The 461,373-nt window shown below is 47.1% G+C and carries 458 protein-coding genes, 2 tRNA genes, 2 rRNA genes, 1 other RNA gene, 8 pseudogenes, 3 riboswitches and 1 other annotated feature (2 of these 475 cut by a window edge); of the genes and pseudogenes, 131 read left to right on the forward strand and 340 right to left on the reverse strand.

Annotated elements, in window-relative coordinates; genetic code table 11:
* Both NYE28_RS16170 and NYE28_RS16175 read right to left on the reverse strand, forming a co-directional pair.
* Positions 1-187: ribosomal RNA gene (locus NYE28_RS16170) — 23S ribosomal RNA — on the reverse strand (it extends 2,743 nt beyond the left edge of the window).
* A gap of 233 nt (positions 188-420) precedes the next feature.
* A 16S ribosomal RNA gene (locus tag NYE28_RS16175) occupies positions 421-1,970 on the reverse strand.
* Together the 16S and 23S rRNA genes form the textbook arrangement of a ribosomal RNA operon.
* Positions 1,971-2,335: 365 nt before the next feature.
* Positions 2,336-2,436, forward strand: a riboswitch (TPP riboswitch).
* A gap of 100 nt (positions 2,437-2,536) precedes the next feature.
* On the opposite strand from NYE28_RS16175, the gene thiT reads away from it, so the two are divergent.
* On the forward strand, positions 2,537-3,118 hold the full coding sequence (gene thiT / locus NYE28_RS16180; protein ID WP_059367954.1) for an energy-coupled thiamine transporter ThiT: 582 nt from the start codon (positions 2,537-2,539) through the stop codon (positions 3,116-3,118).
* Positions 3,119-3,148: 30 nt separating this feature from the next.
* Here thiT and NYE28_RS16185 read toward each other — a convergent pair whose 3' ends face one another.
* Positions 3,149-4,678 carry a flotillin family protein gene (locus NYE28_RS16185; RefSeq protein WP_160223232.1) on the reverse strand — a complete coding sequence of 510 codons (1,530 nt, stop codon included), beginning with the start codon at positions 4,676-4,678 and terminating at the stop codon, positions 3,149-3,151.
* A gap of 19 nt (positions 4,679-4,697) precedes the next feature.
* Positions 4,698-5,228 (reverse strand): NfeD family protein, encoded by a 531-nt coding sequence (locus NYE28_RS16190; protein WP_007410165.1) that lies wholly within the window; start codon positions 5,226-5,228, stop codon positions 4,698-4,700.
* Positions 5,229-5,402: 174 nt separating this feature from the next.
* Here NYE28_RS16190 and NYE28_RS16195 point away from each other — a divergent pair, with 174 nt between their 5' ends.
* Positions 5,403-5,891: a DinB family protein gene (locus NYE28_RS16195; RefSeq protein WP_047936062.1), complete on the forward strand. Its 489-nt coding sequence runs from the start codon at positions 5,403-5,405 to the stop codon at positions 5,889-5,891.
* A gap of 1 nt (position 5,892) precedes the next feature.
* Here the strand turns inward: NYE28_RS16195 and NYE28_RS16200 are convergent, their stop codons facing one another.
* The 3 genes from NYE28_RS16200 to betB all read right to left on the reverse strand — a co-directional run bounded on the left by NYE28_RS16200 (position 5,893) and on the right by betB (position 9,244).
* Positions 5,893-6,474: an MOSC domain-containing protein gene (locus tag NYE28_RS16200; RefSeq protein WP_003152182.1), complete on the reverse strand. Its 582-nt coding sequence runs from the start codon at positions 6,472-6,474 to the stop codon at positions 5,893-5,895.
* A 71-nt stretch (positions 6,475-6,545) separates the two neighbouring features.
* Positions 6,546-7,754 (reverse strand): choline dehydrogenase, encoded by a 1,209-nt coding sequence (gene gbsB, locus NYE28_RS16205; protein WP_061581482.1) that lies wholly within the window; start codon positions 7,752-7,754, stop codon positions 6,546-6,548.
* 17 nt (positions 7,755-7,771) lie between these two features.
* Positions 7,772-9,244: a betaine-aldehyde dehydrogenase gene (betB, locus tag NYE28_RS16210; RefSeq protein WP_014418720.1), complete on the reverse strand. Its 1,473-nt coding sequence runs from the start codon at positions 9,242-9,244 to the stop codon at positions 7,772-7,774.
* Between the two features lie 200 nt (positions 9,245-9,444).
* Here betB and NYE28_RS16215 point away from each other — a divergent pair, with 200 nt between their 5' ends.
* The 3 genes from NYE28_RS16215 (at position 9,445) to NYE28_RS16225 (ending at position 11,530) form a co-directional block, all read left to right on the forward strand.
* Positions 9,445-9,999 (forward strand): GbsR/MarR family transcriptional regulator, encoded by a 555-nt coding sequence (locus tag NYE28_RS16215; RefSeq protein WP_007410170.1) that lies wholly within the window; start codon positions 9,445-9,447, stop codon positions 9,997-9,999.
* Between the two features lie 159 nt (positions 10,000-10,158).
* Positions 10,159-10,698, forward strand: coding sequence for a biofilm surface layer hydrophobin BslA (gene bslA / locus NYE28_RS16220; protein ID WP_015240450.1), 540 nt, complete (start codon positions 10,159-10,161; stop codon positions 10,696-10,698).
* A gap of 163 nt (positions 10,699-10,861) precedes the next feature.
* Complete coding sequence (locus tag NYE28_RS16225) at positions 10,862-11,530, forward strand: TrkA family potassium uptake protein (protein WP_014418723.1); 669 nt, start codon at positions 10,862-10,864, stop codon at positions 11,528-11,530.
* Positions 11,531-11,563: 33 nt separating this feature from the next.
* On the opposite strand, the gene NYE28_RS16230 is transcribed toward NYE28_RS16225, so the two are convergent.
* Both NYE28_RS16230 and hmpA read right to left on the reverse strand, forming a co-directional pair.
* Positions 11,564-12,409, reverse strand: coding sequence for a glucosaminidase domain-containing protein (locus tag NYE28_RS16230; protein ID WP_094031237.1), 846 nt, complete (start codon positions 12,407-12,409; stop codon positions 11,564-11,566).
* Positions 12,410-12,550: 141 nt separating this feature from the next.
* Complete coding sequence (gene hmpA, locus NYE28_RS16235; protein WP_100001565.1) at positions 12,551-13,726, reverse strand: NO-inducible flavohemoprotein; 1,176 nt, start codon at positions 13,724-13,726, stop codon at positions 12,551-12,553.
* Positions 13,727-13,943: 217 nt separating this feature from the next.
* Between hmpA and NYE28_RS16240 the strand changes: the two are divergent.
* Positions 13,944-14,459, forward strand: a pseudogene (locus NYE28_RS16240) (cupin domain-containing protein); the annotation flags it as partial.
* A gap of 228 nt (positions 14,460-14,687) precedes the next feature.
* On the opposite strand, the pseudogene NYE28_RS16245 reads toward NYE28_RS16240, so the two are convergent.
* The 4 genes and pseudogenes from NYE28_RS16245 to NYE28_RS16260 all read right to left on the reverse strand — a co-directional run bounded on the left by NYE28_RS16245 (position 14,688) and on the right by NYE28_RS16260 (position 17,346).
* Positions 14,688-14,953, reverse strand: a pseudogene (locus tag NYE28_RS16245) (hypothetical protein).
* A 110-nt stretch (positions 14,954-15,063) separates the two neighbouring features.
* Positions 15,064-15,136: transfer RNA gene (locus tag NYE28_RS16250), tRNA-Ala, on the reverse strand.
* A 127-nt stretch (positions 15,137-15,263) separates the two neighbouring features.
* On the reverse strand, positions 15,264-16,094 hold the full coding sequence (locus tag NYE28_RS16255) for an undecaprenyl-diphosphate phosphatase (RefSeq protein WP_007613337.1): 831 nt from the start codon (positions 16,092-16,094) through the stop codon (positions 15,264-15,266).
* Positions 16,095-16,185: 91 nt separating this feature from the next.
* Positions 16,186-17,346, reverse strand: a complete 1,161-nt coding sequence (locus tag NYE28_RS16260) for an AI-2E family transporter (protein WP_007408629.1) — start codon at positions 17,344-17,346, stop codon at positions 16,186-16,188.
* Between the two features lie 179 nt (positions 17,347-17,525).
* Between NYE28_RS16260 and NYE28_RS16265 the strand changes: the two genes are divergently transcribed.
* Positions 17,526-18,512: a Gfo/Idh/MocA family oxidoreductase gene (locus NYE28_RS16265; RefSeq protein WP_059367950.1), complete on the forward strand. Its 987-nt coding sequence runs from the start codon at positions 17,526-17,528 to the stop codon at positions 18,510-18,512.
* A gap of 31 nt (positions 18,513-18,543) precedes the next feature.
* On the opposite strand, the gene NYE28_RS16270 is transcribed toward NYE28_RS16265, so the two are convergent.
* The 5 genes from NYE28_RS16270 to NYE28_RS16290 form a co-directional block, all read right to left on the reverse strand.
* Positions 18,544-19,068, reverse strand: a complete 525-nt coding sequence (locus NYE28_RS16270; protein WP_003152143.1) for a type 1 glutamine amidotransferase domain-containing protein — start codon at positions 19,066-19,068, stop codon at positions 18,544-18,546.
* Positions 19,069-19,133: 65 nt separating this feature from the next.
* Complete coding sequence (locus tag NYE28_RS16275; protein ID WP_012118283.1) at positions 19,134-21,140, reverse strand: methyl-accepting chemotaxis protein; 2,007 nt, start codon at positions 21,138-21,140, stop codon at positions 19,134-19,136.
* Between the two features lie 115 nt (positions 21,141-21,255).
* Entirely contained in the window at positions 21,256-23,241 is a 1,986-nt protein-coding gene (locus NYE28_RS16280; protein WP_099567041.1) for a methyl-accepting chemotaxis protein, read from the reverse strand.
* A gap of 127 nt (positions 23,242-23,368) precedes the next feature.
* Positions 23,369-25,357, reverse strand: coding sequence for a methyl-accepting chemotaxis protein (locus NYE28_RS16285; protein ID WP_047936064.1), 1,989 nt, complete (start codon positions 25,355-25,357; stop codon positions 23,369-23,371).
* 184 nt (positions 25,358-25,541) lie between these two features.
* Positions 25,542-27,527, reverse strand: coding sequence for a methyl-accepting chemotaxis protein (locus NYE28_RS16290; RefSeq protein WP_337681199.1), 1,986 nt, complete (start codon positions 27,525-27,527; stop codon positions 25,542-25,544).
* A 141-nt stretch (positions 27,528-27,668) separates the two neighbouring features.
* Here NYE28_RS16290 and NYE28_RS16295 point away from each other — a divergent pair, with 141 nt between their 5' ends.
* Positions 27,669-28,406 (forward strand): protein-glutamine gamma-glutamyltransferase, encoded by a 738-nt coding sequence (locus tag NYE28_RS16295; protein ID WP_007408635.1) that lies wholly within the window; start codon positions 27,669-27,671, stop codon positions 28,404-28,406.
* A gap of 17 nt (positions 28,407-28,423) precedes the next feature.
* Here NYE28_RS16295 and NYE28_RS16300 read toward each other — a convergent pair whose 3' ends face one another.
* The 7 genes from NYE28_RS16300 to NYE28_RS16330 form a co-directional block, all read right to left on the reverse strand.
* Complete coding sequence (locus tag NYE28_RS16300) at positions 28,424-28,675, reverse strand: hypothetical protein (RefSeq protein ID WP_044801729.1); 252 nt, start codon at positions 28,673-28,675, stop codon at positions 28,424-28,426.
* Between the two features lie 25 nt (positions 28,676-28,700).
* Complete coding sequence (locus NYE28_RS16305; RefSeq protein ID WP_100001571.1) at positions 28,701-29,732, reverse strand: nitronate monooxygenase; 1,032 nt, start codon at positions 29,730-29,732, stop codon at positions 28,701-28,703.
* Positions 29,725-30,147, reverse strand: coding sequence for a secondary thiamine-phosphate synthase enzyme YjbQ (locus NYE28_RS16310; RefSeq protein ID WP_053574138.1), 423 nt, complete (start codon positions 30,145-30,147; stop codon positions 29,725-29,727). The genes NYE28_RS16305 and NYE28_RS16310 overlap by 8 nt, the downstream gene beginning before the upstream one ends.
* A 121-nt stretch (positions 30,148-30,268) precedes the next feature.
* Entirely contained in the window at positions 30,269-31,927 is a 1,659-nt protein-coding gene (locus NYE28_RS16315; protein ID WP_337681198.1) for an alpha-glucosidase, read from the reverse strand.
* Between the two features lie 89 nt (positions 31,928-32,016).
* Positions 32,017-33,306: a hemolysin family protein gene (locus NYE28_RS16320; protein WP_052827778.1), complete on the reverse strand. Its 1,290-nt coding sequence runs from the start codon at positions 33,304-33,306 to the stop codon at positions 32,017-32,019.
* A gap of 42 nt (positions 33,307-33,348) precedes the next feature.
* A complete protein-coding gene (locus tag NYE28_RS16325) occupies positions 33,349-34,026 on the reverse strand; it encodes a zinc metallopeptidase (protein ID WP_003152125.1) in 678 nt (225 codons plus the stop codon).
* A 46-nt stretch (positions 34,027-34,072) separates the two neighbouring features.
* On the reverse strand, positions 34,073-34,336 hold the full coding sequence (locus tag NYE28_RS16330) for a hypothetical protein (protein ID WP_015418085.1): 264 nt from the start codon (positions 34,334-34,336) through the stop codon (positions 34,073-34,075).
* Between the two features lie 133 nt (positions 34,337-34,469).
* On the opposite strand from NYE28_RS16330, the gene NYE28_RS16335 reads away from it, so the two are divergent.
* Together NYE28_RS16335 and NYE28_RS16340 are read left to right on the forward strand one after the other, a co-directional pair.
* Positions 34,470-34,724: a hypothetical protein gene (locus NYE28_RS16335; protein WP_015240464.1), complete on the forward strand. Its 255-nt coding sequence runs from the start codon at positions 34,470-34,472 to the stop codon at positions 34,722-34,724.
* Complete coding sequence (locus NYE28_RS16340) at positions 34,721-35,707, forward strand: potassium channel family protein (RefSeq protein WP_015240465.1); 987 nt, start codon at positions 34,721-34,723, stop codon at positions 35,705-35,707. The genes NYE28_RS16335 and NYE28_RS16340 overlap by 4 nt, the downstream gene beginning before the upstream one ends.
* Here the strand turns inward: NYE28_RS16340 and NYE28_RS16345 are convergent.
* From NYE28_RS16345 to NYE28_RS16355, 3 genes are all read right to left on the reverse strand, one after another.
* A complete protein-coding gene (locus tag NYE28_RS16345; protein ID WP_168984846.1) occupies positions 35,704-36,108 on the reverse strand; it encodes a YugN-like family protein in 405 nt (134 codons plus the stop codon). The genes NYE28_RS16340 and NYE28_RS16345 overlap by 4 nt on opposite strands.
* Before the next feature lie 22 nt (positions 36,109-36,130).
* Positions 36,131-36,484, reverse strand: coding sequence for a transporter (locus tag NYE28_RS16350; RefSeq protein ID WP_225649648.1), 354 nt, complete (start codon positions 36,482-36,484; stop codon positions 36,131-36,133).
* 65 nt (positions 36,485-36,549) lie between these two features.
* Positions 36,550-37,902 carry a glucose-6-phosphate isomerase gene (locus NYE28_RS16355; RefSeq protein ID WP_007408647.1) on the reverse strand — a complete coding sequence of 451 codons (1,353 nt, stop codon included), beginning with the start codon at positions 37,900-37,902 and terminating at the stop codon, positions 36,550-36,552.
* Positions 37,903-38,299: 397 nt separating this feature from the next.
* On the opposite strand from NYE28_RS16355, the gene NYE28_RS16360 reads away from it, so the two are divergent.
* On the forward strand, positions 38,300-38,866 hold the full coding sequence (locus NYE28_RS16360) for an NADPH-dependent FMN reductase (protein WP_094031245.1): 567 nt from the start codon (positions 38,300-38,302) through the stop codon (positions 38,864-38,866).
* 124 nt (positions 38,867-38,990) lie between these two features.
* Entirely contained in the window at positions 38,991-39,635 is a 645-nt protein-coding gene (ycaC, locus tag NYE28_RS16365) for an isochorismate family cysteine hydrolase YcaC (RefSeq protein ID WP_014418745.1), read from the forward strand.
* A gap of 293 nt (positions 39,636-39,928) precedes the next feature.
* Here ycaC and NYE28_RS16370 read toward each other — a convergent pair whose 3' ends face one another.
* Together NYE28_RS16370 and NYE28_RS16375 are read right to left on the reverse strand one after the other, a co-directional pair.
* Positions 39,929-41,101, reverse strand: a complete 1,173-nt coding sequence (locus tag NYE28_RS16370) for an iron-containing alcohol dehydrogenase (RefSeq protein ID WP_160223523.1) — start codon at positions 41,099-41,101, stop codon at positions 39,929-39,931.
* 87 nt (positions 41,102-41,188) lie between these two features.
* Positions 41,189-42,352: an iron-containing alcohol dehydrogenase gene (locus NYE28_RS16375; RefSeq protein ID WP_025285178.1), complete on the reverse strand. Its 1,164-nt coding sequence runs from the start codon at positions 42,350-42,352 to the stop codon at positions 41,189-41,191.
* A gap of 230 nt (positions 42,353-42,582) precedes the next feature.
* Here NYE28_RS16375 and NYE28_RS16380 point away from each other — a divergent pair, with 230 nt between their 5' ends.
* Positions 42,583-42,819: a DUF378 domain-containing protein gene (locus tag NYE28_RS16380; protein ID WP_003152104.1), complete on the forward strand. Its 237-nt coding sequence runs from the start codon at positions 42,583-42,585 to the stop codon at positions 42,817-42,819.
* Between the two features lie 47 nt (positions 42,820-42,866).
* Here NYE28_RS16380 and yugI read toward each other — a convergent pair whose 3' ends face one another.
* The 3 genes from yugI to NYE28_RS16395 form a co-directional block, all read right to left on the reverse strand.
* A complete protein-coding gene (gene yugI / locus NYE28_RS16385; RefSeq protein WP_007408653.1) occupies positions 42,867-43,259 on the reverse strand; it encodes a S1 domain-containing post-transcriptional regulator GSP13 in 393 nt (130 codons plus the stop codon).
* A gap of 196 nt (positions 43,260-43,455) precedes the next feature.
* A complete protein-coding gene (locus NYE28_RS16390; protein ID WP_043020763.1) occupies positions 43,456-44,625 on the reverse strand; it encodes an aminotransferase in 1,170 nt (389 codons plus the stop codon).
* On the reverse strand, positions 44,626-45,126 hold the full coding sequence (locus NYE28_RS16395; RefSeq protein ID WP_003152098.1) for an Lrp/AsnC family transcriptional regulator: 501 nt from the start codon (positions 45,124-45,126) through the stop codon (positions 44,626-44,628). It lies immediately after the preceding gene.
* Between the two features lie 152 nt (positions 45,127-45,278).
* Here NYE28_RS16395 and NYE28_RS16400 point away from each other — a divergent pair, with 152 nt between their 5' ends.
* Positions 45,279-46,100, forward strand: a complete 822-nt coding sequence (locus NYE28_RS16400) for an alpha/beta hydrolase (RefSeq protein WP_007408654.1) — start codon at positions 45,279-45,281, stop codon at positions 46,098-46,100.
* 24 nt (positions 46,101-46,124) lie between these two features.
* On the opposite strand, the gene NYE28_RS16405 is transcribed toward NYE28_RS16400, so the two are convergent.
* Positions 46,125-46,385, reverse strand: a complete 261-nt coding sequence (locus tag NYE28_RS16405) for a DUF1871 family protein (protein WP_003152094.1) — start codon at positions 46,383-46,385, stop codon at positions 46,125-46,127.
* A gap of 86 nt (positions 46,386-46,471) precedes the next feature.
* Here NYE28_RS16405 and NYE28_RS16410 point away from each other — a divergent pair, with 86 nt between their 5' ends.
* From NYE28_RS16410 to NYE28_RS16420, 3 genes are all read left to right on the forward strand, one after another.
* Positions 46,472-47,635 carry a MalY/PatB family protein gene (locus NYE28_RS16410; RefSeq protein WP_100001580.1) on the forward strand — a complete coding sequence of 388 codons (1,164 nt, stop codon included), beginning with the start codon at positions 46,472-46,474 and terminating at the stop codon, positions 47,633-47,635.
* Positions 47,636-47,757: 122 nt separating this feature from the next.
* A complete protein-coding gene (locus tag NYE28_RS16415; protein WP_043020761.1) occupies positions 47,758-49,041 on the forward strand; it encodes a HAMP domain-containing sensor histidine kinase in 1,284 nt (427 codons plus the stop codon).
* 47 nt (positions 49,042-49,088) lie between these two features.
* Positions 49,089-49,475, forward strand: a complete 387-nt coding sequence (locus tag NYE28_RS16420) for a kinase-associated lipoprotein B (RefSeq protein ID WP_015240473.1) — start codon at positions 49,089-49,091, stop codon at positions 49,473-49,475.
* A gap of 24 nt (positions 49,476-49,499) precedes the next feature.
* Here NYE28_RS16420 and kapD read toward each other — a convergent pair whose 3' ends face one another.
* Positions 49,500-50,117 carry a 3'-5' exonuclease KapD gene (gene kapD, locus NYE28_RS16425; RefSeq protein WP_003152084.1) on the reverse strand — a complete coding sequence of 206 codons (618 nt, stop codon included), beginning with the start codon at positions 50,115-50,117 and terminating at the stop codon, positions 49,500-49,502.
* Between the two features lie 151 nt (positions 50,118-50,268).
* On the opposite strand from kapD, the gene NYE28_RS16430 reads away from it, so the two are divergent.
* The 3 genes from NYE28_RS16430 to NYE28_RS16440 all read left to right on the forward strand — a co-directional run bounded on the left by NYE28_RS16430 (position 50,269) and on the right by NYE28_RS16440 (position 53,912).
* The gene (locus NYE28_RS16430; RefSeq protein ID WP_205829091.1) at positions 50,269-51,513 is read left to right on the forward strand and encodes a multidrug efflux MFS transporter; all 1,245 of its coding nucleotides are present in this window, start codon (positions 50,269-50,271) and stop codon (positions 51,511-51,513) included.
* Between the two features lie 89 nt (positions 51,514-51,602).
* Positions 51,603-53,477, forward strand: a complete 1,875-nt coding sequence (locus NYE28_RS16435; protein WP_012118304.1) for a transglycosylase domain-containing protein — start codon at positions 51,603-51,605, stop codon at positions 53,475-53,477.
* A gap of 21 nt (positions 53,478-53,498) precedes the next feature.
* Positions 53,499-53,912: a thiol-disulfide oxidoreductase DCC family protein gene (locus NYE28_RS16440; protein ID WP_007408661.1), complete on the forward strand. Its 414-nt coding sequence runs from the start codon at positions 53,499-53,501 to the stop codon at positions 53,910-53,912.
* A gap of 14 nt (positions 53,913-53,926) precedes the next feature.
* Here the strand turns inward: NYE28_RS16440 and NYE28_RS16445 are convergent, their stop codons facing one another.
* Complete coding sequence (locus NYE28_RS16445) at positions 53,927-54,484, reverse strand: YufK family protein (protein ID WP_007408662.1); 558 nt, start codon at positions 54,482-54,484, stop codon at positions 53,927-53,929.
* Positions 54,485-54,658: 174 nt separating this feature from the next.
* On the opposite strand from NYE28_RS16445, the gene malK reads away from it, so the two are divergent.
* From malK to nupQ, 6 genes are all read left to right on the forward strand, one after another.
* Positions 54,659-56,260 carry a malate sensor histidine kinase MalK gene (gene malK / locus NYE28_RS16450; RefSeq protein WP_012118305.1) on the forward strand — a complete coding sequence of 534 codons (1,602 nt, stop codon included), beginning with the start codon at positions 54,659-54,661 and terminating at the stop codon, positions 56,258-56,260.
* The gene (locus tag NYE28_RS16455) at positions 56,253-56,960 is read left to right on the forward strand and encodes a response regulator (protein ID WP_003152077.1); all 708 of its coding nucleotides are present in this window, start codon (positions 56,253-56,255) and stop codon (positions 56,958-56,960) included. The genes malK and NYE28_RS16455 overlap by 8 nt, the downstream gene beginning before the upstream one ends.
* Positions 56,961-57,361: 401 nt before the next feature.
* Entirely contained in the window at positions 57,362-58,435 is a 1,074-nt protein-coding gene (locus NYE28_RS16460; RefSeq protein WP_007408665.1) for a BMP family protein, read from the forward strand.
* A gap of 141 nt (positions 58,436-58,576) precedes the next feature.
* Positions 58,577-60,109 carry an ABC transporter ATP-binding protein gene (locus NYE28_RS16465; protein ID WP_059367921.1) on the forward strand — a complete coding sequence of 511 codons (1,533 nt, stop codon included), beginning with the start codon at positions 58,577-58,579 and terminating at the stop codon, positions 60,107-60,109.
* Positions 60,102-61,148, forward strand: coding sequence for an ABC transporter permease (locus NYE28_RS16470; RefSeq protein WP_012118308.1), 1,047 nt, complete (start codon positions 60,102-60,104; stop codon positions 61,146-61,148). Before NYE28_RS16465 ends, NYE28_RS16470 begins: the two co-directional genes overlap by 8 nt.
* Entirely contained in the window at positions 61,149-62,108 is a 960-nt protein-coding gene (gene nupQ, locus NYE28_RS16475) for a guanosine ABC transporter permease NupQ (protein ID WP_003152071.1), read from the forward strand.
* A 46-nt stretch (positions 62,109-62,154) separates the two neighbouring features.
* Here nupQ and NYE28_RS16480 read toward each other — a convergent pair whose 3' ends face one another.
* Positions 62,155-62,373 carry a hypothetical protein gene (locus NYE28_RS16480; RefSeq protein ID WP_007408668.1) on the reverse strand — a complete coding sequence of 73 codons (219 nt, stop codon included), beginning with the start codon at positions 62,371-62,373 and terminating at the stop codon, positions 62,155-62,157.
* Positions 62,374-62,616: 243 nt separating this feature from the next.
* Here NYE28_RS16480 and NYE28_RS16485 point away from each other — a divergent pair, with 243 nt between their 5' ends.
* Genes NYE28_RS16485 through mnhG form a run of 7 tightly spaced genes read left to right on the forward strand, consistent with a single transcriptional unit; the run spans position 62,617 to position 68,386 of the window.
* Positions 62,617-65,019, forward strand: a complete 2,403-nt coding sequence (locus tag NYE28_RS16485) for a Na+/H+ antiporter subunit A (RefSeq protein ID WP_337681197.1) — start codon at positions 62,617-62,619, stop codon at positions 65,017-65,019.
* Positions 65,016-65,447 (forward strand): Na(+)/H(+) antiporter subunit B, encoded by a 432-nt coding sequence (locus NYE28_RS16490; protein ID WP_007408670.1) that lies wholly within the window; start codon positions 65,016-65,018, stop codon positions 65,445-65,447. The genes NYE28_RS16485 and NYE28_RS16490 overlap by 4 nt, the downstream gene beginning before the upstream one ends.
* The gene (locus NYE28_RS16495; protein ID WP_003152063.1) at positions 65,447-65,788 is read left to right on the forward strand and encodes a Na(+)/H(+) antiporter subunit C; all 342 of its coding nucleotides are present in this window, start codon (positions 65,447-65,449) and stop codon (positions 65,786-65,788) included. The genes NYE28_RS16490 and NYE28_RS16495 overlap by 1 nt, the downstream gene beginning before the upstream one ends.
* Complete coding sequence (locus tag NYE28_RS16500; RefSeq protein WP_080130026.1) at positions 65,781-67,262, forward strand: Na+/H+ antiporter subunit D; 1,482 nt, start codon at positions 65,781-65,783, stop codon at positions 67,260-67,262. The genes NYE28_RS16495 and NYE28_RS16500 overlap by 8 nt, the downstream gene beginning before the upstream one ends.
* Positions 67,263-67,267: 5 nt before the next feature.
* Positions 67,268-67,744, forward strand: a complete 477-nt coding sequence (locus tag NYE28_RS16505) for a Na+/H+ antiporter subunit E (protein ID WP_007408672.1) — start codon at positions 67,268-67,270, stop codon at positions 67,742-67,744.
* A complete protein-coding gene (locus NYE28_RS16510) occupies positions 67,744-68,028 on the forward strand; it encodes a Na(+)/H(+) antiporter subunit F1 (protein ID WP_012118311.1) in 285 nt (94 codons plus the stop codon). The genes NYE28_RS16505 and NYE28_RS16510 overlap by 1 nt, the downstream gene beginning before the upstream one ends.
* Positions 68,012-68,386, forward strand: a complete 375-nt coding sequence (mnhG, locus tag NYE28_RS16515; RefSeq protein WP_003152056.1) for a monovalent cation/H(+) antiporter subunit G — start codon at positions 68,012-68,014, stop codon at positions 68,384-68,386. Before NYE28_RS16510 ends, mnhG begins: the two co-directional genes overlap by 17 nt.
* Before the next feature lie 39 nt (positions 68,387-68,425).
* Here mnhG and NYE28_RS16520 read toward each other — a convergent pair whose 3' ends face one another.
* The 6 genes from NYE28_RS16520 to degQ form a co-directional block, all read right to left on the reverse strand.
* Positions 68,426-68,809: a hotdog fold thioesterase gene (locus NYE28_RS16520; RefSeq protein WP_012118312.1), complete on the reverse strand. Its 384-nt coding sequence runs from the start codon at positions 68,807-68,809 to the stop codon at positions 68,426-68,428.
* Between the two features lie 21 nt (positions 68,810-68,830).
* On the reverse strand, positions 68,831-69,475 hold the full coding sequence (locus NYE28_RS16525; RefSeq protein WP_003152052.1) for a response regulator transcription factor: 645 nt from the start codon (positions 69,473-69,475) through the stop codon (positions 68,831-68,833).
* An 80-nt stretch (positions 69,476-69,555) separates the two neighbouring features.
* Positions 69,556-71,847 carry a histidine kinase gene (locus tag NYE28_RS16530; protein ID WP_160223246.1) on the reverse strand — a complete coding sequence of 764 codons (2,292 nt, stop codon included), beginning with the start codon at positions 71,845-71,847 and terminating at the stop codon, positions 69,556-69,558.
* An 11-nt stretch (positions 71,848-71,858) separates the two neighbouring features.
* A complete protein-coding gene (comX, locus tag NYE28_RS16535; protein WP_061581461.1) occupies positions 71,859-72,023 on the reverse strand; it encodes a competence pheromone ComX in 165 nt (54 codons plus the stop codon).
* Positions 72,023-72,901, reverse strand: coding sequence for a polyprenyl synthetase family protein (locus NYE28_RS16540; protein WP_038460875.1), 879 nt, complete (start codon positions 72,899-72,901; stop codon positions 72,023-72,025). The genes comX and NYE28_RS16540 overlap by 1 nt, the downstream gene beginning before the upstream one ends.
* A gap of 184 nt (positions 72,902-73,085) precedes the next feature.
* Entirely contained in the window at positions 73,086-73,226 is a 141-nt protein-coding gene (gene degQ, locus NYE28_RS16545; RefSeq protein WP_003152043.1) for a degradation enzyme regulation protein DegQ, read from the reverse strand.
* Between the two features lie 464 nt (positions 73,227-73,690).
* Between degQ and NYE28_RS16550 the strand changes: the two genes are divergently transcribed.
* The gene (locus tag NYE28_RS16550) at positions 73,691-74,032 is read left to right on the forward strand and encodes a hypothetical protein (protein ID WP_025285192.1); all 342 of its coding nucleotides are present in this window, start codon (positions 73,691-73,693) and stop codon (positions 74,030-74,032) included.
* 6 nt (positions 74,033-74,038) lie between these two features.
* Here NYE28_RS16550 and NYE28_RS16555 read toward each other — a convergent pair whose 3' ends face one another.
* The 16 genes from NYE28_RS16555 to NYE28_RS16630 all read right to left on the reverse strand — a co-directional run bounded on the left by NYE28_RS16555 (position 74,039) and on the right by NYE28_RS16630 (position 91,671).
* A complete protein-coding gene (locus tag NYE28_RS16555; RefSeq protein ID WP_342490171.1) occupies positions 74,039-75,262 on the reverse strand; it encodes an EAL and HDOD domain-containing protein in 1,224 nt (407 codons plus the stop codon).
* A gap of 129 nt (positions 75,263-75,391) precedes the next feature.
* Complete coding sequence (locus tag NYE28_RS16560; protein ID WP_020954301.1) at positions 75,392-76,858, reverse strand: nicotinate phosphoribosyltransferase; 1,467 nt, start codon at positions 76,856-76,858, stop codon at positions 75,392-75,394.
* Positions 76,859-76,875: 17 nt separating this feature from the next.
* Entirely contained in the window at positions 76,876-77,427 is a 552-nt protein-coding gene (locus NYE28_RS16565) for an isochorismatase family cysteine hydrolase (protein ID WP_003152033.1), read from the reverse strand.
* A 96-nt stretch (positions 77,428-77,523) separates the two neighbouring features.
* The gene (locus NYE28_RS16570; RefSeq protein ID WP_003152031.1) at positions 77,524-77,922 is read right to left on the reverse strand and encodes a DUF1694 domain-containing protein; all 399 of its coding nucleotides are present in this window, start codon (positions 77,920-77,922) and stop codon (positions 77,524-77,526) included.
* A 65-nt stretch (positions 77,923-77,987) separates the two neighbouring features.
* Positions 77,988-78,236: a YueH family protein gene (locus NYE28_RS16575; RefSeq protein ID WP_003152028.1), complete on the reverse strand. Its 249-nt coding sequence runs from the start codon at positions 78,234-78,236 to the stop codon at positions 77,988-77,990.
* A 72-nt stretch (positions 78,237-78,308) separates the two neighbouring features.
* Positions 78,309-78,530, reverse strand: a complete 222-nt coding sequence (locus tag NYE28_RS16580) for a spore germination protein (RefSeq protein ID WP_100001588.1) — start codon at positions 78,528-78,530, stop codon at positions 78,309-78,311.
* A 61-nt stretch (positions 78,531-78,591) separates the two neighbouring features.
* Entirely contained in the window at positions 78,592-79,698 is a 1,107-nt protein-coding gene (locus NYE28_RS16585) for an AI-2E family transporter (RefSeq protein ID WP_342490172.1), read from the reverse strand.
* Between the two features lie 136 nt (positions 79,699-79,834).
* Positions 79,835-80,071, reverse strand: a complete 237-nt coding sequence (locus tag NYE28_RS16590; RefSeq protein ID WP_003152023.1) for a DUF2642 domain-containing protein — start codon at positions 80,069-80,071, stop codon at positions 79,835-79,837.
* Positions 80,072-80,208: 137 nt separating this feature from the next.
* Positions 80,209-80,739, reverse strand: a complete 531-nt coding sequence (locus NYE28_RS16595) for an HD domain-containing protein (protein ID WP_007408684.1) — start codon at positions 80,737-80,739, stop codon at positions 80,209-80,211.
* 163 nt (positions 80,740-80,902) lie between these two features.
* Positions 80,903-81,634 carry a (S)-benzoin forming benzil reductase gene (locus NYE28_RS16600; protein ID WP_061581460.1) on the reverse strand — a complete coding sequence of 244 codons (732 nt, stop codon included), beginning with the start codon at positions 81,632-81,634 and terminating at the stop codon, positions 80,903-80,905.
* A gap of 60 nt (positions 81,635-81,694) precedes the next feature.
* The gene (gene essA / locus NYE28_RS16605; protein ID WP_015240487.1) at positions 81,695-82,168 is read right to left on the reverse strand and encodes a type VII secretion protein EssA; all 474 of its coding nucleotides are present in this window, start codon (positions 82,166-82,168) and stop codon (positions 81,695-81,697) included.
* Positions 82,169-82,175: 7 nt separating this feature from the next.
* Complete coding sequence (gene esaA / locus NYE28_RS16610) at positions 82,176-85,235, reverse strand: type VII secretion protein EsaA (protein ID WP_342490173.1); 3,060 nt, start codon at positions 85,233-85,235, stop codon at positions 82,176-82,178.
* Entirely contained in the window at positions 85,232-89,707 is a 4,476-nt protein-coding gene (gene essC / locus NYE28_RS16615) for a type VII secretion protein EssC (RefSeq protein ID WP_337681194.1), read from the reverse strand. The genes esaA and essC overlap by 4 nt, the downstream gene beginning before the upstream one ends.
* Before the next feature lie 54 nt (positions 89,708-89,761).
* Positions 89,762-91,048, reverse strand: coding sequence for a type VII secretion protein EssB (essB, locus tag NYE28_RS16620; RefSeq protein ID WP_015240490.1), 1,287 nt, complete (start codon positions 91,046-91,048; stop codon positions 89,762-89,764).
* Between the two features lie 14 nt (positions 91,049-91,062).
* Positions 91,063-91,302 (reverse strand): EsaB/YukD family protein, encoded by a 240-nt coding sequence (locus NYE28_RS16625; protein ID WP_007408690.1) that lies wholly within the window; start codon positions 91,300-91,302, stop codon positions 91,063-91,065.
* Positions 91,303-91,377: 75 nt separating this feature from the next.
* Positions 91,378-91,671: a WXG100 family type VII secretion target gene (locus tag NYE28_RS16630; protein ID WP_003152013.1), complete on the reverse strand. Its 294-nt coding sequence runs from the start codon at positions 91,669-91,671 to the stop codon at positions 91,378-91,380.
* A gap of 315 nt (positions 91,672-91,986) precedes the next feature.
* On the opposite strand from NYE28_RS16630, the gene NYE28_RS16635 reads away from it, so the two are divergent.
* The 3 genes from NYE28_RS16635 to NYE28_RS16645 all read left to right on the forward strand — a co-directional run bounded on the left by NYE28_RS16635 (position 91,987) and on the right by NYE28_RS16645 (position 95,246).
* Complete coding sequence (locus tag NYE28_RS16635; protein ID WP_007408691.1) at positions 91,987-93,216, forward strand: PucR family transcriptional regulator; 1,230 nt, start codon at positions 91,987-91,989, stop codon at positions 93,214-93,216.
* Between the two features lie 103 nt (positions 93,217-93,319).
* Complete coding sequence (ald, locus tag NYE28_RS16640; protein ID WP_052827792.1) at positions 93,320-94,450, forward strand: alanine dehydrogenase; 1,131 nt, start codon at positions 93,320-93,322, stop codon at positions 94,448-94,450.
* Between the two features lie 118 nt (positions 94,451-94,568).
* Positions 94,569-95,246 carry a YukJ family protein gene (locus tag NYE28_RS16645; RefSeq protein ID WP_007613467.1) on the forward strand — a complete coding sequence of 226 codons (678 nt, stop codon included), beginning with the start codon at positions 94,569-94,571 and terminating at the stop codon, positions 95,244-95,246.
* Positions 95,247-95,290: 44 nt separating this feature from the next.
* On the opposite strand, the gene NYE28_RS16650 is transcribed toward NYE28_RS16645, so the two are convergent.
* The 8 genes from NYE28_RS16650 to NYE28_RS16685 form a co-directional block, all read right to left on the reverse strand.
* Positions 95,291-95,506, reverse strand: coding sequence for an MbtH family protein (locus tag NYE28_RS16650; protein WP_007408694.1), 216 nt, complete (start codon positions 95,504-95,506; stop codon positions 95,291-95,293).
* A gap of 18 nt (positions 95,507-95,524) precedes the next feature.
* Positions 95,525-102,652 (reverse strand): non-ribosomal peptide synthetase, encoded by a 7,128-nt coding sequence (locus NYE28_RS16655; RefSeq protein WP_100001594.1) that lies wholly within the window; start codon positions 102,650-102,652, stop codon positions 95,525-95,527.
* Between the two features lie 14 nt (positions 102,653-102,666).
* The gene (locus tag NYE28_RS16660; protein WP_025285198.1) at positions 102,667-103,593 is read right to left on the reverse strand and encodes an isochorismatase; all 927 of its coding nucleotides are present in this window, start codon (positions 103,591-103,593) and stop codon (positions 102,667-102,669) included.
* Positions 103,594-103,610: 17 nt separating this feature from the next.
* Positions 103,611-105,236 carry a (2,3-dihydroxybenzoyl)adenylate synthase gene (locus NYE28_RS16665; RefSeq protein WP_059367909.1) on the reverse strand — a complete coding sequence of 542 codons (1,626 nt, stop codon included), beginning with the start codon at positions 105,234-105,236 and terminating at the stop codon, positions 103,611-103,613.
* Positions 105,237-105,254: 18 nt separating this feature from the next.
* The gene (gene dhbC / locus NYE28_RS16670; RefSeq protein WP_025650210.1) at positions 105,255-106,451 is read right to left on the reverse strand and encodes an isochorismate synthase DhbC; all 1,197 of its coding nucleotides are present in this window, start codon (positions 106,449-106,451) and stop codon (positions 105,255-105,257) included.
* A 23-nt stretch (positions 106,452-106,474) separates the two neighbouring features.
* Complete coding sequence (locus NYE28_RS16675) at positions 106,475-107,260, reverse strand: 2,3-dihydro-2,3-dihydroxybenzoate dehydrogenase (protein WP_043020747.1); 786 nt, start codon at positions 107,258-107,260, stop codon at positions 106,475-106,477.
* 135 nt (positions 107,261-107,395) lie between these two features.
* Positions 107,396-108,265 carry an alpha/beta hydrolase gene (locus tag NYE28_RS16680; protein WP_012118332.1) on the reverse strand — a complete coding sequence of 290 codons (870 nt, stop codon included), beginning with the start codon at positions 108,263-108,265 and terminating at the stop codon, positions 107,396-107,398.
* Between the two features lie 175 nt (positions 108,266-108,440).
* A complete protein-coding gene (locus NYE28_RS16685; RefSeq protein WP_015240495.1) occupies positions 108,441-109,037 on the reverse strand; it encodes a sulfite oxidase-like oxidoreductase in 597 nt (198 codons plus the stop codon).
* 99 nt (positions 109,038-109,136) lie between these two features.
* Here NYE28_RS16685 and NYE28_RS16690 point away from each other — a divergent pair, with 99 nt between their 5' ends.
* Positions 109,137-109,730, forward strand: coding sequence for a biotin transporter BioY (locus NYE28_RS16690; RefSeq protein WP_007408702.1), 594 nt, complete (start codon positions 109,137-109,139; stop codon positions 109,728-109,730).
* 46 nt (positions 109,731-109,776) lie between these two features.
* On the opposite strand, the gene NYE28_RS16695 is transcribed toward NYE28_RS16690, so the two are convergent.
* Both NYE28_RS16695 and NYE28_RS16700 read right to left on the reverse strand, forming a co-directional pair.
* Complete coding sequence (locus NYE28_RS16695; protein WP_007408703.1) at positions 109,777-111,105, reverse strand: SLC13 family permease; 1,329 nt, start codon at positions 111,103-111,105, stop codon at positions 109,777-109,779.
* A gap of 132 nt (positions 111,106-111,237) precedes the next feature.
* Positions 111,238-112,728: a leucyl aminopeptidase gene (locus tag NYE28_RS16700; protein WP_100001596.1), complete on the reverse strand. Its 1,491-nt coding sequence runs from the start codon at positions 112,726-112,728 to the stop codon at positions 111,238-111,240.
* Positions 112,729-112,875: 147 nt separating this feature from the next.
* Between NYE28_RS16700 and NYE28_RS16705 the strand changes: the two genes are divergently transcribed.
* Complete coding sequence (locus NYE28_RS16705) at positions 112,876-113,352, forward strand: divergent PAP2 family protein (protein WP_025285204.1); 477 nt, start codon at positions 112,876-112,878, stop codon at positions 113,350-113,352.
* 29 nt (positions 113,353-113,381) lie between these two features.
* Here the strand turns inward: NYE28_RS16705 and NYE28_RS16710 are convergent, their stop codons facing one another.
* From NYE28_RS16710 to NYE28_RS16725, 4 genes are all read right to left on the reverse strand, one after another.
* Entirely contained in the window at positions 113,382-114,023 is a 642-nt protein-coding gene (locus NYE28_RS16710; RefSeq protein WP_025285205.1) for a 3D domain-containing protein, read from the reverse strand.
* 100 nt (positions 114,024-114,123) lie between these two features.
* The gene (locus NYE28_RS16715; RefSeq protein WP_025285206.1) at positions 114,124-114,444 is read right to left on the reverse strand and encodes a YuiB family protein; all 321 of its coding nucleotides are present in this window, start codon (positions 114,442-114,444) and stop codon (positions 114,124-114,126) included.
* A gap of 68 nt (positions 114,445-114,512) precedes the next feature.
* Complete coding sequence (locus NYE28_RS16720; RefSeq protein ID WP_007408708.1) at positions 114,513-114,638, reverse strand: YuiA family protein; 126 nt, start codon at positions 114,636-114,638, stop codon at positions 114,513-114,515.
* 174 nt (positions 114,639-114,812) lie between these two features.
* A complete protein-coding gene (locus NYE28_RS16725) occupies positions 114,813-116,033 on the reverse strand; it encodes an NAD(P)/FAD-dependent oxidoreductase (RefSeq protein ID WP_012118337.1) in 1,221 nt (406 codons plus the stop codon).
* Between the two features lie 311 nt (positions 116,034-116,344).
* Between NYE28_RS16725 and yumC the strand changes: the two genes are divergently transcribed.
* Positions 116,345-117,340 (forward strand): ferredoxin--NADP reductase 2, encoded by a 996-nt coding sequence (yumC, locus tag NYE28_RS16730; RefSeq protein WP_003151984.1) that lies wholly within the window; start codon positions 116,345-116,347, stop codon positions 117,338-117,340.
* 40 nt (positions 117,341-117,380) lie between these two features.
* Here yumC and NYE28_RS16735 read toward each other — a convergent pair whose 3' ends face one another.
* Positions 117,381-117,524, reverse strand: coding sequence for a hypothetical protein (locus NYE28_RS16735; RefSeq protein ID WP_003151982.1), 144 nt, complete (start codon positions 117,522-117,524; stop codon positions 117,381-117,383).
* A gap of 216 nt (positions 117,525-117,740) precedes the next feature.
* Here NYE28_RS16735 and guaC point away from each other — a divergent pair, with 216 nt between their 5' ends.
* Complete coding sequence (guaC, locus tag NYE28_RS16740; protein WP_032867149.1) at positions 117,741-118,721, forward strand: GMP reductase; 981 nt, start codon at positions 117,741-117,743, stop codon at positions 118,719-118,721.
* A gap of 61 nt (positions 118,722-118,782) precedes the next feature.
* Here guaC and NYE28_RS16745 read toward each other — a convergent pair whose 3' ends face one another.
* The 7 genes and pseudogenes from NYE28_RS16745 to NYE28_RS16775 all read right to left on the reverse strand — a co-directional run bounded on the left by NYE28_RS16745 (position 118,783) and on the right by NYE28_RS16775 (position 123,753).
* Complete coding sequence (locus tag NYE28_RS16745) at positions 118,783-119,004, reverse strand: DUF5970 family protein (RefSeq protein WP_003151978.1); 222 nt, start codon at positions 119,002-119,004, stop codon at positions 118,783-118,785.
* A gap of 16 nt (positions 119,005-119,020) precedes the next feature.
* Positions 119,021-119,548, reverse strand: a complete 528-nt coding sequence (locus NYE28_RS16750; RefSeq protein ID WP_025285208.1) for a stage II sporulation protein M — start codon at positions 119,546-119,548, stop codon at positions 119,021-119,023.
* Positions 119,545-120,249, reverse strand: coding sequence for an ABC transporter ATP-binding protein (locus NYE28_RS16755; RefSeq protein ID WP_015240505.1), 705 nt, complete (start codon positions 120,247-120,249; stop codon positions 119,545-119,547). Before NYE28_RS16755 ends, NYE28_RS16750 begins: the two co-directional genes overlap by 4 nt.
* On the reverse strand, positions 120,242-121,897 hold the full coding sequence (locus NYE28_RS16760) for a hypothetical protein (protein WP_007408714.1): 1,656 nt from the start codon (positions 121,895-121,897) through the stop codon (positions 120,242-120,244). The genes NYE28_RS16755 and NYE28_RS16760 overlap by 8 nt, the downstream gene beginning before the upstream one ends.
* An 82-nt stretch (positions 121,898-121,979) precedes the next feature.
* Entirely contained in the window at positions 121,980-122,315 is a 336-nt protein-coding gene (locus NYE28_RS16765) for an uberolysin/carnocyclin family circular bacteriocin (RefSeq protein ID WP_003151973.1), read from the reverse strand.
* 67 nt (positions 122,316-122,382) lie between these two features.
* Positions 122,383-122,955, reverse strand: coding sequence for a hypothetical protein (locus NYE28_RS16770; RefSeq protein ID WP_007408715.1), 573 nt, complete (start codon positions 122,953-122,955; stop codon positions 122,383-122,385).
* A gap of 258 nt (positions 122,956-123,213) precedes the next feature.
* Positions 123,214-123,753 (reverse strand): annotated as a pseudogene (locus tag NYE28_RS16775) (GNAT family protein).
* 376 nt (positions 123,754-124,129) lie between these two features.
* On the opposite strand from NYE28_RS16775, the gene NYE28_RS16780 reads away from it, so the two are divergent.
* On the forward strand, positions 124,130-124,891 hold the full coding sequence (locus tag NYE28_RS16780; protein ID WP_122504172.1) for an SDR family NAD(P)-dependent oxidoreductase: 762 nt from the start codon (positions 124,130-124,132) through the stop codon (positions 124,889-124,891).
* Between the two features lie 141 nt (positions 124,892-125,032).
* Here NYE28_RS16780 and NYE28_RS16785 read toward each other — a convergent pair whose 3' ends face one another.
* The 4 genes from NYE28_RS16785 to NYE28_RS16800 all read right to left on the reverse strand — a co-directional run bounded on the left by NYE28_RS16785 (position 125,033) and on the right by NYE28_RS16800 (position 128,040).
* Positions 125,033-125,395 (reverse strand): iron-sulfur cluster assembly accessory protein, encoded by a 363-nt coding sequence (locus NYE28_RS16785; RefSeq protein WP_003151967.1) that lies wholly within the window; start codon positions 125,393-125,395, stop codon positions 125,033-125,035.
* A gap of 78 nt (positions 125,396-125,473) precedes the next feature.
* Positions 125,474-126,328: a diaminopimelate epimerase gene (gene dapF, locus NYE28_RS16790; RefSeq protein WP_043020740.1), complete on the reverse strand. Its 855-nt coding sequence runs from the start codon at positions 126,326-126,328 to the stop codon at positions 125,474-125,476.
* 123 nt (positions 126,329-126,451) lie between these two features.
* Positions 126,452-127,669, reverse strand: coding sequence for a NupC/NupG family nucleoside CNT transporter (locus NYE28_RS16795; RefSeq protein ID WP_012118346.1), 1,218 nt, complete (start codon positions 127,667-127,669; stop codon positions 126,452-126,454).
* Positions 127,670-127,803: 134 nt separating this feature from the next.
* Positions 127,804-128,040, reverse strand: coding sequence for a YuzB family protein (locus NYE28_RS16800; RefSeq protein ID WP_007408721.1), 237 nt, complete (start codon positions 128,038-128,040; stop codon positions 127,804-127,806).
* A gap of 266 nt (positions 128,041-128,306) precedes the next feature.
* Here NYE28_RS16800 and NYE28_RS16805 point away from each other — a divergent pair, with 266 nt between their 5' ends.
* Positions 128,307-129,374, forward strand: coding sequence for an NAD(P)/FAD-dependent oxidoreductase (locus NYE28_RS16805; RefSeq protein ID WP_032867139.1), 1,068 nt, complete (start codon positions 128,307-128,309; stop codon positions 129,372-129,374).
* Between the two features lie 37 nt (positions 129,375-129,411).
* Here NYE28_RS16805 and NYE28_RS16810 read toward each other — a convergent pair whose 3' ends face one another.
* On the reverse strand, positions 129,412-129,738 hold the full coding sequence (locus tag NYE28_RS16810) for a YuzD family protein (protein ID WP_015418136.1): 327 nt from the start codon (positions 129,736-129,738) through the stop codon (positions 129,412-129,414).
* A 79-nt stretch (positions 129,739-129,817) separates the two neighbouring features.
* On the opposite strand from NYE28_RS16810, the gene NYE28_RS16815 reads away from it, so the two are divergent.
* Positions 129,818-130,153, forward strand: a complete 336-nt coding sequence (locus NYE28_RS16815; RefSeq protein ID WP_169510385.1) for a NifU family protein — start codon at positions 129,818-129,820, stop codon at positions 130,151-130,153.
* 40 nt (positions 130,154-130,193) lie between these two features.
* On the opposite strand, the gene NYE28_RS16820 is transcribed toward NYE28_RS16815, so the two are convergent.
* The 5 genes from NYE28_RS16820 to yutH all read right to left on the reverse strand — a co-directional run bounded on the left by NYE28_RS16820 (position 130,194) and on the right by yutH (position 136,776).
* Complete coding sequence (locus NYE28_RS16820) at positions 130,194-132,170, reverse strand: S9 family peptidase (RefSeq protein WP_342490174.1); 1,977 nt, start codon at positions 132,168-132,170, stop codon at positions 130,194-130,196.
* A gap of 102 nt (positions 132,171-132,272) precedes the next feature.
* The gene (thrB, locus tag NYE28_RS16825) at positions 132,273-133,202 is read right to left on the reverse strand and encodes a homoserine kinase (RefSeq protein WP_025285215.1); all 930 of its coding nucleotides are present in this window, start codon (positions 133,200-133,202) and stop codon (positions 132,273-132,275) included.
* A complete protein-coding gene (thrC, locus tag NYE28_RS16830; protein WP_342490485.1) occupies positions 133,199-134,257 on the reverse strand; it encodes a threonine synthase in 1,059 nt (352 codons plus the stop codon). Before thrC ends, thrB begins: the two co-directional genes overlap by 4 nt.
* Entirely contained in the window at positions 134,257-135,558 is a 1,302-nt protein-coding gene (locus tag NYE28_RS16835; RefSeq protein ID WP_003151938.1) for a homoserine dehydrogenase, read from the reverse strand. Before NYE28_RS16835 ends, thrC begins: the two co-directional genes overlap by 1 nt.
* Positions 135,559-135,759: 201 nt before the next feature.
* A complete protein-coding gene (gene yutH, locus NYE28_RS16840; protein ID WP_342490175.1) occupies positions 135,760-136,776 on the reverse strand; it encodes a spore coat putative kinase YutH in 1,017 nt (338 codons plus the stop codon).
* Between the two features lie 154 nt (positions 136,777-136,930).
* Between yutH and NYE28_RS16845 the strand changes: the two genes are divergently transcribed.
* Positions 136,931-137,431, forward strand: a complete 501-nt coding sequence (locus NYE28_RS16845) for a phosphatidylglycerophosphatase A (protein WP_003151934.1) — start codon at positions 136,931-136,933, stop codon at positions 137,429-137,431.
* A gap of 27 nt (positions 137,432-137,458) precedes the next feature.
* Here the strand turns inward: NYE28_RS16845 and NYE28_RS16850 are convergent, their stop codons facing one another.
* From NYE28_RS16850 to lipA, 4 genes are all read right to left on the reverse strand, one after another.
* Positions 137,459-138,229 (reverse strand): TIGR01457 family HAD-type hydrolase, encoded by a 771-nt coding sequence (locus NYE28_RS16850; RefSeq protein ID WP_007408728.1) that lies wholly within the window; start codon positions 138,227-138,229, stop codon positions 137,459-137,461.
* 33 nt (positions 138,230-138,262) lie between these two features.
* A complete protein-coding gene (locus NYE28_RS16855) occupies positions 138,263-138,697 on the reverse strand; it encodes a DUF86 domain-containing protein (protein WP_007408729.1) in 435 nt (144 codons plus the stop codon).
* A gap of 25 nt (positions 138,698-138,722) precedes the next feature.
* Complete coding sequence (locus NYE28_RS16860) at positions 138,723-138,998, reverse strand: YutD family protein (protein ID WP_003151928.1); 276 nt, start codon at positions 138,996-138,998, stop codon at positions 138,723-138,725.
* Positions 138,999-139,214: 216 nt separating this feature from the next.
* Positions 139,215-140,111, reverse strand: a complete 897-nt coding sequence (gene lipA, locus NYE28_RS16865; protein ID WP_003151923.1) for a lipoyl synthase — start codon at positions 140,109-140,111, stop codon at positions 139,215-139,217.
* A gap of 202 nt (positions 140,112-140,313) precedes the next feature.
* Here lipA and lytH point away from each other — a divergent pair, with 202 nt between their 5' ends.
* Positions 140,314-141,291, forward strand: coding sequence for an L-Ala--D-Glu endopeptidase (gene lytH, locus NYE28_RS16870; RefSeq protein WP_015418142.1), 978 nt, complete (start codon positions 140,314-140,316; stop codon positions 141,289-141,291).
* A 37-nt stretch (positions 141,292-141,328) separates the two neighbouring features.
* Here lytH and yunB read toward each other — a convergent pair whose 3' ends face one another.
* The 6 genes from yunB to NYE28_RS16900 all read right to left on the reverse strand — a co-directional run bounded on the left by yunB (position 141,329) and on the right by NYE28_RS16900 (position 147,135).
* A complete protein-coding gene (gene yunB / locus NYE28_RS16875) occupies positions 141,329-142,087 on the reverse strand; it encodes a sporulation protein YunB (protein WP_032869768.1) in 759 nt (252 codons plus the stop codon).
* A gap of 126 nt (positions 142,088-142,213) precedes the next feature.
* On the reverse strand, positions 142,214-143,608 hold the full coding sequence (locus NYE28_RS16880; RefSeq protein ID WP_150941386.1) for a bifunctional UDP-sugar hydrolase/5'-nucleotidase: 1,395 nt from the start codon (positions 143,606-143,608) through the stop codon (positions 142,214-142,216).
* Positions 143,609-143,625: 17 nt separating this feature from the next.
* Complete coding sequence (locus tag NYE28_RS16885) at positions 143,626-144,447, reverse strand: sulfite exporter TauE/SafE family protein (protein WP_007613562.1); 822 nt, start codon at positions 144,445-144,447, stop codon at positions 143,626-143,628.
* A gap of 19 nt (positions 144,448-144,466) precedes the next feature.
* Positions 144,467-145,318, reverse strand: a complete 852-nt coding sequence (locus NYE28_RS16890) for a DUF72 domain-containing protein (RefSeq protein ID WP_014418802.1) — start codon at positions 145,316-145,318, stop codon at positions 144,467-144,469.
* A 26-nt stretch (positions 145,319-145,344) separates the two neighbouring features.
* Positions 145,345-145,698: a hypothetical protein gene (locus NYE28_RS16895; RefSeq protein WP_007408736.1), complete on the reverse strand. Its 354-nt coding sequence runs from the start codon at positions 145,696-145,698 to the stop codon at positions 145,345-145,347.
* Between the two features lie 72 nt (positions 145,699-145,770).
* A complete protein-coding gene (locus NYE28_RS16900) occupies positions 145,771-147,135 on the reverse strand; it encodes an allantoinase (RefSeq protein WP_322544349.1) in 1,365 nt (454 codons plus the stop codon).
* Between the two features lie 180 nt (positions 147,136-147,315).
* Here NYE28_RS16900 and NYE28_RS16905 point away from each other — a divergent pair, with 180 nt between their 5' ends.
* Positions 147,316-148,911, forward strand: a complete 1,596-nt coding sequence (locus NYE28_RS16905) for a PucR family transcriptional regulator (protein ID WP_052827809.1) — start codon at positions 147,316-147,318, stop codon at positions 148,909-148,911.
* Between the two features lie 307 nt (positions 148,912-149,218).
* Here the strand turns inward: NYE28_RS16905 and NYE28_RS16910 are convergent, their stop codons facing one another.
* From NYE28_RS16910 to allC, 6 genes are all read right to left on the reverse strand, one after another.
* Positions 149,219-150,346, reverse strand: a complete 1,128-nt coding sequence (locus NYE28_RS16910) for a Rap family tetratricopeptide repeat protein (protein ID WP_174737200.1) — start codon at positions 150,344-150,346, stop codon at positions 149,219-149,221.
* A 439-nt stretch (positions 150,347-150,785) separates the two neighbouring features.
* The gene (locus tag NYE28_RS16915; RefSeq protein WP_342490176.1) at positions 150,786-151,187 is read right to left on the reverse strand and encodes a hypothetical protein; all 402 of its coding nucleotides are present in this window, start codon (positions 151,185-151,187) and stop codon (positions 150,786-150,788) included.
* A complete protein-coding gene (locus NYE28_RS16920) occupies positions 151,184-151,918 on the reverse strand; it encodes a hypothetical protein (protein WP_342490177.1) in 735 nt (244 codons plus the stop codon). Before NYE28_RS16920 ends, NYE28_RS16915 begins: the two co-directional genes overlap by 4 nt.
* A gap of 56 nt (positions 151,919-151,974) precedes the next feature.
* Positions 151,975-153,171 (reverse strand): tetracycline resistance MFS efflux pump, encoded by a 1,197-nt coding sequence (locus NYE28_RS16925; RefSeq protein WP_007410110.1) that lies wholly within the window; start codon positions 153,169-153,171, stop codon positions 151,975-151,977.
* A gap of 121 nt (positions 153,172-153,292) precedes the next feature.
* Positions 153,293-154,546 carry an alanine--glyoxylate aminotransferase family protein gene (locus NYE28_RS16930; protein WP_025285222.1) on the reverse strand — a complete coding sequence of 418 codons (1,254 nt, stop codon included), beginning with the start codon at positions 154,544-154,546 and terminating at the stop codon, positions 153,293-153,295.
* A gap of 18 nt (positions 154,547-154,564) precedes the next feature.
* Entirely contained in the window at positions 154,565-155,806 is a 1,242-nt protein-coding gene (gene allC, locus NYE28_RS16935) for an allantoate deiminase (RefSeq protein ID WP_337681189.1), read from the reverse strand.
* 199 nt (positions 155,807-156,005) lie between these two features.
* On the opposite strand from allC, the gene NYE28_RS16940 reads away from it, so the two are divergent.
* A complete protein-coding gene (locus tag NYE28_RS16940) occupies positions 156,006-156,875 on the forward strand; it encodes an endonuclease (RefSeq protein ID WP_337681188.1) in 870 nt (289 codons plus the stop codon).
* A gap of 49 nt (positions 156,876-156,924) precedes the next feature.
* On the opposite strand, the gene ugpC is transcribed toward NYE28_RS16940, so the two are convergent.
* Positions 156,925-158,031 carry a sn-glycerol-3-phosphate ABC transporter ATP-binding protein UgpC gene (ugpC, locus tag NYE28_RS16945; protein WP_043020731.1) on the reverse strand — a complete coding sequence of 369 codons (1,107 nt, stop codon included), beginning with the start codon at positions 158,029-158,031 and terminating at the stop codon, positions 156,925-156,927.
* Positions 158,032-158,186: 155 nt separating this feature from the next.
* On the opposite strand from ugpC, the gene NYE28_RS16950 reads away from it, so the two are divergent.
* Positions 158,187-158,915, forward strand: coding sequence for a GntR family transcriptional regulator (locus NYE28_RS16950; RefSeq protein WP_337681187.1), 729 nt, complete (start codon positions 158,187-158,189; stop codon positions 158,913-158,915).
* A 24-nt stretch (positions 158,916-158,939) separates the two neighbouring features.
* Here the strand turns inward: NYE28_RS16950 and NYE28_RS16955 are convergent, their stop codons facing one another.
* From NYE28_RS16955 to NYE28_RS16975, 5 genes are all read right to left on the reverse strand, one after another.
* Positions 158,940-159,794: a PfkB family carbohydrate kinase gene (locus NYE28_RS16955; protein ID WP_337681186.1), complete on the reverse strand. Its 855-nt coding sequence runs from the start codon at positions 159,792-159,794 to the stop codon at positions 158,940-158,942.
* A gap of 13 nt (positions 159,795-159,807) precedes the next feature.
* The gene (locus tag NYE28_RS16960) at positions 159,808-160,692 is read right to left on the reverse strand and encodes a carbohydrate ABC transporter permease (protein ID WP_033574891.1); all 885 of its coding nucleotides are present in this window, start codon (positions 160,690-160,692) and stop codon (positions 159,808-159,810) included.
* A 3-nt stretch (positions 160,693-160,695) separates the two neighbouring features.
* On the reverse strand, positions 160,696-161,574 hold the full coding sequence (locus tag NYE28_RS16965) for a sugar ABC transporter permease (RefSeq protein ID WP_023357120.1): 879 nt from the start codon (positions 161,572-161,574) through the stop codon (positions 160,696-160,698).
* Positions 161,575-161,610: 36 nt separating this feature from the next.
* Complete coding sequence (locus tag NYE28_RS16970; RefSeq protein WP_039255045.1) at positions 161,611-162,876, reverse strand: extracellular solute-binding protein; 1,266 nt, start codon at positions 162,874-162,876, stop codon at positions 161,611-161,613.
* Positions 162,877-162,949: 73 nt separating this feature from the next.
* Positions 162,950-163,936, reverse strand: a complete 987-nt coding sequence (locus tag NYE28_RS16975; RefSeq protein ID WP_025285227.1) for an SIS domain-containing protein — start codon at positions 163,934-163,936, stop codon at positions 162,950-162,952.
* Positions 163,937-164,132: 196 nt separating this feature from the next.
* On the opposite strand from NYE28_RS16975, the gene NYE28_RS16980 reads away from it, so the two are divergent.
* Positions 164,133-165,059, forward strand: coding sequence for a MerR family transcriptional regulator (locus tag NYE28_RS16980; protein ID WP_061890805.1), 927 nt, complete (start codon positions 164,133-164,135; stop codon positions 165,057-165,059).
* A gap of 33 nt (positions 165,060-165,092) precedes the next feature.
* Here the strand turns inward: NYE28_RS16980 and NYE28_RS16985 are convergent, their stop codons facing one another.
* The gene (locus NYE28_RS16985) at positions 165,093-165,323 is read right to left on the reverse strand and encodes a hypothetical protein (protein WP_231102349.1); all 231 of its coding nucleotides are present in this window, start codon (positions 165,321-165,323) and stop codon (positions 165,093-165,095) included.
* Positions 165,317-165,445 carry a hypothetical protein gene (locus NYE28_RS16990; RefSeq protein ID WP_337681185.1) on the reverse strand — a complete coding sequence of 43 codons (129 nt, stop codon included), beginning with the start codon at positions 165,443-165,445 and terminating at the stop codon, positions 165,317-165,319. Before NYE28_RS16990 ends, NYE28_RS16985 begins: the two co-directional genes overlap by 7 nt.
* Before the next feature lie 74 nt (positions 165,446-165,519).
* On the opposite strand from NYE28_RS16990, the gene NYE28_RS16995 reads away from it, so the two are divergent.
* A complete protein-coding gene (locus tag NYE28_RS16995) occupies positions 165,520-165,792 on the forward strand; it encodes a DUF1648 domain-containing protein (protein WP_015240532.1) in 273 nt (90 codons plus the stop codon).
* Positions 165,793-165,830: 38 nt separating this feature from the next.
* On the opposite strand, the gene NYE28_RS17000 is transcribed toward NYE28_RS16995, so the two are convergent.
* The 4 genes from NYE28_RS17000 to NYE28_RS17015 all read right to left on the reverse strand — a co-directional run bounded on the left by NYE28_RS17000 (position 165,831) and on the right by NYE28_RS17015 (position 169,090).
* Positions 165,831-166,205, reverse strand: coding sequence for a nucleotide excision repair endonuclease (locus NYE28_RS17000; RefSeq protein WP_007410094.1), 375 nt, complete (start codon positions 166,203-166,205; stop codon positions 165,831-165,833).
* A 65-nt stretch (positions 166,206-166,270) separates the two neighbouring features.
* On the reverse strand, positions 166,271-167,386 hold the full coding sequence (locus NYE28_RS17005) for an FAD-binding oxidoreductase (RefSeq protein ID WP_337681184.1): 1,116 nt from the start codon (positions 167,384-167,386) through the stop codon (positions 166,271-166,273).
* A gap of 396 nt (positions 167,387-167,782) precedes the next feature.
* Positions 167,783-168,517 (reverse strand): hypothetical protein, encoded by a 735-nt coding sequence (locus tag NYE28_RS17010; protein ID WP_015240534.1) that lies wholly within the window; start codon positions 168,515-168,517, stop codon positions 167,783-167,785.
* 72 nt (positions 168,518-168,589) lie between these two features.
* Positions 168,590-169,090: a hypothetical protein gene (locus tag NYE28_RS17015; RefSeq protein ID WP_015240535.1), complete on the reverse strand. Its 501-nt coding sequence runs from the start codon at positions 169,088-169,090 to the stop codon at positions 168,590-168,592.
* Between the two features lie 128 nt (positions 169,091-169,218).
* On the opposite strand from NYE28_RS17015, the pseudogene NYE28_RS17020 reads away from it, so the two are divergent.
* Both NYE28_RS17020 and csn read left to right on the forward strand, forming a co-directional pair.
* Positions 169,219-169,680 (forward strand): annotated as a pseudogene (locus NYE28_RS17020) (DUF2691 family protein).
* A gap of 136 nt (positions 169,681-169,816) precedes the next feature.
* On the forward strand, positions 169,817-170,653 hold the full coding sequence (gene csn / locus NYE28_RS17025; protein ID WP_015240537.1) for a chitosanase: 837 nt from the start codon (positions 169,817-169,819) through the stop codon (positions 170,651-170,653).
* A gap of 35 nt (positions 170,654-170,688) precedes the next feature.
* Here csn and sufB read toward each other — a convergent pair whose 3' ends face one another.
* From sufB to NYE28_RS17120, 19 genes are all read right to left on the reverse strand, one after another.
* Positions 170,689-172,086 (reverse strand): Fe-S cluster assembly protein SufB, encoded by a 1,398-nt coding sequence (gene sufB / locus NYE28_RS17030; protein WP_007410090.1) that lies wholly within the window; start codon positions 172,084-172,086, stop codon positions 170,689-170,691.
* 19 nt (positions 172,087-172,105) lie between these two features.
* Entirely contained in the window at positions 172,106-172,549 is a 444-nt protein-coding gene (gene sufU, locus NYE28_RS17035; RefSeq protein WP_003151877.1) for a Fe-S cluster assembly sulfur transfer protein SufU, read from the reverse strand.
* Positions 172,539-173,759 carry a cysteine desulfurase SufS gene (sufS, locus tag NYE28_RS17040; RefSeq protein WP_007410089.1) on the reverse strand — a complete coding sequence of 407 codons (1,221 nt, stop codon included), beginning with the start codon at positions 173,757-173,759 and terminating at the stop codon, positions 172,539-172,541. Before sufS ends, sufU begins: the two co-directional genes overlap by 11 nt.
* Entirely contained in the window at positions 173,759-175,072 is a 1,314-nt protein-coding gene (gene sufD / locus NYE28_RS17045) for a Fe-S cluster assembly protein SufD (RefSeq protein WP_015240539.1), read from the reverse strand. The genes sufS and sufD overlap by 1 nt, the downstream gene beginning before the upstream one ends.
* A gap of 17 nt (positions 175,073-175,089) precedes the next feature.
* Positions 175,090-175,875 (reverse strand): Fe-S cluster assembly ATPase SufC, encoded by a 786-nt coding sequence (sufC, locus tag NYE28_RS17050; protein ID WP_003327022.1) that lies wholly within the window; start codon positions 175,873-175,875, stop codon positions 175,090-175,092.
* Positions 175,876-176,051: 176 nt separating this feature from the next.
* Positions 176,052-176,204, reverse strand: a complete 153-nt coding sequence (locus NYE28_RS17055; protein WP_003151857.1) for a hypothetical protein — start codon at positions 176,202-176,204, stop codon at positions 176,052-176,054.
* Positions 176,205-176,396: 192 nt separating this feature from the next.
* A complete protein-coding gene (locus NYE28_RS17060) occupies positions 176,397-176,783 on the reverse strand; it encodes a carboxymuconolactone decarboxylase family protein (protein ID WP_088056427.1) in 387 nt (128 codons plus the stop codon).
* Positions 176,784-176,867: 84 nt separating this feature from the next.
* Positions 176,868-177,683: a methionine ABC transporter substrate-binding lipoprotein MetQ gene (gene metQ, locus NYE28_RS17065; RefSeq protein ID WP_342490178.1), complete on the reverse strand. Its 816-nt coding sequence runs from the start codon at positions 177,681-177,683 to the stop codon at positions 176,868-176,870.
* 13 nt (positions 177,684-177,696) lie between these two features.
* The gene (locus NYE28_RS17070) at positions 177,697-178,365 is read right to left on the reverse strand and encodes a methionine ABC transporter permease (protein ID WP_012118383.1); all 669 of its coding nucleotides are present in this window, start codon (positions 178,363-178,365) and stop codon (positions 177,697-177,699) included.
* Entirely contained in the window at positions 178,358-179,383 is a 1,026-nt protein-coding gene (gene metN, locus NYE28_RS17075; protein WP_003151850.1) for a methionine ABC transporter ATP-binding protein MetN, read from the reverse strand. Before metN ends, NYE28_RS17070 begins: the two co-directional genes overlap by 8 nt.
* Before the next feature lie 105 nt (positions 179,384-179,488).
* Positions 179,489-179,595, reverse strand: a riboswitch (SAM riboswitch).
* A 111-nt stretch (positions 179,596-179,706) separates the two neighbouring features.
* Positions 179,707-180,057, reverse strand: a complete 351-nt coding sequence (locus NYE28_RS17080) for an SCP2 sterol-binding domain-containing protein (RefSeq protein ID WP_007410085.1) — start codon at positions 180,055-180,057, stop codon at positions 179,707-179,709.
* A 96-nt stretch (positions 180,058-180,153) separates the two neighbouring features.
* On the reverse strand, positions 180,154-180,474 hold the full coding sequence (locus NYE28_RS17085; RefSeq protein WP_003151847.1) for a thioredoxin family protein: 321 nt from the start codon (positions 180,472-180,474) through the stop codon (positions 180,154-180,156).
* Positions 180,475-180,476: 2 nt separating this feature from the next.
* Positions 180,477-180,842, reverse strand: a complete 366-nt coding sequence (locus NYE28_RS17090; protein ID WP_081211918.1) for a toprim domain-containing protein — start codon at positions 180,840-180,842, stop codon at positions 180,477-180,479.
* Between the two features lie 69 nt (positions 180,843-180,911).
* Positions 180,912-181,148, reverse strand: a complete 237-nt coding sequence (locus NYE28_RS17095; RefSeq protein WP_003151845.1) for a YusG family protein — start codon at positions 181,146-181,148, stop codon at positions 180,912-180,914.
* Between the two features lie 54 nt (positions 181,149-181,202).
* Positions 181,203-181,586: a glycine cleavage system protein GcvH gene (gene gcvH / locus NYE28_RS17100; RefSeq protein WP_003151844.1), complete on the reverse strand. Its 384-nt coding sequence runs from the start codon at positions 181,584-181,586 to the stop codon at positions 181,203-181,205.
* Between the two features lie 59 nt (positions 181,587-181,645).
* Positions 181,646-182,002 (reverse strand): arsenate reductase family protein, encoded by a 357-nt coding sequence (locus NYE28_RS17105; protein WP_003151843.1) that lies wholly within the window; start codon positions 182,000-182,002, stop codon positions 181,646-181,648.
* A 113-nt stretch (positions 182,003-182,115) separates the two neighbouring features.
* Complete coding sequence (locus NYE28_RS17110) at positions 182,116-183,900, reverse strand: acyl-CoA dehydrogenase family protein (protein ID WP_007613612.1); 1,785 nt, start codon at positions 183,898-183,900, stop codon at positions 182,116-182,118.
* Positions 183,901-183,918: 18 nt separating this feature from the next.
* A complete protein-coding gene (locus NYE28_RS17115) occupies positions 183,919-185,094 on the reverse strand; it encodes an acetyl-CoA C-acetyltransferase (RefSeq protein WP_003151841.1) in 1,176 nt (391 codons plus the stop codon).
* Positions 185,095-185,104: 10 nt separating this feature from the next.
* Positions 185,105-187,474, reverse strand: a complete 2,370-nt coding sequence (locus NYE28_RS17120) for a 3-hydroxyacyl-CoA dehydrogenase/enoyl-CoA hydratase family protein (protein WP_038464257.1) — start codon at positions 187,472-187,474, stop codon at positions 185,105-185,107.
* A gap of 190 nt (positions 187,475-187,664) precedes the next feature.
* Between NYE28_RS17120 and NYE28_RS17125 the strand changes: the two genes are divergently transcribed.
* Positions 187,665-187,805 (forward strand): YuzL family protein, encoded by a 141-nt coding sequence (locus tag NYE28_RS17125; RefSeq protein ID WP_003151836.1) that lies wholly within the window; start codon positions 187,665-187,667, stop codon positions 187,803-187,805.
* 29 nt (positions 187,806-187,834) lie between these two features.
* Here the strand turns inward: NYE28_RS17125 and NYE28_RS17130 are convergent, their stop codons facing one another.
* Complete coding sequence (locus NYE28_RS17130) at positions 187,835-188,743, reverse strand: proline dehydrogenase (protein ID WP_038459767.1); 909 nt, start codon at positions 188,741-188,743, stop codon at positions 187,835-187,837.
* 89 nt (positions 188,744-188,832) lie between these two features.
* Here NYE28_RS17130 and NYE28_RS17135 point away from each other — a divergent pair, with 89 nt between their 5' ends.
* The 4 genes from NYE28_RS17135 to NYE28_RS17150 all read left to right on the forward strand — a co-directional run bounded on the left by NYE28_RS17135 (position 188,833) and on the right by NYE28_RS17150 (position 191,650).
* Positions 188,833-189,090, forward strand: a complete 258-nt coding sequence (locus tag NYE28_RS17135; protein ID WP_015418171.1) for a hypothetical protein — start codon at positions 188,833-188,835, stop codon at positions 189,088-189,090.
* 11 nt (positions 189,091-189,101) lie between these two features.
* On the forward strand, positions 189,102-189,434 hold the full coding sequence (locus NYE28_RS17140; protein WP_003151830.1) for a spore coat protein: 333 nt from the start codon (positions 189,102-189,104) through the stop codon (positions 189,432-189,434).
* Positions 189,435-189,572: 138 nt separating this feature from the next.
* A complete protein-coding gene (locus NYE28_RS17145; protein ID WP_003151828.1) occupies positions 189,573-190,034 on the forward strand; it encodes a MarR family transcriptional regulator in 462 nt (153 codons plus the stop codon).
* Positions 190,035-190,054: 20 nt separating this feature from the next.
* The gene (locus NYE28_RS17150) at positions 190,055-191,650 is read left to right on the forward strand and encodes an MDR family MFS transporter (protein WP_007410079.1); all 1,596 of its coding nucleotides are present in this window, start codon (positions 190,055-190,057) and stop codon (positions 191,648-191,650) included.
* Positions 191,651-191,765: 115 nt separating this feature from the next.
* Here NYE28_RS17150 and NYE28_RS17155 read toward each other — a convergent pair whose 3' ends face one another.
* Positions 191,766-192,653 carry a LysR family transcriptional regulator gene (locus tag NYE28_RS17155; RefSeq protein ID WP_015240544.1) on the reverse strand — a complete coding sequence of 296 codons (888 nt, stop codon included), beginning with the start codon at positions 192,651-192,653 and terminating at the stop codon, positions 191,766-191,768.
* Positions 192,654-192,774: 121 nt separating this feature from the next.
* On the opposite strand from NYE28_RS17155, the gene NYE28_RS17160 reads away from it, so the two are divergent.
* Together NYE28_RS17160 and NYE28_RS17165 are read left to right on the forward strand one after the other, a co-directional pair.
* A complete protein-coding gene (locus NYE28_RS17160; protein WP_160223263.1) occupies positions 192,775-193,521 on the forward strand; it encodes an acetoacetate decarboxylase in 747 nt (248 codons plus the stop codon).
* A gap of 13 nt (positions 193,522-193,534) precedes the next feature.
* Positions 193,535-194,575, forward strand: a complete 1,041-nt coding sequence (locus tag NYE28_RS17165) for a 2-dehydropantoate 2-reductase (protein WP_025285238.1) — start codon at positions 193,535-193,537, stop codon at positions 194,573-194,575.
* A 192-nt stretch (positions 194,576-194,767) separates the two neighbouring features.
* Here NYE28_RS17165 and NYE28_RS17170 read toward each other — a convergent pair.
* The 4 genes and pseudogenes from NYE28_RS17170 to NYE28_RS17185 all read right to left on the reverse strand — a co-directional run bounded on the left by NYE28_RS17170 (position 194,768) and on the right by NYE28_RS17185 (position 198,355).
* Positions 194,768-195,035 (reverse strand): annotated as a pseudogene (locus NYE28_RS17170) (YusU family protein).
* Between the two features lie 2 nt (positions 195,036-195,037).
* A complete protein-coding gene (locus NYE28_RS17175; RefSeq protein WP_012118397.1) occupies positions 195,038-195,862 on the reverse strand; it encodes an ABC transporter ATP-binding protein in 825 nt (274 codons plus the stop codon).
* 155 nt (positions 195,863-196,017) lie between these two features.
* Entirely contained in the window at positions 196,018-196,455 is a 438-nt protein-coding gene (locus tag NYE28_RS17180; protein ID WP_012118398.1) for a YusW family protein, read from the reverse strand.
* Between the two features lie 118 nt (positions 196,456-196,573).
* Positions 196,574-198,355, reverse strand: coding sequence for a M3 family oligoendopeptidase (locus NYE28_RS17185; RefSeq protein WP_043020721.1), 1,782 nt, complete (start codon positions 198,353-198,355; stop codon positions 196,574-196,576).
* Positions 198,356-198,485: 130 nt separating this feature from the next.
* Between NYE28_RS17185 and NYE28_RS17190 the strand changes: the two genes are divergently transcribed.
* Both NYE28_RS17190 and NYE28_RS17195 read left to right on the forward strand, forming a co-directional pair.
* On the forward strand, positions 198,486-199,328 hold the full coding sequence (locus tag NYE28_RS17190; RefSeq protein ID WP_012118400.1) for an oxidoreductase: 843 nt from the start codon (positions 198,486-198,488) through the stop codon (positions 199,326-199,328).
* Positions 199,329-199,417: 89 nt separating this feature from the next.
* A complete protein-coding gene (locus NYE28_RS17195) occupies positions 199,418-199,882 on the forward strand; it encodes a Dps family protein (protein ID WP_060561932.1) in 465 nt (154 codons plus the stop codon).
* 46 nt (positions 199,883-199,928) lie between these two features.
* Here the strand turns inward: NYE28_RS17195 and NYE28_RS17200 are convergent, their stop codons facing one another.
* Complete coding sequence (locus NYE28_RS17200; protein ID WP_342490179.1) at positions 199,929-201,290, reverse strand: trypsin-like peptidase domain-containing protein; 1,362 nt, start codon at positions 201,288-201,290, stop codon at positions 199,929-199,931.
* A gap of 276 nt (positions 201,291-201,566) precedes the next feature.
* Between NYE28_RS17200 and NYE28_RS17205 the strand changes: the two genes are divergently transcribed.
* Entirely contained in the window at positions 201,567-202,244 is a 678-nt protein-coding gene (locus NYE28_RS17205; RefSeq protein WP_007410069.1) for a response regulator transcription factor, read from the forward strand.
* A complete protein-coding gene (locus tag NYE28_RS17210; RefSeq protein WP_342490180.1) occupies positions 202,241-203,596 on the forward strand; it encodes a HAMP domain-containing sensor histidine kinase in 1,356 nt (451 codons plus the stop codon). Before NYE28_RS17205 ends, NYE28_RS17210 begins: the two co-directional genes overlap by 4 nt.
* A gap of 27 nt (positions 203,597-203,623) precedes the next feature.
* Here the strand turns inward: NYE28_RS17210 and spxO are convergent, their stop codons facing one another.
* Complete coding sequence (spxO, locus tag NYE28_RS17215) at positions 203,624-203,788, reverse strand: anti-adapter protein SpxO (protein WP_003151811.1); 165 nt, start codon at positions 203,786-203,788, stop codon at positions 203,624-203,626.
* Positions 203,789-203,966: 178 nt separating this feature from the next.
* Between spxO and NYE28_RS17220 the strand changes: the two genes are divergently transcribed.
* Complete coding sequence (locus NYE28_RS17220; protein WP_098081733.1) at positions 203,967-204,842, forward strand: TetR/AcrR family transcriptional regulator; 876 nt, start codon at positions 203,967-203,969, stop codon at positions 204,840-204,842.
* 36 nt (positions 204,843-204,878) lie between these two features.
* On the opposite strand, the gene fumC is transcribed toward NYE28_RS17220, so the two are convergent.
* Entirely contained in the window at positions 204,879-206,267 is a 1,389-nt protein-coding gene (fumC, locus tag NYE28_RS17225; protein WP_007410064.1) for a class II fumarate hydratase, read from the reverse strand.
* 67 nt (positions 206,268-206,334) lie between these two features.
* The gene (locus NYE28_RS17230; RefSeq protein WP_003151806.1) at positions 206,335-206,520 is read right to left on the reverse strand and encodes a YvzF family protein; all 186 of its coding nucleotides are present in this window, start codon (positions 206,518-206,520) and stop codon (positions 206,335-206,337) included.
* Positions 206,521-206,636: 116 nt separating this feature from the next.
* On the opposite strand from NYE28_RS17230, the gene NYE28_RS17235 reads away from it, so the two are divergent.
* The 3 genes from NYE28_RS17235 to NYE28_RS17245 are packed head-to-tail and all read left to right on the forward strand — an operon-like array spanning position 206,637 to position 210,263.
* Positions 206,637-208,079 (forward strand): spore germination protein, encoded by a 1,443-nt coding sequence (locus tag NYE28_RS17235; RefSeq protein WP_012118404.1) that lies wholly within the window; start codon positions 206,637-206,639, stop codon positions 208,077-208,079.
* The gene (locus tag NYE28_RS17240) at positions 208,054-209,154 is read left to right on the forward strand and encodes a spore germination protein (protein WP_025285244.1); all 1,101 of its coding nucleotides are present in this window, start codon (positions 208,054-208,056) and stop codon (positions 209,152-209,154) included. Before NYE28_RS17235 ends, NYE28_RS17240 begins: the two co-directional genes overlap by 26 nt.
* Positions 209,151-210,263: a Ger(x)C family spore germination protein gene (locus tag NYE28_RS17245; RefSeq protein WP_012118406.1), complete on the forward strand. Its 1,113-nt coding sequence runs from the start codon at positions 209,151-209,153 to the stop codon at positions 210,261-210,263. Before NYE28_RS17240 ends, NYE28_RS17245 begins: the two co-directional genes overlap by 4 nt.
* 42 nt (positions 210,264-210,305) lie before the next feature.
* Here NYE28_RS17245 and NYE28_RS17250 read toward each other — a convergent pair whose 3' ends face one another.
* The 11 genes from NYE28_RS17250 to NYE28_RS17300 all read right to left on the reverse strand — a co-directional run bounded on the left by NYE28_RS17250 (position 210,306) and on the right by NYE28_RS17300 (position 220,140).
* On the reverse strand, positions 210,306-210,938 hold the full coding sequence (locus tag NYE28_RS17250; RefSeq protein ID WP_059367854.1) for a response regulator transcription factor: 633 nt from the start codon (positions 210,936-210,938) through the stop codon (positions 210,306-210,308).
* A complete protein-coding gene (gene liaS, locus NYE28_RS17255) occupies positions 210,916-211,998 on the reverse strand; it encodes a two-component system sensor histidine kinase LiaS (protein ID WP_003151796.1) in 1,083 nt (360 codons plus the stop codon). Before liaS ends, NYE28_RS17250 begins: the two co-directional genes overlap by 23 nt.
* Positions 211,995-212,726: a cell wall-active antibiotics response protein LiaF gene (gene liaF / locus NYE28_RS17260; RefSeq protein WP_342490181.1), complete on the reverse strand. Its 732-nt coding sequence runs from the start codon at positions 212,724-212,726 to the stop codon at positions 211,995-211,997. The genes liaS and liaF overlap by 4 nt, the downstream gene beginning before the upstream one ends.
* Positions 212,727-212,752: 26 nt before the next feature.
* Entirely contained in the window at positions 212,753-213,622 is an 870-nt protein-coding gene (locus NYE28_RS17265; protein ID WP_025285245.1) for a DUF4097 domain-containing protein, read from the reverse strand.
* A 105-nt stretch (positions 213,623-213,727) separates the two neighbouring features.
* Positions 213,728-214,405, reverse strand: coding sequence for a PspA/IM30 family protein (locus NYE28_RS17270; RefSeq protein WP_007410057.1), 678 nt, complete (start codon positions 214,403-214,405; stop codon positions 213,728-213,730).
* Positions 214,406-214,418: 13 nt separating this feature from the next.
* Positions 214,419-214,799 carry a hypothetical protein gene (locus NYE28_RS17275; RefSeq protein WP_015240557.1) on the reverse strand — a complete coding sequence of 127 codons (381 nt, stop codon included), beginning with the start codon at positions 214,797-214,799 and terminating at the stop codon, positions 214,419-214,421.
* Positions 214,800-214,965: 166 nt separating this feature from the next.
* Complete coding sequence (locus tag NYE28_RS17280) at positions 214,966-216,234, reverse strand: MFS transporter (RefSeq protein WP_012118411.1); 1,269 nt, start codon at positions 216,232-216,234, stop codon at positions 214,966-214,968.
* A 163-nt stretch (positions 216,235-216,397) separates the two neighbouring features.
* Positions 216,398-216,967, reverse strand: coding sequence for a cob(I)yrinic acid a,c-diamide adenosyltransferase (locus NYE28_RS17285; RefSeq protein ID WP_007613687.1), 570 nt, complete (start codon positions 216,965-216,967; stop codon positions 216,398-216,400).
* Positions 216,964-218,190 carry an ATP-binding cassette domain-containing protein gene (locus NYE28_RS17290; RefSeq protein WP_220007517.1) on the reverse strand — a complete coding sequence of 409 codons (1,227 nt, stop codon included), beginning with the start codon at positions 218,188-218,190 and terminating at the stop codon, positions 216,964-216,966. Before NYE28_RS17290 ends, NYE28_RS17285 begins: the two co-directional genes overlap by 4 nt.
* On the reverse strand, positions 218,187-219,233 hold the full coding sequence (locus tag NYE28_RS17295; protein WP_342490182.1) for an iron ABC transporter permease: 1,047 nt from the start codon (positions 219,231-219,233) through the stop codon (positions 218,187-218,189). The genes NYE28_RS17290 and NYE28_RS17295 overlap by 4 nt, the downstream gene beginning before the upstream one ends.
* A complete protein-coding gene (locus tag NYE28_RS17300; RefSeq protein WP_012118415.1) occupies positions 219,196-220,140 on the reverse strand; it encodes an ABC transporter substrate-binding protein in 945 nt (314 codons plus the stop codon). Before NYE28_RS17300 ends, NYE28_RS17295 begins: the two co-directional genes overlap by 38 nt.
* A gap of 187 nt (positions 220,141-220,327) precedes the next feature.
* On the opposite strand from NYE28_RS17300, the gene NYE28_RS17305 reads away from it, so the two are divergent.
* Complete coding sequence (locus NYE28_RS17305) at positions 220,328-221,119, forward strand: SDR family oxidoreductase (protein ID WP_150941411.1); 792 nt, start codon at positions 220,328-220,330, stop codon at positions 221,117-221,119.
* A gap of 51 nt (positions 221,120-221,170) precedes the next feature.
* Here the strand turns inward: NYE28_RS17305 and NYE28_RS17310 are convergent, their stop codons facing one another.
* From NYE28_RS17310 to NYE28_RS17330, 5 genes are all read right to left on the reverse strand, one after another.
* Positions 221,171-222,049, reverse strand: coding sequence for an SMP-30/gluconolactonase/LRE family protein (locus tag NYE28_RS17310; protein ID WP_342490183.1), 879 nt, complete (start codon positions 222,047-222,049; stop codon positions 221,171-221,173).
* 63 nt (positions 222,050-222,112) lie between these two features.
* Positions 222,113-223,855 (reverse strand): HAMP domain-containing sensor histidine kinase, encoded by a 1,743-nt coding sequence (locus tag NYE28_RS17315; protein ID WP_012118418.1) that lies wholly within the window; start codon positions 223,853-223,855, stop codon positions 222,113-222,115.
* Positions 223,852-224,571, reverse strand: coding sequence for a response regulator transcription factor (locus NYE28_RS17320; protein ID WP_003151779.1), 720 nt, complete (start codon positions 224,569-224,571; stop codon positions 223,852-223,854). Before NYE28_RS17320 ends, NYE28_RS17315 begins: the two co-directional genes overlap by 4 nt.
* Positions 224,572-224,744: 173 nt before the next feature.
* Positions 224,745-224,981 carry a sigma-O factor regulator RsoA gene (rsoA, locus tag NYE28_RS17325; RefSeq protein ID WP_003151778.1) on the reverse strand — a complete coding sequence of 79 codons (237 nt, stop codon included), beginning with the start codon at positions 224,979-224,981 and terminating at the stop codon, positions 224,745-224,747.
* Entirely contained in the window at positions 224,978-225,514 is a 537-nt protein-coding gene (locus tag NYE28_RS17330) for a sigma-70 family RNA polymerase sigma factor (protein ID WP_087920805.1), read from the reverse strand. Before NYE28_RS17330 ends, rsoA begins: the two co-directional genes overlap by 4 nt.
* A gap of 242 nt (positions 225,515-225,756) precedes the next feature.
* Between NYE28_RS17330 and NYE28_RS17335 the strand changes: the two genes are divergently transcribed.
* The 3 genes from NYE28_RS17335 to NYE28_RS17345 all read left to right on the forward strand — a co-directional run bounded on the left by NYE28_RS17335 (position 225,757) and on the right by NYE28_RS17345 (position 227,682).
* Complete coding sequence (locus NYE28_RS17335) at positions 225,757-225,912, forward strand: YvrJ family protein (protein WP_012118419.1); 156 nt, start codon at positions 225,757-225,759, stop codon at positions 225,910-225,912.
* A 117-nt stretch (positions 225,913-226,029) separates the two neighbouring features.
* The gene (locus NYE28_RS17340; RefSeq protein ID WP_337681181.1) at positions 226,030-227,190 is read left to right on the forward strand and encodes an oxalate decarboxylase family bicupin; all 1,161 of its coding nucleotides are present in this window, start codon (positions 226,030-226,032) and stop codon (positions 227,188-227,190) included.
* Positions 227,191-227,259: 69 nt separating this feature from the next.
* Positions 227,260-227,682, forward strand: a complete 423-nt coding sequence (locus tag NYE28_RS17345; RefSeq protein ID WP_012118421.1) for a regulatory YrvL family protein — start codon at positions 227,260-227,262, stop codon at positions 227,680-227,682.
* 37 nt (positions 227,683-227,719) lie between these two features.
* On the opposite strand, the gene NYE28_RS17350 is transcribed toward NYE28_RS17345, so the two are convergent.
* The 3 genes from NYE28_RS17350 to NYE28_RS17360 are packed head-to-tail and all read right to left on the reverse strand — an operon-like array spanning position 227,720 to position 230,589.
* Positions 227,720-228,523 (reverse strand): ABC transporter ATP-binding protein, encoded by an 804-nt coding sequence (locus NYE28_RS17350; RefSeq protein WP_007613715.1) that lies wholly within the window; start codon positions 228,521-228,523, stop codon positions 227,720-227,722.
* 18 nt (positions 228,524-228,541) lie between these two features.
* Positions 228,542-229,552, reverse strand: a complete 1,011-nt coding sequence (locus tag NYE28_RS17355; protein ID WP_020956329.1) for an iron ABC transporter permease — start codon at positions 229,550-229,552, stop codon at positions 228,542-228,544.
* The gene (locus NYE28_RS17360; protein ID WP_029973587.1) at positions 229,552-230,589 is read right to left on the reverse strand and encodes an iron ABC transporter permease; all 1,038 of its coding nucleotides are present in this window, start codon (positions 230,587-230,589) and stop codon (positions 229,552-229,554) included. Before NYE28_RS17360 ends, NYE28_RS17355 begins: the two co-directional genes overlap by 1 nt.
* 247 nt (positions 230,590-230,836) lie before the next feature.
* On the opposite strand from NYE28_RS17360, the gene NYE28_RS17365 reads away from it, so the two are divergent.
* Positions 230,837-231,775 carry an iron-hydroxamate ABC transporter substrate-binding protein gene (locus NYE28_RS17365; protein WP_012118425.1) on the forward strand — a complete coding sequence of 313 codons (939 nt, stop codon included), beginning with the start codon at positions 230,837-230,839 and terminating at the stop codon, positions 231,773-231,775.
* Positions 231,776-231,949: 174 nt separating this feature from the next.
* On the opposite strand, the gene NYE28_RS17370 is transcribed toward NYE28_RS17365, so the two are convergent.
* Positions 231,950-233,362: an amino acid permease gene (locus NYE28_RS17370; RefSeq protein ID WP_007613722.1), complete on the reverse strand. Its 1,413-nt coding sequence runs from the start codon at positions 233,360-233,362 to the stop codon at positions 231,950-231,952.
* Positions 233,363-233,472: 110 nt separating this feature from the next.
* Positions 233,473-233,653: riboswitch (Lysine riboswitch) on the reverse strand.
* A 122-nt stretch (positions 233,654-233,775) separates the two neighbouring features.
* A complete protein-coding gene (gene sspJ / locus NYE28_RS17375) occupies positions 233,776-233,916 on the reverse strand; it encodes a small acid-soluble spore protein SspJ (RefSeq protein ID WP_007410034.1) in 141 nt (46 codons plus the stop codon).
* 183 nt (positions 233,917-234,099) lie between these two features.
* Between sspJ and NYE28_RS17380 the strand changes: the two genes are divergently transcribed.
* Together NYE28_RS17380 and NYE28_RS17385 are read left to right on the forward strand one after the other, a co-directional pair.
* Positions 234,100-234,582 carry a metal-dependent hydrolase gene (locus tag NYE28_RS17380; RefSeq protein ID WP_003151759.1) on the forward strand — a complete coding sequence of 161 codons (483 nt, stop codon included), beginning with the start codon at positions 234,100-234,102 and terminating at the stop codon, positions 234,580-234,582.
* Positions 234,583-234,623: 41 nt separating this feature from the next.
* A complete protein-coding gene (locus NYE28_RS17385; protein ID WP_032869696.1) occupies positions 234,624-236,480 on the forward strand; it encodes an LTA synthase family protein in 1,857 nt (618 codons plus the stop codon).
* 57 nt (positions 236,481-236,537) lie between these two features.
* Here the strand turns inward: NYE28_RS17385 and NYE28_RS17390 are convergent.
* Together NYE28_RS17390 and NYE28_RS17395 are read right to left on the reverse strand one after the other, a co-directional pair.
* Positions 236,538-237,666 (reverse strand): annotated as a pseudogene (locus tag NYE28_RS17390) (IS3 family transposase).
* A 111-nt stretch (positions 237,667-237,777) separates the two neighbouring features.
* Complete coding sequence (locus NYE28_RS17395) at positions 237,778-238,704, reverse strand: substrate-binding domain-containing protein (protein WP_136396598.1); 927 nt, start codon at positions 238,702-238,704, stop codon at positions 237,778-237,780.
* A 117-nt stretch (positions 238,705-238,821) separates the two neighbouring features.
* Between NYE28_RS17395 and modA the strand changes: the two genes are divergently transcribed.
* From modA to NYE28_RS17430, 7 genes are all read left to right on the forward strand, one after another.
* Entirely contained in the window at positions 238,822-239,619 is a 798-nt protein-coding gene (modA, locus tag NYE28_RS17400) for a molybdate ABC transporter substrate-binding protein (protein ID WP_025285253.1), read from the forward strand.
* Complete coding sequence (modB, locus tag NYE28_RS17405) at positions 239,600-240,283, forward strand: molybdate ABC transporter permease subunit (protein ID WP_039063632.1); 684 nt, start codon at positions 239,600-239,602, stop codon at positions 240,281-240,283. The genes modA and modB overlap by 20 nt, the downstream gene beginning before the upstream one ends.
* A 94-nt stretch (positions 240,284-240,377) precedes the next feature.
* Positions 240,378-241,025: a response regulator transcription factor gene (locus tag NYE28_RS17410; RefSeq protein WP_007613734.1), complete on the forward strand. Its 648-nt coding sequence runs from the start codon at positions 240,378-240,380 to the stop codon at positions 241,023-241,025.
* Positions 241,026-241,030: 5 nt separating this feature from the next.
* Positions 241,031-242,134: a histidine kinase gene (locus NYE28_RS17415; protein WP_342490486.1), complete on the forward strand. Its 1,104-nt coding sequence runs from the start codon at positions 241,031-241,033 to the stop codon at positions 242,132-242,134.
* Positions 242,135-242,253: 119 nt separating this feature from the next.
* Positions 242,254-243,189: an ABC transporter ATP-binding protein gene (locus NYE28_RS17420; RefSeq protein ID WP_020956334.1), complete on the forward strand. Its 936-nt coding sequence runs from the start codon at positions 242,254-242,256 to the stop codon at positions 243,187-243,189.
* Between the two features lie 23 nt (positions 243,190-243,212).
* Entirely contained in the window at positions 243,213-244,307 is a 1,095-nt protein-coding gene (locus tag NYE28_RS17425; RefSeq protein ID WP_015240574.1) for an ABC transporter permease, read from the forward strand.
* A gap of 1 nt (position 244,308) precedes the next feature.
* Entirely contained in the window at positions 244,309-245,454 is a 1,146-nt protein-coding gene (locus NYE28_RS17430) for an ABC transporter permease (protein ID WP_012118435.1), read from the forward strand.
* Positions 245,455-245,487: 33 nt separating this feature from the next.
* On the opposite strand, the gene NYE28_RS17435 is transcribed toward NYE28_RS17430, so the two are convergent.
* A complete protein-coding gene (locus tag NYE28_RS17435; RefSeq protein ID WP_342490184.1) occupies positions 245,488-246,318 on the reverse strand; it encodes an aldo/keto reductase in 831 nt (276 codons plus the stop codon).
* 221 nt (positions 246,319-246,539) lie between these two features.
* Between NYE28_RS17435 and NYE28_RS17440 the strand changes: the two genes are divergently transcribed.
* Entirely contained in the window at positions 246,540-247,025 is a 486-nt protein-coding gene (locus tag NYE28_RS17440; protein ID WP_012118436.1) for a hypothetical protein, read from the forward strand.
* 39 nt (positions 247,026-247,064) lie between these two features.
* Here NYE28_RS17440 and NYE28_RS17445 read toward each other — a convergent pair whose 3' ends face one another.
* The 5 genes from NYE28_RS17445 to NYE28_RS17465 all read right to left on the reverse strand — a co-directional run bounded on the left by NYE28_RS17445 (position 247,065) and on the right by NYE28_RS17465 (position 256,250).
* Positions 247,065-249,080, reverse strand: a complete 2,016-nt coding sequence (locus NYE28_RS17445; protein WP_039253862.1) for a Na+/H+ antiporter — start codon at positions 249,078-249,080, stop codon at positions 247,065-247,067.
* Between the two features lie 348 nt (positions 249,081-249,428).
* Complete coding sequence (gene cysI / locus NYE28_RS17450; RefSeq protein WP_094031277.1) at positions 249,429-251,144, reverse strand: assimilatory sulfite reductase (NADPH) hemoprotein subunit; 1,716 nt, start codon at positions 251,142-251,144, stop codon at positions 249,429-249,431.
* Positions 251,145-251,171: 27 nt separating this feature from the next.
* Positions 251,172-252,980, reverse strand: a complete 1,809-nt coding sequence (locus NYE28_RS17455; protein ID WP_007410019.1) for an assimilatory sulfite reductase (NADPH) flavoprotein subunit — start codon at positions 252,978-252,980, stop codon at positions 251,172-251,174.
* A gap of 174 nt (positions 252,981-253,154) precedes the next feature.
* Positions 253,155-255,470, reverse strand: a complete 2,316-nt coding sequence (helD, locus tag NYE28_RS17460; protein ID WP_342490185.1) for an RNA polymerase recycling motor HelD — start codon at positions 255,468-255,470, stop codon at positions 253,155-253,157.
* 171 nt (positions 255,471-255,641) lie between these two features.
* Entirely contained in the window at positions 255,642-256,250 is a 609-nt protein-coding gene (locus NYE28_RS17465; RefSeq protein ID WP_007410017.1) for a trimeric intracellular cation channel family protein, read from the reverse strand.
* 222 nt (positions 256,251-256,472) lie between these two features.
* Between NYE28_RS17465 and NYE28_RS17470 the strand changes: the two genes are divergently transcribed.
* Positions 256,473-257,273, forward strand: a complete 801-nt coding sequence (locus NYE28_RS17470; protein WP_015418210.1) for a zinc-dependent metalloprotease — start codon at positions 256,473-256,475, stop codon at positions 257,271-257,273.
* A gap of 33 nt (positions 257,274-257,306) precedes the next feature.
* Here the strand turns inward: NYE28_RS17470 and NYE28_RS17475 are convergent, their stop codons facing one another.
* The 6 genes from NYE28_RS17475 to csoR form a co-directional block, all read right to left on the reverse strand.
* Positions 257,307-257,726: a disulfide oxidoreductase gene (locus NYE28_RS17475; protein ID WP_007410015.1), complete on the reverse strand. Its 420-nt coding sequence runs from the start codon at positions 257,724-257,726 to the stop codon at positions 257,307-257,309.
* On the reverse strand, positions 257,716-258,387 hold the full coding sequence (locus NYE28_RS17480; protein ID WP_060561955.1) for a DsbA family protein: 672 nt from the start codon (positions 258,385-258,387) through the stop codon (positions 257,716-257,718). The genes NYE28_RS17475 and NYE28_RS17480 overlap by 11 nt, the downstream gene beginning before the upstream one ends.
* A 117-nt stretch (positions 258,388-258,504) precedes the next feature.
* On the reverse strand, positions 258,505-260,616 hold the full coding sequence (locus NYE28_RS17485) for a heavy metal translocating P-type ATPase (RefSeq protein WP_342490186.1): 2,112 nt from the start codon (positions 260,614-260,616) through the stop codon (positions 258,505-258,507).
* Between the two features lie 149 nt (positions 260,617-260,765).
* Positions 260,766-263,195 (reverse strand): heavy metal translocating P-type ATPase, encoded by a 2,430-nt coding sequence (locus tag NYE28_RS17490; RefSeq protein ID WP_160223272.1) that lies wholly within the window; start codon positions 263,193-263,195, stop codon positions 260,766-260,768.
* Positions 263,196-263,278: 83 nt separating this feature from the next.
* Positions 263,279-263,485: a copper chaperone CopZ gene (copZ, locus tag NYE28_RS17495; RefSeq protein ID WP_015240581.1), complete on the reverse strand. Its 207-nt coding sequence runs from the start codon at positions 263,483-263,485 to the stop codon at positions 263,279-263,281.
* A gap of 75 nt (positions 263,486-263,560) precedes the next feature.
* Positions 263,561-263,866, reverse strand: coding sequence for a copper-sensing transcriptional repressor CsoR (csoR, locus tag NYE28_RS17500; RefSeq protein ID WP_003151723.1), 306 nt, complete (start codon positions 263,864-263,866; stop codon positions 263,561-263,563).
* A gap of 138 nt (positions 263,867-264,004) precedes the next feature.
* Between csoR and NYE28_RS17505 the strand changes: the two genes are divergently transcribed.
* Positions 264,005-265,045 carry an oxidoreductase gene (locus NYE28_RS17505; RefSeq protein ID WP_337681175.1) on the forward strand — a complete coding sequence of 347 codons (1,041 nt, stop codon included), beginning with the start codon at positions 264,005-264,007 and terminating at the stop codon, positions 265,043-265,045.
* Between the two features lie 44 nt (positions 265,046-265,089).
* Here NYE28_RS17505 and NYE28_RS17510 read toward each other — a convergent pair whose 3' ends face one another.
* Positions 265,090-265,725 carry an FMN-dependent NADH-azoreductase gene (locus tag NYE28_RS17510; protein WP_015240584.1) on the reverse strand — a complete coding sequence of 212 codons (636 nt, stop codon included), beginning with the start codon at positions 265,723-265,725 and terminating at the stop codon, positions 265,090-265,092.
* Between the two features lie 303 nt (positions 265,726-266,028).
* On the reverse strand, positions 266,029-266,880 hold the full coding sequence (locus tag NYE28_RS17515; protein ID WP_007410007.1) for a helix-turn-helix transcriptional regulator: 852 nt from the start codon (positions 266,878-266,880) through the stop codon (positions 266,029-266,031).
* A gap of 103 nt (positions 266,881-266,983) precedes the next feature.
* On the opposite strand from NYE28_RS17515, the gene NYE28_RS17520 reads away from it, so the two are divergent.
* The 3 genes from NYE28_RS17520 to NYE28_RS17530 are packed head-to-tail and all read left to right on the forward strand — an operon-like array spanning position 266,984 to position 269,406.
* Positions 266,984-268,201, forward strand: coding sequence for an MFS transporter (locus NYE28_RS17520; protein WP_192452697.1), 1,218 nt, complete (start codon positions 266,984-266,986; stop codon positions 268,199-268,201).
* Positions 268,201-268,617 carry a carboxymuconolactone decarboxylase family protein gene (locus NYE28_RS17525; RefSeq protein ID WP_007410005.1) on the forward strand — a complete coding sequence of 139 codons (417 nt, stop codon included), beginning with the start codon at positions 268,201-268,203 and terminating at the stop codon, positions 268,615-268,617. The genes NYE28_RS17520 and NYE28_RS17525 overlap by 1 nt, the downstream gene beginning before the upstream one ends.
* Before the next feature lie 3 nt (positions 268,618-268,620).
* Entirely contained in the window at positions 268,621-269,406 is a 786-nt protein-coding gene (locus tag NYE28_RS17530; RefSeq protein ID WP_149061791.1) for an amidohydrolase family protein, read from the forward strand.
* A gap of 201 nt (positions 269,407-269,607) precedes the next feature.
* Here NYE28_RS17530 and NYE28_RS17535 read toward each other — a convergent pair whose 3' ends face one another.
* From NYE28_RS17535 to NYE28_RS17575, 9 genes are read right to left on the reverse strand one after another with little or no spacing between them, the layout of a single operon-like run.
* Positions 269,608-270,936: an LLM class flavin-dependent oxidoreductase gene (locus NYE28_RS17535; RefSeq protein WP_342490187.1), complete on the reverse strand. Its 1,329-nt coding sequence runs from the start codon at positions 270,934-270,936 to the stop codon at positions 269,608-269,610.
* Entirely contained in the window at positions 270,933-271,220 is a 288-nt protein-coding gene (locus NYE28_RS17540) for a glutaredoxin family protein (protein ID WP_031378341.1), read from the reverse strand. The genes NYE28_RS17535 and NYE28_RS17540 overlap by 4 nt, the downstream gene beginning before the upstream one ends.
* A gap of 11 nt (positions 271,221-271,231) precedes the next feature.
* On the reverse strand, positions 271,232-272,239 hold the full coding sequence (locus tag NYE28_RS17545; protein ID WP_021494132.1) for an LLM class flavin-dependent oxidoreductase: 1,008 nt from the start codon (positions 272,237-272,239) through the stop codon (positions 271,232-271,234).
* Positions 272,236-273,015, reverse strand: a complete 780-nt coding sequence (locus NYE28_RS17550) for an amino acid ABC transporter ATP-binding protein (RefSeq protein WP_342490188.1) — start codon at positions 273,013-273,015, stop codon at positions 272,236-272,238. Before NYE28_RS17550 ends, NYE28_RS17545 begins: the two co-directional genes overlap by 4 nt.
* Positions 273,012-273,719 (reverse strand): amino acid ABC transporter permease, encoded by a 708-nt coding sequence (locus NYE28_RS17555; protein WP_007613790.1) that lies wholly within the window; start codon positions 273,717-273,719, stop codon positions 273,012-273,014. The genes NYE28_RS17550 and NYE28_RS17555 overlap by 4 nt, the downstream gene beginning before the upstream one ends.
* A gap of 15 nt (positions 273,720-273,734) precedes the next feature.
* Complete coding sequence (locus tag NYE28_RS17560) at positions 273,735-274,457, reverse strand: amino acid ABC transporter permease (RefSeq protein ID WP_342490189.1); 723 nt, start codon at positions 274,455-274,457, stop codon at positions 273,735-273,737.
* A gap of 22 nt (positions 274,458-274,479) precedes the next feature.
* On the reverse strand, positions 274,480-275,292 hold the full coding sequence (locus NYE28_RS17565; protein WP_021494133.1) for an amino acid ABC transporter substrate-binding protein: 813 nt from the start codon (positions 275,290-275,292) through the stop codon (positions 274,480-274,482).
* Positions 275,293-275,317: 25 nt separating this feature from the next.
* Positions 275,318-276,130, reverse strand: a complete 813-nt coding sequence (locus tag NYE28_RS17570; protein ID WP_069007348.1) for an amino acid ABC transporter substrate-binding protein — start codon at positions 276,128-276,130, stop codon at positions 275,318-275,320.
* The gene (locus NYE28_RS17575; protein WP_012118461.1) at positions 276,127-276,666 is read right to left on the reverse strand and encodes a GNAT family N-acetyltransferase; all 540 of its coding nucleotides are present in this window, start codon (positions 276,664-276,666) and stop codon (positions 276,127-276,129) included. The genes NYE28_RS17570 and NYE28_RS17575 overlap by 4 nt, the downstream gene beginning before the upstream one ends.
* A 151-nt stretch (positions 276,667-276,817) precedes the next feature.
* Between NYE28_RS17575 and NYE28_RS17580 the strand changes: the two genes are divergently transcribed.
* Positions 276,818-277,699 carry a LysR family transcriptional regulator gene (locus tag NYE28_RS17580; RefSeq protein WP_023357134.1) on the forward strand — a complete coding sequence of 294 codons (882 nt, stop codon included), beginning with the start codon at positions 276,818-276,820 and terminating at the stop codon, positions 277,697-277,699.
* 51 nt (positions 277,700-277,750) lie between these two features.
* Here the strand turns inward: NYE28_RS17580 and NYE28_RS17585 are convergent, their stop codons facing one another.
* The 8 genes from NYE28_RS17585 to NYE28_RS17620 form a co-directional block, all read right to left on the reverse strand.
* Positions 277,751-278,545 (reverse strand): SDR family oxidoreductase, encoded by a 795-nt coding sequence (locus NYE28_RS17585; protein ID WP_160223275.1) that lies wholly within the window; start codon positions 278,543-278,545, stop codon positions 277,751-277,753.
* A 114-nt stretch (positions 278,546-278,659) separates the two neighbouring features.
* Positions 278,660-278,965: a barstar family protein gene (locus NYE28_RS17590; protein ID WP_025285275.1), complete on the reverse strand. Its 306-nt coding sequence runs from the start codon at positions 278,963-278,965 to the stop codon at positions 278,660-278,662.
* 74 nt (positions 278,966-279,039) lie between these two features.
* Positions 279,040-279,402, reverse strand: a transfer-messenger RNA (tmRNA) gene (gene ssrA, locus NYE28_RS17595).
* A gap of 167 nt (positions 279,403-279,569) precedes the next feature.
* Positions 279,570-280,040 carry an SsrA-binding protein gene (gene smpB / locus NYE28_RS17600; RefSeq protein ID WP_003151688.1) on the reverse strand — a complete coding sequence of 157 codons (471 nt, stop codon included), beginning with the start codon at positions 280,038-280,040 and terminating at the stop codon, positions 279,570-279,572.
* Between the two features lie 139 nt (positions 280,041-280,179).
* Complete coding sequence (rnr, locus tag NYE28_RS17605; RefSeq protein ID WP_015240595.1) at positions 280,180-282,513, reverse strand: ribonuclease R; 2,334 nt, start codon at positions 282,511-282,513, stop codon at positions 280,180-280,182.
* 18 nt (positions 282,514-282,531) lie between these two features.
* Positions 282,532-283,272, reverse strand: a complete 741-nt coding sequence (locus NYE28_RS17610) for a carboxylesterase (RefSeq protein WP_007409986.1) — start codon at positions 283,270-283,272, stop codon at positions 282,532-282,534.
* Positions 283,273-283,390: 118 nt separating this feature from the next.
* Positions 283,391-283,621, reverse strand: a complete 231-nt coding sequence (gene secG, locus NYE28_RS17615) for a preprotein translocase subunit SecG (RefSeq protein WP_003151681.1) — start codon at positions 283,619-283,621, stop codon at positions 283,391-283,393.
* Between the two features lie 123 nt (positions 283,622-283,744).
* Positions 283,745-283,930: a helix-turn-helix transcriptional regulator gene (locus NYE28_RS17620; RefSeq protein WP_087920807.1), complete on the reverse strand. Its 186-nt coding sequence runs from the start codon at positions 283,928-283,930 to the stop codon at positions 283,745-283,747.
* Between the two features lie 195 nt (positions 283,931-284,125).
* Here NYE28_RS17620 and NYE28_RS17625 point away from each other — a divergent pair, with 195 nt between their 5' ends.
* From NYE28_RS17625 to NYE28_RS17635, 3 genes are all read left to right on the forward strand, one after another.
* Positions 284,126-284,536, forward strand: coding sequence for a helix-turn-helix transcriptional regulator (locus NYE28_RS17625; RefSeq protein WP_003151677.1), 411 nt, complete (start codon positions 284,126-284,128; stop codon positions 284,534-284,536).
* Positions 284,537-284,560: 24 nt separating this feature from the next.
* Positions 284,561-284,992: a helix-turn-helix transcriptional regulator gene (locus NYE28_RS17630; protein ID WP_069007388.1), complete on the forward strand. Its 432-nt coding sequence runs from the start codon at positions 284,561-284,563 to the stop codon at positions 284,990-284,992.
* A gap of 81 nt (positions 284,993-285,073) precedes the next feature.
* Positions 285,074-285,391: a winged helix-turn-helix transcriptional regulator gene (locus NYE28_RS17635; protein WP_003151672.1), complete on the forward strand. Its 318-nt coding sequence runs from the start codon at positions 285,074-285,076 to the stop codon at positions 285,389-285,391.
* Positions 285,392-285,475: 84 nt separating this feature from the next.
* Here NYE28_RS17635 and NYE28_RS17640 read toward each other — a convergent pair whose 3' ends face one another.
* The 9 genes from NYE28_RS17640 to NYE28_RS17680 all read right to left on the reverse strand — a co-directional run bounded on the left by NYE28_RS17640 (position 285,476) and on the right by NYE28_RS17680 (position 293,323).
* The gene (locus NYE28_RS17640; RefSeq protein ID WP_342490190.1) at positions 285,476-286,879 is read right to left on the reverse strand and encodes a HAMP domain-containing sensor histidine kinase; all 1,404 of its coding nucleotides are present in this window, start codon (positions 286,877-286,879) and stop codon (positions 285,476-285,478) included.
* Positions 286,870-287,532, reverse strand: a complete 663-nt coding sequence (locus tag NYE28_RS17645) for a response regulator transcription factor (protein ID WP_332275764.1) — start codon at positions 287,530-287,532, stop codon at positions 286,870-286,872. Before NYE28_RS17645 ends, NYE28_RS17640 begins: the two co-directional genes overlap by 10 nt.
* A 21-nt stretch (positions 287,533-287,553) precedes the next feature.
* Entirely contained in the window at positions 287,554-288,327 is a 774-nt protein-coding gene (locus tag NYE28_RS17650) for a lantibiotic immunity ABC transporter MutG family permease subunit (protein WP_342490191.1), read from the reverse strand.
* Positions 288,324-289,058, reverse strand: a complete 735-nt coding sequence (locus tag NYE28_RS17655; RefSeq protein WP_342490192.1) for a lantibiotic immunity ABC transporter MutE/EpiE family permease subunit — start codon at positions 289,056-289,058, stop codon at positions 288,324-288,326. Before NYE28_RS17655 ends, NYE28_RS17650 begins: the two co-directional genes overlap by 4 nt.
* Complete coding sequence (locus tag NYE28_RS17660; RefSeq protein WP_007613824.1) at positions 289,055-289,768, reverse strand: lantibiotic protection ABC transporter ATP-binding protein; 714 nt, start codon at positions 289,766-289,768, stop codon at positions 289,055-289,057. The genes NYE28_RS17655 and NYE28_RS17660 overlap by 4 nt, the downstream gene beginning before the upstream one ends.
* Before the next feature lie 111 nt (positions 289,769-289,879).
* Positions 289,880-290,557, reverse strand: a complete 678-nt coding sequence (locus NYE28_RS17665; protein WP_040238875.1) for an ABC transporter permease — start codon at positions 290,555-290,557, stop codon at positions 289,880-289,882.
* Positions 290,558-290,575: 18 nt separating this feature from the next.
* The gene (locus NYE28_RS17670; protein ID WP_223252814.1) at positions 290,576-291,445 is read right to left on the reverse strand and encodes an osmoprotectant ABC transporter substrate-binding protein; all 870 of its coding nucleotides are present in this window, start codon (positions 291,443-291,445) and stop codon (positions 290,576-290,578) included.
* Positions 291,446-291,507: 62 nt separating this feature from the next.
* Positions 291,508-292,161 (reverse strand): ABC transporter permease, encoded by a 654-nt coding sequence (locus tag NYE28_RS17675; RefSeq protein ID WP_007409977.1) that lies wholly within the window; start codon positions 292,159-292,161, stop codon positions 291,508-291,510.
* Positions 292,162-292,177: 16 nt separating this feature from the next.
* The gene (locus NYE28_RS17680; protein ID WP_014418902.1) at positions 292,178-293,323 is read right to left on the reverse strand and encodes a betaine/proline/choline family ABC transporter ATP-binding protein; all 1,146 of its coding nucleotides are present in this window, start codon (positions 293,321-293,323) and stop codon (positions 292,178-292,180) included.
* Between the two features lie 285 nt (positions 293,324-293,608).
* Here NYE28_RS17680 and NYE28_RS17685 point away from each other — a divergent pair, with 285 nt between their 5' ends.
* A complete protein-coding gene (locus tag NYE28_RS17685; protein WP_003151660.1) occupies positions 293,609-294,142 on the forward strand; it encodes a GbsR/MarR family transcriptional regulator in 534 nt (177 codons plus the stop codon).
* A gap of 33 nt (positions 294,143-294,175) precedes the next feature.
* On the opposite strand, the gene opuCD is transcribed toward NYE28_RS17685, so the two are convergent.
* From opuCD to opuCA, 4 genes are read right to left on the reverse strand one after another with little or no spacing between them, the layout of a single operon-like run.
* Complete coding sequence (gene opuCD, locus NYE28_RS17690) at positions 294,176-294,850, reverse strand: glycine betaine/carnitine/choline/choline sulfate ABC transporter permease OpuCD (RefSeq protein WP_012118473.1); 675 nt, start codon at positions 294,848-294,850, stop codon at positions 294,176-294,178.
* Between the two features lie 17 nt (positions 294,851-294,867).
* Entirely contained in the window at positions 294,868-295,761 is an 894-nt protein-coding gene (gene opuCC, locus NYE28_RS17695; RefSeq protein ID WP_087920808.1) for an osmoprotectant ABC transporter substrate-binding lipoprotein OpuCC, read from the reverse strand.
* Between the two features lie 37 nt (positions 295,762-295,798).
* Positions 295,799-296,452: an ABC transporter permease gene (locus tag NYE28_RS17700; RefSeq protein ID WP_003151654.1), complete on the reverse strand. Its 654-nt coding sequence runs from the start codon at positions 296,450-296,452 to the stop codon at positions 295,799-295,801.
* 20 nt (positions 296,453-296,472) lie between these two features.
* Entirely contained in the window at positions 296,473-297,612 is a 1,140-nt protein-coding gene (gene opuCA / locus NYE28_RS17705; RefSeq protein ID WP_115996705.1) for an osmoprotectant ABC transporter ATP-binding protein OpuCA, read from the reverse strand.
* 260 nt (positions 297,613-297,872) lie between these two features.
* On the opposite strand from opuCA, the gene NYE28_RS17710 reads away from it, so the two are divergent.
* Complete coding sequence (locus NYE28_RS17710; RefSeq protein ID WP_059367788.1) at positions 297,873-298,430, forward strand: GbsR/MarR family transcriptional regulator; 558 nt, start codon at positions 297,873-297,875, stop codon at positions 298,428-298,430.
* Positions 298,431-298,450: 20 nt separating this feature from the next.
* Here the strand turns inward: NYE28_RS17710 and NYE28_RS17715 are convergent, their stop codons facing one another.
* Positions 298,451-299,083 carry an NAAT family transporter gene (locus tag NYE28_RS17715; protein ID WP_007409973.1) on the reverse strand — a complete coding sequence of 211 codons (633 nt, stop codon included), beginning with the start codon at positions 299,081-299,083 and terminating at the stop codon, positions 298,451-298,453.
* Between the two features lie 437 nt (positions 299,084-299,520).
* Between NYE28_RS17715 and NYE28_RS17720 the strand changes: the two genes are divergently transcribed.
* Complete coding sequence (locus tag NYE28_RS17720) at positions 299,521-300,231, forward strand: hypothetical protein (protein WP_007409971.1); 711 nt, start codon at positions 299,521-299,523, stop codon at positions 300,229-300,231.
* 41 nt (positions 300,232-300,272) lie between these two features.
* On the opposite strand, the gene NYE28_RS17725 is transcribed toward NYE28_RS17720, so the two are convergent.
* Entirely contained in the window at positions 300,273-302,063 is a 1,791-nt protein-coding gene (locus tag NYE28_RS17725; protein WP_326142885.1) for a hypothetical protein, read from the reverse strand.
* Positions 302,064-302,194: 131 nt separating this feature from the next.
* Between NYE28_RS17725 and NYE28_RS17730 the strand changes: the two genes are divergently transcribed.
* Positions 302,195-302,656, forward strand: coding sequence for a GNAT family N-acetyltransferase (locus NYE28_RS17730; protein ID WP_007409969.1), 462 nt, complete (start codon positions 302,195-302,197; stop codon positions 302,654-302,656).
* 43 nt (positions 302,657-302,699) lie between these two features.
* Here the strand turns inward: NYE28_RS17730 and NYE28_RS17735 are convergent, their stop codons facing one another.
* From NYE28_RS17735 to NYE28_RS17815, 17 genes are all read right to left on the reverse strand, one after another.
* Positions 302,700-303,935: an MFS transporter gene (locus NYE28_RS17735; protein WP_025285290.1), complete on the reverse strand. Its 1,236-nt coding sequence runs from the start codon at positions 303,933-303,935 to the stop codon at positions 302,700-302,702.
* Positions 303,910-304,830: a TIM barrel protein gene (locus NYE28_RS17740; RefSeq protein ID WP_025285291.1), complete on the reverse strand. Its 921-nt coding sequence runs from the start codon at positions 304,828-304,830 to the stop codon at positions 303,910-303,912. Before NYE28_RS17740 ends, NYE28_RS17735 begins: the two co-directional genes overlap by 26 nt.
* A 7-nt stretch (positions 304,831-304,837) precedes the next feature.
* Entirely contained in the window at positions 304,838-305,515 is a 678-nt protein-coding gene (locus NYE28_RS17745) for a PIG-L family deacetylase (RefSeq protein ID WP_053574060.1), read from the reverse strand.
* On the reverse strand, positions 305,478-306,236 hold the full coding sequence (locus tag NYE28_RS17750) for a WbqC family protein (protein ID WP_094031295.1): 759 nt from the start codon (positions 306,234-306,236) through the stop codon (positions 305,478-305,480). The genes NYE28_RS17745 and NYE28_RS17750 overlap by 38 nt, the downstream gene beginning before the upstream one ends.
* On the reverse strand, positions 306,209-307,090 hold the full coding sequence (locus NYE28_RS17755; RefSeq protein WP_094031296.1) for a GNAT family N-acetyltransferase: 882 nt from the start codon (positions 307,088-307,090) through the stop codon (positions 306,209-306,211). The genes NYE28_RS17750 and NYE28_RS17755 overlap by 28 nt, the downstream gene beginning before the upstream one ends.
* A gap of 11 nt (positions 307,091-307,101) precedes the next feature.
* Complete coding sequence (locus NYE28_RS17760) at positions 307,102-308,358, reverse strand: aminotransferase class V-fold PLP-dependent enzyme (RefSeq protein ID WP_094031297.1); 1,257 nt, start codon at positions 308,356-308,358, stop codon at positions 307,102-307,104.
* A complete protein-coding gene (locus NYE28_RS17765; RefSeq protein WP_025285295.1) occupies positions 308,324-309,253 on the reverse strand; it encodes an NAD(P)-dependent oxidoreductase in 930 nt (309 codons plus the stop codon). Before NYE28_RS17765 ends, NYE28_RS17760 begins: the two co-directional genes overlap by 35 nt.
* Positions 309,250-310,380 (reverse strand): DegT/DnrJ/EryC1/StrS family aminotransferase, encoded by a 1,131-nt coding sequence (locus NYE28_RS17770; protein WP_099320006.1) that lies wholly within the window; start codon positions 310,378-310,380, stop codon positions 309,250-309,252. The genes NYE28_RS17765 and NYE28_RS17770 overlap by 4 nt, the downstream gene beginning before the upstream one ends.
* A gap of 48 nt (positions 310,381-310,428) precedes the next feature.
* On the reverse strand, positions 310,429-311,763 hold the full coding sequence (locus NYE28_RS17775) for a nucleotide sugar dehydrogenase (protein ID WP_015240615.1): 1,335 nt from the start codon (positions 311,761-311,763) through the stop codon (positions 310,429-310,431).
* A 265-nt stretch (positions 311,764-312,028) separates the two neighbouring features.
* Positions 312,029-313,309: a M28 family peptidase gene (locus NYE28_RS17780; RefSeq protein WP_094031298.1), complete on the reverse strand. Its 1,281-nt coding sequence runs from the start codon at positions 313,307-313,309 to the stop codon at positions 312,029-312,031.
* Between the two features lie 168 nt (positions 313,310-313,477).
* Positions 313,478-314,770, reverse strand: a complete 1,293-nt coding sequence (gene eno / locus NYE28_RS17785; protein WP_007409956.1) for a phosphopyruvate hydratase — start codon at positions 314,768-314,770, stop codon at positions 313,478-313,480.
* 28 nt (positions 314,771-314,798) lie between these two features.
* On the reverse strand, positions 314,799-316,334 hold the full coding sequence (gene gpmI / locus NYE28_RS17790; protein WP_342490193.1) for a 2,3-bisphosphoglycerate-independent phosphoglycerate mutase: 1,536 nt from the start codon (positions 316,332-316,334) through the stop codon (positions 314,799-314,801).
* Positions 316,327-317,088: a triose-phosphate isomerase gene (gene tpiA, locus NYE28_RS17795; RefSeq protein ID WP_003151618.1), complete on the reverse strand. Its 762-nt coding sequence runs from the start codon at positions 317,086-317,088 to the stop codon at positions 316,327-316,329. Before tpiA ends, gpmI begins: the two co-directional genes overlap by 8 nt.
* 25 nt (positions 317,089-317,113) lie before the next feature.
* Positions 317,114-318,298, reverse strand: coding sequence for a phosphoglycerate kinase (locus NYE28_RS17800; RefSeq protein ID WP_342490194.1), 1,185 nt, complete (start codon positions 318,296-318,298; stop codon positions 317,114-317,116).
* A 321-nt stretch (positions 318,299-318,619) separates the two neighbouring features.
* Positions 318,620-319,627, reverse strand: a complete 1,008-nt coding sequence (gene gap / locus NYE28_RS17805; protein WP_003151611.1) for a type I glyceraldehyde-3-phosphate dehydrogenase — start codon at positions 319,625-319,627, stop codon at positions 318,620-318,622.
* A 33-nt stretch (positions 319,628-319,660) separates the two neighbouring features.
* Entirely contained in the window at positions 319,661-320,695 is a 1,035-nt protein-coding gene (gene cggR, locus NYE28_RS17810; protein WP_003151607.1) for a gapA transcriptional regulator CggR, read from the reverse strand.
* 264 nt (positions 320,696-320,959) lie between these two features.
* On the reverse strand, positions 320,960-322,354 hold the full coding sequence (locus tag NYE28_RS17815) for a sugar porter family MFS transporter (protein ID WP_003151605.1): 1,395 nt from the start codon (positions 322,352-322,354) through the stop codon (positions 320,960-320,962).
* Between the two features lie 256 nt (positions 322,355-322,610).
* Here NYE28_RS17815 and NYE28_RS17820 point away from each other — a divergent pair, with 256 nt between their 5' ends.
* Positions 322,611-323,699 carry a GntR family transcriptional regulator gene (locus NYE28_RS17820; protein WP_012118486.1) on the forward strand — a complete coding sequence of 363 codons (1,089 nt, stop codon included), beginning with the start codon at positions 322,611-322,613 and terminating at the stop codon, positions 323,697-323,699.
* A gap of 35 nt (positions 323,700-323,734) precedes the next feature.
* Here NYE28_RS17820 and NYE28_RS17825 read toward each other — a convergent pair whose 3' ends face one another.
* On the reverse strand, positions 323,735-324,742 hold the full coding sequence (locus NYE28_RS17825; RefSeq protein ID WP_007613877.1) for an LLM class flavin-dependent oxidoreductase: 1,008 nt from the start codon (positions 324,740-324,742) through the stop codon (positions 323,735-323,737).
* A 275-nt stretch (positions 324,743-325,017) separates the two neighbouring features.
* Here NYE28_RS17825 and NYE28_RS17830 point away from each other — a divergent pair, with 275 nt between their 5' ends.
* Positions 325,018-325,425: a hypothetical protein gene (locus NYE28_RS17830; RefSeq protein ID WP_094031301.1), complete on the forward strand. Its 408-nt coding sequence runs from the start codon at positions 325,018-325,020 to the stop codon at positions 325,423-325,425.
* Positions 325,426-325,456: 31 nt separating this feature from the next.
* Here NYE28_RS17830 and NYE28_RS17835 read toward each other — a convergent pair whose 3' ends face one another.
* Positions 325,457-326,335 carry a LysR family transcriptional regulator gene (locus NYE28_RS17835; protein ID WP_099567102.1) on the reverse strand — a complete coding sequence of 293 codons (879 nt, stop codon included), beginning with the start codon at positions 326,333-326,335 and terminating at the stop codon, positions 325,457-325,459.
* A 97-nt stretch (positions 326,336-326,432) separates the two neighbouring features.
* Between NYE28_RS17835 and NYE28_RS17840 the strand changes: the two genes are divergently transcribed.
* On the forward strand, positions 326,433-327,350 hold the full coding sequence (locus NYE28_RS17840) for a DMT family transporter (RefSeq protein ID WP_003151595.1): 918 nt from the start codon (positions 326,433-326,435) through the stop codon (positions 327,348-327,350).
* A gap of 34 nt (positions 327,351-327,384) precedes the next feature.
* Here the strand turns inward: NYE28_RS17840 and NYE28_RS17845 are convergent, their stop codons facing one another.
* On the reverse strand, positions 327,385-328,725 hold the full coding sequence (locus NYE28_RS17845) for an amino acid permease (protein WP_052827870.1): 1,341 nt from the start codon (positions 328,723-328,725) through the stop codon (positions 327,385-327,387).
* A 62-nt stretch (positions 328,726-328,787) separates the two neighbouring features.
* Positions 328,788-329,027, reverse strand: a binding site (T-box leader).
* Between the two features lie 632 nt (positions 329,028-329,659).
* On the opposite strand from NYE28_RS17845, the gene NYE28_RS17850 reads away from it, so the two are divergent.
* On the forward strand, positions 329,660-330,967 hold the full coding sequence (locus NYE28_RS17850) for an N-acetylglucosamine-6-phosphate deacetylase (protein ID WP_132105820.1): 1,308 nt from the start codon (positions 329,660-329,662) through the stop codon (positions 330,965-330,967).
* Between the two features lie 29 nt (positions 330,968-330,996).
* On the opposite strand, the gene NYE28_RS17855 is transcribed toward NYE28_RS17850, so the two are convergent.
* The 4 genes from NYE28_RS17855 to NYE28_RS17870 form a co-directional block, all read right to left on the reverse strand.
* Positions 330,997-331,971, reverse strand: a complete 975-nt coding sequence (locus NYE28_RS17855) for a LacI family DNA-binding transcriptional regulator (RefSeq protein WP_015240621.1) — start codon at positions 331,969-331,971, stop codon at positions 330,997-330,999.
* A 69-nt stretch (positions 331,972-332,040) separates the two neighbouring features.
* Complete coding sequence (locus NYE28_RS17860) at positions 332,041-332,709, reverse strand: DUF6198 family protein (RefSeq protein WP_063094168.1); 669 nt, start codon at positions 332,707-332,709, stop codon at positions 332,041-332,043.
* Positions 332,706-333,593, reverse strand: a complete 888-nt coding sequence (locus NYE28_RS17865) for a Cof-type HAD-IIB family hydrolase (RefSeq protein WP_094031306.1) — start codon at positions 333,591-333,593, stop codon at positions 332,706-332,708. The genes NYE28_RS17860 and NYE28_RS17865 overlap by 4 nt, the downstream gene beginning before the upstream one ends.
* Before the next feature lie 74 nt (positions 333,594-333,667).
* The gene (locus NYE28_RS17870) at positions 333,668-334,021 is read right to left on the reverse strand and encodes a hypothetical protein (protein ID WP_124935044.1); all 354 of its coding nucleotides are present in this window, start codon (positions 334,019-334,021) and stop codon (positions 333,668-333,670) included.
* Between the two features lie 74 nt (positions 334,022-334,095).
* Here NYE28_RS17870 and NYE28_RS17875 point away from each other — a divergent pair, with 74 nt between their 5' ends.
* The 3 genes from NYE28_RS17875 to NYE28_RS17885 all read left to right on the forward strand — a co-directional run bounded on the left by NYE28_RS17875 (position 334,096) and on the right by NYE28_RS17885 (position 338,025).
* On the forward strand, positions 334,096-334,953 hold the full coding sequence (locus tag NYE28_RS17875; protein WP_025285307.1) for a MurR/RpiR family transcriptional regulator: 858 nt from the start codon (positions 334,096-334,098) through the stop codon (positions 334,951-334,953).
* Positions 334,954-335,125: 172 nt separating this feature from the next.
* The gene (gntK, locus tag NYE28_RS17880; RefSeq protein ID WP_007407372.1) at positions 335,126-336,670 is read left to right on the forward strand and encodes a gluconokinase; all 1,545 of its coding nucleotides are present in this window, start codon (positions 335,126-335,128) and stop codon (positions 336,668-336,670) included.
* Positions 336,671-336,696: 26 nt separating this feature from the next.
* Positions 336,697-338,025, forward strand: a complete 1,329-nt coding sequence (locus tag NYE28_RS17885; protein WP_007407373.1) for a GntP family permease — start codon at positions 336,697-336,699, stop codon at positions 338,023-338,025.
* Between the two features lie 35 nt (positions 338,026-338,060).
* On the opposite strand, the gene NYE28_RS17890 is transcribed toward NYE28_RS17885, so the two are convergent.
* The 5 genes from NYE28_RS17890 to NYE28_RS17910 form a co-directional block, all read right to left on the reverse strand.
* The gene (locus NYE28_RS17890) at positions 338,061-338,783 is read right to left on the reverse strand and encodes a lactate utilization protein C (protein ID WP_015240625.1); all 723 of its coding nucleotides are present in this window, start codon (positions 338,781-338,783) and stop codon (positions 338,061-338,063) included.
* Entirely contained in the window at positions 338,783-340,213 is a 1,431-nt protein-coding gene (locus NYE28_RS17895) for a LutB/LldF family L-lactate oxidation iron-sulfur protein (protein WP_007407375.1), read from the reverse strand. Before NYE28_RS17895 ends, NYE28_RS17890 begins: the two co-directional genes overlap by 1 nt.
* A gap of 27 nt (positions 340,214-340,240) precedes the next feature.
* The gene (locus NYE28_RS17900) at positions 340,241-340,957 is read right to left on the reverse strand and encodes a (Fe-S)-binding protein (RefSeq protein ID WP_326144967.1); all 717 of its coding nucleotides are present in this window, start codon (positions 340,955-340,957) and stop codon (positions 340,241-340,243) included.
* 182 nt (positions 340,958-341,139) lie between these two features.
* Complete coding sequence (locus NYE28_RS17905; RefSeq protein WP_342490195.1) at positions 341,140-342,330, reverse strand: PLP-dependent aminotransferase family protein; 1,191 nt, start codon at positions 342,328-342,330, stop codon at positions 341,140-341,142.
* 30 nt (positions 342,331-342,360) lie between these two features.
* On the reverse strand, positions 342,361-343,080 hold the full coding sequence (locus NYE28_RS17910) for a FadR/GntR family transcriptional regulator (protein WP_015240627.1): 720 nt from the start codon (positions 343,078-343,080) through the stop codon (positions 342,361-342,363).
* Between the two features lie 205 nt (positions 343,081-343,285).
* Between NYE28_RS17910 and lutP the strand changes: the two genes are divergently transcribed.
* Positions 343,286-344,962: an L-lactate permease LutP gene (gene lutP, locus NYE28_RS17915; RefSeq protein WP_015240628.1), complete on the forward strand. Its 1,677-nt coding sequence runs from the start codon at positions 343,286-343,288 to the stop codon at positions 344,960-344,962.
* A gap of 37 nt (positions 344,963-344,999) precedes the next feature.
* Here the strand turns inward: lutP and rpoN are convergent, their stop codons facing one another.
* Entirely contained in the window at positions 345,000-346,310 is a 1,311-nt protein-coding gene (rpoN, locus tag NYE28_RS17920) for an RNA polymerase factor sigma-54 (RefSeq protein ID WP_342490196.1), read from the reverse strand.
* Between the two features lie 77 nt (positions 346,311-346,387).
* On the opposite strand from rpoN, the gene yvfG reads away from it, so the two are divergent.
* On the forward strand, positions 346,388-346,606 hold the full coding sequence (yvfG, locus tag NYE28_RS17925) for a protein YvfG (RefSeq protein WP_003151570.1): 219 nt from the start codon (positions 346,388-346,390) through the stop codon (positions 346,604-346,606).
* 13 nt (positions 346,607-346,619) lie between these two features.
* On the opposite strand, the gene NYE28_RS17930 is transcribed toward yvfG, so the two are convergent.
* The 15 genes from NYE28_RS17930 to NYE28_RS18000 form a co-directional block, all read right to left on the reverse strand.
* Positions 346,620-347,585, reverse strand: coding sequence for a polysaccharide pyruvyl transferase family protein (locus NYE28_RS17930; RefSeq protein WP_342490197.1), 966 nt, complete (start codon positions 347,583-347,585; stop codon positions 346,620-346,622).
* Entirely contained in the window at positions 347,564-348,736 is a 1,173-nt protein-coding gene (locus NYE28_RS17935) for an aminotransferase class I/II-fold pyridoxal phosphate-dependent enzyme (protein WP_342490198.1), read from the reverse strand. Before NYE28_RS17935 ends, NYE28_RS17930 begins: the two co-directional genes overlap by 22 nt.
* Positions 348,737-348,740: 4 nt before the next feature.
* On the reverse strand, positions 348,741-349,388 hold the full coding sequence (locus NYE28_RS17940; RefSeq protein ID WP_072589595.1) for an acetyltransferase: 648 nt from the start codon (positions 349,386-349,388) through the stop codon (positions 348,741-348,743).
* Positions 349,385-349,993, reverse strand: coding sequence for a sugar transferase (locus tag NYE28_RS17945; protein ID WP_012118505.1), 609 nt, complete (start codon positions 349,991-349,993; stop codon positions 349,385-349,387). Before NYE28_RS17945 ends, NYE28_RS17940 begins: the two co-directional genes overlap by 4 nt.
* Positions 349,990-351,507, reverse strand: a complete 1,518-nt coding sequence (locus tag NYE28_RS17950; protein WP_094031312.1) for an MATE family efflux transporter — start codon at positions 351,505-351,507, stop codon at positions 349,990-349,992. Before NYE28_RS17950 ends, NYE28_RS17945 begins: the two co-directional genes overlap by 4 nt.
* Entirely contained in the window at positions 351,504-352,538 is a 1,035-nt protein-coding gene (locus NYE28_RS17955; protein ID WP_094031313.1) for a glycosyltransferase, read from the reverse strand. Before NYE28_RS17955 ends, NYE28_RS17950 begins: the two co-directional genes overlap by 4 nt.
* Positions 352,535-353,611: a polysaccharide pyruvyl transferase family protein gene (locus NYE28_RS17960; RefSeq protein WP_017418869.1), complete on the reverse strand. Its 1,077-nt coding sequence runs from the start codon at positions 353,609-353,611 to the stop codon at positions 352,535-352,537. The genes NYE28_RS17955 and NYE28_RS17960 overlap by 4 nt, the downstream gene beginning before the upstream one ends.
* A gap of 4 nt (positions 353,612-353,615) precedes the next feature.
* Positions 353,616-354,653 carry a glycosyltransferase family 2 protein gene (locus tag NYE28_RS17965; RefSeq protein WP_326146176.1) on the reverse strand — a complete coding sequence of 346 codons (1,038 nt, stop codon included), beginning with the start codon at positions 354,651-354,653 and terminating at the stop codon, positions 353,616-353,618.
* An 18-nt stretch (positions 354,654-354,671) separates the two neighbouring features.
* On the reverse strand, positions 354,672-355,775 hold the full coding sequence (locus NYE28_RS17970; protein ID WP_032867035.1) for an EpsG family protein: 1,104 nt from the start codon (positions 355,773-355,775) through the stop codon (positions 354,672-354,674).
* A gap of 3 nt (positions 355,776-355,778) precedes the next feature.
* Entirely contained in the window at positions 355,779-356,915 is a 1,137-nt protein-coding gene (locus tag NYE28_RS17975; protein ID WP_327975722.1) for a glycosyltransferase family 1 protein, read from the reverse strand.
* Positions 356,908-357,750: a glycosyltransferase gene (locus tag NYE28_RS17980; RefSeq protein WP_020954328.1), complete on the reverse strand. Its 843-nt coding sequence runs from the start codon at positions 357,748-357,750 to the stop codon at positions 356,908-356,910. Before NYE28_RS17980 ends, NYE28_RS17975 begins: the two co-directional genes overlap by 8 nt.
* The gene (locus NYE28_RS17985) at positions 357,747-358,886 is read right to left on the reverse strand and encodes a glycosyltransferase family 4 protein (RefSeq protein WP_160242321.1); all 1,140 of its coding nucleotides are present in this window, start codon (positions 358,884-358,886) and stop codon (positions 357,747-357,749) included. Before NYE28_RS17985 ends, NYE28_RS17980 begins: the two co-directional genes overlap by 4 nt.
* Before the next feature lie 15 nt (positions 358,887-358,901).
* Positions 358,902-360,719, reverse strand: coding sequence for a nucleoside-diphosphate sugar epimerase/dehydratase (locus NYE28_RS17990; RefSeq protein ID WP_172645820.1), 1,818 nt, complete (start codon positions 360,717-360,719; stop codon positions 358,902-358,904).
* Positions 360,720-360,940: 221 nt separating this feature from the next.
* A complete protein-coding gene (locus NYE28_RS17995) occupies positions 360,941-361,621 on the reverse strand; it encodes a CpsD/CapB family tyrosine-protein kinase (RefSeq protein WP_342490199.1) in 681 nt (226 codons plus the stop codon).
* Positions 361,622-361,626: 5 nt separating this feature from the next.
* Positions 361,627-362,334, reverse strand: coding sequence for a Wzz/FepE/Etk N-terminal domain-containing protein (locus NYE28_RS18000; protein ID WP_132105792.1), 708 nt, complete (start codon positions 362,332-362,334; stop codon positions 361,627-361,629).
* A gap of 244 nt (positions 362,335-362,578) precedes the next feature.
* Between NYE28_RS18000 and NYE28_RS18005 the strand changes: the two genes are divergently transcribed.
* The 3 genes from NYE28_RS18005 (at position 362,579) to NYE28_RS18015 (ending at position 364,904) form a co-directional block, all read left to right on the forward strand.
* Positions 362,579-363,034: a helix-turn-helix domain-containing protein gene (locus tag NYE28_RS18005; RefSeq protein WP_003151541.1), complete on the forward strand. Its 456-nt coding sequence runs from the start codon at positions 362,579-362,581 to the stop codon at positions 363,032-363,034.
* Positions 363,035-363,114: 80 nt separating this feature from the next.
* A complete protein-coding gene (locus NYE28_RS18010) occupies positions 363,115-364,563 on the forward strand; it encodes a carboxylesterase/lipase family protein (RefSeq protein ID WP_069007622.1) in 1,449 nt (482 codons plus the stop codon).
* A gap of 140 nt (positions 364,564-364,703) precedes the next feature.
* Complete coding sequence (locus NYE28_RS18015) at positions 364,704-364,904, forward strand: hypothetical protein (protein ID WP_069007621.1); 201 nt, start codon at positions 364,704-364,706, stop codon at positions 364,902-364,904.
* Positions 364,905-364,935: 31 nt separating this feature from the next.
* Here NYE28_RS18015 and NYE28_RS18020 read toward each other — a convergent pair whose 3' ends face one another.
* Complete coding sequence (locus tag NYE28_RS18020) at positions 364,936-365,466, reverse strand: dihydrofolate reductase family protein (RefSeq protein WP_015240641.1); 531 nt, start codon at positions 365,464-365,466, stop codon at positions 364,936-364,938.
* Positions 365,467-365,545: 79 nt separating this feature from the next.
* Complete coding sequence (locus tag NYE28_RS18025; RefSeq protein WP_094032512.1) at positions 365,546-366,175, reverse strand: YitT family protein; 630 nt, start codon at positions 366,173-366,175, stop codon at positions 365,546-365,548.
* 133 nt (positions 366,176-366,308) lie between these two features.
* Here NYE28_RS18025 and NYE28_RS18030 point away from each other — a divergent pair, with 133 nt between their 5' ends.
* The gene (locus NYE28_RS18030) at positions 366,309-366,827 is read left to right on the forward strand and encodes a GNAT family N-acetyltransferase (RefSeq protein WP_337681164.1); all 519 of its coding nucleotides are present in this window, start codon (positions 366,309-366,311) and stop codon (positions 366,825-366,827) included.
* A gap of 41 nt (positions 366,828-366,868) precedes the next feature.
* Here the strand turns inward: NYE28_RS18030 and NYE28_RS18035 are convergent, their stop codons facing one another.
* The 4 genes from NYE28_RS18035 to NYE28_RS18050 all read right to left on the reverse strand — a co-directional run bounded on the left by NYE28_RS18035 (position 366,869) and on the right by NYE28_RS18050 (position 368,517).
* Complete coding sequence (locus tag NYE28_RS18035; RefSeq protein WP_014305882.1) at positions 366,869-367,357, reverse strand: phenolic acid decarboxylase; 489 nt, start codon at positions 367,355-367,357, stop codon at positions 366,869-366,871.
* 21 nt (positions 367,358-367,378) lie between these two features.
* On the reverse strand, positions 367,379-367,537 hold the full coding sequence (locus NYE28_RS18040; protein ID WP_007407401.1) for a DUF3237 family protein: 159 nt from the start codon (positions 367,535-367,537) through the stop codon (positions 367,379-367,381).
* 243 nt (positions 367,538-367,780) lie between these two features.
* Positions 367,781-368,065: a DUF1433 domain-containing protein gene (locus NYE28_RS18045; RefSeq protein WP_342490200.1), complete on the reverse strand. Its 285-nt coding sequence runs from the start codon at positions 368,063-368,065 to the stop codon at positions 367,781-367,783.
* A gap of 137 nt (positions 368,066-368,202) precedes the next feature.
* Positions 368,203-368,517: a DUF1433 domain-containing protein gene (locus NYE28_RS18050; RefSeq protein ID WP_015240645.1), complete on the reverse strand. Its 315-nt coding sequence runs from the start codon at positions 368,515-368,517 to the stop codon at positions 368,203-368,205.
* Positions 368,518-368,623: 106 nt separating this feature from the next.
* Here NYE28_RS18050 and NYE28_RS18055 point away from each other — a divergent pair.
* Positions 368,624-368,977 (forward strand): annotated as a pseudogene (locus tag NYE28_RS18055) (lipase); the annotation flags it as partial.
* Between the two features lie 85 nt (positions 368,978-369,062).
* Positions 369,063-369,185: pseudogene (locus NYE28_RS18060) on the forward strand (sporulation transcription factor Spo0A); the annotation flags it as partial.
* Between the two features lie 181 nt (positions 369,186-369,366).
* Here NYE28_RS18060 and NYE28_RS18065 read toward each other — a convergent pair.
* A complete protein-coding gene (locus NYE28_RS18065; protein WP_012118522.1) occupies positions 369,367-369,681 on the reverse strand; it encodes a DUF1433 domain-containing protein in 315 nt (104 codons plus the stop codon).
* A gap of 51 nt (positions 369,682-369,732) precedes the next feature.
* Between NYE28_RS18065 and NYE28_RS18070 the strand changes: the two genes are divergently transcribed.
* Together NYE28_RS18070 and NYE28_RS18075 are read left to right on the forward strand one after the other, a co-directional pair.
* Entirely contained in the window at positions 369,733-371,160 is a 1,428-nt protein-coding gene (locus tag NYE28_RS18070; protein WP_342490201.1) for a lipase, read from the forward strand.
* 16 nt (positions 371,161-371,176) lie between these two features.
* Complete coding sequence (locus tag NYE28_RS18075) at positions 371,177-371,488, forward strand: hypothetical protein (RefSeq protein WP_012118524.1); 312 nt, start codon at positions 371,177-371,179, stop codon at positions 371,486-371,488.
* Between the two features lie 60 nt (positions 371,489-371,548).
* On the opposite strand, the gene NYE28_RS18080 is transcribed toward NYE28_RS18075, so the two are convergent.
* The 3 genes from NYE28_RS18080 to NYE28_RS18090 all read right to left on the reverse strand — a co-directional run bounded on the left by NYE28_RS18080 (position 371,549) and on the right by NYE28_RS18090 (position 374,555).
* Positions 371,549-371,624: transfer RNA gene (locus NYE28_RS18080), tRNA-Arg, on the reverse strand.
* Positions 371,625-371,838: 214 nt separating this feature from the next.
* Positions 371,839-373,308, reverse strand: coding sequence for a glycoside hydrolase family 32 protein (locus NYE28_RS18085; RefSeq protein ID WP_052827887.1), 1,470 nt, complete (start codon positions 373,306-373,308; stop codon positions 371,839-371,841).
* Positions 373,309-373,322: 14 nt separating this feature from the next.
* Complete coding sequence (locus NYE28_RS18090) at positions 373,323-374,555, reverse strand: MFS transporter (RefSeq protein WP_038464296.1); 1,233 nt, start codon at positions 374,553-374,555, stop codon at positions 373,323-373,325.
* A gap of 390 nt (positions 374,556-374,945) precedes the next feature.
* Between NYE28_RS18090 and NYE28_RS18095 the strand changes: the two genes are divergently transcribed.
* Positions 374,946-375,920, forward strand: a complete 975-nt coding sequence (locus NYE28_RS18095) for a LacI family DNA-binding transcriptional regulator (protein ID WP_063094212.1) — start codon at positions 374,946-374,948, stop codon at positions 375,918-375,920.
* 251 nt (positions 375,921-376,171) lie between these two features.
* Positions 376,172-376,768, forward strand: coding sequence for an ATP-dependent Clp endopeptidase proteolytic subunit ClpP (gene clpP / locus NYE28_RS18100; RefSeq protein WP_003151513.1), 597 nt, complete (start codon positions 376,172-376,174; stop codon positions 376,766-376,768).
* Positions 376,769-376,811: 43 nt separating this feature from the next.
* On the opposite strand, the gene NYE28_RS18105 is transcribed toward clpP, so the two are convergent.
* Complete coding sequence (locus NYE28_RS18105; RefSeq protein WP_003151510.1) at positions 376,812-377,672, reverse strand: LysR family transcriptional regulator; 861 nt, start codon at positions 377,670-377,672, stop codon at positions 376,812-376,814.
* Between the two features lie 173 nt (positions 377,673-377,845).
* On the opposite strand from NYE28_RS18105, the gene NYE28_RS18110 reads away from it, so the two are divergent.
* Both NYE28_RS18110 and NYE28_RS18115 read left to right on the forward strand, forming a co-directional pair.
* Positions 377,846-378,976: a PrpF domain-containing protein gene (locus tag NYE28_RS18110; protein WP_015418286.1), complete on the forward strand. Its 1,131-nt coding sequence runs from the start codon at positions 377,846-377,848 to the stop codon at positions 378,974-378,976.
* Between the two features lie 43 nt (positions 378,977-379,019).
* Positions 379,020-380,396, forward strand: coding sequence for an MFS transporter (locus NYE28_RS18115; protein ID WP_122504217.1), 1,377 nt, complete (start codon positions 379,020-379,022; stop codon positions 380,394-380,396).
* Between the two features lie 242 nt (positions 380,397-380,638).
* Here NYE28_RS18115 and NYE28_RS18120 read toward each other — a convergent pair whose 3' ends face one another.
* Positions 380,639-381,214 (reverse strand): TIGR00730 family Rossman fold protein, encoded by a 576-nt coding sequence (locus NYE28_RS18120; protein WP_167340886.1) that lies wholly within the window; start codon positions 381,212-381,214, stop codon positions 380,639-380,641.
* A 115-nt stretch (positions 381,215-381,329) separates the two neighbouring features.
* Here NYE28_RS18120 and NYE28_RS18125 point away from each other — a divergent pair, with 115 nt between their 5' ends.
* Entirely contained in the window at positions 381,330-381,650 is a 321-nt protein-coding gene (locus NYE28_RS18125; protein WP_003151506.1) for a MazG-like family protein, read from the forward strand.
* 44 nt (positions 381,651-381,694) lie between these two features.
* Here the strand turns inward: NYE28_RS18125 and NYE28_RS18130 are convergent, their stop codons facing one another.
* A complete protein-coding gene (locus tag NYE28_RS18130; RefSeq protein WP_015240658.1) occupies positions 381,695-383,284 on the reverse strand; it encodes a SulP family inorganic anion transporter in 1,590 nt (529 codons plus the stop codon).
* A gap of 2 nt (positions 383,285-383,286) precedes the next feature.
* Positions 383,287-383,880 carry a carbonic anhydrase gene (locus NYE28_RS18135; RefSeq protein WP_087920781.1) on the reverse strand — a complete coding sequence of 198 codons (594 nt, stop codon included), beginning with the start codon at positions 383,878-383,880 and terminating at the stop codon, positions 383,287-383,289.
* A 388-nt stretch (positions 383,881-384,268) separates the two neighbouring features.
* Here NYE28_RS18135 and NYE28_RS18140 point away from each other — a divergent pair, with 388 nt between their 5' ends.
* Positions 384,269-385,234: a D-glycerate dehydrogenase gene (locus tag NYE28_RS18140; RefSeq protein ID WP_038464305.1), complete on the forward strand. Its 966-nt coding sequence runs from the start codon at positions 384,269-384,271 to the stop codon at positions 385,232-385,234.
* A 204-nt stretch (positions 385,235-385,438) separates the two neighbouring features.
* On the forward strand, positions 385,439-385,828 hold the full coding sequence (locus NYE28_RS18145) for a ribonuclease (protein WP_223204413.1): 390 nt from the start codon (positions 385,439-385,441) through the stop codon (positions 385,826-385,828).
* 60 nt (positions 385,829-385,888) lie between these two features.
* On the opposite strand, the gene NYE28_RS18150 is transcribed toward NYE28_RS18145, so the two are convergent.
* From NYE28_RS18150 to NYE28_RS18245, 20 genes are all read right to left on the reverse strand, one after another.
* A complete protein-coding gene (locus NYE28_RS18150; RefSeq protein ID WP_007407420.1) occupies positions 385,889-386,635 on the reverse strand; it encodes an arylamine N-acetyltransferase in 747 nt (248 codons plus the stop codon).
* Positions 386,636-386,659: 24 nt separating this feature from the next.
* The gene (locus NYE28_RS18155; protein ID WP_003151495.1) at positions 386,660-386,917 is read right to left on the reverse strand and encodes an HPr family phosphocarrier protein; all 258 of its coding nucleotides are present in this window, start codon (positions 386,915-386,917) and stop codon (positions 386,660-386,662) included.
* Positions 386,918-386,940: 23 nt separating this feature from the next.
* Entirely contained in the window at positions 386,941-387,891 is a 951-nt protein-coding gene (whiA, locus tag NYE28_RS18160) for a DNA-binding protein WhiA (RefSeq protein WP_007407421.1), read from the reverse strand.
* Positions 387,892-387,917: 26 nt separating this feature from the next.
* Entirely contained in the window at positions 387,918-388,871 is a 954-nt protein-coding gene (locus NYE28_RS18165; protein WP_007407422.1) for a YvcK family protein, read from the reverse strand.
* Positions 388,868-389,755 (reverse strand): RNase adapter RapZ, encoded by an 888-nt coding sequence (gene rapZ, locus NYE28_RS18170; protein ID WP_012118535.1) that lies wholly within the window; start codon positions 389,753-389,755, stop codon positions 388,868-388,870. The genes NYE28_RS18165 and rapZ overlap by 4 nt, the downstream gene beginning before the upstream one ends.
* Before the next feature lie 25 nt (positions 389,756-389,780).
* Positions 389,781-390,248 (reverse strand): 8-oxo-dGTP diphosphatase, encoded by a 468-nt coding sequence (locus tag NYE28_RS18175; protein WP_003151491.1) that lies wholly within the window; start codon positions 390,246-390,248, stop codon positions 389,781-389,783.
* Positions 390,249-390,521: 273 nt separating this feature from the next.
* Positions 390,522-391,472 (reverse strand): thioredoxin-disulfide reductase, encoded by a 951-nt coding sequence (trxB, locus tag NYE28_RS18180; RefSeq protein WP_007407423.1) that lies wholly within the window; start codon positions 391,470-391,472, stop codon positions 390,522-390,524.
* A 206-nt stretch (positions 391,473-391,678) separates the two neighbouring features.
* The gene (locus NYE28_RS18185; RefSeq protein WP_012118537.1) at positions 391,679-393,091 is read right to left on the reverse strand and encodes an NlpC/P60 family protein; all 1,413 of its coding nucleotides are present in this window, start codon (positions 393,089-393,091) and stop codon (positions 391,679-391,681) included.
* Positions 393,092-393,488: 397 nt separating this feature from the next.
* Entirely contained in the window at positions 393,489-394,943 is a 1,455-nt protein-coding gene (locus NYE28_RS18190; RefSeq protein WP_341123152.1) for a tetratricopeptide repeat protein, read from the reverse strand.
* A gap of 115 nt (positions 394,944-395,058) precedes the next feature.
* Positions 395,059-396,120: a HAMP domain-containing sensor histidine kinase gene (locus NYE28_RS18195; RefSeq protein WP_007614006.1), complete on the reverse strand. Its 1,062-nt coding sequence runs from the start codon at positions 396,118-396,120 to the stop codon at positions 395,059-395,061.
* Positions 396,117-396,794 (reverse strand): response regulator transcription factor, encoded by a 678-nt coding sequence (locus NYE28_RS18200; protein WP_012118540.1) that lies wholly within the window; start codon positions 396,792-396,794, stop codon positions 396,117-396,119. The genes NYE28_RS18195 and NYE28_RS18200 overlap by 4 nt, the downstream gene beginning before the upstream one ends.
* 195 nt (positions 396,795-396,989) lie before the next feature.
* A complete protein-coding gene (locus NYE28_RS18205) occupies positions 396,990-398,759 on the reverse strand; it encodes an ABC transporter ATP-binding protein (RefSeq protein WP_168984800.1) in 1,770 nt (589 codons plus the stop codon).
* Between the two features lie 211 nt (positions 398,760-398,970).
* Positions 398,971-399,591 carry a bifunctional phosphoribosyl-AMP cyclohydrolase/phosphoribosyl-ATP diphosphatase HisIE gene (gene hisIE, locus NYE28_RS18210; protein ID WP_032876234.1) on the reverse strand — a complete coding sequence of 207 codons (621 nt, stop codon included), beginning with the start codon at positions 399,589-399,591 and terminating at the stop codon, positions 398,971-398,973.
* On the reverse strand, positions 399,588-400,346 hold the full coding sequence (gene hisF, locus NYE28_RS18215; RefSeq protein ID WP_099567117.1) for an imidazole glycerol phosphate synthase subunit HisF: 759 nt from the start codon (positions 400,344-400,346) through the stop codon (positions 399,588-399,590). Before hisF ends, hisIE begins: the two co-directional genes overlap by 4 nt.
* Complete coding sequence (gene hisA, locus NYE28_RS18220; protein WP_020956401.1) at positions 400,343-401,080, reverse strand: 1-(5-phosphoribosyl)-5-[(5-phosphoribosylamino)methylideneamino]imidazole-4-carboxamide isomerase; 738 nt, start codon at positions 401,078-401,080, stop codon at positions 400,343-400,345. The genes hisF and hisA overlap by 4 nt, the downstream gene beginning before the upstream one ends.
* Entirely contained in the window at positions 401,077-401,715 is a 639-nt protein-coding gene (gene hisH / locus NYE28_RS18225; RefSeq protein ID WP_099567118.1) for an imidazole glycerol phosphate synthase subunit HisH, read from the reverse strand. The genes hisA and hisH overlap by 4 nt, the downstream gene beginning before the upstream one ends.
* On the reverse strand, positions 401,716-402,300 hold the full coding sequence (hisB, locus tag NYE28_RS18230) for an imidazoleglycerol-phosphate dehydratase HisB (protein WP_015240671.1): 585 nt from the start codon (positions 402,298-402,300) through the stop codon (positions 401,716-401,718).
* Entirely contained in the window at positions 402,266-403,579 is a 1,314-nt protein-coding gene (hisD, locus tag NYE28_RS18235) for a histidinol dehydrogenase (protein WP_136396644.1), read from the reverse strand. Before hisD ends, hisB begins: the two co-directional genes overlap by 35 nt.
* Positions 403,576-404,217: an ATP phosphoribosyltransferase gene (hisG, locus tag NYE28_RS18240; protein WP_012118547.1), complete on the reverse strand. Its 642-nt coding sequence runs from the start codon at positions 404,215-404,217 to the stop codon at positions 403,576-403,578. Before hisG ends, hisD begins: the two co-directional genes overlap by 4 nt.
* Positions 404,210-405,382 carry an ATP phosphoribosyltransferase regulatory subunit gene (locus tag NYE28_RS18245; RefSeq protein WP_007407436.1) on the reverse strand — a complete coding sequence of 391 codons (1,173 nt, stop codon included), beginning with the start codon at positions 405,380-405,382 and terminating at the stop codon, positions 404,210-404,212. The genes hisG and NYE28_RS18245 overlap by 8 nt, the downstream gene beginning before the upstream one ends.
* A 241-nt stretch (positions 405,383-405,623) precedes the next feature.
* Here NYE28_RS18245 and NYE28_RS18250 point away from each other — a divergent pair, with 241 nt between their 5' ends.
* Positions 405,624-406,349: a C39 family peptidase gene (locus NYE28_RS18250; RefSeq protein ID WP_012118548.1), complete on the forward strand. Its 726-nt coding sequence runs from the start codon at positions 405,624-405,626 to the stop codon at positions 406,347-406,349.
* 20 nt (positions 406,350-406,369) lie between these two features.
* Here NYE28_RS18250 and NYE28_RS18255 read toward each other — a convergent pair whose 3' ends face one another.
* The 4 genes from NYE28_RS18255 to hprK are packed head-to-tail and all read right to left on the reverse strand — an operon-like array spanning position 406,370 to position 409,327.
* Positions 406,370-406,885 carry an acyltransferase gene (locus NYE28_RS18255; protein ID WP_337681160.1) on the reverse strand — a complete coding sequence of 172 codons (516 nt, stop codon included), beginning with the start codon at positions 406,883-406,885 and terminating at the stop codon, positions 406,370-406,372.
* 3 nt (positions 406,886-406,888) lie between these two features.
* Entirely contained in the window at positions 406,889-407,539 is a 651-nt protein-coding gene (gene ppaX / locus NYE28_RS18260; RefSeq protein WP_043020609.1) for a pyrophosphatase PpaX, read from the reverse strand.
* A 25-nt stretch (positions 407,540-407,564) separates the two neighbouring features.
* Positions 407,565-408,380 carry a prolipoprotein diacylglyceryl transferase gene (gene lgt, locus NYE28_RS18265; RefSeq protein WP_012118551.1) on the reverse strand — a complete coding sequence of 272 codons (816 nt, stop codon included), beginning with the start codon at positions 408,378-408,380 and terminating at the stop codon, positions 407,565-407,567.
* A 14-nt stretch (positions 408,381-408,394) separates the two neighbouring features.
* Positions 408,395-409,327 carry an HPr(Ser) kinase/phosphatase gene (gene hprK / locus NYE28_RS18270; protein WP_003151456.1) on the reverse strand — a complete coding sequence of 311 codons (933 nt, stop codon included), beginning with the start codon at positions 409,325-409,327 and terminating at the stop codon, positions 408,395-408,397.
* 169 nt (positions 409,328-409,496) lie between these two features.
* On the opposite strand from hprK, the gene nagA reads away from it, so the two are divergent.
* The 3 genes from nagA to NYE28_RS18285 are packed head-to-tail and all read left to right on the forward strand — an operon-like array spanning position 409,497 to position 412,154.
* Positions 409,497-410,687, forward strand: a complete 1,191-nt coding sequence (gene nagA, locus NYE28_RS18275; RefSeq protein WP_059367727.1) for an N-acetylglucosamine-6-phosphate deacetylase — start codon at positions 409,497-409,499, stop codon at positions 410,685-410,687.
* Positions 410,684-411,409, forward strand: coding sequence for a glucosamine-6-phosphate deaminase (gene nagB / locus NYE28_RS18280; protein ID WP_007407442.1), 726 nt, complete (start codon positions 410,684-410,686; stop codon positions 411,407-411,409). Before nagA ends, nagB begins: the two co-directional genes overlap by 4 nt.
* Positions 411,410-411,422: 13 nt before the next feature.
* Positions 411,423-412,154 (forward strand): GntR family transcriptional regulator, encoded by a 732-nt coding sequence (locus NYE28_RS18285; RefSeq protein ID WP_012118554.1) that lies wholly within the window; start codon positions 411,423-411,425, stop codon positions 412,152-412,154.
* Between the two features lie 144 nt (positions 412,155-412,298).
* Here the strand turns inward: NYE28_RS18285 and NYE28_RS18290 are convergent, their stop codons facing one another.
* The 6 genes from NYE28_RS18290 to NYE28_RS18315 all read right to left on the reverse strand — a co-directional run bounded on the left by NYE28_RS18290 (position 412,299) and on the right by NYE28_RS18315 (position 419,011).
* On the reverse strand, positions 412,299-412,874 hold the full coding sequence (locus tag NYE28_RS18290) for a TetR/AcrR family transcriptional regulator (protein ID WP_029973519.1): 576 nt from the start codon (positions 412,872-412,874) through the stop codon (positions 412,299-412,301).
* 166 nt (positions 412,875-413,040) lie between these two features.
* Positions 413,041-416,910, reverse strand: coding sequence for a metallophosphoesterase (locus NYE28_RS18295; RefSeq protein ID WP_342490202.1), 3,870 nt, complete (start codon positions 416,908-416,910; stop codon positions 413,041-413,043).
* A gap of 93 nt (positions 416,911-417,003) precedes the next feature.
* Positions 417,004-417,363 carry a phage holin family protein gene (locus NYE28_RS18300; RefSeq protein WP_007407446.1) on the reverse strand — a complete coding sequence of 120 codons (360 nt, stop codon included), beginning with the start codon at positions 417,361-417,363 and terminating at the stop codon, positions 417,004-417,006.
* Positions 417,364-417,558 (reverse strand): PspC domain-containing protein, encoded by a 195-nt coding sequence (locus NYE28_RS18305; protein WP_003151448.1) that lies wholly within the window; start codon positions 417,556-417,558, stop codon positions 417,364-417,366. It lies immediately after the preceding gene.
* A 4-nt stretch (positions 417,559-417,562) separates the two neighbouring features.
* Positions 417,563-418,660 carry a DUF4097 domain-containing protein gene (locus NYE28_RS18310; protein WP_007614045.1) on the reverse strand — a complete coding sequence of 366 codons (1,098 nt, stop codon included), beginning with the start codon at positions 418,658-418,660 and terminating at the stop codon, positions 417,563-417,565.
* A gap of 24 nt (positions 418,661-418,684) precedes the next feature.
* On the reverse strand, positions 418,685-419,011 hold the full coding sequence (locus tag NYE28_RS18315; protein WP_003151444.1) for a hypothetical protein: 327 nt from the start codon (positions 419,009-419,011) through the stop codon (positions 418,685-418,687).
* 197 nt (positions 419,012-419,208) lie between these two features.
* On the opposite strand from NYE28_RS18315, the gene NYE28_RS18320 reads away from it, so the two are divergent.
* A complete protein-coding gene (locus tag NYE28_RS18320) occupies positions 419,209-419,469 on the forward strand; it encodes a hypothetical protein (protein ID WP_012118557.1) in 261 nt (86 codons plus the stop codon).
* A gap of 25 nt (positions 419,470-419,494) precedes the next feature.
* On the opposite strand, the gene uvrA is transcribed toward NYE28_RS18320, so the two are convergent.
* From uvrA to NYE28_RS18335, 3 genes are all read right to left on the reverse strand, one after another.
* Complete coding sequence (gene uvrA / locus NYE28_RS18325; RefSeq protein WP_020954334.1) at positions 419,495-422,368, reverse strand: excinuclease ABC subunit UvrA; 2,874 nt, start codon at positions 422,366-422,368, stop codon at positions 419,495-419,497.
* A gap of 7 nt (positions 422,369-422,375) precedes the next feature.
* A complete protein-coding gene (uvrB, locus tag NYE28_RS18330) occupies positions 422,376-424,361 on the reverse strand; it encodes an excinuclease ABC subunit UvrB (protein ID WP_341123158.1) in 1,986 nt (661 codons plus the stop codon).
* A gap of 175 nt (positions 424,362-424,536) precedes the next feature.
* On the reverse strand, positions 424,537-424,773 hold the full coding sequence (locus NYE28_RS18335) for a CsbA family protein (protein WP_003151438.1): 237 nt from the start codon (positions 424,771-424,773) through the stop codon (positions 424,537-424,539).
* 301 nt (positions 424,774-425,074) lie between these two features.
* On the opposite strand from NYE28_RS18335, the gene NYE28_RS18340 reads away from it, so the two are divergent.
* The 3 genes from NYE28_RS18340 to NYE28_RS18350 all read left to right on the forward strand — a co-directional run bounded on the left by NYE28_RS18340 (position 425,075) and on the right by NYE28_RS18350 (position 429,584).
* On the forward strand, positions 425,075-427,579 hold the full coding sequence (locus NYE28_RS18340) for a PEP/pyruvate-binding domain-containing protein (RefSeq protein ID WP_337681158.1): 2,505 nt from the start codon (positions 425,075-425,077) through the stop codon (positions 427,577-427,579).
* Positions 427,580-427,650: 71 nt separating this feature from the next.
* Entirely contained in the window at positions 427,651-428,274 is a 624-nt protein-coding gene (locus tag NYE28_RS18345; RefSeq protein WP_015240677.1) for a TetR/AcrR family transcriptional regulator, read from the forward strand.
* Complete coding sequence (locus NYE28_RS18350; protein WP_342490203.1) at positions 428,247-429,584, forward strand: MFS transporter; 1,338 nt, start codon at positions 428,247-428,249, stop codon at positions 429,582-429,584. Before NYE28_RS18345 ends, NYE28_RS18350 begins: the two co-directional genes overlap by 28 nt.
* 611 nt (positions 429,585-430,195) lie before the next feature.
* Here NYE28_RS18350 and NYE28_RS18355 read toward each other — a convergent pair.
* The 5 genes from NYE28_RS18355 to NYE28_RS18375 all read right to left on the reverse strand — a co-directional run bounded on the left by NYE28_RS18355 (position 430,196) and on the right by NYE28_RS18375 (position 435,757).
* Positions 430,196-430,969 (reverse strand): thioesterase domain-containing protein, encoded by a 774-nt coding sequence (locus tag NYE28_RS18355; RefSeq protein WP_094031324.1) that lies wholly within the window; start codon positions 430,967-430,969, stop codon positions 430,196-430,198.
* A 50-nt stretch (positions 430,970-431,019) separates the two neighbouring features.
* The gene (locus NYE28_RS18360; RefSeq protein ID WP_337681156.1) at positions 431,020-432,087 is read right to left on the reverse strand and encodes a DUF3810 domain-containing protein; all 1,068 of its coding nucleotides are present in this window, start codon (positions 432,085-432,087) and stop codon (positions 431,020-431,022) included.
* A 278-nt stretch (positions 432,088-432,365) separates the two neighbouring features.
* On the reverse strand, positions 432,366-433,556 hold the full coding sequence (locus tag NYE28_RS18365) for a S1C family serine protease (protein ID WP_337681155.1): 1,191 nt from the start codon (positions 433,554-433,556) through the stop codon (positions 432,366-432,368).
* Positions 433,557-433,630: 74 nt separating this feature from the next.
* The gene (gene swrA, locus NYE28_RS18370; protein ID WP_012118562.1) at positions 433,631-433,984 is read right to left on the reverse strand and encodes a swarming motility protein SwrAA; all 354 of its coding nucleotides are present in this window, start codon (positions 433,982-433,984) and stop codon (positions 433,631-433,633) included.
* Between the two features lie 372 nt (positions 433,985-434,356).
* Entirely contained in the window at positions 434,357-435,757 is a 1,401-nt protein-coding gene (locus tag NYE28_RS18375) for a S41 family peptidase (protein ID WP_342490204.1), read from the reverse strand.
* Positions 435,758-435,924: 167 nt separating this feature from the next.
* Between NYE28_RS18375 and NYE28_RS18380 the strand changes: the two genes are divergently transcribed.
* Positions 435,925-437,331 (forward strand): right-handed parallel beta-helix repeat-containing protein, encoded by a 1,407-nt coding sequence (locus tag NYE28_RS18380; protein WP_342490205.1) that lies wholly within the window; start codon positions 435,925-435,927, stop codon positions 437,329-437,331.
* Positions 437,332-437,377: 46 nt separating this feature from the next.
* Here the strand turns inward: NYE28_RS18380 and ftsX are convergent, their stop codons facing one another.
* The 26 genes from ftsX to degS all read right to left on the reverse strand — a co-directional run bounded on the left by ftsX (position 437,378) and on the right by degS (position 459,776).
* The gene (gene ftsX / locus NYE28_RS18385) at positions 437,378-438,268 is read right to left on the reverse strand and encodes a permease-like cell division protein FtsX (RefSeq protein WP_007407464.1); all 891 of its coding nucleotides are present in this window, start codon (positions 438,266-438,268) and stop codon (positions 437,378-437,380) included.
* Positions 438,261-438,947, reverse strand: coding sequence for a cell division ATP-binding protein FtsE (gene ftsE / locus NYE28_RS18390; RefSeq protein ID WP_007407465.1), 687 nt, complete (start codon positions 438,945-438,947; stop codon positions 438,261-438,263). Before ftsE ends, ftsX begins: the two co-directional genes overlap by 8 nt.
* 218 nt (positions 438,948-439,165) lie before the next feature.
* Positions 439,166-439,507, reverse strand: a complete 342-nt coding sequence (gene cccB / locus NYE28_RS18395) for a cytochrome c551 (RefSeq protein WP_007614074.1) — start codon at positions 439,505-439,507, stop codon at positions 439,166-439,168.
* A 35-nt stretch (positions 439,508-439,542) separates the two neighbouring features.
* Positions 439,543-440,391, reverse strand: a complete 849-nt coding sequence (locus NYE28_RS18400) for a YitT family protein (protein WP_053574004.1) — start codon at positions 440,389-440,391, stop codon at positions 439,543-439,545.
* A 169-nt stretch (positions 440,392-440,560) separates the two neighbouring features.
* Positions 440,561-441,662, reverse strand: a protein-coding gene (gene prfB / locus NYE28_RS18405) for a peptide chain release factor 2 (protein WP_096034905.1) whose coding sequence is annotated in 2 segments (ribosomal slippage) — positions 440,561-441,589 and positions 441,591-441,662 — 1,101 coding nt in all. Because the reading frame shifts where the segments join, the coding sequence is not laid out codon by codon here.
* 74 nt (positions 441,663-441,736) lie between these two features.
* The gene (gene secA / locus NYE28_RS18410) at positions 441,737-444,262 is read right to left on the reverse strand and encodes a preprotein translocase subunit SecA (protein WP_007407469.1); all 2,526 of its coding nucleotides are present in this window, start codon (positions 444,260-444,262) and stop codon (positions 441,737-441,739) included.
* A gap of 166 nt (positions 444,263-444,428) precedes the next feature.
* Positions 444,429-444,995: a ribosome-associated translation inhibitor RaiA gene (raiA, locus tag NYE28_RS18415; RefSeq protein ID WP_003151413.1), complete on the reverse strand. Its 567-nt coding sequence runs from the start codon at positions 444,993-444,995 to the stop codon at positions 444,429-444,431.
* 194 nt (positions 444,996-445,189) lie between these two features.
* On the reverse strand, positions 445,190-445,567 hold the full coding sequence (locus tag NYE28_RS18420) for a hypothetical protein (protein WP_003151412.1): 378 nt from the start codon (positions 445,565-445,567) through the stop codon (positions 445,190-445,192).
* Positions 445,568-445,576: 9 nt separating this feature from the next.
* Positions 445,577-445,921 carry a flagella biosynthesis regulatory protein FliT gene (fliT, locus tag NYE28_RS18425; RefSeq protein ID WP_007407472.1) on the reverse strand — a complete coding sequence of 115 codons (345 nt, stop codon included), beginning with the start codon at positions 445,919-445,921 and terminating at the stop codon, positions 445,577-445,579.
* Positions 445,921-446,322 (reverse strand): flagellar export chaperone FliS, encoded by a 402-nt coding sequence (gene fliS / locus NYE28_RS18430; RefSeq protein WP_003151407.1) that lies wholly within the window; start codon positions 446,320-446,322, stop codon positions 445,921-445,923. The genes fliT and fliS overlap by 1 nt, the downstream gene beginning before the upstream one ends.
* 19 nt (positions 446,323-446,341) lie before the next feature.
* Positions 446,342-447,862, reverse strand: a complete 1,521-nt coding sequence (locus NYE28_RS18435; RefSeq protein WP_099567127.1) for a flagellar hook-associated protein 2 — start codon at positions 447,860-447,862, stop codon at positions 446,342-446,344.
* A gap of 250 nt (positions 447,863-448,112) precedes the next feature.
* A complete protein-coding gene (locus NYE28_RS18440) occupies positions 448,113-449,099 on the reverse strand; it encodes a flagellin (protein ID WP_007407474.1) in 987 nt (328 codons plus the stop codon).
* A gap of 143 nt (positions 449,100-449,242) precedes the next feature.
* Complete coding sequence (csrA, locus tag NYE28_RS18445) at positions 449,243-449,467, reverse strand: carbon storage regulator CsrA (protein ID WP_220007556.1); 225 nt, start codon at positions 449,465-449,467, stop codon at positions 449,243-449,245.
* Entirely contained in the window at positions 449,461-449,892 is a 432-nt protein-coding gene (gene fliW, locus NYE28_RS18450) for a flagellar assembly protein FliW (RefSeq protein WP_015240684.1), read from the reverse strand. Before fliW ends, csrA begins: the two co-directional genes overlap by 7 nt.
* 29 nt (positions 449,893-449,921) lie before the next feature.
* Positions 449,922-450,491, reverse strand: coding sequence for a DUF6470 family protein (locus NYE28_RS18455; RefSeq protein WP_038460037.1), 570 nt, complete (start codon positions 450,489-450,491; stop codon positions 449,922-449,924).
* A 90-nt stretch (positions 450,492-450,581) separates the two neighbouring features.
* Complete coding sequence (flgL, locus tag NYE28_RS18460; RefSeq protein ID WP_007407477.1) at positions 450,582-451,499, reverse strand: flagellar hook-associated protein FlgL; 918 nt, start codon at positions 451,497-451,499, stop codon at positions 450,582-450,584.
* An 11-nt stretch (positions 451,500-451,510) separates the two neighbouring features.
* A complete protein-coding gene (gene flgK, locus NYE28_RS18465; RefSeq protein ID WP_032869556.1) occupies positions 451,511-453,028 on the reverse strand; it encodes a flagellar hook-associated protein FlgK in 1,518 nt (505 codons plus the stop codon).
* Positions 453,029-453,043: 15 nt separating this feature from the next.
* Entirely contained in the window at positions 453,044-453,526 is a 483-nt protein-coding gene (locus NYE28_RS18470; RefSeq protein WP_003151394.1) for a flagellar protein FlgN, read from the reverse strand.
* A 14-nt stretch (positions 453,527-453,540) separates the two neighbouring features.
* Positions 453,541-453,807 carry a flagellar biosynthesis anti-sigma factor FlgM gene (gene flgM / locus NYE28_RS18475; protein WP_003151393.1) on the reverse strand — a complete coding sequence of 89 codons (267 nt, stop codon included), beginning with the start codon at positions 453,805-453,807 and terminating at the stop codon, positions 453,541-453,543.
* Positions 453,808-453,876: 69 nt separating this feature from the next.
* A complete protein-coding gene (locus NYE28_RS18480) occupies positions 453,877-454,296 on the reverse strand; it encodes a TIGR03826 family flagellar region protein (protein WP_012118571.1) in 420 nt (139 codons plus the stop codon).
* A gap of 73 nt (positions 454,297-454,369) precedes the next feature.
* Entirely contained in the window at positions 454,370-455,059 is a 690-nt protein-coding gene (locus tag NYE28_RS18485) for a double zinc ribbon domain-containing protein (RefSeq protein ID WP_342490487.1), read from the reverse strand.
* A 5-nt stretch (positions 455,060-455,064) separates the two neighbouring features.
* Positions 455,065-455,349, reverse strand: a complete 285-nt coding sequence (locus NYE28_RS18490) for a competence protein ComFB (protein ID WP_007407481.1) — start codon at positions 455,347-455,349, stop codon at positions 455,065-455,067.
* A 57-nt stretch (positions 455,350-455,406) separates the two neighbouring features.
* A complete protein-coding gene (locus NYE28_RS18495) occupies positions 455,407-456,792 on the reverse strand; it encodes a DEAD/DEAH box helicase (RefSeq protein WP_099320008.1) in 1,386 nt (461 codons plus the stop codon).
* A 108-nt stretch (positions 456,793-456,900) separates the two neighbouring features.
* Complete coding sequence (locus NYE28_RS18500) at positions 456,901-457,749, reverse strand: DegV family protein (RefSeq protein ID WP_003151387.1); 849 nt, start codon at positions 457,747-457,749, stop codon at positions 456,901-456,903.
* Between the two features lie 97 nt (positions 457,750-457,846).
* Entirely contained in the window at positions 457,847-458,536 is a 690-nt protein-coding gene (gene degU, locus NYE28_RS18505; protein WP_003219701.1) for a two-component system response regulator DegU, read from the reverse strand.
* Positions 458,537-458,612: 76 nt separating this feature from the next.
* A complete protein-coding gene (gene degS, locus NYE28_RS18510; protein WP_007407484.1) occupies positions 458,613-459,776 on the reverse strand; it encodes a two-component sensor histidine kinase DegS in 1,164 nt (387 codons plus the stop codon).
* Between the two features lie 222 nt (positions 459,777-459,998).
* Here degS and NYE28_RS18515 point away from each other — a divergent pair, with 222 nt between their 5' ends.
* Positions 459,999-460,646: a YigZ family protein gene (locus NYE28_RS18515; RefSeq protein WP_061581228.1), complete on the forward strand. Its 648-nt coding sequence runs from the start codon at positions 459,999-460,001 to the stop codon at positions 460,644-460,646.
* A 4-nt stretch (positions 460,647-460,650) separates the two neighbouring features.
* Positions 460,651-461,373 carry the 5' portion of an LCP family protein gene (locus NYE28_RS18520; RefSeq protein ID WP_025285355.1) on the forward strand. It continues 513 nt past the right edge of the window, so only the first 723 of its 1,236 coding nucleotides appear in the window; it begins with the start codon at positions 460,651-460,653; its stop codon lies off the right edge, out of view.

A 461,373-nucleotide genomic window follows, 5' to 3' on the forward strand; every position in this document is an offset into this window, starting at 1 on the left:
GGTCTGCCTTCTCATATCCTATGTATTCAGATATGGATACCACTCCATTACGAGTGGTGGGTTTCCCCATTCGGAAATCTCCGGATCAAAGCTTGCTTACAGCTCCCCGAAGCATATCGGTGTTCGTCCCGTCCTTCATCGGCTCCTAGTGCCAAGGCATCCACCGTGCGCCCTTTCTAACTTAACCGTTAAAAAGAATCACTACGTGATATCTTGCATTACTAATTGAATGTGAATTACTTCTGTTATCTAGTTTTCAAAGAACAACGCATAGGACATGCTAACACATGCGTTGCCACAGGAAGTGGCGCATTTAGCAGGTGTTCCTATGTTTTGAAGGAATGATCCTTCAAAACTAAACAAGACAGGGAACGTTCTGTTTATAAGACCCAAGGTCTTATATTCCGTTAAAATCCTTAGAAAGGAGGTGATCCAGCCGCACCTTCCGATACGGCTACCTTGTTACGACTTCACCCCAATCATCTGTCCCACCTTCGGCGGCTGGCTCCTAAAAGGTTACCTCACCGACTTCGGGTGTTACAAACTCTCGTGGTGTGACGGGCGGTGTGTACAAGGCCCGGGAACGTATTCACCGCGGCATGCTGATCCGCGATTACTAGCGATTCCAGCTTCACGCAGTCGAGTTGCAGACTGCGATCCGAACTGAGAACAGATTTGTGGGATTGGCTTAACCTCGCGGTTTCGCTGCCCTTTGTTCTGTCCATTGTAGCACGTGTGTAGCCCAGGTCATAAGGGGCATGATGATTTGACGTCATCCCCACCTTCCTCCGGTTTGTCACCGGCAGTCACCTTAGAGTGCCCAACTGAATGCTGGCAACTAAGATCAAGGGTTGCGCTCGTTGCGGGACTTAACCCAACATCTCACGACACGAGCTGACGACAACCATGCACCACCTGTCACTCTGCCCCCGAAGGGGACGTCCTATCTCTAGGATTGTCAGAGGATGTCAAGACCTGGTAAGGTTCTTCGCGTTGCTTCGAATTAAACCACATGCTCCACCGCTTGTGCGGGCCCCCGTCAATTCCTTTGAGTTTCAGTCTTGCGACCGTACTCCCCAGGCGGAGTGCTTAATGCGTTAGCTGCAGCACTAAGGGGCGGAAACCCCCTAACACTTAGCACTCATCGTTTACGGCGTGGACTACCAGGGTATCTAATCCTGTTCGCTCCCCACGCTTTCGCTCCTCAGCGTCAGTTACAGACCAGAGAGTCGCCTTCGCCACTGGTGTTCCTCCACATCTCTACGCATTTCACCGCTACACGTGGAATTCCACTCTCCTCTTCTGCACTCAAGTTCCCCAGTTTCCAATGACCCTCCCCGGTTGAGCCGGGGGCTTTCACATCAGACTTAAGAAACCGCCTGCGAGCCCTTTACGCCCAATAATTCCGGACAACGCTTGCCACCTACGTATTACCGCGGCTGCTGGCACGTAGTTAGCCGTGGCTTTCTGGTTAGGTACCGTCAAGGTGCCGCCCTATTTGAACGGCACTTGTTCTTCCCTAACAACAGAGCTTTACGATCCGAAAACCTTCATCACTCACGCGGCGTTGCTCCGTCAGACTTTCGTCCATTGCGGAAGATTCCCTACTGCTGCCTCCCGTAGGAGTCTGGGCCGTGTCTCAGTCCCAGTGTGGCCGATCACCCTCTCAGGTCGGCTACGCATCGTCGCCTTGGTGAGCCGTTACCTCACCAACTAGCTAATGCGCCGCGGGTCCATCTGTAAGTGGTAGCCGAAGCCACCTTTTATGTCTGAACCATGCGGTTCAGACAACCATCCGGTATTAGCCCCGGTTTCCCGGAGTTATCCCAGTCTTACAGGCAGGTTACCCACGTGTTACTCACCCGTCCGCCGCTAACATCAGGGAGCAAGCTCCCATCTGTCCGCTCGACTTGCATGTATTAGGCACGCCGCCAGCGTTCGTCCTGAGCCAGGATCAAACTCTCCGATAAAGTAGTTTGACTGACTACGCACATCGCTGTGCGATTTATTTAAAACTTTGAATTAACAGGTACGTTTTGTCTTGTTTAGTTTTCAAAGATCATTACCGCTTGTTGAAGCAGCTTTATTATCTTACCACTCAGCTTCTTTTATGTCAACAACTTTTTTTAAGTTGTTTGCGAAGCTTTTCGTTGTTGTCTGCTGTTCATCAGCGACGTTTAATAATATAACACCCTTTTGAAAATATGACAATAGTTTTTTTAAAAAATCATTAATTATTTTCTTTCATACTTATTTCAGTTTCTCTTCTATAGAAAGATAAGCTGTCTTGTGGTTTGGCATATTTTCTTGTATAGTAAGATTGAACTAAATACTTGATGACCACAAGGGGAGCATTAAAGCTGAGAGTGAACATTTTGTTCTGACCCTTTGAACCTGTTAGTTAACGCTGGCGTAGGGATGTGGCAAAGCCAAATGATTTGCAGTTTATGCAAGCAGCGCGCGGACCTTTTCCCATCCTTCCCCGCGCTGCTTTTTTGTTTATCCTTGTTACGGTTGTCTGACCAGGGGGAAAACTATGAATCATTCAACACGGCTTGTGCGCTTAATTGAAATAGCGATTATGACCGGGGCGGCTGTCATTCTGGACATTGTCTCAGGTATGTTTCTCCGGATGCCCCAAGGCGGTTCGGTCTCTATTATGATGATTCCGATTTTTTTGATTTCATTCCGCTGGGGAGTGAAAGCCGGGCTTACGACAGGCTTTTTGACAGGGATTGTCCAGATCGCCATCGGCAATTTGTTTTTGCAGCACCCGGTGCAGCTATTTCTTGATTACATCGCGGCCTTTGCAGTCCTCGGTTTCAGCGGCTCGTTTGCTTCCGGTGTACGGGAATCGGCATTGAATAAAAAAAGAGGCGCTTTAACGATGTATGTTATAGGCGGTGTTTTCATCGGCAGTGTGCTGCGCTATGCGGCACATGTGGTCTCCGGAGCTGTCTTTTTCGGAAGCTATGCTCCGAAGGGCACGCCGGTCTGGATTTATTCGTCCGTCTATAACGCGACTTATATGATTCCTTCTTTTATCCTTTCGGCCATTGTCCTTATCTTATTATTCATGACTGCGCCGCGGCTTCTTGAAGCTAAGCGGACGAACTGAAACAGCAGGCGGTTTACGCCTGCTGTTTTTTTATTTCGGGCTGTGCCGTTCGTTCGAATCACTCAGTTCTTTTGTAAGTTCATTTATACTTTGTTTTATGTTTCCTTTACCTGAAAAATTCTCAATAAGCTCTTTTACATTGATTCCGGAAGATGCTTTTAAGCTTTCCTGAAGACCGGCCATTAAATTGGTTGCGTAGCCTGTGACTTTATTGGCCCCGCTGTTTTCACCGCTTCCTCCCGTATCAACGACGGTTATTTTATCAATGTTGGAAAGAGGCGCTGAGACTTGCTTCGCATATTCAGGCAGCATTTTCACAATCATATCAAGGATTGCAGCCTGCCCGTATTTTTCGAATGCTTCGGCGATTTTTTCTTTAGCTTCCGCTTCTGCGAGACCTTTCAGGCGGATGACTTCCGCTTCGGTTTCTCCTCTCGCCTTTTCAGCCTCCGCTTTAGCAAGACCGTCAATTCTCACGCGTTCCGCTTCCGCCTTGGCCATCGCTTCGATACTGTACTGCTCGGCATCCGCTTCCGCGAGCTGCTTCGCTTTTGCGGCTTCGGCCGCTTGTTCCACCGAGTAACGGTCGGCATCGGCTTTTTTCTTCACTTCAGAGTCATATTGGCGCTCACGGCGCAGAATTTCTTTTTCCTCCAATTCAATCTGCTTTTGCCGCTCAATAATTTTAATTTGCATTTCCTGCTCTGTCACCTGCTGGCGGGCTTTTGCTGTTTCAAGATCATATGCCTGGTCGGCATTGGCTTTTGCTGTATCCTGCTCTCTTCTGTATTCCGCCATTTTCAGCTGATTGATTTTTTCCGCTTCAGCTATTTCCGTCGCCCGCTCCAGCTCTGATTTTTTTGCGTCTTTATCAGCGGCCGCACGTTTAATCCTCGTCTCTTTATCCGCTTCTGCCGTGGCAATGTCCGCATCCCGCTTGACTTGGGCGATTCTCGGCTTACCTAATGATTCAAGATAGCCGTTTTTATCGCGGACGTCTTTAATCGTAAAAGAAACGATCACGAGCCCCATTTTAGCAAGATCCTGAGACGCGACCCGCTGGACTTCCTGAGAAAACTTTTCCCTGTTTTTATAAATCTCTTCAACGGTCATGGAGCCGAGGATGGAGCGCAGATGGCCTTCCAGCACCTCCCGCGCCTCCTGCTCACGGTCGTCCTTAGATTTCCCCAAAAATTGTTCAGCTGCTGTGGCGATTTCACCGATGGAGCCTCCGATTTTAATAATGGCGGTTCCGTCGGCCATTACCGGCACGCCTTGTTCTGTATAGACTTCAGGTGTAGAGACATCAAGTTTGCTTGACAGTAAACTGAGAGGTTCTGCCTGCTGGAATACCGGGAGCACGAACGTTCCCCCGCCCCGGACGATTTTCAGACGATTTCCGCCTTCATCAATGTGGACGTTCTTATTTCCCAAATAACTTCCGGTCACGATAAGGGCTTCGTCCGGCCCCGCTGTCCGGTACTTCGTAATAAATACAGCAATAAGTGCGATGAGTAAAAAGAATACGATTCCGATAACGATGATAATCGGCATAGTCATAACAGTTCCCCCTTAGATATCAGATTGGTTCATGCGGCGTCACAAAAAGCACTCCGTCTTTCACGTCAATCACTAATACGGCAGTTCCGTACTTGATCTGTTCTTGATCAAAGCTGACGGCTGATTTAGAAATGGCGCCCCCTATTCCCTCTATGATCACTTCTCCATAGCCGTCTTTCGGGACGGAAGTAATGACCCTGCCGACTCTGCCCTTTAAATCCGTCTCCCGATAAGCGAGCGATTCTTCCGCTGATGAAAGCGGGACAAGGACGAAGAAGTGAAGCAGGCTGACCAAAAGAACCGAAAGAACAAATGAAAGCAACGCAATGACAGAACTAGATAGCGGAGCGGCGATTTCGCCGATATAACCTGAGGCTGAAAAGATTGTTAAAAAAGACAGAATCAATGCAGGGTTTAAAAATGAAACAGGAATGGCTTCCGAGAGGCCGTGAAACACATCTTGAAAAAACAGAATCAAAAGCGTGAGACTTCCCGAAATAATCAATGTGTAAAGATAGACCGTTTCAAGCGGCAGATGAAATATGTCCATCTTCTATCCTCCTTTCGGCCGAGGTGTCGGAGTGTTACTTTATATACGGATGTATCGGAGTGTTACTTTATATACGGATGTAAAGGTAAATGGTTTCAATTTTCTGATAAGGAAGGCTGATTACATGATTATCCAATCCGGATATGATATGTTTACTCTAAAGGAGGAGATAGGATGAGCATTTTTAATGAAGCCAGACAGCAGATCTGGGAAGAACTGAAAGGACTCTCTGATGAGGAATTCAATCGAAAGCCCGCGGCTGATGAGTGGAGCGTGCGGGAAGTCCTTGACCATTTAAAGAAAATTGACGAAACAGCGCAGACCCTTTTATCAAAGCAGGCAAAAGACGCACCGTTAAAAGAAATAGAAGAAAAACCGATGGAGTTTATAGAGGACAGAACAGATAAACGGCCGGCGCCGTCACACCTCGAACCTGAGCAAAACCGATTATCAGTCATTGAAGCAAAACAAGAATTAGATACGGCAAGACAGCAGCTGACCGCAGTTATTTCATCATTAAACGAGGAAGACTTTGAACGTGTGCTTCCGCATCCTGTTTTTCAAGAACTGACGATCCGCCAGTGGATTGATTTTATCGGCCATCATGAAAAGCGTCACATTAATCAAATAAAAGAAATCAAACAAAAAATCGAAAAGGTCTGACTCAGACCTTCTCGATTTTTTTCTTGGCGCGTTTCGGTTCATAAGAATGGATGGTGACCGCATCGCCCGTGCATATGTCACCCGGGCGTTCAACAATACAGACAATTCCTCTTCTGCCCATCGCGTGCCTCACAAACGCCGCGGCGAGTTTTGGCTGATCCGGATAAAAGGATTGAATGACTTCTCCCGGCTGAATGCACGGATCATTTTCTCCCTCGCACAACAGAGACGCACCGCTTGGAAATATCATTCTGCTTCCTTCTTTAAGCGGCGTCAGTGCAGAAAAACCGCTGATTGCGATGTTAGCGCCGAGCCATTCGGGAAAGATATGAGAAATCCCCATCTTCTCCGCAATGTCATCACATTCCTCCATGGACACGATTGAAATCTGTCTCCGGTTAAAAATTTCTGTTCCTCTTTCATACATCGGCTCACGCGCGCCGGCCTTTTTTGTCAGTCCAAAATGCAAGTCACCCGGAAACCCGCCGTATTCCGCACGAAGCTTGTCCATCTTTTTAGTAACAAATTGTTCGGTATCCGCTATATATACGCCTTCCGTCTTTGCTGTTATGCGTTTCCACATCAGCCACCACCGCCTTTTTCTTGACATTATCCTTAAAAAACCCCGCTCTGTAAAGGAGCGGGGTTCATTTATTATACCGTTTTCGGCGTTAAGTCAAAGCAGCGTTTGTAAATCCAGTTGTATGCTTTCTCATTCAAATCTCTTGGATTTCCGAAAGTTTGCGGATCTTTCATGGCTTCTTTTGATAAACGTTCAATCATGTCCGGAGACACACCTTGTTCTTCTAAACTCGGCACCTCTAAATCTTTTACAAGATCATACATCCAGTTGACGGACGCTTTTGCCGCTTCTTCGGTTGTCATGTTGCTTGTATCGATTCCGAATGCTTTGGCGATGCGGGCGAATTTTTCCGGATAGCCTTTCCAGTTGTATTCCATTACCGGCCCCATCATAGCTGCGACGCATTGTCCGTGAGCGACAGGGATGATGCCGCCGAGCGTCTGGCTCATCGCATGCGCCGCGCCTGCTGATTCACTGCCGTATGAAAGGCCGGCAAGCATCGCCGCCTGCGCCATGCCGTATCTTGCTTCCAAATCCTCTCCGTCCGCAAACGAGCGCTTAATATAATGCGCCGCATATTCAATGGCCATTAAAGCGACGGCATCAGTGATCGGCTGCGCGAATTTCATCGTATAGCACTCGATGGCGTGCGCAAGTGCGTCAATACCTGTCATGGCCGTCACATGCGGAGGCATGGACGTGTGCAGCTCAGGGTCAATGACCGTTAAATGCGCGGCGATAAGCGGTCCGCCCGTATTGAATTTAAATTCTCTTTCCTCATCTGTAATGACCGCCCATTGTGTGACCTCTGAACCTGTTCCCGCAGTCGTCGGGATCGTTGTCAGCGGAGGAATACGGTTTTCCAGCGGCTTTTTGCCTTCCGCGGCTTCATAATCAAGCACGCTTCCTTCGTGTGTCGCTTCTACCCCGATGGCTTTCGCTGTATCCATGGAGCTTCCGCCGCCGACAGCCACAAGACCGTTGCAGTTTTCTTTTTTATACAGTTCTGATCCTTCGTTTACAAGACGTACAGGCGGGTTCGGCTCCACTTTGTTAAACAGGACGACTTCGATGCCCGCTTCCTGTAAAGATTCAATGACCGGGTTTGCCACTCCCGCGTTATAAATTCCCGGGTCTGTTACGAGCAGCGCTTTTGTGACGCCAAGCGCTCTGACTTCACTTCCCGCGTGCTGAATCGCGCCGATTCCGTGTTTAATGACTGTCGGGATTTCGAATGTATGGAATTTATGCATGCTTTCTACTTTCATATTTAATGTCATATTGTATCTCCTCCTCGTTATGCTTGAAACCAGTTCACAGCCGCAGGTTTCGTGTTGCGGTAAATATGTTTGATTTCCGTGTATTCTTCCAGACCGATTTTGCCGAGTTCGCGGCCGAAGCCCGATTGTTTGTACCCGCCCCATGGCGCTTGCGCGAAATACGGGTGGAAATCATTGATCCATACCGTTCCCATCCGCAGTTTGGCGGCTACGCGTTCGCATTTTTCAATATCCTTTGACCATACCGCTCCGGCCAGCCCGTAAATGGTATCGTTGGCAAGTCTGATCACTTCTTCTTCAGAAGAAAATGACTCAACTGTTAAAACGGGGCCGAAGATCTCCTCTTGGACTATCCGCATATCAGACTTGCAGTTTGAGAAAATAGTAGGTTCATAGAAGAAACCGTTTTGAAGGGCGGGATCATCAGGACGTTTGCCGCCTGTTTCCAGTTTTGCCCCTTCTTCGATGCCGATTTCTACGTATTTTTCGACTTTAGCCCGATGCTCGGCGGAAATCAGCGGACCGCTTTCCGTATCTTCATGAAAACCGTTTCCTAATTTTATGCGTTTCGTGCGCTTGATCAGCTCGGCTAAAAATTCATCATGAATGGCTTCGTCCACCAAAAGACGGGACCCTGCCGAACATACTTGGCCGGCATGGAAAAACACGGCGTTCAGCGCTTGATCTGCAGCTGTTTCGAGATCTGCATCTTGGAATACGATATTCGGATTTTTGCCGCCAAGCTCCAGAGCAATCTTTTTCACATTGCCGCTTGCCGCCTGCATGATTTTTTTGCCTGTTTCAATTCCGCCCGTAAAAGAGACCAAATCGACGTCGAGGTTTCTCGCCAGCTCGTCGCCGACAGAGGCGCCCGGCCCCAGCACAAGATTGGCAACCCCTTTCGGAATACCGGCTTCTTCTATTAATTGAAAGACTTTAATGGTTGTCAGCGGAGTAATCTCGCTCGGCTTTAAAACGATCGTGTTTCCGGCCGCAAGAGCGGGAGCGATTTTCCAGCTCGCCTGAAGGAGCGGATAGTTCCACGGCGTAATTTGTCCGCATACGCCAATGGGCTCTCTGACGATTTTACTTACGGAATCGGGAATCGGAGATGAAATGACCTCGCCTCCGTCTTTATCCGCCAAACCGGCATAATATTGAAATACATTTGCGATATCATCCATATCGGCTTTACTTTCTTCAATCGTTTTTCCTGTATCGAGCGATTCCAGCTCAGCTAATTCGTTCAGATCGCGTCTGATTAATTCCGCAATTTTCAGAACAAATTGTCCGCGCTCGAGCCCGGAAAGCACCGGCCACTCCCCTTCATCAAATGCTTTTCTGGCTGCGGCGATGGCTTTCACCGCATCATCCCGGTCTCCTTCGCATACCGTTGCAATTTCTTCTTGATTAAATGGATTAATGATACGGCGGGTCTGTTTTTTTTCTGCACTGATCCATTCGCCGCCGATATAAAGCGTTTTGCTCATAAGAGTCCTCCTTACCGAAAAGTAAGTTTGTTAAATAAAAATTTAATGTTTTTAACAATATTAATTTAACACATGTTTTTTTACCTGTCAAAACCCGGTCAGTCCGTTTAGATTTTGACATTTTGTCATGATTCGTTAAGATTAAGAACATAAAGAAATGACTTAACAAATTTAAACTTCAAGAGGAAAAGAGGGACAGTATGGATGAGAATCCAGAATTCGCAGCTATAGAACAAGCCAGGGATCTTGTCATTGATTCCATTGCAGAGACGATGGATCTTTACGGAATCACACGGAGTGTCGGGATTTTATACGGAACAATGTATATGAGGGATGAAATGACGCTTGACGAAATGCGTGAGGAACTGCAGATGAGCAAACCGAGTATGAGCACAGGCGTCAAAAAGCTGCAGGATTTAAATGTGGTCAAAAAAACCTTTCACCGCGGCACACGGAAGCATACGTTTGTAGCGGAAAAAGATTTCTTTACGTTTTTCACGAATTTCTTCCCGCCGAAATGGGATCGTGAAGTTCAGGTGAATTTGTCCGCCATCGAACAGGCCCAGGCGGATTTGCAGTCCGTTTTGCTGGCCGAGGAAGGAAACGCGGAATTACAGGAAGAAGCGCGGCAGTTATATGATCAGCTTGAAAGTTCGAAAGCTTATTATCATTGGCTGAAGCGTCTCGCTGACTCGGTTCAGAGCGGGGAGATTTTTAAATTTATTCCGATAGAAACGGACGAAAAAAACGCCTGAATCAAAATCAGGCGTTTTTTGTCGTGATTTGATTATTTTTGAGAAAATATAGGAACATAACCCCATTTACTTCCATTAAAATTGATGGTAAATTTTTATAGGTATGGTCGTTCTTTTTTAAGAACAACCAGCAAATTTTTTTTAGGGGGATTTATGAAAATGAAACAGAAATTTTTCTCAACTGTCATGGCAAGTTTATTCGGCCTGGTTTTGCTTCTTTCTCTGCCGACAGCGTCATTCGCCGCTGAGTCAGGCTCAACCGTTCACGAGCCGGAAATGTCCACGAAAGCGACTGCTACCTTATTTGCAAAATATACAGGTGCCAGCCAGCAGGAATGGTCATTTTCTGATATCGAATTGACGTACCGTCCGAACACGATCCTGAGCTTAGGCGTTATGGAATTTACCCTTCCTAGCGGATTTGCGGCTACAACAAAAGATACAGTCAACGGACACGCTTTGCGTGAAAGACAGATTCTGAATAACGGAAAAACAGTCAGACTTCCGTTAAACATTGATTTGCTCGGCGCAGCGGAATTCAAGCTTTCTCTTAATAATAAAACATTGCCTGCTGCAGGTACATATAAGTTCCGTGCAGAAAATAAATCATTAAGCATCGGCTCTAAATTCTATGCTGAGGACACAATTGTTGTTCAAAAACGCAGCACACCGCCGACACAGCCTTGCAACTGCAAATAATTGCGAAAAACGGACCGGCACAAGCCCATCGCTTGTCAGCCGGTCTTTTTTTGTGCTGTTTTCTTTCTTCCGGCCCTCGCATTGACAAACCCTTGAAACAGGAGTACATTCTTGTTTGTTGTATTTGGAGTGACGAAAACAGTTTCTTAAGGAGTTATGAGGATTGGGAAAAATCAAAAATAAACAATTTGCCGTCATCGGACTCGGCCGTTTCGGCGGAAGCATCTGTAAAGAGCTTTTTAAAATGGGGCATGAGGTGCTTGCGGTCGATATCAGCGAAGAGCGGGTCAACGCATACTCCTCTTATGCCACGCATGCTGTGCGGGCAAATTCAACGGAAGAAAGCGAGCTTCAGTCGCTCGGCATCAGAAATTTTGAATATGTCATCGTAGCAATCGGCGCCAACATTCAGGCAAGCACGCTGACGACGCTGTTATTGAAGGAGCTGAACATCCCTAATATTTGGGTGAAAGCGCAAAACTATTATCATCACAAAGTGCTTGAAAAGATCGGTGCTGATCGTATTATCCATCCCGAAAAGGATATGGGCGTGCGGATTGCGCAAAGCCTTTCGGATGAAAATGTCTTAAATTACATTGATTTGTCAGATGAATACAGCATTGTGGAGCTTTCAGCCACGAAAAAGCTGCATTTAAAATCCATTCTTGATCTCGGCGTCCGGGCCAGATTCGGCTGCACCATTCTCGCCGTGAAACATAATGGAGACATTCAGCTGTCCCCTTCTCCGGAGACTGTCATTCATGAATGTGACTGCCTTGTGCTGATGGGGCATAAACGTGATATTAAAAGGTTTGAAACTGAAGGAATGTAAAAAAGCCGGCGGGCTGCCGGCTTTTTTTGATGCTTATGTTTCTTCACTTAACTGGACGGCGGTTTGGTCAACCCAGCCGATCAGCTCATCTTTCACTTGAATTTGGTACCAGACGGATTCTCCGTTTTGTTTTTCAGATACAACTTTAATATGCTGGCCGGTAAACTTTTGCGCCGATGCCAGTTTAATAGAATGCTGCTCTTTTGACGGCTTGGACCACACGTCTTCAATGGCGTGGTCTTTGATGGCGCCTTTCATATCAACTGCTTTAAGAGAGGCATTGATTTTGTCATATTCATTCAGATTATAGGTTTCTATGACATCTTTAATTTTTTCAGCATAGCCGGGGTCTGTGGCGTAGCCGGATTTTTGAAGGGCAGCCGCCGCTGTTTTATAATTGTCCGCTTCAATGACGGGCTTATACTTCTTTTTATTCCAAGACGTTCCGTTGACAAATAATTTGGCATGGTCATCCATTGATTCAAAAAACGTGCTGTATTTACGGAATTTTGCCCGAATCGTTTTTCGTTTTCCTTTTTCAAATTCATCCGTTTTCATCGTGACGTGTTTTCCTTTATAATCACCTTTTACACCGAACAGGTTGCGCGCTTTCCCCGCAAGCTCACTGTTCCCCCAGTCCGATTCGAGAATGGCCTGTGCGAGGGTGATGCTCGGAAGGACATGATATTTCTCATATAAAATTTGAGCATGCCCGGAAAGGCTGTCAATAAAGACCTGCTGCTCGTCCACCTCTTCAGGCGGTTTTTCTTCCATCACTATGAATTTCGAAAACACCATTGATACCAGAAATAATCCGAATATAAGAGATACAGCAAAAAGGCACCCAAGCACCCTTTTGGTCTTTGCTTTCTTTTTCATATCAACCTTCCTTTAATTCCGGAATCACTAGATTTATAATTTTACTGGTCATTGATGAAAATTTCAATAAAATAGGGAAAAAGACGGAGAAAGAACACATTGTGCAAATAAAAAAGACTCCTCTTTGAGGAGTCTTTTTTGTTATGCCATGCTCAGCTGAGGGCCGAACAATTCATATTGAACGGAATCAGAGTCAAACCCGAGAGCAAGAATCATATCTTTCATTTGCGTCATAAACTGCGCTGATCCGCACAAGTAAAATTCAGCATCTTGATTCAGATGAAGCTGCTCCAAGAAGGTTTGATCAATCCTGCCGCTGTAAAAAGGCTTGTCTCCTGAGCGGTCTTGTTCTGCCGGTTCACTGTATACGTAAATGATGTTACGATTCGGATGATTCTCCGCAGCTTGTTCAGCCTCTTTGCGGAACGCGGCGTACTCTCCGTTTTTCGCGGCATGAATAAAAGTAACGGAACGCTCCGGCTGTTTTTCGGCGGCTGTTTTCAGCATGCTCATCATCGGCGTGATTCCGGAACCGGCACTGATAAGAACAACCGGTTTTTCGGCAGAAGACAGCTTGAAATCCCCGGCGGGTGCGCTGACTTCAAGTTTATCTCCCTCTTGAACTTCATTGTGGAGATGAGAAGAAACCGCTCCGTCCTTTTTCACAGAAATCCGATATGCCCCTTTTTGAGAAGCATCAGACAGGCTGTACTGGCGAATGTGCGTATAAGGAGAATCCGCAATCCGCACTTTAATGCTGATATATTGTCCCGCTTCAAATCCAGGAAGCGAAGAACCGTCACTCGGTTTGATATAAAATGATGTGATATCTATGCTTTCTTTCGTTTTCTGTATAACCGTAAATTCTTTATACCCCTGCCATCCGGCTTCATTGTACATGTCTTTTTCAATGCCGATGAAAGCCTCCGCAATAACACCGTAAGCTTTTTCCCATGCCTGCATAATCTCAGGAGTTGCGGCATCCTGCAGCACATCCTTAATTGCCAGAAGCAGATACTTTCCGACAATCGGATAATGTTCCGGTTTTACACCGATGCTTGTGTGTTTATGGCCGATCTGTCTGACCGCCGGAATGATTTGTTCTAGTTGATCAATATTCGCCGCAGCCGCAATGACTGCATTTGCCAATGCTGCGCGCTGAGTCTGTTTCTTTTGGTTCGTTTGGTTAAACATATTTAACAGTTCGGGATGATCTTGAAACATCAGGTTATAAAAGCGTCCGGTGATGTTTTCTCCATGTGTTTGCAATACGGGTACTGTGCTTTTGATGATGTCTATTGTTCTCTCATCCAGCATGTTAATCCTCAACCCTTCTAAAGATGTATTTTCAATATATCTTTATAGTAAGAGATATTTTGAATAAAAGATATATTTAAAATGAATCTTTAAAAAAGTCGTCACAATATTGTGTTGGATTTGGAATTTATGGATTTTACCTCCTTTTTTATCACCCGGTGAAACAGGGACACATATATTTAGGAATATACGTTTAAAGATGAAAGCGGGGGAGTGCATGGTTTCCGATATCGATTACACGTCTCCGAATACACAGTTCACTTATAATGTGAATGAGAGCCGTTTTTTTACGAAAGATGCTCGGAACTTTATCAATGTATTGGGGATTAAACAGTTAAACACGCTTGAAAATATTTCATTATTAGATATCTTTCTGAGCAAAACAAATGTGATTGAACCGCATACCCATCAAAACGCCGCTGAATTGGTGTACTGTATTTCGGGTTCCGCGGTGGTGTCGATGCTGAATCCGTTCACCCAGAAAATACGGAATTATCCGATCTCTTCAGGACAAGTGGCGAATGTTCCGCAGGGGTGGTGGCATTATGAAGTCGCCACTTCAGACAAAACCCACCTTTTGGCCATATTTGACGCCCCTTCGCCTGAAGTGATATACGGCTCGGATATTCTCCGTCTGACGCCGCCTGAGATCATGGCGCATACGTACTGTCTGAATGAGCATGAGTGGGAAAAAGCCGTTTCACCGATCCGGCAATCAACTGTAATAGGTCCCGATAAATACTGCGGACAGACTGAAAACACGGGGATTCATGATATGAATACGCCTTATCAGCCAAATACGCATTATCCGAATGATCCGTATCGGCATTATGATACGCCGTTATATTGGGGATATTAAACGGAGAGCCAGAGCGGCATCGACAGAAAGAGCCCCTCATTGGAGAGGGGCTCTTGATCATTACGGTCCGGTTCCGCAGCTTACTTTGTACTCGCCTTAGGACTATTTTTTTGAATAACATACGTGCGGCGTCTGTCCGGTATCATCTTTCCAATTGAACCAATTTACATAATAAAGGTTCCCGGCCTCTACGCCGCCTTCTTCTTTTTGAAGAATCGATACGGATATCCTTTTTTATAAACGTCATGCCTGATGGCTCCTTTTTCTGAAGCAGACGTGAAGACGACGGGAGAAAGAGCCGGGAGCGCTGTCAAAAAAAGCGTCAGTGCAGCTGACAGAGATAATATAAGATAGATTTTCTTTTTCATTTTCTCTCTTTCCTTTATTTTGAATTGTTAGAAATGAAGCAGAACATAGAGGCTGCCACAGAAGATGAAAAAACAAAAAAACCCTTATTTATAGAATAAGGGTTTAGGTATGGAGCCAAGGGGGCTCGAACCCCTGACCTCTACGCTGCCAGCGTAGCGCTCTCCCAGCTGAGCTATGGCCCCGTGCTGTAACGTCATGTTTTATTATAGACGAGTCTTCTTTGAATTTCAAGCAGAAAATTCAGTTTGCTCATATTTTCCTGAGACGCTTTTCGAACATAAAAAGAAGACCCTCCGGGGGCCTCTTCGTTTATCGCACGAGCATGATTAAAATGATGCCGAGGATGACACGGTAAATGGCGAACGGGACAAGCTTAATCCGGTTAATGAGCCGAAGAAAAAATTTGACGACTAAGAGGGCGACGACAAAGGCGCAGATAAAGCCGACTAGAAAAAACGGAATCATGTCATAAGAAAGACTGCTCCAGTATTTCACCAGCTTCAGAAGGCTTGCGCCCGCCATAATCGGAATAGCCATAATAAATGTGAAGTCTGCGGCTGCCCGGTGATTCAAGCCGACAATGACACCTCCGGCAATCGTTGAGCCTGAGCGGGAAAATCCGGGCCATAAGGCGAGACACTGGAATAATCCGACACAGAAAGCCTGTTTGTAGGTGATTCTGTCTACCGTATCGATCGTTTCTTTCCTTTTATTGATCCAGTCCGCTATAAGCATAAGCACGGCTCCGGCAATTAATCCGTAAGCGACCGTTCTGACGGAGAATAAATAGCGGTCAATGAAATCCTCAAATAAAAAACCGAGCACCGCCGCCGGAACAAGACCGACGGCGATTTGCGCGATGGTCAGCCTGTATCCCTTCTGCTGATCGCGCGTGACGTTTTTTTTGAGGCCGAGTAAATGTAATATCCGATCCTTAAACACAATGGCCACCGCCAGAATCGAACCGAGCTGAATCACCACTTTGAAGGAATTGGCGGCTTCCGGATTCATCAGGCTTCCGGATTTCAGCCAGATGTCATCCGCTATGATCATATGTCCCGTGGAAGAAACCGGCGCATACTCCGTCAGCCCTTCCACGATTCCCAAAACGGCTGCTGTGAACATCTCCCATAGTGTCATCCCATTCTTCCCTTCATTCATCATTTACAAAAGAGAAGCTCTCCTCTGAAGGAAAGCCTGTCTTATAATAAATATCATATCCGTTCCGATTTTATGACTTCGATCCAGCATCATTTTTTTCTTCTTCATATAAATGCGAACGCATTTTGAACCAATCAAACAGATGGGTCGTGACCACTTTGATGACCGCATACCCCGGGATGGCTAAAATAATGCCGACAACCCCGAACAGCTTTCCGGCGGTTAAAAGAACAAAGATGATGGTAATCGGGTGAATGTGAAGATTTTTCCCCATGATCTGCGGCGAAATTAATTTCCCTTCCACGAGCTGGACAACGGTCCATACAATCGCAAGCTTTAGCAGCATAAGGGGCGAAGTGACCAACGCGATAATAATCGCCGGCGTGATGGCAATGGTCGGCCCTAAATACGGAACAACGCTCGTACAAGCGGCAATGACCGCAAGCAGTGACGCATAATCAAGTCCGATAATCAGATAGCCGATAAATAATAAAAACCCGATGCAGAAGCTGACGATGACCTGTCCTCTGATATAGGAACTTAATCTGTGGTTCATTTCACTAAGCATCGTATACGTTTGTTCTTTCAGACGGGTGGGCACAAACTTTAAGATATAAATCGGCAGTTTTTTGCCGTCTTTCAGCAAATAGAACAGAATAAACGGCACGGTCACAATTGAAATAATCACTTCCGTCAGCGCGCCGATAAAATTCCCGACTCCGGTAAATGTGCTGTTTGCAATTGTCGCCGCCTGCGCCGATACTTTATTAGCAAGATCGGAAATGTTGATATTCATCGTCTTTTGCGCCTGATTTACAAAATCGCTTCCGATCAGGCTTTTCGTCTGATCTTCAACGATATCCACATATTTCGGCAGATTGTCGATCAGGCTCATGATCTGTTCCTTTAAAAACGGAATAATTGAAACGACCGTAATCGTAATCAGCCCTATAATAATGAGGTAAAGGAGCAGGATGGAATAGACTCTTTTCACTCTTATTTTTTCCAATATATCTACGATCGGATTAAGCAGATAATAAACAATTCCTGTCAAAATGACGGGGAGCGCAATCGTTTTGAGCAGGACGATAATAGGTGTGAAAATAAATGATGTCTTCATAAAGACAAGGATATTGAGACCGATGAGCAGCAATACAAGCAAAAACAAGACAAATTTATTGTCTAAGAAAAACTGTTTAAATCTGCCGCCCCATGTTTGCAATGTTTCCACTATTGTTCCTCCATCATATGTATTTTACTTAAATTGTACACTATCGTTCCTGTAATGAAAAATAATAACCGGTCTCTATGGGAATTTTTCCTATCCCTTTAGCTGGCAGCCTTTTTTCCATTTATGTTTCTCAGAAAAAAAGCTATAATGTAAGCCAATACATAGAAGGAGCGATAGCAATGATTCGATTTGCAACAGTCGGAACGAATTGGATTACAGAACGATTTCTGGAGGCGGCTTCTGCTATTGATGATTTTCAATTAACGGCGGTTTATTCCAGAACTGAGGAACGCGCGGCGGAATTCGCCGGCAAACACGGCGCTGCTCATTATTTTACCAGCCTGAAAGAAATGGCGGAAAGCAAAGCCTATGACGCGGTGTATCTCGCCAGCCCGAATGCATTTCACAAAGAGCAGGCGGTCCTTTTTATGGAACACGGCAAGCATGTACTGTGCGAAAAACCGTTTGCGTCTAACGCAAGGGAAACGGATGAAATGATTCACGCAGCCAAAACGAACGGCGTTCTCTTGATGGAAGCCATGAAAACAACGTTCCTGCCGAACTTCAGCATGCTTCAAAACCACTTACATAAAATCGGACCCATCAGGAGATTCACGGCAAGCTACTGCCAATATTCATCACGATATGATGCATATAAGAACGGTACGGTGCTAAACGCGTTTAAGCCTGAATTATCGAACGGTTCGTTAATGGACATCGGCGTGTACTGCATTTATCCGGCCGTCGTCCTGTTCGGCAAACCGAAAAACGTCATTGCGACCGGTCATAAACTAGCATCCGGCGTTGACGGCGAAGGCACGGTCATTCTGTCATACGACGGATTTGAAGCGGTGCTGATGCATTCGAAAATCTCAAATTCGTTTGCCCCGGCGGAAATTCAGGGTGAAGACGGCACGATCGTTCTGGACAGCATTCACGGACCGGAACGGGCGGAAATCCGCTATCGTGACGGCCGGACGGAAGACATTTCAGTCCCTGATCTGAAACCGTCGATGTACTACGAAACGGCTGAATTCATCAATCTTCTTCGAAACGGACAGCGGGAGTCTTCCGAAAATACATTTGAACGTTCTTTCATTACGGCAAGCATTATGGAAGAAGCGAGAAAACAAATCGGAATTGTCTTTCCCGCCGATCAAAACTAAAAACATCCGCCCGGATTCGGGCGGATGTTTTTTATTTGGACGCTAACAGGTCAGCAAACGCTTTTGCATACTGCGGAAGGTCGGGCGGGCGGCGGCTTGATACAATGTGTCCGTCAGTTACGACAGCTTCATCCAGCCACTGTGCCCCTGCATTTGTCATGTCGTCTTTGATGCCGGGCGTGCTCGTTACTTTTTTTCCTGCGAGAATTCCGGCAGATATGAGCACCCAGCCCGCATGGCAGATCTGGCCGATCGGCTTTTTCTGCTCGTTCATCGTACGGATGATGTCCAAAACTTCGGGATATCTTCGCAGTTTGTCAGGAGCCCAGCCGCCGGGCACGAGCACGGCATCATACTCCTGAATAATCAGGCTCTTAAAATCGTAATCCGCCGTCGCAGGCACACCGTATTTTCCTTTGTATGAACGGCCCGCTTCTTCTCCTATTAAATGAACGATCGCGCCTTCCTCTCTCAGCCGGTAGACGGGATACCAAAGCTCTAAGTCTTCAAAATCGTCACTGACAAGCGCTATGACTTTTTTGCCTTCTAATCTCATCACTGCCACTCCCTTCTTTTATACTAGTGTATCGCTTTTTTAAAATGAGGAAAAGAAACAGCTCGCTACAGCTGTTCTTCGTCTTCAGACTGAATCGTAAATTTCCGTGTGACCTGCTGCAGTTCTTCAGCCATATGCGCAAGCGTTTCGGCGGATGAACTGATTTCTTCCATGGAGGCCAGCTGCTCTTCAGCTGAGGCGGCGATGTCTTGAATGCCGGCGGACCCTTCTTTGGCGACTGAGGTAATGTCCTCCACCGCGTTTGTCACATTTTGCGACCCGGCTGCAAGCTTCTCAAGCGTTCCGTTCATATGCTGCAAGGCGCCTGAAATCTGAGTCGTCATTTCTGAGATTTTTTTGAAGCTTTCGGCCGTTTGATCCGTAATATCGAGGCCTTCCTTCACATCTTGATTCACCGCTTGGAATACGGAAAGCGATGTGGCGATTTCTTTGACGATTTCCTGAATCAGCGTTTCGATTTCCTTCGCGGAGCCGGCTGATTGTACGGCAAGCTTTCTCACTTCTTCCGCAACGACGGAGAAGCCCCGCCCGTATTCGCCGGCTCTGGCCGCTTCAATGGCAGCGTTTAAGGCAAGCAGATTTGTTTGATCGGCAATGCCGTTAATGACGTTGAGAATGCTCTTAATGTCGTGCGACTTCGTTTCCAGCCCTTTTACAACCGCTTCCGCCTGCTGTACGGAACGATCAATTGTTTTCATCTGGCCGACCGTTTTCGCCACTAATTCTTCTCCGCTCCCGGCCGTTTCAGAGGTTTGGATGGCGGATTCAGTGATTTCCGCCGATACATTCGCCGTCTCGGCAATGCCCGCATTCATTTGGGAAAGGTGATCAGCACTTTCTTCCAATTTCTCGCTTTGTGATTCGTTTCCGTTTGAGAATTGTTCAATCGCCAGTGTAATATGCTCTGTCGCCTTGCTTGTCTGTCCGGCGGATGCCGTCAGCTCTTCGGATGAAGAAGCGACATGTTCGACGGATGACTGGATGACGCCGATGACAGACCGGAGTGACGCCGACATCTCATTGAAGCTTTGGCTGAGCTGCCCGAATTCATTTTTCGACTTGATGTCAATGACTTCCGTTAAATCGCCGTCACTGATTTTAGCTGATGTCGAAACAAGTTTTTTGAGCGGTTTTGCAATCGAGCGAATGATAAAAACGATTAAAATACCGCCGACGATAAGAGAAACCGCCAGGATGATCAGCGCCATTTTCATGACAGGCGAGGCTGCGTCATGGATCTCACTGACAAAAAATGTGCCGGCGATTTTCCAGCCCGTCAGTTTGTTTGTCGTGAAGGCCATTTTCTTCTGCTGTCCTTCAAACATGTATTCAAACGATCCGCTTGATTTGGAAAATACTTCTTCCGTCCACTCTCCGGAGCCTTCCGTTCCCGCTTTTATAGTCGGATGGGCGATGTATTTTTTATCTCCCGTTGTAATGAAGGCAAAACCTTTATGACCGATCTGGACGCGTTGGGAGGCATTCAGCAGGTCGCCCAGATTAATATCAAGCGCCACAACGCCTGATCCGTCTTTTGTCTGCTGGGCAATCGTAACGACCGTCTGTCCGGTTGCAGCGTCTTTATAAGGCTCGGTAAACACTGGCTGTCCGCTTTTTTCAACCGCTTTTGTATACCACTCGCGCGTGAGCGGATTATAATCGGACGGCATGTCAACGGACGGATATTTCACGAACGCTTTGTCGCGAGACGCGGCGTAAATTGACGCGACATCGTCATTTACGGTGACATACTGCTTCATTTTGTCAAGCAGTACCGATTTATTTTTCGTCTCCAGTTTTTCCTTTGTGATTGATTCGCTGTAGTAGTCAATCGCTTTCAGCTTACCCTCAAGCATGTTTTCCAGCACGCTGTTCAGTTCGCTGACATTTCCCTGGGCGCTGTGGGTCAGTTCGCTTTCTAGTGAATTCCCCGCCGTTTGGTAGCTGAAGTAGGCGAGTATGCCGACCGGAAGCACCAATACGGCTAAAAATGCCGCGATCAGCGGTTTGCTGATGGATGGCTGTTTGATCCAATGTATCAGTTGTTTCATTTTTTCAGTCTCCTTCTTTGAAAAGCTAAATCTAATATCGTCAGATAGGACAAAAGATTTATTAAAAAAACTAAAAAAAACACCCAAACAGCACATTTGGGTGTTCTATGACCTATTAATCTATTTTAAATCGTTTCGTCATATCACGTAATTCTTCCGCCATTTGGGATAACGTTTCCGAAGACGAACTGATTTCTTCCATTGAAGCCAGTTGTTCTTCGGCGGAGGCCGCAATATCCTGAATGCTGGCGGAGCTTTCTTTTGCGATGGACGCGATTTGCTCAGAAGCTCCTGAAATCTGCTGAGATCCTGCTGTCAGCTGTTCTACCGTCGCATTCATATTTTGAATTTCTCCGGCGATCTGGTTCGTCATTTCAGAAATCCGTTTGAAGCTCGTTTCGGTCTGATTCGTAATATCCAGTCCGCTCTCCACCTCTTTGTTGACGGATTGGAACATGCCGAGAGATGTATTGATTTCGTTGACGATTTCTATAATTAAGCTTTCGATTTCTTTCGCTGAATCGGCAGACTGGACCGCAAGTTTTCTGACCTCTTCGGCGACGACTGAGAAGCCCCGGCCGTATTCACCCGCACGCGCGGCTTCAATGGCCGCGTTCAGCGCAAGAAGGTTTGTCTGATCAGCGATTCCGTTAATGACACGGAGAATGTTTGTAATGTCTTTTGATTTTGTTTCAAGTCCGCGCACCACTTGTTCAGCTTCTTTCACTGACCGGTCAATGACGTTCATTTGGCCGACCGTCTGGTGGACGAGCTTTCCGCCTGAATTGGCGACTTCCGCTGATGTGGCAGAGGATTCGGTAATGACGGCAGATGCTTTCGCCATATCTTTAAGCCCGCTGTTCATTTGGTAAATATGTTCCGCCGCGCTTTCAATATTTTCACTTTGGCTTTCATTTCCGTTAGAAAATTGTTCGATCGCCAGTGTGATATGTTCGGTTGCCTTGCTTGTCTGCTCCGCTGAAGCCGTCAGCTCCTCTGAGGAAGATGCGACGTTATTCACGGAATCCTGGATGGCATGGATGAGAGACCTGAGCGAAGCGGCCATATTGTTAAAGCTTTTGCCAAGCTCGCCTAATTCATCTTTTGAGTGAATCTCGATCGTTTCTGTTAAGTCGCCTTCACTGATCTGTTTCGATGATGTCACAAGCTGCTTGAGCGGTTTTGTGATTGAACGGATAATCAGCACCATGACGATGGTTCCGATCACAATCGCTAATACGAGAACGAGCAGGGACAGATGAAGGATCGGCAGGGCCGCTTCATGAATTTCGTCCAGATACATCGTTCCGGTAATCTTCCAGCCTGTCAGCCCGTTTGTATCATAAGCCATTTTCTTTTCCTGGCCGTCGTATTTGTATTGAAAATCACCTTTTTTGCTGGTGAACAGCTGTTCAGCCCACTCCCCGTTTAATACTGTGCCTGACGTGCGGTTCGGGTGGGCGACCACTTTTTTGTCTTTCGTCAGGATAAAAGCGTAGCCGGATTTCCCGATGTTCACTTTCTTTGTCGTTTTCAGAAGCTCATCGATTTTCATATTGATGGCGACGACTCCTGAGCCGTCTTTTGTCTGCTGAACGACCGTCACGACCATCGTATTGGTGGAAGCCGTGCGGTAAGGATCTGTTACAACAACCTTCCCCTTATTTTCCACGGCCTTTTTATACCAGTCTCTTTCAAGCGGATTATATCCTTTAGGCATCTGCAGATCCGGATACCGTGTGAAATGTCCTTCCGTGTCACTCGTATAAATGGATTCCACGTCTTTATTGATCTTCATGTACTCTGTGAATTTATCGGTAATTTGCGATTGGTTTTTCGGCTTGTACCGATCCTTTGTGAGCCAATCGCTGAAATATGCCGTTCCGTCTTCCTTTTGGCTGATGCTTGTGTTGATCATATCGTTAATCTGCTGCACATTATCTAGTGCGCTTCCCATCATCTGCCTGTCAAGCGTGCTTACCGCCGATTGATAGGCGATAAAAGCCAGCGTTGAAATAGGAAGAATGAGAATGGCCAAAAAAGAAATGAGCAGTTTTCTTGTAAGCGATCTCTGCTTGATGATTTGCACAATTTTTTTCATCTGCTATATCTCCTCTTGCGTGTTTACCCTTCATATCGGCAATTATGGGTAAATATACACATCCAAAAAGAAGAAATATAACGAAACATACTTTTTACCTATCGTAAAATTAGTCTTTTAGACTTAATTAAGAGTTTATCTTAAAACGCTTTGTCAGTTCGCGTAATTCTTCCGCCATTTTTTCCAGCGTGACGGCGGAGGAACTGATTTCCTCCATGGACGCAAGCTGCTCTTCAGCTGAAGCCGCGATGTCCTGAATGCCGGCCGCGCTTTGTCTGGAGACGGCCGCGATATCCTCTGAAGCGTTTGATACTTCCTGAGACCCGGCAGAAAGCTGTTCCACGGTTGCATTCATATTTTGCAGTTCACCGGCAATCTGATTTGTTTTAACGGAAATGTCCCGGAAGCTTTTTTCCGTTTCGTCCGTTAACTGAAGTCCGCTTTTCACCTCGTGATTGACGGATTCCAGCATTCCGAGCGAAGTATGAATTTCTTTGACGATTTCATGAATTAAGGATTCGATTTCTTTCGCTGAATCGGCGGATTGGACGGCAAGCTTTCTCACTTCTTCGGCAACGACTGAAAAACCGCGTCCGTATTCTCCCGCTCTTGCCGCTTCAATGGCTGCATTTAAAGCAAGGAGATTCGTTTGATCGGCAATGCCGTTAATGACGCGCAAAATGCTGGTGATGTCCTGCGATTTGAGTTCAAGCCCTTGTACGACTTGCTCCGCTTTACTTACGGATTGGTCAATGGCGCCCATCTGGCCGGCTGTTTTCTTGACAAGCCGCTCACCGGCGCCGGATATCTCCGCCGATTCAATTGACGTTTCCGTCACCACGGCTGCCGCTTCCGCCAGATCACTGAGCCCGTCTTTCATCTCATTCACTTGGGCTGTCGCTTTATCAATACTCTCACTTTGGTCTTCCGTTCCATTAGAAAACTGTTCAATCGCAAGGGTGATATGTTCCGTTGCTTTGCTCGTCTGCTCAGCCGAAGCCGTCAGCTCCTCTGAGGAAGAAGCGACATGTTCAACAGAGTCCTGAATTCCCTGAATAAGCGAACGGAGTGAATCTGTCATATGATTAAAACTTTTACCGAGCACGCCCAGCTCATCTTGAGAGCTGACATCAATGGTTTCCGTCAGATCTCCGCTGCTGATTTTTTCCGCTGATGCTACGAGACGTTTTAACGGTTTAGTAATTGAGCGGATGACAAAATAAATGAAAATCATCCCTGCGGCAATGGCTATCGCCAATATGATAACGGCCAGAGTCAGAACCGGTCTTGCCGCATCCTTGATTTCTTCCACGGACATGGTTCCGCTGATCTTCCAGCCCGTCGCTTCATTGGTCACGTACGCCATTTTTTTCGCTTTCCCGTTCAGCGTATATTCAAAGTCGCCTTTTTGCCCGCTGAATAATGTATCAACCCATTTTCCCGATACCGCCGCGCCGGCTTTTTCATCACTGTAGGCAACGGCTTTTTTATTTTTGCTGAGGATAAAGGCGTATCCTTCTTTTCCGATGTTCACTTCTTTTGTCATCGTGATGAGATCGTCGATTTTTATATCAATGGCGACGACGCCTGATCCGTCTTGCGCCGCGCGGGCCATGGTGACGACCATCTTTTTGTTTGAGATGGACTCATAAGGGTCTGTGATGATGGTTTGGCCTTTATTCTCCATAGCTTCCTGATACCAGCTTCTTTCAAGCGGATTGAAATCGGCCGGCATATCGGCATGCGGATAACGGGTAAACGTTCCTTCCTTGCTGCTTGAAAATACGGCGGATGCTTTATCATTGCTTTCAATAAACTGTTTGAACCTTTCTTGCATTTCCGTTTGGTTTTTTTCTTTAAATTTAGCGCTTGTCGCCCATTCGCTGAAATATGCTGAGCTTTTTGTAAACATTCCGATCCGGTCATCAATCATATTGTTTAAGATTTGCACATTTCCTTCGGCGCTTTCCATCATTTGCTTTTCAACGGATGAAGCCGCCGAACGGTAGGCGCCGGCAGCCAATACTGCTACCGGAATGATTAAGATCAGTAAAAATGAAATGATCAGTTTTTTGGCTATTGATTTTCTGGCGATTTTTTTTGCTGTTTTTTTCAATTTTGTAAACCTCTTTCAATCATTTACTGTTTATATCGGCCGACTCCCTTTTTATTACATTGAAAATTAAGTCATAAACGAAAAATAGTTCTATGTACTCACTTTTTATGCAAGACTTTTTATTTAATTATCCGGCTGTCACTATAAAAAAGGACGCCTTCCATCCGGAAAGCGTCCTTTTTTACTAGTTGATTTTAAATTGTTTCGTTAATTCCCGCAGTTCTTCGGCCATTTGCGCCAAAGTATCGGCGGATGTGCTGATTTCTTCCATTGATGCAAGCTGTTCTTCTGCGGATGCGGCAATATCCTGAATGCTTGCTGCGCTTTCCCTAGATACGTCCGCAATATCCGTCACTGCGGCTGAAACGTGCTGAGAGCTGTCTGACAGCTGTTCAACCGTGCCGTTCATCGATTGAAGCTTCTCGGCGATATCGTTTGTCATGCCGAAGATATTCTGGAAGCTTTCTTTCGTGCGGTCCGTCACGGCAAGTCCTGATTGAACTTCTTCATTAACGGATGTAAACATGTGAAGTGATGTATTAATCTCGGCCGTGATTTCCTGAATGAGTGTTTCAATCTCTTTGGCAGAACCGGCGGATTGGACGGCAAGCTTGCGCACTTCTTCGGCTACCACTGAGAAGCCCCGCCCGTATTCACCGGCTCTTGCCGCTTCAATGGCTGCATTTAAAGCAAGCAGGTTTGTCTGATCGGCAATACCGTTGATGACTCTTAAAATATGAGTGATGTCTTTTGATTTGGCCTCAAGGCCTTTTACAACCGCTTCCGCCTGCTGGACCGATTGATTGATGAGATTCATCTGCCCGACGGTTTGCTGCACATATTCTTCCCCGGTGCCGGCAGCTTCCTTCGATTGTTTAGATGCTTCCGTAATGGATGATGATGTGCGGGAAACGGCGGTGAGTCCGTCATTTATATGATTCAGCTTGGCTGAGCTTGAATCGACTTTTTCGCTTTGCTCTTCGTTTCCGTTTGAAAACTGCTCAATGGCCATTGTAATATGTTCCGTCGCTTTGCTTGTCTGCGAAGCTGAAGCGGTCAGCTCTTCCGATGACGCGGCCACGTTGTCGACAGAGTTTTGGATCGCGCTGATCAGTCCGCGCAGAGATTCTCCCATTTCATTAAAGCTCGCGCCGAGTTCGCCCAATTCATCTTTCGAGCGGATATCAATGGTTTCAGTCAAGTCTCCGCCGCTGATTTGTTTAGAAGAGCGGACAAGCCGTTTCAGCGGTGACGTAATGGATCTGACAATCAACAGAATTAAAATTCCCCCGATGATAATGGATGCTGCAAGGACAATCATCCCCATCGTCAGCACCGGTTGTGAGGCGTCTTTAATTTCGTTGAGCTCCATGCTCCCCTCTATTTTCCATCCGGTCAGTTTATTTGTCGTAAACGCCATTTTTTTATTTTGATCATCGAGCTTGTATGAAATAATGCCGCTGTCTTTGCTGTATACCTCATTCAGCCACGGGGTTGAAACTTTGTCGCCCGGTTTGTGGTCTTTATGCGCGACATAGGTTTTATTTTTGGATGTGATAAACACGAATCCTTTTTGCCCGATTTTGATTCCCTGCATCTGCTTCAGCAGCTGGTCAATTGTAATATCCATGGCCACTACGCCTGTTCCGTCCTGCATCTGCTTTGCCACGGTAACGACCATGCTGCCGTCGCTTGCCGCGGTGTAAGGGTCGGTGACAACGAGCGTGCCGCCGGCCTTCACAGCGTCTTTATACCAAGTGCGTGTTCTCGGATCGTAATCGGCCGGAGTATTCTCCTTAGGCGCCTGTGCGTAGCTGCCGTCTTCGGTTCCTCCGTAAACGCGGGCTACGTCCTTATGAATAGACGTGTATTGCCCGAACTTTTCTTCAAGAGCAGACATGTTTTTCTTTGAGAAGGATGACCCTTTTAACGTTTCACTGAAAAATTCAATCGCCTTTGCTTTTGCGCCGATATCATTTGTAATGGTTGTGTTAAAAGATTCGATGTTATTTTTCGCGTTGCCTGAAATCTGATCATCCAGCGAATTGCTCGCCGTATGGTATGAACTGAATTCTAACACGAGAATCGGTATGATTAAGATCACGATAAATGAAATGATTAATTTACGTGAAATCGATGCCTTTGTGCACCAATTGATGAATTTTTTCATATTAAGCTGCTCCCTCAAGTGTGATACCTTATATATCGGCTCAGTCTTCACATTTTGTTAACATTTCCTCCTTTTTTATGTCTTGATTTTCATTGCCCAAGCTTCCTGCATATCTTATAAAAAAAGATAGGGGGCGCGCAGATGATTATCATATCCGGCCAAGTGCTTCGGCCTCAGGACATCGCGAACTGGCAGACGGAAGAAAGCCTTGTTCCGTATATAAATGAACTGCTCAATTCTCCCGTACAATTCGATTACGGGTCGATTGCTGAACTGATGTTCGAGGTGCGGCTGCGCCGCCATATTGTGGAAGCCGCAAGAGAACTGCACGGATCAGGGGTGAAATTTGCAACTTTCGCCAAAACATACGGAAATACGGCTTATTGGAGAGTGACGCCGGAAGGAGCCTTGGAGCTGAAGTACAGAATCCCCGCTTCAAAAGCGATTCGGGACATTATTGAAAACGGGGCGTTTTACGCATTTGAATGCGCTACCGCCATTGTTGTGATTTATTATCTGGCCGTCTTAAAGACAATCGGTGAAGAACGGTTTAACCGGCGTTTCCGGGATATCACTTTGTATGACTGGCACTATGAGCATCTGCCGATCTACACGGAAACCGGCAGCCACTTTTTACGGGGAGATTGTTTATATTTTAAAAATCCTGATTTTAATCCTGCAAAGGCTCAGTGGCGGGGAGAGAATGTCATTGTGATGGGGAATGATCAATATTTCGCCCACGGTCTCGGGATTCTGACCGCTGAACAAATCATCCAGAGATTGAATTCTTTAAGAAAAAAAAATGCCGTGCAGCCGGCTTATCTGCTTAACCAGGCAACAAGGCTTGATGCACCCGCGCTTTACCAGATCATGCATTAAAACAATCCCATCGTCTGTCATTGTGACGATGGGATGCGGAATGCTTTTCTTTTCAAGTAAAAAGCCGTCGTGCCGAGCGCTTGGTTTGCAGCCCATTCAAACTTCTCTAAATCATGGCGGGTGACGGCTCTGTCCCGTCGGCTCCATTTAATGGCGCGGACAAAGTAATACCCTTTAATCGGCGCCATGGTGACTTTGGAATGCGGAAAATCTTCAAAGACAAACTCAATAGTCCCTCTTTTTTTGTAGGACATTTGAAGAATCTTCATCATCCATCACCTCACGATTTCTGAATTATGATTCGCACAATCTGTCCAAAACGGTTTTCACGTCTGTCGGCCCTTCAAGTTTCGCGGCGGACTGGCCGGCCCATAAAGACATATACTCCGCGTCTCCTGATTGAGCCGCGTGCCCGCGCATCGGCTTTGTCAGCGTATTATGCAGCGGATAAGGCAGCGTTTTTCCCTCGTCAGCTTCATATGTTTTCATGAACTGATTCACGATTCCCCGCGCCTGTTTTCCCGAAAACAGGGTGGTCAGCCGCGTGTCGGCTCCTTTTGATTCGGCAATGGCTTTTTGATATGCCGGTGAGGCGCTGCTTTCTTCACAAAGGAGAAACGGTGTTCCTACTTGAACGCCGTCCGCACCCAAACATCGGGCCGCCTGCACGCCGCGGCGGTCAAAAATGCCGCCTGCCGCAATCACCGGGATATTCAGCGCGTCTTTAGCCTGCGGAATCAGCGCCATAAGGCCGAGAGCCGGTTCTCCTTTAACCGGCAGAAACGACCCGCGATGCCCGCCGGCTTCAATTCCCTGAAGAAGAACGGCGTCCATCCCCCGTTCTTCAAAAGCCTTCGCTTCCTCCGGCGTTGTCGCCGTGCCGAAAAGGAAACAACCGCTTTTCTTCAGCTTTTCCGCCGTTTCTTCCGGCGGAAGGCCGAAGGTGAATGAACACGCTTTGACTCCGTAACGGATCAGAAGCTCCGCTTTTTCCTCGAAATCATTCCATTCTTCTTTCAGATCAGAGAACGGATTGGCGTCTTTTGCCCTCGGGATGCGGGCTTTCCATTTTTCAACCAGTTCCGCCTCAGGCATCTGCCTTTCTTCCGGAACGAAAAGATTTACTTGAAAGGAGCGGTTCGTCAGCTCTTTCATCTCGATAAGCTGTTTTTCAAGCGCTTGCGGGCTGACGTATCCTGAAGCGAGGCTTCCGAGCGCCCCTTCATTTGATACCGCCGAAGCCAGACGCGGCGTGACCAGCCCGCCGGCCATCGGCGCTTGAATGACGGGCTTTGTTAATGATAATGCACTCATCCACTCACTCATTTGTGTTTTCCTCCGATTCAGCCTGTATTTTGATATAACATGTTCTGTTTCGCGGACCGTCAAATTCGCAAAAATAAACGCCCTGCCATGTTCCGAGTATCAGGCGCCCGTCTTCTATGATGACATGCTGGGAGGCGCCGGTTGTACTCGCTTTCATATGTGCCGCCGTATTTCCCTCCATATGCCGGTCCAGTTCGTGCTCCCACGGATATATTTCATCAAACCTTCTGAGCATATCCCTCTTCACATCCGGATCGGCATTTTCATTTATGGTAATGCCGGCGGTTGTATGGGGACAGTATATGAGCGCCAAACCGTTTTTCACGCCTGTTTTGCGGAGAAACGCTTCAGCTTCATGTGTGATATCGATCATTTCATCCCGTCTGTTTGTTTGAATCTGCAATTTTTTCAGCATATAAATGCCTCCTTTCTTTTTCTCTTCCTTTCCCATATTCGTTTCTGTATTTGTCTTTTCCTGTCGGATCGCGATGATAAACGCAGATCACAAAAAACTTCAGCCTCGGGACTGAAGTTTTTCACCATATATATACGCGTGCCTCATAAGGCTTTAAAAGAAAGGATGTCACATGGCGGTGCGCTTCTGTTTCTGCGTTTGCAAGCACGAGAGAATCGGAGTCAAGCGGATAACCGGGATGCCTGTATAAAGCGGGGGTTCGGGACAGATTTGTGATGATCAGGGCGGTTGTTGTTCCGTTTTTTCTTAGATAGGCATAAATCTGCCGGTCATTCGGAAGCAGCAATTCATATGTGCCGCTGATCAATACGCTGTGTTCTTTTCTGAGGGCGAGCAGCCGTCTGTAGAAATGGTATACGGATGTTTCATCCTGCATTTGTGATGCAGCATTCAGCCATGTGTGGTTCGGATTCACTCCGAGCCACGGAGAAGCATCAGAAAACCCGCCGTTCGCCTCACCGCTCCATTGCATCGGTGTCCGTGAATTATCCCGGCCCTTCTTCCAGATGATCTTCATCACTTTTTCATGCGGAACGCCGCGGGACGTCTCTTTTTCATACAGATATTTCATTGCGGCGTCATCATAATCTTCAATGGATGGAAACGAAACATTGGTCATCCCGAGCTCCTGCCCCTGGTAAATAAACGGCGTGCCTTTCATCAGCATATACATCGCGGCGAGTGCCTTGGCGCTTTCTGTCAAAAACCGTTCGTCACCCCATACCGAGACGGAACGGGGCTGATCGTGGTTCTCCATAAATAACGCGTTCCAGCCCTTTCCTTCAAGACTGTTCTGCCAGCCGGACAAGACGCGCTTAAGCGCCGGAATGGAGATGCTTTGATCATCTTCCGTATCCCAGAGGCCGAGATGTTCAAATTGAAAAATCATTTGAAAGACGCCGTGTTCTTCACCGGCCCAATCAGCCGCCTCCCAAGCCGCCACTCCGTTCGCCTCGCCGACCGTCATGATCGGATAGCGCGAAAATGTTTCCCGTTTCAGCTCTCTTAAGAGATCCAATATGCCTTCCCCATTCATATGATACGGGAAAGACGGGACGTACGGGAGACCGTCCGGATTCGGCATGTCAGGGAGCCCTTCTTTTTTCTTAATGTGAGAAATGGCATCCACCCGGAAGCCGTCTATGCCTTTATCAAGCCACCAGCGGACCATCTCATAAACGGACTGCCTCATCGCTTCGTTTTCCCAATTTAAATCAGGCTGTTTTTTGTCAAACAGGTGCAGGTAATACTGGCCGGTCTCTTGATCATATTCCCACGCTGATCCGCCGAAAATGCTTTCCCAATTGTTCGGCTCTTTGCCGTTTTTTCCGTCTCTCCAGATGTACCAGTCCCGTTTTTCGGAATCTTTCGCTGAGCGTGATTCGATAAACCAAGGGTGCTCATCGCTTGTATGGTTGATGACGAGGTCCATAATCAGCTTCATGCCGAGCGCATGGACATCCGCAAGGAGCCGGTCAAAATCCTCCATCGTCCCGAATTCGCCGGCAATTTGTTTATAATTCCGAATATCGTAGCCGTTGTCCGCGCCCGGCGAGTCAAAAACGGGACAAAGCCAGATCACATCCGCCCCCAACTCTTTTATGTAATGAAGCTTTGCTCTGATGCCGTTCATGTCGCCGATTCCGTCCCCGTTCGAATCCATAAAGCTTCGGGGATAAATTTGATAGACGGCAGCCGTTTTCCACCAATCCGTTTTCATACCGACACTCCTTTCTTTACATTATATGAAGGAGCGGGACGAAGAAGCATTTTTTCCATAAAAAAAGCCTCATTGCAAAAGCAGGAGGCTCAGAAATCAGTTTTTTTAATTTCAACGAAGCGGATATGATGGTCTTCCGCTTCCAGCACCTTAAATTCACACCCTTCGGCATGAAACACATCACCATTTTTCAGCTCCATTTTTTGTGTTAAGAGCCAGCCGGCGATCGTGTCAATGTCTTCATTTTCGATGGCGATATCAAGGAGATCATTCACCTCTTCTATGAGCGCCTTGCCGTCCATCACATAGTGGTGTTCGCCTTTTTTGACGATGTGGGGCATTTCATCCTGGTCATATTCATCACGGATTTCCCCGACGATTTCCTCCAATATGTCTTCGACGGTCACAAGTCCCGCCGTGCCGCCGTATTCGTCAACGAGAATCGCCATATGAATCCGCTCCTTCTGCATGCGGATCAAAAGCTCCTGAACGGGGATGCTTTCAATGACTCTGATGACCGGACGCATAATTTCTTTTAATTCAATGGAGCGGCCGAGAAAATACGCCTTAAATAAATCCTTATTGTTAATAATGCCGAGAATGTGATCTTTGTCTTCCTTAATAACCGGATATCGCGTATACCGTTCGTTGATGATCAAATGTATGGCTTCATCAACTGGCTGTTCAAGCGAGATGGCGGCGATTTCGGTGCGCGGCACCATGATTTCTCTGGCGACCCGGTTATCGAATTCAAATATTTTATTGACGTAACGGAATTCAGATTGATTGATTTGACCTTTTTTATAGCTTTCGGACAAAATCAGCCGCAATTCCTCTTCACTGACCACGACCTCATGTTCTTTCACCGAATGAAAACCGAACAGCTTGACCAAAAATCCGGCTGAACCGTTTAACAGCTTAATAAACGGATACATCACTTTATAAAACAGAATGAGCGGTTTCGCCGTCCACAGACTGACGGCTTCAGCTTTTTGAATGGATATCGTTTTCGGCGCAAGCTCTCCGATGACGACGTGCAGATACGTGACGGCGATAAACGCCGCAATAAACGTGACGACGTGCGTAATGGATGACGGCATTCCGATCAGGCTGAAAACAGGATGAAGAAGCCGCTGAATCGTCGGTTCACCGAGCCAGCCGAGTCCGAGCGCCGTAATCGTAATGCCGAGCTGGCACGCTGATAAATATTCATCGAGATTTGAAATCACCCTGTGCGCCGCGAGCGCCCGGCTGTCTCCGGTTTCAACCAGCTCCGCGATTTTTGAACCGCGGATTTTGACAATCGCAAATTCCGCAGCGACAAAGATGGCCGTTAATCCGATTAACAGCATAATGAGAATCAGTTTTAATATAAGCAAAAAAACCCCTACCGCAAACGGTAAGGGGCCACCTCCTTCGTGTTAATTCTCATCACGACCATTTAAGAAAATCATCACAAAACGAAGCAGCTCGAATAATGAAACGAGCGCCGCAGCCACATACGTCAGCGCGGCGGCGTTCAGCACTTTATTCACGCCGTGTTCTTCACTGTTGCGAATGAATCCTTCCGACACGATAATCCGCTTCGCCCTCGCGCTGGCATTAAACTCGACAGGCAGTGTGACAAGCTGGAAAAAAACAGCGGCCGAAAACAAAATAATGCCGAGTCCGATTAAGTTCAAGCTGCCCAGGAGCATCCCGCCCAAGAAAAGCAGAGGGGCAACCCCGGAGGCAAAATTGACGACCGGAAAAATTTTGTGCCTCAGCACAAGCGCGCCGTATGATTCCTGATGCTGCAAAGCATGTCCGACTTCATGGGAAGCGACGGAAATGGCGGAAATGGAGCGGCCGTAATATACCGGCTCAGATAAACGCACCACCCGCTCCGTCGGGTCGTAATGGTCTGTTAAAGTGCCTCTTACCGGTTCTACCGGCACATCATATAAACCGTTAATATCAAGAATCCGTCTTGCCGTTTCCGCCCCCGTCCGCTGACTGGAAGCTTCTACGTCTGAGTATTTCTGAAAATTGCTTTTCACTTTAAATTGTGCCCAAAACGACAATCCCAATGCAGCAATTGTTAAAAAGATAAACAGCATATTATCCTCTTCCTTTTTCTCTTATATCGTACGATCTGCTTATATATTATTTTAATGATTGTCCGCTTTCCTGTACAGAAATCCGCTTCTTTTTTCTGACAGGAATCAATCCTCCGAGCATGATGAGGATACACCCGGCCAATCCGATGTAAAACGGAAACGTGCCTGCGGTCTCTTTTGCAAAAACAAGCCATGAAAATCCGCCGGACATATGATTGTATCCATTCAAATCGAAAATAAGCAATACGGCCGCCGAAGCGAGCAGCTGCGCTCCGGCCAGCGCCGCCAGCAATTTTTGAATGACTGTCATTTTGACTCACCCTTTTTCGGTCCGCTTTCTTTATCATATGAAAAAATGAGGGTGAATATGTTTTCGGCGATTTTTGAAAGACATCAAACGAACTGGGACATACTGTATAAAAAAAGATACAGGTGTGATCGACATGAAAGTGACAAATGGCGAGAAAGAACAGCTGAGCAATGCGATAGACAGAATGAACGAGGGGCTTGACGCCTTTATCCAGCTCTATAATGAGGCGGAAAACGACGAACCTCTCATACAGTTTGAAGATGAGACGGCCGATTTAATCAGACATGCGCGTAACTCATACGGCCAGGAACAGCTGGACGAAAAACTAAACACCATTATTAAGCAGATTTTATCCATCTCTCTGACGAAAGAAGAGGCGGACGAATGAAATCAAACCGTATTTTTATTTCCTGGCTGAGATGGCCGTTATATGTTCGGATCGGACTGATCATTATCGCTTTGATTTTATTGTTCGGCCAACTCATTTACATGCTTGAGCCGAAGCAATTCACGTCTGTGTTTGAAGGGGTTTGGTGGGCGGTTATTACGGTGGCCACAGTCGGCTACGGCGATTACGTTCCCCAGACACCGCTCGGGCAGATTGCCGGCATGGTGCTTGTATTAAGCGGAGCGAGTTTTGTGACCGCCTATTTCGCCACGCTTTCTTCAGCCGTGTTCAGCAAACAGCACCGCTATGTCGAAGGGAAGGTCGCCTTTAAAGGCAAGGGGCACGTCATTCTTATCGGATGGAATGAGAAGTCGCATATGCTGCTGAAAGAACTGCAGCACATCGCGCCGTCAAAAACTGTCGTCCTGATTGATGATTCATTAAGGGAAGGGCCGCTTATTGAAAACGTCCATTTCATCCGCGGACATGCCGCTGATGACAGTACGCTCAATAAGGCGAATATTACGGAAGCCGATACCGTCATTTTGACAGCAGACCAGCAGAAAAATGAATCCGAAGCTGATATGCTGTCGGTATTAACGCTTCTCGCCATCAAAGGGCTGCATCCGTCCGTTTATTGTATCGTGGAAATTTTAACGGAACGGTATGTCAAAAACGCCGAGCGCGCAGGAGCCAATAAGATTCTGTGCACATCACGCCTGTCGAGCCGGGTGATGTTTGAGCATTACCGGGTCAAGCTGCAGCTTGCCAAACCGCAAACGCTGTCAGATCTGACGCTGGAGAAAAAGGTGCGCATCATTCCCGTCCCCGAGGAATTAAAGGGCTCATCTTATCATGACTGTGCGCTCTATTATCTCAAACGGAATACCACGATCATCGGCATACAAAAAGAAGAGGGGCCGATGCTGACCCCTCCCCTGTCATACCAGGTGCTCGATACTGATCTGTTTTTGGCTCTTTAATGCAGCAGGACGTCTTCCAGCTCTTTCACAAGCGAGATGCCGATATCTGTATATGAGCGGTCAATTGCCGCATCCCGCCGTTTCGGCTCGGAGAATTGGGTGAATAATGACTCAAAAACACCGCCGCCTGCGTGATCATCCGTTTCCTCCTGATAGACGTGCCTCAGCAAAAAGGGTGTGCCGATTGTAACGGCGGCCCCCCGTTCATCCAGGTGTCCCTTATTTGCTTCAACAGGGATGCGGAGAAATAAGTAGCCGTCCTGATCGGAAATTTTGTAATCAAAGAACCCGCGGTCATACTCCCAGCCGCCTCCGATGGTATAACCGATCGGTTTCATCACCTGTTCCAGTTCGCGGAGTAAAAACGATTGCCCCTCAAGTGTAGATGGTATGCTGATCATGTGCATATGCTCCTTTTTGTCTTTAGCGTCCCCGCTCTGCGGCATCTTCATACGGCGCCCGGGAAGAATCGGGAGCGGCAGACAGACGCCGGAAAGAGGTAACGGCGCATTCAATCAGAACATACGTCACAATTGCAGAGAGAACGGCTTCCGTTGAAATATAGAAAACGGCGGCATAGAGACAGCACTTCGTGATCAGCGACTGCATCCGGCCAATCTTCAGTTTTTGCCGGACCATGTCCGTAAACAAGCCGAGAGGGAAAGCGAAAAACAGGATGGTTTGTAAGAGGGATTCAGGAGACAGTTTTAGTGCCGAATAGACAATAGCGGCGGAACAGACGGAAATGACGGCATGCTTACATAAGAGTCGTATCATTCATCATCACACCTTTCACGGTTTAAAAAAGGCTGACCCGTCATGCTGAGGGCCAGCCCTTCTTTTTATTTTTCAAGGCGTTTTTCAAGCTCTGCTTTTTTCTCTTCAAAGCCCGGTTTGCCGAGAAGCGCGAACATATTCACCTTATAGGCTTCAACACCCGGCTGATCAAACGGGTTGACTCCGAGCAGATAACCGCTCATCGCCACCGCTTTTTCAAAGAAATAGACGAGATATCCAAATGTATATGCATTAAGCTCTGGAATATTGACAATTAAGTTCGGCACTTTTCCGTCTGTATGGGCAAGCATCGTGCCTTCGAACGCTTTTTTGTTGACGAAATCGACCGTTTTGCCGGCTAAGTAATTTAAGCCGTCGAGATCATTTTCCGCTTCTTCAATTGTCAGCTCATGCTTCGGTTTTTCAACGTTTAATACAGTTTCAAACAGATCGCGTCTGCCTTCCTGCACGTATTGACCGAGAGAGTGAAGGTCTGTTGAGAAGTTAGCGGAAGAAGGATAGATGCCTTTTTCATCTTTTCCTTCACTTTCGCCGAAGAGCTGCTTCCACCATTCCGCAAAGTATTGCAGCGCAGGCTCATAGTTGATAAGCATTTCAATGGTTCTGCCTTTATTATACAGAACGTTGCGGACGACGGCGTATTGGTAAGCCGCGTTCTCTTCTAATTCCGAGCTGGAAAAGTCTTTGCTTGCATCAAGAGCGCCTTTCATCATTTCATCGATATCAGCCCCGCTTACCGCAATCGGCAGAAGACCTACCGCAGTCAGAACGGAGAAACGTCCGCCGACATCATCAGGAATAACGAATGATTCGAAGCCTTCTTCATTAGAAAGCGTTTTTAAAGCGCCGCGCTCTTTATCTGTCGTCGCGTAAATCCGCGCTTTCGCTTCTTCTTTTCCGTATTTTTCTTCAAGAAGTTTGCGGAAAATCCGGAAAGCGATTGCAGGTTCCGTCGTCGTGCCTGATTTAGAAATGACATTGATAGAGAAATCAGCGTCTTCCAAAAGATCCATAACATCTTTCATATAAGTTGAGCTGATATTGTTGCCGATAAAGATAACTTGAGGGTTTTTGCGCTTGTCTTTCGGCAGAACGTTATAGAAAGAATGATTGAGCGCTTCAATCGCCGCGCGGGCGCCTAAGTATGAACCGCCGATACCCACGACGAGAAGCACGTCTGAATCTGATTTGATTTTTTCAGCGCTTTTTTTAATGCGCGCGAATTCTTCTTTATCGTAGTTTTCAGGGAGGTCCACCCATCCTAAAAAGTCGCTTCCGGCGCCTGTTTTTTCATGGATATTATGGTGTGCCGTTTTTACGAAATCACGTGCGTATGTAAGTTCATGTTCATTGAAAAAAGGTAACGCTCTTGAGTAATCAAAGCGTACATGCGTCATTTGCTTGTCCCTCCATCACGGTGAATTGTTTTCTCTTTCACTTTATATGAACTCACCCGCTAAATCAAGTCATGAAGAAGGCATGATGAATATGGGATTTGCGCTAAAAATGCATTCATTTTTTATACAATATCCCGGATTCGATATGGTTATATTTGTAATAATCGTGGGAGGGATAACGAATCGAATGTTGGTGATCCAGGAACGTATCACCTTTACTTTGGAGCAGGATGACATCCATCGCCAATCCCGATGGGCCGGTTCTTTTTATATAGTACTCCTCTTGAGAGGCTGCCACGAAGGAATATTAAGGCATAAATGTCCAATTTTAAAAATAGTGTCTATATTTGGATTATCATGTTAAGATGAAAATAATTTTAAACCGGGAGGTGATTTTATGACTAAAACCATTGGTCTTATTTGTGGAAGTTTACGAAAAAACTCGTATAATCGAGCAATTGCTCAATCACTGATTGACTTCGATAATGCGGCTCAATTTCGTTGGATCGAAATAGACAGTCTTCCTTTTTTTAACGAAGATTTAGGAATTGCCGGAGCACCAGACTCCGTAACATCCTTTAGAGCTGATATACAAGACGTTGACGGCGTCATCATTGTAAGTCCAGAGTACAATTCCGGAATTCCGGGGGTATTAAAAAATGCATTGGACTGGGCATCGAGACCGCGGACCTCTTCTGTTTTAAACAGAAAACCGGTTGGCTTAATCGGAGCAACCCCCGGAGGGTTCGGCACTGCCTTTGGTCAAACGCAAATGAGGGAAGTACTCGAAGCTATGCAAGTCAATGTTTTGCCATTTCAAAAAATGCTGATTTCGCAAGTCCATGAGAAAATTGATTCCGCTCAAAACATACTGACGGATGAACAAACAAAACGTTATCTTCAACGCTATTTACAACAGTTCATCCATTGGATTGATCATGCTCCGGTTCCCGTTCCAGATTAATTGAAGGATCATCCCCCTCACGAAAAGTCACCTCAGAAATAACTTTCTATCTATACAGCATATGAATAGATTTACCGTTTTCAATTCACAAACTTACTTGCCTTAATTCAAGGAGGATGATAAAATGTCTGATCTTTATTCCCGTCTTTCAAAAGATGATGCTGCCGTGCTTTTAGTTGACCATCAAACCGGCCTTATTTCCGGTCTCGTGCGTGACTATGGCGTTGATGAATTTAAAAACAATGTATTGGCTCTCGGTGATACGGCTAAATTCTTTGATTTACCGGTTATTTTAACAACTAGCTTTGAAAACGGACCCAACGGACCGCTCATGCAAGAACTCGTTGATCTCTTTCCTGATGCGCCAAAAATAGCCCGTCCCGGACAAATTAATGCATGGGACAATGAAGACTTTGTTAAAGCCATTGAGGCGACTGGCAAAAAACAGCTGATTATCGCGGGGGTGGTAACAGACGTCTGCGTCGCTTTTCCTGCGCTTTCTGCCATTAAAGCAGGCTACGAAGTGTTTGTTGTGACAGATGCTTCGGGGACGTTTAATAAGCAAGTAGCAGATGCATCATTAACGCGTATGGCTCATGGCGGCGCGCAGCTTATGAACTGGTTCAGCGTAGCATGCGAGTTACAACGTGATTGGCGCAACGACGTTGAAGGTTTTGGCGCATTAATCTCCAGTCATCTTCCCGGTTATCAAAACTTAATGGGAAGCTATATGGGGGCGCAGCGGGACCTTAGTACACAAAATGCATAAAAGGAGCGCTGATTGAATCAGCGCCCCTTTTTTAAATTCGCGGCTCTTCATGATTTAGATTTTGTGTAAATAGAAGATCGGCAATCGCAAAGTTAATTGATCCTTTTCTGCTAAATGCACAGAAACAGGGAGTCAAATCCGCATCATGTGAGATTTCCATAGTTGTCTCATGGCAAGGGGTGTTTCACTTGCTCTTGATGCACTAATAGAAAATCTGGAAAGAGGGACTCCCAAAACGGTTACATCTGCAGCTTGAAAATCTATTTCATCTTCACCCCGGCCGGGAATGTATCTTACAGTGACGCCTTTAAGATGGCAAGTACGTCATCTTTGTTCAGTTTTTGGAAATTGCCGAATCCGCCGTATTCCATTTCTTTTGCGGCGATGTCTGCGATCAGCTCAAGCTTGTCTTCACCGATGTCATAATCCGCAAGGCGGGACGGTGCGCCGAGGCTTGTCCAGAACGCGGACAATTTATCGATCCCTTCAAGCGCAATTTCTTTATCCGTTTTGCCTTCAGTATCAATGTCAAACATGTTGAGCATCAGGTTTTTAAAACGGTCTACATTTGTATCCAGCGTGTATCTCATCCAGTTCGGGAACAGAATTGCAAGTCCTCCCGCGTGAGGGATGTCATAAACCGCTGATACGGCGTGCTCCATCGTATGGGAAGCCCAATCGCCGAAATAGCCCATTTGCAGCGTGCCGTTTAATGCGATCGTACCCGCGTATAAAATCGTTTCACGGTGCTTATAGTTCTCAAGGTCTTCCAAAAGTTTCGGCGCTGTTTCAATTACCGTCTGAAGGACTGCAAAACACATTCTGTCCTGAAGCGGCGTGTTTTCAACATTGTGGAAGTATTGTTCAAATACGTGGCTCATCATATCCACCATGCCGTATACGGTTTGGTTTTCCGGAACGCTGAAAGTATTCTCAGGATCTAAAATGGAGAAACGCGGATGAGTGACATTGCTGCCCCATACGAATTTTTCGTTTGTTTCCCAATTTGTGATAACGGAATCAGGGTTCATTTCAGAGCCTGTCGCCGCAATCGTCAGCACCGTGCCGAACGGGAGCGCGTCCTGCGCCGTTACTTTTTTGCTGTAAATGTCCCATGCGTCGCCGTCATATTTCGCACCGGCCGCAATCGCTTTTGTACAGTCGATGACACTTCCGCCGCCGACTGCGAGAAGGAAATCAATCTCATGCTTTCTGCACAGCTCAATTCCTTTATTTACCGTTTCCAGACGCGGGTTCGGTTCAACGCCCGCAAGCTCATGAACGGTTGCGCCTTCTTCTTTTAAGATGCCTGTTACTTGGTCATACAGGCCGTTTCGCTTAATGCTGCCGCCTCCGTATACAAGCAGCACGTTTTTCCCGTATTGCTTCAGCTCTTTTTTCAATTGGTCGATTTGACCTTTTCCGAAAATCAGTTTCGTCGGATTGTAGTACGTAAAGTTCTCCATTTATCATAACCTCCAAAAAAATCGGTAAGGGAATTACTATAACACAGAAAAAAAGGAGCTGCCAATCCGGCCGCCCCCTTTATGTTATTACAATGATGCTTTCAGTATCGCAAGCACGTCTTCTTTCTGCAGTGACTTGAACTGTCCGAATGCTCCGTTTGCCATCGCTTTATCTGCAATCGTATCCAGCTTCTCATCAGAAATATCATAATCAGCGAGTCTGTTCGGAGCGCCGAGGCTCGTCCAGAAATCAGACAGCCTGCTGATTCCTTCAAGTGCGATCTCTTCATCTGATTTGCCTGTCTCGTCAATATCGAAGACACGGACGGCAAGCTGTTTAAAGCGGGCCGGATTTTCTTTGAGCACATGTCTCATCCAGTTCGGGAACAGAATCGCTAAACCTCCGGCGTGCGGTATATCGTAAACCGCTGATACCGCATGCTCGATGTTGTGTGTGGCCCAATCCCCTCTTGCGCCCATTGACAGCATTCCGTTTAATGCGATCGTGCCTGTATATAAAATCGTCTCACGAAGCTCGTAGTTCTCCAGATCATTGATCAGCTTCGGCGCTGTTTCAATCACCGTGCGCAGAAGCGATTCACACATCCGGTCCTGATACGGCGTGTTTGGCGTGTGGTGGAAATATTGTTCAAACACATGGCTCATCATATCGACCATGCCGTAAATGGTGTGGTCTTTCGGAACGGTAAATGTGTTTACCGGATCGAGAATAGAGAATTTAGGGTAAACGAGCGGGCTCCCCCATCCGTATTTCTCTTGTGTCTCCCAGTTTGTGATGACTGATCCGGAGTTCATCTCTGAACCGGTTGCCGCAAGTGTCAGCACTGTTCCGAAAGGCAGCGCTTCTTTCGGCTGGTGTTTTTTCGTGACGATATCCCACGCGTCGCCGTCATATTTAGCGCCCGCCGCGATGGCTTTCGTGCAGTCAATGACACTTCCGCCGCCAACGGCCAATAAGAAATCGATGCTGTTTTCTTTACAGAGCGCAACACCTTTGTTCACCGTTGAGACACGCGGATTCGGCTCTACGCCTGCCAATTCATGTACGGTAACTTCCGCTTTTTTCAGCAGTTCGGTTACTTGATCATAAAGACCGCTGCGCTTAATGCTGCCTCCTCCGTATACGAGCAGCACGTTTTTTCCGTACGGTTTGATTTCTTCAGGAAGTTTTTCAACCTCTCCCTTTCCGAAAATCAATTTGGTCGGATTCCAATATGTAAAGTTTTGCATGACATCTCCTCCTTTGGATTTATATTATGCAGAAAGATGACGTTCAATGTAAAGCAATCCGCTTTTTTGACGGCGCATCACATGGTTTACAGACATCGAATTCCCGGGAAAGGCACTTGTACAGCCTGAGACAGTGTGTGATTTACACGGCGGAGAATGTAGTATGCATAGATTCTTTGCTTTGTCACAATCTATAACTGTTTCACGAATTCATAGAGGAGGTTGTTTACATGAGTGTTATTCAGCGTATCTGTCTCGTATTAACGATTATCGGCGCTATTAACTGGGGACTGATCGGGTTTTTCCAATTTGATTTAGTAGCAGCCATCTTCGGCGGCCAAGGATCAGCTCTGTCGCGGATTATTTACGGCCTTGTCGGCATCGCCGGTCTGATCAATCTCGGCCTGCTGTTTAAGCCGAACGAAGAAACATCCCGCGAGGAAGCGGCAAATCCGGAAGTCAGATAAACATAAAAAAAGCACCGAACATACATATCCGGTGCTTTTTTTAATGATTATTTTTTGATAAGGTCTTTGCGGTTGGACTGTTCGATCCACTCTTCAAGCTTATCTTTCAATGTGTTGAAACCTTGCGGAGCAGATGTTTCTTCAGAAGCTTGAGCCGCTTTCGGTTTTCTTGGTTTGCTTTCTTTTCTTTCAGGCGCAGCTTGAGTCGCACGGATAGAAAGGCTGATTTTTCCTTTTTCTTCGTCAACCGCAAGTACTTTTACTTGTACTTCGTCACCGATAGAAAGGTGTTCGTTAATGTCTTTTACGAAACCGTGAGTGACTTCAGAAATGTGAACAAGTCCTTGAGTTTCTTCATCTAATGCAACAAACGCACCATACGCTTGTAATCCTGTTACTTTACCAGTGTAAACACTGCCCACTTCAAATTTTGCTGCCATTCATAACAACTCCTAAGTTAAATTAAATACAGATTATACGCAATTTAAAATTATATCATACAAGTTTGTTTTTCGCAAAGAGAACTTTTTTACATGATCATGTTTAGGCACAGATAAAGGGGGGTATACTATGATTACGAAGGCTTTCTAGTATTCCCCCCTTTTATTTGGATGCGAACCGGGTTCGTATCTTTTTTTATGCCCTTTTTTCAACAAACCGTTTAATTCTGACGAGCGCTTCCTGAATCTGCTCAATGGATGTCGCATAGGAACATCTGATGTAGCCTTCGCCGCTCGGGCCGAATACATTCCCCGGAACGACGGCTACTTTTTCTTCAATGAGCAGCTGTTCCGCGAATTCTTCTGAACTCATGCCGGTCGACTGAATGGAAGGAAAGGCGTAAAATGCTCCGCCGGGGTGGTGGCAGCTGAGTCCGATTTCGTTCAATGTCTCCACAATCAGGTTTCGGCGTCTCCGATAGCTTTTCTTCATTCTTTCGACGTCTTCCTGGCCGTTTTTCAGCCCTTCAAGCGCCGCGTACTGAGCCATGGAAGGCGCGCACATCATCGCGTGCTGATGAATTTTGAGCATCGCATCCCTGATCACGGGAGGCGCCGCCGTAAATCCGAGTCTCCACCCCGTCATGGCAAATGCTTTGGAGAAGCCGGAAATAAGAACCGTGCGTTCCTTCATGCCGCGGATGGCCCCCATGCTCGTGAATGGCTCATCATACGTCAGCTCGGCATAAATTTCATCAGCAAGCACGATCAAGTCGTGTTTTTCAGCGAAAGCAGCGATGGATTCAAGCTCTTCTTTCGAATAGACGGAACCTGTCGGATTTGACGGCGAGCATAGAAGCAGCGCTTTTGTTTTGTCCGTCAGGGCCGCTTCAAAATCGGCGGCTGATGCTTTGAAACCTTTTGCAGCGACAGTCTGAATCGGCACCGGCTTCGCCCCCGTCAAGGTCACGAGTGATTCATATGCGACAAAACACGGTTCGGGAATTAACATTTCCTCTCCAGGATTCATAATGGCGCGGACAGCGAGATCAAGCGCCTGGCTTGCCCCTACAGTAACGATCAGTTCACTGTCAGGTGAATAACTCAGGCCGAACCGCTGATCTAAGTAGCGGCTGATTTCTTCTCTCAGTTCATAAAGACCCGCATTTGCCGTATAAGCCGTATAACCCTGTTCTAAAGAAAGAATACTCGCTTCCCTCACGTTCCAGGCCGTCACAAAGTCAGGCTCTCCCACTCCCAGTGAAATGACGCCTTCCATCGTAGCGGCCAGATCAAAGAACTTGCGGATGCCTGACGGTTTAATCTGCTGCACGTAGTCAGATAAATAAGAAGTCTTCGTTTCCATTTACGGAGACACCACGATTCTTTTGTCATCGTCTCCGCTTTCAAAGACTTTGCCGTCATGCTTATATTTTTTCAGGATGAAGTGCGTTGTCGTGGAAACGACAGACTCAAGGGTGGACAATTTTTCAGACACGAAGCTTGCCACGTCTGACATCGTGTTGCCGCGAATAACGACAGATAAGTCATACACCCCTGACATCAGGTACACTGATTCAACTTCCTGGAATCTGTATATCCGCTCAGCGACTTCATCAAAGCCGACATTTCGTTTCGGAGTGACTTTTACGTCAATCATCGCCGTGACGCCTTCCAAACCGTCGACTTTGCGCCAGTCGATCATCGCCGCATAATCAATGATGACTTTTTCCTTTTCAAGCTTTTCAATGATGCTTTTGACTTCTTCAGCGGGAATGTTTGCCATTTTCGCAATCGTTTCCGCATCAACGCGGCTGTTTTCGTCTAAAATTTCTAATATTTCTGTTTCTTTTTCGGTCAGCTTCATACGTTTCACACCTTTGCATTATCAAAAATCTTCATGACATTATATCACGATTTTCGACAAATGCTAAGAAAAACCCGAAAGAAACCAGAGCTAAAATCTGACAATCAAAAAAGCCTTTACATTACAACAAAGAAAGGACGGCGAAGGCTCTCATGGAAGCTGTTTCACCGATTAAACGGGCCGCGATAGACGGAGTTGAGCTGTATTACGAGCATTATGAAAATCCCGGCAGACAGACACTCGTCTGCGTACACGGTTTTTTATCTTCGGCATTCAGCTTCAGAAAACTGATCCCGCTGCTCAGAAACCATTATGATATTATCGCCGTTGACCTGCCTCCTTTCGGGCAATCGGAAAAGTCACGGACTTTCGTATATACTTACGCAAACCTCGCCAAGCTTCTGATCGGACTTCTGGAAAAGCTCGGTATCAGCCGGGCCGCACTCATCGGCCATTCAATGGGCGGCCAGATTTCCTTATCCGCGTCTCTTCTCAGACCCGAGCTTTTTTCTAAAATCGTCCTGCTGTGCAGCTCGGGGTATTTAAAGCGCTCGCACCCGTCGATTATATTCGGGACGCATCTCCCTTGTTTTGACCTGTATCTTAAGTATTGGCTTTCAAAAGACGGCGTGCTGAACAACCTGTTAAATGTCGTTCACGACCGGACGCTTATCGATCAGGAAATGATTGACGGTTACGAAAAACCATTTACAGACCGCCAGATTTTCAAAGCGATGACAAGGTTTATCAGACACAGGGAGGGCGATTTAGAGCCCGAGGATTTGAAGAAAGTGCAAAACCCCGCTCTTTTAATCTGGGGAGAAGAAGACCGTGTCGTTCCGGTCTCAGTCGGAAAACGGCTTCATGACGACCTGCCGGATTCCATTCTGTATTCACTCAAGGATACGGGGCACCTCGTACCCGAAGAGCGCCCGGAGTTTGTTTCGGAGCGGATTTTTGAATTTATTCAATAAAAAAACCGGCGAAACCGCCGGTTTTTAAGGGGTGCAGGAGCTGCTTTCTTTTATGAACAGAAGCTGCTCGGCGGCCTTTTGGCAGCCTTCGATCGGAAGCTTTTGCTCAAATGAAGCTTCAAAGATATCCTGAATGGCTGCTGCCAGCTTGTCGGCACGGTCTTCACTGTAGACGGCCTGAACGATGTCGACGGCTTCTGTCTCATAAAAATCTTCTCCATATTTAAACGGGTCCCACTTGGCAATGATTTTCATCATTTCCATGACCGCTTGGCTTTCTTCCATTTTCATCACCGCTTATAATAAAGTTTGCAATTCTATTTTATCATAGATACGCTGTGCAAAATAATGATACTACAGGAGTGACATACATGAACTTTGATCTTCGAGAAAACCGTCTTGGCACACAATCGGTGAAATGGGACAAGGCGGAAGCGTTATTCGGCGTATCGGATGCGCTTCCGATGTGGGTTGCCGATATGGATTTCCGCGCTCCCGAAGCGGTCACTGACGCCTTAAAAGCCCGCCTTGACCACGGTATATTCGGTTACACGTCTCCTGACGAAAACACAAGAGAAGCCGTCGCTTCATGGCTTGAGACGCGGCACGGCTACCGGCCCGATCCCGCAAACATCGCGTTCAGTCCCGGTGTTGTCACGGCAATCAGCATGGCCGTACAAGCCTTTACCGAACCGGGCGATCCGGTGTTGATTCAATCACCAGTGTATACGCCTTTTTATCAGATGATCAAGGAAAACAAACGGCAGGTTTTACATAACCCGTTACGGGAAGAAAACGGCGTCTACTGTATGGATTTTGAGGATCTTGAGAAAAAGCTGAACGATTCTGAGGTCAAGCTGATGATTCTTTGTAATCCCCACAATCCGTCCGGCAGAGCGTGGAGCCGGGATGAGCTTATGAAGCTCGGATCGCTGTGCGCCGCCCATAACGTCACCGTCGTTTCTGACGAGATACATTCCGACTTGATGCTGTACGGAAAGCCGCATACGACTTTCGCTTCTCTGTCTGAGGAGTTTGCGCGGATTTCCGTTACTTGTGTCGCGCCGAGCAAGACGTTTAATATTGCCGGGATTCAGGCATCCGCCATTATCATTCCCGATCGGTATAAGCGGGCGAAATTCTCCGCCGCATTGCATCAGAACGGAATTTCCAGCCTCAACACATTTGCGGTTGCAGCAATCGAAGCGGCCTATACAAAGGGAGGCCCTTGGCTTGACGCGCTGATTCCTTACATTGAAGGGAATATGAAATTGGCTGAGGACTTTTTAAGAAAAGAATTGCCGAAAGTCCGCATGATGAAGCCTGACGCTTCCTATTTGATCTGGATGGATTTCAGCGAATACGGATTTTCGGATGCCGAGCTCAAAGAAAGAATGCTCAAAAAAGGGAAAATCATATTAGAGCCGGGAACAAAATACGGACCGGGCGGCGAAGGATTTATGAGACTTAATGTCGGCTGTTCAGCCGCCGCCGTAAAAGAAGGGCTTGAGAGAATGAAAGCAGCGCTCGCTTAGCAGCGGAAAGAACGCCTTTATCAGATGAGATAAGGGCGTTCGCTTTAGAGAAATATATACTTTTTTTTCCGGTAAAGATGTTATAATAGATTCATATTTACATAGGAAAGGATTTCGCATAAATGGAGATTGTAAAGGATTACCTGCTTCACTTCTCTTTTATTTTATTCCCTATTTTTCTTTATCAAGTCTTCTGGCTCAGCAAGCCCGATTTGCTTGTGCCGAGAGCGAACCGCCTGCTGGTCGCCGTATTTGCAGCGTCATCTTCCTTATTATGTACGGCTTTTCCCATCCAGGAGCTTCATTCCGTCCGTTACGGTTTGCAGCTGATTCCCATTATCGTCTGCCTGCTTTATTCCGGTACCGCCGCAGGACTTGCCGCAGGGGCGGCATCCGTTTTTTTTCAGCTCATATGGTTTGAACCTTCCGCTCTTTTTTTCTTATCCTTAATTCCTTTTTTAATCATCATCCCTATCCAGCTCCAAACGAAATGGCCTTTTTTTTCAAAGCGGAAGAAACTGCTTTTCGCTCTTCTCATCGGCTGCACTGAAACCGCCTTATTAACCGCATCTGTCTTCATCTATTCCGCGACCAATATTTTCAATTTTCAAAATCCATCTTCCGTTTATTATGAGGCGGCAGTATCTGTTTTTTTTCAAGTCAGCGCCCTTTTGCTGTGCATTTATTTGATTGAGATCATTGATGAGAATGCGTCCATGCGGGCAAGGCTGATTCACTCAGAAAAAATGGCCGTCGTCAGCGAGCTTGCGGCAAGCGTCGCCCATGAAGTCCGCAATCCGCTTACGGTCGTCAGAGGTTTTGTGCAGCTGCTGTTCAGCGGCGAGCAGCTTCAGGACAAATCCCACTCCGGATATCAGAAACTTGTGCTGTCCGAACTCGACCGGGCTCAGACGATCATTACGAATTATCTCGATATGGCGAAGCAGGATGACTATGAAAAAGAAAAGTTTGATATTTCTCTGCTCGTAAAGGAAACAGGTTCCTTAATGGAGTCTTATGCCAATTTTAAATCGGTGACCGTGACTGTTCAAAGCGAGCCTGATTTATATGTGTTCGGCGATGTAAAAAAACTGAAACAGGCCTTCATTAATCTGATTAAAAACAGTATTGAAGCTGTGCCCTCTGAAAACGGCCGAATCGAGGTCTCCGTCCAAAAACAGGAAGAGATAATTCTCATTCAGATTACGGATAACGGAATCGGCATGTCCGATGAAGAACTGCAGAAACTCGGCAAGCCATATTATACGCTGAAAACGAACGGCACCGGGCTCGGGCTTACCGTGACATTCTCGATTATTCAGCATCATGAAGGCTCCGTCTGTTTCACCAGCGGCGAGCACTCGGGCACAACGGCCTCAGTCAGGCTTCCGGCAGCTGTTCACTAGCCAACCGCGTTGATCTTTTATAGAATAACTAGAGAGAGGTGAACGCTATGAATACGTTTGAAATCGGCACAATCGTAAAAGGGTTTTATAAAACAGGAGCATACATAGGGGAAGTGACAGACGTCAGGCCCAATCACTATTTAGTGAAAATTAAAGCCGTTCTGACGCATCCCGCTCAAGGAGATCTTCATCATCCGAAGCAGGCGGATGTTCCGTTTTTTCATGAAAGAAGAGCGCTTGCATTCGGGGAACAGACAAACATACCGCATCAGATGGTCAAACCGTTTGATGGCGAGGTGCCTGATTATACGGCTTCCTTACAAGCAGCGTCTGCCCGGCTGAAAGATCAGCTTACAGCGGACGGCTCAGAATGGGCGGAACGTTCGCTCGACAACTTGGCCGCGTTAGAGCGTGACTATTTTAAAAGAACTTGACCCAGTCGGCATGATTGGGTTTTTTTATGTGGCCCGGCGAAACAGTTCAGTCAGATCGACGCGATCACCGATCGTCGGAGGTTTCGGTTTTTCAAGATATTGTTTATCCCGCTCGACAAGCTTGAATAATTTGTATGTCGTCCGCGCATCATCCAGCGCTTTATGATGCGTGCCCGTCCCTTTATCGCCATACTCTTCTGCCGCTTTCCAAAGGCCGGTCAATGTTCTGTCGCCGAAGAAGTTTTTGTATTCAAGGGACAGATCCCGAAGTTCTCCTTTGAACGGAAAAGGGATATGGTTAAACATGCAATTTTGCTTTAACACTTTCATATCCATATTGCCCCAGGTGACGATCGTACAGTTTTTATCAGGATCAAGCTCATTTAATTTGCGGATGAATTCATTAAACGTGATTCCGCCGTCCACGTCTTTTTGGGTGATATTCAGAAAGGTTTTGCATCGTTTCGTCAGCTTCGGAAATTTTTTCGGTTTGATATAACTCGAAAACGTTTCAGTCACTTCATCATTCACCGTCTTGACAATCCCCGCTTCAATAATCTCGGGAAAGAAATTTTGCGGGCTGTATTTTCCGTCAGGCATTGTAAATTCAAAATCAATAATGAGCAGACTGCGCTGATCCACTTTTTTTACACCTGCCTTTCCTCCGATCAAAAATGATATTTTATGATAGTATATCAGTTTCCCCTCTGAAACTTTCTCCATTTTCTAAAAATAATGAATTTTCCTATATCCGCATCGAAAATACAAATACCGGATTCATTCCTATATACTAATGATTAGATACGCGAAAAGTAAAGAAGGTGATGTTATTTCTGTCCGTAAGAAGAACTTCGTCGTCATTTGGATTACAAATTTCTTTATTTCCGCCAGCATGACCATGATTGTTCCGTTTCTTTCGTTATACATCGAAACGATCAGCCCTCATTCGGGCGGGTATGTGCAGAGATGGAGCGGGTATGTGTTCGGCGTCACGTTTTTAATGGCGTTTGTGATTTCCCCGTTTTGGGGCAGATTCGGCGATAAGCGCGGCTACAAAAAAATTCTCTTGATTACAGGAACCGGCATTGCCGTCAGCATTTTATTGATGGGGTTTGTGACATCCGTTTATCAGCTGTTTGTCCTGCGGCTGCTTATGGGTCTAGTAACAGGCTTTGTTCCGACATCGCTTGCCATGATTTCGGCGCAGACGCCGAAAGAGACTGCCGGGAAGACGCTCGGCACGCTGCAGATGGGTCAGGTGTCAGGCACTTTATTCGGACCGATGCTGGGCGGGCTGCTCGCTGACAGCTTCGGGTTTACGTACACATTTTTTATTACGTCTTTTGTCATTTTCGCATCCGTGCTTCTCGTTTTATTTCAGGTCAATGAGCAGCCGCTCGGCGAGAAACAAAACAAGCGGAAAACCTATTCCAGAAAACAGGTGCTCTCCTATATTTTTCACCAGCCCGCGCTTTGGGCGATGATGGTGCTTACTATGATCGTGCAGACCGGCAATTTCAGCATTCAGCCGCTGCTCGCTTTATATGTCAATGAGCTGCACGGACCTGTTAATTTAGCTTTTTTCTCCGGAATGGCGTTTTCAGCGACCGGACTCGGAAGCTTATTGCTTGCCCGGAAATGGGGGGACTTCGGCGACCGCTTCGGCCACAGCCGGATTTTAATCGTGCTTTTGATTGCCTCAGCGGTGTTTTTCATTCCGCAGGCGCTCGCCTCCTCCCTCTCCATTCTGTTAGTCTTCAGATTTCTGTTCGGCATGGTCATGGGCGGCACGCTCCCCTGCATTACGGCCGCAATCCGCGTCAGGGCGCCGGGCAGCATCCAGGGAGAGGTGCTCGGCTATAACGTCAGCTTTCGTTTTCTCGGAAATGTGCTCGGCCCTCTGCTCGGAGGTGCGGTCTCGAGCGGTTTTTCCATTTCGGCTGCTTTCTACGTCACCGCCTTTCTCTTTTTAATAGGCGCGGGGCTCTTATGGATGGCGGGACATCTGCAAAAGGATACAGCGTCAAATGCGGGCTGACCGGCAGCGATCACGATTTCTTCTAAATTTAACCTTCTCGTATTCTTAAAAGAATGATACGATATGGCTAGAAATCAGGAGAAAAGAGAGTGACCATGGTACGTAAAATAATCGGATGGATTTTGCTGCTCGGCATTATCCCGTTGTGTGCATTTACAGTTATTGCTTCCGGCAAAGAGGTAAAACAAATCAAGCCTTTTGATCAGGTGCTCGATAAACATATTGATTTAAAAGCGATCAACCTGGTTCAAAACAGTTACATGTATGACAGGGACGGAAGCCTTGTTTCTGAGATTGTCAGCGATCATGAGAACCGCGTGATCGTGCCCTTTAATAAAATACCGAATGAGGTAAAACAACTGTTTTTAACCTCTGAAGACCGTCATTTTTATGAGCATAAAGGGTTTGACTTTATGGGGATGGTCAGGGCGGCCGCCTCCAATTTCAAAGATCATAAAATTGATCAGGGCGCCAGCACCATCACCCAGCAGCTGGCAAGGAATGTGTATTTAAGCCATGAACGCACCTTCAGCCGAAAACTGACGGAGCTGGCCTATTCCTATCAGCTTGAGAAAAAATACAGCAAAGATGAGATTTTAGAAGGCTACTTAAATACGATTTATTTTAATAACGGCGTATACGGTGTCGGTTCGGCGGCACAATTTTATTTCAGCAAGCCGCTGAAATCTCTCACTTTGGGAGAAATGGCCTTTATCTGCGCCATCCCTAATAACCCTACATTATATGATCCTCTCAAGCATTTTGATTATACGAAAAAACGACAAGTCAGATTGCTTAACGGATTAAAAAAAGCAGGCGTTATATCCGGGAAACAGCTGAAAAAAGCCGAAAAGGAAAAGATCAAGCTTGATATAAACGAAAAAACAAATAAATATCCTGACTATGTTTCCTATGTAAATGATGAATTCACACAGCTTGTTTCATCATCCGAAGGCTATGACAAACGTCTTGAAAAAGCTTCCGGAAAGGCGAAACAAAAAATACAGAGTGAGCTTTCAGACAGAGTCAGCACATTGTTAAAAGACGGCGTGAAGATTTATACGGCGCTGAATCCGTATATGCAAAACCAGGTCGTCGCCCAAGTGAATCAAAATCTGCCGTATGCAGGCGTCCAAGGCGGAGCGGCCGTGATTAATCATCAGACACATCAGATTATCGCGCTTTCAGGCGGGAAAGATTACCACAAATATGATTTCAACCGTGCCTATCAGGCATACAGACAGCCCGGTTCATCCATTAAGCCGCTGCTTGATTACGGACCTTACATTGAAAAGACCGGCGCAACGCCACACAGCAAGATTGACGCAAGCAAATTCTGCAGTGCGGATTACTGTCCGCAAAACTACAATAACCGCACGTACGGTACGGTCACGCTGGAAACGGCGTTTAAATACTCGTACAACACACCGGCCATCAGAATCATGGACCGCGTCGGCGTCAATAAGGCGTTCAGCTACCTTGAACCGTTTCATTTCGCGAAGCTGGTCAGCGCGGATTACCGTCTGCCTGCGGCGCTTGGCGGTTTTACAAACGGCATGACGCCGCTTGAAATGACCAATGCGTACACCACGTTCGGCAACAACGGCGTTTATACGCCGAGTCACGCGATTACAAAAGTGACTGATTTAAAAGGAAAAACGATATTAAAATGGAAAGATGAGCCGACGCAGGTATTCAGCGTGCGGACCAACATGCAGATCAAAGAAATGATGAAAGCCGTCGTCAAGAGCGGTACAGGAAAGAAAGCGAACTTTAAAGCTCCGTACGTCGGCGGAAAATCAGGAACGTCAAATGACTATCACGATATGTGGTTTGTCGGCCTGACGGACGCTTATACGATGGGGGTATGGGTCGGCAAGGATACACCGTCAAGCGTCGAATATCTTCATGACGCAAGCCCTCAGCTTTCGATCTGGAAAAACACGCTGCAGGCAGCTTATTAAAGATAACGGAGGGGATCCGCTTTGAAACCAGCTCAGCTTCCGGACCGCGTACTTTTGTTTGACGGCGTCTGCAACTTATGCAACGGCGCCGTTCAATTCATCATTAAACGCGATCCGGCCGGCAAAATCTCATTTGCTTCATTGCAATCAGATACCGCCCGGGAGCTTTTGGCATCAGAAGGACTTCCGACAGAACAATTTGACAGCATGATTTTTATCGAAAACGGGCGGATATACAAAAAATCCGCAGCCGTGTTAAAGGTTTCCCGTCATCTCCGCGGAGCCTGGCGGCTGTCAGCGGTTTTTTTCGCAGTGCCCCGCCCCCTCAGGGACAGAGCCTATTCTTTCATCGCCCGGCGCCGCTACAAATGGTTCGGAAAAAGGGAAGCATGCATGCTCCCCTCCCCTGAGATCAAAAACAGATTTCTGTCTTAACAAAAATGGCTAGCTTACACAGGTAAGCTAGCCATTATGCTATTATAAAGCTTGATAAAGATGTACAAAATACCGATAACAAAAGTAAACCAAAACAGAATCTCAAGCAATATAAAACCGATCAGCGAAACGATCGAGAGTGTCGAATAGATTCTGTACACCATGAAAATCAAATAAACGAGCGTAACAACGGCAAATAACGCCGCAATCCAAAAACCATTCTGCACGAGCGCAAAGGAAAGAATTCCTCCGCCTACATAAATTAAAGAGCCTAATCTGATTTTTTTCAGATTGTCCCCTTCAGGGTCATTTGTGAAAAACAAAAGAGACAGCTCTGTCACTGTGTTTGCAATCAGCTTCAAAGCCGAAAAAAGCATAAAATACACAAGGGCGAACGCTGCAAAAAGCGCCAGTCTGATCCCTTTCTCAGAGAAATAATCCAGCATCCCCTGATACATGCCGAGCGTCTGAAGTATCTTCATGACATAAAGCGAGGTAGAAATGGATAATGACGAACTAAAAAGCAGAATCGCAACGAGCGGAAAATAACCCGTCCAATAAGTATTTTTCATATAAAAAGTCCCTTTCTGTAATCTACCTCACTTATTATGGAGGACTTAAAACACATTGACAAGATAAAAAATACCATTTTTCCTCACTTTTACGAAATAAGGGCCTGATCTTCACAAACCGGCTTTTTCGGAGTAAAGTAGAACGCGGGAATGATAAACGTAAGGAAGGCTGTTATGAAAAAAACATTAAAATTGCAAACCCGATTAACGATATTTGTCTGTATTGTCGTCCTTATCGCACTTTGTATCACCTTTTTCACGATCAGCGTCCAAACAGCAGACCGCGTGAAAGAAGAAGAACGGACGACCGCGCTGCGCACCGCAAAGCTGGTCGCGGAAACACCGAGTGTCGCGCGGGCATTGCAAACAAGAAAAGGGCTGAAAGAGCTCCGGGATTATACATTAGACGTCCAGCATACGACAGGAACCGAATTTGTCGTGGTGATGGATATGAACAGCATCCGCCTCACCCACCCCGACGCAAATAAAATCGGGAAGAAATTCACCGGCGGAGATGAACAGCCGGCGATGCACGGGCATATCAAAACGAGCACATCAGCGGGAACTCTCGGAAAATCCATGAGAGCCTTCGTACCGATCTATGGAAAAGATAAAAAACAAGTGGGCGTCGTTTCGGTCGGAATTTCGCTTAACAAAATACAGGATGTCGTCAGCCACAGTTTGAGACCGCTTTATTTCATCATCTGCGTAAGTATTTTTGTCGGCGTCATCGGAGCCGTCATTGTCGCCCGCACCGTCAAAAACATTATGTACGGTCTTGAGCCTTATGAAATCGCCACCCTCCTGGAAGAGCGGAGCGCCATGCTCGAATCAACGAAGGAAGGCATCCTGGCGGTTGACGCGCGTGGAAAAATCAAGCTCGCCAATGCGGAAGCGAAACGGCTTTTTATTAAAATGGGTATTCCGACTAATCCGGTCGATCAAGATGTGAACGATATTCTCCCGAAAAGCCGGCTGAAACAAGTGATTGAAACGAAAAAACCGCTTCAGGACAGGGATATCCGCATTAACGGGCTTGAGCTGGTCTTTAATGAGGTTCCGATTCATCTAAAAGGACAAACCGTCGGAGCGATCGCCACGTTCAGGGACAAAACGGAGGTCAAACATTTAGCAGAACAGCTGTCCGGTGTTAAAATGTATGCAAACGCATTAAGAGCCCAGTCTCATGAATTCATGAATAAGCTTCATGTTATTTTAGGGCTTGTCCAGTTAAAAGAATACGATGATCTCGGCACTTACATTAAAGACATTGCCATTCAGCAGAAGACGGAAACAAGCGAGATTATAAGTGATGTCAAAAGTCCGGTTCTCGCAGGGTTTCTTCTAGGAAAACAAAGCTACATACGCGAACAGGGCGCTGATCTGGACATTCAGCTCGGCAGCCTGATCCCGAATGCGGCAGATCCGGCCGTCATCCATGAGCTTATTACGATTATCGGAAACCTGTTAAACAACGCGCTCGACGCGGTGGCGCAGATGCCGAAAAAAAACATTACGTGCTCGATGCGGTTTCAGGATCGCCAGCTTGATATAGAGATTACGGACACGGGAGCCGGAATGTCTGCGGCAGACCAAGCCCGTATTTTTGAACAAGGTTATTCCACGAAAGGGACAAACCGGGGGTTCGGCCTCTATTTCACCCAGCAGGCAACAGAAAATTTAAAAGGCCATATGATTGTGACAAGTGAAAAGAATGAAGGAACGACTTTCAGTCTTCGCATTCCGTATGAACCGAAGGAGGAAAATGATGATTAATGTACTCATAGTTGAAGACGACCCCATGGTGGGTGAATTAAATAAACGCTATCTCAGCCAGATTGAAGGATTTCAGCTGAAAGGGATCGCATCATCCTTTCAAAGCGCGCTGCACGTGCTGAGCGAGCATCATATCGATCTCATCCTTCTTGACATTTACATGCCGGGAAAAAACGGGCTTGAGCTATTAACGGAAATCCGCAAACAAAATGAATCGGTTGATGTCATCGTCATTTCGGCCGCAAGCGAGCTGGACGTCATCAAAAAAACGCTTCGGTACGGCGCCGTCGATTATTTAATCAAACCATTTGAATTTGACCGCTTTCAAACCGCTCTTTCCGACTACAGACGCAAGCAGAAAGTTTATCAATCACACAGAAGCATGACACAGAAAGAATTGGATGCCGAGCTTTTTCAAAAGAAAGAAGCGGCGGAAAAGGTTCACCTTCCGAAGGGATTGACAAAAAGCACGCTTAAACTCATCTGGGCGAGCATTGAGTCTTTCGGCGACGGCTCTTTTACCACGGAAGATCTCGCCAAGCATACTGAAATCTCGCAAGTCTCCATCCGGAAATACCTTAAATTTCTGGAAGACATACAAGTGCTGAATGTAGAGATGGCGTACGGCACGATCGGCAGACCCGTCTTCCAATATCATATCAACACCGGCAATGTCAGCAGCATCAAACAATATTTATAATGTCAAAAAGCGCCGTCCCGCTGTGAACGGTGCTTTTTTACTGTCATATCCCGTGACAAAAGGCTTGAGATTCCTTTTTTGTATGCTATATAAGGATAATGACCCGGCTGATCCTCCTCTGTTTTATCCAGATGAGGAAGCCGATTCATAAAATTGATATTTTTTTAAAAATAAGCAAATTTCTATTTATTTATGGCGGGTAAAATGATAAATTATGATTGGTTAGCAGATCTTTTCAGATAAGTCATAAGTCCCGAACCCGGAAGAGACAGCCGCTCAAGGCGGGAAAAAGAGAGACGTCTCATCATTATTATCAGAAAGTTTTTTCGATTCTGCATCCGGTACGGGGACTCAAGTCTGAATTGAACGGCACAGCCATATTTTACAGGGGGGTTATATCTTTGAAAAAACGCAAAATCGGAATGGCGATGGCGCTCATCGCGGCGGCCGGAACCATATTAAGCGCATGCGGTTCAAGTGACAAAGCAAACGGCTCCGGCAGCAAAAACTTTACCGTCGGCATGGTAACGGACATCGGCGGTGTCGATGACAAATCATTTAACCAGTCCGCCTGGGAAGGTATTCAGGCATTCGGAAAAGACAACGGGCTTACAAAAGGCAAAAGCGGTTTTGACTATCTTCAATCAAAATCAGATGCAGATTATACAACGAACTTAAATAAATTAGCGCGGGAACACTTTGACCTGATTTACGGCGTCGGGTATCTGATGCAGGATTCCATCAGCGAAATCGCCGATCAGCGCAAAGACACAAATTTTGCGATCATTGACGCCGTTGTCAAAAAAGACAACGTGGCGAGCCTTACATTTAAAGAGCAGGAAGGTTCATTCCTCGTGGGAGCGGCCGCTGCGCTATCGAGCAAAACGGGAAAAGTCGGATTCGTGGGCGGAATGGAGTCTGAATTGATCAAAAAATTCGAAATCGGCTTCCGTGCGGGTGTACAAGCCGCAAATCCGAAAGCGACCGTCGAAGTGAAATATGCGGGCGGATTTGACAAAGCCGATGTCGGTAAGGCGACGGCTGAAAGCATGTACAAATCAGGCGTTGACGTCATTTATCACGCGGCCGGCGCAACGGGAACGGGCGTCTTCACAGAAGCGAAAAATCTGAAAAAAGAAGATCCGAAGCGGAACGTATGGGTCATCGGAGTTGATAAAGACCAGTACGCGGAAGGTCAAGTCAAAGGCACAAAAGACAATGTCACTCTCACATCAATGGTCAAAAAAGTGGATACAGCCGTAGAGGACTTAACGAAAAAAGCGAGTGACGGCAAATTCCCGGGCGGCAAAACATTAACATACGGTTTGGCGCAAGATGCAGTCGGCATCTCGGATCACAAGGAAAACCTTTCTGACGACGTCATCAAAGCAACAGACGATTGGAAGAAGAAAATTGCGGACGGACTCGAGATCCCTTCAACTGAAAAAGAATTGAAATCCTTCAAGGCTGAGTAAGAATCAGGGGATAAGGAGACTTCCGTGCTTATCCCCTCTCTTTTATGAAAAGAGCGGTGAAGGAAAAGCTGCATCTCTTGCAGCTTTTCTTTTGCCAAGCTCTTTCTCATCAAAGTATCTCTGAAAAGGAGCGTCAAATCGGTGGATTATATCATTGAAATGCTTAATATACGCAAGGAGTTTCCCGGAATCGTCGCCAATGATGACGTCACGCTTCAAGTAAAAAAAGGCGAAATACACGCCCTTCTCGGTGAAAACGGCGCCGGTAAATCGACACTCATGAACGTTTTATTCGGCCTGTATCAGCCGGAAAAAGGCGAGATCCGGGTGCGGGGCGAACGCGTTCACATCAACAGCCCGAACAAAGCCAACGATCTCGGCATCGGGATGGTGCACCAGCATTTTATGCTTGTGGATACCTTTACCGTCTCAGAAAATATCATTCTCGGAAAAGAGCCGAAAACATTCGGCCGAATTGACAGACAGCGCGCCGCCCGGGATGTGCGCGATATTTCCGACCGTTACGGCCTGCACATTGATCCTGAAGCCAAAGTTGCCGATATTTCCGTCGGTATGCAGCAGCGGGCGGAAATATTAAAGACCCTCTACCGGGGCGCCGACATTCTCATTTTTGACGAGCCGACCGCGGTACTGACCCCGCACGAAATTCAAGAACTGATTCAGATTATGAAAAATCTTGTCAATGAAGGAAAATCAATTATCCTCATCACCCACAAATTAAAAGAGATTATGGAAGTCTGCGACCGTGTCACCATCATCCGGAAAGGAAAAGGCATTACAACACTCGATGTCGCACATACGGATCAAGATGAACTGGCAAGCCTTATGGTCGGACGCGAAGTGTCATTCAAGACGGATAAACAAGCGGCCGATCCGAAACAAGAAGTGCTTTCACTTTCTGATGTAACGGTTAAAGACGCGCGCGGCGTTGAGGCGGTCAAACAGCTCTCCCTCTCAGTCAGAGCCGGTGAAATCGTCGGCATTGCGGGCGTTGACGGAAACGGCCAGTCTGAATTAATTGAAGCCATTACAGGTCTCAGAAAAACGAATGCCGGCACGATCACGTTAAACGGCAAACAGCTGCAAAACATGCCGCCCAGGAAAGTCACTGAAGCCGGCATCGGGCATATTCCGCAGGACAGGCATAAACACGGGCTCGTCCTTGATTTTCCGATCGGAGAAAATATCGTGCTGCAAAGTTATTACCAAAAGCCCTACTCTTCTTTCGGCATATTAAATAAACACACGATTTATGACAAAGCGCGAAGCCTGATTAAAGAATACGATGTCAGAACACCTGATGAATATACGCCTGCGCGCGCTCTCTCCGGGGGGAATCAGCAAAAGGCCATTATCGGCCGGGAAGTGGACAGAAATCCGGATCTTTTAATTGCGGCCCAGCCGACGCGGGGACTCGATGTCGGCGCGATTGAATTCGTCCATAAAAAGATCATTGAGCAGCGTGACGCCGGTAAAGCGGTGCTTCTGTTATCTTTTGAACTTGATGAAATAATGAATCTCAGCGATCGCATCGCCGTCATCTTTGAAGGCAGCATCATCGCAAACGTCAATCCGCTTGAAACAAACGAGCAGGAGCTCGGACTTTTAATGGCGGGAAGTAAGCAAATGGAGGCGGGGAAAACACATGATTAATCGACTTTCTCATCTGGCTGTGCCGCTGATTGCGATCATCCTTGGATTAGCTGCGGGTGCGGTCATCATGCTCGCCAGCGGCTACAATGTCGTAAGCGGGTATTCGGCTCTTTGGAGCGGCATTTTCGGTGAAGTGTATTACATCGGGGAATCGATCCGGCAGATTACGCCATATATTTTGTCCGGATTGGCCGTGGCATTCGCATTTCGGACCGGCCTGTTTAATATCGGGGTTGAAGGACAGCTCCTTGTCGGCTGGACCGCCGCGGTGTGGGTCGGCGCTTCCTTTGACGCCCCCGCTTACATCCACCTTCCGCTTTCGTTATTGGCGGCTGCGGCTGCGGGCGGCATTTGGGGCCTGATTCCCGGATTTTTAAAAGCCCGTTTTTTTGTCCACGAAGTGATTGTCACGATCATGATGAATTATATCGCTCTTCATTTAACCAATTATCTCATTTCCGATGTCATGACGGACCACCGGGACAAAACAGACAAAATTCATGAAAGCGCGTCGCTCCGCTCGCCGTTTTTAGAGCAGCTGACAGATTACTCCCGCCTTCACTGGGGCATTCTGATCGCTCTGTTTGCGGCAGTCCTCATGTGGTTTATCATTCATAAAACAAAAAGCGGATTTGAATTCCGGGCTGTCGGCTTTAACCAGCACGCCGCACAATACGCCGGAATGAGCGTCAGAAAAAATATGATGTACGCCATGATGATTTCCGGCGCCTTCGCCGGGCTTGCCGGCGCGATGGAAGGACTCGGAACCTTTCAATACGCGGCGGTTAAGGGCGCCTTTACCGGCGTCGGCTTCGACGGCATTGCGGTTGCGCTTCTCGGCGGCAGCACGGCAATCGGCGTTGTTCTGGCGGCATGTCTTCTCGGCGGCCTTAAAGTCGGGGCATTAAATATGCCGATTGAATCCGGGGTGCCTTCTGAAGTCGTTGACATCGTCATCGCCATTATTATTTTGTTTGTGGCATCAAGCTACGCCATCCGTCTCATCCTTGATAAATTGAAGAAAAAGGGGGCGAAGTAAGTGGACTTCCTGCAGATTTTATCCATTATTGTCCCGGCAACACTCGTATATGCGGCTCCGCTTATTTTAACCGCTCTCGGCGGCGTGTTTTCTGAAAGATCGGGAGTTGTCAACATCGGTCTTGAGGGACTGATGATTATCGGCGCCTTTACAAGCGTCATGTTCAACTTATTTTTCGGACGCGAGCTTGGCGCCGCCGCTCCGTGGCTCGCCTTGGCTGCGGCTATGATTGCCGGCGGACTGTTCTCACTGATCCACGCGGCCGCCGCGGTTTCTTTCCGCGCCGATCAGACGGTAACCGGTGTGGCGATCAATATGCTCGCGTTAGGAGCGACACTGTTTATCGTCAAGCTGATCTACGGAAAGGCGCAGACTGATAAAATCCCGGAGCCCTTTTACAAAACGAACATTCCCGGGTTAAGCGATATTCCGGTTTTAGGAAAGATTTTCTTTTCCGACGTATATTATACGTCGATTTTAGCCATCGTACTGGCCTTTGTTTCCTGGTTTATTTTATTCAAAACGCCGTTCGGCCTCCGCATCCGTTCTGTCGGGGAACATCCGATGGCGGCCGATACGATGGGAATCAACGTGTTCGGCATGCGCTATATCGGCGTCATGATCAGCGGGCTGTTCGGCGGGCTCGGCGGCGGTGTATATGCTTCCACGATCGCGCTTGATTTCACGCACTCCACCATTTCCGGGCAAGGCTTTATCGCTCTCGCCGCGCTGGTTTTCGGCAAATGGCATCCGATCGGCGCGCTCGGGGCGGCGCTGTTCTTCGGGTTTGCGCAGAGTTTGAGCATTATCGGCTCGCTTTTGCCCCTGTTCAAAGACATTCCGAATGTATACATGCTGATGGCTCCTTACATTCTGACCATTCTCGCGCTTGCCGGCTTCATCGGCCGCGCGGATGCGCCTAAAGCCAACGGCATCCCTTACATTAAAGGAAAACGCTGATTGCCACAAAAAAAAAGAGTTCCGCACCCTGGTGCCGGAACTCTTTTCATCTATATACGATTCTGATATACTCACGCGGCTGAAACGGTGTTTGCATTGATTCAGCCGCACTCAGCTTGTCTTCCGCGTATTCCGCACCGAGAAAAAAACGCTCCCAATTATCTGCCTCCGTCTGCTGCCGCGTTTTGCAGAAATCGTCCGCTATGAATGTTCCTGCAATAATAGAACAAAATATTCCAATACAGGCCGCCGCCTTTCTCTTCATCTGACCAGCTCCTTTTTTAAAAGCTTGATCTGAAAGATAAATGTATATACAAAGATCAGGATATTTGATAAATTTATTTTGGGTTCAAAAGACCACAAAAACACAGAAAGGAATACATTATGCCGTAGCAGGGTAAAAAAAAGTGCGATATAATTTGTACTGGGTCCTATGACCGTGAATTGATTGATTCACTCTTACATAAAGCAGTTGCTTGATGAAAAAACAAGCAAAGGAGGTCTTCTGTTGCAGCTGTTACATTTCGCGATTTTGGCGCCTTTTTTATTTGCATTTATCGTTCCCTTTCTTTATAAACGGGTAAAACAAGTCCATACAGGCTGGTTTGTGCTGATAGTGCCCGTTGTGCTGTTTGTTTACTTTATCAGCAAGCTCCCTGTAACAATGGCTGGGGAAACCGTCCGGTATGCGGCCGAATGGATTCCGTCCCTCGGTATTAACTATACCGTTTATATTGACGGACTCGGGCTGTTATTCGCTTTATTGATTACGGGCATCGGCTCTTTGGTGACGCTTTACAGTATTTTTTACTTATCGAAGGACAAAGAAAAGCTCGGCCCCTTTTATGTGTACCTGCTGATGTTTATGGGCGCGATGCTCGGCGTTGTGCTCGTCGATAACGTCATCGTGCTGTATATGTTCTGGGAGCTGACAAGCCTGTCATCCTTCTTATTAATCGGGTATTGGCATAAGCGGAAGAAATCACGCTACGGTGCGGAAAAGTCACTGCTGATTACCGTCGGCGGCGGGCTGTGCATGCTCGGCGGCTTTATCCTGCTGTATCTGATGACGGATTCTTTCAGTATCAGGGAAATGGTCAACCAAGTGCATATTATCACAGGCCATCCGTTCTTTATTCCGGCGATGGTTCTCCTGTTATTGGGGGCCTTTACGAAATCAGCGCAGTTTCCATTTTATTTCTGGCTGCCTGATGCCATGGAGGCGCCGACTCCTGTCAGCGCCTATCTGCACTCGGCTACAATGGTGAAAGCGGGCATTTATCTGATTGCCAGATTCAGTCCGGTTTTTGCATTTTCACCCGTCTGGTTTTGGACGGTTGCCTCAGTCGGTCTGATCACGATGGTATGGGCTTCCTTTAATGCGATGAAACAAACCGATTTAAAAGCGATTCTGGCATTTTCCACAGTCAGCCAGCTCGGTATGATTGTATCGATGCTCGGCGCAGGAGCCGCCGCGCTTCATTACCAGCATTCAGAGTATTTTACGGCGGCTGTCACCGCGGCTGTGTTTCACTTAATTAACCATGCTACTTTTAAAGGAAGTTTATTTATGGCGGTCGGCATTATCGACCATGAAACGGGAACACGGGACATCCGCAGGCTCGGCGGACTGATGGCGCTTATGCCGGTAACGTTCACCGTTTCACTGATCGGAACGTTTTCCATGGCGGGCCTCCCTCCGTTTAACGGCTTTTTAAGTAAAGAAATGTTCTTTACAAGTATGCTGCGGATTGCTCATGCAGATATTTTCAGTCTTGATACATGGGGCGTGCTGTTCCCCGTTCTCGCATGGATCGGGAGCGTCTTCACTTTCATCTACAGCATGAAGCTGTTTTTCAGAACGTTCAGCGGGGCGCGCAAACCTGATCAGCTTGAAAAGACGCCGCATGAAGCACCGCTCGGCATGCTGATTTCGCCGGTCATTCTTGCCGCTTGCGCCGTCAGTCTGTTTTTTGCACCGAACGTTTTGTCTTACAGCCTGATTGAACCGGCGATGAACTCCATTTATCCGGCTCTGTTAACCGGCGGAGATACATTCCATGTCCATATTTCCCAGTGGCACGGGGTGACGGCTGAGGTAATGATGACCCTCGGCATCATCATTGTCGGCACGATTGGTTACGTAACGCTGTCTAAATGGGAGCGTTTGTACGGTCTGTTTCCGAAAAAACTGACGCTGAACAAGCTTTACGATGCGGTGACAGGCAGTATGGAAAAAAGATCTTACCAGCTGACGTCATCGTATATGACCGGATTTTTGCGGGATTATCTGCTGTATATCTTTGCGGCGTTTATCATTCTCATCGGAACGGCGTTCGTCACAAAAGGCGGCTTTTCCATGACAGCGAAAGGCATGGCTGAAATCGGCCTGTATGAAATCGTGCTGTCCCTCGTTATGGTGAGCGCAACGATTGCGACTGTGTTCGCCAAATCGCGGCTGACGGCCATTATCTCACTCGGTGTTGTCGGGTACACACTCGCGCTGTTTTTCGTGATTTTCAGAGCGCCCGATCTGGCGCTCACGCAGCTCGTCATTGAGACGATATCCGTCGCCTTGTTTCTTCTTTGTTTTTACCATCTGCCGAAAATGCGGCGAAAAAAGAAGACAAGAACATTCCGGATGACGAATTTTATCATTTCTCTCGGTGTCGGCGTCATCGTGACAATGCTCGGAATCGCGTCTTCCAGCGAAAAAACAAAAGACAGCATCTCCTCCTTTTTCACCGCTTACAGCCATAAGCTCGGGGGAGGAAACAATATCGTCAACGTCATCCTCGTTGATTTCAGGGGATTTGATACGATGTTTGAAATCACGGTGCTGTCGATTGCCGCACTCGGGATTTACGGCATGATCAGAACGAAAGTAAAAGAGGAGGGAGAAGAGCGTTGAGACAGCAAAACACAAACGACATCATCCTTCAGACGGCAACGAAGCTTGTATCTTTTATCATTCTGCTTTTCTCTTTCTATTTATTTTTATCGGGGCATAACGCTCCCGGCGGAGGATTTGTCGGCGGACTGATTACGTCTTCGGCCATCGTGCTGTTGCTTTTGGCCTTTGATTTAAAAACCGTCAAATCGATTTTGCCCGTCAATTTTATTTATGTGGCGGGAGCGGGTCTGCTTATCGCGATTGCAACGGGTGCAGGTTCGTTCTTATTCGGAGCACCCTTTCTCACCCATACATTCGGCCATTTTCATCTCCCGGTGCTTGGGAATACGGAGCTTGCGACGGCCACTTTGTTTGATTTAGGTGTGTATCTCGTTGTTGTCGGCGTGACGATGACCATTATTCAAACGATTGGAGAGGAAGAATAATGGAAATCTTAATGTCTGTCATTGCCGGTATTTTGTTTATGGCGGCAACCTACCTGCTGCTTTCTAAAAGTCTGCTGCGCGTGATTATCGGCACCGCGCTTTTAAGCCACGGCGTCCATTTGCTGCTTCTGACCATGGGCGGACTGAAAAAAGGCGCTCCTCCCATACTGGGCGGAAAAAGCACGTCGTTTGTCGATCCGCTGCCGCAGGCACTCATACTGACGGCGATCGTTATTTCGTTCGGCGTCACGTCCTTCCTGCTTGTGATGGCGTTCCGCGCCTATCAGGAACTGAAAACGGACGATATGGATCGAATGAGGGGAAATGATCAACATGAATAACTTTGTGATATTGCCTATTCTGGTGCCGCTGCTTGCCGCAGTGCTGCTGATTTTTATGAACAGGCGCGTGATGCTGATGCGGATATTCAGCACTGCCGCTTCCTGTGTCTCCATCGTCATCAGCGCCGCTCTCGTTCAGACGGTTTTCACACACGGGATTCAGACGCTGACACTCGGCGGCTGGAAAGCGCCGTACGGCATTGTGCTCGCCGCGGATCAGCTTGCCGCACTGCTTGTTTTGACAACCGCCATAATCGGGCTGCTCGTCACCCTGTACTCCTTCCGCTCCATCGGAGAAAAAAGGGAGCGCGCTTTCTATTATTCAGGGGTGCAGTTTCTTCTGGCCGGCGTAAGCGGAGCGTTTTTGACGGGTGACCTGTTCAACATGTACGTCTTTTTTGAGCTTCTGCTTATCGCGTCCTACATGCTGATCGTGCTTGGCGGAACGAAAATTCAATTAAGAGAATCATTGAAGTATATCGTGTTTAACATTGTGTCATCCGCGTTTTTTGTCATCGGCGTCGGTTACTTATATGCGGTGACGGGCACGCTGAATATGGCTGACCTAAGCGTAAAAATAAGCGAATCGGGCCAGACCGGGCTGATAACCGTCATCGGCGTCCTTCTTCTCGTCGTTTTCGGTTTAAAGGGCGGGATATTCCCGCTGTATTTCTGGATGCCGGGCTCTTATTACGCCCCGCCGGCTGCGATTTCGGCCTTATTCGGGTCTCTTTTGACGAAAGTCGGCCTGTACGCCATTTTAAGAGTATTCACCCTGATCTTTATTCACGATACGGGCTTTACCCACCAATTGATGATGTGGCTTGCGATGCTGACGGTGCTATTCGGCGTAATCGGATCTATCGCCTTTTCGGATGTCATGAAAATCGTCATCTACAATATTATTACAGCCGTCGGCGTGATTTTGTTCGGCATTGCCATGAACACGCCGGCCTCCATTCAAGGAGCGGTTTATTACTTGATTCACGATATGCTGATTAAAGGAGCGCTGTTCATGCTCGCCGGCACGCTTATCGCATTGACGGGCACTGCCAGCCTGCATAAAATGGGCGGACTGATCACCCGTTATCCCGTTTTGGGATGGATGTTCTTTATTTCAGCCATATCTCTGGCCGGCATCCCGCCGTTCAGCGGATTTGTGGGCAAGCTGAAGATCGCGGAAGGCGGGTTCGATAAGGGGGAAACTTTGTTTTCCGTATTGATTCTCTTATCAAGCCTGCTTGTGCTCTATTCCGTGCTGAAGGTTTTTACGACGGCTTTTTGGGGGGAAGAAAAAGAAGTCCCCGGCGCAGGCGGACGGTCCGCAAAAGGACTTCTTTATCCGGCAGCCGCTTTTCTCCTTTTGTCGCTTCTGTTCGGGCTCGGAACCGAATGGGTTTCACCGTATGTCAATCAGACGGCTGAGAATCTGCTGAATCCGGAAAAATACATTGAAGCTGTTTTGAAGGAGTAGATGGCATGGCTTTTCAACTATTATTAAATGTTCTTCTCGCTGTTTGCTGGATGTTTCTCACAAACAGCCTCAGCGCGGCGGGTTTTATGACCGGATTTATCGCGGGCTTGGCGGCGCTGTTTTTTTTCCGGCGCTTCTTCTCGCGGCCGTTTTATATTTGGAAAATATGGTCAGTCATCAAACTGGCGCTGATCTTTATAAAGGAATTATATTTGGCCAATGTCAGCGTGCTGAAAACCGTTATATCGCCGAAACTGAACATCCGCCCGGGCATTTTCGCGTTTAAGACGGAATTGACGGAGGATTGGGAGATCACGCTGCTCTCGCTGTTAATCACTTTAACACCGGGTACGCTCGTGATGGATATCTCCGATGACCGGTCGATTCTCTATATACACGCCATGGACATTGAAGATGCGGAGAAAGCGATCCATGACATCCGCGTCTCTTTTGAGAAAGCCATTCAGGAGGTGAGCCGCTGATGTTTACGTTTATTCTGCAATTATCACTCGGCATTATGGCGGTTTCGACTCTTCTGTACGTCATTCGCGTCATAAAAGGGCCTACGATACCGGACCGGGTCGTCGCGCTTGATGGGATCGGCATTAATCTGATTGCCATGACCGCGCTTGTATCCATTCTCTTAAACACATCGGCCTTTTTGGACATCATTCTGCTGCTCGGCATTTTATCGTTTATCGGCACGATTGCCTTTGCTAAGTTTTTGGAGAAAGGAGAGATTATCGAAAATGATCGAAATCGTTAAATGGGCCGTCGCCGTTTGTATTCTGATGGGATCGCTGATCTGCCTGGTCGCGTCTTTCGGCACACTCAGGCTTCCTGATGTGTATACGCGCGCCCACGCCTCTTCAAAAGGCTCGACACTCGGCGTTAATTTGGTATTGCTCGGGGTGTTAGGCTACTTGTGGATGCTGACCGGAGAAATTTCTGTAAAAATACTGCTCGGCATCATTTTTATCCTGCTGACGGCGCCGGTCGGAGCGCACCTCATATGCAGGGCCGCGTACAATTCGGGAGCGGCGCTTGATAAAAGAAGCGTTCAGGATGATTACAAAGGGATCAGAAACTTTGTGATCAAACGAAAAGAAGATTCATATTTGTAAAAACAAACAGCCGGACGATTCAGGGTTCCGGCTGTTTGTTTATTTTGTTATAACAGCCAGCGTGCAGCGGGAAACACAGATCAGCCTTTCCCGTTCATCGAAAATGTTAATCTCGTACACAATGGTTGCCCTGCCTGTGTGAACGGGTTTCGCAATCGCCGTGACCGTCCCGCCCTCTTTCACGGATTTTAAATGATTGGCATTAATCTCAAGCCCGACACACGCCTGGTTCGACCGGTCGATAAAATGCTGGGCCCCGACACTTGCAACAGTCTCCGCCAGCGCTGCTGACGCGCCTCCATGCAGATATCCGAAAGGCTGCACCGTCCTCTTATCCACCGGCATCACCGCCACGCATCTCTCCGGCGTGTTTTCAGTGATTTCAATACCGAGTGCGCCGAGCAATGTATTGTTCAGATTCATAGGTCATTCTCCCTTCAAGATTTATAGTACGTTATCTGACTTGGCGATCAGCACCGCTTCAGTTCGGGAGCCGACATTCAGCTTGTTAAAAATGGATGTCAGGCTGTATTCAATCGACCGCTTGCTTAAGTGAAGCGCATCTGCGATTTCCTGATTGGTCAAACCTTTTTCGACCTCTTGGAGAATATGTCGCTCTCTCGGGGTTAACCGATCCTGCTCACTTTGAGGGGAAGAAGACGTTTTTGTTTTTTGCTGGGTCATCAGCTGTTTGAAATAGGAGAAATCAACTAAAATCTGTCCGTTGAGCACGTGATATATGTATTGCATGATTTTCTCTTTAGATTCGGTTTTGCTGATGGCGCCATGCAGGCCCGCGCGGATGGATTCTTCAAAATAATCTTCAACCTCATAGCCTGTGTAGACAATGATTTTACAGAGAGGATTCTCTTTTAAGATTTTCTTGGAAAGCTCTATGCCGCTGATGTCATCACCCAGATTTAAATCCATTAATATGAGATCGTAAGCTGAAAAATCATGCCGGAGAACGAATTGTTCACTGGCATCAGGACTGAGGCAATCGACAGAAAGATTCGTGTCCGTTTCCAGAATCGTCTTGGTGCCCTCCATGACAGCCGGATGATCATCAATCACTAGTATCTTTTTCATGGTTTCCTCCCTTTTACTCACTCATTTCCATTTTATTAAAAAGACTTGGCTTCTGCCAAGTCGATTTGGTGATAAATTGGTTACAATTCCATTTCAATATCTACTTTAAAACCGTTTCCTTCACTTGTGTCGATTTTCATCCGTCCGTCAAGCGCACGGACGCGCTCCTTAATACCCGAAAGACCCATGCTCATCGACTGCCCGCCGCCTTCTTCCTGATTGCATCCGACACCGTCGTCTTCATAATGCAGAATCACTTTATTTTGAATGCTGATCAGCATAATCAGCACCTCATTCGCCTGTGAATGCTTCATGGCGTTCGAAAGAAATTCCTGAATGATGCGGTACAAATTCAGCTGCGTATCCAAATCCAGCGCCGCCGTAAACCGGCCCGTATTCAGACGGATATGAAACGGCGCACGCTCCTGCTGCTGCGCGGCAAGCTTGGATACCGCCTTGACCAGACCCAAATCATACAGCAGCTGAGGCCGAAGCTCATGGCACGTCTCCCGGGTCATCAAAATGACATCCGACATCTGCTCATTCATCTGATGAAGCTTGTCCTGCACCTCTAACTGGCAAGGCTCCTCTTTCTTAAAATCGGCCAGAAACAGCTCACACTGGCGCTTCAAAGAAATCAAGTCCTGCAGCACTGAATCATGCAGATCACGGGCCAAATCCGAACGCTGCTTTTCCTCGATCGTAAACATCAGCTTTTTGAGCCAGACCGGGTTTGTCTCTTGTTTCTTTAAATCTTCGAGATGATTCATAAGTTCTTCGATTTTCATCACGTTTTCTATTGAAACATTAACGTAAAAAGATAATGTTTTTAACCAAGAAATTTCTTCACGTGATAAACGGGGCGTATTCATCTTAGACAGACAGAGAACAACGAATGATCTATCTCCCCGTTCTCCTACTTTCATTGCGAAACCTTGATTAAACTCCGTTATTTTTCCTATCTCAACAGTAACACTATTTAAAAGCACTTGATAATCATCTATCAAACTTGAATCTCTTTCGTCAAATGCCTTTACATTCCCATCATACGTAACTTCAAATATATACACTTTACTTGTAAGAGTTACTTCGAGAATGGTGGTTTTTAATTCTCCAAAAACCTGATTTAAAGAAGACGAGTTTCTGATTAATTGGGTAAACTTATAAATACTGTCTTGGTAATTGAACCTTTCAGAAACCCTTTTTAATTTAAACCGGAAATCGAGTATTTCTTTATAATAAAAAACAGCTAACATTAAAATATAAATTAAAAATGTCAGTTTGAGATTGTAAAAATTTTCTTCCGGCTCACGTAATAACTCTATTGTCGTAACCAGAATTATAGTTGGGGTTAACGCTAAAAAGCCGTAATATTTTAACTTACTTAAGATAAAATCAACGTTATATATTTTATTCGACATGAATTGATATACAAGTGAAAAAGGTATCAGCAGCATAAATGATGCTGTTAAGAAAGAAGAGACATAATAATCATTAAAAAATACATACGGTATAAGATACAGACATAAAAAAGGCGAAAATGCCAATATATTTATAACTACAAGCACTTTTATAATATGTGCCTGGTCGGTATCTTTGTTTCTTCTCAAAATAACAATAAAGTAATATGCTACAATCAAAAAAAGAAGAAAAAACGAAATCAAATTAAATTTTGGAATAAAATCACCAAAAGATAATCGCGACCGAAATAATTCAAATAATATATTTATAGTTGGAAATAAATACAAAACGAAAACTTTTTTGCTGAAAAGCACTGTACCTAATTCTTTAAAGTAATGATAAAGAAACAGAAGATAATTTAAAGGTACAGTTATTAATGTTAACAACATGATACATCTGCTAAGCAAATCGCCTTTTGCCGATCCTCCAGCACTAATATATGCAATTGAAGCAGACAAAAGAAATACAATTAGCACCAAAGCAGATTTCAAGTTTTTTTCTTCATTTATTTTAATGATGAAGAAGCAGCAAAATAAACATACTACATAAAAAATTATCGGTATTAAGTAAGTACTGAAGTTCCTATCATTAAATAAATTGAGCTTAATCTCAATATCATGACCGTTTCTATCAACGACCATCGAGTTTACATTTTTCAGCTTATTCATTTGAATATTAATTGACTTTACATTTTGGTGGTTAATATTCTTTACTATATCTCCCTTTTGCACTCCGGCGTAATATGCCATTGTAAAATCTTCTACATCTTTTATTTTAATTTCGCCCTGTTTATTTTCAGAAATTGTGGCGCCGACTAAAAGATTATTTGTGCTTATATAAGTCAGATAAATGACATATACCAATGTAAGCAGAATTAAGACAACTGAAACCTTATTGTACTTGGACTTCATTTATATCATCCTCAATATTTCCAATCACCGCCGAAAGAAATAACATCTATACCCTTAAACGCATTTATAACACAATCTGTTTGATCCTGGCTAACTCCAATCAGACTAGCATTGCCTTCAATCACTTTATTTAAAGCTTCTGGATTTTTGGTTAAGTATCCTACAATTTCCTGCATTATTTTTCATCCTCCTCTAAATTAACAATCGCATTTAATAAAGTTTCCGTTTTATTTCTTTCTATCTCCAATTCAAATATCTTACTTTTTATTTTTTTTAACGACAAATGTTTCAAAACCAATAAGTATTGGGTTACACCTGCTTCAATTAATTTCTTTTTTATGTCTCGAGTCTTTAAGGTTTTGAATAACTCTGGGTTTTCATACCATTGTAAGATTTCTTCAGAAGCTTTATTGAATTTCTTTTTTAAGTATAAATAAGCAAGTGTATTTTTGCGTTGAACAAAATCATTATTCAAGTAAAACAAACCTTGATAATCATTATCAATCTGGGATATTATTCCGAGTTCATATGAATATGATTGAACGATTGGATTTAACTTTCCTGTAGCCAGCATCGCTCCCATAACGCAAGGCAATGCAGTTAAAGAGCCAGATTTATTCTTAATCATTTTCAAGCACTCTTCTTCAGTTTGCGGTGCATTCAAAATATCATCTTGCTGGCCCTCAATTGAATTCAAAGCAAAGTTTAATATTTGCTTAAGAAAATACGGATTTTCACTAATCTGATTCATAACCTGTATACTTAATGTATAGAGGGCCGTTACAGTATTCAGCGTAATGGGGAGACCTGTTTTCATCCATTCCATTTTCAGATTATCATTATCTTCTAAATCATCATAAATGTCGTATGACAGGACTAATAATTCTATGCCTACGGCTAACTTTAAAATCGCCTCTGTGTCTCTGCCATTGAACGCTTTGTAATGTTGATATGCCAATTCAGCAAATCCAAATGAATCTTTTGATGCAATAAATTTTAGAAGGTACATTTTCAAGTTAGTATTGCATATATTGTGCTCCACAATTTCCTTCATCTTCTCTTTAATCGTTTCGGCATCTAAACACATTTGCTCAATAATTGTCTTCACCCTCCCATTCTATTTTACTAAATGCAGGTGATGAAAGACAGCAGGTTTTTCGTTTTTTAACAATCGTATAATACTTTATCCATGAAATGGATAAAAAATGCACAAAAAAAAGACTTGTTTCCAAGTCTTTTTAAGAAATTTTCATTGCATATGAGAATTTATCGAGCTGATCAATGCTTTTGTTAATGTTTCGTAATGAGTCGGTTGTTTCTCTGATATCATTTTCAAGTCGGAATAATAATTGCTTTACTTCTTCTAATTTGTTTTCCACCGTTTCCACACTCCTTTTTTTGAAAGATCAATGAATTGTGTATGGTGAACGAGTCCTAGGTATTTGATCTGTTACTAATAGTGTAAACGTTTTTGCGGGATTTTTCACCGAAAAGTATGTGTAAAAGTATCTGCGTGACACCGCAAACCGGGGTAATCCCATAGTCCCGAATGAAGCATTTAGCGAACAGGACTATATAACTACCAGAAAGGCAGACGTTTAGGATGAAGCAGACCAATCTGGCGGTTCTGCTGTTTTTTTAACGGTTTTCCGACAAACCGGCAAGGACTATAGTCCCTGCCGTCGCAATTTCAAAACAGAATGGGCGAACAGCGTCGCATAACCACCGACAAACACCGAAAAGACCGCAACCCCCGCATTGTGGTCTTTTGCATGTCATAACTCGTTATCACGCCGCCTATACTCATGTATAACGAATGTTTTCTCAGGAAGGAGGCCGCCGTATGCATTATGTGTATCCATGCTGTCCTGTTTTCGCCGCGCCATACCGGCATCCTGCGCCCAGTCCCCCGGTTCACGCAGATATTTTGACAGCGTCCGCAAAAGAGGCTGCGGGCATGCTGGAGGATGCCCGCCTGCTCCTTGCGCGGCTGTCGGCGTCAAAAGAGCTTGCGCGCCGTATCCTCACCGCAGCGCAATCATCTGACACCGCAGCGGTCAAGCGGCTCATTAAGCAGACCGGCATCAAAAATGACTTTGACGTGACGTATAATCCCGACGGCATCCGTGTCAGTCTGATCAGAGAGCAAAGCCGGTTTACCATCGCCCTCAGGTGGTCGGCTTAAAGCGGCTCAATCCACGATCAGCTGCCGGCACCATTCGATCGCCTGTAAGTAACATTCATACGCTTCTTCTTTGTTCAGTTCTTTTCCCCACTCGTCACAGTCCCAGTTGTTGCATTCAATGGCTTTGACGAACGCGAGCATCTTATAATAATCGTTTTCATAACCGAGCAGCGCCTGTCCGACTTCATCGATTAAAGGCAGTTCTTTGATGATATCCTCCAGCTCCCTGTGAAGAAGCGTATCGATGAGCGAAAACATGCCGATCAGCATGTAAGAAGAGGGCTGGGGCCTTCCGGTTCTTTTCGCCAGCAGTTCGCACAGTTTGGCCCTGATTAAGGAAATCTTAATGATTTCTTTTTGGCTTGAGTGGCTTTTCGCCGTTAAATCTCTGAATGAAAGAATGTAAATCAAGCGCTTAATCTCATTCAGCCCAAGCATCATGATGGCCTGCTGGATGCTGTCTATCTTTTTTTTCAGCCTTGTTTGCGATCCGTTTAAAAAACGCAGAATCTGATACGATAAGCTGACGTCCCGCTCTATGTATTCCGTCACGCGCTGTATATTGGGCTGGTCATTGTTTAATTCGCTTAAAAGCTGGTAGTAAGAATGAAAATGAAACGTCAGATCATTTCCGCTGATGACACGCGGTTCACTGAAAAAATATCCTTGAAACAGGTGAAAGCCGTCTATGGCCGCCTGTTTATAATCTTTTCTCGTCTCCACTTTCTCCGCTAAATAAATCAGACTTTTACAGCTGTACGTCTGAATGATTTTTTTGCGCTCCAGACGCGAGGATTGCAAAAAATCGATTTTTAAAATATCAATATATTTCATCAGCTGTTCCACTAACTCTTCATTTTCCGAATTGATGGCGTAAAAATCATCAAGTGCTAATGTATATCCTAATTTCTTCAGCTGTCTGCATCTTGAGATGAGTGCCGGAGTGATCGGTATGTCCTCAAGAATTTCGATAATAAGCTGGTCAGGATCAAAGGAGGTAGGGAGATCTGAAAACATCAGGCTTTCTGTAAAATTCACAAAGCAGCGTTTCCCCTCAGTCAGCTTTTCGATTCCGATGTTGATAAAGCTGTTAATAATGAGATCCGTCGTAGCTTTATCTCCGTCAGCGGCCGAATAACGGTTCTCTTCGCTCTCCCGGTAAAGAAGTTCATAAGCAACAACCTGTTCGTTTCTGTTGAAGATAGGCTGTCTCGCAACAAACACCTTCATTCATTTACCCCCTTAGATGCGGCCTTCGAACATAAGTATATCAAATAACTTGACGAAATTTGTCTAAATGTGAAAAATATTATCACAACAAAAAGGCCTTTCCAGAGAAAGGAAAGGCCGCTTTGTCTTCTATTCAAGTTCCCGTTTCAGCTCGCTTTTGATTTCATGAATCCGCTGCATCTTGTTGCTCCAGCAGTCTTCGCTTAAATCGACCGGATATTCTTCCGGCTTGCTGATCCGTTTGTATTCCTCCCACAGAAGTTTGAGGTTATCCTGCACGTATTGCTGGATGTCGGTAATTTCGGGATTATCATAGCATAAAACGCCGTTTTCAAAAATCGGCTCATGCAGGTCTTTCGCATAGAAATCAGTGACGAATTTGCTGACGAACGTGTGGACGGGATGGAACATTTTTAAGCGTTTCTGATCATTTACCCGCTCGTCATAAAGCGCGATATAATCACCTTCCGAGTGGTGATTCAGCTTGTTGATAATCCGGTATACTCTCTTTCTTCCCGGCGTTGTCACTTTTTCAGGGTTTGAAGAAATTTTAATGGTGTCGGTCAATTTGCCGTCCTCTTCAATGGCGACAAGCTTGTAAACCGCGCCGAGAGCCGGCTGATCGTATGCGGTAATCAGCTTCGTGCCGATGCCCCACGTATCGATTTTCGCTCCTTGCGATTTCAGGTTTAATATCGTGTGCTCGTCAAGATCGCTTGAAGCAATGACCTTTGCGTCTGTGAAACCCGCTTCATCAAGCATTTCACGCGCTTTTTTTGACAGGTACGCCAAGTCCCCGCTATCCAGGCGGATGCCGATGAAGTTGATCCGGTCGCCGAATTCCTTTGCGACTTTAATCGCATTCGGCATGCCCGAACGGATCGTATCGTACGTATCTACGAGAAATACGCAGTCTTTGTGGGTCTCCGCATATTTCTTAAATGCCGTATATTCATCGCGGTACGCTTGTACGAGCGCATGAGCGTGCGTGCCGGATACCGGTATATTAAAACGCTTTCCGGCTCTTACATTACTCGTTGCGCTGAAGCCGCCGATCAAAGCCGCTCTCGCTCCCCACATGGCCGCATCCATTTCATGGGCGCGCCGCGTTCCGAATTCGAGGGCGTCTTCGTCACCGACAACGCCTTTAATGCGGGCCGCTTTCGTGGCGATTAATGTTTGGTAATTCACAATGTTAAGCAGAGCCGTCTCAATCAGCTGGGCTTCGATCAGGGGCGCTTCGACCCGCATAATCGGTTCGTTGTTAAAAACGAGCTCGCCTTCTTTCATGCTGTAAAGAGATCCGGTAAAAGAAAGATCCCGTAAATACTCAATGAAATCATCAGCATAGTGCAATTCCGTTTTTAAATAATTCAGATCGCTGTCGGTAAATTTGAAGTTCTCCAAGTATTCGATTGCTTTTTCTAAGCCCGCAAATACCGCATAGCCGTTTTCAAAGGGAAGCTTTCTGAAAAAAAGCTCAAAAATCGCTTTTTTCTCATGAATGCCGTCTCTCCAGTACGTTTCGGCCATATTTATTTGATAAAGATCTGTATGTAAAGACAAACTGTCGTCTTTAAAACCATGCTCCACCAAAATTGTTTTCCCCTTCCTTACTCTGCCACTTGCGCTCCGATGCTGTTCTTAAAATGGGACAGGGCCCATTCATGCCCTTCCGGATTAAAGCTGGCCACAGCGTTTTGATGAATGACGATCTGAAAGCCCTTGTTGTAGGCGTCAACCGCCGTGTGAAGAACGCAGATGTCCGTGCACAGGCCCGCAAGATGCAGCTCAGTGATCTGCCGTTCCCGCAGTTTCAGCTCTAAATCCGTTCCCGCAAAAGCAGAATATCTCGTTTTTTCCATATAATTTACGTTTTTTGCGTGTTTATGTTTCTCATAAAGAGGCGATAGCCTTCCGTACAGCTCTTTGCCCTCCGTGCCGTTGATATTATGCGGAGGAAACAGGCGTGTCTCGGGATGAAAGTCATCGTCTGCATCATGCGAATCAACCGCAAAGACAACGTAATCACCGTTTTCTATAAATGCTTGCGTCAAACTGACAATCGTATCTTCAATCTGTCTCGCGGGTTCTCCGCAGGTTAATGCCCCGTTCTCTGCTGCAAAATCATTCGTATAATCAATGCATATAAATGCTTTTTTCATAGCCGGCCTCCCCGCCATTCATATGAAAACCATTATATCCTATCTCCACTTGTAAGTGAATTGGCATTGTAAAATGACAAACGGTGTTTTGCCCTTTTAAGATTTCAGGAGTGAGCGCTGAAAAATGTCATCCTGTACGTAAATGCCGTCAAGGTTCACGGCATAATCGGCGGCAAAAACCAGGCCGAGCGGCGTTTCGAATTGAAGATCCGATATGACGGAGCTTCGGACACCGGCAAGTGCGGCAAGCTTCATATATGGTGAATAAGCATGATACGGGAGCCTTCCGTTTATATAGAGCACCGCGTCTTTTCGGCTTTTCAGCGCCTGTTTCACTTCTTCATACGGCTGCTTTTGCAGCACCTGCCCCTTCGTCAGGGCAATGATGACTCTTTCACGCAGCGAGCCTAAAAATAAATGGCGTTCATCCGGTTTCGTCTGCAGAGGGCCGTACATCCCCTGCTGTAAATAAAGGTCAACCGTTTTGTCGCTCATCGGCCTGTCCCTCCTCAGCTTGTTTTACAATTATCTCCCCGGACGGGACGCGGTAAACCGCTTCGTTACATTTCAGCCACCCAATGGGAGATCTTGCCGGCGAGCTCTCCGGCGGGTTCTTCTTCAATCAGCTTGCTGAATGATTGTAAAAGCCGCTGCGCCAGCGCCTTTTTCTCTTCTTCATAGGAAATGATCGTGCTCCACTCAAGTTCCGGAACGGCTACAAGGGTATGCTGTTCTTTTTTATTTTCATGCAGATATACATCACCGATCATTCCGGACTGCACGGTAATATTCGCTTTTCTGATTTTCATAAAAAATTCCCCTTTTATAAAGACTGATTCTATTATACTACAAAAAAGCGACAGCCTCCTAAAAGGAGGCTGTCACGCGTTAAACCAATCAGGTTCGTCAAACACATCGATGTCTTCAAAGTGCGTTGTGCTGAATTTATTAGTGACTTTGACAAAATCTCCGGAATGAAACGCCCCTGCCCCCGCGCCTGAGTGGTCAACGGCTTTGGGAGAAATGGCAAACACGTCACCGAAGCTCGCCGCAGCGTCTCCGGCTAAACTCATAATATAAATCGGTCCCACAATTGCAGGCATACCCACACCTCCGCTTTTCTTTACAGCATTTTATGCGCTGCATCGGGAGTTGTGCCCGTTTTTATTTCGGCTTGCGGCTGTCTTCTAGCTTTGACCGCTGACGAAGTTTGATAAGCCGGACGATATTTAAGACGAAAGCTTTTAAAACCGCGTAAACCGGCACGGCCAGAATCATTGCGAGAATGCCGCCGAAACTGCCCGCTCCGATAAGCAGAAGAATAATGGTGAGCGGGTGGGTATTGAGCCGTTTCCCGATGACAAGCGGAGAAAGCAGATTCCCGTCAAGCTGCTGGACGACAACGACAACAATAACGGCAAACAGCGCCTTAGCCGGCGAATCCATAAACGCGATAATCACCGCGGGCGCCGCCCCGAGAAACGGCCCCAGGTACGGAATGATATTGGTGACGGCGATCACCATCCCGAGAATTAACGCATACTGCAGGCCGATGATCCAATATCCGATAAAGCATGCCGTTCCGACAAAGAGACAAATCAGCAGCTGGCCTTGGAAATAGGCGGCCAATGTGACATATAAGTCATTAAATATTTTCCGACCTTCCGCCCGGTAGGAAGTAGGCAGGATTTTAACCGCCAAGAGCGGAAACCGCCGGCCGTCCTTCAGCATATAAAACAAAATGAACGGAACGGTGATCACGACAAGCGTGATATTCGTAATGACGCCGAACACGGCTGACAGGCTTGCCGTAATATTTTGCGGAAGGCTTTGTAAAAATCCCGTCAGAGACTGCTGGACTTTTTCTATCGACACATAATCCTGCGTCATCATCCACGTAAACCATTTGGAATGGGATAATTGCGCCGTCAAGACTTGAATCTGATGAATGTAATCAGGGAAATTGTTAATCAGCCCCGTGACCTGGGAAGCCACAATCGGTCCGATGGCGGTGAACATAAAGGCAATCAGGCCGATGAAAACGAGATAAATGAGCAGGATCGCCAATGTCCGGGGGATTTTTTTCTCAAGCAGGCGCACGATCGGATTAAAAATGAAAAACAAAATGCCCGAGATCAAAATCGGAAAAAACAGAGTGGTGATAAAACCGAAAAACGGCTGAAAAATAAACGAGACTTTCGTTGATACGTAAATAATGAGCAAAACGAGCAAAATTTGCAGCGTCCAAAAATGGACCTTTGATTTCAACAAGCGGTTTCCTCCTATTGTCATGTGAACTTGTACTGTGATTGTACCAAAAAAAGCCGCCGTGCATCTATGTATCTCAAAAAAGAAGACGCACCGGGGTTCTATAGGGCCGCCTCCGGTTTGCGCCTTATTCGGGCTGTTACACGCGTTCGGTATAATCAGGCATGACGGAAACCACATGGCGGTTTCTGATATAAAATACACGGTCATGCGTTTCTTCAATGGCGATGTGATCCGGAGTGGCATCAATCAGCCGTCCTCTGACAATGCGTCTGACGGTTTGAATGATAAACCTTGAGCCGATAAGCTTATGGATGGTCTGATAAACGTAAGGATCCACTAACGAGACGATTTGCGGGCTTCCTTGATGGGCCATTTTCGCTGATCCCCTTTACTATGTTTTCCTTCAGCATATGCAGCGGACAAAGGCTTTGACACAGTACGTCTATCGGAGCGGAAAAGGTGTTAGTGAGCATGCGGAGTTATGTAAGCGGAAAAGGCCGCATGAGTGGCCTAGACTGAGCTTCTTAAGGGATATTGGGCTTGGTCAATTAACTGATCAAGCTTTTGGATTTGTTTGAGCGCGGCCGTGTGATCCATTTGGCGGTAATGGTGATGTCCGCCGGGTTCTTCATCGAGTTCATCCGCTTGTTTCACGATTTGCTGGAGCGTATTCTTGTCCAGTTCGCCTTCAGGCAGATAGGAATCGGTGTGAAGCAGAATCGCCAGCGCAATGTCCTTCGCCGCTTTCGGTTCTTCACCGAGCCGGATGAGCAGCTTATGCGCCCGTTCCGCGCCTTTAATGGCATGGATATCGTTTCTTCTGTACTTTTCATAATCCCATTTGCCGTCTGTGTACCATTCATAATGGCCGACGTCATGCAGTAAAGCCGCTTTCGCCGCAAGATCCGGGCTGACACCTGCTTTTACGGCAAGACGGTATGCATGAAACGCGCAGGCGATCGCATGGGCGACACCGGAACGCTGTAAATACTTTTGTGCGATTGGATGGGTGAAGACATCCATTAACGTTACATTTCTCATGGAAACCCCTCCTTAATATATTTTTAGAATCCTAACATAAATCGAGAAGAAACTCAATTCATCTGATACATTTCTTATACCCCTTATATGTTGTTTCATTCATCATATGCCGCCGGACCCCGAAGTGATTGTACAAACAAAAAAGAGCAGCGTAAAAGCTGCTCTACAAAAATTCTTTGATATCGTATATCCGTCCGTTTTCCGGCTCGCCCGCGATCAGTGAGTGAATGACGCCGGCGATGTATTCAGGACTTCTGAGGTTTTTCGTTTCTTTCAAATTGCGGAACCGTTCGATGTCATGGAAATCTTCTTTTGACGAAGAACGGATGACAGCCTGCATGTCTGTATCCATCACTCCCGGCGAGAATGAGATCATGCGGACCGGCAGCTCTTCATCTTCCTGTTCAAACCCAAATGTTCTCGTAAACATATCAAGCCCCGCTTTTGAGCTGCAATACGCGCTCCATCCTTTATAAGGATTTTTCGCCGCGCCAGATGTGATGTTGACAATTGTTTTGCTGCCGCTGAACGCTTCGAAACGCTTTGTGAACATTTGGCTGAGCAAAACGGGCGCCGTCAGATTAAGGGTGTAGTGGCGGTTCAATTCTTCGGCGGAAGCCTCTTTCGCCCGCTTGATCGGTTCCACCATGCCGGCATTATTGATCAGTGTGACAGCGGAATACCGCTTCTTCTCAGCTTGATCAAGAATCGCCTTCATCTGCCGCCCGGTATCTGCCAGATCGGTTAAATCAACACTGTATTCTGTCAGCCCCTCGCGCTTTTCCCCGCTTATCGTTCTTGAAAGCGCGGCGACTTCGGCTCCTTCTTGAAGCGCCTGTTCCGTAAGCGCCCGTCCCAAGCCTTTTGACGCGCCTGTTATAAGAAAAAACTGCATGAAACTCCTCCTTTTTTTCTTATTTTACGGGCTGTCTTCCCGCAAACACAAGCGATCCGTTTACCGCTTTGCCTTTTCCTGCGCCGTGACTTTCGGGATCAGATAGATCATCGCCGCAATCCCGAGGAGGATCAAGACGGCATAAATGACAGGCAGCAGATAAGAAGTCTTTTTCTCTTCCGTTTCCATATCTGCCGAGGTACGCCGCACCGCAGGCTCGGCAAATGTGATACCCAGTTTTTTCGATTGCGCTTTGATCGTATTCGGCTCCGTGTCTGACGATGTAAACAACTTTGATATCAGTTTGTCATCCGGGTTTTCGGCCGGCTGATCAAAGGTAATATCCTTCTGTTCTTTCGGAAGCGCCGTTTTTTCCTCGGAGTAGGCATCGTCGTGCAGGTAATCCGTACGAATTTCAATGTCTTTCTTTTCATATTCATTCGGCTTGACATCAGTATTTTCCTCATTCGCGGCTGCGGCTTGGGGAAGGAGGAGGAAAAAGGAGAGAGCAAACAGCAGCAATCCTTTTTCCATGAACGTGTTACGCCTCATAAGACTGATCACTTTCCTCCGTTTTTTCCGCAAACAGCCGAATGACGAGCGGAAGCGCCGCCGCAATCAGCGTAATGATCGCAAGAACCGTTACCCCCATCGCAAACAGATGGCCCGTTCCGTATTGAATATCGATATAGACTTTCGAAACCGGACTGTCAAAGGTGAAGTTCGGCATAATCAGGTCGATCAAAGGCGCCACATAAAAGAGAATGAGCGCTGATGATGCGATCCATCCGGTAATCGAGCCGAAGACAAAGGCTGCCCGGATAAAAGCTGAACTCGCCGCAAGCAAGAGAATCGTAAAGACTGACCATTTAATCGTCTGATCGTCCGGAAGCGAGTAGATATTCAGACCGAACAGACTGATCATCAATCCGACCATAATGTTTAAAATCCCAAAGAGCGCGCCTTTGACAAGAAGCGGCGCCTGCTGATAATACGAGCTGAAATAGCCGATCAGAAGACTGCTGATCAGGACGATCACCAAAATGACGACCGGCGGAACATTCTGAACCCGGTCTTCCGGCACCTCTCCGCTGATTTTAAGCGGGTTGGCGAGATAATCGTAAACGTAGCCGTTTTCCTGTCCGTCAACGAGCGCGTTCCCTAAAATGCCGTACACGTCATTTCTGATCAATTTCGTGGAATCGACGTTTTTGCCCCAGTTGCTGTTCAGGGTGTCCGCTTTATGCTGGACGTCATTTACGCTTTGCTGCATATTGTTGGTATAGCTGATGATGCCGGACTGGCGTTCTGACAGATGGCCCATCGTGTCAGACATTTGCAGGACTTCGCGGCCGACGGTATCCTGAGCGCCGAGCGCCATCGTTCCGGTTAATCCGTCTCCGCTGAACGCGGCCGCTTCCTGCACGGCGCCTTCAGCCAGCTGATCGGATGCTTTCGCCGCGCTGTCTGAAATGCTGGCGAGCTCATCGAGCACTCCGGCTTGTTCATCTCTGATATACGAGCTGTAGTTATCCGAGAATTCGGTCATGCCTTTAATGAAATTGCTGATGTCTTCATCTGTCTGCATTTTGTTGTTTTTTAGATTTTCCCAGCTTGCCGTTTCCACCGGTTTGATGGCGAGAACGGTTTGGACTTCGCCTTGCTTGCCGGTAATTGCTTTACTTTTAGCTTCACTATCAACCGTACCAAATAGAGTAGAATCATATGCAGATAAATATCTGTAATAATTCAGTAAATCATTGATATTCAATGTATTGATGTCTTTCACAAATTGCAATTGGTCTTTATTTTCCAACCTTATAATGGCTTCCTTTATGCCATCAAAATCCTCTTTCCTTTTTGCCTTTAGCGTCTTTAAATCTTTATTAAGATCTTTTACTTGATTAATCAGTTCCTCAATTTGACTATTGAGTTTATCTATCTGTATTTGAATTTCTTTAAGCTTGTTTTCCAACTTTTCGTTATGCGTATTTTCTTTTTCTCTCAGTTCCTCTTCAATTTGTTGAATACGTTGTGAGACCTGAATAAGCTGCTCTTTAGCTCTTTTAATATCTGAATCCTCTGCAGGCTGTTCATTATTTTTGTCTTCAGTTTCACTCTCATTAGACGGTTTGGCCAACTCAATTGATTGAGAAGATACAGTTTTTTCAGCATCCGAGCTATCTATATGCTCCTTTTCAGTATCTTCGGGATGCTCCTGAGTTTGATCATCTGACTGACCATCTCCATTTTGTCCGTCACCATCAGTTTGATTTCCAGAGTTTGTTTCTTCCTCTTCATCTTCTTTAGGAGTATCCGGATCGGCCTCTTCTTTAAGGGTATCCGAAATGTTTTTAACTTGCGCCGCAATTTCTTTTAACTCATCACGCTGGTCTTGTAATTCTAATTTAAGATTATCTTTATCTTCTTGATCCTGATCTTTATTATTATCTTGATCTTTATTATTATCCTCAGGACTTTCCGTCTCAGGCCTTTCTGCAACAGTTAATTTTTCACGAGCCGGTATTAATTCCATAAGAAGGCTGTTTAATTTATTTAGTTTAGCCTCGTTTTGGTAGTCATTAATTAAGTTGCTTTGTATAAGACCCATCCCGCGTTCCTGATCAGGAACCTGCGCTTCTCTCACCTGTTGGGCGGCAAAAAGAGCCGATCCCGTCTGGTCAAGCTGTGTCTGCGCCCGGTTTATGCCTGAAGACAGCCCGCTCATCATCGTGCTGAACTGGTTGGCGGCCTGCTGTGCTTTAATGGCATTCAGCCCGGTTGTGATTTGCTTTTGATTTTGTTCCTGCGCGGCCATCAGCAGTTTTTTCTGATTTTCTTGATATTGTTTATAGCGCTCGACCGTATCGGCAAAGTCTTTGAGCGTGGTTTTGGCTTCATCTGCCGAGGTCAATTTTTCTTTTGCCGCGCCCTGCGCTTCATTCATTGATTTTTTCAGTTCGTCAATCAGGTCTTTTTGCCGCTTTATTTCACCTGCCAAGTCATTGGAGCTCGGCTTGTAAAAGTTGTACATGACGTTTTGAAACTCTGATTCTTTATTGACGATCTTGTCAAAATCGCCTCGGACATTGTTCACTTTTTGTGAGACGAAATTCCAATATAATGCCGACATTTTTTTATTCATTGATTTTTGGGCGTCTTCTAGCTCACGCTGCACCTTTTCTTTGTTGACGGCGTTCAGGTTGCTTTGAATATTGAATGTCAGCGTGGCTTTTTGCGGACGCTCCTTGTCATAGCTTAAGATGTCTTTTGAAAAATCGGATGGAATGTAAACGACGGCGTCATACTTCTTAGCCGCCAGACCGTTTTCAGCCGCGCTCCTGTTGACAACCGTCCATGAATAATCCGGACGGCCGCCGAGAGCGGCCACTACTTCTTTGCCGAAATGGACGGATTCCTCTTCCTCATTTTCATCTGTTTGTAAGCCCATGTCTTCATTCACGACTGCGATTTGGCGGGTGGCGTTAATTTTTTGTTTTCCCGGGTCATCGCCGATAAACCGGAAAAACAGCACCGGCAGCAGCAGAATGATGACGACCGCGGCTATTAATTTGATCAGGCTTTTTCGTTGTTCAGTCATCTGACGGCCTCCCTTTCCGCTGAACATAAAGGTATTTGGATTTTTTGCTCCTTCCCGTTTTCAACCAAATAGCCGAAGCCCGGCTGAATGTCCGGTTCCTGCCTTTGGTAAGGCAGCGGAATGACATTTTGTTCGGATTTTTTCACAAGCAGCATCGCGTGGCGGATCTGTTTCATTTCCGTCGTTAAGGAATCATAGCCTTTTGAGAATTCGCTGTGATTGCCCGCCGGGATAAAACTGAAGCCCACATGCGCGTAAGATTTCATAAACATCGCCAGTTTGTCCTGAATGGCGGTGTCGATCGTCTGCTGGAATCTTGTAATGCCGTCGGCCATTAACACGACCGGAGAGAAACTGAGTTTGTGCACATCGCCATTTTTGACGGCCTGCGCATACTGAGCTTCGCGCTCCGTGAAAATAGCTTCTGCCGTTTCGATCCACTGCCGGACGTCTTCTTTTGTGTCCAGATAGCTGACCTTTGTTTCCTGCGCATACTGCGACAGTCCGCGGTCAATCGAGTCAAACAGCCCGACCCGTTCCGTACCTTCACGCAGCAGGTGATTCAGCATCATTTTCAGGATGTTTGTTTTTCCACGCTGTGTCTGGCCTAAGATAAGGCAATGCTTATTTTTGCCCAGATCAAAGTACACAGGGCTGACCTTTTCCTCATGAAGCCCGACAGGAATGCGGAACGGTTCTTGATCCGGGCCGAGACGGAGTGAAAATTCGCCGGCCGTCAGCCTATCCGGAAGCATCGGAATCGGGTCTGGGCCGGCTGTTCCGGCGTGGCGCTCAGCTAATGCTTTGACATCCGCTTTCAGCGCCTGGAACATCTCGAGGTCATTTTCCGCTTCAGCCGGAAGAAACATTTGCGCGAAATACAGTTCTTCTTTTTGGATCATCACGCGGCCCGGGATCGGTTCGAGACTGAACGGCGGACGCCCGTAAATGGAGTATCCTTCTGACTGATCCATTAAATAATGGACGACTTTCGTTTTTATGTTGTTTAACAGCGACTGGCGGACGGCGTTTACCCTCGTTGCGGTCAGCAGGAAGTAAATGCCTAAGCTTTGCCCGTCGCGTGAAATCTGGATAAATTCCGTTTCTAATTCATGCATTTCATCTTTTACGATGTCGAAATTGTCAATTGTGATAAATATAAACGGCAGCTCTTCTTCACTGAGCGAATTGTACATTTTGATATGGCTGACTTCTTTTTCTCTGAACAGCCGTTTCCGCCGCTCGATTTCTTCCTTGATGCGGATCATGAATTTTTCGATCTTTCTCATTTGATCCATTAAGAAATAGTCTGCGGTGTGCGGAAGCTTTGCCAATGGCAGAAGCGTGCCGTTTCCGAAATCAAAGATGTACATATGAAGCTCTTCCGGCGTGTATCCTTCCGCGAAGTTCATCAGGAAGGTGATGGCAGCCACTGACTTGCCGTAGCCGGATGAGCCGAAAATGCCAATGTTGCCGTCATCCATCATCGTATAAGCGAGAGGCGCCTGTCTTTGCTGATCAGGCTCATCAACGCAGGCGATGAAGAAGCGGTCTTTTTCCTGCGCAGGGTAAAGCGTGCGCGGGATACGTTCGGCAAGCGGCGGAAGCCACGGGCTCGGCAGCTTTTCAATGCCCATTTCATTTTGAATCCGCTCGATTTCTTCGACTACGGCTTCTATTTCTGCCGGGGCATCTTTTTTCGCCGCATCATCCGCATCCACCTCAGACAGCGGAATTAAGCCTGTGTCGGTAACGATGGCAATGTCATCCTCGGTGCCGTATACATCTTCCATATAAGGGGCGCCGCTCCAGGCAGACTGGAACTGCTCATACACTTCGTTATTTCCGACTTGCAAGTAGCCGCGTCCGGTGACCGTAATATTCGCCGCATCACTGTTTTTCAGGATTTCTTTACTGTCACTTGCATCCTGCACTTTCAGCGCGACCTTAAAGCGTGAGTTGCTCCATATTTGGTCGTCAATGATGCCGCCCGGCTTTTGCGTGGCGAGAATTAAATGCACGCCAAGGCTCCGTCCGATGCGGGCCGCGCTGACAAGCTCCCTGATAAAGTCAGGCTCTTCGCTTTTCAGCTCGGCGAATTCATCTGAAATCAAAAACAGGTGCGGCATCGGAATCTCCGTTTCTCCCTGTTTATACAGCTTTGTATAGTCATTGATGTGATTGACGCGATATTGATCAAACAGACGCTGCCGTTTTTTCAGCTCGCTCTTAATGGATGCAAGCGCCCTGATACTGAAGTTTCTGCTTCCTTCAATATTCGTGATGGTTCCGAGAAGGTGCGGCATCTTGCGGAACGGCTGGGCCATTCCTCCGCCCTTATAGTCAATCAGCAAAAACGCCGCTTCATGCGGGTGGAAATGAACGGCCAATGACAGGATGTACGTTTGCAGAAATTCACTTTTCCCGGAGCCGGTCGTTCCCGCCAGCAATCCGTGCGGCCCGTGCGCTTTTTCATGCAGGTTTAAATAGACGATGTCGTCTTTTCCTTTATAGCCTATCGGAACAGCCAGCGATTTTGCAGACTCACTTGTCTCCCACTTCTGTCTGATGCCGATTTCTTTTACTTCCTTCGCATGAAACAGCTCCAGAAATGAGACCGTTTCAGGAATGGAATTCGTCATCCCGACCTGATGGTGCAATGTCCGAAGCGTCCGGGAAAACCGCTCGTTGTTTGTCCGTTCATGCCTGTCCAGCTTAAACGGGATCTGCACCGCTTTTTTCTGCTGAATGAGAATGTCTCCCTCATCTTCATTAATGTAGCGGACGAGGGTGTGAATGTTTTCCGCCAGGCTTTCCTTCGTTTCCGCGGCGATGATTGCCGAGATGCCGAGATGCTCATGCCGGCCTTCGATGTATTCTAAAATGACGTGCTCTGCGATCAGCTGCTGATTTGTGATGACAAAGACAAAATGCGGCTGGAAGATCTTTTTTTCTTTATCTTCTTCCAAATCCCGCTCACGCAGCAGCTCGTAAATGGACGATAACAATTGATCGCGGGTCTGTTCATTGTAAATAAATCCTTTCGCATACATATGAGGCAGCTGAAATTGCGGCAGCCACTTCATCCATTCCCATTCCTTATATTCGTCCTCATGAAAGATAAAGACAAATCGCAGGTCATGGTAGCTGTTGAAGAACGCGAGCTGGCCGATCAGCTGATGAATTTCATTTTTGACGATCTGAGGTTTCCCGACAAGCCCCATCGGCCCTTCTTGTAAATCAACGGTCACGGGCGCATGGCGGATATCTTTATACACACGCTGCATGTGCTGCGACTGCTCCATCAAGTCATCCACATCACGGTTCGCAAGGTCTCCGCCGCTCATTGAAATCTCGTAGCTTGCCGGGACCGTGCCCGTTCCGAGCCGAAGCATCAGAAAATCCCTGCTTTCCAGCGATTTCTCCCAAATGCGGCCGCTGATTTCAGAAGTTAAATATTTCATTTTTTCAAACGGGGGAAAATGATGCGTCAGCACTTGCAGCTGTTTTTCCGACAGCATCTGAAGCTCTTTCCGCTTGCTTTCTAAATACTGCTTGTACACACGCTCCCGTTTTTCCTCCCGTTTTTTCCGCTGGTTTTTTTCACGGAAATACTGCACGGTGGAGGTAATGAGAGTCATCATAAACATCGCCAAAGAGACAAGGATGAATATGCCCCTCGGCTGTATAATGGCGACAACCCCCATTACAATCAGCATGACCAAAGGAGGCAGAATGACGAGCCACAGCCCCCGGTTATTCTGTTCGCTTTCCTGCGAGGGAAAGCTGAATGAAACGCGGTCTTCGGGAAGATCGTAGACCATGCGCGGCGTTCTTCGATATTGCGGGTATTTCTTTTTCGTTTCGGTGCTTGGTTTTACCGTTTTGGTTAAACCGGTTTGAAGCTTTTCGTGATGAACGACTTCTAAAAGGTCGTCCTCCGTCAGCCTCATACGCAGAAAATTCCACAGCAGCTCATCTCCCGTGCGGAGCCTTTCGGGAGCTTCTGCAAGTATTCCGTTCACATAAACGTCTTGGCCATCAGGGACGACAGACCAGCATCCTCCCGACTTTCGCAGATAAAAAGCCCCTGTTTGAGCGGAGGACGGCTCTTTGTATATATCCGCTTCCTCTGTTTCTGATGAGAAAACGATCTCATCCTTCCCGCCGATAAAATAAACGGAGGATTCTTCTTTGTCAGGGGTGAGCAGAAGCCGCATCGTCTCTTCTTTGATCCGGCAGGGCATTTCATTTCCTATTGTCAATTCGCCGGCATAGTTATTTCCCAGGAAAACTTCATAACGATCTGTTTCTTTTCGATAAAGGGTTGCGGCGTTTTGCCGTAACGGAAGTGTGCCGACCGTGATTGTATCTTTCATATCCGGACCGATCGTAATCGGCTGAGACGGTGGGAGTTCAGACAGCTGAATCTTTTGTACGTGCTCTCGGTAAAAGACCCATAACAGACTCATATGGCGAACCTCCTGACAGCCTGATCGTTACCTGCGGCCATTTGATGTGTGCTGTTATTTTTTTTCATCTTTTTTCTCATCTTTCTTGTCGTTCTCTTTGTTATCTTTTGCTTTGTCTTGTTTGCTTTCATCCTGTCCGGCGGAAGCTTCGGCGGTGTCACCGTTTTCCTCCGCTTCTTTATGCTGCTCCTCCGCCTCTTTTTTTGCCTTCGCAAGCTCGCTTTCCACGGCGTCCAGTTCTTTCTGCTTTTCGTCGTCTTTCATACTGTCATCCGCTAATAATTGCTGTTTATATTTTGTAAGTCCGAGCCAGATGTACGGGTTGTACTCAAGATTGCGGCCGATTTTGATGGCTTCTTCATTCTCCCCTCTGCCGATATCAATCCAATAAAGAAAATGCTTCGGGTCTGATTGCAGCGTGACCAGATTCCCGATGTTTTTCCGCTGTTCTTCTCTCAGATTTTCAACTGCCACATAAGAGGAAGCAAGCTCATACTGCACAGATTCCGGGAGGCTTTCCGCATCGTATTTGGCGAGTGTGTCAATGACTTTGCTGTACTGCTGATTTAAAAAATAGCGGTTGCTTTCTGTAATTGCCTCTTGCTTCGGCTGGGCGAAAAACAGAACGTATAAGGAGTAAAGAAGTGTCGGCACAAGGAGGACGGCAAGCGCCAGACCGGCGTATCTTTGGATTTTCCATTTCTTTTTCGGCAGTTTTATGTATGTCTTGTCCCTTTCTTCGAGGGAATCAATTGCGGTTTGAATGGTTTCTTCCAGTTCTTCAATCGTCTCCGCCTCTAGCACGCTTTTCACCTCAGAAGAGAAGTGAAGCGTCTCCTTGTACTTCAAATATTCATCGAAGGTGTACGCCCCGTCAGCTGCAAGCGCCGCACAGGCTTTGAGCTCTTTTAACACCCTTTCTCTATCTTCCTCATAAGGCGGAAGGCTCTCCTTTACGCCGTAATGAAGAAAGTAAGGCGTCAGCGCTTTATCAAACACGATATTTTCAGGGGCGGCAATCAGATTGAGACGTTTCAGCTTATGCTGTTTCACGGCTTGGACGAGACGGTAGGCAAATTGCCACCTGCTTTTTTTATCTTTTCCTTTTATATAGCGGAAAGCCTGATAAGAAGAAGGAGGTTTGATTGTGATGGTTACTTCGTCTTCTGAAACTGAAACCTCTTTTTGAAAAAAAGGATCAGCATCTTTAATCACGTTTGCTTCCAGCCCGTCAAGAAGCTTGATTTTTTCCCGCTGGAAGGTGAACGTGAAGCCTGATTCGGTTTCTTCCCGGACGGCGTCTAATTCTGTTTCTAAATAAGATCTGTTATGACCTGTCATTCCACCATGTCCTTTCATAAAATTTCAAGGCGGTCTCCGTTCGTAATGCCGCAGTCAGATAGCTTTTGTTCTCCGGAAAAAACCGCTTCTTTATTGACCACTCTGATCCAATAGCCTTCACGCGGCGGAACGGATACATGCTGAGCCTGCCGGGCAATATCAATGACTTTTTTCACAGAATGGTAATCTGACAATCTGAGATCGAAGACGCTGCCGTTATAATGTGTTAAATCTATTGTAATATCGATATACATATTCATATCACCCTTACATAGAAAGAGCGCCGTCTTCTTGATTGAATCAGGCGCTCCGTTTCTTCATTCATCTTATTATCCGCGAATTTGGTTAGCGATATCTTGGTCAGTAGACTCAAGCGTATTTGCCGTTTGATCGAGCTGATGATTCACATCTTGAAGCAATTCAGACATTTTAATAAATGAAGGTTTCAGCTGCTCATATTGATCTGCAAATGCTTCACTTGAAGCACCTTCCCACATGCCTTTCAAATCAGAAATCATGCGGTTCAGGCGGTCAACCTGATTCATGACTTCCTGACTTTCAACGCCATATTGCTTAGCCATCGCTCTTAGCTCTTCGGGTGTGACACGAATTAATCCAGACATATTCCTTATACCCTCCTGTGTCATCAGCCTAAATATGGGCTAATTCACTTATTTTTTGAACGTCATTATTATAAAAACAACCATTCGGCACAGTCAAACAAATCTGTTTTAATTTTACAAAATGAGTCTTATGATATATTGGATTTTTCGTCACATTTACACATTTTGTAAATTCAGTAGTATGATTTTCTTATTATTTTCGTTTTCATCGAATGATCTTATTGTCCTAGTCCATTTCCCTGCAAAGATGCCTTTCAGTCTGAAAAGCAAGATGGTAAGATCAAGATATGAAGCTATGAAAAAGTAGGGATACAGATGACCAATCCAAAGGATCCATTTAAGTACAGTTTCGACAGGCTTGAAGATGTTGCCGACCATATCAGTGAAGTTCTTCAATGCCCCATTACAATAGAAGACGTTAATCATAAACTGCTTGCATACAGCACGCACAGCGATTGTACAGATCCGGCCCGGACGTCGACGATTATCGGGCGGAGGGTGCCGGAAAAAGTCATCAACAAACTCTGGAAAGACGGAACCATTCCGGCCCTTTTAAAAACGGACCAGCCGATCAAAGTGAAAGAAATTGACGAGGTGGGCCTGAGCAACCGCGTGGCGATTTCCATCTGGAAAAACAGTCAGGTTCTCGGATTTATTTGGGCGCTTGAGATCAAAAAAAAGCTCAATGACGAAGATCTGAAGACACTTCAGCTGGCAGCCAAAGCGGTGCGGAACAAGCTTTTGCACCTGCAGATCCGCAAAACGAAAATCGAAGAGCGGGGCCAGGAGTTTTTTTGGAAAATGCTGACCGGCCATATTTATCAGGAAGCCGAAATGGCCGAAGGGTTTCATAAGCTCGGGATGGCGCTGCCGTCCGTGTTCAGCGTCATGATCATCCGTTTACATGATGAGCTGACTGAAAAGACGGAACAGCAGCTGCAATATTTGCAGGAAACGACACAGCAGATTCATGTCATGCTGGCGACTGTTGATTCAAATGAATTAATCTTATTAGCCGCGCCGAAAACCGATCAGCCTTTTAAAGATGTAAAGCACTTCGCCCTTCATATTCAAAAACAGCTGAAGGAACGATATAAAATTGAGGATGCGTCGATTGCGGTCGGCGGTATTTACGAATCGATTTCTTATGTTTACCGCTCCTATCAGGAAGCGCTTTCCGTATTAAAAGCGAAAGAGCGGTTTGTGAGAGAAACCAAACACCTTTTCAGCTTTTCGGAACTCGGCATTTATCAGTACCTGGATGTGTTGGATGAAAAACGCAAGCACAGCGGCTATATGAACTATTCCCTGTCAAAGCTTGAGCAGTATGACAGGGAGCACCAAGCCGATATGGTAAAAACGCTCGAACATTTTATTGATGCCGACAGCAACGTCAACACCGCCGCTAAAGCGCTTAACATCCATGTCAATACATTGAATTACAGGCTGAAAAGAATCAGCCAGATCGCAGAAATCGACTTAAAAAATGTGAATGAAAAGTTTACGATTTACCTTGATATCAAACTTCGCAGCATGGGTTCGTGAAATTTCACAAATCCGTGTTTTTTTATTTTCTGTTTCAAACAAAGAATTTTCGCAAAAATCGCGCTACACTTGAAGCATCACACAAACATTGGGGGAAACAGACATGATTATCGGGATTCCAAAGGAAATCAAAAACAATGAAAATCGAGTGGCATTAACACCTGGAGGCGTTTCACAGCTTATCGGAAACGGCCATCGGGTTCTTGTGGAATCCGGAGCGGGACTCGGAAGCGGCTTTACAAATGAAGATTATGTATCAGCAGGGGCGGAAATTCTGGAGGACAGAAAGCAAGTATGGGATGCGGAAATGGTCATGAAGGTAAAAGAACCGCTGGCTGAAGAGTATGCGTATTTCCGTCAAGGTCTGGTCTTATTCACTTACCTTCATTTAGCTGCAGAGCCGGAATTAGCTAAAGCGCTTACAGAAAAAGGCGTGACAGCTATTGCGTACGAAACGGTAACGGACGGACGTTCCCTTCCGCTGCTTACGCCGATGTCCGAAGTGGCCGGCAGAATGGCCGCGCAAATCGGAGCTCAGTTTCTTGAAAAACCAAAGGGCGGAAAAGGAATTTTATTAGCCGGCGTACCGGGTGTATCCCGCGGAAAAGTCACGATCATCGGAGGGGGCGGCGTCGGAACAAATGCCGCGAAAATGGCTGTCGGACTCGGTGCCGATGTGACAATGATCGATTTGAACGCAGACCGCCTGCGTGAGCTTGATGATATTTTCGGGCATCAGATTAAAACCTTGATGTCAAACCCTGTAAATATTGCAGATTCCGTCGCGGAAGCGGATCTTCTGATCTGCGCCGTGCTCATCCCGGGAGCCAAAGCGCCGACTCTCGTTACGGAAGAAATGGTTAAACAAATGAAACCGGGTTCCGTCATTGTTGATGTTGCCATCGATCAGGGCGGCATTGTGGAAACCGTTGATCATATTACAACCCACGATAATCCGACTTACGAAAAACACGGCGTCGTTCACTACGCTGTCGCCAATATGCCGGGCGCCGTACCGCGTACGTCTACGCTCGCATTAACGAATGTAACCGTTCCTTACGCGCTTCAAATCGCCAATAAAGGCGCGGCACAAGCCATTGCAGACAGCCCTGCGCTTAAAGCGGGCTTAAATACGGCTAACGGACATGTCACGTATGAAGCGGTAGCCAAAGACTTAGGCTATGACTACGTGCCTGCTGAAAAAGCAATGCAAGGTTCGGCTGCAAAAGCTTAATAGATATGAAGAGGACAGTCTGATCAGCGGGCTGTCCTTTTTTTCTTTCTCATCAAAGGAAAAACGGCCCCCTGTCTCGAATATCAATTCATATCCCGGAAGAAAAAGGAGGATTCATATGGCTGTTCAGCACTATGGTGTATTAAAAGGCACTGTGTCAGATATGAAAAGGGAAACAGATGATGATTCTCCGCATTTTCAAGTCGAGGTGCTAGGCGAGCCTGATACGCGCTATCGCTGTGCGATCAATGTCATGTCAAGTTCAAAAGAATCAGAGGTTCTGTATGCGGCACGCGATCATTTTGACGCAAGCGCGATCACCCTGCTGCCCAACATTCCGTATGGATACACCCCAATTGATGAAACCAGCCGTGAGCTGGCGCTGGATTATGTCCGCGGCGGATTGTTTGATCCCCGGAACATGGTGCCCCTCCCGCATGAAGTCACCGGTCCGGATAATGACTTAAATGACTTTATTGAGACGTACATGCAAAAAGCGAAATCAGAAAAAGCCACCGTCTATATTTACGGCTCTAAATTCGGGCCGGAGCCGGGCGCTGATAAGATTTTCGGGTTCAAGCCGACAAACGGCATGCATAATATTCATATGAATCAGGGAAACCCAATTGATACACGCTGGAAGAAGGATAACGGAACGTGGCACGACGGCGGTATTTTAATCCAGTTTGCAGACCAGTGGGCCGCGGTCTTTTTGGCTTTTCTGTCTCAGTCATGGTGCACGAATGAAGAAGGCCACCCTTATACATTTTGTGATCATACACAGCTTAACGGCTGATGTCCGCATAAAAAGCCTGCCGAAATAACGGCAGGCTTTTCTTATTACATTTTAGCGGCTTCGGCCTGTTTCAAGCTTTCCGGCCTCATATCACGCCAGTTTGTTTCAATATATTCGAGACAAACGGGGCGGGTTTCATTCGTGAGGCGGGTTTCCCAGCCGTCCGGCACATCCAGATAGGCCGGCCACAGTGAGTACTGGCCTTCAGCATTGACGAGCACATGGTATGAGCCGTCTTCCCGTTCAAATGGATTTGTCATATCATCTCTTTCCTTTCTTTACCGGACTGTACGCCGTCCGTTTAATTTCTCTGCCAGAAGCGCGCCGATGTCGGCAAGCGGGCCCGGCTGGCACATATCTTTATGGCGGCAGTCTAAGTCATACCGCTCGATTTTCCCCGTAATATACGGTTTCCAAGTATCCGGCTCAATCGGGTCAAACCACTCCGGAATAATCGTGGATCTGAAGAACAGCACATCTCCGTGGAACGGCTTCGGCTTGTATGTTCCTAACAGCCCGACAGAATTAATGTACGTGTCTTTCAGATTCATCATCACTGATTCGTCCAGGCTGGCTAATGCGCTTCCCTCACGGCGGAGAATGGTCAGCGCGGTGTCAAAATCAAGCGGCTGATCCCCGAGGCTGTCCGGGTCGTACCCTCCCAGAGCGAGCAGCGCGATGACGGCTTCCTCGTCATCAGGCGCATTTTTTATCGGCAGAAAATGATTCGGATACGCGTCAAGCATCACCAAAAGCGAAACCTCTTCACCCCGGCTCTGTAATTGTGTCGCCATGGCCTGAATGACATTCCCTCCGAGAGACCAGCCGAGCAGACGGTACGGCCCTTTCGGCTGCACGGTGCGGATTTTTTCAATATAATCCGCCGCCATGTCATCTAGGCTTTGCGGAAGCGGTTCTTTTTTTCCGATGCCTCTCGCCTGTAAGCCGTATATCGGATAATCAGCCTCTAAAGAAGACATCAGCCCGGCATAACACCAGCTGAGACCGCCGGCCGGATGGACACAGAACAACGGTGTTTCTTTTCCTGCCGTTCTGAGCGGAAGAAGAACATCAAGCGCGCTTGCGCCCGTTCCTGACTCAAGTCTTTCAGCAAGGCTTGCCACCGTAGGAGCTTCAAATAATGTTCCGATACTCAGCTCGGCTCCCATCGCTTCCCGAATACGGCTCATTAAATGAACCGCAAGCAAAGAATGGCCGCCTAAATCAAAGAATCTGTCATCAATACCGACACGCGGCAGATGAAGCACCTCTGCGAACAGCTCACACAGCATTTCTTCCTGCGGCGTTCTCGGTCCCCGGCCGGTGACCTCCGTTTGGAAGTCAGGCGCAGGGAGCGCTTTTCGGTCAAGCTTTCCATTCGGTGTCAGCGGCAGTTCATTCATTTGGACAAAAGCTGACGGAATCATGTAATCCGGCAGGCTTTCTTCGGCAAACCGACGCATGTCCCCCGTGTCCAAGGTGCTGCCGGCAGATCGGACAAGGTAGGCGGCCAGCCGTTTATCTCCCGGCCGGTCTTCACGGACGACTACGGCGGCATCCTCAACATCCGGATGTTTGACGAGAACCGCTTCGATTTCTCCCAATTCAATCCGGAAGCCGCGGATTTTAATCTGGTGGTCCGCCCTGCCCATATAATCAAGAGAACCGTCCGTCCGCAGACGGGCTAAATCCCCCGTCCGGTACATCCTCGTTCCCGGCGGGCCGTACGGATCAGCCACAAAGCGTTCGGCGGTCAGGCTTTGCCGCCCTAAGTAGCCGCGTGCCACGCCTCCTCCGGCCACATACATTTCGCCCGTGATGCCCGGGGGCACAGGCTCCAGCCGGTCATCAAGCACATATACGTTCAGATCAGGAATGCCGCAGCCGATGAGGCTGTTTGCTCTCAGCTCGGCAATGTTTTTGTCTAATTCAAGGTAACTGACGTGCACCGTCGTTTCCGTAATGCCGTACATATTCACGAGCACCGGCTGATTGTCTGCGTGGCGGCTGTACCAATCCTCAAGCCGGCTCAGCTCAAGCGCCTCGCCGCCGAAGATGATATATCTGAGTGCGAGCTGACGCCCCAGCTCTTTGTGTTCTTTTTCCGCATGCATCAGCTGGTAAAACGCTGACGGCGTTTGGTTAAGCACGGTCACCCGCTCTTTCACGAGGAGATGTAAAAACGCTTCCGGCGATCTGCTGATGTCATGCGGCACGACGACGAGACGTCCGCCGTGAAGCAGCGGCCCCCACATTTCCCAGACAGAGAAATCGAAAGCGTAGGAGTGAAACATCGTCCATACATCATCAGAATGAAAGTGATACCAATGCCGCGTCGACTCAAACAGCCTGATAACATTGCTGTGCGGAATGATGACACCTTTCGGCACACCTGTTGATCCCGACGTGTAAATGACGTAGGCCGGGTGAAGCGGTGACAGCGGCCGAATCCGGTCAGCGTCCGCAGGGTTCTTGACGGCATATCGCTCAAGTGTTTCTTTATTCTGCGGGTCATCCAAGATGAAGGCCGGCATGCCGCTTTCGATAGAGAGCTTACTTGCGCCTTCACGGTTGGTGAGCATAAATACAGGCTTGGCATCATGTAACATAAAAGCAATGCGGTCCGCGGGATAATCAGGATCAAGCGGCAGATACGCTGCCCCCGTCTTCAGGACGGCTAACAGCCCGACAATCATATCTAAAGAACGCGGCAGCGCCAGTGCGACAAACTGCTCCGGGCCGACGCCGCGGGCAATCATCATGTGCGCGAGCTGATTGGCTCTTTCATTCAGCTCTTTATAAGTGAGTCCGCTCTCTTCAAAAACTGCCGCCGTTTCAACCGATTTTGCGGCGGCCTGTATTTCAAACAGTTCAGGCAGTGTCTGCCGAGGCTGAATATGCTGTTTTGCCCGTTTAACCGGCAAAAGCTTCCGGCGCTCTTCATCAGAAAGAATGGTTAAGCTTCCGATCGGTTTTTCCGGATGTGAGGCGGCATCTTCGAGCAGAAGAAGCAGGCGTCCGGCAAGTGCTTCAGCCGTTTCTTTTCTAAATAAGTCCGTACTGAACTCCAGCAGGCCTTCAATACCGGCAGGCGTGCCGTCGTCATGGCGCTGTTCAGCCAATTCCAGCGTCAAATCAAATTTGGACGATCCGACACTGCTGATTTGCAGGCTTGTTTCCATCTCAGGAAGACTGAGTACAGGGTCAGGCGTATTTTGGAATGCGAGCATCACTTGGAACAGCGGATGTCTTGACCGGGAACGAACCGGATTCAATTCTTCCACGAGACGTTCAAACGGCACGTCCTGATGTTCATATGCTGCGAGATTCATTTCCCTGACCCTTTCAAGAAGCTCACAAAAGCTCGGATCGCCAGAGGTATCGGTTCTCAGTACGAGTGTATTAATGAACATACCCACAAGGTCTCCTAATGCGTCATCACTGCGGCCGGCTATCGGGCTGCCGATCGGAATATCGGTCCCTGCACCGAGCCGGGTCAGTAACGCGGAAAGCCCTGATTGAAGCACCATAAACAGGCTTACGCGCTGATTTCTGGCAAGTGAGAGAAGACGGGCATGAAGCTCTTGGCCGATGTTGACCGGAATGACGCCGCCCCTGTAGCTTGATTCAGCGGGACGCGGAAAATCAGACGGCAGCTCCAGCTGATCCGGTACATTTTCAAGCGTTTTCTTCCAGAAATCCAGCTGGCGCGCAATTAAGCTCTCAGAATCAGACGCGCTGCCTAAAAGCTGCTGCTGCCAAAGCGCATAATCCGCATATTGAACCGCCAGCGGCGCCCATTCTGCTTTTTCACCTGTTTGCCGGGCGATATAGGCTATGGATAAGTCACGCATGAGCGGATTCAAGGACCAGCCGTCACCTGCGATGTGATGCAGGAGAACCATCAGCGTATACTCGCCGTCACCATGATCAAACAGCTCGGCCCGGACGGCCGGCTCTTTAGCGAGATCAAACCGATATCGTGCCGCAGCGGCAAGCATGTCTTGGAGCTCGTTTTTGTCTGCACGTGTCACTGTAAACACAGGGCGGGCTCCTTCAGCAGATAAAATGAGCTGATGAGATGATCCCTTATTTTCCGGAAAAACGGTGCGCAGGCTTTCATGACGGCTGACAACATCGTAAAAGGCGTGTTTCAGCGCTGATTGGTCAAGCTTGCCTGACATGCGGACAATCACCGGAATGTTGTAAGTCGGGCTTGGCCCTTCAAGACAGTAGAGAAACCATAGACGCAGCTGCGCAAATGACAGCGGGATGTGCTCCGGCCGGTCAAACGGCTTGAGCTTAGGCCGCGCACTCTTTGCGGTGTCAAGCTGTGCGGCGAGCCCGGCAACGGTCGGCGTATCAAACAGACGGCCGATGCCAAGCTCTGCGCCCATCGTCTCCCGGACCCGGCTCATCAAGCGTCCGGCTAAGAGCGAATGTCCGCCCAATTCAAAGAACCCGTCATCAATTCCGACCCGCGCGAGACCGAGAACCTCGGCAAACAGATCGCATAATATTTCTTCCTGCGGCGTCCGCGGCCCTCTGTCAGACAGGACAGCGGAAAAATCAGGTGCAGGCAGAGCGCTGCGATCGAGCTTCTTATTCGGTGTCAGCGGCAATTCTTCCAGCTGTACAAACGCGCCCGGCACCATATAATCCGGCAGGCTTTCGCCCATATATTCACGAAGTCTGCCGATATCAAGGGGCTGATCCGCGACAGCGTAAGCCGCCAGCCGCTTATCTCCGGGCTGGTCTTCACGGACAATGACGGCGGCCTGCGAAATACCCGGATATTTCGACAGCACTGACTCAATTTCTCCTAATTCTATCCGGAACCCGCGGATTTTAATTTGGTGATCGGCTCTGCTGATATAATCAAGCGAGCCGTCCTCACGCCAGCGCACGAGATCTCCCGTCCGGTACATCCTCGCGCCCGCGGGCCCGTACGGATCGGCAATGAATCTTTCCGCTGTTAAATCAGGACGGTTATAATAACCTCTGGCAAGCCCCTCGCCCGCTATATAAAGCTCGCCCGCGATTCCCGGCGGGACGGGCTGCAATGCGGCGTCCAGCACATATACCCGCGTGTTCCAAATCGGCTTTCCGATCGGAGGCGCCCCTGTATGGCCTTTTGCAAGCGGCTGTGCGGCCGACCAGATTGTTGTTTCAGTCGGCCCATACAGATTCGTCACCGTACAGCCTGATTCAAGCAAAGCATGCATAAGCGCGTTCGGAAGCGCCTCACCTCCGACAAGCACCTGCAGCGCCCGGAGAGAATCCGGTTCATTGGTGACTAATGAATGCCACAATGTCGGCGTTGCCTGCATGATTGAAATACCGTATGAGTGAATCATGTGCGCAAGCGCCCGCGGTTCCTGAATCGTCTCTTTACGTGCGATGACGCACCCCGCCCCGCTGATGAGCGGAAGGAAGAGCTCAAGTCCGGAAATATCAAACGCCGCAGTCGTAACGGCAAGCAGGCGGTCTTGTTCGCCGAGCGGGAACATTTCCCGCATGGATAAGAGGAAATTGCTTACGCTTTTTAATGTGACGACTACGCCTTTCGGTTTGCCCGTTGAGCCCGATGTATAAATGATATAAGCGGGGTGCAAAGGCGAACATTCCGCCTGAGCGGGACAGTCAGCATTTTGAGCGGCAACGGTTTTTACCGTATCCGGGTCATCGAGAATGATCCTTTTTGCATCACTGTCTTCCGGCATGCGGCCGGATAATTCCATCGTTGTAATCAGGCATGCAGGCTGTGCATCTTTGAGCATGTATGTGATCCGCTCAGAAGGAAAATCAGGATCAAGCGGCAGGTATGCGGCTCCCGTTTTCAAAACGGCCAGCATGCTCACGGCCAACTCCTGTGACCGCGGAAGCAGCAAAGCGGCAAATTGTTCCGGTCCGAGCCCCTTTTCCTTTAGCATGCCGGCAAGCTGGTTCGCGCGCTTGTTCAATTCGGCATAGCTGAGCTCTTCGTTTTCGGTGATGATTGCCGGCCGGTCCGGTGTTTTTACGGCCTGTTCGTAAAACAGCTCCGGCAGACTTTTCTGCTTCTCGGCCTTGCGCGTGTCATTCCAGCTTTCCAGTACGCGGCGACGTTCACTTTCAAGCAGAAGGTTGAGTGTGCCGATTTTTTGTGTCTGGTCTTTCACAGCGGATTCCAACAGAAGCAGGAATCGTTTTTGATGGTTTTCAATATCTTCGGCGCTGTACACTTCCGGATTCGCATCAAAGTCCACACGCATTCCGCTTCCGTCCGCTCTGTCGTAAACGTTAATTGACAAATCATCAACGGGCCCTGCTGATAAATTATGAACAGTCCCCCGCGCTCCGGCGAAATCAAGCGCGTAGTCAAACGGCATCACATTGACTTGCGGGCCGAACAGCCTGCGATTTTCTCCGAGCAATTTAAGGTCGCGGCGCATGTCTTCATGGCGGTATTTCTGATGGCGCCGGATGTTTCGGATTTCTTTTGCCACTTGGCTGACGGCCTCATGAAAATTCATATCCGGGCGGAGAGAAAGCCGCAAAGGCAGCAGATTCATGACCATACTCGGAATATTCAGTGAAATTGAGCCGATCCGCCCCATCATCGGTAAACCGAGCACGATATCCCCTGCGTTTGTCATCCGATGGACATATACCGCCGCTGCGGCCGTGACGGCTTCATGCCAGTTCGGAATCGCTTTTACATGCTGTAAAGCCGTTTCAGAAAGATAAGCCGTGCTTCTCCGAAAACGTGTTGACGTTCGCGGCGCTCTTTCTGCCAAACTGACGACATCAGGTTCATCCGCAAATTTCTCCATCCAAAATTCCCGATCTTTCAGGAATTGATCAGACGCGCGGTACTCTTGATCTTCTTTTACCAGATCCTCCAAAGAACCGAAGGAGCGCCCGTTATCCGGACGTCCTTCCCGTATTGCGGTGTACATTTGCGCCGTACGCCGTGCCAGCAGTGAAAAACCGTAGCCGTCTATCGCTATGTGGTGAATGCGCTGATACCAGAAAAAGCGTTCCGGTCCCGCCTGAAATAAAATGTCGCGGAACAAAGGCCCGGCCGCCATATCAACGGGCTCAGCCAAATCTGTCTGCATGAGTCTGAGTGCGGCCTGCTTCGGATCAGCTTCTGAACTCACATCTATGACATCGATCGCAGCCTCAAATGGAGGATTGATGATCTGCTTCGGCCCGTCTGCTCCCTCCTCGAAGCGGGCGTGTAATGACGCGGCTTCCGTCAGCACGCGTTCGAGAGCGGTTTTAAATATGTTCACATCGATCGCGCCGTTTATCTCAACGTACTCGCCTGTATTGTAAATCGGATTATCAGGATCAAGCTGCTGCGCAAACCAGATACCGGCCTGTGCGCCTGTCAGAGGCAGCTGTTGTGTATCATGCATTCTATTCTCTCCCTTTATAAATAATCTGCGTTCGGCAAGACTTTTTGAGATCGGGAAGAAAGAAGTCTCCACCACTCTTCCAGCGTCGGGTTCTCCGCCAGTTCCACAAACGTCACTTCAGCTCCGTCACGGCGCCATTGTTCGACAAGGCTCATGATTCTGACGGAGTCAAGACCTCTGTCCAGCAGGTCTTCATGATCCGGAATATCAGACGGTGATTCTTGAAGAATCGCCGCAATTTGTTCCCGCACCCGGTCTTTTGTCAATACGGCGGAAACCTTCTCTTCTCCTCCAGAAACCGGCGCGCCGCCCAGCAGCTCCAGCACTTCGTTTGTCAAAGCTGTGTAAGCGCAGCGCTGAGACGCATATTCGATGGCCATCTTATGTTTTTCTGAAGAAAAATCAGCAACGGCGTCTCCGATAAAGAAGCTTTGGATATCATCCATAAATGCTTCACAGGCTGTGATGAGACAGCCTATGTGTGCATAAATTCCCGTAATCATGAGCTGGTCTCTGCCGCTTTCACGCATGATCTCAAGGAGATTCGTCCGTTTAAACGCGCTGTATCTCCACTTTGTGAGGACAATGTCCTGATCATCCGGGGCAAGCTCCGGAATGACCTTTTCTTCATAAGGCCCGCTTTTTAGCCCCGGCCCCCAAAAATCTGTCAGCAGCGCACGGTCCGCCGGGTCTTGGCTGCCCGGCTGCGCGGTATACACCACCGGAATGCCAAGTGCTTTGCATTGCTCTTTTATTTTTTTGATATTCTGAGACGCCTCTGTGATCGGAGCTTCACCTTTCGCAAAAGCATCGACGAAATAATTCTGCATGTCATGGATCAGAAGCACCGCGCGTTTCGGATTCAGCGTCCACGATACTTTATTTTCAGGCATATCTGATGCTGTCGGCAGCGCATATGCGGAAATAGACGGTATAGCCAATGTAAACACTTCCTTTTTTAAGATTGTTTGATTTCAGCCGGCTTTACTTTTTGGGCGATCGTTTCGCGAAGATCCTTTTTACTGACCTTGCCGACGCCGGTTTTCGGGAAAGAAGCGATAAATTCAATCCGGTCGGGGATTTTATATGCCGCCAGTCCGCGCTCACGCAAAAATGCTTTCAGCTCTCCCGGTTTCGGCGCTTCTCCTTTCGGGATGACGAACACACAGGATCGCTCCCCGAGAAAATCATCCGGCATTGAAACCATGGCCGCATCATGAACGGCAGGATGCGCAAGAAGGTGATTTTCCACCTCCTCAGCGGCTATTTTTTCACCGCCCCGATTGATTTGATCTTTCGCACGCCCTTCAACGATGATATAGCCGTCCGCCGTCAGTTTGACGATATCGCCGGTCTGATAAAATCCGTCGGCTGTGAATGATCTTTCATTATGTTCAGGCGCTTTATAATATCCGCGAATCGTGTAAGGGCCGCGTGTAAACAAATGTCCCGCTTCACCGGGGGCGACATTCCGCCCGTCATCGTCTAAAACCCTTACCTCATCAAAAGGGGACATCGGTCTGCCTTGCGTATTGACAATGATCTCTTCAGGATCATCCAGTCTCGTATAATTCACCAATCCTTCCGCCATTCCGAAAACCTGCTGAAGGGTGCATCCGAAAGCGCTCTTCACGCGGCGGGCCGCCTCAGCGCTGAATTTGGCGCCTCCCACCTGCAGCACTTGAAGGCTTGATAAATCATCACTTCGCGAACCGGATGCGTCCATCCACACCATCGCAAGCGGCGGGACGAGCGCTGTAATCGTGACACGTTCTTTTTCAATTAACGGGAAGCAGTCATCCGGACTCGGCGTCGGTGACAGAACAACCCGGCCTCCGGCATATAAAGTTCCCAGCACACCCGGCGAGCTGAGCGGATAATTATGCGCTGTCGGCAGAGCGGCCAAATAAACGCTGTGTTGATCCAAGCCGCATATTTCCGCGCTGATGCGCAAACTGTATATGTAATCGTCGTGTGTTCGCGGAATCAGCTTGGACAGCCCCGTACTGCCTCCTGAAAGCTGTAAAAAGGCGACTTCCGCCGGGCTTATATCTTCCAGCTGAACAGGCTCTCTATGCAGGCTGCTCAGTTCCTGAAACTCTTCAGCTTCGCCGGCCACAATGACATGCGCCAAATCCGGAAGTTTGTCTTTCACCTGTCTGGCAAGCGCCCTGTAATCAAAACCTGAATGCATATCAGGAATGATGTATGCTTTCGCCTCTGCAAACTCGCAGAAATACGTAATCTCACTGCTTCTATGAGAAGGCAGCGCGAAAACGGGCAGCGCTCCCAGCCGGAACAGCGCGAAAATCACTTCAAAAAACTCAGTGATATTCGGCAGCTGAACGACAACGCGGTCTTCCTTTTGAATTCCGAGCTTATGCAGCCCCGCCGCTAAACGATCTGCCCTTTCATCTAATTCTTTGTAGGTCCAATGTACATCTTTACACGTCACGGCAGTTTGATTTCCGTATAAAGCCGCGCGCTCTTTCAGCATTCCTCCGAACGTCTCACCCTTCCAGCAGCCGTCTTTTCGGTATTTGTCAGCCCATTCTTCCGGCCATGGCGTAAATCCAGTCAGCACGATCCGTTCCCTCCTTTTTTACAACTCATCTTGGTAAAGCCCCATCGCCCGGAGCATGGTGCGGAATTTGGCCGAGGTCTCGTCCAGTTCATCCTGCGGCTTTGATCCGGCGACAATCCCGGCACCCGCAAAGAGCCGGAGAGACCTTGTTTCCGCTTCGGCGCAGCGGAGTGCGATAATCCATTCTCCATCACCCTCAGCATCACACCAGCCCGCCATTCCCGTGTAGAAATTGCGGTCAAACGGCTCAATATCCTGAATCGCTTCTCTCGCCGCATCCGTCGGTGTTCCGCATACCGCGGGCGTCGGATGCAGGGCGATGGCCAGCTCAAGTGATGTCGTTGACGGATCACGCAGCTCTCCCTTTACCTCGGTGGATAGGTGCCACATTGCCTCAGTTTTAATGAGTGACGGTTTTTCCGGCACATCAAGCACACGGCAGAACGGTTTAAGAGCGGCAGCCACGGCGGCCACGACTACGGCATGTTCATGCAGATCTTTTGCTGATTGCAGCAGTTCTTCCGCTCTTCTCTGATCCTCGGCGGGATCTGTGCTGCGAGGTCTGGAGCCTGCCAGCGGATTGGACAGAATCGATGTTCCGTTTTTGGACAGCAGCAGTTCAGGACTTGCGCCGAAAAGCGTTTTTCTTGTTTCTGACGTTCCCGTCACATCCGCAGCGAATGTATAGCCGCGCGGGTTGTGCTGCGCCAAATGCTTGACGGCCTGTGGAATGTCGATATCCTTTTCAGCGGTCAGATGAAGCGTCCTTGACAGCACGATTTTGCTGAGCGGACCGTCCGTAATGTTGAATACGCCTTGTTCCACACCGCTCATAAAGCCCTCAGGCTCCGGAACGGGACGGATGTCATATGTATTGGATTGCGGCTTTTCTGCGGAAGATTCCGCAAACGAAAGCGGGCCTGCCGTATGGACATTCTTCGGTACAAAAAGCCGGGAAGCTTTTCTGCCGTCAAAAGGAATGGCGCCGGCCGCAATCGGATGTTTGATGCCGGCTTGCTTTGCCTCAAGAAGCGTCTGTCTCACGCGTTCAGGCAGTGAATCCAGCTGATTTTCCGCGTCTGTATCAGGCACTTCCGCAAACATTCCTTCCGCAAGCATCGTACTTTTCGGGGAAGCTAAAAAGAACGCCCCGGGCTTGTAAGCATCCAGCACCTCTTTTGCAGACACTTCCGCCAATAAATGTTGATTTGTCATGTTTGTCCCTCCTTCTCGTTACATCAAACGCCTAAAGTAGCGCCGCCATCAACGCATAAATCATGCATCGTAATATGGTTTGCCTGTTCAGAAGCCAGAAACAAAACGGCATTTGCAATATCAGAAGGCTTCGCCAGCTTTTGAAGCGGAATTCCCGTTTTATATGTATCAAGCGAACCTCTGATGACGTCCCGGGCTCCGTTCTCGTCCTGCCACAGCGCCCGCTGCATGTCGGTTTCCGTTGAACCCGGAGATACGATGTTGCAGCGGATATGATGGGCCGCAAGCTCCAGTCCGAGGCATTTCGTAAACATGACGGCAGCCGCTTTTGACGCCGCATAAGCCGCCATGGAAGCACGCGGAACGCCGGCTGCATTCGAACCGACCGTAACGATGGCGCCTTTTTGACGCTCAATCATGTACCGGCTTACAGCCCGCGATACATGAAAAACGCCGGTCGTATTAACAGAAAATGTTTGATCCCAATCTTCATCACTGAGGGATTGCACCGGACCCGGCCGCAGCACGCCCGCAACGTTCGCCAATATTTCAATAGGCCCCATGTCGCGTTCAACGGCGGCGATGATATCATTGACAGCCGCACTGTCAGATACATCTGCGGCAAACCCCTGCGCCTGCACGCCTTTTTGCCGAAGTCTGTCAGTAAGCCCGAGAAGCAGGTCTTCATTTGTATCTATAGCTGCCACATTTACGCCTTGTTCAGCAAGGGCAAGCGCTGTTGCTTCTCCGATGCCTTGAGCGGCGCCGGTGACAACGGCCGTTTTCCCTTTCATTCCCAATGCGTCCATATTATCATTCCCCTTCTATATTGATAATGATTATCATTATCAACTATGATTCAAGACAATCATATCCAAATCAAAACACGCAGTCAATTAGAAAATTAGAATCAGCCGCATTTAGTTCGAAGGGCCTGTTTTTTCTCATGCGGGAGAATACGGGGTATGCGGTCCTCCCGGATTCAGGCAGAAACGCAGGGCCCTGCTGATTAAAACGGGCAGGACAGAAATATGGCCCTCTCCTTCAAACTCGCTGTATTCAGCACGGACTCCATCATCTTCAAATCCGGATAATAAAGAGTACAGCGCCTCTGCGTGCTGCGGGATTCTGCTTTTATGTGTTTTTTCAATTTCTCCCGCAGCCAGCAATACGCTGACTTGAAGATTTTCCGCAGAGAGCCGGTCTGACAAACGCTCCGCTTTTTCCTGAATAAAACGCTTGTTCCAGTGAATTGACGGACTCCCGGCAACATAGGTCTGGAACATGTCCGGCCTCGTCAAAAGCACTTGCAGCACAAAAAGACCGCCCAGCGAATGGCCGAAAATCGTCTGCCTGCCTCTGTCGATCGGATAATCCCGCTCCATCGCGGGCTTTACTTCTTCTTCTATAAAACTCAGAAACGCTTCCGCCCCTCCCTGTTCGGGCCATGCCGCGCCGCGCGGGTGCACCGGCAGTTCTGATTCAGAAAGCGGCATCGTAAAATCACTGTGACGTTCGGCGGAAAACGGCTGATCTGTCGGGTAGCCGATTCCGACAATCACCGCCGGAACAACGCCTGTTTTTTCAGGCCGTCGGCTTTGCACCCGCAAAGCTTCGGCCATTGTGCCGAATACGGAATTCGCATCGAGCAGGTATATGACGGGGAAGCCGGATGCAGGCGGTTCTTCCTGAGGAAAAGAGACAAAGATACGATACGTACGGCCTCCTTTTGAGCGCATTTCTCTTACTTCTGTGCCCGGAACCGCGTATCGGCCGGCCGGCGCGAAACCCCGCTTTATTTGTTTTCCGTCCATTATGTGTTCATCCCCTTTGCGGCAATTGCTTTATCTATGCTTATTGATAATGATTTTCAATATCAAAAGACACCTCAAATAATAGGTTTTTTGCCAAACAAAGTCAATGGATTTTTGATATAAAAAAAGCACCTTATTTCAATAAGGTACCTAAGAACTATATAGTGATAGGGGCTTAATCCCATGTAAAGCGCTCATTCTTCCATGGATCTCCCCTCATATGGTAGCCGTTTTTCTCCCAAAAGCCGGGGTGGTTTTCCTTTGTGAACTGAATGCCGCGCAGCCATTTTGCGCTTTTCCAAAAATAAAGATGGGGGAAAACGCCTCTGAGCGGATAGCCGTGCTCTGGCGTTAACGGCTCGCCGTTATGCGCATATGCCAGCAGGGATGTTTCCCGCGTAAAATCAGAAAGCGGCAGGTTGGCCGTCCAGCCCTCTTCAGCGTGCAGAATGACGAACCCCGCTTCTTTGTGCACTCGCGCTTTTTCAGCGATGTCTTTGGCGCGTATTCCCTGCCAGATATTATCAAGACGGGACCAGCCCGTGACGCAATGAATATCATTTTTCACTTCGGCTTCAGGAAAGGCTTTGATATCCTCAAAGCTTAACAGCATAGGACGGTCAACAAGTCCGTACACTTGCAGATTCCATTTTGACATATCTTCATAATAAGGAACATTTCCGGCGTGAAGCACGGGAAACTTCGTTGTGACATTTTGGTTTGGCGGAATCCGTTCCGACTGTTTTGTTTGTTTCGTTTTCCCGAAAAACATATGGCTCCCTCCATTTAGTAAACCTGTATTAAATCTTTGTTGACAATCAATCACCCTTCGATTACGCTAATCTGGTACAAGTGTAAGGGGGAAAAACAAATGAAACAACGCAACCTTCGCGCGGGCGATATGGCGCTTATCGGCATGTTTGCCGCACTGATGGCCGTCGGCGCCAACATTACATCAATGGCTCCTTTTTTGCAAGTTGCGGGAATTCCGTTATCGCTGCAGCCTTTCTTTTGTCTGTTAGCCGCGATGCTTCTCGGCGCCAGACGGGCAGCCATTGCAATGACGGTATACGCATTGGCCGGACTCGCGGGGGCGCCTGTTTTCGCTCAATTCTCAGCAGGCTTTGCGCCGTTTATCGGAAAGAGCGGCGGATTTATTCTCGCTTATATCCCGGCGGCATTTGCAGCCGGATGGCTGCTGGAAAAAACAAAAAAACCCGGCCGCCTGCATTATGCATGGGCCTCTTTGATCGGTACCGCCGTCATTTATATCATTGGCACGACCTATACGTATATTGCGCTGAAATTATGGCTTCATGCTCCGATCAGCTACGGAATGGCCTGGTTTTACATGATATGGTTTTTCATAAAAGATATCGTTTTAGCACTGTTATTGGCATCAATCGCGCCTGCCGTTTACAGGTCTATTCATAAAGCGACGGGGTTCAGCAGAAACCCGGCGTAAGATGTTCTCAGCATACAAAAAGGCTCCCCTTTCCGGGAGCCTTTTTTTACAGGACAAGTGCGGCAATCCAGCCGAATATCACAAGCGGAATGTTATAGAAAATAAATGTCGGTACGCACGTATCCCAAATGTGGTGGTGCTGTCCGTCGGCGCTGAGGCCTGACGTCGGCCCGAGCGTACTGTCACTTGCAGGAGAACCCGCATCACCGACCGCGGCGGCCGCTCCGATTACGGCAATCGTCGCCATCGGACTGAATCCGAGCTGAGCGCACAGCGGGACAAATATGGTCGTAATGACGGGTACGGTTGCAAATGATGATCCGATTCCCATCGTGATTAATAAACCGACCACCAGCATCAGGAGCGCGCCTAATGATTGGCTGTGGCCGATAAAGCCTGTTGATGCTTTGACCAAGGAAGCCACATCACCCGTTTTATTCAATACATTTGAAAAACCGGCCGCAACAAGCATGACAAACCCGATAAAAGCCATCAGAATCATGCCGTCCGTGATCAGCTTATCCGCTTCATTGCGCTTCATGACTCCGCTGATAAACAGCGTAAACAAGCCGGCAAGCGCGCCCATGATCATACCTTCCACTCCGAGCACTTGTGACAGATAGAGCTGAACGGCAAGCGACACGGCAATGGAGATCAAGGCGATGGCAATGCTTTTTTTCGTATAAGGAGAAGACGATAGTCCGGCAATCTCCTTCGTCTCATATTTCTTCGGTTTCCGGAAGACGATGACGGCTAAAATTAAACCGACTACCATCCCGGCCGTCGGAATGATTAAAGCATACGGGATATCACTGAGCGGCACCTTTAAACCGGCTGCCGCCATATTATCTCTCAGCATCCCCTGGAAAATCTGTCCGAATCCGACAGGCAGAACGATATACGGCGCAGTCAGTCCGAATGTCATCACACACGCGATCAGTCTGCGGTCTATTTCAAGTTCGTTAAATATTTTTAAAAGCGGCGGAATCAATACAGGAATAAACGCAATGTGAACGGGCACCACGTTTTGCGAGAAACAGGATATGATTAAAATAATCAGTACGATTAACACTTTTGACAGGGCTTTTTTCCGCGAATCTTCCTTTTTTCCGATTAGTTTGACAGACGCTTCCACCATTGCATCGGGAAGCCCCGTCTTTGTCAGCGCCGCGGCAAATGCTCCGAGCAGCGCGTAGCTGACCGCGACGGTGGCATTTCCGCCGAGACCGTCCGTAAAAGCCTTCACCGTCTCTCCTAGGCCTAAGCCGCCGGTCAGCCCGCCGGCAAGCGCGCCGATCATTAAAGCTATAATAATATTGACACGCAGCAGGCTTAAGACGAGCATAAGCAATACTGCGACAACAACAGCATTCATTGATGAGTCCCTCCAAAAATCCTTTAGTTTGCTAATGTAGTAGATAATTAAAGTTACCATATATTCTGCGCTTTAGTCAACTAAAGATTTTGGAAATCAAAAAACCCGCTGCATCAAGGCAGCGGGATGCTGTTATCTTTCGGGCGTAAAGCGCTCAGTCAAAACAGCCAACGTCCTTGCCATGACGCCTGTTGCGCCGGCAGGGCCGAAGCATGTCGCTTTATTCGCCGTTGCGGTTCCCGCAATATCGAGATGAACCCACGGCGTGTTTTCCGCGAATTCACCAATGAATGCCCCCGCCATAATCGCGTGGCCTTCTCTTCCCGGAGAATTGTTCAAATCAGCCATCTGACTGTTTCTCACCCGTTTTTTATCCTTTTCTGTAATCGGAAGCTGCCAGATCGGCTCGCCGGATTCTTTCGCCGATTTCGCAACCTGTTCATAAAACGCGGCGTGATTGGTCATGGCGCCCGTCATTTCGTTCCCTAAGGCGACAATGACACCGCCCGTTAACGTTGCGACGTCTACAAGGACAGAGGCTCCGTGCTGCTTGGCGTATGTGATGCCGTCGGCAAGCACGAGACGCCCTTCCGCATCGGTGTTCAGGATCTCAATGGTTTTTCCGCTGAGCGAAACGATGACATCATCCGGCTTCATAGCATCAGACGAAATCATGTTGTCCGTAGACGGTATGACGGCGAGCACGTTTTGTTCAGGCCGCAGTTCGCCGATAATTTCCATTGCCCCTAATACCGAGGCGGCCCCTCCCATATCGCTTTTCATGCCGACGATGCCGGTTTTCGGCTTAATTGAATATCCGCCCGTATCAAAGGTAATTCCTTTACCGACCAGGCCGATAACGTCTTCCCACTGATCTTTGCCCTGATACTTCAGAACGATCATTTTCGGCGGTTCGGATGAGCCCTTGTTAACAGCAAGCAGCCCGCCCATGCCGAGCTCTTCCATTTCATCTTTTTCTAAAATTTCACACTCGAAATCGTATTTTGCCGCAAGCTCGGCGGCATATGACGCCAAATCAGTGGCCGTCAGCATATTACCCGGCATATTCACAAGCGTGCGGGCTGAATTCGTCCCTTGGCCGTATGCCGCTCCGACGTTCAGGCCGGCCTGCACTTCCCTCAGGTCTTCTTCGGTCACGGCGCAGACTGATTTCAGTTCCTGATCCGGCTCATTTGATTTATGTTTATAATCCTGCACTTCGTAAACCGCAAGCAGACAGCTTTCTGAAAGCGCATGAGCGGCATCGGCGGCAGGCACTTCCCCGGAGACGAATGTATCGAGCAAAACGGATACTTCCTGTTTTTTATCTTGATGAATCTGCTGAAATACTCGTGCAAAGCATTCTTTCGTATCTTCAAACGAATAATCCGCTTCTCTTCCCAGGCCGATAAAATAAATACGTTTCATACCGGTCGCAGCCGGAGGGTATACTTTTGATACACGATTGCGTTTGGCGGACACATCACCATCCTTTAACAGCTGGGTCAGATGACCGTCCAATTTATCATCCAATTCCTTCGTAAATCCGTTCAGCGTGCTTTTTTGAAAAAGACCGATGACCAGTGTTTCGGGATGCCGCAGTTGATCAGATGCATAAAACATGAGTACACACTCCTTATGTGGGTATTTGTTATGTAAAGTGGTATAATGAAAAAACATTTTTCATTGATTTTATTTTACCAAACTAAGGGCGTTTTCTGCAGTTTTTCGATACGATCGGAATCAGCAGATACAGAAAGGATGTTGCATATGGATGTACTTATGAATTTTCCTTTACTGGCGAGTTTTGCCGCCATTATTTTTGCCCAAGTTGTAAAAGTGCCTATTCAATTTATCGTATCAAAAAAACTTGACTGGTCTCTTGTGACGAGCACCGGCGGCATGCCGAGCTCCCATTCCGCTGCCGTCACCGCGCTGTCAACCGGAGTCGCTTTGGAACAGGGACTGGATTCGCCCCTGTTTGCAGTCGCCGCGATTTTCGCCGTCATTACGATGTTCGACGCTACAGGTGTCAGGCGGCATGCGGGTGAACAGGCGACGGTCATTAATAGACTGGTCATCGACTTTAATCGGTTTGTCAGCGAAGCGAAGGACTTTCAGAAAGCGGAAGAGAAGGAAAAACAGAAGAAACTGAAAGAACTGCTCGGCCATCAGCCGATTGAAGTCTTCTTCGGCGGCGTCACCGGTATTGTGCTGACATTGATTTTAGATTATTTCTTTATGTAAAAAACGCTTCAGCGGATGCTGAAGCGTTTTTATTCTTTTACCGTTTTGTATTGATTTCTGAACACTTGCATCGACTTGGTTTCGTTCAGCTTTACAAGTTCGTCCTCGGTCACTGTGCCGTTCCCTTTTTTAATCATGTAGACCTCAAGTGTTTTTTTGCCCCAATTGTTATAGACGTCCTTGACGGTGTCAAAGTAGAGGTCAAGGCGGCTGCCTTTAATTTTTGAGCCGGTATCGGCGACAACCCCGTAACCGTAATTCGGTATAAACAGAATCGTCCCGATCGGGAAAACAGACGGATCGGCCGCAACAGTTGAATATAAATCGCGTTTGACCTTCACGCCTGAATATGTAATTCCGTACTGCGGATGACCCGGAGATTTTCCGGTAGATTCCGCTCCGGCGGTATAACCGGTGGCCGTCACCTTTTGTGACGGATAGCGTTCCCAGTCAAAAGCTTCTTCCAGCGGTTTCATCCTGCCTGATGCCTTCTTTTCCGGCTGATTCTGTAAGGATTGAAACGGAGTGCCGATGTTTTTCAAAACGGCGCCGCGATGTTCCGTCATCCAATTTGTCAGATCCTTTGCTTCAACACCGGTTATGGAAAAGTATGTCGCATGGCATGCGCCCAAAAAGAGCACGATCATGAATACGCGTCTGATTATCGTCAATCTGAAATCACTCTCCTCCGAGTCATTGTTCCCAACTCGGTGAGGTGCTATACAAAAAGCGCCGCGGCACAAAAAAAGCTTTCTCAAATAAGAAAGCGGCTTAAAACATTTGATATCCTCTTTTTCTGAGCGCCTTTATGGCAATGCCTGACGTGATGGCTCCCGCCAGTCCGCCCGCCAAAATCACGACATCCGCAACCGCTAATGACATGATACGCTGAAACAGGCTTTGAAAGGATTCCCCCGGCGCCTGCACGTAACTGATCATCTTTTTATTGCTGATAATGAAAAGGCATACAATCGGATAGACAACAGCCATAATCCACGACATTCTAAGCAGCATGTTCAACAGAAAGCCTATGCCGAAAAACAGTACGAAAAATAGTACGATTGAGATCAGGACAACCGGCAAACTAATCACAAACATCCACCCCCTACAGCACTTTCAGTGTACCTCGGGGGCGGTAAAAAAGTCAACGTCTGGAAAAATCAGCGTCTCTCTTTGCCGCTTCCCTGGCAGGAGGGACATGTTTCGGAGCCGCCAAGAAGCAATTGAAAATACCCTTTACCTGAGCAGAACGGACACGCCGCCGTGCTTTTTGCTGTCGTTTTCATGCGGATCACCCTTTTTTCTTAATTTTCTGATAATATATCATATTTACTTGTCAAGCACCAAGTCAGAATATGTAACAAAATAACTCATGTAAGCGAAAACATTCATTTTTTTCTTTTACATTCTTTTGATAGCGCTCTTTTTTAAAAGAAGAGAAAACCCGCGGCCGCGGGTTTTCAGAAGAATTTAAACTTCCCTTTTTTCAGCGTCAGGCCCAGCCCGCCAATCATAAAGAGCGAGCGGTTGTCAATGACCTTTTTCATAAAGGACGCCGGCGTGCCTTTGAGCTTCCTGCCGTATACGACTCCGACGGCGTTATGCTCACCGAGGGAGGCGACGGTTCCTTTAATGTCAGGCTTGAACTCTTCAAGCTGGCCTCCTTTAATCAAACCGCCCAGATTTTTGGCGACCGTTTCTCCTTGCTGCATCGCGATCTGAGCAGTCGGCGGGTACGGCCGTTCCGTCTCTTCATTGATAAAGAGCGAGCTGTCGCCGAGAATAAAAACGTCATCATGTCCCGGCGCCCGAAGATCAGGGTTGACCTTGACACGGCCGCGCATATTTTCAAAACCCGCTTCCTCCACGATCGGATGCCCGCGCACGCCCGCCGCCCAGACAACGGTCTGCGATTTGATTTCTTCCGGCTCTTCATCTTTCTTGCCGACTGTGACACCGTCTGCGCGGCATTCTTGAACCGCGGTGCCGATTTTAAATTCAACGCCTTTGCTCTCAAGGTATTGAACGGCGTAATCGACAAGCTCCGGATCAAATCCCGGCAAAACCGTCGGGGCGGCCTCGACACAGACGATCCGGACGAGACTTTCATCTATATCATAATATCTGCATAACTCCGGCTTGCGGTTCGCAAGCTCACCGAGAAATTCAATTCCCGTAAAGCCCGCTCCGCCGACAACGATGGTTAAGCGGTCAGGGCGTTTTTCGGCCTCCGTATTGTATGTCGCAAATTGGAGCTCAATATGGTCTTTCAGCTGGCGCGACGTATTAATATTCGCGATCGGAAAAGCGAATTCTTTTAAGCCTTTAATCCCAAATGTTTCAGGGACGGCGCCAAGCCCGATGACAAGATAATCATAAGGGATGTCCCCTTGTGAAAGCGTCACCTTTTTATTTTGCACATCTATCGCTTTTACGGTATCCTGCACAAATTTGACCCGTGATTCATTGATTACATCTTTTATTTGATATCTGCAGCGGTCATGATGCAGCGTTCCTGCGCTCGCTTCATGCATCCATGTCGTTTCATAATGATAATTGTGTTTATTGACCAAAGTAATGTCAGCGTCATTTGCCCCGATATGCTTCGGAAGCCTTGTTACTGTCATTAATCCACCATAACCTGCACCTAAAACCACGATTTTGGGTTTATTCAATGCCATCACATCCACCTTCTTTTTTTTGCTGTTAGACGCATAATCAAATCAACATTTGTATTAGCTTCAGCTTATTGGCGGGATTTTATGAAATGAAATATAAAATTTTTTAGAAAACCGCACATGTCTGCATATCACCATACTATCCGGAAGAATCAGAAAACATTCAGGAAAAAACAGATTGGAATTTGTCCCCATATTAGCGGCGGCCGCAATTTTTTTCAAGAATGAAGCGGCCGGGCGGTTTTCGGCACTCGTCATCCTTTTAAATTGTATGTTATAATTAATAACAATTTTCAATTAGGAGGCAATTTGGTATGCAAGAGGATTCAAAGGTTTATGATATTACGGTCATCGGCGGCGGCCCGGTCGGCCTGTTTACCGCTTTTTACGGGGGAATGAGACAGGCAAGCGTCAAAATCATCGAGAGCCTGCCTCAGCTTGGCGGCCAGCTCAGCGCGCTGTACCCTGAAAAATATATTTATGATGTAGCCGGCTTCCCGAAAATCCGCGCCCAAGAACTTGTGAACAATTTAAAAGAGCAAATGGCAAAGTTCGATCAGACCATCTGCTTAGAGCAGGCCGTTGAATCTGTTGAAAAACAGGCGGACGGTGTGTTTAAGCTTGTCACGAATTCAGAAACGCATTATTCAAAAACGGTTATTATCACCGCGGGAAACGGCGCATTTAAGCCGAGAAAGCTTGAGCTGGAATCAGCGGAACAATATGAGGGCAAAAACCTGCACTACTTCATTGACGACCTCAATCAATTCGCAGGCAGACGCGTTGCCGTTCTGGGCGGCGGCGATTCCGCGGTTGACTGGGCGCTCATGCTTGAGCCGATCGCGAAAGAAGTCAGCATCATCCACCGCCGTGATAAATTCCGCGCGCATGAGCACAGTGTCGAAAACCTTCATAATTCTAAAGTCAACGTGCTGACACCGTTTGTTCCCGCTGAACTTGTCGGTGAAGACCGGATCGAACAGCTCGTTCTCGAAGAAGTGAAAGGCGACCGTAAAGAAATCATCGAAATTGATGACCTGATCGTAAACTACGGCTTTGTTTCTTCTCTCGGCCCGATTAAAAACTGGGGCCTTGACATCGAGAAAAATTCCATCGTCGTCAAAAGCACGATGGAAACGAATATTGAAGGCTTCTTTGCCGCCGGAGATATCTGCACATATGAAGGCAAAGTCAAGCTGATCGCCAGCGGTTTCGGCGAAGCTCCGACAGCCGTGAACAACGCGAAGGCTTACATGGACCCGAAAGCGCGCGTCCAGCCTCTGCATTCTACAAGCATGTTTGAAAAATAATATAAAAAAGAGTCTGTGTCATACCGGCACAGACTCTTTTTTATTTAAACATCCAAATATAATTCATGACGGTTCCGACAACGAGCGCAATGACAAGCGCCGACACGACCCAAATCGTGCCTAAAATAATCCGGTCCTGAATTTTCTGGGCTTTCGGGCTGTGCCCGGGCTGTTTTTGTTCCACACCGGCCCCTCCCTTCTTTGCAAATCTATCTATCGTAACAAATGTCTTACAACACCCAATACTACTATGATAACCAAACTGCAAATGGATGACAAGCTGACCGCATATGAGGCAGCATGAAATCATTTGACATTCCTGACAAAACAAAGTACATTATAAAAAGACGAACATTTTAATTTTATTTAATTCTATTATTCGCTTTTAGGGGTGTTATATATGGAAAATGTATTTGATTACGAAGATATTCAGCTGATTCCTGCAAAATGCATTGTGGACAGCCGATCTGAATGTGATACATCAGTTACATTGGGCGGACACACGTTTAAACTTCCGGTCGTGCCGGCCAACATGCAGACGATAATAGATGAAAACATCGCGGCCTGGCTCGCGGAAAACGGGTATTTTTATATCATGCACCGCTTCGAACCGGAAAAACGCCTGGCTTTTGTCCAGGATATGAAAGCGCGCGGACTAATTTCTTCCATCAGTGTCGGCGTGAAGGAAAATGATTATGAATTCATCCGGGAGCTGAAAGCAAAGGAGCTTGTGCCGGATTATATTACCATTGATATCGCGCACGGCCATTCCAATGCCGTGATCAGCATGATTCAATTTATTAAAGAACATGTCCCGGAAAGCTTTGTCATCGCAGGGAATGTCGGGACGCCTGAAGCCGTAAGGGAGCTGGAACGCGCGGGCGCTGACGCGACAAAAGTGGGAATCGGCCCCGGGAAAGTCTGCATCACCAAAATTAAAACCGGCTTCGGAACCGGCGGATGGCAATTAGCCGCGCTTCGCTGGTGCGCGAAAGCGGCGAGCAAACCGATCATTGCTGACGGCGGCATCCGCACGCACGGCGATATTGCGAAATCCATCCGATTCGGCGCATCCATGGTCATGATCGGATCATTATTCGCCGGCCACGAAGAATCACCGGGACAAACGATCGAAATCGATGGAAAGCTGTACAAAGAATATTTCGGCTCCGCTTCTGAATTTCAAAAAGGCGAAAAGAAAAACGTCGAAGGCAAAAAAATGCATGTCGAACATAAAGGGTCTTTACAGGACACGCTGGTTGAAATGGAGCAGGATCTGCAATCTTCCATCTCTTACGCCGGCGGCAATACACTCGAAGCCATTCGTAATGTCGACTACGTGATCGTAAAAAACTCTATTTTCAACGGCGACAGATTTTAACACGCAGCAGGGCCGCTCAAAGATAAAAAAATGACATTCAATATGAATGTCATTTTTTTCATTAAATACCGAAATAAAGAGCCGCACTGGCCAACAGATTAATCACAAAAATAAACAAAAAGATGTAACGAATGAATTTATTTTGCACCGGAGCAAATATAAAGAGATATAGTCCTGCCACCCCAAAAGTAAGAACAGGAAACAGCCACTCAAAGGATAAAGAAATGATATAACCGATAATCATAACAATCGGCACACCGATTAATGATAATTTACTTCTCATATGATTTCTGCCCCTTTTACTTAAAAATTGGTGTGATGTAAGCTTCAATAATGGCAGCGGCGATCAGCAGACAAATAATTATGAGCACCAATATTCCAATATGCCTGAACATTGAAGCCATTATCTTTTTTTCCTTAGAAAAACACAGCCTGATAACCAATTCAACGCCCTTAAAACCAATGGCGCCACTTAATAATAACGCGGGAACTTCAAATATACCATGAGGAATTAGCAGTAAAAAAATCTGATAAAAAGGAACCCCGCTATGCAGATTTTCTATAATAGAGCCGCTTAAAATAAACCCGTTGGTGAATAAATAAAAGATTGAGGTCAACCCAAAGGTAAAAAAACCCGCGGCTAAAAACAGACAAGCGATTGCATTGTTTTTCAGCAGTTCAACCGCGCCTGACGAGCCGTTGTAAGACGCGGTTGAAACAAAGTGATCGGAAAAAAACGCAGCGATCACACCGCCTGAAAAAAACAGCAATGACGCGGTTAACGGAATGACGGACGTCCTGATTGCCGGCAACATGCGGTTCATCATGTATAGATACTCTCAGCCAATTCTTCAATCTCTTCTAATGAATGCTCGGATGACTGATACTCCGCAGCAAAAACGCCTTCATGTATAATACCGATCGTATCACACAGCGAATGCGCCAGCTCCAACAGGTGGGTCGATAACAGGACCGTATGTCCCTGCTTGACGTACTCCTTTAATAACGTCCGTATCGTTTTACCGCTGATTAAATCAATGCCCGTCAGCGGTTCGTCAAGAATTAATATCTTTGGCTGATGAATGAGCGCGGCCGCAATTGATAATTTTTGTTTCATTCCATGTGAATATGTTTTAATCAGCTGATTTCCGTCTTGAGCAAGCTTCAGCGTCTCTAACATATTCTTTATATACTCATTTGTCCGCTGAGACGGTACTTCAAACATCTCCGCTGTAAAACGCAGGTATTCGACTCCCGTTAAGTAATCATATAAAAAGGCATGGTCGGGCACAAAACCGATATCAGCCGATATTTGCCCCCCCTCTTCTGAATCCAGTTCCTTACCGTCAATCATGACGCTGCCTGAAGTCGGTTTAAGCAGGCCCGAAATGATTTTCAAAGTCGTTGTTTTCCCGACTCCATTAGTCCCCAGCAAAGCATAAATTGAGCCTTTTTTCACCTCAAACGAAATATCTTTCAACACCTGTTTTTCACTATAGTTTTTTTGTATATTCACTAATTTAATCATTGTTCGCAAACCTTTCCGCCATATTGATTCTGCGAAGAAACAGAAACATGACTCCATAGTTTAATAGTGTGAACAGGACAAAAATACCTGATGCAGAATGAATAAGCATCGTTTCAAGTTCCGGCTTTTTATAGATAAAATACGACGTGATCGCAGCGATTTGAAGCGACACAATGAAAATGAAAGATCCGTATAAGTTGTTATACGTCTTTGCTTTCCCCGCTTCTCCAATTTCGTACATATGCTCCCAGTTTTTCTTAGGATACAGGGCGGTGCTTGAAATCTGGACAAGACTGTATAAAAAACCCGAACATAAAAACACAATAAACAAGTAAATCGTCAGCGCAGCGGAAGACGGAAAAAACACCGTAATCAAAATGGTGATGATGAACGAATAGATAAGAGCGGCGAGATTATAAATACATACTTTCGGAAACACCAGCTGCCACGCATGTTTGATATTCCGGTGAAACAGATGCTGATTTTTTATTTCTCCGTCAACTGATAATACTGTTTTGAGCGCATCTCCGACGAGCTGATACGAAAAGTTCGCAATGATAACCGCCGCAGACACGATGGCGGCTGCCGAATACCCGATAAAATGATGCGATAGAAGCGGAATACAAAAACCTAAAAACAGCATGAACAAATACAGCATACTGCCGAAGTTCCTGATAAAAAACCCGTCAATTCTCGATAAAAACAGCAGATCCTTTTGAAAAACGGCATGAAATATTTTGTTATTTCTATATAATTTCAGCTTTGGCGCAAAATCTGCGTTTGTCAAAAACATATAAGGAATAAGGTCCATTTTCTTCAGCGTGGCCGACCACAGTTTAAACATCCCCGCCGTTAAAAGGACGGCGGCCGCAAACACCGCAGCGAAAACGAGCACGGAATGTGAGCGGAATGCTAACCATACATACGGCGTATTCATGAGGATGTTCCGGAAAGCCGGTGACTCCGTAAAGCTTGAAATATCCTTTGCGGTATACTCCCCAAACACGAGAAGATAAACGGCATACCCGACTGCAAGCGGAACCAGCAGGCTGACGCTGAATAAAATGCCTTTCATGATTTTCAAGTAAAACAATTTGCTCCACATATTTGTAAGAAGATAAACAACATAAGAAAACAGCATAGATAAAAATAAATTGAGAAGAAAATAAACGAAGCCCAAGAAAAATACGATGACCGCCGCAGACCCGGTCATGCCTGCGCTTGATAAAAATAAAAAGACCGGAAAAACAAAAAGATACCATACGAAAATGGTTTTTTTGATCGCCTGGCCGGCAAAAACAGAAAACAGCTGTAAAAAACGAACCTTTTTTAATTGATGAATGACCTTGCGCGTATCCAGCAGAAAGGCATTGTGGTGTTCTTTAAAGAAGCCGGCAGCCCAAAACAGCTGCTCAAGTGAAACGGCGATTAAAACAAATTGCCCCCATGCGCTGAGGGGCAGCTGAATCAGTTTTGTCCCGAATACAACACCGCATCCCAGGAAAACGAGATATAAACATAACAGAGAAATAATAATGGCAGACAGCAGTTTGCTGTTGAGTTGAGGAATGCCCCAATCTTCCTTTCTTTTTCGAAACGATGACAGGGTATTATATTTGATAAGAGCCGCAATTTGTTTGACTATCATACTTTCAATCCTTACATATGTATTTGGGAGAGAGGCTCTTTTTGCAGCTTGTACAAAAAGAGCAATTATTTATTGATCGACTTTACCAAGCAGCTGCGTATTTTTTGCCGTATTTCTTAATCATTGTTTTTGCTGTTGCAACGATTGCATAAGAAATCGCGCCTGCGCCTGTAACGATACCGATAAGAGAAATGATAGAAGCAATTGTTGATGCCGCATCAATAATATCAATTGCTTTTTTAGCTGCTGCTGTAGAGATGCCGAGAGTAGAAGCTAATTCAGCATTGGCTGAGAATGCATGAGCCGCCGCCACGTTTAATTCAGTTCCCGTTAATAATAGTGCATAAACCAATGTTGCTGCAGCAAGAGCCGCGCCAAACAAAATGAAAGACTTTTTATTAGATTTTACTAAGTTCATCATAACATCTCCCTACTCTGTTTTTTTAATTTATAATAAAATTCAGCTTAATTGACTCTCTCCCGAGCTAAATTTTATCCGCCATAAAATAGTTTAAGAAAATAGTAAAGAGTTTTAGTAAAACAAAACATCCAGTCAAAATGATTCTCTTGCCTTTACTGAGATCGGTCAGTTTTCCCGCAGCAGCATAAAGAGCCGCGATTGATATGAGCAGAAATGGATCCAGCAGCTGCAGACTCAAGCTGGTGCCGCCGGCAGAATATATAAGCGAGGAATCAGCCGTTAAGTAGTTAACAACTGAAAGAATCAACATTTTAAATGCCGAGATTAAAGAAGTCAGCGTATATAGAAGCAAATATATTTTTTTCGGTTTTTTTGTACCGAGAATAAAAGCGGCAACGAATAACAGAAATCCGCCTATCAGAATTTCCACAAAAGTTGTGAAGATCATAAACCCTTGCAGAAACATGACAATCGTACGAACACTTTTCTCCCCGATATCGTAGGTATTTTCTCCGACGGAAGAATAATACGACTGCAGAACTTTATCTGAAATACTGAATTGGAAGAGTAATGAACAGATCAAAATGATGAAAAAAGAACTTAAAAATATTTTTTTATTGCTCAATTGACCTATCATATTATCATCCTTTTCTTACAAAATAAATTAACTATTCTATACTTTTACAATTTAGTTTAATCCTATCAAAAAATCAATATCCTTTCGAAAAATATGACTTTAGAACGTGTTGACAAAGAGCACATCTTTCAGAGTTTTTGGTGCTATGTACCCTTTATTTTTTTTCGAATTTGCAAATAGTATGATTTAGACAATTGATTTGAAGTTTTAGGAAGAATCTGTCGAAAGAGACGCAGGATATAAAAAAGGAGCATATCGTCATGTATCCTCCGGATGTATGATCGCCAGCACCTGATGATCTTCCCATTTTCCATTTATTTTTATATTTTTTCTCGCAATGCCTTCTTTATGAAAGCCAGCTTTTTCGAGCACCCGGATTGACGCCTTATTGTGCGGCATGACTCCGGCTTCTATCCGATGCAGTTTCAGCTCGTTGAATGCATAATCGACTGCCAGCTTGACAGCCTTCGTCGCATAGCCTTTCCCGTTATATTTGCCATCTAAAAAATAACCGATAAAAGCGCTTTGGAGGGAACCCCGAACCACCTGAAAAAGGCTGATCGTGCCAATCAGGGTCTGATCCTGAAGAAAAATGCCGAAGCTGTATTCAGTATCATTTTCCGCATTCTTCAGTGATTATTCAATTCGTTTTTTCCGGCCTTCCAGCGTATAAAAATCCTCTTGTCTCGACATGGCAAACCGTTCAAAAAACATGCGGTTCTCCCTCTGCAAAACCAGTTCCTGCTCTGCATCATTCAAGCTGAGCGGCCTGATATCAACGCTGTTTCCTTCCTGCATATGCATCGCCGTCCTTTTGTTTTGATCAGAAACGTTTTTTTAATTGCCTCTCACCCATATGATACGGTACGCTTTATCGCATCAAGAAAATTCCAAGACTTTACGTTCACCTTTCCTTTCGTGACCTATGTCTGATGTGAGTAACCGAAACGGAAGCACAAGGTTCTTTTGTTGACTTAAACCGTGCTTTAAGCCGTATCATCATATTGTGACAAGGAAAGAATAGTTTTGGCGGGTTTCCCGATGATCTAAAAATCAATTTTACAGAATCACTGCTGTCTTATTTCATGCCTATTTGCGGGATGAATATATTGATTGGATCAAAGCTGAAATGTTGACAAAGAAATGTAAAAACAATCGGAAAAGAGGAGTTAATATGAAACTGACGGGAAATACAATACTGATTACAGGCGGAAATGCCGGAATAGGATTGGCTTTCGCAGAACGGTTTTTAAAAGCGGGAAATAAAGTCATCGTGACCGGACGGCGTGAGCACGCTCTTCAAAAAGCAAAGGAAACATACCCGGAACTTATTACATATGTCAGTGATTTGAGCATTCCATCTGAACGTATATCACTGTTTGATTGGGTGAAAAAAAATTATCCGGAAGTGAATGTGTTAGTAAACAACGCGGGGATTCAACAACGTTTTCATGTGCTGAAAGCGGATGCGAAGGACAATTGGGACTATTTCAATAAAGAAATCACAACGAACATTGAAGCTCCCTTCCACCTGTCTATGCTGTTCGCTCCGTTTTTTGCCGGAAAAGAAGATGCGGCTTTCATTAACGTCTCTTCGGGATTGGCTTTTACACCGCTTGCCATTGCACCGATCTATTCAGCAACGAAAGCGGCGCTTCATTCATTTACAATGAGTCTGAGACATCAGCTTTCTGATTCATCTGTAGAAGTGATTGAAGTTGCGCCTCCGGCGGTGAATACAGATTTAGGCGGAGCAGGGCTGCATACGCAAGGGGAACCGCTGGATGAATTCGCTGATGGTATTTTTAAAGGACTGAAAGAGGGCAAACAAGAAATCGGATATGGTTCTTCAGAAGAACGGCTGCGCATGTCACGGGATAAAGCCGATGAACATACGGCAAATATGTACCATGCGATGAAACATACAATCGAATAACCTCTTTGAAAAAGGAAAACCCGCTTCTGTTGAGCGGGTTTTCCTTTTATTAAACAGATAAACGCCTTTCTTAACAATGGTGCAAACGCCACCGAAAGAAAGACGTCATATTTTTTCATCCTAATAATGGCGGGTTGACCCTTAGCACTCTTCCGGCGTACCGGCGTTTTTGGCCGTGCGGAAAGATGAACCGCAGCCGCAGGAAGCGATGGCATTCGGGTTGTCAATGGTGAAACCGCCGCCCATCATGGACTGTTTGAAGTCAATGATCGTGCCGGTCATAATATCAAGGCTTTCGCTGTCGACCAAAACGGTGATTCCGTGCTGTTCAAACATGCTGTCTTTTTCGCCTTTTTCGTGCTCAAATCCCATTCCGTAAGACAGGCCGCTGCAGCCGCCGCCTTTTACGCCCACACGGAGAAACGCGTTTTCTTCTTCATGCTCTTTCATCATATCTTTTATATGCAAAGCCGCTGCTTCAGTGATGGTTACTGGAACACTCATAGGTAGACCTCCTTTTTTTAAAAACGGATGCTGATATCTATTATAAACCTTGAGGAGAGTATTTCTCAAACGAGCTGTTTACAAATAATAGACGCCGCTGCATACGGTTTCGGCGGGTCCCGTCATCAGTACGTGCCCGTTGTCCTGCCAATTAATCACAAGGTCGCCTCCCGCTAAATGAACGGTGATATCCCGGTTTCGTTCGGAAACACCGTTCAATACGGATGCGACAGCCGCCGCACAGGCGCCTGTTCCGCAAGCCTGTGTAATGCCGGAGCCGCGTTCCCATACGCGGAAATGAAGTTCATCGGCGCTGACGGTTTCCACAAATTCGACATTGACGCCTTCCGGAAATCTCGGGTCTTTTTCAATGACGGGACCGAGCGTTGTAAGAGGCGCTTGATTGATATCCGCAACCGGAAAAACAATATGGGGGTTTCCCATTGATACGGCTGTTCCGGAAAGCTCCGTTTCTCCAAAAACAAGGGTTTCATCGATCGTCCGTTCATCTTCATTGCCGAGCATCGGCAGCTCTTTTTTGGTGAGGCGCGGTTCGCCCATATCGACGGCGACTTCACGCACAATCCCGTTGTCCTCTGTAATGTCTGCTTTCACTAGACCTGAAAGCGTCTCAATGAAAAAGGACGTTTCTTCTGTCAGCTTATGTTCGTATGCGTACTTTGCCACACAGCGAAGGCCGTTGCCGCAATTTTTCCCTTCTGAGCCGTCATTATTAAAAATCCGCATTTTGACGGGCGCTTTTTCTGACGGACAGATGAGGATCATTCCGTCAGAGCCGATGCCCGTGTGAATGCTGGACACTTTAACGGCAATCTCAGCCAGCCGTTCTTCCGGCAGCTGTTCTTCAAATTGATTTACATATATATAACTGTTTCCAAGACCGTGCATCTTGGTAAAACGGAATGAATTCATATCGGCCTCCAACTTTTTTTCTTTTACTTAGTATAAAAGCTCTTCTGCTCGGACACAATACAAATATCCCCCGTTTTTCATACATAAAAGCTCCCTGCATATGCAGGGAGCTTTTATCGTTTACTAAATAAACATGCCGGCAATCGCCGCGCTGAGAAGGTTTGCGAGTGTTCCCGCAATAACCGCTCTTAATCCGAGGCGCGCAATGTCCGAACGGCGGCTTGGGGCCAAACCGCCCAGTGTGCCGAGCATAATCGCAATCGAAGAGAAGTTGGCAAATCCGCACAGCGCAAAGCTGATAATCGTAGACGTTTTTTTAGAAAAGTCCGCAATATGCGGACCGAAGTTTGAATAAGCGACAAACTCATTCAGCACAAGTTTCTGTCCGATATAGCTTCCCGCTCCGAGCGCTTCATGCCAAGGAACGCCGATTACAAATGCGATCGGTGAAAACACGTAACCGAGAATGGATTCTAATGTAATATGTTTGAAACCGAACCAGCCGCCGATTCCGCCGAGAATTCCGTTCACTACGGCTATGAGCGCGACAAACGCAAGCAGCATGGCGCCGACATTTAGAGCAATCTGAAGGCCAGTGGACGCGCCTTTTGCCGCTGCATCAATCACATTAGCGGCGCCTTCGCCTTCTTCGTCCATATTAAAATCGCCTTTTATCGTCTGCGTTTTTTCCGTTTCAGGTATTAAAATTTTTCCGAACACGAGACCGGCGGGAGCCGCCATAAAGCTGGCCGCCAGCAAGTATTCGATCGGAATGCCTAACAGGGCGTAACCGAAAAGCGTCGAACCCGCTACAGCCGAAAGGCCGCTCGTCATAATCGTAAACAGCTCGGAACGGGTCAATCCCGCAATCAGCGGTTTAATGGCAAGCGGTGATTCAGACTGTCCGACAAAAATGTTCGCAGCCGCCGCAAGCGATTCCGTTCTGCTTGTCCCAAGAAGTTTTGACAGTCCGCCTCCGATGACGCGAAAGATGAGCTGCATGATTTTCAAGTGATACAAAACGGCAATCAGCGCTGAGAAAAAGATAATGACCGGCAGAACGCTCAGCGCAAAAGCCGGGCTGCTGCCCACTTTTAACAGCGGGCCAAAAATAAAGCTGATGCCTTCGTTCGCATAATCAATGAGAAGCTGCACACGGCTTGAGAACCATAAAAATACGGCCCGTCCGGCGTCCCACTTTAATACGATGAATCCGAAGGCCATTTGTAAACATAAACCGACAATGACGGTTCGCAGGTTAATTTTGCTTTTCTTCTCTGATAACAAAAAAGCAATGGCTAATATAGCAACTGCCCCGAGCAGCCCCCAAACGATATTCAATGAATCCACCTCTAAAATTTTATTTAAAAAAAGTCTTTATTAAGATAACAATATTTATTTTTGCTGTCTACAAATTTTTTATTTTGCCAAAACCCGGGGCGCAATAAAAAAGAGACCCCGTTCGGAGCCTCTGATTAAAACATCGGATTTTCTTCTATGAATGTATATATGTTGTCAACCAGTTCAGCAGGCGTGCCTCCCGTGACCACTTCGCCGTTGACCAGGGCGAACAGGGACTCCATGCATTTCCCGCAATAGCTTAAACAGCCGTATTCAAGCACGTCCAAGTTCGGATCCTTCTCTAAGATCTCAAGTGCTTCCTGGGAACCGCGCGCTAAATTGCTGACACAGAATTCAATCATCGGATTCATGCGGTTTCACCTCACATATGTACCTTATCCTAACGGAATTTCCTCTATTCGTCAAAGATCCGGTTTCACGCTCAATGTTATCGTAACATATTAATTCAGGTTAAAGGTTTTACTATTACGTGTTTTCTGGTCAATTTGTAGGTTATTTTAAAACTATTATTGTGGTTTTAGATCAAATTCGATATAATTCTAGATGTTATTTTACATAGTTCGTTATTTTGTAACAACATTGACTACCATATTTTTCGGGCAAAAGGGGAATCATTATGAAAAAATTGGTCTTGATCGGCGGGGGTTACGGAAACATGCGGGTGCTGCACCGCTTACTGCCGAACCAGCTTCCGTCAGATATATCCATCACGCTGATTGACAGAAACCCGTATCACTGCTTAAAAACAGAATATTATGCGCTCGCCGCCGGCACGATTTCTGATCATCATATCAGGGTGTCTTTTCCTGAGCATCCGAATCTGGATGTTCAATACGGTGAGGTGGCTTCCGTCGACACGAAAAACAAACAGGTTCTGTTTCATGACCGCGAACCGATTTCTTACGATGACGCGGTGATCGGACTGGGCTGCGAGGATAAGTATCATAACGTGCCCGGCGCGCCGGAACATACTTACAGCATTCAGACCATTGATCAGTCACGCGAAGCCTATCAAAAGCTGAACAACCTCGGCGCCAATGCATCTGTCGCTATCGTCGGAGCGGGATTAAGCGGCGTGGAGCTTGCCAGTGAATTAAGAGAGAGCCGTGACGATCTGAAGATTATGTTATTTGACCGGGGCGACCTGATTTTATCAAGCTTTCCGAAAAGACTCAGCAAGTATGTTCAGAAATGGTTTGAAGAACACGGCGTCACCATTATCAATAATGCGAATATTACAAAAGTGGAAGACGGGATCGTTTATAATCATGATGAAGGAATAGCGGCCGATGCCATCGTGTGGACGGCGGGAATTCAGCCGAATAAAGCCGTCAGAGAACTGGACGCTGAAAAAGATCCGCAGGGCCGCATCGTTTTAACACCGCACCACAACCTTCCGGGCGATGAGCATGTTTACGTCGTCGGTGATTGCGCGAGCCTGCCGCATGCGCCGAGCGCCCAGCTGGCTGAAGCGCAAGCGGAACAAATTGTGCAGATCCTCCTGAAACGCTGGAACAATGAAGAGCTGCCGGAAACAATGCCGCAATTTAAGCTGAAAGGCGTTCTCGGTTCACTCGGAAAAAAAGCGGGCTTCGGTCTTGTCAACGATCGTCCGCTCATCGGGCGTGTGCCCCGTTTATTAAAATCAGGCCTTTTATGGATGTACAAGCATCATAACGGCTGATAAGAAAGAAGCCGCTGATTGCGATCAGCGGCCATTTTTAAGAGCCCGCAACATAGCCGCGCTTTTCCATTTCTTCATATATATCTTTTAAATGCGGATTCCCTTCCCCCACAATGACATCCTCCACCAGCACGAGCGGATAGAAAAATTCATCGTTTCTGATGCGCTCCGCAAGCTCTTCTGTCTCCTTTTGCTGAGGCGGTGCGTCAATATCAATATACCGCATGTGAAAAGGCTGCTCCGGATATTTCCGTTGCAGCGCCGCCTCCAGCCATTCAAACGTATCTTTGGCGCTCGGCATATTCACGCAGCTTGCGCAGAGCGTTTCAGCGCCGTAAACACTGAGCGTAACCGGCTTAATCATGTATATCATCCCCTTTACACCAGTATACAAAGGACGAGGCAGCTTTTGTATAAAAAACGGTTTTTATGTTCAAGTTTAAATATGCTATAATGGGGAAAGCAGCTTTGCAAACCAAACATTAGATTTTTACCGTTACTGTGAATATAATGGTTTTATGTATATGAAAGGAGCGAATCTCATGACTGAGGTTGAAATGAAAGAGCAAGTACAGGAAGTATTGGATAAATTACGCCCGTTTCTGCTTCGTGACGGCGGTGACTGTGAGCTTGTTGACGTAGACGAAGGCATTGTAAAGCTTCGCCTCCTTGGCGCATGCGGCAGCTGCCCAAGTTCAACGATTACGCTGAAAGCCGGAATCGAACGCGCCCTTCTTGAAGAAGTACCGGGTGTCGTTGAAGTAGAACAAGTATTTTAATCATAAAACCAGGCTGCATTACAGCCTGGTTTTTTATTTTTTACAAATAGTCATCGAACCATGAACAAATATAACGGATGCGTTTCATCCGCTGTTCCGGATGGCCGCTTCTCGACAGCTCATGCGTGGCTTTCGGAAACCGGATGAACGACGTCGTTTTGTTCAGTTTCTTCAATGCGGTAAAGAGCTGCTCCGCCTGCTCTATCGGACAGCGGTCATCTCGCTCACCATGCAGGATCAAAAGCGGCGTCGAAACGCGGGACGCATATTTTACAGGAGAACGATCCCAAAGCTTATCCGCTTCCTCAAACAAATCATGTCCGAGCTGCCAGTCGGTAAAAAAGAAGCCGATATCGCTGACACCGTGGAAGCTGAACCAATTTGAAATGGAGCGCTGCGTGACGGCTGCTTTAAAACGGCCGGTCTGCCCGACAATCCAATTTGTTATAAACCCTCCGTAGCTTCCGCCCGTCACACCGAGACGGCCGCTGTCAATAAACGGATACGCCTGAACGGCTTCATCCACCGCCTGCATGACATCACGGTAATCTCCGCCTCCGTAATCACCCCTGACACGATTGACAAAATCCTGCCCGTAGCCGTGGCTTCCTCTCGGGTTGACATACACGACAGCATATCCTTGTGCGGCCAGCACTTGGAATTCGTGAAAATACGTATGGCCGTACATCATGTGAGGCCCGCCGTGTATGTATAGAATGAGCGGATAAGTTTGATCCTCTTCAAAAACGGCGGGCTTTAAAAACCAGCCGTTTACCGTCAGCCCGTCCTTTGTTTCATATTGCAGCTTTTCCGGCACGGATATGATGCGCTCCTCAATAAACCGATCATTGTCGGATGTCAATTGCTTCTCTTCCCCATCTTCGAGCGAAATGCTGTAAAGCTCGGAAGGCTGTGCGGGTTTGGCAATAACAGCGATACAGCTTTTCTGATCAGGATGAAAAGCAAAACCGTTCACATACTCTTCTTCTAGTCGGATCGGATATACGAGGCCGTCAATCGAGATATAATAAATACCGGTGCTTCCCTGCTCGCTCCCGAGAACGTAAAAACCCTGCCCGTCGTTTGTCCATACCGGCCGGGGCGTCACTCCTCCTATGATTGAATCCGCAATCAGCGCATCGCTCAAATGAACATCCAGCATGTCGGTCAGGCAGGACAGCCGCTCAGTTTTCACGTCGTACAGCCACGCTTTCTCTAAAGTCGCATTGCGAAATTCATTTTCATGGCCCAGCATCGCGATATAAGAACCGTCCGGTGAAAACACGCAGGAACCGAAAGAACCGCGGTGCGGCGTAATCTGCTTCAGGCTTCCATCCGCCAGATTCATCAGATAGACATCGCTCGGCTTTCCGGCGTCACCCGGCTCGCATAAATTGGCGGTAAACGCAAGCTGCCTGCCATCCGGTGAAAAGGCCGCGCCATAATGATCCGCTTCATGATCCGTCAGCTGCCGAATCTCCCCCGTTTCAAGATGAATCAGCACAAGCTGGGCCCAGCTTCCGTTCAGCAGGCCTTTCCCGTCACGTTTATATGTTAATGACTGAATGTCAACCGGCTCATACTCGTCATGCTTCTTTTTTTCTTTCTCATCGGCGCGCTCCGCTGATGTCAGACTGACGGACACAAGCACGGATCTGCCGTCGGGCGCCCATATCGGATCTGATACGCCCCAAGGAATATCGGCCGCCTGCTCCGCCTCTCCTCCGGCAGCGTTGATGATGTACAGCTGAGGGACGCCGTTCTCCCTGTCAGAAACAAAGGCGAGGCGCCGTCCGTCAGGTGACCACCGCGGACTTGTATTTCTGTTGTCCCCGAAAGTCCACGGGTTTGAGATGCCGGATTCTGTGTCATATACCATAATGGCTGAGGAATAGGAATCACGCTTATGATTGACTGTTGTCCGGACGTAAGCGGCTCTTCTGCCGTCAGGGGCATATTGCGGGTCTGTCACGGATACGAGAGTCGCAATGTCCTCCTCGGTTATGAGTTTTTTCAATCGTTTCTCCTCCTTTTCTTTTTTATTTCGCTTCCCTAAATAAAAATCCTTCTCCAGAAAAAGAAAGCGTCCTTCTCTGATGGGAAGAACGCTTTTTTATCATTATACACTTTTCACCTGTTCTAAAGGATTCCGTTCAATTACGCTTCCTTCTGACGGGACGGTAAGCGCCGCAATCTCACAGTGGGGGAAATGCTCAGAAAGCTGTTTTCTCAGCTCTTCTCCCTTTCCTTTTTCAATCAGGACAAGAATCGTCGGTCCCGCTCCGCTCAGCGCCGTTCCGTAAGCGCCTTTCATTTCGGCCGCATGTTCCACCTTTGAAAGCTCAGGAACAAGCATGGCGCGGTACGGCTGATGGAGGATGTCTTTTCTCATCATTTTCCCGGCGAGCGCCCAGTCATTTGACATGATCGCAGCAACGAGAAGGTTGCTGACGGCGCTTGCTTTAACGGCGTGCCGGTAAGGCAGCTCTTTCGGGAGCACGTCTCTTGCGTCCCTGGTCAGAACTTCGTAAAACGGAATCACTGCCACAACGTCGATATCCGCTTCGGCAACACGCACGATATGTGTTTCATCTTCTTCGTGAAGGCCGATCACAAGCCCTCCTGCAAGAGAAGCAGCGGCATTATCAGGGTGTCCCTCTTCAAGACTGGCTAAGTGCAGCTTGTCGCTTTCAGACAGCTGCAGGCCGCATAACTCATCCGCAAGCTCAATGGCGGCGACGATAGCGGCCGCGCTGCTTCCGAGACCCCGTGCAAGGGGGATGTCACTCCATACTTTGACATGGGCGGGCGGCAGCTCTTTCTGATAGCGGTCAGCCGTCCGTTTGGCGACTTGATAGATGAGGTTGTCCGTTCCTTGAGGGATGCCCGCGACAGTTTCGGTTTCCGCCGAGAACTGCCATTCATCGTTTCGGAAAACCGAAAGCTTCAAGTACCTGCTGAGCGCCATCCCGATGGAATCAAACCCAGGCCCTAAGTTGGCGGTGCTTCCCGGAACCGTAATGGAAAACAGCATCTCCGCCTCATTCATACACGCGCCGCTCCATTTAAGTATTCCAGGATACTGTCCTCATCTGTCGGCAGCGTAATCGGTTTTATGTCAGATACGTCTACAGCCGTGTTCGGATCTTTCAGGCCGTTTCCGGTCAAAACTGCGACAACCTTGCTGCCTTTTGGAATTTCACCGGATTTTACCTGTTTCAAAACGCCGGCGATGGATGCACAGGAGCCCGGTTCGGCAAACACGCCTTCTTCACGGGCAATCAGCTGATAAGCGTGAAGAATGTCTTCATCTGTGACTTCATCAATTTTTCCGGCTGATTCTTCCGCAGCGAGCACCGCTTTGTCCCAGCTGGCAGGATTCCCGATTCGGATTGCCGTCGCAACGGTCTCTGGATTTTTAATGACTTCGCCGCGGACGATAGCCGCAGAACCTTCCGCCTCAAAACCGCGCATCTTCGGAAGTCCGGTGCCGTTTTTCTCATGGTATTCTTTGAACCCTTTCCAGTAGGCCGTGATATTCCCGGCGTTTCCTACCGGGATCGCCAGAATGTCCGGCGCTTCGCCGAGCTGTTCGCATACTTCAAAGGCCGCTGTTTTTTGCCCTTCAATCCGGTAAGGGTTTACTGAATTCACTAATGCAATCGGTGATTTTTCGCAAATCGACCGGACGATGGCCAGCGCGTCGTCAAAGTTTCCGTCAATCGCGATGATTTCCGCACCGTACATGACGGCCTGCGCAAGTTTTCCGAAGGCGATTTTTCCGTCCGGGATGATGACGATGCATTTCATGCCGGCTCTCGCCGAGTATGCCGCAGCTGCCGCGGATGTGTTCCCTGTAGAGGCGCACATGATGGTATCATTGCCTTCTTCTTTCGCTTTGGCGACCGCCATGACCATGCCGCGGTCTTTAAAGGATCCCGTCGGATTAACGCCCTCTGTTTTCACATGCAGTTCAATTCCGAGCTTTTCGGAAAGTTTCGGCAGGTGAATCAGCGGCGTGTTGCCTTCATGCAATGTCAGGGCCGGCGTCTGATCCGTCACCGGCAGAAATTCTTTATATTGATGGATGAGTCCTTTCCACATTAGCTCCAACCGTTCCCTTCTACGCGATATGTGCTTTTTACTTCTTGTACGACTTCGAGGTCATTTAAGTTTTGCAGAATGTCACTGAAATCTTCTTCCGATGTATGATGCGTGACGATGACGATTTCCGCGAGGTCGTCATGGCCTTTGATCGGCAGCTGCAGAATTTTTTCAAAGCTGACGCCGCGCTCTGAGAAGGCCGATGTGATTTTTGAAAAAGAGCCGACCTGGTCTTTGACGTGAATTCTTAAAAACTGCTGGGCATAGATATCAGACGGCTGCTTCAGATTTCTTTCAAACTGCGGGGCGACAAAGCTGTTTCCGTTTACGCCGAGACGCATGTTTTTCATGACCGCGACCAGATCGGAAACGACCGATGTCGCAGTCGGCATGCTTCCGGCTCCGGGGCCGTAAAACATCGTTTCGCCGACGGCTTCTCCGTACACGTAAACGGCATTAAACTCGTTATGCACCGCAGAGAGCGGATGATGATCCGGGAGCAGTGTCGGCTGAACGCTGACTTCGATTTTATTGTCATCACGCTGGGCGATGCCGATCAGCTTCATCGTATAGCCGAGCCGTTTGCTGAAGCTGATGTCTTCATCCGTTATCCGAGAAATTCCTTTTACTTTGACATCGTCCAGATCGACATTCATAGAGAAGCCGAGACGGGCTAAAATCGCCATCTTGCGCGCGGCATCGAGCCCTTCTACATCGGCGGTCGGGTCCGCTTCCGCGAATCCGAGATCCTGCGCTTCCTTCAGCACTTCTTCATACGGGCTTTTTTCTTTAATCATTTTCGTTAAGATGAAGTTTGTCGTTCCGTTGACGATTCCCATCATTTTTGTGATCCGGTCAGAGGAAAGGCCTTCTTCGAGCGTGCGTAAAATCGGGATTCCGCCGGCGACACTCGCTTCATAATACAAGTCACAGCCATTTTCCTTTGCGGCGGCTAAAAGCTCTGACCCGTATACGGCGATCAGATCTTTATTTGCGGTCACAACATGTTTTTTCGCTTTCAAGGCATCAAGAAGATATTGCTTCGTCTGTTCGACACCGCCGATGACTTCAATAATCACGTCGACTTCAGGGTCATCGATCACATCATAGACCTCTGTCGTCAGCACTTCTTTCGGCAGATCTGCGTCTCGTTTTTTATCAATATCTTTAACTAGCACTTTTTTGATCGTCACCGGACAGCCGACCTGGTGCATAAGCTTATCCTGATGATCTTGTATAATTTTGACGACTCCGCTTCCCACGGTTCCCAGTCCTAACAGTCCAATACGAATCGCTTCCAAAGAGAAACTCCACCTTTCTTCCTTTTGTCCACTAGAAAAGGACAATTGTTAACCCTTCACAGACATTTAAGTTACAAATATTATATAAGCCCGCATTTGTTTTGACAAGCGGCTGAATATTGTTTCTACGGCTATGAAAACGCTTAACACACTGATATGACAAGATTCCCTATTTTCTAAATATTTTTACGTCATATTTTCTTACGAACTGATTCCTTTCCCGAGCCACGCCACAGGCGGGACAAAAACCTGCGCCGACCTGACATTCATCATGTTGTGACATGTCTGTAAAAACTGTTCATAGCGGGTGCAGTCGGCAAGAATGTAGTCAAGCTGCTCTTCGTAATACTGTTTTTCAGAATCATGAGAAATGTAATAGCTCTCCACCGTCTCGAAGAAATGGAGCGGAAACAGCAGGCGGCTGTAAAACAGGCGTTTGGAAAAGGAGGATAACGGCGTAATTTGCTCATATTCCTGCAGAAACAAAAAACCATCTTTGAGCAGGTCGTCACGATGATACAAATATGTGCTGCGCATATATTCCGCAATATCACGGGCGGCATGGTCGAATACCCAATCGCCCGGAATGCGGATCAATGATTCCTCCGACCAGGTATCCCGTTCCATCCGCTGATGGCAGATTGTCCCCGAGTCTTCTGCGCCGGGATTGTCATCCAGCTCCGTATCCACTAAATATTGAATGGCGTTTTCCGCTAAGCCTGAATAATAAGGAAATGCTTCGATCATTTTCTTTTCGAACGGTTCAAGCGGAGACATATGAATTTTTTGCATCCAGAATGATTCCAGCTGATCCACCCGTTTTCCCCATAAGTCCTTCCATTGGCCGATCCTGCCCGCTTCTTTCACTTCGTACGGAAAACCCCGCCCTTTTCTGTGAAATTCGGCAAGCTCCCCTCCGACGGAAAACGACCGGTTTGAGACGGGAATCAGCGCTTTTAAGAGCGCATACGTTTTGCCTTCGTCCTCAAAGGTCAGTTCTCCTTCCTTCGTAAAGATAAACACTGAAACGTATGGGTCACTTTGTTCTTGTAAATACTGACTCATGTAGTAAAGCTCCGTCAGCTCTGATTGCGAAAACCCGGAAACGGGAATTATAAGAAAGAAGGAATTGGGCGTCTGGAAGCATTGGTATTTCTGATAAACGGAGAGCTGTCTGACGTGGATGCCGTACTTTTCTTTAATGATGCTTTTCATCATAATCACCTGCCTGAAAAATTAGAGCTATTCACATCGTAGTCATACGCCGGCGGAATTATGAATACATATTGTAATCCTTTGAATCAAGTGGAGAAACATCGTACACATCGGAAGAGTGTTGTATAAACTAGTAAAAAAAGATTGGGTGAAGCAAATGTCAGAAAAGGAACAACTGAATCAGGTGGAAGCTGTCGCCAGGGCGCGTTTAAAAGAACGGGGGGTTGAGACGGACGATATTGCCGAGCTGGTGTATTTCCTTCAAAAAAAATATCATCCTGATTTGACGATGGAGGTATGCAGGCTCAATGTGGACCGTGTCATCGCAAAACGTGAGGTGCAAAACGCCATTTTAACGGGAATAGAATTAGATGTGCTCGCCGAACAAAAAAAGCTGTCTGAACCGCTTCAGACCATTCTGGCGATTGATGAAAGCCTGTATGGGGTTGACGAGGTGCTCGCCTTCTCTATCGTGAATATATACGGCTCAATCGGCTTTACGAATTACGGCTACATTGACAAAGAAAAACCCGGTATTCTCGGGCGGTTAAATGATAAATCTACGGGCGAATGCCATACGTTTCTTGATGATATCGTCGGCGCAATCGCAGCAGCGGCTTCAAGCCGGCTTGCTCACAGCGCAAGAAATACAGAATAAGGACGGCCGTCATGGCCGTCCCTTTTTTTATAGATGTTCAATCCATTCGGTTAAAGAGTCAATCGCATATGTCGGCTTTTGGCCGTAATCTGCCATATGCTCACGCTTTGTCACTCCGGTGTGAACCAGCAGCGTATCCATGCCCGCATTGATGCCGGCCATAATATCCGTTGCATAGTTATCGCCGACCATGAGTGTTTCGGAAATATCCGTTCCGAGCACACGCATCGCCTGTTCCATAATTATGGATTCAGGCTTACCGATAAAGACAGGCTCAACGCCCGTTGACACCGTCAAAACGGATGTGAGCGAACCGTTCCCTGGTAAAAGTCCTCTTTCAGTCGGAATGGCGACGTCGCCGTTTGTTGAAATGAACCGGGCGCCGTTTCTGATCGCAAGGCATCCCGTTGCCAACTTTTCATATGTAATGCCGCGGTCGATTCCCACAACGACAAAGTCCGCGTTTTCTTCTCCGAAGCTCAGCCCGTTTTCTTCAATGGCCTGACGGATGCCTTCTTCGCCGATCACATACACCGACGCGTCTTTTTTCTCCTGGGCGATATGCTGCGCAGTCGCCATGCTCGTCGTGAAGACCTGCTCTTCAGATGCCGGAATGTCAAAGCTCATCAGCTTGTCCGCCACCTGCTTCGGCGTCCGGGAAGAATTGTTCGTCACGAATAAATACGGAATGCCGCGCGCTTTAAGCGTTCTCACGAATTCACACGCTTCTTCGATTTTTTCCGTCCCGTTGTACATTGTGCCGTCCAAATCTATCAAATATCCTTTATAATCCTTCATACTCAACACTCCTGTGGATTTTCTCACTCGTTGTTATTTAAATGCGGAAACAGGCCCTAATTCTGTTTCCAGATAGGTTCTTACACGGGCCGGAAAGGCTTTCAGCACATCTCTGTTTGACGTGATCAGCGTAAACAGCTCTTGATAATCGGCGTGCTGATATTCCTGGACAAGCTGCTTTCTGGAAGAGATCAGTTGCTTCAGCTTATTTCCTTCATCCTCAGCTACCACCTTTTCATCCGTCAGAATATCCATGATGTCGTCATAACTGCCCGGATCGCGCATGATAAAGCCGTCAATCATATCATTTCCGACATCGAGAATGCATTCGATCATAAGATGGCTGATCCGCTCAAGCGCCCTTTTTTCGATCTCGCTCTCCCATGCAGGCGTGCTGTCAAACAGCGCCAGCTGGGTCTCAAAAAAACGGAGTGTTTGTTCGATATTATTTCTGTCAACAAAATACACGTGACAGCATCCCCTTCTGCATCAATTATTTTCTGATTCGTTTTAAAACAAAATACGCGCAGCCGAAATTGCAGTATTCGTAAATGTATTCGTCCAATGTGCTGATTTTCGTTTCAAAGGTTGCTTTTTGATTCTGGTCATCAAAGAAGCCTTTGAGCCGCAGCTGACTGTATCCCCAGTCTCCCACAATGTAATCATATTTATTTAATATGTCTGAATAGCGGGCTTTGAACGCTTCTTCATTAAAGCCGTTTTTAAAATCGTGTACGAGTTCAAACTCGGCATTTTGAATAAGAATCATGTCTTCACCTCTTTTATCACTCTTTACTATCATAATTCATTGACTTCTGTCCATCAATTGCAAAATGAGACGGTTCGGACGGACGGAGAATTTTTCCTCTTTATATCCAGTGTAGCGGTTCAGACGATCCTTATTCAAGAATGATTTTTCCCTGCAAAAACGGCTCCATCACAAAAAACCCAAAACCTGCGGCGTTTTGGGTTTTTTCGGCTTATCTTATGCTTGGGCCTGGCGTTTTTTAGACGCTTCGTTCACTTGTTCATCCGCATGGTAGGAAGAACGGACAAGCGGGCCTGCTTCACAGTGGCTGAAGCCTTTTTGCATCGCGATTTCTTTCAGTTCGGCAAATTCGTCCGGATGATAATATTTTTGGACTTTTAAATGTTTTTTCGACGGCTGCAGGTATTGGCCGATCGCCATGATGTCGACATTGTTCGCAAGCAGGTCGTCCATCACTTCAATAATTTCTTCCTTCGTTTCGCCGAGACCGATCATAATGCTTGATTTCGTCGGGATGTCAGGCTGCATTTCTTTCGCACGGCGCAAGAATTCCAAAGAACGGTCATATGTTGCGCGGGCCCGGACTCTCGGTGTCAGGCGGCGGACGGTTTCAATGTTGTGGTTCAGAATATCAGGACGGGTATCCATTAATGTTTTCAGGTTGTCGTAATTTCCGCCCATATCGGATGGCAGCACTTCAATTGTCGTGAACGGACTTTTTCTGCGGATCGCCCGGACCGTTTCCGCAAAGACGCCTGCTCCGCCGTCTTTCTGATCATCACGCGCTACGGCCGTGATGACGGCGTGTTTTAAATTCATCAGCGCGACGGAATCAGCTACGCGTTCCGGTTCCTGCAGATCCAGCTCGGTCGGCAGACCCGTTTTTACAGCGCAGAAGCGGCATGCTCTCGTACAGACGGAACCGAGAATCATGAACGTCGCCGTACGTCTGACAGCCCAGCATTCATGGATGTTCGGGCATTTTGCTTCTTCACATACGGTATGCAGATTATTTTCACGCATTAATTTTTTCAGACCCGTATAGTTTTCATTCGTGTTCAGCTTTATTTTGAGCCATTCCGGCTTTCTCAGATGCTCGTCTTTCTTTGCCATTTCCCCATCATCTCCATTATCCCTTTATTCATGTTCGTGTGCGAAAAATTTCTATTTCACGATGGATATAAAACTTGCGGATTTCTATTCAATAGTCACTTTAACATAGGAAAAATTTCTCGACAAGGGAAGAGAATTACTTACATTTTCTCGGATTGTTGCCGCAAACTATTTGTATTCAATCCTGAAAGGAGATCATGTTGTGAAAGTTCTGTTATCTGCTCTTCTCCTTTTTTCAGTTTTCTGTCCGGCCGCAAGCGGGAAAGAACAATCGGCTCCTGTTTACGGCGAACGGATGCAGTTGTACCGCAAAGCCGAAGCAGTCACGCAGATTCCTTGGTATGTGCTTGCGGCAGTTGATCAATATGAAGAAAATGTCCGCTCAAACCGAAAGGATCTGCCGGAAAAAGCGGGAATCATCAGCATTTATATTCCGGATCATTTGTGGAGCGGCCCTGAAAATCCAAATCCTAAGGACGATGCGCCTCTCAGCATTAAAGTATTTGACGGGATCGGCCTGGACGGCGACGGCGACGGAAAAGCCGAGGTAAGCAATGATGAGGATATCCTTTATACATTTGCTCAGTATTTAGCGGGATTCGGAACCGATCTTGACCATATCCGCATCGGTCTCTGGAATTATTACCGCCGTGATCAGACGGTCGGCATTATCACCGAATTCATGACACTGTTTAAAACGTTCGGCCGCCTTGATCTCGGAGAGCACGCTTTTCCGCTTCCCGTGAAGACGGATTACAGCTACCGCAGCACATGGGGCGCCGCACGGGGTTTCGGCGGGCGCCGGATTCACGAAGGAACGGATCTGTTCGCTCATTACGGGCTCCCCGTCAGATCAACCTGCTACGGTATTGTTGAAATGAAGGGCTGGAACCGTTTCGGCGGCTGGAGAATCGGCATCAGGGATATCAATAACACGTATCACTACTTCGCTCACCTGAACGGCTTTGCAAAAGGTGTGCATAAAGGCCAGATCGTCAAACCCGGAGAGGTGATCGGCTCTGTCGGCAGTTCCGGGTACGGACCGCCGGGCACCGCGGGAAAATTCCCGCCGCATCTTCACTACGGGATGTATAAAGATAACGGCAGATCGGAATGGTCTTTTGATCCGTATCCCCATTTAAGGGCATGGGAACGAAAAGAAATCCGCAGGAAAAAGTAAACACACAGCCGCCAGGAAAGATTGCGGCTGTGTGTTTTTATTTATCTTTCTTCTGTTTTTCACTCGGCAGCTGGACGGAAGGCGTCACACCTGACCCGCCGCTTCCGTTATAAAACTGCGGCACCTCTCCTTGAATCGCTTTAATGGAGACCGGAATATTATTTGTCACGACTGATGTCTTACTGGCAAACGGAATAATGACCTTCACTTTTATTTCCACAAAAATACTGATATCGATAAGGGCATTGTTAATGCCGTACGGCTTTATTTTTGTTTTCACATCAGTTAACGCATCACCGATCAGGTTAAAGCGCACGGGGATTTTCGGCCCCAGATTTCCGAGAATGCTGTTTCCCGTGACCTGCCCTAAGGGAATATCGATCATAATTTCATCGGCCGTTTTCGCGCCTTTTTCTGTTTCACGCTGCTTATTGTTCGACTCCGCTTCCTTCAGATGAGCCTGAAGCTGCTTTGTCACTTTCGCCTTCATACTGTTGACCATTTGTGTATTAAAATCCATCGTTGTGACTTTTCCGTTTTCATCCGTTTTCATATCGACCATATCTTTCACATTGTCGCTGTGAGACATGTATTCTTCAATGGATTCCGTAATGACCTCTGTCGCCACCCGTTTGGTTTCCATTTCTCCTATGTTCATCAGCACCGGTTTGATTGAGGAGTTGATCATCCAAAGGCTGATGACCGTCGATATGATAAAAAAAGCAAACGACAGAAGAAGCACATATCGAAAAGGCAAAGGCCCTCTCTTGCGAAGAGCGCTCCGGTATCTAGGCAAGAAAAATCCCCCCTTACATATCACAATGTATGCTTGTAAGAGGGGACATAGTATTTTATTTTCACTCTTAAAAAGTCCCGCTTTCACTCATTCGGGTGAAATGGAACGGCGGGCAGCTACATGACATTACGGCTGCTGCGCGAGCTTCCAGGCGAGCAGATCCCTTAAAAACTCCGGCATAAAGTATTGCTTTTCTTTTGAATCGCGGATGTAAGGGAACAGCTTTCCGAGTGTAAACATATCGAGAACGGCAACCGAGTATATCCGCTCCGGATCAATCTCTTCTCCGTTCACTTTCACATTGAGGAGATGCGTCACACCGTCTTCAAGAATGCCGGCCTCTGCCTCCGCTCCGGCATATACCATCCTGCCCATCACTTCCCCGCGGAAGCCGAGGCCTTTAATCCGCAGCTGCTCCATTTGTTCCGAGGCGGCCTGGCTGATTGTTTCCTGAAGTTCTCTGCCTGAAAGACGAACGGCCACCGGATTGATCGGATGAGGGCAGATACGGTGCAGATCAAGCTTTGTGACAGGCCCCTTCTGTAAAGGCCCCAAAATAACGCCTGAATTCACCATGCTGACTTCACAGCCGCACCAGCTTTTCAGCGCTTCGGCTAATAGAAGCGGGAGGGGCGATTCCTCAAACCACTTCACGCCGGCTTCTTCCTTCAGGTTGGCGACTTGTTCGGAGAGCAGGTTTTCCGCTTCCCGTTCTTTCTCTTTCAGAAAAGCCGCCGTATCTTCAGATTCCCCTTGCCAATCAGCCATTTTCTGTACAGACGCCTGTTTGCTGACAATGGTTCGTGATTCACTTTCTAATGTCAGCTCGACACAGCCGACATAGTTCCCGTATTTCTCCGCACATGCAAGCAATACACCGTTTATGTCTTGTCCGTCCTCAAGAAGGTGGTGCGTATGTGATTCAAGAATGACATCGATATCGGGAAATTTTTCCGCTGCGGCCCGGTCATCGATCAGGCCTAAATGAGAAAGCAGAATGATGATATCCGCTTTGCCCTTGATATCGTCAAGTGATTCTTGAATGCTTTTTTCCGCATCCGTCACCGTCCAGCCGAGTTTTTGATAGACGGGATAATACGGCACCGTGACGCCGAGTATGCCGGCGGTCATCCCGTTTTTCAGCGTTTTGATCACGTAGGGCTCGGCCCATTCCGGGCGCTGTCCGTCCGCGTCAAACAGGTTAGACACAATGACGGGAAACGCGGCATGGGTATATAAATCCGCCAGCTCATCGTGAGGCAGCGTAATTCCTTCATTATTCCCGACGGCAGCCGCATCGATCTCAAGCCGGTTTAACAAGTCGACATTCGCTTTGCCGAAGGTCGCTTCCGTTATCATTTGGAATCGGTCCATATGATCGCCGATGTCGAATACGAGTGTTTCCTCCCCGTCTTTTTCATGTTCATTTCTCTTCTGCTCAATATAATGTACGATTTTCGGCCAATTTTCGAAATGGCTGTGCAAATCATTCGTATGATATAAACGGAGCTTCTCTAACATACCATCTCTCCTACCTTTTAGCTGAATATCCCTTGATAAATCAATTCACAGCCGATCAAAATCAAGACGACCCGCATGAAAAGCACGATCGTTTTCGTCTGCACCCGCTTATTAACCCACGCGCCCATTTTGCCGCCGAACCACGCGCCCGGAACGAGGCACAGCGCATACAGCCAATTGACATGGCCCTCTGCGATATGTGACACGGAACCCGTCACGGAGGATAAGAAAATAATGAGCATTGACGTCGCCACAGCCACTTTCGGCGGGAACAAAAATAACAGCATCATGGCCGGAACCATAAGAGAGCCGCCGCCAATGCCGAAAAGACCGCCCAATAAACCGACGAAAAAGGCAATCACGATACCGGTGAAAATACGGTACGAATATGTATAAAGCTCACCCGATTCATCCTCATATGTCCGGATCATGCCTTTATGCGCTTTATTGACCGGTTTTGCTTTCGCCTTCAGCATTAATGTAATGGAAATCAAAATCATAAAAAGTCCGAACCAGACGGAAAACGTATGCGCATTAAAAAGTTTAGACAAATACGCGCCGATGATGCTTCCCGGGCCGGAACCGATAAAAAAGATCAGTCCGCTTTTGTAGTCAACGGTTTTATATTTCATATAGGCCAGAGTTGATGACAGGCCCGTAAAAATAATCACCAAAAGGGACGTGCCGATGGCAGTCTGCGGTGTTACGTCATGGAAAAACGGAGTCATCGTGCTTAAATAGAGCATTGCCGGCACGATGATAATTCCTCCCCCAAGCCCGATCAGGCTGCCGACCGTTCCCGCGATAAATCCTAATATGATCAAAATAAGATAAGACATGTGTCTTGAAACCTCTTTTCTAGCTGAATAGGTCGAGCTGCTTCGGAGCAAGCCCGGTATATGAGATATCTAACATTTCAAGCATCTCAAGGCCGTTATCGGCGGCGTCTCCGCCTGAGTTATTGTTGAAGAGCACATACAGATTGCGCGACTGCTTTTTCAGCTCCTGAAGATTGTTTTTCCAATCTTTGAGCTCCTGTTTGTTATAGCGGTATAAATATCTGACCTCACGCCAGTTTTGTCCGCCGTCTGGTTTGATCCAGCCCTGCTTGTTCCGCCCGTGAAAACGGACAAGCGTTTTTTCTTCATCCGTTGCTTTCAGGACGGTCGGAATGCTGCCCTCGCCGATTTGCGGCTCGTCACATATGCTGTGAATCCAGCCTTCCTCCTTCATAAAGGAAAGCGTCTGTTCATAAAATGGCGGGGAAAACCAAGACCGGTTGCGGAATTCAAGCGCGCACGGAATATCGCCCATCTGCTGCCTGCACCATCTTAAATATGCGACGTTTTCTTTCTTGCAGTCAAACCACGGCGGGAATTGGAACAGCACCATGGCAAGCTTTCCATGCTCTATATACGGCGATAATGACAGCTTAAACGCCTCAAACATTTCTTCCTTCGATTCAAAGGGAATATCGCCGCGCTGATGGCCCGTCATTCCTTGATATGCCTTAATGACAAATTGAAAAGATTCCGGCGTCTCTTTGACCCATCTTTCATTATTGCGGGCGGGCTGTATCGCGTAAAAGCTCGCGTCCAGCTCAACGATGGGAAAATGGGAGGAATACGCCTGCAGTTTTTGCGGGCCCGCTGTTTTAGGCGGATAGATGCTGTCATGATCCCCCCACCCCGTCAGTCCGATATAAATCACAATCCTTCACCTCTCACTCTAGTTTATCACAGGTGTTTTTCTCTTTCTGTTTCCATGTTTTTTCTGAATGCACTTTTCAGGAACCGGTATTGATGTTCATTGGTGTCCGAAAATGCCTCATCCCTGGATGAAAGAATGTGCTGATAGACGATCGGCTCTGAAAACTGACCGCTCGTGAAATCATATATCTCCCCGTCTATCCGGTTATAAAAATGCCAGCTTGTGCCGGTTTTTGTTTTGAGAATGTCACCGCCGTAAACATCTTGGATGACTAAAGCCGTCACGCCGCACTGGCCTTTGGCCGGGCAATCTTCCGTCCATTTTGTACTAGTCTTGCGCGACCAGGATGCCGTTAATATGTTCAAGATTTGATCATACAATGTGTTTTACTCCTTTTTATAAAAAGATACCACGAGACCCGCTTTCCAAACGACAAAAAAAGCCGATTCTCATCAGAGAATCGGCTCTTTTATTTCAGAAGGCTTCAGGAATGTTCCGAAAGCCCCGCTCTGCTTACGGCCGCCATCCTGATACACACAGCGTCCCTTGCTGTAGGTCGCAGCAATTCGGTATGGAAAGGTGCGGCCTTCATACAGGCTTTGCTTATGTTTGGAAAACATCGTTTCTTTTGTGACGGTAAAAGGTTCCGGCCGGACGATGGCAAAATCAGCGTCAAATCCTTCTTCAAGCAGGCCTTTATTCGTTAACCCGAAGCGCTTGGCCGGTGCTTCGGCCGTCCATCGGGCCACATGTTCAAACGGAATCCCATGATCGATCGCTAATTGAATCATGCCGAGAAGCGTAAATTGGCCTCCGCTGATCCCGCCCCACGACAGGAACATATTATCCTCGCGTTTCAAAGACGGATGACAGGGAGAATGATCCGAAGACACCATATCAATCAGGCCCTCTGCCAAAACCCCGATCAATTCCTCTTTATCAGCCTCTGAGCGGAGCGGCGGAGCGCATTTGGCGGCCGCCCCTTTTTTGAGGAAGTCTTCAAAGCTGAATAATAAGTAGTGCGGACACGTTTCAACGGTGACATCCAATCCGTCTTTTTTCGCCTGCTGAATGGAGAGCACGGCCCGTTTCGTGCTGATATGTACAAAATGAAGCGCGCATCCCGTCGCTCTTGCATATTCAATCGCCCGCTGCACAGCCTCGCATTCGGCCTCTTCCGGACGGGAGGAAGCGTAAGCGCGGACATCAATTTTCCCTTGGAGCGCGTACTCGGCTTCAAGGAATCGGGTGAGGGCGTCGCTTTCTGCGTGCAGGGCCAAAACCTTGCCGCACGCCGCGATTTCCTTCATTCCCTTTAAAAGAGTCCGTTCATCGGCTGATTGAAATTCATCCGTTCCCGATTTAGACAGAAACGCTTTAAACCCGATTGCCCCCGCTTCTGCCATCGGCCGGATATGTTCGGTATACCCGGGCATCAAACCGCCCCAAAGCGCAAAATCAACCGCTGACTTCCGTTCGGCGATTTCCGCCTTTGCCAGCAGGTTTTCAGCAGTTACCGTCGAAGGAATGCAGTTAAGCGGCATATCAAAATAAGCCGTACAGCCGCCGGCAGCCAGCATGTTTGAGCCGGTTTCAATGCCTTCCCATTCTTCTCGGCCGGGTTCATTGAAATGGACGTGACAATCGACCGCGCCCGGAAACACATACATGCCGTCCGCCTGCACCACTTGTTCCGCGTTTTCGTCAATGCCGGGTCCGATCAAGGCAATTTTCCCGTCCTTGACGGCGATATCAGCCCGCTCTGTTCCGCCTTTTCGCACAGCTTTCGCACCCTTTACAATTATGTCATAGGCCATTTTATCTTCCTCCCTGTAAGGATGACGATTTTTCTGTCAGTATTTATCACAACATGCGTCTATGATTGCCAGTTTACTGCTACTATGATCGTAATACATCAGTAAAACCGCTATAATTTTTGATGATTTTTATTCATATTAACCAATGGTTGTCTTTAGAACCTGAAAGGAGACTGACTGATGAACATTTATGACGTGATGAAGATTCCCGCTTATGAGCGGGCCGCATTAATCGCAGGCAGATCCGGCGGCTGGAGGGAGGTGCAGCACGTCAACATGATGGATGCGCCGGACATCGCTGATTTTTTACATAAAAACGAATTGCTCGTCACCACGGCTTACCACTTGAAGGACCGCCCGCAGCTGTTGAAAGATTTGATCCGCCTCATGGCAAAACGGGGCTGCGCGGGACTGGGGATCAAAACGAAGCGTTATCTTAATGTCATTCCGAAAGATGCCGCGGAGCTTGCCGACCGGTATGAATTTCCGATTATTGAGCTGCCGGAAGACATCAGGCTCGGAGATATCGTCAACGCCACACTGAGCCATATTCTTGATATGCGTTCAAATGAGCTCCAGCAGGCCATTTACGCCCATAAAAAATTCACAAACCACATCATGAGCGGCAAAGGGCTGCAATCCCTGCTTAAGAAGCTCTCAGACATTCTCCGGCTTCCCGTGCTGCTTTTGGATCAGCATACAAAACTCTTATCATCGTCCCACCGCATACCCATTGACACGTCTTTATTGAAAAACATCTGTTATTCCCTTTCCGGGCCTTATTTCACTTGCTTTTCCATGCTGTCCGACAGAAAGGCGTATTCTGTCCTGCCGATTCTGAATGTTGAAAAAAACTGCGGTTATCTGGTGATACCGGAGCTGGTGCAGACCGCTGATAAAGGCATGATTTTGACTATTGAACAGGCGGCTAACGTCATTTCCTTTGAACTGCTGAAAGAAAATGCCGTCAAACAATTCAGCAGACGGGCGCGCAATGAATTTTTCAGCAATTTCATCGACCGCTCGTTTACCGGCCATGAAGAAATCAAAAGCCGCGCCAAAGAATTCCGGCTCCGCTGGGATCAGAAATACATGTGCATTTGCGGAAAGCTTGACCGAAATGAGAAAACGATCAGCTTTACCGAAAATCAGCTCGTTTCCGATCATGTATTTGATCTGCTTGAAGGGGAGCTGTCATCCTTTCCGTTTCCCCCTCATCTCTTTATTAAAGGAAATGTCGGTATTCTTTTAATTGAAGCGACAGACAGCTGGAATGAAATGCACGCGTCTGTCATCAGCTTTTTGGAGCAGTTTCAAAAGCAGGTCCGGACGCAGTTTAAACGGACTGTCTCCTTCGGCATCTCAAACATATGCCAAAAGCTGATCGACGTCCCTGACGCTTTTACTGAAGCTTCAGACGCCATTTCATCCGGGCATTTGTCCAGAAGCGCGGAGTTTATTCAAATCTATCATGCCAAAGACGTGCCGGAGCTGCTCCGCCTGCTTCCGGCGGAAGATGTGAAGAAGTTTTACGAAGCCACCCTCCAAAGCCTGGCCGACCGGCAAAAGGAGGACCAGAGCCTGCTTCATACGCTGTCTGTTTATCTGGAGACCCACTGCCAGATTTCAGAAACGGCTAAACGCCTGTACGTCCATCGAAATACGGTGATCTATCGTTTAGAAAAATGCGAGGAACTGCTCGGCAAAAGCTTAAAAGATCCGGAGACGACGATGCGCCTGCGGCTCGCGCTGAGAATGCAGCGGCTGATCGGTTAAGGAATCGTTAGAGACAGGGATGCGGGTGTTCTCCCGCATCCTATTTAAGGGGGATTGATTCAGCTTAATTCTCAAAAAATGCTGCCATCAACATCTGCTTCCATTGACATCATCAGCCGTTAGTTATGATTTTCAGCAGACTCTAATCTAAACTAAAAAAGCCTTTCCCGAAGAAAAGGCTTTTGCTGTTCAAGTCTGAAAACGATCCGAAGCAATTTGAAAGGTATCATGTGTTTTTTCCACTGTGTTCACACCCAATCCGCATACTAAAGATAACGACAGACCCAAAATAATGAAGATGCTTTTTTTAAAATTCATACAGGCATTCTCCCCTTTGAATTTGTGTTTGCGTATCTACCATTTTTTTATGATAAAAATAAGACGTTTCAAATTCCTTTGAATCTGCATAAATCGAAGCAGTTTCACAGGCGATGTCTTCAACATATGAATAATTCTTATTTTTCTCCAGGTATTCGATCGTATCGTTTATCCCTTGCTGATTCACAGCGTCTACATAAAGAGCTTTGAGATAGCCTTGTAGTGACTCAAAAAGCTTATCCCCTTGGGATACTGCTGCCGATAATCCTTTCTTACTCGCTTGCATTCCTTCAGCCATTTTCCCTTGTTTAAAAAGAACCTTCGCATAAGAAAACAAGGAATGAGGTAAGTTACTCAGCTTTGCTTTTTCTGTAATTTCAACAGCTTGTTTCAAGAAGTTTTCAGCCTGTGAATGTTCTCCCCTATCAGCGTAATTTGCACCCAAATTATAAAGAGCAGAACTAATCAACCTACTATTATCTAACTCTTTCGATAATTTAAGAGCCTTTTCAAGGTGCGGCTGACTCTTCTCATAACGTTTAAAATCACAATAATTCCCTGATATGACAAATAGACATTGAATTTTCCGGACCTTATACAACTCATACTGATCGTAAATATCGAGCGCTTGCTTTACGTGATGCATAGAGACGTGGCTTTGTTTCATACCGTAATATGCTTCAGCCAGTTTAAAATGAAACTCCGCTCTCTCAATTTCATCATGCACATGAACGAGTTGTTTTTCAGCCTCTCTATAAAAACCGATCGCCTTTACATACTGCTTTTGATCAAATTCATACATGCCGCGGAAAAATAAAGAATAATAGCACAGCAGGCCGGAAATTCCTTTATTTGATGCTTCGATTTTTTCCAACAGCTCGTCAATTGTCGGTCTCACACGGGTAGTCACCGGTTCTAAATAATCCAGCATGAGCTGATGGCGGAATTTCATGAGGGTGTAGTAAATCAGTAGATATTCGTCTTCTTCCATCTCATTTATTTCTTGTTCCACTTCCGCTTTCAAAATCTCCGCATCCGGAACACTGAACTGACGTATCATTTTGTACCATTCATTAATCTTAACGCCAACCTCCGATGATGGTAAAACAGAACTCACAAGGCCACTCCTCCTTTTATATAATATTCTAACATTTCCAAAATTATGTATGTCCGCAATAAAACCGCAAAATTTCATTCGTCTTGATCATAAATCTTGGTTTGAGTTTTAAGTCTACAACAAAAAAAGCAGTCCCTATGCAGCCTGCTTTTTTTGAGAAATTTATCTAAGATGAACATAAATAATGTGAATAATAGAGACATTATCAACATGTCTAGTATAGTTACATTAGAATTTTCTTTTACTAAGAAGAACCAGAGAAGCTGTAAAACGAAAGAAATCACAAAATACAATATGTACCTGATACTATTCATGTCAATCCATCCCTTCGCTTATCTTATTGCCCTTTACAGGGTAACTTGAACCATGCTGGAATCTCCCGGTAATGATGAGTATAATATATGCAGAATGTAACTGGAGCTGATCTAATCATCTCAACTTATTTTAAAATTTCAAAACGTGCAATTTCCCACTCTTTGTTTGCTTTTAGCGGGATTGTTTTTACCTTTTTGCCTGATTTCAAATCATAAGACGTGATATCTCCAAGCTTGTTATCACGCTGGATATCAAAGTTTTTGAGTAAAACATACATCTCTCTGTCATTGAATTGAACATCATTCATTAATTTGATATCATCCCCAGCATAAAAATCAAAAGATTTTTTCTTAACCATTTTTTTATCAAACACCTGCAGCTTCCCAGCAAAAGAAACAGCTAAGATGCTATCTTTTAATATTTTCAATTTTGCAGGATGAAACCCTTTCTCCATCTCGACTTCTTTTTTTACCTTAAGAGTCTCTCTGTCTATTAATATGAGCTTAGAATTCTCTTTCTCATTCACGTTATCATTAACTGCCAGTACAAATGTATTTCATCTAGAGCTTGGAATGCATCCTTTTCATCCATGAAGTATATCCCTTTATTCGGTATGGATGCCTTGTTCTCTTGCTTATTTGTCTCTGGGTTAATTGAAAGGATGGACATACTTTCTTCATCACTTGAAATAACATAAATTTTATTTTTAGCGACGATTGCTGATCCAAGTTCTCCGTCAAGCTTTATTTGTTTCTTGTTTTTTCGGCTGTTCCCCTTCCAATATACCAGTTCACTTTCCAGCCCTTTGTCTGTATATCCAACGTTAATGTCATGGATGATATAACCGTCAGAACTATTTATAAAGAAAGCACCTTCATCCTCAGTTGTTTTTGACAAACTCTTTTCATTTATTTTGTTTATTTTTCCGGTTTTATTGTCTATCATCAAGTGATTATTGCTTCTATTTGATAGAAAGAACGTATTATTTTTGTTATGTGAAGACATCGTGAAATTTATACCATCTTTCAATTCCAAGCTATCCATTTTAATACCATCTTCACCGTAAACCCCAATCTCACTTCCCCTATCTAAAGTGTTAGAAAAACCAACAATAAATTTTGCATTGTCAATATCCTTTAATACAGTCTTTTGATTGCTGCTTCTTTCCTCTTTTTCATTCCCAGTTGGGATGAGACCGCAAGAGGTTGTGACGATCAGTATGCAAATGAAAATAAACAGGGTTTTAAGTCTACTCATTTTTTTCCTCCCTATGAGATAGCAAAAAGCCTCCGGATACCCGGAGGCTTTTGATTCTATCCTTGCTGCGTGAACGGCCGGGTCTGTGTCTTTTTGCCCCAGCCAAGCGCGGCCAGAAAACTGATGGCGAGAATAGCCGCTCCCAGCATATATGGAAATTCCATATTTACATCAAAGAGAAAACCGGCGGCTGACGGTCCGGCGATATTCGCTAAGCTGATGAATGAGGTGTTCATCCCGCCGGCAAACCCCTGCTGGTCACCGGCGAGCTTCGACAGCATCGTATTAACCGCCGGCCGGAGCAGCGATGTCAGCGTCAGGAAAAAGATTGCCGCGGCAAAAACGGCCCAATATGAACCCGCAAACCGGCACCACACAAGTCCTGCAGCAGCCCCGATCAACGTCACGTTAATGACGCGCTTTTCCCCGAACCTGCGGACGAGATAACTGACGCCGACCGCCTGCACAAACACGCCGATGAGACCCGCAGCCGTAATAATAAAGGCAATATCAGAGGCTTTAAATCCGTGTTTATGGTCAACGTAAAGGCCGAAAACGGATTCAAAGTTCATAATTCCGAAGTTCAGCACAAAAACCAGAATCAGCATAAACGCGAACGGCGATTTGAGCGCGCGTGACATTTGCTTAAACAGATGCTCACGTTTTTCCGTTTTTGCCCGGGCTTCCAGCTGCTTTTCACGTCCCAGCGTTTCAGGCAGAAAGAAAAATGAAAGCACCGTTGAAAAGCAGGCGAGACTTGCAGACACGATGAACGGCACAGACATGCCGTAATGAACCAAATAGCCTCCGACACCTGGCCCGATGACGACACCGAGCGTCATCGCCGCGCTGAACAGCCCCATTCCTTTCCCGCGTTCTTCTTCGGTCGTAATATCCGCTATGTAAGCGAACATTGACGGCATTAAAAACGCCGCGCCCATTCCGCCCAAAAGGCGGGATGCGAACAATTGCCACAGGCTTCCGGCAAAAGCGAAGATCAATTGTGACACGGCAAAGGCGGCGATGCCGAAAATAATCAGTTTCCGCCGTCCGTATTTGTCGGTTATTTCCCCGGCAATAGGCGCAAATAAAAGCTGTGTAAGCCCCGCCGCCGCAACAAGCAGACCCATCGTGCTCCCCGTCGCTCCGAATTCGGTAATATATGCGGGCATAATCGGAATAATCAATCCGATTCCAAGCATCGCAATAAACATATTCAGCATTAAAATTGACAATCGGCCCATGTACGCCATGATTTCTTACCTTCTCCCCAGACAAACAGATGATCGTTCCATATTTGTCATTTTTTATACCATTAAGTATAACGGGGAAAAGGGAAAAAAGTCCAGATGATTTCAATCTCGTTTTCATGTCTCATGACAGCACACCGGTTTCAGCCGGCAGATCATATATGTTAAGGGCCGCCTGCAGCGCTTCCCCGGCTTTAACGGCAACACCGTGTCTGATCAGAACCGCTTCAAGTCCGGCCAGCACAAACAGCACATTTTCCTTTCTGCAGCTGTAGCCCATCGTTCCGATTCGCCAAATTTTCCCCTGCAGCGGACCGAACGAGCTGGCGATTTCAATTCCGAATTGAGACAAAAGCATCCTTCTGATCGATTCGCCGTCTGCTTCCGGCGGAATCTTCACACATGTGACGACAGGCAGCTTCGCCTCCGGATCACCGAATAAATCAAGGCCCATCGCTGCAAGTCCCGCCGTAAGCGCTTTTTCGTGACGCCGATGCCGGCGGAACCGTTCTTCAAGTCCTTCTTCCAGGACAAGGCGCACACCCTCCCGCAGCGCATAAAGCATTGCTGTCGCTTCTGTATGGTGATTCAGCCTTCTTTCACTCCAATAATCTTCGAGCTGGCTCAGATCAAAATAGTTGCTCGTAATCGGGCGATGACCGGACAGCATGTTGCCGTCAGCCGCCGTCGCAATGCCCCGTTCTACCTTTTTACGCGCGGCAATGACAGCGGCCGTCCGGTCATTATAAGTAATCGGCGCCATTCCGGAAGGGACCGATAGGCATTTTTGCGTTCCCCCGATGACTGCGTCAATCTTCCACTCATCCGTTTTTACGGCGCAGCCTCCGATCGTGGCCACGGCATCCACGATAAAGAGTGCGTCTTGGGCGCGGCACGCTTCCCCGATTTCTTTCAGCGGGTGAATCCGCCCCGTTGATGTTTCTCCGTGCACCATAGCGACGATTTTCGGGGAAATCTTTTTCATCTCGCTGATAATCTCTTCAGGCCGGAAGACCGTTCCCCATTCACACTCGATCGTATGAACGTCCGCTCCGTATCGCTCGGCGATTTCAGTCAGCAGGTATCCGAAGCGTCCGTATATCGGAACGAGCACGCTGTCGCCCGGTTCTATCACACTTGCGAGAACAGCCTCAATCCCCGCTCTTGATGTGCCGTCAATCGGATAGGCCCAGCGGTTTTCCGTTTGAAACAATTCACGGAGCATTTGCATCGTTTCGTTCATAATGCCGGTAAATGCCGGGTCAAACTGGCCGATGATCGGAGCGCCCATCGCCCTCAGCACCCTCGGTTCAGCTTCTGTCGGTCCCGGTGTCATAATCGTTCTTTGCGGAATGCACAATTCTTTTCTGGTCGGCACGCCGATTCCCCCTTTACGTTAATAGGCAAGTTTATGTAATACATTCGCCAGCGTAAGGACGCCGGTTTCAAGCTGATGTGCGGGTGTGAATTCAAGCGGCGAGTGGCTGATCCCGCCACGGCTCGGCACAAACAGCATGCAGGCCGGAAAGGTTCTGCCGAGCATCTGGGCGTCATGTCCCGCTCCGCTTACGATTTTCTCCGGGTCCGCCCCCTGCTCTTTTGCAGCCTCTGCTGCGGTTCGTGTCAGGGTCTGATCCATTTGAACCGGCTCTATCCTCATATATTCATCAATAAAGGGTCTGACTCCTTTGCTGCGGCTGATGTTTTCAACAATCGACACCAGTTTCTGATGGAAGGCTGCCAGCACGTCTTCCTCCGGGTGGCGAATATCAACGGAAAACTGGATACGGCCCGGAATGACATTCGCCATATTCGGTTCAACCGTCATTTTCCCGCACGTCAGGCGGAGCTCTGCCGGCTGTCTTTCCGCTGAAAGCATCAGTTCGTGGATGATGCTGCTTCCCGCCGCGAGCGGGTCTTTCCGCCATTTCATCGAAGTGGTGCCGGCATGGTTGCATTCACCGTCAAGCGTAACGGTATAGCGTCTCTGTCCGGCAATCCCGGTGACAATCCCAATATCCCTTCCCGATCGTTCAAGCGTTTGCCCCTGTTCAATATGAATTTCCAGAAAGGCTTTGATATCTGTGCGCAGCGGTGCTGGATAACGGCCTGCACCGAAGCCGTTCTGCCGCATGGCTTCTTTCAGAGAAATGCCGGACGCGTCTTTCGGCGTTTCCGCATCTGAAAGCGAGAAAGCACCGGTGATATTGCCGGATCCCCAATAAGTGATGGGAAAACGGCTCCCTTCCTCTTCACAGAGCGACACAGCCTCCAGCGTTTTTTTCGGACGCCCGCACGTCTCATGCAAATGCCGGATCGCCAGCATGCCCGCCAGCACGCCGAACGCACCGTCATATTTGCCGCCGTCAATAACGGTGTCAATATGCGACCCGGTCAGAATCACCTCATCAGGTGATTCTGTGCCGCTCAAACGGCCGAATACGTTACCGACATCGTCAAATGCCGTTTCCAGCCCGAACGCCTCCATTTTCTTTTTGACGGCAAGCTGGGCGTCCATCCATTCTTTCGTATATAAAAGCCTCGTCACTCCGCCGGAAGCGGAAGCGCCGAATTGAGACAGCCATTGTATGTCATCGGAAATCCCGATATTCGCCGCCGAAAGCTGCTGATGTTCCATACACGCCCTCCTTTTAAACTGAAAAACTGACAAGATGATCTTCATTATAGAAGGAGCGCATAACGAGTTCATTATCATATCCTCTAAAAAATCAATGATTTTCCGGATACTTTGACCAATAAGTCGAAGGAACCATTTTTCAAAAAAGATAGAATATTAGATTTATTTTTTGGATAATAGAGGTAAAGGAGGGCAAGTCATGACAAAAAAACTTTGGTTTCTGCCGATTGTCTGCCTGTTTTTCATTTTTGGATGGGCCGCGCCGTCAGCCTCTGCGGGCGCGCCGGCTGACACGAATCTGTACAGCCGGATGGCGGTTTCAACTGCCGGCGGCTCAACTCTTTTTCCGCAAACTGCCTCAGCTGTTACCACTCCGTCTGCGGATACGGACACATATTACAAAGAAGCTTCCGGAAAAAGCGGAACGGCCTTAAAGAGCGCCCTGCACCGCATCATCAGCGGACATACAAAGCTGTCTTACAGCCAAGTATGGAATGCATTGAAGGAAACTGACGAAGATCCGGCAAACCCGAACAATGTCATCTTGCTCTACACCCAGGAATCACGGGCCAAAAGTAAAAACGGCGGAAGCGTCGGGGACTGGAACCGTGAACACGTGTGGGCAAAGTCACACGGAAACTTCGGAACAGCTGCCGGCCCCGGGACGGACATTCATCATCTGCGCCCTGCAGACGTCCAGGTGAACAGTGCCAGAGGAAACATGGATTTTGATAACGGCGGCTCAGAATACCCGAAAGCGCCGGGCAATTATTACGACGGCGATTCCTGGGAGCCGCGCGATGAGGTCAAAGGAGACGTCGCCCGCATGCTGTTTTACATGGCGGTGCGTTATGAAGGAGACGACGGGTATCCCGACCTTGAGCTGAATGATAAAACCGGAAACGGCTCAGCTCCTTACATGGGAAAACTGTCCGTTTTGCTCAAATGGAATCAACAAGACCCCGTCGACAGTAAGGAAAAACGGCGGAACGAAATCATTTACGAAGACTATCAGCATAACCGCAATCCGTTTATCGACCATCCGGAATGGGCGGATGAAATCTGGTAATCGTATCATAAGAAGTGATAAGGGAGCCCCGATCATCAGGCTCCCTTTTTCAATATACGGCGTTTTCAGTGTCGGCATCAAAAAAGACGGCCCGGTTCATATTGACCGCAAGCAGAATGGCATCGCCGGGTTTCACCTGTGAAGCGCCGTCAAGACGGATCGTCATGCGGTCATCTCCGCTCACCGCATGAACGTACATCTCCGCGCCTAAGTTTTCACATACTTCCGCCACAGCGCGGCACACCGCTTCAGGCGGGTGCTCTGATTGTCCGGCAAGCGTCAAATGCTCCGGACGCAGCCCCGCAATCATCTCCTTACCGCTGTATCCTTTCTGCACAAGAACGGCCGCTTTTTCTTTCGGAATAGGCAGACGAACGGACGAACCGGCAAAATACCATTGCCCGTGACTTTCTTCAATGGCGCCTTTTATAAAATTCATACTCGGAGAACCGATAAAACCCGCCACAAACAGATTCGCCGGATAATGATAAATCTCATGGGGGCTTGCGGCCTGCTGAATATCTCCTTCATTCATCACGACAATCCGGTCGCCCATTGTCATCGCTTCCGTCTGATCATGCGTCACATAAACGATGGTCGCTTTCAAACGCTGATGGAGCTTGCTGATTTCGGCGCGCATCGTCACTCGCAATTTCGCATCTAAGTTGGAAAGCGGCTCGTCCATCAGAAACACTTTCGGCTCCCGCACGATCGACCGGCCGAGCGCAACCCGCTGCCGCTGTCCGCCTGAAAGAGCCTTCGGTTTCCGCTTGAGCAGATGCCCGATTTCCAAAATATCAGCGGCCGTCCGGACTCGCTCTGCGATTTCTTTTTTCGGCAGCTTTCTGAGCTTCAAACCGAACGCCATATTATCAAACACCGTCATGTGGGGATACAGCGCGTAATTCTGAAAAACCATCGCGATATCGCGATCCTTCGGGGGCAGATCGTTCACCGCGTCTCCATCGATATAAAGCTTCCCCTCAGAAATGCTCTCCAGTCCGGCAATCATTCTGAGTGTCGTAGATTTGCCGCAGCCGGAGGGACCGACAAGCACCAGCAGCTCCTCATCTTTTACATCTAAGTGAAAATCCTTCACTGCCGCCGATTGGGCGCCGTATGTTTTTTTGATATGGTCAAATGTTAATGATGCCATTCGAAACCTCCTCCAATACTGGAAACCGCCACATCTTTCTGTTATGTTAAAAATGTTCGGGGTTTCTGATAGATTCATAAATGAAAAGCAAATTTGTATTATAACGTCATAATACATATAATAGTACTACTACTTGACAAAGGAGGTCCGTCCCATTGTTAAATAACGGGAGCTCGAAACCTTTATATATTCAGCTGAAACAAATTATCGCGGACGATATCAAGAAGGGCGTTTATTCGCCGTCCGTAAAACTGCCGACCGAAAATGAGCTGTGCGAAACGTACAACGTCAGCCGCATAACGGTCAGGAAGGCCATCCTTGATCTTGTGGAAGAAGGCTGGCTCGTCCGGCAGCAGGGAAAGGGAACGTTCGTTAAAAGCCCTAAACTGAAGCGGGAGCTCATCGCGGTCAACGGCTACTCTGAATTTATGGAATCAACGGGGAAAAAACCGAAACACCAGATCCTTTCCCATGAAATCATTGAAGCGCCTAAATCCATCGCCCAAAAACTTCGCGTCGCTTTCGAAAGTCCCGTTCTTGAATTGAAACGCATTTTATTTCACGACGACCAGCCGCTCTCATTCGAAATCGCCCACTATCCGCTCAGTTTATTTCCCGACATCGGCAAGCATATTAAAGGCGGCGTGTCGATGCATGACATTTTGAAACAGCACTATCAGGTGGTGCCCACCCATAATACGAAGCTGTTAAATGTCGTATACGCCAAGCAGGAAGAAAGCCGCTATCTGGCTTGTGATATCGGGGATGCGCTTTTTGAAATTGACAAAACTGCTTTTATGTCAAAAGACCAGCCGATATACAGCTCGCTGTTTTTAATGCATACCGACCGCGTCACGTTTACCATTAACAGTCCCTATGCGTAACAAGTATAAAAAACGAGACAATGCTTATCGTATTCTCGTTTTTTCACTGCTTTTCCCGCCGCCCGGCCTGTAGGGATGCCCGTAACCGAACGCTCCGAACCCTCCGCATGTTTTGGCAGCCGTCCCGGCGGCCGCAGTAAGCGCTCGCCGAATATCCTGATGCTCGAAGAAATCGGTAAGAAACCCGGCGATAAAAGAATCACCCGCGCCCAATGTATCTATTATATCAGCTCTTACCACCGGCTGATGATAGACGCGTTCCCCATCCGATAACACCGCGCCATATTCCCCCCTTGTCAGACAGACGATTTTCGCTCCGAAACCGCGGGCTTTTTCGGCAAGCCGCATACATTCACTTTCACTCAAATCACTCCCGGAAAAAAACGCATACGTCACGTACGGACAGACCGCTTCTAAATAGGCTTCGTCACGTTTTACAGAGAAGTCAAAGGAAATCGGCACATGGCCGCTCATCATCGGAAGATCACGTTCTATCCTGCTGTATACGCTCGTATGCAGCAAATCATGTCCGGCGATAAATGAGATGTCATTCTCCTGAAAAGCGAGCGTCAGACGCGATTGCACGCCGCCTTTATTTGACCCGGCAAATATCCTGTCCCCTCTTTCATCAAGCGTGACGACCGCCATCCCGTTTTCTCCGTATGCCCGGCGGATCAGATCGGCATTCACCTTTTCCAGTTTCAGCACATTCAATACGTGATCCGCCGCTTCATCACTGCCGAGAATCCCGATATAAGAAGTTTCGTGGCCTAAGCGCCGGGCAAGCACGGCTACGTTTAACGCATTTCCGCCCGGGTAAAACGTCTCCTGATCCTGATAATAATCTACTACATTATCTCCGGCCGCTATCAGTTTCATCTTTTCATCCTCCTTATCCTTTCACACTTCCCGCAGCAATGCCGCGGATAAAATATCTCTGCATCAATAAAAACAGCGCGATGATCGGAGCAGCAGAAATCGTCAGCCCGGCCAGCAGCACGCCCCAATCCGTCTGCAGGGCATCTCTGAACTGCATCAGCCCGGCCGGAATCGTCCGTAAATTTTCATCATCGATAAAAATAATCGCAAACATAAACTCATTCCATGTATGGTAAGCCGTCAAAATGCCTGATGTCACCAGAATCGGCACGCTCATAGGTAAGAATATTCTGAAAAATATTCCGAAACTTGTACATCCATCCAGATAGGCAGCTTCCTCAAGCTCTTTGGAAATCGACAAAAAATAGGAACGGATCAGAATCACGGTAAACGGAATACGGTAGGCGGCGTACGGAAGAATCAATGCCCAATACGTATTGTACAGTCCCAATGACTGGATAATGGAGTACAGCGGCACAAGACTGACCTGCGGCGTCAGCATCAAGCCGCCAAGACAAATGATCAGCACAAACCCTTTTCCTTTAAATTGAAAACGGGCCAGCCCGTATGCCGCCCAGGCGCTCACAAATACGGTGATGAGACAAGTCAGCACGGTCACAATGACGCTGTTCATAAAATAAGCGGAAATCCCTTGGTTCCATGCGGATACGAAGTTTTCGGGATGCCAGACAGAGGGCAGCGACCAGCTGTGCTCAAAAATCTCATCCGAGCTTTTAAAGGCGCTGACCGCCATCCATAACAGCGGATAAGCAACGGCAATGAGGTAGATTAAGAGAAACAGCCACACAGACGTTTCCCCGACATACCATTTTCTCGGTTTTCCGCCTGTTCTGACGGCCTGACGGGCATGACGCAAGTCCGTCTTTTCAGGAAGCATCGGCTACTCCTCCTTTCCGGTCTTAAAGAATTTCATCTGAATAAGCGACAGAGCAAGCGTCAGCAAAAGCACCACCGTCGCGATCGCAGAAGCGTAGCCCATCATATCCTTTGTAAAAGCGCTCTTATACAAAAATGTGCTCAGCACTTCTGAAGCATTGCCCGGCCCTCCGCCGGTCAGAATATACGGTTCATTAAATACGGTAAATGCGCCGGTCAGCGTCATCACCACGGCAACAAACGACATTTCTTTCGTCTGCGGCACCGTAATGTGAAAAAACTGCTGGATTTTTCCGGCTCCGTCCAGCTGCGCCGATTCATATAATTCAGCGGGAATGCTCTGAATCGAGACAATATACAGCATGGCGATGTAACCGACAGACTGCCATTGAGACACAAAAATGACAGACAGCATAGCGGTGTTTTCATCGCCCAGCCACGCCCGGGTCAGTTCATCAAGTCCGACGGCTTCCAGCAGCTGATTCAAAAGCCCGATTTCCGGGTTATAAATAAAATCAAACAACAGCGCAATAACGGTCATGGAAATAACGACCGGAAGAAAAAAGACCGTGCGGAAAAACGGCGACCATTTTCTTACCAGTCTGTCTTCCAGCACGGCCGCCAGAATTAAGCCGCCGCCAACCTGGCAAATCAGCGATATGACCGCATACAGCACATTGTTGCGGAGCGCTGTAAAAAATACGGGATCGTGAAACAGGTCAATATAATTTTTCAAACCGATAAATGTCTTTTCGGGTTGAAATGAGCTCCATTCAAACAGACTGAAAAACACATTCTCAATAATCGGAATGTAAACGAACAGCAGAAAAATCAGCGCGGGCGCGAGAAACAGATACGGAATGAAACGTTTTCGGCTGACCAAGGAAATCCTCATCTCCTTTCTCCAAAGAAATCTGTTCTATTCAGATGACGCTTTGACCTGACGCGCCGCTTTCTGCACGGAATTCATCACCTCGCGCGGTGTCATTGTGCCGCCGAGCATCTGCTGAACGCCTGCCGCATACACATCGGCGATTTCAACGTCAACATCCATATCAAACCACGGCACCATTGATTCGGCGCGGACGATATCCTGCACGGCTTCACGCTGGATCGGGGCGGAATTGTTTTCTGTCGCCGTTCCTTGAACCGCGCTGTATTTACCGACGTCTTTTATCAGCTTCTCTCCCATTTTTTTCGAGGTTAAAAACTGTAGAAATTCCATGGCTTCTTTCGGGTGCTTCGTTTTTGAGGAAATCATAAATCCTTCCGGAGATCCGGTCAGTGCACGGGGAGATCCCTTTTCGCCGCTGAGTTTCGGGAAAGGAAACAAGCCCAGATTGACCGGTTCGACGAGCTTAATTTCTGCCGTTTCCGCATAAATCATCGCCGCTTTGCCGCTCGTAAACTGCTGGCGCACGTATTCGTGATCAACGGAGTTCACGTGCTTTGTAAAGTACGGCAGAAGTTCCTGAAGCTTTTCAAGCGCTTTGACATAGCCTTCGTCCGTAAACTCCCCGGTTTCCGGGCTGTAATCCTTCGCCCGCGTTTTTTCATCCACCATACGCTGGTTCAGCGTCCCGATATAATGAGAAATCGTCCAAGGCGCTTTTGTGCCGAAACTGATCGGAATATATCCGTTCTCTTTCAATTTCTCAGAGACTGTGATCAGTTCATCCCATGTCGCCGGGGGCTTCAAATGTAATGTATGAAAAATGTCCTTATTATAAAAGAATGATTTAGCGTCCATTTGCCACGGAACACCGTACTGTTTTCCGTCATGCGTAAAGGGTTTGATTTGTGACTGCACAAGCTGTGAGGACCAATCTTTATCCTGCTGATAGTAAGACGACAGATCGAGGGCTTTATCTCCTTTGATGAATTTATAAGCAAACCGGTCGCTCCATGAAAAGAAAATATCAGGGGGGCTCGTTGTTCCGAGCATGACTTTCACCTTGTCTTTATAAGAATCGTTTAAGACCGCTTCCGTTTGGATATGAATATCCGGATGAGCAGCTTCAAATTCTTTGACCGCTTCTTCGAAATAGCTTTTTTCCGGCTCCTTCGGCCACCTGTGAAAAAACTTCAAGGTCACTTTTCCGTCAGAGGAACTGCTTTGGCTTGAACAAGCGGCGGCTGACAGACATACGGCTAACAGAACGAACAGGCAGATGAGCTTTTTCAGATGCTTTTCCTCCTTTGTCACCGGACTATAACGTTATATATCATTATAGTCCGGTGAAATATAATGCGCGTTCTTAATATTCGACTTTCCACATGTAACGCCGCTGGCTTAACGGATGGTTCCTTGCTTCCGCCAGCGCATCCGCATAGCTTCTGAGCACCCGGTTTAATACGAGAGGAGCCAGATAGCCTTTTACAGAATCGTCAATTCCGGAAAAATCATATGCTGCCGCATCAAGCACTGTCAGTTTTTTGCCGTATCTTTTTGAGAAGGAAAGCGCCCGCTCTTCAAGGGGTCTTGTTTCGTCTAAGCCGAGCAGGATAATAAATGGAACGGATTCATCAATGATTTCGAACGGTCCGTGAAAATATTCTCCGGCATGAATGGCGTGGGAATGAATCCATTGCATTTCCATGAGAATGCAGATGCTGTAGGAGTAAGCGACGCCGTAATTCGCACCGCTTGCCATCGTGTAAATGATATCTTCTTTTTCGTGGGCTTTCGCGAATGCCTTTGCGTGATCCGCTTCTTGTTTGAGCGCTTTGTCATATACGGTCTGGAGCTTATTGAGTCCGTCGATCGCCTGTTCAAACGCGGGATGGTTTTCCAGCACGTGTAAAGCGCCGAACACGATTTGATACAGAACCCCGTAATTCGTATTTATCGCCTGTGCGTTCTCACCCCAGTCATACACCGCGACATATTCGGCTTCTTTCGCTAGCGGCGAATCAGGCTCAAAGGTCATCGCAATCGTAAGCGCGCCTTTTTTTCTGGCGAAACCGGCGGCTTTCACCGTTTCCGGCGTATTGCCTGACTGAGAACATAAAATCACGAGAGAGTTCTCTCCGAGCTGAACGGGATTGCGCTGAATAAATTCATTCGAACTGTAGAGATCAGAGCTGATGGCTTTCGCCTCTCTGTCAAACACGTACTTGCTCGGATACATAATGGCTGAAGAACCCCCGCAAGCGACGAAAAAGACGTGGTCAATCGTTTTTCCTTTCAGATCATCCAAGAAAGCCTGAACTTTGTGATTCACTTGTGCGGCAGTTTGACTCAAATCCTTCACTCCTCAGTGTTTTATTATATAACGTTATATAACATTATATAACGTTATATTAATCGCAACAAAGGTGCGTTGTCAATCATATTTTCTGAAATTTCTAAAATATAAAATAAACCCGTCTTATTTCCCGCCCTCTCTTGACCTGACCCTTAGAGACACGTTTAGAATGAAAAGCAGGGAGTGATTCAGAATGAATATAAAAGAAGCCGCAAGGCAGACGGGTCTCACGAAAAAAGCCATCAAATATTATGAGCAGGAAGGTTTAATCACCGTCAGCAAAAACCCTGATAACGGATACCGTGAGTATTCCGCTCAGAACGTGAATACGCTGAAAATGATTGCCGCCCTCCGAATGCTGGCACTGTCTGTAAGCGATATTAAAGCGTTCCTCTTAGAGGGCAGCAGTCTGCATGATATACTGCGCCGGCAGCATCAAAAGCTCAGCCGGCAGATTGAAGAGCTTGAGCAGGAACGGAAACTGACTGAAATGCTGATCAAGCGCGTGGAAGATGCGGAAAATGTCGATTCAATTCTGCATGATATCGGCGAGGTCAAAATAGATGAACCGAAGTATATGGGACTTCAGCTGAAAAAACTGTTCCCGGGAGATTTCGGAGAATTTATCGCCGCGCTGTTTGAACCGTTCCTCGACTTTTCTATTGATACAGATGAGAAAAAAACGATATGGGCGGAGCTTATTAAAGTATTGGATGATATGGAAGAAGTTCCGGCTGCACACCCGATGATGCAGCTGGTCGGCAAAGAGGATCCGGCTCAGCTCCAGCAGCACAAAGTCCAGCATGACCAATTTATCGAGCGGATTTTGGAGAGAGACCCTGCCACTTGGGACACTCATAAAAACATCATCATTCAGCTTGTGAAAAGAGTGCAGACAGATGAAGAATACAGGGAAAGCCTGATCAAGGTCGGAGAATCCGCTTCTGATCTGCCCGCGCTGAAGGAGGGATCGCCTTTCAGCAATCTTCTTCAAAAGCTCAGCCCGAAATATGACACGTATGTGCGATTTCAGCTTGAACTGAAAAAAGAAGCCGACGAGGAACTCGGCTTTGATTCAGAAGCATATTTAAAACAGATGCTTCAATCAAAAAAACGCTAAGGTTCGTCTCCTTAGCGTTTTCTTTCTTCAGCTTCAGTGCTGCGCGTTAATGCGGTCAACGACATTAGCGATGAGCTGCTCTTTTCCTAAGTCGGAATCTTCGTCAACGCTTGCTACTGTCAAAATGATGGCCGCTACCGCAAGAGCGATCGTCTCAATGGCGGCCGCCGCGTTTAAAAATACCCATACAGCCGTTGCGCATTGGCCGATGGCCGTTGATTTTCCTTTGTCCATGCTCTTTTTGTCAAACTCTTCTTTCAGCACTTTCTCATAATCTGCGAACCTTGATCAATGACGCTGTTCACTTTCTCATAATCGCCGCTGTAGACCGCCGCTTTCAACTCTTTAAAATAATCCCGCGATGACTTTTTAATATCAGCGATCACCTGATCGGAAACACCCATAAGATAAATACTGAAACTAATGAAATTTTTCACACTAAAAAAAAGGGAGTGTTCATATGTTTTTGATGAATGATAAAGTGCTGTGGGGAGCTGTGGTTCTCGCCTTTATTCTGTCGATTGTGTTTTATCCGTTTCTTCCTGCTGATATGGCCATTCACTATGACGTGTCGAACCGTCCGAATACATCAATCAATAAAACGGCCGGCGTCCTGATTTTTCCCGTGCTCATGATGATCTGCATGTTATTCAGAAAAAAGGTCGTCCAGCTATTCCTCATCGTTTACTGTCTGCTAATCGTGCATATTGCCGTGATGTGGCTGGCACTGTAAACATAAAGAAAACCGGAGCCCTTAAGCTCCGGTTTTTCTTATTTATAAAATACTTTCTCAATGTTGTATTTCGACTGAAGGGTATTGATCGCGTAAGTTTCGTAAATCTCCCTTTCCATCGGATCATTTACGACACATACTTCAATTTTATACACTTCGTCCCTGTGATGTTTAACAGGCGACACATTGTCTTCAAAATGCTTTTTGATTCTTTGTCTTAATTTACGGGCCTTCCCGACAAACAGCAGCTCATCATGAATGTTATAAAACATAAAGATGCCGCCTTTGTCTCTCGGAATTTGGTGAAAATCAATGAAACCGTAAATCGCTTTAATCGCCGGTTCATTCTCCGACGGTGACTGCTGCCGTTCCGTAATGGTTACATCAGGAGCAGGAAGGTTTATTTTTATCAAATGGGTCACGTCCTCTTATTCATTAAAGCTCCATCCTATCATAAGAATGCGCCAAAAGCTATTTTTTATTCAAGCGCCCCGGACGGATCATAAAGGCTTACATCAATTTCCGTCTGCTGCCCGAGCGCGAGTTTCGCCAGTTCAGCCCCCAGATACGGCCCGCTCGTCAGCCCTGAGGCGCCCAGCCCGTTGGCAACGAGGAGTCCGCTGATATTCGGCACTTTGCCGATGACGGGAAGAAAACCGGGAGTAAACGGCCTGAAACCGACTCTTGTCTCTATCATAGTACTGTCTGAAAGCCCCGGCGCCACGGTTAATGCTTTGTCAAAAATCTCGCGGAGACCGCCGGCCGTCACCCGCAAATCCATGCCGGTATCGTTTTCATGAGTCGCGCCCGCTATGATTCTGCCGCTGTCAAAGGCGAGAATGTATTGATCGTTTGGAGGCATGACGACGGGCCAGCCGCCCGTCTCCTCTCCCTGAAGCTCTAAATGAACGATCTGTGCCTTTTGGTATGATACTGAAAAGCGGATGCCGAGCGGCTCAAGCAGCTCTCTCGCCCAAGCGCCGGCCGTTACGAGAACCTGGTCGGCAGTAAGCGTGCGTTCTGCGGTTTTCACACCGATGACGGCACCGTCCTCTGTCAATATTGACGCTTCTTCATTGTAAACAATCGCGCCGTGCTTAACGGCCGCGTTTAACAGCGCCTTACGAAGCGCCCTCCCGTTCACCCGGGCCGCGCCGCTGACATGAACCGCCCCGTATTCCTCCGACAGCGCGGGGAACAGCGCCTTCGTTTCTTCCGGAGTCAGTCTTGTAATGTCACCGATTTCAGGGGCGTCCTCTCTTCTTTTATAAGCTCTTTCCTCCATTTGGCTGAGCTTTTTTTCATCCGTATGGAGGCTGACGGCTCCGACCTTTTGATAACCGGTTTCTGTTTCTCCGTCCGCTTCAAGCTGCTGTATCAATTGGTTATAATAGCGGGCTCCGCCTTTTGCGATCGCATACCATGCCTGATTGCGGCGCTGTGACAGCCACGGGCAGACGATCCCCGCCGCGGCGTCAGTCGCCTGCCCCAGGTGCTTCCGGTCAATGACCGTTACATCCGCCCCGGCCTTTGCGAGATGATAAGCCGCGGACGCACCGAGAATGCCGCCCCCAATAATTATATAAGACTTCATGTGTAACACCTTTTCTATCTGTTTTGTCTTATTTATTTTAACAAATAGAGCGCTTTGCTTCGACCTTTTGCTCCCATATGAAAAAGCAGAAGGTCGACCAATCTCTTCGCTCACCTATCAAAGATCCCATCACTATCAATAGAGAAAAGGTGGTGTCTTAAACGTAAATCATCATGGATGTGAAGAAAACACAGACCCTAAAACGACAATCGCAAGCTTTCAAACAGCAGCCAGTATCAATTCAAAAGTCATAGTCAACGTATATACAGATCAAGAACAAAAGAGAACATCAAAGAACGCGGCTAAGTATCAAGCCCCGTCCTTTAAAAAAATAAAAATTGAGAGGATAAAGGCATTTCACTATTATCCTTCCACTATATAAACTGATCTATCATACTATTTTTTAGTAAAAACAAAAGTATAGTATCCATCAGCTTCTCCAGTTTTCATTTTAATCGCTGATCTTCCATAGGCTGATTTACTGCTGATTTTACCATGCATTGTAGAATACTGCGTTAGGGTACCTGTAGACTTTCTTTTGTATGGTTTAAAGGCTATATATCCAGATTGGCCTTTTTTGAGCGTAAAGGAATATGTAGTAGAATAAGATTTTGCTGACGTAAAATTAAAACTAGCTCCATAGTTTATAGCTTGTATTTCTGATGAAGCATTAACACTGTAAGACTTAGATACAGTAGCTTGCGTCTGTTTATCTACTCTGCACGATGATGTAGTACACTTAATTGTTGCTGAAACTTTAATAGGGTCTCCATAATATTTAGTGGCTGATTTTTCTTTATATCTCCAATATCTAAGATCAACATCAGCATAGGGCTTAAATTCTAATTCGTCATTACTTTCCTCAGAAACAACAAACTCATTCTCTAAATTTTCGTTTTCTTTTATTTCAGTCGTTTTTTCATATTCGTCTTTTGAAACAGGTACAAGCCCATGTTCTGACGCTTTGAATGGTGCGATTACTGCACCTTGTTCCTCATCATAAAATTTTTCTACATTTGAATCAGATAGATTAATAGTATATTGCTCGACAGCGAATCCTTTCGATGGATTTCCAAAAATCATCAAAAACACCACGAAAACTGCAATCAAAAGCGTAACTTTCTTTTTCATATAGACCCTCCTTATTTTTATAACATATTAAAATATTACCATGATAGTATATTTTTTGTAAAATTGGTAAGATTAATTTATACTAGGAATTAACAAATAATATATTCCAGATTTCTTATCCACATGAGGGGTTACATTGTTATCTGTCTGAGTTTCAATTTTCAGATTTTTCGTTTTGTTAAATCCAGCATATAACTTATATTTTTTACCTGAATACGACTTTACATCAAATGAAATATCTGTCTTATTATTCTGATTTTTAAGCGCTACACCATTTCCATTCTTTACCCATATAACTTTTTTATCTTTCCATGCCAATGTTCCTGTTCCTACACCCATTTGTTTATTTTCTTCAAATTTGTATATCACAACTTTTTCATTGTCAATTTCCTTTGTTTCATATATAAAATCAGTGATATAAGGTGATTCTTGTTTAGCATACTGTAAAGCTTCATGTTCAGTATTAAATTTTTTCGCTGAATCAGGAGTTTCATTATTCTTAATAAAAAACAAACTGATTATGAAAATAATACAGATGACCAATAAACAAATAATGATCTTTTTCCCCTTCATAACAATAGTCCTCCAATTTAGAAATATATTAGCTATTATTATAGCAATTTTACAGTAATAAAATAAAGTTCCTATGGATTTAATTTCGAAATAGTCAGTCATTAGTTATTCGATATCCTCATTTTATTATGAAACGCGGCATTACATTTGACATCCCAAATCAATTCGGACGGTTTGCGGCAGATATATGACAACAGTTCCCCATCTCTTCCTATACGTGGTTTATCGGTGATGGAGAGGCGTATACTGAATTCAAAGAAGACACCGATACAGACCTGTTTCCGCAAAATCAGCGCATCATTCAGGGTCAAGAACTCCGTCAGCGTCTGGAAGGAAACCCTTATTATATGATTTTTGCTGAATTGAAAGCTTTCCCGGGCGGGATGGTAACGGAAATCAATACGTACGAGGAGTATTTGGAGAGTTCCTGTGAGCTTGTGCTTCTCATTGCAGATTGCTCGTATGTAACGTTATATTGCAAAGATCCGGATATGCTCGAAGCCCTTTATCAGCAGGCTGTACAATGCGGATTTCTCCGCGTTGACTATGTTACAGATGAGAATGATGCGAGAACGGGATTGTCTGTCTGATGAAGGTGCGTTCTTTTTATGAAGCGCCTGATAGGGCTTAGGATTCAAAATATTGACAAATTCGTGTGTTTTCAACAAAAAAACAACCCTCTCATGTATACTGAGTGCGTAACTTACATATGAAAGGGGTATGGCAATGAAAATCAGCTTGAAGAAAAAAGCAGATTTTTGGAAGAAGACGGCGGTTTCGTCACTTATTTTCACCATGTTTTTTACCCTGATGATGAGCGGTACGGTTTTAGCGGCCGGGCTGAATAAGGATCAGAAGCGCCGGGCGGAACAGCTGACCAGCATCTTTGAAAACGGAAAGACGGAAATCCAATACGGATATGTTGAAGCGTTGGATGACGGAAGAGGTTACACTTGCGGGCGGGCCGGCTTTACGACGGCTACCGGAGATGCGCTGGAAGTAGTCGAAGTATACACGAAAGCGGTGCCGAATAACAAATTGAAAAAGTATTTGCCTGAATTGCGGCGTCTTGCGAAGGACGAAAGCGATGACATCAGCAATTTGAAAGGATTCGCTTCTGCCTGGCGCTCACTTGGCAATGATAAAGCCTTCCGCGCTGCCCAGGATAAGGTAAATGACAGCTTGTATTATCAGCCGGCGATGGAACGTTCAGAAAATGCCGGACTGAAAACGGCCTTGGCAAAAGCAGTGATGTACGATACGGTGATTCAGCATGGCGACGGCGATGATCCAGACTCCTTTTATGCCCTGATTAAACGCACGAACAAAAAAATGGGCGGGTCACCGAAAGACGGAACTGACGAGAAGAAATGGCTCAATAAATTCTTGGATGTGCGCTATGACGATCTGATGAATCCGTCAGATGAGGACACCCAGGATGAATGGAGAGAATCGGTTGCCCGTGTCGACGTTTTCCGCGATATTGTCAAAGAGAAGAACTACAATTTAAACGGGCCGATTCATGTCCGGTCAAGCGAATACGGTAATTTCACTATTCAATAAACAAAAAAACCCCGCCATATGGCGGGGTTTTACTATTAACCGATGGAGCCTTCCATTTCGAATTTAATCAAACGGTTCATTTCAACTGCGTATTCCATCGGGAGTTCTTTTGTGAACGGCTCGATGAAGCCCATAACGATCATTTCTGTTGCTTCTTCTTCAGAAATACCGCGGCTCATCAAGTAGAAAAGCTGTTCTTCAGAAACTTTTGATACTTTCGCTTCGTGCTCCAATGAAATGTTGTCGTTCAGGATTTCATTGTAAGGGATTGTATCAGAAGTTGATTTGTTATCCATAATGAGCGTATCACACTCGATGTTTGAACGGGCGCCGTCCGCTTTCCGTCCGAAGTGGACGATACCGCGGTATGTTACTTTTCCGCCCTGTTTCGAAATCGATTTTGATACGATTGTGGATGACGTATTCGGTGCAAGGTGAATCATTTTCGCGCCTGCGTCCTGATGCTGTCCTTTACCCGCAAGAGCGATAGAAAGCGTCATTCCGCGCGCGCCTTCACCTTTCAGAATGACAGCCGGATATTTCATCGTCAATTTAGAACCGATGTTTCCGTCAACCCATTCCATCGTCGCGTTTTCTTCACAAACCGTACGTTTCGTTACTAGGTTGTAAACGTTGTTCGCCCAGTTTTGAATTGTTGTATAACGGCAGTAGCCGCCTTTTTTGACGATGATTTCAACAACCGCGCTGTGAAGCGAGTTTGTTGTGTACACAGGAGCCGTACAGCCCTCTACGTAATGAACGCTTGCTTCTTCGTCAACGATGATCAGCGTACGTTCGAACTGACCCATGTTTTCAGAGTTGATGCGGAAGTAAGCTTGAAGCGGTGTTTCAACCTTCACGCCTTTAGGCACGTAGATGAAAGATCCGCCGGACCAAACAGCTGAGTTCAGCGCCGCAAACTTGTTATCAGTCGGCGGAATGACTTTCGCCCAGTGCTCGCGGAAAATGTCTTCATTTTCTTTCAGCGCGCTGTCTGTGTCTTTGAAGACGATGCCTTGCTCTTCAAGATCTTCTTTCATATTGTGGTAAACAACTTCGGATTCGTACTGTGCAGAAACACCGGCAAGGTATTTTTGCTCAGCTTCAGGAATACCGAGTTTGTCGAATGTCTGTTTAATTTCCTCAGGCACTTCATCCCAAGAACGCTCTGAACGCTCAGACGGCTTTACGTAATACGTAATTTCGTCAAAGTTTAAAGAGTTTAAATCCCCGCCCCACTGCGGCATCGGCATGTTGTAGAAATGCTCAAGAGATTTCAGGCGGAAATCAAGCATCCATTGAGGCTCTTCTTTCATGCGTGAAATTTCTTCTACGATTTCTTTTGTCAATCCGCGCTCTGAACGGAAAATGGAAACGTCCTTATCGTGAAAACCGTACTTGTATTCACCAATTTCAGGCATTTTTTTAGCCATCCATTTTCACTCCAATCTTTTAATTGCCGCCTTTTTCGCCAGCGACTCCTTTTTCAAGTGCTTTCCATGAAAGGGTGGCACATTTAATCCGGGCCGGGAATTTCGAAACGCCTTGAAGAGCTTCAATATCCCCGAGATCTATCGAGTCGTCATACTCTTTCCCTTGCATCATGTCTGAGAAAATCTTAGACATGGAAAGGGCGGTATCAATATCTTTTCCTTTAATCGCCTGCGTCATCATGGAAGCTGAAGCCATGGAGATAGAACATCCTTCCCCTTCAAACTTCGCTTCCTGAACGGTATCGCCGTCAAGCTTCATTGTCAGTCTGATCCGGTCGCCGCAAGTCGGGTTGTTCATATCGACGACGATGCTGTCATCCAAAACCCCTTTGTTGCGCGGATTTTTGTAATGATCCATGATCACTTGTCTGTATAATGTATCTAAATTTGCATTAAAAGACATTTGTAAAGTACTCCTTTGTCTTTTGGAGGGCTTCCGCGAGCTTATCGATCTCTTCCTCTGTATTATACAGATAAAAACTCGCTCTCGCAGTAGCAGATACATCCAGCCATTTCATGAGCGGCTGGGCGCAATGATGGCCGGCTCTGACCGCAATGCCCTCAGCATCGAGGACAGTCGCGACATCATGAGGGTGAACCTCATCAAGATTAAATGTCACAAGTCCCGCCCGCTCTTTCGGACCGTATACCGTCACGCCGTCTAGCTGCTCGAAACGGTCAAGCGCATAGGCTGCAAGCTTATGCTCATGCCGGGAAATCTCGTCGAGTCCGATCTCTTCAAGAAAATCAATCGCAGCTCCCAATCCGATCGCGCCTGCGATAATCGGCGTGCCTGCTTCAAATTTCCACGGAAGCTCTTTCCAAGTTGATTCATAAAGCCCTACAAAGTCGATCATTTCGCCGCCAAATTCGGCCGGCTCCATATTCTCAAGCAGTTCTTTCTTGCCGTACAGCACGCCGATTCCCGTCGGGCCGCACATTTTATGGGAAGAAAGCGCGAAGAAGTCGCAATCCAAGTCCTGAACGTCGATTTTCATGTGCGGTGTGCTTTGCGCCCCGTCCACCACGATGACCGCGCCATTGTCATGAGCGATTTTGGCGATCTCTTTAATCGGGTTGATCGTGCCGAGCACGTTTGACACATGAGCGACTGCCACGATCTTCGTATGGCTTGTGACAGTCTGCCGGACGTCGTCTAACGAAAGCGTGCCGTCTTCCTGCATCGGGATATATTTTAAAGTCGCGCCGGTTGCTTTTACTGCCTGCTGCCACGGAATGATATTCGCATGATGCTCCATTTGGGTGATGACCACTTCATCACCGGGTTTTAAGCTGGCGCGGGCATAGCTCAGCGCCACCATATTCAGTGAAGTTGTCGTGCCTTTTGTGAAAATGACCTCAGCCATTGATTTCGCATTGATAAACTTACGGACTTTTTCACGCGCACCTTCATAGCCGTCTGTCGCTCTCGTGCCAAGAGTATGAACGCCTCTGTGGACATTGGAATTGTATTTGCTGTAATACTGATCCACTGCTTCAATGACAGCACGCGGCTTCTGGGAAGTCGCCGCGCTGTCAAGGTACACGAGGTCATGTCCGTTCACTTGCTGATGAAGGATCGGGAACTGTTCACGAATATCGGTGATATTCATTATTTTACTTTCCTTTCGATGACGGAGACGAGCTGTTTCTTAACTCCTTCAATCGGAAGCTCTTTTACCACCGGAGCAAGGAATCCGTAAATGACTAAGCGCTCCGCTTCTTCTTTCGGAATTCCGCGGCTCATTAAGTAGTAAAGCTGGATCGGGTCCACACGGCCGACAGATGCCGCATGTCCTGCAGTTACATCGTCTTCATCAATTAAAAGAATCGGGTTTGCATCTCCGCGTGCTTTTTCACTCAGCATCAGAACGCGGGATTCCTGTTCAGCGTTTGCTTTAGACGCGCCGTGCTCGATTTTGCCGATTCCGTTAAAGATGGAAGATGCGGCATCTTTCATGACTCCGTGCTTCAGGATATAGCCTTCAGAAGCCTTACCGAAGTGGATGATCTGCGTCGTAAAGTTTTCCGTCTGTTCTCCTCTTCCGACAACTACGGTTTTCGTATCGCCGTATGTGCCGTCTCCGTAGAGGTTTGTCGTGTTTTCAGAAATCGTGTCGCCGTCGTTCATCAGTCCGAGCGCCCACTCGATTCTGCTGTCGCGTCCGCGCGCGGCTCCGCGGCGGTTGACGTATGTCGTGACGCCTGCTGACAGGTTGTCAACGGCGCCGTACGTCACGCTGGCATTATCACCTGTGACCACTTCACTGATAATGTTGAATACAGCTTCTTTCGGATTCACCGTGCTGATGTAGTTCTCAACGTAAGTGACGGAGCTGTGGTCTTCAGCGACGATCAGCACGTGGTTGAACAATGCCGTGTCATTGCTTTCATGAACGTAAACGGCCTGAACAGGCGTCTCCACCTGAACGTTTTTAGGAACATAAAGGAATGCCCCGCCGTTCATTAATGCTGCATGAAGCGCAGTCAGTTTATGTTCATCGACCTTAACGCCGTCTTTCATGAAATACTTCTCAACGAGGTCGCTGTGCTCACGGGCAGCCGTTAAGATGTCCGTAAAGATGACGCCTTTGTCTTTCAATTCTTTAGAAAGAGAAAGGAAAGCGGGCGTTTGGTCACGCTGCACGTATAACGTTTTGTCTTCGTTTTCGATATCGATCAGCGCTTTTGCTTCATCAGCTAAATCTTCTAAAGAAGCAAGCGGCGCATTTTCTACTGTATGCTTGTTGAACTTTGTAAAGTTCCAATTTGTGATTTTTGTTTTATCAGGCTTAGGCAGCGGCAGATCGTCAGCTTTTTCAAGAGCCTGTAAGCGCAGGTTTTTCAGCCAGGCAGGTTCTTGATGCTTTTCGGAAAAGCCTTTGACATATTCCTGATCTACGGATAGTTTCGTTTCCAATGTCATGATTATCCCCCTAACGCTTACGCTTCTTGGCCTACAGTTTCGTCTTCAATGCCTAGTTCTTGTTTAATCCAGTCATAACCTTCCGCTTCAAGGCGCTGTGCAAGCTCCGCGCCGCCGGATTTCACTACGCGTCCCTGCATCATAACGTGAACGACATCAGGCGTAATGTAGTTCAGAAGGCGCTGGTAGTGAGTGATCATTAAGCAGCCGAAGTTTTCGCTGCGCATTCTGTTGATTCCTTTAGAAACGACTTTAAGCGCATCGATATCAAGACCTGAATCGATCTCGTCAAGAATGGCGATTTTCGGCTCAATCATCATAAGCTGAAGGATTTCGTTGCGTTTTTTCTCCCCGCCTGAGAAACCTTCGTTCAGGTAACGCTGCGCCATTTCAGGGTCCATTTCAAGGAACTCCATGTTTTCGTCCATTTTGCGGATGAATTTCATAAGAGAAATTTCATCGCCTTCTTCACGGCGGGCGTTAATCGCAGAGCGAAGGAAATCGGCATTTGTCACACCGCTGATTTCGCTTGGGTACTGCATCGCAAGGAAAAGACCCGCCTGAGCGCGCTCGTCCACTTCCATTTCCAGTACATCCTTGCCATCAAGCGTGATGCTGCCTTTTGTAACTTCGTATTTCGGGTGTCCCATAATCGCTGCTGAAAGCGTGGATTTACCGGTACCGTTCGGCCCCATGACAGCGTGGAATTCGCCGCCTTTTATTTCAAGGTTTACACCTTTTAAGATCTCTTTTCCTTCGATTTCAACGTGAAGATCCTTGATCGTTAATGTTGAAGCAGCCATATCTATACCTCCAAAATATATAATCATTATTCTCAATTTATTCTCATTCTAATTTTATAACAAATGAAAAGTAAATACAACTTTTTATATTACCCGGAACATTCCTAAAGTTTATCAAAGATCAAGGCGTAATTAAAGCTGTTTGAAACAGAAAAAGGGCGGAAATCCACCCTTTTTTACTGACCGATTTTCTCATTAAGCTGCGCTGCGAGGAACTTGCTTTTTTGATATTCAAGCTCCCTCTGCCGTTCGACTTCCATCCTTTTTGAAAGACGCCGTCCGTATTCCTCGTAGCCGATGCCGTGTGACTTCTGCATCGCTTTTTCCATTTCAGGCGTATAGTCAAGGTCCAGTCTCTCGTGGCTGGTGCAGATAATGAATCAATCCCTTCATCTATTTGTTTCTATTGTAACAATGATCCGCTGCTCCGGCCAAAGGGAGTGTGCCCCTGAATCCTTTCGAATGTGCCGGAATCCGGCGCTCGCTTTATCTGAAAAACGGTATTCACACGATTGCTCTTTCTAATGCGTCGTATGTCCGAATTCCTGAATGCACTGCTGTACGAGGGTCACTCCCTGACTGAGAGCCGCGCCGCCCCCGAATGCCGCCGCGACGCCGATGACCTCAAGGATGTTTTCTTCTGTCGCCCCTTGGTCAAGGCAGCCCTTCGTATGATAAATCATGCAAAATTCATCTTGAGCGCTGATGCTGATGCCCAGAGCGATTAATTGTTTCTCTTTTTCAGTTAATGAATCCGCTGAGAAACACTGTTCAGTAAATTCATTAAACTTCCGCCCCATCATCGGCATTTTTTGCTCGAATATGCCTAAACCTTCTTTATATTGTTTCAATGCGTCATGCACGCTTTTGCCGTTATCCTGGTATTGAGCCACTGCCATTCCCTCCAATAAGTTAACCTTCCTTTTTATTATGGACAGTTCTCTGATTAATACCCGAAAAAAACCCCGGATGATTCATCCGGGGTTTTCGCTTTATTCAGATACGGGAAGCACGGCTCCGTCGTATTTTTTCTCAATAAAGTCTTTGATTTTCTTAGAGTGAAGCACTTCCATAAGCGCTTTGATTTTCTCTGATTTTTCGTCACCTTTGCGTACGGCGATGATGTTTGCGTACGGGTTGTTTTTCGTTGATTCCACTTGAATCGCATCTTTTAACGGATTCAGTTTGTTTTGAATCGCATAGTTGACGTTAATGAAGACTGCATCGCCTTCTTCTTCATTATATGCTTTCGCCGTTAATTCAGGGGCGATTTTTTTGAATGTCAGGTTTTTCGGGTTTTTCGTAATGTTTTTCGTAGTGGCTTCAATCGTTTTTACCTTCGGATCAAGTGTGATCAGTCCGGCTTTTTCAAGCATCGCCAGCATACGGCCTTGTTCAGCGACATTGTTAGTCATGATGATGGTCGCGCCTTTAGGCAGGTCTTTCAGTGATTTGTATTTTTTCGTGTAAATTCCGAATGGCTCAAGGTGAACGGCTCCGGCATTCACGAGTTTGTAATCTTTATTTTCTTTCATTTCCTGTTCAAGGTAAGGAAAGTGCTGGAAGTAGTTCGCATCCACTTCATTATCAGCTAACGCCTTGTTGTACATTTTGTAATCGTTCAGCACTTTTACTTTTAATGTGTAGCCTTTTTCCTTCAAGAGCGGTTCCGCTTCTTTTAAGATTTCAGCATGCGGTGTTTTTGTCGCGGCGACGACGATTTCCTTTTTATTTGAGCCGTTTGATCCGCAGGCGGCCAAAACTCCTGCGAACACAAGCAGCAGCGCACTTAATACAATCTTTTTCAATGTAAATCCTCCCTTATCTTTTGTCTATTATATTTGTAATCACATCACCGATAATCTGAATGATAAAGACGATGATGAGTATAAATACTGTCGCTACAAACGTTACATCCGTATTATTGGACTGGTAGCCTTCTACATATGCAAGGTTTCCGAGTCCGCCTGAACCGATGGCGCCGGCAATGGCGGTAGATCCGATCAGGGCGATGGCCGTAACGGTGATGCCTGAAATTAACGCAGGCATTGATTCAGGAATCAGCACTTTGAAGATAATCGTCGATGTCTTTGCTCCCATTGATCTGGCAGCTTCGATGACTCCTTTATCGACTTCCCGGAGCGCAATTTCCGCAAGACGGGCGTAAAACGGCGCGGAGCCGATAATCAGCGCCGGCAATGCGGCGTTCGGTCCTAAAATCGATCCGACCAAAATCTTAGTAAAGCCGAGAAGCAGAATAATTAAAATAAGAAACGGAATAGACCTGAAAATATTAACGACCGCCGCAATCACGGTGTTAATGATTTTATTTTCCCATAAGCTTCCCTTGCCCGTTAAAAAGAGCAGAAGACCGAGAATCGCTCCGATGACAAATGAAAAAACTAATGCGATGACCGTCATATAAAGGGTCTCGTATGTGGCCGTCCACAGCTCGGTTATATCAACGTTCGGGAACCATTTTTCAAACATTTGTGATCACCTCTGCTTCTACCTGTTTGTCTTTGATGAACCGGATCACGTTTTCTACTTCTTTTTCCTGACCGTCAATATGAATGAATAAAGAACCGTAGGCTCCGTCCTTCGTCTGTGAAATTTTCCCCTGCAGAATATTGACGTCCACATCAAAGTTTCGGATCATTTCCGTAATGAGGGGCTGCTCGGCGGCCTGCCCGACAAATGAAAGCTGAATCGTTTTTCCTGTCGCTGTTTCCTGCAGAAAATGCTGGATGGTTTCTTTCGTCTCCTCCGGTTCTGTCACCTGCTGAACGAAACGCTTGGTCATCGGTTCGCGCGGGTTTCTGAAAACTTGGAGTACTTCGCCTTCTTCAACGACTTTCCCGTTTTCCATGACGGCGACTCTGTTGCAGATTTTTCGGATGACGTGCATTTCATGGGTAATGAGCACGATCGTCAGGCCGAGTCTGTCATTTATATCGGATAAAAGATCCAAAATTGAATCGGTCGTCTGCGGATCAAGCGCTGATGTCGCTTCATCGCACAGAAGGACTTTCGGATTATTGGCGAGCGCCCGGGCGATGCCGACACGCTGCTTTTGACCGCCGCTCAGCTGCGACGGATAAGATTTTTCTTTCCCCTCTAATCCGACCAGTTTAATCAATTCATCAGCGCGGCGGACCCGTTCGCTTTTTTTCACGCCGGCGATTTCCAGCGGGAACATAATGTTCTCCCGGACGGTGCGCGACCACAGAAGGTTAAAATGCTGGAAGATCATGCTGATTTCCTGGCGCGCTTTTCTCAGCCCGCGGCTGCTTACTTTATTTAATTCCGTCCCCGCGACTTCCACGGTTCCCGACGTCGGCTTTTCAAGGCCGTTCAGGAGACGGATTAAGGAACTTTTACCAGCTCCGCTATATCCTATAATTCCAAATATTTCGCCCTTTTTGATATCAAGAGTGACATCTTGGACAGCATTGACATCCCCATGCTTCGCTTTGTAAATTTTTGAAACATTTTGAAGATGGATCAAAGCAATCACCCGCCTTACACTATTCTAAGAAATCTTCCGGGTTTCTCCGCAAAAGAAAAGCCTTTCTGCAAAAATGAGCAGAAAGGCTTATTGAAAAAGGCCTTTCTCTCATCTTTCAAAGCAGACCGCTTCGAGTGAATTGGCACCATTTCAACATTGTTGATGGTTGCCGGGCTTCATAGGGCACTTCCCTCCACCTCTCTTGATAAGAGAAAACATATCGTATTTTCGTCCGGAAATTCTTACTGTAGAATAGCACGGCGAATGATAAAAAGTCAATAAAATAAATATTGGAAGCTATTGTCACATAGTAGATTGGCAGTTTACGGCCGTTTACTGATCGCCTGAAAAAATCCGTTTGTCAGCCAGAGGATGGCCTCCAGCTTCAGCAGAGCTCTGAATGATCCTTTCACTTTGAGTTTTCCGCTTTGGATAAGCTTTTGCAAAGAGACATCACCATGCAGGAGATGAATGATTTCCGTCTGGTTTCCGTAAAAGGTCAAATTAGATTTTTCCTTTGAAACCGACGTTTTTCTCATTTCTCCCTGTCCGTTAATTGAGACCGTTAAGGCTTCTGTTTCTCCTTGGAATGTAATCAGCAGCGTTGAGGCGTTTAATAGCGGTTTCAAAAACAGATGCTGTCCGTCATTCTCTGAAACTTCTATTTTCTCCACTCGTATAACCTCCCGTTTTAATGGCCATACATACACTTTCTCTTTTTAACGGACAGAACCCTTTATAAACCGCACGACATTTTCCTGTAAATATTGTCACATCGGGAACGTTTGCGATGTTTTTTGTTTAATCAGCTCATATAAATAGGAAACGGAGCGGAAGGCGTATCCTTTCTCAACAAGCTCTCCGCCTTTAAACAGCAAAAAGCACGGAACGCTTTCAATCTGATAGGCTTTGGCGAATGCGGGGGAATAATTCACGTTGTTTTTATAGAAGGCGGCGCCGGGCAGCATTTCTTCGACGACAGTAAGCATTTTGGACGCCAGCTGGCATGTGCCGCAAAACGGGGTGTACAAATACAGGAGATAAACGTCATCCTGAATCGATTCGAGTTCATTTTCTTGGAGTTCTTTCATGATTACCACCTCAGGTCGTTCTTTTTCAAAAATACAGTGTCAGCATCAAAGCCGGCTCTGAGTAGCACAGATGCGAGATGATGGCCCGGGCACGACTCGACTTGCCTGTATGTTCTGTCTATATAAATATGGCGCGCTTCGGGAAGCTCCCGTTTCAGCTGTTTTCTTAATTTTTCTCCGGAGTCATCTGCGTCCGTTAAAATATAGACGTCTCTGTCAAACAGGCGGTCCGCCAAATCTTCCAGTTCGGTTTGGCCGATCGTCCCGTTTGTACAGATGATTTCCGCGGGTTCGATGAGCACTTCCCTGACTTTGATTTTATCAGATTTTCCTTCTACGATAATGACCTTTTCATCTCCGTTGTACATAAGCGCGTCACCTGCCGATTGTTTTAGCGTCAGATTGAAAAAGAAGGCAGTGAAATTCACCGCCAACTGTTAACACCAGCCATTCTCATAATCGCAATCGACATATTTCGGATCGCTGCCGTTTATGACATCGGCTGTTTTATAAAATTTTTGATTTTCAAATGAAAAGCCCTGTTTGAGCTCGTACTGGTCCATGCCTGTCATCTCGCCGATGGCTTCATTTTCATGAAATAAGGAAAACCGGCCGTTTTGAAAGCGGCCCGTAACGTTCTCCGTCACATCGACCTTTTGTTTATCAAAAGCCATTTTAGACACCTCCCGTTACAGATAGAATGTCCAAATGGCCCCTTTGCTATCCGATCAGTCTTCTTGTGTCATTTCGTCATATTGCTCGGAAGTCATGAGGTTTTCGATTTCTTCAGCATCAGCCGGTTCCACGACGATCATCCACGCTTTTTCATACGGAGACTCGTTTACGAATTCAGGACTGTCATCAAGGTCTTCGTTCACTTCCGTCACCGTTCCGTTAATCGGTGCGTACAGTTCGGAAACGGTTTTGACGGATTCCACGCTGCCGAATGGCTCGTCCGCTTTAATTTCGGCGCCGACTTCCGGAAGCTCGACAAAGACGATGTCGCCAAGTTCGGCTTGCGCGAAATGTGTAATCCCGATGCGGGCTTTTCCGTCCTCAACTTTGACCCATTCGTGCTCTTTGGAATAACGCATATCTTTCGGTGTGCTCATCTAAATCCCTCCATTTTTTTCTTATACTAAGAAGATACCATAATTCTTTGAACCTGGCATTACATCCAATATTTTTCGAATTGGTCTTCTTTAAAGCCGACAGTGACTTTTTCGCCGTCTGTCGTAATCGGGCGTTTCAGGAGCATACCGTCTGATGCCAGGAGTTCAAGCTGTTCATCCTCTGACATGTGGTACAGTTTTTCCTTTAAGTTCAGCTCGCGGTATTTCATTCCGCTCGTGTTGAAAAACTTTTTGAGCTCAAGACCGCTCTTTTCATAGAGGTCTTTAATTTCTTCTTTCGACGGAGTTTCCTCCGCGATATGTATTTCGTTTATTTCCTTACCGCGGTCTTCCAGCCATTTTTTCGCATTACGGCACGTTCCGCATTTAGGGTACCAGTAAAAATTTAACGACATCTTCTTCACCCCTTGTAAATGATCGTCGTTATTTTAACACAATCACTTGTAAAAACCTATAACGTTGCTTCATGAAAAAGCGCCCCTGATGAAGGAGCGCTTTCAGCATGTGATCAGACCGTATATTTTTCTTCACGGAAGACGGCGGCTGCCGCTTCACGTTTTTTCTGAATGAGGTTTTTCGGCGTCAGGCGCGTCAGTTTGCGCAGCACGGAAAGCATCATCCGGAGGGAATCTCCTTCCTCCATGGCGATCAGTGATTCTTTGGCGTGCGCTTCAATGTTCTGAAGGGCTTCCTGGGCAAAGATTTCCGTATATAACAGCTTCTGCGCGGCTTTTTCGGCACCGTCCGCCGCAATTGCTTTTTCCGTTCTGAGGACGGCTGATTCCAAAGCGTACAGCGCGCTGACAATATCGGCAATGTTCACCATGATTTCCTGCTCGCCTTCGATCTCTTTGCCGTATTTCTGCGCCGCGAGACCCGCTGTCAAGAGGGCGATCTTTTTCGCCTGTCTGACAATGTATTTTTCCTGTTCAAGAGGTTCTGAGCCCGGCTCTTCAGGCATCAGCATCATGAGTTCTTCTTGGAGCGCTTTTGCTTTTTCAAAGAGCGGCAGCTGACCTTTTACGGCTTTTTTCAGGAACGTGCTCGTTACGATCAGGCGGTTGATTTCATTTGTGCCTTCAAAAATTCTGTTGATTCTTGAGTCGCGATAAGCGCGCTCCACTTCATATTCCTGCATAAATCCGTAACCGCCGTGAATTTGAACGCCTTCGTCGGCAATATAATCAAGCGTTTCAGAACCGCACATTTTGTTGAGCGAGCATTCAATCGCGTACTCGGCGATTGACTTCGCGACTTCGCGTCCGTCTTTTTGCTCCTCTTCCGTCAGTCTGCTCATATTATCTTCGAATAAGCCCACTGTTCTGTATACAGAGCTCTCCATCGCGTAAAGCCGAGCTGACATCGTCGCAAGCTTTTCCTGAGTGAGCGTGAAGCTTGAGATCGGCGTTTTAAATTGCCGGCGCTGGTTCGCATAAGCGGCAGACAGCTCAATCACCCGTTTTGAAGCGCCGATTGTGCCGACGGCAAGCTTGTAGCGCCCGATATTCAGAATATTAAAGGCGATGACATGTCCTTTTCCGATTTCGCCGAGAAGGTTTTCTTTCGGGACTTCCGCCTGATCTAAAATCAGCGTTCTTGTCGATGAACCCTTAATCCCCATTTTTTTCTCTTCCGGTCCCGTTGACACGCCCGGATAGTTCTTTTCTACGATAAATGCAGAAAACTTATCTCCGTCCACTTTAGCGTAGACGACAAAGACATCTGCAAAGGCGGAGTTTGTAATCCATTGCTTTTCTCCGTTAAGAATATAGTGTGTGCCCGCTTCATTCAAAACAGCCGTGGTTTTCGCGCCGAGGGCATCTGAACCTGAACCGGGCTCAGTTAAGGCGTATGCCGCGATTCTTTGTCCTGAAGCCAAGTCCGGCAAATAGGTTTTTTTCTGTTCTTCCGTTCCGAAGAACACGATCGGCAATGAGCCGATCCCGACGTGAGCGCCGTAAGACAGCGAAAAGCTGCCGGCACGTGAAAACTTTTCCGTAATGAAGGCTGAACTGATTTTATCCAGGCCGATTCCGCCGTACTCTTCAGGCACGTCTGCTCCGAGGAGGCCGAGATCTCCGGCTTTTTTCAGCAGTCTGACCGAATGCTCGAACTGATGATTTTCAATTTCATCGATATAAGGAAGCACATCGTTTACGACATAGTCTTCTGTCGTTTTGCCGATCATTTTGTGTTCGTCTGTAAAGTCCTCCGGAGTGAATATTTGATCATATCCCGTCTCTTCAATCAGAAAGCTGCCGCCTTTTTTGACGTTGACCGTTTCCTGTTTCATGTTCGTTTCCCCCTTTTTTTAAATGAGTTCAAATACGCCGGCAGCTCCCATGCCGCCTCCGATGCACATCGTCACCACGCCGAATTGCTCGTTTCTCCGTTTCATTTCATGAATGAGTGACAGGGTCAGCTTCGTTCCCGTGCATCCGAGCGGATGTCCGAGCGCGATGGCGCCTCCGTTGACGTTCACTTTTTCTTCATCTATCCCAAGCGATCTGATGACTTGAATGGCCTGTGAAGCAAAGGCCTCATTCAATTCAAAAAGCCCGATATCCTGTAATTCGAGTCCGGCAAGCTTGAGCGCCCGCGGAATGGCTTCAATCGGACCGATCCCCATTACCTCAGGCGGAACGCCCCCTACGGCAAAGGAACGGAATTTGACAAGCGGCGCCAATCCGAGCGACGAAGCTTTTTCGCGATCCATCAGCATGACAGCCGCCGCGCCGTCACTTGTTTGTGAAGAGTTCCCGGCCGTCACGGTTCCCGTTTTAGAAAAAGCCGGACGGAGCTTCGCCAAGACATCAGCCGATGTGCCGGGACGAACGCCTTCATCTTGAGAAAAGGTAAATTGTTTTTTCCGCGGCTTATGGTCATCACCGACTTCTGTCAGCGATACTTCAACCGGCACGATTTCGTCATTGAATTTCCCTTCTTTAAGGGCTTTTGCGGCATTCTGATGGCTGCGGACGGCAAATGCATCCTGGTCTTCTCTGGATACGCCGTACGTTTCGGCTACCTGCTCCGCTGTGTGCCCCATGCTCATGTAATACTCAGGCGCATGCTCCGCCAAAGCGATATTCGGCCGTGTCACATGCCCCATCATCGGAACTTGCGACATGGATTCCGCACCGCCCGCAATGACGGTGTCACCCGCGCCGATCATGATTTTTTCAGCACCGTAAGCGATGGATTGGAGCCCGGAAGAGCAATAGCGGTTCACCGTAATGGCCGGCACCGTATGAGGAAGCCCCGCCAGCGCACCGATATTCCGCGCCATATTTAATCCTTGTTCGGCTTCAGGTGTTGCACATCCGATAATTAAGTCATCGATATTTCCTTCATAGCCGCCTGCCCGTTTCAGCGTTTCTTTTACACAAAGCGCTCCTAAATCATCAGGACGAACGGCTGCAAGCGATCCTTTTTTCGCTTTACCGACCGGAGTTCTCGCACCGGCCACAATGACTGCTTCTCTCATAAACACCCTCCTAGTTCCGTAAAGGTTTGCCTTTGACGAGCATATGCTGCATTCTCGCTTGAGATTTCGCCTCGCCAGCGAGGCTTAAAAAGGCTTCTCTTTCAATCTCGAGTAAATATTCTTCTGAAACCTCCGTGCCGAACGGGACTCTTCCGCCGGCAATGACATGGGCCAGCTTCTTCGCAATCTTCATATCGTGATCGGATAAATAACCCGACCGTCTCATTTGGTCTGCTCCGAGCAGTAATGCCGCACACCCGGTTTCCCCGGTGACTTTCACTTTTTTGCGGGCAGGCGGGCGGTATCCGCTGTCATATAAGGAAGCAGCCAGCTGTTTCGCATCGTGCAGCAGGTGATCCTGATTCATGCTGATACGGTCTGCCGCGGACAAAATCTTCATATCACGGGCTTCGTGTGCCGAACCGGACACTTTGGCAAGCGCGATTGTTTCGAAGGTTTTAATCGCTGCGTCCATCAGTTCACTTCCGCCGTCCAAATAATTCATGTACAGCTCTTTGTTTCCTCCGCCGCCCGGAATAAGGCCGACGCCGGTTTCAACAAGACCCATATACGATTCGCTCGCCGCCTGAACGCGTGCCGCCGGGAGACAGACTTCCGTGCCGCCGCCGAGTGTCATCCCAAATGGCGCCGCGACAACGGGTTTAGCGCTGTATTTGATGTTCAGCATCGTCTGCTGAAAACGGCGGATGACAAAATCGACTTCCATGAAGTTATCATCCTGAGCTTCCATCAAAATCATCGCAAGGTTTGCCCCCGCGCAGAAATGTCTGCCTTGGTTACCGATGACAAGACCTTTATAATTCCGCTCCGTTTCCTCAAGCGCATTGTCAATCATCTGAATAATGTCTAAGCCGATCGCGTTGCTTTTCGTATGAAATTCCAGCAGCGCGACATCATCGCCGAGATCAATCAGACTTGCTCCGCTGTTTTTAGTGATAACGCCTTTTGTTTCTTTTAACGTTTGCAGGCTGATCCGTTTCGGATTTTCTTTCACAGCCCTGTATTGGCCGTCTGAATAGTAAAATGGTGTTCCGTTTTCCTTCATATAAAATGTTTCATGGCCCTGATTAAGCATTTCTTTCACCCAGCCGGGGAGTGCTGCGCCTTCTTCCTCGAGCCGCTCCGCTGATTTTCTGACGCCGATGGCATCCCACATCTCAAACGGTCCGAGCTCCCATCCGAAGCCCCATTTCATGGCGTCATCAATTGCTTTGATATCATCAGCGATCTCACCTAAAAGCCGGGCTGAGTATAAGAGTGTTTGCGATGTAATATTCCAAAGCAGGCGCCCGGCGCGGTCATCAGAGTATATAAGCGCTTTCATTTTGCCTTTGGCACCCTTTGCCTGTTTGGCGGCTTCTAAAGCGGGTGTCTTCATTTTCGAGCGCTCACCGTATGTCATGGTCAGCGGATCGAGTTCATATATTGTTTTACCTTCTTTTTTGTAAAAACCTTGGCCTGATTTGCTGCCCAGCCAATTGTTTTTCAGCATGTCATTCATAAATTCAGGAAGCTTAAACATGTCTTTTTCAGCGCCATCGGCTTTATCATACACATTTTTTGCCACATGGGCGAAAGTATCTAGCCCCACAACGTCAAGGGTTCTGAAGGTCGCGCTTTTCGGTCTGCCGATCAAAGGCCCGGTCACCGTGTCCACCTCGCCGATGCGGCAGCCGGAAGAAAGCATTTCTCTTACCGTGACCAGCAGGCCGTACGTACCGATGCGGTTGGCGATAAAGTTAGGCGTGTCTTTTGCGATGACGACCCCTTTCCCGAGCGTGTTTTCTGCAAATGAAGTCATAAACTCCAGCACGTCAGGATCTGTTTCCTGAATCGGAATGATTTCCAGAAGCTTTAAGTAGCGGGCCGGATTAAAGAAATGGGTTCCTAAGAAATGAGCTTTAAAATCGGCAGATCGGCCTTCCGCCATTTTTGTGACGGAGATACCGGACGTATTGCTCGACACGATGCTTCCCGGTTTCCGGTATTCATCAACGAGTGAGAAAATCTGTTTTTTTACGTCAAGATTTTCGACGACGACTTCAATAATCCAATCAGCATCCTTCAATTGAGCTGCGTCATCTTCCAAATTCCCCGCCGTTATATAGTCGAGATTGGCAGCCGAAGTCAGCGGCGCCGGTTTTTGCTTCAGCAGCTTTTGCATGGCCGATCGGCTCAGTCTGCTGCGGACCTCCGGGCTTTCTAATGTCAGCCCTTTTTTCATCTCATCCTTTGTCAGCTCGTTTGGCACAATATCAAGCAGCAGGACGGGAATTCCGATGTTAGCCAAGTGCGCGGCAATTCCGGACCCCATGACGCCTGATCCGAGAACGGCTGCTTTCTTTATAAACTTGTGCATGAGTCATCCCCCTTGAACTTTGAATGAATAGTCATTCATTTTTTCGGCAAAAAAAATGAAACCCTTTTCTTCTTACATCTTAAAAGATTTTCAGGATGACTTCAATAGCAAATATGGAATTTTTTTAAATTTTTCTGCTTCCGCATGTTCCATGGCGCGGGCGGGAAACTTAAACCCGGAGGTGAAGGGAATGGTGCGAGGGAGAAAAGATCCGTCTTCTGCCGCAGTGAGCGCGGCCAGCATGAAAGGAAATGCGGGACCGAAGCAAAAATACGGCGGCGGCAAACGGACGAGCCAAAATCAGCAATATAAAAAAGACAACATGGAATAACATGCTGCGGCTGCTTTTTGGAGCAGCCGTTATTTTTTGAAGATCCCTTTCAGCACAAATGCCGCATTTGCCGGGCGCTCGGCAATTCTTCTCATCAGGTACCCGTACCAATCGGTTCCGTACGGGACATACACCCTCATCCTGTATCCTTCTTCGGCAAGCTCCTTCTGGCGCTCCGTTCTGATGCCGTACAGCATTTGGAATTCAAACTGCTCCCGGGGAATCTGATGTTCGCTGATGAGTGTTTTCGTAAAAGAAATGATGTCATCATCATGTGTCGCCACCGCCGTTTCATGGCCGCTCAAAAGCTGCAGCTTAATCAGCTGCTGAAAATGAAGATCGGTTGCACTTTTATCAGGGAATGCAACGGCCGCCGATTCTTTATAAGCGCCTTTTACAAGCCTGAGCCGCGGCTTGTATGGCATCAGACCGCTGATGTCTTCAGCTGCGCGGTACAAATAAGCCTGAATGACGGTGCCGAGCATCGGGAAATCCGGCTTGCACCGCTTATACAGCTCAAGCGTACGGCCGCATCTTGAATAGTCCTCCATATCAATCGTTACAGGCACGCCGCGTTCTTTTGCCTCCGTCAATATGTCTCTGACATGCTGTTCCGCGAGCTTCTCGGAAATATCCAGACCGATGGATGTTAATTTCAGCGACAGCTCACAATCCAGTTGATTCTCGGCAATCGCCCTGATTGCTTTTTTACATTCTTCCGCCGTCCTTCTCGCATCCTTCTCTGAACCCGCATATTCACCTAGATAATCAATCGAAGCCGACAGCCCTTTTTGGTTCAGCCGCTTTACCGTTTTCACAGCTTCCGTGAGTGTTTCCCCTGCAACGAACCTTCCCGCACCGAAGCGGATTCCGTAAGCCTGGGCGAATTTTGTAAGCATTTTATTTTTCGACAAAAATAAACATATGCTCCGCAGCAAGGATGAACTCCCTCCTTTTTCTTTTATTCGTGTATGAATTTCCGGTCGCAGAGAAAGCTAAAAAGAACAGAATTGAAGGAGGCGTTTATATGAACAACCAAGAGCAGCACGGAAACTTGCCGCCTGCCGTCATCTCAACGAAAGACCATTTGTATCTTGAGGACATGCTGAACTGGAATCTGCTTGCCATGAAAAAAGCGCATTTTATGGCGGAACACTGCCAGAATCAGACGTTAAAACAAGAGCTTGATCAGATCGGCCGGATGCATCAGAAGCATTATCAGCACATATTGGGCCGCTTGAACCCCGATCAAGGCGGACAGACAACAACAGGCTATATGCAATAGGAGGACAATACATGGAACAGCAAAACCAAAAAATCACGAATCCGCAAACGCCCGTGCCCAATACGGCGCAAATGAATGACAGAGACTTGGTGAATGAGCTGCTGACGACGGAAAAATACATCACGGCTTCATATTGCACAGCCCTGCACGAGTTCAGCCACGAGTCTCTTTATCAAGATATTCAGGCGATTTTCGATGAGTCACAAAAAGCGCAAAGAAGATTATACGATGTGATGTTTCAAAATGGCTGGTATTCCATTGAAGCAGCCGATACCCAAAAGCTTCAGCAATCGTATCAGAAGTTCCGGCAGACCATTCAGCAGCAGTCTCCCTACCAGCAGTAAAACGAAGAAGGATTTGATGTTTTCGACAAGCATCAATCCTTTTTTTATTTTTGCACAAAAAGATTGACTTGTCATTAATCCTTATTTATATTTAACTAATGTTAATTATTTTCTCGAGGAACAAGATGAGGAGGAGTTATGAAAAACGCGGATCAATATGTGTCTGATATCCAGAAATCTCTTCAGACGCTGCTGCAAAACATACAGCCCGAAATGGTGGAAAGCATGGCAAAACACGAGGTGACGCCTGCCCAATTATTTGTTTTAGCCAGCCTGAAAAAACACGGGAGCTGCAAAGTTTCCGAAATTGCGGAACGCATGGAGGTAAAGCCGAGCGCAGTGACGCTGATGGCCGACCGCCTCGAACAAAAAGGACTTATCGTCCGCAAACATAACCAGCAGGACAGACGCGTCATCGACATCAGCCTCACCAAAAAAGGCGAAACAAAATTCGAAGATGTTGTGGAAGGACGGAAAGCGATACTGGCGCGAAACCTATCCGTTCTGACTGACGATGAACTGATTCAGTCCGTGAACATCATCCGCAAAGTAGCGGAAGCAGCCGAGAAATACGCGGCTGATCAAAAAGAAAACGAATAGAAAAGAGGAGCTGCCGAAACATGAGCATTGAAAAGAAAGATCCAAAACGCACATTATTAATAACCGGCTTAATTATCGCCATGTTTTTCTCAGCCCTTGACGGCACCATCGTAGGAACGGCGATTCCTAAAATCGTGGGTGACCTCGGGGGATTAAGCATGATGACGTGGCTGACCACGGCATATCTTTTAACTTCGACGACGATCGTTCCGATTGCGGGGAAACTTGCAGATTTATTGGGGCGCCGCGTCGTCTATGTATCAGGTTTATTGATTTTTATGGGAGCTTCCGCACTGTGCGGAATGGCCAGCAACATGACGGAACTGATTATTTTCCGCGGACTTCAGGGAATCGGCGGCGGTGTCATGATGCCGATGGCTATGATCGTCATCGGGGATTTGTTCACAGGGAAACAGCGTGCCAAGTTCCAAGGGCTTTTCGGAGCGATTTACGGGCTTGCTTCCGTGATCGGCCCGCAAATCGGGGGCTGGATTGTTGACTCATTAAATTGGAAATGGGTTTTCTATATCAACCTGCCTGTCGGAATTTTAGCCGTGATCTTTATCGCAAGAGGACTTCAAGGCAGAAAACAGACCGGGCCGATTAACTTTGACATCGCCGGCATTTTCACAATGATCGTCGGAATCGTCAGCCTCCTCCTCGCGCTCAGCTTCGGAGGAAAGGATTACGCATGGGGCTCTTGGCAGATTCTCGGTCTCTTTGCGCTTGCACTTGCCGGGATTGTCGGATTCATTTTCGCTGAAATCAAAGCAAAAGAACCGATTCTGCCAATGTACCTGTTTAAAAACAGAACGTTTACCGTACTGAATCTGATCGGCTTTTTCATGAGTATCGGCATGTTCGGCGCCGTTACGTTCGTTCCTTTCTTTATGCAGGGAATTATCGGAGTCAGCGCCACCGCGTCCGGCACGATTATGACGCCGATGATGGTATCTATGATTATCACAAGTATTATCGGAGGCCAGCTGGTTTATAAGATCGGTATTAAACCGCAAATCATGATCGGCATGCTGATCATGGCCGTCGGCTTCTTCTTATTAACGACTTTGCAGCTGGATACAAGCAAGCTCGCGGCTACATGCTATATGGCCGTGATCGGTCTGGGAATGGGGCTCGTCATGCCGCTTCTCACGCTCGCTCTGCAAGAAACGTTTTCAAAAGAAGAGCTGGGTGTTGTGACCTCTTCAAGCCAATTTTTCCGGATGATCGGGGGAACGTTCGGCATTACGGTGCTCGGCGCTGTCATGAATGCCAGATCAGGAAGCCTTTTAACCGACAGACTGGTGCCTTACTTAGACTCACTGCCGAAACAGGCAAGTGCCTTTGCCGCCCAGTTTAAAGGTATGATTGACAAGAATCCTGAAGGGCTGCTTCAATCCTTGTTCAGCCAGGAATCGATTAAGCAGATTCCGGCCGCATTTTCTTCCCATATCGTGCCGGTTTTGAAAACGTCACTGATGGATTCGCTTCACAGCGTGTTTTTCACAGGCCTGGCCTTTATCGCTGCCGGATTGATCCTCACGCTGTTTGTTAAATCAATTAAACTGACAAACAAAAAGACAGGCAAACAAGAAGAAAAGGCGAAAGCCGTTTAACAAAGAAAAATCCCGCGGATGCCGCGGGATTTTTTTATATCATCTGGGAATGACCAGTCTTCCGCCTCATTGGAAATGGGGGGTGAAAATTTCAAAAAAATAGTGATGAAATCCTTCAATAAACCTTAAACATTTCATAGTTATCTTTATAGTACGACATAATAAAGTCACGAAAATTTCTTACCGAAGAAGATAACAGCTTATGTCTCATCCAAGATAAGCCGACTGGATATGAAGCAGAGTGATCAGTCACTTTTATAAAATTCAGCCCCAATGTTCTGCAAACTGAAATAGGAAGCAACGCCACACCTTGATCCAGCTTTATAATCTCGACCAGTAAATGAGAATCTGCCTCAAATGCAATATTTGGGGTGAAACCAGCTTTCTCACAAAGCGAGGCTGTAAAACCGCTATACTCTTCATTATTAGCAAGGGTAATAAATGGTTCATCGGCGACAAGGCGTAAAGAAATTTCTGTTTTACCCGTAAATCGGTGGTTTGAGGGCAAAGCCAGAACAATATCTTCATTTACCAGCACACTACTCTCTATCTCTTCATCTTGAATCGGATGACCTGTTATTCCTAAATCAATGTCCCCTTTTTTTAAACTTGTTATGATCTCGCTTTTAACTCCGATTGCTTGGAGAATTTTTGATTGAGGAGAGCGGTTGATATATTCACTCATCAGTCCTGCAAGGAATCTTGGATTGGAAATAGATATTCTGATGGTGTCAGAAATTCGATGTTCCTCCAATTGAATTTCCGTTTGTGCATTTTCAATCTCAGTAAAAATCCTGTTTACACGTTTTAAAAGAATTTTCCCTGCTGAACTCAGCTTAATATTTCTGCCTTTTCTCTCAAACAAGGTTGTTCCCAGTTCATTCTCAAGTCTTTTTATAGTGAGACTTAAAGAAGGCTGGGCAATCTTTAATTGTTCTGCTGCTTTAGAGATATGTTCAGTATAGGCAACCGTCTGAAAGTATTTTAGCTGCAGCAATTCCATCTGTCTGCACCCCCCTCATTTATTTCAATAAATATATATATACCTTATTATGTATTGGATTAAATGTAAATGCGAATGTAAGATAATAGCATAGTTAAAGAAAAGGAAAGGGTGTCATTCAATGAAAATTGATGTGAAAGATATAGCAAAAAATTTAAATACGCCACTAACAGCCCCTGCTTATCCTATCCCAAATTATAAATTTGTTAACCGTGAATATTTAAATATTATTTACCGAACGGATGAAAAAGCTTTACGTGCAGCAGTGCCGGAACCTCTTGAAATTACTGAACCTTTAGTGAAATTCGAAGTGATGTGGATGCCCGATGTTTCCGGACTTGGTGCCTATACAGAGGCAGGACAAGTCATCCCTGTCAGCTTTAATGGTGAAGAAGGAGATTATGTACATTCTATGTATGTTGACAATTTCCCGGCTATTGCAAGCGGACGGGAACTTACTGCATATCCAAAGAAATTGGGTGCCCCTAAGCTGTATATAGACTCTGATACTCTTGTTGGCACATTGGATTATGGCAGTCTTCGTGTGGCAACTGCCACTATGGGGTATAAACATTTCGAAATGGACAAGGAAAAAGCGAAAAGGGAAATTTGCCGACCTAATTTTATGGTTAAGATTGCTACTAATTACAATGGTGATTTAAGGGTTTGTGATTTGGTGCGAACGCAAATAACGAATATAGAAGTTAAAGGTGCCTGGACTGGACCGGCGCGGCTTCAATTATTTGAACATGCTCTGGCACCTCTTGCAGATTTGCCTGTATTAGAAGTCGTTTCAGCATCTCATATCCTTACAGATTTAACCTTAAATGCAGCACAGCCGGTTTATAACTACTTAGAGGAAATATAAGGAGACGTTTACAATGAGAATTGCAGTTTTAGGAGCAGGTTCTTTAGGAACCATAGTTGGAGCATATCTGTCTGCTGGCGGAATGGATGTCGAATTGATTGATTCGTACAAAGAACATGTAGATACTCTAAATCAAATTGGTGCTAAAGTAGTTGGTACAACGGAATTTCAAGCAAAGGTGAAAGCCATCACCCCTGAAAACAAATCAGGCAAGTATGATTTAATATTACTTCTGACGAAACAATTATATAATGACTCCATCCTTAAAGAGTTGCTGCCTTTTTTAAAGGATGACAGTGTAGTATGTTCCTTGCAAAACGGTATACCTGAACAGAAAGTTGCTTCGATCGTTGGTGATGAACGTGTTATTGCAGGTTCTGTTGAATTTGGTGCTACATTTATTGAACCAGGCGTATCCAGACTTACAACTGAGTATACTCAATTTAAAGAGTACGCTTTTCAAATTGGAGAATTACATGGTGAAACAACAGAAAGAATCCAGCGTATTAAATCGGTTTTAGACCTTATCGGCGGAACACATATTTCCGATAATTTAGTTGGAACGAAGTGGTCAAAATTACTTATCAATAATGCATTCAGTGGTTTATCGGCCGCATTAAACGGAGAATACGGAGACATTCTTGACCATGAAATCGGCATTGTTAGTGCAGTTCATATCGCAGATGAGACGATTAAGGTTGGACACGCCAATGGTGTCAAATTTGCGAAAATGGGCGGCCTTGATTTAGAATCTTTGGAATTAAGAAGTGAAAATGACATTCCTGAACGTATCCAAACATTTAGGTCAGCCATGGAACCATCTAGGCTGCTAAGAGCAAGTATGCTCCAGGATCTTGAGAAAAAACGCAAAACTGAAATTGATTATATTAATGGAGTTATTCCCAAAATGGCAGAAGGTACTGGCATTTCAACACCTTTTCATGATTTGGTTGTAGCACAAGTCAAATGTGCCGAGGAATCTCAAACAGTGCCCAATTTTGATACAAATATAAAAGCATTTGAAGAGTTATTACGTATCCGAAAGGAAATGTGATATATAGGAAAGAGAGAAAGGGATTGCTGCGGCGGTCCTTTTTTCTTGGTTCAGCGAGCGGAAGAAATATACGTTAACAAACGGGTGCATTAGTTACATTAATGTTCTTCGCTATGAATTGAACGGCGCCTTTATTGATTCCTTTTCAGCAAAAAAAGCTTTCGGCACCTCTCTTTGATGCCGAAAGCTTTTTTATTGTTTTTTTCTGTGTGCTTCATTGAGCTGTTTAATATGCTGTATCGCAGCTTTGATGCCCTCTTTGGCGTCCGGGTAGGATTGATTCCAATGTTTGACGAGCGGAGGCATGCTTTTTGCGATATGTGTATACAAAATCCACTGCCTGACTTCTTCCTTTACATCCGGGTTTGTTTCGCCAAGCAATAGTTCCGTGTATTTCTCAAGCAGGCCGTCCAGCTGCTGCTGCAGTTTTTCTTCCATACCGTTCCCTTCCCTTTTTCATGATTATGACAATCGGGCGGTGAGGGCCGCTTCCTGCACGATACATCTGCCGCGTCCGTGCGGAATGCAAAGCGGCGTGCCGAACAGCGGGTCTTGCGTTACCTGGCAGTTCATCGCAAAGACCTGCTGTACAAGCTCGCAAGTGATGACTTCTTCGGGACGGCCCTCTGCGTAAATCTGTTTATCCTTAATGGCGACCAGATAATGGGCATAACGGCATGCCAGATTCAGGTCGTGCAGCACCATGACGATTGTGCGTTTTTCTTTTTCATTTAATTCAAACAGCAAATCAAGAATTTCAATTTGATGCGTCATGTCGAGATAGGTTGTCGGCTCGTCAAGCAGAATGATATCCGTATCCTGAGCGAGTGTCATCGCAATCCATGCGCGCTGGCGCTGTCCGCCTGACAAGGAATCCACCGGACGGTCGGCCATTTCCTCAAGCTTCGTCGCTTTAAGCGCTTTTGCCACTGCGTCTTCGTCCTCTTTGGACCATTGCTTCAGCCAGCTTTGATAAGGGTATCTTCCCTGCTTCACAAGCTGATGCACCGTCAGGCCTTCGGGAGCTGACGGACTCTGCGGCAAAATAGCGAGCTCTCTTGCCACTTCCTTCGTCGGAAGCTTAGCGATGGCTTTTCCTTCTAAAAGCACAGAACCGCCCCTCGGTTTCATCAGCCGGGCCAATGAACGTAAAAGCGTCGATTTTCCGCAGCCGTTGCTTCCGATCAATACAGTGATTTCGCCTTTTGGAATCGCGACATCCAATTCGTCAATGATAACAGTTTCTCCGTACCCTAAGCTCAGCGTCTCTGTAGAAATTGCACTCATACCGCTAACCGCTCCTTTTTTGAGTTTCCCAACACTATGTATATAAACAAATTGCCTAAACATTCAACGTGAGATCATGATTATATTGTAACAGAAATTAATGACTCTGAATATCATTATCAATTAGTTTTGGGCAAAAAAGCAGCGGGCGGCGGTTATTTTTTTATTTCCGTCATTTCTCCATCATTCTTTTTCAGTTTCAGATAAAAATGGTCATAGCGGCTGTCCAAATTAAAAGCCGAGAGCACCTGCCGGACGACCTCGCTTTCCTGCATCCGGCTGTTTACAGCAAGTTCTCCAAGAATCATCTTCATTTCATCAAGCGCTTCCTCGCCCTCTCTGTGAACCCCTGAGAGCTTGTCCCGGATGTCAGCCTTTTCATGACCGTCTTTTCTTTCATACAAACCTTCATAGCGGTTATGCTCTCCGGCTCCGTAGCTGACGCGAAGGGAAAAGCTGCTGTAAGGAACCGGCTTCGCGGATGATACGGGTGTGCTGTCTTGTTCCGCTTCCCGTTTTTCTTCATTCAATCGGCAGCCGGCAATCAGCATCAGCGTAAGACATAAAACGCCCGCCGTTCTGATCCATTTCATGCGGTTCACTCCCATTCCATTCCGATCGTTTTTAGGTATTTCCAAGGGAGGCGGCTGTCATTCATTAAACAAAAAAGAACCGGAGCGATAACACTCCGGCCGGTTCATCTCAAGATTATCATTCAGTCAGCTCTAAAAATTCCTGCACATCCTGTACGGCAAGGCGGACCGCGTCTTCCCAAAACGACCGTTCCGTCAGATCCGCTCCAAGGTGCTTCATCGCCAAATCCTCAACAGTCATCGAAGCCGTGTCACACAAAAGCGCGATATATTTTTCTTCAAAATCCGCGTTTTCCCGAAGAGCTCTTGCATATATTCCAAGCGAAAATAAGTAACCGAACGTATACGGAAAGTTGTAAAACGGCACTCCCGTAATATGAAAATGCAGTTTCGACGCCCAGAAATGAGGGTGGTACTCCCCTAATGAATCGCAAAACGCTTCTTTCTGCGCCGCTTCCATCAGTTCATTCAGTTTCTCAGCCGGAACGACGCCCTGCTTGCGCTCTTCATAAAAACGCGTTTCAAATAAAAATCTCGCATGAATATTCATAAACATGGCTACGCTTTTTTGAATTTTATCTTCAAGCAAGAACAGCTTTTCATCCTTTGTCTCCGCTTGTTTCAAAGCGGCGTCGGCGACGATCATTTCCGCAAAGGTCGAGGCTGTTTCAGCCACATTCATAGCGTAGGCTCTGTTCAGCTGCCGCACTTGAAGCATGGCCTCCTGATGGAACGCGTGACCGAGCTCATGCGCCAGCGTCGATACATTCGAAGCGCTTCCGGAAAACGTCATAAAAATCCGGGATTCTCCGCTGTCGGGAAAGCTGGTGCAGAAACCGCCGACCCGTTTGCCGCTGCGGTCTTCCGCTTCTATCCACCGATCACGGAACGCTTTTTCCGTAAATGCGGACAGCTTTTTGCCAAACGTCGAAAATTGGCTGACGATCAGATTGGCCGCTTCATCATATGTGTATTCTTTCGGAGCCTCGCCGATCGGCGCGTCCACATCATACCAGTTCAGCCGCTCAAGCCCTAAAAGAGACGCCTTTCGATTCAGGTATTCGGCAAAAGGCTTTTTATGATCGGTAATGACCTGCCACATGACATCCAGCGTTTCTTTTTTCATCCGGTTGATCGCAAGCGGTTCTTCCAAAGCGCTTTTCCAGCCCCGCGCTTTATAGATTTCCGTGCGGAAGCCGGCCAGATGGTTCAGCGTGCTGCCGAAAAGCTCCTCTTCTCCTTTCCACGCTTCATTAAGCTCTTTGAACACTTGACGTCTGATCCGCCGGTCCGGGTGCGCCATCATATTTTCCGCTTGGCCGACCGACAGCTCTTTATCCTCAAACGGAATCTTCATTCTGCCGACAGCCGCATTATACAGGTCGCCCCATGCGTGATAGCCGTCAACGGCCAGGCCTTCAATCAGCCTTTCTTCTGAAGCGCTGAGCTTCTCTTTGACACGGTCTCTTCTCTCATTTAAAACATATGTGAGATCCTGAAGTTCCGGTTTTTGCAGCAGCTCCTCCCAGACCCGCTCGTCAATCCGGGCAAGTGTATCGTCAAGGGTGACCAGAGCGGATTTAAAATCACTGCTCAGCTGATTGATCCGCGCCCTCCATTCATTCGCTTTCTGATCATGAGTGTTCTGAGCCTGAAGACAGCCGACGAACGCTCCCGCCTGCCTGATCATGATCGCCGACCGTTCAAACCTATCAATCAGATTGATCAGCTCCCAGCTTTCATCCGCATGCGTTGGAACCGTAAACGCTTCAACCGCATGTTGAAAAGCGCTTAGATGATTTTTGAGCTCTTGTATGTATTGCTGAAACTCTTCCGACCGGCTCCCGCCCTCAAAAATGGAGTTTAAATCCCATGTTTCCTTCAATCCCTCTAATGCCATCTTTTCTTTACCCCTTTCTATCCGAAGCTGACTCCATTATAAAACAATTCTGACATACTTCCGAACGATTTCTCCTTCTTTCCGCGAGATGTTATACACTATGAGATAAGAACAAACGGGGAGGATTATTATGAACAGAAAAATTGCCATTGTAACCGGCGCGACGAGCGGATTCGGGCTGCTGACAGCGCTGAAGCTCGCCCGGTCTTATCACGTCATCGCAACAGCCAGACAGCCGGAGAAAGCTGAAATACTGAAAGAGGCCGCCGCTCAAGCGGGTGCATCCGAACATGTTACGGTCGTTTCTTTAGATGTGACAAATGAGCAGTCGGTGTCTGACTTCGGGAACACCATCAGCGGTTTCGGACCGATTGACCTGCTCGTCAATAACGCCGGCACTGCGTACGGGGGGTTTATTGACGATGTGCTGATGGAACATTACAGACAGCAGTATGAATCAAATGTATTCGGTCTGATTCACGTCACAAAAACCGTGCTGCCTTATATGCGAAAACATAGCGGGGCGAAAATCTTCAATATCAGCAGTATCAGCGGACTGACCGGTTTCCCGGCTCTATCTCCGTATGTCTCTTCCAAATTCGCGGTTGAAGGGTTTACAGAGAGCCTGCGCCTCGAACTGCTGCCTTTAGGAATTGATGCCGCTTTAATAGAACCGGGCTCCTATAAAACGTCTATATGGGAGACGTCTCTGTCCAATCATCTTACGGCACCCGGCAAAGATTCGCCCTATTACCGCTATTATCAGCAAATCGAAGCTTACTTCAAAGCCAACGCATCCAAAAGCGGGGATCCTGATGACGTAGCGGAGCTGATTTATCAATTGGCACAAAGGAAACGGCTGAAGAAACTGCGGTATCCGATCGGCAGGGGCGTTAAGCTGACATTGGCTTTCCGCTCACTCTTTCCGTGGTCTGCCTGGGAATCGATTATAAAGAAAAAGCTGTTCACTTAAACCTAAATTATAATTATTATAATTTAGTATTGATTTTTATTTAATACGTGATATAATTAAATTATCAGATCACAGGGAGGACGATGGATATGAATACACAAAACGCGAAAAAAACTGAAACTCTTGTTGAGAAATCAATGAACACACAATTATCAAACTGGTTTATCCTTTACTCTAAACTGCACCGCTTCCATTGGTATGTAAAAGGCCCTCATTTCTTTACGCTTCATGAAAAATTTGAAGAGCTGTATAACGAAGCGGCGGAAACGGCGGATGCCATCGCAGAGCGACTTCTGGCCATCGGCGGACAGCCTGCGGCGACTTTACACGCTTACCTTGAACAAGCTTCCATTACGGATCAAGGTCAGGAAAAAACGGCTTCTGAAATGGTGGAATCACTGGTTCAAGACTATAAACAAATCAGCCGCGAATCAAAATTTGTCATCGGCATCGCCGAGGAACAAAATGACCCGTCAACTGCCGACCTGTTTGTCGGATTAGTTGAAGAAGCGGACAAGCATGTGTGGATGCTGTCAGCCTACTTGGGAGAATAACGAAAAAAGCTGAACCTCAGTTGCAGGTTCAGCTTTTTTTATGCGTTCAGCTTGCGCTTTCGGTTTGTTTTGTTAATGTGACGTTCAGCGTCTTTTTGCTTCCGCTTCTGAGCACTTGAACAGTCGTTTTATCGCCGATTTTCAGCTGGTTATATAAGATCTGTCTGATATCGGCGCTGCTGCCGACATCTTTGCCGTTCAATTGTACAATGACGTCATTTGATTTGATGCCCGCTTTCGCAGCCGGCGAGCCGGATTGCACTTCTTTTACGTAAACACCCTTAGACAGCTGGTCGCCGAACAGTCCGAGCGTGTTTTCCTGATAGGTTTCCGGCACTTGCGCCATGTCAATCATCTGCACACCTAAAAATGGGCGCTCGACTTTTCCTTTTGCAAGCAGCTGGTCGACTATCGGTTCTACATCATTGCTCGGAATGGCAAAGCCGAGTGACTCCACGCCGTTTTCACTGACTTTCATGCTGTTGATCCCGATAACTTGGCCGCTTGAGTTGATTAACGGGCCGCCGCTGTTTCCGGGGTTAATCGCCGCATCCGTCTGAATCACGTTCATTTCCACTGTGCCTTGGGATGTATCGGCGTCTACCGTTCTGTTCAGCCCGCTGATGACACCTTGTGTGACGGTGCCGGAAAACTGCTGGCCGAGCGGGTTGCCGATGGCAATCACTTTATCGGCAATGCGGAGCTTGGAGGAATCCCCGAAGCTGGCCGCTTTTTTGACATTGGACGAGCTGATTTCCAATACAGCCAAGTCACTGATGGCATCCTTTCCGACAAGCTTTGCCGTTTCGGTTTTCCCATTGTAAAGAGTGACCGACAGTTTGTTCGCACCTTCTACGACATGGTTGTTTGTAATGATGTACGCTTTTTCGCCGTCTTTTTTGAAGATGACGCCTGACCCCGTGCCGCTCTCCGTTTCAGAGCTTGAACCGCCGTCAAGTCCGAACTGGCTGCTTTGCGAAGCTTGGTAGTTGGACACTCCGACAATCGCAGGCTCCAAAGCTTCTACCATATCCGCTACGCTTGAGGTATTTTTCAAAGGCGTTGACGTAAAATTCGAAGACTGAACTTGTTTCGTATCAGAAACGGCTTCTGTCTTATGCTGCTCACCCGGCAGGTTTGGCACAATGCCAAGCACGAGGCCGCCGCCGATAATGCCGCCTAAAATCGGACTCAGCCAAGCGGCTCTCCGTTTTTTTTCTTTTTTCACGGCAGCCGTTTTTTCAAATTCCGTACCGGCCGCCGTCTCGTTTTCCGCTTCTTTCGAGACGGGCCCTTCGAGCAGCTCGGGCTCCTGATGGCTGATCCGCTGCTGTTCATTTCTGTTTTGTTCCGTATGTGAAAGATCTGACTGATCGCGGCTTCTGCCGTCATCTCGATGATCATTCATATTCACGCACACTCCTTCAGCATGTTTTCATTCTATCGATTACATATTCATCGCATGTACAAGTTCTATTGTCCCAATAATAAGGAGAAAAGCAAAGCTCCAAAACAAAATGTGTTTGAACATGTTATCTTCCCCGCTTTTTTTCTTCCTTTCTTCCCTTATACACATCATAAACAAACATTGTGGGATAAAAATGAAAAGAATATGTGAAATTATGAAAATGCGGCTTGAGTGTGTTAAAACTAGTATAATGACGTTGAAAGGATGTGAAATGCCTTGTCATACACCATTTATCTAGTTGAAGATGAGGATAACCTGAATGAACTGCTCACAAAATATTTAGAGAATGAAGGCTGGAACATTACATCTTTCACAAAAGGCGAAGATGCCAGAAAGCAGATGCAGCCGTCTCCCCACTTGTGGATTCTTGACATCATGCTTCCGGATACGGACGGCTATACATTGATAAAAGAAATAAAAGAAAAAGATCCCGATGTGCCGGTTATTTTCATTTCCGCGCGGGATGCCGATATTGACAGAGTCCTCGGGTTGGAGCTCGGAAGCAATGATTATATCGCCAAGCCCTTTTTGCCGAGAGAGCTTATTATACGGGTCCAGAAACTGCTCGAGCTCGTGTATAAAGAACAGCCCGCCGCAAAGAAAACCGGCATCACCGTTTCTTCCTACAATGTGATCGAAGATGCCCGAGAGGTTTATGATGAAACCGGCAGCCTGGTCAATTTGACGTCTAAGGAATTTGATCTGCTGCTTTTATTTCTTCATCATAAAGGACACCCCTTTTCCAGGGAAGATATCCTGCTGAAAATATGGGGCCATGATTATTTCGGCACTGACCGGGTGGTCGATGATCTTGTGCGGAGGCTGAGAAAAAAAATGCCCGGGTTAAAGGTTGAAACCATTTACGGATTCGGCTACAGGATGATGACGTCATGAAAAATAAGCCGCTTGCTTTTCAAATATGGGTGGTCATTTCAGGCATCCTCTTAGCCATTTCGATTCTGCTTCTCGTGCTGTTCTCAAATACGCTGCGTAATTTTTTCACGGATGAAACGTATACGACCATTGAAAATGAACAGCATGTACTGACGGAGTACCGGCTGCCCGGATCGATCGAGCGGGGATATTACAGCGAGGATGCGACCGCGCCGACGACTTTCCGATCCGTTCAGCACGTTCTTCTGCCGGAACGGGAGGAATCGGCCAGTGACAAAGACTTGAACTACTTTTCTTCTTCCTTTATCCATAAGGTGTACAAGCTCGCGGGCCGCCAGCACAGCGTCACGAAACGATACAGCGCGGATATCAGCGGTGAAAAAGTATTTTTCGTCATTAAAAAAGGCCTCACCATTAACGGCCAGGATGCGATGATGCTGTCTTACGCCCTTGATTCTTATCGTGATGATCTGGCATTCACCCTGTTCAAGCAGCTGCTCTTTATCATTGCCGGCGTGATTTTGTTAAGCTGGATTCCGGCGATTTGGCTTGCCAAATATCTCTCGCGCCCGATCGTTTCCTTAGAGAAGCATGTCAAACGGATTTCAAAACAGGATTGGGATGATCCGGTCATCGTCGACAGAAAAGACGAAATCGGAAAATTAGGCCATACCATTGAAGACATGCGGAGCAAGCTGGTGCAAAAGGATGAAACGGAAAGAACGCTCCTGCAAAATATCTCTCATGATTTAAAAACGCCTGTCATGGTGATAAGGGGCTATACTCAATCAATAAAGGACGGGATTTTTCCTAAGGGGGATCTGGAAACCACAATTGATGTCATTGAAGGCGAAGCAGAAAAACTTGAGAAGAAAATTAAGGATTTATTATATTTAACGAAGCTTGATTATTTAATGAAGCAGCGGGTGCACCATGAGACATTTGACATTGTGAAGGTCACGGAAGAAGTCATTGAACGGCTCAAATGGGCCCGGAAGGAATTATCGTGGACCGTTGAAACAGAAGATGCATTAATGATGCCCGGTGATCCGGAACAATGGAGCAAACTTCTTGAAAACATTCTCGAAAATCAAATCCGCTATGCAGAAACGGCGATTCACATTCGGATCAGCCAAAATCAGCAGCAGATTGTCATGACGGTTGAAAATGACGGGCCTCCGATTGAGGATGAGATGCTATCCAGCTTGTACGAGCCTTTTAATAAAGGGAAGAAAGGCGAGTTCGGCATAGGACTCAGCATCGTAAAACGGATTTTAACCCTGCATAAAGCATCAATTTCAATTGAAAATGACCAATCGGGTGTAATCTACCGAATTATCATACCAAAGTAGACTGTAGTGTTTCATTGCAGTCTTTTTTTATGTGAAGGAATAGCCGTTAAAATCTCTGTAGTTTGCTTTCAGCGGTTTTTGGCATTGATGAACCCATTTCTTTTCACAAATTGTCTTTTTCGGATATTTCACCTTTTCGACTTTAATTCCTCTGTTTCGCAAGCGGCTGATCATTTCATCTAATTCTTTCATTTTCAGATTCACCCTTTCGCCAGAACTTTGACCATTCGGTCAGCTCACTTTATAATATAAATAAAACAAAACAAAAAAACAAGTTACAATCAGGTTAAATTTACGGAATATCAATATGACCATATAGTCATACATGAGAAGCACAAGCCAGCCTCCTGGCTCCGAAAGGGTGGAACCATTGAAGGAAAAAGAAAAGCTGATCATTGAAGCAGCAATTAAACTGTTTGCCCGAAAAGGGTACAAATCTACATCGGTTCAGGAAATCGCCGATGAATGCAAAATCTCAAAAGGCGCTTTTTATCTTTACTTTCCTTCCAAAGAAGCACTGCTTCTATCCATGCTGAATTACTACTATGATAAAACGTTTACCCGAATCACGACGATCCAAACGGAGGGTGACAGTCCGAGAGCCGCTTACCAAAAACAGCTTGCGGTGTTTTACGAATCGATTCTCGCCCATCAGGATTTTATTACCGTGCAGATGAAAGACGGTTCACTTCCTTATACCGAAGAAGCGGCGCAGTGCGGAAAGAGAATCCGCCGGTCGATCCTGCAGTTTCATATCGACAGTCTTCTTGCGATTTACGGAGAAAAAGTTGAACCATACACAGCCGAGCTTTGTTTTTTAATAGAAGGAATCAGTCAGATGTATCTTGAATATCTCATTCTGACCGGCCGGTCCGTACAGCCTTCGCTTTTGGCAAATACCGTGATTCACAGAATTGATGACATCGTAAACGGAATGGCGGACAGACATGATGAAGCGTTTATTTCTCTTGATGAGGCAAGCTCACTGTTTGGCCCCCTTCATAACGGGCAGCCCGATCCTTTAAGCCAATCGATCTTGCAGACCCTCCGCACGCGCATCGGCACGATGGACAAGACGCAAGCATCTGAATTCACCGAGAGCTTGGATATTCTGGAAGCGGAAATGAAGAAAAAGTCGCCGAAACCGGCAATCATCAAAGGAATGATTTTGAATTTGAAGGAATCCGACCTGCTGGCTGAAGATGCAGAACAGCTCAGATTTTTACTGAAACAGCAGTTTATTTAGAAGAACGGCCGCAATGACTGCAGCCGTTCTTTCTTTTTATGCTTTCGGGTGCACCATATCTTCCGGACGCACCATTTCATTAAATTGTTCTTCTGTCAAAAGGTTCAGCTGTAATGCCGCTTCTTTCAGCGTCAGGCCTTCTTTGTGGGCAAGCTTGGCGATTTTCGCGGCGTTTTCATAACCGATGTGCGGGTTAAGCGCCGTAACAAGCATTAATGAGTTAGAGAGATTTTCCTGAATCGTCTCTTGGTTCGGCTCAATACCGACAGCGCATTTGTCATGGAAGGAATTCATTCCGTCACTGAGCAGCTGCACGGTCTGCAGGAAGTTATAAATGATAACCGGTTTGAAGACATTCAGCTCGAAGTTTCCTTGGCTGGCCGCAAATCCGATTGTCGCGTCATTTCCCATCACTTGCGCGGCGATCATTGTCAGCGCCTCACTTTGCGTCGGGTTGACTTTGCCCGGCATGATAGAGCTTCCCGGCTCATTTTCAGGAATGACGATTTCGCCGATTCCGCAGCGCGGGCCGCTTGCCAGCCATCTGACATCGTTGGCAATCTTCATCAGGTCGGCAGCCAATGCTTTTAACGCGCCGTGAACGTGAGTGATTTCATCATGACTTGTGAGCGCGTGGAATTTGTTAGGCGAACTCTTGAATGTCTGCCCCGTTACTTTTGTGATTTCTTCCGCGACGAATTCACCGAACTGCGGGTGGGCGTTGATTCCCGTGCCGACTGCCGTGCCTCCGATGGCAAGCGCGCGGATTTTTTCCGTTGACTCAAGAATCATTTCTTTCGAACGGTCAAGCATGTATACCCAGCCGCTGATTTCCTGTCCGAGCGTCAGCGGAGTGGCGTCCTGCAAATGCGTGCGTCCGATTTTCACAATATCCTGATAAGCTTTCGCTTTTTCATCAAGCGTCGCGCGCAGCTGATCAAGCGCCGGAACGAGCTGCTCATATACGGCAAGAACCGCCGCAACGTGCATCGCCGTCGGGAATGTATCGTTTGAGCTTTGGCTGCGGTTGACGTCATCATTCGGATGAATCTTCAGCTCGGAATTTTTTTCTTTCAATAAAGCAGTCGCGCGGTTGGCCACCACTTCATTCATGTTCATGTTGCTTTGCGTGCCGCTTCCCGTCTGCCAGACAACGAGCGGAAAGTTATCGTCGTATTTGCCGTTTAAAACATCGTCACATACAGCGGCAATCGCCTGTGCTTTTTCAGACTCTAAGTTGCCGAGGCGTTCGTTGGCGATCGCTGTGCTTCTTTTCAATATTGCAAACGCCTTCACAACACGCTGAGGCATTTTTTCCGAACCGATTTTGAAGTTCTCTTTGCTGCGCTGTGTCTGAGCGCCCCAAAATTTATCTGCCGGAACTTTAACTTCTCCCATGGTGTCTTTTTCAATTCTGTAGTCCATTTATGTATCCCTCCATAACAGTTGCTTCACCCTGAGTATTATTCGCCAGTAACAGATGAAACCCTTTTTATTTTTCGGCCTTGGCCGTTTTTAATTTCAGCTCAAGATAGACGCGCGAATCCTTAGAGTATTTATACTTCGGATTTGTTTTACGGTATTCTTTCGACGTGTAAGCCACTTCGTAATGCGCTTCAAATGATTTGATGAGCTGTTCAATTTCTTCGGCATTTCCTGCCAGTCTGACTTGTGCCACATCTCTCCTCCGCTTTCATAAAAAAACTTGTACCATTAAATACTTTATCATAGTATATCATTTTTTTAACAGGAAAAGATAACCTCAATTAAGGATTGGAAGGCGGGTGACTGTCGATGGCGCAATCGGAATTCAAGGAATACATACACGTTAATCTGGCACTGGTGCTTCCCCACGTAGAGCAGAATGATGACCTGGTTCAAAATAAAAAGATGCTTCCGAACGGGCTTGTTTTTTATTATATGTATCTGAGTGAAATGAACGACGAAGACAAAATAAAAGAGGCGATTGAAACGCTGCTTCAGGAGGAAGACACTCTGACGCTGGATACGGTGACGAAACGTCTTGATAAGATCGACGCCCGTCCCGTCTTTACGTCGAAGGAAGCCGTCATCTCCATTCTGCGGGGAAAATGCGCCGTGTTTATTAACGGACTTGACAGCGTATACATTTTGTCTACGGGAAAAAGAGAAAAAAGAAGCGTGAATGAACCCACATCCGAAAAGGTCGTAAGAGGTCCGAAAATCGCCTTCATAGAAGATTCTGATACAAACGTCGCCATGATCAGGCAGCGCACGAACCATCCGAAGCTGAAAACGAAAAAGGTTCCGATCGGAGAAAATAAGTTAAAATACGCCACGGTCATGTACATAGATGATAAGGCGGACCCGTCTGTCGTCAGCGATGTTGTAAAGCGCCTGAGCGAAGTGAAGATGGACGACATCCAGGATTCCGGAACGCTTGAGGAGCTTATTGAGGATAATAAGTATTCGCCCTTTCCGCAAATACAAAATACGGAACGGCCTGATAAAGTCTCTTCCGCCTTGTTCAACGGCCGCGTCGCCATCCTTGTCGACAACTCGCCGTTTGCGCTGGTGGTTCCGGCTTCTTTAGGAATTTTAATGCAGTCTCCCGATGATTATTATGAACGGTGGATTTCCGCCTCGCTCATCCGGGTGCTGCGGTTTACGTCTATTTTTATTACGCTGTTTTTTTCGTCCATTTATATCGCCCTCGTTTCGTTTCACCAAGGGCTGCTGCCGACATCGCTTGCAGTCACCATCGCGGCGAACAGAGAAAACGTTCCCTTCCCGCCTATCATTGAAGCGATGGTAATGGAAATTACGATAGAGCTGCTGAGAGAAGCGGGCTTGAGGCTTCCCAGCCCGCTCGGCCAGACGATCGGATTGGTGGGCGGAGTCGTCATCGGCCAGGCGGCCGTTGAAGCGAATATTGTCAGCTCCATCATGGTCATCGTGGTCAGCATTGTCGCGCTCGCTTCATTTACGGTGCCGCAGTACGGGATGGGTCTGTCGTTCCGTGTGCTCCGTTTCATTTCGATGTTTACCGCGGCAGCTTTCGGGCTGTACGGCATGATTTTATTTATGCTGGCGATCTACACTCATTTATCGAGACAGCGAAGCTTCGGTTCTCCGTATTTCTCGCCGAATGGATTTTTCAGCTTAAAAAACGCAAACGACTCTATTCTCCGTCTCCCTATTAAAAATCAACCAAAAGAGGCGAAAAACGTAAATGAGCCAGAAAACAACTCACAATAAGCTTACAAGCTATCAAGGGACAGCATTGATTTCAAACACGATGCTCGGCGCGGGACTCCTCACCATGCCGCGGGCGCTGTCATCAAGGGCAAATTCGCCGGACGGCTGGATCGCGTTATGTCTGGAAGGCGTCATCTTTATCTTTTTGATTTATCTCAATACGCTCATTATGAAAAAGCATCAGTACGGATCATTATTTGATTATATGAATGAAGGACTCGGCAAATGGGCGGGAAATATCGTCAATCTTATGATCTGTCTCTATTTTATAGGAGTCGCCAGCTTCGAAGCCCGGGCGATGGCGGAAATGGTCAAGTTCTTTTTATTGGAAAGAACGCCCGTGCCGGTCACGCTGTTTATCTTTATCGCCTGTTCCGTTTATTTAATTATCGGCGGCATGAGCGATATCGGCAGGCTTTTTCCTTTCTATTTAACGATTACGATCATTATTTTGCTGGTGGTGTTTTCTTTCAGCTTTAAAATATTTGATCTGGATAACCTGCGGCCGGTGCTCGGGCAGGGGTTTTCTCCCGTTATGGCTTCCTTGACCGTCGTTTCTGTTTCCTTCTTGGGAATTGAGATTATGCTGTTTCTCCCCGAGTACCTCAAAAATAAAAAGCACACATTCCGCGTGTCGGCCATGGGCTTTGGCATCCCGATTATTTTATACATCATTACCTACGTTCTCGTCGTCGGCGCCTTAACCACCCAAGATGTCAAAACAATGATCTGGCCTACGATCGCGCTCTTTCAATCATTTGAAATCAAAGGGCTTTTTATCGAAAGGTTCGAGTCCTTTTTGCTTGTTGTCTGGATCATCCAGTTTTTCGCCACCTATGTATCATACGGATATTTCGCGACTTCAGCTCTTAATAAAATTTTCGGGCTGAAGCAGAAAAAGGGCGTCATCTTCGTAGGCATCGCGACATTCCTCGGATCATTGATGCCAAAAGACGCTAACAAGCTGATGCTGTTCAGTGATATTCTCGGCTATATCTTCTTGGTTTTCTTTTTGCTGCCTTTACTGATGTTTGGAGTCGTCGCTGTGAAAAGGAAGGTGAAAAAAGCGCAATGAAGACATACATCGTAATCATCCTTTGCACATTGCTTTTGGCCGGCTGCTGGGACAGCCGCAATTTAGAAGACTTGAGCCTCGTAATCGGAGTCGGGCTCGATAAACCCGAGGAAGAAAACGTGGAAGTGACACAGCAGATTCTGGTTCCGCAAAAAGCAAGTTCCCAGCAGTCGTCGTCAGGCAATACGACAAAGGTGACTTCCACTCCCGGGGAAACCGTCCATCAAGCTTTAAGGACGGCATCGTTAAAAAATCACCCCGCATTCTCCCAGCACTTGCGCATCATGCTGTTTTCCGAAGCGCTGTTAAAGGATCACATCCCGCTTGACGCATTGATGAACCAATTTATCAGGGACAACGGTACGAGAAGAAGCTGCAATGTGATGACGGTGCCGGATAAAACGAAAGATATTTTCAAAATCAGTGACCAGGGAGAACCTGCGTCAAATACGATCTATGACTTAACGGAGAATAATTCGGTCACCATCCGGATGATGGCGCCCGTGACATTGGGGGAAATATCAGAGAAAATCGCCAAGGGCGAGACCTTTGCCCTTCCTCAAGTGCGCCAAGTGGGCAGCAGACTGGAAATCTGGGGCGCTACCATTATTAAAAATAAATTCTGGTATGCGAATTTAACGCCTTTACAAGTCCAGAATATGAACCTGTTCACAGGCACGGTAAAGGGAGGCGTCACGTTTGCAAAGCATGACAATCATTATTTATCCTTCGAAGTATTTTCCAGCAAATATAATGTAAAAACAAAATATAAAAATGGAAAATTCAAGTTTATCGTAACCCGGTTTGTTGAAGGCCGTCTGTCTGAGGATTGGAACCCGAAAGAAGATTCTTTCAAGGAGTCTTATATAAATGAAATCAAAAACGCGGTAAAACGCAGCATTCATTCAGATGTCATGGCATTCATTGATTACATGCAGCATGAGTTGAAAGTGGATATTACCGGGTTAGGCGATCAAGTCCGGATTCATTATCCCGATAAATGGAAAAAGATATCCTCTGACTGGGATCATCACTTCAGTGAATCGGATATTGAATACAAAGTCAAAGTCGCCATCAGGGATTTCGGAACAAAGGGAATGTCCCAATGACCCCGTCCCTCGGGAGAGTGTGCTGGCGCCGCTCTCCTTTTCTTATGTCACGAGATGATTGCGGTGGGCATATACGGCTGCCTGCGTGCGGTCACTGACATCAAGCTTTGACAATATATTCGTAATGTGGGTTTTCACCGTTTTAATCGTAATGAACAGCTCTTCACCAATCTCTTTATTCGTCTTGCCTTCCGCGACGAGACAGAGGATTTCCAGTTCTCTTTTTGTCAGCGTTTCATGCGGAAGCTGATTCTCTGAATGGCGCAGCCTTGACAGCACTTTTCCCGCCACCTTCGATTCAAGCTTCGGTTCGCCCTTGGCAGCCGCTCTGATGGCTTCGGCTATTTCTGCCGCCTTGGACGTTTTCAGCAAATAGCTGAGCGCTCCCGCTTCGATCACCGGATACACTTTGTCGTCATCAATGAAGCTCGTCAGCACGATGATTTTCGGATCATTGAGTGTCGCGCAGATCTGTTTTGTCGCTTCGATGCCGTCCATGCCGTCCATGACAAGGTCCATTAAAATCACATCCGGCAAAAGCGCTGCGGCCAGATCGACGCCCTGCTGCCCGTCTGATGCTTCACCGGCGACTTCAATGTCCGGCTGTGCTTCTAAAAATGCGGCCAGACCCATCCTGACCATTTCATGATCATCAATCAGTAACACTCGAATCACTGTCGTTCTCTCCTTTTGTTTTCTGATAAATCGGGACTTTCACGTCGATCTGCGTGCCTTTTCCCTTTACGGAGATAATTTCCGCTATGCCGCCGATTTCACTCGCTCTTTCCTTGATGGAATGCAGGCCGTATGAGGATGCTTTCACTTGATCCATCGTAAAACCCGCCCCGTTATCAATGACTTTAAGCTGAAGTTTTTGATGTTTCGCGCCGAGCCTGACGGTGACCTTGGTCGCCTTTGAATGTCTGAAAACGTTGGAAAGCGCCTCCTGCACGATGCGGAACAGATGGTCTTCAACGCCTTTTGACACACCCGTATCGCTGATGTCCCACTCAATATCCAGCGGCTGCTTCGCTTTGAACTCTTTTAACAGCTCAATCAGCCCTTCTTTTAAGCCTTTTCCTTCTAAAGTGACGGGCCGCAAATGCAACAGCAGCGCTCTCATCTCGTTTTGCGCTTCCCCCGCCATATGTTCAACCATGCGAATCCGTTTGACGATTTTGTCATCCGCATCTTTCACCTGCTCTAAGACGGCGGATGTCATCATAGAAATGGCAAAGAGCTGCTGGCTGACGGCATCGTGCAGATCGCGCGCCAGCCGCTGGCGTTCTTCAGTGATGACTGATTTTTTCATTTGATCCTGCCATTCCGCCCGCTCGTTGGAGAGCTTTTGCAGCGATGTAACCTGGAGCTCGACCCGCTTGGCCATTTCGTTGAGCTGGTCTGCCGCCAGACCGATTTCATCATCGCCGAGCGGCGGCACCCGATAAGCAAAATTGCCGTTTTCAAATTTCAAAACCGCTTCAATCAGTGTATCCATTCTTGTTTTCAGGCGGCCGCCGTATACATAACCGGAAATCAATCCCGCCGAAAGAGACGCCAGAAGAAGGATCACCACAAACGGAATACCGAACCAGCCGGAAGAAAACAGCAGCATCGGGTCAAGCCCGTAATACAGCAGCATCAGCGTAATAAACACCGCGCAAAGGAGCAGACTGAGTCCCGCGGTCATCCGCATGGCACGCCACTGAATATTGGCGAGTAATTTTTTCCTCATAAATACTTCACATCCACATCGCCGATGAATAACGAAATTGAAATTTTAATCCGCCGCGGCGAGTCGCCGTACTCAGACGATACTTTATACAGATTCGGGCTCATGCCGCTTTTCTTAGAGCCGAGCAGGTTCATATCGCCGATAAAAGCCGATGAACTGACGGACACTTCGATATCCGGCGGGACGTACACATCGACATTGCCGATGACACCGCTGATGGTCATCGTGCTTTCTCCTTCGGGAATCATCGCTTTTGACAAATCAATTTTCACATCGCCGATGAATCCGGAAACATTTAAATCATTCAGCTCAAACGGGTCCTTCATCATCCGGAGCTCGCCGATAAAAAAGCTGCGGAGGTCCGGATGTCTGCTTTCCGTCTGGGCGGAAGGCTTTGGCTGCTCTTCTTTTTCAAGATTGATTTTCTTCTCTTTATGTTCATGCACGCGCTTTCCTTTCAGGAGCCTGTAGCCCGCGTATATGAGAAAGGCGGCGAAGGCATAGCCGAACAGGTTAAAGGTGGCGCTGAACAGGTTCCTCAAAAATAAAAAAGCGGCAAAGATATACAGGACGGAGCCGAGCCAGCCGCGGGAATATTTATTAAAAATATAACCTGTAATCAGAAAAAAGAGCGGCCAAAACAAGAAGTCGCCGATGCCGATAATACGCAAAAACATGCTGACGCCTAATAAGGCGATGATAAGTCCGAGAATCTGTTTTTTTGCCATCAGCTGCTTGCCCCTCCTTTCCTTGACTATTGCAGTGCAATATTGCCGCTCGTCACTTTTATATCAATCGGCCTGGCGCCGCTGCCTTTCATGCCGGTAAATGCTCCGCCTTCCTTACTCGTTTTCTCAAAGGAATAAGACGGCCGAATCCTTCCGCTTGCCGTCTCGGCGTTCACCGTAAAACTTCCGTCTTTCGGCAGGCTGATCGCTGCGCTGCCGCTCGCAAGCCTGACGGATACGGGAGCATCCGCCGTCTCAAGCGAGGCGTCGACACTGCCGGAAGCGACCCGCACGTCAAGGGCGCCCGCCACATGTTGAAGCCCGACATGTCCCGAGGATAAGCGGACAGCCCCCGTTTTTGCCGCAAGGCCTGCTGCTGTGAGATTGCCCGACAGCCCCTTCGCTTCAAACACATCCGTCTTCACGTGCTTCAGCGACATGTTCCCGCTTACAGAACGGACGACGAGGTGCGCAAGAGACAGCCCCTTGTTTCCGTCAACGGCAATGCTGCCGCTTGATGTATGGACGGTGATGTCCCGATGATAATCATACGGAATGCGGACAATCAGCAGAGGGCGCTGAAAGAGATTCAGAAATTGGAACCCTTTCTCCTTCGCTTTAAGATTGAGGGTCTTTCCCCTGCTTTGGACAAACATTTTCCCCGCCGGTCCCGTCATGTTTGCCGCGATATCATTCCGCGCTTCCGCGATAATTTTTACATCCGTCTGTTCCGATGAAACCGACAGGCTGTTGACGGCACGCGGCGGTATGCTTGCCGATTCCGCTTCTGTTTCGTACAGCGGAAAAAAACGCCCGGCAAACACTTCTTTCACCAAAAACAGACAGCAGATCAGAACGGACGCCGCCATCAGTCCTTTGGCAATCTTACGCTTCATTACGTTCCATCCTTTTTCATTCATTTTATTATAAAGGAAAAGCCGGAGAATTGATACGTGCGTATAGGGAAGAGGCGTAAACGCGCCGATCTTCCCTTGTGCACATTATTCATGAGCCGCTTTTTGACGCTCTGTTTTTTCCAGAGAAAGCGAGCGCATTTTTTCAATCTCAGCTTCCACCTCGTCTGAATATTGGGAGCGGCTGTATTCTGTGTTCGCCTCAGCTGAAGTGCCGTATTTGACGCGGACTTCCATTTCTTCAATGCGGCTTTCCATTCGAAGGAACTCTCTGTAGGCGCTTTCGCTGTCAATTTTGTCGAAAGAAGCGTTCATATGTTCCTTCGCATTTGCCGCGTTCGCGCGGGCGATGAGCGCCTGTTTTTTATCCTTTACGTCGCGGAGGCGCGTTTCTAAAGTTTCCAGCTGCTCTTTCAGCTCTGCCAGCTGTGTTTTCGCCTGCTCATACGCTTTTTCATGTTCGGCCGCTTTTCCCTCAAGGTATTTCATTTCAGTCAGCGCCTTTTTCGCCAGCTCCTCTTCCCCGGCGTCAAAAGCAAGCTGAGCCTGGTTTTTCCGTTTTGCCGCCGTTTCGGAGGCGTCTTCCTGTTTTTTCTTAAACTGATGGACGATCGTATGCTGTTTGACAATCGTTTGTTTCGCCTTAGCGATGTCACTTTCCATATCACGCACATATTGATTCAGCATGACTTTCGGATTTTCTAATTTATCAAGCCCTTCGTTAACAGATGCGACGAACATATTTCTTATTCTTTTTAAGACCATTTTGTCTTCCTCCTTATTTTTTCTTCAGAAATTCTTCCCATTCAGAGTCAAATCCGGATTGATAGCCCGGTGATGCCGCTTCCGGTTCATACTGGCGGGAAGCGGTATCTGAGCCGCCCTGCTTCATCATCTTCCACCCGTAATACACCATGGCGCCGGCCAGTCCGATCGCAACGATAAATGGAAGAGAACCGACGAGAATCATAGCTCCGATGACGCCCGCGATGATACCCGATACCGCCCGGCCTTTTGAAAAACGTTTGATTCCCCAGTAAAGCATCAGGCCTCCGATCGCCAGCGGGATGATAAATGCGAAATGGCCTCCTCCGAAAAAGACAGAAAGTCCGAACACAATCAGCAGAAAGCCGCCTGCCGTTTTACCATTTATATTCATGCAGATCCTCCTTTCGTTTTCCTTGTCTTTACTATAAACAAATCCCGCGGCCGGCAAAACGAGTCAGAGATTGATTTTCATATCAGACCGGAGTCGTATAAGCCCCCGGACCTTCGCATAAAAAAACGCCGCTGCACCAGACGGCGCAGGGCGTTTTATGAAAAATCTATATTCTGATGCTCGCTTCTTTTTCCCTGATGAGATCTGAGCGTTCGGCTTTGGCCAGCTTCGTAAAGAACAATATTCCGAGACCGGACAGGACTTCAACGAGACCGCCTGCGGCAATGACTTTTCCAGGACCGAAGGCGTTAGCCGCGTATCCGCAAAGAACCGCGCCGAGCGGAATGGATATGTTTGAGATCATATGGATGACGGCATAGACTTGCGGCTGGTCATCATGGTCCACAGACGTCTGAATAATCGTATATTCCGGCACATTAATAGCGCTGACGGCAGATCCGAACGCAAACGCGGCGAGGAAGACGAGCGGCAGAAAAGTGTTGAGGCCGGTGATGAAAAATGCAGCTCCTTCTATGATTCCCGCTGACACAAACAGGAGACCGTATTTGTTCACCTTCACCTTAGCCAAAATAAAACCCATTAAAAAGGCTCCGCCCGTGCCTGTCGCTTTCAAAAGCGAGTAGATGATCGGCGGCATGTTTAAATCTTCGGCGACATAAACGGCAGAGAGCGCCTCCCACGGAGCGGCCGCAAAATTCATGAAGATACAATAGATGGCGAGCGGGTATAAAATCTGGTGTTTCCTGACAAGAACGAAACCCCGTTTGAGCCTTCCGAAATACGTCCCGCGCTGTCTGACGGCGACTGGATCCTGTTTGGCATGCTGGACTTGGTATGACATAAAAAGTACGAGAAAACCTGATAGAAGATAGAATATAAGAGCGATAAACAAAGAATAAGCGGGACTGATAAATGTTAAGAACACCCCGCTCAGCGTAATGGCGGCAAGCCTGACGATCTGGCCTGATGACTGGATGACCGCATTCGCTTTCTGCAGGCTGCTTTCTCCGACAATATTGGGGATTAATGAGATAGATGCAGGATTATAAGCGGCTCCCGTGGCTGAATGCACAATCATGAGAAGCATGACAAACCATAAAGGAGAAAAACCGTTAAAGTAACAGACCGGAATGATCAACACGACCGCCGCGCGCGTCAGGTCGGAGAAATACATCCAGAATTTCAGCGTATGCTGCTTCATAAAAGGCCCGGTAATCGGCGCCAGCATCGCCTCCGGAAGGAACGTGACCGCAATGAGCAGGGACGTGCCGATCGCGCCTTCCCCGTCAAAAATCAAAAACCATAGAATGGAATTAAAGGCAAAACCGTCGCCTGACAATTTAACCAGCCTTGAGATAAACAGAAGGGTGAAATTTTTATTCCAGATGCTCTCGCTCTTATTATATGTATCCATCTATCAAATCCCCCATTATTTTACAATGTTTCTTATAATATCTCATTTTTTAATTTTTCAGTCAATAATGCATAAGATACATTTTCCTCTTGTCAATAAAGGTTCAATTGATGGATATCTTATAAAAAAACAGCCGGCTTGCAGCTGCCGGCTGAACAAAACGTTATTCATCATCACGGAATACCGCGGCGCTTCTTTCATATTCTATATCCTGAACGCCTTGTCTTGCGTTGACCGCTCTTGCCGCCGCGAAAAAATAATCAGACAGGCGGTTCAAGTAACGCATCACCGTATCATTTATCTCTTCTGTTTTGCCGAGTTTGACGACGAGACGCTCAGCCCGTCTCGTGACGGTCCGCGCGATGTGAAGCTGAGCAGCCGCCTTATGCCCGCCCGGAAGAATAAATTTCTCAAGCGGGGGCGCTTCAGCCGTGTAACGGTCTATGCAGTCTTCCAATGCGGAAATAGATGTCTCTCTTAATGTATAGCTTCTATGTTCAGTGACCGTCGCCAAGTCGCCGCCGCAGTCAAACAGCTCATGCTGAATGTTTCGGAGTTCGGCTTTCACATCACCGCAATTCTCACAATCATCAAGCTCCGCAAGCGCAAGCCCGATAAAGCTGTTCAGCTCATCAATCGTCCCGTAGCTTTCAACCCGCAGACTGTCTTTATCCGTTCTGCCGCCGATCAGGCTTGTCTGTCCTTTATCGCCGGTTTTCGTATACAGCTTCATCGTTGTATTCCTCCTTCTTCCGCCGCTTTTACACATGCCGCGGTTCCTCTTCTGACGGCTCTTTCCGCGTGAGGGACGTCTATTGCCTCTCCTGTCTGCAAGGCACAAATGACAATGTCGCCTTTTGCCTGTCTGCCGGAAAGAGCCTGCATTCTCGCTTCAGCCGCTGCCGTTAACAGCCGTACAAATCCCTGTTCCGATAAACGTCCGCTGATCAGCACCCAAACGGTAAGCTGCGCAGTCACGGCAATTGTGACCGAATCAAACGTACGGCAGATCAAACCAGCGGCCGCTGAGCTGGAAAGCCGGCAGCTCCACGAAAAGCCCGGGCCGTCAGATGCGGTTGACAACATTCTGAACGGCCGTTCTGTATGAAGCGTTACGGTATTTCCGCTTTTGTTTATCAGAGAGGTGAACGGAACGTTGACAGGCTCTCTTTCCTCCCGCGCTTCCGGCATGAAAGCGATCAGCGGTTTCGGCGACGATAGCTGAGCAACAGCGCTGACGGTGATGCCGTAAATGTCTTCAATCGTCTCTTTTTTCAAAGCCTGATCCGGCGTCTGCTTCGGAAAAGCGCGTCCGTCTTTCATCATCAGGAGCTGATCACAATATTGGCCTGCGGCATTTAGGTCGTGAAAAATACTGATGACCGTCAGGCCTCTTTCTCTCGTCAGCCGCTTCACCGTATCAAGCAGGTCTTTTTGATATTTGAGATCAAGAAAGGTCGTCGGCTCATCCAGACACAGCACCTCAGGCTGCTGAGCCAGCGCCTGCGCCAGATAGACGCGCTGCCGCTCCCCGCCGCTCAGATTGCGGACGGATTGCTGCGCATATCGGTCGATGCCCGTCATTTCCATCGCTTCCCGGACAATGTCTTCGTCATGTTGATCCATCTGTCTGAAGAGTCCTTTTTGATACGGGTATCTGCCGAAGGACACTGTTTCCTTAACGGTAAATGTAAAAGCCTGCTCCGTATGCTGCGGCAAAACGGCCATGATTTTCGCAAGTTCCCGCGGCTTGTATCCGCCGACGGGCCTGCCTGCTACGAGCGCCTCGCCTTTTGACGGAGAGAGCATTCCCGTCAGCAATTTCAACAGCGTTGTTTTTCCCGAGCCGTTCGGACCGAGTATGCCGACAAATTCACCTTTTCCGGCGGTAAAGCTGACATCTTCCACAATCATCCGGCCTCCGTACCCGCCGGACAGGCTGCTCACCCTGATCATAAGCGTTTCCCTCCATGATTCTGGCGAAGCAGAATCAAGGCAAACACAGGCGCTCCCGCCAAAGCCGTCATAATGCCGATCGGCAATTCGACAGGCTCAATGACGGTGCGGGAAAACAAATCCGCCAAAATGAGAAACCCGGCGCCCGTCAATGCTGACAGCGGCAGTAAATGGCGATGATCCGTCCCCCACAAAAGCCGTGTCACGTGGGGAATGACAAGACCGACAAATCCGATCGTCCCCGAGACGGCAACCGCTCCTCCCGTCAGCAGAGATCCGGCGGCGATCATCAGCCATTTTCTTTTTCCCGTACTGACGCCTAACAGCCTTGCCTTTTCTTCTCCATAAGTCATAATGTTTAATTCTCTGCCATTGATAAGCAGAAGCGCCGTCCCGGCCAGAAAAAAAGGCAGAAACAGCGCGACATAGCCCCAGCCCCTCATTGACACGCTTCCTAACAGCCAGCGGACAATCGGGAGCAGATCATTGCCCGTTAAAGCGATCACAAGCGATATGAGAGCTCCGAGAAAAGAATTCATGATGATGCCTGTCAAAATGAGCGTCGAAACCGACATCGACGCATGAACGAGGCGGCTGAAAAACAGAACCGCCGCCATGACCGCAATGGCTGCGGCGATGCTGACAACCGGTAGTGTGAACCGGCCGATGACGGGAATCTGAATGCCGAAAAACAAGGTGATAACGGCTCCCGCCGAGGCTCCCGAAGATACCCCGAGTGTATAAGGGTCGGCGAGCGGATTTTTCAGAAGTCCCTGAAACGCCGCTCCCGCAATGGATAACGCGGCTCCGACAAGGGCAGCCAGAACGACTCTCGGCAGGCGGATATTCATCATAATATTTACATTCATAGGGTCAGCCGAGGATGTCCGGCCGATCCCGATCCAAAAAACGTCGGATAAAGGAATATGCAGACTGCCGATTGAAATGCCGAGTGCCGTACAAACGGCTAAAAACAGCAGGCTGACCGTGTAGGCCAGCGGGCGGTTACTTTTTAAACGTTTCAGGATAAACGCTTTCTGCAAGCTTCTCGACCCCTTTGACAAGGCGCGGGCCTGAGCGTGTGACAAGGTCGGGATCAACAGAATAGACATTGTGGTGTTTGACCGCATTGACGGCACCCCAGCCGGCGCGTTTTTCCACTTCAGCGGCCTTTACGCCGTCTGTCGTAATGATGACGTCCGGATTCATTTTGACAATCGCTTCATCCGTAAGCTGAACCCAGCCGGTCTGGCTGCCGGCGGCGTTTTTCGCGTGTATATCTTCAAGCATTTCGTTCATAAACGTGCCTTTCCCCGTCGTGTAGCCGTCAGGAGACACTTCGACGAATACTTTCTTTTCGTCTTTTTCAGAAATGGCCGCCGCTTTCTTTTCTATGCCGGAAAGGTCGGATTTCATCGATTTGATCAGCTTATCCGCCTGCTTTTCTTTGCCGGCCGCTTTCCCGATCATGCTGATAGATTTGTACACGTCTTGGAACGATTGCGCATCATTGACCGTTAAGACGGTGATGCCCGCATCTTTCAGTTGCTTCATCGCATCGGCGGAAGCGGACATAGAGGACGCGTGGGCAAGCACGAGATCCGGCTTCAGCGCGATGACTTTTTCAGCGTTCACATTCATATCTCCGACTTTCGGTTTTTTTACCGCTTCTTTCGGATATGTATCATTTGTCGTGACGCCTGCGACCTTATCTCCCAGTCCGAGCGCGTATGTAATTTCCGTATTGCTCGGCATGAGGGAAACGATTTTTTCCGGTGCCTGCTTTATGGTTACTTTTTCGTTCGCGGCATCCTTAATGGTTACCGGGAATGCTTCGGTTGAGACGGCTTTTTGTTTGGCCGCGCTTCCTTCTTCCTGTGCGCCGGAACAGCCGGCGATCACAAAGGCGGTGACCAAAAGCGCCGCCCAGACGGCAGTGATCTTCTTCATTCTTTTAACTCCCCCTGATTATGGTAAACGATTGTCTCTTTGACATTCGTATCCTTTTTTCGCAGTAATTATACTATAAGTCTTTAAGGCTTGTATATCCGGCCTTTTTGCATGAAAGCAAATTGTTCGTACACACTAAAATTCATCATGTATACTGTTACACAATGGTGTAAAAAGGAGGATTATTATGGAATTACAGCTTGAACGAAAGCTCGTGTTGATTACAGGATCAACCTCAGGCATCGGAAAAGCTGCGGCAAAAAGCTTTTTAGCCGAAGGCGCCGAGGTGATTATAAACGGAAGAAAAAAAGAAACTGTGGAACAGACGGTTGAGGAGCTTTCCGCTTACGGAACGGTTCACGGCATCGCTGCGGATTTATCGCGTCAGGATGAGGCGGATGACTTGATAAAGCGCGCCGGCGGAATCGGGGAAGTCGATATTCTCGTCAATAATCTCGGTTTTTTTGAAGTAAAAGACTTCGCTGAGGTGTCTGATGACGAATGGACTCGGTATTTTGAAGTGAATGTTATGAGCGCCGTGCGCCTGTGCCGGCGTTTTCTGCCGCAAATGCTCGAGAGAAACAGCGGACGGATTCTGAACATCTCCAGTGAAGCCGGTGTCAAACCGCTTGCGCAAATGATTCCGTATTCAATGACGAAAACGGCGTTAATCAGCTTGTCCCGGGGAATGGCGGAAATGACGAAAGGCACAAATGTTACGGTCAACTCCGTGCTGCCGGGACCGACATGGACCGAAGGCGTCGCTTCTTACATGGAAGGAGCCGCAAAGGCTGCCGGAGAAGACACAGACAGCTTCGTCCGGGATTATTTTAAAGTGAATGAACCGACATCATTGATTCAGCGCTATGCAACCCCGGAAGAAGTCGCCAATACGATTGTATTTCTCGCTTCATCAGCGGCTTCTGCCATTAATGGCACCGCACAGCGGGTTGAAGGCGGCATCATCCGCTCCATTTAACACAAAAAAGCCCGGCACAATGGGAACTTCCCCATATGCCAGGGCTTTTTTTTACATCATGCCTGCAAACGGAACCGACTCCCAGCCGCCCGTCTCAAGCTCTGCTGAAAACAGGCCGCCCGCATGCGGCTGCTCAAGTCTTTCGGCTTCCGTCAATTTTTCCGTCGCGGTCGTAATGTATAACGTGTTCAAGTCTCTGCCCCCGAACGCGCAGCAGGTGACGTATTTCGCCGGAACTTCGATAGATGCAATTTCCTTATGCAAAAACGGGTCAATCCGGACGGCACGGCCGCCTCCAAACAGAGCCACCCACAGCATTCCGTCACGGTCAATGGTCATTCCGTCGGGAGATCCTTGCGACTTTGGAAAGCGGTAGACCGTTTTCGGATCTGATACGGCTCCGGTTTCAGGATCGTATGCATAACAGACGATTTCCTGCGTCGGAGTGTCGATATAGTACATCAAGTTTCGGTCCCGATCCCAATCCAAACCGTTCGAGGTGGAGACCTGGTCTTTTATTTTGGCAAGGCTGCCGTCCGTATTCAGACGGTACAGCGAAGCCTCCTCTTCTTTGCCTTCCATGCTCGTCGTTCCCGCCCATAATCTGCCGGACGGGTCGCATTTTGCGTCATTGAAACGGATATCTTCCCGCATATCTTTCGGCTGCTTCATCTTCGTCAATGTGTCTTCCCGAAGATTGTACAGGTAAAAACCGTCTTTCATCGTCATCACCAGCTCTTCCTTTGAATACAAGGCCAGAGCCGTGACAAATGATTTGAATTTAACGGAACGGTTGATTCCGTCAGCCGGAGTGAAGATATGCAGCTGGCTGCCCAGTATATCCACCCAGTACAGGCATTGCTTGTCCTTGTCCCATAAAGGGCCTTCTCCGATAACTGCTCTCGTATCTGCTCGTAATGCTGCTTCCATGTGTGAACACCTCTTTTGCTTGTCAGTCTTCTATTGTTATTCCCGACAAAGCGGCGTCCAAACTCAATCTTTTTTAAAAAGAATCGTAATCACCGTTCCGGCGCTGATTCTGCTGTTGACATGGATGGTTCCGTTATGAAGGTGAACCAGCTCCTTGGCAATGGCGAGCCCGAGTCCCGTTCCTTCTGACGGTCCCTTCGTATTCGTTCCCCGATAATAACGGTTAAACAGCTGGTGAATCGTTTCATCGTCCATTCCTCTTCCGTTATCTTTCACCTTCAGAATGAGCTGTTCGGCTGATTCCTCAAGCACGACCCGAATGGCGGTCCCTTTCTTATTATGCTTAACCGCGTTTGCCAGCAGATTCTCCAGAATACGGCGGAACCACGCTTCATCAATGGCGAAAAGAATGTCTTCCTTTTTGGTTTCAAAGGCGATGTCATAGCCTTCCGAGAACGTGTTTTTCGTGAAATCGTTCGTGACGTTTCTGATAAACGGCACGACGTTGATCAGCCGCCGTTCGATCGGGAGGGCCGCGTTTTTGAGGCGGTATGTTAAGTTTAAGTCCTCAATCAGCTTAGACATATATTCTGATTTTTCCCGGACGATCTGCCCCATTTCTTTGACTTCTTCCGGGGTCCAGTCGTATTGCTTCGATTCAAGCATCATGCTGTAGCCGTAAATCGTGCTCAGCGGGGTTTTTAAGTCATGGCTCAGCCCGGCGATCCATTCTTCCCTTGTCGCCTGGATTTTTTCTCTGTTTTTCTTATCCCGCTTCAGCGTGTCGGTCAGCTGATCCATCGATTCGAAAATCTCGGCGAAAAAGCGGAACGGCTGTTTTGTTTTGCCTTTTTTGTTTTTGCTGACCGGCTGTCCTTTGCGGTTCTTCGGCTCTTCAAGCCGGCCCTTTGATAAATTGACAAGCCATTTGATGGTATGAAACAGCGGCCAGCCGAAACGGAAAGAGTACCAGATGGTCAAGATGCAGATCATAAATACTAAGATTCCGATCAAGAGGAAGAGGGTTTTCATCACATTTCTCAAAAATGATTTGTTAAACTCGTGATCGGGGATGTACACGGGGTTCGGCACCGACGCGACCATCCATTTCGTTTTATCGAGTCTTTTAAAAGAAATTTCCCGTTTGTAATTCCACGGCTTGGAACTGTATTTCAGCAATTCAAGCTCATTGACGGTGTTCCGTTCTTTTTTCGTGCTGTTGATATCCCCGAGCAGTCTGCCGCTGTCTTCGAGAAGGTAGACCGCCCCTTTTTCCCGTTTAATATAATCAATCGTGCTCTTTTTATATTGAGAAAGGGAAGCGAGGGATGGCTCCTGTGATTCGATGTAAGTGAGAAGCTGCTCACTGGCGGATTTCCAGCCGAACAGAATCAAATAGGTCTCATCATTTATCGTGACCGTCCAGTAATTCAGCTTGTAGTTGTCAAAATTCCGGTACTGGTAAATGGATAAGAGATCTTTTCTGCTGTAATGGCTCGGGACGTCTTTCGGCACTCTGTACGCGTAGTCCGTTTTTTCATTATCATTAATGATCTGCAGCCAGCCCTTCTGCTTTCGGACCGACATCTTTAAAAACTCATCGACATCCCATGTGCCGTCTTCGTTTTTATCAAGCCACGCTTCAAACGAGTCTGCGGTCGCTTTGGTCAGTCCCGCATTGGCTTCCGCTTCGCTGAAACGCCAATCCAAATAGAAGAAAGAAGCGACGGCCAAAACGGACATCAGCAGGATGACAAGCAGCAGCTGTCCGAAAAAGTGGAGCAGAAATTTTCCGCGCATTCTCATGAGCGGGTTCCTTTTTCTCCTTGATCGGGAATAAACCGATAACCGAGGCCGCGCACCGTTACAATATAAGACGGATTGCTGGGGTCTTTTTCAATTTTTTCTCTGAGCTTGCGGATATGCACCATGACGGTGTTGTTGTCGCCGTAAGACGGATATCCCCATACTTTTTCATAGATCTGATCTTTTGAGAGCACCACATCAGGGTGTTCACAGAAATATTGAAGCAATTGCAGAAGCTGTGCGGAGCAGCTGACGGGCTCGCCCCCGACGATCAGCTCGGCGTTTTGCGGTGAATAGGAAAAATGGCTGTATGAATACGTCTTTACCGCCGTTTTCTCTTCGCGCTTATAGGTTCTCTTTAACGTCGCTCTGATCCGCGCCGCCAATTCGAGCGGATTAAACGGCTTTGTTATATAATCGTCAGCTCCCAATGCAAATCCTGACAGCTTATCCGCATCAGAAGAACGGGCGGTCAGAAAAAAGATCGGAGCGTCGGTATAGTTCCGGATTTCGGTGCATGCTTCAAAACCGGACATGCCTTCCATCATCACATCCAGCACGAGCAGATCCGCGGTTTCATGTTTAACAAACTCGATCGCTTCCTCAGCGCTTCCGGCTGTCTTAATGTTGTGATAGCCTTCTTTGACGAGAACGCGTTTGACCATATCAACGATCGCCTTCTCATCGTCTACAATTAAAATTGACGCATTTTCCACCTTGGACGTTCCTTTCTCTTTGTTTTTTTCATCATATCATTATATGGATAAGATTTGGTACTTTTTTAGTGCGGAGGTCTTGCGGGGAAACAGAAAAGAAAAACGAGACCGGACATCTCTTCTCGTTTTTCTCATGTTGTCAGAGCGGAATATCCATCATTCCGCCGCTTTTGTCAGGAGCTTTCATTTATAAGATGAAGAATAAATTCCCAAAAACCCGGCACTTCCTGGCATAACAGCATGTCCGCTTTTTCAACTATTTTAATCTTCAATTCTTGTTCAAGATCTTCTCTTTCCTGGTATGATGTATTGCTCAGTTTTTTTTTTATCATTGGCGAAAAACGCGAAATCAAAAGTTCCATTTCGTCGGTATCTGTGTTCTCTTTGTTGAAGTCAAATGGCCCGTTCACTGCTTATTTTCCCCCTTTTTTTGCTTGTCCAGCTGCTTTCTGAGATTGTCGAGCCCTTTTTTATGAATATTGGAAATGTTCTGTCGTGATTCACCCAGCGACTCGGCAATCTCCTTCATCGTCGCTCCGTGAAGATAAATATTCGTCAGCACGCTTTTTTGTTTATCGGTTAACGTCTGAAGCGCTTCGTATAAATCACGGTTTTGGACATGCTGGCTCAAATCCCCCTGCTTCCGCAGAAACTCTTCATACGCGTCTTTTCCCATTTCATAGGGAAGCGCTTCACCTCCTTCCGGCTGGTCCACCGTCAGCGGATAGCGCTTCTGATTTTTACGGATGCGCTTGTCAAAATCGATGGAGAAAATCCGGATCATAGAGTTCATATATTTGATGATCCGGATTTCCTTATAAAACTGTTTAAAATGGTCGTCCAGTGATTTTGCATCCTTCTCGTCTGAATGTTCCAGCACATTTTTAAATTTCTCGTAATGCTTTGGGTCACTTAAAAAATGTTTAACGATCGGATGTTTCATAATTTCCTTGCATTTTGACCGTAAAAGAACTTGATAGTCCATAAAACCGCCCCCTATTTAAATTAAATGAAAGAAAGCAAAAAAAAGTAAACTACTCCTTTCCGACTAAGATTCCGCACTCCTTATGTCCCGGATTTGCCGGAACAAAAAAAAGACCCTCAACCGGGATATCAGGTTTACAGGAGCCGCTCTTTCTTTCACTTATATACATGACTGCAGGTCAAGTCAGGAGGTGGCTGATAATGGATCAGGTTTTTATAGAAGAAGCGGTCAGACAGATCGGCAATCTCGGCTTTCCGGCTCTGATTGCCATGTATCTTCTCACACGGTTTGAGAAGAAGTTTGACGCCCTGATCGAACTGATGACGGAACTGAAAGATCAGAAAATGAAAAATTAATTTTCACACGAAGTTGACTTTTCATCGGAACGCATCACTTAACAAAGCAGAAGGGAAAACGAAAGGCCTTTCACATTCTCTTTCTGAAAAAACAAAGCTTGAGAGGAGACGATTTACATGTCAAAAGAACACAACTGCAATATCCCGCAGCCGATCAGAGGAGACAAAGGGGCGACCGTCACGATTCCGCGCAACCTTGAAAGAGACCGCCAAAATCCGGATATGCTGACGCCGCCGGAAACGGATCACGGCACAGTGGATAATATGAAATTCTCTTTCTCAGATGTGCACAACCGGCTGGAAAAGGGCGGATACGCGCGTGAGGTGACCGTTCGCGAGCTGCCGATTTCTGAGAATCTGGCATCTGTCAACATGCGTTTAAAACCGGGCGCCATCCGTGAGCTGCACTGGCATAAAGAAGCGGAATGGGCATATATGCTGACGGGCAAAGCGCGGGTCACGATTGTTGATGAACAGGGACGCAGTTTTATCGATGACGTGAAGGAAGGAGATCTGTGGTACTTCCCGTCAGGCCTGCCGCACTCCATTCAGGCGCTGAAAGAAGGCTGTGAATTCCTCTTGGTTTTTGATGACGGTTCTTTCTCAGAAAACAGCACATTCCAAGTGACTGACTGGCTTGCCCACACACCGCTTGATGTCATTGCCAGCAACTTCGGGGTTTCAGAAAAAGACCTCGCCGGCCTGCCCGGGAAAGAAAAATATATCTTTGAAGAGCCGGTTCCCGGGAAGCTGAAAGATGACATTGTGGAAGGCCCGAACGGTGAAGTGCCTTATCCGTTCACTTACCGCCTGCTGGATGAAGGCCCGACTGCTGAGACGGATGGCGGCAAAGTATATATCGCGGATTCCACAAACTTCAAAGTGTCCAAAACGATCGCTTCAGCGCTTGTCGTGGTCGAACCGGGCGCAATGAGAGAGCTGCACTGGCATCCGAACACGCATGAATGGCAGTATTATATTTCCGGTAAAGGGCGGATGACGGTTTTTGCATCAGACGGCCATGCAAGAACATTTAACTATCAGGCCGGGGATGTCGGTTACGTTCCGTTCGCAATGGGCCACTATGTGGAGAATTTGGGAGATGAGCCGCTCGTCTTCCTGGAAATCTTCAAGGATGACCACTATGCCGATGTGTCCCTGAACCAATGGCTTGCCATGCTTCCTGAGAAATTCGTCCAGCAGCATCTGGATCTGGGCAAAGACTTTACGGATATTCTTTCGAAAGAGAAACACCCTGTCGTCAAAAAGAAATGCTGAAGAAGATACACACCGGCTTGCAGAGTTCCGTCTCTGCAAGTCTCCTCTGTGTGAAAAGGAGCTGAACAGATGATCAATCAAAACGGGACGAAAATGTTTATTCTTCAGGTGCTCCGGTATGCCCTGGCAGCCGCTGCCGTATTATTCGGGTATTTTATCGTGATGATGGCCGTATTTTCATTAGCCGGGACGAGCTACGGATCGATGGCGTACGTCCTGCTTTTTTCCGTGCTTTTTATTTTTCTCGGTTTATGTTTTGAACCGCTTGAGCGGCTGATGATACATAGCTTTACCTTTTTTGGGACGGGCAGGCTGCCTTTTCTCCTTTTAGCCAGCACCGTTCAGCTGCTGTTCCTCTGGATGACCGCGTATACGACGGATAAACTGATTGAAAAGATTTGGCTGTCAACGACGGAGGAGCTGATTGTGGCGGGGGTTTTTTTCGTTTTGGATAAATGCGTCTCCGGAGAAAAGCAGCCCCGGGCGCAATAAAAAAACGCAGGCCGGAATGGCTCTGCGTTTTTTTTCATCATACCGTTGCGTTTTCATGCCGGATTAAATCGTAGGTTAAGCAGACCGGTTTGTTCGTGCGCGGATCTTTTACAATCTGTGCGTCAATTTGGAAAACGTCTTCCAATATGCCGGGAGTCATGACTTCCTCCGCCGTTCCTTCCTTGATGACGCGCCCTTTTTTCAGGGCGATCATGTAATGGGAAAAACGGGCGGCATGGTTCAGATCATGAATGACCATTAAAATGGTACGGCCCTGCTCCTTGTTTAATTTGTCCAGCAGCTGCAAAATTTCAAGCTGATGGGCGAGATCTAAATAAGTGGTCGGTTCATCAAGAAGCAGCAGCTCCGTTTCTTGAGCGAGCGCCATGGCGATCCACACACGCTGCCGCTGCCCCCCGGAAAGCGCTTCGATCGGCCGGTCGTAAAATTCGGCCATCCCCGTCTCTTCCAGCGCCCATTTGATCATGTCACGGTCTTTATCACTCAAACGGCCCATTCCGGACTGATGCGGAAACCTGCCGTAAGAAACAAGTTCGTACACCGTCAGCCCGCTCGGCGCTTCAGGCGTCTGCGGAAGAATTGCCATTTCCTTGGCGATGTCCTTCGTGGATTTTTGCATGATCGCCTGTCCGTTTAAATAGACGGCGCCGGATTTCGGTTTCATGATTCTTGACATCGTTTTGAGAACCGTCGATTTTCCGCAGCCGTTCGGACCGATCAGCGTTGTAATTTTTCCTTTCGGGATGGCGATATCCAATTCTTTCGCTATCAAACGGTCGCCATAACCGACAGTAAGCTGTTCCGCCGATAATGAGTTCATCGCGGCAGTCTCCTTCCTCTATTTCGTTTTCATCAGCAAATATACAAAATACGGCGCTCCGAGCACGGAAATCACCAGGCCGACGGGAACTTCCGACGGTGCAAGCACATTTCTCGCCAGCGTATCGGCAAGCAGAAATAAAAATGCTCCGATTAAAGCCGAAACCGGGATAAGCGTCTGGTGGCGCGGTCCGGTAAGCCTTCTGGCCAAATGCGGCGCAATGAGTCCGAGAAAAGCGATTCCGCCGGCTGCCGCAACACATGACGCGGTCAGGGCAACGGCGCACATCAGCAGAACGCGCCGCTCCTTTTCAACCCGGGTGCCAAGCCCCGCCGCCAGCTGATCACCGAGCTGGAGCACATTTAAATACCTGGCTTTATAGAGGCTGAACGGTAAAAGAACCAGCAGCCACGGCAAAATGGACAGCACCATTTTCCAATTGGCGTTCCAAATCGAACCGGAAATCCATACAAGCGCCTGCATGAAATCCCGCGGGTCCATTTTCAGCTGAAAAATCAAGAGCAGCGCATTAAACCCCGCATTGACGCCGATCCCGACCAAAACGAGCCGGACAGGTGAAACGCCTTTTTTCCAAGCCAGCACATAGATGAGCAGCGCAGCCAGAAAAGCCCCCGCCAAAGCGCTCACCGGAAGCAGCCATGTACCGGCCATGCTTAAATCAACAGCTGATCCTTGGAAAAAGAAGATAAACAGAACGACCGCCAAAGACGCCCCGGCGTTAATACCGAGAATGCCCGGCTCCGCCAAGTCATTTTGAGACACGCTTTGAAAAATCGCGCCTGAAACTGCGATTCCGGCGCCGACCAGCAATGACAGCACCATGCGCGGCAGTCTGAATTCAAATAAAACGAGCTGATCCCGGGCATCCCCCTGTCCGAAAAAGACACGTAGCGTATCAAGAGGCGCAATCCGGATCACGCCCATGTTTAAGCTGATAAAAAAGACGATGCATATGAGCAAAAACGTAACGGCCATGACCGCCAGCGGTTTTTTCGATTTTACATTCATTACAGCCCTCTCCTTTCCCTGCGCGCCAAATAAAAGAAAAAGGGAACGCCGATAAGGGCGGTTAAAGCGCCGACCGGTGTTTCAAACGGCGCATTGACGAGTCTTGCGGCAATATCACTGAAGACTAACAGAACGGCGCCGAATACCGCCGAACAGGGAATGATCCACCTGTAATCTACCCCGACTAAAAATCGGGTGATATGCGGAATCACCAAGCCGATAAAAGAAATGGCTCCGGCGACTGAGACTGAAGCCCCCGTCAAGAGGACAACGACAAACATTCCGATTACTTTTACAAGCGATGTGTACTGCCCGAGCCCTTTGGCCAGCTCCTCACCCAAGCTCAGCACCGTTACTGAGCGCGCAATCAGAAATGCCAGCAAAAGTCCGATAACCCCGACCGCCAACAGCAGCTGCACGCCTTCCCATTTCACGGAAGCGACTCCTCCGGCATACCAGAACTTCACATCCTGGGCGACATCAAAACGGATCGCAATCGCGCTTGAAAGCCCCGTTAAGAAATAGCCGACTGCCGTACCGGCCAGCGCGAGCTTCACCGGTGTCAGACCGCCTTTTGAAAACAGGCCGATGCCAAACACAATAAGCGCTCCGATTCCCGCTCCCGCAAAGGACCACAAAACAAGCCCAGCGGCAGAGAGCCCCGGAAAAAAAGCAAACGCCAATGCGATCGCAAATCCTGACCCCGACGTCACGCCCATAATGGAAGGCTCAGCAAGCGGGTTCCGCGTCAGCCCCTGCATAATCGCCCCGGACACAGCTAAAAAAGCCCCGACGAGCGCGGCGGCGGCGGTTCTCGGCAGCCTCAGATCGCGTATGATTTGATGAGATGTATTTTGCGGCTGAAAGTGAAAGAGAGCATCCCACACCGTCCGCAGATGAATATCGGCAGCTCCGATGGAAACAGACAGGGCCGCGCCGATCAATAAAACCGCAATCCCGGCACACAGCAGCACAGCCGCTCTGAATGAACGCGCCGTCCACTGGATTTCACTCCCTGATGCCCCTTGAGCCGTCATTGTCTGTTTCTTTTTCAATAGACCCAACACTCGTTCTTCCTTTCTCAAAACAAGAATGGTAATGATAATGATTATCAATGACTTGTTTCAGTATAGCACTTTTATCTTCTCTTTTAATAGACCTAATTTCATATAAAAAAAGAAAGTTTTTCTTAAAAAAGAGCGTGCTTCTCTATGAAAGCAGTGATATAATCACACTGATAATGATTCTCTTTATCACTAATTTTCATGAAAGAAGGAATGTCAGATGTTCCATACATACAAGAAAATCGGCGCAGCGCTGATTGCCATGCTGCTCATCGCCGCTTTGGCCGCTTGCGGCAATTCTTCAGACACAAAAGGTTCTTCTGAAAAAGAAGAAACCATCACGTATAAAGCCGAAAACGGCAATATTAAAATTCCGAAGCACCCGAAACGGGTCGTCGTCATGGCTGACGGCTACTACGGCGACTTTAAACAGCTCGGCATCAATGTTGTCGGCGCGCCGCAAAACGTATTTAAAAACCCTTATTACAAAGGGAAAACAAAAGGTGTGACAAACATCGGCGACGGCACGTCCGTTGAAAAAATCATTGACTTAAAGCCGGATTTAATCGTGGTCTGGACGACACAAGGCGCCGATATTGAAAAACTGGAAAAAATCGCGCCGACCATCGCTATTAAATATGACAAGCTCAGCAACATTGATCAATTCAAAGAGTTTGCGAAAATGACAGGCACTGAAGATAAAGCAGACAAATGGCTGGCTGAATGGGATAAGAAAACCGCTGCCGCTAAAACAAAGGTTCAAAAAGCGGTCGGCTCAAAAACCATCTCCATCATGCAGACAAACGGAAAAGACATCTATGTATTCGGTAAAGACTTCGGCCGCGGCGGAAGCATCATTTATGATAAACTCGGGCTGAAGGCCACAAAACTGACGCAGGAAAAAGCCATTAATCAAGGGCCGGGCTACGCCAGCATTTCACTCGAGAAACTGCCTGACTTCGCGGGAGACTACATCTTTATGGGGCCATGGCAGGCCGGCGGTGACGACAAAGGCGTGCTTGACAGCTCAATCTGGAAGAACCTCGATGCCGTCAAACAAAACCATGTCTACCGCATTGATCCGATCGGCTTCTATTTCTCAGACCCGATCTCACTTGAAGGCCAGCTCGACTACATCACAAAAAGCTTAACGAAGTAACCCCGAAGCCGCTGTCACAGCGGCTTTTTATTACGCTTTACACTTGACCGTTTTTTCAGCGGACGCACTGACCATTTAACCGCATTCGAGACCATTCATTATACACACGCCGTCAAAACGTAACCCGCTGCCGCAAATAAAAAAGACATCTCACAGACGTGAGATGTCTTTTTGTCATACCGATTGTCTGTTGTTTGCAAATTTCTTTGAGACGAAAGGATATAACAGCAAACCGACGAAAAACAGCCCGATACCGAGAATAAAGGTCGTTAAATCGGCCGTTCCGGTAATAATGACGTAAAAAGAATAAATGCAGGCGAGGATGGCGATAATACCGTCTCTTACTCTTGAACCCTTTATCTCGTCATACGTTTCACCCGTAAAAATGAGCTTCAGGCTGTAAAACGCTGACACGAGATACGGAATCAGATAAGCGAGCGTCGCCGCCGTCGTTAAAAACGTAAACGCGTCACTGATCGTCCGGGAAATAACTGAAAAGATAAAGATCTGTGACATCACGTTCGTTACGATTAACGACACAACCGGGCTGCCCTGTTTATTCGTTTTTGCAAAAGCAGCCGGAAAGTCTCCTGATTTCGCCGCTTGATACGGAACTTCAGAGCCGAGAAGAATCCAGCCGAGCATCGTTCCGAACAGACACAAAATCGCCAGAATCGCCATAATGACGCTTCCCGCATTGCCGACGATCGCGTACAATACGTCAACAAACGGTTTTTCCGAGCCGACAAGCTTACCATGCGGAAGCACGCCCATCGTAATCAATGTCACGATGATATAGATGCCAAGCGCGATCAATAATCCGGTAATGGTGGCGCGTTTCACGTCGCGCTGCGAACGGGCGCGCCCGGATAAGATGACTGCCGATTCAATTCCGACGAACGCCCATAATGTTGAAATCGCCGCATTGTGGATCTGCCCGCCGATTCCCTCAACTGTGTGAGGACCTGTTTGAACCGGAAAATAAAAATGATCGAAAAACGACGTTTGAAACACAAATAAACCTGCAATGATAAAGAAGATAAATCCTAATACTTTTGAAAACGTCGTGACGAAATTTAATTTACTCGCACCGTTAATGCTGGTGACGAGAATCGTGTGAGTGCCCCATAATAAAACCGTACATACGGCAAACGTCAGCAGCTGGCCGAGCGTAACCGCCTGACCGCCGATCGAAAACATTTCACGCTTATCCGTTAAAATCGGGAAAAATGATGTTAAATATCCGGCAAGGCTCGTGATGATCGCCACGTTGCTGATCCAGCTCGCCACCCAGTAGCCCCACACCATCGTGAAGCCCGCTGCATTCCCTTTTTTCCGATCGCTGAACAGCGCACGCGCATAGCTTTGCGGCCCCGCCGTCAGCTCAGGCTTGCGGATGGATAAGTGGCCGAAGACCAGCGCGATCATTAACACACCGGCTCCCGTTAAAAGCCATGCCGATGTGGCGCCGAACGGGCTCGCGATTTTTGCGAGCGAACTCGGAAGCGAAAAGATGCCCGAGCCTACCATATTTCCTACGACAAACGCCGTTAATAACCAAAAACCCCATTTTTTCGTCTGTTCCATTCCTGTACCTCCTGGTTGTTCATTCGTACGGACCAGACCCCGAGATCATATTTACACGCAAAAAAAGCCTGAACAAAAGTCCATGCTTAAAGAAACACACACACCCTTGATCTCCGGATAGCCCTCCGCGAAAAAGCACGCGGCAGTCCTGCACTTATTCAGATACAGTCCCAGCATAAAGAAGGATCGGCTTTCTTTACACTTCGGCGCTGACGCCTTTAACACATGTTTTGCGGCCCCTATCAGCCTGGCATGTGCGACTCATCATCAAGCGCAACCTCTACCTCACCGAGAAAGAGTGAGGATTTTTATCATTCAATTCTACTCAGAGGTTATCAGAGATAAAAAGATCTGTCAAAGGGAAAAATTAGATGGAAAACGGATAGAGCGTTCGCCCTACCCGTCTTATATGGTCAGCGGTTGTTTTTTTTCTTTTGAACAGCTTCTTGAAGCGGATCGTCTTTCAGAGCTGCACCGGCGTCTTCAAGCGCGCCTTGAATGACGTTTTTGTTTTTATCGCTGTTTTTTCCTTTTTCTTTGTTAAAGAAAGCCATCTGTATCACCTCTTTATCAAATATAGGTACACCTATAATGTGTCTTTTTCCGCGGCAGAATATGCGGAATCCGCGTCTCCTTCCTTTTGGCGGAACAGGTAAAGTTTGTTGATCAAACATGCATTCTCTTGATATATTTGTAATTCAGGGGATTTTGGCAAAAATAAAAAGGAGAAGCGAAAAATGACAGGAAAAACACACATCATGGGAGGCATCGCTTCTTGTTCCGCAATTGCGTATTATTACGGGTATGATCCGGTCCTTATGACCTCAGCGGGTGCCCTCGGGGCGCTGATTCCCGACATATGCCATACGAAAAGCAAAATCGGCAGGACGCTGCCCGTTCTGTCCAAAATCGTAAGCACGGTGTTCGGCCACAGAACGTTTACACACAGCCTGCTGTTTATGCTTATTATGTTTTTCATTACGGCAACTTATATTCCGAATCCGAGCATTTCCGCCGGACTGATGATCGGAATGGCGAGCCATCTTGTACTTGACGCATGGACCGTCAACGGCATTAAACTGCTGTTTCCGTCCGCCATCCGCTTCCGTCTGCCCCTTTATATGAGAACGGGGAGTTTTTCGGAGCAGCTTGTGCTGGCCGGCCTAACGATTGTATCCTGCTATTATTTATACGAACTGGTTCACGGCCGCATCTCTTAAACAAAAAGCATCTTTCGCTTTTAGGGTGAGGAGTCATACATATGAAGAAAACCTTTTTCAGCAATCATCGGTTTTTATGCCTGTCCATCCTGTTCATGTGGATGAAAACCTATGCCGTTTATAAGCTCGGTTTTGATCTGCAGAACAATTCGGTTCTTGAGGAATGTCTGCTTCTCATTAATCCGCTGAGCTTCATTGTGCCGCTGTTCGGCATCGCCCTGCTGCTGACGGAAAAAAAACAGCGGATCTTTCTGCTTTCGGCGAATGTGATGCTGACGGGGATTTTAATCGCGAATACGGTGTTTTACGGGTTTTATATTGATTTTATCACCATACCGGTTTTGTTTCAGGCGAGCAATATGGGCGATATGGGAAGCAGCGTCCAAGAGCTGTTTCACCCGCTTTATATCGCTTTATTTTTGGATATTGCGGTTTTGTTTTATCTTGGTAAAAGGCATAAAGCTGGTAAAGGTAAAGCCAGCACCCGTACCGTTAAAGCGTATGCGTGGGCATCAGCCGGCCTCATGCTGTGCAACCTTGCGCTGTCTGAGGCCGAGCAGCCGAAGCTGTTCAAGCACCCTTTTGATCGTGAAGCGCTCGTAAAAGGAATCGGCCTGTTCCACTTTCATTTGTATGACACCATTTCGCAGACGCTGAATGCAGGGGCAAAAGCGTTTGCCGATGAAGACAGCCTTGCGGCGGTCGCAAATTACACTCAAGCCGACTACAGCAGGCCGTCCGATTCAAAATTCGGGCTTGCAAAGGGGCGCAATGTGATTTTTGTTACGCTCGAATCAACACAGCGTTTTGTAATGGATGAGCGGGTCAACGGGCGGGAGATTACCCCGTTTTTAAATAAACTGCGGAAAAAAAGTTATGACTTCACTCATTTTTATCAGCAGACTGAACAGGGAAAAACCTCAGATTCAGAATTCATTACTGCGAATTCGCTGTATCCGTCTTCAAGCGGCGCCGTTTTTTTTACAAAAAGCGGCCACCGGTTCAATACGATGTACCATATGTTAAAAGACCGTCAATACTATTCAGCCGTTCTGCATGCCAATCATAAGGCCTTTTGGAACCGGGATGAGATGTACGGGGCATTCGGAATCGACCGTTTTTTCGACGCGGATGAATTTAAGGTGACACAGGAAAATTCAACAGGCTGGGGCCTGAAGGATAAGGAATTTCTAGAACAGTCAGCGGAAAAATTAAAGAAGCTTCCGCAGCCGTTTTACGCGAGCCTGCTGACTTTGACCAACCATTTTCCTTTTGAAATTGATAAACAGGATCAGCTCATTGAGGAACCGGACACAAGCAGCGAGTTATTAAACCGCTATGTGACGACGGTCCGCTATGAAGATGAGGCCCTGAAACACTTTTTCAAGAAGCTGAAAAAAGAAGGACTGTATGACAACGCGATGATCGTCCTGATGGGAGATCATTACGGTATATCCGAAGCCCATAATCAAGGACTTGCCGAATTCTTAGGGAAAGAGGAAATCACTCCGTTTGATACGGTTCAGCTTCAGCGCGTGCCGTTTATCATTCATATTCCCGGGGTGACCGACCGTGCGCCGGAAACGATTGCTTCGGCCGCGGGACAGGTTGATGTAAGACCGACGCTGCTTCACCTGCTCGGCATTGAAACGAAAGGCAGCATTCAGTTCGGCAATGATCTGTTTTCCGGAGAGCGGACCCCGTTTGCGGTGCTGAGAAACGGCAGCTTTATCACGGATGATCATATTTATACGAAAAATACGTGTTACAGCCGTAAAACGGGTGAACCGCTTTCTGACATGAGCGCGTGCAGCGATGAGAAAGAAAAAGCGGAACAAGAGCTGATGCTTTCCGATAAAATATTAAACGGCGACCTGCTGCGGTTTTATAAGCAATAAAAAAATCCCTCCGTTATGGGACTGACCCCCGTTTTTGAGACAGGGATCAAAACACCTTTAAGCAGCCAGCTGTCGGTATGTGACCGGCGGCTGGTTGTTTAGTTTCGTTTGAATACGAATGTTGTTATAATAGTGTATATAGGTTTCGACAGTTTGTTCTACGATGGTCGTCGTAGTGCTTTCCAACCTGTCGAGGTAGAACGTTTCAGACTTTAGTGAGGAATGAAACGATTCGATGGAGGCATTATCAGCGGGCGTCCCTTTGCGGGACATGCTCATGGTAATGCCTTTTGTTTTAACAGCTTTCTGATACTCATAAGATGTATAAACAGAACCTTGGTCACTATGTAACACACAGTTCTCTGGCAGTGCGGGCAGCTGATCAAGTGTGTGTAAGACAAAGTCTGTGTCCTGTCTATCGCCAATCGTAAAAGCAATCACTTCTCCATTGTATAAATCCAATATACTGGAAAGATACAATTGTTTCTGCCCATAAGGCAAATATGTGATATCCGTTACTAGCTTTTCCAGAGGGCGATCAGACTGAAAGTTCCGATCCAATATATTCTCGGCCACGGCATATGGCTGCCCATTCTTCTTACGCTTTTTCACCTTAACCCGGCATTGCCACTGATTCTTCTGCATAATGCGCTGAACCGTTTTATGATTCATACGCATTCCCTTTTTTAATATGGCTGATACTTGTGTTCTCGGCACAACGTGCCGATTTGTTTTTCTAAATGGTATTTAGGGTTATCTTTCATCAGATTCTTCTTCCAACGATAATAAGATGCTCGTGAGATACCTAAATGAATACAGATATCCTTTATGGTCATTGTGCTGCGCAATGCTTCTACAAGCTCGACTGGCGTTTCGCTATCAGCTTCCTTTCCAATTCGTTGTACTTTTTTAACACTTCATTCTGTTGTCTCAGATAACGATTTTCTGCCTGCAGTTTCTCTAATTCGGAAGAATACTCTGGACCTTTTCCATAAGAATATTGCTTTCCGACAGGTTGTTCGAATCGATGTGTGTCCCCAGCTTTATACCACCTGACCCATGTCTGCACCTGCGTCTTATTCTTTATATTCAATTCCTGCATGATCTCCTTCACAGGCACGCCCGCCAATCTCATTTCTACAGCCTTCTGTTTGACTTCAACCGGATAACTCACTCTTGCCCTCATAGAAAAACACCTCCAAGTCTAATTTCGGATAACAACGATCCGTTTTCAAACTTGAAGGTGTTTTTTGTTTGTCTCATATTATGGGGTCAGTCCCTTATATGGAGGGATTTTTCATGTTTCATATATAAGCCGTCCGGTCATTTTCGTATCATATCCGGATAATTGAGAAAGCTGGGACTTGAATTCCTCAGAATTAAGAATGTCCTGCACGCTTTGAACAAGCTCCCGGTTTTGTTTTAAGACGACCACATCGTACTGCTCACTGATCACCGGGATAAAATCCGTGCCCGCCATATGCGCCGCATGCTGCGACCCGACTCCGATATCCGCCTTTCCGCTTGATACTTGTGAAGCCGCTGACAGATGATCCGTGACAATGTCATGATAGCCGGCGACATCAGACGGCGTAATGCCGAAAGATCTGAGCTGTTCATCCAGCAGCACCCTCGCGCCTGATCCTTTTTCGCGATTGACGATGCGGATATCCTTTCGGCTCAAATCCTGAAAGCCCTGAATGTTCAGCGGATTGCCCTTTTTCACATATAATCCGGCTTGCCGCAGCACGACATGAAAAAGCGCAAACGGCTCCCCTGAAAGAATGCGCTTCACATACGGGATGTTATACTGCCCCGTCTCCCCATCGTACAAATGCAGACTGACGATGTCACAAGCTCCGCGGTACATCTCGATCAGGCTGTTCAAACTGCCGCTGTACTTGCGGAGCGGAGCCGCCTGTATTGTTTGTTCCAGCTGTTTGCTGAGGAGGTCCATCGACACATCCTGCCCGCTGATGATAACGGACTGCCTTTTTTCCGGCTCCCGCCCGCGGGACGGGTCAGGCGCTTCTGCTGCGGATGGCTTTTTTGACATTCTCATGTTTGCTTTATATTGTTTTAAGTCCTCTTCATCGACCCTCATCTGTCTTCCGACCCTGTACGCCGGAATGAGTCCTTTTTTTATCAAATCATATACTGTCAGTTTGGAGACCTTCAAAAGGCCCGCAACTTCTTCTATTGTATAGGAAGTGGCTTCTGTCATATTATCACGCTCCATTTTTATTATAACTGTTCAGATATTGAAAAAAAACCGCACCATCACGTACAATTGCGTTATAATTAGTTTGATCTAATGATATTTAGCTATAAGGGGTGCACAATGTTGAAAAAGAAAGCGACACTACTCACAACTGCGGCTATGGCCGTTTTCCTGGCAACTGCGGGCTGCTCATCCGGACAATCGTCCAAAGGCGGACAAAACGAAAAAGTCACGCTGACCGTTTCTGCGGCAGCCAGCGCTCAGGATGCACTTGAAGAAATCCAGACCAACTACGAAAAATCACATTCAAACGTAACCATTCAAGACAACTTCGGATCATCAGGCACATTGCAAAAACAAATTTCACAAGGCGCGGGAGCTGATTTATTCTTCTCGGCAGCCGAAGATAAATTCGAAAAGCTCGTTCATGACGGAGATATCGACAAAAAGGACAGCACGGATCTTTTGAAAAATGATCTCGTCATGATCGTACCTGAGAAAAACAGCGCACACCTGACACATCTGAATGACCTGAAAAAAGACAGCGCGGAAAAAATTGCACTCGGCACGCCTGAATCCGTTCCGGCCGGACAATACGCCAAACAGTCATTGACGGCATTATCCCTGTGGGACAAGGTAAAAGATAAAGTCGTCTATGCAAAAGACGTTCGCCAGGTGCTTTCTTATGTTGAAACCGGAAATGTCGATGCCGGGCTTGTCTATAAAACAGACGCGCTGATTTCGAAAAAGGTGAAAATCACCGATGAAGCGCCGGCGAAAACGCACGATCCGATCGTTTATCCGCTCGGCATCGTCAAGGATACAAAGCACCGTAAAGAAGCAGAAGCGTTTTATCAGTATCTGCAGTCAGATAAAGCGATGAAAGTGTTTAAGAAATATGGATTTACTGCCAAGTAACATTACGGCTTCGGAGTTTTTCACTCCCGTCGTACTGTCGTTTCAGGTGGCTTTGGCATCGGGCATCGCCGTCATCATTCTCGGAACGCTTGCCGGCGCCTGGATGGCGAAAGCGCGATTTCCCGGAAAAACGGCTGTAGAGACCCTGTTTATGCTCCCGCTCGTTCTTCCGCCTACCGTTGTCGGCTTCATTCTCATTATTATTTTCGGGAAACACAGCTTTATCGGCCGGACGATCGAGCGGATTTTTCACCAGCCCGTCATTTTCACGTGGTCGGCCGCGGTGATCGCTTCGGCCATTGTCGCCTTCCCGCTTATGTATCAGTCCGCTAAAACGGGCTTCGCCGCGGTTGATGCCGACATTGAGGGAGCGGCGAAAGTAGACGGAGCCGGCAGGTGGCAGGTGTTCACCCGCATTTCCGTCCCGCTTGCCTTTCCCTCCCTCTTGACCGGAAGCATTCTCAGTATTGCACGTGCGCTAGGTGAATTCGGGGCGACTTTAATGTTTGCGGGAAATATTCCCGGTGTCACCCAAACGCTGCCGACAGCGATTTACGTCGCGATGGACTCCGGCAATGAAACACTCGCCTGGGTGTGGGTGATCTGTATTGTGATCATTTCTTTCCTGATGCTGTTTTTCATCCAATTGAAAAAACCCGCTTGACCGATCCGCCTTCCGCGCACCTTTCGCCGGGAGGCTTTTTGATTTAAAATCGGATGGTATATAATGAAACAAAAAACACACAAAGGGTGCGGCCATGAAGATTAATGTCATTATCGCGGATGATAATTCTTTCATCAGAGAAGGAATGAAAATCATTTTGCATACATATGAGGAATTTACTGTATCGGCAACGTTGGAAAACGGCCTCGAGGCGGCAGAGTATTGTAAACACAATCCCGTCGATATCGCCTTGCTGGACGTCCGCATGCCGGTGATGAACGGCGTCGAAGCCGCAAAACGGATCGCTGAGGAAACGGATACGAAGCCGATGATCCTGACGACATTTGACGACGATGAGTATATTTTAGAAGCGATTAAAAACGGCGCGAAAGGATATTTATTAAAAAACACCGAACCGGAACGGATCCGCGATGCGATCAAAAGCGTTTTCAACGGGCACAGCATTCTTCAGGACACCGTACTGGATAAAATAAAAGACAGCCTTTCCCGGCCGGCGGAAGCCGCGCATCAGATTGATGAAAGCCAGTTTACTGAAAGAGAGCTCAGCATCATGTCGCTTATTGCGAAAGGATTCTCGAACAGGGAAATTTCAAAACAGCTTTTCATTTCTGAAGGGACGACGGCCAATTATATTTCATCTATTTTAGGGAAAACGGGGCTTGAGCACAGAACGCAGATCGCGATTTATTATATCACCGGGAAGGTGGATAACGGGCGTTGAACGGTATGGATTTTTGGATGCTGATGAGCAGACTGATCGCCATTTTTTATACGGCTTTTTTGTTCGTATCGGCAGACCGCCTTTACACACCGTACGCCGTCTTGTTTCTGCTGCTTTATCTATCTTTGGGCATTGCGGTCTGCATGATCAGGCAGACCGCTTGGAGGCGCGGGATCACCCTCATGGCGCTGGCATTGACCGCTTGGCTTTCCGCCTTAGGCCATCCGGCGTTTCTGTTTCTTTTGCCGCCCGCCATTTTTGCCGTTCTTGCCGAATATCCGGTTCACCGCTATGTGTTCTGCCTGCTCGTGTTTGTGCCGTTTTTATTTATCCCGTACGGCGACCTTCCGACTTATATCGTCATGACGTTGTTCTGCTTGGCGATATTCGTTTTGGCCGCCCGTTCCAGCGACCGGCTGAAAAAATATGAAGAGCAGTCAGACAGCATGCGCTCAAGCATTGAAAAACTGACGAAACAGCTGCACAGCAGCACAGAATATATCAAACAATCGGAGTATACCGGCAAACTCGAAGAAAGAAACAGATTGTCCCAAGCCATCCATGACAAAATCGGCCATTCCATGACAGGCGCGCTCATTCAGATGGAAGCGGCGAAACGGATGCTCGGCTCCCATCCGGACAAAGCGGCTGAACTGCTCCAAAATGCCATTACCATTTCCAAAGAGGGCATAGAGGATATCCGTATTACGCTGAAAAATATGAAACCGCCCGCTGAACAAATGGGCATTCACAGATTAAGAACGTTTATTGATGAATTTTCGGCCAAAAACGGGATGCCGGTTCCGTTTACGCATCAAGGCGATTTGGACAGGCTGACGCAAATGCATTGGAGAGTCATTCAGGAAAACGTAACCGAAGCCTTGACCAATGCAATGAAATACGCCGATGCCACGCAGATTTTCATTGATATCCATGTGCTGAACAAAGCCGTGAAAGCGGAAGTGAAAGATAACGGAAACGGCGCCGTCCGCTTTAAAAAAGGCCTCGGCATGCTCGGTATGGAAGAACGGGCGGCCGTCTTGCACGGAACCGTTATTTTTGACGGCACGGCCGGTTTTTCCGTCACGACATTGCTTCCGGTTGAATAAGTGAATGTTTTCATGTGAAAAATATGAAGATTCTCATGTCAAAGGAATGAACAGCTGCACTAACGGCCGTTCATTCTTTTTTTTATAATAAGAGCATCATAAGACATAGAGGTGGAAACATGAACATTTTGGAGCTCAAACAGCTGAGTAAGAAATTCGGTGATTATGCCGCCGTTGACCAGATGTCGCTTGCCGTAAAAGAAGGTGAGATTTTCGGGTTTCTCGGCGCAAACGGAGCCGGAAAAAGCACGACGATCAATATGATCTCAGGCCTTTTAAAACCTTCAGGCGGAGACATTCTGTTTCTCGGAAAAGATATTTTCAAATATAGCAAAGCAACGAAAATGAATATCGGCATCGTCCCTCAGGACCTCGCGATTTACGAAGAATTAAACGCCTATGAAAATGTGAAGTTCTTCGCCGGGCTGTACGGCCTGAGAGGGGCGGCTCTGAAAGAACGGGTCGAGGAGGCCCTGACATTCGTCGGCTTGAGCGATAAACACAAATATTTGCCGAAGCATTTTTCCGGCGGAATGAAGCGCAGGCTTAATATTGCGTGCGCTCTTGCCCACCGGCCGAAACTGATCATCATGGATGAACCGACGGTCGGCATTGACCCGCAATCAAGAAATTATATTCTGCAATCAGTGAAAAAGCTGAATGAAATGGGCTGCACGATCATCTACACGAGCCACTACATGGAGGAAGTGGAAGAAATATGCACGCGCATCGCCATCATTGACCACGGAAAAGTCATCGCAGAAGGCACAAAAGAACAGCTGACCTCCATCATTACCGACACGAAGGACGTCGTGATTGAGCTGTCATCCGGAAACGGCATCAGCCTCGGCGATATTCAGGAGCTGCCCGGCGTCAGAGCCGCCACACTGGAAGAAAACAGCGTGAAAATCAGCTCTGACACAGGGGTCAACAATTTAAACCGCCTGATCCGGTACTTCATGGACAAAGGAATTGAAATCCGCTCCTTGCAGGAACAGGCCCCTGACTTAGAAACGGTATTTCTCACGCTGACAGGCAGAAGCCTGCGCGACTGACCCCACTGAAAGGAGGATTGCAAATGAATATTCTGCACATCGCCGGGAAAGAAATCAAAATCAGTTTTCGCGACAGACGGACTTTTATTTTCATGCTTGCTTTTCCGATCGTCTTCATGCTGATTTTCACTGCGGCATTATCAAACGCCTTTGATTCAGAGGTGACGGTCGGAAACATCAAGGTGGTATATACGGACCAGTCAAACGGCCCTCTTTCTCATGATTTTACTGAGTTTATGAAAAACGCCAAAAAAGAGCATGTCTATTTTCAAAAAGCGGACACGGAGGCAAAAGGCAAAAACGAGGTTCGAGAAAATCAGGCGGATGCTTTCGTCACTGTAAAAAACACCGGTTTTCAAGTCTATACAAATGACCGGAGCGGCATAAACGGCACGATCGTCCAAGGCATGCTGACCGCTTTTACCAATCAATACAAAGCAGGCGCCGCCGCTTACAAGGCGCATAAGGCGCCTTCCGCCGGACAAATCAAAAGCGATTATATGAAGCAGACGTCTTTACACAAAGCGAAAGAACCGAAAGCGAAAGATTTTTACGCGATATCCATGACGACGATGATCGGGCTGTACGCCTCGATTTTTGCAAGCAGCTTATTCCGCGGGGAAAGAATACGGCACACCGCAGATCGCCTGATCGCCGCCCCGCTCCGGAAAAGCGATATCTTTCTCGGAAAGATGCTCGGCATTTTGGCTGTGAATGTTCTGACGATTCTTGCCGTTGTCGCCTTCAGCAAATTTATCTTAAAAGCGAATTGGGGCAGCCACATGGGACTTGTGCTTTTGATTCTCGTTTCTGAAATTCTTTTGGCCGTCAGCTTCGGACTCAGCCTGAGCTATTTGACCAGAAAACCCGAAAGCGCCAGATTAATCACCGTCATCATCGTTCAGGTGATGTCCATTATCGGCGGCGCCTATTACAAATATGAAGGCGGAGGAATTTCCGCCCTGTCGCCCTTATCCTGGATCAATAAGGCGATTAACAGCATCATTTACGCAAATGATGTATCAGCGGCATGGCCTGCACTCGGTTTAAATACAGCATTGGCGGCACTCTTTTTGCTGATCGCCGCATTTACGTTTCAAAGACGGGAGGGACTGTAATATGAAAAACTTCTGGTGGCTGTTTGCGCACACTCTCAAAGGGATTACAAAAAGCAAAAAACAGCTCATTCTTTATATCGGGGCTCCGCTGATCGGCGTCTTCCTCTCCTTCATGACCAATGCCAACGGCGGAGCCGAAACGCTCAATATCGGCATTCTCGATCAAGACGGCGGAGAAGTGGCGCAGGATACGGCCGCGTTTTTAAAAGGACTGGATCATGTGAAGATTTCGGAGGAAACGGCTGCGTCCGCCACATCAAAGATCGCTTCAGGAAAAATGGAGGCGCTCATTACGTTTGAAAAAGGCTTCTCCCAAAGCGTAAAAGACGGGAAACCGTCCCACATCGGCATGACCTCGCTGAAAGGCGCCCAGGTCACCGGATATGTCAGCTCTTATTTGTACAATTATATGAACAGCATCGCCTCAATCGGCAAATCCTCCGGCGGAGACGCAAAGGCCTTTCAGGCGATGTACGCCGATTTCAAGCATTCTCCCATTCAAACGGAGTCCGCTGTTTTACAAGATACATCGAACCATAAAGAAATGACTTACTCAGTCATCGGGTATCTCATTATCATTATGCTCTATTCCGCCGGCAACCTGACGGAACTAATGATTAAAGAGAGAGAAAACAGGACATACTACAGGCTTCTGTCAACGCCGATCACATCAAAGCAGTATGTATTGGCGAACGCGGCGGTGAATATCATTATCATGGCCGTCCAAATTCTATTCGCCGTTCTCTTTATGGGCGCCGCTTTTCATATTCATCCGTCATTCCCGCTGTGGCAGCTGTTCGTCCTGATGATGCTGTTTGCATTAAGCGCGATCGGGGTCGCCTTTATTGCCGTCGGTTTTTCCAATAGCAGCGCTTCGGCATCGGCGCTTTTGAATTTGATCGTCGTGCCGACATGCTTGCTGGCCGGCTGCTTCTTTCCGGGCAATATTATGCCGAAAACGGTGCAGACAATCGCCGAATTTCTGCCTCAGCGCTGGGTGCTCGATACGGTGGATCAATTGCAGCAAGGCCGCACGTTCCAAAGCCTGATGCTGAACATCATCATTTTGGGAGCCTTCGCCGCCGCCCTGTTATTAATAGCCGCATACAGGTTCAGCGTAAAACGTCAGACACAGACATTTATGTAAAGAAAAACAGCCCCGTAAAGGGCTGTTTTTTTCTTAGAACAGAAGCTCGTCCGGATTCGGGCCGACACGCTCGTCTTTGTTCAATGCGCTGATCTTTTCCATTTCTTCCTGTGACAGTTCGAAATCAAAAATATCGGCATTTTCTATGATGCGGTGCTCTTTAATCGATTTCGGAATGGTAACGACTTCGTTCTGAAGATCCCAGCGCAAAATCACTTGAGCAACCGATTTGTTATGTTTTTCCGCAATTTGTGACAGCACTTCGTTATCGAGGAGCTGTCCCTGCATCAATGGAGACCAAGCTTCCACTTGAATGCCCTGCGCTTTGCAGAAATCTCTTACTTCTTTTTGAGTCAGGCGCGGGTGGAATTCAATCTGGTTGACCATCGGCTTGATTTCAGCATCTTTCAGCAGTTCTTCTAAATGATGCACTTGGAAGTTGCTGACGCCGATTGCGCGGATTTTGCCGTCTTTGTACAGCTTTTCAAGAGCGCGCCATGTGTCTTTATATTTATCCTTGCCCGGCCAGTGAATCAGGTAAAGGTCGAGGTAATCGAGGCCGAGGCGCTCAAGGCTTTTCTCAAACGCGTCAAGTGTCGTTTCGTATCCTTGATCTTCATTCCACACTTTTGACGTGATGAACAGCTCTTCTCTGGCAACGCCCGCAGCTCTGATGCCTTCGCCGACACCCTCTTCATTTTTGTAAATAGCCGCCGTATCAATGCTGCGGAAGCCGTTTCTGATTGCCGCTTCGACGGAGTCCGCCGCTACGCTTCCGTTTTCCACCTTGAAGACGCCAAGGCCGAACCACGGCATTTCAACGCCATTATGAAGCTTTACAGTATCTTTTAAGCTTTTTGCCACGTTGAACCATCCTTTCTAGTCATTATGTAAACGGTTATTATTATCTCACATTTCCGCCGTAAGAAACCAATTATACGCTCATCGTCATCACAAAAACCATCTTTAGTGCCCAAGCACCACTTCCGTTATTATTTTCCTATTTTTCAAAAATTCCGGTTAACCGGGTAACTGTCCGGGTAAATCGCTACTGTAGCCACCACACAATTGAAGGAGGAAATCATATGAAACGTATGCGTATCCCGATGTCCGTTGCCCTTGGCGCCGCTTTGTCTCTGACTCCTCTGTCCTTTGTATCCGCAAAAGAAACCCCGGTCCCTCAAAACATGGCACAGCAATCATCAGATGCCTCAGCAAAAGATGTCGGATTAAACATTGACGTTGACCTGCTCGGCATCGGCAATTCGATTGCTGACGCGATTAAGTCGGCGCAAAACCGTGACGGCTTCGTCAAAAACTTAATGGAATCTTCATTCTACGCTTCCGGACAAAAATATAACGTCATGGTGTTTAATTTAAGCCAGGAATATGAAGATCATTTTAACGGTGTTCAGTTTTACGGTTCCGCTGTTTATGACGGCATCACGTACGGCATTTGGGTGTTTGAAGACGGAAGCTTCACCAATAAAGGTGATGGCGGCTGGATCAACTGGGCCTTCAGAGGCTGGTTTGACCGCGACGGCGATCACGTCGAATTCCATCGTCCGTAATCAAAAAAAGTCCGGCGACAGATGCCGGACTTTTTTGATTTATTCATCTCCGTCAAGCATGGCCGCTTCTACATCATTGATGTATTGGCGAAGCTCATGTGACATATCGCGGGAAATTTCCCGCTCTTCGAACAATGTTTGGATTTCGTTGCGGATGGCCTGCACGGCCCGCAGTTTGATTTCGAGTTTTTGATTTTCAAAACGGCGGCTCGGACTCTGTTCGTGATACGAGTGCCCCAGCCTGAAAATCAAGTGATTGTAAAAGGAAATGACGGCAAGCGTCACATCTTTATTTTCTTCAGTCATGTGTTTTTTCAGGCTTTCAATGGCCGCTTTTGCCGTTTTAACCCTTGTGGCGCGGATGAGGCCTTCTTCATTTAAAATCGTCATTTCCGGCTTTTTTTGTTCACCGAAAAAGATCCAGTACATCAGGCGTTTCAGCTTTTTCTTAGATAAGCCGACTTTAAACGGATTCGTATACAGCACTTCCAGTTCATCAAACCGTTCCTGAAGGCTGTCAGCCGTTTCTTCCGGTATGTCGCCCCGCTCAATCAGCCGCAGCAATTCTTCCTGTTCAGCCTGTATCCCTTGGGCGCGGACTTTCCGCTCATCTTTTTTCGTGCGGTTTTTGACGGTGAACTGCTGAAATCTGAGATTTTTCATTTTCTCATTGTATTCGGCAATAACCGCAAAAGAAGCCGTTTTGTTTGTCTCATTCATATTTTCTTTAATGGCCGTTAAGGCTGCCTTTATCAGCTTCCGTCTCGCTGTCAGCAATTTGACTTTCTTCTCTTTCACATTGTCTTCCGGCTTATCTGTCAAAATCGGCAGTACGATTGTCGCCAGCACCAATGTGCACATAATAACACCCGCGGCTAAAAAGAGAATCAAATTCCGTTCAGGAAACGGTGAGCCGTCAGAGAGCACGTAAGGAATGGAAAAGGAACCCGCAAGCGTGACCGCTCCCCTGACGCCTGAAACCGAAATCAGCAGGGTCGAGCGCAGGCCGGGTTTATAAATGCTCTGATCCTTGTTAAAAAACCACTTGCCGTTCCAAAAAAACAGCACCCACAAAAACCTGAGAATCATTAACGTCAGCGTAATGACGATAATGTACCCGATGACCATCATATTGTTAAACGCGGTATCATTAAAGATGACGGAGACCACATCCGGTATTTGCGCCCCTAAAATAACGAAAACAAGACCGTTCAGAATGAACAAAATAATATTCCACGTACTTGAAGAGACGATTTGCAGTTTGACCATCGTTGATTCAAGACGGTCCTGCTCCACCGCATGCGTGATGCCGCCGGCCACAACAGCTAAAATGCCGGAAACGCCGATTTCTTCAGCCGCGAGATAGATGACGAACGGCGTCAGAATTTGAATCAGCATATGCATCGTGACATCCTGCATGCCGAGGCGGCGCAAAAACAGCCGGAAACGGATAATCAAAAAAGAAATGACGACACCGCTGAGTAAACCGCCGGCTGAAATCAGAACGAAACTGAAGGCGGCCTGCGCCAGCGAAAATGCGCCCGTCACGGCAGCCGCAATCGCAAATTTAAAAGCGACCAGGCCGGATGCGTCATTCATCAGTCCTTCTCCTTCAAGGAGACGCAGAATGCCTTTTGGCATCTTCACTCGCCCTGACAGCGCGCTGACCGCGACAACGTCAGTCGGTGACAGTATCGCCGCCAGCCCGAACGCGGCAGCCAGCGGAATGCTCGGAATCATCCAATGAATCGTGTAACCGCCGACAATCACCGTGGCAAACACGAGCCCGAGCGCAAGCAGCAGAATCGGCGCTCTTAAATTCCAAAGTTCCGCACGCGGCGTCCGTTTTCCATCGTTAAAAAGCAGCGGAGCGATAAACAAAACAAAAAACAATTCGGTATTCAGTTCAAAATGAAGCCCCTGCGGAAATGACGCCGCAATGATACCGAGCGCCACCTGAATCAAAGGCACCGGGATAAAGGGGACAAACCGATTTACGATATTTGAGATCGCGATGATGGTTAAAAGTACGAGTACGACTAAAAATATGTCCAAAGCATGACCTCCTTCATCTGCTGCATCATATCATTATTGCCTGATCTCTGCCTTTGCCAAAGGCCGGAGCCGATGATCGGGCAGATTCAATATATTTTCCGCACGCAACCATTCTTCTTTTATTTTACCCGTTTTTATTTAAAATTTCTCATAACGTGCTCACGGGGAACTTTTTTTGCCTTCAGCTACATTTTTTCCGAAAAAAGAAAAAGCCTGTTTTCTCTGAAAACAGGCTTTTTCGCAAGCTGCGTCATCTGTTTCATGACGCGGTGCAGCGTTTATGCTTCTTAGTAAAGGATAGAGAACGCACCGTCAGTGTGTCTCTATCCTTGGTTTTAAGTGCTCATCTTATTCGTGAAAATTCGTGCCGTCTGTCGTCGCTTTAATGATGCCGGCGCGGATGACGAAATCGCCGAAGTGTTCGCCTTCCTCACGCTCTTTCGCGTAGCGCGGGAGAATGGTGCGAAGCTCATTCAGAATTTCTTCTTCACCGATATTTTCCCGGTACATTTTGCTCAAACGGCTGCCGTCAAACGCCGCTCCTAAATACATATTATATTTTCCGGGCGCTTTTCCGATAAATCCGATTTCGCCGAGCGCATGGCGGGCGCAGCCATTCGGGCATCCGGTCATACGGATGGTGATTTCTTCATCCCGCAGCCCGTTTTCGTCAACAATGTCTTCAATCTTATCAATCAATTTCGGCAGATAGCGCTCGGCTTCGGCCATGGCGAGCCCGCATGTCGGAAGCGCGACGCAAGCCATTGAACTGCGGCGGAGGGCGGAATGCTGCCGGCCGTCTGTCAGACCGTATTGTTCGATTAATGCGCTGATTTGTTTCTTTTTCTGGCTCGAGACATTGCCGATAATCAGGTTTTGATTAGAGGTGAGACGGAAATCTCCCGTATGGACTTTGGCGATTTCACGCAATCCCGTCATCAGCTTATAATTCTCATAGTCCGTGACGCGGCCGCCTTCGATAAACATCGTAAAGTGCCATTTACCTTTTACACCCTTCACCCATCCGTAACGGTCGCCGTTATGGTCAAAATGATAAGGTTTCGCTTCATCCAGCTGCCAGCCGAGGCGGTTTTCCAGCTCGGCTTTTACGTTTTCCAGCCCGAGACGGTCAACAGTGTACTTGAATCTGGCATTCTTTCTGACGGAACGGTTTCCGTAATCGCGCTGAATCGTAATGGTTTTTTCCGCTACATCATACAGCTGCTCCGGTTTGCAGAAGCCGATGACTTTTGAAAGCTGCGGATAAGTGGCCGTATCGCCGTGCGTCATTCCCATACCGCCGCCGATTGCAACGTTGAATCCGATAAGACGGCCTTCCTCCACGATGGCAATGAAGCCGAGATCTTGAGAATAGACATCGATATCATTGGACGGAGGCACGGCGATTCCGATTTTGAATTTCCGCGGCAGGTACAGCGGCCCGTACATCGGTTCCGTTTCCGTGTCAGGAGTGCCCGCCACACGTTCCTCATCAAGCCAGATTTCATGATAGGCTCTCGTGCGCGGAAGAAGGTCATCGCTCAATTTCTTCGACCATTCGTATACTTCCGCATGAATTTCAGACTGGTGCGGATTTGAAGCGCACATGACGTTTCGGTTGACATCTCCGCAGGCCGCAATGGTATCAAGCAGCGCCGCATTGATTTTCTGAATCGTTTTTTTCATGTTCCATTTTAAAATTCCGTGCATTTGGAACGTTTCACGCGTTGTCAGCTTCAATGTATTGTTTCCGTATTTTTGCGCCAGTTCATCCATGACAAGCCATTGTTCCGGAGTTGACACGCCGCCTGGCATCCGAACGCGCAGCATGAACTGATAAGCCGGTTCAAGCTTTTGTTTTTGACGTTCATTACGAAGATCGCGGTCATCCTGCAAGTAGCTTCCGTGATGCTTCATCAGCCGGTTGTCATCGTCCGGGATGCCGGCTGAAATCCGGTCGAGCATGACTTCTTTCAATGTGCCGCGCAAATAATCACTTTTTTCTTTAATTTCCTCAACATCACTTGGAGGGCCTTCCGGCGCTTTTAAAATGTTGTTCACCATGCTGAATAAGCTCCTTTCAAACCAAAATCAATATACGTCACGCTGATAGCGTTTTTTCTGCTGCATGTCTGCCAGGAAGCTTTCCGCTTTTTCACGGCTCATGCCGCCTTCTTCCTGAATGATATCGAGAAGCGCCTGGTGCACGTCATGCGCCATATGCTGTTCATCACCGCAGATGTATACGGCGGCTCCCTGCTGCAGCCATTCATACAGCTCTTTGCTTTGTTCTTTCATGCGGTGCTGCACATATACTTTTTCCTCCGAATCCCGGGAAAAAGCGACGTCCATTTTTGTGAGAACACCGTTTTGCAGCCATTTTTGCCATTCCGTCTGGTACAGAAAATCAGTGACAAAGTGCTGATCCCCGAAAAACAGCCATGTTTTCCCTTCAGCTCCGGTTTCTTCACGCTCCTGCATAAAGGAACGGAACGGCGCGATGCCTGTCCCCGGCCCGACCATAATGATCGGTGTATCCGGGTTTTCCGGCAGCTTGAAGTTTTGGTTGTGCTGAATGTAAATCGGAAGCGTATCTCCCGGCTGGAGTCTTTCCGCGCACAGAATGCTGCAGACGCCTTTTCGTTCTCTGCCGTGCGCGTCATATCTGACCGCTCCGATTGTCAGATGCACCTCTTCCGGATTCGCTTCTAAACTGCTTGCGATCGAATAGAGCCGGGCCGGCATTTTACGCAGGATGGAAAGAAAGTCTTCCGCTGTCGCTTCCCACGGACCGAAATCCCGGACGAGATCAAGCAGATCACGGCCGTTGATGTACGCTTTCAGCTGCTCTTCGTTTCCTTCGGCCAGAAGTTCACTCAGCTTTTGGTCAGCCGTAAACTGTGCGGCCTTTTGCAGGAACGGTTTTGTTAAAACGGTTATTTCAAAATGAGAAGTAAGCGCATCTTTCAGCGGGAGGCGCTCTCCTTGTTTATTCACCGCCACTTCCTGTTTTGGGTCCCATTTCAGCTCATTGATCAGCTCATCAACGAGCGCCGGATCATTTTCCGGATAGATGCCGAGGCTGTCTCCGGGCTGATACGCGAGGCCCGATCCTTCAAGCGAAAGCTCGAGATGGCGTGTTTCTTTATTCGAACCGCGTCCGTTCAGATTGATGTTCTCAAGAACCTCCGCCCGAAACGGATTCGTTCTGGAATAAACGGATTCACCGAGAGCCGGCGTCTCGGCAGGCGCTTCGGCTGTTTGATTTCCCGCTCCTTCGTTCAAACCGCCGATGACCGCGTCAAGCCATTCAGAAAACGGCTCATCATAATCAAGATCGCAATCAACCCGCGGCGCAAGCTGTGTGCCGCCGAGCTCTTGAAGACGCTCGTCAAACTCTTTGCCGGTCTGGCAGAAAAATTCATACGAGCTGTCCCCGAGCGCCAAAACGGAGTAACGGAGCGCTTCAAGCTTCGGCGCGCGTCTGCCGTGAAGAAATTCATGAAAGGCCAGCGCGTTATCCGGCGGATCGCCTTCTCCGTGCGTGCTCACAACGATCAGTAAATTGTTTATTTTTTTCAGATTATTCGGCTTAAAATCGTTCATCGACGCGACGGTGACCTGGAATCCCCGTTCCTCAAGCGTCTTTACCGTCTGTTTCGCAAGACCTTCCGCATTTCCCGTTTGCGATCCGTATAATACGGTCACTTCTCTTGAAACTGCCGGGCTTTCTGCAGGAGCCGGAGCAGCCGGCGCGGCTGTTTCACCGGATTCGGACCGGGCCGCAGCCAAATAACCGCTCAGCCAGATTTTCTGTGATTCTGTCAAGGTCGGCAGAAGGCGGTTAAGGAGCTCTGCCTGCTCCTGATTAAACGGACTGTTCATGACCTGAAGTTGCAACGATATCCACCTCACAAGGAATTAAACGTAACGTACGTTATTTCTATAGGAATTGTCAAAATAATATTCTAATTGAAACTTTACCGAAAGTTTGTATGTAAGTAAAATATATAATCATGATGACAACGATTAAGATTACTAATGATAAAAAGCCCTTTGCACTTGGCAAAGGGCTTACACGAATAAGCCGGCGGGCACTTCTTTAATAAAAGGAGAGTGTTCTCCCGGAGACAATACGGTCAGATGATGCATCGCCCGCGTACAGGCCGTATATAACAGCTTACGGTCATGTTCGCTTTTGTACTGGGCAGCAGAGGCATCAGCGGCAATGACGGCGTCAAACTCAATGCCTTTTGCCAAATAAACGGGAATGACGCATACCCCTTTTTGAAAAGGCTGGTTTTCTTTATTGATCAAGCGGACACCGCTCTCGGCGCTGACCGCCTGAAACACTTTTTTGGCTTCCGCGGCCGTTTTGCAGATGACGGCGACCGTCTCCCAGCCTTTTTGTCTGAGCTCCCGGATTGTATCCGCCAATTGTTCCTGCCGCGCATTTTCTGTATCCGTGCGCAAAACACGCGGTTTTTCCCCGTTCCGGTTAAATGGCTCAATGTCATCGCCGTCAGCCAGCAGCGCTTTCGTAAATTCAACAATCTGCCGCGTCGATCTGTAAGTCCGCTTCAGGCTGACATACTTTTCTGCACCATTGCGAAAGCAGCCGGCGAGGGAAGAAGGGCCCGTAATGGTGTGGGCATAAATCGACTGGCTGACATCACCGAGCACCGTCATCTTTGCAGCTGGGAAGATGCTTTGAATATACGTGAGCTGAAACGGAGAATAATCCTGCGCTTCATCAATGAAGACGTGCTTCATTTGTGTGTTTTTTCTTTTTCCTTCTAACAGATCCTGCAAATACAGATACGGAGCGGCATCTTCATACGGAAGTGACCGTTCTGCAAATGCGTTTCTGGTCAAAGCGCCGATGCTCTCCCAATGATCGGGCTTTTCATCAGCTCCCCAGTCTGAAAACAGCCGGAGATACATCCGTTTTATATCGAGAAAGCCGAGCCGTCTGACGGCCTGCTTAATCGGTTTAAAGGCTTTGCCGACAATAATGGCGCCAAGCAGCCGCTGTTCGCGCTGATGGTCGTCAAATGCAGGTTCATCATCTGCCGCCTGCTTCTTGAGTGTTTGATAAACCTCAGCATAGTCTTCCTTATCAAGCAGCTCGCTCTCCTGCAAGACCCATTCCTTCTTACGCTCCTTTTTTTCGAGAGCGCTGATTTCCGCGAGAAGCCATTCCGCTGTCAGCTCCGCTCTGTTCGGAATCGGCAGCTGCTGATCAAGCGAATAAAAATAGTCTTCAATCCGCTCTTTTGAAATCAGGATGTCTCCCCGGAAGCTGATCTGTTTACACATCAGGCCCGAGCCGGAAAGCGAGCCGGCATAGCGGTCAATCATGGCCTGGAAAGCTGATGACGCTTTGTAAGCAATGGCTGCGAGCCTTACGGAAAGTGCGTCCTGATTTTGTTCAGTCAGGCAATATTCAAGCTGCTCGTACGGGCTTTCACAATCAAACTTTCGTCCGAGACGGCGGATGATATATTCCTGAAAGGTGGCCTGCTCCATATTCTCTTCTCCCAATTCCGGCAATACGGCGGACACATAACTGTTGAACAAAATGTTCGGGGAAAACAATACAATCTGACGGGCATCAAGCACCCCGCGCCCGCGGTACAGCAAGTAAGCGGCCCGCTGAAGCGCCGCGGATGTTTTCCCGCTTCCGGCGGCTCCCTGAACGATGAGATATTTGCTTTTTTCATCCCGGATGATTTCGTTCTGTTCTTTTTGGATGGTTGACACGATGTTTTTCATATGCTGTCCGGAATGCCCGCTCAGCACCTCTTGCAGCATTTCGTCACCAATCGTCATATCCGTGTTAAACATCGCTTTAAGCGTCCCGTTTTTAATGATAAACTGCCGCTTCAGTGTGATGTCTCCTTCTATCGTTTCTTCGGGAACTTCATAACGGGCTTTTCCCGGGGAATATTGATAGTAAAGAGATGAGATGGGCGCGCGCCAATCATAAATGAGAAATTGCTCGTTGTTTTCATCCATCAAAGAAGTCAGCCCGATATAAATCCGCTCGGAAGAGGACTCCCCTTTTTCCGTAAAATCGACACGGCCGAAGTAAGGAGAGGTTTTCAGCTTTTGGATTTTTTGAAGCTGCCGGTATTGAAGCCGATGCGTCCGTTCACGTTCTGAAAGCATTTCTGCCTGCTGTTTAATGCTTGAAAATGTCTCAGCCGCTTCGTGGGCGTCATCCATATTCACGGTGACATCATCCCAAAACGTTTTTCTCAGCCCGACAATATCCTGCTTCAATCCGCCCGATGAGGCTTCAAGATGAGTTTGTTTCTGTTCCAGTTCCTTCATGACAAAATTGATTCTTTCCTGCTCTTCTTTCCACTCTTTATCACGTTTTGCCATCAGCGGCACCTCCGACATCAAGCTGACAAATCCGGCTTTCATCATACAAACATATATGCAACATATTATTCAGCATTATGGTCAAATACCCTTTTTCTTATCATATCGGGCGTCTTTTTTTATCAGAAGCCGTTATGCAAAAAAACCGATTTCGTTTGTGAAATCGGTTTTTTACTGATCTATATGATAGGAACGATTCGGCAGGCGCCACCTGAACACATAACTGCAGATGCGGCATGCCACAAGCACAAGAAACAGCACATACAAACCGGCGGCATCCCCGGCCCAGCCGAGGCCCACGATTAACCCTCCGAGCGCGGCCCAGACTGCATAAATTTCCGCCTTGAGCACAAGCGGCTTCCTGCCCGCGAGCAAATCCCGTATGATGCCGCCCCCGCTGCCGGTGAGGACCGCTGCCGCAATCACCGCACTGAGCGGATGGCCCATTTTCACGGCATATAAAGCGCCTTGGATGGCAAACGCCGAAAGCCCGATGGCATCGGATAGGTTGCCCCATTTACTCCAATGTCTTAACAGCAGCTTCGGAAACAAAAAGACAATCGTAACTGATGCGAGAGCAATTTGAAAAAACGCGCCTTGCTCCCACAAGGCGGAGACCGGAACACCGATCAGCAGATTTCGGATCGCTCCTCCGCCGAACGCCGTTACAATCCCCAAGATGTACACGCCTAAAATATCATACTCCTCTTCCATCGCAACAATCGCTCCGCTGACCGCAAACGCAATGATGCCGATTACACTAAGCAGCTCCCAGGCCATTCCATATGCTCCTTTTTATTTGTTAAATTTTCTGACGACCATTAGATTTTATAATCGCTTTCTCTTAAAATCAACCTTATTTTTGAAAGATTCTGATTCCTAACCCGGGACAACCTCACTCGCAACAGCTGGGAGCAAGAACATTTACCTATTTTATACTATTTTAGGAGGTTTATTGGAAGTTTCATTGAATACTTTCTCTAACAAAAAGGGGGTTATGAGATGAAAATCAGTTCACTTGTTTTTCCTGTTTTATTGGCCGCCGGATTAATTCCCGGCCTGCCGTCAGCCGAAAGCCATACGCATTCGCACACTCATGCGGAGCCGGCGAAAACGGTGTATACGGACCCGCTTCCGAAAGCCGATCATTTTAAAGATCTGAAGGGCCCGGTCCAAGTCGAACAGACGGTTGACACAAAAATTCTGGATGAAAACGGCAAGCAGGTCGGCACGAAACGATTCAATGCCAATGTCAGTCAGGATAAAGCCTCGACTAAAGCCAGCACGGGCAGCCAGAAGGTCAGAGTGCTGGCGGTGGCGGACGCTGAATACCGCGCCAAATACAGCGACTGGCAAACGCGAATCGTCCAGATCGTGGAGCAGGCGGATGTTGCTTTTAACCGTGATCACAACATTGATTTCGTCGTACAGGCCGTGCAGGCTTGGAATTCCTCGGGCTCAAACAGTTCTCAGATTTTATCGAATCTCCAAGGCAGCTTCAGAAATCAAAATTATCATTTTGTCGTCGGTTTTACCGCAAAATCAAGTTTTGACGCCGGCGGTATCGCGTATGTATATAACGGCAAACCGAGCGGCCCGGCTTTCAGCGTGAACCTTGATCAAGGAACGGCCAACACGGCGAAAGCGGCACAGCACGAGTTTTCCCATAACTTCGGACTTCAGCATGACGCCCAAGGCAGCGGCATCCGCTGCGTCATGAATTATGATTATGCCTATTCCGTGGATATTTGGGACAGCTCCCATAACAGACAGATTGAGACAAACAAAGCTTGGTACAAATAATAGAAAAAGAGCCGCTCCCATGGAGCAGGCTCTTTATTTTGCCGTGCGTTCCGTTTTGACAAAACACATGCAGATAATAATGAGAATAAATGCCGTCAATGCCAGGAAAGGAATGGTAATGAAACCGAACCAGTTAATATATTCAGATGAGCAAGGCACGCCGTAGACACACGGCTTGATGCCACTGAAACCGGGCACCTTCTGCTCAAGGTAATGCATGATCGATATAAACGCGCCGATGACGGCCATCGGCAGCACGTATTTTTTTACGCGCGTGTCACCCTGGAAGGTGGCGATTCCTAAAATCAGGACAAGCGGGTACATGAGAATTCTTTGATACCAGCACAGCTCGCACGGTATGAATTTTCTGATCTCGCTGAAATATAGGCTGCCGAGCATGGCAGCAAGAGCTATCACCCAAGAAGCATATAAAAATACGATTCTATTTTTCATTTTTCAGCTCTTTCTTAATCGTTTTTGAAATCTCATCATAATCAGAGAATTCTTTAATCACTTTGTCATTTACGTAAATCGTCGGTGTCGCCGTAATGTTTAATTTATCATTCAGGTCAGTGTCAGCTTTCAGCTCTTTTGCAAATGTCTCTTTATCAAGGTTTTCCTTCAGCTTGTCAGGATCAACCTTTTTCGCGGTGCTTTTGACCGTTTTTTCAAGCAATGCAGGCGTGACCCATTCCTGTTCGCTTGACGGCTGCTGTTCAAACAGCTTTTCATGGAATGCCCAGAATGATGCCGGGTCTTCTTTCCACACCTCTTCTGAAGCAAGAGCCGCCAGACGCGAGCCGCTTCCGTGGTACATGACGTTCACAAATGAAAATTTCACGTCGCCTTTATCGATAAAATCTTTTTTGATTTTCGGAAAGATATCGCTGTTAAATACTTTGCATGACGGACACTTGTAATCTCCGAATTCAACTACCGTAACAGGGGCGCTGTCTTTGCCGAGCACGGGCTGTCCTTTAATGGAAGGCTGTTCGGCGACTGTTTCGCCCGCTTTTTCCGTTTGGTTGTTAATAATTACGATGGCCGCAAATAAAACGACAACGATTAACGTCAGAATCACCGCAAATTTCGCAGACGATTGTTTCTTTTTCACTCAGACACCTCATTGTTTTTAAAATAAAAAAGAAGCGGATGCCGGATGGCCCGCTTCTCTATTTTACCAAGACAACCTTGTTTAAGAAAACCCTGAAAAACGAATTATCTTTGACAATTATTCCGCTTTCACTCTCATGACGCGCATCGCGTTGGCAACGGCGATCAGCGTGACGCCTACATCTGAAAAGACCGCTTCCCACATGGTGGCGAATCCGAATGCGCCAAGCAGGAGAAAAATGATTTTTACGCCTAAAGCAAATCCGATGTTCTGCCAGACGATCCGGCGTGTTCGGCGTGCAATCCGGATGGCTTCGGCTGCTTTTGACGGCTGGTCTGTCATCAGGACGACATCGGCCGCTTCGACGGCGGCATCAGAGCCGAGAGCCCCCATGGCAGCTCCGATGTCAGCTCTGGCAAGCACAGGCGTATCATTAATCCCGTCGCCGACAAACATCAGTTTTTCATTCGGTAAAAGCGCCGCTTCAAGTTCTTCGACGCGGTCTACCTTGTCACCCGGCAAAAGCTCTGTGTACACGTCATCAATACCGAGCTCTCGGCCGACAGCTTCTCCGGTCTGCTTTGAATCACCCGTCAGCATCACTGTCCGCTTCACGCCGAGCGCTTTTAAATTGGCAATGGCCTGTTTGGCGTCCTCTTTGATTTCATCGGCGATCACGATCGCCCCCGCATACTGCTGATCAACGGCGACATAGACGACGGTTCCGTTGTTTTCAGCTGTGCCGGAAGCGATTTGTTCTTTTGCCATCAGTTTTTGATTTCCGGCTAAAATCGTTGATCCGCCGGTTTTCACCCGAATGCCGTGTCCGGGTATTTCTTCATATTCTTCAATCTCCTCAGCCGAGAGCGGTTGATTGTAAGCTTCACGGATGGAAGAAGCAATCGGATGATTGGAATGGGCTTCTGCAAGCGCGGCCGCATGAAGCAGGCTGTCTTTCGTAAATCCCGCCGCCGGTTTGATATCAGTAACGGCGAAATTGCCTTTCGTTAAGGTTCCCGTTTTATCAAACACGGCGTATGCCACCTGATTGAGCGCTTCTAAATAGTTGCTTCCTTTCACGAGCACCCCTGCTTTAGACGCAGCTCCGATACCGCCGAAAAACCCGAGCGGAATGGAGACGACGAGTGCGCACGGACAAGAAATCACAAGGAAAATCAGCGCGCGGTACACCCAGTCGGATAGCGCGGCTGAAGGCACGAGAAGCGGCGGTAAAAAGGCGAGAAGCACCGCAACAATGACAACAACCGGTGTATAATACTTGGCAAACTTCGTAATAAAGTTTTCCGTTTTCGCTTTGCGTCCGGCCGCATTTTCGACCAGATCCAATATTTTTGACACGGCAGAGTCTTCATATCCTTTAGAGGTTTCAATATGAAGCACGCCGTTCTGATTCATAAATCCGGCCATCACATCTTGCCCCGGCTCCGCTTTTCTCGGCACGGATTCGCCCGTTAAAGCGGATGTATCAACCATCGAAGAACCGCTCAGCACCTTTCCGTCCAACGGAATCCGTTCTCCGGGATTCACGACGATGACCTGTCCGACTTTGACGTCCTGCGGCGGAACGGCAGTCATGCCGTTTTCCGTTTTCACATTGGCGTACTCAGGACGGATGTCCAATAACGCGCTGATCGATTTTCTGGATCGGCTGACGGCCGCTCCCTGAAACAATTCACCGATTTGGTAGAACAGCATGACCGCGACGCCTTCCGGATACTGATGAATCATAAATGCGCCGATCGTGGCAAGCGCCATCAGAAAATGCTCATCAAATACCTGGCCGCGGACAATGTTTTTTCCCGCTCTGGCTACGATATCGCCGCCGATAATCAAATATGAAGCAAAAAAGAGCAGAAACTCAAGGACGGCGCTCGTGTGCGCGAAGTAAGCGATGACGGCCAAAACGGCTCCCGCAGCCAGCCTCACTAACATCAGCTGCAGCTTTTTGCGGTATTCATCCTCGCCGGGTTTGTCTTCGTGCTTCGAACGAACGGTCACATGAGGATCAATGGACTTTACTTTTTTCGCGACTTCGTCTTTCATCCATTGCTCGTTTTTGCCGCCGGCTGAGACCGTGATGGTGCTTGCCGCAAAATTGACAGCACAGCCGTCTATGCCGTCAATGGCTTTTACGCCGTTTTCTATTTTTTTTGCACAGTTGCTGCAATCAAGTCCGTCTAATACAAATTCACCTTTGGCTGCTTTCATTTTCGACTCACCCTACTTTCCGTAATAGGATTCCCATAACATCAATACAGCTAAACGAATTTATATATATGAACATATACTCATATATGTGTTTTCTCTATTATATGCAGGCTTTGAATAAAGTGTCAATAAAAAAGACAAAACAGGCCTCAGCCTATTTTGTCTTTTTTTACCCTCTGTAAACGCAAAGCATTAAGGACGACCGATACTGAGCTGAACGCCATGGCAGCGCCTGCCACCCACGGGGCCAGAAAGCCGGACGCCGCAATCGGAATGCCGATGCTGTTGTATCCCAATGCCCAGCCTAAATTCTGCTTGATGTTTCTCATGGTCAGCCTGCTCATGCCGATGGCGTCGGCAATGCCGTTCAGGTCACCGCGGATCAGCGTAATATCCGCCGCTTCCATTGCGATATCTGTGCCGGTGCCGATGGCCATTCCGATATCGGCCACAGCCAGCGCCGGAGCATCATTGATGCCGTCACCGACCATCGCCACGCGCCGGCCTTCTTTTTGCAGCCGGGAAATTTCCGCCGCCTTTTGTTCGGGAAGCACTTCAGCGATCACGCTGCCGATGCCCGCGGCTTTTGCAATGGCTTCCGCGGTCTTTTTGTTGTCACCGGTCATCATGATGACGTCAAGGCCCATATCATTCAGGCGTTTCACCGCGGCCGGAGATGTGTCTTTGATTGTATCGGCGACTGCGATAAGCCCCGCCGCTTTGCCGTCTGCCGCAATAAGCATCACCGTTTTTCCTTCCGCCTCCAAGCGGGCCATGTGCGGAAGCAGCGCCTCATGTTCGATGTGTTCCGATTCCATCAGCCGTCTTGATCCGGCTAGAATCGTTCTGCCGTCAGCCTCGGCGTATATTCCGGAACCGATCCGGGCTTGGAACCGGGTGATTTTCGGGATGGCAATCCCCCGTTTTTCGGCTCCTGACACGATGGCTTCTCCAAGCGGGTGCTCTGATCCCGTTTCGGCGGCCGCCGCCAGCCGCAGGAGTTCCTCTTCGTTCATTCCCTCTGCCGGTACGGCGTCTGTCAGAACCGGTCTGCCGTTTGTCACCGTTCCTGTTTTATCCAGTACGATGGTCGTCAGACGCTGTGTTTTTTCTAAATGCTCTCCGCCTTTAAAAAGAATGCCGAATTCAGCTGCGCGGCCGGAGCCCGCCATAATGCTCGTCGGAGTGGCAAGCCCGAGTGCGCACGGACAGGCAATGACAAGCACGGCGATGAATTTGCCGATCGCTTCAGAAAACTGTCCCGGCGCCGCCCATACATACCAAATGAGAAAAGTCAGCACGGCCAGCCCCAGCACAATCGGGACGAAAATGCCTGAAATGTGATCCGCGAGCCGCTGAATGGGCGCTTTTGATCCTTGGGCTTCTTCTACGATTTTAATAATGTGTGCAAGCGCGGTATCTTTCCCGACATTCACCGCTCTGATTTTGAGAAAGCCGTTTGCATTGATCGTCGCCCCGGTGACAGTGCTTCCGGGAGACTTATCGACAGGCATGCTCTCCCCCGTAATCATCGATTCATCAATTGCGGAATGGCCTTCAATCACTTCGCCATCGACAGGAACACGTTCTCCCGGTTTCACATATACGATATCCCCCGTCCGGACCTCGTCAATCGGAATCACCTGTACCTTCCCTTCCCGCTCAACCGCCGCCGTCTTCGCCTGAAGCTTCATTAACTTTTTAATCGCTTCTGATGAGCGGCCTTTCGCTTTCATCTCTAAAAGCTTTCCAAGCAAAATCAAAGTCAGCAAAATGGCGCTTGTTTCATAATAAAGCCCCTCAACATGTCCGTCTCGTCCGAGAGACGCAATCGTCATGTACAGGCTGTATGCGTAAGCGGCCGTCGTCCCGAGCGCAACGAGAACATCCATATTGGCGCTTTTGTTTCTCAGCGCCTTGTACGCTCCCATATAAAAAGGCCAGCCGATGACGAGCTGCACCGGGGTGGCAAGCGCGAATTGCAGCCACGGATTCATCAGGATATCCGGCATCCAGATAAAAGAAGTAAAAGAAAAATGGCTGACCATCGACCAGAGAAGCGGAAAGGAGAGAACGGCAGAAAATATCAGCCTGATCAGCTGCTTTCGCTGCTCTTTCTCCTTTTGGGATAATCCGCCGTCTTGGCCGTCCGCTTCCTTTTCTTCTAATCGGTAGCCGAGTTTTGCCACGGTCTCTTTCAGCTCTTTCGGTGTCACCTCTTTCGGATTGTATTCAACGGTGACCGTTTCCAAAGCGAAATTCACCGGTGCGCCCACAACGCCCTCTGTTTTGTTCAGGCGCTTTTCAATCCGATTGGCGCAAGCGGCGCACGTCATGCCTTCAATCTGAAACTCGGCTTTTTCCGTCACAACATGGTAGCCGAGTTTTTCAATTTTATCCTTTATGGCGCCAGCTTCGATTTTGTCAGGCTGATAGGAAATATTTGAGGTCTCAAGCGCAAGATTGACGGAAGCGTCATTGACGCCGTCCATCCGTTTCAGCCCTTTTTCAATTCTTGAAGCGCAGGCGGCGCATGTCATGCCTCCCACTTGAATGGTCATCTCTTTCGGTTCACTCAATGCCCTCACCTCTTCTCACAAACCCCCAGGGGGTATCATTTTCATAAAAGAAAACCGCGCCCGTTCCCGAAGCGCGATAAACCTTATACGACGTCATACCCTTGATCTTCAATCGCGTCTTTTATATCTGATACGGAGACTTTGTTCTCATCAAACGTCACATCCACCTGTCCGGCTTCCAATTTCACCTGAACCGCCGTCACTCCGTTCAGTTCTCCTACTCCGGTCTCTACTGCTTTGACGCAGTGCTGACATGACATGCCTTCGACTTGCAGTGTTTTTTGTTCCATGATAATTCCCTCCACGTCTTGTTTTTTCTTCTTCATGTTACCATACCCCTGTAGGGTATTTCAAAACATTTTATTTTATGATTTTGCGATTTTTTTCACAACATCAAGCAGCTCGGCAATCGCCTGCTCCCCGTTTCCGCTCTCAATGGCGCCGGCTACGCAGTGATGGGCGTGATCTTCCAGCAGATGAAACGCGACTTTCTGCATGGCCGCCTGTACGGCTGAAATCTGCACGAGAATATCCACGCAGTATCGTTCGTTATCCACCATATTCTGAATGCCCCTGACTTGGCCTTCAATCCGTTTCAGCCGGTTCAGGATCTGGTCTTTTTCTTTGGCGCTTTTATGATTTAACGATTGATGCTCGGTATGTTTGTCCATTTTCCACCTCGGTTTTTTTCTTCGTTATCTTCATTATACAGACTTGAAAATCCGGTGTAAAAAATTTTCAACACACAAGTTTTACCAGTACACCCGCGGGGTATATAATGTTATCACTTATCAAGAGGGGGAAACTCATTGAAAACGATACAAGTCGGCATATTGGGATATGGTTTGTCGGGTAAAGTTTTTCATGCGCCGCTTTTGGACGTCCTTGATGATTATCAGATCAAAAAAGTCATGACGTCCAGAACGGATGAGGTCAAACGTGATCTGCCGGGGGCTGAAGCCGTGCGCGCGATTGAAGACATTACCGGTGATCCTGACATTGATCTCGTCATCGTCACGACACCGAGCGGAATGCATTATGAATCAGCGATGAAATGTCTCCTGGCGGGAAAACACACCGTCGTGGAAAAACCGATGACGGCGACTTCAGCAGAAGCGGAGGAGCTGAGTAGAACGGCTGAAAATAAAGGCGTCTTGCTGAGCGTGTACCACAACCGGCGCTGGGACAATGACTTTTTAACAATACAAAAGCTGATTCGGGACGGGGCGCTTCAAGACATTCATACATATCAAGTCAGCTACGATCTATACAACCCGGTTGTACAGGAAAAATGGCGCGAAAAGAACGCACCCGCCACGGGAACGCTGTATGATCTCGGTTCACATATTATTGACCAGACACTTCTGCTTTTCGGAATGCCGAAATCCGTCACCGCACATGTGATGAAACAGCGGGACAACAGTGAAACCGTTGATAATTTTCTGGCCGCGCTCCATTACGGCAAACTTCAGGTCATTCTTCAATCCGGCTCCATGAATGCGGCAAGCGGCCCGCGCTATCAGATTCACGGACGGAATGCAAGCTTTATCAAATACGGAATGGATGGACAGGAAGATGCGCTTTCAGCGGGCAAAAAGCCGATTGACGACAGCTGGGGCGCCGATGATCCTGACAACTTCGGAGAGCTGACAATCGCAGCGGATGAAAAACGGCATACAGAAACAATCCCCTCTGAGAACGGCTCTTACCTTACGTACTACAAACTGCTGGCAGACAGCATCTTAAACGGAAAACCGCTTCCCGTTACGGCAAAAGAAGGCATCGATGTCATCCGTGTCATTGAAGCGGCGATGAAAAGCAGCGAACAAAAACGGACGATTGCCCTTTAATATGAAAAACCTCCCAGCCGTACGGCGGGGAGGTTTTTTTAAGATCAGAATGATTTTCCGGCTTCTTTCGCGCGGGCAATCGCATCTTCTTTAATTTGCTGTGCTTTATTCGGTTCAGCATTATGGCCTTCAACGATTAATCCGTCAAAAGAAGGAACGCCGAAGAAGTTCATCATGATGCCGATGTAACGGTGGCCCATTTCCATGTCAGCCGCCGGTCCTTCAGAGTAATAGCCTCCGCGCGCCTGAATGTGGAGCGCTTTTTTGTCTGTCAACAGACCGATCGGGCCTTGCTCTGTATATTTGAATGATTTTCCGGCTACAGCCACAGAATCAAGGTACGCTTTCATAACAGGCGGGAATGAGAAGTTCCAAAGCGGTGTGACGAATACGTATTTGTCAGCTGCCGCGAATTGATCGCTCAGCTCGTTCAGACGGCTGACTTTCGCTTTTTCGTTTTCAGAAAGCTCTTCAAAACCTGTGCCGGATTGAAGTTTCCCCCAGCCGCTGAATACATCCGCGTCGATATGAGGAATGTTCTCTTTGTAAAGGTCGATATGTACAACCTCATCATTCGGGTTTGATTCTTTATAAGAATCGATAAACGCTTTTCCTGTCGCCATGCTGTAAGATGTCTTTTCATCATGAGGATGAGCAGTGATATAAAGTACTTTTGCCATTGTAAACAGCCCTTTCGTTTTCAGATTACACACACATTTATTATGAAATATGAATGTTTTTTTATACTGATCAGTTCTGTAATAATTATAGTTACAAAAAAATCTTTTCGCAACAATAATATCTCGAAATCAGTATATTTTTTTCAAATTTCGACAAAGAAAAGACCGATTTTGACCATGTTAAGCCTAAATCGGCTGTTTCATTTCAGACAGTTGTGTGGAATTTATCCATGCAAAATGTTCCTGCTCTTATATTAGAGACAAACGAATTCCGCTTCATACGTTCGAATTTATCACACTCTTTTATTGCAGGTCTGCTTGCCAGTTTAACAAATGCTTCATTTTCTGTTCTGTTTCACCTTCTTGGCGAGGTTGGTAAATGGTTAATTTTAGTTCAGGGGCATCGTACACTTGAAGAGTAATATGATCCATAATCATTTCTCCAACTAAAGGATGCAGCAGTGTTTTTTTGCCGCAAGGAGTACCTAGAACTTCATGTTTGGACCACCAATTACGAAACTCAGGGCTCTTATTGGTAAGTTCTTTAATGATATCTTTAAACCACTCATCACCGACAAAACGTGTATAGGCTAAACGAAATTGAGCAATCAAGCGTTGCGCATGATCTTCCCAATTAAGAAAGAGGTCTCGGTATTCTTTAGACGTAAAGCAACGCCAGACTGCATTACGATCTCGATCATTCATTTTATTAAAGTCACCAAAAACCACGGCAGCAGCTTTATTCCAGCTTACTATGTTCAATTTTTCGTCGGTTACATATGTAGGGCAGTATTCTAATTGACTCAATACATTTTTCAGGACGCTATTTACACTTTCAACGAGAGGTCTTCCCACCTTAGATAGCAATGGCCGATTTGCTAATAAAAATAGATGCTCTTTTTCCTCTTCATTTAACCTGAATACACGCGAAATAGCCTCCAATACGTCTGAAGATACCTGTATATCACGTCCTTGCTCTAACCATGTATACCAGGTTACTCCTATTCCTGCCAGCTGAGCTGCTTCTTCTCGGCGCAGTCCTTCTGTTTTTCTGCGCGGACCAATAGGTAAACCAAAGTCTTGAGGAGATAATCGCGCCCGTCGTGTTTTTAAGAAATCCCCTAGTTCTTTCCTTCTTTCTTTGTCACTTAACATGAACTTCTCCCCTTATAAGTAGTAGTTTTAATAATAGGATAAACACACTCCTATTCCCATTATAAACCTTCATCTATTCTAATAAATGAAGGAGGTGAGTTTTATGGTTTTCAAAAATAGGGCTGAGCCTTTCCCAAAAGGATTAGTTCTCCTCATGGCTGCAGCATGTGGTTTTACAGTAGCTAATGTCTATTTAAATCAAACGCTCTTAGTCAGTATGGCAAATACTTTTCACGTTTCTGAAAACTATATAGGAATTGTAGCAACTTTAACTCAAGTGGGATATGCATTGGGAAATCTTTTATTGGTACCATTAGGTGACATTTTTGAACGGAGAAAATTGATCCTAAGTTTATTATCTATTGTATGTATAATTTTAGCCGCAACTGCTTTATCAATGAATGTAACGTGGCTGATTGCAGCAAACTTAATTCTTGGATTTGTTACCATAGTCCCTCAAATTATTGTTCCTCTTGCTGCTAATTTAGCTTCAGAAGAGAACAGAGGAAAAGTGTTAGGGAATGTTGCCATTGGCTTAGTGTGTGGGATTTTAGGCGCTCGATTTATCAGTGGTTTTGCAGATTCCCATTTTGGATGGAGATCAATGTATTGGGCTTCTTTTGCTGGCACAATGATAATGATCATTTTAATGGCAATGTATCTTCCAAAAAGCAAAGGAAATCATGCAATGCAGTATAAAACATTACTTGCATCTTTAGGCCCGTTATTTAAAAAGGAAAAAGTGTTGCAAAAAGCTTGCCTGAGTCAAGGAATGATGTTTGGTTCCTTTAGTGCCTTCTGGACAACTCTTATTTTTTTATTAAATACTTCTCCGTATTCTTATGGGAGCACCGCGGCAGGTTTAATAGGTTTAGTGGGAATAGCTGGAGCCTTTGCAACTCCCATGATTGGCCGGGTGATCGATAAAAAAGGATCAAAATTTGCTAATACCTTATGTATGTTTATTTCTTTAATCGCTTTTCTGACCTTAATATTCTTAGGATATTGGTTACCGGGATTACTCCTTGGCGCACTATTAGTAACAGTTGGCACGCAAGCAAATCAAGTTGCTTGTCAAGCTGCTATCTTTCAACTATCTTCTGAAAAGAGAAGCAGATTAAATGGTTTATACATGGTATCTACATTCTTAGGCGGATCTTTAGGATCATATCTAGGTGTACTTGCTTGGAGCAAATGGCATTGGTATGGAGTATGTACAGTTGGGATACTCATGATAGGTATTGCTTTTAGTTCCTTATTTAGCTTACCTAAAAAAAGAACAGTAAAAAATAGAGAATTCGAGAAAGGAAGTCATATCTAATGTCTGAAAATACAGAAAACTACAAAAAGGGATTGGAAGTTCTATCAAAAATAGATCCGCACAACTATCAAAATATCGTGAACAGTTTTAAAGATTCAGCAGCACCTGACTTGGGAACTTTGGCTGTGGAATTTAATTACGGTCAAATTTTTTCCAGACCGGGATTAGATTTAAAATCCCGCCTTCTTGCAGCAGTTGCTGGTCTAACTGCTTTAGGAAATACGGAACAATTAAAATTTTATATTAACGGAGCTTTAAATGTCGGATGGACCGAAGAAGAAATTGTGGAAGCTATGATGCAAATGTTAATTTATGCAGGCTTTCCTGTCGCATTAAATACCATTTTAACAATAGCTACTGAAGTATTTTCTAAAAGACGAAATCAGCTGTCAGCCAATTTATTGGAAGGAGAGTAAAAAATGATCATTGATAGTCATGCCCACGTAGTTCTACCTGTAGAAAAACACATTGAAATGATGGTTTCAAGCGGGATAGATAAAACTATTTTATTCTCTACGCTTGTTCATCCAGAAAAAAGTGAAAGCTACGATGAATTTATTCAGGAAATGGATGTACTGAATCAAATTTTAAATAACGAAATAAATCCCCTAGAAGCACGATCAAAAGCTTTAGAAGAATTGAGGGATGCTATCGCAAAATATCCTGACCGTTTTATTGGATTTGGATCAGTTCCCCTTTTAAGTTCCTCCGGAGAACTGCATGATTGGGTTGAGAAGATTGTAAAAGATTATAAAATGAAGGGACTTGGAGAATTCACCCTTGGTTCAGGTCAAATTAAAATGCTTGAGCCTGTATTCCAGGCAGCTAGTGATTATAATTCCTTTCCGATTTGGGTGCATACATTCCATCCACTCAATTTAAATGATATTCGGGAATTGTTCGCTTTAACTCGAAAATATCCCACTGTCCCTGTAATCTATGGCCATTTGGGAGGAATTCATTGGCTGCAAGTTATTGCATTAACAAAAGAAACAAAGAACGCCTACCTAGATATCTCTGCATTTTATACAACCTATGCATTATCTTTGGCTATAAAAGAACTCCCAGAGAAAACTTTATTTAGTTCTGATTTTCCATATGGTGATCCATTCCTAAATAAGTTGGCAGTTGAACGCCATGCTTCAAGTGAAGAAGTCGTACAACGAGTACTAGGCGGAAATATTGCAAACCTCTTAAAGATTTAACTTATTTTTATAACAATTTCTTAAGGAATATAAGTTTGAAGGATTGCATTCAGCAGGTTTTCATTCCTTACGTCTTTTAAATAATAAAGAGCCGATTTACTCTTAACGGTTAACGGGGTAAATCGGCTCTTTTCTTATCCAAAATGCTGGCGGGATCCCTTTAATGACGGGAATGGCAAGCAGCAGAAAAAGCAGAAACATTTAGTTTCTGCTCAACATCGGATTTGATTTACAGACCGGAATATCCAACCCGAGATTCCCCCGCAGTGTATCGGCCGGATAGCTTTTTCGGTACAGCCCCTTTTCCTGGAGGATCGGTATGACTTGATCCACAAAGGCTTCAAGCATGCCCGGGATGTCAGAATGAATAATAAATCCGTCCGCCGCTTCCCGCTGAAACCATGTTTCTATTAATGATGCCACACGTTCCGGTGTCCCGATAAAGTTGGTTCGCGGAAATGCGGCTTCGCGCGCCACTTGACGCAGCGTAAGATTCCGGGCTTTCGCCTCCCTTTTGATACGGTCTGTCGTGCTTTGAAACGCGTTTTTCCCGACGTCGCCCAAATCAGGGAACGGCTCATCCAGCGGAAAACGGCTCAGATCATAATCGTCAAAAAATCTGGCCACATATTTAACGGCGTTCTCTATCGGAATCAGCTCGGCGAATTCTTGGTATTTCGCTTCCGCTTCTTCTTGTGAGCCGGCTATAATCGGACTGATTCCCGGAAAGATCCGCAGCTTGGTAGCGTCCCGGCCGTAATCCGCCGCCCGCTTCTTCACATCATCATAAAAAGCCTTCGTTTCCTCAAGTGAATTGGAGTGCGTAAAGACTGCATCTGCATTCCTCGCGGCAAACGACCGGCCGGTTTCTGAAGACCCCGCTTGGAAAACGACCGGCTCTCCCTGTTTGGACCGGCCGATATTCAGCGGACCCTCCACTTGAAAATACTCGCCTTTGTGATACAGGCGATGCAGTTTGTCAGGGTCAAAAAATTGCCCGGTTTCTTTGTTGCGGACGAAGGCATCTTCTTCCCAGGAATTCCACAGACCGCGCACCACGTCCACATGTTCCTGGGCGATGGCGTAGCGCCGGCTGTGGTCGGGAAGGCTTTCTTTGCTGTGATTGCGCGCGGCTCCCGCCTGCGGAGAGGTGACGAGATTCCAGCCCGCCCGGCCGCCGCTGATATGGTCAAGAGACATCAGCTGTCTTGCGATGGTGAACGGCTCAATGAACGATGTGGAAAATGTGCCGATTAAACCAAGATGGGTTGTAGAGGCGGCAAGCGCCGATAAGATAGTGATCGGCTCAAACCGATTTAAGAAATGCGGGATGGACTTTTCAGAAATGAACAAGCCGTCCGCAATAAAAGCAAAGCTGAACAGCCCTCTTTCAGCAGTCTGCGCTTTTTGCCTGTAAAACGCCGCATTCGTGCTTGCTGTCGGATCGGCGTCGGGATGACGCCAGCCGTCCGTTGTGCCGCCGACACCGTGAATCATGGCTCCGAATTGAATTAGATCCGTCCGGCTCATTTTCTCTCCCCCTTTTTCCCCTCGTAATCGGCAAGCGCCCGTTCTACATGTTCAATGCCGACTTGAGTAACGGCCTGATACACACGGCTGTCACCGCTGCCGAGTTCAACGACGGGGACATGACGGATTCCGTATTTCATCTGCAGCACGTCACGCAATTCGTCCCGCTCTGTCACATCAATTGTTTCGTACGCAATGGCCTTTTCCCGCAAATATCCTTTCACTTCATCGCAATACGCACAGCCCTGTTTGCTCCAGACCACAACGTTTACTTCATGACTCATGTTCATCCCTCCTATAATTGTGGGGCCGGCTGCACCGCTTCGCTTAACAGCCGGTAAGACAATCGTTTTTCCTCAGCGTTTTTGATAGGCGACAAAATCACAAAATCAGTAATGCTGTACTGAACGGATAATCGTCGCAGCTCGGCGGCAGTCTCTTCTTTTGTCCCGGCAATCACACCCGTCTTTTGTGTAATCAGCTTATATGGCTGCGTGACTTGTTCAAGAAACGCTTCCGCTTGTTCCCGGGAACCGACATTCACCTTTTTGCCGTCTTCGAGAATGATTTTGACCGACTCACGCGATACGACGTGTTTTTCCGCTTCTGCTTTTGTATGCGCGGTAAATACCATCGGCGCAAGGTGAAATTCCGCCTTCGATCCTTTCGGCAGATGCTCGTCAAAGGCGTGGCGCGCTTTTTCTAACGCAGCCTCTTCACCGTTTATGAAATAGGCGAAAACGAAGGAAATGCCGAGTTTGGCCGCGGATATCGCGCTTTCCGCGCTGCCGCCGAGCAAAAAGAGGTCAGGCGCATACTCAGTATGCGGCGCCGGCCGCAATGACGCATAGCGGTGTGAGTCCGGAAAATCATTTCGGATGAAATGAGTCAGCTCCTCAAGCTTTTCTTCAAATAAACGGGCGGGCTGGATAAGCTCCCGCTGCAGCGCATCGGTTGACAGCTGAAATCCGCCGGGCGCTTTGCCGACACCAAGCGCCACACGGCCGGGAGCAAGAGCGGACAAAACCCGGAACTGCTCCGCCACTTTATAAGGACTGTAATGCTGCAGCATCACCCCGCCGGATGCGAGACGGATTTTTTTCGTGCTTGCGGCAAGATACCCCAGAACAATTTCCGGCGCTGATCCCGCTATCTCTTCATTGTTATGATGCTCCGCCGCCCAGAAACGGTCATATCCGTATTGTTCAGCCTCCTGAGCCAATTTCACCGTTTGCCGCAAGGCTTCTTCTGCGGTTTGGTTTTCCGCGGTGACACTTTGGTCTAAAATGCTTAAACGAATCATACGACAGGCTCCTTTATGCGCTCTTTTATGTCATAACCGTAATCAGGCAGCACGCGGCGGAGGAACTTCTTCGTTCTTTCTTTTTTCGTCTTGTAAAAGACTTCCTCAGGCGTTCCTTGTTCCACGATTGCTCCTTCATCCATAAACACAATTTGGTCGGACACTCTTCTGGCGAATTCCATTTCATGAGTAACAATGATCATGGTGGCGCCGGTCCGCACAATGTTAAGCATCACCTCGAGCACCTCGCCGACAAGCTCCGGATCAAGGGCTGCGGTCGGTTCATCAAACAGCATCACATCAGGATGAATGGCAAGCGCCCTGGCAATTCCGACCCGCTGCTTTTGGCCTCCCGACAGCTGATTCGGATAGGCGTTCAATTTATCCTGAAGCCCCACCTTGGCCAGTTCCCGCTCGGCAATGGCGTACGCATCTGTTTTTTTCATTTTCCTTGCGACCGTCAGGCCTTCCATAACATTTTGAATCGCCGTTTTATGCGAAAACAAATGATATTGCTGAAAAACCATCGCCGTCTGTTTCCTCAGTCTGAGAATGTCTTTTTTGGCAGGCTTTTTGCAGTTAATGACTTCACCGTGCAGCGAAATGGCGCCCTCATCCGGCCGCTCAAGTAAATTAAGGCAGCGCAGAAAAGTGGTTTTCCCGGAACCGCTCGGGCCGATGATGGTCACGACTTCTCCTTTCCGGACACTTAAATTGATCCCCTTTAGCACGTGATGACTGCCAAAATGTTTCTGAATGTTTCGGATTTCGATCATAATGCGCCTCCTTGATATCTGGCCGCCCTTTTTTCCGCCAGACTGTTTACAGCTTCGAGAATCAGCGTTAATCCCCAATAAATCACGGCAGCCCCGATAAATGCTTCCAGAAATGCATAGTTATCGGATGCCGCAATCGTCGCCGTTCCTGTAATTTCAGGCACCGCAACAATTGCCGCGATGGAAGTGGTATGCAAAAAGCCGATGCCTATGTTGGTGAAGTTCGGCAGCGATATCATGAACGCCTGCGGCAGAACCACGCGCCGAATCATCTGGCCCCGCGTCAAGCCGATTGAATATGCCGCCTCCGCCTGCCCCGTATCGACGGCCATGATCCCGGAACGGAGAATTTCCGTCATATAAGCGCCTGCCGTTAATGACAGTGCCATGATGACAAACACGGCGACCGGAATCTGATTGGCCGACCAGCCGAGATGAAACGCGCGGCTGAATTGATCGGCAATCAGCGGAACCCCTAAATAAATCAGCATAATATGGAGAATCGCCGGGGTGCTGCGAAAAAAAGACACGTAAAACGATGAGCAGGCCAGCAGCCATTTGATGCGGAATATACGCACCGTGATATTGCCGAGAGCTATGAAAAATCCGGCAATAATCGGAATGACCGTCATTGCCAATGTAAGCGGAACGGTTTTCATCATTTGTTTGATCGCAGTGCCGATAAATGGAATATCCAGCTCCACTGTTCTCCCTCCTTTTCAGCCGTGCGCGCTCATGTCAAAAATCGTCACAAGGCGCGTCTCATCTTTCTTGATTCGTTTTTCGGCCCATCTGAAGACACATTCAAATAAAAGGGCGGCCGCATAATACAGAACAGAAAGCGAGATATACACTTCTAAAGAATGATTGCTCGATGTAATCAAGGTCTGTCCTCTGCCCGACATATCCATCACCCCGATCGAAAAAGCGAGTGATGTATCTTTTAAGAAACCGATCACCATATTTCCGATGTTGGGAAAGGCCTGCACAAGCGCCTGCGGCAGAATGATGCGCCGGAATGTCTGCCCCCCGTTCAGCCCGATGCTGAAAGCAGCCTCCGCCTGCCCGCGGTCGACGCTGTTCACACCTCCCCTGATGATTTCGGCCGCTCTTGCCGCGCTGCTCAGCGCGTACGTGGCGATGGCCGCATACAAAGGGTCCATTTTGGAGGTATCAATTCCGGCGAGCGCCGTGAGCGCCGGAATACCGTAAAACACAATAAACAGCTGCACCATGATGGGCGTTCCTCTGAAAAAAGAGATATACAGCTTCGCAAACTGATTCAAAACGGGAATGCGATAGATGCGGGGCAGCGCCAAAAGCAGCCCCAATAGAAAGCCGAACAGCAGAGACACCGCCAATATATACAGCGTGACGGGCAAATACCCGAGCAATGTCGGCACAAAGGACGCGATCATACTGATATCAAACGCTTTTTCCATTGCCGATCCCTCTCTTTTTCACTTAATATTGCTCCTTTGAATAATCCGCGCCGAGCCACTTTTCACTCAGCTTTTTAAGCGTGCCGTCATCAATGATTTCCTGCAGGGCTTTATCAATGTCATCACTCAGCGTTTGTTCATTTTTGTTAAACATAAAGAACACTTTGGCATTTGACAGCACCCCGCCGACTGTTTTTTCTTTGATCGCGCTCGTTTTGTTTTGGAAATCGACGGCAAACGGCGTAGAAATCGTCGCATCGGCGCGGCCGGATTTCAGCTGATTGGCCGCATCGTTGGAGCCTTGGCCGGCATAAGCAATTTCAAACGGACTGCCGTGTTTTTCATTCCATTTTTTCAGCACAAGCGCGCCGTTTGACGTCGGACTTGTAATGACCCGCTTTCCTTTCAAGTCATCAATGCCGTGAATGTTCCCGTTTTCTTGAAGCACCGTGATTTTCAGCGGGAAGTTGTTATACGCGACTTGATTGAACAGAAATTTTTTCTCCCGTTCGGCGCTTTTCTCCATTTGATGGGCTACGATATCGACTTTATGCTGGCCGAGGCTGACAAGCAGGTTGGAGAAATCCATCGTTTTAAAAGTGAAACGATAGTCCGGCAGGCGCCTATCAAGCTCTTTCACCAGCTCAACGTCGTAGCCCGTCAATTTGCCTTTATCATCAATAAAGCAAATATTCGGAAATTGAGTTCCCGTGCCGACCGTGATGTTCTTCACGTTTTTCTGATTGCCTGATGCCGCCTCCCCGCCCGCGCCGCAGGCTGATAACGCCGCCGTTGCGGCAATTGTTAATGACATGACCGCCAATCTTATTTTCATGTGATCGCCCCGTTTTCTGCTTCAATTATTTCGTGAAACTTGATTTTGAATAATCCGCGCCGAGCCATTTTTCACTCAGTCTTTTCAATGTGCCGTCCTTCTCAAGCTTTTGAATCGCCCGATCCGTATCGTCGGCCAGGGTTTGGCTGTTTTTATTGAACATAAAATACACCTCGGTATCCAGCAGCACATCACCGACCGTTTTTTGTTTGAACGCGTGCGTCTTATTTTGAAAATCGACGGCAAACGGCGTGGATACGGTGGCGTCAGCGCGTCCTGTCTCCATTTGGTTTGCTGTATCACTGCTGCCCTGCCCGGCGTATTTCAAATGTATCGGGCTGCCGTGGGTTTTGTTGTATGCCGTCATATAATCCGCCGCGTTTGACGTCGCGCCGACGATGACGGTTTTCCCTTTTAAATCCCGGAGCGTGTGTATCGCGTCATTATCCGCCTTCACCGTGATGTACATCGGCGAGTAGTTATACGGGATTTTGTGATACAAAAAGCGTTTCTCCCGTTCCTTATTTTTCGCCATATTGTGCGCGATCACGTCAATTTTCCGGTTTCCGAGACTTGTAAGCAGATTCGAAAAATCCATCGTCTTAAAGACAAATTTGTATTGCGGCAGCTGTTTATCAATGGCTTTCATCACTTCAATGTCATAGCCGGTCAGCTCGCCTTTTTCATCCATAAAAGCAATGTTCGGAAAATCAGTTCCCGTGCCGACAATGACGGTCTGCACGCCGCTCCCCGCTTTTGTGCTTTCTCCTTGCCCGCACCCGGCCAGCACGCCGAGCAGCAGAAGCAGACAGCCGGCTCTGATCCGTTTTTTTATCATTGCGCCCAGCTCGGTGTGCCTAACAGCGACGCGTCAAACCGCTCCGGTATGAGCACCTTTCTCATCATGACTCCGATGTCTCCGTCTTTCTCCTGCTCAAAATACACTTCATACCCCCTCCGTCTGTACATATCTACAAGCCAGGGATGCTTGCGCGCCGAAGTGCCGAGCGTGATGGCCGGGGCCTTCAGCGTATCCCGCAGCACGTGTTCCTCCACATAAGTCAAAAGTTTGCTGCCGATGCCTTGCCCCTTCAGCTCAGGAAGCGTCGCAAACCACCAGACGAACGGATATTTTGACGGAGGCGTTTCACTCTCCCACGGAAAACGGATCGTAATTGTTGAAAGAAGCCGTCCGTCCCGTTCAAGCACGACGGCTGAATGATTTTCAATATTTTCTGTTACCATATCGATGTCGGCCCGCGCCGACGGCCAGTCAATCTCCAAATTGCGGATCGGCTGAAACGCGCTGTACAGCAGCTCTAAAAACTCCGGCGCATCCTTTTTCTCAGCCAATCGAAATATGTCTTCACTCATTCCGGTCACTCTCCCCGCAAAAATATATAATTCCAATTTGTTTACTAAGCTTTGATTGTTTATACTATAAAGCAAACTGATTTATTTGACTAATCAAAAAAAGTAAAGGAAAGGTTCAAGAAAATTAATGAACAGCCGGGAGGGGATTTCGTTGGAATTACGCACCATTAAGACGTTCCATACGATCGTACAGTCAGGCAGCTTTTATAAAGCCGCCGAAATTCTGAACTACTCACAGCCGACGATTTCAATGCGGATTAAACAGCTGGAACAGGATGTAGGCGCGCAGCTGTTTGAACGGGGAAAGAAGCTGAAGCTGACAAGGGCGGGGCGGCTGTTTCATGAGCGGGCCGGGCAGCTTCTCGCGCAATACGAGGTGCTTGACCATACTCTGGCCGACATCAGACAGGGGCAGGCCGGCCTTATTCACATCGGCATATCCGAACCGACGGCAAGCCTGATCTTCCCTGCCGTACTGCGGGGGTTTTTAGATGATTATCCTGACATGTCGGTCAATGTCAGCGTGGATGATGCCAATACATGCAGCCGCAAACTGCTGGAGGGCGCCATTGATTTTGCCGTATGCGGCGAGCCGGAGCTGATTCTGGAGAATTATTTCGATCCGTTTTTCCATGACTCGCTCAATGTCATCGTGTCCGACAGACATCCCCTTGCCGCCAAAGCAAGCATCAATCTCGAAGACTTAGAAAATGAATGCCTGATTTTTACGCCCGCCAATTGCCCGATCCGGATTCAAATTGAACAGCACCTGCAGCGGTCCATCGGCAGCCGCTATCGAAAAATGGAGCTGACCAGCAGCATGGCTCACCAATACTATGTCAGGGAAAATATCGGCGTCTCAATCTTTACGGCGACGGCGCACTCAGAACCGATCGAGGGCACGAAGGTCATTCCGATCCATAACTTAACAATTTCACCGCCGGTCGGGCTGTTGACAAACCAAAAAGAAGAGCATTTTGACTGCGCCACAAAAGATTTAATCAGCAGGATCATCGGCCGGTTTTCAGCGTGATCCGCATTACAAAAACCCCCGCCACTTTGCGGGGGTTTTTGTATATTCATCTTATATAATGCTCCGCACCAAGCCGCCGTCGATCCGCAATGCAGATCCGTTAATGGCAGACGACAGCGGGCTGCTTAAAAAGGCGACAAAGTGGGCGATTTCTTCCGGACGGATCAATCGCTGAATGATCGACGTCGGACGATTTTCCTTCATAAATCGTCTCTCCGCCTCCGCCGCGGTCAGGTTTTCACCGGGATAAAGCGACTCGAGCATTGTTTCGACGCCCTCTGTTTTCGTGGAGCCGGGCATGACCGTATTCACCGTCACATTCGTCCCTTCCGTGAGCTCGGCCAGACTGCGTGACAGCGACAGCTGCGTTGTTTTCGTAGCGCTGTAATGGGCCATTTCCTGAGAAGGCATGACGGCCGCTTCACTCGCGATAAAAATCACCCGCCCTTCCTTCCGTTCAATCATCCGCTTTGCATACCGGCGTGTCAGCCTCACGCCGCTCATGATATTCACCTCGAAAAACCGGAGCCACTCTTCGTCAGGAATATCAAAGTATTTCGCAGGTTCAAAGATTCCTAAATTGTTGACGAGAATATCCACATCAGGGTACTGCTGAAAAATCGCGCCGCATCCTTCCGCCGTGCCTAAATCAAATGCGGCCGGATAGAGACGGGCATCCGGCGTCTGTTTCTCTAGTTCCCGGATCGTTTCGTTCACCTTTTCTTCACGGCGTCCGTTAATGATCACAGCCGCACCTTCTGCAATCAGCGAAGCCGCAATCGCCTTCCCGATGCCTGACGTAGATCCCGTCACAAGCGCCGTCTTTCCTTTCAACTGCAAATCCATCATCCATTCCTCCCTATCGCAAGTCTCTTCTTATATATGGACAGAAATCGAAAGCCTGAAACCTTCCGTCCCTATTATCGGATAGAAAAATAGATGAGGGGAAGTACGCACTTTTTAGTGCCTGTCCGTTGTCCCGGCTGACGGCTGATCGATTTGAATGAAAAATTCACCATCTAATTCTGCCTGAGCCTTTTTTAATATCCTTAATACATTATCAGCATCCGAACCCAATTCCTTCTGACTGATGTCAAAATTCTTCCACACCAAAGTCAGCGGAAGTTCGATCCAGCCTGTCAGACAATCCCATAAGGCATTCAGATTTTCACCATAAAAGTCCGGGAATTCTAATTGATCTTTTAAGATTCGGTGTAATGCTTCTGTGCTTGTAACATCTTTTCCGTCTATGATGACGATTTCCATTTACATTCACTCCTTTTTTCGGCATGAAAAAACCGCAGTGCGGTCAAGTGACGGCACTGCGGTTCCTCTGTTATGTATGGAGACGGTGGGAGTCGAACCCACGTCCAGAAACATCGATTACTTAAGCGTCTACGAGCGTAGCCTGCATATTTCGTGTTTCACTCGTCTTCGTGCCTGCGGGCGGGCCTTCCGAGAGCTAGTCTGTCAGTCTCTTCTTACGTTCTCAGACGGGAACGCAAGCGTAGCCTACTTGGATGTGCTCTTCACGGACACATAGGCAAGGTCAGGAAGAGCTCGCTGCGTTTATTAGGCAGCTAGTGCTAAGTTTTGGTTAAAACTTTTAGTTTTGCCAGTTATATTTAGGTGCGTGTTAACGAGATCGCCTCTCGGCTCGCAGCTCAAGCTCGATCCATCCCTGTCGAATCCGTAACGTCCCCTTGTTAAGGGTATACGGGAGATCTATCAAGCTCTTGCTCAACTGGCTGTACTGTTATTATACCATGATCACAGGCAAATTCAATTGGGAATGTCTTCAATAAACAGCCTGTGAATCTGATGTGTGAACAGTATAGCATAGGGCAGTTATCACATCAAGGCTCAGGCATCAGAAGCCTTTTTGTCTGTCTCTGAACGCTCTTTCGATTTCTCTTTTGGCGTCTTTTCGTTTTAAATCTTCGCGTTTATCGTATGTTTTCTTCCCTTTTCCGAGGCCGATTAACACTTTGGCAAAGCCGTTTTTCAAGTACAGCTTCAGCGGCACGAGAGAATAGCCTTTCTCTTTCGTCAGGCCGATCAGCTTATTGATTTCTTTCCGGTGCATCAAAAGCTTTCTCGTCCGGAGCGGGTCGTGGTTATAGCGGTTTCCCTGCTCGTACGGGCTGATGTGCATATTGTGGAGGAACACTTCGCCTCGCTCGATTTTCGCAAAGGAATCCTTCATGTTTACGCGGCCGGCGCGGATGGACTTAATCTCCGTTCCCTGCAGCACGATGCCTGTTTCATAGGTTTCTTCTATAAAGTAATCATGGTTTGCTTTTTTGTTTTGCGATAGTACTTTGCCTGATCCTTTTGGCATGCCTTATCCTCCTCTCTCCGCAAAAACCGTTCATGTGTGCGATACGCTTTATTTTAGCAAATGGAGCGTTCCGCGACAATGAAAATGCGGCTTGCGAAAGAAAGCAAACAGAGCATTTTGCCCCATTTGCTTTTCGCATTTACTTCTTCTTTTTGCGTTTTTGTTTCGGCGCGTTTTGGAAACCGCGTTTTTTCTTTTTCTTCTTCGGTTTTGTAAACCATTCCCCTTTTTCCTCCGATTTCGGCGGTGAAGCCGGGGTATTGCTGTTTAACACACGTTTCCGCGCCGGTCTGCCGCGTTTTCTGCGGTCGCCTGTCGTTTCTCTCGGACGGCGGGTGCCTTTCATGCCGACAATTTCAAAGTCGATGTTTCTCTCATCTTTATTGACGTCGACGACTTTGACCGTGATTTCATCTCCGATCCGGTAAACGTTGCCCGTGCGTTCGCCGATCATGGCGAAATGCTGCTCGTCAAAACGGTAATAATCATCCGTCATAAAGCTGACGTGCACAAGACCTTCAATCGTATTCGGCAGCTCGACAAACATTCCGAAATTCGTGACGGAACTGATCATGCCGTCAAATTCCTCGCCGATTTTATCAAGCATATATTCCGCTTTTTTCAGATCGTCCGTTTCCCGCTCTGCATCAACGGCGCGCCGTTCCATCGTTGACGTATGGTCAGCGATTTCCGGAAGGCGTTCGGCCCACTTTTCTTGAGTCGCTTCGTCCGATTGTCCGTTGATCAAATACGTTCTGATCAGCCTGTGAACGATTAAGTCAGGATAGCGGCGGATCGGCGATGTGAAGTGCGTATAAAATTCAGTCGCCAGCCCGAAATGGCCCAAGCTGTGCGGGTCGTATTTCGCCTGCTTCATGGAACGGAGCATGACGGTTGAAATCACCGTTTCTTCCGGACGGTCCCGCACTTCATCAAGAATGCTTTGCAGCGCGCGCGGATGAATGTCTCCGGCTTTTCCTTTAACGATATAACCGAATGTCGTGACGAACTCCAAGAACTTTTGCAGTTTTTCGGCGTTCGGCTCTTCGTGAATCCGGTAAATAAACGGCACGTTCATCCAATGGAAGTGCTCGGCCACCGTTTCGTTTGCGACAAGCATGAATTCTTCAATCAGCTTTTCCGCTACTGAGCGCTCTCTGATGACGACGTCTTTAACGGCGCCTTCCTCATCGACGAGCACTTTCGCCTCTTTGAAATCAAAATCCACGGCGCCGCGGTCCATCCGTTTCGCCCGGAGAATTTCCGCCAGACGTTCCATGTCTTTAAACATCGGGACGAGCGGCTCATATCTTTCTTTCAGCTCGGCGTCGTCTTCTGTGAGTATCTGGTTGACATCTGAATAGGTCATTCTTTCCGTCGTTTTAATGACGCTTTGGAAGATCTCGTGCTCTGTCACCTGGCCCTGCTGGTTGATTGTCATTTCGCAGGAAAGCGTCAGCCGGTCGACCTTCGGATTTAAAGAACAGATTCCGTTAGACAGTCTGTGCGGAATCATCGGAATGACCCGGTCAACCAAGTACACGCTTGTCCCTCTTTCCAGCGCTTCTTTGTCAATCGGGGAATTCTCCGTGACGTAATGGCTGACGTCCGCAATATGGACGCCGAGCTTGTAGCTGCCGTTATCAAGCTTTGTCACGGTGACGGCGTCATCCAGATCCTTCGCATCCGCGCCGTCAATGGTGACAATGACCTGATCGCGGAGATCACGGCGGTCTTTGATGTCTTTTTCATCGATGGTATCCGGCGTGCTTGTTGCCTGCTCCATCGCTTCAGCCGGAAAATCTCCCGGCAGGCCGTGCTTATGGATAATTGATAAAATATCGATGCCCGGATCATTTTTATGGCCGAGTATTTCAACGATTTCTCCTTCGGCGTTCATTCTGCCTTCAGGGTAGCTTGTCAGTTTGACGACGACTTTATGGCCTTCCGCAGCGCCGTTATTGGCATGTTTCGGAATAAAAATATCACTCGTGATTTTCTTATCATCCGGGATGACAAAACCGAAGCTTTTCGTTTCTGTGTATGTGCCCACGACGCGGTCGATGCTTCTTTCCAAGATGCGGATGACCGTGCCTTCCTGTCTCGATCCGCTTGACTGGGAATTGAGCCGAACCATGACGATATCGCCGTTCATGGCCGTATTCAGCTCATTCGGCGGAATAAACACATCGCTTAAAGAGGTATCCTCCGGCAATAGAAACGCGAATCCCTTTGCATGCGCGGAAATTTTTCCTTTTACTAAATTCATTTTTTCCGGAAGCCCGTAGCGGTTGCTTCTGGTGCGGACGATCTGTCCCGTCTCCTCGAGCGCCACCAGCGCTTTTACCAGCTCTTTAAATTCATCTGCTTCCGTGATGTTCAGCATCTCCTCAAGTTCCTGAACGGTAAGGGGCTTGTACGCCTCTTCCTTCATAAACGCGAGAAGACGGTCCATAAACGCTTCTTTTTCCATTATTCGACCTCCTGTTTGTTACCAATCGAGTTTCTCTAAAAATTCGTACACATCCTGATGAACGAGGTCCCGTTCTTTATCGAGCGTAATGACATGACCTGATTCTTCATACCATTTCAGCTGTTTGTCGTCCGTTTCCACCTCGTTGTAAATGATGTTCGCACTTTCTGTATTAATCATATGGTCATGCCGTGCCTGAACCACAAATGTCGGGGAATAGATCATGTCGACGTTTTTGCGCACATCGGCAATCAGCTCCTGAAGCGATTTGAGCGTATTCATCGGTGTTTTTTCAAACTCCTTCATTTCCTTTTCAATCTGCTCCGGCTGTTTTCCTTCGAATTTTTTATAATTGCGCGCGTAGGAGAGAACTCCTTCGTACATAACCTCTTCACTTTTAATGTGCATCGGCGCACACATAGGAACAATTCCCTTTATGGGTACAGTGTAACCCAATTTCAATGAAAAAACCCCGCCAAGCGACAGTCCGCAGGCCGCAATGTTTTCATAGCCTTCAGACCGTAAATATTCATAACCGTCCATGACGTCTTTCCACCAATCTTCAGGCCCTGTATGTACCAGCTCTTCCGGCGGAACGCCGTGCCCTTTATATTGAGGCGCGTGACAAGTGTAGCCGCGCTCATTCAAGTAGCGGCCGAGCATTCTGACGTCTGCCGTATTTCCCGTAAATCCGTGCAGCAGAAGCACCGCTTTGTCTCCGCCTTTAAATGTAAATGGTTTTGGTGTCACAATTTTCATGCTCATAACCCCTTTTTTGCACATTCAATTTAGTTTTCCACAGTTTTGCGAGAAACAAACGCCGTCTCTCAACAAGAAAAAGGCCTGATATTAAATCAGACCTTATACAAACATTGCCTTATACGATATACGCCAGCGAAATCGTCAACACGAAAAACAAGACTGCCAGCACAACGGTTGTGCGGTGAAGAATCAGATCAAGGCCCCTTGCTTTCTGTTTTCCGAAAAGCTGCTCCGCCCCGCCTGAAATTGCACCCGATAAACCGGCGCTTTTGCTGGTTTGAAGCAATACGACAATAATAAGTGCAATACTGACGATGACCAATAAGGTAATCAATAATGTGTGCATCCCATACACCTCCAGACTGACTGGCCTACATTGCTTCTATTTTACATGAAAAACAAAGGCATGTCACGCCGTATCGGTGCACATCATGTCAGAAAAACGGAAATGCGTTTGAATTTTCCATCATCATTGACTTTTGTCAACAAAGTCGTAGTAAAAAAGATCTTCAAATTTCATGTCAAAGTAATAGAGCATTTTTCCGATGACCAGCTGGCCCGGCCTCCGCTCTCCATTCAGTACACGGCTCAGTGTGGCGGGAGATATTCCGATCTCCAGGGCGAGCTGGTTTAACGAGTAGTCATTATTGACCATATACTGCAGCACATAATCTCTTCTGATCTGTATCTTTTCGACCACTTTCTTCACCTTCCGTTCTGTCAAATACTTTCTTTCTTATACATAAGATACGGCTTTTGTTAACTTTTGTCAATACTTTTCCAGCCTGGCTATTCCCTTTAGTCAATAAACATACTAGAATATAAATAGACCGCGGGAGGGGGAGAGACTGTGGAAAGCTTCGGGAAACAATTGCGGACATTGCGGGAAAAAAGGCATCTGACAGTGAACCAGCTGGCAACGTATTCAGGCGTCAGCGCCGCGGGAATCTCGCGGATTGAAAACGGCAAACGCGGGGTGCCGAAACCTGCAACCATTAAAAAGCTCGCAGATGCGTTAAAAATCCCGTATGAGGAACTGATGCAGACGGCGGGATACATAGAGACCGTTCAGGAAACGAGAGCCCCGTACGACACGGGCTGCACCTTGCTGGAAAAAGCCGAAACGTATGAGCTGCATGATTTATCCCTATTGGAGCGGGAGAACTGGCGGCACCTGTCGAAAGAAGACTTGGTTCTGCTTGATAAATACTTTGCGTTCTTATCGGCTGAAGCCAAAAAAAGAACAAATGAAGACTCATGACTTTGCACATGTGAGGCGATCTTATTGAACACATTCGGAAAGCAATTAAGAGAGCTGCGCCGCGCCCGGAAGCTTACCGTCAATCAGCTTGCCGTCTATTCCGGCGTCAGCTCGGCGACCATTTCCAGAATTGAAAACGGGCACCGCGGCATTCCTAAACCCGCGACCATCCGAAAATTGGCGGACACATTAAAAATTCCGTACGAGGAGTTAATGGCGCGGGCCGGACACATCAAGGCATTTCAGGAAGAAATCCGCGAAACCTCCGAAAGCTATCAATCCATCTGCGCCATCTATCAGACCGCCGTTGACAGAGGCGCGGACCATCTGCCGCTGTTTGACAGCAAAAAGTGGCAGCATTTCACAAAAGAAGATATTGAAAGCGTCAGCAAATACTTTGATTTTATCGCGGCTGAAGCGAAAAAGCGCTCCCCGGATTCCTCATCCTCTTTTTGATCCTCTCCTCAACTTAACAAGCGCCAGACGTACGTTCCCTCCGATTTTGCGGTATAATAGCAGAAGACGAGGTGAAAAAGCATGAACCAATCAGAAATGTGCCCCAGATTCGAAAAAGCGGTCGACATCCTAAGTAAACGCTGGGTGGCTCTAATCGTCTTTCAGTTATTGAACGGACAGCAGCGATTTAGCGAAATTGAAGCGGCGCTTCCGAATTTAAGCGGAAGAGTCTTGTCAGAACGTCTGAAAGAACTTGAAACAGAAGGTGTCATCAAACGGGATGTTATCCCCGAAACGCCTGTCCGCATTGAGTATTCTTTAACGGAAAAAGGCTGCGCATTAGCCCCTATTTTAGAGGAAATTTCCAAGTGGTCTTCAACATGGATTGATCCTTCCTGATAAACTCTTTTCCGCATAAGCGGCTGATCTTTCAAACGGACAGCCGTTTTTATTTTTGCTTTTCTTAAACAGAAAAACAAGCCCTCAGGCGTGCAGGGCTTGTTTTTGTCTGACGCCTTCCAGCGGAATTCGAATCTCCGCCCGGGCTCCTCCAGACTCCTGATTTTCAAGTATTAATTCGCCGTGGTGAAGATGTACGACATGATGGGCGAATGTAAGCCCCATGCCGTGATGCCCCGCCGAATGTCTGCTTTTATCTTCCGTGTAAAAAAGCTGTGTCGCTCTTTTCAGCGCTTCCGGCGAGAACCCGCTTCCGCTGTCGGATACGGCGAGATGGAGGGCGGAATCGGTGCACAGGACGTCCACACGGATTTCCCCTCCTTCCGGCGTATAGTCGACGGCATTTGCCGCGATATTCATGACCGCCCTGTGGAGCATCTCATGATCGATCGGCGCTTCTATTCGGTCAATTCCCCGTTCGCTGAGGACGAGATCAATCTGTTTCGGCCCCGCAAGCGCCGCCGCGTCACGATATATGTTTTGAATCCACTCTTTGAGGTCGGTATATTCCACATGAACGGCAACTGCCTCCTCCGCTTTAGAAAGCTGGATCAGCTGTCCGACATAATGCTCGATTTTGTTTCCGGCATCCAGAATATACTGCGCATATTCCGCCTGCTCCTCATCAGGTTCTGTTAACTGAAGCAGTTCGGCATTTCCTTTAATGATCGTTGCCGGAATTTTAATATCATGCGCAAGCGCGCCGATTTGTTCTTTCTTTATCCGCTCCGCCTCCCATTGCGCCGCCAGAGATGCCTGAAGCGCGTCTTTCATTTTCAGCAGAGAGTCAATGACATCGTCAAATTCTTTTATACGCGACCTTTTTGGATTGATATTTAAATTCTGTTTTTGAATGCTTGCCGTAATGGAGCTGAGTGTGCTGAAATGCCGTCTCAGCTGATTGGCGAAACGCGTCGTCACAATAAAAACGGTCAAAAGAAGCAAAGTGATCAGAATCGTAAGACCCGTCCATTCATAATTCGGCAGATAGCGCCTTAACAGCGGCGACTGAAATTCCGACCTGAGTGAATATTGGAGAACGCCGTATTCATCTTTCCGATTTATCACCATGAATCCTTTTTGAGCATAATTAAAATACGGCTGATGCTGAATCTTTTTTCTCGCGTTGGCCGCATCTTGTTCCGTCATCGTTCCTTTTATCATCCGCTTTGTTTTTTTATCAAAAACGGCGTATGTCATACCTGCGGGGATCATGTCTTCTGTTATCTTTTCCGCTGATTTCAGGCGGGGTTTGATCTGTTCCGCCTCATGCTCGCTGTAGTTTGCGGGCAGGATCGCTCCGGCATTCATAGCAATGGCATTTAAGGCGACACATAATGCCGCCACCCCCATCGTGCTCAGACACAGTATGATCGTAAATTTGACAAGCTCTTTGCGGATGCTGGATTTTCCTTTTGCTATTCCCATTTGTATCCGACACCCCACACCGTTTTGATCGGATCAGCCCCGTGTTCTTTACATTTTTTCCGGATGGTTCTGATAAACTCCGTAATGGTTGAATAGAGCGCATCGCCGTCCAAGCCGTACACTTCCTCGTAAATCTGCTCCCGTGAGAATGTTCTGTTTTTATGCTGTGCCAGACATTCAACGATTTTATATTCGTTTTTCGTAAGAGGCAGTTTCCGGTCATCAATCCATACTTCTTTATTGTCAAAATCAAACATGAAGCCTGATATCAGCCGTTTCGTCTGACGCTTTTCCCGCCGTTCCCTTCTGACATGCGCGTTTACCCTTGCCATCAATTCCTGTACGCCGAACGGCTTTGTGATGTAATCATCAGCGCCTGTCATGAGGCCTTTCACAATGGATTCTTCGTCAGACTTTGCCGTTAAAAACAGGATCGGGCTGTCCACCAGCGGCCGAATCCGCCGGCAGAGTTCAATCCCGTCTGTTCCGGGCATCATGACATCAAGAAGAATCAAATCATAGCCTTGAAAAAAATCCAATGACTGATCCTCCGCTTTTTCCAGAATCGTTACTGTATGCTGATCACGCTGTAAAATGTTTCTGATCAGAACGAGAATATCTTTTTCATCATCAATTGCTAAAATGTTTGCCACCGGCCGAATCGCTCCTTGCCTTTATTCATATGAACGCCGCCCTTCCCATCTTCTGCACCAATAGAGGCCGGCCAGACATAATATCACTATAGAAAAATATAACATTATTTCTCCGAATCTCATATCGTATCTTACATAAGGGAGGAACTCTTTTTTGACTTTGTCAAAATGCAGCAGTCCTGCAAGGCCTGAAAGCCGCACGCTCCATGCCCACGGGAAAAAACGCCAGATGATATCGCCAAGTCCCGTATTCATGAGCGCCGCCATTAATAATCCCGCACCCCCTAAAAGCCCGGTCGGTCCCATGCCGTACTTTATGCCGACAAAAAAAGACATCATATAAAGCGGAATACTGCCGGCAATCAGCCATGCCCCTCCTTTTAAAAAGAGAAGATACGGGAGATCATTGATGTGAAGAACAAATTTCATCCCCGCCAAATAAAGACAGATGGCGAGACCTGCCGATAACACATTCAATAGGAGCAGCAAAAGCAGCTTGCCCGCAAAACTGATGATTTTAGAATACGGAACCGCCAGCATCATCTGAAAATGACCCGCCTGTTCCTCGACGGAGGCAGACATGCCGCAGACAATACTGATGATGAAAGGGTATAAAACGGCAATCGCGCTGAAGAAGACGCTGTACAGCACATAAGGCTCCTGAATCCTTCCATACATCATATATAACAGGAAAAATCCCGCGCATAAAACCGGCGCCGCAGCATGCATCCATATGAGCGGCGTGCGCTTCATTTTTAATACATCGGCCCACATATATCGTAAAAGCACGGTCATGACCGGTTTCCCCCTTTTGAAAAAGACACGGCGGAAACAAAACTTATTGCGATAAAAGAAAGAATAGAAAGAATAATAGCCGGAATGATCACGTTTCCGTTTAATAAGCCGCTGTTTGCGGGAAGCGGAATTCCGTTCGGATGGATCCCGAGAATCGGTGACATCACCCGGACTGACCAGCTCCATGGACTCAGCCACCACAATGAACCTGACGCCGGCACAATGCCTAAAACAAAGGCGGCGATCATATTCACGAGAATGGCTGCCGTAAACCCGAACTGTCTGGCAATCCATAAGCACAATGGGATTTCCCAAAGCGTCGTCAGCCACAAAAGGGAGCTTGCTTCAATACCTTTCAGCTGAACCGCAGCAATTGCCGGAAACACAAGGCCAAGCAAAAACATGATGACTAAAAAGACGATTTGCGACAGGAGTGAATACAGCGCGATCAAGCTTATTTTTGAGAACCATATGCTCTTCAAGTCAGCCGGCAGTGAGTACACCGCGCGGTCAATCGCAGATTTTTTCTCTTTTTTAACAGATAAACCGCACATTAGAGCAATCATGAGCGGCATGAAAATAACCGCCCACCAATTGAACGTGCCCGTCATAAAATAGGCCGTATTCAGCAGAAAAGAAAAAGCCGTGTTCAGAAGCGGGATAAGAATGATCAGCTTTCTGATAAATGTTCTTTTAGATGTAAGGTGTTCCGCCTGCATGTACTGAATCATTTCCCAGTCCCCGCTTTCTCCCGTGTCGATTTGACAACCTCCAGAAACAGCCGCTCCAGATCGTCTTCCCGGCTGATTTCTCCCTGATATCCTAAAACGCCGTCACTGATGATTCCGATATGGTCTGCGATCTGCTCGACTTCTGATAACAGGTGGCTTGATAAAATAACCGTTATTCCCTGTCCGGGCAGGGAGCGGATAAATTCCCGCAAATCCTGAATTCCCATCGGGTCCAATCCGTTTGTCGGCTCATCAAGAATTAAAAGCGACGGACGGTTTAATAATGCTAACGCAATGCCGAGACGCTGTTTCATCCCCATGGAAAATTGTCCGGCACGCTTTTTTCCGGTTCCCGTTAATCCCGTGATTTCCAACACTTCCGCAATCCTTGAATCAGGCAGTCCGAGCATCACGCAGCGGACTTTCAGATTTTCAGCGGCTGTCAGGTTGCTGTAAAGCGGCGGCGCTTCAATCAGGGAACCGATGCTTTTCAAATCTTCGCGCTTCCATGTATGTCCGTCGAACAGAACCTTGCCGGATGTTTGCTGCAGCATGCCGGTCAATATTTTAAGTGTCGTTGATTTTCCCGCGCCGTTCGGACCGAGCAGGCCGTAAATACTGTTTCGCTTAACCGATAGAGACACATCAGCCACTGCCTGTTGTCTGCCGAATGATTTTTGCAGCTGTCTCGTTTCTAAGATGTTGCTCATATGATTACCCCTCTGCTTTGTTATTTGATAAGTAAGACTTTACAGCGCAGTTATCAAAATTTAATCAAGAAATCAAAAAAAAGCATCCTTCACGCGGAAGAATGCTTTTTTTCATGAGGCTGAGCGTACGATCAGCTTTCTTTTTTGTTTTTTCACCGGGCTGAGGGCTCGTTCCAGCCACGCCATCAGCAGGTCTGCGGCTACCGCCATCAGCGCGGTCGGAATGGCGCCCGCCAAAATAATAGCGGTTCCGTTTGTCGCGTTCGACCCTCTGACGATCATATCGCCGAGGCCGCCCGCCCCGACGAAGGTGCCGATCGCCGTGATGCCGATAGCAATGACGAGCGCCGTTCGGAGACCCGCCATAATGACGGAAAGCGCAAGCGGCAGCTCCACCATACGAAGGATTTGGTATTTCGTCATGCCCATCGCTTTTCCCGACTCGAGATAAGCGTGCTCGATATTGATAATGCCCGTGTGCGTATTTCTGAGAATCGGCAGCAGTGAATACAAAAACAAAGCCGTGATGACCGTATTGGCGCCGAGTCCCATGACGAGCATCAGGACGGCGAGCATCGCAAGCGCCGGAACGGTTTGAATCACGTTCGCCACAGCAAACACCCAGCCGGCGAGACGCCCGTGCCTTGCTGTCACAATTCCGGCCGGAATGGCGAGAATGGCGGCGAAAACGACGCCGTACGCCGACATGAGAAAGTGCCGCCAGCACTCATACAGAACATAACTGCCGTTTTGAGCATAATACGTAAACAGCTCCTTCATCGTGTCCATCCGCACATCTCCTTTCCGTTATTCAAAGTAATGATGTTTTTCTAAATATTCCTTGGCCACGACGGACGGCTCTTTTAATCGGCCGTCAACTTCGTAATTCATTTTCTGCATCATCTTTGTATCAATCGCGCCGATCATTTTATTGATCACGCCCTCCAGTTCGGGATGCTCTTTTAATACTTGATCCGGAACGACGGGTGAACAGTCATACGGAGGAAAGAACCGCTTATCATCCTTCAGCGTTTTCAGTCCGTAAGCGATGATTCTTCCGTCGGTGGAATAAGCGAGCGCGATATCCATCTTTCTGCTTTTCAGCGCGTCGTAAACAAGGCCGATCTGCATCGGATACGTGCCTTCAAATGACATTCCGTATGTGTTCATAAAATCCTGATATCCGTTGCCTCTCAGCTTCATCCAATAGTTATCGACGCCGAATTTCAGATGAGACGCTTCTTTTTTGACATCGGATACCGATTCTAAATGGTACTTGCGGGCAAGCTGTCCGGAAACGGTAAAGACGTATGTATTATCAAAGCCGTAAGAATCAAACCATTTCATGTCATATCTGTTTTGAAATTCACGCTGAACGAGCCGCAGCGCTTTGTCCGGGTCTTTTTCCGGCTCCATGCGAAGCGTCCCGGTCAGCGCGTCTCCTGTATAGCGCGTCGCGGCGATATCAATATCACCGTTTATCAAGGATTGCTGCTGTACGGCATTGGAGCCGAGATTTTTAATAACCGTTGTCTTCAACCCGCTATGATGTTCGATCATCTGTCCGAGCATGCTCGCGATGATTTCTGATTCGGTCATGCTTTGCGCACCGATTTTGATGGTATCCTCCGACGCGGCGCTCAATCCCGGGAGCGAACAGCCGCCAAGGAGCAGCATGCCGATACAGGCGATTGCGAGCAGCCGTTTTTTGCATCTATTCCCCATGAGAGACCTCCTCCTTATGAAGCGTCCTTTATGCTTTTCAGCCCGTCAGGCGTGACTTTCCGTTCTGTCATCCCCAGCATGTAATCGACGGCTGCCGCCAGCACTGTGACCGGAACGGCGCCTGCGATAATATACTCCGGCTGATAAAGGTTTAAGCCGATAAAAATGTAATCTCCCAGCCCGCCTCCGCCGATAAAGGAGGCGAGCGTCGCCCAGCCGATTAAATAAATCGAAGACGTCCTGATGCCCGCCATGATGACCGGAGCGGCAAGCGGGAGCTCTACAAGCCTGATCTGCTCCCATGCCGTCATGCCGATTCCTTTTCCCGATTCCAAAAGATGCCGATTGACGCCGAGAATCCCCGTATACGTGTTTCTGAGAATCGGCAGCATCGAATAGAAAAACAGCGCCGCAACGGCCGGGATCTTTCCTACGCCTAAAAGCGGAATAAAAAACGCAAGAATGGCAAGGCTCGGCAAGGTTTGAATGATGTTGACGATGCCGATGACGGCACCGGCTCCTCTTTTCATCCTCGTCAGCAGGACGCCGAGCGGAACGGCGGCGAGAATGCCCGCCATGACGGCGATTAATGAGATGTACAGATGCTCCCATGTTTTATAAAGCATCTCTCCTCCATTTGCCTGTAAAAATTGCACGGTCTGATTCATATCAATTGAAGCCTCCTCATGACATCACCGCGAGCTGATTCTCTTCTCCCCAGATGGAGTCATAGACGATGTCAACGAGGCTTGCCCTTGTCACGATTCCCGTTAGCCGGCCGGCTTCATCAAGGACCGGCACAAATTTCATGCCTCTTTTTAAAATTTTATGGACGGCGTCGCGAAGCAGAGTGCCGCTTCTGACCGTGTACAGATCCCGCTCAAGCACTTCCGCGACGGTTACCGCTTGTCTTCGTTTGCGGTCAATCATCTCCACATCGACATAACCTTGGAGAACGTTCTTTTCATCAATGACGAGCAGCGAATCCACTCGCTCGGCACGCATCAGCTGAATGGCGGCTGACAGTGTTTTCTCAGGTGTTACCGTCACGGGATCGGGATTCATGATCTGCTCCACCCGTTCAATATCAGGGCTGGATGATTGGATCAGCCGTTCCTTGCCGATAAACTCCTCAACAAATTCATTCGCCGGAAATCTGAGAATCTCATCAGGCGTTCCGGCCTGGACGATTTCTCCCGCTTTCAGAATGACGATTCTGTCCGCAAGCTTGATGGCTTCGTCCATATCATGGGTAACAAATACGATGGTTTTATGTAAGGTTTTTTGCAGTTTTTTAAATTCTTCCTGAAGGGAATCTCTCGTAATCGGGTCAAGCGCCCCGAACGGTTCATCCATTAAGATGAGCGGCGGCTCTGCGGCAAGTGCCCGTAATACACCTATTCGCTGCTGCTGTCCTCCGCTCAGTTCATGAGGGTAACGGTCTAAATATTCAGGCCCCATATCAACGAGCTTTAAAAGCTCCCGCGCCCGTTCCTTCCGTTTTTCGGCAGGATGCTTTAAAAGCTTCGGAACGAGCGTAATGTTCTGCTGAATGGTCATATGCGGAAACAGCCCGATCTGCTGGATGACATAGCCGATGCTTCTTCTGAGTTCCACCGGGTCTTGTTCCATAATGTTTCGGCCTTCTATCAGGATTCTGCCTTCTGTCGGTTCAATTAAGCGGTTGATCATTTTCATCGTCGTCGTTTTGCCGCAGCCGCTCGGCCCGATAAAACAAATAAATTCGCCTTTGGCGATATTCAGGTTGATGCTGTTGACGGCTTTTTTCCCGCCTTTATACATTTTCGAGACATTTTCTAATGTCAGCAAACACTCACACCTCCACAATTAAGTTTATTCAATTCGTTAAATTCAAATTTAACTTTTCAGACAATTGAACGTTTTCCATTATAAATTAAACTTTGTAAATTAAAAAGTTTACAATTTGTCCATATTATATATAAAGGTTGTGTAAGCACTGATTAACCCGTATTGACCGGCAAAGTTCTTCTTATTGCTCCGGATTACTGCCAAATTCTCTCGGAAGAGCATTTCCGCCGGTTTAAAAATGTGGTATATTGACATCGGAATTGCTGACTGAAAGGATTGAAACTGTTGGAGAAAGATCCGTTACACGTAATCGAACAAGCTGAAGATCATTTGATAGAACGAATCGCTGAAAATATGCATACATTCGGAATGCCCGCGACGGTGGGGCGCATTTTAGGCATTATTTATATGAACCGCAAGCCGATGACCTTAACTGAATTATCAGAAGCGACCGGCATGAGCAAAACGAGAATGAGCCAGGCGGTCCGTGAAATGCTTGACGTCAATCTGGCGGAAAAAGTGTTTGAAAAAGGCGTCCGCAAAGATTTATACGACGTCGAGCAGGATTATTACCAAACCTTTATTACGCTGTTTACGGCCACATGGAGCAAGGTCGTCAGCAAAAATAAAATGATGCATAAAAAGCTGAACCGCGAACTGACAGCCGTCCTTGAAAACGGCGTGCCGGAAGAAGCTGAGGAAAAAATCAACGAACTGCTGAAAGAATTAAAGGATTGGCTTGATTACTACAACTGGATCAGCCGTCTGATCGAGTTTTTTGAAAGCGAAGAAATTTTCAAGCATGTTCCGAAGCCATAAGAAAAAAACGCCCTGACCCGCAAGGCGTTTTTTTCATGCCGCATTCGGCGCTTTGGTTCGTTTTTTCTTTCTCACCGGACTCAGCGCCCGCTCCAGCCATGCCATCACAAGATCTGCGATAACGGCCATCAGCGCTGTCGGAATGGCGCCGGCCAAAATAATCGCGGTTCCGTTCGTGGCGTTTGAGCCCCTGACAATAATGTCACCGAGTCCGCCCGCGCCGACAAACGTACCGATTGCCGTAATACCGATCGCGATGACGAGCGCCGTCCGCAGCCCCGCCATGATGACGGAAAGCGCAAGCGGCAGCTCCACCATGCGGAGCACCTGAAATTTGGTCATGCCCATCGCTTTTCCCGATTCAAGATAAGCGTGTTCAATGCTGGCGATTCCCGTGTACGTATTCCGGATGATCGGAAGAAGCGAATATAAAAACAGCGACAATATCACCGTATTGGCGCCGAGCCCCATGACGAGCATCAGCACCGCAAGCATCGCAAGCGCCGGCACGGTCTGAATCACGTTTGTCACCGCGAATACCCAGCCGCTTAATGTTCTGTGCCTGGCAATGAAGATGCCGAGCGGGACACCGACGATCGCCGCAAATAAAACGCCGTATACCGACATGAGAAAATGGCGGTAAAACTCCTGAAGCACATAGGCGCCGTTTTGAGAATAATAAGTGCCGAGCTGCTGCAGCACTTCCATTTGCCCCACCTCATTTCTTATTCAAAATAATGATGTTTCTCCAAAAATTCTTTAGCGACGACGGACGGTTCTTTCAGCTTGCCATCCACCTCGTAATTCAATTCCTGCATCGTTTCCGTATCGATTTTGCCGATCAGTTTATTCACAATGCCCTTCAGTTCAGGATGCTGCTTCAGCACGCTGTCGGGAATGACCGGCGAACAGTCATACGGCGGGAAAAATTGCTTGTCGTCTTTTAAAATTTTCAGATCGTACGCTTTAATCCGTCCGTCCGTTGAATAAGCGAGGACGGCGTCCATTTTCCCGTTTTTCACGGCATCGTATACAAGTCCGATCTGCATCGGATAGGTTGTGCCGAATTCAAAACCGTACGTGTCGGTAAAGCCTTTATAGCCGTCACCTTTTCTTTTCAGCCACGCATTGTCTACACCGAGCTTAAATTGATCCGCATGCTTCTTAATATCGGACACTTTGTCTAAATGGTCTTTTTCCGCAAGCTCTTTCGTGACGGTAAAAGCGTATGTGTTCTCAAATCCGTAAGAATCAAACCATTTGTAATGGAAGCGTTTCTCAAATTCTTTCTGTACGATGGATAATGCTTTTTTCGGGTCTTTTTCCGCTTCCATGCCGAGGGTGCTCGTTAAATCCGTTCCCGAGTAGCGCGTCGCGGCGATATCGATTTCACCGCCGAGCATCGCTTGCTGCTGGACATAGTTCGATCCGAGGTTTTTAATTAATGCCGTATTCAAGTCTGTATTGTGCTCAATCATCTGTGCGATCATATTGGCGATAATTTCTGATTCCGTCATGCTTTGCGCCCCGATTTTAATCGTATCATCGGAAGCCCCGCTCAGGCCGGGAAGGGAACAGCCGCCTAGAAGCAGAGCAGCTGACAGCGCCAGTGCGCACATCCATCTCTTTTGGTTTTTTTTCAAAACAGCCAACTCCTTATGATACTTCCTTCAGTCCTTTCAGCCCTTTCGGCGTCACCTTCCGTTCCGTCGCCGCTAGCAGATAATCAATGATAATGGCTAAAATGGTGACCGGCACGGCGCCGCCGATAATATATTCAGGCTGATAGAGATTCAGGCCGATAAAAATATAGTCTCCGAGCCCGCCGCCCCCGATAAAGGAAGCAAGCGTCGCCCAGCCGATCAGATAAATGGTGGATGTGCGGATGCCCGCCATGATCACCGGAACCGCAAGCGGCAGTTCCACAAGCCTGATCTGCTCCCAGACCGTCATGCCGATGCCTTTTCCCGATTCCAGCAGATTTTTGTTTACGCCTTGAATGCCGGTATACGTGTTCCGGAGAATCGGCAGCACCGAATAGAAAAACAGCGCGACGATCGCGGGCACCTTTCCCACGCCTAACAGCGGGATAAAAAACGCCAGTATCGCGAGACTCGGCAAGGTCTGCACAATGTTGACGGCGCCGATGACGGCGCCTGCGCCCTTTTTCATTCTCGTCAGCGCCACTCCGAGCGGAACGGCGACGACAATGCCTAATATGACGGCGATGATCGAAATGTATAAATGCTCCCACGTTTTATATAACAGTTCTCCGCCGTTCGTCTGCAAAAACTTGATCATTTCATTCATTGTAAGCGTTCCTCCCCTTGTCAGCCTGTCACCAGCTGGTCTTCCTCGCCCCAGATTGAATCGTAAACGATGTCGACAAGGCTCGCTCTCGTGACAATTCCGACTAAATGCCTTTGTTCATCAACGACGGGTACATATTTCATTCCGCGCTTTAAAATTTTGCGTACGGTATCGCGCAGCAGTGTCCCCTGCTCGACTGTATACAGATCAGAGCGGAGCACGTCGCCGACGAGGCTCACTTTTTTCCGGTTCTGATCAATGATTTCGACATCCACATATCCTTGCAGCACATTCAGGTCATCAACGACAAGCAGGGAATCGACACGGTGTTCCCGCATCACCTGTATCGCCTGCGAAAGCGTTTTGTCCGCCGTAACGGTGACAGGCTTTTTATTCATCATCTGCTCGACGCGTTCAATATCCGGTCTTGATTGCAATAACCGTTCTTTGCCGATAAATTCTTCGACAAACTCATTAGCCGGATTCCGGAGAATGTCATCAGGAGTGCCGGCCTGAACGATCTCTCCCGCTTTTAAAATGACGATCCGGTCAGCCAGCTTAATGGCTTCATCCATATCGTGGGTTACAAACACAATCGTTTTATTCAATGTTCTTTGCAGTTTTTTGAATTCTTCCTGAAGGGAATCCCGCGTAATCGGGTCAAGCGCTCCGAACGGTTCATCCATGAGAATAAGGGGAGGTTCCGCTGCAAGGGCGCGCAGCACGCCGATTCTCTGCTGCTGTCCCCCGCTCAGCTCGTGAGGATAGCGGTCTAAATATTCCGGGCCCATATCGACGAGCTTCAAAAGCTCCCGCGCCCGTTCCTTCCGCTTTTGTTCCGGCCATTTCAGCAGTTTCGGCACGAGGGAAATGTTCTGCTGAATGGTCATATGAGGGAAAAGTCCGATCTGCTGAATGACGTAGCCGATTTTCCGTCTCAGCTCCACCGGGTCCTGCTCCATAATGTTTTCGCCATCGATAAAAATCTTTCCGGATGACGGCTCAATCAGTCTGTTAATCATTTTCATCGTCGTCGTTTTTCCGCAGCCGCTCGGCCCGATAAAACAAATAAACTCGCCTTTTTCGATATTTAAATCAATGCTGTTGACAGCTTTTTTTCCGCCTTTATAGACTTTTGATACATTTTCTAATCTCAGCAATCCGTGCACCTCCGAAGGGTTCCGTTATTTTTCTGAAAAGTATAATCTTTATTATAAGATGAAATTTGTAAAATAAAAAGTTTACAATGTGTTGAAATTATATACAATATACGTATTTTTTCATGTTATCCCGCTGACAATGCGGATGTTCTTACAATCGCTCCCGATAGCTCGCATATCCTGCCGCATCATCTTTTTCATCAACTGTAAAAAATATGATATATTGTCAGCATGAAAAGCCAGTGAAGGGATGATCAGCCGTGGAAAAAAACGCTCTTGATATCATCGGGCATGCTGAAGAGCATCTCATTGAGAGAATCGCCGAGAATATGCATACATTCGGAATGCCGGCCACACTTGGACGTGTGCTCGGTATTATTTATATGAACCGCAAGCCGATGACGTTAAATGAGCTGTCAGAGGCGACCGGGATGAGCAAAACGAGGATGAGCCAGGTGGTCCGCGAAATGACCGATGTCAATCTGGCTGAAAAAGTGTTTGAAAAAGGCGTTCGGAAAGACCTTTATGACGTGGAGCGTGATTATTACCAGACGTTTATCTCCCTGTTTACGGCAAATTGGACAAAAGCGGTCAGCAAAAACAAAATGCTCTATAAAAAGCTGAACCGCGAGCTGACTGAGCTTCTGGAATCGGAAAATCTCAGTCCCGATATTGAAGAAAAAGCCCGTCAGCTTTTGGATGAACTGACGGATTGGCTCCATTATTATGACTGGCTGAGCCGTTTGATAGAATTTTTTGAGAGTGAAGAAGTGTTTCAGCATGTGCCGAAAATAGAAAAAAGCAGCACCCCAAGATAACCGGGCGCTGCTTTTTTAAGTCAGGAAACCAATATCGGGAACATGCCTTTCAGACCGGCGCCGATCATGCCGATCGCCACCACCGCCAAAATCAGCCCCATCAGTCGGGTAATGACGTTCATTTCGGTTTTCCCGAGCTTATTGCTGATGAAAGATGAATAGTGAAAGAAGATGAACGTCATCGCGATGACGGCCGCAATGCCGATAAGCACGCTGATGTAATGGAAGATGCCGCCATGGCCGGCCGACAGACTCATCACCGTCGCGATCGTACCGGGTCCGGCGATAATCGGAATCGACAAAGGCGTCACAGATATATCGGCTTTCTCCTTGCTCTCCCCTTTCTCTTCATGATGGAGAGACTGTACATGAGATTTCTTCGCGTTCAGAAGATTATAAGCGATGCCGAAAATAAAAATGCCGCCCGCGATACGTAAGGCATGAATGTTAATGTCAAACAGTTTAAAGATCAGATGGCCGAAGATTAAAAAAGCCGCCAAGATGATAAACGACAGCACGGAAGCCTTGCGCGCGATCGCTGTCCGTTCTTTCTCCGAGTACCCTTCCGTCAGTGAAAGAAAAATCGGCACGTTTCCGATGGGATTGGAGACTGCAAACAGTGAAATGAAGACATGAATGATGAATGAAAACATGCGTACCTCCTTATGACTTGCCGTTATTGAGTTATGTTTTGTTCTCCGCTGTTTCTTATGCATGGTTTTTACCCCGGGGTCTGCTTTTTATAACCTCAGCCGGACAATCCGGAAACAGAAAAAACCGTCCTTGTAAGGACGGTTTTTTCTGTTTGCTATCTCCATAAGCCTTTTCCGAATTTCAACAGCCGATAAAGCATTTTCAATTTTTTTAGCATGCGTTAATTTCCTTTTTCACTCTGAATCAATGCGCCGAGAGACATGATATCTATCAGCTCCAATAAAATTCTACCATAAAGGGTACTTTTTCTCTATTATCAATTCATAGAGAAGGTGATTTGTATATCTTTAGAAAACTCCGTTACATCCGTCCTATTTTCTTTTATAATGTAAATATTGAACAAAATCCCTATATTACTTGTAAAAGGAGTTTTAGAATGTATTGTTCTCAATGCGGCCATCATACTGATGGCGGAAAGTTTTGTGAAAAGTGCGGGGCGCCCCAGCCCGGGCAGGGAGGCGCAGGCCAAACGCAGGGCCAGGCCGCTCAGGCCGGCGCCGCGGCTAAGCAGGCTTCAAAGCAATTTGCCTTATTCGTGCTTGATGTGTTAAAGCGACCGTATCAAACATGTAAAACGACAGGAGGCGAACAGCTTGTCAGCAGCATCATCAACATGGTGCTTTTCTGCCTGGTGACGCCGATTATGTTTTATATTCTCTTATCAGACGGCTTTCGTGACGTCAGTTTTACCGCGATTGTGGTCAAACCGGCGCTTACCTTTGCATTATGCGTTTTTTGCCTGTATCTCTTGATTTTTATCGCTTTGAAGGCCGGCGGCGCGCAGGTGTCATTTAAAGATTCGCTGTCCAGATTCGGGGCATTTTTGATTCCGTTTACAGCTATTTTGCTTCTTGCCCTCATTTTTATGCTGCTTCATACAACCGTTTGCTTCACCATTCTGGCTGTCGGTCTTTTAGGAGCGGCGTTTGCCGTGCCTCCGCTCATGCTGGCGAGCTATCAGCATCAGCTCACTACTAAGGCGGATATCATTTATTCTGTTATCGTCATCTATTTGATCATTTGCGTAACGTTTCAATTCACGATCAAGCATTATATAAAAGAACTCATGAATTATTTCTTTTTTTAAAAACGGAAACCCCCGCCGCCTGATTGGCGCGGGGGTTTATTTTATTGAATGGATGTTAAATAAATTCTTCCGTCTTTAACAATGCCGCCATACGTCCAATTGTATGTTCTGAGCTTCGGACTGCCGCCGGCTTTCGTAATATAAAACTCCTCGTACGTATGAATCGTCAGATGAGAGCCTTTCTGTGAAAAGCTTTTGACATTCACTTCATTAAATACTTCGGTCGTCCCCTCGCTGTGCAGTTTTTTGACCAGTTTCTGCTGATCAGCATACAAAGGGCTTCCCTCTTCTAAATTACCCGCCATGATGGCAAAATTGTTAAGGCTGACGGCGCTTGATTGATTTGTCAGGTAATCAGTCATAAACGATGTGACTTGTTCATTCGTGAGGCTGCCTGAAGCTGTATTTCCTTTGGATGATGCCCATGCGGATGTATAGGTTTTCGGCTGGTCGTTTTTTATTTTTTTTACATTTGTCCCAGAAGAATCTGAGGCAGGGTCAGCTTTTTCGAAAACCCATTTTTTATGTTTTGTATCATATGAGAGTACATAGTGAAAGCTCGGCTCAGCCTCTTCCATATCAGGCTTCGTATTCCCGTCGAAATAAGCAGACTCATGAAGCTCTTTACCCGTAACAGTTACTTGCCAGCGGCCGTTCTCTTGAGAAATCGCAAATGAATCCAGATCAAAGCTTGTCTCTTTATACTGATCCTTCAAAAAGGTGCCGGAACTCTTCATGCCGGATACCACTTCTTTCGTCTGCTCTTTCCAGGCGGAACCAGCCTCGGTCATCTGATCGGTATTTCCGTCTGCCATCGCTTTTGTATACTGCTTCGTTGTTTTGACAATCGTGTCCATGATTGTTTGTTGTGTATCTTGATCCGGGATAAGCGTTAAGTCCACATCAGTACTGTTGATCGGGACATCGGCAGTTTTCATTTCCCCCCAAGGAAAATCAGCCTCCACGGCGGCTGTCATGGAACCGTCAGTTAAGAGCGGACCATATGTAACGGATGTAAACGGATCTTTATGGACGGACTTGCCGTTTATCAGCAGATCGCCTTTCGCGCTTTTGAAGCTGTCTGCCGGAGTGAATGTCACATCCTCGGCGTCTAACGGCAGGTCAAACTCAACATTCCGGCTGCCGGCCGCCTCTGCCTCTTGTTTTTTGACAACGTCAACCGTCTCATTTTTAAGCTTGGCTTCCGCCGTGTAGACACCGGGTGCATACGGGCCGAAGATTTGGGTTTCATCGGCTTTTTTGACCGTACCTGTTTTCTCGCTGTTGATATAAAGATCGGCGCCTTTATAATTGCTTGTGACCCGGAAATAAACCGGATCGACTTTCAGTTCGTAATGGTCAAACAAAAGAAGGGTTTTACCCTCTTTTTTGACGTATACCGCATCTGTTTCTGATGAATTGCCGCGAAGCGATGCCAGCAGTTCATCGTGTTTCTTTGCGTATGCAAGGAGCGGTTTGACATTGGTCTCATTCAGCTTCAGTTTTTTGTCTGAAGGAGTGAGCAGGGCTGCGAGCTTTTTCGTGTCCCCGTCATGAACCGCCTGTTCGAATTGATCCGTGAGCCTTTTTTCAGATGTCAGCCAGGCTCCGGTTTTATATGCGGCAATCAATAAGATCAGCGCTGCGGCAATGCCGCCCCACATGAAGAGTGTTTTTTTAGGGATCGGCTTTCTCATTTGTGAAGCAGGTTCAGCCGCTTTTACAGCCGCCTGCCGCTCCAGCCGGCTTCCTTTCCCGATCGGTTTTCCGCATTCTTTACAGAAATGCGCTTCTTCATTGTTCTGCTGGCCGCAATGCTTACAAAAAAACATGACTTTCCTCCTATTCAATCTGCAAAACTTGTATAACTTTTCCTATGTTTCATATTTTATAATAAAGTAGAATGATTTTGGAGTTATTTTCAAAAATAGCTGTCGATCATAACAGAGGAGGAAAAACGGACATGCAAAAACTGAGCATCCGAAAAGCCGCGGAGCCGGATGAAGCGCTGTATGAACTATTACTGCTGGCCGATCCGTCGAAAGAGATTGTCGATGATTATCTTGTAAGAGGAGAATGCTATACGGCTTGGACATCAGACGAGCTTGCAGGGGTTTACGTTTTATTGCAAACAAGGCCTAAAACGATAGAAATCGTAAACATCGCGGTAAAAGAATCGCTGCAGAACAGGGGATTCGGGAAACAGCTGGTGCGGGATGCCATTGAAAAAGCGAGACAATCGGGGGCTGACACGATTGAAATCGGCACCGGGAATTCCAGTATTCATCAGCTGTCACTCTATCAAAAATGCGGATTCCGTATTCAGGCTGTCGACCATGATTTTTTTATCAGGCATTATGATGAAGACATTTTTGAAAACGGCATTCAATGCCGGGATATGATAAGGCTTTATTTGGATTTATGATAAAAAGGGCGCCGGCTGACATCGGCGCCCCTTCGTTTACCATTCAGACGGATTGATCCGCTTGTTTCTCTGTATTTCTTTGACTCCCTTGTCTGACTGAAAAAATAGCAAAAACGATCGTAAGGGTCAGTCCGACCGCCGCAAAAATATAATCCGCATTCATCAACAGCAGAAGCCCTGTGTAGACAGCGGCCGACAGCGGTTCACCCATTTTGACAATGGAAAAAATCAGTGCAAAGACCCTTCCGAAATATGCAGCCGGAACCGTCTTTTGGAAATACAGCACCGTTTGCACATCAATATACGAGATGATAATGCCAAGCACCAGGAAAATGATGCACTCAAACCCATGAAGGGGAAAAAACAGGAGCATAATGAGCAGTCCCGCTGCCGTTAACGTCCGCGGGTACAGCCGGTTCAAGCGTTTTGTATTCCATTTGAAAAATACGGCCAGATTGCCCAAAAGCATCCCCGCCTGAAACATTGAATACATGACGGCAAACCATACAGAATAGTTCTGCTGAAAACGCTCCACAGCAAGAATCGGCCCCATTACTGAAATAAGGCCGGCAATGACGAGATTTACGACGAAAAAGTATCCGACCGATGTCAGCCATGCCGCATTTCCTTTCAGCATTCTGTAACCGGCTTTTACATCTTCAGTTCCGTTGCTTTTTTCATCGGGCTGTTCTGAAATACGAATGAACGCGATAAATGCCGCAGAGATCAAAAAAGCAGTGCCGTTTAGGGCAAACAGCATCCCGAACGGAATAGCCGCAATCATGATCCCGCTGATCAATTTTCCGACGATGAGTCCGATCAAGTCACTCGTATTGATCAGAGATGTCGCCTGATCAAGATGCTGTTTGCGGACGAGCAGCGGAATGATCGCGACTTTCGCCGGCGCAAACAGCATCGATTGCAGAGATAGACAAAAGGCGCACACCCCGGCTATCCACACGGTTAATAAATCGTTCGCGCTGAGCACCGCCAAGAGGATCATAATGGCGGCCCGGCCCGTATTGCACAAATACAAGATCGACTTTTTTCGGAATAAATCAATCAGCGGCCCCGCCAGCACGCCAAATGTCAAGGGCACGAGTTCGATAAAAGAAATAACGCCGACTAGAATTTTGCTGCCGGTCAATTCCAGCACTAACAGCGGCAGAGCAATGAGCCAGACCCCGTCCGCTGCTGAAGAAAACACCTGTGCACACCAAAGCTTTGCATAGTTCGGTGTTCGATATGTCATATCAGGCCCTTTTTTGATCCTCGTCATCAGATACACCGCCGAACCATTCCAGCGTTCTCCATGATTCCCGTCTTTCCGTATAATCCTCTTCCATCACCTCAAATACAATGCCGGTATCTTGATTCCGATAAAGCTCCTGCAAAGTATCGGCAGCCCGTCTCAGCAGCTCCTCAGCGATTGTCCCTTCACTCGGATGGCGGCCCTCAAAACAGCGGACGCCCCCATGCGGGAACGCAAGCTGGCGAAATGAGCTGAAGTGATAATGCTTAATGCTCTCTTTTATCGACAGAAACTGAAAGAAATCGGGATATTTCAGCTGATCATTTCTGAACATAAGCGCGGAAGATAAGTGAGTCTGATAGGTAATCGCCCAATGGCACAGATCCCACGTAATACCGACATGCTTCAGATCCAGCTGCACCAGCTCTGTAAAATCCTCAGGATAAATGAAAATCGGATCAAAATCCTCTCCCAGATTCCCGATGATCGGAAGGTTTTCCACACCGATCCAAATGTCCGTCCCTTTCAGCCGCTCATCAAACTCCGCGAAAAACTCAACGATTTTTTTACGGTTTCCTTCCAGGTCATAGACTTGAAATTCCTCAACCGTCATAAATTGATTGGCATGAACGGTTATGCCTTTGGCGCCGTATTTCACAGCGAGCTCCGCAAAGTGATAAAGCTGTTTTTTGATGTGATCTTCATTCACATAATCGGCATGATCTGTCGGAAAATGCAGCGTTAATAATGAAGGATCAAGCTGTTTCGCATATTCCAGCGTCTGATTGAATGTTTTGAGATAATCCGCTTCCCCAAAGGAATGGCCGTCAAAAATATTCGCTTCCAGACCGTATCCCGCTTCCACCCATTTCTCATCGATTTGCTTCGGATCAAGTCCGAAAAACGGAATTTGAGCAATCATAGGACAGTCACCATGTTCCTCTCACCAGCATAAACGCTTCCGCAGCCGAAAAACCCGCTTTTGCTCCCCACACACGGGCATTATGTTCGATCGCCTGCAAAGAGCGGGGATGAGGGAAGTCTCTGAGCTCGGAGCCGTAACACGCCATCGATTTCAATTTCGTTTCAAGCTCGTCTTCAATATTAACGAAGAAATTGGCATGAAACTGATCCTTCTGACAGTAATTCCATTCCGTCGAAGACAATGTTTCATAGGCAAAAACCCGTTTTACCGTATGACCGGGAAGCGGACGGGTTGCCGTCATGACCGCTCTGAATACGACGGAGTGGTCAATATTAATGTCACCGCCGTACTGGGTATACACAATGTCAGGCTGAAAACGATTGATTTGTTTCTCCGCTTCCTTCACGACATCCAGCAAATCCATTGAATCCATTCTGTTATCAGGAAGGTTCAGCCTGACAAAATCATGGATGCCCAAAGTGCTGAGCGCCTGCTCCGTTTCTTGATTAGAATGCTCCATAACGGAATCTTCAGGCTTTTTGTAATCCGTTTTTCTTGATGATTTGCCTTCCGCCATAATGACTGCCGACACGCTGTCACCTTGGCGGACATGTTTGGCGAGCGTGCCGCCGACGCCGATAATTTCATCGTCGGGATGCGCTGCAAATACCATTACTTTCATCATATTGCCCTCCTTTAACTAACATTTCAGCTGTATCCGCTCCGCAGTTCATCAGCATATCGAGCATGGAGAGGTGAGGGATATGCTCCCCGAATAATTGAGGATAGCCAAAATGTCGGATCTGCTGATACTCAATGACAATTCCGTTTCTTTCAAAATCGCTTTCTATTAAATAGTCGGAACCCTGACTGCCTGAATAATAACGGTCCGCCCCCAGCTCCTGACAAAGCGCTAAAACAAAATCGCTTTTTTTCTCCTTCCGGCATTCAAGCTCAGAGACATAACAGAGCGGCGTTTCAATTCGGAGCTCTTTTCGGAAAAATTCAATGATGTGCATATTCAAATCATGGAGATATCCCCACTCCCGCTGATAGACATCTTGAAAAAAATGCTGGTATCGCTCAAAATAGGGAGCTTTCGCATAGTTCATCTTAATCGCCATCCAATGTTTTTTCCGCCAATCCTGTGTCTGGTCGATTTTCATATGCCGAAGCTCTATGTCTTTATATTGTTTCATCTGCAAAGGCACTGTCAGCCATCTGGGGCCTTGCGGCGTTTTGATTCTGTTGCGGTTGAGAAATCCTTTTTTCTCAAATTGGGCTGTGTCATGAATGGCAAACAGATCCGACTTATACATTTTTTCAAAAAAACCGTACCACGGCAGATAACTGGATTGATGGCCGCTTATTGTTTTCATTCCGGTTTCGTAAAAAGTCGGCATTGTTTTTCTTCAGCTCCCCAATATCGTTTCGGTCTCGCGATTTCTTTACTGTGTGAATAGCCAAAATCAGCCCATTGAAGCTTGCGGCAAATGGCGAATTGCAGGGCGTCACGCATCAATAAGTAAGAGGCCTGCGCTTTTTTTCCCGCCAGACTGTTTACATTCTGCCAATAATAGAAATGAGAGCGGTCATAGAGAAAAATACTGCTGCTGATCAGCGTCTCATCCTGATATGCTCCGATCCAAAACATCCGGTCCGCAAACGTGTCAAGCAGCTTTTGGAAAAAGCCCTGGCTCAGCACATAAGCCGCGCCGATTGCCGCCGTATGCTCTTTGTAGAGGTCATAAAACGCGCCAAGTTCTTTTCGCCCGATCAGCCGGGTGACAATATTCTCTTTTTCAGCGTATCTGACTGCCGTCCGGGCTTTTCCGGAAATGCCCGTCCAAAGTTCGTCAAACGTGTCCGGAAGCGTAAGGATCCGTGTCACCTTTTCCGTCCACCCTTCCCCGATTTCTTCTGTAAAAGAAGTCTGACCGTACGGCAGCAGCATCCGGGATATGTTCCGGCCGAATATGGCCTGGATTTCACTTTGAAGCCATTCAAATGAGATGGGGCGATCTGAAATAACGCCGCCGTATCCGATCATATTGCCGGATAATACGCCCTTCTGTTCAAAAAGCGGAAGATAGATGACCTGTCCTCCGTCCGTTGTCAGTCTGACAGGGTGAAATGACGTGCCGGGAAGCTCTTCCATGAGGATTCCCCAATCATAGCTTTGAAACAATCCCGCCTGATACATGTCAGCGGCCCGATCCCATGCCTGGCGGGTCGTGCATACTGCTGTTTTTTGCATATTTATCACCACTATTCAGTCTTATTCTGTTGCTCACAATATGATAAAACGGATTCGGCTATATATCTGACTTGCTCCTTTTGAAGAGGAGGTTTAAACGGCAGGGAAAGAACTCTCTTCCAAAGCGGGTCTTCCCCGCCTTCCCCCGCGTATGTTTCATAAATCGGAATACGTCCGAGGGGAAGGTAGTTCCAGCATGTTTGGATGCCTCTTTCAGCTAAATAAACGGAACACCCGTACCGCTCTTCATCCCGGGGAAATACAATTGTTAAATAATTCAGATGTTCTCCTTCTTGGGGCTGGATCATTCTTATGCCGTTTGTTTCTCCCGCCTTTGCAAAGATTTCTCCCGCCGTCTCTATGTTTCGGAGCGAAGCTGTTACAAGCTGATCCATACGTGAAAGCTGATCATCAATAATGGCTTCCCTTGCCGGATGCATGCGAAGCACGGGTACAACAGCCGGTTTATCCGGCAGAGCTTCGAGCTTTGTGGCTTTCATGGAAGGCATGGCGCCCGCTTTTCTAAACATATATGAAATAGGATGATGCCGTTTCCGTTTCATTACAGCTTGGATTCTTTGATTTCTGATATAGATTCGATAGTCAGCTGCCACTTGGCTGCGCTGTTCCATCGGGAGATTTGTTTTTTGCCGAAGCCATTCTTTCGGCGCGATTAACGCGCCGCCTCCGATACTCGCAAGCGGCTTTGAGGGGCCGAAGCTTAAAATGCCGAAATCGCCCAAACCGCCGGCAAATGTATCCGCTTGTTTTGTAAACATGGCTTGAGCGGCATCATCAATGACAGCAATTCCGTTTTCCTTCGCCCAGTTAATGATAGCGATATTTTCTCTCCGGCCGTATACATGTGTGAGGATAACCGCACACGTACGCCTCGTCGCTTTTTTTTTGACATCCTCAAAAGATAAGGATAGATGCTCATCCAGCTGCGCAAACACAGGCGTCGCACCGGATTGCAGCACGGCATCAATGACATTCGGGCAGCTGAAGGATGAGAAAATCACTTCTTTCCCCGGCCCGGCCCCCGAATAAGTTAATGCGAGCACCAGTGCCGCACTGCCGCTGGAGGTCAGCACAACCCCTTTTCCGTAACGTTTTTCCAGTTTTTCAGTCAGTCCGCTTTGTCCGGCAGTAAGCAAGTGTTTCACTGCGCGCAGACGGCCGCTGACTGAAAACTGACCCGGATAAATGGGATACTTGATCTCTTCCGGGTTTTTAGGAAAGTGAAAGTTTGTGCTTTTGTCTTTCATCTTTTATGATCTCCAGGCCTTCATTCAGACTTACTTTCGGAGCGTAACCGAGCAAACGTTTCGCCTTCTCGATTGACGGCGCCCGTTTAAAAATCTCGATGTCTTTTCCCCTCACGCCGTCTTCGCCCAGCTTTTTAAACAGATAGTTATCCTTCTCTCTGCCTGAGAGCACATTGACTTTTTCAGCCAGTTCTTTTATCGTGATCGGCTGGTCGTTCCCGATATTGAAGTCTTCAAAGACGGCTCCTTCATGAGTGAGAGCGAGATAAGTTCCGGTGACGATATCACTGATGTAGCTGAAGCAGCGTATTTGTCCGCCGTCCCCGTAAAGAGGCAGCTCAGAGCCATTCTCGGCCAGGCTGAAAAACTTGTTGATGACAAAATCCTCGCGCTGTTTCGGCCCGTATACATTAAAGTACCGGACGACCCGAATATGAAGTTCGTCGGAAGCCTGTTCTCTCAAATATTCCTCTGATTGCAGTTTGGCTTTTCCGTAAGCCGATTTCGGAAGCTTTCTGCTTGTCTCGGTATAAGGAAAATCCGGTGAATCTCCGAACACTTCTGAACTCGATGAGAAAAGAAGTGTGCTGATTCCCAATTCACCGCATACCTCAGTTACGTTTTTCGTTCCTTCAAAATTGACCCGTATGACGTCTTCTTCATTGCTTCGGCAGCTGTCCACTCCGACCATTGCCGCCAAATGGACAACCGCATCCGCTCCCCGCAATGATTCGCGGAGGGACGTCCGGTCAAGAATATCCGTTTGGCGGTATTCAGTGTCAAAAGCCGGCTCCTTTTGGTCTGCAATGATGGTGTGATAACCTTTAGCCTGTAATAATGCCGCCAGTTCGCTTCCGATAAAACCGGCTCCTCCGATAATCGCAATATGTTTCATGATCCAACCTCCTGGCTGATAGTCAACACTTCTTTTATAGACTTGACAATATAGCTGCAATCCTCATCTGATAACTGGCTGTAAAGAGGCAGTGATACGATCTCCCGGAAAACACGTTCAGTTACCGGAAGCTCGGCAGGAAAATGTTTTTTATAGTAAGGATGCAAATGCACGGGAATAAAGTGCACGCTCAGCCCGATTTGTTTTTCTTTCATTTTCTCAATAAACAGATCTCTGTCCATACCGCCGTTTTCTCGAATCCGCAAAATAAATAAATGCCATGAGTGCGTTATGCCGCTTGGAATGTCAGAAAGCGGAAGCGCCGCTTTGGCAGATTGGCCTGACAGTTCACGTACATAAAATTGAGCAATCTGTTCCCGTTTTTCTTGAATGTCGTTTGCGCGCTTCAATTGAACCAGACCGAGCGCGGCCTGAATATCCGTCATATTATATTTAAAGCCCGGCAGTAAAACGTCGTATCTCCAGCTGCCTTTTTCACCGTACCGGTTCCAGGCATTTTTTGTGATGCCGTGCCATCCGTACAGCCTCGCTCTTTCTGCGGCCTGTTCGTCTTTCATGACGAGGGCTCCGCCTTCCCCCGTTGTAATATTTTTGGTGGCATAAAAGCTGAAGCACACGGCATCGCCGTGAGTGCCGATCATGCTTCCGTTATATTTTGTACCGAGCGCATGAGCGGCGTCTTCAATCAGATACAATCCGTTTTCTTTACAAATGGATTGCAAGTTTTCCAGATCAGCCGGATAGCCGGCAAAATGAACCGCAATTACCGCTTTTGTGCGCGGCGTTATTTTCTTCCTGACATCTTCAGGATCGGCACATAGACTTTTCTCGCATATATCCGCAAACACCGGAACGGCTCCGGCGTGCAGGATGACATTGACACTGGAACAGAACGTGAAGCTCGGCACGATGACTTCATCGCCTTCTCCCACACCGAGCGCCAATAAAGCCATATGTAATGCAGCGGTGCCTGAATTACAGCTGATGACGTGTTCGGCTCCTATACATTCTCCCAGCTTTTTTTCAAAATCGATTACCTTCGGGCCTTTCGAAATCCAGCCCGATTGAATCGTTTCGGTTACGCTTGCGATTTCTTCGTTTGTCATATCAGGTCTGTGAAAAGAGATAAATCGATTACTAATGACCGTTCCCTCCTATAAAGTGACAACTCTGCAATTGTCGGCTGATTTTTCCTTGCATACATTTCTTGTGTCAAAGATAATCGGTGAGGCATCCTTCAAAATACTGTAGTCGATTACATCGTGATCTGTATGAATGATGATGACGTCGTACTGATTGATTTGTTCTTTTGTGAAAGGGACAGATTGTTTGCGGCTTCCGTCATTCAAGCGGATCTCGCTGATAAACGGATCATGATAATCAATCGCGCATCCCTTGTCCATCAATTCTTCCATTATCGTAAACACTGAGGATTCACGCGGGTCATTTGTATTTTTTTTATAAGCTGCCCCTATTATTAAGATGCTGCATTTGTCTTTGCCCGCCAGTTTCAAAGCATACTCAGAGACAGAAATCGGCATGTTGGAATTGATTTCGTCCGCGAGATCAATTAATTTTGTCTGCAGCCCTTTTTCATTCGCGATCCATTTGAAGTAAAAAGGATCAATCGGGATACAATGGCCTCCGACTCCGGGGCCCGGGATAAATTTTTGAAAGCCGAACGGCTTCGTGTCCGCCGCGCAGATGACTTCCCATATATCAATATCAAGTTCACGGCAATTAAGCGCCATTTCATTGATAAGAGCTATATTGACATAACGATAAGTATTCTCTAGGAGTTTAGCTGTTTCAGCTACTTCGGGTGAGGTCACCGGGTGAATGCTTGTAACAATGGTGCTGTAAAACGCTGAGGCAAGTTCTGTGCAAGTCTGTGTGGTTCCGCCGACTACTTTAGGAATATCTGAAACTTCATATTGCCTGTTGCCCGGATCGATTCTTTCCGGAGAATAAGCCGTAAAAAAGTCTGTTCCTATTTTCATGCCGCGGCTTGATGCCATTCTGTCGGCAATCTTTTTTTTCGTTGTTCCGGGATAGGTGGTGCTTTCTAAAATTAAAAGCTGATGCTGCCTTCCATAAGCGATCATGCTGTCAACTGCACTGTCGATGTAGGTTAAATCGGGGATCTTGTCTTTTTTGTTCAGGGGTGTCGGCACACATATCACAATGATGTCGCATTTTTGGATGAGCGACATGTCGGCGCTGATTTGAAAGCGTTTTGTTTGTAAAGCCGAGTTCAGTCTGTCGTCCTCTATATCTTGAATATGGCTGCTTCCGGCGGCTAACAAGGAAACCTTTTCACTGTTTTTGTCGAATCCGATAACATTGTATCCTTTATCGACACATTCCAGCGCAAGAGGAAATCCCACATATCCCATGCCTAACACGCCTACAATCGCCTGCTTCGTTTCAATCAGATGTAACAGCCGTTTTTGACCAAGGTTGCTGGCTTCTTTTGTGACAGTATTCATTTTTCGCCCCCTAATAGATAGAAAAGAGTATTGTTTTTTACAATTTAAAACAAATATCGATCGATATCGCAATTATAACAAAAGTTAAAATTTGATAAATGAGTTTTACATCCTTTTATAAATTAGGTATTATCTATTTATTTTTCTTTTATTTGTAAAATAAAATCCTGTCAAATGGTATATATCTGGTAACAAGTGAGAAAATCTCCCTTAATTGAGGGAATATACAGAAAACAATATAAAAAAACAGGCCGAAGCCTGTTTTTTATTCTTTCACTGCCTCAGTTACAGCCGCGGAAACGAGTGATCCCGCTTTCTCTAATCTTTCTTTGCTGATGTGTTTCATATTATCATTCTCGGTGTGATACCAAGGCCCCGGCTCCTGTGTATCGGGGCTGAGCCAAATCCAGTTAGCCGACGGAATCCCTGCTTCATAAAAAGAGACATGGTCTGAGTAACCGAGCTGAATCAGGTTTGGCTTGACCAAGCGGGATTTTTCAGCGGCTTTTTCAGCATACCGGACGCTCGGGTTTTCCTTGCCGTCAGGAGTCGTGACACACATTTGACTCGCTTCTTCCCAGTCAGTCGCAATCATATCGGCATTAAAATTGGCCTGGCTGTGCTTTCTTTCATTGTTCGTGAGTGTACTGACGTAATAAGATGAACCCGCAGACCATAATTCTTCTGCACCGAACAGGATAAAGCGGATTTCTTTGTCTTTCGGTATGTGTGTGAATTGCTTGCTGATTTCCAGAACGGCAGATGTGCCTGAGGCGTTATCATCCGCTCCGGGCGCGCCTTTTACGCTGTCATAATGCGCTGTGACATAAATAATATCAGCATCAGAAGAGTTGGCCTGTGCCGCTTTGCGCGTTCCTATAATATTTTGTGAGGTGCGGTTTTTATAGTTTTTAAATTGAATGACTGCCTGCTTTTCCTGCAGCAGTGCTTCACCGTCTTCTTTTTTCATACCCGCCGCCGGTATCGTGATTCCTTTATCGGTATGCGGACGGACGGCGAGCGGTTTTGTTGTCTGATTATAAATAATGACTGCTTTGGCTCCCGCTTGTTCGGCATGTTTGATCTTTTGAGAAACGGGGATCTTTCCTTCGCGTATCACTGCAATCTTTCCTTTGGCTCCTGTTACGTCATCGCGTGATCCGCAGCCGCCGTCAAAAATCCCTCCCTCAATTCTCAGCTCTTTTTCAACAGCGGATTGATCAGCGGAGCGGAGCGGGAATTCATGATCTCCCGCTGTGACTGAACCTGAAAAGTACTTTTTCAATGGAAATGACTGTACTTTGACACTGGCGCCCTGAGCCCGCAGGCGATTCGATATGTATTCAGCCGCTTCCTTTTCTTTCGCAGTTCCGGTTTCCCGCGGTCCGATGGTTTCACTCAGATCATGCATAGTGTCCAATGCCTCATCAGCATCAAAAACCGGCGCGGTCACGGCTGAATAAGCATGAGTTTCGGACAGCGGCCCGGCAGACGCGCCCCATATGACGCTTGCTGCCACCGCGGCTGACATAAATGAAAATTTCATCATAATCCCTCCTCTTATTAACACCTCTTCCCTTTCGATTGAAGAACACTGATTCCTTTAAAAAGGGGAAAAATGAATATTATTGACCAAATGAAGATGATGAAAAAGGAGGGAAAAGCCCGGGAGCATAAAAAAACGCCGGGAGAATATCTCCCGGCGTCCATTCCATTACTTATTCAAGTTATAGAAAGAGTTGATACCGTGGTATTGAGCAGTTTCGGCCAACTGATCTTCGATGCGAAGAAGCTGGTTGTATTTCGCAACACGGTCCGTACGGGACGGAGCACCTGTTTTGATTTGTCCTGCATTAGTTGCCACAGCGATGTCAGCGATTGTGCTGTCTTCAGTTTCACCTGAACGGTGAGAGATAACGGCAGTGTAGCCCGCGCGTTTCGCCATTTCGATCGCATCGAATGTTTCAGTCAATGTACCGATTTGGTTTACTTTGATCAGGATAGAGTTGCCTACGCCGTTTTTAATACCTTCAGCAAGTTTTTTCGTGTTTGTAACGAAGAGGTCGTCACCGACAAGCTGAACTTTTTTGCCAAGACGCTCAGTAAGAAGCTTGTGGCCTTCCCAGTCGTTTTCGTCAAGTCCGTCTTCGATAGAGATGATTGGGTATTTAGAAACCATTTCTTCGTACCAGTCAACCATTTCAGCAGATGTTTTCACAACGCCTTCGCCAGACAGATGGTATTTGCCGTCTTCTTTGTTGTAGAACTCAGAAGATGCAGCATCCATAGCAAGTTTCACTTCTTCGCCAGGTTTGAAGCCGGCTTTTTCGATTGCTTCAACAATTGTTTGAAGCGCTTCTTCGTTAGAACCAAGGTTTGGAGCGAATCCGCCTTCATCACCTACAGCTGTGTTCATTCCTTTAGCAGAAAGAACTGATTTCAAGCTGTGGAAGATTTGAGCGCCCATGCGAAGTGCTTCACGGAAGTTAGGAGCACCTACAGGCATGATCATGAATTCTTGAATATCCACGTTGTTATCAGCATGCTCTCCGCCGTTTACGATGTTCATCATCGGTACAGGAAGAGTTTTTGAGTTGAATCCTCCAAGGTATTGGTAAAGAGGAATCTGTAAGAAATCAGCAGCTGCGCGTGCACAAGCCATAGATACGCCAAGGATTGCGTTCGCACCAAGTTTGCCTTTGTTTTCAGTACCGTCAAGCTCAATTAAAAGCTGATCGATTGCGTTTTGTTCAGTTACATCAAAGCCAAGAAGCTCTGGAGAAATGATTTCGTTTACGTTGTTAACAGCTGTTAACACGCCTTTTCCAAGGTAACGGTCTTTGTCGCCGTCACGAAGCTCAACTGCTTCGTATTCACCTGTAGAAGCTCCGCTTGGCACTAATGCGCGGCCGAAAGCTCCTGTTTCTGTATATACTTCAACTTCAACTGTTGGGTTGCCGCGGGAGTCTAATACTTCGCGTGCATAAACATCAACAATGTATGGCATGAGTTTTGTCTCTCCTTTTGATTTCAAATTATTTTTGAATTAAAGATGTTCCTGTCATTTCTTTCGGTTTTTCAACACCGAGAAGGTCTAATAACGTTGGTGCAAGGTCGCCTAGGATTCCGCCTTCACGCAACGTAATGCCTTCTTTCGTCACAATCACAGGGACTGGGTTTGTCGTATGCGCCGTGTGCGGTTCGCCTGATTCTGTAATCAGAATGTCAGCATTACCGTGATCAGCGGTAATGATGGCGTGTCCGCCTTTAGCGAGAATCGCGTCAACGACTTCGCCCAAGCATTCGTCCACTGCTTCAATTGCTTTAATTGTTGGTTCAACCATTCCGGAGTGGCCGACCATATCAGGGTTTGCGAAGTTCAGAATGATCGCGTCATGCTTGTCAGCTTCAATTTCTTTGACAAGCGCGTCCTTCACTTCATACGCACTCATTTCAGGCTTCAAGTCATACGTTGCAACTTTAGGCGAGTTGATGAGAATACGCTCTTCACCCGGGAATTCAGCTTCACGGCCGCCGCTCATAAAGAACGTAACGTGCGGATACTTTTCAGTTTCTGCAATGCGAAGCTGTTTTAACCCGTGCTGTGCTAATACTTCACCGACCGTATTGTCAAGGTTTACCGGTTTAAAAGCCACATATCCGTCAACAGATTCACTGAAGTGAGTCAGGCAGACGAAATACAGGTTTTTCGGATGATTTTCACCGCGGTCGAAATCGCGGAAATCTTTGTTGGTAAACGTGTTTGAAATCTGGATGGCTCGGTCTGGTCTGAAATTATAGAAAATCACAGAATCGCCGTCATGAATTTTCGCAACGGGTTCACCGTTTTCTTTTGTGATGACGGACGGAATGACGAATTCATCATGAATGCCGTTCGCATAAGAATCGTCGACTACATCCATCGCGCTGCGGTAAGACGGGCCTTCGCCGTAAGCCATTGCGCGGTACGCTTTTTCCACACGGTCCCAGCGTTTGTCGCGGTCCATGGAGTAGTAGCGTCCGGAAATGCTGGCGATTTCGCCGACACCGATTTCTTCGATCTGCTCATTCAGCTGCTGAATGTAAGTTTTCGCCGTTTGCGGACCTACATCGCGGCCGTCGAGGAAACCGTGAATATACACCTTCGTCAGTCCTTCACTTTTCGCAAGCTTCAGCAGCGCGAATAAATGATTGATATGACTGTGTACGCCTCCGTCAGAAAGAAGGCCGAACAGGTGCAGCGCTTTGTCGTTGTCTTTCGCGTTTTTGATAGCGTCAAGGAACGTTTGATTGCGTTCGAATTCGCCTTCGCGGATGGCAACGTTCACGCGTGTTAAGCTTTGGTACACAATACGTCCTGCGCCGATATTCAAATGACCGACTTCAGAGTTCCCCATCTGTCCTTCAGGCAGTCCGACTGCTTCGCCTGATGCCGTCAGCGTCTGATGAGGGTATTGGTTCCAATAACGGTCGAAATTCGGTTTTTTCGCTTGTGCGACTGCGTTTCCGACTGTTTCATTGCGTAATCCGAACCCATCAAGAATGATGAGTGCAGCTGGTTTTTTACTCATATTGTCCTTCCTCCAATAATTGAACGAATGACTGCGGTTCAAGGCTTGCGCCGCCGACCAAAGCACCGTCAATATCGGACTCTGCCATATATTCTTTAATATTTGCAGGTTTTACGCTGCCGCCGTATTGAATGCGGAGCTTGTCAGCAGTTTCCTGGCTGAAGCTTTCAGCAACGACTTTACGGATATGCGCGCAGACGTCGTTAGCATCTTTCGCTGTAGAAGATTTGCCTGTTCCGATTGCCCAGATTGGCTCGTACGCAATAACGGAAGCGGCAACTTGCTCTTCAGAAAGACCCGCAAGACCTTTTTTCACTTGATCGGCAACAAGATCATTTGTTTTTCCGGCTTCGCGCTCTTCAAGCGTTTCACCTACGCAAATGATCGGCACAATGCCGTGTTTGAAAGCGGCATGCGCTTTTTTGTTAACTGTTTCATCAGTTTCAGCGAACATTTCACGGCGCTCAGAGTGGCCGATGACGCAGTAATCCACGCCAAGGTCTTTCAGAGCGACCGGGCTGATTTCACCTGTGAACGCACCGTTTTCTTCAAAATGCATGTTTTGGGCGCCGACTTTCAGGTCAGTTCCTTTAACAGCAGAAGTCAGCTTTTCTAAGAAAAGAGCTGGTGCGCAAACAACAGCTTCCGCTTTGTCTGCTGCTGGAATGGAAGATTTCACTTCTTCAACGAAGCTGACAGCTTCGCCGAGTGTTTTGTTCATTTTCCAGTTACCGGCTATAATTGGTTTTCTCATCTGTTCCACTTCCTTATAGCAGTTTTTATTTATCGTTCAGCGCAGCTACACCTGGAAGCTCTTTGCCTTCCATGAATTCAAGGGATGCGCCGCCGCCTGTTGAGATATGGCTCATTTTGTCAGCAAGGCCGAATTTTTCAACGGCTGCCGCAGAGTCTCCTCCGCCGATGACAGAGTATGTATCGTTTGCCTCTGCCAATGCTTCAGCCACTGCTTTTGTGCCTTGAGCGAACAAGTCGATTTCGAATACGCCCATCGGCCCGTTCCATACGACAAGTTTGCTGTTTTTGATAACTTCAGCATACGTTTCGCGGGTTTTCGTTCCGATGTCGATCGCTTCTAAATCACTTGGGATCTCAGAGACCGGCACGATTTGAACGTTTGCATCGTTAGAGAAATCATCAGCAACGAGAACGTCTTCCGGCATATAGAATTTAACGCCTTTTTCTTTCGCGCGGTCCATGAATGATTTTGCAAGTTCGATTTTATCTTCTTCAAGAAGAGATTTACCGACTTCATAACCAAGCGCTTTTACGAATGTGTAAGCAAGACCTCCGCCGATGATCAGGTTGTCCACTTTATCAAGCAGACTTTCGATTACACCGATTTTGTCTTTTACTTTCGCGCCGCCGATGATTGCCGTAAACGGGCGCTCAGGATTTGTCACGGCTTTGCCGAGAACGTCAAGCTCTTTTTCCATCAGGAATCCTGCAACCGCCGGCAGATGCTCGGCAATTCCGGCTGTAGATGCGTGAGCACGGTGGGCAGCACCGAATGCGTCATTGACATATACATCCGCAAGCTCAGCAAATGCTTTAGCAAGCTCAGGATCGTTTTTCTCTTCACCAGGGTAGAAACGTACGTTTTCCAATACAAGAACGTCTCCGTCCTTCATATCAGAAATTTGTGCTTTTACAGCATCGCCGTAAGCTTCATCCGCTTTTTTCACTTCTTTGCCGAGCAGTTCGCCTAAGCGTGCAGCGACAGGAGTTAAACGAAGCTCCTCAGCCACTTCGCCTTTCGGGCGGCCTAAGTGGCTCGCAAGAAGGACTTTCGCGCCTTGGTCTGCAAGGTGTTTGATTGTTGGAAGCGCAGCGCGGATACGAGTATCGTCTGTTACTTCCCCGTCTTTCATTGGAACGTTAAAGTCAACGCGGCAGAATACGACTTTGCCTTTTACGTCGATGTCTTTTACTGTTTTTTTATTCATGCCTTAGGAGATCCTCCTTCAAAATGGTTTGCATAGCACGAAAAACGTGAAACGTGAAACCGCCTCATGATGCTTCCGCCGCGGGGCAGATTGCAGCTTCCGGGCACGGGGCAGATCGTCTTCTGAGCCAGGGCAGGCGGCTCAGAAAACGAAAGTGCCGCGGAAACTTCAAAACGCGGACGTTCTGCAGCAATCCGGCGCTTTCTGAAAGCCGGTTCTCATGGAAAAAGGGAAAGGGAGTCCGTCCCCTTCCCTTGTCCGCTTTCATTATAGCGTTTCTGTCCGAAAGAACCAAGTCCGGCCCTTTCCGGGAGCTATGAATTAAAGACCTTGTTTTGCGATGTAAGCTGCAAGGTCAACAACGCGGTTAGAGTAGCCGCTTTCGTTATCGTACCAAGAGATTACTTTTACCATGCTGCCTTCCATAACCATTGTAGAAAGAGCATCGATTGTAGAAGAGTTAGCATTGCCGTTGTAGTCTCCGGATACTAATGGCTCTTCGCTGTAGCCAAGGATTCCTTTAAGATCGCCTTCAGCCGCTTCTTTAAGAGCTGCGTTTACGTCTTCAGCCGTTACGTCTTTGTTCAGTTCAGCAACTAGGTCAACAAGAGAAACGTTTGGAGTCGGCACACGCATAGCTCCGCCGTTCAGTTTGCCTTTCAGTTCAGGAAGAACAAGGGAAACTGCTTTAGCAGCACCAGTTGATGTAGGAATGATGTTTTCAGCTGCTGCACGCGCACGACGGTAGTCTTTGTGCGGAAGATCAAGAATTTGCTGATCGTTTGTGTAAGAGTGAACAGTTGTCATCATACCGCGTTTGATGCCGAATTTGTCGTTAAGTACTTTTGCAAACGGCGCTAGGCAGTTTGTTGTGCAAGATGCGTTAGAGATAACATGGTGGTTAGCCGCATCGTATTTATCTTCGTTAACACCCATAACGATTGTGATATCTTCTTCGTTAGCAGGTGCAGAGATGATAACTTTTTTCGCGCCTGCTTCTAAGTGTTTCGCAGCGTCTGCGCGTTTTGTGAAGAAACCGGTAGATTCAACTACGATTTCAACGCCTTGTTTGCCCCAGCTGAGTTTCGCAGGATCGCGCTCAGCAGAAACTTCGATTGTTTTGCCGTTAACAACAAGGTTGCTGCCGTCAACTTTAACTTCTGCATCTAATTTTCCGTGTACGGAATCATATTGTAAAAGATGAGCAAGCATGTTAGCGTCTGTTAAATCGTTAACCGCTACTACCTCAACTTCAGGATTGTTTAATGCTGCGCGGAATACGTTACGTCCAATACGACCAAAACCGTTAATACCGACTTTTACTGCCATGATTATTTCCTCCTTTAAATAAGTGAGAGATATTTATATTGAGGGACTGTTATCCCTTAATAACTTCTTTGCGGCTCCTTCGTCCGTGACGAGAACCGTGTTTCGCTGCTTTTTAAAATAAGCTTCGATTGCTTCTGCTTTTGATGATCCGCCCGCTACCGCGATAATGTCGGGAATGGCATCGAGGTCATCAAGCTGCATTCCGACTGAATGCACCTTGTGAACGACTTCTCCGTCCGCATTAAAGTAGTAGCCGAATGCCTCTGTCACCGCATGATTGTCATCTATTTTCTTCAAATCTTCCAAAGGCGTGTTTCTTCGCTCCGCCATTGTTCTAGCTTCGCCGATTCCGTGAACGAGCATACTCGCTGATTTAATCGTGTGAAGCACCTCTTTTACGGAAGGTTCTTCAATAATAGATGAGTAGGCGCCTTGTGACAGCTGCCCGGGAACGAACAAAAGCCGGTAAGTGCCTGAAGCCTTTTCCGCCATATGTGCGCATATGGTGTTCGCCTGGTTTTTCACATCTTCGCCTAAACCGCCTCTTGCGGGCACAAACAGGAGCTCGCGGTTTTTTGAATCCGGCGTCATCATATCGGCGACGGCTTCAATTGTCGTACCGCCGGTTACAGCGACGATATTTTTGCCTGAAAATCTCTTTTTCATACATGCAACGGCCGCTCTCCCTAATTCTTTTTTGACCCAAGGAGATTGGTCGCTGTCTCCGGAAACGATAATGGCGTCTTTCAGATTAAGCCGCTCTTTTAATGTCTTTTCCAAAAGCGTCAACCCTAAAACATCCTTCATCGTATCTTCCAGAATCGAAAGCAGTGAATAGCCCTCTTCCGTCATTGTCATGCCGTTTGTTTTAATATCGATGAGATTCTGTTCTTTCAAAAACTGAACCTCGCTTCTGAGAACGCGCTCGGTCAATCCGAGACTGGCTGCAAGACTTCTGCGGCCGATCGGTTCGGTAAGCCTGATATACTGCAAGATTTCAAATCTTTTCTGCATCACAAGCAAAAGATCAGGCAATAATTTTTTTTGAGCTTGTATTAACTGGTTCATGACTCAAACGTTCCTTCCTATTCATACTGGACAGAAAATGTCCCGCTATGACAAAAAACGTCCCATCATAGCCAAAAAAAATTATGTCTGCTTTCTTTAATTATTTTAACAGGATGACATTGTTAATTCAACTGTTAAAGGTCAATTCCTCGACATTCTTCGCAGGATTTTCCAGTATCTCCTTGATACAGTCATTATATACAGAAACGGAATGAAGGTGACAGACAAAAGCCCGCCGGAGCGGACTTTTGTCGTAAAACGCTTTCATTTTATCCAGAGTTTTTCTATTTCTTCTAATGATTTATTTTTCGTCTCAGGACAGATCGTCACGACAAACAAGAAACAGAGAATATTAATGACGGCGAATATCCAGAAGGTGTACGCAAGCCCTAACCCGCTGATCATCATCGGCACGAACTGGCCGATCGCCCAGTTCGCCCCCCATAAGAATATCGTCGCAATACCGGCGGCGCGTGCGCGGAGGTGGTTCGGAAAGATCTCCGAAATCATGATCCACGTAATCGGCCCGACTGATACGCAGAAAGCGGCGACGAATCCCAATATGATGACGACTAAAGCCGGACCGCTCGCCAGCTGAAAATAAAAGGATGCCCCGATTAAGATCATGAACAGCGCCATAAAGGCAGATCCGACCCCCATCAGCTTTTTCCGGCCTACCTTATCGACTAAAAGAACCGCGATAATGGTGAAAATCACTTCGACGACACCGACGATGCATGTCGTGATAAACCCCGCATTCTGTCCGAAGCCCATCATTTTGAAAATTTCCGGCCCGTAATACGTAATTGCGTTCATGCCGATGACCTGATTGAATAAAGCCAGCAGAATCCCGATCACAAGCGCTTTTCTCAGCCCCGGCTTAAACAGCTGAGACAATGAACCCATTTTTTCTAATTGTAAAGACGTTTCGATTTGTTTGATTTCTTCTTTCGCGGTCTGCTCGCCGTTAATGCGCGTCAGCACGGCGAGGGCTTCATTCCGGCGCCCTGCTTTCGCAAGCCAGCGCGGACTTTCCGGCACGATAAGCAGCACGATAAAAAAGATGACGGACGGAATCATGCCGTAAGCGAGCATCCACCGCCAGCCGGTGTGCACTCCCCATTCATACGAGCCGGACTGCTGGACGGCGAGGTTAATAAAATAAGTGCCGGATATCCCTAATATCGTAAACAGCTGATACAGGGAAGACAGACTGCCGCGTATGGCCGGCGGAGCGGCTTCGGTAATATACGTGACAGAAAGCGAGGAGCCCATGCCGATTCCCAGACCGCCGATGACTCTGGCGATCACTAAGGAAGACACACTTTGAGAAAGCGCAGAGACAACCGCTGACACCGCAAACAACAGCGCCGCTGCCATCAAAATCTTTCTCCGTCCGAAACGGTCACTCAAAAATCCGGAAATCCCGACGCCGAAAACACCGCCGATCATAATGCTTGAAATCACGAGCCCTTCCATAAAAGGACTTAAGCGGTACAAATCTTTCAGGAAACCGATAGCGCCGGAAATCACCGCCGTGTCATAACCGTACAAAAGCCCTCCCAGTCCGGCCGCGCATGAGATGAGAATGACAAACCACTTGGAATGCTGCCGAGTGACAGGTACATTTGAGCCAATTGGTGCCGGGTGATTCTTCATGAATTTTACCCTCCCGCGAATAATAGAATAAAAACGCTTACAAATCTGAGTGCGGCGCTTGATGTTGCTTTGTTTTCTTCAGAACCGCCACATTTGTACGTACTTATAAAGAATTTTATCTAAAAATAAGGAAAATTAGTACGTACAAATAAAGAATAAGCAGTTTTTCATAATCTGTCAATTATTTTTACAGCTTGATGAAAGGGCTTACTATGTTATACTGGAATTTGTCCGTATACATTTTGGAGGAATTGATATGCTACCGAAATATGCTCAAGTAAAAGAAGAAATTTGTTCATGGCTGAATCAGGGAAAAATACAGCCGGACGAAAAGCTGCCTACGGAAAATGAGCTGATGCAGCAGTTCGGCGTCAGCCGCCATACCATCAGAAAGGCGATCGGAGATTTGGTCTCGCAGGGGCTGCTGTACAGCGTTCAGGGCGGAGGCACCTTTGTCGCTTCACGCACGGCGAAATCAGCCATGCATTCAAACAAAACGATCGGCGTCATTACAACGTACATATCAGACTATATTTTCCCGAGCATCATCAGGGGAATCGAATCTTATTTAAGCGAACAGGGCTATTCCATGCTGCTGACGAGCACCAACAACAATACAGAAAGTGAACGGCGCGGTCTTGAAAACCTGCTGTCCAAAAATATAGACGGGCTGATTGTCGAGCCTACGAAAAGCGCGCTGCAGACGCCCAACATCGGCTACTATCTCAATCTGGAGAAAAACGGCATTCCGTTTGCCATGATTAACGCCTCTTATGCGGAGCTGGCCGCACCAAGCTTTTCCGTCAATGATGTCAAAGGCGGCATGATGGCTTGCGAATACGTCATGTCCCTCGGCCACACGCACATTATGGGAATCTTTAAAGCGGATGACACGCAGGGCGTCAAACGGATGAACGGCTATCTGCAGGCGCATCGGGAGCGCGGGATTTTCCCGTCTCCGGACATGATCGTCACTTACACGACTGAAGAAAAAGAAACCGTGCTTCTCCAAAAAATTAAGCATACCCTTGAGCAAAACAGCGAATCACACCCGACGGCCATTCTTTGCTACAATGACGAAATTGCGCTGAAGACGATTAATCTTCTCAGGGAATTCGGGTTAAAGGTGCCTGATGACGTGTCAGTCATGGGCTATGACGATTCACATTTCGCCCAGATTTCCGAGGTGAAGCTCACCTCTGTCAAGCATCCGAAATCCATTATGGGGAAAGCGGCGGCAAAATACGTCATCGACTGCTTAGAACATAAAAAACCGAAGAAGGATGACGTCGTGTATGAACCGGAACTCGTCATCCGGAATTCAGTCAAGCGAATCGGCGAATAAAAAAAGCAATGTGCGCGGCACATTGCTTTTTTTGCTCAGCTGTTTTTTAATTCGGCGATGATTTCAAATGATCTCATTCTGTCGGCATGCTCAAAGCTTTCTGAATTCACCATGATTTCATCCGCCTGTGTTGTCCGGATGAAGCTTTCCAGCTTTTCCTTCACACGCTCCGGTCCGCCGACGATCGTTGAGCTGAGCTGTTCATTGACCATCGCTTTTTCATACGGCGACCAGATTTGATCCATGTCTTCAACAGGAGGCTTCAGCTGGTTCGGCGTGCCGCGGACGAGGTCTAAAAATCTTTGATAATGCGATGTTGCCAGATGCTCCGCCTTTTCGTCCGTATCGGCGGCAATGACGGTGACGCCGACCATCGCGTACGGTTGATCCAGTACGTCTGACGGACGGAAGGAGCTGCGGTACAGCTCAAGGGCGGGCACGGTGTTTTTCGGTGAAAAGTGAGCCGCAAAGGCGAACGGAAGCCCGAGCTCTCCCGCAAGACGCGCGCTGAAGCCGCTTGAGCCCAGAAGCCAGATCGGCACGTCCAGCCCTTCGCCCGGAATGGCGCGGACTTGATTGCGCACATTGCCGGACGGTTTGAAGTAATTTCTCAATTCTTCAAGCTGCTCCGGAAAATCTTCCCCGCTGTTTATGTTTCTTCGTAAGGCTCTCGCCGTTAATTGGTCGGTCCCCGGCGCGCGTCCGAGCCCCAGGTCAATCCGCCCCGGATACAACGTTTCAAGAGTTCCGAATTGCTCCGCGATCACAAGTGAAGAATGATTCGGCAGCATAATACCCCCAGAACCGACGCGGATTTTTTTCGTGCCGCCGGCGATGTGGCCGATCAGCACCGCCGTTGCCGAGCTGGCAACTCCTTCTATATTATGATGCTCCGCAAGCCAATAGCGGTTATAGCCCCACTCCTCGGCGCGGCGCGCTAAATCCATGCTGTTGCGGAACGATTCAGCAACCGTTCCCCCCTGTACGACCGGCGATAAATTCAATACGGAAAACGCAGTATCTTTCAATGTATGTTCAGCCATCGTTTTCTCCTTTATGGTTTAGTGTAAGCAGATCTTAAACAAGGTCTCTACCACACACCTTACCACAGCTTTTCCCGTGAGTTAAACAATTTGATTCGATGATATTCGAACAATCAGTCATCGGTCGTCACTAGTGAACTTTGTATGAATGAATCTATTACATTCAGATATGATGAGCTTTTCATCCTATAAAAGTGAAAATCTATCGTTGAAAGAACAAACCCAATAATGTTAAGATATGTATGATATTGAATAGGAAGGAAGTCATAGTCTATATGCGTAAAAAAATCTTAATGGCACTCACAACAGCTTTACTGGCAGCAATCTTCTTTACCGGAAACACCGATAAGGCATATGCCGCAGACTTTTATTCCGGCACTGAGCAGAATTTAAATGTAAGCGGATCTACCGATGCTTCCTACTACACGAAAAAAGCGAAAAGTGTCGATTTTACTCTCAGTACAGCGTATCCGTCAAATCGAACCTTTAAAGGAAACCTATACTTACAGCGAAAGTCAGGAAAGAAATGGACGACTTGCAAAAAGACAAGCTTCACTTTCAAATATCACGTAACTAAGTCATTCCCTTTAAAAGGATGCAAGACAGGTTATTATCGTGTCAAAGCCACGTTCAGCGGTTCAAAACTTGTCAATACGACAAACTCTTTTAAAATTAACCGATAAGATTCAGGGCCCTAAGATGATTAGGGTCTTTTTATTCATTCTTTGTGAGTTCCTGCGCGATTTGAATAAAAAGTTTTGCCGCCAATGAAGCTTCCTTTACGGAAGGAACGGCAAGCAGAACATCGCGGTACACCGCCTGATTCAGGTCTCTCGTCACGACATTGTCCGGCAGCGATATTCCCGACATAGACATTTGTGATAATATCGCAATCCCCAGCCCTTCTTTAATCATGCTGATAGACGTATTGACATTGTAAACAGTGAATGCGGAAGTCAGCACAGATCCTGCCTCCCTAAACATATCAATAAGCGGTGATTCGTACCCTCCGTCACAGATGATCATCGGCTGGCAGTCAAGGTCTTTCAGAGTGATTGACTCACAGCTGCAAAGCGGATGATCATTTCTAAGCACGACGGCCATTTTATCTTTTTTCAACGGCAGATATTCCATGTCTTCCGTAGGAAAAAGAGTAATACCTGCGTCTATTACCCGGGAGCGGAGCCATTCCTTTACTTCGTTGACCGTTCCTTCATGAAGCACCAATTCAAGCTTCGGATACCGCTTTTTAAACATGCTGATCAGCTTTGGAATGAAATAAGCGGAAGCGGCCGGAAATGTGCCGATGTGAATCGTTCCCTGTTCAAGCCCTCTTTCCGCGGCCGCCAGCTGCTCGGCTTTTTCTATCCCTTTGAGCACCTCTCTGATATGAACGAGAATTTTTCCGCCCGTGTCCGTGAGCCTTACGCCGTTGCGGCGCTCGCGGATGATCAGCTTGATGCCGAGCTCTGACTCAAGCGCAGAGATGGCATGGCTGACAGCGGGCTGCGTCATATTCAGCGCCTGCCCCGCTTTTGTAAAGCTTCCCGTTTCAGCGATTTGAACAAAAACCCGCAGTTGTGTAATCGTCATAACGTTTTACTTATGCTCCTTATAAAAAAGATTCATTTTATTTATCTTACTGATTACCGTATCATATGATGGAATTGTTCTACAAGGAGTGAACGACGTGAAACAGCTTTCGAAAATACAGACGGCTCTTATGCTGGCGTTTCTAGTCACGGTGTGGGGAATTAACTGGCCGCTGACAAAAGCCGCGCTTGCCTATTCGCCGCCTCTTCTGTTTGCCGGAATCCGCACGCTGATCGGCGGACTTCTATTATTAATGGTGGCGCTTCCCCGTTTTAAAAAGCTGCGTTTTAAAGAAACGTGGCCGATCTATCTTATTTCTGCCATTTTAAATATTACTTTATTTTACGGCCTGCAAACGGTCGGATTGAATTACCTGCCTGCCGGCTTATTTTCAGCCATCGTGTTTTTCCAGCCGGTGTTAATGGGCGTTTTTTCTTGGCTGTGGCTCGGGGAATCGATGTATCCTTTAAAAATAGCCGGTCTTATTCTGGGCTTTGCCGGTGTCGCCGTCATCAGCGCAGCCGGTTTCGGAGGCCATATTTCCATTGCCGGCATTCTTTTGGCCTTAGGCTCCGCGGTCAGCTGGGCGCTCGGCACGGTATATGTGAAAAGAACGGGCGGACGCGCGGACTCTATCTGGATGGTCGCTCTTCAGCTTCTGATCGGCGGCGTGCTGCTTGTCAGCTCCGGCCATTTTTCAGAAAGCTTTTCAGCGATTCAATGGAAAGCTCCGTTCATTCTCAGCCTTCTGTTCATTTCGGTTTTTGTTATCGCGCTCGGCTGGCTCGCCTTTTTTACGCTTGTCGGTTCAGGGGAAGCAAGCAAGGTTGCCTCTTACACCTTCCTGATCCCGCTCATATCCATTGTCGTCAGCTCGATATTCCTGCATGAGCCGTTGACCGTCAGCCTTTTAGCCGGACTGCTTCTGATCGTCACAAGCATTTGTTTTGTGAATATAACACCGAAGAAACTGAAAACACCTGCTCTGGCCGCAGAAAAAAAGGCCGTTCATTAAAAAAACTCTTGCCGCGGGGCAAGAGTTTTTTTATTTATTGTCGTCTCCCTTTCACGAGATACGCAGACGTAATGAGGAGATAGATGGCCGCAGTGATGCATGTGATGACGATGGATGTCGTCGCAATTACGCCGATCAGGATGGCCAAAAGCGCAAGCACCGCAAACCATGTCGTGTACGGGAACCATTTGACGTAATAAGCCGGCTGTTCTGTTGAATGTTTTCTTGATTTCAAATGGGCGAATCCGATAATCAGCCAGATGAACAGCACGGTATAGCCGAGGGAACCCATCAAATAATTAAACGTCTGGCTTCCTGCGAATAAAGAAATCAGGACGCCTACATATAAAAATGACGTACAAGTCAGAATCGCATAGACGGGAACCTTTTTCTTCGATAGTTTTGAAAAGATTTTCGGCAGCCGGCCGTCAGAAGCCTGCGTAAACAAGACGCGGGATGATCCGTACAGTCCTGAGTTCATAGACGAGATAATCGCAAGAAGAATGACGGCATTCATAATATGGTCGGCACCCGGAATTCCGATCATCTTAAATACTATGACAAACGGGCTTTCGGGAACACTGTTGACTTGATTCCAAGGAATCAGGCTGACGATGATGAAAAACGGCAGCAAGTAAAAAGCGACAATCCGCGTTAACGTGCTTCGGACAGCTTTCGGGATCACCTTTTCGGGGTTTTTTGTCTCCGCCAGCGTGACGCCGATGATTTCCGTTCCGCCGTATGAGTAGATCACGACGAGCATCGCCGTAATGACCCCCCCCGCTCCATGCGGGAAAAACCCTCCGTGATCCGTTAAATGAGACAGCCCCGGCGCCGTGTGATTGCCGAATGAGAAAAATAATAGCAGAATCCCGCATAAAATAAAGATGACAATCACTGTAATTTTAATGAGCGCGAGCCAGTACTCCGTCTCGGCAAACAGTTTCACAGAAAGCATGTTTACGACCGTCACCACGATGGAAATGATCAAAGCCAATATCCATATCGGACATTCCGGCAGCCAATATTGAATGAAAATGGCGGCTACGACCGCCTCAGCGGCAATATTGAGCACCCACATTTTCCAATAGATCCAGTCTAAAAAGTATGCAGCGTACGACCCGAGAGACTGCTGAACCAAATCACGGAACGTCCTTGCATGTTTGTTTCTGACAGCCATTTCGGCCAGCCCTTGCATAATAAACAGCAGAATGATTCCGCCGAGGAGGTAGGCCAGCAGCACGGACGGCCCCGCTTCATCAATCGCCGTGCTGCTGCCTTTAAAGAGCCCGGCCCCGATTGCGCCTCCAAGCGCCATCATCATAATGTGTCTGGACGACATCGTCCGTTTTAACGTTTGCTTGTCCTTTTCCATCTATCACACGCCCTCTCGCAAAAAGTGTTCATCACATAAAAAAGCACGCCGCCTCTTTTTAGAAAAGAGACGGCGTGCCTCAGGCAGCCGCGGTACCACTCTTGTTGATCCCGAATATCCGGAATCCAGCTTAAAAACCTTTTAACGAAGGTCAGCCGTTAGGACATAGGGAATATTCCGATAATTCCGTTCCGCCCTGCCACTTCCGGGCGAGTTCAAAGAACAATCAGTCCGCGTTGCACCAACCCGCGGCTCTCTTTTTCTGACTGGATTCTTTTACTGCTCCCGTTCACAGTGTTTTATGTTAAATGAATCTCTTGAGTTTTTATTTTCTGAATATAGTAACATAATATACAGTCTTCTATTTTCAAAGTCAATACTAATTTTTGCCGCTGGTTTTCTTATCACCTATTTAAGACATTTTGACTGACCATGTTTATATTCATATGCGGGGTGAGCCGGCCCCTAATATAGCGTAATCAGCACTTTATATATATTGTTCAAACAAAAATTCCGACGAAAGGTTTTACTCTTATGCTGGTATCCCAGCTTAGTAACTGTACACATTTCATTTCTAATCGTTCAACTCCAATGACTCCACAAGGTTCTATACCCGGAAGTCATATTCCATTTATTAAAGCTATTGACATGAAACCAATTCCACAAATTAAACTCGTGGAGAACACTAGTTGGCGTAACACGAAACAGTATAGAAGCATTTGTGGCGTTACAGCTAGTGTTTTTGAGTGTTTAAAGGAGATTTTCAGGATACAAATAACAATAACGAGCAACATCAGGTGTAGAAAGCTGAATAAAAAACCTATATTTTTACAAAAATTGATAATAAAAGGTTGATATGGTGCGGGTTTCATACTTTAAGATGATGATGTGTCTTCACTGAATACTAAATAAACATTTCCAGGAGGCGTTTCCTATGCAGTCTAGCACATCATTTAACAGCCCAGCTTACCTTGAAACAAATGGAGTAATGAAAATCGCTGATATAACTTATAGTGATAACGAATGGCTGAACTTCGACATTGGAGGAGAAGGAATTTTTAAGAAATCAGGTTCTTATTTAGTTCCATCTCTTCCAGTAGAATTTCATTGTCATGGAATCGGTCACTATGATTTTAGCAATTTAGATCAATTAGATATTGAAAAGATCAATACACTAGCTGAAATAGAAGGGATTTTCTGTGTACCCTCTATTTTTCTTCCTCATAATCAATTAGATCAATTTGCAGCCTTTATGAAAGAGTTCCATACACAAAAGAGAAAGGGACGTTACCGTAATATTTTAGGTATTTCACTAGAAGGACCATTATTGGCCAGCTTTGCAGGCACACCGGAAAAAGGAAATTGGGCACCCTTAAAAGAAGAATGGGAAAAGATCGCTTCTTGCGGAGAATACGGTCTTATTTATACTGTACTGTCCCCAGATGCTATGACTGAAAACTCCTATCTAAAGAAATATATCACCGAAGAACATCCGAGTTTAGAATGGATTGTGGATACACTTGTGGAGGCTGGAGTTAAACCGGCGCTGGGTCACTTCCAAAAAGCATACCCGGAGGAAACCTCTGAACTTATAATGAAAGTTATAGATACAGCGCAAAAACGCAGCAATTACACTGGATCAGATGCCGTTTTAACAGATCATTTGTTTAATGATATGCCAAACAATTTTAAACACACCTGGAGAACACCCCAAGAAAGAGTACATAGATTAGAGGGGTTAAAAGATGCTCGGTTAGATAAATGGAACATAGATAATATAAACACACTTGTCGGAGAAGTTCCCGGTACTTTGATGAGAGCCGCGAAAGAAGGTTTATTAACCATTTGTATGAATTTTGATAGTGAACATGTAGACTTAGAAGTTGCACGGCGGGTTGTAGAACTTGTTGGCTCTAAGGGTATTATAGCAATGACAGATCGCATTGACACAGATTCCATGTGCGGCCAATCACTGGAGAAAATTGAAGGGAATAATCTGTGGTATCAAGGGAAAGGGTATGTAGCAGCAGGGTCTTACACAATTGATCGGCTTATGCATAATATTCGTGCTATAGGTTTTAATGAGAAAGTTGTATGGAATATGACATCATTTGTACCATTAAAAGCTTGTCACTTCCTAAATGAACTTGAAAACCTTTCCATGAAGCCCTTCAGTTTTATAGATGAAACGAAAAAAAGAACTCATTTCAAAGCGCCTGCCCCAGAACTGATTCTGCGCTAAGCAAAAAAGACCACCATAAAGTGGTTTTTTTAAGTTGACTTTCTTTTAATAAGTTTTAGGTTCAACTTATTTATATTGGGGACATCTTTGTTATTCATTAAGTTATATAATAAATTTGCTGCTGTTTGTCCCAACTCTTTAATAGGTTGATGTATCGTTGAAAGTTCTATTACCTTAGATATCGGCTGATTATCAAATCCTATAACCGCCAGTTCTTCAGGTATTCGTATTCCCTGTCTTTTCGCTTCATAAATGATCCCTGCCGCAACATAATCACTTCCTACAACCATTGCCGCAGGACGAGGTGACTTATTTAGTAATAATTTTGCTATTTCTATACCATTCTCAATAGTGTACTGTTCCTCAAAGTACCAATTATCACTCCATTTCAATCCGTATTCATTTCGAAAGTGAAAAAATGATTTTTTTCTGCTTATGCCAACACCGCTCTTAGGATTTCCTATACATAGACCAATGGATTGATGTCCTTGATTTCGCAGATGATCAATTGCCATTTTGATTCCTGACTCATGATTAATAAATATATGTGCAACCTGTTTGCTTGCAGAAGCTTCACAGGAAACAATATTGCCAAACCCAGATATCTCGTCGAGTACGTGATGGGGGCTTACACAGGATCCCAAAATAAGACCGTCAATCAGTTTGTATTTCAATCTGTTAAAAAACTCCATTTCTTGTTCAGGATCGTTATTTGATTGGTGCACAAGTAAACTGTAATTATGTTTATTACACTCTTCGCCTATTCCGGCAATCAGTTTACTGAAAAACGGATGGTTGATTTTAGGAACAATGACTCCGAATACATTTGTCTTCCCCCTGGATAGGTTAATCGCGTTGAAATTTGGTACATAATTTAATTCCTTCATAGCTTTTAACACAGCGTCCCGCTTCTCAGGTTTTACATAAGGATGATTATTGAGAACTCTGGAAACTGTTGTCCGAGAAACGTTCGCTTTCTTTGCTATCTCTGTAATGTTTGTCATTACTGTTACTCCTTCTTAGACAGCGTTATCAGGATTTCACACTGAATAACACAAGGGGAAAAAAAGCATTTAATGAATAGTTTTATCATGGCCTGCATGAATATGTGCGCCTTCATGTCCCACACTATAAATAGAACGGGGCTTCCCCATCTTGTGTAATAGTTTGTCAAATAAACCTACTAATATCCCCAGACATAGCAACACAATGATGGTTCCTATCCCAATCGGCCCCTGAAGAATGATTGCAAGCACAAAAGCTAAAGCTTCCCCTATCGTCTTTGTAATATTAATACCCCAACCTGTGCGTTCAGTAATAGCCAACATTAATTCATCATTCGGTATCGAAGGAAAAGATGCTCTTAAATAAATAGCGATTCCCATAGCCAATATACACAACCCTATCAAAAATAAACTCCATTGAAGAATTACAGAATCTGTTTTTAAGAACGAAAGAACCTTTAAGTTTAAAAGGTCAACAAAACTTCCAATAATAACAATCGGAATAAAACCGGCTAGATTAGGAAACCGCATTTTTATGAGGCTGTTTATAAAGATAAGGATTCCTCCGACAATGAAAACCCATGACCCGATTGTAAGGCCAATGAGTTCTGATAAAGCCACGTTTAGAGCATCCCAGGGGGCAATCCCGGTATTAGATTTAATCATACATACAACCCCTACGGATAAAATAAACAATCCGACAATATAGATTAAACATCTTTTCACAAAATGGCTCATGGCTGTATACTCCGCGGTTTAGGGTCTTCTTCTTTCGTCAGAATGTAATGATCAAAAGCATAAGATACACCACACTCATCATTCGATAACGTTTTAAAAGCAGCCAATTGAATAAGCTTCTTATCTGCATTTCCCATGGCTATCCCTATTCCTGCTGCATGAAACATAGGCAGATCATTTAAATTATCACCTATTGCGATTGCATTCTGCGCATCCGTTCCATAATGTTCACAAAGTTTATTTAATGACGCTCCTTTATCTACTCCTGCACTTGTGATTTCAAGATTGAATGCTCCTGAACTCGTTACGGCACACTCCTTCAGTTGTCCAAAATATTCTTTAGCTTTTTTTAATTTTCTTTGGTTTGGCGAAACGATCATACATTTTATGACATACCGATAATCGATAGGGTCAATTGTACCCGGTATTTCCTCTAACCCGTATTGATGGATTTGAGCTTTAATAGAACTCCAAAATACTTCTTGATTAAAATGAGGTTCTTCCATTACCGTATTGTAAAGTTCTTTTTCAAGCTGCTGAATTCCTTGATTTGATACGGCAATTTTGTCAGATAAGTAAAGCTGATAATAGATTTCCTCTTTATTTAACCATGTTATGATAGGTTGGATTACATCTGAATCCATAAAATGTTCGAATATTACCTGATTTCCCACATCAATTTGAGCGCCGTTTGAAGCAATAATCGGAAAATCCAAATCATATTTATTGATGATGTGTTTTGCATCAAATAAAGCTCTCCCTGTAGCGATTGTTACAAGATGACCTTGTTTTTGTCCAAGCTTTAAAGCTCTTACATCTTGTTCTTGGATAGTTAAGTTCTCTGATAACAGCGTGCCATCTAAGTCAATTGCAATTACTTTCATGTGAATTTCCTCCTCAGAGTTTAAAAATCATTGAAAGTATAATGTATGGTACGCGTTTCAGAGCAATTAGATTATTATATTAATTTGAAGTTTTTCTCCAGAAGCTGATTAGACCTGTGCTTCTCAAGTGTTCTCCTGCTTAATGATCCTTCTCTTTTGCTCAATCCAGTTAATAAAGAACTGACTGCTAATGGCGGAACACTAATTTGAAGAAATTCATCTGGAATTTCAAGCGCTGGCAACTCACTAGAAACCGGACTGTAGCAGGACAGCTTTCCATCATGAGTTTGACTTATGGCCGGCGACTTGGGCACCGGCACTTTCCAGAGAACGATCACTTTTTGTAAAAATCGGATGTATGAAGTGTCATTGAGGCGATGTCCCCGATATACTTTTCTCTTTTCTTTCATTTGCGGTAAAGAAAGCAAAACCTGATTCCCTTATGGCAGAACTTGCTTTATCATAAAAGTATGCGTTTACATTCGAGTAGGGAGGTTATAGCATGACCCCTGTGAATTCAAGCAGCATCGGGAAGATTCAGGCGGCCAGCAAAGGTTTGTCGCCAAAATTAAGAGCGATTGCAGACCATATCGTGAAGGAACCGAAAGACGTGATTCACCTTTCCATCATTCAGCTGGCGGAAAAAACGAAAAGCTCTGAAGCGACGATTTTCAGGCTGTGCAAACGGCTCGGTTTTTCCGGCTATCAGGATTTAAAAATCGCGCTTGCTCAGGAGATCGTTCAGGAGCCGGTGCAGCACATTCATGAAGAAATGAACCCCGACGACGATATCGAAGTCATCATCCGGAAAGTTTTCCGCACAAACATTTCCGGTCTGACCGATACCTTTCATTTATTAGATCCGGCCGACGTTGAAAAAGCGGTAGAAATGATCCACCGCGCAGACAGAATTGAATTTTACGGAAACGGCGGTTCCGGGCTGATCGCCACTGACGCGTATCATAAATTTATGCGTACGGGTATAAATTGCATCGCGCACACGGATTCTCACTTTCAGGCGATGTCAGCGGGTCTTCTCGGTCCCGAAAGCGCAGTCATCGGCATTTCTCATTCGGGAAGCAACAAGGACGTGCTCGACGCGGTGAAAACGGCCAAATCGCTCGGCGCCGGCACGATCGGCATTACAAGCTACCAAAAGTCGCCGCTCACCCAGATTTCCGACGTGGTGCTGTATACATCAACAAGGGAGACGGCTTTCAGAACGGAAGCAATGTCCGCAAGGCTTGCCCAGCTGTCGGTCATTGATACACTGTATTTCGCCACGGCCCGGCTGCGGCAGGAGAAAACGCTCGCCAACTTGCAGCAAATCAGAAAAATGATCGCGCACAAACGTTTGTAATATTTATTTTTCAAAAGAGAGAATGCCGATACAGCGGGAATTGAGGCAATTTTATGAAAAAAATTTTCTTCTTCATCGTTGATTTATAAAAAAATTATTCCTATAATTGACTTTGTAAGGGCATACATTATTAATCTATCTTATTATTCAATCAGATTAGGCGGGATATATTATGAAGGAAACCCAAGCTGTTATCGGTCTGGATATCGGCACGACCAGTACGAAAGCCGTTCTGTTCGGACCAAGAGGCAAAGTATTAGCCAAGCATTCGGTTCACTATGATTTAATACAGCCAAAGCCGGCATGGGCCGAGCAGGATCCTGAGCACATTCTGGAAGCGGTTATCGGAAGCATCAGGGGCGCCGTCACAAAGGCCGGACTGAGCCCTGACAATCTGCTTGCAATCGGCATCAGCACCGCCATGCACTCATTGATAGCTGTCGATCAAAACGGCGGCCTGCTGACCAAAAGCATCATTTGGGCGGACAACCGCAGCGCCGAGCAATCAAAACGGATTTTAAAAGAGATGAACGGATTTGATATTTATAAAAGAACGGGTACGCCGATTCACCCGATGTCTCCGCTTTCCAAAATTGTGTGGATGAAAGAACAGGACAAGGAGACATTCGCGAAAACCGCCAAATTCATCAGTATTAAAGAATATATTCTGCACGAGTTTTTCGGGACTTATGTCGTCGATTATTCGATCGCTTCGGCAACAGGGCTGTTCCGTTTAGATACGCTTTCCTGGGATGAAGAAGCGCTCCGGATTGCCGGAATCCGGGAAGATCAGCTGTCGGACATCGTGCCGACCACTCATCAGCTGCGCGGCCTTGCGCCGGAAATCGCTGCACGGATGGGCATTCATGCGGATACACCGTTTATTATCGGCGCAAATGACGGCGTGCTCGCCAACCTTGGAGTCGGCGCGATCGGCAAAGGCGAAGTGGCCGTTACGATCGGAACAAGCGGAGCCGTGCGTTCGGTGACGGATGCGCCGATTACGGATGAAAAAGCGCGGACATTCTGTTACGCGCTGACTGACAAGCATTGGGTCATCGGAGGCCCGACGAATAACGGAGGCATTATGCTGCGCTGGCTTCGAGACGAATTCGCTTCTCCGGAAGTCGAAACGGCGAAGCGGCTCGGCATTGATCCGTATGATTTAATGATTGATATCGCTGATAAAGTGCCCGCAGGCTCTGAGGGATTGCTGTTTCTGCCGTTTTTATCAGGGGAGCGCGCGCCGTTTTGGAATCCGAATGCCCGCGGAACGTTTTTCGGCATCAGCCTCCGCCATAAACGGGAGCATTTTATCAGAGCGGTGCTGGAAGGCGTCATCATGAGCGTCTTTTCAATCGGTGTCGCACTGAGAGATTTGGCGGGCCCCGCAAAAGACGTGCGGGCTTCGGGAGGATTTGCGAGGTCGCCGCTGTGGAGGCAGATTTTGTCCGATACGATGGGACGGGAAGTCCTCGTTCCGGAAAGTTACGAAGCCTCGGCGCTCGGAGCGGCCGTTCTCGCTTTGCACAGCCTTGGCGAAATGGAACGGATCGAGGATGTTCAGGACTGGATCAGAATTTCTCACCGCCATGAACCGAACGTCAAAAACAGCGAAACATATATTGAGCTGTTTTACTTATACGAGCGGCTGTATGACAAGCTCAAAGATGAATTTGACGTCATCAGTGAATTTCAGCTCAAACAAAGCCGTTAATTCTTCTTTGAAAGGGTGAAAAGGTCATGTTACTGTTTATTGTCATTGCCGCTATTATCGTTTTACTCTTATTGATTACGGTCGCTAAATTAAATCCGTTTATCAGTCTTTTGATTACATCCATCCTTGTCGGTTTCGCAACGGGCATGAATCTGCCGGACATTATCGCTTCGATGAAAACCGGGCTCGGCAATACGCTGTCGCTGCTTGCGATCGTGCTGGCCCTCGGTACGATGCTCGGAAAAATGATGGCTGAATCAGGCGGTGCGGAGCGTATCGCCCACACCCTGATCGGCCGCTTCGGCAAAAAGAAAGTGCATTGGGCGATGATGGCCGTCGCTTTTATTGTCGGCATCCCGGTCTTTTTCCAGGTCGGCTTCGTCCTGCTCGTGCCGCTTTTGTTTACGATTGCGATTGAAACCGGGGTTTCATTAGTGACGATCGGAATTCCGCTCCTTGCGGGACTTTCCGTCGTGCACGGATTGGTTCCGCCCCACCCGGCGGCGATGGCGGCTGTCGGCATTTATCACGCCAATGTCGGAAAAACGATTTTGTTTTCTTTAATCGTTGGGATTCCGACTGCCATCATCGCGGGGCCGCTTTACGGAAAATGGATTGGTAAGCGCATTCACAAACCCGTTCCCGAACTGTTGAAAAAACAATTTATTGAACGGAATGAAAAACGCAAGCTTCCGGGATTCGCAAATACATTGTTTACGATATTGGTACCGGTGATCCTGATGCTTATGGCAACGCTTGCCGAAATTGCGCTTCCGGAAAAAAGCACGCTCTATGAAACTTTTAAATTTATCGGCGACCCTGTCACGGCGCTTTTGATCGCCACGGTTTACTCCTTTTTCAGCCTTGGTTTTTATCAGGGCTTTGACAGAGAAAGCATTTTAAAATTCAGCAATGACTGTCTGGGACCGATTGCTTCCATTCTGCTTGTGATCGGAGCCGGCGGCGCTTTTAACAACGTCCTGATTGATTCAGGCGTCGGCACGTATATCGCTGACATGGCGAAGCACTCAAGCTTCTCTCCCGTTCTTTTAAGCTGGACGATCGCGGCGGTCATCCGTGTCGCCACAGGTTCAGCGACTGTCGCCATGATGACGGCGGCCGGCATTGTTGCACCGATTGCATCTGTCATGCCGGGCGTCAGCAGTGAGCTTCTCGTATTGGCAACGGGAGCGGGCTCTTTGATTCTGTCACATGTCAATGACTCCGGTTTCTGGCTCATTAAAGAGTATTTCGGAATGACGGTCAAAGAAACGTTCCTGACATGGACGGCGATGGAAACGATTATTTCTGTCAGTGCGATCTGTTTTATCATGATCATTAACGCGTTTATATAAAAACAAACCCCGGCCGCAAACCGGGGTTTGTTTTTTTATCGGTCATTCACGAGGATATAAGCGGCTTTAACGGGTCCGTGGACGCCGACAACCAAATCCATTTCGATATCGGCCGAGTTGCTCGGCCCAGTAATATAGTTAATGCAGGAAGGAACGGTGACGCCGTCTCTGATCTGCTGTTTCAGTATATCGCTGGCCTGTGTCATTCTCGGCACAATGGAAGATTTCGGGATGATTGCGATATAGGTGGTCGGAAGCAGGCTGACAGAACGGCCGGCATGCTCTGACGCATACAAAACGACGGTGGCTGATTCCGCAAGCGTGATCTCGCTGAATGTAATGCCCACATTCGCTTGTTCCGCTTTTTCAATATTTTTCGCTCCTTGTTCCGCGTCCCATTCCCAAACGGGAATCCCTTCATCCGGCCACTCTTCTGTCATAAGGGTCTGCAAGCCGTACGTTTCAAAGCGGCTGTCCTTCGGAATGATGACAGGCCCTCCTTCAAAGCGGTTCACCTGCGTGCGCAAAGCGTCGTAAAGCCCGGCTGCATCCGTTTCGATCAGTTCGGTATGAATGTTGACGCAGTGGTCTTTCAGCATCGTGACAAGATCGTCTTCCGTACAGCCCGCATGCGTTTGATATTGAGGCTGATACTTCCATTCAGGCAGGGACACGCCTGATTTCCTGCGCTCTCTGCCCAGACGTTCGGCGATCCGGTTTAAAAAGGATTCCTGATGTGTAACCGTCCCTTTCATCATCATTCTTCCCCCTTTTGTTTTTCCCGGTCTTTAAACCAATCTCTGAATCTCGATTTATGCGGCGCCGGGAAGTCCCGTATTGCCGTCCATTCTTTTAACGGCCCCGGCCCTTTTGATATTTTGTCATCTTCCGTAAACGGCGTCATGGCGGCAGGCGCCCATTTCGATCCCATTTTATAAAGGGACGGGGATGACGAGCCGAGCCCGAAGGCTTTCATCGCCAGTTTTTCGCTGATCGGCGCTTTGCCCTCTTTTTCCACGATGTTCTGCCGATGCTTGAGCAGCAGCTCGTGCAGCGGAATTTTAACGGGACACGCTTCCGTACAGGCCGCGCATAAGGAAGATGCGTACGGGAGCTCCTTGTATTCGTCATATCCGCCGAGAAGAGGCGATAAGACGGCGCCGATCGGACCCGAATAGATGGACCCGTACGAGTGTCCGCCGACATGCCGGTACACGGGACAGACGTTGATGCAGGCGGCGCAGCGGATACATTGCAGCACTGATTGAAATTCCGTGCCGAGTATGCGGGAACGCCCGTTGTCCACAACCACAAGGTGGAATTCCTCAGGCCCGTCCGCTTCTCCTTGCTGCCGGGGTCCCGTCAGCGCCGTAATGTAACTTGTAAGCCGCTGACCGACCGCGCTTCTCGTCAGCATGCTGACAAGCACTTCAAACTCAGAAAATGACGGAACGATCCGCTCCATTCCCATCACGGTGATCTGCGTCTTCGGCAGCGCGGACACAAGGCGGCCGTTTCCTTCGTTCGTCACGAGACTGACCGATCCGGTATCCGCGATTGCAAAGTTGCAGCCTGTAATGCCGACATCCGCTTCGAGAAATTTTTTCCGGAGAACGCTGCGCGCGTGCATGACGAGCTCTTCCGGTTTTTCCGTCTGTTTGTATTCGAGTCTCTCTTTAAACACGTCACGGATCTGCTCTTTGTTTTTGTGAAGAGCGGGAGCAACGATATGTGACGGCGGATCGTGATCGTCAATCTGGAGAATGTATTCGCCGAGATCCGTTTCTGTGACTTCACAGCCCTCTTCCTCAAGCACTTCGTTCATATTGATTTCTTCTGTCACCATGGATTTGGATTTTACGATTTTTTTAGCGTTTTTCTGCCGGATGACATCGCGGATATAGGAGGACGCTTCTTCCGCCGTTTCGGCGAAAAAGACGTGTCCGCCTCTGTTGGCGACATTTTCGGCGAGCTGTTCCAAATAGAAATCAAGATTGTCCAGCACATGCTGTCTGATTTCTTCCGCATGGGAACGCCAATCCTCCCAGTTTCCCAATTCTTCGGCCGCCTGAAGCCTTCTTGTCCTGAGCCGTTCCTGCGCTCCGGAGACGGCTCCTCTCATAAACTCATTATCTATTCCTTCTGATACCCGCTCTTTAAAAGCGGCGGTACCGATTTTCATCGCCATGATTTTCCCCCCTTGTTGTTTCTCGTGTTATCTGCTGTTCAGCACTTCGGCGATGTGCATGACTCTGACGTTTTTATCCTTACGGTCAAGACGCCCGCCGATATTCATCAGACATCCGCAATCCGCTCCGATCAGCACCTCGGCCTCCGTGTCTTCCACGCAGGCGACCTTCTCATCCACCATTTGTTCAGAGATTTGCGCCATTTTCACAGAAAACGTTCCTCCGAATCCGCAGCATTGGTGTTTTCCGGGAAGCGCGGTCAGCTCGAGCCCCTTGACATGGCGCAAAAGCTTCATCGGCTCCTCCGACAAGCCGAGCAGCCTCGTCATATGGCACGATGTATGGACTGTCGCTTTTTTATGCAGCACCGCCCCGACATCCTCCACCCCGAGAACGTTGACGATAAAATCCGTTAACTCATATGTTTTGTCCGCAAGCTGCTGCGCTTTTGCCGCCCACTTCGGATCGTCCTGAAACAGATGCGGATATTCACGGAACATCGTCGTACAGGAACCTGACGGACTGACAACGTACTCCGCTTCTTCAAACGCGGCAATCATCCGCTTCATCGCTTTTTTCGCATCCGTCACATACCCGCTGTTGTATGCGGGCTGCCCGCAGCAAATCTGCCCCTCGGGAAAATCCACCTCACACCCGAGCCGTTCCAGCACCTCAACCGTCGCCTTTCCGACATTGGTCTGGAACATATCCACAAGGCACGTGACAAATAATGAGACTTTCATGATGAACCCCTCTTTCATCCTCAATATATGATCTGGTCATCTGATGACCTGTTTTTGGGAAAGCTCTATGAATATCCTACACTATTCTGAATATGGATTGGAAGGTTTTTCTGAAAAATCCTTTCGTCCGATGCGCTGAAGGGGACAAAAAAAAGAGAAGCCCGAAAGCTCCTCAAGCTGCTCTACATCCCGTTTTCCAGCAGACGTCCCAGTTTTTGCACACCCTCTTTTATCGCGGCTTTACCGGCATAACTGAACGACAGGCGAAGATATTCCGCACCGTCTTCCTGATGCAGAAAAAAATATTTACCGGGTACATAGGAAACGCCGTGAGACAGAGCCCTCGCCAGCATTGCGGATGTATCCGCTCCCGGCACTTTCACCCATACAAAGTAACCGCCTTCAGGCACGTGCCAGGATGCGGATTCCGGAAGATATCGAGCTGATGCGGCGAGCAAAACGTCACGTTTGCTTTGATATGCTTCCCGCAAGACGGCGAGCCGTTTTTCAACATTCGTTTGTTCCAGATAGACGGCGGTCACCGCTTGGGAAAACGGGTGGCCTAAGTCTTTTTTTAACCATGACAATGCCGTGATGAATGCAGCGTTCCCTGCAATCCAGCCGATCCTCATACCCGGGGCGATGACTTTTGATAATGAACCGGCGTACAGCACCCGGCCGTTTTGATCCATGGCTTTCAAGGGCGGCGGAATATCGGTGAATCCGAGCTCGCCGTATGCATCATCCTCCAAGATGAGAAAATCATACGTTTCGGCAAGCTGAAGCAGGCGGGTTCTCCGCTTCGCTGACATTACGGTTCCCGCAGGGTTCTGAAAAGCGGGTATCGTGTAGAGAAGACGGGGAAGCAGAAGCCCTTTTCGTTTTCTTTCCTCAAGCATGAACGCTAATGTTTCTGTTTGCAGGCCCTCTTGATCTGTCGGAACGCTCATGATATGCGGTGTGTAATTTTTAAAAATCTCGAGCGCTTCCATGTAGACCGGAGCTTCAACGGCAGCGGCGGTTTGTTCATCGAGGAAAACCCGTGCAGCCAGATCTATCGCCTGACAGGCGCCTGACGTCACGAGCAGCTCATCGTCCCGACAGTGAATGCCGCGGATGGCTACCCGTTCTTGAATCTGCTTTTTTAATACGGCCGTCCTCGGGCTTCCCATATAATGCAGCGGCAGATCGCGCTCCTCATCCAGAAGGCGGGCGGCGGCATCTTTCAGCTCCTTATCAGGAACAAGTGCGGGATCGGGATAGCCGGAATGCAGGGGGATGCACGCTTTCGGAACTGCCGGCATCCATTCCCCGGGAGGATCGTTTGTCAGAGCTTTCTTTACATGGTCAGAAAAAAAAGATTCGGCCTGCATGTGATGTTATCCCCTTTCACAAGTCAGCTTCTATACATTTTCTTCAAAATAAGCCCCCAGCACTTCTTCCACATTCGTCAGGTGCGCGGTCATCGCGGCTTCCGCTTCATCCGCGTCTTTGGCGGCGACGGCGCTGTAAATGCGTTCATGCTCTTCATACAATCGCTGCACGCTCGTTCGTTTAGAAAACAGCCAAATTTTTCTCGTTTCTCTCATTGTTTCCAAAAGGAGCGCGGAGACATGATTCATGAGATGCTTGAGCAGCCCGTTTTGTGATGCTTCCGCCAGCGCCATGTGAAAGGAGAAATCCGCTTTTTCGCCCAATTCTTCGTCTCCGTCAATGTCTTTCATCTCCAGGAGAGCTTGGCGGATTTTTTGTAAATCGTCTTCCGTGCGTTTTTCAGCGGCCATGGCGGCGACGCCGAGTTCAAGCAGCTTTCTGACTTCGAGCAGCTGTTTGACGTCCTCTTTTTTCATCAAGAGGGCGGAAGAAAGCGGCTGGGAAACATGAGACGGCTCAAATTCTCTTATGTATGTGCCTTCTCCCTGCTTCATGTCGACGAGCCCCATCGCTTTCAAAGCCGACAGCGCTTCTCTGACCGCCGAGCGGCTGACCTGAAAACTCTCAGAAAGCGCCTGAACGGAATCAAGCTTTTCACCCGGCTTAAGCTCGCCCGCTTTTATCTTCTCCAGCAATGCGTCAGCGACTTCCTCGTAGATTTTTTTCGTTTTAATTTGTTTATATTTCAACGCGATCACCCCGTCACTTGTGAATCTTGATGTTTATCGTCTATTATACTTCTTTTTTCGCACCGCCGACAGGTTCAGACAATTTGTTCAAGAAAAGTATTGTACTTTCAAAACTTTCAAAATATAATGCTAATTAACCCGGTCATCAGATGACCTTATCATAAAAAGTAATCGCTTACATGACATAAGGAGGGGTTTTTTAGGGATGCAATGGACACAGGGGTACGCTCCTTTAGGGGGAAATTTGCTTTTATCGGCAGCTTGCGCGCTCGTGCCGATTATCTTCTTTTTTTGGGCGCTTGCGGTGAAACGGATGAAGGGGTACATCGCGGGGCTTTTAACGTTAGCCGTTTCACTTTTAATCGCTGTATTTGTTTACGGCATGCCGGCGGAAAAAGCGGTGATGTCCGCTTCTCAGGGAGCGGTGTACGGGCTGCTTCCGATCGGCTGGATTATCGTCACATCGGTCTTTCTGTATAAAATCACCGTGAAAACGGGACAGTTTGAGATTATCCGGAGTTCGGTGCTCTCAATTACAGATGACCGGCGTTTGCAGGCGCTGCTCATCGCCTTTTCATTCGGGGCGTTTTTAGAAGGCGCCGCCGGTTTCGGCGCTCCCGTCGCGATCTCGGCCGCTTTGCTCGTCGGACTTGGTTTTCAGCCGCTGTATGCGGCGGGAATTTGCCTGATTGCCAATACGGCGCCCGTTGCCTTCGGCGCGATCGGCATTCCGATTACCGCCGTCGAAGGTCCGACCGGGATACCGGCAATGGAAATTTCTCAAATGGTCGGCCGACAGCTTCCGTTTTTATCCGTCTTTATTCCGCTGTACTTAATCATTTTGATGAGCGGGTTTAAAAAGGCTTTTGAGATATGGCCGGCCATTCTTGTTTCCGGCGTCTCCTTTGCGGCCGTGCAGTACGCAAGCTCGAATTTTTTAGGGCCTGAGCTTCCGGATGTGCTGTCGGCGCTTGTTTCCATGGCCGCGCTCGCTCTGTTTTTGAAATTTTGGAAACCGAAAACGGCCTTTCGTTTCGCGGCAGAACGGGAATCAGCAGCGGCCGCTGACCGGGCGCCGATCAAGTACGGGGGCGCCGCGGTGTTTAAAGCGTGGTCTCCTTTCCTTCTTCTGACGGCCATGATATCCGTTTGGGGGATTCCCGGCGTGAAGGCTGCCTTAACCGGTCATTACGAAGGAACGTCAATGTGGCTTTCCTGGCTGAATGCAGCCGGGCGTGCATTGACCTTCACGCCTCCCGTCCCATTTGTAAATCAGCAGATTCTTCAGGCGGACGGCACGCCGATTGAAGCCGTGTACAAACTTGAGCTTTTCGGTTCAGCGGGGACGGCGATTCTGATTGCCGCCGTCATCTCCAAGTTCGCCCTCGGCATGTCGTGGAAGACATGGGGCGAAGCGTTTATAGAAACGGTGAAAGAGTTAACGCTTCCGGTCGTGACCATTGTTTCTGTTGTCGGCTTTGCTTATGTGACGAATGCTTCCGGCATGAGCACGACACTCGGTCTTGCGCTTGCCATGACGGGCGCGATGTTCACCTTTTTTTCGCCGGTGCTCGGCTGGCTCGGCGTGTTTATTACCGGCTCTGATACGTCGGCCAATCTATTGTTCGGCGGATTGCAAAAGGTGACGGCGCTCTCTGTCGGGATGGACCCGGTTCTCTCCGTTGCCGCCAATTCATCAGGCGGTGTCACCGGAAAAATGATTTCTCCGCAATCCATTGCGGTTGCCTGTGCCGCTGTCGGTCTGGCGGGCAAGGAAGCCGACCTTTTCCGTTTTACGATTAAGCACAGTCTGTTTTTGCTTCTGCTCGTCTGTCTCATTACATTTTTACAGCATCATCTGTTTTCATGGATGATCCCGTAACACGGAGAACCTCCCCGGGGTTTGGCTCGGGGAGGTTTCAGCTGTACCGTTTTCTCGCCGATGACGGCGGAATATTTAATTGGTCACGGTATTTGGCGACGGTGCGCCTTGAGATTCGGATGTCATATTGTTCATGCAGCAGATCGGCAAGCTTTTGGTCTGAAAAAGGTTTCTTTTTATCTTCTTTACCGACCAATGCCTCCAGATGCGCTTTTACGGCATAATTGGAGGCGCCGCCGTCCCCTGACGATTCAGCTTTCGCCGAGAAAAATGTTTTCATTTCATACAGTCCGTACGGCGTCTGAACGTACTTCCCTTTGATGGCCCGGCTGATCGTTGATTCGTGGAGCTCCAGCGTTTCCGCCACCTCTCTTAAGGTCAGCGGCTGCATTCCGCTTTTTCCTGTGAGAAAAAAGGATTCCTGCCGTTCAATCAGGACGCCGATAATTCTCGTGATCGTTTGTTTTCTTTGCGACAAAGCCCGGTTCAGCCAGCGCCATTCCTGATATTTTGCCGACAGATAATTTTTCGTGTCACGGCACCCGGCAGCTGACAGCAGCGGCTGATAATGGGTATGAAGCTGGATGTCAGGAAACGAACGGCTGTTGAGCCGCGCTTGAATGATGCCGTTTTTCACTGTGATGAAAATATCCGGTTCCACGTAAAAACCCGGCTCCTCATGCGCATAACGGAGCCCCGGCCTCGGATCAAGCGCGCTGATCATGTCAGCGATGTCCTGAATGTCTTTAAGCGGAATGCCCGTTTTTAGTGTAAGCGCTTTCCAGTTCTTTCTTGCAAATAGCTCAAAATAGGCGTCGGCAATCCATTCCGCCTGTTCGTTCCGCTCGGGAAGACGGCGGAGCTGAAGAAGGATGCATTCCTGCAAAGACCTGGCGCCGATTCCCGCGGGCTCAAGGGACTGAAGCTTTTTCAGAACCGCTTCCGTCTCCTCTTGTGAAGCGGATACATGGTCGGCGGCAGCTGGTATGTCCTCTTTTAAATATCCGTTTGAGTCCAATGAATGTATCAGATAATTGAAAATCTTTTTCTCATCATCGGACAGCTTCATATCTAAGGCTTGTTGTTTGAGCGAATCCTGCAGCGTTTTGCGGGTAAGTCTGATCTGCTGGCTTCCGTCCCGTTCTTTCATCCTGTTTTTATTTGTTTTATGGTAAGATAGTGGCGGCGTGTCTGTTTCCTTTCGTTCAATCAGAGGGTTTTCCAGTGAGAGCTCATCAATATATCCGGCCAGTTCCGCGGAATTGTATCCGAGTAATGTGATAGCCTGTTTAAGCTCTTGCGTTAATTGAGGCTTTAACATTTGTGTTTGCTGAAGTTTGATATCCATCATGCTCACTCCCCTTTTTTCATTGTACATGATTGGTTTCATACCGTATATACTTATTAAAAGGAGTTGCTTTATAGATGTCAGAACTTTTTTCTGTTCCTTATTTTATTGAAAACTTTACACAGCACATTGAAATGAATCCGAATGAAGACCGTATTCATGCGATGAACAGCTATTACCGCTCCGTCGTCTCAACCCTTGTTCAGGATCAGCTGACGAAAAACTCGGTTGTGCTCAAAAGAATTCAGCATTTGGATGAGGCGTACAACAAAGTAAAACGCGGAGAAACAAAATAAACCTTCCGCTCATTCAAAGCGGAAGGTTTTCCTTCGTGCCGGCGGTTTCCCCGATCAGACGGACATCCGGCGCTTCGTGCATCCAGGTGTGATAATAGTTGGCGTTTTTCCCGTATGAATTATCAATGACGGTATTCGGTTTCCCGAGAAGCGAGGACAGAATGTGGCCGTGAAGCCTTGACGTTTCCACCGATTCATACCTGCTGAAAAACAGGACCGCTTTCTTCGTTAAGAAATCGGAATAGCGTTTCCAAAACCGCGCAATCGGCAGCGGGTTTCCCGCTTTTTTATTCAAAACATTCAGCGTTTGGAAAAAAGCGATTCCCCTGCGGTCGCTTGCTGACAGCACATCCTGCCAGTCGCAGCTTTTATCGGAAGAATTGTTTTGCAGCTTCGGATTGATTTCCCCATCCGTGCGGATAAAATGAAGCCTGCCGCGTGACGGAGCCGCTGACGCCGCCATCGGATACAGCTGATGGGCCATATCAGGCATAAGCCCGATATGATTCGCCGACAAAAAGCGTTTCGCAGTCTCGTATGACACATGATCTCTCGTAAACAGGTGGAGATCCTTGTGCTCCGCAAAAAGCGCCGCTGTCTTCTCAAGCCGTGTCTCATCCTGATAATAGATGGATTGCGGCAGGATGACGATCCTGTTTTCCGGAAAGGATTTGACGATTTTTTCCCTGAACGTCTGATAGTACGGATAGAGATCCCCGAAATTTCCGCCACCCTGACAGACGATGATCGTCTTTTTGTCCGCCCGGCGCCCGAATGGAAAATTGTCGGGATTCCAGCGCTGTCTGACGCGGATGCCGTGCGCTTTAAAAAACGCCTCCGTCCCTTTCATAATCAATAAATCCCCTACATTTCCGTAGAGGGGATAGTCGGCATAAATGATGTCAGATTGCGGCGGTATAACGCTGAGCAGACCCGTCAGCGTCTCTTTTAATCGGCTCATAACATGGCGGCTGTCCATGTTTTCTCCCCTTTCGTTTCAAACAATTGCGCAAGTGCGTCAATGACACGCTGCTGCTCCTCAGAAGACAAGTCAGACCCGGACGGCAGACAGATGCCCCGGCTGAAAAGGTTATCAGAGACACGCTCATGTTCGCTGTGAGGATAAAAGACGGAAGATGAGAAAAGCGGCTGCGTATGCAGCGGTTTCCACAGCGGCCGGGCCTCAATGTTCTGTTCCGCAAGACAGGCGACTGCTTCTTCCGGCGTCACGCCGTTATCAAGCGTCAGAGCCGTCAGCCAGCGGTTTGAAACCGTTCCTTCAAGCTCCGGCATCATGCGGATGCCCGGATATGTTTCCAGCGCTTCCCGATACCTGTGAAAGATTTCTCTCCTCGCCCGGACGCGATCTTCGAGCACTTCCAGCTGCGATATCCCCACGCCCGCGAGAATGTTGCTGAGCCTGTAGTTATACCCGAGCTCGCTGTGCTGGTAATGAACGGCGGCATCTCTCGCCTGGGACGCAAGAAACCTCGCTTTTTCAATCGCGGCTTTATCGTCAGACACGAGCATGCCGCCTCCCGATGTTGTAATGATTTTGTTGCCGTTAAAGGAATAAATGCCGAAACGGCCGAACGTGCCGCTCTGCCTGCCTTTATATGTTGATCCTAAGGACTCGGCAGCGTCTTCAATCAGACAGATGCCGTATGCGTCACAAAGGCTCATTAATTCATCCATTTTCGCGCTTTGGCCGTAAAGATTGACGGCGATCACCGCTTTCGGGAGTCTGCCGCGCCGCTTTGCATCCCGCAGCGCCCGCTCAAGCGCATCGGGCGACATATTCCAGGTCTCCCATTCCGAATCAATAAAAACGGGCTCAGCCTGCTCATACACAATCGGATTCGCCGTGGCGACAAACGTAAAGGAAGGACAAAATACAACGTCTCCTTTTTTCACACCCGCAAGCCGCAGGGCAAGATGGATGGCGGCCGTTCCCGAGCTTACGGCCGCCGCGCTTTTCACTCCCGCATATTCCGCGAGCCGCGCTTCAAACGAATTGACGAGCGGACCGAGCGGGGCAATCCAATTGGAACGGAAGGCTTCTGCGATGTATTCCTGTTCTTTTCCGCTCATATGAGGCGGAGACAAATAAATCCGTTTGTTTGTTTGCATGAAATCATCCTTTTTCATTATGGATAGGGGAGATGACGCGGGCCGGAACGCCGACCGCCGTCACATGGCCGGGAATCCGGCTGATGACCGCAGCCCCCGCGCCGATAACGGACCAAGGGCCGATGTCAATCTGCGGTATGACGGACGCGCCGATTCCGAGGTGCGTTCCTTCCCCGACTTTCACTCCGCCGGCAAGCGCCGCGCGCGGTGAAAGATGGACGTAATCTCCGATTGCATTGTCATGATCGGCAACCGCCCCCGTATTGATGATGCAATGGGTGCCGATGTCAGCGCCCGCCTGAATGACGGCGCCCGCCATCACAACCGTTCCGTGTCCGACGGAAGCCGTTTCACTGACGATCGCCCCGGGGTGAATGAGTGCGGCATAATCGTCATCTTCAAGCCCAAGCGTTTCAGCAAGCTGCTTTCTGACGCCGTTGCGGCCGATGCATATCGTGAATACGGCCTCGGGGACGAGTTTCCGAAGCATGGGCACGTCTTTCGTCCGGCCCGTATATAAACCGTTCCGAACGGCAAAACCGCTGAATCCGTCATCCAATACGCCCGCAAGCTCCATATCGGAACGGGCCTGCACGATTTCCTTCACGACTTTTCCGTGTCCGCCGTTTCCGATCAGCACGACCTTTTTCACGATGACATATCTCCGCTGCCTGTGAAGCGCTTTGCCGTCACATGGCCGGCTTGATGTATGCCTTCTGACACGAGAACTTTTTTCACTGTTAAAAGCAGAATCTTTAAGTCGAGAAGAAATGTGCGGTTGTCGACGTACCACACGTCGAGCTTGAATTTTTCCTCCCAAGAAATCGCGTTTCTCCCGTTAATCTGCGCCCAGCCCGTAATCCCCGGCTTCACCTCGTGGCGCCGCGCCTGCTCCGCCGTGTAAAGCGGCAGATAATCCATCAGCAAAGGGCGGGGGCCGACAAGACTGATATCTCCTTTGAGCACATTAAAAAGCTGGGGAAGCTCATCGATGCTCAGTTTTCTGATCAGCCTTCCCGTTTTGGTCAGACGGAGATGATCCGGAAGCAGCACACCGTTTTCATCACGCGCATCCGTCATCGTTCTGAGTTTATACAACGTAAACGGACGACCGTTATGCCCCGGTCTCGTCTGTTTGAACAATACCGGAGACCCGATGGCGCATCTGACGGCTGCCATGGCGAAGAGAAGGATGACGCTCGCGCCGCACAATAACAACATCGCGGCCGCTATATCAAATACACGTTTCGCCTTCAAATCTGAACAGCTCCTTTCACTTTTCGGCATTTCTGTAAAGCAAGCCGCCTTTCTTCTTTCGTACAAATGAAGAAAAAAGCGAATGCGGCATAGCTCATGCATACGGCAAGCCCCGCGGTGATCAGGCCGGCCCAGCTGTCAAGCGGTGAAAACAGCCGGATACCCCGGCAGACAGCCCAGGCAAATACGGCCGCCGCCAACGGGCCGAACATGCCTTTGTAAAACGCGGTTTTCTGAAAGCCCGTAATATGCGAAACATACAGCGGCGTGAAGACGGCATTTTTCAAAATGAGAGAGACTGCACCGGCGATGGTGATGCCGTACAGCCCGAGATGTGCCGGTCCGCTGAGAACCACGGCCAATATGACATTCAGTCCGCCTAAACATAAAGTAACGACGGCGGGCGTTTTTTGTTTATTAAAAGCCGTCCATACGTAAAAAAGCGGCATGACAGAGAGACTGACCGCCAAATACGCGGCGTGAATATATAAAAGCGGCGCCGTCTGCACAAACGACGGGCCCAGCCAAATTGCCAGAAACGGTTCGGCAAGCCCTCCTAATAATGCGGCGGGAAGCGCGAGCAGAAGCCCGTTCATCCGCACAGCCTTATTGGCGTAAGACAGGAGACCTTCCATATCCCCTTTTGAGTAATAGGAAGTCAAAACCGGCGCAAACAGGGAAGCAAGCGTCCCGGCAAGACTTCTGAGCAGGAGCGGGAATTGAATAATCGCCGCATAGACACCCGCCTCAGACGGCCCCAGCACGAGGTTGGCCGTCATGAGGTCAATCTGCAGAAACAGCAGCACGCCGATCTGGTTGACAGAGCTCCAGGCACCGGCTGAAAACAGCACTTTGCTCGTCTGTAATGACAAGGTTTTACGGCTGAAAGAAAACCACGGAATCAATTTCTTAAAAAAGAAAAAAGTCAGCACGGCCGCACAGACGGCCCCCGCTAATGCCGAAAGCTGGATCTGCCAGATTTTCGGCGGCAGGCACGTAAACAGAGCGAGCACACACAGCACCCTGACCAGCATTTGCACGGCCTGAATGGAGCTTGTGATATAAAGCTTGTTGGCAAAAAACGGCCCCGTCGCGAAACCCGCCATAAAAAACGTCAGCATAAACAGCACGCTGCCGATCACGATAGAGAGCCTCACATCCGTTAAGAGGCCGGCCGGCACATTCATAATCTTGTCAATAAAAAAAGCCGTCCCGGCGAGCGGCACAGCGAGTAATAGAGATATCACGACTGACGCGGCTAAATAATTGCTTACATACGCATTGGCCTCGTCCCTGTTCCCCCTGTGGGCGGCGACGGAGAAAAACCTCACAACGACAGAGCTCAGTGCAACGGTAATAATAGAGAAATAGTTAATGATATTCTGTGTCAGATGGACAAACCCAAAAGCCTCCACACCTAATGTTTTCACAATAAAGGGCGTCATCCACACTGATAAAAACACCGATAGTAAAAACGCCGTCACATTGGCGCCGAAATTAATGGCAAATTTCATGCTCCTTCCGCACTGCCTTTCTCTTTCGATTTCCGTTCGAAAAACGCATGCAGAAGAAGAGGAAGGCGCATTTTGCACAGACCGAGCACCACGCGCTCCCCCGCCAGCAGCTGTTTATGGCGGCACGGCGTCCTGCGCACCGCCGTTTTTACCATGTCATACGTTAAGATTCTGCCGATGTGCGCCGTAATCTGATGTGACGGCTGCGGGGCGGCGCATGCGTTGGCGATCAGCATCGGAATCTGATGCTTGCACAAATATGTATCGATATCGCTCCGGCAGGCGTCCGTCAGCCCGTTTTCCTCATAAAAAGCCATTTTCGCTTTATATTGCTTTTGCAGTTCGTGATCTAAGTGGGGCTTAAACGGGGTTTCTGTAAGACTTTGCGGATTTTCCCGGTAGATATACAGCCCTTCGTCTATCACTTTGATACGTGCGGCTTGGCGGAACGCTGCCAAATTAAACGGAGAGTCTTCGGCAAACCGGATATCTTCATGGAACAACAGCCCTTGCAATGCTTCTCTCCGGTATATATAGCGCCACACATACCAAATAAACCGATGTTCGTGCGCGCGGGTCAGCAATGCAGTCATTTCATCCGCTGTGAAGACGCGGCCCGGCGGAAGGGACGGCGGCATATATGTTCTTTTCTTAGACGGCGTTTCTTTATAATAGCCGCATCCGGCGATATCCAGCCGGTTCTTCTCCGCTTCTTCATAAAGCCGCTCGAACATCGTTTCCGTCACATAGTCATCGCCGTCCGCAAAACCGATATAACGGCCGCGGGCGGCTTTTATTCCGGCATTGCGGGCCGAGCTGAGGCCGCCGTTTTCTTTATGAATCACCCGGATTCTCGCATCTTCTGCGGCGAATTGTTCAGCAATCCGCCCTGACTGATCCGGTGAACCGTCATTGACGAAAATGATTTCGATGTCTCTCAGCGTCTGTTTTGTTAAAGAAACCGCGCATTCTTTCATAAAAGGCTCTGTCTTATACATCGGCACGATCACGCTCACAAGCGGCGCGGTCATTGGGCATCACCGCTGATTTTCGAGCGCAGCCCGGCAAAATAAACACTGCGCAAAGAACCGCCTTCCTCATGCTTGCCGCTGAGCAGCCGGTTTACGGCGGCCGTTACAGCTTCAGGGTCTGGACGTTCAAGCAATGTCATGTTCGGTATGTTTTTCAGCCATTGATAGCCTTCCATCACCTTATGATCAAACGAACGAATGACGACACAAGGCGTTTTCGTCAGCGCACAAAAAATCATCCCGTGAAGCCTGTCAGTGACGACGGCTTCCGCGCCTTTCAGCGTATTCCAAAGCGCCTCCAGCTCCTTTTCACGCGTATGGCGGCTGACCCTCCGGCCGACCGTCGTCGTAAAGGAATACAGCTCTCCGTACTCTTTTGCCAAAGCTTCTTTTACCATCGTTCTGTCCTCTGCCGTCAGCGCACTCTCCTTATCCTCCCGTAAACAGAGGTAGATCCCTTCCCGCGGGATGCGCCGCTCGCTTTTATCCAAATATAAGACCATGTCAGGCTGTTTGAGCACTTTTTTTCCGGGAAAATGACGCTTCATCCATTGATACGTCGTCTCATCTCTCGCCATTAACAAAAGGTCGGGATGCGCATTGTACACTTTTCGGGCGCGCTTCAATTCCTTCCGTCCCTTTTTTGATTCAGAAAAGTGAGCCGTCGCCGGAAGCTGAACGATCCGATATTGCCGGAATGTTTTTATGATAAAGCGGCGCGTCCATTCCTCATACCGGTACAAATCCCCCATGTTCCCGCCGCCGATGATGAATACCATATCATCGGGGTGGCGCTTTTTGATCAGCGCTTTTGCGGATCTGTATATATCCTTCATATCCACCTCGACAATGTCAAAATCGGGATACTCCCGTTCAAGAAACGTTTTGCTTGCGTAGGCGATGGCGTGATCGCCGAGATTATCGTGGGACGGGAGCAGCGTCAGAATGATCTTTTTTCTTGCCGCTGTAAGCCCCGCCCCATCCGCTGCCGTTCCGAAATGAAATTGGGACGGGTATTTGACCTTAAGCAACAGCCATTCCGCGAGATTGATTTTTAAAGATTGTATCGACATGTCTTCACCCTCTGATTTTCATTTTGTACTCGATTGCCCGCTGATACGCGGCTGATGCCAGCGACACGAACGGAATCAGCTTCAGCTTCGCCAAAAGCAGAAGGCATGAGCGTTTGGCGTCAAACGGCGCCGTTCCGGTTTTGGAAAGGCTCAGGCGAAACACGGGATCAGCGCATATCCGGCTGATATTCTTCCACTTCTCAGAAAACCGGCCGCCGTTATTCCGCTTCCATTCATTCAGCAGGCAGACTGTTCCGTGCTGAACGATGAAAAAATCCAGCTCCTGCCGGTATTCCTGTAAGCAGCCGTTTTCACGCAAAAAAGCCTCGTTCAGCCGATAGAGAACGAGACCTGAGTCAAACAGCTTTTTCTGATAGCTTTGCACAATGGAAGTCAAGTGAATCCGATAATGATAGAGCGGCTGATCCACGTACGAGACCGCACCTGCGAAAACATGCGCCCGGAGGCTGAAGTACTGATCCTCCACGTGTTCCAGCTCATCACGAAGCGGAAAGCGCAGCTGATGATGCTCGATCATGGTTCTTTTGTACAGCTTGTTCCATGAAAAACCGCTGACCCTTCCTTCAAATAAATCTTTCAGGTACAGTTGTTTCGGGCCCCCCGCGTACGCAGAAGCGATCGTTGAAACGGCGGTTTTCCCCGTATCCGCAAATTCGGCCGCATATTCGCAAATCACGAGATCAGCCTGATCAGCCTTAGCTTTTTCATACATGCGCAGGCAATAATCAGGTTCAACCCAGTCGTCCGCATCAATAAAAGCGATAAATTCGCCGCGCGCCGCCTCGATCCCCCTGTTGCGGACCGCGCCGAGCCCACGGTTTTGCTGATGAATGACCCGGATTCTCTCATCCCGCTTCTGATAGGTTTCAAGAATCGCCGGGCTTTGATCCGTTGACCCGTCATTAACGGCGATGATTTCGATATTGGCGAGCGACTGATTGAGCAATGAATCTAAGCATCTTTCTAAATAAGTTTCCGTATTATACACAGCAATTAATAAACTGACCGCGGGTGTTTCCATATAAACCTCCAGTGTCCATTACCGGGAAAAAATCGTTCTGTACGGAAGCACAGACGAATCGACCGGCATAAGCAAGTAACTGTAAAGAAAATAACAGACAATAATGGCGATATAAATCAGCGCATTTGATTTTTCATCAAAAATCCTCACAAAATAAGGGATCAGGATCATTTGGTACAGGCCGAAATATATATTAAACCGGGCGAAAATAACATCCTTTGTCGCCAAAAGACCGAAGAGCAGGCCGAGCAGACAGAAATTCACGATGACATCAATGTCAGGCCAGAGCTTCCGCAGCCGCTCCCGATAGCAGAAAGCCAAAAACAGCGGCAGAAGCAGCACCGCGATTTTTACGACGTTCATCCCATTCGTATTGGTCATCAGCCATTTCTCATAATGGCCGTACGAGCTGTTTTCCAGCACGACGACAAACAGCGAAATGAACTTCTGATACAGAAACGTCATAAGAAGAAACAATGCCGACAGTCCGAAAATCGCGGGCGACCAGGCTTTTTTTCTGACGAGAAAATAAACCGGAATCATAATCAGCGCTGAGGAATGAAAAAGCGAACACAGCAGCACGATTGACATATAACGCTTCCAGCTTCCGCTGATCACGTAGCGGACTGCCCAAAACAAAACGGCCGCCACCATATACTGCCTGATCCCGTTAAAGGAAGCGTAATAGTGATACGTGCCCAAAAACAAAAACACACTCAGCTCAAACGGACGGCCGAACTCAACGAGCCCCTTTAAAATAAAGCTGCACGTCACGACCGCCACGGTGAAATACATGATTTGCGGATCTTTCGTGATAAAATTCATGAGCCAGATGAGAGCCGTAAACCCCGGATCAACGGCTGCTTTTTTCGCTCCGAACCCGAAGATCTCCCAAATGCTTCCGTAATTTCCCGCCAGCTTGTACATCAGCGCGTACGTCTGAAAATCCGTCCCGACTCTGTAGCGCAAACCGGAGACCAATACGAGCGAAAGCAGCGGAACGATCATGACGAGCTGATTCGGCCGGTATCCGGTCGAAAGCGATTGATCACGCCCGCCGCACATTTTCGCGAACCATGACCAAATATAAACAATTCCCATATTGACTACATATACAATCATTCGTTACTGTTCCTTTTTCCAATTCATATTGTAAAGCTTCATAACAGCCCCCGCATTTTCTCCCGCGTCATATCCCTGCCGTCTGAGGGTTTCTTTAATGCGCTCCCCGTCAGGCTTTGCCGCCTCTGCTGCCCGTAATACCGCGGATGCCCATTGTCCGGGCGGTTCTTTGAGGCTGAGCCTTTTGACCAGCCCGAGCCCGGCATCGGCTTCTTCCGTTATGCCGTCTGATATCACGCACGGCACCCCGGAGGCCTGCGCTTCAACGAGCGTGACGGGCAGCCCTTCATAAAGAGACGGCATGACAAATACATCCAGCGTTTTCAGCAGGGCATGAACGCGGTCTTCTATGCCGATAAAACGCACATCATCATCAAGCCCCAGCTTCGCCGCCAGATTTTCCATGTCGGTGCGAAGCGGACCGTCTCCGGCGAGAATCAGCTGTAAACCGATGCCCCGCTCTTTCATATCAGCGGCCAGCCGGAGCAGAAATTCGTGGTTTTTTTCTTCTGTAAAGCGGCCGATATGGCCGATCACCAAACGGCCGCCTGCAATGCCCCGCTTCCTTTTTTCAGCTTCTGTGTCCGCGCACCCGCCGGCAAATAAGCCGAGATCAATGCCGTTCGGCAAAAGATGCACGTCTTTTTCTTTCCCGAATAAGAAACGGCCCGCGTCTTCCCCGCAGGCGCACAGTGCCGTGGCGTTTGCCGTGATCAGCCGTCTGAAAACTAACAGCTGCATCCCGGCAAGCCGCGACGCCCGCCCCCGCCACGACGTACTGTGCGAATGGCAGATCCGCACCGGGACGCCGGCTAAACGAGCGGCAAGCGCGATGAATCCCGACTGAAAATCGGTATGGGCGTGCACGGCGGCAAACGGGCCTTTTTCCTGAATCACCCGCTTGACCTGTTTCACAAATGTAATCGGGTTTGTGCTGCCGATGCTCGGCACATAAAAAAGCCGTCCGCCGAGAGCGAGAATTTCCTCATCATAAGCGCACGGATCGTTCCTATGGGTTAAAAAATCAAACTGCACCTTCGTTCTGTCCATCTTCCGGTACAAATTCATCATCATCGTTTCTGCGCCGCCCCTGTTCATCCCGCTGAAGATGTGCAGCACCCGCATCGGTTTGTCAGTCATGTTCGGCAAGCCCTTCTTTTTGGCGGATGTCCCTGTTTTTATGATAACGGTTCATGACCGCGGGCGGCGTAATGGCGCGGATGAGCGGCTTTGCGATATACGCGTAATGGGAAAGCGGCAGCTTCAGCCGTCTGCATGCCTGAAAAACGAGGACCGCGTTATCAATGGAATACGTAAACGATCTCCTTTTAAACGCATCACTGTCCTCTCTTACTTTATACAGCGTTTCTTGGAGATTGTACCCCCGGAAACCCGCTTCAAAAAAGCGCAGCCACAAATCGATATCCTCCATCCGCCGCGTCCGCCTGACTGACCGGTAGCCGCCAAGCGCTTTGTACGCTTCGGCCCGCATCATAACGGTGCCGTGGCAGAACGGTGTGCCTTTCGCCATAATTCCCGGTTTCGGCACGGGCGGCAAAAGCCGGGCGCCCCTTACGCCGAATTCGTCAAATACGAGCATCCCCGTGCCTACGACTTGATAGTGGGCGTGCTTGTTTAAGAAAGCGGCCTGTTTTTCCAGTCTCCTCGGGTTGGAGATGTCATCACCGTCCTGCCTGGCGATATAATCCCCCGTTGCGTATGTCAGACAGCGGTTCAGCGAAGCGGCAAGCCGTTGATTTGTCTTATTTTGAATCAGCGTAATCCGGTCGCCGTAATGATCCGCGTAACGGCGCGCAATCTGATACGTTCCGTCAGTTGACGCGTCATCACACATAATCAGTTCCCAATTCTTATAAGATTGGCTCAGGATGGATTCAATACTCTCCGCTAAAGTCTCTTCGCAATTATAAATTCCCATGATGACGGAAATTTTCGGTTGTGCTCCTGCATTCATACGCTTTTCTCCTTTTTATCCATATAACCGGCGTAAATGTGCGCCATTTCCTTTACCGTACGTGTTTCCGAAAAACATTCCGCCGTCCTGCGCCCTTCTTGTCCCATTGCTTTTCGCAGACACGGGGAGCGGTACAGCTTTTCAATCCGATCGGCAAATGCCGCGCTGTCCCCGGCCGGCACGAGAAAACCGTTCACGCCGTCTTCGATGATCTCACGGTGCCCCCTGTTGTCCGCGGCAACGGCCGGCTTTTCGGCAGCCATTCCTTCAAGCAGGTTCATGCCGAGCCCTTCGCGGATGCTTGAGGCGACAGACAGATCAGCAAGCTGAATCAGTTCATGAATATCGCGGCAAAAACCGTAAAACCGCACCATGTCGGGTACACCGAGTGATTCAGCCTTTTTTCTGTACGGCTCTTCCATCGCGCCTTCTCCGGCAAATACGAGTTTCAGCTCCGGGATGCGGTTCTTCAGCAGTGCCGCAGTCTCAATGAGAAGTCCCTGGTTTTTATTACCGTTTAATTCAGCGGGGTATACGAGAATAAATTCCCCGGCGCCGAAGCCGTGTTTTTCTCTCAGACGTTCACTCTCTTCCCGGCTCACAGGGCGAAATCTGTCTGTATTCACCCCGATGCCGTGTATTTTTTTCGCGCCGCAAGCTGTTTTTTTCATTTGCTTGGCCCGTTCGTAATCCTCTTCATTAATCGTAATTAAACAATCCGTGTAAGAAGAAAGAAATTTTTCGATCGGGTAATAAAGAAGCCAGTTTTTCAGGGGCGCTCCGTCGCAGAAGTGAAAGCCGTGCGCGGTGTACAGCACCTTTGTCCCTTTTTGGCGCGCTTGTCTCGCCGCAAGGCGTGCGAGCACGCCGCCGACCGGCGTATGACAGTGAATCATGTCGTAGCCGTTGTCCTGAATGAGCCGTTTCAGCCGCCTGTAAACAGAAAGATTTTCGGGATGAAACGGCGAGCGACGGATCGGAATGGAAAACTTTTCATCAACGAACGGAAGATTCATATTGCCGCCTGCCGCGACGTGCACCTCCCAGCCCATATCCTGAAACCATTGAAAATACGGAAGATGAAAGGCTTTAAAATGATAATCGACAGTGGCGCAGAATAATACTTTTTTCGTCATCTTTCTGTCCTCCCATCACACGCCTGCGGCCGCTTCTTCATGTACTGATTCGATCGCCTCAAACAGCCTTTTTCTCAGCTCTTCTTCAGGCAGACGGCTGAATTCCTCCATAAAACGGATGAGCACGGCCCAATTCCCGTCCACCGCTTTCCCGATATGGATTTTCGGAAAAATCTGCTCCGTATGTACTTCATTATGATTCAGCAATTCTTCATACATCTTTTCTCCCGGGCGGATGCCGGAGAATTCGATGGGAATCTGTTCTGTCGTATAGCCTGATAAATGAATCAGGTTTTTTGCCAGATCGACGATTTTGACGGGTTCTCCCATATCCAGAACGAAAATCTGCCGCCCTTTTGCAAGCGCCCCGGCCTGAATGACGAGTCTTGACGCTTCGGGAATCGTCATAAAATATCTTGTCATCGCCGGATGCGTGACGGTGACGGGTCCGCCTTTTTCAATCTGCTTTTTGAAAATCGGAATGACGCTGCCGCGGCTTCCGAGCACATTTCCGAAACGGACGGCGGCGAATTTGGTGCGGCTGACCTTTCCGAGGTTCATGATGACCATTTCCGCAAACCGTTTCGTCGCGCCCATGACATTGGCCGGATTGACCGCTTTGTCAGAAGAAATCAGCACGAATGTTTCCGTTCCGCACATGTCGGCGGCTTCGGCGACATTTTTCGTGCCGATAATGTTGTTTTTAACGGCTTCTTCCGGATTATGTTCCATTAACGGCACATGTTTATGGGCAGCCGCATGATAGACGACGTGCGGCTCGTATTTTTTCATCAAAGTAAAGATTTTATCTCTGTCCTGAATATCGGCGATCTCCGCGTGAAAGAGGACCTCTTTGCCGAAGCGTGCGGACAGCTCGGTATGTACGGAATGAATGCTGTTCTCCCCGTGGCCGAGAAGGACGATTTCCCGCGGAAGAAACGCGCTGATCTGGCGGCAGATCTCAGAACCGATTGAGCCGCCGGCGCCTGTGACCAGAATCGTTTTTCCCTTGATGCTGTCAGAAATTTTGCTCGTATCAAGGGTGACCGGCTTTCTGCCGAGCAGATCTTCGGCTTTTACATCTCTGATGTGTCCGGCAGCCTGCGTTCCGAGCAGGATCTCATCAAATTGCGGCATGATTTTAATATGGGCGCCCGTCTGCACACATTCTTTGTATAACGTCTGAAGCTCATGGGTGCAAAGAGACGGAATGGCAATGATAATATGGTGGATTCTCAGCCTCTGCACCGCCGGCATAATGCTTTCTTTTCCGCCGATGACGGGCAGGCCCATGATTTCGAGCTTATGCTTCGTCTGATCATCATCAATAAAAGCCACAGGCATGATTCCGAGATCGTTTTTCTGGGTAAGCTGACGGACGAGCAGCGTCCCCCCCGAACCTGCGCCGATGATCAGCGCCCGGGAAGAGTCATTTTGCTTCCTGCCGATCGTTTCTTTCAGCACCCGTGAAATCATCCGGCTTCCTCCGATGAACAATAGCTGAACCATCCAGCTGACGGCCAACAGCCGGAACAAAATCGTGTGGAACACCCCGTATTGGACGGCCGCTGTTACGGCTGCTGACAGCGTGATCCCCTTCATCAAGGCAAGCAGCTCGCCTATTCCCGTGTACGTCCATACCTGCTTATACTGGTGAAACATAAAAGCGCATACATGATGGCTGATCAGCATGCTCACGGCAGTCAGCAGCAACGCTCCGGAGTCATAAAAGTGATAAGAATCCTCAAAAAATTGATATCCTATAACAACGGAAAGTAAAACGAGATACGTATCCAATGCAAAAATCATTGAAAGTCTTCTCCGGTAAGTCAATCTTTCCCCTCCTCATTTATCGGTTTAGCTGATACGGTTTTCGTAAAAACAGACATAACAGCTAAGCCGATAACAATGCATCATCTTAAGATAAAATTGGGCATTTAACCCGTCCTCACACCCCGCCACCGACGACCAGCATCTAAGGCGGCGAAAAACGCCGCCCACAGCAGAGCCGAGTGCCTCCGTTGATAAAGGTAAGGAGACATCACCTGCACCGCTCAATACGAGTAGTGCTCCGATTTTTTGATTTTCTTTTTATTCAGCAGCGCCCCCAAAAGCTTTGCCTTTGACTGCTGGAGAGCGTCTCTCGCCTTTTGGACGGTATCCATTTTCGTTTTTCCGCTCAAGACGACGAGAACGCTTCCATCTGTCTGGTTCGCTAAAATCTGTCCGTCCGCCACAGCCAAAAGCGGAGGTGAATCGAAAATAACCAGACTGTACCGGCTGTACATCTCCTGAATCAGCTCTCCCATCGCCTTTGAAGATAAAAGCTCAGCCGGATTCGGCGGCGTCGGCCCGCTCGTTAAGACGTAAAGGTTATCAATCAGCGTTTTTTGCACCGTTTCGCCGAGGGAAGCGTTTCCGACTAACACATTCGTAAGGCCTTGTACATTTTCAAGCTGATAGGTCTCGTGTATCGTCGGTTTTCGTAAATCCGCATCGACGAGCAGCACCTTTTTTTCCTGCTGCGCAAATACCGCGGCAAGGTTGGCGGCGCTGAATGATTTTCCTTCTCCCGGAACGGAAGAAGTGACGAGAATAGAGCGCAAATGGGTCTGAACAGAGGAGAACTCAATATTTGTCCGAATGGTGCGGTATTGTTCAGCCACCAATGATTTGTGATGTAAAACGGATATTTGAGCCAGTCCCCTTCTTGATTTCTTTTTTCTGAATCCCAAACGCCTCACTCCCCGAAATGTTTTTCATCAGACCGTGTCTGCTGATTTTTGATGTCATACACAACCCCTAAAACAGGCAAGTCTGTTTTTTCGCTGAGCTGCCGCTCGCTTTTAACGGTTTCATCAAGAAAATGGAGAAAAAACGCAAGCGTCACACCCGCCATGAGAGCCGCACCGAACGCCATCATGATATTCCTGATGCGCGAAGGCTTGACCATCGGGCTTTCCGATGCTTTTGCCTCAGACAAAACAATGACGCCTTTTATATTCATCCTGTCACGGACTTCTTTTTTAAATGTCTTCATCAGCGTGTTCGCTATAGCGGCGGCCTGTTTCGGATTCTCGTCCTGCACCGCTACGGTAATGATCTCTGAATCGGTTTCGCTGCTTGTCGTGATCTTTGCTTTTAAAGCGGATGCCGTCTCAGAAAGATGCAGCGTCTGCTTCACTTTCTCAAGCACTACCGGGCTTTTCATTATCGTTTGAAACGTATTGTTGTAATGAAGATTCAGCTGAACGTCGCTGAGATTCGAATTTTTTTCACCGCTTGTTTCATGAATGAGCATTTGGGTCGATGACTGATAAACGGGCGAAATCACCCGGAATTGGATGTATCCCGTCACCAGCGTTACAACTGCTGTCATGATAAAAATCAGTAAAAATCTGTGTTTAATAATGTCAAATAATTCTTTAAAACTCATATTCTCATTCATGTAATTACAGCCTCATCCTTATTGCATCAGGCTTAAACGCCCCCTTCTGTTAATGATTGGATTATAAAAGAAAAGGTCGAAATTTGAAAATTTCAAATTAAGCCATTTAGTTCTTTTTAAAGAACATTATCATGATTTTCCTCTTATTTACTGCACTTACCTTATAATTTTAAATTTTATAAAGAACGAAAAATTTCTTATAATGAACAAAAAAATGCCAGTATACAGGGGAGAATTCAGCACAATGATTGGAAGAATAATTCGTTTATACCGCAGAAGAAAAGGCTACTCTATTAATCAGCTAGCAGTTGAAGCAGGTGTCTCTAAATCTTATTTAAGCAAGATAGAACGGGGGGTTCACTCAAATCCATCCATCCAATTTCTGAAAAAGGTATCTGCCACCCTGCAGGTCGATCTGACGGAGCTTTTTGATGCCGAAACGATGCTGCATCACATGGGAGGCACGGAAGATGAGTGGCGCATCCACCTTGTGCAGGCCGTGCAGTCAGGCATGCCGAAAGAAGAACTGTTCACCTTTACGAACAAACTGACTGAAAAACGCCCGGAGCCCGCACCCTACCGCAACAGAAAACTGACTGAATCCAACATTGAGGAATGGAAAGCTCTGATGCAGGAAGCCAAAGAACTCGGCTTGTCCGTTCAGGAAGTCAGATCATTTTTAGAACGGAAGCGTTACTGATGATATGCTGATGAAAAGGCTTTTATTCGCTTCATGTCTTCATCTCTGTTTATAATGAAAAGAAAAAAGGGGATGAAATCATGACAAAACTTACCGTTCAAACCCGCTCCGGCGCACTGAAAGGAACTGCCGGCCGCGGTGCCCGCATATGGAAGGGCATACCGTACGCGAAGCCGCCCGTCGGAGAGCTCAGATTTAAAGCGCCGGAGCCGCCCGCACCTTGGGACGGCGTAAAACATGCCGATTCGTTCGGACCGGTTTGTCCGCAGCCGGATGATATGCTGTCTATATCGTTTTCCGGAGATGTACCGCCTCAATCTGAAGATTGCCTTTACCTCAATGTTTTCGCCCCCGATTCAGAGGGCGAAAAAAAGCCTGTCATGGTATGGATACACGGCGGGGCATTTTATTTAGGTGCCGGAAGCGAACCGCTTTACGACGGATCTGCCCTTGCCGCTGACGGAGATGTCATTATAGTGACACTCAATTACAGGCTCGGACCATTCGGCTTTTTACATTTGTCTTCTATTCATGACGCGTATTCCGCCAATATCGGGCTGCTCGATCAGATCGCCGCGCTGCGCTGGGTGAGGGACAATATCTCCGAATTTGGAGGAGACCCGGATAACGTCACGATATTTGGTGAATCGGCAGGCGGCATGAGCATCGCCTCCCTTATGGCAATGCCTGACGCAAAAGGCCTGTTTCATAAAGCCATTTTAGAAAGCGGCGCCTCTCATACGATCCCGGCGGACATGGCAAAAGACATCGCGGCGGCATTTATTCATGAAGCCGGCACTGATCAATTGCAGGAGCTTTCCGTTAATGACCTGCTTAAGACTGCGGATAAAGTGCGGCGCTCACTAGATCAAAACATTTTTCAGCTTTTGTTTCAGCCCGCCATCGATCCGGCCACATTGCCTGCGGAACCGGTGAAAGCCATAGCAGACGGGGCCGCAGAAGGCATACCTATGATCATCGGAACCAATCGTGATGAAGCATATTTGTTTTTCACCCCTGATACAGACATTCATTCCGAGAAAAAGCAGCAAGATTATTTGCATTATTACCTCGGAGAGAACTGCACCGAGCAAGCAGCAGATTTATATCCGCATTCATTAAAGGGACAAATCGATATGATGACGGATCTGATTTTCTGGCGGCCGGCTGTCGCTTTCGCACAAGGACAGTCGCAGCACGCACCGGTCTGGATGTACCGCTTTGATTGGCATGGCGAAACACCGCCGTTTCATAAAGCCGTTCACGCTCTGGAATTGCCGTTTGTGTTCGGAAACTTTGATTCTTTGAGAAAGACGCTGCAAGAACCGCTCGGTGATGACGCAGAACAGCTTTCCAAACAAATCCAATCCGCATGGCTCGCTTTTGCAAAAACCGGAAACCCGAACACCTCTCACTTCAATTGGCCTGAATATGATACCGATTCACGCGAAACTTTGCTTTTCAACACGGATACCGCTGTCGAAAGTGATCCCGATTCAGCAAAACGCCGCATCTTGTTTCAAGCATAAAAAACGCCAAGGGAGCCGGCTCCCTTGGCGTTTCGTTTTCATCTTACTTCAGACATCGCAGAAAATCCATTTCCGCATTACCCTGATATGTTATATTCTAACCCAATACGTTAACCAAACATTCATAAAGGAGTTTTTATATGGAGAAATCAAGTATTATCGGCACAGCTGCCGTTATAATCGGGGCGCTTATGACCTTAGTTTCATTAATATTCCTGCGCGACACTGATTTCTATGCCGTGAGGTGGATAGGGGTTGTTATCATGGTTGCAGGATTTTCATGCGGGCCGGCCCACACCATTTCAAAACATAAAAACAAACATGAAAAAGAAACCCGGTAACCTTTACTGGGTTTCTTTCATACACTTCATTTTATCTCACTTCATAATGCAACTCCGCAAATTGCTTATAGCGCCTGACATCAGTCAGCTTCAGCCCTGTCTCCCGGTCTCCGGGTTTGAACAAAGAAATTCCGCGGCCGAGCAGAACGGGGGCGATCTGAATGATAAACTCATCGACAAGTTTTTCCTCCAAAACCGGGTGCAGCAGATCACTCCCGCCGACAATCCAAATCCGCTTGCCTTCTCGGCGTTTCAATGCTTTTATAAAATCGGCAGGCTCTTCATGAATAAACCGCACATGTTCAGTGCCCCCGGTCAATGTCCGCGAAAACACATAGCATTCTTTACCTTTGTACGGAAATTCCTCAGGCAATAAAACCAATATGTCCTCGTATGTTTTTCTGCCCATGATGATCGTATCGACAGATTCATAGAAAGCTTCATAATCGGTGCCGTCTTCACCTTCAGTTCCGATTAACCAATCTAAAGAGTGATTTTCCCGCGCAAGGTAGCCATCTGCGCTGACAGCTCCGTAAAAAACGAGCTTTCTTTGACCGCTCATAAAAATCCCTCCCCCTTTTTTATTATACCTTGAACATGCGGATGAAATGAAAAATGATAGAATCGGGTAAAAACCCCCGTTACCGGGTTTTCGTTTCTTCCTGCTTTGGAGATGCTGTTAATATGCCGTCTATCCATCTTCCGGTAATCGGCATAAAGAAATGGAGAATGACCCCTCCTAAACAAACGGTTAATAACGTTCCGATGCCTACCGGACCTTTTAGCATCACGGCCAGTATGAAAAATATGAAGTAAATGACCGTTCTTGAAAAAAAGATGCTTCTCCCGGTTAATTCGCGGACAATTAACGTTAACCGATCAACCGGGATCGGTGCGAAATTTGTGTGCAGATAGGTTGCGGTTCCTATCCCTATCACAACTAAACCGATTGCAAAACAGCCCGCTTTTCCGTACCATGGTTCAGGCGTTATGATTCGGTGCAGAAAAAAAAGCCACATATCAATCCCGATTCCCGTTATAAACGCCGTAATCATCCCTGTAAATTCCGGTCTTTGTCTTTTTAACATTGAATTACAGCAAATTAACAGGAAAGCGATGATGATTTCCCAGCTTCCCACGGTAAGCCCTGCATGGACGGATAATCCCACAATAAGCGCATCAAAAGGCGACGTTCCAAGATCTGATTGAATCGTGACAGAAATACCAAAGGTCAAGATCATGATTCCTAAAACATAAAAAACATATTTCACTTTATCGTCCTCATTTTCTTATTTTATGTTGCAAATACAACAAAATTACGGTATGTTTACTATACGGTATTTTCATTGCAAATACAACAAAAAATCAGCTGATATGATAAATGAAGAAAGGAGCTGTATGACCATGAGTATTCAATTAAAAAAGTGCAGCCTTAACGATATAACAGAGCTCCGGGAGATAAGCATTGAAACATTCAATGATACATTTAAGGATCAAAATTCACCAGAAAATATGAAAGCTTATTTGGAAAATGCATTCCGCTCTGAACAGCTGAAAAAGGAATTATCCAATCTGTCTTCTCAATTCTATTTTGTTTATTATCATGATGACCTTGCGGGGTATGTAAAAGTCAACATGAACGAAGCACAATCAGAAAAAATGGGTGAAGATTCTCTTGAGATTGAGCGAATTTATATAAGAAAAAACCACCAGAAACACGGACTTGGCAAATATCTGCTGAATGAAGCGATGAAAATCGCAACAGCACACAATAAAAGGAAAATCTGGCTGGGCGTATGGGAAAAAAACGAAAATGCAATCGCCTTTTATCAAAAAATGGGGTTTGTCCAAACCGGAGAACACTCTTTTTATATGGGGGATGATAAACAAGTCGACTTTATCATGACCAAAACCCTGTCGTAAAAGGATACAAAAAACCCGGCCAAGCTGCCGGGTTTTTTCTCTTATTTTAATTTTCCCGCACGGATATCATCGGTCATTCCTTCGTACGGCGCTTCTGAAATCAATGTTTCGTTATTGATTCCCGCATTGTTGAGATACGTAATATCCGCAAACTCGGGAACGACATATTTCGGGTACGTTTCATATTTCTCACGTGACTCTTTCATCACGTCAATGTAATCATTTTGGTAGCACACCGTGATTTCCGGATGCTCATGCACCCATTTCGGGAAGAAAATAATTCCGTGCATCCGTTTTTCATTCGGCATAAAGTTTAAGGAAACATCTGTGCCTGTCGGTTCAGTCCATGACACTTTGTATACGCCTTCTGTCAGCTTGACGATATTCACTTCCTGGTCGCGCACCCAGCGGCCGCCTACCATTCCGCTATGAATCCGATAGTCGATCGTATGATCATTTTTAATATAGATTTCATACTCCCAGCCGTTTTCATACGTGTAAATCATATGGCTTCCGATAAAGTTTTCCATGTTGACTCACTCTCCATATTATTATTGAACTTCATAAATATCTAACCGAATGTCATCCGGCAATCGGACCGCAGCCCCGATAAACAGCCGGTCCTGCAGATGCTGATATGCCTCGCTGCTTGTTTCAAACACAGGCACAGTACGGAAATACACGTGCTCGGGATCAATGATGCGGTTCACTGACTCATAAATGACTTTTTTAAAGAAGGTTCATTCAAGGACGTATCACCTCCCGAGATATTATGTTTATTTAAACATGTAACTATTTACACGTTTAATTGTAACGCTGTTAAAATGGACTGTCAAATAATGAGCTGTTTCTGATTATGTTTTCCAATGTTCAATGAAAAAAGACAAGGGCGGCAAATGCCGACCCCTTGTCTTTTTCGTTTAGTGTATACTCATACCAGACGAGCGTCTTTATTAATAATCACAATCTTTATCTCTGCATTCTTTCTTACTTACAGCGTCTATTGAGTGCCCCATGATCTTGTCATTGGCCTTATCATAAATACCATCGAATTTATTCGATGTATCATCGTTGTAATAGCCAAATACCTCTATCCCGCCAATTGGATCTGTTTCGTATTTATCTTTAAATGTAACGTTATGTATTCCGTCGTAGTTCGCTTTGATAAATTTCTCCATTCGTTCTTGAGCAATCTTTATCTCTTCAGCCTGAACATTTTTATCATTACTATTCTTCATTATAAAACCTCCGGCTGCTATCAAGATAACCATGAAGATAATAATGTATTTTTTCACAGAATCATCCGTTCCATGAGTTATGATGAAGCTCGCGGACTGGAAAAAATGGTCAGTGACATCCAGTGCATTTAGGCGTCTTAAGATTTTTCTTCCGCATCCACAGAGGAGCTCCTTATTTTGTCTCCTGCAGGATCATATAAACCGTCAAATTCCTTAGTTTTATCGCCGTTTAGATACCCCTCAACTGTAATTCCGCCGGTTGGATCAATAAAATAATCATCATAAGAAATTTTATCTATACCCTTGTACTCGCTACGCAAGTATTCGGTCATTTTACTTTTGGCTTTTTCGAAAAGAGCATTTTCTTCCTTTTTGACATCATATTGATGCTTCATAATCAGCCCTCCAACAGTTATAATTAACACTAGTACAATAATAAGGTATTTTTTCAAAAAAAAAATCATCCTTTCCTTACCTTATTTTACATGACAAGAAAGGTGCTATATCTTGAGCAAGAAAATCAGGACTTCAAACCTGACAGATGAAACATATTACAGGATGAGTCAACGTTCTTATAACTATGACTATCTTAAAAGGAAATTAGAGAAGAACGATTATTTACGCATTAATTCTTCCATTTCAAAACCTACTTACTGGTACGTCGATCAAATAAAATCGGACAACGATACCGGACTTGATGCGGTTGTATTAGTACAAGCAGTGAAGAGTAACGGTAACTGGATAAAATCAAAAACCCCGAAAACGTGGTCGTCGCCTTTGCGGGAACCGATATCGGAAAAGACCCGATCAATGACGGCGAGAATATTGTTTTCGGAAATGATCCGAGAAAAGAAGTATATTATTTTGTAAAAGAAGATGCGGAGGATACATCGAACGGTCGGAACCTACAATAGGATTTGGTTCATCATAAATGTTTGATAGCTTAATATTGCAGTGCTTCTTTGACTTCCCCTCATGGATTAAGTGAACACAACTACTGAAAACTTGATATGAATATACTTTCAGCATGTCAAAAGCAAAGCTAACCAATTCAGAATTCATCGCGATTGTTGCTGACAAGTTAAGATTGGAACTTAAAGCGAGTGAAATGCTGATCTGACGTTTTTCCTATCGTTGAGTTGTCATGATATTTGTACCGTTAATATCGGGGATACCTCGACAAATGAGACGGTAGAGGCGATTGGTCTCAGGAATAGGTTTGAACTGTATGAGAAACATATCACGAATTTTGTAAGATAATTAAACAAAATAAATACCCACTCATCCCTGAGGTGGGTATTTTACCTTTCTTCGGCATTGACCACTGAAATACCTATCTCCTTGTTCGTCGGATCATATATACCGGAAAATTCTTTTTCTTTATTATTATTTATGTAGCCTGAAACTTCAACTCCGCCTGTCGGATCGATATTGTAGTCTTTTGAAAAATGAACTTCCTGTACATTTTTATAGTCTTTTTTTAAGTAATTCTTCATGTGCTCTTGCGCCTCAATCACAAGTTTTTCTTCGTTTTTATGTTTATCATATTGACGCTTCACGAAAAAACCTCCCACTGCTATAATTATAACAATTAGGATAATAATGTATTTTCTCATGCGTATCATCCTTTCGGAACTATTTTACAATATAAGAAAGGTGATGTATATATGCCAAAAGGAAAAGAAATAACCGTCTCTAATGTCACAGATAAAGAATATTACCGTTTGAGTCAAGCAGCTTACAATTATAAAATGTTAGCCCTGCATATGAAATATAAAACTCCTTATAAAATAAGTAAGACGTCATATTGGTACGTTGAGAAAGTGAAGCAGGATTCTGATACGGGTCTTGATGCCTTTGTATTCTCAAAAGGCATCAAGTCCAAAAACGGAAAATGGACAAAATCAAAAAACCCCGAAAACGTGGTCGTCGCCTTTGCGGGAACCGATATCGGAAAAGACCCGATCAATGACGGCGTAAAAGCGGACGGCGGCAATATTGTTTTCGGAAATAACCCGAAAAAAGAAGTGTATTATATTGTAAAAAAAGAAGCGGAGGATACCTCGAAAACACTCGGAAAATACAATGGAACGCCCTCTCAAGACGCCATGCTCACAACCGGAAAGTATAAGCTGATAACGAAAACATCGCAAATCGATCAAGCCGATCAGCTGGTACGCAGCGTAAAGAAAAAGTATGCCGGAACGTCAACGATTATTTCAACAACCGGCCATTCACTCGGCGGCGCTGAGGCCGAATACAGCGCGGTGAATAATGATGTGTATGCCGTCGCGTTTAACAGTCCTTCCGTCGTGAAACTGCACGATGAGGAAACACAGAAAGACATCAACAGCGGCATTTACGATCCTTACATCCGGTCAATTATCAATCCGGACGACATGGTCGGGGCAGGTTATTGGAACGAATATGACCGCCACAACGGGACAACAATTTATACGAAAAACCCCTCGCTCTCACAGTTCAGCCGAAAGCAGCGGCTTGATGGGAAATTGAGCGAGCAGATCGGAAAAAATCTCGCTTATTTCTTCACTACTGTCATTCTGAGAAATCCGGATACACACGGCTTAAACGAAGCGAATTTCATATTTGACAGAAACGGAACTATCGCAAATCCGAACGGAGATGAATTAGTCTTTGACAAAAACCTCGGCGCTCTTCTGCCGGCCGGTGCGATCGGAAGCGGAGACGCGATAAAAGTAACGCCGACAAACGCAAAGAAGCTGGCTGAAAAGGTGCAGGCTATGACTGAGGATTTGCGGACGATGAAAAAAGAAGCGCAGAACGCCTATCAGGAGCACGATGAAAAAATCGCCGAGCTGAAAACAGAATTCTACGGTCAAGTCGGACACGGCTTGTTTGACCAGCTTCAAGCACAGGACGTGACCAATACCATTGAAGATATTGCGCTATCTTACGAGAAAGGCCCGATTTTTTACGACACTCAGGCTGAGCAGGCGTTTATTGATTCTTTGCAGGCGGCGATCACGGACCTAGAAGAGATCGGCGGATTCTTACATAAAATAGCAGACGAATTTCAGAAAAAAGACCAGATGCTCGCAAACTGGTTAAGATGATAGAGGTGGATACATAATGCCGACATTAGACGAACTTTTAGAACACAAGGACGACCCGATGAAGAAAAGGCTGCAGCGGCAGATGCTGAAAACAGGGATGACGCAGGCAGCGGGGACAAAACTGGAGACAGTGCGCCGAACGCTGAAACCGACATTCGAAATGGATACGTTGAAAGATGAATTATATGAAGTGTATTCAGCACTATTGAACAGCTTTGAAGGCAAGGCGCAAAAAGCTCTCGCGCAGCGGATCAGTGAAAGTGCGCGGCTGATTGCCGGAACCGAACATAACAGAGACACATTCGTTAACAGTTTCAAAACAAGATAAAATAAAAAAACCTCGCAGATTTATCATCTGCGAGGTTTTTCCTATCGTCTTTAACTGAGACGCGCTCGGAGGGATTCGAACCCCCGACAGACGTGGTACCGGAAACCACCGCTCTATCCAACTGAGCTACGAGCGCACGTTTTTTCAATCAGATACCTTTATATTATAATAAAGAAACGCGCAGAAAGCAACTCTTTTTTGATAATGCATAACAGGATTATGCAGCGTCCTCATGCAGCATAATCCTGCATCGTTTACCGGCATTGATTTTCACAAAAAACTCATTTCAGGCGGACTGCCCCCAGCTCAGTACATTTTCAACCCTGCAGAAAAAGCGGTAATCACCCGTTTCAGCTTCTTTTCCAAATGTCCTTTAACGTCCAATAGGTGAATTCCTCAACATTTACGGCGCCCTTCTCAGAAAACAGCTCAATCCCCAATCTGCCTTCATTCGGATAGATACGGCTTGTCATCGTTGTTTCTCCATGATTGGCGAATACTTCAATCGAGGATCTGTCAATAAAGATACGCAGCGCCAGCTTGCCGTTTGCTTCCGTCTGCACCCTTCTTACACCGTCTTTCGCTTTCCCCATCTTGGTGCAATCAAGCGTCAGCTTTTTATCCGTTAGATTGTATGTCAGCACCAGTTCTTCTTCATCAAGGCCGCGAATCTTAAAACCTGCCGTTTCGGCATCAGAATCGTTCACATCAAACACGGCCCGGACTTCAAGCAGGTCTTCGGACGTCTTTGCCAAGTAACTCCCTGAAAGCGATCGTCCGGCACATTCCCGGTATTCCATTTTCCGCAGCTGCTTGGTTTCTTCCACGGGATTCATCAAAAGTTTATGATCATCACGCAAAGTCAGTTCTCGCGGCAAAGTCAATGCACCGCACCATCCGTCCGCTTTTGTCGGCATCTCAGATTCCCACATATCCATCCAGCCGATGGCAATTCTGCGTCCTTTATCATCTAATAATGTTTGCACGGCGTAAAAGTCATGGCCGTGATCCAGTTCTTTAAAAGCACCGTGTGTAAATTTGTTTGTTTCATCATGATAGTCACCGATTAAATAACCGGTTTGATGTAAATTTTGATATGAATCACCGTCCGCCTCGATCCCCTGGGGCGAAATCAGCAGGACATGCTTGCCGCCTAATTCAAAGAAATCAGGACATTCCCACATATAGCCGAGATTACCGTCACTTTGGGCGAGAACCCCCGCGTATTCCCAATCACGCAAATCAGGTGAACGGTATAAAACGACCCGTCCGACGTTTTCTTTTGAAGAGTTGCCGATGACCATATACCAAACATCGCGATGCTTCCATACTTTCGGATCGCGGAAATGACGGGCGCTGTCTTCCGGCGGTTCCGCAATAACAGGGTTTTCCTGAAGCTTTTCAAACACGGTTCCATCTTGGCTGACAGCGATATTTTGAGTTTGATAGAATAGGTCTTTCTCTTGATCAATTATATTATGTCCTGTATAGATGAGGGCTAATCTTCCATGATCATCGACCGCGCTTCCCGAAAAACAGCCGCTTTGGTCGAATGCATCGCCCGGAGCTAAGGCAACCGGCAGGTGCTCCCAATGAATGAGATCTTTACTTTTTACATGTCCCCAATGCATCGGCCCCCAATGCTCATCATACGGATGATGCTGAAAAAAGACGTGGTATTCTCCTTTAAACTGAATAAGACCGTTCGGATCATTGATCCAATTCGCCCGGGGCATAATATGGTACCCCAATCGATATCTTTGTTTCACTTTACCCTCGGCTTCCTTCAAAGCTTCTTCCGCCTGCTGAATTCTATCCATTTGTAACATCCTCTCTATCCGATTTTTTGCAGACGCTGGACACGCCTGCTGTTTTGTTTCGGGCCCAATAAAGTAAATATGGAGATGACGGTAAAACCAAAGACGACGATTCCCATGATGAGATAGGTTTGACGGAACCCCGCACTGTCATATAATCCTCCCGCAAGCGGCGACAGAATCGACGCGCCTGCCTGAGATGCGAATTGAAAACCGACGAGATAAAGGACGGACGACAGACGCGTATCAAAATTGGCAGCCAAATATTTAAAAACGGCGATCAGCATAATCGGCAATTCCAGTGCGTGGATGAGTTTCATTGATGAAATGCCTACAGGCCCAACTGCAATTCCGGACCCGACGATGCGGAAAGCCATTAAAAACCCCGCTAAAATCAAACTGTTTTTCGCCCCGAACTTATTGACGATAAAAGGCGCAAGAAACATCATGCCAGCCTCCAAAAACACCTGGAATGAATTAAGATAGCCGAATACTTGGTTACCCATCGACACTGAAGGAAACAAAGACGCATAGTAGATCGGGAACTGCTGATCATATACGCCGTAAATGCAAGTCACCCCGATAATGTACAGCATAAAAAACCAGAAATCTCTTAGTAAAAAGAGCCGCCCCACATCTTTTAACCGGACCGAATCCGCTCTGTTTTTCTCATGATCGGTCATTTCTATTTTCACAGACATGATAATGGCCGTTAATATGACGGCTGAAACAGACGCGATCCAGAAGTTGATATTGGGATTGATATTGAAAAGCTGCCCTGCAAAAAATGCAGCCGCCGCCCAGCCCAGCGAGCCCCACATTCTTGATTTTCCATACTCGAAATCATACTTACGGCTGACCTTTTCAATGTACGTTTCAATCGCGCCTATCCCCGCCAAAAAAGCGGCTCCCAAATATAAGCCTCCGACAACGGCGCCAAGAAAGACGTTGTATTGTAAAAGCGGCCCATAGACGAAGATATAAAACGGACCCGTGAATATGAGAAGACAGCTGATCATAAACAATATCTTTTTCTTCAGCCCCAATTTGTCAGAGATAAAACCGTAAAGAGGCTGCATGCAGAGAGCAAATACGGCGTTTACAGAAAAGATAATGCCTGTCGCTGATCCGTTTAAATTGATTTCCTGTCCTAACCAAATCGCAAATAAAGAATAGCTGGAAGACCAAGTAAAAAAGAAAAAGAAGAAATAAGCACTCAGTTTCCAATACAGACTTTTTGAGCTTTTCATTTGCACCGCTCCTTTAATAGGACCTTTTAATAGCCGTTTTAGAGCCGCATACTTCCTTCTTCATTTTCATCACATACATGCGAGCCCTGAGTAAGCGCTTACTTTCTATCGTTGCTCGATTCTTTCACTTTATTGCCGCCAGCCATCTCTCCATACCCGTCACTTCCCTTCACCCTTTAAATAAAGCGCTTTCAAAAAGAATTGTATGTCAACCGGTTCCATATGTCAATCGGTTGACATATAATTTTCTGATTATTTTAATCAAACAAAACGCACCCTCTTTATATGAAAACAGAAACACGGAATGTCCTTGCACATGTCAGCCTGATTCTCTAAAATAAGTGCGTGACGGAAATTGTAAGCCATTTCAGTAAGCAGGAGGGCACGGGAATGAAGCCTAACATTCATGATGTTGCGAAAATAGCGGGAGTTTCATCTACAACCGTTTCGCGGGTATTAAATAACCGCGGCTATATCAGCGAAAAAACAAAAGAAAAAGTGTACAAGGCGATGGAAGAAATCAATTACTTTCCAAACGATCTGGCCCGCTCTTTATTCCGAAAACGAACCAATTTAATAGGGCTTATCATCCCAAACTCCAGCAATCCGTTTTTCGGCGAACTCGCCTTTCATATTGAAAGCATTTGTACGTCCATGGGCTACAAACTGCTGCTTTGCAACAGTTTACATCGAAAGGATAAGGAAGAAAAATATTTGGAGATGCTGATAAGAAACCAAGTGGACGGCGTGATCGCCGTGACTTACAACCGGGGAATTCTCAATTATCACAAGCAAAATCTGCCGATTGTCGCCATTGATCATTACTTATCGGACACGATTCCCGTCGTCGGCTCAGACAACTATGACGGCGGAAAAAAGGCGGCAGAACTGCTGATTGAAAAAGAGTGCCGGCACATCGTCCATATCAACGGCCCGATTGAACTCGAAACACCGGCAAACCTCAGAAGAAAAGCATACGAAGACGTCATGCATGAACACGGACGGAAGCCTATTACATATGAAGTACCCTTTTATCAGTATTACCATGACATTATTTCAACATTATTCGATGAACAGCCCGACACCGACGGAATTTTTGCCAGCGATGATATCATGGCGGCTGCAGTGATGACCGAGGCCAAAAAACGGGGAATAGACATCCCGAATCAATTAAAAGTGATCGGTTATGACGGCACTGAAACCGTTCAATCGGTTCTGCCGGACTTAACGACCATCCAGCAGCCGATTGAATTGATTTCCAAAACAGCCATCGAGATTTTAGCAAAAGAAATTGAAGGCGAATTTGATGATTTGCCGCTGGAAACGTATTTGCCGGTACGGCTTTTGGAAGGGCGGACAACGTAGTCAGACCCTTCCAAAAGCCGTACGTAGCGACGCGATTGCGGTCTATTTTGAGCGCTCCCGCCATATCATTTTCTCAAGGCTCCGGCGCTGATCATCCTCATTTCCACTTTGCTGTTTGAACTTTTTGTTTTATGGGAAAAATGGTGTTAGAAGAAAAGGTTGGCATTTTGGTCAGCGTTTTGTTTGACCTTTATTGACCAAAAATGTATCATGTAAATACATACTTACCTAAAAGGTGAAGGAGGAGCATTATGAATTTAATACCTACAGTCATTGAACAAACGAACCGCGGAGAAAGAGCTTATGACATTTACTCCCGTCTTTTGAAGGACCGTATTATCATGCTTGGATCTGCGATTGATGACAACGTTGCGAACTCCATCGTGTCACAGCTTTTATTCCTTGAAGCGGAAGACCCTGAAAAAGATATTTCCATTTACATTAACAGCCCTGGCGGATCAATCACTGCCGGTATGGCAATCTATGATACAATGCAGTTCATTAAACCGAAAGTATCCACGATCTGCATCGGTATGGCCGCTTCTATGGGAGCATTTTTACTTGCAGCCGGAGAAAAAGGCAAACGTTACGCGCTTCCTAACAGTGAAGTTATGATTCACCAGCCGCTTGGCGGAGCGCAAGGACAGGCGACAGAAATTGAAATCGCGGCAAAACGCATTCTCTTGCTTCGCGACAAATTAAACAAAGTGCTTGCTGAACGTACCGGCCAGCCGCTTGAAGTCATTGAGCGCGATACAGACCGCGACAACTTCAAATCAGCTGATGAAGCCTTAGAATACGGCTTAATCGATAAAGTGCTGACACGCAATACAGAAGACCAGAAGTAATGCCAAAAAAACTTGCAAGAGCTGATGTCTCTTGCAGGTTTTTTTATGCTTTATTCCCATTCAAAAAAGTAATGAATGCTTTGACGACAGATAATTCTAACGCTGAAGAATCATACATAAGCCAAGTATCGCGTATCACAGGCTCGTTATTTTTATAGGATAGCGCCAATGTGTATAATTCATCAGAAGGCTGAAGACAGATTTCCGGCACAACAGAATAACCGAGACCGTTTTTCACCATCTCTTTACAGGTTTCCTGCCTGTCTACCTCCATCGCAATGAAAGGCGGTTCAGTAAATTGGTTATTCCACCATTTTTGAATCAAACTTTTCAAAGAAGCATCAGTTTGATAATAAATCATCGGCAATTTGGGAAGGTCCTCACTGTTGATTTCAGTTTTTGAAATAAGGTACAGCCGCTCTTCATTTAGCAGTTGTTTTTCCCCTTGCCAATCATAATTTCCCCTCATAATCCCAAGGTGTACCCCCGAATGATGAAGCAGATCCATCACCTTCGCACTCCATCCCGTATTGACGTGGAATTGAACAGACGGATACTGATCAGAAAACCGTTTTAGAATCGCCGGGAGCTTATACTGAGCAAAATTGCTTGAGACTCCTAATCTGAGAACCCCGCTGACTTCATGGCTCATATTGAGCATATCATCCTTCACTCTTCTGAATTCCTGCAGCATCTCTTTCGAATAATCAACCAGATGTTCACCTTCTGAAGTGAACTCCATCCCTTTTTTTCTTTTATAAAAAAGGCGCACTCCGAATTGTGCTTCCAGGTTTTTGAGCCGATAACTTAACGCCGGCTGTGTCATATATAATCGCTCTGCCGCCTTCGTCATATTTTTTTCTTCGAATAATGTAATGAGCACAATCCAATCCTTTTCATCCATATGAAATCCCCCAAAATATTTTTCTGCTATAAAATTTCCTCCTATTATAAAAGTTTTTTATTCAACTTTATAAAAATTATATGTTTTACTTATAATCCTTATTTATCATACGATATTTTCCAAAGGGACCGGTACCTTTTTATCCACACAAAATGATGTAAGGATGAGACAGCATGGAAAAAGTTCCTGTAACCGTCATGAGAGGCGGCACCAGCAAAGGCGTCTTTATTCATCAAAAAGACATGCCAGACGATACAAACCTATGGAGCGATTTTCTTTTAGACATTATGGGGAGCCCTGACGAGAGACAAATTGACGGTCTCGGCGGCGGCCATTCTCTCACAAGCAAGGCAGCCATTATTAAGAAATCCGCCAGAAAGGATGCAGATGTTGAGTATACGTTTGCTCAGGTCAGTTTGACTGACCATTTTACCGACTTCAAAGGCAATTGCGGAAATATCTCTTCTGCCGTAGGCCCTTATGCTATTGAGAAAGGGCTCGTTCAAGCTGAAGAGCCGGTTACAAAAGTCAGAATGTTAAATACAAACACTCAAAAAGTGATCGTAGCAGAAGTTGAAGTCAGAAATGGAACATTTCATTACCAGGGGGACTGCTCTATCCCCGGGGTTCCAGGTACAGCTTCTCCTATTTATCTTTCATTTCACCAGGCTGAAGGAGCGGTGACCGGTAAGCTGTTTCCCACTGGTCAGCCTATTGATGTTCTCGATACACCGTATGGAAATATCTCGGTCTCGATTATTGATTACGCTAATCCGCTTGTCTTTGTAAAAGCAGAGGACACGGGGCTTACCGGCTTAGAACTTCCGGATGAATATACTCCGGATATATTGGAAAAGCTCGAAATGATCCGATCGATTGCAGCCGAGAAATGCAGATTCGCTCCGAGACATGAGGCTGCTGCAAAATCACCGGCCGTACCAAAACTAACATTAATCTCATCTCCAGCGGATTATATCGATACAAAAGGGATAAAGAGACACGCAGAAGAGATGGATCTTGTCATTCGTATGATGTCCATGCAAAAACCGCATCAAGCTTTAGCCATTACAGGGGCGGTTTGTACGACTGCCGGCATGCTATTGCAGGATACAATATTATCTGAATTTTCATTCTATGGCAGAACGATTCGATTGGGACATCCAAGCGGCATTTTAGAAACCGAGGCAGATGCTGATCCGGATGGAACAACGATTAAAGTAGTACGCACAGCAAGAAAAATCTCTGAAGGCTATGTGTTTACAAAGCAAAGTTACAACCTGAATACGCTGAATCACATTGGTTAATACCAGTCTTCAGACAAGTCAAAGATAAACGGAGGAATACGAGATGATCAATGTAAATGCGTCTAATCGATTAAACAGACTGCCTTTTTCAAGGGCCCATCAAGCAGTGCTCGTTATCCTTTCATTCGCTTACTTTTTTGATTTTATCGATTTAAATACGTTTTCATATGCGGCGCCTTCACTTTTAAAGGAATGGAACATTTCTACTCATACCATCGCTTTTATTACGTCTGTCTCCTATTTCGGAATGTTTATCGGCGCCTCTGCCGGAGGATGGTTTTCAGACCGTTTCGGAAGGAAAAAAGGTTTAATTCTGGTTGTCACCTTTTTCTCTTTCTTCTCCCTCCTCTCTTCTCTGGCTTGGAGCCCAGAAATACTCGGTGTTTTTAGATTTCTTACGAGTTTAGGTATCGGCGCCACAACGATTGTGGCAAGTACGTATATCAGCGAATTTTTCCCATCCGCAACTAAGGGTAAATACCAGGCAATCTGTATTACAATCGGCATATGCGGAATTCCTGCAGCCGGCTGGGTGGCTAAATTGGTCGTGCCGTCCGCCTCTTACGGCTGGCGGTTTATCTTTCTATTCGGCGCGGTCGGTATTTTTTTTCCGCTGATCGCCAGAAAACTGGAAGAATCACCGAAATGGCTGGACACGAAAGGAAAAAGCGAACAAGCACACCGCATTCTGCTTGAACTGGAGGCAAAAGCAGAAAAAGAAAAGGGTGAACTGCCTGAACCAGCTCCGGCTCTGCGAAGCAGACAAACCGCTGTAAAATCCGTTCCATATCGGACGTTATTTCAAAAGCCTTTGGCAGGAAGAACTTTTGTTTTAATGACGATGTGGGCTGCTTCCACGATTGCAATTCAAGGCTTTGGCACGTGGGTTCCCACCCTTTTGGTAAAAGAAGGCGTATCAATGGATGAGTCTATCGTATACGTCACTCTGGGAACGATCGGTGCCCCGCTGGGCGCTCTCATTGCGTCGCAAATCTCTGACCGTGTGGATCGAAAGTGGGCCATTTCTGTTTTATCGTTAATTATTATGGCGCTTGGATTCTTTTACGGCATCAATCCTTTGCCGATGGTCATTGTCATATGCGGATTTCTCATGCATATGTTTGAGCGTACTTTCAGTTCGATCGCATATGCCTATACGCCGGAATTATATCCGGTTGAAGCCAGGGCATCTGGAAATGGCCTCACTTACGGCGTAGGACGTCTTGCGAATGTAGCCGGTCCCTTTGTCGTCAGTTTCCTGTATTCAGGCTACGGATTTTTAAGTGTTTTCTTGTTTTTTACAGGCTGCTGGTTTCTTTGTGCACTGACAGTCGGTATATTTGGAATCAGTTCAAAAAAACAAAAGATGCAGCAGGATGATTTCATATCGGAGGAAACATTCGTGCAACAAAAGTTGTAAACGCATACAGTCTGCAAACCGCAAAACATCCATCTCCTCTGAGGAAATGGATGTTCTTCTTTCAACCCCAACAGCATTCTCTTTCTCATCTTATTCTCATACATATGTCTTATCATAAAGAAAGGTGTGATACGCATGAGAAAGAGAAAACGATTTCCAGAAAGAAAAGGTATTCTATAGGCGGAGAATTTTCCATCAGAATGGTTAGATGCAACCGCCGAAACATATTTCAGACCTCTTCCTTACAATTCCCGCCATTTCTTATCTAAAATCGGGTATGTATACCGATTCATCTGCTCAATCAGCTCATCCGCCCGGGAGGAACTGTGTATCAGCTTCAAATGAGACTCATTCGAAAATCCTTCCTGAATGCTGTACTTGACCATTTTCATCATCGGCTCAAAATACCCGTTCACATTGTACAGTCCGATCGGTTTTTGATGAATGCCGATTTGCGCCCAGCATAGCACTTCAAATAACTCTTCATATGTTCCGAAGCCGCCGGGCATGGCAATGTACCCATCGGCAAGTTCACTCATTTTCGCTTTCCGCTCATGCATGCCGCTGACTTCAATCAGCTCCGTCAGATTCTGATGAACAACCTCTCCGCTGAACAGTCCGCTCGGCATGACGCCGACAGCTTTTCCGCCGCCTGCCATTAACGCGTCGGCGACGGTTCCCATCAGACCGACCCGTGAACCGCCGTAAACAAGGCCGATTCCCTGCTCCGCCATATATTCACCCAGTTCGGCCGCTTTGCGTTTGTACTCTTCATTTACCCCCGGGTTTGACCCCGCAAATACACAAATGGTTTTCATTTTTTCATCTCCATATCTATATATGTACATCAATAAATCAAAATACACTATATATTGTCCCATCTCTATATGATAATATCAATAAGAATCATACAGGACATAAGGAGTGTTTCACATGCAGATGGCTGAAGCAGAACAATGGACGAAAGATTTTTATGAAAAACGAGGATGGACGGCGTACGGGCCATTTATCAGAATCGGTTTTTTAATGGAAGAGGCGGGTGAGCTCGCCCGGGCGGTAAGAGCATATGAAATCGGCAGAGACCGGCCGGATGAAAAAGACGCGACCCAGGCTGAACGCAGGCAGGAGCTGATTGAAGAAATGGGTGACGTCCTCGGAAATCTGGCCATCCTTGCTGATAAGTACGGAATCACGTTAGAAGATGCGATGAAAGCCCATCAGGAAAAACTGATCAAGCGCTTTGAAACCGAATAAAAACACGGCCTGTCCGCTTTTTCATGGACAGGCCGTATCTGAATTTATCCCGTTATCTCGTCCTGATGCTCAAAGAAATGCTGTTTCCCGATTTTATGAAACAGCCCCGTCTTCCGGATCAGCTCTCTCGGCTGTGATTGCAATCCGACGATCATCAATCTCCCGTTATGCCGTTTGATCCGGTTCATCACATTCCCCAGCACCGCTTCTGCGGAGGTATCCATGTAATGTACATTATTCATCAGCAGAATAAGCGTCTTCGGCTTTTCCTGAAGCCTCTCCAGCAGCGATGTTTCCAGTGAATCAATTGAACCGAAAAACAGCGGCCCTTCAATGGAATATGTGCTGACGGACGAATCATTTTTAACCGATTTGACAGCGGCATGCGGTGTTTTGATACGTGTTGATTCGCTCATTTTTCTGATAAAGAAAACAAAAGCGAGCACGAGACCGGCAGAAACGCCGATGATTAAATCAAACAGAACCGTCAGCAAAAAGGTTGCCGCCAGTACGAATGAATCAGTGTTTTTCAGCCGCATCATATTGGCGACTTCCCTCCGCTCACTCATGTTCCAAGCCACAACCATCAATACCGGCGCCATGCTTGCCAGCGGTACGTGAACGGCAAGCGGGGCGAAGACGAGCAGGACGAGGAGGACGGTGACTCCGTGGACAACACCGGAAATCGGAGAAACTGCGCCGTTTTTAATATTTGTTGCGGTCCGCGCAATCGCTCCCGTTGCCGGTATACCGCCGAAAAGCGGCGCTGCCATATTGGCGATGCCCTGCCCGACAAGCTCCCTATTGCTGTCATGCCGTGATCCTTTCATATTGTCCGCGACCATCGCCGATAATATGGACTCAAGTCCGCCGAGAAGCGCAATGATCAGAGCCGACGGAAACATCATGATCATGTTATCGATTGAGAAATCAGGAAGCTGGAAAGCCGGAAGCTGCCGCGGAATTTCCCCGTAAGCAGAACCGATTGTCGCCATTTTGTCAGGAAAAAACACGACCGCCGCGGCTGTAGAGACAAGCAGCGCCACAAGCGCGCCCGGAATCTTCGGCATCAGCCTGGCTGATAACAGCAAAATGGCCAAAGCAATTCCCGCGATGAGGATGCTGTATAAATTAAGGGTTCCGATCTTCTTGCCTATTTCCGCAATGTTGAGGATAAAGCTTTCATGCTTTTGGATATCGCGCAGACCGAGAAAATGGGCAATCTGCTCCGAGAAAATCAGCACCGCGATTCCGGCCGTAAATCCGACGATCACCGGCTTCGGCACGAATTTCATAATCTTTCCGAGCTTAAATACGCCAAACAGGACGAGCATGACGCCTGCCATAAAACCGGCTACGAGTAAATTCTCAAAACCATACTGCATCACAATGGCAAACAAAATGGGAACAAACGCCCCCGTAGGCCCGCCGATCTGATATTTAGAGCCGCCCAACAGCGAAATCAGAATTCCGGCCACAATAACGGTGTAAAGCCCGTATTCCGGACCGACCCCCGAGGCGATGGCAAAGGCCATTCCCAGTGGAATCGCTACAATTCCGACCACAATTCCCGCGACTAGGTCTTTCTGAAATTTCTGCAAATTGTATCCCTGATATCTGCCGGTAAATTGCATCGTCAGCTGCATCCTCCTTTGACTGTTTCATAACCGTCAACGACAACATCCAGCGTCCCCGTCCCCGGATCAATCACCAGCCCGTGCACCGGCACCTCTTCAGGCAAGAGCGGATGATGCCTGACCATATTCACGCTGTGGGCCACGCTTTCTTCGACGCTGTGAAAACCGGTCAGCCATGTTTCCAAATCGACTCCCGCATGCTGCAGAAGGCTGAGACATTTGTCCTCGACGCCGCGCTCTTTTGCTTTATTTAATATGGAAGCCGCATTTAATCCCGACATTCCGCACTCGCGGTGACCTATGATGCAGACTTCCTCTGCCTGCAGTTCATAAACGGCAACCAAAATGCTCCGCATGACACTTCCAAATGGGTGAGAAACAATGGCTCCCGCGTTTTTTATGATTTTGGCATCGCCGTTTCTGAGTCCCATCGCCTGCGGCAGAAGCTCCGTCAGCCTTGTATCCATACAGGATACGATGACAAGCTTTTTTTTCGGGAATTTTGTCGTTTGGTAAGGTTCATATTTCCTTTCTTGGACAAACTGCTGGTTGTGCTCCAAAATGCTTGATAAAGAAACCATTTTTCTATTCATCTCCCATCCGATTGTATTGCAAGCCTTCTTACCCAGCTTACAGTAAGGAATTATAGCACAGAAAAAGGCCTCAAAAGCGCTTTCAAAAAAAGACACGATAATTTGACTGTAAATTCAGATTATGTTCATTTATATCTTTCAAAAATAATAAAATTTATCTTTACACCAACCTATAAAGCTTTTGAAAACAGCGGTTCCGCTCATTTTGCCTTCAGAAATATAGGCGGATTCTGTTATTGTTTGGAGAAATCAAGCATGTACATTTCTTTTTCTTTCATTTTAAGTTCAAAAGAACCAGAAATTTATCGTGATGCGTTTGAATATTTCTCACGTTACCGCTTCTCTTATATAATAAAATAGAGAAGAAAGACAAAGGAGGAGAAGCCCGTTGAAACCCTATGTATTCATCGCGAAATCGATACCGCCGGAAGTCGAGCAAATGATAGGCGAGCATTGCCGCTATGACATCTGGAAAGAAGATACCATTCCAAAAGAAGAACTGTACGAAAAAATGAAAGATGCTGAAGGGCTGCTGACATCCGGAACGGCGATTGACAGTGATTTACTGGATCACGCGCCGAAGCTGAAGGTCGTCAGCAATAATTCTGTCGGCTATGATAATTTTAATATTGAAGAAATGAAAAGACGCGGGGTTGTCGGCACGCATACGCCGTACACCTTAGATGACACTGTCGCTGATCTGGCTTTTTCATTAATCCTGTCTTCCGCCAGACGGGTTGCCGAATTGGATCGATTCGTCCGCGCCGGCAAATGGGGAACCGTTGAGGAAGAATCTCTTTTCGGTATGGATGTCCACCATCAGACATTAGGAATTATCGGCATGGGCAGAATCGGTGAACAAGCTGCCAAACGGGCAAAATTCGGCTTCGATATGGACGTGCTGTATTATAATCGCAGCAGAAAACCGGATGCTGAAAAGGAACTCGGGGTTACATATGCCGACTTAGATACACTGCTGAAAACATCAGACTTTGTGCTGTTAATTACGCCGCTTACTGACGAAACGTATCATATGATGGGAGAGCGGGAATTTAAATTGATGAAAGATACGGCATGTTTCGTCAATATTTCCCGGGGAAAGACGGTTGATGAGAAAGCGCTCATCCGCGCATTGCAGGAGGGCTGGATAAAAGGCGCCGGTTTAGATGTGTTTGAAAAAGAGCCGATCGCCGAAGACAATCCGCTCCTGCAGCTGGAAAACGTCACATTGCTTCCGCATATCGGGTCAGCAACGGCAAAAATCCGTTTGAATATGTTCAAGCAAGCCGCACAAAACATGATTGACGCCGTATACGGAAAAACGCCGAAAAACCTCACGAAGGAATTTCAATGAGATGAAAAATCCCGGCCGTTTCAGCCGGGGTTTATTTTTTGCTAGATCAAAAGAACTTTTTTTAAATTCTTTCTATTCCTTTCTCTCGATGCTGATACAATGAAAAGGGATCAGCTTCACATGATAAAAATGGGAGGTATTGCTTTGAAAAAACGATTATCGTGGATTTCCGTTTGTTTGCTGGTGCTGTTCTCCGCGGCGGGGATGCTGTTTTCCACGGCTGCCAAGACGGATACATCTTCTCACAAGGCGCACACTGAAGCACAGGTTATCAACACGTTTGACGGGGTTGCGGATTATCTTCAGACCTATCATAAGCTTCCTGATAATTACATTACAAAGTCAGAAGCGCAGGCCCTCGGCTGGGTTGCATCAAAGGGGAATCTTGCAGACGTCGCTCCGGGGAAAAGCATCGGCGGAGACATCTTCTCAAACAGGGAAGGCAAACTCCCTGCCAAAAGCGGACGGACGTGGCGTGAAGCGGATATTAACTATACATCAGGCTTCAGAAATTCAGACCGGATTCTTTACTCAAGCGACTGGCTGATTTATAAGACGACAGATCATTATAAAACCTTTACAAAAATGAGATAAACACATACAAAAAACGGCTTCCCTGCGGAGGCCGTTTTTTTTGCAGAGAACCTGCGAGCTTCATATAAAATGAGCAGTAAATTTTTCTTCAAACTCTGATCGGTCTATTCTGCTGTTCTCCGCCGTGCCATCGTGTTTTTTTATTGTTATATTGCGTTCAGACAGAACCATGTGCCCTTCCGGTGTCCGCTTAGAAGCAAGCAGGCGTTTGTTGAAAGGAGAGCGTTCATGTTCAAAGATTGTTTGTTTCATAGACTTGAGGTCCTTTTCATCGATTTCTTCAAGCGAAAATGCGTAACCTGTCTGCCAGCCGTCCCCTTTGTTCATTTCAAGCAGGTATGTCCCGAATTCCGTCTCTTCTATCCTCACGCGGAACGCTCCGGCCGCTGATACCGTCTCGTCTCCCGACATCGGCACAGGCTGCATGGCGAGATTGAGGCCGAAGCCTGCATCAGCGATGTACTCATTCCCCCCGGCGGAAAGAAGTACGGCCGCATGTGTGCCGGGCAGCGCCCAGCCGTTTTTCCAGACCGTTCCGCGGATCAATTTGACATCAAATCCGGCATCTTTCAGGATGAAATAAAGCAGTCCGTTCAAGTCATAACAAAGGCCGCCATGAGGTTCCTTCACCATGTGCCGCCACAGTCCTTCTTTCGTGACGTCATATTCTTTTTTGGACAAAACCGCGCGATTTTCAAACGGAAACCGATATGCGAGCGCCTTTAAAAACTCCGGCAGGTTGCTGAAATCGAGGGAATCCTTTTCCCAGCCTATCGTTTGATAACAATCTTTCAGAAACTCATTCATCGTTCCGTCCCCCTTACAAAGTGTTTACACTTCTTCCTGCACATAAGCGGACAACTTTTCCAGCGCTTCCTTTTCATCGTCGCCTTCAGCGATCAGAGTGACTTCCGTCCCCGTGCTGACCGCCAGACTCATTAATCCCATAATGCTTTTGGCATTCACTTTCTTGCCGTTTTTCTCAAGAAACACATCTGATGCAAAACGATTTGCCTCCTGTACAAACAATGCAGCGGGACGCGCCTGCAATCCCGTCTTTAAACGCACTTCCACTTTCCCCTGAACCATAAGATCTCCCCTTTTCTGTACGGTTATTTCAAAGTGATGCTTTGTCCTGTACGCAGCTGTTCTGCGATTTCATCGAGCTTTCTCAGCCTGTGATTGATGCCGGATTTGCTGATTTTCCCGCTTGCAACCATTTCCCCCAGTTCTTTCAGCGTGACCTCCTGATAATCAATCCGCAGCTGCGCAATTTCGCGAAGCTTTTCCGGCAGCGCTTCAAGACCGATCCGTTCATCAATGTATTTAATATTTTCCACCTGTCTGAGAGAAGCACCGATGGTTTTGTTTAAGTTTGCTGTTTCACAATTGACGAGGCGGTTCACTGAGTTTCTCATGTCTCTGACAATCCGCACATCTTCAAAACGCAGCAGTGAATTGTGAGCGCCGATGACATTCAGAAATTCAGTGATTTTTTCCGCCTCTTTTAAATACGTAATATAGCCTTTTTTCCGTTCAAGCGTTTTGCTGTTCAGATGAAATTCATTCAGCAGCGCGCATAATGAATCGTTATGTTCCTTATAAAGCGAGAAGATTTCCAAGTGGTACGACGATGTTTCTGGATTATTCACAGATCCCCCCGCCAAAAACGCCCCTCTCATATAAGAACGTTTGCAGCAGCGTTTCGCCACCAGTTCCTCAGAAATATTCCGTTCAAATACAAAGTTCTCTCCGAGGATTTTCAATTCCTCTAAAATCAGCTTTGCATTTTCAGAAAAGCGCACAATATAAACATTGTTTTTTTTCAGCCGCATTTTTTTTCTGACTAACAGTTCGACCGATACATCATATTGTTTCTTCAGCAATGTATAAATACGGCGGGCAATCGCCGCATTTTCGGTTTGAACGTCAAGCACGAGATGGCGGTTTGAAAATGACAGTGAACCGTTCATCCGAATCAGCGCGGACAGCTCCGCCTTGGCGCAGCAGTCCTTCACTTCCAGATTCGTCAGTTCTTTTTTTGTTTCCGATGCAAATGACATATTAGCCACCTCATTTCAAAAGGCCTCTAGTCCCTTAATAAATCGACAAGAAGAGAAGCCACTTTATGTGTATCGTGACGGATTACGCCATTTTTATACGTGATAATCTGATCCCTGATGACCTCAAGCCCCATGGATTTCAGCTTTTCAACATTGAAGTCGACGGGCCGGGCCAGCTCTTTCGCATATTTGCTTTTGATTTCGTCAGGGATCTCCTCATTGTTGATTAAGATCGTGTCGATAAACGGCTGCTCCATATGATCGTTCAGCGCCTTGACATGGTCGGCCGCACTGTATTGCAGCGTCTCTCCGGGCTGTGTCATGACGTTGCATATATATACTTTTTTGGCCGCAGCCTTGACGACTTCCTCTCCGATTTTCGGAACGAGCAGATTCGGAAGAATGCTTGTGTACAGGCTTCCCGGACCGATAATGATTAAATCGGCCTGACGGATGACGTCAATCGTTTCCGGGAGCGGATCAATTTTTTCAGGCGTAAGAAACACCCGTTTAATCCGCTGGCCGTAAGAAGGGATTGTCGATTCTCCGGAGACGACCTGCCCGTCCTCCATTTCAGCGTGAAGAACGACACTGGTGTTGGCAGCAGGCAGCACTCTGCCGCGGACATTCAGCACCTTGCTCATTTCGGTGACAGCGTGAAAGAAATCACCGGTTATATTTGTCATCGCTGCCAAAATCAAATTGCCGAGCGAATGTCCGGTTAAGTCGCTTCCTTTGTTGAAACGGTGCTGAAACAGATTTTCAACGAGCGGCTCAACATCTGACAAAGCAGCCAGTACGTTACGGATGTCACCCGGCGGCGGAATTTGAAGTTCATCCCGCAGACGGCCTGAACTTCCGCCATCATCAGCAACTGTGACAATCGCCGTAATATCAACGGGCTTATGCTTTAACCCCCGAAGCAGCACGGACAGACCCGTTCCGCCGCCGAAGATTGCGATTTTCGGCTTCTTATTCATTTCCGGCTTCTCTTTTCAATGTCCCGGTGAGTGACATGAGTATAGAAATCTTTTTTAAAATAGTCAGCCAAATATTCAGCGAGCGTGACGGAGCGGTGCTGGCCGCCCGTACAACCGATCGCGATGACAAGCTGGCTTTTACCTTCCCGCTTATAAGACGGAAGCATAAAGCCGAGCAGATCAACAAGCTTTTCAATAAACTTTTGTGTTTCGTTCCACTTCATCACATAGGATGACACTTCCTCATCTTTCCCCGTAAGCGGCCTCATGCTTTCAATGTAGAACGGATTCGGCAGAAACCTTACATCAAACACGAGGTCGGCATCTATCGGAAGCCCGTATTTGAAACCGAATGACATTACGTTCACTGTAAATGTTTCACCTTGGTTCGTGGCGAAATGCGCCACGATTTTTTCACGCAGATCACGCGGTTTCATATCCGATGTGTCATAGATCAGCTGAGAGCGCCCTTTCAATTCTTCAAGCAGCTGGCGTTCCAGCGCGATTCCTTCAAGAGGAAGCCCGGTAGCGGCCAGCGGGTGAGAACGCCTCGTTTCTTTGTATCTCGTCACAAGGATGGAATCCTTAGCGTCTAAAAAGAGAATGCGCGGTGTAATCCACGGATTTTCCGCCATTTCATCCAGCGCCTCAATCAGCCTGTCAAAAAATTCACGTCCCCGCAGATCCATGACAAGCGCGACCTTGCTCATTTTTGAACTTGATTCTTTCATCAGCTCCAAAAATTTCGGCAGCAAGGAAGGCGGCAGATTGTCGACGCAAAAATAGCCGAGATCCTCAAAGCTTTGAATGGCGACGGTTTTCCCCGCTCCAGACATTCCCGTAATGATGACGAGCTGAATATCATGGTTTTCATTCATACTCATCTTTCTCCCCCCTGCGGTCTTTCTTTTATTTGATAAGCTGCGGATCTAAACGATAGCTGAGCAGCTCGAAGTCCGGCGTATACGTAAAGGTGCCGTGCAAAAGCCCTTGGCCCTTGATCATAAAATCAAGGATATGCCCGTCTCCGGGGGCCATCGGAAGGCTGTGGATATCTTTTACGTCATGCCACTTCAGAACGCCTTCCTCTGATTCAGCGACATTCCGCCCCGTGTAGGAGTCGGCGACGAAAGTAAACATCATCCACTCTGACACGATTTGTTCCTGTTCCTTAATAATAAAGGTAAACACGCCTTTTAACTGCGGATTTAGTATATAAATGCCCGTCTCTTCTCTGTACTCTCTGATGACGGAATCTCTGACGGACTCGCCGCTTTCCATCTTCCCGCCGGGCGCGACCCACCAGCCCCGTCTCGGCTTTTGGAGAAGGAGAACCTGATCATCTGTCTGCAGCACACAATTTGTCACTCTTTGCACAAGTACGTCACCTAACCTTCTCAACAAATCATCGTCTCTTCATTATACCGTTTCGGCATGTCTCTCACAATGCAGAGACACCGACATCCTTTTCTTTTATTTGACAGAAAACAGAAAATCGCAAAAAAAGGGCACGGATACTGGAATCCGTGCCAAAGTGTATTCATTAAAAAGGGGGTCAATTACTACATTCATCTTAAAACATCAGTATTTCACCCGTGTTACAGCGTAATTAAAACACAGTAACGATTCAAAAACTGAACATTACAGTGATTATTTAACGGTTTTGAGCGTTTCCTCAAGCTCTTCCACATAATGCTGAACGCTTTGAGCCGCAATACTTCCGTCGCCTGTCGCCGTTACGATCTGGCGGAGCGTTTTTTCACGGATGTCTCCCGCGGCGAAAATGCCTGGAACTTTTGTTTCCATTTGAGCGTTTGTTTCAATGTAGCCTTCTTCATTTGTGATGCCCAAGTTCTCGAACGGTTTAGAAAGCGGAAGCATACCGATATAAATAAAGACGCCGTCAGCTTTGAATTCTTCCTCTTCTCCCGTCACGGTATCCACAAGAGTAAGTCTGCCGACTTTTCCGTTTTCCTCATGGATTTCTTTTACGGTTTTGTTCCATTTGAAGTCAATTTTCTCATTGTCAAAGGCACGCGCCTGAAGAATGCTTTGCGCACGCAATTTGTCACGTCTGTGAACGATGGTGACTTTTGAAGCGAAGCGTGTCAGATAGACGCCTTCTTCAACGGCGGAGTCTCCGCCGCCGACAACGACAAGCTCTTTATTTTTAAAGAACGCGCCGTCACAAACCGCGCAGTACGATACACCGCGGCCGCCCAGTTCTTTTTCGCCGGGAACACCGATCTTTTTGTATTCCGCTCCGGCAGAAATGACGATGGCACGCGCTTTATATTCTTTTGAACCGGCTTTGACCGTTTTATATTCTTTACCGTCAACGATTTCTTTAATATCGCCGTACGCATATTCCGCACCGAATTTTTTCGCATGTTCAAACATTTTATTAGAAAGTTCAGGGCCGAGAATGCTTTCAAAACCCGGATAGTTTTCAACATCCTCCGTGTTGGCCATCTGGCCGCCCGGAATTCCTCTTTCGATCATTAATGTGGATAAGTTCGCTCGTGATGTGTAAACAGCAGCGGTCATCCCCGCCGGACCCGCGCCGATAATGATCACATCATAAATTTTTTCTTCTGACACCATGATTCACTCCTTTTCGAAATGGGGCGCACCCTATATGACTAAGAATCCCCATCAATCGTATTCCTTACCCATATCCTATTAAATCTGAAGGCAATTCGCTATTTTTTTGCTCATTTTTCTAAAAAACCGTGATTAGGCAGCTCCTGAGCGGGTATACAAATAAAGAAAGAGCCTTCCGGGATAGAAGGCCCTTGTCTTATTCATTATTGCACGACACGTCTTACATTGCCGTTGAATGCTTTCTTCCAGTAAGGGTTGCTCATAGAATCAATGGATACACCGTGTGATGTATTATCGTTCAGGAACGTTCCGTTACCTAAGTAGATGCCGACGTGGCCGTTTGTTTTATACGTGTTGAAGAATACTAAGTCTCCGCGTTTCATGTCAGACGCGCTTACTGCCTTACCTCTTCCGATTAATGTATCTGTGTTTGTGCCGCTTGCAGGTCCGAGATTAACGCCTGCGTTAGCATAAGCCCAGCGTACGAATGAAGAGCAGTCAAAAATACGGTTGTCAATATCGGATTGAGTGCGTCCGCCGCCGAACTTGTACGGGGATTGACCCACAAGGCTTGATCCTACGCTGATGGCGCCTTCAATACCGCCTGAATTTGAAATAACAGATCCGCCGTCAGAATCATCTGAACCGCCGCTGTTATGAGATGATCCGCCTGAAGTGCTCTTCGGTTTGCTTGAGCTGTCAGATGAATCAGATGATGTTGAAACAGCCGCTTTTTTCACAGTTTTAACCGCCGGTGCCGGCTGGCTGTCATCTTTTTGGTTTTGGTCTTCAGAAGCTTTTTGCGCTTCTTCCTGTTTTTTGATCAGGGCAGCCGCTGCAGCCTGCTCAGCTTTAATGCGCTTCTGTTCTTTTTCAGTGTCAGCTTTTTCGTTTGCAAGCTTTGATGCTTCTTTTTTCAGATCAGAGATAGCGGAAGCCGCTTTTTTCTGGCCGTTTTTCGCTTCGTCGAAAAGCTTGTCTTTCTGATCAAGCTGTTTGTTCAGGTCTTTTTGCATAGACTCGAGTTTCGCAAGATCATCTTGAACTTTTTTCAGCTTCACGTTAAGTTCAGCTTCTGCGTCTTCGAGTTTCGCTTTATCCTGCTCCTGCTGTTTGATCAGGTCTTTATCCGCATCAACGATAGAAGATACCGCAGTCGCACGGGAAATGAAGTCTCCGAAGCTTGTCGCCCCTAAAAGAACATCTATGTATCCTTGAGAACCGCCGTTTTCCTGTAAAGAACGAACGCGTTTTTTTAGGATTTCATTGCGTTTTTCAATACGCGCTTCTGTTTCTTTGATTTCTTTTTTCAAATCAGCGATCTGCTTTTTCGTTTTTTCGTTTTCAGCTTTTTTATCTTCAATTTTATTGCTTGTATCCAACGCTTTAGCGTTAATGTCTTTCAGTTCTTTTTCAATCTTAGCCTGCTTGTCCTGAAGCTTAGACAATTCTCTTTCTTTTGCTTCAAGGCTTGAAGCCACCTCAGATTGCTTGCTTTCAATTTTCGCTTTTTTGCTGTCTAATGTTTCCGCCGATGCAGTTTTTGTAAACGGGATCAAAAAACTGCTTGTCCCGATGACGGAAGCCAAACCAAGTGTTAATAAACTCTTTTTCACTTTTTCTTTCCTCCCTTTTACTTTAAACCTGTTCTCATTTGGAATTCTATTATGAACATCAAAGTTACGCTCCCTCACATACCCGTGAGGCTGATGATTTTTATGTATGAATCTTTAAATCTTTTAAATTGGTATAGATTATACAGCACATGTAAAATAAACTAATCTCTTATGTACGAGACTCATTATACCATCATGTTTCGACAATTTTTATTACAGTTATATTTCAATGTGATTGCAAATCTCATATTTTGCAAAATAAACGGTGATTACGGCCTGATTTCATATTCGAAAAGCAAAAAAATACGTATGAATACCTCTTTTTTCGGCGGTAAAGTTCTGTTTTGCCCCTTTCTGATAAAAAAAGAACCGACTCTTTATATAGAAAGAATCGGTTTTATTCTAATATATCATCTATTTGTCTGATGTATTTCGAAAGTGTTGCCGGGGTTATACCGAAAACGGCGGCCGTTTCTTTTTTCGTCGTTTTTTCGCCGTTTGCTTCTTTCCATACATATGCGATGGCTGCGGCCCATGCCCGCTCATTCTGTACGGCAGCGGCGGCGCGGATGTGCTGAATGACGTGAAAAACCCAGCAGCTCATGACGTCAGTTTTTAAACTGTCGGCTTCCGCTTTCTCCAGAAGCTTGACCGTCCGATACGTGAACAGCGCATCACCGGAGACGCCTGAAACGCCTTTTTCACCGGAAAGCAGCAGGCTGACGAAATCTTGTTCAAACGGTGAAACGGCGCGTTTTGCCGTCAGAACTTTTTCAAGCTGGTTCCGCTCTCCTTCAGCGCTGCTGATATAATAGGCGGCAAGCCGCTGTTCAAGTGAAGCAGGCAGCGGTTCCTGCCGCTCCGCCCAAGGCGCGGGCCGGTCTGATTCGGGAAATTCGGCTTCGGCCTTTTTCCAAATGGTTTCCGCAAATTCTATGCGGCCTGTCCCGTAGGCTGAGGCGGCCAGCCAGTAATAAAACGTTTCGTCGCCTTCGAATCCGCTTTTGTAAAGAGAACGGAGCCATTTATAACCGAGATCATGTCTGCCGACAAGCGCAAGCGTCGCCCCCAGCTTATAGCGCTGTTCGAATAAAATCGGATACACATTGGCGAGTTTTCCGCTCAATTCTCCGACTTTTTCATCTTCCCTCTCGTAATAGCAGAATACAAGGAGGTTGCACAGGGCATGGAGATTGCCTTCATTTTTCTCAAGCACTTCGAATACCGTTTGTTTCGCTTTTGTGACATTGCCTGAGTAAAAGTAAGCGAGCGCCAGGTTGTTGTATGCAGACCAAAGCTCGGGGTAATCGGCCGTAATCTCTTCAAGCATGACAACCGCTTCATGAAGCTGGCCGCTCTCAAGAAGCGCTTTTGCCCGATCCTGCCTGATCAGCAGCTCATCCTGGTCATAGAGCGATTCGTTTTCACCCGCTTCGCCGAAATCCAATAGCTCCATCAGATTTTCAATCTCTTCGCTGAATTCCCCGTCCGGATCGGCATCTGAATAAGCCGCCGCTTCTTTGTATGCTTCCTGAAAGAGCCCCAAATGCGCGAAATTATTCGCTTTAAAATAATGACACTCGGGCATTTCTTCTTTCAGGTTCACCAAAATAAAGTCGAACAGCTCATTTGACTGCTGGTAGTGGCCCATTTCAGAATAAATGACGGCCAGCCGGGACAGCATTTCGGAATCATTCGGCTCGAGGTGGACGGCCCGCTGAATCAGTTTGCTGGCCCGCTTTAAATTCCGCTCTTTATATGCTTTTAAGCCTTTATGAAAAAAATATTGTCCATCCTGAAGCAGCTGGACAATTTGCGCGTGCTTTTTCTGTTCAGAAGTGTGTTTTCCCACAAATATCCTCCGTTTTATACGTATTACCGTCAGTAGTATACCATAAAACGGTTTCACCTCAATAGTTCAAAAGACAGGATCGGCTTCGTTTTTTACTGGCTGGTTCGACCAGATTTTAGCTGTTTTTTTCACGAGGCTCGGCTGGAAGAATGACACGGAAAAGGGTTCCTTCGCCGCGCTTGCTCTCAACCTCTATCGAACCGCCGTGCAGCTCTGCGATTTTTTGGGCGATGGACAGGCCGAGCCCGCTTCCTCCTTCGTTTCTCGCCTTGTCCGCTTTATAAAACCGTTCAAATACACGCTCCGCCTGTTCAGGCTCCATTCCGATTCCGTCGTCGGCGATTTCGACAGCCGCCGCTCCCGGCAGATCTGCAATTTTAACGGAAATGCGGCCGCCTTCACCGGTAAATTTTACGGCATTGTGAATCAGATTCATCCATACTTGGCTGAGCAGCGCTTCATCTCCGTACACATACGACTCCTGTAAATCAATGAGAAACTCAATCTGTTTGGCGGACCATTCAGGCTCACAGGTCAATATGGTGCGCCGCAGCTGTTTGTCAATGCGGAACGGTTTTTTTTGTATCGGTTCGGTTTGGCGTTCGAGCGCAGTGAGCTTCAGCAGATTTTCACTGATTTTTGATAATCGTTCTGTTTCTGTTTCGATGATGTGTAAGTAGCGCCCCCGCTCCTCATATGATAAATCCGGTTTTTTCAGAAGGTGCGCGTAGCCCTTTAATGAAGTGAGCGGGGTTTGGATTTCATGGGAAACGTTCGAAATAAATTCTTGTTTCAGTTTTTCCATTTCACTCAGTTCCGCGGCGAGTGTCGACAGTTCATCAGCCAATTTCGTCACGGGATGGTTCCGCTCAATCTTCTCCATTTTCCGGGAAGCGGCCGCTGTGAAGTTGCCGCTCGACATTTGCTTGATCGTGGCGGTCAGCGAATCCCAGATCGCATGATGCCTTTCACGTGCTGACTTTGAAAAAATAAACATCGTTACGAACAGCAGGCCGAAAACAAGCCAAAGCGTCAGAATCTGCTCGGCGTACGGCACAAGCAAAATCGGCCATATGAGACCGAATCCCTGAACAATCAGGTGAGCCGCCAGCCATAAGAATGCGGTGACAGTGAGAAGGATGATGATTTTCCCAGCCGTTCTGAAGATCCGTTTCATCCTGTCACCACAAACCGATACCCGAGCCCCCGCACCGTATGGATGGCAAACGGATAGTCTTTTTCCGGAAACCGTTCTCTCAGCCTTTTAATATGCACATCAACGGTACGCTCGTCACCTTCATAATCAAAGCCCCAAATATCTTCTATTAATTGTTCTCTTGAAAACGTCTTATTCGGATAACCGGCGAGCTTAAATAAAAGCTCAAATTCACGCCGGGGCAATGTCAATCCCGCTCCGCCGCCGCGCGTTACGGTGCGGGATTGCTTATCTAATGTGACCGTTCCGATGGTCAGCAGTTTTTCAGCGGTGATCCGGTACCGTTTCAGCAATGCTTTGACCCTTGCTTCCAGCTCAAGCGGCTCAAACGGTTTGACGAGATAATCATCCGCTCCTGAAGTAAAACCTTGCACTTTGTCCAGCGTTTCGCCTTTTGCCGTCAGCATCAAAATCGGAATGTCCGTAAAGCTGCGGACGGCTTCACTGACTTCAAACCCGTCCATTTTCGGCATCATCACATCCAGTATGATGAGATCTATAGGTGCTGATTCGATCAGCCGCACCGCCGCTTCCCCGTCCTCCGCTTCTGCGACGTCAAAACCGCTCTGCTCCATCATAAGGCGGACAAGCTCACGGATATGGCGGTCATCATCCGCAACCAATATGACAGCCATGAAAATCCCTCCTTCTGCTTTTTTCTTTTCATGAATCGACATGATGTCTATAAACCGAATTTTTTCATTGTCTCCTGTACCGGCATACATGCTTATGGCTTGGTTCTTCACCGACCGTACACCCGTATGAACAGGACTCCGGCTGCAAAATAAAAAGCAGCTTTTTCAGCTGCTTTTTATTCATAAAGTCTTGCTTTACACAGCTTTGTTTTCTAAGTCGGCATTCAGCTTCAGCTGCTGCTCCGCAAAATCGCGGTACAGCGAATGGGATGCCATTAATTCATGGTGTGTGCCCCGTCCGGTGATTTCACCCTGTTCGACAAAGAGAAGCTGATCTGCATCCACAACCGTGGATAAACGGTGGGCGATCACAATCGTGGTGCGGCCTTTCATTAAGACTTCGAGCGCCTGCTGCACCCATTTTTCAGATTGGCTGTCCAGACTTGATGTCGCTTCATCAAGCATCAGAATGCTCGGGTTGCGAAGGAGCGCTCTGGCAATGGCGATGCGCTGGCGCTGTCCGCCTGACAGCATAATTCCCCGCTCACCGACCTCTGTTTCAAATTTCTTCGGTAAGTCTTCAATAAATTGCAGGGCGTAGGCCATGTCAGCCGCTTGCCTCAGTTCCTCATCAGTCACCTCGCGTTTTAATCCGTAGCAGATATTCTCGCGGATGGTGCCTGACATTAACGGGCTTTCTTGCGACACGTAGCCGATATGCTCCCGCCATGACTCAAGGGAATACGCATCAATCGGTTCATTTCCGAGCAGGATGCTGCCCGCAGTCGGATTGTAGAATCGTTCAAGCAGCTTAAATAACGTTGTTTTTCCGCCGCCGCTCGGTCCGACGATCGCGGTGACTTTGCCGGCTTCAATGGTTGCAGTAATGTCTTTTAAGATGGTTTGATCTGTTTTGTAGCCGAATGAGACTTGTTCAAGTTTAATCGGCTGATCCGCATTTTCAATGGCTTTTCCGGTTTGGATATCTTCTTCTTTTTCTGCAAGAATATGAATCATCCGTTCCGTTGCGCCGACGGATTTTTGAAGCTGTGTGAAAAATGAAGTGATCTGGCCCATCGGCATAATGATCTGAAACAAATACAGGATAAAGGCAACGAGTGCGCCGGCTGTCAGTTCACCGGATGACACCTGCATCCCGCCGTACCCGATGACAGCGACCAGCGCCGCCATTAATACAAGTGTAATAAGGGGGCCTACGAGCGACTGCACCTTCGCTTCACGCAGCCCGAGTTTAAAGAGCGCCATGATGCCTGCTTTTCCGCGTCCGTACTCCGCTTCTTCAGCGTTTGACGCTTTTACAAGCCTGATTTCCGGGAGGATGTGGTTTAATAATCCGGTGAATCTCGCCGTTTCATCCTGTGTTTCCCGAGAAATTTTAAACATTTTCCGGCCGATCGGCACTAAAATCACCGCAGCCAGCGGCACGACGATCAGCACGAGCAATGTGAGCTTCCAGTTCATGAAAAATAAGATCGTCAGTGACCCGATAACGGAAATGATTCCGGTAATAAATCCGCTGATATTGTTTGTGATCAGCTCTTTTACCACCATTGTGTCATTGGTGACACGGCTGATCGTTTCTCCCGTGGCGTTTTTGTCAAAATAAGAGACGGGCAGTTTAATTAATTTCTGCCACAACAAATCACGCAGTCCCGAGATGATTTTCTGGCCGCTGTAGTTCAGGGCGTAGGTGGCGTAGGCGCTTAATGCGGCCTGTACGATAAACACGGCTGCGATGATTCCGATTTGCACGCCTGACAGCGACGACATGGAAAAGCCGTCAACGAGCTGCTTTGTCAACAGCGGAATCAGCAGGCTGACGAGCGTTGTCACAATACTGAGAGACAGCGCGAAGGCCAGCATACCGTATGATGGTTTTGTTTTTTTGACTAATGAAAAGAATGAGCTGAATTTCCCTTTAGGTTTTGGTTGTTTATTCGGCATATGTTTTCCTCCTATATCACTGTTTATACTATAACGGATGTGCATGAACGGAATATGAACAAAACGTATATTTTTGATAAAAACCAAAATAAACTCTATTAGTCAATATTATCAAATTCATCTGCCTCCGGTTGCGGAAATAAGGAATATTTAATTGAATGTTTAAGTTTGACAGATTAAAAACCTCACGGATCTCTCCGTGAGGTTTGTTTTACTCAGATGCTGAATGGCGTTTCGCAAGGACGTCAAGCACATCGTCCAAAGGAAGCGACTGCTCACGCAGAAGAACGAGCAAATGATACAGTAAATCCGCCGCTTCCCATTTTAATTCTTCATGGTCGCGGTTTTTCGCGGCGATAATAACCTCTGCGGCTTCTTCGCCGACTTTTTTGAGGATTTTATCGACGCCTTCCCGAAACAGATACGTTGTGTAGGCTCCGTCAGGCATCTCCGCCTGCCGTTTGGCGATTACGCTTTCCAGTTCATTTAAGATGCCGAAACGGTCCTGCGCGTCCGCTTTTTCCGGAGAAAAGCAGCTGTAACTTCCCTTATGGCATGCGGGTCCTGAGGGCTCCGCAAGCACGATGAGGGCATCTTGATCGCAATCATAGCGGATGGCTTTCACCTTTTGGGTATTCCCCGACGTCGCTCCTTTATGCCACAGCTCCCCGCGTGAACGGCTGTAAAACCAGGTTTCTTTCGTTTCTATCGTTTTTTCGTAGGATTCACGATTCATATAAGCCAGTGTCAGTACTTCTTTGCTTGCCGCATCCTGCACGATGGCGGGAATCAGTCCGGCCTCGTCAAACCGCAGTTCATCTGCCCGTTTCATCTCACATTCACCCCGTGTTTCTTCATATAATCTTTCACTTCTTTTATAGATGTCTCTTTGTAATGAAAAATGGAAGCTGCAAGCGCGGCGTCCGCTTCACCGATCGTGAAGGCTTCAAGCATATGGCGCGCGCTGCCGGCTCCCCCTGACGCAATGACGGGCACCGGGACGGCACGTGTGACAAGCTGTGTGAGCGTATGATTAAAGCCTGTTTTCTCACCGTCTGCGTCCATGCTTGTCAGCAGGATTTCACCCGCTCCCCGGCTGACGGCTTCTTTTGCCCAGGCCGTGACTTCCCACTCGGTTTTCTGTCTGCCGCCGTGTGTGTACACTTTATAGCAATTCGAATCTTCGTCATACTTTGCGTCAATCGCCGCTACGATGCATTGCGAGCCGAAAAAATCCGCTCCTTCCGTAATCAGCTCGGGGCGGAGAACGGCCGCTGTATTAACGGATACTTTATCAGCGCCGGCGCGAAGCATTCGTTTCATATCGCTTAATTGATTAATTCCGCCGCCGACCGTAAACGGAATCGCCAGTTTTGCCGCAACCTGTTCTACGACGTCTGTCATCGTCTTGCGGCCTTCGTGAGAGGCGGAAATGTCGAGAAAAACAAGTTCGTCAGCGCCCTCCCTGTCGTAAGCTTCGGCCAGCTCGACAGGATCGCCCGCATCTTTCAGCCCGAGAAATTGAATGCCTTTGACGACGCGGCCTTCTTTCACATCGAGACACGGAATGATTCGTTTCGTGATCATGCGTCCTTCACCCCGCTGAGCGCTTCAGCCAATGTAAATTGTTTTGTATACAGCGCTTTTCCGATAATCGCTCCCGATACGCCGGCGTCTTTGAAGCGGGCCAGTGCTTTGAGGTCGGCGACTGAGCTGACTCCGCCTGAAGCGATGACGGTTTTTCCCGTTGCTTTTGCGAGCTGAACGGTGCTTTCGATGTTCGGTCCTGACAGCATGCCGTCAGTTGCAATATCCGTGAAAATGAAGGTTTCCGCTCCTTCGGCCGCCAATTCACGGCCCAGATCGGCCGCTCTTACCGAGGATGTTTCCAGCCAGCCTTCCGTCGAGACATATCCGTTCCTTGCATCAAGACCGATCGCGATTTTGCCGCCGTATTGTTTCAGCATGCTCTTCACAAATGCCGGATCGGAAACGGCCGAGCTGCCGAGAATAACGCGATCAACACCTTGTGATAAATAACCGTACACATCCGCTTCAGAACGGATCCCGCCGCCGATCTCGACTTTGGCATCAAGCTGCCGCGCAATGTCAAGAACATGCCTGTCGTTTACTTTCCTGCCTGCTTTCGCGCCGTCAAGGTCCACGAGATGAATCCATTCGGCACCTTCGTTTGCAAATTGCGCCGCCATGTCTAAAGGAGAGTCACCGTATATCGTTTCCTTGCCGTAATCGCCTTGGATGAGGCGGACGCATTTGCCGTTTCTCATATCGATTGCCGGATATAATGTAAAAGCGTTCATTTCTTCACCTTCTGTTCCGCTGCCATTTTTGTAAATTGCGTTAAGATCGCCATTCCGGCCGTACCGCTTTTTTCCGGGTGGAACTGTGCACCGAAGACATTGCGTTTCCCGACGACGGCCGGAACACGAACGCCGTGCTCAGCGCTTGCCAGAAGATCGCCGTCTTCCATCCCGTCTATATAATAGGAATGGACAAAGTAAACGAAGCCTTCTTCCGCTTCCGAAAGCAAAGGAGACGTTTGGTGAAACGTCAGCCGGTTCCAGCCCATATGCGGCACCTTCAGCTTGTTTCCTTCGGCATCTCTGTCTTTGAGTCTCACAGCTTTTCCGGCTAATAAACCGAGTCCTTTTGCAGAGCCGTTTTCGGTGCTTTCTTCGAAAATGAGCTGCATGCCGAGGCAGATGCCGAGGAGCAGCTTACCCTCGTCAACCATACGGTGTATGAATTGATCAAGCTTTGCGCTGCGTAAATTGTCCATGGCGTCACTGAATGATCCGACACCGGGGAGAATAAAAGCATCCGCTTTTTCAAGCTCTTCCGGCCGGTCTGATACGACATACGGGACGCCGACGCGTTCCAGCGCCTTCGACACGCTGAATAAATTGCCCATACCGTAATCAATTACACCGATCATTTACAGCATTCCTTTCGTAGACGGCACACCCTTGACGCGCGGATCAATGGATGACGCTTCATCAAGCGCTCTGCCAAGCGCCTTAAATACGGCTTCTATCATATGATGCGTATTCGTGCCGTAATGAACGATGACGTGCAGATTCATTCTCGCTTCCAGCGCCAGTTTCCATAGGAATTCATGTACCAGCTCGGTATCAAACGTTCCGACTTTCGCTTGCGGAAATGCACCGCGCATCTCAAGGTGCGGCCGGTTGCTCAGGTCTACGGCGACTTGGGCGAGCGCTTCGTCCATCGGTACTAGCGCTGATCCGTACCGTTTGATCCCTTTTTTATCACCGAGCGCCTCCAAAAAAGCCTGCCCTAAGCAGATGCCGATGTCTTCAGTCGTGTGGTGATCATCTATCTCCGTATCGCCTTTTGCGTCAACAGTTAAATTGAATTGCCCGTGCTTTGTGAACAAATCAAGCATATGAGTCATAAACGGCACATCCGTGCTGATGTCGGCTTTTCCTTCTCCGTCTATTTCGAAAGCCAGCTTAATATCGGTCTCATTTGTTGTTCTGGCGCGTTCCGCTTTTCTCATCGGTCATTCCTCCGTTTCTCGCTTCAATCGATCTTGCGTGCGCTTCAAGCCCTTCCAGTCTCGCGAAGGCGGAAATGCTGTCCGCGTGCGTTTCAAATGCCTTCCGGCTGTATGAGATGATGCTCGATTTCTTTTGAAAATCTGTTACATTCAACGGGCTTGAAAACCGCGCCGTTCCGTTTGTCGGCAAAACGTGATTCGGTCCGGCAAAATAATCGCCGACCGGTTCAGCGCTGTATCGCCCTAAGAAAATCGCCCCCGCGTGTCTGATGCTTCCAAGCAAAGCCTCCGGCGAATGCGTCATGATTTCTAAATGCTCGGGCGCCAGCGCATTCACCGTGTCCACTGCATCTTCCATCGATTCCGCGATATAAATGCGGCCGTGATCCTTGATCGACGCTTCGGCGATTTCTTTGCGCGGCAGGGTCTGAAGCTGTTTATCCACCTCATCTGATACGGCTTCGGCAAGCTTCCGTGAGTCGGTGACAAGCACGCTTGAGCTGAGCGTATCGTGTTCGGCCTGTGAAAGCAGGTCAGCAGCGACTTCTTTGGGCACCGCCGTATCGTCTGCCAGGACCACGATTTCACTGGGCCCGGCAATCATGTCAATATCCACAACGCCGAAGACTTCGCGCTTCGCGAGTGCTACAAATATATTGCCGGGGCCCGTGATCTTATCAACAGGCTGTATCGTTTCGGTTCCGTAAGCGAGCGCGGCAATCGCCTGCGCGCCTCCCGCTTTGTAAATTTCCTTTATGCCGAGCTCAGACGCCGCCGCCAGAACGCCCGGCGAAAGGCGGCCGTCTTTTCCCGGAGGACTGACGAGAACGATCCGTTCCACTCCCGCAGCGAGAGCGGGGATGACATTCATTAAAACGGAAGACGGATAAGCGGCCGTCCCGCCTGGCACGTATACGCCCGCGGAATCGAGCGCCGTTATTTTCTGCCCGAGCATCGAGCCGTCTTTGCGATGGTAAAACCACGAGGATTGCAGCTGGCGTTCGTGATATTCTTTAATATTGGCAATCGCCTGTCTGATCACTTCCAGCAGCTGATCATCAAGCAGACGGTACGCCTCGGTGACTTCCTCTGCACTCACGGCCATTTGGTTCAGGCTGATGCCGTCAAATGTTTTTGTATAGGCCAAAACGGCTTTGTCACCGTTTTGTCTGACGTCTCCAATAATCCCCCTGACGGTTTTCCGCTGCTCTTCGGTTCCGCTGTCGATGGAACGCTTCAGTGAGAACCGCTCGCTTCTATTTACTGCGGTTATTTTCATTGTGCCGTTTCTCCTTCCACAACCCTGGCCAGCCTGGCCGCCATTTCGTCAATTACATCATCCTTCATACGGTAGCTGACCGGATTGACGATAAAACGCGATGTGATGTCACAAATATGTTCTGATTCAACGAGACCGTTTTCTTTTAATGTCCGCCCGGTTGATACGATATCTACGATTCTGTCAGCAAGCCCGATTAAAGGCGCCAATTCAATGGAACCGTTCAGCTTAATGATTTCCACCTGCTCGCCCTGCTCTCTGAAATAACTTGACGCAACATTCGGATATTTCGTCGCAATCCTCGGGGCGACTCCGTTCCAATCCGCTCCGGGAAGCCCCGCAACGGCGAGATGGCATTTGCTGATTTTCAGATCGAGCACCTCATACACGTCACGCTCTTCCTCAAGCATGACATCCTTTCCGGCAATACCGGCATCAGCGACGCCATGCTCGACATAAGTCGTCACATCCATCGGCTTTGCCAGAATAAAGCGGAGATTTTCTTCAGGAACGTCAATGATCAGCTTTCTCGATTCTTCAAACTCCTCGGGCAGCCTGTACCCGGCCTGCCGCAGCAACCCGGCCGCTTCTTCGAATATCCGTCCTTTTGGCATTGCCATTGTGAGTACCTTACCCATTCTGCTCTTCCTTTCTGGCACCGATAAAGTATGTGACGTTTGCAAATGATTTTGTCATATGATCGATATTTTCAATGCCCGCCAGATCCTGCAGGACGACTTTTCTGCCTCTCGCCCTTTCTTCCTCCGCGAATAAAATGGCCTGCGCCCGCTGCTCCTTGCTGAAAATCACGGCGTCCGCTTCACTAGTTTCTTCCTGGATGCCGAGCGCTTCAATCAGCCTGTCGATACGGAGCCCGAAACCCGTGGCGGGAGCGGGACTGCCGAAATGGCCGAGAAGATTGTTATAGCGTCCGCCGCTTCCGATGACAAAACCGACATTTGCCGCATACACTTCGAATAAAATTCCCGTGTAATAACTCATATGGCTTACCATATTCAGATCAAGGCGAATATGCTCGGCACATCCGTAATCCTCAAGAATGTCCCACAGGTCTTCCAGCTCCTGAATCAAGCTTTGTCCGGAGATGCCGATGATCTCCTCCGCTTTGGCGCATATCTCTTTCCCGCCTCGCAATTCCAGAAGTGCGAGCAGCCGGCTTTTGTCTATTGAAGAAAGCGGAAGCGATTTGACATGTTCCCTGTATCCCACGTAATTCTTTTCAAAGAGAAAGCGCCGCAGAACATCCGCCCGCTCAGCATTGCCCAGAACCTCGACAAACAGCTCATCAGCGAGTCCGGCATGGCCGATCGCGATTTTAAACCGGTGCAATCCCGCGTTTTTCAAAGCGCCGGCCGCCAGCGCAATCACCTCGGCGTCCGCGCTTGTTGATCCGTCGCCGATCAGCTCCGCGCCGACCTGTTCGAATTCTGCCGGACGTCCGCCTTCCCGCTCCTGAGCGCGATAGACGCTTGCCGCGTACCCCGCTCTGAGCGGATGATTGTGTTTGTGCAGCTTAGACGCCGCCACCCTGGCAATCGGTCCGGTCATATCAGGCCGAAGCACAAGCGTTTTTCCGTCCTGATCGAGAAGCTTAAACAGCTGCTGTTCTTCAATGGCTGACTGGACGCCTACTGTTTCATAAAATTCAAGGGTCGGCGTCTCCATAAACTGATAACCCCATTTATCAATTAAATCCGTCAGTGTGGAACGGACTTTTTTCTTGGCTTCGTATAAACCGGGCAGCGTATCTCTCATGCCATGCGGTTTCTCAAACATAAACATTTGCCTTTTACACCTCCGCTTTGTCTGAAGGAAAATTCCGAATCCTTTAGTTCGCTAATATGATAATATGTTAGCAGATAAAAGAATGAATTGCAACGCCCAATGTCCGCCTATTCTTTTCCATAAACATGGCTAAAGAATGAACAAACCTGTAAACATATCGGAACGATCGAATCATATTGAGCAGAAGTGCTATAATACATAGAATAGCTTCAACAGAAACAAGGGAGAAGAATTGATAATGAAGACGCTTGGAACATTATGTGTGCTGATTCTGACAGCCGTCCTTGTCTATCTGGGATATAACATCTATACAAACGATATTCATTTGAATTTTTTCAATCAGCAGTCCGACGAGCCTGATGAGAAAACACCGTTAAAAGGGAGCGCGTCACCTCTGAATGTCGTTCTGTACAGACAGATGGATTCACCCAGACTGTACAATGGCTGTGAGGTGACAAGCCTTGCCATGATTTTGAATAATGCCGGATATCATGTGTCAAAAAATACATTGGCGGATAAAATCAATAAAGTTCCGCTCACATACAGCAGCGGGCTGAAGGGAGATCCGAATGAAGGATTTGCCGGAGATATGGAAAACGGCCCGGGTTTAGGCGTTTATCATGAGCCGATTGATAAACTCGCCAAAGAATATGCGGGAAACAAAGTATACGATCTGACGGGAAAAGACATTTCTTCAGTGTACCGCCAGCTTGAAAAAGGGCGGCCGGTCTGGGTGATTACCACCACATCCTTTAAGCCGGTTGATAATATGCAGACTTGGAATACGCCGAACGGAAAGATCGACGTTACGTTCAGCATGCATAGCGTAGCCGTCACCGGTTATGATCACGATTATGTATACGTCAATGATCCTTACGGCTATAAAAACAGAAAAACAGATCGGTCTGACTTTGAAAAAGCCTGGAAGCAGATGGGCAGCCAGGCCATTGTGATCAAGTCATAAAAAAACCCCGCTGACGTTAATCAGCGGGGTTTTCCCATTCGTTCTTTCATTTCTTCGGCCGTATAGATCACCTGCATCGGATTTCCTCCGACAAACGCCCCGGCCGGGACATCTATGTGCACCAGCGTGCCGGCTGATACAACGGCTCCGCTCCCGATGGTGACGCCGGGCAGAATGGTTGTGTTTGCCCCGATCATCACCTCGTCACCGATTGTGACAAAACCGGTCCGGTACTCATGTATTAAATATTCATGAGCCAAAATCGTCGTATTGTAGCCGATGATACTGTTTTTTCCGACAGTGATTTTTTCGGGAAACATGATATCCGGCATCACCATCAGCGCGAATGACGTCTGTTTTCCGACATTCATTTTCAAAAAGGTTCGGTACAGCCAGTTTTTCACGCTTAAAAACGGCGTATACCTTGCGATCTGAATGATGATGAAATTTTTCATCACCTTCAGAAAGGGAACCGTCTGATAAACATGCCACAATGAATTTGCACCTGAAATCGGATGGCGGTCTGTTTTTCTCACGGATTACTTCACTCCGGTGATGTGCAATAAATCACTCATTTTCTCGAGCATATAATCTGGTTCATAGGCGGAAAGCGTCTGTGCGCCTTTAATCGTCCACGCGACGCCGGCTGTTTTCGTGCCGGCGTTTTTTCCCGCCATGACATCGTGATAATTGTCACCGACCATTATGGCTTCCGACGGATCGCACCCAAGCCGGCTGAGCGCAAGCCGCACAGGCTCGGGGTCAGGCTTCGGATGCTTTACATCATCAAGCGTGACGACAGTATCGAAAAACGCCCCGATGCCTGTCAGCTTCAATCCCATATTGACTGTATCCCTCAGCTTTGTGGTGACAATCCCGAGCCGATAGCCCGCTTTTTTCAATTCATCCAGCGTTTCATAAACCGTTTCGTACTCCGTGACGAGCTCATCGTGCTTTTCATGGTTGAATGCTCTGTACATGCTGATCATCTCATCGCACTTTTCAGCATTAATGCCTGAAAACGTTTCATACAGAGGCGGGCCGATAAACGGAAGCACATCTTCCCTTTTAAACTGCCCCGGGCAATAATGATCAAGCGTATGAAGGTAAGAAGCGATAATCAGTTCATTCGTGTCAATCAGCGTGCCGTCGAGATCAAATAAAATGGCGGTTACACGTTTATCAGTCATCTTATGTCCTTTCCGATTTCAGGCGTCAGTCCGTGTCGGCATACCGCTTATCGGCATACCCCTTCATGCGTCTGAAAATCATTAAAATAATCGCAAGTACAATCAGCACAATGGAAATGACCTGCGCGATCCGAAGCTGGCTCGTAAGCATCAGGCTGTCCGTCCGCATTCCCTCAATAAAGTATCTGCCGATCGAATACCAGATCACATACGTCAAAAACAGATTGCCCCTGCGCAGGTTCACGCGGCGGAGCAGAAGCAGAATCACGACGCCCGCAAAACTCCACAGCGATTCATACAAAAACGTCGGGTGATAATATTGTCCGTCTATGTACATCTGATTAATGATGAAATCCGGAAGATGCAGACTTTCCAAAAATGACCGGCTGACCGCTTCACCGTGAGCCTCTTGGTTGATAAAGTTCCCCCAGCGCCCGATGGCCTGGCCGAGCAGAATACTCGGCGCGGCAATATCCGCCAGCTTCCAGAATGAGATGCCTCTTACTTTTGAAAAGACGATTCCCGTCGCGATCGCGCCGATTAATCCGCCGTGAATTGCAATGCCTCCTTTCCAAATTTTAATGATTTCCCCGGGGTGTTCCGAGTAATAGCTCCACTCGAAAAGCACATAATATGCCCTTGCGCAAATGATTGCGATCGGGATGGCGAAAAGAACAAGATCAATAAAAATGTCCTTTTTCAGCCCCCGCTTTTCACTCTCCCTCATGGCCATCCAAAGCCCTAATAACGCGCCCGCGCCGATTATGATTCCGTACCAGTGCACGGATAATGGCCCGAGCTGAAAGGCAATCGGATTGATTGGTGTTCCTGCTTCATTCATATCATTGCCAACTCCTATTCGTCTTGTTCGCCGTCCTCAATGACATCCGCCAGCTTATTCGTAAATTGCTCGGCAGCATTTAAGCCCATCCGCTTCAATCTGAAGTTCATCGCCGCAACTTCGATAATAACGGCGAGATTCCGCCCCGGGCGAACGGGAATGGTCAGTTTTGTAATTTCCGTATCAATGATTTTCATTTTTTCTTCTTCAAGTCCGAGACGGTCGTATTGTTTCCCTTGCTCCCAAAGCTCAAGGTCCATGACGATTGTAATTCTTTTATTGCTTCTGACGGCGCCCGCTCCGAACAGCGTCATGACATTTATAATGCCGAGCCCCCTGATTTCGAGCAGATGCTCAATCAGATCAGGCGCGTTCCCGACAAGGGTATCCTGATCCTCCTGCCGGATTTCAACGCAGTCATCCGCGACAAGACGATGGCCTCGTTTGACAAGCTCCAGCGCTGTTTCACTTTTACCGACGCCGCTTTTTCCCGTAATGAGCACGCCGACGCCGTATATATCCACAAGCACGCCGTGAATGGCCGTTGTCGGCGCGAGACGGCTCTCAAGAAAATTCGTCAGCCTGCTTGACAGCCTGGTTGTTTTCAGAGGGGATCTGAGCACAGGCACACCGTTTTGCTCGGAAGCTTCTACAAGCTCCGGCGGGATCGGCATATCTCTGGAAAGTATGATAGCCGGCGTCACATCGGTGCACAGCGATTTCATCCGCTGTTTCTTATCTTCCTCGGGAAGCTGATCGAAAAATGACAGCTCCGTTTTTCCTAAAAGCTGCACCCGTTCTCTCGGGTAATATGTAAAATAACCGGCGATTTCAATACCGGGCCGTGATAAATCACTCATCGTAATCGGGCGGTTAATCCCTTCTTCTCCGCTGATCAATTCTAAATGGAACTGCTCCATTACGTCTTTGGTCCGAACCTTTGCCAAGATATGTTCCTCCTGTTCTGGGATGTTCCGAGCTTTGAACAGTTATATTTTATCACTTTACCGTCTGAACCAAAACAGATTTATACAATTCCGGCATAACTGGTCTAGATAACTAGTCTGAAAAGGAGTAAAATAAAACTAACAACTAACCAGAAAGGCGTGTTTTAAAGTGGCTGAAAGCTTGTTAATCAGCGGTGCGGACATCGTAACAGAAGAAGAAATCATCCGAAACGGATTTCTCGGTATAAAGAACGGCATCATTTCTTACGCGGGGAAAACAAGACCGCAAGAAACGTATGAGAAGGAATGGAAGGCGCCCGAGGGTTCATATGCGCTTCCCGGAATGATTGATATTCATATTCACGGCGGATACGGCGCGGATACGATGGATGCTGATGTTGCAGCACTTGATACAATGTCCGCCCGGCTGCCCGAAGAAGGAACAACCTCTTTTCTAGCGACAACGATCACACAGCAGCACGAAAACATTGAAAAAGCGCTCGTCAACGCCAAAGAATGGACGTCTTCCTCACCGCAGGCCCAAAAAGGCGCTGAGTTGATCGGCATTCATTTAGAAGGACCATTTGTCTCTCCGAAAAAGGCGGGAGCACAGCCGAAACAATGGATTACTCCTGCTGATGCCGGGCTCTTTCAGAAATGGGAGCGGCTCTCGGGAGGGATGATCAAAATTGTGACGCTTGCGCCGGAAGAAGATCCTGATTTCAGCCTGATCCGTTATTTAAAAGACCAAAACATCATCCCGTCAATGGGACACACAGACGCAGGAGCCGAGCTTTTACAAAAAGCGGCGGATGCCGGGGCAGTGCATATGACGCACCTCTTCAATGCCATGAGCTCCTTTCATCACCGTGAGCCAGGGGGCATCGGTACGGCTCTCGCCTGCGGCCGCATCACGGCGGAGCTGATCACCGACGGCATTCATTCCCATCCTTTGGCCGTTAAGCTTGCCTATTTGGCGAAAGGAAGCAAAAACCTGATCATGATTACAGACTCCATGCGGGCAAAAGGGCTTAAGGACGGAGAATACGAATTCGGCGGACAAAAAGTCACCGTTCGCGGGGACACGGCGCTTCTCTCTGACGGGACGCTGGCCGGTTCCATTTTAAAAATGAATGAAGGCGCGGCGCTCATGCGCAGGTTTACAAACTGCTCATGGCTGGATATAGCAAATATGACATCGGCAAATGCGGCCCGCCGCCTCGGCATATTCGACCGTAAAGGAAGCATCGCCGAAGGAAAAGACGCCGACGTTGTTCTGACGGACGGACAGTGCGGCGTGCTGGCAACGATTTGCCGCGGAAACACCGCATATATCTCAAGGGAGGCTGATTGGACATGAACGTTATCACATGCAGACATTATGAAGAATTAAGTGAAAAAGCCGCATCGATTATCGCTGAAACAGTGAAACAAAAGCCGGATGCCGTTCTCGGCCTTGCGACGGGAGGCACTCCTGAAGGCGTATACAAAGAACTTGTGCGGATGCACCGCTCAGAAGACTTGTCATTCCGGAATGTCACGACGATCAACCTTGATGAATACGCCGGGCTTTCTCCCGAGGACAAAAACAGCTATCATTATTATATGAATACACATTTTTTTGCACATATCGACAGCCGAAAGGACCGCCACTTTCTCCCTGACGGACGGGCAGACGATCTTGATGCCGAATGCGGACGATATGACCGATTGATTCAAACACTCGGCGGAGCGGATATACAGCTTTTAGGCATCGGACACAACGGCCATATCGGCTTTAATGAACCCGGGACGCCATTTGAATCCCGAACCCATGTCGTTGAGCTGAATGAAGAGACAAGACAGGCGAATGCGCGGTACTTTCCGTCAATTGATCAAGTCCCTGTAAAAGCCCTGACAATGGGGATCGGGACGATTTTGTCCGGCAAACGGATTTTGATCATGGCATCCGGAAAAAGCAAGGCCCAAGCGGTGAAGCAGCTTCTGGACGGGCGCATCAGCGAAGCATTCCCCGCCTCCGCCCTGCACGCGCATCCGGATGTGACGGTCTTGATTGATGAAAAGGCTGCGGGCGGCGATTGAAAGGATTTGACCTATGCAGATTGATAAACAATCTCCGATTCCGATTTACTTTCAGATTATGGAACAATTAAAAACACAAATCAAAAACGGCGAGCTGAAAGCGGATGCGCTGCTTCCGTCGGAGCGGGAATACGCCGAACAATTCGGCATCAGCCGAATGACGGTCCGCCAGGCGCTTTCCAATCTGGTGAATGAAGGATTTTTATACAGGCAGAAAGGCCGGGGAACGTTCGTCAGCAAACTGAAGATGGAACAGCCGCTTCAAGGGCTGACAAGCTTTACGGAAGATATGAGAAGCCGGGGCATGAAGCCGGGGAGCAGACTTGCCGAATACCAGCTGATTCAGGCGACGGAAGAATTATCTTCTATCCTGGGATGCGGCTATCCGGCAACGCTTCATAAAATCATCCGCGTCCGGCTGGCAAATGATATCCCGATGGCGATTGAGGCCTCGTACATCCCGTTTGACAAGGCGGGAAAACTGGACGCCTCCCATTTTCAATCATCCATGTATGAGCATATTGAAGCGTACAATCAGATGCCGATCTCACGGGCAAAACAAGAGCTTGAACCGGGAGCCGCTTCCGAGGAAGAAGCTGAGCTGCTCGGTATCCAGCCCGGCGCCCCCGTCCTCTATATCAAGCGGACCACTTATCTGCAGGACGGCACTGCCTTTGAGCACGTCAAATCCGCCTACAGAGGCGACCGCTACACATTCGTGCACTATATGGACAGGGTGAAATGAAACATCTCCAACCGTTACGGGTTGGAGATGTTTTTTTGATCTGCCATTTTCAAATCAAGCCGGGGAATATTCTCTATGACTCTGTCAAAACGGAGAGGCTGGGGTTCTGGTATCTATTTTTATAAAGAAAAGAGTAATAAAATGCTACCCTCTGTTTTGGACAATATACGGAACCTGCTTTGAAATCAGCAGCAGCGGTTCTTTGTTTTTATGAGCCAGTGAAAACATGATTGCGCCTTCAATCATCGAGTTGATTGTCACCCCGAGCTTCTCCGCTTCCTCTTGTTCAAACCCATGCTCAAGAAATTTTGCCGCAAACACATCCGTCCACTTCTTGAACACCTCAACACATGTGCATCTTAACGTTTCATTGATCAGAGCGGTCTCACCCGCCAGCAATCCAACCGGCACGCCCTCAATATTCTGCGGATCATTAAACTGTTCAGCCGTTACATGAATAAAGTGCTGAATCGCTTCTACAGGGTCCGCGAATTGAGACATACTATTCTGTATTTGCTTTTCAACGCATCTTCCCGTATATTTGATCGCCGCAATGGCGAGTTCTGCTTTTCCGTTTGGAAAGTGATGATACACAGACCCCCTGGGTGCTCCGCTCTCTTTTATAATTTGATTCAAACCAGTCGCATGGTATCCCTGAATCTGAAAAAGATATGCAGAGGTTTGAATAATTCTTTCTTTTGTCCCGGTTTTACTGTTCATTATGTTTCCTCCTGCATATTACGAAAACCAATCGATTTTAGTATAGAAAAGGGACATAAAAAAGTCAAAAGCACTTATCACAGCAGGGCGCCGCCATTTACGCACAGAAAAAATCCTGCTGACCGTCAGATTTTCTTCTGAGCGATCAGCAGGCTGTATGTTTTCGTTATGGGTTTGAGGCATGCCTGAAATCAAACTGATCCGGAGCCGGGCGATACGGCGTATTTCCCGTTCTGAACATCCACAGCGGTGATATTGTTTTGCCGTTGTAAGGGTCCTTAACAACGGTGTACCAGTAATAAACGGAATCAGGCTGCAGGCCGTCCCAGACCCAATTTGCGGTTTTTCCGCTTTTTACGTGTTTTTTATGACCGAGCAGTTCGTTCGTATAGACGTTGCATTCAAAATAATCGGTCGCTACCCTTTTCCTCTTCGGCTGTAAATCCATTTCTGCTGAGAATTCGTCTTTATCAGCGAACAGATCGGTGTCATAGTAATTGATGTCATCCGTGTACGGCGAGTAGGAGAACATGTGAACCTGATTGGCGGCCTGATCGAATTGCATCATGCGCATAAAGCCCTGCCCCCCTTCCGGACCGTCCTGGTAGTCGGTCAGAATCTGGTGGACGAGGCGGTCCGGTTTTCCGTCCCTGTCATCGTCAAGCGCATCGGTTTTTTTCATGGCGTTATGGTAATGGCCGCTTAATACCATCGCCACATTGCGATTCGGCTTGACGACTTTTCGATAGATCGTCTCCCCGATCGGGCTTCGATTTCCGCTCACAAGCAAGTACTCATGAAAGCATAAGATGGCGGTTCGGTCCGGATACCTCTTCAGCACTTGATTGATCCAGTCAATCTCTTGTTCCGCAATGCCCCAGCCCATATAAATCATAATAAAATCGTTCCCGCTTGCCGACAGCAGATCATAATGCCCGCGGTTATTTTTGTATGATCCGCCGTAATGCATGTTCTGTTCAAACCGGCGGCTCCCGAAGAAATCCCCGAATGTTCGGTATGTGCCGTCTTTATGGCCGACGTCGTGATTGCCTGCAAGCACTCCGTACGGAATTCCCGCCTTGTCAAGCGTCCGCATGGAGTGATCGGCGTTTTTCCACTGTTTCATCACCATTGAATCATCGACGATATCACCGGTATGAAAGACATATTTAATATTGTGCTTTTCCTTATTTTCTTTGATCCACTCCGTCATTTTGTCAAAAATGTGCGGGTGCCCTTGTGCGTAATACTGTGTATCCGACATCCAGACAAACGTGTAATTGCCTTTCGCCGGTATTTGATCCTGCACGATGACATTCATTTTTGAGTTCTTCACCACATCCGCTGCGGAAACGGCTGCTTTTAATGTAAACGGCTTTTTATCTTTGGCAAGAACGCTGTCCGCCTCCTGCCAGCGGCTTGTCCGGTAATTCCAAATATACATGGTTACCTTTCGGCCGGGCAGAGAGCTTCCTTTCCAGACCGCCTCGGCCAGATCCGTTTCGTCGATAGACGGGTCAACGGAGACTTCGAACCGGTGATAAGGAAAACGCTCCATACTTTCCGCCGAAACGGTTTTTCCGTCATTTGCCGAGATGCGGTTCATTTCCGGCAGGGTAAACGGCATTTCATTTTCTTTTATGCCCCTCGGCGGTTCCGTTAATGAGGCGTGTTTATACACTTTCACGCTGCCCGGATTCCGCGCGGTATAACGGAAGCCGCGATAAAATGATACATTCATGTCATCCTTCGTCGGGTCTTTTACCCGGACGGACAGCTTTGCTTTGTGGGCGCCGATTTTTTGATCGGCAAGCTCCGGCTGGTTCGGCTCCTCCCGTTTGATATGGAAGGTGCGGACGGACCTTGTTTCATTTCCGGCAAGGTCTGCCGCAATAATGGTAAGGGTATGTTTTCCGGGCTTGAGATCGGCTGATGACGTGTGATGCGGGAGCGTAATGCTTTCTCCGTCCAAAAACGCTTTGACCTCTTCCACTTTGCTCCATTTGTCACGGATGTCCGCATTCAGCTCAACATTACCTTTCAGCGCCGCGCCTTCTTTGATACCCGGGACAATCTTCGGCCCCGTATTGTCCACCCGCACAGATTGGCTCAGCTGCTCCTCACCGTCGCTAACAAAAATATGGTGATACCCTTCAGAAAGCTTCGCCGTGTTCCACGGCAGCAGCCGTGACGTAAACAAATGATCCGGCAGGCTGAATGAGAAGGTCTTCTGCTGATTCGCCCGCCTGCCGTCACCGATAAACAGCTGCTCAGCCGGATCCGTCTTCCCGTCTTTGATCACCGTTCCGTCCGAAAGCACCAGACGGGCATGTTTCACGACAAAGTCATCCCGATTCTCTCCCGTGTCATACGGAGAAACCTTTGAGCCCGAACGGATGGATACTTTCTGCGTTTTGCCCCCTTTTTGCAGCAGACGTTCCGGAAGGAGAACCGAGTGCGTTCTGTAGCGGTGAGACGGATCGTCAAAAATGTGCAGCACCTCATTTTCCATTATGACGGTGTTTTGAAAATAAAGATTCGTTTTCCGGGCATCGAAGGCGAAATAGACCTCTTTTTCCAGCGCCGGCCGGGTCTCCTGCCGCTTGCCGTCAATCCACAGCTTGATCTTATCGGCGCTGACGTCGGAAGTCGCTTTGAGCAGATAGGTGCCGGATATCGTATCTTCGGGTTCAACATTCATTCTGAGTCCGTGTGATTTGCTCGTCTGTTCAATGTCAATCATCTTGACGGGCGTTTTTGCTTCATTTTCTCCATCACTGGCTGCGATATAATACTCAAGCTGATCCTGACCGAGCAGTTCCGGGGAATAAAGAATGTGATGGTATAAGCTGTCGTTGCGGTCTTTTTCGGCCAGAATTCGTTTGAATGGTTTTTTCTCATTGGTCCGGTAATAAAACACGGCTGTTTTGACAAGGTTTTTGTCTTTTATGTCAGCCTTTAATTCAATGCTTTCAGCGGGCCGGACGGGCTTTCTGTCTGTAAGGTCTTCGATGACCGGTTTTTCCTTGTCAGGTTTGATCACCCTTTTCTGCTGCGGGATCTGCGCCTGAAAAACAGAGCCCGGTGACGGCTTATGCTCGCTCGTGGAGATCCTCAGCAATTCTCCCGTTCCGTTCAGCGGATATTTGTACAGCAAAGAAGTCAGCCGGCGGAAAGCGTGTTTCCGGTAATGCGCTGAGGCGATACCCTTTCCGGTATTTGCCGACAGCACCACCGTACGCGGGCGGCCGTTGGACATTCCGTCCGTCCCTTCGATGACGGCGAGATGTTCTCCCTCCTTCAGGCGTGTCCTGTAATAGCGGTTGAAATCATCTATCGTCAGTTCTGATGCGGCGCGTCTCAGCCAAAACACGTAAGTCCCGCCTGACGGAATGACGGTATCTTCTTTCGGCCTCCATATCATGTCTGATTCCGGCCCTTCCTTCGGATAGCGGTAGCGGATGTGATAGTCTTTAAAATGAATGGGCCTGTCCGTCGTGTTATACACCTCGATAAATTCATAGGCATCAGCGCCGTCTTCATTTTTCGTATCAACCGCAAGCTCCGTAATCATCAGCTCGGGAATATGATTCAAATCGGCTTGATAGCCGTCCAGCTTCAGCCGCTTTTTCTCCGATTCCGCCCGCTGTCTGCCGTTGGTGAAAACGAGGTAATATTCCAATTCTCCATTCCAGATATCCCGTTTTGAAACCTGGGCCGTAAACAGCCGGATTGCGCCTGGCGCGGGCTCCATCGGCACCATTTTAAACCCCAGCTCATTGCTTTGTTTATAAAAAAGAAACGCCGAAAACGCTTGATAGTCAGCATTCCGTACATGAGCCTGTATGAACAGGTTTCTTTTCATTTCCGCCTTTACTTCGATTTCGGGAGGATTCTCCAGAAGCGGTATGTAATGAGGCGGCTGTCCGAATTCCTGCTGATTCACGGGGATTGCCGATTCTTTGCGCGCCGCATCCGCAGAAGGACTCACACAAAGCAAACCAATCAGAAAAAAGAGCGTCATCACAAGTTTCATCTCATTACCTCCCTATGCATTATGTTGCGTCAGGAGGCTGCCGCTTATGTAAATCACACATAAAAAAGCTGCCCTCTCGGGACAGCTCGTTTTTTACCTTTTTCTAAGCGGCTCCAATATGCCTTTTTGGATCAGCAAGTGGAAAACGGACAGCACGACGGATGCCCAAATGGCGGTGCCGAACCCATCAATCTGAAAGCTGTCTCCCATCAAGGCTGCGGTCATCATTAACGTAATGGCGTTGATGACAAACAGAAAGAGGCCGAGGGTCACAACCGTGACGGGCAATGTCAATATGACGATGATCGGCTTGATCAGCACATTTAACACAGAAAGAATCACACTGGCGATGACAGCCGCTCCGATACTGCTGATATGGACGGAATCAAAATATCCCGCGATAACGATTAATAATAAAGCATTTACTAAAATGCTGACTGCCCATTTGATCATTTATTTCAAATCTCCTTCTAAAGGTACAACAAAACACCAGATAATATATACAATCGGCACGATTCCGCTCGTGACAAGCGCTAATACAACGGTTATAATGCGCAAAAGCGACGCATCCATATTGATGTACTCCGCCAAACCGCCGACGACGCCGGCGATTTTACGGTTTTTTTCTGAACGGTAAAGTCTTTTCATCCAATCACCTCTGAGTATGCTTGAGCTTAATGGCTCCTGTTAACGATTCTGAGAAAATCGAGAGATGCTGATCATGGCCTTGATTTGATGCCAGCATCAGTTCTTTTTGAATGGTATCATTCTTTTCCTTTAAAATTTCCGCATCAATCAGCTCATGGCTGAGAGAGCCGAGATTGCTTTTCAGCTCCGCTTTCACCGCCGAATCATCAGGCAGAGCGATATCCACGTTTCCCGTCGTCGTTTTCGTGTAGATGGAGCGGCAGTGCGGCGCTGTCACGGTAAGCATGATATTGCCGTTAAAGCTTTGAACGTCAATGGATTCACTCGATCCGCGCAAATCAATCAAGCCGTTGATCGTTTCCGCTTCAATCGCGCCGCATTGATGTCCGGCCAGCTTGATTTGTCCGTTAGCCGTTTCCGCCGACGCTTTATCAGCCGTCAAATGAGAGAATGACAGAACGCCGTTTGTCGTTTTCGCCGAGAATTCTTTTACATGTAAATGTTCCCCTCTGATCGGTCCGTTAAACAGCTTCACTCTTATCTTATCGTACTCTTTCTGGGGAACATAAAGCGTGACATTGGTTTTCATCGTTTTCTTTTCCGTGCGGACAAAAAACTTATTGCCCTTCACTTCACACTCAATGTGCTGAAGAAATGCGGTGCGCGCCGCCTCCTGACTGTCCGCCCGGTACACTTTCGCCTGGCACTCCGCTCTGATATCTTCATCCGCCCACGGCACGATATTGACGCTGCCGTTTGCGATCTGCATATCAATGGCCGAGAATTCACTGTCTTTAAATTGAAAAATATGCTGCACTTCGTGTGCGTGGCCGAAATTCAGATCAAGATCCGCTTCCTTCACTTTTTTGACGGCAGAATCAATCCAGTCGAACAGCTTCGCCCCGAGCGACGGCTTTTGGCTTCCTTTTGCCCCGCTTTCGAAATCTTCCGCAGGTTCCTGGACCTCCGCAGATAATGCGGTGATCTGCTCTTCTTTTTCTTTATATTCATGATCCAGTTTTTCAATGAGCGTCAGTGCTTCCTGCGCCGTCAGCATGCCGTCTTCCACAAGCTTTAAAATCCGTTCTTTCTCCTGTTTCATACAAAACTCCTCCCCCGACTTTTCTTACACCTGGCGTAACACCTTAATTCCCTGCACGATATTCCAAATGACCATTCCGATGAGGATCAGAAAATAAACAGCTGCTCCTGTTATCATAACAAAAACGGGCACCATACTCTCCCCCTGAGCCGTAATCAATCCGCCGACAACACCCGCGGTCACAATCAGCAATCCCGCAAACGGAATGATATGGGAAATCAGAGCTCGCATGGCATGCCGCTTCGTCTCTTTTTCATCGACGACAAAGTAAGCCACAATCGGAAGAATGAGCGGCGCGAGAAACACGCTGAAATAACAGATTGATGCGATAATCGCTTGATTTCGGTTCAATAAAAACACTCCCTGTGCCTTGATGTAAAAACCCTTCCTTATACATACGTATGACGAATGGGCGGGTTTCATTTTCATGCTAAGGACATGCTTCGTTATACGTAATTTTTGATTTCAGAGATTTCACTATAGAATCTTTTCCCCGAACCGATTACAATATGTAACAAAGCCTGACCGTATGCAAGGAGGACATACAAATGGAGAAAGATCCCGAAAACGCCCAAGTAACGGAAGAGAGTCTGCGAAATTTAATTCGCGAACAGAAAAGAATGAACAGCGAAATGCTGGCTGAATTGGAACAGATCAAAGCAGCCCCTCTTCCCATTTCCCATGATATCCAATATATAAAAGTGCTGCTGGACAGCAGCAGCACCCATATTCTGCAGGACTTAATGCATTTAAGCAAACAGCTTCCCCAACAGAAAAAAGCCTGTAACACAACAGCCCAAAACCGGTGAGTTTTGGGCTGTTTTTATTGATCTATTATGTGGCTGCCGTTTCTTTTTCAGCCAGCAATGTTTTCATCCGTTTTTTATCACGTTCCATTACCGGTTTCAGATAGCGGCCCGTATATGATTCTTTCACTTCGACAACTTCTTCAGGCGTCCCGGAGGCTACGATCGTGCCGCCGCCCGCTCCGCCTTCAGGTCCCAGGTCTACGATGTAGTCCGCCGTTTTAATGATGTCGAGATTGTGTTCAATGACCAAAACGGTATCACCGTTATCGACGAGTCTTTGAAGCACAACCAAAAGCCTTGCGATATCATCAACGTGGAGGCCTGTCGTCGGTTCGTCCAGAATATACAGCGTCCGGCCGGTGGATCGCTTATGCAGTTCGGAAGCGAGCTTAACGCGCTGCGCTTCTCCGCCTGACAGCGTCGTCGCCGGCTGGCCGAGCGTCACATACCCGAGTCCGACATCGGCAAGCGTTTGAAGCTTGCGTTTGATTTTCGGGATATTTTCAAAGAAAGACAGAGCATCTTCCACCGTCATATCCAGAACGTCAGAAATGCTTTTTCCTTTGTATGTGACCTCCAGCGTCTCCCGGTTGTAACGTTTGCCGTGGCACACTTCACACGGGACGTACACGTCAGGAAGGAAATGCATCTCAATTTTGATGATGCCGTCGCCGCGGCAGGCCTCACAGCGCCCGCCTTTTACATTAAAACTGAACCGGCCTTTTTTATAGCCGCGCACCTTTGCTTCATTTGTCTGCGCGAATACATCGCGGATATCATCAAACACGCCCGTATAAGTTGCCGGGTTTGATCTCGGTGTCCGGCCGATCGGCGCCTGGTCGATGTCGATCACCTTATCAAGGTGGTCGAGGCCTTTGATTTCTTTATGGCTTCCCGGTTTCGCTTTGGCTTTATGAAGCTTTTGCGCAAGCGCCTTATGCAGAATTTCATTCACAAGCGTGCTTTTTCCGGAACCGGACACACCTGTCACCGCCGTAAAAGTGCCGAGCGGGAATTTGGCGTTCGCTTTTTTCAGGTTGTTTTCTGAAGCGCCTTTGATTTCAATGAACCGGCCGTCAGGCTTTCTTCTCTCCGGAGGCATCGGGATGAATTGAGCCCCTGACAAATAGCGTCCGGTCAGAGAGTCCGCATCATTCATCACTTCTTCTGGCGTCCCCGCCGATATGACGCGGCCGCCGTGAATGCCGGCGCCCGGACCGATATCTATCAAATAATCGGCAGCCATCATCGTATCCTCATCATGCTCCACGACAATCAGTGTGTTGCCGAGATCCCTCATGTTTTTCAGCGCGCTGATCAGACGGTCATTGTCACGCTGGTGAAGGCCGATGGACGGCTCATCAAGAATGTACAGGACGCCTGACAAACGGGAGCCGATCTGCGTCGCAAGCCTGATGCGCTGGGCTTCTCCGCCTGACAGCGTGCCCGCCGCCCGGCTCAGCGTCAGATAATCAAGACCCACTTTATCTAAGAAGCTGAGCCGCTCTACAATCTCTCTTAAAATTAAATCGGCAATCTGCATATCTTTCTCAGACAGCGTCAGGTTTTTGAAAAATTCAAGCGCGTCGCCGACAGAAAGCTCCGTAATGGTTCCGATATGGCGCCCGTTGACCAAAACGGCAAGCGCTTCTTTCTTCAGCCGGTAGCCTTTGCACGTCGGGCACGATTTCTGTGACATGTACTGCTCCATCTGTTCACGGATATAATCGGAGCTTGTCTCTTTATACCGTCTCTCAATATTACGCAGCACACCTTCAAATTCAATTTCATTTTCGCGCACTTGTCCGAAATCATTCTCGTATTTAAAGTAAATCCGTTCATTGCCGCTGCCGTACAGCACTTTATCAAGCTGATGCTTCGGCAGGTCTTTGACCGGAGTCTCCATATCAATGCCGTAATGGCGGCAGACCGCCTGAAGCAGCTGCGGATAATATTGTGAACTGATCGGCGTCCACGGCGCGATGGCGTGTTCCTTTAATGACAGCTCGGGATTGGGGATGACGAGCTCAGGGTCCACTTCCAGCTTCAAACCGAGACCGTCGCAAGTCGGACAGGCGCCGAACGGGCTGTTAAACGAAAACAGCCGGGGTTCAAGCTCTCCGATAGAAAAACCGCACAGCGGACAGGCGTGATGCTCGCTGAACATCAGCTCCTCCTGACCGATGACATCTATCATGACACGGCCTTCCCCTAAGCGGAGCGCGGTTTCCAGCGAGTCGGAAAGCCGGGCGGCAACCCCTTCCTTGACAACGATCCGGTCAATGACTACTTCAATGGAATGCTTTTTGTTTTTTTCAAGTTCAATATCGTCGGAAAGCTCGGCCATTTCTCCGTCAATCCGCACCCTTACGTAACCTTGCTTTCTGATTTGGTCAAGCACTTTGACATGGGCGCCTTTTCTGCCTGAGATGATCGGCGCAAGCACTTGAAGCTTCGTCCGCTCCGGATATTCAAGAATCCGGTCAACCATCTGTTCAATCGTTTGCGACGTAATTTCAATGCCGTGCTCCGGGCAGTGCGGTTTCCCGACTCTCGCGTACAGCAGCCGGAGATAATCATAAATCTCCGTTACCGTTCCGACGGTTGACCGCGGATTGCGGCTTGTCGTTTTCTGGTCAATGCTGATCGCCGGAGAAAGCCCTTCGATCGCATCAACGTCCGGCTTATCCATCTGCCCTAAAAATTGGCGCGCATAGGCAGAAAGCGATTCAACATACCGCCTCTGTCCTTCCGCGTAAATGGTGTCAAAGGCAAGGGATGATTTTCCCGATCCGGACAGCCCCGTCACGACGACGAGCTGATCCCGCGGAATCGTTACATCAATGTTTTTTAAATTGTGCGCCCTTGCGCCTTTCACCTCGATCCGGTCAATTGCCATGTGTTCATCATCCTTCCGCTTTAAGCTCTAACAGTAAATCACGAAACTCTGCCGCCCGCTCGAAATCAAGCGCTCTGGCCGCTTCTTTCATTTCGTGCTCCATTTGCTCAACGACTTTCTGGCGTTCTTTCTTCGTCATCTTCGCCAGTTTAGGCGCGGCTTTTGTTTTATATTCTTCTTTATCCTCAGCGGCCTGCGTCGCGCGGATCACATCGCGGATTTCCTTATTGATCGTTTGCGGCGTAATGCCGTGAATTTCGTTAAAGCGCTCCTGCTGTTCCCGGCGGCGCTTCGTTTCATTAATCGCGATTTCCATCGAATTCGTGATTTTATCGGCATACATGATGACGCGGCCTTCCGCGTTTCGTGCCGCCCGTCCGATCGTCTGAATCAGCGAACGTTCAGAACGGAGGAAGCCTTCTTTATCCGCATCGAGAATGGCGACAAGTGACACTTCCGGAATATCAAGCCCTTCCCTCAGCAGGTTGATGCCGATTAACACATCATGTTTTCCGAGGCGGAGATCACGGATGATTTCAATCCGTTCAAGCGTCTTAATCTCGGAATGCAGATAATTGACCTTGATACCGATTTCCTTGAGATAATCGGTCAGATCCTCTGACATTTTTTTCGTTAAAGTCGTCACGAGAACGCGTTCATTCCGTTCTATCCTCGCCTGAATCTCACCGATCAGATCATCAATCTGTCCTTCGATCGGCCGGACGTCAATGAGGGGATCGAGGAGTCCCGTCGGTCTGATGATCTGCTCGATCATTTCCGGCGTATGCTCAATTTCATACGGTCCCGGAGTCGCCGACACGTACACGATATTGTGCATGTGTTTCTCAAATTCCTCGAAACGGAGCGGACGGTTGTCAAGCGCTGACGGCAGGCGGAACCCGTGATCGACAAGCACCTGTTTTCTCGCCTGGTCACCGTTGAACATGCCGCGCACCTGCGGAATCGTCACATGTGATTCATCAACGACAATCATAAAATCGTCCGGAAAATAATCAAGCAGCGTATATGGCGTAGAGCCCGGCGGACGGAGTGTCAAATGTCTTGAATAGTTCTCGATCCCTGAGCAAAAACCCATTTCCCGCATCATTTCAAGATCGTATCTCGTCCGCTGCTCAAGCCGCTGCGCTTCAAGGAGCTTGCCGTTTTCGTGCATCACTTTCAAGCGCTCCTCAAGCTCCTGTTCAATATTCAGAATCGCTTTTTCCATCTTTTCCGCCCGGGTGACGAAGTGGGAAGCCGGGAAAATCGCGACATGGTCACGGTCGCCGAGAATTTCTCCTGTCAAAGCGTCGACCTCTCTGATCCGCTCAATTTCATCTCCGAAAAATTCCACTCTGATACAATGTTCGTCACGGGAAGCCGGGAAGATTTCCACAACGTCTCCGCGCACGCGGAACGTCCCGCGCTGAAAGTCGATATCATTGCGGGCATACTGGATATCCACAAGCTTTCTCAGCAGCTCGTTCCGCTCAATCTCCATTTCCGGTCTGAGCGACACAACCATCTCCCGGTATTCTTCAGGCGAACCGAGACCGTATATGCATGACACACTTGCGATAATAATGACATCTCTCCGTTCAAACAGAGAGGATGTCGCGGAGTGTCTCAGTTTATCAATTTCATCATTAATGCTTGCGTCTTTCTCTATAAAAGTATCCGTTTGAGGCACGTACGCCTCCGGCTGATAGTAATCGTAATAGCTGACAAAATATTCGACAGCGTTGTTCGGGAAAAACTCCTTAAACTCGCTGTACAGCTGTCCGGCAAGGGTTTTGTTATGGGCAATGACCAGTGTCGGTTTATTCACTTCTTTAATCAGATTGGACACGGTAAAGGTTTTGCCCGTCCCTGTCGCACCCAGGAGAGTCTGGTGTTTTCTGCCTTCCTGTATGCCTTTGACAAGCTTCTCAATCGCTTGCGGCTGATCTCCCTGGGGCTGATATTTCGAGACTAACTCAAAACGATCTTTCACAAAAAAGCCTCCGTTTCTTTACGAAATCTTCCTATTGATATAGTAACACAATGACGGGCAAAATCACTAAAAATACGAACTAAAGTTCGATGGTTTATTTTTACCAAGTCAATTTTTGTATAAAAAACCTGCTTTTATGGCGTAAAAGCAGGCATTCTATTTCATATTCACCATGTCAGGCATTGTCTTTCTTTTTGTCTGCTTCTTTTTTGGCCATGTACAGCCCTCCGGCCACCAGCGATACGACATCCAATCCAACGATAAAATACGTTTCGGTGTAACCCTTTAAATAGGATGCGAAAAGCAGTGCGGCTGTGAGAGCGATCGCCACATAGTGGTTAAACGTGACGCGCGTAAAAAGGACGACCAGCATAAAAGGGAAACATAATGCAAAAACGGCTTTTGTAATCACAAAAACCCTCCTCGGGAATTCTTCATCTCATCTGATTATAGTAAAAAATGAAGAATCGGACAATCGTTCCCCTGCTATCACAATACCCTTTTTCAGCAGTCTTCAATCATCTGTCAAAAAAAATGTGAATATAAATCCATTGAACCATTAACCAGATGAACCGAATTACCTTTCTTCAGCCGAAAGGATGAGAAGGTTTAGGTCTTTGTATCTTTGACAGTTTCTTCCTCCCTCTTTACAATGTAATGATAGTGTTTACTATCATTTTTCTTGGATGAAGAAAAAAAGGGGGTCATGCCGCATGTATTCAGTGCGATTTCAAAAAGCGGAAGAATCGAGCCGCTCTGCAGGAGCAAAAGGAATGAACCTGATTAAACTGACGAAAAACGGGCTGCCCGTTCCCGGCGGTTTTATCATTCAGACGAATGCCCTGACACGTTTTATGGAAGACAACGGGCTTCAAGCAGATCAGGAACAGATGGAGCGCGCCATTATGAACGGCACGTTTTCAAAAGAGCTTCGGGAGGAACTGACCGCGTCGTTTTATGAATTGAGAGAATCATACGCCTCTGTCGCCGTACGTTCCTCCTCCGCGTCCGAAGATCTTGAAGGGGCTTCTTTCGCAGGCCAGTACGAAACCTATTTAAATATCAAAACAGAAGAAGAGTTTCTCGGAAAAGTGAAAGAATGCTGGGCTTCCTTCTTCTCGGCGCGGGTCAGCGGCTATAAAGAGAAAATGAACAATGACACCGCAGAACCGTTAATGGGCGTTGTCGTGCAAGGGCTGATCAATTCCGAGGTTTCAGGAGTCATTTTCAGCCGCAACCCCGTCACACACGATGACGGAGAACTGATGATCAGCGCGAGCTACGGTCTCGGAGAAGCAATCGTCTCCGGCAGCGTGACGCCCGACACATTTATCGTCAATAAAGACACATTTCAGATTGAAAAAGAAATCGGCTTAAAAGAAATGTATATCGTTTCTAAAGACGAAGGCGTGACGGAAAAAGAGACGACCGCTGACATGAGAAGCCGCTTCTGCCTTGATGACGAGAGCATCAAAGAGCTTGCCATGCTGACGATAAAGACGGAAGAACTGTACGGTTATCCCGTGGATCTTGAATTCGGATTTGCCGAAAATAAGCTGTATCTGCTTCAGGCCAGGCCGATTACAACGATCGTGCAGGATCAGAAAGCGGCAGACGAAGAACGGGAATTTATCATGACGCCCCGGGATCAGAAAGATTTTTGGCTCAATATGGAGGCCAATATAGAAGGCCCCGTCAGCCCGTTATTCGCCTCACTCATTGTGCCGGCTTTGGAATACGGCCTCAAAGAGAGCACGAAGGCATTCCCTGTAATGGGCATCGAAATCGAGCGTGTCAAACTTCATCAGGGCCGTGTTTTTTCCAGACAGCATAAGACGGACGACAAGCTGCCTGCAGAACAGTTAGAAGCGCTTTTCCCCGTTTTGGCTGACCGTATGTACGATATTATTCAGGAAACCTTTCTGCCTTTTTATCAAAAGCTGGACGAACTGGCGCATACAGACCATCATACGCCGGAGACTGCCCTTGATGCGTTCCGAAACCTGCAAGACTTCTATTTAAAAGGATACGCAGAACATTTCAATATTATCTTTCCGCAGGTTGCGTTAAACATGATGCTGGAATCTATGTACGGACAGGTTGAGAAAGAAAACACCTCCCTTCTGTACGAAATGCTGGCTGGCGTCATGAATAAGTCATTGGAGACCGACAGACAGCTCTGGCTGCTTTCCGGACAAGTAAAAGACAGCCCTGAGCTGCAGCGCGTCTTTACGGTTTCTCATGCCGATGAGCTGCATCAGACGCTTCTGCAATCAAATGAGGGAAAACGCTTTCTCGAACAAGTCGGTGAATTTTTACAGGAATACGGCTGGAGATCTGTGAAAAGTCATGATCTCATTGAAGAAACTTGGGCGGAAAACCCTTATTTCGCTTTGGCCAACATTCAGAACTATGTCCGGAACGGATACGATTTTGACAGTGAGTTTCATAAAACGATAGAAAAACGAAAACAGCTCTACGCCGACTTTATGGATAGAATTGAAGATGACGGCTTCCGGGAGACGTTTGACCGCTATTATCAGTGGACATTGTCTTCATCCGTCATCAAAGATGATCACCATTTTTATATTGATGCGATGCTGGACGCCAAAGCGCGCCTTTGCCTTCTGAAAATCGGCGAGCTGCTTCAAAAACAAGGCGTAATCGATGATCGGGAGGATATGTGGTACTTATACAGCGATGAAGTCGAGAAAGCACTCGTGTCGCCGGTTCCGATGCAGGAAAAAGCCGCTGAACGAAAACAGCTCTTCCAGCAATATCAATTGCTTGAAGCCCCCGCTTATCTCGGGACTCCGACTTCGGAACAGCTGAAAACGGCTGAACAGATTACCGGCTCCATCACAGAAGATGAAAAAAACACTGAACATCAAATTTACGGACTTGCGGCGTCAAGCGGAATCGCAAGCGGCCCGGTGAAAGTCATTCGTGACGCAAGTGAATTTTCCCGTTTTTCAACAGGAGACGTGCTTGTCTGCAAAATGACGACACCGCTGTGGACCAGTCTGTTCCAGGATGCAAAGGCCGTCATTACGGACACGGGCGGCATCCTGTCACATGCGGCGATCATCGCGAGGGAATACGGGCTCCCGGCCGTTCTCGGCACACGTGCCGCGACTGACAGGCTCAACGACGGAGATATCGTCACGGTGGACGGGACAAACGGCAAGATTACGATTGTCAAACGCGCTTCATGCTAGGTTTCCCTCTTTATTGACGGGCAGGGCGGGTGTATACTTGTCCTGCCAGTATTTACGCGAGGTGAAACATGTTGAGAACGACGAACAAGAGAATTATTGACGCCGCGATGAATCTGATCATCCAAAAAGGATACCGCGCAGCGACAACAAAAGAAATCGCAGAAAAAGCAAAAGTAAGCGAAGCAACGATTTTCCGTAATTTTAAAAACAAACAAGGATTAATGAAAGCCATGATTGAACAGCAGACGCCGGTTCCGGAAAGCATGATCACCAAGGCGGAAGGCGATTTGTATGAGGATCTTCTTCATTTCGCCGCGACCCTTCTTCAGCAATTGGAACAAAAAAAAGAAGTATTCCGCATCTGCCTGCGCGAACCGGAACTATTCGAAGACGTCCTGCAGGATATTGTCGTATATCCGCAATCCGTGAAAAAGCATTTAATCGTTTACTTTAAGGAGCTGACAAAGAAAAATATGATAAGCCCCGGCAGTGAAGAAGCTAATGCAGACGTCTTTATGACGATGATTTTCGGTTATTTTATACACCGGCTGCAGCTGGGGAAAAGAGTCATTACTCTCTCTGAGGAAACGATGCTGAAACACAGCACTGAGATTTTCATGAAAGGCATTACCGGCCGGTCATTTTCCGGCTCCAAGGAGGATGAAGGATGGGTTCAAAGAAAGAATGGGCGCTGATTGTTTCGCTTTTGCTGGGAGCCATACTCGTTCCTATCAATTCTACGATGATCGCAGTCGCCCTTTCATCCATTTCCCGCTCATTCAGCGAATCAATTGCCAGCATCACATGGGTAGTGACCGTGTATTTAATCGTGATGGCCGTGACACAGCCCATTGCCGGCAAACTCGGTGATATGTACGGAAACAAAAAAATGTATTTATGGGGCGTCGGCCTTTTTCTCATCGCATCATTGGGGTGCGCCCTCTCGCCAAGTCTTTTCTTATTGATTTTCTTCCGGGCGCTTCAGGCTGCCGGCGGCGCTTTGCTTACGCCAAACAGCATCGCCATCATCCGCCATGTCGTGTCTGAAAAACGGCTTCCGAAAGTATTCGGCTTTTTCGGCCTCGGTGCCGGGCTGGGCGCGGCTCTCGGTCCGTTTATCGGCTCTCTTTTAATTGAGAGCTTCAGCTGGCATTCGATCTTTTGGGTCAACATTCCGTTTCTTGCAATCGCACTTGTGACGGCATTAGTGATGTTTCCTAAATATAAAGAAGAAACGTCTGACGCTCCGCTTGATATCATCGGGTCCGTTTTGCTTGCCGGAAGCATTGTATCTATTATTCTTCTGACGAAAAATGAAAGCTCTTTGGGCTATTGGGTGTACGCACTGCTCATTCTCGTATTTGTTCCGCTATTTTTCAGGCGGGAGCTGCGCACGAAACATCCGATTATTGATTTTGACCTGTTTAAAAACACGACCTTTACGAGCGCCAATCTGTCGGTTCTGTTAAGCAATTTAATGATGTACGCCGTGTTATTGATTATGCCGCTCTTTATGACCGGCCACTTCAGCATGAACACGTCACACAGAGGCATGGCGCTGTCAGTCTTTTCTGTTTTCATGTCCGCCAGCAACTGGGGCGGAGCTCAGCTGCATCAGAAATGGGGCGCGCGAAGAATGATTTTTCTGTCCTTCGGGCTGATGGCCGTAGCCAATCTCTTATTTTTGCTTTTGGTTTATTCCCATTCCGTTCCGTTTCTTATGGCATCGCTTATTGTCGGAGGCATCGCGTCAGGTGCGGGGCTGACGAGCATGCAGGTATCTTCTCTTGCGACGGTAGAACCGGGCATGTCCGGCATCGCATCTGGGATTTTCTCCACCTTCCGTTATTTCGGAAGCATTATTTCTTCAGCACTGATCGGTTTAATCTCCGGGTTTCATATTCTGTTTATCATATTGATCGGAGTTTCTGTGATCGGCTTGTTCGTATCGCTTGGAATTAAATCCGGCGAAACCGTTGATACGAAAAAAAGCCATTCGGCGTAAACAAAAAAGGTTCCGTGAGCACCCGCTTTCCGGAACCTTTTCTAGTTTTCCTTCTTATTTTTCTCTCTCAAAGTGTCACCGCACTCCCCGCAGCATAGAGTATCGCAACGCCGTTTGCTCTATGAGAATCTTTTTATTTAAAAGAGAAAAGGGAAATGTAAATCGCTAAGAGCTCAGATCAAGTTCGGCCGCTTGCGCCGTAATCCGGCCGTAAAAAAAGCCCGGCCGCCGTGTTGTTAGCGGCACCAGGCTTTTTATATGTGATTTTTCATAATTAATAAAACTGAAAGCTTATTATTTCCAATGTTTTTTCTTAATTTTTTTCATAATTCTCCTTACTAAAACCTAACTAAAACAATTATTGAATATTACTTTTATAATTAAGCAAAATTAAGTAACAATCATTGAAGGATTCTCAGACTGATAAAATTTATTTTAAATATAATATTTCAAAACACATTGATCCTCCTTCTAAAGTTGAGTCGCGTCACTTTAGTAGAATCATACCGTGGCTTCCCTTGTCAAAAGGCACAGTTCTTTTTTACACCACTACTTGAGACTTTAACGTTTCTCTCATTTGAATTAATTCAAAATAGAATTATTGGGGGAGATTACCCCCGTATTTCCAGGCGATCCAGGTGGGTGGCCTGGTAAATATTTTGAGTCTCTGTATCTTTAACAATAGTATTTACAATATCATTAGGATACCGATTCAAAAAAAAATGTTCTCCTTTAAACTTATGAAATTTCACGTTTCCTTCAACAACTTCACTCCATTTATGCATTTCATTGATATGAGTCGAAAAATCGCTATCCGCATAAAAAACGCTTACTCCACAACTTATTTTTTCTGCTTTGGGCTGAAACTTATAATTGTCCAAAATTATAAAATCTGCTCGCAAAATCGGAAGAAACATATCCATAATCTCTTTTGTATAAAACTCCTCTGGTATTCCCCCATATTGTTCCACCTTTGTCAAGAAAGTTTCATTAGTCATATTTTCAATGTCTTCTCTCTTTTCAAAAATATGTGGAGCATCTCGCCCAGAAAAAAACAGATGCCTTGGTTCCTTAATTCCCATTTGCTTAAGTTTATAATATATCTCATAAGTCAATAAGGCTCCCATACTGTGTCCAAATATAACATATTCATCGTCATATTCTAATTGTTCACTTATTCTTTTGGCGATATCTTCACTTGCTTCATCAACAGACTGGTAGCAAGGCTCGCTGAATCGAGTTCCTCTTCCAGCCAATTCACTCATAAACAATTCATATCTATCCGGCAATAGTTTTTTCCATTCATGAAATACATTTACCGACGCTCCAGCATATGGAATAGGAATTACTTTTATTTTATTTATTTCACTCACTCCTATGTTCAACTTGAGCCCACTATCATTACTATATAAACCTATAAGTATTCAAGATACATTTAATTGTACTTCTCTATCTCTCGCTGCTCTGCCAGCAACAAATTCACCATATCACTATAGCTATTCAAACCGTCTGTCTGATTATTTGCCTTCAGATATACGTCATTTACATTTCTTGAAATACTTGAAATAACACCCTCATACTTATCCCGGTACTGCTCATTTTGTTCTATATCATGCCGCACCGCTTTGGACAGACTGGACATTATATCAGACGCCTTATCTGGATCCACTTTCTTTAGCTCAGATATAGAATAATCAAATGCCAGAAATAAACCACTGTATAGTATCATTGGATCATCCTGCTGCTTACATGCCAGATAAGCTATAAAATTAGCCTCATCCTCATGCATGAAACCACTCTGATGTGCCAATTCATGCGCCATAGTAGCAGGCACCAAAAAAACTGGCACATTAACATTGATATTGGATTCATAAGTAAAAGGGACAAAAATACCATGTATCCCTGCATGCGACATTAGTTTTGACATCACCACTGGTTTTGGTGTTGAATATGAATGCTCCAAAACAGGATATTTCTTTGATAACATTTGCATCGAGAACACTGCGTGTTGTGCATAATAATCAAAAACCTCTGGTACATGAGCCAAAAGATCAGTATCCGCTAACTTTTCCCTTGCCAATTCCATTTCAACGGCAAGTGACTTACTCAATTTAACCAGTTCTTCCTTGCTGTAGTTCTCTTCTTTATATTCGGTATAAGACAAAAAAGAATATCTGTAATAGTTTATTCCACCCAAAATAGTATAACAAAAATATATCACGCTACAGATCGTAACGATTCCTAGAGCACCACGATAAACTACCATCCTACGTGCACCTTTACTCATGATGACCTTGCGCACATAATAAACGATATAAAATAGAAATAGTAACACAACCAACACGACGAGCCATTCACTAACAGAAAATGTGACCCAAGAAGGTACAAGTCCTACTGTTTTTGACAATAACGGATATACAGACCTACTGTATTCCTCCGCCCAATCCTGATGGTTCTGCGCGTATTTTGTCAGTATATAAGCTATAACTCCAAGTGAGATCAACGGTAATCTCTTAAGTAAAAGCTTTTTTATAATGTACTCCCCCTATCCAACATAACCATTATAATCAGTTATTCTTAATATATATCCTGCTAAAGATTCATCTTCTAAAGGTTTTGGAGTTAGCAATAACCTTTCCAATAAGCCATACCTCTCCTTCATTTATTTTTTTATTATTTCAAAATAAAACAGCTAAGAAAATATAATTTTCTTAGCTGTTTTATTTTGAAATCTAGTTTAGGAGTTCTTGAAACTATTCCGAATAATTATGAAAAATCACATTATAATGCTGTCATTTCTTCGTGCTCGTGTTCATCCTGCACGAATAAAATACCTAATTCATGATGTTCGCCTTCATAGGACGCGCGCTGATCAAACCGGATCTCACCGTTCAGGCCGATGATCTCCATTTTTACAAATGCGCGGTTTTTTTGAAGTGCTTCATAAAAATCCGACACATGCTTCACGGGGATGCCGTTTACTTTCGTAATAATCTCACCGATCTTCAGCTCAAGATCGTCCGCGGGTGTATTCGGAATGATGCCGAGCACCATTAAGCCCTGATCCCGCTTAGAGAAATAAAACGGAGCCGCGTTATCGTTCAGCCGCTGTCTTAATGATAAAAACAGGCGTCCGAGCACCGCAATACAAGCGGCTGCTCCGGCAAGCGGAGTCCACCAAAGGGCCGCTGCCCCGAATGCGGTCACGATAACCCCGAGAATCATGACACGTTTCGCCGTTATCCTTATGCTGACTTCCGGAAGTGACCCCTGCACACGCTGTCCGAAGCCGGCGATATAAGGAATCCAGATCAAATGGAAAGAGCCGCCCGGCACGGTAAAGACAGGCCACCAAGAAAGGTGTGACTCAAGCCCGCTGCCCGGCACCAATAAGAAAAGCGGAAGCAGCCATGCGCGATTCGCCAATTGTCGGCCGATGGGCAGTCCTCTGCTGCTGACGACAAGCGCCGGAGATGTTTTCAGATGCGCTGAACGGCAGGCAGCCGCTCCCTCCGTGATAATCAAAAGGCCCATAAACACGGCCGCCGATGCCCAATTCACGCCGAATGCCTGCGGAAACCGATCCGCAAACGGCACTGTGTGGGTATACTGAAGGAGAAACGCAATGAACATGCCGGCGCTGACAATATAAGCTGATGACAGCCAATTCATACGGAACCTCAGCGAAGCTAAAGCCGTCACGGCCGCGATTATGCCGAGAAGACCGAATGGAATCGAAATTCCCAGTCCAAAAAATAATATGGAGAGAAGAATACCCGGTATAAGTCCTTTTATGTATGTAAAGATAAGCTCGTCATACATATCCGCGATTTTTGTATGAAACGTATGGCGTTCACGTTTGATCCGCAAATATCCGCATGCGAGACTTATGATGATAAAAAACCAGAACATCGGGTGCAAAAAAAACAGACCGATACTTTTCAGAAGTTCAATTCCCCATTGAACAGACATTGCTTTCACCGCCTCAAGCCAAACATTTTAATTCTATTCTACCAAATAATCATTGGCTTGAATATCTCAAACGTCTATCTCTCTTCCGTCATCCACAACGTCACATTTGAGAGAGAGAAATCTTTCAGATAGTGGTCGACTTCCACCTCGATTACACCGCTGATCAAAAGCATGGACCGTTTAATATCCGTCAGATTGATTCCTAAACGTTTATGGTTTTTCATTAAGTAGGTGAAATAATGCTTTGCACACTCCTCATTGATATCGTGAACACATTCAACATTTGTGTAATTGACCAGGTATCTGCTGAACAGCATAAGAAGACTTAGTGCTTTTGTTGATGAAAATGTAACGTCTTTTGTTCGGTCTTTTAGTTGTTCCACTAATTCATAATATTTTTTTTCACGCACAATACTTGCCCTCTTCAATTGTGAACCCCCATTTTTTTATCCAGATAAGCACGGGTGATTACAGCTGCCGTGCTGAAGCGCCGCAAACACTTCTGCTTTCGATACTGAAATGCAGCTGCCAAACTAAAACTGTTCTCTATTAGAACCTTCTTTTATTGTAAGAACTAAAACTGACTGAGGCAACTTTCAAAAGTTTCATTTTGAATACATATTAACTCGGCATAAAGTCTCTCTTCTCTATAAATATCGGGTAATGTTTGTCCTTTATAAATGTTTAAATGTGAAAATTTTTTTAATATCTTGTCAAAACCGACATTATTATATGTCTTTTAGTTCATTTTTAGAGTGTGACAAAAGAAACAGGAGACGTAAAAAACGCCTCCTTTTCATTTATTTTACAAATAATGATTTTAACGCCATTTGCAGCTGTAAATCATTTTTTTCGTCAGATTTCTGTTCATTCATCAGCTGATTCATTTTTTCCGCTGTCTTTTTATCAATGACCGCTGTTTTATCAAGTTTGTACCGGTCTTGAAACGCCAGAACGGCTTTTTTCATTGTTTTGCTGAAATAGCCGTCTGCTCTGCCCGGGTCGAAGCCTAGGCCTTTCAGCAGGATTTGGGCGTGCTTGACATCCGCGCTGTTCATATCAGGCTGAAGCGGCTGTTTCAGCTGAAGCGGTCCCGCCGCAAAATAATCCGGCTGGCTCACAGCGATTGTCGGAGCAATGCCTTTTTTGTGGATCCAATTGCCTTTCGGTGTCAGCCATTTGTAAAGCGTCAATTTAATATTGCTCCCGTCTCCCATAGGCACGGCCTGCTGAACCGTTCCTTTACCGAAAGAAGTGTCACCGACAACGTCATAATGTCCCGCTTCTTTTAACGCACCCGCAAGAATTTCTGAAGCGGAGGCGCTTCCTTTATCCGTGATGACATTGACGGGATACGGCTTCTTATGTTTTAAGGTTGAGAAATATTGTTTTTTATCGCCGTTACGCTCCGCAATTTGGATATACGGCATGTCTTGTGTGATGAAATGCTTTAAAATTTGTTCGACGCTTTGAAGGTAGCCGCCGGGATTCCCTCTTACATCAAGGACGAGACCGTCAATCCCTTGTTTTTCAAGCTTTTTCAGCGCCGCGGCGAAGTCCTGGGCGGTATGCTCGGAAAATGTCGATATGCCGATGTAGCCGACATGATGACCGCCTGATTCTTTGCGGGAAGCAAATACGGTTTCAAGCGGGATTTCCGCTCTTTTAATCCGGAATGACAGCTGTTTATCAGTACCCGGACGCTGTATTTTAATAGAAACCTTCGATCCTTTTTTTCCTCTGATTTTCAGCACGGCTTCGTTTAAACCTTTCCCGTTCATTGACTCGCCGTTTATGCTGATGATTTCATCATTCGGCTTGAGTCCCGCTTTTTCCGCCGGAGATTGCTTAAACGGTGATACGATAATGATTTTATTGTCCTCCATACCGACTTCAGCGCCGATCCCTTCGAAAGAAGAATCAAGAGAATCGGAAAACTGCTTAGCGGTCTGCTTGTCCATATAAACGGAATAAGGGTCGTTTAATGTAGACAGCATCCCCTGAATCGCTCCTTCAAGAAGCTTTTCGTTATCTACATTTTCCACGTATTCGTTCGAGATCAGCTCATATGCTTTTTCGATTTTTTCCATTGCCCGGCTTCTTTCTGCGTCTGATGAATTCGGCTGTGCCGCCCCGGCAATATGGGCTCCGCCGCACATGATGCTGACGGCCGCTATCACTGCGATCATTTTCTGCTTCATCGTTTACCTCCTCTTAGTCCTTTTACGAAAACCTGGAGATAGTATGTGTAAATTGCAAAGAATTCATGTAACAGCAACAAAAAAATGAAAACGCGAGATTGTTACATATATATGGGTAACGTATAATATTTTGTATGCAATTCATTAAATATACAGGAGAATGCGATATGAAAATAAAATTATCGATTTTATCCGCGGCGGTTCTGGCCGCAGGAATTACCGCCTTTGTCTGGCCAAAAACAGAGGCCAATGAAAAAACGCAGACGGACGCCTTGTATGTTTCTCCCGCAGGCAGCGACCAAAATGAAGGAACGAAAGAAAAGCCGTTCCGCACATTAAAACATGCGGCTGGAAAGGCAGAGGCCGGGACAACCGTATTGATTCGGGAAGGGACGTACGATGAAACGTTTGAAGTAAAGCACAGCGGCACGGCCGAAAAGCCGATTACATTTCGGAACTATCAGAATGAGCATGTCTCAATCAGCGGCAAATCTGCGCCAAAAAGCGATTCTGAAACTCCGTTAATTCAAATCCGCAATAAACAGTACATTACCATTCACGGCGTTACGCTTGAGAACCTCTCCGTATCATCAGAAGATGCGACGGCCATGGGAATTTGCGTCACCGGATCAAGCAGTCATATCAACATTGACGGCAACCATATCCGAAACATTAAAACCACGGCTGATGAGGGAAATGCACACGGCATCGCGTTTTACGGCACAGGCGCCATGAAGGATGTCAGCATCACAAATAATACTGTTGAAAAACTGACGCTCGGCGCAAGCGAAGCGGTCGTGCTGAACGGGAATGTTGACGGATTTAAGATTGCCGGCAATACCATCCGGGACAATAACAATATCGGGATTGACGTGATCGGATACGAAGGAACGTCCAAGCAAAACGACTATGCGCGAAACGGCGTCATTGAAAACAATACGGTGAGCCATAACTCTTCTTACGGAAATCCCGCTTACGGAGATGAATATTCAGCGGGCGGTATTTACGTTGACGGCGCAGAACATGTGGACATTAAGAATAACACCGTTTACAACAATGACCTCGGCATTGAAGCCACTTCCGAACATAGAGGGAAATACGCACGAGATATCCGGATTACGAATAACAAGGTGTACGGCAATGCTTACACCGGTATTTCAATCGGAGGCTATGACACGAAACGCGGCGGCACCATCAATTCGGTGATCGCTCATAACATTATGTATCGAAATGACACGAAGGACCTTGACGGCGGCCAGCTGCTGCTGCAGTACGGCACAAAAGGGAACACGATCGAAAAAAACATCATGACGGCAAGCGGTTCACGGATTTTTATCGCAAATGATTATACGAAAAACGAAGGCAATACCGTTAATCATAACGTCTATCACAAAGAAGCGGGAAAAGACGGCATTTGGAATTGGAAGAACAGAGAATATGATTCATTCACAGCGTACAAAAAAGGAACGGCAAACGATTCGGATTCCATTTATGCGGACCCGATGTACCGTGACGAATCATCTTATGACTTTACATTAAAGCCCGGATCACCGGCCCTGCCCGTCATTCAGTAACGAAACCATTAAAAAAAGCCAGTCTATATCAGACTGGCTTTTGTATTTATACACGAAGGAATTTCCGGATGGAAGTCAGACTTCCCCATACTCCGATAACCGCGCCGATCAGAATGAGCACAAGTGATACTTGAAACACAAACGGACTGTACGGCAGAAGTGAAACAAATGATCCCTGAACTTTCGGGGCCACCCAAGCGACCATCGACTGGTACGTACTCAGCACGAGAGCGATCGGTATGATAGAACCGAATACCCCCAGCAGCAGCCCTTCCAGGAAGAACGGCCAGCGGATAAACCAGTTTGTCGCGCCGACAAGCTTCATGATTTCAATCTCTTTTCTTCTGGCGAAAATCGTGATTTTAATCGTATTTGAAATTAAGAACATCGCCGTGAACAGAAGGCCGATGATTAACGCAATCCCGATGTTGCGTGACACCCCGACGATCTTAAACAGACGGCTGACTTCTTCTTTCCCGTATGTCACTTTATACACATGATCCAGCTTCTCAATTTTTTTCGCGACTTTCGGCGTATCATGCGGATCTGTCGTTTTGACGATAAACGCGTTGTTCAGCGGGTTTTCCTGATCTTGCATTTTCATGGCCTTTCCGCTGTCGCCGAAGCTTTTGACCAATTGATCAAGCTCTTTATCTTTAGATGAAAACTCTACGCTTTGGATTCCCGAGATGTCTTTAATCTCATTCTGCAGCGTATCCTGCGTTTTCTTATTAGATGTCAGATCGATTAATACTTTAATTTCCACTTCTTTTTCAGCATTTTTAGCCATGTTGTTTAAATTCAGCATAATGACTAAAAACACGCCGACCAAAATCAATGTAACGGTAACGGCACTGATGGATGCAAATGTCATCCATGTGTTTCTTCCGAGAGATTTAAAACTCTCACGCAAATGGCGCCCGAGAATTTTAATCATAAGAACCATACTCCCCTCTTGACTCATCACGCACAATAATTCCGTCTTCGATCGCGATGACCCGTTTCTTCATGGTGTTTACTATTTCTTTATTGTGTGTCGCCATCACGACGGTCGTTCCGCGGTTATTAATCTCTTCCAGCGTCTTCATGACTTCCCATGATGTTACCGGATCAAGGTTGCCCGTCGGTTCGTCAGCTATCACGACGTCAGGATTGTTGACGATGGATCTTGCGATGGAAACACGCTGCTGTTCTCCTCCGGAAAGCTGGTCGGGAAACTGCCGCGCTTTATGCTTCAGCTGCACAAGATCGAGCACTTCGAGCACGCGTTTTTTAATGACTGACTGCTGCTCTCCGATCACCTCAAGTGCAAACGCGACGTTTTCAAACACCGTCAATTTCGGAAGAAGTTTGAAATCTTGGAAAACAACACCTATTTTACGCCGCACGAAAGGAATCTCTTTTTCTTTCACAGACGCGAGATCTTTATGATTAATCAATATTTGCCCTTTTGTCGGCTTTTCTTCTCTGTAAATCATTTTAATAAAAGTAGATTTACCGGCTCCGCTCGGTCCCACGACATATACAAATTCTCCGGGATGAATCATGACTGACAGCCCGTTAATCGCTTTTACACCGTTCGGATAGGATTTATATACTTCTTTCATCTCTATCATGAAATCACCTAATCTTTTAATTATGTCTTGCAGCCATAGAGTTCGCAAACGTACAGCGGTTTATGGCCGATTTACCAGGAAACAGATGAAAAATCTGAAAGTTCCTTTTCCTCAGTACACTTCATTATACGTCAAATTTAGACATATTACTATTACAGTTTCTTTTCATTCCCAGACCGTGAAAAAACCTTGCCCCTATAACAGGCAAGGTTTTTCTGTTATTTTTTCTGTGACAGCCATTTTGCGATCTCAGCGGCTTCCTTATCATTTACAAGATGGCTCGGCATATTGCCGCGTCCGTTTTTAATGATGCTTTCAATTTTAGCTTCATCATACTTCCCGCCGACTTCCTGTAAATTCGGGCCTCCGCCGCCTTCTAAGTCTTTTCCGTGACAGCCGATACAGCTTTGCTGATAAAGCTCTTCTCCTGCTGACGCAGAAGCTTTTGATCCGCCTGAGCTGTCAGAGCTTTCTTTTTTCGATTCATTGGATCCGCCGCATGCCGCCAGCAGGACGGACATGGTCAGAACCAGCGCCAGCAGCGCCCATTTTGATTTCATATGTAAGATGCACCCCTTCGCTATTATAACCCCGTTTACGCGCGTTTGAAACCCTCGCCGAGCACCTCGCTTGCGTCTGCGACAATAACAAAGGCTGACTCATCAATTTGTTTGACGATTTGTTTCAGTTTTGTGAATTCGGTCTGGCCGACGACACACATTAAGATCGGCCGGTCATGTTCCGTATACCCGCCGACTGCGGAAATCTTCGTCACACCCCTGTCGATTTCTTTAAACACAGCCGATCTGACGGCTTCTTCATGCTGCGTAATGATTAAAGCCATTTTGGAACGGTTGAACCCGACCTGCACGACATCAATCGTTTTGCTTGAAATAAATACCCCGAGCATCGCATACAGTCCCTGCTCCACTCCGAAAACGAGCATCGCGCTCAGCACAATTAATCCGTCCATGATGGCAAGGCACGTTCCCAGCGAAAGCCCCGTGTATTTGTGAATGATCTGCCCCGCCAGAGCCGTTCCCCCCGTGGAGCCTTTGCCGAGATACACGATGCCGATTCCCGTTCCGATCCCGACGCCTCCGAAAATCGCCGCCAGCAGTTCATGGGTCGTCGCGGCAGGCAGATCTCTTGTTAAATAGACGGCGAGCGGCAGAACGATGGAACCGACCAGTGTCTTCATTCCGAACTTCCCGCCGAGAATGACCACTCCGGCGATAAACAAAGGGATGTTAATAATCCACTGCACGTAAGCCGGTTCAAAACCAAACGTTTCTAAAATGGTGCTGATCCCGCTTACTCCCCCCGCTGCTATACGGTTCGGCAGCAAAAATACGTTAAACACGATCCCCGTAATCGCCGCGCCGATCATGATGTATATATAATCTTTGATCAGACGGAGCGGCTTATTGTGATTCACATCCATGCAAAATCCTCCGTTCTCCGATTTTCTCTCGATAGCATTTTAAGTCTTCCCGGCTTAGAAGTAAATAACAGCCAAATACCGTATTAATTTGCTAAAGCGCTGTTGTGAAAAATGGAAAAAGAGAACGGATAAAAAAACACACCTTGCCAAAGGCAGGTGTGTTCCCGGATTACGACAGTTTAGAACGTAAATAGGCGTCAATGAAGATATCGATATCTCCGTCCATAACCGCCTGCACGTTCCCCATTTCCGTATTGGTGCGGTGATCTTTCACCATGGAGTACGGATGGAAGACGTACGAGCGGATTTGGCTGCCCCAGCCGATTTCTTTCTGTTCGCCGCGGATTTCGTCAAGCTCCGCCTGCTGTTCTTCAATTCTGCGCTGATACAGCTTCGCTTTGAGCATTTTCATCGCCCGGTCGCGGTTTTTGATTTGTGAACGTTCCGTCTGGCACGTGACGACTACATTTGTCGGGAGGTGGGTAATCCGAACGGCTGAATCAGTCGTATTGACGTGCTGTCCGCCGGCACCGCTCGCCCGGTACGTATCAACTTTAATATCTTCGGTACGAATATCAATGTCGATTTCTTCATTGAATTCAGGCATGACTTCACAAGACACGAATGACGTGTGACGGCGGCCTGATGAATCAAATGGAGAAATCCGCACGAGGCGGTGTACGCCTTTTTCCGCTTTTAAATAGCCGTATGCATTGTGGCCTTTAATAAGCAGTGTGACTGACTTAATTCCTGCTTCATCTCCCGGGAGATAATCAAGCGTTTCAACTTTGAAACCGCGTCTTTCCGCCCAGCGGGTATACATTCTGAGCAGCATGGAACCCCAGTCCTGGGATTCCGTACCGCCGGCCCCCGGATGAAGTTCTAAAATCGCGTTATTTTTGTCATATGGTTCACTGAGCAGCAGCTGAAGCTCAAATTCATTCAATTCCTTCGTTAATGACTTCAGCTCTTTTTCAAGCTCTTGCTGAAGGTCCTGGTCAGGTTCTTCTTTTAAAAGATCATGTGTCATTTGCAGCTCTTCGTGAGACTCGCTCAGCTGATGATAGGAGTTCACGTATTCTTTCAGACCGTTCGCTTCATTGATGACGGTTTGGGCCTTCTGCTGGTCATTCCAGAATTCCGGTTCCGCCATCTTTTCATCTAATTCTGCAATGCGGGCTTCCTTTGATTCGAGGTCAAAGAGACCCCCTGAAGTCCGCTAAACGAGAAGCCATATTTTCGAGCTCTGCCCTGATTTCTGATAATTCCATTCCATTCACCTCATTAAAAGATCCGGGGCGCCATAAGACGCAGACCCGGTCATGTTCGCTTCATACAGTCGAGACTATTCTGTCCGGCCGCAGCAATTTTTATATTTTTTTCCGCTTCCGCAATGGCAAGGCGCGTTACGTCCGATATCCACAACTTTGCGGACCGGCGCTTTTTTCGCTTGTTTGGCCTCATCGCCGTCCTGCGGCTGATGAGCCGTCGTTTGGCCCTGAACAACTTCTTCGCGTTCCAGATTGCTTTCAATCTCGGCCTTCATGACGAATTTCGCAACCTCGTCCTCAATGGACTCAATCATGTGCTCAAACATAGCGAAACCTTCCATTTGGTATTCACGCAGCGGATTTGTCTGCGCATAGGCGCGAAGGTGAATCCCTTGACGCAGCTGATCCATCGCATCAATATGATCCATCCATTTTGAATCGACGGCACGCAATACGATGACTTTTTCGAATTCACGCATCTGCTCTGTGCCAAAATTCTCTTCTTTTTCATTATATTTTGTCATGATGCGATCCATGATCATCTCATGCATTTCATCCGGTTCTTTTCCGAAGATATCGCTCTTTTCAAGCGCGCCTTCATCAAGATACGTTGAATTCACCAGCTCCACGAGGCCGTCAAGATTCCATTCTTCCGGAAGCTCCTCTTTCGGCGTATAAGCCGCAATCGCACGCTCCAGAGAAGACTTGATCATGCCTTCCACAATGTCACGCAGGTTTTCAGAGTCAATGACTTCAAAACGCTGCTTGTAAATGACTTCGCGCTGCTGACGGAGCACGTCGTCATATTGAAGAAGCTGTTTACGTGAATCAAAGTTGTTTCCTTCGACACGTTTTTGAGATGATTCCACAGCGCGTGACACCATTTTGCTCTGAATCGGCGTGGAGTCATCCATACCGAACCGGTCAAGCATCGCCATCGTCCGTTCAGCTCCGAAACGGCGCATCAATTCATCTTCCATTGAAAGATAAAATTGTGTGATGCCCGGGTCTCCCTGACGTCCTGAACGTCCGCGGAGCTGATTGTCAATCCGGCGGGATTCGTGGCGTTCCGTACCGACGACTGCAAGGCCGCCAAGCTCTTTTACGCCTTCGCCGAGTTTAATGTCGGTTCCGCGTCCCGCCATGTTGGTCGCAATCGTGACAGCGCCTTTTTGTCCCGCTTCCTCAATAATCTGAGCTTCACGCTCATGGTTTTTGGCATTGAGCACCTGATGCGGAATCCCTTTGTTTTTCAGAAGTTTAGAAATCAATTCAGACGTTTCAACGGCAACCGTACCGACAAGAACCGGCTGTCCGGTCATGTAGCGCTGGGCGACATCCTCCGCCACCGCCTTGAATTTCCCTTCCATTGAGCGGTAGATCAAGTCCGGACGGTCGTCACGGATGACCGGCTGGTTGGTCGGGATGGATACAACCTGCATGTTATAAATATTGCGGAATTCTTCCTCTTCCGTTTTTGCGGTACCGGTCATACCGGCCAGCTTTTCGTACATACGGAAATAGTTTTGGAACGTAATCGTCGCCAATGTCATGCTTTCATTTTGAATCTCCAGGCCTTCTTTCGCCTCAATTGCCTGGTGAAGACCTTCGCTGTAGCGACGTCCTTTCATCAGACGGCCGGTGAAGGAATCAACGATGACGACTTGGCCGTCCTCAACAACATAATCCACGTCTTTCTGCATCGCCGCATGGGCTTTTAAAGCCTGGTTGATATGGTGGTTCAAGGCCACGTTTTTGACATCAAACAGGTTGTCGATGCCGAACGTTTTTTCAGCCTTCGTCATTCCTTCTTCCGTCAGCTGAACGCCCTTCGTTTTGACGTCATACGTATAATCCTGATCTTTCTTGAGTGTGCGGACAAACGCATTTGCCTGCACGTACAGTTTTGTGGACTTCTGAGCTTGTCCGGAAATAATCAATGGCGTTCTCGCTTCATCGACTAAAATTGAATCGACTTCATCAATAACGGCAAAATGAAGCGGGCGCTGCACCATTTGTTCTTTATAGAGCACCATGTTGTCACGCAAATAATCAAAGCCGAGTTCATTGTTCGTTGAATACGTGATATCGGCTGCGTAAGCTTCGCGTTTTTCGTCTTTTGACATCGAATTCAGGTTCAGGCCGACTGTAAGCCCGAGAAACGCAAAAATCTCTCCCATTTGCTGGGCATCACGGCTCGCCAGATATTCGTTGACCGTTACGACGTGAACGCCTTTTCCCGTCAACGCATTTAAATACACGGGAAGCGTGGACGTCAGCGTTTTCCCTTCCCCTGTTTTCATTTCGGAAATGTTCCCCTCATGAAGGGCGATGCCCCCCATCAGCTGCACTTTAAACGGGAACATGCCGGTTACGCGGCGGGAAGCTTCACGAACGACGGCAAACGCTTCGACAAGAAGGTCATCCGTCGTTTCTCCTTTTTCAAGCCGCTCTTTAAATTCTGCCGTTTTATGTTTAAGCGCCTCGTCAGAGAGATTTTCATAATCTCCTCTTACGGCATCAATGTCATTTGCTATTTTTTCGTATTTGTTCAGCGCACGTTTGGTCGGATCAAACATTTTATTTAAAATCCCAAGCATCTATAACGCTCCTCTATGTTCACATGCAGATTTTGCATGGAATAAATGATAATTTTCTGTCCATGTATACCTCTCATTATCATAACATACCTTTTGCCATTTCCAAAGAATTTGCAGGTAAAGATAGAGAAAAACCTTCCGCGCGTTCACGGAAGGCTGGATGGGTTTATTCAGTCGGTTCAATTAATCCGTATTTGCCGTCATTTCTGCGGTAAACGACGTTTGTGAGATTCGTCTCCGCGTTGGTGAATACGAAGAAATTATGTCCGAGCATATTCATTTGGAGAATCGCTTCTTCATTATCCATCGGTTTTAAATTAAAACGCTTTTGACGGACAATTTCCGGGCTGTCATCTTCAATTTCGTCCTGAACCGCTACGCCCGTATCAGCAGCGCTGCCGTTCTCGAAATAATGTTTCGGAAGACCCTGCTCGCGGAATTTTCGGTTGACTTTTGTTTTGTGCTTTCGGATTTGACGTTCCAGCTTGTTTGTTGCGAGATCAATTGCATTGTACATATCCTCGTTATGCACTTCAGAACGAAGCGCCAGATCAGTCATCGGAATGGTGACTTCAACTTTGGATTCCTTATCATTATAGAATTTTAAGTTGACGTTCACATCGGCATTGACGCTCTGCTCGAAATATCGCTCCAGCTTGCCGATTTTTCTCTCCACATGATCCTTTAACGCAGGTGTAACCTCAATGTTTTCTCCTCTGATATTGTAGTTCATCAAAGAACGCCTCCCTTTATCTAAGGATATGTAACTATTTCTCTTTTACCCCTTCTGATCCCTGCTGAAACGTTAAAATAATGTGTAAATTCGGTGAACGATGACGAATGGTGTCGGTTTTATCCGGCAGCTTCCGCCAGGATTATAAGTATATGCGGAGGACGCAGGCAAAAGACCTGCCGCTTGCAGCAGGTCTAGTGAAGAACATACGGTTTGATGCAGTCGTGCGTCTGCTCCATCCACAGCTTATAATGCGGCAGAAAGATGGTTTTTAAAAACTCCTGAAAAGGTGCGGACGGGAAATCATAATCATTTAACATGCTGAAATCCTGAAAGATCTCGTCAAATGAGCGGATCGCCGTCTCCACGCATCGGCACTCAATGATAGACAGCAGAAGCGCATGAGAGGAATCGAGATGAAAAAAAGCCTGAATCAAATCATTGTAAATCCGCTCGCCCTCCGTCTTAAAAAAATCATCCTGCGTGTCCAACAGGTAGCAAAGCCCCTCATCAATCGTAAAAAGAAGCTGGTAATAGGCTGACACCAAATGGTAATCGTTCAAACTTCTCAAAACACTCACCTATTTGCGTTTGTCGTAATAACGGCCGTCACTTGTCGTTTGATGATACGGATTGAAATACGTATTATGGTAGATTCGTTTTTTCTTAAGCGTTTTTATTTCATTTCGGATACCATCCTGAATCCGTTTCACTTCGCCGGTAATCAGACGGTCCATCGCGGCCACCTGCTGAAGCAGCGTTTTTTCTTCTTCGGAAAAAGGCGGCTTTATGCCCGCAAGCATCTCCTCCCTTTTCTCCGTAAATGCCGTAACGCTGCTGATAAGACCGTCGCTTTCCGGGGCGTCCTTCAGTGCGGCGTACATGTTCTTCGTTTCGTTATACAAAGAAAAGACATTGCTGTTCATCAGGCAAGGCCGCCCGCGCCATGGCTGTTTTTCCGTTCACTCTGCATGGCCTGCTTCCACGTGTCGCGAAATTCAGTAACGAGTTTTTCCGCTTCATCTAAAAATTCTCCGTTATTCTGCACGTTCGCGTCGATCAGCCGGCGGCGGATGTAATCATAAATGGATGACATCTGTTCAGAAATCTCAATCTCCCGGTTTAACGTGATGCTGAGCTCTTGAATGATGTTTTGCGCCTTTACGATATTTTCATTTTTGGCTTCAAGGTTGTTTTGCTTCATCGCCTGCCTGGCCAGCTTAATGAATCGCAGGCAGCCGTTATAAAGCATAAGGGTCAGCTCTTCCGGAGCGGCTGTAAAGACGGATGTCTGCTGATAAGCAGCAAAAGGATTATTTATTGCCATTTTTATAAAACCTCCAAGGTTATGATGTTGAAGATCCTAACATTGACGTGAGATATGAAGATTGGCTGTTCAATTTCTCCAATGCCGTATCCAGTGCGCTGAACTTTTTATAATATCTCGTCTCGATGTCATCCAGCTTCGTTTTCATATTAGAAATATTTGTTTCTATTTCATCCAGGCTTTTTCCGATGGCAAAGCTGGTTGATACCGAGCTTTCCGTACCCGCCTGTTTTGAAATTTGGGTCTGCATTTTGTTTAATGTGTCTTTTAATCTCCGGGCAATCCCCTGTTCCTCCGGGTTTTTGGTTTTCGCTGTATCAGGGCTGTCTGCATTAAACAGTTTAGCCACGAGAGCAGGATTCTCGGTAATTTTCTGTTTCAATTTCGCTTCGTCTTTAATGACAAGCTTTCCTTGATCCGTATAACTATCAGACGTCTCAATTCCGAAATCTGCAAGCTGATATTTTTTCCCGTCAATCGTAACCGTTGAGTACAGATCAAGCCGCATCTCCGCCAAACCGTTCTGCAGCGTGCTGTCGCTCCGTAATAAACCGCTTTTGGCCTTTGCTTCCCACTGCTCAATCTGCTTATCGGTCATCGCTTCTCTTTGTTCATCGGTTAGCGGCTTATAATCACGGTATTTTGATTCCGACGCCTTCTCGTTTACACTTTTAATTAACGTATTGTATTTATCAACGAAATCTTTAATGTTGTTAAAAATGCCGTCCGTATCAGTCGTGCTGTTAATCGTAACCGTTTTATTGCTGTCCGTCACGCTGTTCAGCGTGTATTTGATGCCGTTGATCGTAAAGTTATTTGACGTTTTTGTCATTTCAAGCCCGTTGAACGTAAACTTCGCGTTTTTCCCTTCGGCATTGGCCGTCAGTTCATTTGTTGCATCATCAACGGCAAAACCGAGCTGATCTTTCAGAAAGCTTTTGGTTGCGTCATCACCTGCTGAAAGGGTAAATCCTTCCCCCGTTTTATTGGAAGTGAACGCAATCGTATCCACATAATCCGAGCCATTGGAGATTTTCTCTTTTAAAGCCGTCACCCCGAGGCCCGAGCTGTTCAGTTTGGAAATGACATCGTCAATCGTATCGGTCGCGGCGATCGTGACGTTTACCTCAGTCGGCTTCGTTTCACCCGGATTTGTGACATTGAATTTCAATGTTTGGCTCTGACCCGAAGTGAAATTGATGGCCCCTGATGATTTATAAGTCGTCGGTGTGGCCAGCTGCTGTACAGACATGCTCGTTGAAATATTCTGTTCAGCACTGACAGCCACCGCGCTGACACTGGAATCCGAACTTGTTACTGTTTTTTTATTCCAGTTTGTGGACATCAGCATATTATTAAATGTCGTAGAATACATGTCGGCAATCTGGGTATTCACTTCCCGATAAGCATCGCGCTTCCATTCAAGCGTCTGCTTTTGCTGGTTTAATTTATTAAGCGGCTGCTTTTCGGCATCCATCATTTTTTTCACCAGAGAATCTACATCAAGACCGGAATTAAGGCCTGTGATTCTTGTGACCATATGTACCCTCTCCTTTTCGGCGTTTAGTCGTATACGGCTCTATGACAACAGTGAGTTTCCGACTGTTTATCATATCACAGCTCCATAAATGTATGATCTTATTCTTATATCGGTCATATTAAAAGGTTTTCAATAATTTAACTGCAAAATATAATGTTTCATTTTGTCAATAGGGTTCTTTGGCTTGCTGAAGGGGGAGATAGCTGAAGAAATAAAAAAAAGACCCTGGAGAACCAGGATCTTTCCGTCATTAACCTTTCAGCAATTGAAGAACTTGCTGAGGCTGTTGGTTAGCTTGCGCAAGCATAGCTTGAGAAGCCTGAGTAAGGATGTTGTTTTTCGTGTACTCCATCATCTCAGAAGCCATGTCTACGTCACGGATACGTGATTCAGCAGAAGTCAGGTTCTCAGAAGAAGTACCAAGGTTGTTGATTGTGTGCTCTAAACGGTTTTGAACCGCACCAAGTTTAGCGCGCTCGCTTGAAACTGTGTCGATAGCTGTTTTGATTGTTGTAAGAGCTGAAGACGCAGCTTTAGCTGAAGATGAGATGTCGATACCTTTTGTTACTTTAGAATCTGCAGCTAATTTTTCAGATGCAATAACTTTACCGCCAGCATCGTAATAACCAGCTGGTTTATTTGTAGCATCGTCTGCATCCGCCCAAGTAGCAGTGCTTCCGTCAGTTGCTGTAAGTGTATTTTGATCACCAGATACAGTATAAGTCGTACCAACTTTCAGGCTTTCAGAGTCCATTTTATTGATAGACAGGCTCATTGTTTGGCCTTCGTTAGCTCCGATTTGGAACGTAAGGTTTTGCGCAGTTCCGTCAAGAAGTTTCTTCGTATTGAACTCAGTGTCAGTAGAGATTCTTGTTACTTCAGACGCTAATTGGTCCATCTCTTTTTGAAGCTCAGAACGGTCAGAATCAGTGTTTGTATCGTTTGCCGCTTGTGTAGCAAGCTCGCTCATACGCTGAAGAATGCTGTGAGTTTCGTTCAATGCACCCTCAGATGTTTGGATAAGAGAGATTCCGTCTTGAGCGTTTTTAGACGCCATGTCTAAACCGCGGATTTGAGAACGCATTTTTTCAGAGATCGCAAGACCCGCAGCGTCATCACCAGCGCGGTTGATGCGAAGACCTGAAGATAATTTTTCCATGTTTTTTGCAGCAGAGTTTGAACCTGCATTCAGCTGACGGCTAGTGTTAAGAGCCGCGATATTGTGGTTGATTCTCATTTTGTATTTCCTCCCTGAATTGTTTTTCGCACGTCCTTGTGCATTTGCGCAGCGTCATTCTGAAGAAAATTTTTCCTCTCATTGGCTACAATATATATATCGGACGGCCGCTTCCATTGTTTATATTGAAAATAAAAAAAACCTCACTTTTTTTGTGAGGATAAGCTAAGTAATAAATCAGTATTAAAAGATACAGCTCTGTTGTTCTCTTCCAGGATCGACAAGTAGATTTCTTTCCTGTGAATATCTACGTGCTGAGGCGCTTCAATTCCCAGCTTCACTTGTTCTCCTTCGATGGCGATCACCTTTATTTCAATATCCGGCCCGATCTGAATGGACTCATTCACTTTTCTTGAGAGAACTAGCATGATCCTCCTCCTATCAGATGTTTTGTTTCATAGGAAGCATCATGTAAAATAATTTGTTTCGCCTTCATTTCCTTTTTATTGACGATAATCGGCGCTTTTAAATTGGCGGTCGTGTTTTCAAAAGGCTCTTCCAGCGTTAAAATCGCCATCACTTCGACGTCCTCTATATCTTCAATATGCAAAAGCTCAAGCGTCGCATGGTCAATGTCAAATTCGTACCCTTTAAAGAAAATAAACGGACTGGCGACAATAAAGGCGATGTGCTCCTGTTTGACAGACTGCAGCGCCAAAAACGGTGAATCCTCCGACAAAGAAAGAACAACAAATTGAGTCTCGTCATTAAATCCCGGCAGGCCGTTTTCAAATGAGATAATCTGCCCTTCGTCTATTCTGATTTCTCCGTGATATTTTGTTTTAATTATCATGCTTCACAATCCTTTACCACTTTCATCTTTTATTCTGCGTTGCCATCGTCAACCGAAATCGTCACCTTAGGGTCTTGCATCATATCAATCTGAACTTTCCCCGGCGTATAATTCCATACAGGTTTATTGACGGCTGCTTCAATTGAAGGTTTGCGGGCTTCAATATCAATCGTAAGCTTTGAAGGAATACAGTCAATGTCGACGAGAAACTGCGCAGGCAGAAAGTCGCTGAATTCGCCGAATGGATCGGGCGGTCTGACATCTGCTGCCTGCCGGGCCATCACATTGCCCGTTTTCTTTTCGATAGCCGCCATTTCCTTCCCTTCCCTGACTGTTTTTGCAATAAACTCGCTGCAGGCTTCCGCACCTTTCTGGGCGGCTTCAGCGTTCAGCTTTTCAAATGATTTGAGATTCAAGTTCTCCCACGCCCTCGTCTGGTCAATCGTCAGTTTGACCGGCGTGCTTTCTATGTTCAGCTCTGCCGGCGGCTGCTCGATTTCCAGGTCAGCGGGCGGCTGTTCCATCTCGATTTCTTCCTTTTGAAAGGTTATACCGATTTTAGCAGGCACACTGTCAATAATCAATCTCGGCATCTGCACAGAGACCCCTCCTGTTTATAGTATTTTAGTAAAAAAAGCGATCTCCCTGGTGTGAGTCGCTTTTTTATATATTGAAGACGATCAGTTATATTATTTCAGAAAGTCAATCAGTGACGGCTGAATGATATTCGCATTCACTGACAGCGCTGCTCTATGAACCGTCTGTTGAGATAAATAATCAACAATTACATCTTCCATTTCTACATCTTCATTATCGGACAATACTTTTTCAGCGGTTGCCGCTTGTGATTCCAATCTTGTCTGAATGAGTTCCAACCGGTTTGTGCGTGCGCCGATATTGGATTTTTCAGCATTCATTTTATCAGTAAAACCGTCAATATCTGACAGAATTTGATCTGAATCTGCTTCGGACAGCGTGCCTTTGCTTAAAGAAGCTTCTAAGGAGTTAAGAAATTCAAAAACATTATCTCCATTTTGTGCGACGCCTCCGAAAGCTGAGTTTGGATCAGAATTCACTTTCAGCACTGCTCCGTTCGAGATGTTGATGTTAACATCCGAAGCACCTGTATAATTCTCATAGTTGTACGTATATGTGCCGTCGGCATTTTCAGTGATCGGCGGGACGTCTGAATTTGTTCCGTTAAACAGATAACGTCCGTTTACCTGAGTATTCGCGACAGAAACGAGCTGCTTTTTCAGCTGGCCGATTTCTGTACCGATTGCTTTCAATTCTGTTTCACCGTTCGAATCACTTTTCGCCTGAACCATCAAGTCCCGGATTTTCCCCATAATATCCGTTTCCGAGTTTACGCTTGATTCCGAGTTTTCCAGCCATGTAAAGCCTTGCGAAACATTCCGCTGATACTGGTTTACCTGCGCAAGCTGAGTACGGTACTGCATTCCCTTCATTGCAACGACCGGATCATCAGAAGCTTTCGTGATTTTTTTCCCCGTAGACACTTGCTGCTGAAGCCGATCGAGCTTGTCATAACTTGAGCCGATAAATCGAAGAGAATTTTTTGCGATCATCCCTTGAGTTACTCTCATTTACTTATCTCCTATCTTCCTCCGGTGCCCATACCGTTAATAATTTTATCGAATATTTCATCTTGCATCGTTATAATTCGCGCAGCCGCATTATAAGCGTGCTGAAACTGAATCATATTTGTCATTTCTTCATCTAAAGACACTGCACTGACTGATTGTCTCCGTTCATCGGCTGAAAGGGTGTTGCTTTCAGAGTTGTTCATAAGATTGGCCGCTTTTTGTGAATTAACGCCCAGCTTTCCGATAAGGGATTCATAAAAGTCATTAATTGTAGTGGTTTCACCGTTAATAGTCAGCTTGCTGTTCTGTACGGCTGCAAGATTTGTCGCGTTGGTGCCGTCACTTTTTTCTCCGTTTAACGACGCTGCGATATTATCAGTAGACGCAAGGATTTTGTCACTGACTTTTATTTTCGCTGCCGCACCTTTTGCCGGCACCGCTTCACCGCCGCTGAAATCAAAAAATGCTGCACCCTGTTCGCCTGTATAGGTCTTCCCTTTTTCATGAACTGCATTAAACGCGTCAGCAAAGGACAGCGCCATATTGTCAAGAGCCGTCAGCATTTCAGGATAAAGACCTTTTTCTTCTCCGTTTGACATATAGCCGTATGATTCAATAAGACCTAAGAGTGAGCCTTTTCCGGTAAATGCATCCGCATTGACCGTATTGCTGCCGACTGACACACTCGACACGAGGCCGCTGTCCTTATCGTAGTTGATTTTCATTTCTGAAACTGTTTTTGTGTTACCGTCGAGCAGCGTACCGAGAGAATTGTTGTTTCCGTTCAGCAATTCGACGTTAACCGTGCCCTCAGCAGTCGCCAAGGCATGTCCGCCCGACTTATTATATGAAACTTTAATATTTGCCATAGAAGATAATTGATCAATCAATCTGTCTCTTTGGTCATACAAATCATTAGGGAGCATACCGCTCGGCTCAACTGCCGCTATTTGATTGTTAAGGTCATTCAGCTGATTGAGAATGGAATTGACCTGATCCGCTGTGTTATCCAGGTTCTTTTTAATATCACCCTGAATGTTAGTCAAAGAGGTAGATATATAGTTAAAACTTTCGGCAAGAGATTTCCCCTGCTCCTGCAAAACTGAGCGCGCTCCCGTATTTTCCGGATTCGTCGCCAGATCCTGAAGGGCATTCCAAAACGAACTGAGCGATCCGTTTAATCCGTTATCGTCAAGCTCTTTCATGACGCCTTCCATTTGCGACAATGAATTGGAACGGGCTGTATAGTACCCTAATTTTGTATTTTCAGTTCTGTACTGATAGTCTAAAAAACTGTCTCTGACGCGCTCAACTGAACCGGCTTTTACTCCTGTTCCGATTTGGCCGGCCGTCAGATCACTGTTTTTTGATACTGCGGGATAAGGGCTTGTCGATTGTAATGTGACGCGCTGCCTCGTATATCCTTCTGTATTTGCATTTGCAACGTTATTTGAAACTGTGCTCAATGCAGTCTGCTGCGCACTCAATGCACGCCTTGCTGTTTCGAGCCCCATAAAAGTCGATGGCATTGAAAATCCTCCGTTCTAAGCTTTTGAATCGAATAGTGTCAAACGGCTGACAGGCTTGCGCGCCGCTTGCGGCTCTTTATAATTCATATTCTCTTTTTCACCCGGCATGATCATATCGAATGCCCCGGAGATGAATTGTAAAGCCTGAATCGTGAGCTGTTTGTTCATCTCATTCACTTCTTTCAGACGGTCAAGAAGCGCAGACAAAGAGTGAAATAACCCTTCAAGCTCCTGTTTTTCACTGCCTGAAGTTCTGGAGATGCATGCAGCAATTGTATTGTCCTCACCGCGGCTGAGAAACTGAGAAGTTAACCTGATTCGTTCTTCCTCAGTCTGCCCGATTGCCTGAATATACTTTTGCTCTTTGGTCAATATGTTGGAGAGCTCTTTTGTTTTACCTGCTTTCAGCGCTTCCGTTTTCTCCTCAGACAGCGTGAGCAGATGTTCATGCAGTGCGCAAAGTCGCTTCAGTTGATCAATAATTGGCTTTGCTGACATTGGCTTTCTCCTTTTTATTGCTTTTTATAGAAATTTACTATGTTTTCAGCGATGCTGTTTGAATCTATTTTATATGTTCCGCTCTCTATATCCGCTTTAAGCTGAGCGATTTTTTCCTGACGTGTTTTAGTGACCGCATCTGACGCATTTTGAAGCTCTTTTGCATGAGAAGAAATTTCCACTTTGTCCTTCGGCTTTGCAGCCTCTTTTTGTACGGCTTGCTTTTCGTAATTTTTTTGGTATGGATTAACGGATTGTGTTCCGTACTGATTGATTTTCATAGGATTCCTCTCGCTTTCTGTTCGCAGTCTAATTCTTTTATCGACTGCGTTATCAGTTAGTTTAGGGAATCAGGTGTTTTTGGTATTATAGGCATAGTATGTGTCTTTTGTACTGTTTTTCTCTTCGAATTCAGCGGCTGTTTTTTGGTTCATATGGTCTAATTGTGACTCAATATCTGTCTGACAGGACTTGCAAAATTTCCCCGTCCTGATTGGATTTCCGCACCTTTCGCAAGGATATGCCAAATTCGGAAGCTGGCTGATCTGAATTCTTTTTTGTTTGATAAACTTGAGGATCAGCTCTTCATCCACACCTGTTTCCTCAGTGATCTGCTGCATCGTCGACTGTCTGTTGATCTGCTTTCTCAAAAATTTATAGACGGTTTCAAATGCTTTTTCTTCTTCTTTAATACATGCCTGGCACACGGTCTGCAGGTTCGTTTTAAAAAATAAAGCATTGCATTTTGGACAATTCGCCAATTCACCCATCGTATTAACTCCTATTCCTTCTTTAATCTGCCTTATATTTCTATCAATTATATCGGCAGAAAAAAAGAATGATTTAGCTCCTGATTAAAGTAAAAGAGGAGACCGATGACGCTTTACCCACTGTCAGCAGGACTTCGGCGGCTTGGTGAAGTGTGGCGCCCGTCGTATAAATATCATCTATTAAAATGACGTTCATACCTTCGGCGGAGTTTTCGGCTGCTGAAAACTTTTTTTCTGCAGACAGCCTGTCTGTTTTGCTCTTTTTGAATTGTTTTTCGTTGTTCAGTCGGATGAGGGGGGAAATGACGGGCATTCCGAGCAGAGAGGCCAGCAGTTCGGATTGATTGAATCCGCGTTCCGCCAGCCGTTCGCCGCTCAGCGGAATAGGGATGAGAGTATGTGTATTTGATGGATATGCCGCTTTAAAGCCGGCAGCAAAGTCACGTTCAAATGCTTGAATGATTTTCGCATCACCCCTGAATTTAAAACGGGCCAATGAGTCCTTCATCGCATCATTATATAAATATACCGAACGGTTTTGCCGCAGCAAAAAGCGCTTTTCCGTTTTTGATTCCCGGGCCGCACAATCAGCGCATTTTTCATTTGACTCCTGAGGCCTCCCGCATATACTGCATACGGGGCCTTCAATTTTTTCGAATTGGCTGCTGCATATGCTGCATATCTCTTGCTCGGGCGCCAGAGAAAACAGAGATCTCCAAGTCAATGAACTTGAAATTGGTGAGTCACACAATAAACAATTCAGAGATATTACGCTCCTTCCCGAGTTTCACAGAACTCGCTTGGATTAACCGAAACAATCGCCGCTGATTCAGCCAGAATGACAAGCAGCGCCGTATTTTTCTGTTTATCAACTATCTCTGCTTTTGCATAAGCAACTTTCTTTTTATCTGTAACATATGCCGGCTCAGCCCGGTTTAATGAAAGTGCCAGTACATCATTTTTGCATACCCGGCATGTGCATTTCATATGAAGCTGAGACATATGGCGGTCGAGAAGTTCCTTTAATACGATTTCTTTTGAATTGACAAGCATGCTGACAGCTCCTCATAGGAAAGTATGAGTATACTGTATCACGTTTTCTGAAATTAACTAGTCCAACAATTTACTTTTTTGTGCCAATTTGTTCATATGTTCTATATGTTTTTTTGCTTTTTTCATTCCGTTTGTAATTCCGAAATGAAACATGACGACATCACCGCTGAAATGTTTATAATGCCTTCCCGTTCTGCCCGCGATCTGTACGAGCGCGCTCTCAGTAAAGATAGGTGCTTCTGCGCCGAGGACACATGTCTGAACTTTGGGCACGGTAACCCCTCTTTCTAAAATCGTAGTCGTTACCAGCAGGTCAAGCCGGCCGTCTCTGAACCGTTTCACTTTATCCTTTCTGAATGTGTCTTCCGCATAAACGCCTTCTGCCCTTACATTTAATTTCTGAAAATAATCCGTTGTCTTTTTCAATACATGTACAGACGGAACGAATAAGAAAACCGGCAGCTGTGATTGAAGTTTTTGGCGGACCCAATCGGTTACAGAGCGCGGCAGTTTTCCTTTCTGAAGCTTCTTCTTCCAATTGCCGCACCACAAAAAACGCGGCTCCGGGAGGGGTTTCCGATGATATCTGGCCGGTATGCGGACGCTTTTCAGCAAACCGGCTTCAGCCTTCTTTTTTAATGTGTCTGAAGGAGTTGCCGTTACATAAACAAGGGCGCTGTTTTTCTTCCTCGCTTTATCAACAGCGAATCTTAATGTCTCATCGGCTGAAAAAGGAAACGCATCTACTTCATCTATTATCATGACATCAAAAATGTCTCGGTAGCGCATCAGCTGGTGAGCGGTTGAAATCATTAACGGAGTCAGACGGCCTTTGTCCTCGCTGCCGCCGTACAAAGCAGAAACTTCGACTTTCTCAAATGCTTTTTTCAGTCTCGGCAGCAGTTCAAGTACGACATCTGTACGCGGAGTCGCGACACAGACGCGCAAACCGTGATTCAGAGCAAACTCGATACCCGGAAACAGCATCTCTGTTTTCCCCGATCCGCAAACCGCCCATACTAACAGCTCTTGTCTCTCTTTTATCGCATCTGTAAGCGCGGCGGCCGCCCGCTTCTGTCCGTCTGTCAGTGTTCCTTCCCAAGAAAGCTTTACAGGTTCCCAGCTGTTTTCATAGGCCTGATTCCAATAATATAATGATGTCAGTTCATCAGCCCTTCCCATCATGACACAGGCACGGCAATAGGTAATCTGCCTTTTGGCAGAGGGCGCCCAAAATGCCGCAAAGCAGGCTTGATCAGACTGACCGCATCGTTGGCAGACGTAACGGTTTTTCCGGCGGATGATTGACGGCTCGGCCGTTATATATTCTTTTTCTATAAAACGCTTGATGCGCTGGTCTGAAAACGGTATCTCAGATCTCAATAAATGCCGGCCGTAAAAGAAATCCCGCACCTCTGAAAATTCTGAAGCACCTTCGGACATCTCCCTGCCTCCTTTCTGCTCAAAGTATGCCTTGTCGGGAACCCACTTGTCGAATTGCGAAAATTAAAAAATAAAAAAATCTCCGCCCTTGAAAACGGAGATTTTCACTTAGTTTTTAAAGCACCAGCCGATTCCGATGGCGCCTTCGCCCAAATGGGTTCCGATCACGGCACCGAAATAGCTGTTATAGAATTCGACATGAGGATATTTACCGCTTAACTCCTGTATAATATCCGCCGCTTCTTCTTCCCTGTTTGCATGGATGACAGCTGCCCGCATCGGGATTCCTTTACTTGCATCCTCCCCAAACAGCTCAAAAATTCTCGAAATCGCTTTTTTGCGTGTCCGAATCTTCTCAAAAGGAACAATTACCTTATTGTCAAAATGAAGAATAGGCTTTACCTTTAACAGACCGCCGATAAAAGCCTGAGCACTGCTTAGACGCCCGCCCCGCTGGAGGTGTGATAAATCGTCCACCATAAAATACGCACGGACTGTTTTTTTCATTTCTTCCAGCTCTTTTATAATCTCTTCCGGTGAGTCAACACCGTCTTTAATGAGCTGTGCTGCCTTTAACGCATAAAAACCTTGTGCCAAACAGCTGATCTCTGAATCAAAGGGATAAACTTTAATATGATCAACCATAGTGTTTGCCGAGGCGGCGCTGTTATATGTTCCGCTGATTCCGCTGGACAAATGTATGCTTATGACTGCATCATATGTTTTGCCCAGTTCTTCGTACAATGCGATTAATTCACCGAAAGAAGGCTGAGACGTAGTCGGCAGCTCATCATGATTTTTTACTTCTTTATAAAAACTTCTCCAGTCGAGTTCTGTTTCTTCGCGGAATGTTTTTTCACCGAAAACCACTTGGAGAGGAATCATATGAATATGATGTTCTTCTCTCATCTCTTTCGGAATATATGCTGTACTGTCTGTTACAACTGCAATCTTCATCACTTTACCTGCCTTATTAAGTACTTAATAAGTATTTTAATAGATATGCAGCTGTAAAAAAAGACTTGCCATAACAGGCAAGTCTTCTCACACATGGCTAACGCATCTCTACCCAGCCGTTTTTAATGGCCACGACAACGGCTTGTGTCCGGTCATTAACGTTCATTTTCTGCAAAATATTACTCACGTGGTTTTTCACTGTTTTCTCACTGATAAACAATGATTCACCGATTCCGCGGTTGCTTTTTCCGTCTGCAAGCATTTGCAGCACTTCACATTCCCGTCTCGTTAATATATGTAATGGTCTCCGGATTTCCGGGTAAACCTCATGCTGAGGATGAGCAGAAACTCCGCTTGTCGCAAGACGGCGGAATTCGTTGACAAGATTGTGGGTTACTTTCGGGTGAAGGTAAGAACCGCCCTCGGCTACCACTTTCACTGCTTCGATTAAAGTATCTGCGTCCATCTCTTTCAGGAGATAGCCTCTTGCACCTGTTTTTAAAGCATGAGTCACATAGTTTTCATCATCATGGATGGAGAGGATAATCACCTTAGATTCAGGGTACAGCTCAACAAGCTGTTTAGTAGCCTCTACTCCATTTACATTCGGCATATTGATGTCCATTATGACAACATCGGGATGATAATGCTCGACGATTCGAGCCGCCTCATCTCCATCGTCACCTTCTGCTACCACTTCAAAGGTAGGTTCAAAATCCAATATTCTTTTTACACCCTCACGGAATAGTTGATGGTCGTCGATAATAACAATATTTACTTTAGTCACACGCTACGCCTCCTTATCCTATTGTTCTATATACGCCGCTGTTCGGTCAATATGTCTTTTGGCTCTATTTAACAAATTATAGGCCGAGAGATAACGGAACCTTAATCATGATAAATGTCCCAAGACCTATTTTAGAGTCTATCGTTATCGTTCCTTCAAGCAGATCTACTCTTTCTTTCATTCCCAGCAAGCCGAATGACTTGTTTTTCTTTTGTTTAGCATCCTTAATATCAAAGCCTTTTCCGTTGTCCTTAATGATGAGAACGACAAAATCAGCGGTTACTTCCACTTTTACTGTAATTTCCTCTGATTCTGAATGCTTGAGTGCATTTGTGACGGCTTCCTGAGCGAGACGGAAAAGCGCCACTTCAAATTGCGGGGCAAGCCTTTGGTTCTCCGTGTCTCCGATACACTGAAAATGTATTTTCACCTTTCCGTTGTATTCTTCAGTTGTATAAAGATATTTTCTCAGTGTCGGAATCAGCCCGAGATCGTCCAATGCCATCGGTCTTAAATCATATATAATCCTTCTGACTTCGTAAAGGGCATTCCGCACATTCTGCCGCAGATTTCTGATTTCCTGAAATCCGTCCTCCGTGCCGCGGTCGCGGAAGATCCGTTCAATTAATTCCGATCTCATCATGACATTTGCCAGCATTTGCGCGGGACCGTCATGAATTTCTCTGGAAACTCTTTTTCTTTCTTCCTCTTGGGCTTCAATGATTCTTAAACCGAAATCTTGTTTAGCCTGCGCATCGGCAAGAAGAAGCCCTACTTGGCGAAGGTCTTGATTCAGGTAATTCAGAACGACGGTTATTTGGCTGACCAATGATTCTGACCGTTCAATGATTTCCTGAAGCCCCAAAAGCCGGCGTTCTAAATCATCTCTGCGCTCCCGCAGCTGCTTTTCACGCTGTTGGATCATCGTCAGTTCCACTTGAAGTTTGTGCGCCTTTTCATAGGCGTTGCGAATTTCTTCTTCGCTGAACTTATGGAAATTTCTGCTTACTTCAGACAAGCGGTTTCGTGCGTGCCGCGTATGAACTTCAAGTTTGTCGCCCAGCTCAATGACTTCGTAGACCTGCTGTTTGATCTGTTTGAGTTCTTCAACCAGCTGCTCATATTGCTGGCGCGACTGCTCTCCGATTTGAAAAACCTCGTCCTTGCTCCCGTCCACGGTTTTCAGCATTTTCATAAGTATAGAATCCAAAACTTTGGAGTCCATCTTCGATTTATTCATCTGTCTCCCTCCGTAACGGTGTTGTTATGTATTTTTATTATAAATGTAATTGAACTGCAATTTATGTCGAATTATAATGAAAGAATGCGTATATTCTAGAAAAAAACATTTTTATATAGTATCTTACTCTTTCATGATACCAAAATATGCGCAAAAATTCTAAAGTCTGTTCGAATTTGTAGAAACAAGTCTTTTAATGCTTGTCAGGAGGGTCCAGCAATCATGCTGCACAGCTATTTAACAGTTAAAGAAACGGGTGAACATGAGATTGTGATTGAAAAATCGCGTTTTATCTGTCACCTGAGCCGTGCTGCTTCTGAAGAGGAAGCGCAGGAATTTATACAAAAGATAAAAAAACAGCACTGGAATGCGACTCATAACTGCTCAGCTTATCTGATCGGCGAAACCGACCATATACAAAAGGCGAATGATGACGGAGAACCAAGCGGCACAGCCGGCGTCCCCATGCTGGAAGTGCTGAAAAAACGCGGTCTGAAAGATACCTGCGCGGTGGTTACCCGGTATTTCGGCGGAATAAAGCTCGGTGCAGGCGGATTGATTCGTGCATATGGGAAGTCAGTGTCTGAAGGCTTAAATCATATAGGAGTTACGGAGCGGAAGCTGATGCGGATTATGCATACATCAGCGGATTATACGTGGCTCGGCAAGATAGAGAACGAACTGAGAGAATCAGTTTTTTTACTGAAAGATATCCATTATGCGGATCATGTCGAATTTGAAACGTACGTTGAAGAAAAAGACAAAGAAACGTTTATCAAATGGATGACAGAGCTGACGAACGGCAAGAGTAAGAATACAGAGGGAGAACTGACGTATTTAGAAACAGACGTCAGCCCTAAAGGAGACTAATGTAATGGCTGAACGTGTAAGAGTGCGTGTTCGAAAGAAAAAGAAAAGCAAACGAAAGATCATATTCAAACGGATTTTGCTGCTGCTTACCCTCGTTTTGTTAGTCGCTGCCGGGTTTGGCGGATACAAAGTATACAAAACGATTAATGCGGCAGATAATGCATATGATGCCCTTTCCCGCGGAGACAAATCAAAACTTCGTGATAAAGTCATCGATATGAAGAAAAAACCGTTCTCCATTTTGTTTATGGGGATCGAAAATTATGCTACAAGCGGAAAAGGCGGACGATCAGACTCTCTTATTGTCGTTACCCTTGATCCGAGAAATAAAACAATGAAAATGCTGAGTATTCCGCGTGATACGCGGGTGACGCTTGCCGGCGATACAACCGGTAAAAAATCAAAAATCAATGCGGCTTTTGCTAAAGGCGGGGCGGATGAAACCGTCTCAACCGTCGAAGACTTATTAGGCATACCGATTGATAAGTATGTCACTGTCGATTTTAACGGCTTTAAGGATGTTATTGATGAAGTCGGCGGAGTCAATGTAAAAGTGCCTTTTGACTTCGACGAGATGAGTGACGTCAGTAAAAAGAAACGGATCTACTTCAAGAAAGGAAACATGCATTTGAACGGTGAGCAGGCTCTGGCTTACGCACGCATGAGAAAGCAGGATAAACGCGGAGACTTCGGCCGTAATGACCGCCAAAAGCAAATCCTAAATGCA

Source organism: Bacillus sp. FSL R5-0443 (assembly GCF_038608285.1).
GTDB classification, from domain to species: Bacteria; Bacillota; Bacilli; order Bacillales; family Bacillaceae; genus Bacillus; species Bacillus velezensis.

Coding starts and splice junctions, on each gene's coding strand:
- NYE28_RS17440 (WP_012118436.1), top strand. CDS start 246,540: ATGAAACGTATGCGTATCCCGATGTCCGTTGCCCTTGGCGCCGCTTTG.
- NYE28_RS16200 (WP_003152182.1), bottom strand. CDS start 6,474: ATGTGGAAACGCATAACAGCAAAGACGGAAGGCGTATATATAGCGGAT.
- NYE28_RS17310 (WP_342490183.1), bottom strand. CDS start 222,049: ATGGAAGCAGCATTACGAGCAGATACGAGAGCAGTTATCGGAGAAGGC.
- hisA (WP_020956401.1), bottom strand. CDS start 401,080: ATGAACGCTTTTACATTATATCCGGCAATCGATATGAGAAACGGCAAA.
- NYE28_RS16575 (WP_003152028.1), bottom strand. CDS start 78,236: ATGAAAATCAGAAAAGCGAATATTACCGTGCAGTCCGGAATGATCGGT.
- NYE28_RS17960 (WP_017418869.1), bottom strand. CDS start 353,611: ATGTCGATACAATCTTTAAAAATCAATCTCGCGGAATGGCTGTTGCTT.
- NYE28_RS16255 (WP_007613337.1), bottom strand. CDS start 16,094: ATGACACTATGGGAGATGTTCACAGCAGCCGTTTTGGGAATCGTGGAA.
- NYE28_RS16420 (WP_015240473.1), top strand. CDS start 49,089: ATGAATACGTTTGAAATCGGCACAATCGTAAAAGGGTTTTATAAAACA.
- NYE28_RS17775 (WP_015240615.1), bottom strand. CDS start 311,763: ATGAATACTGTCACAAAAGAAGCCAGCAACCTTGGTCAAAAACGGCTG.
- NYE28_RS16430 (WP_205829091.1), top strand. CDS start 50,269: ATGATTAGATACGCGAAAAGTAAAGAAGGTGATGTTATTTCTGTCCGT.
- NYE28_RS17650 (WP_342490191.1), bottom strand. CDS start 288,327: ATGACCGTGCTTTTACGATATATGTGGGCCGATGTATTAAAAATGAAG.
- NYE28_RS16370 (WP_160223523.1), bottom strand. CDS start 41,101: ATGGAGAACTTTACGTACTACAATCCGACGAAACTGATTTTCGGAAAA.
- sufD (WP_015240539.1), bottom strand. CDS start 175,072: ATGACATTGGAAACGAAACTATCCGTAGATCAGGAATATGTCAAAGGC.
- cccB (WP_007614074.1), bottom strand. CDS start 439,507: ATGAAATCAAAATGGGCGCTGCTGGCGCTGGTTCTGACCATGTCCGTC.
- NYE28_RS17530 (WP_149061791.1), top strand. CDS start 268,621: ATGATCATTGATAGTCATGCCCACGTAGTTCTACCTGTAGAAAAACAC.
- NYE28_RS18435 (WP_099567127.1), bottom strand. CDS start 447,862: ATGGTCACAAGAATCACAGGCCTTAATTCCGGTCTTGATGTAGATTCT.
- NYE28_RS16400 (WP_007408654.1), top strand. CDS start 45,279: ATGGAAGCTGTTTCACCGATTAAACGGGCCGCGATAGACGGAGTTGAG.
- NYE28_RS17885 (WP_007407373.1), top strand. CDS start 336,697: ATGTTACTGTTTATTGTCATTGCCGCTATTATCGTTTTACTCTTATTG.
- ycaC (WP_014418745.1), top strand. CDS start 38,991: ATGTCTGATCTTTATTCCCGTCTTTCAAAAGATGATGCTGCCGTGCTT.
- lgt (WP_012118551.1), bottom strand. CDS start 408,380: ATGAATGAAGCAGGAACACCAATCAATCCGATTGCCTTTCAGCTCGGG.
- lipA (WP_003151923.1), bottom strand. CDS start 140,111: ATGGCAAAGAAAGACGAGCATCTGAGAAAGCCGGAATGGCTCAAAATA.
- NYE28_RS17965 (WP_326146176.1), bottom strand. CDS start 354,653: ATGGAAACACCCGCGGTCAGTTTATTAATTGCTGTGTATAATACGGAA.
- NYE28_RS17200 (WP_342490179.1), bottom strand. CDS start 201,290: ATGAATGATCATCGAGATGACGGCAGAAGCCGCGATCAGTCAGATCTT.
- NYE28_RS18365 (WP_337681155.1), bottom strand. CDS start 433,556: ATGTCTGTTCAATGGGGAATTGAACTTCTGAAAAGTATCGGTCTGTTT.
- NYE28_RS17590 (WP_025285275.1), bottom strand. CDS start 278,965: ATGGAAATCGTCATCATAGACGGAAAAGATGTTACAAGCACAGAAGCA.
- allC (WP_337681189.1), bottom strand. CDS start 155,806: ATGGAACATCAGCAGCTTTCGGCGGCGAATATCGGGATTTCCGATGAC.
- NYE28_RS17410 (WP_007613734.1), top strand. CDS start 240,378: ATGAAGATTAATGTCATTATCGCGGATGATAATTCTTTCATCAGAGAA.
- NYE28_RS18155 (WP_003151495.1), bottom strand. CDS start 386,917: ATGGTTCAGGGGAAAGTGGAAGTGCGTTTAAAGACGGGATTGCAGGCG.
- NYE28_RS17855 (WP_015240621.1), bottom strand. CDS start 331,971: ATGACAAACATTACAGAGATAGCAAAGAAAGCGAACGTTTCTCGGACA.
- NYE28_RS17240 (WP_025285244.1), top strand. CDS start 208,054: ATGAGCCAGAAAACAACTCACAATAAGCTTACAAGCTATCAAGGGACA.
- NYE28_RS17290 (WP_220007517.1), bottom strand. CDS start 218,190: ATGATCAGGGTGAGCAGCCTGTCCGGCGGGTACGGAGGCCGGATGATT.
- NYE28_RS18310 (WP_007614045.1), bottom strand. CDS start 418,660: ATGAAACAGGAGAAAGAACGGATTTTAAAGCTTGTGGAAGACGGCATG.
- NYE28_RS17280 (WP_012118411.1), bottom strand. CDS start 216,234: ATGGATACATATAATAAGAGCGAGAGCATCTGGAATAAAAATTTCACC.
- NYE28_RS17210 (WP_342490180.1), top strand. CDS start 202,241: ATGAAAAATAAGCCGCTTGCTTTTCAAATATGGGTGGTCATTTCAGGC.
- NYE28_RS16920 (WP_342490177.1), bottom strand. CDS start 151,918: ATGAGTAGACTTAAAACCCTGTTTATTTTCATTTGCATACTGATCGTC.
- NYE28_RS18245 (WP_007407436.1), bottom strand. CDS start 405,382: ATGTTTATGTTTGAGAAACCGCATGGCATGAGAGATACGCTGCCCGGT.
- NYE28_RS16345 (WP_168984846.1), bottom strand. CDS start 36,108: ATGATCAGCATACCATCTACACTTGAGGGGCAATCGTTTTTACTCCGC.
- NYE28_RS17950 (WP_094031312.1), bottom strand. CDS start 351,507: ATGAAATTTGCCATTAATTTCGGCGCCAATGTGACGGCGTTTTTACTA.
- NYE28_RS18350 (WP_342490203.1), top strand. CDS start 428,247: ATGGGTTCAAAGAAAGAATGGGCGCTGATTGTTTCGCTTTTGCTGGGA.
- NYE28_RS16755 (WP_015240505.1), bottom strand. CDS start 120,249: ATGATTAAATTAGTGAATATACAAAAAAACTATAGTGAAAAACAGGTG.
- NYE28_RS17670 (WP_223252814.1), bottom strand. CDS start 291,445: ATGCTGCTCCTTGGCGGCTGTTCGCTCCCGGGATTGAGCGCCGCGTCG.
- ugpC (WP_043020731.1), bottom strand. CDS start 158,031: ATGGCATCATTAACATTTGACCATATCAAAAAAACATACGGCGCCCAA.
- NYE28_RS17365 (WP_012118425.1), top strand. CDS start 230,837: ATGTTCCATACATACAAGAAAATCGGCGCAGCGCTGATTGCCATGCTG.
- NYE28_RS18125 (WP_003151506.1), top strand. CDS start 381,330: ATGCAGATGGCTGAAGCAGAACAATGGACGAAAGATTTTTATGAAAAA.
- NYE28_RS17735 (WP_025285290.1), bottom strand. CDS start 303,935: ATGACGAGGATCAAAAAAGGGCCTGATATGACATATCGAACACCGAAC.
- NYE28_RS17470 (WP_015418210.1), top strand. CDS start 256,473: ATGAAAATCAGTTCACTTGTTTTTCCTGTTTTATTGGCCGCCGGATTA.
- NYE28_RS17765 (WP_025285295.1), bottom strand. CDS start 309,253: ATGAAACATATTGCGATTATCGGAGGAGCCGGTTTTATCGGAAGCGAA.
- NYE28_RS16810 (WP_015418136.1), bottom strand. CDS start 129,738: ATGATTAAGCCGGTTACGCTCAGTGTTTACGGCGCTGAAACGCTCTGC.
- gcvH (WP_003151844.1), bottom strand. CDS start 181,586: ATGAGCACACCGAAAGATATGCGTTATTCCAAAGAGCACGAATGGGTC.
- NYE28_RS17895 (WP_007407375.1), bottom strand. CDS start 340,213: ATGGCGATGAAAATCGGTACCGCCGCTTTTAAAGAGCGGGTATCAGAA.
- NYE28_RS18305 (WP_003151448.1), bottom strand. CDS start 417,558: ATGAAAAGACTTTACCGTTCAGAAAAAAACCGTAAAATCGCCGGCGTC.
- NYE28_RS17185 (WP_043020721.1), bottom strand. CDS start 198,355: ATGGCATTAGAGGGATTGAAGGAAACATGGGATTTAAACTCCATTTTT.
- opuCD (WP_012118473.1), bottom strand. CDS start 294,850: ATGGAAGTGCTGCAGCAGCTCGGCACTTATTATTCTCAAAACGGCGCC.
- NYE28_RS16675 (WP_043020747.1), bottom strand. CDS start 107,260: ATGGACGCATTGGGAATGAAAGGGAAAACGGCCGTTGTCACCGGCGCC.
- NYE28_RS17520 (WP_192452697.1), top strand. CDS start 266,984: ATGGTTTTCAAAAATAGGGCTGAGCCTTTCCCAAAAGGATTAGTTCTC.
- NYE28_RS16650 (WP_007408694.1), bottom strand. CDS start 95,506: ATGACAAATCCATTTGAACGGGAAGACGGCTCATACCATGTGCTCGTC.
- NYE28_RS17660 (WP_007613824.1), bottom strand. CDS start 289,768: ATGAGCAACATCTTAGAAACGAGACAGCTGCAAAAATCATTCGGCAGA.
- NYE28_RS17755 (WP_094031296.1), bottom strand. CDS start 307,090: ATGCAAAAAACAGCAGTATGCACGACCCGCCAGGCATGGGATCGGGCC.
- NYE28_RS18165 (WP_007407422.1), bottom strand. CDS start 388,871: ATGAATAAGAAGCCGAAAATCGCAATCTTCGGCGGCGGAACGGGTCTG.
- gap (WP_003151611.1), bottom strand. CDS start 319,627: ATGGCAGTAAAAGTCGGTATTAACGGTTTTGGTCGTATTGGACGTAAC.
- NYE28_RS16720 (WP_007408708.1), bottom strand. CDS start 114,638: ATGAAAACGACAGCAAAAAGCACGGCGGCGTGTCCGTTCTGCTCAGGT.
- NYE28_RS17425 (WP_015240574.1), top strand. CDS start 243,213: ATGAATATTCTGCACATCGCCGGGAAAGAAATCAAAATCAGTTTTCGC.
- NYE28_RS16765 (WP_003151973.1), bottom strand. CDS start 122,315: ATGAACTTAGTAAAATCTAATAAAAAGTCTTTCATTTTGTTTGGCGCG.
- NYE28_RS18000 (WP_132105792.1), bottom strand. CDS start 362,334: ATGAATGAGAATATGAGTTTTAAAGAATTATTTGACATTATTAAACAC.
- NYE28_RS16275 (WP_012118283.1), bottom strand. CDS start 21,140: ATGAAACAACTGATACATTGGATCAAACAGCCATCCATCAGCAAACCG.
- NYE28_RS17095 (WP_003151845.1), bottom strand. CDS start 181,148: ATGGCTTTTGATAAACAAAAGGTCGATGTGACGGAGAACGTTACGGGC.
- NYE28_RS16760 (WP_007408714.1), bottom strand. CDS start 121,897: ATGATAGTCAAACAAATTGCGGCTCTTATCAAATATAATACCCTGTCA.
- NYE28_RS17175 (WP_012118397.1), bottom strand. CDS start 195,862: ATGAGTGCAATTTCTACAGAGACGCTGAGCTTAGGGTACGGAGAAACT.
- NYE28_RS17315 (WP_012118418.1), bottom strand. CDS start 223,855: ATGAGAATGCGCGGAAAATTTCTGCTCCACTTTTTCGGACAGCTGCTG.
- helD (WP_342490185.1), bottom strand. CDS start 255,470: ATGGCAAAACGTGATAAAGAGTGGAAAGAAGAGCAGGAAAGAATCAAT.
- NYE28_RS16410 (WP_100001580.1), top strand. CDS start 46,472: ATGAACTTTGATCTTCGAGAAAACCGTCTTGGCACACAATCGGTGAAA.
- NYE28_RS16340 (WP_015240465.1), top strand. CDS start 34,721: ATGAAATCAAACCGTATTTTTATTTCCTGGCTGAGATGGCCGTTATAT.
- NYE28_RS17550 (WP_342490188.1), bottom strand. CDS start 273,015: ATGATCGAAATCCGAAACATTCAGAAACATTTTGGCAGTCATCACGTG.
- essA (WP_015240487.1), bottom strand. CDS start 82,168: ATGGAAAAAGGATTGCTGCTGTTTGCTCTCTCCTTTTTCCTCCTCCTT.
- NYE28_RS16690 (WP_007408702.1), top strand. CDS start 109,137: ATGAAACAACGCAACCTTCGCGCGGGCGATATGGCGCTTATCGGCATG.
- NYE28_RS16570 (WP_003152031.1), bottom strand. CDS start 77,922: ATGAGCGACAAAACGGTTGACCTTTATTTACAGCAGGGGATGTACGGC.
- opuCC (WP_087920808.1), bottom strand. CDS start 295,761: ATGTGCGCACTGGCGCTGTCAGCTGCTCTGCTTCTAGGCGGCTGTTCC.
- NYE28_RS17145 (WP_003151828.1), top strand. CDS start 189,573: ATGAAAAACGCGGATCAATATGTGTCTGATATCCAGAAATCTCTTCAG.
- copZ (WP_015240581.1), bottom strand. CDS start 263,485: ATGGAACAAAAAACACTGCAAGTCGAAGGCATGTCATGTCAGCACTGC.
- modB (WP_039063632.1), top strand. CDS start 239,600: ATGGATTTACTGCCAAGTAACATTACGGCTTCGGAGTTTTTCACTCCC.
- NYE28_RS16350 (WP_225649648.1), bottom strand. CDS start 36,484: ATGATACGACTCTTATGTAAGCATGCCGTCATTTCCGTCTGTTCCGCC.
- NYE28_RS18075 (WP_012118524.1), top strand. CDS start 371,177: ATGCCGACATTAGACGAACTTTTAGAACACAAGGACGACCCGATGAAG.
- NYE28_RS17515 (WP_007410007.1), bottom strand. CDS start 266,880: ATGTTAAGTGACAAAGAAAGAAGGAAAGAACTAGGGGATTTCTTAAAA.
- NYE28_RS17860 (WP_063094168.1), bottom strand. CDS start 332,709: ATGAGCCATTTTGTGAAAAGATGTTTAATCTATATTGTCGGATTGTTT.
- degS (WP_007407484.1), bottom strand. CDS start 459,776: ATGAATAAATCGAAGATGGACTCCAAAGTTTTGGATTCTATACTTATG.
- NYE28_RS16695 (WP_007408703.1), bottom strand. CDS start 111,105: ATGAATGCTGTTGTTGTCGCAGTATTGCTTATGCTCGTCTTAAGCCTG.
- NYE28_RS17655 (WP_342490192.1), bottom strand. CDS start 289,058: ATGATTCAGTACATGCAGGCGGAACACCTTACATCTAAAAGAACATTT.
- NYE28_RS16960 (WP_033574891.1), bottom strand. CDS start 160,692: ATGCTTCCTGAAAAGACGGACTTGCGTCATGCCCGTCAGGCCGTCAGA.
- fumC (WP_007410064.1), bottom strand. CDS start 206,267: ATGGACTACAGAATTGAAAAAGACACCATGGGAGAAGTTAAAGTTCCG.
- NYE28_RS16185 (WP_160223232.1), bottom strand. CDS start 4,678: ATGACTATGCCGATTATCATCGTTATCGGAATCGTATTCTTTTTACTC.
- NYE28_RS17165 (WP_025285238.1), top strand. CDS start 193,535: ATGAGAATTGCAGTTTTAGGAGCAGGTTCTTTAGGAACCATAGTTGGA.
- NYE28_RS16780 (WP_122504172.1), top strand. CDS start 124,130: ATGAAACTGACGGGAAATACAATACTGATTACAGGCGGAAATGCCGGA.
- NYE28_RS17900 (WP_326144967.1), bottom strand. CDS start 340,957: ATGAAAGTCTCATTATTTGTCACGTGCCTTGTGGATATGTTCCAGACC.
- NYE28_RS18005 (WP_003151541.1), top strand. CDS start 362,579: ATGATTGGAAGAATAATTCGTTTATACCGCAGAAGAAAAGGCTACTCT.
- NYE28_RS16505 (WP_007408672.1), top strand. CDS start 67,268: ATGGCTTTTCAACTATTATTAAATGTTCTTCTCGCTGTTTGCTGGATG.
- NYE28_RS18490 (WP_007407481.1), bottom strand. CDS start 455,349: ATGCTTGTCAATTCAAAAGAAATCGTATTAAAGGAACTTCTCGACCGC.
- liaF (WP_342490181.1), bottom strand. CDS start 212,726: ATGGCAAAAAAACAGATTCTCGGACTTATCATCGCCTTATTAGGCGTC.
- NYE28_RS17235 (WP_012118404.1), top strand. CDS start 206,637: ATGGCGCAATCGGAATTCAAGGAATACATACACGTTAATCTGGCACTG.
- ftsX (WP_007407464.1), bottom strand. CDS start 438,268: ATGATTAAAATTCTCGGGCGCCATTTGCGTGAGAGTTTTAAATCTCTC.
- NYE28_RS17090 (WP_081211918.1), bottom strand. CDS start 180,842: ATGTACAACGGAGATGAAAAGGTCATTATCGTAGAAGGAAAATCTGAT.
- NYE28_RS17820 (WP_012118486.1), top strand. CDS start 322,611: ATGCTACCGAAATATGCTCAAGTAAAAGAAGAAATTTGTTCATGGCTG.
- NYE28_RS17510 (WP_015240584.1), bottom strand. CDS start 265,725: ATGGCAAAAGTACTTTATATCACTGCTCATCCTCATGATGAAAAGACA.
- NYE28_RS16470 (WP_012118308.1), top strand. CDS start 60,102: ATGATTAATCGACTTTCTCATCTGGCTGTGCCGCTGATTGCGATCATC.
- NYE28_RS16395 (WP_003152098.1), bottom strand. CDS start 45,126: ATGAAGCTGACCGAAAAAGAAACAGAAATATTAGAAATTTTAGACGAA.
- NYE28_RS17265 (WP_025285245.1), bottom strand. CDS start 213,622: ATGAAGCGTAAGATTGCCAAAGGACTGATGGCGGCGTCCGTTCTGATC.
- NYE28_RS17545 (WP_021494132.1), bottom strand. CDS start 272,239: ATGATTCGTTTAAGCATTTTAGACCAAAGTGTCACCGCGGAAAACCAA.
- NYE28_RS18515 (WP_061581228.1), top strand. CDS start 459,999: ATGCTGCACAGCTATTTAACAGTTAAAGAAACGGGTGAACATGAGATT.
- sufC (WP_003327022.1), bottom strand. CDS start 175,875: ATGGCTGCTTCAACATTAACGATCAAGGATCTTCACGTTGAAATCGAA.
- NYE28_RS17720 (WP_007409971.1), top strand. CDS start 299,521: ATGTATTGTTCTCAATGCGGCCATCATACTGATGGCGGAAAGTTTTGT.
- NYE28_RS16880 (WP_150941386.1), bottom strand. CDS start 143,608: ATGTTAGAGAAGCTCCGTTTATATCATACGAATGATTTGCACAGCCAT.
- NYE28_RS18105 (WP_003151510.1), bottom strand. CDS start 377,672: ATGGATGAAAAGGATTGGATTGTGCTCATTACATTATTCGAAGAAAAA.
- NYE28_RS17565 (WP_021494133.1), bottom strand. CDS start 275,292: ATGAAAATAAGATTGGCGGTCATGTCATTAACAATTGCCGCAACGGCG.
- NYE28_RS17560 (WP_342490189.1), bottom strand. CDS start 274,457: ATGGAAAAAGCGTTTGATATCAGTATGATCGCGTCCTTTGTGCCGACA.
- gpmI (WP_342490193.1), bottom strand. CDS start 316,334: ATGAGTAAAAAACCAGCTGCACTCATCATTCTTGATGGGTTCGGATTA.
- hisF (WP_099567117.1), bottom strand. CDS start 400,346: ATGATCACGAAACGAATCATTCCGTGTCTCGATGTGAAAGAAGGCCGC.
- uvrA (WP_020954334.1), bottom strand. CDS start 422,368: ATGGCAATTGACCGGATCGAGGTGAAAGGCGCAAGGGCGCACAATTTA.
- gntK (WP_007407372.1), top strand. CDS start 335,126: ATGAAGGAAACCCAAGCTGTTATCGGTCTGGATATCGGCACGACCAGT.
- NYE28_RS17930 (WP_342490197.1), bottom strand. CDS start 347,585: ATGGACAGCCGCCATGTTATGAGCCGATTAAAAGAGACGCTGACGGGT.
- NYE28_RS18145 (WP_223204413.1), top strand. CDS start 385,439: ATGCTGTTTTCCACGGCTGCCAAGACGGATACATCTTCTCACAAGGCG.
- hisIE (WP_032876234.1), bottom strand. CDS start 399,591: ATGAAACGGGCAGATGAACTGCGGTTTGACGAGGCCGGACTGATTCCC.
- NYE28_RS16265 (WP_059367950.1), top strand. CDS start 17,526: ATGATTCGATTTGCAACAGTCGGAACGAATTGGATTACAGAACGATTT.
- NYE28_RS18090 (WP_038464296.1), bottom strand. CDS start 374,555: ATGAAAAGCTCAAAAAGTCTGTATTGGAAACTGAGTGCTTATTTCTTC.
- clpP (WP_003151513.1), top strand. CDS start 376,172: ATGAATTTAATACCTACAGTCATTGAACAAACGAACCGCGGAGAAAGA.
- NYE28_RS17180 (WP_012118398.1), bottom strand. CDS start 196,455: ATGAAATGGATCAGAACGGCGGGCGTTTTATGTCTTACGCTGATGCTG.
- NYE28_RS17740 (WP_025285291.1), bottom strand. CDS start 304,830: ATGATTGCTCAAATTCCGTTTTTCGGACTTGATCCGAAGCAAATCGAT.
- NYE28_RS17525 (WP_007410005.1), top strand. CDS start 268,201: ATGTCTGAAAATACAGAAAACTACAAAAAGGGATTGGAAGTTCTATCA.
- NYE28_RS16295 (WP_007408635.1), top strand. CDS start 27,669: ATGATTATCATATCCGGCCAAGTGCTTCGGCCTCAGGACATCGCGAAC.
- NYE28_RS16270 (WP_003152143.1), bottom strand. CDS start 19,068: ATGAGATTAGAAGGCAAAAAAGTCATAGCGCTTGTCAGTGACGATTTT.
- hisB (WP_015240671.1), bottom strand. CDS start 402,300: ATGAGAAAAGCGGAACGCGCCAGAACAACAAATGAGACCGATATTAAG.
- NYE28_RS18500 (WP_003151387.1), bottom strand. CDS start 457,749: ATGAAGATTGCAGTTGTAACAGACAGTACAGCATATATTCCGAAAGAG.
- NYE28_RS18070 (WP_342490201.1), top strand. CDS start 369,733: ATGCCAAAAGGAAAAGAAATAACCGTCTCTAATGTCACAGATAAAGAA.
- ppaX (WP_043020609.1), bottom strand. CDS start 407,539: ATGACTGATAAACGTGTAACCGCCATTTTATTTGATCTCGACGGCACG.
- yutH (WP_342490175.1), bottom strand. CDS start 136,776: ATGATGAAAAGCATCATTAAAGAAAAGTACGGCATCCACGTCAGACAG.
- NYE28_RS17330 (WP_087920805.1), bottom strand. CDS start 225,514: ATGAAACATCCGATCGTTAAACATTTTTTAAGTGACCCAAAGCATTAC.
- NYE28_RS17725 (WP_326142885.1), bottom strand. CDS start 302,063: ATGTTTTTTTGTAAGCATTGCGGCCAGCAGAACAATGAAGAAGCGCAT.
- flgK (WP_032869556.1), bottom strand. CDS start 453,028: ATGCCATCGACTTTTATGGGGCTCGAAACAGCAAGGCGTGCATTGAGT.
- NYE28_RS16445 (WP_007408662.1), bottom strand. CDS start 54,484: ATGAAAAATACTTATTGGACGGGTTATTTTCCGCTCGTTGCGATTCTG.
- NYE28_RS18150 (WP_007407420.1), bottom strand. CDS start 386,635: ATGAATGAGTTTCTGAAAGATTGTTATCAAACGATAGGCTGGGAAAAG.
- NYE28_RS16195 (WP_047936062.1), top strand. CDS start 5,403: ATGAGCATTTTTAATGAAGCCAGACAGCAGATCTGGGAAGAACTGAAA.
- essB (WP_015240490.1), bottom strand. CDS start 91,048: ATGACAGGTCATAACAGATCTTATTTAGAAACAGAATTAGACGCCGTC.
- smpB (WP_003151688.1), bottom strand. CDS start 280,040: ATGCCAAAAGGATCAGGCAAAGTACTATCGCAAAACAAAAAAGCAAAC.
- NYE28_RS17730 (WP_007409969.1), top strand. CDS start 302,195: ATGCAAAAACTGAGCATCCGAAAAGCCGCGGAGCCGGATGAAGCGCTG.
- NYE28_RS17195 (WP_060561932.1), top strand. CDS start 199,418: ATGAATACACAAAACGCGAAAAAAACTGAAACTCTTGTTGAGAAATCA.
- ftsE (WP_007407465.1), bottom strand. CDS start 438,947: ATGATAGAGATGAAAGAAGTATATAAATCCTATCCGAACGGTGTAAAA.
- NYE28_RS16230 (WP_094031237.1), bottom strand. CDS start 12,409: ATGAAAAAGAAAGCAAAGACCAAAAGGGTGCTTGGGTGCCTTTTTGCT.
- NYE28_RS17360 (WP_029973587.1), bottom strand. CDS start 230,589: ATGACGGCTCAAGGGGCATCAGGGAGTGAAATCCAGTGGACGGCGCGT.
- NYE28_RS17300 (WP_012118415.1), bottom strand. CDS start 220,140: ATGAAGAAGATCACTGCCGTCTGGGCGGCGCTTTTGGTCACCGCCTTT.
- NYE28_RS16685 (WP_015240495.1), bottom strand. CDS start 109,037: ATGTTTTTCGGGAAAACGAAACAAACAAAACAGTCGGAACGGATTCCG.
- fliW (WP_015240684.1), bottom strand. CDS start 449,892: ATGATAATTAAAACAAAATATCACGGAGAAATCAGAATAGACGAAGGG.
- thrB (WP_025285215.1), bottom strand. CDS start 133,202: ATGAATGAGGCGGAGATGCTGTTTTCCATTACGGTTCCGGGAAGCACC.
- NYE28_RS16600 (WP_061581460.1), bottom strand. CDS start 81,634: ATGCAGTTTTTTCTTATAACAGGCGCGTCAAAAGGCTTGGGACGGGCG.
- NYE28_RS18380 (WP_342490205.1), top strand. CDS start 435,925: ATGAAAATAAAATTATCGATTTTATCCGCGGCGGTTCTGGCCGCAGGA.
- rpoN (WP_342490196.1), bottom strand. CDS start 346,310: ATGGATATCAAACTTCAGCAAACACAAATGTTAAAGCCTCAATTAACG.
- csoR (WP_003151723.1), bottom strand. CDS start 263,866: ATGGACAAACATACCGAGCATCAATCGTTAAATCATAAAAGCGCCAAA.
- yvfG (WP_003151570.1), top strand. CDS start 346,388: ATGTCAGAACTTTTTTCTGTTCCTTATTTTATTGAAAACTTTACACAG.
- NYE28_RS17155 (WP_015240544.1), bottom strand. CDS start 192,653: ATGGAATTGCTGCAGCTAAAATACTTTCAGACGGTTGCCTATACTGAA.
- NYE28_RS17845 (WP_052827870.1), bottom strand. CDS start 328,725: ATGGAAAAGGACAAGCAAACGTTAAAACGGACGATGTCGTCCAGACAC.
- NYE28_RS16940 (WP_337681188.1), top strand. CDS start 156,006: ATGACAAAAAAACTTTGGTTTCTGCCGATTGTCTGCCTGTTTTTCATT.
- rapZ (WP_012118535.1), bottom strand. CDS start 389,755: ATGAGTATGAATGAAAACCATGATATTCAGCTCGTCATCATTACGGGA.
- NYE28_RS17750 (WP_094031295.1), bottom strand. CDS start 306,236: ATGCCGACTTTTTACGAAACCGGAATGAAAACAATAAGCGGCCATCAA.
- NYE28_RS16305 (WP_100001571.1), bottom strand. CDS start 29,732: ATGAGTGAGTGGATGAGTGCATTATCATTAACAAAGCCCGTCATTCAA.
- tpiA (WP_003151618.1), bottom strand. CDS start 317,088: ATGAGAAAACCAATTATAGCCGGTAACTGGAAAATGAACAAAACACTC.
- NYE28_RS17430 (WP_012118435.1), top strand. CDS start 244,309: ATGAAAAACTTCTGGTGGCTGTTTGCGCACACTCTCAAAGGGATTACA.
- NYE28_RS16495 (WP_003152063.1), top strand. CDS start 65,447: ATGGAAATCTTAATGTCTGTCATTGCCGGTATTTTGTTTATGGCGGCA.
- essC (WP_337681194.1), bottom strand. CDS start 89,707: ATGAGTCTGTTATGGGTCTTTTACCGAGAGCACGTACAAAAGATTCAG.
- NYE28_RS16415 (WP_043020761.1), top strand. CDS start 47,758: ATGGAGATTGTAAAGGATTACCTGCTTCACTTCTCTTTTATTTTATTC.
- NYE28_RS17010 (WP_015240534.1), bottom strand. CDS start 168,517: ATGAAAAAGAAAGTTACGCTTTTGATTGCAGTTTTCGTGGTGTTTTTG.
- NYE28_RS16530 (WP_160223246.1), bottom strand. CDS start 71,847: ATGAAGTCCAAGTACAATAAGGTTTCAGTTGTCTTAATTCTGCTTACA.
- NYE28_RS16335 (WP_015240464.1), top strand. CDS start 34,470: ATGAAAGTGACAAATGGCGAGAAAGAACAGCTGAGCAATGCGATAGAC.
- NYE28_RS18130 (WP_015240658.1), bottom strand. CDS start 383,284: ATGCAATTTACCGGCAGATATCAGGGATACAATTTGCAGAAATTTCAG.
- NYE28_RS17340 (WP_337681181.1), top strand. CDS start 226,030: ATGTCAAAAGAACACAACTGCAATATCCCGCAGCCGATCAGAGGAGAC.
- NYE28_RS16595 (WP_007408684.1), bottom strand. CDS start 80,739: ATGAGAAATGTAACGTTAATGGATGTCTTCACCCATCCAATCGCACAA.
- NYE28_RS18120 (WP_167340886.1), bottom strand. CDS start 381,214: ATGAAAACCATTTGTGTATTTGCGGGGTCAAACCCGGGGGTAAATGAA.
- lutP (WP_015240628.1), top strand. CDS start 343,286: ATGCAATGGACACAGGGGTACGCTCCTTTAGGGGGAAATTTGCTTTTA.
- NYE28_RS18205 (WP_168984800.1), bottom strand. CDS start 398,759: ATGCCGAATAAACAACCAAAACCTAAAGGGAAATTCAGCTCATTCTTT.
- NYE28_RS17275 (WP_015240557.1), bottom strand. CDS start 214,799: ATGAATATAAATGGTAAAACGGCAGGCGGCTTTCTGCTGATTGTGTTC.
- NYE28_RS18030 (WP_337681164.1), top strand. CDS start 366,309: ATGAGTATTCAATTAAAAAAGTGCAGCCTTAACGATATAACAGAGCTC.
- NYE28_RS16770 (WP_007408715.1), bottom strand. CDS start 122,955: ATGATAGGTCAATTGAGCAATAAAAAAATATTTTTAAGTTCTTTTTTC.
- NYE28_RS17760 (WP_094031297.1), bottom strand. CDS start 308,358: ATGAAAGACAAAAGCACAAACTTTCACTTTCCTAAAAACCCGGAAGAG.
- mnhG (WP_003152056.1), top strand. CDS start 68,012: ATGATCGAAATCGTTAAATGGGCCGTCGCCGTTTGTATTCTGATGGGA.
- NYE28_RS17620 (WP_087920807.1), bottom strand. CDS start 283,930: ATGGTCAATAATGACTACTCGTTAAACCAGCTCGCCCTGGAGATCGGA.
- NYE28_RS17125 (WP_003151836.1), top strand. CDS start 187,665: ATGGTGCGAGGGAGAAAAGATCCGTCTTCTGCCGCAGTGAGCGCGGCC.
- NYE28_RS17980 (WP_020954328.1), bottom strand. CDS start 357,750: ATGAATGCAGGAGCACAACCGAAAATTTCCGTCATCATGGGAATTTAT.
- secG (WP_003151681.1), bottom strand. CDS start 283,621: ATGCACACATTATTGATTACCTTATTGGTCATCGTCAGTATTGCACTT.
- liaS (WP_003151796.1), bottom strand. CDS start 211,998: ATGAGGAAAAAATTACTCGCCAATATTCAGTGGCGTGCCATGCGGATG.
- NYE28_RS17985 (WP_160242321.1), bottom strand. CDS start 358,886: ATGACGAAAAAAGTATTATTCTGCGCCACTGTCGATTATCATTTTAAA.
- bslA (WP_015240450.1), top strand. CDS start 10,159: ATGAAACAGAAATTTTTCTCAACTGTCATGGCAAGTTTATTCGGCCTG.
- NYE28_RS17380 (WP_003151759.1), top strand. CDS start 234,100: ATGACAGGAAAAACACACATCATGGGAGGCATCGCTTCTTGTTCCGCA.
- NYE28_RS16310 (WP_053574138.1), bottom strand. CDS start 30,147: ATGCTGAAAAAATTGCAGATTCAAACAAACAGACGGGATGAAATGATC.
- NYE28_RS18470 (WP_003151394.1), bottom strand. CDS start 453,526: ATGTCAGCAAAGCCAATTATTGATCAACTGAAGCGACTTTGCGCACTG.
- hisD (WP_136396644.1), bottom strand. CDS start 403,579: ATGAAAATAACCGCAGTAAATAGAAGCGAGCGGTTCTCACTGAAGCGT.
- NYE28_RS17815 (WP_003151605.1), bottom strand. CDS start 322,354: ATGAAGAATCACCCGGCACCAATTGGCTCAAATGTACCTGTCACTCGG.
- NYE28_RS17245 (WP_012118406.1), top strand. CDS start 209,151: ATGAAGACATACATCGTAATCATCCTTTGCACATTGCTTTTGGCCGGC.
- NYE28_RS17780 (WP_094031298.1), bottom strand. CDS start 313,309: ATGAAATTTTCATTTATGTCAGCCGCGGTGGCAGCAAGCGTCATATGG.
- NYE28_RS17395 (WP_136396598.1), bottom strand. CDS start 238,704: ATGACAGAAGCCACTTCCTATACAATAGAAGAAGTTGCGGGCCTTTTG.
- NYE28_RS18400 (WP_053574004.1), bottom strand. CDS start 440,391: ATGGATGTGAATCACAATAAGCCGCTCCGTCTGATCAAAGATTATATA.
- NYE28_RS18195 (WP_007614006.1), bottom strand. CDS start 396,120: ATGAAACGGATCTTCAGAACGGCTGGGAAAATCATCATCCTTCTCACT.
- NYE28_RS18035 (WP_014305882.1), bottom strand. CDS start 367,357: ATGGAAAACTTTATCGGAAGCCATATGATTTACACGTATGAAAACGGC.
- eno (WP_007409956.1), bottom strand. CDS start 314,770: ATGCCATACATTGTTGATGTTTATGCACGCGAAGTATTAGACTCCCGC.
- NYE28_RS16290 (WP_337681199.1), bottom strand. CDS start 27,527: ATGAAAAAATTCATCAATTGGTGCACAAAGGCATCGATTTCACGTAAA.
- NYE28_RS17120 (WP_038464257.1), bottom strand. CDS start 187,474: ATGCACAAGTTTATAAAGAAAGCAGCCGTTCTCGGATCAGGCGTCATG.
- NYE28_RS18115 (WP_122504217.1), top strand. CDS start 379,020: ATGATCAATGTAAATGCGTCTAATCGATTAAACAGACTGCCTTTTTCA.
- sufU (WP_003151877.1), bottom strand. CDS start 172,549: ATGTCTTTTAATGCAAATTTAGATACATTATACAGACAAGTGATCATG.
- NYE28_RS17745 (WP_053574060.1), bottom strand. CDS start 305,515: ATGAAAGTAATGGTATTTGCAGCGCATCCCGACGATGAAATTATCGGC.
- NYE28_RS16375 (WP_025285178.1), bottom strand. CDS start 42,352: ATGCAAAACTTTACATATTGGAATCCGACCAAATTGATTTTCGGAAAG.
- NYE28_RS16700 (WP_100001596.1), bottom strand. CDS start 112,728: ATGTTTTATGCATCTGATCAACTGCGGCATCCCGAAACACTGGTCATC.
- NYE28_RS16330 (WP_015418085.1), bottom strand. CDS start 34,336: ATGACAGTCATTCAAAAATTGCTGGCGGCGCTGGCCGGAGCGCAGCTG.
- NYE28_RS17415 (WP_342490486.1), top strand. CDS start 241,031: ATGGATTTTTGGATGCTGATGAGCAGACTGATCGCCATTTTTTATACG.
- thiT (WP_059367954.1), top strand. CDS start 2,537: ATGAATCATTCAACACGGCTTGTGCGCTTAATTGAAATAGCGATTATG.
- NYE28_RS18285 (WP_012118554.1), top strand. CDS start 411,423: ATGCAGATTGATAAACAATCTCCGATTCCGATTTACTTTCAGATTATG.
- NYE28_RS17370 (WP_007613722.1), bottom strand. CDS start 233,362: ATGGAACAGACGAAAAAATGGGGTTTTTGGTTATTAACGGCGTTTGTC.
- sspJ (WP_007410034.1), bottom strand. CDS start 233,916: ATGGCTTTCTTTAACAAAGAAAAAGGAAAAAACAGCGATAAAAACAAA.
- NYE28_RS18250 (WP_012118548.1), top strand. CDS start 405,624: ATGAAGACGCTTGGAACATTATGTGTGCTGATTCTGACAGCCGTCCTT.
- NYE28_RS16520 (WP_012118312.1), bottom strand. CDS start 68,809: ATGAATCTGAACAATACATTGCTCGGCGCACTCGGTATTGAAATCACT.
- NYE28_RS17115 (WP_003151841.1), bottom strand. CDS start 185,094: ATGAGAGAAGCAGTCATTGTGGCCGGTGCGAGAACTCCGGTCGGTAAA.
- NYE28_RS17640 (WP_342490190.1), bottom strand. CDS start 286,879: ATGGGAATAGCAAAAGGAAAATCCAGCATCCGCAAAGAGCTTGTCAAA.
- NYE28_RS16635 (WP_007408691.1), top strand. CDS start 91,987: ATGACCAATCCAAAGGATCCATTTAAGTACAGTTTCGACAGGCTTGAA.
- NYE28_RS17825 (WP_007613877.1), bottom strand. CDS start 324,742: ATGGCTGAACATACATTGAAAGATACTGCGTTTTCCGTATTGAATTTA.
- NYE28_RS16500 (WP_080130026.1), top strand. CDS start 65,781: ATGAATAACTTTGTGATATTGCCTATTCTGGTGCCGCTGCTTGCCGCA.
- NYE28_RS18320 (WP_012118557.1), top strand. CDS start 419,209: ATGGAGAAAGATCCCGAAAACGCCCAAGTAACGGAAGAGAGTCTGCGA.
- NYE28_RS18065 (WP_012118522.1), bottom strand. CDS start 369,681: ATGAGAAAATACATTATTATCCTAATTGTTATAATTATAGCAGTGGGA.
- NYE28_RS17875 (WP_025285307.1), top strand. CDS start 334,096: ATGACCCCTGTGAATTCAAGCAGCATCGGGAAGATTCAGGCGGCCAGC.
- NYE28_RS16680 (WP_012118332.1), bottom strand. CDS start 108,265: ATGGACGGAAAACAAATAAAGCGGGGTTTCGCGCCGGCCGGCCGATAC.
- NYE28_RS17005 (WP_337681184.1), bottom strand. CDS start 167,386: ATGAAGTCTTATATAATTATTGGGGGCGGCATTCTCGGTGCGTCCGCG.
- NYE28_RS17055 (WP_003151857.1), bottom strand. CDS start 176,204: ATGGAAAAAGCGATGCAGAAGTCACACGGCATCGGCTACGAGGAATAC.
- NYE28_RS16280 (WP_099567041.1), bottom strand. CDS start 23,241: ATGAAAAAAATTGTGCAAATCATCAAGCAGAGATCGCTTACAAGAAAA.
- NYE28_RS17070 (WP_012118383.1), bottom strand. CDS start 178,365: ATGTTTGAAAAATGGTTCCCGAACGTTGATATAACCGAGCTGTGGACG.
- NYE28_RS16785 (WP_003151967.1), bottom strand. CDS start 125,395: ATGAGTGTTCCAGTAACCATCACTGAAGCAGCGGCTTTGCATATAAAA.
- NYE28_RS17770 (WP_099320006.1), bottom strand. CDS start 310,380: ATGACAAACGAAGAAATCGCAAGCGTAACCGAAACGATTCAATCGGGC.
- NYE28_RS17585 (WP_160223275.1), bottom strand. CDS start 278,545: ATGGATTTGCAGTTGAAAGGAAAGACGGCGCTTGTGACGGGATCTACG.
- NYE28_RS16580 (WP_100001588.1), bottom strand. CDS start 78,530: ATGCCTGCAATTGTGGGACCGATTTATATTATGAGTTTAGCCGGAGAC.
- flgL (WP_007407477.1), bottom strand. CDS start 451,499: ATGAGAGTAACTCAAGGGATGATCGCAAAAAATTCTCTTCGATTTATC.
- NYE28_RS18135 (WP_087920781.1), bottom strand. CDS start 383,880: ATGAATAGAAAAATGGTTTCTTTATCAAGCATTTTGGAGCACAACCAG.
- NYE28_RS17665 (WP_040238875.1), bottom strand. CDS start 290,557: ATGGACACGATGAAGGAGCTGTTTACGTATTATGCTCAAAACGGCAGT.
- NYE28_RS17575 (WP_012118461.1), bottom strand. CDS start 276,666: ATGAGTGAAGACATATTTCGATTGGCTGAGAAAAAGGATGCGCCGGAG.
- NYE28_RS18495 (WP_099320008.1), bottom strand. CDS start 456,792: ATGTCCGAAGGTGCTTCAGAATTTTCAGAGGTGCGGGATTTCTTTTAC.
- whiA (WP_007407421.1), bottom strand. CDS start 387,891: ATGTCATTTGCATCGGAAACAAAAAAAGAACTGACGAATCTGGAAGTG.
- NYE28_RS17865 (WP_094031306.1), bottom strand. CDS start 333,593: ATGAAAGTAATTGCAATTGACTTAGATGGCACGCTGTTATCAGAGAAC.
- NYE28_RS17935 (WP_342490198.1), bottom strand. CDS start 348,736: ATGCAAACAAACAAACGGATTTATTTGTCTCCGCCTCATATGAGCGGA.
- esaA (WP_342490173.1), bottom strand. CDS start 85,235: ATGACTGAACAACGAAAAAGCCTGATCAAATTAATAGCCGCGGTCGTC.
- spxO (WP_003151811.1), bottom strand. CDS start 203,788: ATGAAAGAATTAGATGAAATGATCAGCCGCTTGCGAAACAGAGGAATT.
- NYE28_RS17345 (WP_012118421.1), top strand. CDS start 227,260: ATGATCAATCAAAACGGGACGAAAATGTTTATTCTTCAGGTGCTCCGG.
- NYE28_RS16190 (WP_007410165.1), bottom strand. CDS start 5,228: ATGGACATATTTCATCTGCCGCTTGAAACGGTCTATCTTTACACATTG.
- NYE28_RS18295 (WP_342490202.1), bottom strand. CDS start 416,910: ATGAAACTTGTGATGACGCTCTTTTTTCTGATTGGTTTGCTTTGTGTG.
- NYE28_RS16905 (WP_052827809.1), top strand. CDS start 147,316: ATGAACATTTATGACGTGATGAAGATTCCCGCTTATGAGCGGGCCGCA.
- NYE28_RS17015 (WP_015240535.1), bottom strand. CDS start 169,090: ATGAAGGGGAAAAAGATCATTATTTGTTTATTGGTCATCTGTATTATT.
- malK (WP_012118305.1), top strand. CDS start 54,659: ATGAAAAAAACATTAAAATTGCAAACCCGATTAACGATATTTGTCTGT.
- NYE28_RS17150 (WP_007410079.1), top strand. CDS start 190,055: ATGAGCATTGAAAAGAAAGATCCAAAACGCACATTATTAATAACCGGC.
- NYE28_RS16995 (WP_015240532.1), top strand. CDS start 165,520: ATGTTTTTGATGAATGATAAAGTGCTGTGGGGAGCTGTGGTTCTCGCC.
- NYE28_RS17535 (WP_342490187.1), bottom strand. CDS start 270,936: ATGAGCCGGACGGATCTAATTCAATTCGGAGCCATGATTCACGGTGTC.
- nagB (WP_007407442.1), top strand. CDS start 410,684: ATGAACGTTATCACATGCAGACATTATGAAGAATTAAGTGAAAAAGCC.
- NYE28_RS16455 (WP_003152077.1), top strand. CDS start 56,253: ATGATTAATGTACTCATAGTTGAAGACGACCCCATGGTGGGTGAATTA.
- NYE28_RS17540 (WP_031378341.1), bottom strand. CDS start 271,220: ATGAGTCATGAAGTAAACGTTGTGGTCTGGAGCAAACAGGGCTGTGCG.
- modA (WP_025285253.1), top strand. CDS start 238,822: ATGTTGAAAAAGAAAGCGACACTACTCACAACTGCGGCTATGGCCGTT.
- NYE28_RS18300 (WP_007407446.1), bottom strand. CDS start 417,363: ATGATCAAATGGGCAGTCAGCATTTTAGTAAATGCTTTATTATTAATC.
- NYE28_RS17305 (WP_150941411.1), top strand. CDS start 220,328: ATGGAATTACAGCTTGAACGAAAGCTCGTGTTGATTACAGGATCAACC.
- NYE28_RS16925 (WP_007410110.1), bottom strand. CDS start 153,171: ATGGCGTACATGGGCCGATTGTCAATTTTAATGCTGAATATGTTTATT.
- betB (WP_014418720.1), bottom strand. CDS start 9,244: ATGAGCAAAACGCTTTATATCGGCGGCGAATGGATCAGTGCAGAAAAA.
- NYE28_RS16315 (WP_337681198.1), bottom strand. CDS start 31,927: ATGAAAACGGATTGGTGGAAAACGGCTGCCGTCTATCAAATTTATCCC.
- csrA (WP_220007556.1), bottom strand. CDS start 449,467: ATGCTAGTTCTCTCAAGAAAAGTGAATGAGTCCATTCAGATCGGGCCG.
- comX (WP_061581461.1), bottom strand. CDS start 72,023: ATGCAGGAAATTGTAGGATACTTAACCAAAAATCCAGAAGCTTTAAAT.
- cysI (WP_094031277.1), bottom strand. CDS start 251,144: ATGGTGAACAACATTTTAAAAGCGCCGGAAGGCCCTCCAAGTGATGTT.
- NYE28_RS17105 (WP_003151843.1), bottom strand. CDS start 182,002: ATGTCGTTAAATTTTTACTGGTACCCTAAATGCGGAACGTGCCGTAAT.
- cggR (WP_003151607.1), bottom strand. CDS start 320,695: ATGAACCAGTTAATACAAGCTCAAAAAAAATTATTGCCTGATCTTTTG.
- NYE28_RS18480 (WP_012118571.1), bottom strand. CDS start 454,296: ATGGGTGAATTGGCGAATTGTCCAAAATGCAATGCTTTATTTTTTAAA.
- NYE28_RS18340 (WP_337681158.1), top strand. CDS start 425,075: ATGTATTCAGTGCGATTTCAAAAAGCGGAAGAATCGAGCCGCTCTGCA.
- NYE28_RS17800 (WP_342490194.1), bottom strand. CDS start 318,298: ATGAATAAAAAAACAGTAAAAGACATCGACGTAAAAGGCAAAGTCGTA.
- NYE28_RS17835 (WP_099567102.1), bottom strand. CDS start 326,335: ATGACGATTACACAACTGCGGGTTTTTGTTCAAATCGCTGAAACGGGA.
- NYE28_RS18015 (WP_069007621.1), top strand. CDS start 364,704: ATGGAGAAATCAAGTATTATCGGCACAGCTGCCGTTATAATCGGGGCG.
- NYE28_RS17190 (WP_012118400.1), top strand. CDS start 198,486: ATGAACAGAAAAATTGCCATTGTAACCGGCGCGACGAGCGGATTCGGG.
- NYE28_RS16860 (WP_003151928.1), bottom strand. CDS start 138,998: ATGATTCTTATTCAAAATGCCGAGTTTGAACTCGTACACGATTTTAAA.
- NYE28_RS17610 (WP_007409986.1), bottom strand. CDS start 283,272: ATGAAAATTGTGACACCAAAACCATTTACATTTAAAGGCGGAGACAAA.
- NYE28_RS16955 (WP_337681186.1), bottom strand. CDS start 159,794: ATGAAACTGATAGCGGCCGGAGATAATGTAGTAGATTATTATCAGGAT.
- NYE28_RS16805 (WP_032867139.1), top strand. CDS start 128,307: ATGAAAAAATTGGTCTTGATCGGCGGGGGTTACGGAAACATGCGGGTG.
- hisH (WP_099567118.1), bottom strand. CDS start 401,715: ATGATCGGTGTAATTGATTACGGTATGGGCAATTTATTCAGCGTGTCG.
- NYE28_RS17385 (WP_032869696.1), top strand. CDS start 234,624: ATGAAGAAAACCTTTTTCAGCAATCATCGGTTTTTATGCCTGTCCATC.
- NYE28_RS18110 (WP_015418286.1), top strand. CDS start 377,846: ATGGAAAAAGTTCCTGTAACCGTCATGAGAGGCGGCACCAGCAAAGGC.
- NYE28_RS16800 (WP_007408721.1), bottom strand. CDS start 128,040: ATGAATCCGATGATTGAATTCTGTGTCAGCAATTTAGCGCGCGGTTCC.
- secA (WP_007407469.1), bottom strand. CDS start 444,262: ATGCTTGGGATTTTAAATAAAATGTTTGATCCGACCAAACGTGCGCTG.
- NYE28_RS16625 (WP_007408690.1), bottom strand. CDS start 91,302: ATGTATATCGATATTACAATAGATTTAACACATTATAACGGCAGCGTC.
- NYE28_RS16845 (WP_003151934.1), top strand. CDS start 136,931: ATGTCAGAAAAGGAACAACTGAATCAGGTGGAAGCTGTCGCCAGGGCG.
- NYE28_RS17355 (WP_020956329.1), bottom strand. CDS start 229,552: ATGAATGTAAAATCGAAAAAACCGCTGGCGGTCATGGCCGTTACGTTT.
- gbsB (WP_061581482.1), bottom strand. CDS start 7,754: ATGACATTAAATATGAAAGTAGAAAGCATGCATAAATTCCATACATTC.
- thrC (WP_342490485.1), bottom strand. CDS start 134,257: ATGTGGAAAGGACTCATCCATCAATATAAAGAATTTCTGCCGGTGACG.
- NYE28_RS18045 (WP_342490200.1), bottom strand. CDS start 368,065: ATGAAGAATAGTAATGATAAAAATGTTCAGGCTGAAGAGATAAAGATT.
- NYE28_RS16390 (WP_043020763.1), bottom strand. CDS start 44,625: ATGGAAACGAAGACTTCTTATTTATCTGACTACGTGCAGCAGATTAAA.
- NYE28_RS16405 (WP_003152094.1), bottom strand. CDS start 46,385: ATGGAAGAAAGCCAAGCGGTCATGGAAATGATGAAAATCATTGCCAAG.
- NYE28_RS16300 (WP_044801729.1), bottom strand. CDS start 28,675: ATGAAGATTCTTCAAATGTCCTACAAAAAAAGAGGGACTATTGAGTTT.
- NYE28_RS16555 (WP_342490171.1), bottom strand. CDS start 75,262: ATGAAGGTGTTTGTTGCGAGACAGCCTATCTTCAACAGAAACGAACAG.
- NYE28_RS16550 (WP_025285192.1), top strand. CDS start 73,691: ATGCATTATGTGTATCCATGCTGTCCTGTTTTCGCCGCGCCATACCGG.
- NYE28_RS18095 (WP_063094212.1), top strand. CDS start 374,946: ATGAAGCCTAACATTCATGATGTTGCGAAAATAGCGGGAGTTTCATCT.
- NYE28_RS18375 (WP_342490204.1), bottom strand. CDS start 435,757: ATGAAGCAGAAAATGATCGCAGTGATAGCGGCCGTCAGCATCATGTGC.
- fliT (WP_007407472.1), bottom strand. CDS start 445,921: ATGAACAGCAATGTCTTTTCTTTGTATAACGAAACGAAGAACATGTAC.
- hisG (WP_012118547.1), bottom strand. CDS start 404,217: ATGGGTAAGGTACTCACAATGGCAATGCCAAAAGGACGGATATTCGAA.
- flgM (WP_003151393.1), bottom strand. CDS start 453,807: ATGAAAATCAATCAGTACGGAACACAATCCGTTAATCCATACCAAAAA.
- sufS (WP_007410089.1), bottom strand. CDS start 173,759: ATGAATATCACCGATATTCGTGAACAGTTCCCGATCCTTCATCAGCAA.
- NYE28_RS17465 (WP_007410017.1), bottom strand. CDS start 256,250: ATGGCCTGGGAGCTGCTTAGTGTAATCGGCATCATTGCGTTTGCGGTC.
- NYE28_RS16655 (WP_100001594.1), bottom strand. CDS start 102,652: ATGCATGATACACAACAGCTGCCTCTGACAGGCGCACAGGCCGGTATC.
- NYE28_RS16750 (WP_025285208.1), bottom strand. CDS start 119,548: ATGATGAACCGCATGTTGCCGGCAATCAGGACGTCCGTCATTCCGTTA.
- rnr (WP_015240595.1), bottom strand. CDS start 282,513: ATGGAAAAAGAAGCGTTTATGGACCGTCTTCTCGCGTTTATGAAGGAA.
- NYE28_RS17135 (WP_015418171.1), top strand. CDS start 188,833: ATGAACAACCAAGAGCAGCACGGAAACTTGCCGCCTGCCGTCATCTCA.
- NYE28_RS16725 (WP_012118337.1), bottom strand. CDS start 116,033: ATGGCATTGAATAAACCCAAAATCGTGGTTTTAGGTGCAGGTTATGGT.
- NYE28_RS17350 (WP_007613715.1), bottom strand. CDS start 228,523: ATGAACTCATTATCGGCGGAACAGCTTACTGTCGGTTATGGCGACCGT.
- NYE28_RS16355 (WP_007408647.1), bottom strand. CDS start 37,902: ATGACGCATGTACGCTTTGATTACTCAAGAGCGTTACCTTTTTTCAAT.
- dapF (WP_043020740.1), bottom strand. CDS start 126,328: ATGAATTCATTCCGTTTTACCAAGATGCACGGTCTTGGAAACAGTTAT.
- NYE28_RS17890 (WP_015240625.1), bottom strand. CDS start 338,783: ATGATGAAAGGGACGGTTACACATCAGGAATCCTTTTTAAACCGGATC.
- hmpA (WP_100001565.1), bottom strand. CDS start 13,726: ATGCTGGATGAGAGAACAATAGACATCATCAAAAGCACAGTACCCGTA.
- raiA (WP_003151413.1), bottom strand. CDS start 444,995: ATGAACTACAATATCAGAGGAGAAAACATTGAGGTTACACCTGCGTTA.
- csn (WP_015240537.1), top strand. CDS start 169,817: ATGAAAATCAGCTTGAAGAAAAAAGCAGATTTTTGGAAGAAGACGGCG.
- NYE28_RS16980 (WP_061890805.1), top strand. CDS start 164,133: ATGAATATAAAAGAAGCCGCAAGGCAGACGGGTCTCACGAAAAAAGCC.
- NYE28_RS17085 (WP_003151847.1), bottom strand. CDS start 180,474: ATGAAAGAACTCCAAGAAAATGAACTCGAATCGATTCAGGATGACGTT.
- NYE28_RS16630 (WP_003152013.1), bottom strand. CDS start 91,671: ATGTCTGGATTAATTCGTGTCACACCCGAAGAGCTAAGAGCGATGGCT.
- NYE28_RS17850 (WP_132105820.1), top strand. CDS start 329,660: ATGCAGTCTAGCACATCATTTAACAGCCCAGCTTACCTTGAAACAAAT.
- guaC (WP_032867149.1), top strand. CDS start 117,741: ATGGAAAATGTATTTGATTACGAAGATATTCAGCTGATTCCTGCAAAA.
- NYE28_RS16590 (WP_003152023.1), bottom strand. CDS start 80,071: ATGGCCCATCAAGGAAGCCCGCAAATCGTCTCGTTAGTGGATCCTTAC.
- NYE28_RS17420 (WP_020956334.1), top strand. CDS start 242,254: ATGAACATTTTGGAGCTCAAACAGCTGAGTAAGAAATTCGGTGATTAT.
- NYE28_RS17830 (WP_094031301.1), top strand. CDS start 325,018: ATGCGTAAAAAAATCTTAATGGCACTCACAACAGCTTTACTGGCAGCA.
- NYE28_RS17110 (WP_007613612.1), bottom strand. CDS start 183,900: ATGAAACAGGAAACGGTCAACGTCAAAAAAGGCGGCAGCTTTCTGATT.
- NYE28_RS18085 (WP_052827887.1), bottom strand. CDS start 373,308: ATGGATAGAATTCAGCAGGCGGAAGAAGCTTTGAAGGAAGCCGAGGGT.
- yumC (WP_003151984.1), top strand. CDS start 116,345: ATGCAAGAGGATTCAAAGGTTTATGATATTACGGTCATCGGCGGCGGC.
- NYE28_RS17715 (WP_007409973.1), bottom strand. CDS start 299,083: ATGTTTTCATTCATCATTCATGTCTTCATTTCACTGTTTGCAGTCTCC.
- NYE28_RS17700 (WP_003151654.1), bottom strand. CDS start 296,452: ATGAATGAAATGATCAAGTTTTTGCAGACGAACGGCGGAGAACTGTTA.
- NYE28_RS17335 (WP_012118419.1), top strand. CDS start 225,757: ATGGATCAGGTTTTTATAGAAGAAGCGGTCAGACAGATCGGCAATCTC.
- NYE28_RS16705 (WP_025285204.1), top strand. CDS start 112,876: ATGGATGTACTTATGAATTTTCCTTTACTGGCGAGTTTTGCCGCCATT.
- NYE28_RS17905 (WP_342490195.1), bottom strand. CDS start 342,330: ATGCAGGCCGAATCTTTTTTTTCTGACCATGTAAAGAAAGCTCTGACA.
- NYE28_RS17970 (WP_032867035.1), bottom strand. CDS start 355,775: ATGATTGTATATGTAGTCAATATGGGAATTGTTTATATTTGGTCATGG.
- NYE28_RS17160 (WP_160223263.1), top strand. CDS start 192,775: ATGAAAATTGATGTGAAAGATATAGCAAAAAATTTAAATACGCCACTA.
- NYE28_RS17635 (WP_003151672.1), top strand. CDS start 285,074: ATGAACCAATCAGAAATGTGCCCCAGATTCGAAAAAGCGGTCGACATC.
- NYE28_RS17675 (WP_007409977.1), bottom strand. CDS start 292,161: ATGAATCAGACCGTGCAATTTTTACAGGCAAATGGAGGAGAGATGCTT.
- dhbC (WP_025650210.1), bottom strand. CDS start 106,451: ATGACAAATCAACATTTATTGGCGGAAGTGTCTGCAAAAGAGGTGCTG.
- yugI (WP_007408653.1), bottom strand. CDS start 43,259: ATGGCAGCAAAATTTGAAGTGGGCAGTGTTTACACTGGTAAAGTAACA.
- NYE28_RS18440 (WP_007407474.1), bottom strand. CDS start 449,099: ATGAGAATCAACCACAATATCGCGGCTCTTAACACTAGCCGTCAGCTG.
- NYE28_RS18290 (WP_029973519.1), bottom strand. CDS start 412,874: ATGAACAGTAAAACCGGGACAAAAGAAAGAATTATTCAAACCTCTGCA.
- NYE28_RS17975 (WP_327975722.1), bottom strand. CDS start 356,915: ATGACTGACAAACCGATGCGGGTGCTGCACATCTTCAGCGGGATGAAC.
- NYE28_RS16480 (WP_007408668.1), bottom strand. CDS start 62,373: ATGAAGAGAAAGGCGGCGGCCTGTATTGGAATATTTTGTTCTATTATT.
- NYE28_RS16525 (WP_003152052.1), bottom strand. CDS start 69,475: ATGAAAAAGATACTAGTGATTGATGATCATCCGGCTGTCATGGAGGGC.
- NYE28_RS18010 (WP_069007622.1), top strand. CDS start 363,115: ATGACAAAACTTACCGTTCAAACCCGCTCCGGCGCACTGAAAGGAACT.
- NYE28_RS16850 (WP_007408728.1), bottom strand. CDS start 138,229: ATGAAGGATTATAAAGGATATTTGATAGATTTGGACGGCACAATGTAC.
- NYE28_RS17485 (WP_342490186.1), bottom strand. CDS start 260,616: ATGAAAGCAGCCAAAGGTGAATTTGTATTAGACGGACTTGATTGCAGC.
- NYE28_RS17570 (WP_069007348.1), bottom strand. CDS start 276,130: ATGATAAAAAAACGGATCAGAGCCGGCTGTCTGCTTCTGCTGCTCGGC.
- NYE28_RS17285 (WP_007613687.1), bottom strand. CDS start 216,967: ATGAAGCTGTATACGAAAACCGGCGATAAAGGACAGACAAGCCTGATC.
- NYE28_RS18200 (WP_012118540.1), bottom strand. CDS start 396,794: ATGGCTGTCATATTGGTTGCGGATGATGACCGCCATATCCGTGAGCTT.
- NYE28_RS17475 (WP_007410015.1), bottom strand. CDS start 257,726: ATGAAAAATAGAATCGTATTTTTATATGCTTCTTGGGTGATAGCTCTT.
- NYE28_RS16745 (WP_003151978.1), bottom strand. CDS start 119,004: ATGAGAAGTAAATTATCATTAATCGGTGTGCCGATTGTTATGATTATC.
- NYE28_RS16900 (WP_322544349.1), bottom strand. CDS start 147,135: ATGGCCTATGACATAATTGTAAAGGGTGCGAAAGCTGTGCGAAAAGGC.
- NYE28_RS17270 (WP_007410057.1), bottom strand. CDS start 214,405: ATGGTCTTAAAAAGAATAAGAAATATGTTCGTCGCATCTGTTAACGAA.
- NYE28_RS17955 (WP_094031313.1), bottom strand. CDS start 352,538: ATGACCGCGCCGCTTGTGAGCGTGATCGTGCCGATGTATAAGACAGAG.
- ald (WP_052827792.1), top strand. CDS start 93,320: ATGATTATCGGGATTCCAAAGGAAATCAAAAACAATGAAAATCGAGTG.
- NYE28_RS18020 (WP_015240641.1), bottom strand. CDS start 365,466: ATGAGCGGTCAAAGAAAGCTCGTTTTTTACGGAGCTGTCAGCGCAGAT.
- sufB (WP_007410090.1), bottom strand. CDS start 172,086: ATGGCTAAAAAAATGCCTGAAATTGGTGAATACAAGTACGGTTTTCAC.
- NYE28_RS16510 (WP_012118311.1), top strand. CDS start 67,744: ATGTTTACGTTTATTCTGCAATTATCACTCGGCATTATGGCGGTTTCG.
- NYE28_RS16380 (WP_003152104.1), top strand. CDS start 42,583: ATGAGTGTTATTCAGCGTATCTGTCTCGTATTAACGATTATCGGCGCT.
- NYE28_RS16325 (WP_003152125.1), bottom strand. CDS start 34,026: ATGCTGTTTATCTTTTTAACAATTGCTGCATTGGGATTGTCGTTTTGG.
- fliS (WP_003151407.1), bottom strand. CDS start 446,322: ATGGCAATAAATAATCCTTTTGCTGCTTATCAGCAGACATCCGTCTTT.
- NYE28_RS16565 (WP_003152033.1), bottom strand. CDS start 77,427: ATGAAAAAAGCATTTATATGCATTGATTATACGAATGATTTTGCAGCA.
- NYE28_RS16360 (WP_094031245.1), top strand. CDS start 38,300: ATGACTAAAACCATTGGTCTTATTTGTGGAAGTTTACGAAAAAACTCG.
- NYE28_RS17140 (WP_003151830.1), top strand. CDS start 189,102: ATGGAACAGCAAAACCAAAAAATCACGAATCCGCAAACGCCCGTGCCC.
- NYE28_RS16645 (WP_007613467.1), top strand. CDS start 94,569: ATGGCTGTTCAGCACTATGGTGTATTAAAAGGCACTGTGTCAGATATG.
- NYE28_RS16540 (WP_038460875.1), bottom strand. CDS start 72,901: ATGAAGGAAATTGTGGAGCACAATATATGCAATACTAACTTGAAAATG.
- NYE28_RS16215 (WP_007410170.1), top strand. CDS start 9,445: ATGGATGAGAATCCAGAATTCGCAGCTATAGAACAAGCCAGGGATCTT.
- NYE28_RS16885 (WP_007613562.1), bottom strand. CDS start 144,447: ATGTCTTATCTTATTTTGATCATATTAGGATTTATCGCGGGAACGGTC.